At 59.7% G+C, this 461,373-nt stretch carries 401 protein-coding genes, 4 tRNA genes, 4 rRNA genes, 3 pseudogenes and 1 riboswitch (2 of these 413 cut by a window edge); of the genes and pseudogenes, 219 read left to right on the top strand and 193 right to left on the bottom strand.

Annotated features, from left to right (window positions below; genetic code table 11):
* The 8 genes from ABDX87_RS11475 to ABDX87_RS11510 all read right to left on the bottom strand — a co-directional run.
* Nucleotides 1–974: the 5' portion of an iron-containing alcohol dehydrogenase gene (locus ABDX87_RS11475; protein ID WP_346832934.1), read on the bottom strand. It extends 190 nt beyond the left edge of the window; only the first 974 of its 1,164 coding nucleotides appear in the window; its start codon is at nucleotides 972–974; its stop codon lies beyond the left edge, outside the window.
* A gap of 197 nt (nucleotides 975–1,171) precedes the next feature.
* Nucleotides 1,172–2,545 carry a sigma-54 interaction domain-containing protein gene (locus ABDX87_RS11480; RefSeq protein WP_346832936.1) on the bottom strand — a complete coding sequence of 458 codons (1,374 nt, stop codon included), beginning with the start codon at nucleotides 2,543–2,545 and terminating at the stop codon, nucleotides 1,172–1,174.
* Between the two features lie 350 nt (nucleotides 2,546–2,895).
* The gene (locus tag ABDX87_RS11485) at nucleotides 2,896–3,720 is read right to left on the bottom strand and encodes an ABC transporter permease (RefSeq protein WP_346832937.1); all 825 of its coding nucleotides are present in this window, start codon (nucleotides 3,718–3,720) and stop codon (nucleotides 2,896–2,898) included.
* 10 nt (nucleotides 3,721–3,730) lie between these two features.
* Complete coding sequence (locus tag ABDX87_RS11490) at nucleotides 3,731–4,978, bottom strand: ABC transporter permease (protein ID WP_346832938.1); 1,248 nt, start codon at nucleotides 4,976–4,978, stop codon at nucleotides 3,731–3,733.
* Between the two features lie 111 nt (nucleotides 4,979–5,089).
* Nucleotides 5,090–6,121, bottom strand: a complete 1,032-nt coding sequence (locus tag ABDX87_RS11495; protein WP_346832939.1) for an ABC transporter substrate-binding protein — start codon at nucleotides 6,119–6,121, stop codon at nucleotides 5,090–5,092.
* 93 nt (nucleotides 6,122–6,214) lie between these two features.
* A complete protein-coding gene (locus ABDX87_RS11500) occupies nucleotides 6,215–7,339 on the bottom strand; it encodes an ABC transporter ATP-binding protein (RefSeq protein WP_346832940.1) in 1,125 nt (374 codons plus the stop codon).
* Between the two features lie 290 nt (nucleotides 7,340–7,629).
* The gene (locus tag ABDX87_RS11505; protein ID WP_346832941.1) at nucleotides 7,630–8,259 is read right to left on the bottom strand and encodes a response regulator transcription factor; all 630 of its coding nucleotides are present in this window, start codon (nucleotides 8,257–8,259) and stop codon (nucleotides 7,630–7,632) included.
* Nucleotides 8,256–10,271 (bottom strand): PAS domain-containing sensor histidine kinase, encoded by a 2,016-nt coding sequence (locus ABDX87_RS11510; protein ID WP_346832942.1) that lies wholly within the window; start codon nucleotides 10,269–10,271, stop codon nucleotides 8,256–8,258. Before ABDX87_RS11510 ends, ABDX87_RS11505 begins: the two co-directional genes overlap by 4 nt.
* Before the next feature lie 192 nt (nucleotides 10,272–10,463).
* On the opposite strand from ABDX87_RS11510, the gene ABDX87_RS11515 reads away from it, so the two are divergent.
* Nucleotides 10,464–11,447 carry an alpha/beta hydrolase family protein gene (locus tag ABDX87_RS11515; RefSeq protein ID WP_346832943.1) on the top strand — a complete coding sequence of 328 codons (984 nt, stop codon included), beginning with the start codon at nucleotides 10,464–10,466 and terminating at the stop codon, nucleotides 11,445–11,447.
* Nucleotides 11,448–11,569: 122 nt separating this feature from the next.
* On the opposite strand, the gene ABDX87_RS11520 is transcribed toward ABDX87_RS11515, so the two are convergent.
* The 3 genes from ABDX87_RS11520 to ABDX87_RS11530 are packed head-to-tail and all read right to left on the bottom strand — an operon-like array spanning nucleotide 11,570 to nucleotide 14,074.
* Nucleotides 11,570–12,340: a DnaJ domain-containing protein gene (locus ABDX87_RS11520; RefSeq protein WP_346832944.1), complete on the bottom strand. Its 771-nt coding sequence runs from the start codon at nucleotides 12,338–12,340 to the stop codon at nucleotides 11,570–11,572.
* Nucleotides 12,341–13,009: an N-acetylmuramate alpha-1-phosphate uridylyltransferase MurU gene (murU, locus tag ABDX87_RS11525; protein ID WP_346832945.1), complete on the bottom strand. Its 669-nt coding sequence runs from the start codon at nucleotides 13,007–13,009 to the stop codon at nucleotides 12,341–12,343.
* A 48-nt stretch (nucleotides 13,010–13,057) separates the two neighbouring features.
* Nucleotides 13,058–14,074 carry an aminoglycoside phosphotransferase family protein gene (locus ABDX87_RS11530; protein ID WP_346832946.1) on the bottom strand — a complete coding sequence of 339 codons (1,017 nt, stop codon included), beginning with the start codon at nucleotides 14,072–14,074 and terminating at the stop codon, nucleotides 13,058–13,060.
* A 129-nt stretch (nucleotides 14,075–14,203) separates the two neighbouring features.
* On the opposite strand from ABDX87_RS11530, the gene ABDX87_RS11535 reads away from it, so the two are divergent.
* From ABDX87_RS11535 to ABDX87_RS11585, 11 genes are all read left to right on the top strand, one after another.
* Nucleotides 14,204–17,008: an LPS-assembly protein LptD gene (locus ABDX87_RS11535; protein ID WP_346832947.1), complete on the top strand. Its 2,805-nt coding sequence runs from the start codon at nucleotides 14,204–14,206 to the stop codon at nucleotides 17,006–17,008.
* Nucleotides 16,989–18,311: a peptidylprolyl isomerase gene (locus tag ABDX87_RS11540; protein WP_346832949.1), complete on the top strand. Its 1,323-nt coding sequence runs from the start codon at nucleotides 16,989–16,991 to the stop codon at nucleotides 18,309–18,311. Before ABDX87_RS11535 ends, ABDX87_RS11540 begins: the two co-directional genes overlap by 20 nt.
* Complete coding sequence (pdxA, locus tag ABDX87_RS11545) at nucleotides 18,308–19,297, top strand: 4-hydroxythreonine-4-phosphate dehydrogenase PdxA (RefSeq protein ID WP_346832950.1); 990 nt, start codon at nucleotides 18,308–18,310, stop codon at nucleotides 19,295–19,297. Before ABDX87_RS11540 ends, pdxA (ABDX87_RS11545) begins: the two co-directional genes overlap by 4 nt.
* Nucleotides 19,294–20,100 carry a 16S rRNA (adenine(1518)-N(6)/adenine(1519)-N(6))-dimethyltransferase RsmA gene (gene rsmA / locus ABDX87_RS11550; RefSeq protein ID WP_346832951.1) on the top strand — a complete coding sequence of 269 codons (807 nt, stop codon included), beginning with the start codon at nucleotides 19,294–19,296 and terminating at the stop codon, nucleotides 20,098–20,100. Before pdxA (ABDX87_RS11545) ends, rsmA begins: the two co-directional genes overlap by 4 nt.
* 118 nt (nucleotides 20,101–20,218) lie before the next feature.
* On the top strand, nucleotides 20,219–20,599 hold the full coding sequence (gene apaG / locus ABDX87_RS11555) for a Co2+/Mg2+ efflux protein ApaG (RefSeq protein ID WP_346832952.1): 381 nt from the start codon (nucleotides 20,219–20,221) through the stop codon (nucleotides 20,597–20,599).
* Nucleotides 20,599–21,480 carry a symmetrical bis(5'-nucleosyl)-tetraphosphatase gene (locus ABDX87_RS11560; protein ID WP_346832953.1) on the top strand — a complete coding sequence of 294 codons (882 nt, stop codon included), beginning with the start codon at nucleotides 20,599–20,601 and terminating at the stop codon, nucleotides 21,478–21,480. Before apaG ends, ABDX87_RS11560 begins: the two co-directional genes overlap by 1 nt.
* Nucleotides 21,481–21,535: 55 nt before the next feature.
* On the top strand, nucleotides 21,536–21,856 hold the full coding sequence (gene glpE / locus ABDX87_RS11565) for a thiosulfate sulfurtransferase GlpE (RefSeq protein WP_062385210.1): 321 nt from the start codon (nucleotides 21,536–21,538) through the stop codon (nucleotides 21,854–21,856).
* A gap of 287 nt (nucleotides 21,857–22,143) precedes the next feature.
* Nucleotides 22,144–24,066 carry a PrkA family serine protein kinase gene (locus ABDX87_RS11570; protein ID WP_062385212.1) on the top strand — a complete coding sequence of 641 codons (1,923 nt, stop codon included), beginning with the start codon at nucleotides 22,144–22,146 and terminating at the stop codon, nucleotides 24,064–24,066.
* A 117-nt stretch (nucleotides 24,067–24,183) separates the two neighbouring features.
* Nucleotides 24,184–25,455 carry a YeaH/YhbH family protein gene (locus tag ABDX87_RS11575; protein WP_346832954.1) on the top strand — a complete coding sequence of 424 codons (1,272 nt, stop codon included), beginning with the start codon at nucleotides 24,184–24,186 and terminating at the stop codon, nucleotides 25,453–25,455.
* Nucleotides 25,452–27,014 (top strand): SpoVR family protein, encoded by a 1,563-nt coding sequence (locus tag ABDX87_RS11580; RefSeq protein ID WP_346832955.1) that lies wholly within the window; start codon nucleotides 25,452–25,454, stop codon nucleotides 27,012–27,014. Before ABDX87_RS11575 ends, ABDX87_RS11580 begins: the two co-directional genes overlap by 4 nt.
* 71 nt (nucleotides 27,015–27,085) lie before the next feature.
* Entirely contained in the window at nucleotides 27,086–28,315 is a 1,230-nt protein-coding gene (locus tag ABDX87_RS11585; RefSeq protein WP_346832956.1) for a multifunctional CCA addition/repair protein, read from the top strand.
* Nucleotides 28,316–28,447: 132 nt separating this feature from the next.
* Here the strand turns inward: ABDX87_RS11585 and folK are convergent, their stop codons facing one another.
* Together folK and folB are read right to left on the bottom strand one after the other, a co-directional pair.
* Nucleotides 28,448–28,975: a 2-amino-4-hydroxy-6-hydroxymethyldihydropteridine diphosphokinase gene (folK, locus tag ABDX87_RS11590; protein WP_346832957.1), complete on the bottom strand. Its 528-nt coding sequence runs from the start codon at nucleotides 28,973–28,975 to the stop codon at nucleotides 28,448–28,450.
* A complete protein-coding gene (folB, locus tag ABDX87_RS11595) occupies nucleotides 28,966–29,319 on the bottom strand; it encodes a dihydroneopterin aldolase (protein WP_074752232.1) in 354 nt (117 codons plus the stop codon). Before folB ends, folK begins: the two co-directional genes overlap by 10 nt.
* A 74-nt stretch (nucleotides 29,320–29,393) precedes the next feature.
* Between folB and plsY the strand changes: the two genes are divergently transcribed.
* Nucleotides 29,394–29,963 carry a glycerol-3-phosphate 1-O-acyltransferase PlsY gene (gene plsY / locus ABDX87_RS11600; protein WP_346832958.1) on the top strand — a complete coding sequence of 190 codons (570 nt, stop codon included), beginning with the start codon at nucleotides 29,394–29,396 and terminating at the stop codon, nucleotides 29,961–29,963.
* Between the two features lie 54 nt (nucleotides 29,964–30,017).
* Here plsY and tsaD read toward each other — a convergent pair whose 3' ends face one another.
* The gene (gene tsaD, locus ABDX87_RS11605) at nucleotides 30,018–31,043 is read right to left on the bottom strand and encodes a tRNA (adenosine(37)-N6)-threonylcarbamoyltransferase complex transferase subunit TsaD (RefSeq protein WP_346833494.1); all 1,026 of its coding nucleotides are present in this window, start codon (nucleotides 31,041–31,043) and stop codon (nucleotides 30,018–30,020) included.
* Between the two features lie 196 nt (nucleotides 31,044–31,239).
* On the opposite strand from tsaD, the gene rpsU reads away from it, so the two are divergent.
* The 3 genes from rpsU to rpoD all read left to right on the top strand — a co-directional run bounded on the left by rpsU (nucleotide 31,240) and on the right by rpoD (nucleotide 35,584).
* Entirely contained in the window at nucleotides 31,240–31,455 is a 216-nt protein-coding gene (rpsU, locus tag ABDX87_RS11610; protein WP_002551877.1) for a 30S ribosomal protein S21, read from the top strand.
* 246 nt (nucleotides 31,456–31,701) lie between these two features.
* Entirely contained in the window at nucleotides 31,702–33,672 is a 1,971-nt protein-coding gene (gene dnaG / locus ABDX87_RS11615; protein ID WP_346832959.1) for a DNA primase, read from the top strand.
* Nucleotides 33,673–33,739: 67 nt separating this feature from the next.
* Nucleotides 33,740–35,584, top strand: coding sequence for an RNA polymerase sigma factor RpoD (gene rpoD / locus ABDX87_RS11620; RefSeq protein ID WP_346832960.1), 1,845 nt, complete (start codon nucleotides 33,740–33,742; stop codon nucleotides 35,582–35,584).
* Nucleotides 35,585–35,596: 12 nt separating this feature from the next.
* Here rpoD and ABDX87_RS11625 read toward each other — a convergent pair whose 3' ends face one another.
* The gene (locus ABDX87_RS11625) at nucleotides 35,597–35,824 is read right to left on the bottom strand and encodes a hypothetical protein (RefSeq protein ID WP_346832961.1); all 228 of its coding nucleotides are present in this window, start codon (nucleotides 35,822–35,824) and stop codon (nucleotides 35,597–35,599) included.
* A 183-nt stretch (nucleotides 35,825–36,007) separates the two neighbouring features.
* Here ABDX87_RS11625 and ABDX87_RS11630 point away from each other — a divergent pair.
* The 4 genes and pseudogenes from ABDX87_RS11630 to ABDX87_RS11645 form a co-directional block, all read left to right on the top strand.
* A pseudogene (locus tag ABDX87_RS11630) lies at nucleotides 36,008–38,965 on the top strand (EAL domain-containing protein); the annotation flags it as partial.
* A gap of 16 nt (nucleotides 38,966–38,981) precedes the next feature.
* Nucleotides 38,982–39,058 (top strand) — tRNA-Ile (locus tag ABDX87_RS11635).
* Nucleotides 39,045–39,749: a YniB family protein gene (locus ABDX87_RS11640; protein ID WP_346832962.1), complete on the top strand. Its 705-nt coding sequence runs from the start codon at nucleotides 39,045–39,047 to the stop codon at nucleotides 39,747–39,749. Before ABDX87_RS11635 ends, ABDX87_RS11640 begins: the two co-directional genes overlap by 14 nt.
* Nucleotides 39,750–39,783: 34 nt before the next feature.
* Nucleotides 39,784–40,830, top strand: coding sequence for an FUSC family protein (locus tag ABDX87_RS11645; RefSeq protein ID WP_346832963.1), 1,047 nt, complete (start codon nucleotides 39,784–39,786; stop codon nucleotides 40,828–40,830).
* A 22-nt stretch (nucleotides 40,831–40,852) separates the two neighbouring features.
* On the opposite strand, the gene ppk2 is transcribed toward ABDX87_RS11645, so the two are convergent.
* From ppk2 to ABDX87_RS11670, 5 genes are all read right to left on the bottom strand, one after another.
* Nucleotides 40,853–41,776 carry a polyphosphate kinase 2 gene (gene ppk2, locus ABDX87_RS11650; RefSeq protein ID WP_346832964.1) on the bottom strand — a complete coding sequence of 308 codons (924 nt, stop codon included), beginning with the start codon at nucleotides 41,774–41,776 and terminating at the stop codon, nucleotides 40,853–40,855.
* A 126-nt stretch (nucleotides 41,777–41,902) separates the two neighbouring features.
* Nucleotides 41,903–42,667 (bottom strand): DeoR/GlpR family DNA-binding transcription regulator, encoded by a 765-nt coding sequence (locus ABDX87_RS11655; protein WP_346832965.1) that lies wholly within the window; start codon nucleotides 42,665–42,667, stop codon nucleotides 41,903–41,905.
* Nucleotides 42,668–42,721: 54 nt separating this feature from the next.
* Nucleotides 42,722–43,723 carry a 4-hydroxythreonine-4-phosphate dehydrogenase PdxA gene (gene pdxA, locus ABDX87_RS11660; RefSeq protein ID WP_346832966.1) on the bottom strand — a complete coding sequence of 334 codons (1,002 nt, stop codon included), beginning with the start codon at nucleotides 43,721–43,723 and terminating at the stop codon, nucleotides 42,722–42,724.
* A complete protein-coding gene (locus tag ABDX87_RS11665; RefSeq protein ID WP_346832968.1) occupies nucleotides 43,720–45,012 on the bottom strand; it encodes a four-carbon acid sugar kinase family protein in 1,293 nt (430 codons plus the stop codon). The genes pdxA (ABDX87_RS11660) and ABDX87_RS11665 overlap by 4 nt, the downstream gene beginning before the upstream one ends.
* Nucleotides 45,009–46,028, bottom strand: coding sequence for a 2-keto-3-deoxygluconate permease (locus ABDX87_RS11670; protein WP_346832969.1), 1,020 nt, complete (start codon nucleotides 46,026–46,028; stop codon nucleotides 45,009–45,011). The genes ABDX87_RS11665 and ABDX87_RS11670 overlap by 4 nt, the downstream gene beginning before the upstream one ends.
* A 264-nt stretch (nucleotides 46,029–46,292) precedes the next feature.
* On the opposite strand from ABDX87_RS11670, the gene ABDX87_RS11675 reads away from it, so the two are divergent.
* From ABDX87_RS11675 to ABDX87_RS11725, 11 genes are all read left to right on the top strand, one after another.
* Nucleotides 46,293–47,060: a class II aldolase/adducin family protein gene (locus ABDX87_RS11675; RefSeq protein WP_346832970.1), complete on the top strand. Its 768-nt coding sequence runs from the start codon at nucleotides 46,293–46,295 to the stop codon at nucleotides 47,058–47,060.
* Nucleotides 47,061–47,942: 882 nt separating this feature from the next.
* Nucleotides 47,943–48,404, top strand: a complete 462-nt coding sequence (locus ABDX87_RS11680) for an Lrp/AsnC family transcriptional regulator (protein ID WP_062385556.1) — start codon at nucleotides 47,943–47,945, stop codon at nucleotides 48,402–48,404.
* Between the two features lie 138 nt (nucleotides 48,405–48,542).
* Nucleotides 48,543–50,237: a flavin monoamine oxidase family protein gene (locus ABDX87_RS11685; protein ID WP_346832971.1), complete on the top strand. Its 1,695-nt coding sequence runs from the start codon at nucleotides 48,543–48,545 to the stop codon at nucleotides 50,235–50,237.
* Between the two features lie 11 nt (nucleotides 50,238–50,248).
* Nucleotides 50,249–51,049 (top strand): carbon-nitrogen hydrolase family protein, encoded by an 801-nt coding sequence (locus tag ABDX87_RS11690; RefSeq protein ID WP_346832972.1) that lies wholly within the window; start codon nucleotides 50,249–50,251, stop codon nucleotides 51,047–51,049.
* Between the two features lie 221 nt (nucleotides 51,050–51,270).
* Nucleotides 51,271–53,727, top strand: coding sequence for a pyrroloquinoline quinone biosynthesis protein PqqF (gene pqqF, locus ABDX87_RS11695; RefSeq protein ID WP_346832973.1), 2,457 nt, complete (start codon nucleotides 51,271–51,273; stop codon nucleotides 53,725–53,727).
* 156 nt (nucleotides 53,728–53,883) lie between these two features.
* Complete coding sequence (gene pqqA / locus ABDX87_RS11700) at nucleotides 53,884–53,955, top strand: pyrroloquinoline quinone precursor peptide PqqA (protein WP_008365141.1); 72 nt, start codon at nucleotides 53,884–53,886, stop codon at nucleotides 53,953–53,955.
* A 95-nt stretch (nucleotides 53,956–54,050) separates the two neighbouring features.
* Nucleotides 54,051–54,962, top strand: a complete 912-nt coding sequence (gene pqqB, locus ABDX87_RS11705) for a pyrroloquinoline quinone biosynthesis protein PqqB (RefSeq protein ID WP_346832974.1) — start codon at nucleotides 54,051–54,053, stop codon at nucleotides 54,960–54,962.
* A 174-nt stretch (nucleotides 54,963–55,136) separates the two neighbouring features.
* A complete protein-coding gene (gene pqqC / locus ABDX87_RS11710; RefSeq protein WP_346832975.1) occupies nucleotides 55,137–55,892 on the top strand; it encodes a pyrroloquinoline-quinone synthase PqqC in 756 nt (251 codons plus the stop codon).
* Nucleotides 55,889–56,164, top strand: coding sequence for a pyrroloquinoline quinone biosynthesis peptide chaperone PqqD (pqqD, locus tag ABDX87_RS11715; protein ID WP_346832976.1), 276 nt, complete (start codon nucleotides 55,889–55,891; stop codon nucleotides 56,162–56,164). The genes pqqC and pqqD overlap by 4 nt, the downstream gene beginning before the upstream one ends.
* Entirely contained in the window at nucleotides 56,136–57,335 is a 1,200-nt protein-coding gene (pqqE, locus tag ABDX87_RS11720) for a pyrroloquinoline quinone biosynthesis protein PqqE (protein WP_431061228.1), read from the top strand. Before pqqD ends, pqqE begins: the two co-directional genes overlap by 29 nt.
* Entirely contained in the window at nucleotides 57,301–59,127 is a 1,827-nt protein-coding gene (locus ABDX87_RS11725) for a S9 family peptidase (protein ID WP_346832977.1), read from the top strand. The genes pqqE and ABDX87_RS11725 overlap by 35 nt, the downstream gene beginning before the upstream one ends.
* A gap of 105 nt (nucleotides 59,128–59,232) precedes the next feature.
* On the opposite strand, the gene ABDX87_RS11730 is transcribed toward ABDX87_RS11725, so the two are convergent.
* The 3 genes from ABDX87_RS11730 to ABDX87_RS11740 all read right to left on the bottom strand — a co-directional run bounded on the left by ABDX87_RS11730 (nucleotide 59,233) and on the right by ABDX87_RS11740 (nucleotide 60,980).
* Nucleotides 59,233–59,394 (bottom strand): YqaE/Pmp3 family membrane protein, encoded by a 162-nt coding sequence (locus ABDX87_RS11730; RefSeq protein ID WP_346832978.1) that lies wholly within the window; start codon nucleotides 59,392–59,394, stop codon nucleotides 59,233–59,235.
* A gap of 189 nt (nucleotides 59,395–59,583) precedes the next feature.
* Nucleotides 59,584–60,285, bottom strand: a complete 702-nt coding sequence (locus tag ABDX87_RS11735; RefSeq protein ID WP_346832979.1) for an aminotransferase class III-fold pyridoxal phosphate-dependent enzyme — start codon at nucleotides 60,283–60,285, stop codon at nucleotides 59,584–59,586.
* Nucleotides 60,282–60,980 (bottom strand): MOSC domain-containing protein, encoded by a 699-nt coding sequence (locus ABDX87_RS11740; protein WP_346832980.1) that lies wholly within the window; start codon nucleotides 60,978–60,980, stop codon nucleotides 60,282–60,284. Before ABDX87_RS11740 ends, ABDX87_RS11735 begins: the two co-directional genes overlap by 4 nt.
* A gap of 102 nt (nucleotides 60,981–61,082) precedes the next feature.
* Between ABDX87_RS11740 and ABDX87_RS11745 the strand changes: the two genes are divergently transcribed.
* Nucleotides 61,083–61,991: a LysR family transcriptional regulator gene (locus ABDX87_RS11745; RefSeq protein ID WP_346832981.1), complete on the top strand. Its 909-nt coding sequence runs from the start codon at nucleotides 61,083–61,085 to the stop codon at nucleotides 61,989–61,991.
* A gap of 247 nt (nucleotides 61,992–62,238) precedes the next feature.
* On the opposite strand, the gene ABDX87_RS11750 is transcribed toward ABDX87_RS11745, so the two are convergent.
* The 4 genes from ABDX87_RS11750 to ABDX87_RS11765 all read right to left on the bottom strand — a co-directional run bounded on the left by ABDX87_RS11750 (nucleotide 62,239) and on the right by ABDX87_RS11765 (nucleotide 68,287).
* On the bottom strand, nucleotides 62,239–64,017 hold the full coding sequence (locus ABDX87_RS11750) for an acyl-CoA dehydrogenase C-terminal domain-containing protein (protein WP_346832982.1): 1,779 nt from the start codon (nucleotides 64,015–64,017) through the stop codon (nucleotides 62,239–62,241).
* Between the two features lie 223 nt (nucleotides 64,018–64,240).
* A complete protein-coding gene (locus ABDX87_RS11755; protein WP_346832983.1) occupies nucleotides 64,241–65,536 on the bottom strand; it encodes a GGDEF domain-containing protein in 1,296 nt (431 codons plus the stop codon).
* A 281-nt stretch (nucleotides 65,537–65,817) separates the two neighbouring features.
* A complete protein-coding gene (locus tag ABDX87_RS11760; protein ID WP_346832984.1) occupies nucleotides 65,818–67,623 on the bottom strand; it encodes a phenylacyl-CoA dehydrogenase in 1,806 nt (601 codons plus the stop codon).
* A gap of 367 nt (nucleotides 67,624–67,990) precedes the next feature.
* Entirely contained in the window at nucleotides 67,991–68,287 is a 297-nt protein-coding gene (locus ABDX87_RS11765; RefSeq protein WP_074752257.1) for a pyrroloquinoline quinone biosynthesis protein PqqE, read from the bottom strand.
* Nucleotides 68,288–68,607: 320 nt separating this feature from the next.
* Here ABDX87_RS11765 and ABDX87_RS11770 point away from each other — a divergent pair, with 320 nt between their 5' ends.
* The 6 genes from ABDX87_RS11770 (at nucleotide 68,608) to ABDX87_RS11795 (ending at nucleotide 75,309) form a co-directional block, all read left to right on the top strand.
* On the top strand, nucleotides 68,608–69,417 hold the full coding sequence (locus tag ABDX87_RS11770) for a helix-turn-helix transcriptional regulator (protein WP_346832985.1): 810 nt from the start codon (nucleotides 68,608–68,610) through the stop codon (nucleotides 69,415–69,417).
* A 295-nt stretch (nucleotides 69,418–69,712) separates the two neighbouring features.
* Nucleotides 69,713–70,849, top strand: a complete 1,137-nt coding sequence (locus ABDX87_RS11775) for an ABC transporter ATP-binding protein (protein ID WP_346833496.1) — start codon at nucleotides 69,713–69,715, stop codon at nucleotides 70,847–70,849.
* A 63-nt stretch (nucleotides 70,850–70,912) separates the two neighbouring features.
* A complete protein-coding gene (locus ABDX87_RS11780) occupies nucleotides 70,913–72,064 on the top strand; it encodes an ABC transporter substrate-binding protein (protein ID WP_346832986.1) in 1,152 nt (383 codons plus the stop codon).
* A 30-nt stretch (nucleotides 72,065–72,094) separates the two neighbouring features.
* Nucleotides 72,095–73,024: an ABC transporter permease gene (locus ABDX87_RS11785; RefSeq protein WP_346832987.1), complete on the top strand. Its 930-nt coding sequence runs from the start codon at nucleotides 72,095–72,097 to the stop codon at nucleotides 73,022–73,024.
* A gap of 1 nt (nucleotide 73,025) precedes the next feature.
* Entirely contained in the window at nucleotides 73,026–73,844 is an 819-nt protein-coding gene (locus ABDX87_RS11790) for an ABC transporter permease (RefSeq protein WP_346832988.1), read from the top strand.
* On the top strand, nucleotides 73,837–75,309 hold the full coding sequence (locus tag ABDX87_RS11795) for an aldehyde dehydrogenase family protein (protein ID WP_346832989.1): 1,473 nt from the start codon (nucleotides 73,837–73,839) through the stop codon (nucleotides 75,307–75,309). Before ABDX87_RS11790 ends, ABDX87_RS11795 begins: the two co-directional genes overlap by 8 nt.
* A 155-nt stretch (nucleotides 75,310–75,464) precedes the next feature.
* On the opposite strand, the gene bioD is transcribed toward ABDX87_RS11795, so the two are convergent.
* The 5 genes from bioD to bioB form a co-directional block, all read right to left on the bottom strand.
* Entirely contained in the window at nucleotides 75,465–76,145 is a 681-nt protein-coding gene (bioD, locus tag ABDX87_RS11800; protein WP_074752523.1) for a dethiobiotin synthase, read from the bottom strand.
* Nucleotides 76,146–76,234: 89 nt separating this feature from the next.
* Nucleotides 76,235–77,083 (bottom strand): malonyl-ACP O-methyltransferase BioC, encoded by an 849-nt coding sequence (gene bioC, locus ABDX87_RS11805; RefSeq protein WP_346832991.1) that lies wholly within the window; start codon nucleotides 77,081–77,083, stop codon nucleotides 76,235–76,237.
* Nucleotides 77,076–77,807: an alpha/beta fold hydrolase gene (locus ABDX87_RS11810; protein ID WP_346832992.1), complete on the bottom strand. Its 732-nt coding sequence runs from the start codon at nucleotides 77,805–77,807 to the stop codon at nucleotides 77,076–77,078. The genes bioC and ABDX87_RS11810 overlap by 8 nt, the downstream gene beginning before the upstream one ends.
* The gene (bioF, locus tag ABDX87_RS11815) at nucleotides 77,800–78,990 is read right to left on the bottom strand and encodes an 8-amino-7-oxononanoate synthase (RefSeq protein ID WP_346832993.1); all 1,191 of its coding nucleotides are present in this window, start codon (nucleotides 78,988–78,990) and stop codon (nucleotides 77,800–77,802) included. Before bioF ends, ABDX87_RS11810 begins: the two co-directional genes overlap by 8 nt.
* 138 nt (nucleotides 78,991–79,128) lie before the next feature.
* A complete protein-coding gene (bioB, locus tag ABDX87_RS11820; RefSeq protein WP_062385290.1) occupies nucleotides 79,129–80,184 on the bottom strand; it encodes a biotin synthase BioB in 1,056 nt (351 codons plus the stop codon).
* 108 nt (nucleotides 80,185–80,292) lie between these two features.
* On the opposite strand from bioB, the gene ABDX87_RS11825 reads away from it, so the two are divergent.
* The 5 genes from ABDX87_RS11825 (at nucleotide 80,293) to rarD (ending at nucleotide 86,186) form a co-directional block, all read left to right on the top strand.
* Nucleotides 80,293–81,027 carry a ComF family protein gene (locus tag ABDX87_RS11825; RefSeq protein WP_346832994.1) on the top strand — a complete coding sequence of 245 codons (735 nt, stop codon included), beginning with the start codon at nucleotides 80,293–80,295 and terminating at the stop codon, nucleotides 81,025–81,027.
* Nucleotides 81,028–81,123: 96 nt separating this feature from the next.
* Nucleotides 81,124–81,888 (top strand): TOBE domain-containing protein, encoded by a 765-nt coding sequence (locus ABDX87_RS11830; RefSeq protein WP_346832995.1) that lies wholly within the window; start codon nucleotides 81,124–81,126, stop codon nucleotides 81,886–81,888.
* Between the two features lie 104 nt (nucleotides 81,889–81,992).
* Nucleotides 81,993–83,921 (top strand): PhoX family protein, encoded by a 1,929-nt coding sequence (locus ABDX87_RS11835; protein ID WP_346832996.1) that lies wholly within the window; start codon nucleotides 81,993–81,995, stop codon nucleotides 83,919–83,921.
* A 255-nt stretch (nucleotides 83,922–84,176) separates the two neighbouring features.
* On the top strand, nucleotides 84,177–85,151 hold the full coding sequence (locus ABDX87_RS11840; RefSeq protein ID WP_346832997.1) for a serine/threonine protein kinase: 975 nt from the start codon (nucleotides 84,177–84,179) through the stop codon (nucleotides 85,149–85,151).
* 141 nt (nucleotides 85,152–85,292) lie between these two features.
* Nucleotides 85,293–86,186, top strand: a complete 894-nt coding sequence (gene rarD / locus ABDX87_RS11845) for an EamA family transporter RarD (RefSeq protein ID WP_346832998.1) — start codon at nucleotides 85,293–85,295, stop codon at nucleotides 86,184–86,186.
* Between the two features lie 94 nt (nucleotides 86,187–86,280).
* On the opposite strand, the gene ABDX87_RS11850 is transcribed toward rarD, so the two are convergent.
* Nucleotides 86,281–86,799: a glycine cleavage system protein R gene (locus ABDX87_RS11850; RefSeq protein WP_346832999.1), complete on the bottom strand. Its 519-nt coding sequence runs from the start codon at nucleotides 86,797–86,799 to the stop codon at nucleotides 86,281–86,283.
* Nucleotides 86,800–87,280: 481 nt separating this feature from the next.
* Between ABDX87_RS11850 and ABDX87_RS11855 the strand changes: the two genes are divergently transcribed.
* On the top strand, nucleotides 87,281–89,458 hold the full coding sequence (locus ABDX87_RS11855; RefSeq protein ID WP_346833000.1) for a malate synthase G: 2,178 nt from the start codon (nucleotides 87,281–87,283) through the stop codon (nucleotides 89,456–89,458).
* Between the two features lie 201 nt (nucleotides 89,459–89,659).
* Here ABDX87_RS11855 and ABDX87_RS11860 read toward each other — a convergent pair whose 3' ends face one another.
* Nucleotides 89,660–90,106: a response regulator gene (locus ABDX87_RS11860; RefSeq protein WP_346833001.1), complete on the bottom strand. Its 447-nt coding sequence runs from the start codon at nucleotides 90,104–90,106 to the stop codon at nucleotides 89,660–89,662.
* Between the two features lie 237 nt (nucleotides 90,107–90,343).
* Here ABDX87_RS11860 and ABDX87_RS11865 point away from each other — a divergent pair, with 237 nt between their 5' ends.
* The 10 genes from ABDX87_RS11865 (at nucleotide 90,344) to ABDX87_RS11910 (ending at nucleotide 101,184) form a co-directional block, all read left to right on the top strand.
* Entirely contained in the window at nucleotides 90,344–92,278 is a 1,935-nt protein-coding gene (locus tag ABDX87_RS11865) for a putative nucleotidyltransferase substrate binding domain-containing protein (protein ID WP_346833002.1), read from the top strand.
* A 10-nt stretch (nucleotides 92,279–92,288) separates the two neighbouring features.
* Complete coding sequence (locus ABDX87_RS11870) at nucleotides 92,289–93,005, top strand: 3'-5' exonuclease (RefSeq protein ID WP_346833003.1); 717 nt, start codon at nucleotides 92,289–92,291, stop codon at nucleotides 93,003–93,005.
* Between the two features lie 333 nt (nucleotides 93,006–93,338).
* Nucleotides 93,339–93,857, top strand: a complete 519-nt coding sequence (locus tag ABDX87_RS11875; RefSeq protein WP_346833004.1) for an RNA polymerase sigma factor — start codon at nucleotides 93,339–93,341, stop codon at nucleotides 93,855–93,857.
* The gene (locus ABDX87_RS11880; protein WP_346833005.1) at nucleotides 93,854–94,843 is read left to right on the top strand and encodes a FecR family protein; all 990 of its coding nucleotides are present in this window, start codon (nucleotides 93,854–93,856) and stop codon (nucleotides 94,841–94,843) included. Before ABDX87_RS11875 ends, ABDX87_RS11880 begins: the two co-directional genes overlap by 4 nt.
* A 300-nt stretch (nucleotides 94,844–95,143) precedes the next feature.
* Nucleotides 95,144–97,600 (top strand): TonB-dependent siderophore receptor, encoded by a 2,457-nt coding sequence (locus ABDX87_RS11885; RefSeq protein WP_346833006.1) that lies wholly within the window; start codon nucleotides 95,144–95,146, stop codon nucleotides 97,598–97,600.
* Between the two features lie 82 nt (nucleotides 97,601–97,682).
* Nucleotides 97,683–98,816, top strand: coding sequence for a PepSY-associated TM helix domain-containing protein (locus tag ABDX87_RS11890; RefSeq protein ID WP_346833007.1), 1,134 nt, complete (start codon nucleotides 97,683–97,685; stop codon nucleotides 98,814–98,816).
* A complete protein-coding gene (locus tag ABDX87_RS11895) occupies nucleotides 98,813–99,004 on the top strand; it encodes a hypothetical protein (RefSeq protein ID WP_346833008.1) in 192 nt (63 codons plus the stop codon). The genes ABDX87_RS11890 and ABDX87_RS11895 overlap by 4 nt, the downstream gene beginning before the upstream one ends.
* Nucleotides 99,005–99,215: 211 nt before the next feature.
* Nucleotides 99,216–99,704, top strand: coding sequence for an Hcp family type VI secretion system effector (locus tag ABDX87_RS11900; protein WP_346833009.1), 489 nt, complete (start codon nucleotides 99,216–99,218; stop codon nucleotides 99,702–99,704).
* Nucleotides 99,705–99,716: 12 nt separating this feature from the next.
* Nucleotides 99,717–100,202, top strand: a complete 486-nt coding sequence (locus tag ABDX87_RS11905) for a hypothetical protein (RefSeq protein ID WP_346833010.1) — start codon at nucleotides 99,717–99,719, stop codon at nucleotides 100,200–100,202.
* 352 nt (nucleotides 100,203–100,554) lie between these two features.
* Nucleotides 100,555–101,184 carry a glutathione S-transferase family protein gene (locus tag ABDX87_RS11910; RefSeq protein WP_346833011.1) on the top strand — a complete coding sequence of 210 codons (630 nt, stop codon included), beginning with the start codon at nucleotides 100,555–100,557 and terminating at the stop codon, nucleotides 101,182–101,184.
* Between the two features lie 146 nt (nucleotides 101,185–101,330).
* Here the strand turns inward: ABDX87_RS11910 and ABDX87_RS11915 are convergent, their stop codons facing one another.
* Entirely contained in the window at nucleotides 101,331–101,831 is a 501-nt protein-coding gene (locus ABDX87_RS11915) for an ATP-dependent zinc protease family protein (protein WP_346833012.1), read from the bottom strand.
* A 198-nt stretch (nucleotides 101,832–102,029) separates the two neighbouring features.
* On the opposite strand from ABDX87_RS11915, the gene ABDX87_RS11920 reads away from it, so the two are divergent.
* On the top strand, nucleotides 102,030–102,923 hold the full coding sequence (locus ABDX87_RS11920; protein WP_346833013.1) for an acyltransferase: 894 nt from the start codon (nucleotides 102,030–102,032) through the stop codon (nucleotides 102,921–102,923).
* Nucleotides 102,924–102,996: 73 nt separating this feature from the next.
* Here ABDX87_RS11920 and ABDX87_RS11925 read toward each other — a convergent pair whose 3' ends face one another.
* Nucleotides 102,997–103,548 (bottom strand): DUF2780 domain-containing protein, encoded by a 552-nt coding sequence (locus tag ABDX87_RS11925; protein ID WP_346833014.1) that lies wholly within the window; start codon nucleotides 103,546–103,548, stop codon nucleotides 102,997–102,999.
* A gap of 241 nt (nucleotides 103,549–103,789) precedes the next feature.
* On the opposite strand from ABDX87_RS11925, the gene ABDX87_RS11930 reads away from it, so the two are divergent.
* Both ABDX87_RS11930 and ABDX87_RS11935 read left to right on the top strand, forming a co-directional pair.
* Nucleotides 103,790–104,428, top strand: a complete 639-nt coding sequence (locus ABDX87_RS11930; protein WP_431061229.1) for a sigma-70 family RNA polymerase sigma factor — start codon at nucleotides 103,790–103,792, stop codon at nucleotides 104,426–104,428.
* Complete coding sequence (locus ABDX87_RS11935) at nucleotides 104,425–105,099, top strand: anti-sigma factor (RefSeq protein WP_346833016.1); 675 nt, start codon at nucleotides 104,425–104,427, stop codon at nucleotides 105,097–105,099. The genes ABDX87_RS11930 and ABDX87_RS11935 overlap by 4 nt, the downstream gene beginning before the upstream one ends.
* A 6-nt stretch (nucleotides 105,100–105,105) precedes the next feature.
* On the opposite strand, the gene ABDX87_RS11940 is transcribed toward ABDX87_RS11935, so the two are convergent.
* The 10 genes from ABDX87_RS11940 to ABDX87_RS11985 all read right to left on the bottom strand — a co-directional run bounded on the left by ABDX87_RS11940 (nucleotide 105,106) and on the right by ABDX87_RS11985 (nucleotide 117,689).
* Complete coding sequence (locus ABDX87_RS11940; protein WP_346833017.1) at nucleotides 105,106–105,702, bottom strand: DUF1190 domain-containing protein; 597 nt, start codon at nucleotides 105,700–105,702, stop codon at nucleotides 105,106–105,108.
* Between the two features lie 263 nt (nucleotides 105,703–105,965).
* Nucleotides 105,966–107,165, bottom strand: a complete 1,200-nt coding sequence (gene fdhA / locus ABDX87_RS11945) for a formaldehyde dehydrogenase, glutathione-independent (RefSeq protein WP_074752290.1) — start codon at nucleotides 107,163–107,165, stop codon at nucleotides 105,966–105,968.
* A 269-nt stretch (nucleotides 107,166–107,434) separates the two neighbouring features.
* On the bottom strand, nucleotides 107,435–108,292 hold the full coding sequence (purU, locus tag ABDX87_RS11950) for a formyltetrahydrofolate deformylase (RefSeq protein WP_346833018.1): 858 nt from the start codon (nucleotides 108,290–108,292) through the stop codon (nucleotides 107,435–107,437).
* A 131-nt stretch (nucleotides 108,293–108,423) separates the two neighbouring features.
* Nucleotides 108,424–109,056, bottom strand: a complete 633-nt coding sequence (locus ABDX87_RS11955; protein WP_346833019.1) for a sarcosine oxidase subunit gamma — start codon at nucleotides 109,054–109,056, stop codon at nucleotides 108,424–108,426.
* A 165-nt stretch (nucleotides 109,057–109,221) separates the two neighbouring features.
* Nucleotides 109,222–112,242, bottom strand: a complete 3,021-nt coding sequence (locus ABDX87_RS11960) for a sarcosine oxidase subunit alpha (protein WP_346833020.1) — start codon at nucleotides 112,240–112,242, stop codon at nucleotides 109,222–109,224.
* Complete coding sequence (locus ABDX87_RS11965; RefSeq protein ID WP_346833021.1) at nucleotides 112,239–112,553, bottom strand: sarcosine oxidase subunit delta; 315 nt, start codon at nucleotides 112,551–112,553, stop codon at nucleotides 112,239–112,241. Before ABDX87_RS11965 ends, ABDX87_RS11960 begins: the two co-directional genes overlap by 4 nt.
* Before the next feature lie 14 nt (nucleotides 112,554–112,567).
* Nucleotides 112,568–113,818 carry a sarcosine oxidase subunit beta family protein gene (locus ABDX87_RS11970; protein ID WP_074752295.1) on the bottom strand — a complete coding sequence of 417 codons (1,251 nt, stop codon included), beginning with the start codon at nucleotides 113,816–113,818 and terminating at the stop codon, nucleotides 112,568–112,570.
* Nucleotides 113,819–113,833: 15 nt separating this feature from the next.
* Complete coding sequence (glyA, locus tag ABDX87_RS11975) at nucleotides 113,834–115,087, bottom strand: serine hydroxymethyltransferase (protein ID WP_346833023.1); 1,254 nt, start codon at nucleotides 115,085–115,087, stop codon at nucleotides 113,834–113,836.
* Between the two features lie 396 nt (nucleotides 115,088–115,483).
* Nucleotides 115,484–116,701 carry an alanine transaminase gene (gene alaC, locus ABDX87_RS11980; protein ID WP_346833024.1) on the bottom strand — a complete coding sequence of 406 codons (1,218 nt, stop codon included), beginning with the start codon at nucleotides 116,699–116,701 and terminating at the stop codon, nucleotides 115,484–115,486.
* 244 nt (nucleotides 116,702–116,945) lie between these two features.
* Nucleotides 116,946–117,689, bottom strand: coding sequence for a TraX family protein (locus ABDX87_RS11985; RefSeq protein WP_346833025.1), 744 nt, complete (start codon nucleotides 117,687–117,689; stop codon nucleotides 116,946–116,948).
* Nucleotides 117,690–117,788: 99 nt separating this feature from the next.
* On the opposite strand from ABDX87_RS11985, the gene ABDX87_RS11990 reads away from it, so the two are divergent.
* Entirely contained in the window at nucleotides 117,789–118,829 is a 1,041-nt protein-coding gene (locus tag ABDX87_RS11990) for a low specificity L-threonine aldolase (protein WP_346833026.1), read from the top strand.
* Nucleotides 118,830–119,000: 171 nt separating this feature from the next.
* On the opposite strand, the gene ABDX87_RS11995 is transcribed toward ABDX87_RS11990, so the two are convergent.
* Together ABDX87_RS11995 and ABDX87_RS12000 are read right to left on the bottom strand one after the other, a co-directional pair.
* Nucleotides 119,001–119,303, bottom strand: a complete 303-nt coding sequence (locus ABDX87_RS11995) for a cell division protein ZapA (protein WP_346833027.1) — start codon at nucleotides 119,301–119,303, stop codon at nucleotides 119,001–119,003.
* A complete protein-coding gene (locus ABDX87_RS12000; RefSeq protein ID WP_346833028.1) occupies nucleotides 119,300–119,533 on the bottom strand; it encodes a hypothetical protein in 234 nt (77 codons plus the stop codon). Before ABDX87_RS12000 ends, ABDX87_RS11995 begins: the two co-directional genes overlap by 4 nt.
* A 318-nt stretch (nucleotides 119,534–119,851) precedes the next feature.
* Here ABDX87_RS12000 and ABDX87_RS12005 point away from each other — a divergent pair, with 318 nt between their 5' ends.
* Together ABDX87_RS12005 and ABDX87_RS12010 are read left to right on the top strand one after the other, a co-directional pair.
* Nucleotides 119,852–121,477, top strand: a complete 1,626-nt coding sequence (locus ABDX87_RS12005; protein WP_346833029.1) for a methyl-accepting chemotaxis protein — start codon at nucleotides 119,852–119,854, stop codon at nucleotides 121,475–121,477.
* Nucleotides 121,478–121,687: 210 nt separating this feature from the next.
* Nucleotides 121,688–123,313, top strand: coding sequence for a methyl-accepting chemotaxis protein (locus ABDX87_RS12010; RefSeq protein WP_346833030.1), 1,626 nt, complete (start codon nucleotides 121,688–121,690; stop codon nucleotides 123,311–123,313).
* Between the two features lie 139 nt (nucleotides 123,314–123,452).
* On the opposite strand, the gene gbcB is transcribed toward ABDX87_RS12010, so the two are convergent.
* Complete coding sequence (gbcB, locus tag ABDX87_RS12015) at nucleotides 123,453–124,553, bottom strand: glycine-betaine demethylase subunit GbcB (protein ID WP_120124111.1); 1,101 nt, start codon at nucleotides 124,551–124,553, stop codon at nucleotides 123,453–123,455.
* A 331-nt stretch (nucleotides 124,554–124,884) separates the two neighbouring features.
* Here gbcB and gbcA point away from each other — a divergent pair, with 331 nt between their 5' ends.
* A complete protein-coding gene (gbcA, locus tag ABDX87_RS12020) occupies nucleotides 124,885–126,183 on the top strand; it encodes a glycine-betaine demethylase subunit GbcA (RefSeq protein WP_346833031.1) in 1,299 nt (432 codons plus the stop codon).
* Between the two features lie 753 nt (nucleotides 126,184–126,936).
* On the opposite strand, the gene ABDX87_RS12025 is transcribed toward gbcA, so the two are convergent.
* From ABDX87_RS12025 to ABDX87_RS12055, 7 genes are all read right to left on the bottom strand, one after another.
* The gene (locus ABDX87_RS12025; RefSeq protein WP_346833032.1) at nucleotides 126,937–127,854 is read right to left on the bottom strand and encodes an RHS repeat-associated core domain-containing protein; all 918 of its coding nucleotides are present in this window, start codon (nucleotides 127,852–127,854) and stop codon (nucleotides 126,937–126,939) included.
* Between the two features lie 89 nt (nucleotides 127,855–127,943).
* Nucleotides 127,944–128,747 (bottom strand): electron transfer flavoprotein subunit beta, encoded by an 804-nt coding sequence (locus ABDX87_RS12030; RefSeq protein WP_346833033.1) that lies wholly within the window; start codon nucleotides 128,745–128,747, stop codon nucleotides 127,944–127,946.
* A complete protein-coding gene (locus ABDX87_RS12035; RefSeq protein WP_346833034.1) occupies nucleotides 128,737–129,957 on the bottom strand; it encodes an electron transfer flavoprotein subunit alpha/FixB family protein in 1,221 nt (406 codons plus the stop codon). Before ABDX87_RS12035 ends, ABDX87_RS12030 begins: the two co-directional genes overlap by 11 nt.
* Nucleotides 129,957–131,903 carry a dimethylglycine demethylation protein DgcB gene (dgcB, locus tag ABDX87_RS12040; protein WP_346833035.1) on the bottom strand — a complete coding sequence of 649 codons (1,947 nt, stop codon included), beginning with the start codon at nucleotides 131,901–131,903 and terminating at the stop codon, nucleotides 129,957–129,959. The genes ABDX87_RS12035 and dgcB overlap by 1 nt, the downstream gene beginning before the upstream one ends.
* Before the next feature lie 161 nt (nucleotides 131,904–132,064).
* The gene (gene dgcA / locus ABDX87_RS12045; protein WP_346833036.1) at nucleotides 132,065–134,125 is read right to left on the bottom strand and encodes a dimethylglycine demethylation protein DgcA; all 2,061 of its coding nucleotides are present in this window, start codon (nucleotides 134,123–134,125) and stop codon (nucleotides 132,065–132,067) included.
* Nucleotides 134,126–134,140: 15 nt separating this feature from the next.
* Nucleotides 134,141–134,671: a DUF5943 domain-containing protein gene (locus ABDX87_RS12050; protein WP_081565031.1), complete on the bottom strand. Its 531-nt coding sequence runs from the start codon at nucleotides 134,669–134,671 to the stop codon at nucleotides 134,141–134,143.
* A gap of 84 nt (nucleotides 134,672–134,755) precedes the next feature.
* On the bottom strand, nucleotides 134,756–135,733 hold the full coding sequence (locus ABDX87_RS12055) for a dipeptidase (protein ID WP_120124129.1): 978 nt from the start codon (nucleotides 135,731–135,733) through the stop codon (nucleotides 134,756–134,758).
* A 228-nt stretch (nucleotides 135,734–135,961) separates the two neighbouring features.
* Between ABDX87_RS12055 and ABDX87_RS12060 the strand changes: the two genes are divergently transcribed.
* Together ABDX87_RS12060 and ABDX87_RS12065 are read left to right on the top strand one after the other, a co-directional pair.
* Entirely contained in the window at nucleotides 135,962–136,366 is a 405-nt protein-coding gene (locus ABDX87_RS12060; RefSeq protein ID WP_346833037.1) for a lysozyme inhibitor LprI family protein, read from the top strand.
* A 48-nt stretch (nucleotides 136,367–136,414) separates the two neighbouring features.
* The gene (locus ABDX87_RS12065) at nucleotides 136,415–136,837 is read left to right on the top strand and encodes a DUF3010 family protein (protein ID WP_346833038.1); all 423 of its coding nucleotides are present in this window, start codon (nucleotides 136,415–136,417) and stop codon (nucleotides 136,835–136,837) included.
* A gap of 182 nt (nucleotides 136,838–137,019) precedes the next feature.
* Here the strand turns inward: ABDX87_RS12065 and ABDX87_RS12070 are convergent, their stop codons facing one another.
* Nucleotides 137,020–137,994, bottom strand: coding sequence for a GlxA family transcriptional regulator (locus ABDX87_RS12070; protein WP_346833039.1), 975 nt, complete (start codon nucleotides 137,992–137,994; stop codon nucleotides 137,020–137,022).
* A gap of 294 nt (nucleotides 137,995–138,288) precedes the next feature.
* On the opposite strand from ABDX87_RS12070, the gene ABDX87_RS12075 reads away from it, so the two are divergent.
* Both ABDX87_RS12075 and ABDX87_RS12080 read left to right on the top strand, forming a co-directional pair.
* Nucleotides 138,289–138,762 carry a hypothetical protein gene (locus ABDX87_RS12075; protein ID WP_346833040.1) on the top strand — a complete coding sequence of 158 codons (474 nt, stop codon included), beginning with the start codon at nucleotides 138,289–138,291 and terminating at the stop codon, nucleotides 138,760–138,762.
* Nucleotides 138,763–138,806: 44 nt separating this feature from the next.
* Nucleotides 138,807–140,000: a colicin-like pore-forming protein gene (locus ABDX87_RS12080; protein WP_346833041.1), complete on the top strand. Its 1,194-nt coding sequence runs from the start codon at nucleotides 138,807–138,809 to the stop codon at nucleotides 139,998–140,000.
* Between the two features lie 23 nt (nucleotides 140,001–140,023).
* Here the strand turns inward: ABDX87_RS12080 and ABDX87_RS12085 are convergent, their stop codons facing one another.
* The gene (locus ABDX87_RS12085) at nucleotides 140,024–140,350 is read right to left on the bottom strand and encodes a hypothetical protein (RefSeq protein ID WP_346833042.1); all 327 of its coding nucleotides are present in this window, start codon (nucleotides 140,348–140,350) and stop codon (nucleotides 140,024–140,026) included.
* A gap of 424 nt (nucleotides 140,351–140,774) precedes the next feature.
* Between ABDX87_RS12085 and ABDX87_RS12090 the strand changes: the two genes are divergently transcribed.
* The 3 genes from ABDX87_RS12090 to ABDX87_RS12100 all read left to right on the top strand — a co-directional run bounded on the left by ABDX87_RS12090 (nucleotide 140,775) and on the right by ABDX87_RS12100 (nucleotide 143,404).
* Entirely contained in the window at nucleotides 140,775–141,662 is an 888-nt protein-coding gene (locus tag ABDX87_RS12090; protein WP_166595694.1) for a 3-keto-5-aminohexanoate cleavage protein, read from the top strand.
* 153 nt (nucleotides 141,663–141,815) lie between these two features.
* Nucleotides 141,816–142,781 carry an L-carnitine dehydrogenase gene (locus ABDX87_RS12095; protein ID WP_346833044.1) on the top strand — a complete coding sequence of 322 codons (966 nt, stop codon included), beginning with the start codon at nucleotides 141,816–141,818 and terminating at the stop codon, nucleotides 142,779–142,781.
* 143 nt (nucleotides 142,782–142,924) lie between these two features.
* Nucleotides 142,925–143,404 carry a thioesterase family protein gene (locus ABDX87_RS12100; RefSeq protein ID WP_346833045.1) on the top strand — a complete coding sequence of 160 codons (480 nt, stop codon included), beginning with the start codon at nucleotides 142,925–142,927 and terminating at the stop codon, nucleotides 143,402–143,404.
* Between the two features lie 3 nt (nucleotides 143,405–143,407).
* On the opposite strand, the gene ABDX87_RS12105 is transcribed toward ABDX87_RS12100, so the two are convergent.
* The 9 genes from ABDX87_RS12105 to tkt form a co-directional block, all read right to left on the bottom strand.
* The gene (locus ABDX87_RS12105) at nucleotides 143,408–144,676 is read right to left on the bottom strand and encodes an MFS transporter (RefSeq protein ID WP_346833046.1); all 1,269 of its coding nucleotides are present in this window, start codon (nucleotides 144,674–144,676) and stop codon (nucleotides 143,408–143,410) included.
* A gap of 91 nt (nucleotides 144,677–144,767) precedes the next feature.
* Entirely contained in the window at nucleotides 144,768–145,646 is an 879-nt protein-coding gene (locus ABDX87_RS12110; RefSeq protein ID WP_346833047.1) for an alpha/beta fold hydrolase, read from the bottom strand.
* A 76-nt stretch (nucleotides 145,647–145,722) separates the two neighbouring features.
* The gene (locus tag ABDX87_RS12115) at nucleotides 145,723–146,742 is read right to left on the bottom strand and encodes a PdxA family dehydrogenase (RefSeq protein ID WP_346833048.1); all 1,020 of its coding nucleotides are present in this window, start codon (nucleotides 146,740–146,742) and stop codon (nucleotides 145,723–145,725) included.
* Between the two features lie 336 nt (nucleotides 146,743–147,078).
* A complete protein-coding gene (gene fba, locus ABDX87_RS12120; RefSeq protein WP_081565042.1) occupies nucleotides 147,079–148,143 on the bottom strand; it encodes a class II fructose-bisphosphate aldolase in 1,065 nt (354 codons plus the stop codon).
* A gap of 124 nt (nucleotides 148,144–148,267) precedes the next feature.
* Nucleotides 148,268–148,591 carry an MliC family protein gene (locus tag ABDX87_RS12125; RefSeq protein WP_346833049.1) on the bottom strand — a complete coding sequence of 108 codons (324 nt, stop codon included), beginning with the start codon at nucleotides 148,589–148,591 and terminating at the stop codon, nucleotides 148,268–148,270.
* 100 nt (nucleotides 148,592–148,691) lie between these two features.
* Complete coding sequence (locus ABDX87_RS12130; protein WP_346833050.1) at nucleotides 148,692–148,919, bottom strand: hypothetical protein; 228 nt, start codon at nucleotides 148,917–148,919, stop codon at nucleotides 148,692–148,694.
* A gap of 28 nt (nucleotides 148,920–148,947) precedes the next feature.
* Entirely contained in the window at nucleotides 148,948–150,111 is a 1,164-nt protein-coding gene (locus ABDX87_RS12135) for a phosphoglycerate kinase (protein WP_346833051.1), read from the bottom strand.
* Nucleotides 150,112–150,128: 17 nt separating this feature from the next.
* Nucleotides 150,129–151,178, bottom strand: a complete 1,050-nt coding sequence (gene epd, locus ABDX87_RS12140; protein ID WP_346833053.1) for an erythrose-4-phosphate dehydrogenase — start codon at nucleotides 151,176–151,178, stop codon at nucleotides 150,129–150,131.
* Nucleotides 151,179–151,364: 186 nt separating this feature from the next.
* The gene (gene tkt, locus ABDX87_RS12145; protein ID WP_346833054.1) at nucleotides 151,365–153,362 is read right to left on the bottom strand and encodes a transketolase; all 1,998 of its coding nucleotides are present in this window, start codon (nucleotides 153,360–153,362) and stop codon (nucleotides 151,365–151,367) included.
* Nucleotides 153,363–153,620: 258 nt separating this feature from the next.
* Here tkt and ABDX87_RS12150 point away from each other — a divergent pair, with 258 nt between their 5' ends.
* Both ABDX87_RS12150 and metK read left to right on the top strand, forming a co-directional pair.
* The gene (locus ABDX87_RS12150) at nucleotides 153,621–154,616 is read left to right on the top strand and encodes an ArsR/SmtB family transcription factor (RefSeq protein WP_346833055.1); all 996 of its coding nucleotides are present in this window, start codon (nucleotides 153,621–153,623) and stop codon (nucleotides 154,614–154,616) included.
* Nucleotides 154,617–154,636: 20 nt separating this feature from the next.
* Nucleotides 154,637–155,827 carry a methionine adenosyltransferase gene (gene metK, locus ABDX87_RS12155; RefSeq protein WP_346833056.1) on the top strand — a complete coding sequence of 397 codons (1,191 nt, stop codon included), beginning with the start codon at nucleotides 154,637–154,639 and terminating at the stop codon, nucleotides 155,825–155,827.
* A gap of 77 nt (nucleotides 155,828–155,904) precedes the next feature.
* Here the strand turns inward: metK and ABDX87_RS12160 are convergent, their stop codons facing one another.
* Complete coding sequence (locus ABDX87_RS12160) at nucleotides 155,905–156,525, bottom strand: LysE family translocator (protein WP_346833057.1); 621 nt, start codon at nucleotides 156,523–156,525, stop codon at nucleotides 155,905–155,907.
* Between the two features lie 195 nt (nucleotides 156,526–156,720).
* On the opposite strand from ABDX87_RS12160, the gene ligB reads away from it, so the two are divergent.
* Together ligB and ABDX87_RS12170 are read left to right on the top strand one after the other, a co-directional pair.
* Complete coding sequence (ligB, locus tag ABDX87_RS12165; protein WP_346833058.1) at nucleotides 156,721–158,406, top strand: NAD-dependent DNA ligase LigB; 1,686 nt, start codon at nucleotides 156,721–156,723, stop codon at nucleotides 158,404–158,406.
* A 61-nt stretch (nucleotides 158,407–158,467) separates the two neighbouring features.
* Nucleotides 158,468–158,887, top strand: coding sequence for a DUF1090 domain-containing protein (locus ABDX87_RS12170; protein WP_346833059.1), 420 nt, complete (start codon nucleotides 158,468–158,470; stop codon nucleotides 158,885–158,887).
* A 154-nt stretch (nucleotides 158,888–159,041) separates the two neighbouring features.
* On the opposite strand, the gene ABDX87_RS12175 is transcribed toward ABDX87_RS12170, so the two are convergent.
* On the bottom strand, nucleotides 159,042–159,464 hold the full coding sequence (locus ABDX87_RS12175; RefSeq protein WP_431061250.1) for a c-type cytochrome: 423 nt from the start codon (nucleotides 159,462–159,464) through the stop codon (nucleotides 159,042–159,044).
* Between the two features lie 150 nt (nucleotides 159,465–159,614).
* Nucleotides 159,615–160,001: an MAPEG family protein gene (locus tag ABDX87_RS12180; protein WP_346833061.1), complete on the bottom strand. Its 387-nt coding sequence runs from the start codon at nucleotides 159,999–160,001 to the stop codon at nucleotides 159,615–159,617.
* A gap of 216 nt (nucleotides 160,002–160,217) precedes the next feature.
* Between ABDX87_RS12180 and ABDX87_RS12185 the strand changes: the two genes are divergently transcribed.
* The 6 genes from ABDX87_RS12185 to otnI all read left to right on the top strand — a co-directional run bounded on the left by ABDX87_RS12185 (nucleotide 160,218) and on the right by otnI (nucleotide 166,573).
* Nucleotides 160,218–161,036 (top strand): DeoR/GlpR family DNA-binding transcription regulator, encoded by an 819-nt coding sequence (locus ABDX87_RS12185; protein WP_346833062.1) that lies wholly within the window; start codon nucleotides 160,218–160,220, stop codon nucleotides 161,034–161,036.
* Nucleotides 161,037–161,353: 317 nt separating this feature from the next.
* Nucleotides 161,354–162,259 carry an L-threonate dehydrogenase gene (gene ltnD / locus ABDX87_RS12190; protein ID WP_074752336.1) on the top strand — a complete coding sequence of 302 codons (906 nt, stop codon included), beginning with the start codon at nucleotides 161,354–161,356 and terminating at the stop codon, nucleotides 162,257–162,259.
* 10 nt (nucleotides 162,260–162,269) lie between these two features.
* Nucleotides 162,270–163,562: a 3-oxo-tetronate kinase gene (gene otnK / locus ABDX87_RS12195; protein ID WP_346833063.1), complete on the top strand. Its 1,293-nt coding sequence runs from the start codon at nucleotides 162,270–162,272 to the stop codon at nucleotides 163,560–163,562.
* Nucleotides 163,559–164,209 carry an aldolase gene (locus ABDX87_RS12200; RefSeq protein WP_346833065.1) on the top strand — a complete coding sequence of 217 codons (651 nt, stop codon included), beginning with the start codon at nucleotides 163,559–163,561 and terminating at the stop codon, nucleotides 164,207–164,209. Before otnK ends, ABDX87_RS12200 begins: the two co-directional genes overlap by 4 nt.
* Before the next feature lie 83 nt (nucleotides 164,210–164,292).
* The gene (locus ABDX87_RS12205; protein WP_346833066.1) at nucleotides 164,293–165,753 is read left to right on the top strand and encodes an SLC13 family permease; all 1,461 of its coding nucleotides are present in this window, start codon (nucleotides 164,293–164,295) and stop codon (nucleotides 165,751–165,753) included.
* Nucleotides 165,754–165,781: 28 nt separating this feature from the next.
* Nucleotides 165,782–166,573, top strand: coding sequence for a 2-oxo-tetronate isomerase (gene otnI / locus ABDX87_RS12210; protein ID WP_346833067.1), 792 nt, complete (start codon nucleotides 165,782–165,784; stop codon nucleotides 166,571–166,573).
* 140 nt (nucleotides 166,574–166,713) lie between these two features.
* On the opposite strand, the gene ABDX87_RS12215 is transcribed toward otnI, so the two are convergent.
* Nucleotides 166,714–167,118 (bottom strand): acyl-CoA thioesterase, encoded by a 405-nt coding sequence (locus ABDX87_RS12215; RefSeq protein ID WP_346833068.1) that lies wholly within the window; start codon nucleotides 167,116–167,118, stop codon nucleotides 166,714–166,716.
* 201 nt (nucleotides 167,119–167,319) lie between these two features.
* Nucleotides 167,320–167,431: riboswitch (S-adenosyl-L-homocysteine riboswitch) on the top strand.
* Nucleotides 167,432–167,451: 20 nt separating this feature from the next.
* Here ABDX87_RS12215 and ahcY point away from each other — a divergent pair.
* The 7 genes from ahcY (at nucleotide 167,452) to ABDX87_RS12250 (ending at nucleotide 174,924) form a co-directional block, all read left to right on the top strand.
* Complete coding sequence (gene ahcY, locus ABDX87_RS12220; protein ID WP_346833069.1) at nucleotides 167,452–168,861, top strand: adenosylhomocysteinase; 1,410 nt, start codon at nucleotides 167,452–167,454, stop codon at nucleotides 168,859–168,861.
* Nucleotides 168,862–169,020: 159 nt separating this feature from the next.
* Complete coding sequence (metF, locus tag ABDX87_RS12225) at nucleotides 169,021–169,866, top strand: methylenetetrahydrofolate reductase [NAD(P)H] (protein ID WP_346833070.1); 846 nt, start codon at nucleotides 169,021–169,023, stop codon at nucleotides 169,864–169,866.
* 112 nt (nucleotides 169,867–169,978) lie between these two features.
* The gene (locus tag ABDX87_RS12230; RefSeq protein WP_346833071.1) at nucleotides 169,979–171,067 is read left to right on the top strand and encodes a hypothetical protein; all 1,089 of its coding nucleotides are present in this window, start codon (nucleotides 169,979–169,981) and stop codon (nucleotides 171,065–171,067) included.
* An 86-nt stretch (nucleotides 171,068–171,153) separates the two neighbouring features.
* On the top strand, nucleotides 171,154–171,978 hold the full coding sequence (locus ABDX87_RS12235; RefSeq protein WP_346833072.1) for a substrate-binding periplasmic protein: 825 nt from the start codon (nucleotides 171,154–171,156) through the stop codon (nucleotides 171,976–171,978).
* A gap of 230 nt (nucleotides 171,979–172,208) precedes the next feature.
* Nucleotides 172,209–174,125, top strand: coding sequence for a DEAD/DEAH box helicase (locus tag ABDX87_RS12240; protein ID WP_346833074.1), 1,917 nt, complete (start codon nucleotides 172,209–172,211; stop codon nucleotides 174,123–174,125).
* A 207-nt stretch (nucleotides 174,126–174,332) separates the two neighbouring features.
* A complete protein-coding gene (locus ABDX87_RS12245) occupies nucleotides 174,333–174,656 on the top strand; it encodes a type II toxin-antitoxin system RelB/DinJ family antitoxin (RefSeq protein ID WP_346833075.1) in 324 nt (107 codons plus the stop codon).
* Nucleotides 174,589–174,924, top strand: a complete 336-nt coding sequence (locus tag ABDX87_RS12250; protein ID WP_346833076.1) for a type II toxin-antitoxin system YafQ family toxin — start codon at nucleotides 174,589–174,591, stop codon at nucleotides 174,922–174,924. Before ABDX87_RS12245 ends, ABDX87_RS12250 begins: the two co-directional genes overlap by 68 nt.
* 65 nt (nucleotides 174,925–174,989) lie before the next feature.
* Here ABDX87_RS12250 and ABDX87_RS12255 read toward each other — a convergent pair whose 3' ends face one another.
* The 3 genes from ABDX87_RS12255 to ABDX87_RS12265 all read right to left on the bottom strand — a co-directional run bounded on the left by ABDX87_RS12255 (nucleotide 174,990) and on the right by ABDX87_RS12265 (nucleotide 178,346).
* Nucleotides 174,990–175,586 carry a YceI family protein gene (locus tag ABDX87_RS12255; RefSeq protein ID WP_346833077.1) on the bottom strand — a complete coding sequence of 199 codons (597 nt, stop codon included), beginning with the start codon at nucleotides 175,584–175,586 and terminating at the stop codon, nucleotides 174,990–174,992.
* Nucleotides 175,587–175,618: 32 nt separating this feature from the next.
* Nucleotides 175,619–176,170 carry a cytochrome b gene (locus ABDX87_RS12260; protein WP_346833078.1) on the bottom strand — a complete coding sequence of 184 codons (552 nt, stop codon included), beginning with the start codon at nucleotides 176,168–176,170 and terminating at the stop codon, nucleotides 175,619–175,621.
* 385 nt (nucleotides 176,171–176,555) lie between these two features.
* Nucleotides 176,556–178,346, bottom strand: coding sequence for an FAD-dependent oxidoreductase (locus ABDX87_RS12265; RefSeq protein WP_346833079.1), 1,791 nt, complete (start codon nucleotides 178,344–178,346; stop codon nucleotides 176,556–176,558).
* Nucleotides 178,347–178,580: 234 nt separating this feature from the next.
* On the opposite strand from ABDX87_RS12265, the gene ABDX87_RS12270 reads away from it, so the two are divergent.
* Together ABDX87_RS12270 and ABDX87_RS12275 are read left to right on the top strand one after the other, a co-directional pair.
* A complete protein-coding gene (locus ABDX87_RS12270; protein WP_346833080.1) occupies nucleotides 178,581–179,987 on the top strand; it encodes an adenosylmethionine--8-amino-7-oxononanoate transaminase in 1,407 nt (468 codons plus the stop codon).
* Nucleotides 179,988–180,142: 155 nt separating this feature from the next.
* Nucleotides 180,143–180,862, top strand: coding sequence for a 16S rRNA (uracil(1498)-N(3))-methyltransferase (locus ABDX87_RS12275; protein WP_346833081.1), 720 nt, complete (start codon nucleotides 180,143–180,145; stop codon nucleotides 180,860–180,862).
* Between the two features lie 153 nt (nucleotides 180,863–181,015).
* Here the strand turns inward: ABDX87_RS12275 and hydA are convergent, their stop codons facing one another.
* The 8 genes from hydA to trhA form a co-directional block, all read right to left on the bottom strand.
* Nucleotides 181,016–182,452, bottom strand: a complete 1,437-nt coding sequence (gene hydA / locus ABDX87_RS12280; RefSeq protein WP_346833083.1) for a dihydropyrimidinase — start codon at nucleotides 182,450–182,452, stop codon at nucleotides 181,016–181,018.
* A gap of 13 nt (nucleotides 182,453–182,465) precedes the next feature.
* The gene (locus tag ABDX87_RS12285) at nucleotides 182,466–183,362 is read right to left on the bottom strand and encodes an allantoinase PuuE (protein WP_346833084.1); all 897 of its coding nucleotides are present in this window, start codon (nucleotides 183,360–183,362) and stop codon (nucleotides 182,466–182,468) included.
* Between the two features lie 53 nt (nucleotides 183,363–183,415).
* Nucleotides 183,416–184,288 carry a MurR/RpiR family transcriptional regulator gene (locus tag ABDX87_RS12290; RefSeq protein ID WP_346833085.1) on the bottom strand — a complete coding sequence of 291 codons (873 nt, stop codon included), beginning with the start codon at nucleotides 184,286–184,288 and terminating at the stop codon, nucleotides 183,416–183,418.
* Between the two features lie 18 nt (nucleotides 184,289–184,306).
* The gene (locus ABDX87_RS12295) at nucleotides 184,307–185,554 is read right to left on the bottom strand and encodes a cysteine desulfurase-like protein (RefSeq protein ID WP_346833086.1); all 1,248 of its coding nucleotides are present in this window, start codon (nucleotides 185,552–185,554) and stop codon (nucleotides 184,307–184,309) included.
* 22 nt (nucleotides 185,555–185,576) lie between these two features.
* Nucleotides 185,577–186,311, bottom strand: a complete 735-nt coding sequence (locus tag ABDX87_RS12300; RefSeq protein WP_346833087.1) for an amino acid ABC transporter ATP-binding protein — start codon at nucleotides 186,309–186,311, stop codon at nucleotides 185,577–185,579.
* A complete protein-coding gene (locus ABDX87_RS12305) occupies nucleotides 186,308–186,985 on the bottom strand; it encodes an amino acid ABC transporter permease (protein WP_346833088.1) in 678 nt (225 codons plus the stop codon). Before ABDX87_RS12305 ends, ABDX87_RS12300 begins: the two co-directional genes overlap by 4 nt.
* Nucleotides 186,986–187,037: 52 nt before the next feature.
* Nucleotides 187,038–187,814, bottom strand: a complete 777-nt coding sequence (locus ABDX87_RS12310; RefSeq protein WP_346833089.1) for a transporter substrate-binding domain-containing protein — start codon at nucleotides 187,812–187,814, stop codon at nucleotides 187,038–187,040.
* Nucleotides 187,815–188,289: 475 nt separating this feature from the next.
* Nucleotides 188,290–188,907, bottom strand: a complete 618-nt coding sequence (gene trhA, locus ABDX87_RS12315; RefSeq protein WP_346833091.1) for a PAQR family membrane homeostasis protein TrhA — start codon at nucleotides 188,905–188,907, stop codon at nucleotides 188,290–188,292.
* A gap of 167 nt (nucleotides 188,908–189,074) precedes the next feature.
* Between trhA and ABDX87_RS12320 the strand changes: the two genes are divergently transcribed.
* Nucleotides 189,075–189,995 carry a LysR family transcriptional regulator gene (locus ABDX87_RS12320; RefSeq protein WP_346833092.1) on the top strand — a complete coding sequence of 307 codons (921 nt, stop codon included), beginning with the start codon at nucleotides 189,075–189,077 and terminating at the stop codon, nucleotides 189,993–189,995.
* Nucleotides 189,996–190,407: 412 nt separating this feature from the next.
* Here ABDX87_RS12320 and madM read toward each other — a convergent pair whose 3' ends face one another.
* The 16 genes from madM to pilG form a co-directional block, all read right to left on the bottom strand.
* Nucleotides 190,408–191,172, bottom strand: a complete 765-nt coding sequence (madM, locus tag ABDX87_RS12325) for a malonate transporter subunit MadM (RefSeq protein ID WP_346833093.1) — start codon at nucleotides 191,170–191,172, stop codon at nucleotides 190,408–190,410.
* 1 nt (nucleotide 191,173) lies between these two features.
* Complete coding sequence (gene madL / locus ABDX87_RS12330) at nucleotides 191,174–191,608, bottom strand: malonate transporter subunit MadL (RefSeq protein WP_346833095.1); 435 nt, start codon at nucleotides 191,606–191,608, stop codon at nucleotides 191,174–191,176.
* A gap of 66 nt (nucleotides 191,609–191,674) precedes the next feature.
* On the bottom strand, nucleotides 191,675–192,610 hold the full coding sequence (mdcH, locus tag ABDX87_RS12335) for a malonate decarboxylase subunit epsilon (RefSeq protein WP_346833096.1): 936 nt from the start codon (nucleotides 192,608–192,610) through the stop codon (nucleotides 191,675–191,677).
* Nucleotides 192,607–193,245: a malonate decarboxylase holo-ACP synthase gene (locus ABDX87_RS12340; RefSeq protein WP_346833097.1), complete on the bottom strand. Its 639-nt coding sequence runs from the start codon at nucleotides 193,243–193,245 to the stop codon at nucleotides 192,607–192,609. Before ABDX87_RS12340 ends, mdcH begins: the two co-directional genes overlap by 4 nt.
* Complete coding sequence (gene mdcE / locus ABDX87_RS12345; RefSeq protein WP_346833098.1) at nucleotides 193,239–194,042, bottom strand: biotin-independent malonate decarboxylase subunit gamma; 804 nt, start codon at nucleotides 194,040–194,042, stop codon at nucleotides 193,239–193,241. Before mdcE ends, ABDX87_RS12340 begins: the two co-directional genes overlap by 7 nt.
* Nucleotides 194,039–194,890 (bottom strand): biotin-independent malonate decarboxylase subunit beta, encoded by an 852-nt coding sequence (locus tag ABDX87_RS12350; RefSeq protein ID WP_346833099.1) that lies wholly within the window; start codon nucleotides 194,888–194,890, stop codon nucleotides 194,039–194,041. Before ABDX87_RS12350 ends, mdcE begins: the two co-directional genes overlap by 4 nt.
* Complete coding sequence (locus ABDX87_RS12355) at nucleotides 194,883–195,182, bottom strand: malonate decarboxylase subunit delta (protein WP_081565088.1); 300 nt, start codon at nucleotides 195,180–195,182, stop codon at nucleotides 194,883–194,885. The genes ABDX87_RS12350 and ABDX87_RS12355 overlap by 8 nt, the downstream gene beginning before the upstream one ends.
* 2 nt (nucleotides 195,183–195,184) lie before the next feature.
* Nucleotides 195,185–196,072: a triphosphoribosyl-dephospho-CoA synthase gene (locus tag ABDX87_RS12360; RefSeq protein ID WP_346833100.1), complete on the bottom strand. Its 888-nt coding sequence runs from the start codon at nucleotides 196,070–196,072 to the stop codon at nucleotides 195,185–195,187.
* The gene (gene mdcA, locus ABDX87_RS12365) at nucleotides 196,072–197,745 is read right to left on the bottom strand and encodes a malonate decarboxylase subunit alpha (protein WP_346833101.1); all 1,674 of its coding nucleotides are present in this window, start codon (nucleotides 197,743–197,745) and stop codon (nucleotides 196,072–196,074) included. Before mdcA ends, ABDX87_RS12360 begins: the two co-directional genes overlap by 1 nt.
* A gap of 112 nt (nucleotides 197,746–197,857) precedes the next feature.
* Complete coding sequence (locus tag ABDX87_RS12370; protein ID WP_346833102.1) at nucleotides 197,858–199,000, bottom strand: Fic family protein; 1,143 nt, start codon at nucleotides 198,998–199,000, stop codon at nucleotides 197,858–197,860.
* A 313-nt stretch (nucleotides 199,001–199,313) separates the two neighbouring features.
* On the bottom strand, nucleotides 199,314–199,805 hold the full coding sequence (locus tag ABDX87_RS12375) for a chemotaxis protein CheW (protein ID WP_346833104.1): 492 nt from the start codon (nucleotides 199,803–199,805) through the stop codon (nucleotides 199,314–199,316).
* Complete coding sequence (locus ABDX87_RS12380; RefSeq protein ID WP_346833105.1) at nucleotides 199,798–205,809, bottom strand: Hpt domain-containing protein; 6,012 nt, start codon at nucleotides 205,807–205,809, stop codon at nucleotides 199,798–199,800. Before ABDX87_RS12380 ends, ABDX87_RS12375 begins: the two co-directional genes overlap by 8 nt.
* A gap of 36 nt (nucleotides 205,810–205,845) precedes the next feature.
* The gene (locus ABDX87_RS12385; protein WP_346833106.1) at nucleotides 205,846–207,888 is read right to left on the bottom strand and encodes a methyl-accepting chemotaxis protein; all 2,043 of its coding nucleotides are present in this window, start codon (nucleotides 207,886–207,888) and stop codon (nucleotides 205,846–205,848) included.
* A gap of 129 nt (nucleotides 207,889–208,017) precedes the next feature.
* Nucleotides 208,018–208,557, bottom strand: coding sequence for a chemotaxis protein CheW (locus ABDX87_RS12390; protein WP_346833107.1), 540 nt, complete (start codon nucleotides 208,555–208,557; stop codon nucleotides 208,018–208,020).
* Between the two features lie 16 nt (nucleotides 208,558–208,573).
* A complete protein-coding gene (gene pilH, locus ABDX87_RS12395; protein ID WP_002551739.1) occupies nucleotides 208,574–208,939 on the bottom strand; it encodes a twitching motility response regulator PilH in 366 nt (121 codons plus the stop codon).
* A gap of 44 nt (nucleotides 208,940–208,983) precedes the next feature.
* Nucleotides 208,984–209,394, bottom strand: a complete 411-nt coding sequence (pilG, locus tag ABDX87_RS12400) for a twitching motility response regulator PilG (protein WP_074752373.1) — start codon at nucleotides 209,392–209,394, stop codon at nucleotides 208,984–208,986.
* A 264-nt stretch (nucleotides 209,395–209,658) separates the two neighbouring features.
* On the opposite strand from pilG, the gene gshB reads away from it, so the two are divergent.
* The 7 genes from gshB to ABDX87_RS12435 all read left to right on the top strand — a co-directional run bounded on the left by gshB (nucleotide 209,659) and on the right by ABDX87_RS12435 (nucleotide 215,915).
* The gene (gene gshB, locus ABDX87_RS12405) at nucleotides 209,659–210,612 is read left to right on the top strand and encodes a glutathione synthase (protein ID WP_346833108.1); all 954 of its coding nucleotides are present in this window, start codon (nucleotides 209,659–209,661) and stop codon (nucleotides 210,610–210,612) included.
* Nucleotides 210,613–210,853: 241 nt separating this feature from the next.
* Nucleotides 210,854–211,756, top strand: coding sequence for an energy transducer TonB (locus ABDX87_RS12410; protein ID WP_346833109.1), 903 nt, complete (start codon nucleotides 210,854–210,856; stop codon nucleotides 211,754–211,756).
* 246 nt (nucleotides 211,757–212,002) lie between these two features.
* Nucleotides 212,003–212,572 (top strand): YqgE/AlgH family protein, encoded by a 570-nt coding sequence (locus ABDX87_RS12415; RefSeq protein WP_346833110.1) that lies wholly within the window; start codon nucleotides 212,003–212,005, stop codon nucleotides 212,570–212,572.
* Nucleotides 212,572–213,012 carry a Holliday junction resolvase RuvX gene (ruvX, locus tag ABDX87_RS12420; RefSeq protein ID WP_346833111.1) on the top strand — a complete coding sequence of 147 codons (441 nt, stop codon included), beginning with the start codon at nucleotides 212,572–212,574 and terminating at the stop codon, nucleotides 213,010–213,012. The genes ABDX87_RS12415 and ruvX overlap by 1 nt, the downstream gene beginning before the upstream one ends.
* Before the next feature lie 93 nt (nucleotides 213,013–213,105).
* Nucleotides 213,106–213,630, top strand: coding sequence for a bifunctional pyr operon transcriptional regulator/uracil phosphoribosyltransferase PyrR (gene pyrR, locus ABDX87_RS12425; RefSeq protein WP_346833112.1), 525 nt, complete (start codon nucleotides 213,106–213,108; stop codon nucleotides 213,628–213,630).
* Nucleotides 213,631–213,642: 12 nt separating this feature from the next.
* Nucleotides 213,643–214,647 carry an aspartate carbamoyltransferase catalytic subunit gene (locus ABDX87_RS12430; RefSeq protein ID WP_346833113.1) on the top strand — a complete coding sequence of 335 codons (1,005 nt, stop codon included), beginning with the start codon at nucleotides 213,643–213,645 and terminating at the stop codon, nucleotides 214,645–214,647.
* Nucleotides 214,644–215,915 (top strand): dihydroorotase, encoded by a 1,272-nt coding sequence (locus ABDX87_RS12435; RefSeq protein ID WP_346833114.1) that lies wholly within the window; start codon nucleotides 214,644–214,646, stop codon nucleotides 215,913–215,915. Before ABDX87_RS12430 ends, ABDX87_RS12435 begins: the two co-directional genes overlap by 4 nt.
* An 87-nt stretch (nucleotides 215,916–216,002) precedes the next feature.
* Here the strand turns inward: ABDX87_RS12435 and ABDX87_RS12440 are convergent, their stop codons facing one another.
* Complete coding sequence (locus ABDX87_RS12440) at nucleotides 216,003–216,419, bottom strand: TM2 domain-containing protein (protein ID WP_346833115.1); 417 nt, start codon at nucleotides 216,417–216,419, stop codon at nucleotides 216,003–216,005.
* Between the two features lie 250 nt (nucleotides 216,420–216,669).
* Here ABDX87_RS12440 and ABDX87_RS12445 point away from each other — a divergent pair, with 250 nt between their 5' ends.
* Nucleotides 216,670–217,401 (top strand): C40 family peptidase, encoded by a 732-nt coding sequence (locus ABDX87_RS12445; RefSeq protein ID WP_346833497.1) that lies wholly within the window; start codon nucleotides 216,670–216,672, stop codon nucleotides 217,399–217,401.
* A gap of 138 nt (nucleotides 217,402–217,539) precedes the next feature.
* Here ABDX87_RS12445 and ABDX87_RS12450 read toward each other — a convergent pair whose 3' ends face one another.
* Entirely contained in the window at nucleotides 217,540–218,574 is a 1,035-nt protein-coding gene (locus ABDX87_RS12450) for a type IV pilus twitching motility protein PilT (protein WP_346833116.1), read from the bottom strand.
* 54 nt (nucleotides 218,575–218,628) lie between these two features.
* On the opposite strand from ABDX87_RS12450, the gene ABDX87_RS12455 reads away from it, so the two are divergent.
* The 9 genes from ABDX87_RS12455 (at nucleotide 218,629) to ABDX87_RS12495 (ending at nucleotide 225,465) form a co-directional block, all read left to right on the top strand.
* Nucleotides 218,629–219,315, top strand: a complete 687-nt coding sequence (locus ABDX87_RS12455) for a YggS family pyridoxal phosphate-dependent enzyme (protein WP_346833117.1) — start codon at nucleotides 218,629–218,631, stop codon at nucleotides 219,313–219,315.
* A 24-nt stretch (nucleotides 219,316–219,339) separates the two neighbouring features.
* Entirely contained in the window at nucleotides 219,340–220,158 is an 819-nt protein-coding gene (gene proC / locus ABDX87_RS12460; RefSeq protein WP_346833118.1) for a pyrroline-5-carboxylate reductase, read from the top strand.
* Nucleotides 220,159–220,168: 10 nt separating this feature from the next.
* Nucleotides 220,169–220,759 carry a YggT family protein gene (locus tag ABDX87_RS12465; RefSeq protein ID WP_346833119.1) on the top strand — a complete coding sequence of 197 codons (591 nt, stop codon included), beginning with the start codon at nucleotides 220,169–220,171 and terminating at the stop codon, nucleotides 220,757–220,759.
* 318 nt (nucleotides 220,760–221,077) lie between these two features.
* Nucleotides 221,078–222,217: a homoserine O-succinyltransferase MetX gene (gene metX, locus ABDX87_RS12470; RefSeq protein ID WP_346833120.1), complete on the top strand. Its 1,140-nt coding sequence runs from the start codon at nucleotides 221,078–221,080 to the stop codon at nucleotides 222,215–222,217.
* Nucleotides 222,218–222,224: 7 nt separating this feature from the next.
* A complete protein-coding gene (gene metW / locus ABDX87_RS12475; RefSeq protein ID WP_062385481.1) occupies nucleotides 222,225–222,845 on the top strand; it encodes a methionine biosynthesis protein MetW in 621 nt (206 codons plus the stop codon).
* A 23-nt stretch (nucleotides 222,846–222,868) separates the two neighbouring features.
* Nucleotides 222,869–223,315, top strand: coding sequence for a DUF4426 domain-containing protein (locus ABDX87_RS12480; RefSeq protein WP_346833121.1), 447 nt, complete (start codon nucleotides 222,869–222,871; stop codon nucleotides 223,313–223,315).
* Nucleotides 223,312–223,908, top strand: coding sequence for an RdgB/HAM1 family non-canonical purine NTP pyrophosphatase (rdgB, locus tag ABDX87_RS12485; protein WP_346833122.1), 597 nt, complete (start codon nucleotides 223,312–223,314; stop codon nucleotides 223,906–223,908). Before ABDX87_RS12480 ends, rdgB begins: the two co-directional genes overlap by 4 nt.
* Nucleotides 223,905–225,119 (top strand): radical SAM family heme chaperone HemW, encoded by a 1,215-nt coding sequence (gene hemW, locus ABDX87_RS12490; RefSeq protein ID WP_346833123.1) that lies wholly within the window; start codon nucleotides 223,905–223,907, stop codon nucleotides 225,117–225,119. The genes rdgB and hemW overlap by 4 nt, the downstream gene beginning before the upstream one ends.
* Nucleotides 225,120–225,141: 22 nt before the next feature.
* Complete coding sequence (locus ABDX87_RS12495) at nucleotides 225,142–225,465, top strand: DUF3392 domain-containing protein (RefSeq protein ID WP_062385487.1); 324 nt, start codon at nucleotides 225,142–225,144, stop codon at nucleotides 225,463–225,465.
* A 135-nt stretch (nucleotides 225,466–225,600) separates the two neighbouring features.
* On the opposite strand, the gene trmB is transcribed toward ABDX87_RS12495, so the two are convergent.
* The 4 genes from trmB to ABDX87_RS12515 all read right to left on the bottom strand — a co-directional run bounded on the left by trmB (nucleotide 225,601) and on the right by ABDX87_RS12515 (nucleotide 227,950).
* Nucleotides 225,601–226,314, bottom strand: coding sequence for a tRNA (guanosine(46)-N7)-methyltransferase TrmB (gene trmB / locus ABDX87_RS12500; protein ID WP_346833498.1), 714 nt, complete (start codon nucleotides 226,312–226,314; stop codon nucleotides 225,601–225,603).
* A gap of 70 nt (nucleotides 226,315–226,384) precedes the next feature.
* Nucleotides 226,385–227,179, bottom strand: coding sequence for a thiazole synthase (locus ABDX87_RS12505; protein WP_074752391.1), 795 nt, complete (start codon nucleotides 227,177–227,179; stop codon nucleotides 226,385–226,387).
* Nucleotides 227,180–227,254: 75 nt separating this feature from the next.
* Nucleotides 227,255–227,455 carry a sulfur carrier protein ThiS gene (gene thiS, locus ABDX87_RS12510; RefSeq protein WP_346833124.1) on the bottom strand — a complete coding sequence of 67 codons (201 nt, stop codon included), beginning with the start codon at nucleotides 227,453–227,455 and terminating at the stop codon, nucleotides 227,255–227,257.
* Nucleotides 227,456–227,566: 111 nt separating this feature from the next.
* Nucleotides 227,567–227,950 carry a DUF423 domain-containing protein gene (locus tag ABDX87_RS12515; RefSeq protein WP_346833125.1) on the bottom strand — a complete coding sequence of 128 codons (384 nt, stop codon included), beginning with the start codon at nucleotides 227,948–227,950 and terminating at the stop codon, nucleotides 227,567–227,569.
* A 79-nt stretch (nucleotides 227,951–228,029) separates the two neighbouring features.
* Here ABDX87_RS12515 and mtgA point away from each other — a divergent pair, with 79 nt between their 5' ends.
* The gene (gene mtgA / locus ABDX87_RS12520; protein WP_346833126.1) at nucleotides 228,030–228,740 is read left to right on the top strand and encodes a monofunctional biosynthetic peptidoglycan transglycosylase; all 711 of its coding nucleotides are present in this window, start codon (nucleotides 228,030–228,032) and stop codon (nucleotides 228,738–228,740) included.
* Between the two features lie 184 nt (nucleotides 228,741–228,924).
* Here mtgA and rpoH read toward each other — a convergent pair whose 3' ends face one another.
* The 4 genes from rpoH to ftsY form a co-directional block, all read right to left on the bottom strand.
* Nucleotides 228,925–229,779 (bottom strand): RNA polymerase sigma factor RpoH, encoded by an 855-nt coding sequence (rpoH, locus tag ABDX87_RS12525; RefSeq protein WP_062385495.1) that lies wholly within the window; start codon nucleotides 229,777–229,779, stop codon nucleotides 228,925–228,927.
* A gap of 139 nt (nucleotides 229,780–229,918) precedes the next feature.
* The gene (gene ftsX / locus ABDX87_RS12530) at nucleotides 229,919–230,944 is read right to left on the bottom strand and encodes a permease-like cell division protein FtsX (RefSeq protein WP_346833127.1); all 1,026 of its coding nucleotides are present in this window, start codon (nucleotides 230,942–230,944) and stop codon (nucleotides 229,919–229,921) included.
* Nucleotides 230,941–231,612, bottom strand: a complete 672-nt coding sequence (gene ftsE, locus ABDX87_RS12535) for a cell division ATP-binding protein FtsE (protein ID WP_081565121.1) — start codon at nucleotides 231,610–231,612, stop codon at nucleotides 230,941–230,943. Before ftsE ends, ftsX begins: the two co-directional genes overlap by 4 nt.
* Nucleotides 231,609–233,162, bottom strand: a complete 1,554-nt coding sequence (gene ftsY / locus ABDX87_RS12540; protein ID WP_346833128.1) for a signal recognition particle-docking protein FtsY — start codon at nucleotides 233,160–233,162, stop codon at nucleotides 231,609–231,611. The genes ftsE and ftsY overlap by 4 nt, the downstream gene beginning before the upstream one ends.
* Nucleotides 233,163–233,466: 304 nt before the next feature.
* Between ftsY and ABDX87_RS12545 the strand changes: the two genes are divergently transcribed.
* The 6 genes from ABDX87_RS12545 to ABDX87_RS12570 all read left to right on the top strand — a co-directional run bounded on the left by ABDX87_RS12545 (nucleotide 233,467) and on the right by ABDX87_RS12570 (nucleotide 239,057).
* Complete coding sequence (locus ABDX87_RS12545; protein ID WP_346833129.1) at nucleotides 233,467–234,822, top strand: M16 family metallopeptidase; 1,356 nt, start codon at nucleotides 233,467–233,469, stop codon at nucleotides 234,820–234,822.
* The gene (locus ABDX87_RS12550) at nucleotides 234,815–236,311 is read left to right on the top strand and encodes a M16 family metallopeptidase (protein WP_346833130.1); all 1,497 of its coding nucleotides are present in this window, start codon (nucleotides 234,815–234,817) and stop codon (nucleotides 236,309–236,311) included. Before ABDX87_RS12545 ends, ABDX87_RS12550 begins: the two co-directional genes overlap by 8 nt.
* Nucleotides 236,311–236,931 (top strand): 16S rRNA (guanine(966)-N(2))-methyltransferase RsmD, encoded by a 621-nt coding sequence (gene rsmD, locus ABDX87_RS12555; RefSeq protein WP_346833131.1) that lies wholly within the window; start codon nucleotides 236,311–236,313, stop codon nucleotides 236,929–236,931. Before ABDX87_RS12550 ends, rsmD begins: the two co-directional genes overlap by 1 nt.
* Nucleotides 236,918–237,931: a hydrolase gene (locus ABDX87_RS12560; protein WP_346833132.1), complete on the top strand. Its 1,014-nt coding sequence runs from the start codon at nucleotides 236,918–236,920 to the stop codon at nucleotides 237,929–237,931. Before rsmD ends, ABDX87_RS12560 begins: the two co-directional genes overlap by 14 nt.
* 77 nt (nucleotides 237,932–238,008) lie before the next feature.
* Nucleotides 238,009–238,737, top strand: a complete 729-nt coding sequence (locus ABDX87_RS12565; protein ID WP_346833133.1) for an AzlC family ABC transporter permease — start codon at nucleotides 238,009–238,011, stop codon at nucleotides 238,735–238,737.
* On the top strand, nucleotides 238,734–239,057 hold the full coding sequence (locus tag ABDX87_RS12570) for an AzlD domain-containing protein (protein ID WP_346833134.1): 324 nt from the start codon (nucleotides 238,734–238,736) through the stop codon (nucleotides 239,055–239,057). The genes ABDX87_RS12565 and ABDX87_RS12570 overlap by 4 nt, the downstream gene beginning before the upstream one ends.
* Nucleotides 239,058–239,229: 172 nt before the next feature.
* On the opposite strand, the gene ABDX87_RS12575 is transcribed toward ABDX87_RS12570, so the two are convergent.
* The 3 genes from ABDX87_RS12575 to ABDX87_RS12585 form a co-directional block, all read right to left on the bottom strand.
* Entirely contained in the window at nucleotides 239,230–240,084 is an 855-nt protein-coding gene (locus ABDX87_RS12575; protein WP_346833135.1) for a sulfurtransferase, read from the bottom strand.
* Between the two features lie 69 nt (nucleotides 240,085–240,153).
* Nucleotides 240,154–240,840, bottom strand: a complete 687-nt coding sequence (locus ABDX87_RS12580) for a TetR/AcrR family transcriptional regulator (RefSeq protein ID WP_346833136.1) — start codon at nucleotides 240,838–240,840, stop codon at nucleotides 240,154–240,156.
* 73 nt (nucleotides 240,841–240,913) lie between these two features.
* Nucleotides 240,914–242,110 carry an MFS transporter gene (locus ABDX87_RS12585; RefSeq protein WP_346833137.1) on the bottom strand — a complete coding sequence of 399 codons (1,197 nt, stop codon included), beginning with the start codon at nucleotides 242,108–242,110 and terminating at the stop codon, nucleotides 240,914–240,916.
* Nucleotides 242,111–242,291: 181 nt separating this feature from the next.
* Between ABDX87_RS12585 and ABDX87_RS12590 the strand changes: the two genes are divergently transcribed.
* From ABDX87_RS12590 to ggt, 6 genes are all read left to right on the top strand, one after another.
* Complete coding sequence (locus tag ABDX87_RS12590; protein ID WP_346833138.1) at nucleotides 242,292–243,731, top strand: coniferyl aldehyde dehydrogenase; 1,440 nt, start codon at nucleotides 242,292–242,294, stop codon at nucleotides 243,729–243,731.
* Nucleotides 243,728–244,264, top strand: coding sequence for a twin-arginine translocation pathway signal protein (locus tag ABDX87_RS12595; RefSeq protein WP_346833139.1), 537 nt, complete (start codon nucleotides 243,728–243,730; stop codon nucleotides 244,262–244,264). The genes ABDX87_RS12590 and ABDX87_RS12595 overlap by 4 nt, the downstream gene beginning before the upstream one ends.
* 30 nt (nucleotides 244,265–244,294) lie before the next feature.
* Complete coding sequence (locus ABDX87_RS12600) at nucleotides 244,295–245,890, top strand: GMC family oxidoreductase (protein ID WP_346833140.1); 1,596 nt, start codon at nucleotides 244,295–244,297, stop codon at nucleotides 245,888–245,890.
* A 246-nt stretch (nucleotides 245,891–246,136) separates the two neighbouring features.
* Complete coding sequence (gene coaD, locus ABDX87_RS12605) at nucleotides 246,137–246,622, top strand: pantetheine-phosphate adenylyltransferase (protein WP_074752409.1); 486 nt, start codon at nucleotides 246,137–246,139, stop codon at nucleotides 246,620–246,622.
* 91 nt (nucleotides 246,623–246,713) lie between these two features.
* Nucleotides 246,714–246,965: a YfhL family 4Fe-4S dicluster ferredoxin gene (locus ABDX87_RS12610; RefSeq protein ID WP_074752410.1), complete on the top strand. Its 252-nt coding sequence runs from the start codon at nucleotides 246,714–246,716 to the stop codon at nucleotides 246,963–246,965.
* 79 nt (nucleotides 246,966–247,044) lie between these two features.
* The gene (gene ggt / locus ABDX87_RS12615; RefSeq protein ID WP_431061230.1) at nucleotides 247,045–248,787 is read left to right on the top strand and encodes a gamma-glutamyltransferase; all 1,743 of its coding nucleotides are present in this window, start codon (nucleotides 247,045–247,047) and stop codon (nucleotides 248,785–248,787) included.
* On the opposite strand, the gene ABDX87_RS12620 is transcribed toward ggt, so the two are convergent.
* The 3 genes from ABDX87_RS12620 to ABDX87_RS12630 all read right to left on the bottom strand — a co-directional run bounded on the left by ABDX87_RS12620 (nucleotide 248,769) and on the right by ABDX87_RS12630 (nucleotide 250,945).
* A complete protein-coding gene (locus ABDX87_RS12620; RefSeq protein WP_074752411.1) occupies nucleotides 248,769–249,107 on the bottom strand; it encodes a multidrug transporter in 339 nt (112 codons plus the stop codon). The genes ggt and ABDX87_RS12620 overlap by 19 nt on opposite strands.
* A gap of 116 nt (nucleotides 249,108–249,223) precedes the next feature.
* Complete coding sequence (mutM, locus tag ABDX87_RS12625; protein ID WP_346833141.1) at nucleotides 249,224–250,036, bottom strand: bifunctional DNA-formamidopyrimidine glycosylase/DNA-(apurinic or apyrimidinic site) lyase; 813 nt, start codon at nucleotides 250,034–250,036, stop codon at nucleotides 249,224–249,226.
* A 42-nt stretch (nucleotides 250,037–250,078) separates the two neighbouring features.
* The gene (locus ABDX87_RS12630) at nucleotides 250,079–250,945 is read right to left on the bottom strand and encodes an HDOD domain-containing protein (RefSeq protein WP_346833142.1); all 867 of its coding nucleotides are present in this window, start codon (nucleotides 250,943–250,945) and stop codon (nucleotides 250,079–250,081) included.
* A gap of 168 nt (nucleotides 250,946–251,113) precedes the next feature.
* On the opposite strand from ABDX87_RS12630, the gene ABDX87_RS12635 reads away from it, so the two are divergent.
* The 3 genes from ABDX87_RS12635 to ilvD all read left to right on the top strand — a co-directional run bounded on the left by ABDX87_RS12635 (nucleotide 251,114) and on the right by ilvD (nucleotide 256,334).
* Nucleotides 251,114–252,310, top strand: a complete 1,197-nt coding sequence (locus ABDX87_RS12635; protein WP_074752414.1) for a class I SAM-dependent rRNA methyltransferase — start codon at nucleotides 251,114–251,116, stop codon at nucleotides 252,308–252,310.
* A gap of 1,453 nt (nucleotides 252,311–253,763) precedes the next feature.
* Nucleotides 253,764–254,216 (top strand): REP-associated tyrosine transposase, encoded by a 453-nt coding sequence (locus ABDX87_RS12640; protein ID WP_431061251.1) that lies wholly within the window; start codon nucleotides 253,764–253,766, stop codon nucleotides 254,214–254,216.
* A gap of 270 nt (nucleotides 254,217–254,486) precedes the next feature.
* Nucleotides 254,487–256,334, top strand: a complete 1,848-nt coding sequence (gene ilvD, locus ABDX87_RS12645) for a dihydroxy-acid dehydratase (protein WP_346833144.1) — start codon at nucleotides 254,487–254,489, stop codon at nucleotides 256,332–256,334.
* An 85-nt stretch (nucleotides 256,335–256,419) separates the two neighbouring features.
* On the opposite strand, the gene ABDX87_RS12650 is transcribed toward ilvD, so the two are convergent.
* Nucleotides 256,420–256,884, bottom strand: coding sequence for a DUF3429 domain-containing protein (locus ABDX87_RS12650; protein WP_346833145.1), 465 nt, complete (start codon nucleotides 256,882–256,884; stop codon nucleotides 256,420–256,422).
* Nucleotides 256,885–257,028: 144 nt separating this feature from the next.
* Between ABDX87_RS12650 and ABDX87_RS12655 the strand changes: the two genes are divergently transcribed.
* Nucleotides 257,029–258,297 (top strand): DASH family cryptochrome, encoded by a 1,269-nt coding sequence (locus ABDX87_RS12655; protein ID WP_346833146.1) that lies wholly within the window; start codon nucleotides 257,029–257,031, stop codon nucleotides 258,295–258,297.
* Nucleotides 258,298–258,353: 56 nt separating this feature from the next.
* Here ABDX87_RS12655 and ABDX87_RS12660 read toward each other — a convergent pair whose 3' ends face one another.
* Both ABDX87_RS12660 and ABDX87_RS12665 read right to left on the bottom strand, forming a co-directional pair.
* Entirely contained in the window at nucleotides 258,354–259,409 is a 1,056-nt protein-coding gene (locus tag ABDX87_RS12660; protein WP_074752419.1) for a phosphorylcholine phosphatase, read from the bottom strand.
* A 342-nt stretch (nucleotides 259,410–259,751) separates the two neighbouring features.
* A complete protein-coding gene (locus ABDX87_RS12665) occupies nucleotides 259,752–260,264 on the bottom strand; it encodes a dihydrofolate reductase (RefSeq protein ID WP_346833500.1) in 513 nt (170 codons plus the stop codon).
* Between the two features lie 235 nt (nucleotides 260,265–260,499).
* Between ABDX87_RS12665 and ABDX87_RS12670 the strand changes: the two genes are divergently transcribed.
* Together ABDX87_RS12670 and ABDX87_RS12675 are read left to right on the top strand one after the other, a co-directional pair.
* Entirely contained in the window at nucleotides 260,500–261,879 is a 1,380-nt protein-coding gene (locus ABDX87_RS12670; RefSeq protein ID WP_346833147.1) for a DUF2868 domain-containing protein, read from the top strand.
* Nucleotides 261,872–263,257 carry a GTPase/DUF3482 domain-containing protein gene (locus ABDX87_RS12675; protein ID WP_346833148.1) on the top strand — a complete coding sequence of 462 codons (1,386 nt, stop codon included), beginning with the start codon at nucleotides 261,872–261,874 and terminating at the stop codon, nucleotides 263,255–263,257. The genes ABDX87_RS12670 and ABDX87_RS12675 overlap by 8 nt, the downstream gene beginning before the upstream one ends.
* A gap of 106 nt (nucleotides 263,258–263,363) precedes the next feature.
* Here the strand turns inward: ABDX87_RS12675 and ABDX87_RS12680 are convergent, their stop codons facing one another.
* Complete coding sequence (locus tag ABDX87_RS12680; RefSeq protein ID WP_346833149.1) at nucleotides 263,364–263,927, bottom strand: phosphonate degradation HD-domain oxygenase; 564 nt, start codon at nucleotides 263,925–263,927, stop codon at nucleotides 263,364–263,366.
* 175 nt (nucleotides 263,928–264,102) lie between these two features.
* Between ABDX87_RS12680 and ABDX87_RS12685 the strand changes: the two genes are divergently transcribed.
* The gene (locus ABDX87_RS12685; RefSeq protein ID WP_346833150.1) at nucleotides 264,103–264,558 is read left to right on the top strand and encodes a YkgJ family cysteine cluster protein; all 456 of its coding nucleotides are present in this window, start codon (nucleotides 264,103–264,105) and stop codon (nucleotides 264,556–264,558) included.
* Between the two features lie 199 nt (nucleotides 264,559–264,757).
* Here ABDX87_RS12685 and typA read toward each other — a convergent pair whose 3' ends face one another.
* Both typA and thiI read right to left on the bottom strand, forming a co-directional pair.
* Nucleotides 264,758–266,578, bottom strand: coding sequence for a translational GTPase TypA (gene typA / locus ABDX87_RS12690; RefSeq protein ID WP_074752425.1), 1,821 nt, complete (start codon nucleotides 266,576–266,578; stop codon nucleotides 264,758–264,760).
* 139 nt (nucleotides 266,579–266,717) lie between these two features.
* Nucleotides 266,718–268,172, bottom strand: coding sequence for a tRNA uracil 4-sulfurtransferase ThiI (thiI, locus tag ABDX87_RS12695; RefSeq protein WP_346833151.1), 1,455 nt, complete (start codon nucleotides 268,170–268,172; stop codon nucleotides 266,718–266,720).
* Between the two features lie 331 nt (nucleotides 268,173–268,503).
* Between thiI and glnA the strand changes: the two genes are divergently transcribed.
* The 7 genes from glnA to ntrC all read left to right on the top strand — a co-directional run bounded on the left by glnA (nucleotide 268,504) and on the right by ntrC (nucleotide 275,219).
* The gene (gene glnA, locus ABDX87_RS12700) at nucleotides 268,504–269,910 is read left to right on the top strand and encodes a glutamate--ammonia ligase (protein WP_062385596.1); all 1,407 of its coding nucleotides are present in this window, start codon (nucleotides 268,504–268,506) and stop codon (nucleotides 269,908–269,910) included.
* Nucleotides 269,911–270,067: 157 nt separating this feature from the next.
* The gene (locus tag ABDX87_RS12705; RefSeq protein ID WP_431061231.1) at nucleotides 270,068–270,514 is read left to right on the top strand and encodes a cupin domain-containing protein; all 447 of its coding nucleotides are present in this window, start codon (nucleotides 270,068–270,070) and stop codon (nucleotides 270,512–270,514) included.
* Nucleotides 270,515–270,545: 31 nt separating this feature from the next.
* Nucleotides 270,546–271,112, top strand: a complete 567-nt coding sequence (locus tag ABDX87_RS12710; protein WP_346833152.1) for a chorismate mutase — start codon at nucleotides 270,546–270,548, stop codon at nucleotides 271,110–271,112.
* Nucleotides 271,113–271,238: 126 nt separating this feature from the next.
* Nucleotides 271,239–271,766, top strand: coding sequence for a DUF4124 domain-containing protein (locus tag ABDX87_RS12715; RefSeq protein WP_346833153.1), 528 nt, complete (start codon nucleotides 271,239–271,241; stop codon nucleotides 271,764–271,766).
* A 10-nt stretch (nucleotides 271,767–271,776) separates the two neighbouring features.
* Nucleotides 271,777–272,394, top strand: coding sequence for a DUF4124 domain-containing protein (locus ABDX87_RS12720; protein ID WP_346833502.1), 618 nt, complete (start codon nucleotides 271,777–271,779; stop codon nucleotides 272,392–272,394).
* Between the two features lie 306 nt (nucleotides 272,395–272,700).
* A complete protein-coding gene (gene glnL, locus ABDX87_RS12725; protein WP_062385603.1) occupies nucleotides 272,701–273,786 on the top strand; it encodes a nitrogen regulation protein NR(II) in 1,086 nt (361 codons plus the stop codon).
* Nucleotides 273,783–275,219 (top strand): nitrogen regulation protein NR(I), encoded by a 1,437-nt coding sequence (gene ntrC / locus ABDX87_RS12730; protein ID WP_346833154.1) that lies wholly within the window; start codon nucleotides 273,783–273,785, stop codon nucleotides 275,217–275,219. Before glnL ends, ntrC begins: the two co-directional genes overlap by 4 nt.
* Nucleotides 275,220–275,283: 64 nt before the next feature.
* On the opposite strand, the gene mgrA is transcribed toward ntrC, so the two are convergent.
* Nucleotides 275,284–276,321 (bottom strand): L-glyceraldehyde 3-phosphate reductase, encoded by a 1,038-nt coding sequence (mgrA, locus tag ABDX87_RS12735; RefSeq protein WP_346833155.1) that lies wholly within the window; start codon nucleotides 276,319–276,321, stop codon nucleotides 275,284–275,286.
* Between the two features lie 221 nt (nucleotides 276,322–276,542).
* Between mgrA and ABDX87_RS12740 the strand changes: the two genes are divergently transcribed.
* On the top strand, nucleotides 276,543–277,373 hold the full coding sequence (locus ABDX87_RS12740) for a LysR family transcriptional regulator (RefSeq protein WP_346833156.1): 831 nt from the start codon (nucleotides 276,543–276,545) through the stop codon (nucleotides 277,371–277,373).
* 15 nt (nucleotides 277,374–277,388) lie between these two features.
* Here ABDX87_RS12740 and betT read toward each other — a convergent pair whose 3' ends face one another.
* Both betT and epsC read right to left on the bottom strand, forming a co-directional pair.
* Nucleotides 277,389–279,344, bottom strand: coding sequence for a choline transporter BetT (gene betT, locus ABDX87_RS12745; protein ID WP_431061232.1), 1,956 nt, complete (start codon nucleotides 279,342–279,344; stop codon nucleotides 277,389–277,391).
* Between the two features lie 464 nt (nucleotides 279,345–279,808).
* On the bottom strand, nucleotides 279,809–280,753 hold the full coding sequence (gene epsC, locus ABDX87_RS12750) for a serine O-acetyltransferase EpsC (protein WP_074752534.1): 945 nt from the start codon (nucleotides 280,751–280,753) through the stop codon (nucleotides 279,809–279,811).
* Between the two features lie 217 nt (nucleotides 280,754–280,970).
* On the opposite strand from epsC, the gene ABDX87_RS12755 reads away from it, so the two are divergent.
* The 14 genes from ABDX87_RS12755 (at nucleotide 280,971) to ABDX87_RS12820 (ending at nucleotide 295,916) form a co-directional block, all read left to right on the top strand.
* Entirely contained in the window at nucleotides 280,971–281,972 is a 1,002-nt protein-coding gene (locus tag ABDX87_RS12755) for a D-cysteine desulfhydrase (RefSeq protein WP_346833158.1), read from the top strand.
* A gap of 365 nt (nucleotides 281,973–282,337) precedes the next feature.
* Entirely contained in the window at nucleotides 282,338–283,135 is a 798-nt protein-coding gene (gene tcyJ, locus ABDX87_RS12760; protein WP_346833159.1) for a cystine ABC transporter substrate-binding protein, read from the top strand.
* The gene (tcyL, locus tag ABDX87_RS12765) at nucleotides 283,132–283,800 is read left to right on the top strand and encodes a cystine ABC transporter permease (protein WP_346833160.1); all 669 of its coding nucleotides are present in this window, start codon (nucleotides 283,132–283,134) and stop codon (nucleotides 283,798–283,800) included. Before tcyJ ends, tcyL begins: the two co-directional genes overlap by 4 nt.
* 3 nt (nucleotides 283,801–283,803) lie before the next feature.
* Nucleotides 283,804–284,547, top strand: coding sequence for an L-cystine ABC transporter ATP-binding protein TcyN (gene tcyN / locus ABDX87_RS12770; RefSeq protein ID WP_346833161.1), 744 nt, complete (start codon nucleotides 283,804–283,806; stop codon nucleotides 284,545–284,547).
* Nucleotides 284,548–285,115: 568 nt separating this feature from the next.
* Complete coding sequence (locus ABDX87_RS12775; RefSeq protein ID WP_346833162.1) at nucleotides 285,116–285,850, top strand: hypothetical protein; 735 nt, start codon at nucleotides 285,116–285,118, stop codon at nucleotides 285,848–285,850.
* A gap of 477 nt (nucleotides 285,851–286,327) precedes the next feature.
* Nucleotides 286,328–287,569: an SfnB family sulfur acquisition oxidoreductase gene (locus tag ABDX87_RS12780; RefSeq protein ID WP_346833163.1), complete on the top strand. Its 1,242-nt coding sequence runs from the start codon at nucleotides 286,328–286,330 to the stop codon at nucleotides 287,567–287,569.
* Nucleotides 287,570–287,606: 37 nt separating this feature from the next.
* Nucleotides 287,607–288,812 (top strand): SfnB family sulfur acquisition oxidoreductase, encoded by a 1,206-nt coding sequence (locus tag ABDX87_RS12785; RefSeq protein WP_346833503.1) that lies wholly within the window; start codon nucleotides 287,607–287,609, stop codon nucleotides 288,810–288,812.
* Nucleotides 288,812–290,197 carry an LLM class flavin-dependent oxidoreductase gene (locus tag ABDX87_RS12790; protein WP_346833164.1) on the top strand — a complete coding sequence of 462 codons (1,386 nt, stop codon included), beginning with the start codon at nucleotides 288,812–288,814 and terminating at the stop codon, nucleotides 290,195–290,197. Before ABDX87_RS12785 ends, ABDX87_RS12790 begins: the two co-directional genes overlap by 1 nt.
* Before the next feature lie 160 nt (nucleotides 290,198–290,357).
* On the top strand, nucleotides 290,358–291,152 hold the full coding sequence (locus tag ABDX87_RS12795; protein WP_346833165.1) for a MetQ/NlpA family ABC transporter substrate-binding protein: 795 nt from the start codon (nucleotides 290,358–290,360) through the stop codon (nucleotides 291,150–291,152).
* Nucleotide 291,153: 1 nt separating this feature from the next.
* Nucleotides 291,154–292,281 (top strand): methionine ABC transporter ATP-binding protein, encoded by a 1,128-nt coding sequence (locus tag ABDX87_RS12800; protein WP_346833166.1) that lies wholly within the window; start codon nucleotides 291,154–291,156, stop codon nucleotides 292,279–292,281.
* On the top strand, nucleotides 292,271–292,915 hold the full coding sequence (locus ABDX87_RS12805; protein WP_299611118.1) for a methionine ABC transporter permease: 645 nt from the start codon (nucleotides 292,271–292,273) through the stop codon (nucleotides 292,913–292,915). Before ABDX87_RS12800 ends, ABDX87_RS12805 begins: the two co-directional genes overlap by 11 nt.
* 679 nt (nucleotides 292,916–293,594) lie before the next feature.
* Complete coding sequence (locus ABDX87_RS12810; protein WP_346833167.1) at nucleotides 293,595–293,849, top strand: acyl carrier protein; 255 nt, start codon at nucleotides 293,595–293,597, stop codon at nucleotides 293,847–293,849.
* A gap of 780 nt (nucleotides 293,850–294,629) precedes the next feature.
* A complete protein-coding gene (locus ABDX87_RS12815) occupies nucleotides 294,630–295,256 on the top strand; it encodes a class I SAM-dependent methyltransferase (RefSeq protein ID WP_346833168.1) in 627 nt (208 codons plus the stop codon).
* Between the two features lie 174 nt (nucleotides 295,257–295,430).
* A complete protein-coding gene (locus tag ABDX87_RS12820) occupies nucleotides 295,431–295,916 on the top strand; it encodes a hypothetical protein (RefSeq protein ID WP_346833169.1) in 486 nt (161 codons plus the stop codon).
* A 47-nt stretch (nucleotides 295,917–295,963) separates the two neighbouring features.
* Here ABDX87_RS12820 and ABDX87_RS12825 read toward each other — a convergent pair whose 3' ends face one another.
* The 3 genes from ABDX87_RS12825 to ABDX87_RS12835 are packed head-to-tail and all read right to left on the bottom strand — an operon-like array spanning nucleotide 295,964 to nucleotide 301,280.
* Nucleotides 295,964–299,092: an efflux RND transporter permease subunit gene (locus tag ABDX87_RS12825; RefSeq protein WP_346833170.1), complete on the bottom strand. Its 3,129-nt coding sequence runs from the start codon at nucleotides 299,090–299,092 to the stop codon at nucleotides 295,964–295,966.
* Nucleotides 299,089–300,156, bottom strand: a complete 1,068-nt coding sequence (locus ABDX87_RS12830; protein ID WP_346833171.1) for an efflux RND transporter periplasmic adaptor subunit — start codon at nucleotides 300,154–300,156, stop codon at nucleotides 299,089–299,091. The genes ABDX87_RS12825 and ABDX87_RS12830 overlap by 4 nt, the downstream gene beginning before the upstream one ends.
* Entirely contained in the window at nucleotides 300,153–301,280 is a 1,128-nt protein-coding gene (locus ABDX87_RS12835) for an efflux RND transporter periplasmic adaptor subunit (protein WP_431061233.1), read from the bottom strand. Before ABDX87_RS12835 ends, ABDX87_RS12830 begins: the two co-directional genes overlap by 4 nt.
* Before the next feature lie 156 nt (nucleotides 301,281–301,436).
* Here ABDX87_RS12835 and ABDX87_RS12840 point away from each other — a divergent pair, with 156 nt between their 5' ends.
* Complete coding sequence (locus ABDX87_RS12840) at nucleotides 301,437–302,603, top strand: AAA family ATPase (RefSeq protein WP_346833172.1); 1,167 nt, start codon at nucleotides 301,437–301,439, stop codon at nucleotides 302,601–302,603.
* A gap of 343 nt (nucleotides 302,604–302,946) precedes the next feature.
* Here the strand turns inward: ABDX87_RS12840 and ABDX87_RS12845 are convergent, their stop codons facing one another.
* The 4 genes from ABDX87_RS12845 to ABDX87_RS12860 all read right to left on the bottom strand — a co-directional run bounded on the left by ABDX87_RS12845 (nucleotide 302,947) and on the right by ABDX87_RS12860 (nucleotide 306,901).
* On the bottom strand, nucleotides 302,947–303,966 hold the full coding sequence (locus ABDX87_RS12845; RefSeq protein ID WP_346833173.1) for an ABC transporter substrate-binding protein: 1,020 nt from the start codon (nucleotides 303,964–303,966) through the stop codon (nucleotides 302,947–302,949).
* Between the two features lie 88 nt (nucleotides 303,967–304,054).
* Nucleotides 304,055–304,921, bottom strand: a complete 867-nt coding sequence (locus ABDX87_RS12850) for an ABC transporter permease (RefSeq protein ID WP_346833174.1) — start codon at nucleotides 304,919–304,921, stop codon at nucleotides 304,055–304,057.
* Between the two features lie 154 nt (nucleotides 304,922–305,075).
* Complete coding sequence (locus ABDX87_RS12855; protein WP_431061234.1) at nucleotides 305,076–305,957, bottom strand: ABC transporter ATP-binding protein; 882 nt, start codon at nucleotides 305,955–305,957, stop codon at nucleotides 305,076–305,078.
* A gap of 47 nt (nucleotides 305,958–306,004) precedes the next feature.
* Nucleotides 306,005–306,901 carry a TauD/TfdA dioxygenase family protein gene (locus tag ABDX87_RS12860; protein WP_346833175.1) on the bottom strand — a complete coding sequence of 299 codons (897 nt, stop codon included), beginning with the start codon at nucleotides 306,899–306,901 and terminating at the stop codon, nucleotides 306,005–306,007.
* Between the two features lie 269 nt (nucleotides 306,902–307,170).
* Between ABDX87_RS12860 and ABDX87_RS12865 the strand changes: the two genes are divergently transcribed.
* Nucleotides 307,171–307,323 carry a hypothetical protein gene (locus ABDX87_RS12865; protein ID WP_346833176.1) on the top strand — a complete coding sequence of 51 codons (153 nt, stop codon included), beginning with the start codon at nucleotides 307,171–307,173 and terminating at the stop codon, nucleotides 307,321–307,323.
* Nucleotides 307,324–307,469: 146 nt separating this feature from the next.
* Here the strand turns inward: ABDX87_RS12865 and ABDX87_RS12870 are convergent, their stop codons facing one another.
* The 4 genes and pseudogenes from ABDX87_RS12870 to ABDX87_RS12885 form a co-directional block, all read right to left on the bottom strand.
* Nucleotides 307,470–308,258 (bottom strand): MetQ/NlpA family ABC transporter substrate-binding protein, encoded by a 789-nt coding sequence (locus ABDX87_RS12870; protein ID WP_346833177.1) that lies wholly within the window; start codon nucleotides 308,256–308,258, stop codon nucleotides 307,470–307,472.
* Between the two features lie 261 nt (nucleotides 308,259–308,519).
* A pseudogene (locus tag ABDX87_RS12875) lies at nucleotides 308,520–309,347 on the bottom strand (sigma 54-interacting transcriptional regulator); the annotation flags it as partial.
* Nucleotides 309,348–309,448: 101 nt separating this feature from the next.
* Nucleotides 309,449–310,030 (bottom strand): alpha/beta hydrolase, encoded by a 582-nt coding sequence (locus tag ABDX87_RS12880; protein ID WP_346833178.1) that lies wholly within the window; start codon nucleotides 310,028–310,030, stop codon nucleotides 309,449–309,451.
* A gap of 340 nt (nucleotides 310,031–310,370) precedes the next feature.
* Nucleotides 310,371–311,453: a fatty acid desaturase gene (locus ABDX87_RS12885; RefSeq protein ID WP_346833179.1), complete on the bottom strand. Its 1,083-nt coding sequence runs from the start codon at nucleotides 311,451–311,453 to the stop codon at nucleotides 310,371–310,373.
* A 126-nt stretch (nucleotides 311,454–311,579) separates the two neighbouring features.
* Here ABDX87_RS12885 and ABDX87_RS12890 point away from each other — a divergent pair, with 126 nt between their 5' ends.
* Nucleotides 311,580–312,587, top strand: coding sequence for an AraC family transcriptional regulator (locus tag ABDX87_RS12890; protein WP_346833180.1), 1,008 nt, complete (start codon nucleotides 311,580–311,582; stop codon nucleotides 312,585–312,587).
* On the opposite strand, the gene ABDX87_RS12895 is transcribed toward ABDX87_RS12890, so the two are convergent.
* Nucleotides 312,588–313,298, bottom strand: coding sequence for a Crp/Fnr family transcriptional regulator (locus ABDX87_RS12895; protein WP_346833181.1), 711 nt, complete (start codon nucleotides 313,296–313,298; stop codon nucleotides 312,588–312,590).
* 105 nt (nucleotides 313,299–313,403) lie between these two features.
* Here ABDX87_RS12895 and ABDX87_RS12900 point away from each other — a divergent pair, with 105 nt between their 5' ends.
* Nucleotides 313,404–313,940 (top strand): DUF962 domain-containing protein, encoded by a 537-nt coding sequence (locus ABDX87_RS12900; RefSeq protein ID WP_092409972.1) that lies wholly within the window; start codon nucleotides 313,404–313,406, stop codon nucleotides 313,938–313,940.
* A gap of 171 nt (nucleotides 313,941–314,111) precedes the next feature.
* Here the strand turns inward: ABDX87_RS12900 and ABDX87_RS12905 are convergent, their stop codons facing one another.
* The 6 genes from ABDX87_RS12905 to dibA all read right to left on the bottom strand — a co-directional run bounded on the left by ABDX87_RS12905 (nucleotide 314,112) and on the right by dibA (nucleotide 320,517).
* Complete coding sequence (locus ABDX87_RS12905; RefSeq protein WP_074752457.1) at nucleotides 314,112–315,101, bottom strand: sulfate/molybdate ABC transporter ATP-binding protein; 990 nt, start codon at nucleotides 315,099–315,101, stop codon at nucleotides 314,112–314,114.
* Nucleotides 315,102–315,104: 3 nt separating this feature from the next.
* On the bottom strand, nucleotides 315,105–315,977 hold the full coding sequence (gene cysW, locus ABDX87_RS12910; protein ID WP_074752458.1) for a sulfate ABC transporter permease subunit CysW: 873 nt from the start codon (nucleotides 315,975–315,977) through the stop codon (nucleotides 315,105–315,107).
* A gap of 12 nt (nucleotides 315,978–315,989) precedes the next feature.
* Nucleotides 315,990–316,811 carry a sulfate ABC transporter permease subunit CysT gene (gene cysT, locus ABDX87_RS12915; RefSeq protein WP_346833182.1) on the bottom strand — a complete coding sequence of 274 codons (822 nt, stop codon included), beginning with the start codon at nucleotides 316,809–316,811 and terminating at the stop codon, nucleotides 315,990–315,992.
* A gap of 143 nt (nucleotides 316,812–316,954) precedes the next feature.
* On the bottom strand, nucleotides 316,955–317,965 hold the full coding sequence (locus ABDX87_RS12920) for a sulfate ABC transporter substrate-binding protein (protein ID WP_074752460.1): 1,011 nt from the start codon (nucleotides 317,963–317,965) through the stop codon (nucleotides 316,955–316,957).
* A 159-nt stretch (nucleotides 317,966–318,124) separates the two neighbouring features.
* Complete coding sequence (oscA, locus tag ABDX87_RS12925) at nucleotides 318,125–318,307, bottom strand: sulfur starvation response protein OscA (RefSeq protein ID WP_074752461.1); 183 nt, start codon at nucleotides 318,305–318,307, stop codon at nucleotides 318,125–318,127.
* A gap of 287 nt (nucleotides 318,308–318,594) precedes the next feature.
* Nucleotides 318,595–320,517 (bottom strand): phosphodiesterase DibA, encoded by a 1,923-nt coding sequence (gene dibA / locus ABDX87_RS12930; RefSeq protein ID WP_346833183.1) that lies wholly within the window; start codon nucleotides 320,515–320,517, stop codon nucleotides 318,595–318,597.
* A gap of 180 nt (nucleotides 320,518–320,697) precedes the next feature.
* On the opposite strand from dibA, the gene desA reads away from it, so the two are divergent.
* Both desA and ABDX87_RS12940 read left to right on the top strand, forming a co-directional pair.
* Nucleotides 320,698–321,882, top strand: coding sequence for a delta-9 fatty acid desaturase DesA (gene desA / locus ABDX87_RS12935; protein ID WP_346833184.1), 1,185 nt, complete (start codon nucleotides 320,698–320,700; stop codon nucleotides 321,880–321,882).
* Between the two features lie 143 nt (nucleotides 321,883–322,025).
* Nucleotides 322,026–323,003, top strand: coding sequence for a GGDEF domain-containing protein (locus ABDX87_RS12940; protein ID WP_346833185.1), 978 nt, complete (start codon nucleotides 322,026–322,028; stop codon nucleotides 323,001–323,003).
* A 46-nt stretch (nucleotides 323,004–323,049) separates the two neighbouring features.
* Here ABDX87_RS12940 and ABDX87_RS12945 read toward each other — a convergent pair whose 3' ends face one another.
* The 4 genes from ABDX87_RS12945 to gabD all read right to left on the bottom strand — a co-directional run bounded on the left by ABDX87_RS12945 (nucleotide 323,050) and on the right by gabD (nucleotide 327,956).
* Nucleotides 323,050–323,490, bottom strand: coding sequence for a hypothetical protein (locus ABDX87_RS12945; RefSeq protein WP_346833186.1), 441 nt, complete (start codon nucleotides 323,488–323,490; stop codon nucleotides 323,050–323,052).
* Nucleotides 323,491–323,678: 188 nt separating this feature from the next.
* A complete protein-coding gene (locus tag ABDX87_RS12950) occupies nucleotides 323,679–324,899 on the bottom strand; it encodes an HDOD domain-containing protein (RefSeq protein ID WP_346833506.1) in 1,221 nt (406 codons plus the stop codon).
* Nucleotides 324,900–325,056: 157 nt separating this feature from the next.
* The gene (gabT, locus tag ABDX87_RS12955; protein WP_346833187.1) at nucleotides 325,057–326,337 is read right to left on the bottom strand and encodes a 4-aminobutyrate--2-oxoglutarate transaminase; all 1,281 of its coding nucleotides are present in this window, start codon (nucleotides 326,335–326,337) and stop codon (nucleotides 325,057–325,059) included.
* A 176-nt stretch (nucleotides 326,338–326,513) separates the two neighbouring features.
* Nucleotides 326,514–327,956, bottom strand: a complete 1,443-nt coding sequence (gene gabD / locus ABDX87_RS12960; protein WP_346833188.1) for an NADP-dependent succinate-semialdehyde dehydrogenase — start codon at nucleotides 327,954–327,956, stop codon at nucleotides 326,514–326,516.
* Nucleotides 327,957–328,296: 340 nt separating this feature from the next.
* Here gabD and ABDX87_RS12965 point away from each other — a divergent pair.
* The 3 genes from ABDX87_RS12965 (at nucleotide 328,297) to ABDX87_RS12975 (ending at nucleotide 329,073) form a co-directional block, all read left to right on the top strand.
* A tRNA-Arg gene (locus ABDX87_RS12965) sits at nucleotides 328,297–328,373 on the top strand.
* A gap of 183 nt (nucleotides 328,374–328,556) precedes the next feature.
* Nucleotides 328,557–328,796: a type II toxin-antitoxin system RelB/DinJ family antitoxin gene (locus ABDX87_RS12970; RefSeq protein WP_346833189.1), complete on the top strand. Its 240-nt coding sequence runs from the start codon at nucleotides 328,557–328,559 to the stop codon at nucleotides 328,794–328,796.
* Nucleotides 328,786–329,073, top strand: a complete 288-nt coding sequence (locus ABDX87_RS12975; RefSeq protein WP_346833190.1) for a type II toxin-antitoxin system RelE family toxin — start codon at nucleotides 328,786–328,788, stop codon at nucleotides 329,071–329,073. Before ABDX87_RS12970 ends, ABDX87_RS12975 begins: the two co-directional genes overlap by 11 nt.
* A gap of 25 nt (nucleotides 329,074–329,098) precedes the next feature.
* Here ABDX87_RS12975 and ABDX87_RS12980 read toward each other — a convergent pair whose 3' ends face one another.
* From ABDX87_RS12980 to tagH, 13 genes are all read right to left on the bottom strand, one after another.
* Nucleotides 329,099–329,824, bottom strand: coding sequence for a DUF4431 domain-containing protein (locus ABDX87_RS12980; RefSeq protein WP_346833191.1), 726 nt, complete (start codon nucleotides 329,822–329,824; stop codon nucleotides 329,099–329,101).
* Nucleotides 329,825–330,035: 211 nt separating this feature from the next.
* Entirely contained in the window at nucleotides 330,036–330,965 is a 930-nt protein-coding gene (gene tagQ, locus ABDX87_RS12985; RefSeq protein WP_346833192.1) for a type VI secretion system-associated lipoprotein TagQ, read from the bottom strand.
* An 83-nt stretch (nucleotides 330,966–331,048) separates the two neighbouring features.
* Nucleotides 331,049–332,773: a formylglycine-generating enzyme family protein gene (locus tag ABDX87_RS12990; RefSeq protein WP_346833193.1), complete on the bottom strand. Its 1,725-nt coding sequence runs from the start codon at nucleotides 332,771–332,773 to the stop codon at nucleotides 331,049–331,051.
* Nucleotides 332,766–333,968, bottom strand: coding sequence for an ABC transporter permease (locus ABDX87_RS12995; protein ID WP_346833194.1), 1,203 nt, complete (start codon nucleotides 333,966–333,968; stop codon nucleotides 332,766–332,768). Before ABDX87_RS12995 ends, ABDX87_RS12990 begins: the two co-directional genes overlap by 8 nt.
* Complete coding sequence (locus tag ABDX87_RS13000) at nucleotides 333,968–334,684, bottom strand: ABC transporter ATP-binding protein (protein ID WP_346833195.1); 717 nt, start codon at nucleotides 334,682–334,684, stop codon at nucleotides 333,968–333,970. Before ABDX87_RS13000 ends, ABDX87_RS12995 begins: the two co-directional genes overlap by 1 nt.
* Nucleotides 334,684–337,782, bottom strand: a complete 3,099-nt coding sequence (locus ABDX87_RS13005; protein ID WP_346833196.1) for a serine/threonine-protein kinase — start codon at nucleotides 337,780–337,782, stop codon at nucleotides 334,684–334,686. The genes ABDX87_RS13000 and ABDX87_RS13005 overlap by 1 nt, the downstream gene beginning before the upstream one ends.
* Nucleotides 337,783–337,793: 11 nt before the next feature.
* On the bottom strand, nucleotides 337,794–338,525 hold the full coding sequence (locus ABDX87_RS13010; protein WP_346833197.1) for a PP2C family protein-serine/threonine phosphatase: 732 nt from the start codon (nucleotides 338,523–338,525) through the stop codon (nucleotides 337,794–337,796).
* Nucleotides 338,526–339,179 carry a type VI secretion system-associated protein TagF gene (gene tagF, locus ABDX87_RS13015; RefSeq protein ID WP_346833198.1) on the bottom strand — a complete coding sequence of 218 codons (654 nt, stop codon included), beginning with the start codon at nucleotides 339,177–339,179 and terminating at the stop codon, nucleotides 338,526–338,528.
* The gene (tssM, locus tag ABDX87_RS13020) at nucleotides 339,176–342,694 is read right to left on the bottom strand and encodes a type VI secretion system membrane subunit TssM (protein WP_346833199.1); all 3,519 of its coding nucleotides are present in this window, start codon (nucleotides 342,692–342,694) and stop codon (nucleotides 339,176–339,178) included. Before tssM ends, tagF begins: the two co-directional genes overlap by 4 nt.
* Nucleotides 342,691–344,022: a DotU family type VI secretion system protein gene (locus ABDX87_RS13025; RefSeq protein ID WP_346833200.1), complete on the bottom strand. Its 1,332-nt coding sequence runs from the start codon at nucleotides 344,020–344,022 to the stop codon at nucleotides 342,691–342,693. The genes tssM and ABDX87_RS13025 overlap by 4 nt, the downstream gene beginning before the upstream one ends.
* Nucleotides 344,023–344,028: 6 nt before the next feature.
* Entirely contained in the window at nucleotides 344,029–345,363 is a 1,335-nt protein-coding gene (gene tssK, locus ABDX87_RS13030; RefSeq protein ID WP_346833201.1) for a type VI secretion system baseplate subunit TssK, read from the bottom strand.
* 15 nt (nucleotides 345,364–345,378) lie between these two features.
* Nucleotides 345,379–345,885 (bottom strand): type VI secretion system lipoprotein TssJ, encoded by a 507-nt coding sequence (gene tssJ / locus ABDX87_RS13035; RefSeq protein ID WP_346833202.1) that lies wholly within the window; start codon nucleotides 345,883–345,885, stop codon nucleotides 345,379–345,381.
* A gap of 57 nt (nucleotides 345,886–345,942) precedes the next feature.
* Nucleotides 345,943–347,307 carry a type VI secretion system-associated FHA domain protein TagH gene (gene tagH / locus ABDX87_RS13040; RefSeq protein WP_346833203.1) on the bottom strand — a complete coding sequence of 455 codons (1,365 nt, stop codon included), beginning with the start codon at nucleotides 347,305–347,307 and terminating at the stop codon, nucleotides 345,943–345,945.
* Nucleotides 347,308–347,777: 470 nt separating this feature from the next.
* On the opposite strand from tagH, the gene tssA reads away from it, so the two are divergent.
* The 19 genes from tssA (at nucleotide 347,778) to ABDX87_RS13135 (ending at nucleotide 372,619) form a co-directional block, all read left to right on the top strand.
* A complete protein-coding gene (gene tssA, locus ABDX87_RS13045; protein ID WP_346833507.1) occupies nucleotides 347,778–348,797 on the top strand; it encodes a type VI secretion system protein TssA in 1,020 nt (339 codons plus the stop codon).
* A 104-nt stretch (nucleotides 348,798–348,901) separates the two neighbouring features.
* The gene (gene tssB, locus ABDX87_RS13050; protein WP_346833204.1) at nucleotides 348,902–349,432 is read left to right on the top strand and encodes a type VI secretion system contractile sheath small subunit; all 531 of its coding nucleotides are present in this window, start codon (nucleotides 348,902–348,904) and stop codon (nucleotides 349,430–349,432) included.
* A 15-nt stretch (nucleotides 349,433–349,447) separates the two neighbouring features.
* Nucleotides 349,448–350,941, top strand: coding sequence for a type VI secretion system contractile sheath large subunit (tssC, locus tag ABDX87_RS13055; RefSeq protein ID WP_346833205.1), 1,494 nt, complete (start codon nucleotides 349,448–349,450; stop codon nucleotides 350,939–350,941).
* Between the two features lie 77 nt (nucleotides 350,942–351,018).
* Nucleotides 351,019–351,507: an Hcp family type VI secretion system effector gene (locus ABDX87_RS13060; RefSeq protein WP_346833206.1), complete on the top strand. Its 489-nt coding sequence runs from the start codon at nucleotides 351,019–351,021 to the stop codon at nucleotides 351,505–351,507.
* Between the two features lie 71 nt (nucleotides 351,508–351,578).
* Nucleotides 351,579–352,040, top strand: a complete 462-nt coding sequence (locus ABDX87_RS13065) for a type VI secretion system amidase effector protein Tae4 (RefSeq protein ID WP_346833508.1) — start codon at nucleotides 351,579–351,581, stop codon at nucleotides 352,038–352,040.
* Complete coding sequence (locus ABDX87_RS13070) at nucleotides 352,037–352,468, top strand: hypothetical protein (protein WP_346833207.1); 432 nt, start codon at nucleotides 352,037–352,039, stop codon at nucleotides 352,466–352,468. The genes ABDX87_RS13065 and ABDX87_RS13070 overlap by 4 nt, the downstream gene beginning before the upstream one ends.
* Complete coding sequence (gene tssE, locus ABDX87_RS13075; RefSeq protein WP_431061252.1) at nucleotides 352,465–352,977, top strand: type VI secretion system baseplate subunit TssE; 513 nt, start codon at nucleotides 352,465–352,467, stop codon at nucleotides 352,975–352,977. Before ABDX87_RS13070 ends, tssE begins: the two co-directional genes overlap by 4 nt.
* Entirely contained in the window at nucleotides 352,974–354,833 is a 1,860-nt protein-coding gene (gene tssF / locus ABDX87_RS13080; RefSeq protein ID WP_346833208.1) for a type VI secretion system baseplate subunit TssF, read from the top strand. Before tssE ends, tssF begins: the two co-directional genes overlap by 4 nt.
* A complete protein-coding gene (gene tssG / locus ABDX87_RS13085; RefSeq protein ID WP_346833209.1) occupies nucleotides 354,797–355,876 on the top strand; it encodes a type VI secretion system baseplate subunit TssG in 1,080 nt (359 codons plus the stop codon). Before tssF ends, tssG begins: the two co-directional genes overlap by 37 nt.
* Nucleotides 355,869–358,547, top strand: a complete 2,679-nt coding sequence (tssH, locus tag ABDX87_RS13090) for a type VI secretion system ATPase TssH (RefSeq protein ID WP_346833210.1) — start codon at nucleotides 355,869–355,871, stop codon at nucleotides 358,545–358,547. Before tssG ends, tssH begins: the two co-directional genes overlap by 8 nt.
* Nucleotides 358,548–358,679: 132 nt before the next feature.
* A complete protein-coding gene (gene tssI, locus ABDX87_RS13095) occupies nucleotides 358,680–360,620 on the top strand; it encodes a type VI secretion system Vgr family protein (RefSeq protein ID WP_346833211.1) in 1,941 nt (646 codons plus the stop codon).
* Between the two features lie 27 nt (nucleotides 360,621–360,647).
* Nucleotides 360,648–361,082: a DcrB-related protein gene (locus ABDX87_RS13100; RefSeq protein ID WP_346833212.1), complete on the top strand. Its 435-nt coding sequence runs from the start codon at nucleotides 360,648–360,650 to the stop codon at nucleotides 361,080–361,082.
* 30 nt (nucleotides 361,083–361,112) lie between these two features.
* Nucleotides 361,113–365,486, top strand: coding sequence for an RHS repeat-associated core domain-containing protein (locus ABDX87_RS13105; RefSeq protein ID WP_346833213.1), 4,374 nt, complete (start codon nucleotides 361,113–361,115; stop codon nucleotides 365,484–365,486).
* 9 nt (nucleotides 365,487–365,495) lie between these two features.
* Complete coding sequence (locus ABDX87_RS13110) at nucleotides 365,496–365,879, top strand: hypothetical protein (protein WP_346833214.1); 384 nt, start codon at nucleotides 365,496–365,498, stop codon at nucleotides 365,877–365,879.
* Nucleotides 365,880–366,277: 398 nt separating this feature from the next.
* On the top strand, nucleotides 366,278–367,972 hold the full coding sequence (locus tag ABDX87_RS13115) for a molecular chaperone HscC (protein ID WP_346833215.1): 1,695 nt from the start codon (nucleotides 366,278–366,280) through the stop codon (nucleotides 367,970–367,972).
* A 5-nt stretch (nucleotides 367,973–367,977) separates the two neighbouring features.
* On the top strand, nucleotides 367,978–369,786 hold the full coding sequence (locus ABDX87_RS13120) for a J domain-containing protein (protein WP_346833216.1): 1,809 nt from the start codon (nucleotides 367,978–367,980) through the stop codon (nucleotides 369,784–369,786).
* Nucleotides 369,787–370,033: 247 nt separating this feature from the next.
* Nucleotides 370,034–370,729 (top strand): sulfotransferase family 2 domain-containing protein, encoded by a 696-nt coding sequence (locus ABDX87_RS13125; RefSeq protein ID WP_346833217.1) that lies wholly within the window; start codon nucleotides 370,034–370,036, stop codon nucleotides 370,727–370,729.
* Nucleotides 370,722–371,381 (top strand): adenylyl-sulfate kinase, encoded by a 660-nt coding sequence (cysC, locus tag ABDX87_RS13130; protein ID WP_346833218.1) that lies wholly within the window; start codon nucleotides 370,722–370,724, stop codon nucleotides 371,379–371,381. Before ABDX87_RS13125 ends, cysC begins: the two co-directional genes overlap by 8 nt.
* A 107-nt stretch (nucleotides 371,382–371,488) precedes the next feature.
* Nucleotides 371,489–372,619, top strand: a complete 1,131-nt coding sequence (locus ABDX87_RS13135; protein WP_346833219.1) for a mechanosensitive ion channel family protein — start codon at nucleotides 371,489–371,491, stop codon at nucleotides 372,617–372,619.
* A gap of 471 nt (nucleotides 372,620–373,090) precedes the next feature.
* Here the strand turns inward: ABDX87_RS13135 and ABDX87_RS13140 are convergent, their stop codons facing one another.
* A complete protein-coding gene (locus ABDX87_RS13140) occupies nucleotides 373,091–374,578 on the bottom strand; it encodes a YdgA family protein (protein WP_346833220.1) in 1,488 nt (495 codons plus the stop codon).
* A gap of 217 nt (nucleotides 374,579–374,795) precedes the next feature.
* Between ABDX87_RS13140 and ABDX87_RS13145 the strand changes: the two genes are divergently transcribed.
* Nucleotides 374,796–375,488 carry an HAD-IA family hydrolase gene (locus ABDX87_RS13145; protein ID WP_346833221.1) on the top strand — a complete coding sequence of 231 codons (693 nt, stop codon included), beginning with the start codon at nucleotides 374,796–374,798 and terminating at the stop codon, nucleotides 375,486–375,488.
* Nucleotides 375,489–375,523: 35 nt separating this feature from the next.
* On the opposite strand, the pseudogene ABDX87_RS13150 reads toward ABDX87_RS13145, so the two are convergent.
* Nucleotides 375,524–376,488, bottom strand: a pseudogene (locus tag ABDX87_RS13150) (LysR family transcriptional regulator).
* Nucleotides 376,489–376,800: 312 nt separating this feature from the next.
* On the opposite strand from ABDX87_RS13150, the gene ABDX87_RS13155 reads away from it, so the two are divergent.
* The 5 genes from ABDX87_RS13155 (at nucleotide 376,801) to ABDX87_RS13175 (ending at nucleotide 381,843) form a co-directional block, all read left to right on the top strand.
* Entirely contained in the window at nucleotides 376,801–377,679 is an 879-nt protein-coding gene (locus ABDX87_RS13155; RefSeq protein WP_346833222.1) for an amino acid ABC transporter permease, read from the top strand.
* 20 nt (nucleotides 377,680–377,699) lie between these two features.
* Nucleotides 377,700–378,464, top strand: coding sequence for an amino acid ABC transporter ATP-binding protein (locus ABDX87_RS13160; RefSeq protein ID WP_346833223.1), 765 nt, complete (start codon nucleotides 377,700–377,702; stop codon nucleotides 378,462–378,464).
* A gap of 22 nt (nucleotides 378,465–378,486) precedes the next feature.
* Nucleotides 378,487–379,308 carry an ABC transporter substrate-binding protein gene (locus ABDX87_RS13165; protein WP_346833224.1) on the top strand — a complete coding sequence of 274 codons (822 nt, stop codon included), beginning with the start codon at nucleotides 378,487–378,489 and terminating at the stop codon, nucleotides 379,306–379,308.
* Nucleotides 379,309–379,496: 188 nt separating this feature from the next.
* A complete protein-coding gene (locus ABDX87_RS13170; protein ID WP_346833225.1) occupies nucleotides 379,497–380,681 on the top strand; it encodes an MFS transporter in 1,185 nt (394 codons plus the stop codon).
* A gap of 157 nt (nucleotides 380,682–380,838) precedes the next feature.
* Complete coding sequence (locus ABDX87_RS13175) at nucleotides 380,839–381,843, top strand: aldo/keto reductase (RefSeq protein ID WP_346833226.1); 1,005 nt, start codon at nucleotides 380,839–380,841, stop codon at nucleotides 381,841–381,843.
* A gap of 115 nt (nucleotides 381,844–381,958) precedes the next feature.
* Here the strand turns inward: ABDX87_RS13175 and lapD are convergent, their stop codons facing one another.
* Together lapD and lapG are read right to left on the bottom strand one after the other, a co-directional pair.
* Entirely contained in the window at nucleotides 381,959–383,902 is a 1,944-nt protein-coding gene (lapD, locus tag ABDX87_RS13180) for a cyclic di-GMP receptor LapD (RefSeq protein ID WP_346833227.1), read from the bottom strand.
* 27 nt (nucleotides 383,903–383,929) lie between these two features.
* A complete protein-coding gene (gene lapG / locus ABDX87_RS13185; protein ID WP_346833510.1) occupies nucleotides 383,930–384,640 on the bottom strand; it encodes a cysteine protease LapG in 711 nt (236 codons plus the stop codon).
* Nucleotides 384,641–384,967: 327 nt separating this feature from the next.
* Here lapG and ABDX87_RS13190 point away from each other — a divergent pair, with 327 nt between their 5' ends.
* The 6 genes from ABDX87_RS13190 (at nucleotide 384,968) to ABDX87_RS13215 (ending at nucleotide 393,144) form a co-directional block, all read left to right on the top strand.
* Nucleotides 384,968–385,711 carry a GntR family transcriptional regulator gene (locus ABDX87_RS13190; protein WP_346833228.1) on the top strand — a complete coding sequence of 248 codons (744 nt, stop codon included), beginning with the start codon at nucleotides 384,968–384,970 and terminating at the stop codon, nucleotides 385,709–385,711.
* Nucleotides 385,712–385,895: 184 nt separating this feature from the next.
* Entirely contained in the window at nucleotides 385,896–386,648 is a 753-nt protein-coding gene (locus ABDX87_RS13195) for a thioesterase II family protein (protein WP_346833229.1), read from the top strand.
* 745 nt (nucleotides 386,649–387,393) lie between these two features.
* Nucleotides 387,394–388,170: a DUF3050 domain-containing protein gene (locus ABDX87_RS13200; protein WP_346833230.1), complete on the top strand. Its 777-nt coding sequence runs from the start codon at nucleotides 387,394–387,396 to the stop codon at nucleotides 388,168–388,170.
* Between the two features lie 49 nt (nucleotides 388,171–388,219).
* The gene (locus tag ABDX87_RS13205) at nucleotides 388,220–389,164 is read left to right on the top strand and encodes a diiron oxygenase (RefSeq protein ID WP_346833231.1); all 945 of its coding nucleotides are present in this window, start codon (nucleotides 388,220–388,222) and stop codon (nucleotides 389,162–389,164) included.
* The gene (locus tag ABDX87_RS13210) at nucleotides 389,161–392,613 is read left to right on the top strand and encodes a non-ribosomal peptide synthetase (RefSeq protein ID WP_346833232.1); all 3,453 of its coding nucleotides are present in this window, start codon (nucleotides 389,161–389,163) and stop codon (nucleotides 392,611–392,613) included. Before ABDX87_RS13205 ends, ABDX87_RS13210 begins: the two co-directional genes overlap by 4 nt.
* A 60-nt stretch (nucleotides 392,614–392,673) precedes the next feature.
* Nucleotides 392,674–393,144: an SRPBCC family protein gene (locus tag ABDX87_RS13215; RefSeq protein WP_431061253.1), complete on the top strand. Its 471-nt coding sequence runs from the start codon at nucleotides 392,674–392,676 to the stop codon at nucleotides 393,142–393,144.
* Between the two features lie 112 nt (nucleotides 393,145–393,256).
* Here the strand turns inward: ABDX87_RS13215 and rrf (ABDX87_RS13220) are convergent.
* The 8 genes from rrf (ABDX87_RS13220) to ABDX87_RS13255 form a co-directional block, all read right to left on the bottom strand.
* Nucleotides 393,257–393,372: ribosomal RNA gene (gene rrf / locus ABDX87_RS13220) — 5S ribosomal RNA — on the bottom strand.
* Between the two features lie 106 nt (nucleotides 393,373–393,478).
* Nucleotides 393,479–393,594 (bottom strand): 5S ribosomal RNA (rrf, locus tag ABDX87_RS13225).
* A gap of 153 nt (nucleotides 393,595–393,747) precedes the next feature.
* Nucleotides 393,748–396,640 (bottom strand): 23S ribosomal RNA (locus tag ABDX87_RS13230).
* Nucleotides 396,641–396,888: 248 nt separating this feature from the next.
* Nucleotides 396,889–396,964: transfer RNA gene (locus tag ABDX87_RS13235), tRNA-Ala, on the bottom strand.
* Nucleotides 396,965–396,990: 26 nt separating this feature from the next.
* Nucleotides 396,991–397,067 (bottom strand) — tRNA-Ile (locus tag ABDX87_RS13240).
* A gap of 64 nt (nucleotides 397,068–397,131) precedes the next feature.
* Nucleotides 397,132–398,668: ribosomal RNA gene (locus ABDX87_RS13245) — 16S ribosomal RNA — on the bottom strand.
* The 16S, 23S and 5S rRNA genes sit together here with 2 tRNA genes alongside, the layout of an rRNA operon.
* 601 nt (nucleotides 398,669–399,269) lie before the next feature.
* Nucleotides 399,270–400,490: a CaiB/BaiF CoA transferase family protein gene (locus tag ABDX87_RS13250; protein WP_346833234.1), complete on the bottom strand. Its 1,221-nt coding sequence runs from the start codon at nucleotides 400,488–400,490 to the stop codon at nucleotides 399,270–399,272.
* A 10-nt stretch (nucleotides 400,491–400,500) separates the two neighbouring features.
* Nucleotides 400,501–401,682, bottom strand: a complete 1,182-nt coding sequence (locus ABDX87_RS13255) for an acyl-CoA dehydrogenase (RefSeq protein ID WP_346833235.1) — start codon at nucleotides 401,680–401,682, stop codon at nucleotides 400,501–400,503.
* 174 nt (nucleotides 401,683–401,856) lie between these two features.
* Here ABDX87_RS13255 and ABDX87_RS13260 point away from each other — a divergent pair, with 174 nt between their 5' ends.
* The 10 genes from ABDX87_RS13260 (at nucleotide 401,857) to ABDX87_RS13305 (ending at nucleotide 411,741) form a co-directional block, all read left to right on the top strand.
* Entirely contained in the window at nucleotides 401,857–402,753 is an 897-nt protein-coding gene (locus tag ABDX87_RS13260) for a LysR family transcriptional regulator (protein ID WP_346833236.1), read from the top strand.
* 435 nt (nucleotides 402,754–403,188) lie between these two features.
* Nucleotides 403,189–404,310, top strand: a complete 1,122-nt coding sequence (locus ABDX87_RS13265; RefSeq protein WP_346833237.1) for a Re/Si-specific NAD(P)(+) transhydrogenase subunit alpha — start codon at nucleotides 403,189–403,191, stop codon at nucleotides 404,308–404,310.
* Nucleotides 404,311–404,321: 11 nt separating this feature from the next.
* The gene (locus tag ABDX87_RS13270; protein ID WP_074757614.1) at nucleotides 404,322–404,657 is read left to right on the top strand and encodes an NAD(P) transhydrogenase subunit alpha; all 336 of its coding nucleotides are present in this window, start codon (nucleotides 404,322–404,324) and stop codon (nucleotides 404,655–404,657) included.
* Nucleotides 404,657–406,102, top strand: a complete 1,446-nt coding sequence (locus tag ABDX87_RS13275; protein ID WP_346833238.1) for an NAD(P)(+) transhydrogenase (Re/Si-specific) subunit beta — start codon at nucleotides 404,657–404,659, stop codon at nucleotides 406,100–406,102. The genes ABDX87_RS13270 and ABDX87_RS13275 overlap by 1 nt, the downstream gene beginning before the upstream one ends.
* 189 nt (nucleotides 406,103–406,291) lie before the next feature.
* Nucleotides 406,292–407,785 (top strand): acetyl-CoA hydrolase/transferase family protein, encoded by a 1,494-nt coding sequence (locus ABDX87_RS13280; protein ID WP_346833239.1) that lies wholly within the window; start codon nucleotides 406,292–406,294, stop codon nucleotides 407,783–407,785.
* A 319-nt stretch (nucleotides 407,786–408,104) separates the two neighbouring features.
* Nucleotides 408,105–408,320: a DUF1127 domain-containing protein gene (locus ABDX87_RS13285; protein ID WP_062386508.1), complete on the top strand. Its 216-nt coding sequence runs from the start codon at nucleotides 408,105–408,107 to the stop codon at nucleotides 408,318–408,320.
* A 378-nt stretch (nucleotides 408,321–408,698) separates the two neighbouring features.
* Entirely contained in the window at nucleotides 408,699–409,016 is a 318-nt protein-coding gene (locus ABDX87_RS13290) for a DUF2388 domain-containing protein (RefSeq protein WP_346833240.1), read from the top strand.
* Nucleotides 409,017–409,121: 105 nt separating this feature from the next.
* Complete coding sequence (locus ABDX87_RS13295) at nucleotides 409,122–409,427, top strand: DUF2388 domain-containing protein (protein WP_346833241.1); 306 nt, start codon at nucleotides 409,122–409,124, stop codon at nucleotides 409,425–409,427.
* Nucleotides 409,428–409,462: 35 nt separating this feature from the next.
* The gene (locus tag ABDX87_RS13300; RefSeq protein ID WP_074757605.1) at nucleotides 409,463–409,783 is read left to right on the top strand and encodes a DUF2388 domain-containing protein; all 321 of its coding nucleotides are present in this window, start codon (nucleotides 409,463–409,465) and stop codon (nucleotides 409,781–409,783) included.
* Entirely contained in the window at nucleotides 409,780–411,741 is a 1,962-nt protein-coding gene (locus ABDX87_RS13305; protein ID WP_346833242.1) for a DUF4105 domain-containing protein, read from the top strand. Before ABDX87_RS13300 ends, ABDX87_RS13305 begins: the two co-directional genes overlap by 4 nt.
* Nucleotides 411,742–412,245: 504 nt before the next feature.
* On the opposite strand, the gene ABDX87_RS13310 is transcribed toward ABDX87_RS13305, so the two are convergent.
* Nucleotides 412,246–412,647 carry a GFA family protein gene (locus ABDX87_RS13310; protein WP_346833243.1) on the bottom strand — a complete coding sequence of 134 codons (402 nt, stop codon included), beginning with the start codon at nucleotides 412,645–412,647 and terminating at the stop codon, nucleotides 412,246–412,248.
* A gap of 328 nt (nucleotides 412,648–412,975) precedes the next feature.
* Here ABDX87_RS13310 and ABDX87_RS13315 point away from each other — a divergent pair, with 328 nt between their 5' ends.
* The 9 genes from ABDX87_RS13315 to ABDX87_RS13355 all read left to right on the top strand — a co-directional run bounded on the left by ABDX87_RS13315 (nucleotide 412,976) and on the right by ABDX87_RS13355 (nucleotide 423,559).
* Nucleotides 412,976–414,283 carry a CitMHS family transporter gene (locus ABDX87_RS13315; RefSeq protein ID WP_346833244.1) on the top strand — a complete coding sequence of 436 codons (1,308 nt, stop codon included), beginning with the start codon at nucleotides 412,976–412,978 and terminating at the stop codon, nucleotides 414,281–414,283.
* Between the two features lie 67 nt (nucleotides 414,284–414,350).
* Nucleotides 414,351–415,118: a TerC family protein gene (locus ABDX87_RS13320; protein ID WP_346833245.1), complete on the top strand. Its 768-nt coding sequence runs from the start codon at nucleotides 414,351–414,353 to the stop codon at nucleotides 415,116–415,118.
* Nucleotides 415,119–415,478: 360 nt separating this feature from the next.
* Nucleotides 415,479–417,122, top strand: coding sequence for a Na/Pi cotransporter family protein (locus tag ABDX87_RS13325; RefSeq protein WP_346833246.1), 1,644 nt, complete (start codon nucleotides 415,479–415,481; stop codon nucleotides 417,120–417,122).
* Between the two features lie 67 nt (nucleotides 417,123–417,189).
* Entirely contained in the window at nucleotides 417,190–418,572 is a 1,383-nt protein-coding gene (locus ABDX87_RS13330) for a M16 family metallopeptidase (protein ID WP_346833247.1), read from the top strand.
* Between the two features lie 255 nt (nucleotides 418,573–418,827).
* Nucleotides 418,828–420,003, top strand: a complete 1,176-nt coding sequence (locus tag ABDX87_RS13335; RefSeq protein ID WP_431061235.1) for a DUF5924 family protein — start codon at nucleotides 418,828–418,830, stop codon at nucleotides 420,001–420,003.
* A 10-nt stretch (nucleotides 420,004–420,013) separates the two neighbouring features.
* On the top strand, nucleotides 420,014–421,183 hold the full coding sequence (locus tag ABDX87_RS13340) for an ABC transporter permease (RefSeq protein WP_346833248.1): 1,170 nt from the start codon (nucleotides 420,014–420,016) through the stop codon (nucleotides 421,181–421,183).
* An 11-nt stretch (nucleotides 421,184–421,194) separates the two neighbouring features.
* Nucleotides 421,195–421,986 (top strand): ABC transporter ATP-binding protein, encoded by a 792-nt coding sequence (locus tag ABDX87_RS13345; RefSeq protein WP_425262253.1) that lies wholly within the window; start codon nucleotides 421,195–421,197, stop codon nucleotides 421,984–421,986.
* Nucleotides 421,986–422,924, top strand: coding sequence for an MlaD family protein (locus tag ABDX87_RS13350; RefSeq protein ID WP_074757587.1), 939 nt, complete (start codon nucleotides 421,986–421,988; stop codon nucleotides 422,922–422,924). Before ABDX87_RS13345 ends, ABDX87_RS13350 begins: the two co-directional genes overlap by 1 nt.
* A complete protein-coding gene (locus tag ABDX87_RS13355; RefSeq protein WP_346833249.1) occupies nucleotides 422,921–423,559 on the top strand; it encodes an ABC-type transport auxiliary lipoprotein family protein in 639 nt (212 codons plus the stop codon). Before ABDX87_RS13350 ends, ABDX87_RS13355 begins: the two co-directional genes overlap by 4 nt.
* Here ABDX87_RS13355 and ABDX87_RS13360 read toward each other — a convergent pair.
* The 6 genes from ABDX87_RS13360 to ABDX87_RS13385 all read right to left on the bottom strand — a co-directional run bounded on the left by ABDX87_RS13360 (nucleotide 423,532) and on the right by ABDX87_RS13385 (nucleotide 429,487).
* Nucleotides 423,532–424,770: a nucleoside recognition domain-containing protein gene (locus ABDX87_RS13360; RefSeq protein WP_346833250.1), complete on the bottom strand. Its 1,239-nt coding sequence runs from the start codon at nucleotides 424,768–424,770 to the stop codon at nucleotides 423,532–423,534. The two genes, ABDX87_RS13355 and ABDX87_RS13360, sit on opposite strands and share 28 nt — an antisense overlap.
* 428 nt (nucleotides 424,771–425,198) lie before the next feature.
* A complete protein-coding gene (gene gltP / locus ABDX87_RS13365; RefSeq protein ID WP_346833251.1) occupies nucleotides 425,199–426,530 on the bottom strand; it encodes a glutamate/aspartate:proton symporter GltP in 1,332 nt (443 codons plus the stop codon).
* 723 nt (nucleotides 426,531–427,253) lie between these two features.
* Nucleotides 427,254–427,721, bottom strand: coding sequence for an inhibitor of vertebrate lysozyme family protein (locus ABDX87_RS13370; protein WP_346833252.1), 468 nt, complete (start codon nucleotides 427,719–427,721; stop codon nucleotides 427,254–427,256).
* Between the two features lie 2 nt (nucleotides 427,722–427,723).
* Nucleotides 427,724–427,888 carry a DUF1328 domain-containing protein gene (locus ABDX87_RS13375; RefSeq protein ID WP_025257796.1) on the bottom strand — a complete coding sequence of 55 codons (165 nt, stop codon included), beginning with the start codon at nucleotides 427,886–427,888 and terminating at the stop codon, nucleotides 427,724–427,726.
* Between the two features lie 88 nt (nucleotides 427,889–427,976).
* Complete coding sequence (locus ABDX87_RS13380) at nucleotides 427,977–428,261, bottom strand: hypothetical protein (protein ID WP_346833253.1); 285 nt, start codon at nucleotides 428,259–428,261, stop codon at nucleotides 427,977–427,979.
* Between the two features lie 371 nt (nucleotides 428,262–428,632).
* On the bottom strand, nucleotides 428,633–429,487 hold the full coding sequence (locus ABDX87_RS13385) for a BON domain-containing protein (RefSeq protein WP_346833254.1): 855 nt from the start codon (nucleotides 429,485–429,487) through the stop codon (nucleotides 428,633–428,635).
* A 256-nt stretch (nucleotides 429,488–429,743) separates the two neighbouring features.
* Here ABDX87_RS13385 and algB point away from each other — a divergent pair, with 256 nt between their 5' ends.
* The gene (gene algB, locus ABDX87_RS13390) at nucleotides 429,744–431,090 is read left to right on the top strand and encodes a sigma-54-dependent response regulator transcription factor AlgB (protein WP_346833255.1); all 1,347 of its coding nucleotides are present in this window, start codon (nucleotides 429,744–429,746) and stop codon (nucleotides 431,088–431,090) included.
* Between the two features lie 10 nt (nucleotides 431,091–431,100).
* Nucleotides 431,101–432,888 (top strand): KinB sensor domain-containing domain, encoded by a 1,788-nt coding sequence (locus ABDX87_RS13395; protein WP_346833256.1) that lies wholly within the window; start codon nucleotides 431,101–431,103, stop codon nucleotides 432,886–432,888.
* A 53-nt stretch (nucleotides 432,889–432,941) separates the two neighbouring features.
* Here ABDX87_RS13395 and ABDX87_RS13400 read toward each other — a convergent pair whose 3' ends face one another.
* The 6 genes from ABDX87_RS13400 to ABDX87_RS13425 form a co-directional block, all read right to left on the bottom strand.
* Nucleotides 432,942–434,561, bottom strand: coding sequence for an EAL domain-containing protein (locus ABDX87_RS13400; protein WP_346833257.1), 1,620 nt, complete (start codon nucleotides 434,559–434,561; stop codon nucleotides 432,942–432,944).
* Between the two features lie 82 nt (nucleotides 434,562–434,643).
* Nucleotides 434,644–435,420, bottom strand: coding sequence for an N-acetylmuramoyl-L-alanine amidase (locus ABDX87_RS13405; RefSeq protein WP_346833258.1), 777 nt, complete (start codon nucleotides 435,418–435,420; stop codon nucleotides 434,644–434,646).
* Between the two features lie 102 nt (nucleotides 435,421–435,522).
* Nucleotides 435,523–437,748, bottom strand: a complete 2,226-nt coding sequence (locus tag ABDX87_RS13410; RefSeq protein WP_346833259.1) for a GGDEF domain-containing protein — start codon at nucleotides 437,746–437,748, stop codon at nucleotides 435,523–435,525.
* Nucleotides 437,745–438,623 (bottom strand): endonuclease/exonuclease/phosphatase family protein, encoded by an 879-nt coding sequence (locus ABDX87_RS13415; RefSeq protein WP_346833260.1) that lies wholly within the window; start codon nucleotides 438,621–438,623, stop codon nucleotides 437,745–437,747. The genes ABDX87_RS13410 and ABDX87_RS13415 overlap by 4 nt, the downstream gene beginning before the upstream one ends.
* Before the next feature lie 9 nt (nucleotides 438,624–438,632).
* Nucleotides 438,633–439,274: a thiol:disulfide interchange protein DsbA/DsbL gene (locus ABDX87_RS13420; protein ID WP_074757562.1), complete on the bottom strand. Its 642-nt coding sequence runs from the start codon at nucleotides 439,272–439,274 to the stop codon at nucleotides 438,633–438,635.
* 202 nt (nucleotides 439,275–439,476) lie between these two features.
* The gene (locus ABDX87_RS13425) at nucleotides 439,477–440,094 is read right to left on the bottom strand and encodes a c-type cytochrome (protein WP_346833261.1); all 618 of its coding nucleotides are present in this window, start codon (nucleotides 440,092–440,094) and stop codon (nucleotides 439,477–439,479) included.
* A gap of 174 nt (nucleotides 440,095–440,268) precedes the next feature.
* Between ABDX87_RS13425 and yihA the strand changes: the two genes are divergently transcribed.
* Nucleotides 440,269–440,904 carry a ribosome biogenesis GTP-binding protein YihA/YsxC gene (yihA, locus tag ABDX87_RS13430; protein ID WP_062386430.1) on the top strand — a complete coding sequence of 212 codons (636 nt, stop codon included), beginning with the start codon at nucleotides 440,269–440,271 and terminating at the stop codon, nucleotides 440,902–440,904.
* A gap of 301 nt (nucleotides 440,905–441,205) precedes the next feature.
* Here yihA and polA read toward each other — a convergent pair whose 3' ends face one another.
* Entirely contained in the window at nucleotides 441,206–443,971 is a 2,766-nt protein-coding gene (gene polA, locus ABDX87_RS13435; RefSeq protein ID WP_346833262.1) for a DNA polymerase I, read from the bottom strand.
* Nucleotides 443,972–444,045: 74 nt separating this feature from the next.
* Here polA and ABDX87_RS13440 point away from each other — a divergent pair, with 74 nt between their 5' ends.
* Together ABDX87_RS13440 and ABDX87_RS13445 are read left to right on the top strand one after the other, a co-directional pair.
* The gene (locus tag ABDX87_RS13440) at nucleotides 444,046–444,333 is read left to right on the top strand and encodes a DUF2782 domain-containing protein (protein ID WP_346833263.1); all 288 of its coding nucleotides are present in this window, start codon (nucleotides 444,046–444,048) and stop codon (nucleotides 444,331–444,333) included.
* 34 nt (nucleotides 444,334–444,367) lie between these two features.
* A complete protein-coding gene (locus ABDX87_RS13445) occupies nucleotides 444,368–445,318 on the top strand; it encodes a homoserine kinase (RefSeq protein WP_346833264.1) in 951 nt (316 codons plus the stop codon).
* 641 nt (nucleotides 445,319–445,959) lie between these two features.
* Here the strand turns inward: ABDX87_RS13445 and znuA are convergent.
* Nucleotides 445,960–446,886: a zinc ABC transporter substrate-binding protein ZnuA gene (znuA, locus tag ABDX87_RS13450; RefSeq protein WP_346833265.1), complete on the bottom strand. Its 927-nt coding sequence runs from the start codon at nucleotides 446,884–446,886 to the stop codon at nucleotides 445,960–445,962.
* Nucleotides 446,887–446,952: 66 nt separating this feature from the next.
* On the opposite strand from znuA, the gene ABDX87_RS13455 reads away from it, so the two are divergent.
* The 4 genes from ABDX87_RS13455 (at nucleotide 446,953) to ABDX87_RS13470 (ending at nucleotide 449,905) form a co-directional block, all read left to right on the top strand.
* Entirely contained in the window at nucleotides 446,953–447,435 is a 483-nt protein-coding gene (locus ABDX87_RS13455; RefSeq protein WP_346833266.1) for a Fur family transcriptional regulator, read from the top strand.
* Entirely contained in the window at nucleotides 447,435–448,259 is an 825-nt protein-coding gene (gene znuC, locus ABDX87_RS13460) for a zinc ABC transporter ATP-binding protein ZnuC (protein WP_346833267.1), read from the top strand. The genes ABDX87_RS13455 and znuC overlap by 1 nt, the downstream gene beginning before the upstream one ends.
* Complete coding sequence (znuB, locus tag ABDX87_RS13465; protein ID WP_346833268.1) at nucleotides 448,252–449,034, top strand: zinc ABC transporter permease subunit ZnuB; 783 nt, start codon at nucleotides 448,252–448,254, stop codon at nucleotides 449,032–449,034. The genes znuC and znuB overlap by 8 nt, the downstream gene beginning before the upstream one ends.
* A 157-nt stretch (nucleotides 449,035–449,191) precedes the next feature.
* A complete protein-coding gene (locus tag ABDX87_RS13470) occupies nucleotides 449,192–449,905 on the top strand; it encodes a PA5502 family lipoprotein (protein WP_346833269.1) in 714 nt (237 codons plus the stop codon).
* Between the two features lie 182 nt (nucleotides 449,906–450,087).
* Here ABDX87_RS13470 and katE read toward each other — a convergent pair whose 3' ends face one another.
* A complete protein-coding gene (katE, locus tag ABDX87_RS13475) occupies nucleotides 450,088–452,247 on the bottom strand; it encodes a catalase HPII (protein ID WP_346833270.1) in 2,160 nt (719 codons plus the stop codon).
* 405 nt (nucleotides 452,248–452,652) lie between these two features.
* Between katE and ABDX87_RS13480 the strand changes: the two genes are divergently transcribed.
* The 3 genes from ABDX87_RS13480 to ABDX87_RS13490 all read left to right on the top strand — a co-directional run bounded on the left by ABDX87_RS13480 (nucleotide 452,653) and on the right by ABDX87_RS13490 (nucleotide 455,174).
* On the top strand, nucleotides 452,653–453,660 hold the full coding sequence (locus ABDX87_RS13480) for a methionine ABC transporter ATP-binding protein (RefSeq protein WP_346833271.1): 1,008 nt from the start codon (nucleotides 452,653–452,655) through the stop codon (nucleotides 453,658–453,660).
* Complete coding sequence (locus ABDX87_RS13485; RefSeq protein WP_346833272.1) at nucleotides 453,660–454,334, top strand: methionine ABC transporter permease; 675 nt, start codon at nucleotides 453,660–453,662, stop codon at nucleotides 454,332–454,334. The genes ABDX87_RS13480 and ABDX87_RS13485 overlap by 1 nt, the downstream gene beginning before the upstream one ends.
* A 66-nt stretch (nucleotides 454,335–454,400) precedes the next feature.
* On the top strand, nucleotides 454,401–455,174 hold the full coding sequence (locus ABDX87_RS13490) for a MetQ/NlpA family ABC transporter substrate-binding protein (protein WP_346833273.1): 774 nt from the start codon (nucleotides 454,401–454,403) through the stop codon (nucleotides 455,172–455,174).
* 247 nt (nucleotides 455,175–455,421) lie between these two features.
* Here the strand turns inward: ABDX87_RS13490 and ABDX87_RS13495 are convergent, their stop codons facing one another.
* The 5 genes from ABDX87_RS13495 to ABDX87_RS13515 all read right to left on the bottom strand — a co-directional run bounded on the left by ABDX87_RS13495 (nucleotide 455,422) and on the right by ABDX87_RS13515 (nucleotide 459,567).
* Nucleotides 455,422–456,054 carry an SCO family protein gene (locus ABDX87_RS13495; RefSeq protein WP_346833274.1) on the bottom strand — a complete coding sequence of 211 codons (633 nt, stop codon included), beginning with the start codon at nucleotides 456,052–456,054 and terminating at the stop codon, nucleotides 455,422–455,424.
* Nucleotides 456,051–456,950 carry a heme o synthase gene (gene cyoE / locus ABDX87_RS13500; RefSeq protein ID WP_346833275.1) on the bottom strand — a complete coding sequence of 300 codons (900 nt, stop codon included), beginning with the start codon at nucleotides 456,948–456,950 and terminating at the stop codon, nucleotides 456,051–456,053. Before cyoE ends, ABDX87_RS13495 begins: the two co-directional genes overlap by 4 nt.
* Before the next feature lie 215 nt (nucleotides 456,951–457,165).
* Nucleotides 457,166–458,221, bottom strand: a complete 1,056-nt coding sequence (locus ABDX87_RS13505) for a COX15/CtaA family protein (RefSeq protein WP_346833512.1) — start codon at nucleotides 458,219–458,221, stop codon at nucleotides 457,166–457,168.
* Between the two features lie 10 nt (nucleotides 458,222–458,231).
* Nucleotides 458,232–458,825 (bottom strand): hypothetical protein, encoded by a 594-nt coding sequence (locus ABDX87_RS13510; protein ID WP_346833276.1) that lies wholly within the window; start codon nucleotides 458,823–458,825, stop codon nucleotides 458,232–458,234.
* On the bottom strand, nucleotides 458,791–459,567 hold the full coding sequence (locus ABDX87_RS13515) for an SURF1 family protein (RefSeq protein WP_346833277.1): 777 nt from the start codon (nucleotides 459,565–459,567) through the stop codon (nucleotides 458,791–458,793). Before ABDX87_RS13515 ends, ABDX87_RS13510 begins: the two co-directional genes overlap by 35 nt.
* Nucleotides 459,568–459,638: 71 nt before the next feature.
* On the opposite strand from ABDX87_RS13515, the gene ABDX87_RS13520 reads away from it, so the two are divergent.
* Nucleotides 459,639–459,842 carry a twin transmembrane helix small protein gene (locus tag ABDX87_RS13520; RefSeq protein ID WP_074757527.1) on the top strand — a complete coding sequence of 68 codons (204 nt, stop codon included), beginning with the start codon at nucleotides 459,639–459,641 and terminating at the stop codon, nucleotides 459,840–459,842.
* Between the two features lie 193 nt (nucleotides 459,843–460,035).
* Here the strand turns inward: ABDX87_RS13520 and ABDX87_RS13525 are convergent, their stop codons facing one another.
* Complete coding sequence (locus ABDX87_RS13525; protein ID WP_346833278.1) at nucleotides 460,036–460,920, bottom strand: cytochrome c oxidase subunit 3; 885 nt, start codon at nucleotides 460,918–460,920, stop codon at nucleotides 460,036–460,038.
* A gap of 27 nt (nucleotides 460,921–460,947) precedes the next feature.
* Nucleotides 460,948–461,373 carry the 3' portion of a cytochrome c oxidase assembly protein gene (locus ABDX87_RS13530; RefSeq protein WP_346833279.1) on the bottom strand. Its footprint extends 138 nt past the window's final position, so 426 of the gene's 564 nt are visible here — the last part of the coding sequence; its start codon lies off the right edge, out of view — the gene reads right to left on this strand; its stop codon occupies nucleotides 460,948–460,950.

Consider the following 461,373-nt stretch of genomic DNA (forward strand, 5'->3'; position numbering starts at 1 on the left):
TGATCGGCTGCGTCCTTGTCGCTCAGCTCGGCAACACGCACGCCCATGGCTTCGGCGATGTCACGGAAGCGCTCGACGCACGCCATCTTGTTCCACTCCATCACGTACGGCAGCAACAAGGCATTGCTGACGCCGTGGGCGATGTTGAAACGACCGCCCAACGGGTACGCCAGCGCATGCACAGCACCCACGCCCGCGTTGCCGAACGCCATGCCCGCCATCAGGCTCGCGGTCGCCATGTCTTCACGGGCCTGCAGGTTGGCCGGGTTGGCGTAGGCCTTGGGCAGCGCCTTGGCGATCAGTTTGATGGCGCCCAGGGCGATGGCATCAGTGATTGGCGAAGCGTTGACCGACAGGTAAGACTCGACGGCATGCACCAGCGCGTCGACGCCACTGGCCGCTGTCACACTGCGTGGGCAGGTCAAGGTCATGATCGGGCTGACCAGGGCCACGTCCGGGAGCAGGTAATCGCTGACGATGCCCTTTTTCAGCTGCGCTTCCTTGTCCGAGAAGATCGCCACATTGGTGACTTCCGAGCCAGTGCCAGCGGTGGTGGGGATGGCAATCAGCGCAGGACCTTTGCGCTTCACCAGGTCCACGCCAAACAGTTCGGCAAGCGGACCTTCGTGACCGGCAAACGCTGCAACCCCTTTGGCGATGTCGATGGCGCTGCCGCCACCCAGACCGATCAAGCCGTCGTGGCCGCCGTCGCGATACGCGCGGGTGCAGTCTTCGACGATGGAGATTTCGGGCTCGGGTTTGACCTGATCGAAGATGCCGTAACGACGGCCTCCCAGCTGCGCCAGCGCCAGGTCGACGGTGCCGGACTTAACCAGAATGGCGTCCGTGACAATCAAGGGGTTGTTGACGTTGAGGCGAGTCAGTTCAGCGGCAAGCTGTTCGATGGCGGCTTGGCCGGTGATCAGTTTGTTGGCGATTTTAAAGGCGCTGATGTTGGAGGCAGAGAGGCTCATCGGGCTCGTCCTGTGTGCGTTGTTTTATTGGAAGACGTGCAGGATGAGATAGCGAAAGCTGTGCCAATCCTCGCACAGCCCAGACCCATGAGGCTTTGCGCGATTCACACGATGTCCGGAGGGCTTTTGAGCGATCAGTCTTGATTAGTTTTTTGATCGATTTAACAGGGCTTGATTGAAATACTGATCAGAACGCTTTAGTCGGATCGCTCCCAGCGCTTCATCTTCTGCACCACCGTCGCCTGACTGACACCCAGCGCCTTGGCCGCCAGGCGGGTGGTCTTGTGAACCTGCAACGCGGCGCGAATCGCCGAGCGTTCGGCGTTTTCCAGCACCTTGCGCAACGGCAAGCGGCTGTCGTCGGTGTTCTGCGGGTTGAGGTTGAGGATCTCTTCCGGCAGATCCAGGGCCTCGATCGTGCCGTTCTGATTGGTCACCACCATCCGCTCGACGATGTTGATCAGCTCGCGAATGTTGCCGGGCCATGCGTATTCACACATAAGATCAAGGGCTTCGAGGCTCCACTGCACCTGGCGCTCGTACCGGGCATTGAAGCTCTCAAGGTAGTAATGCAGCAGCGGCGGGATTTCTTCACTGCGCTCGCGCAGGGCCGGAATATTGATCGGCACCACGTTGAGGCGATAGAACAGATCCGCGCGGAAGCGCCCTTCCGCCACCAACTGTTTGAGATCGTGATGGGTGGCGCTGATGATGCGCACATCGACCTCTTTCAACTCAAGTCCGCCGACCGGGATAAACCGGTTCTCTTCGATGACTTTGAGCAGCTTCACTTGAACCGGCAATGGCAGGTCGCCGATTTCGTCGAGAAACAACGTGCCGTGGTGCGCCAGCTCCAGCAGACCACGCTTGCCTTTGGGGCCCGCGCCGGTGAAGGCGCCTGGCGCGTAACCGAACAGCTCGGCCTCGATCAGGTTTTCGGGCAGCGCGCCGCAGTTGAGGGCGAGAAACGGCTCGCTGGCGCGCGGGCTGGCGTTGTGGATGAACTGCGCGACGAGTGTTTTGCCGACGCCGGTTTCGCCTTGCAGCAGGACTTTGACTGAACTGCTAGCGACCTGACGGGCGAGGGCAAAGACCCGACCGGACACTTCCTGATCGGCCATCAGAGGAGAATGCAGAAGGTTGTCACGCTGACCGGCGTGCAGCTTGGCCGTGCTGTTGCGCAGTTGTTTGAGCTGTTGAAGCTCATCACGCTCGTGCTTCATGCGCAGCAGTTCGGTCATGTCGCGAACCGTGCTGACCACGTAGGAAATACGGTGCTCGGCGTCGAGAATCGGCGTGGCGCTCACCAGCAGTTTCTTGCCCTGACTGAGGCTCTGCATCACCGACACCGGTCGGCCTTCCTGCAGTACGCGCAACGAGGCCGATTGAGAAATGACGCCTTCCTTGACCAGCTCTTGCATGGGGCGGCCCATCAGGTCCGCGCCGCTGAGGCCGGTCAGCCGCTCATAGGCCTGATTGACCTTGAGCGTCTTGCCATCACCGTCGGTGATGTAGACGCCGTCATGCAAAGCGTTGAGCAGTTCTTCGAAACTGGCGTCGTTGACGTTCACCGAGGGGCTCCGTGCGTGGTTGATCGCAAGGAACGGAGTTTAAACGGTGAATGAGCAATTGATACAAAGCCGGAGAGTGGACGCAGCCCTACCTGCTAGAGCGCGCTTGCCCGCGATGCGTTGTGCCAGTCGATACATTCATCACAGACGTTCCGCGATTCGCGGGCAAGCGCGCTCCTACAGAGGATCTTTGGTGCTGGAGACACACGAGCTGATCGTTCCCACGCTCTGCGTGGTAACGGCTGGCTGGACGCTCCGCGTCCGTGTGACGCGGAGCGTCAGGGCATGCATGCCCACGCAGAGCGTGGGCACGATCATCAGTTCATGAATCAGCGTCATGCGCCGGCGGTTTACTCCACCGCGGTGCGCAGCTTCTCGCTGCGTCCGCGCAACCATTCCAGGGCGAGCAGCAGCACCACCGAAAAACCGATCAGCAAGGTCGCGGCGGCTGCGATGGTCGGGCTAAGGTTCTCGCGGATGCCGCTGAACATCTGCCGTGGCAGCGTCGCTTGTTCGGGGCCTGCGAGGAACAGGGTCACCACGACTTCGTCAAACGAGGTCGCAAAGGCAAACAAGGCGCCTGAAATCACGCCCGGCGCGATCAATGGCAAGGTCACGCGACGGAACGCCGTCAACGGTGACGCGCCAAGACTGGCCGCCGCCCGCACCAGGTTGTAGTTGAAACCTTGCAGCGTGGCAGAAACGGTGATGATCACGAACGGAACCCCCAGCACCGCGTGCACCAGAATCAGCGAGGTGTAGCTGTTACCCAGCCCCAAGGGCGCGAAGAACAGGTAACTGGCAACACCCACGATGACCACCGGCACGACCATCGGCGAGATGACCAATGCCATGACCAGCGATTTGCCGGGGAAGTTGCTGCGGGTCAGACCGATCGCTGCCAATGTCCCGAAGCCCATGGCCAGAACGGTCGCTGCAGGCGCGACGATAAGGCTGTTCTTAAGCGCACGCATCCATTCGGCCGAACCGAAGAAGTCCTGGTACCAGTGCAACGAGAAGCCTTGCAGCGGGTACACCAGAAAACTGCCCGAGTTGAACGACAACGGCACGATGACCAGCACCGGCAACACCAGGAACAACAGAATCAGCCCGCACAGGATGCGCAGTGCGTAGTACCAGACCCGCTCGATGGGCGAGGAATAAGGGCTCAACATTTCAGTCTCCTCAGCTCAGACGCAGGCGGCTGGCGCCGACCAGCCAGCTATAGATCAGGTACAGCACGACAGTCGCCAGCAGCAGCAAACCACCCAACGCCGTCGCCATCCCCCAGTTGATGCTGGTGTTGGTGTAGAAGGCCACGAAGTAGCTGACCATCTGATCGTTCGGGCTGCCGAGCAAGGCCGGGGTGATGTAGTAACCAATAGCCAGGATGAACACCAACAGACAGCCTGCGCCAACACCGGCATAGGTCTGCGGGAAGTACACGCGCCAGAAGCTGGCGAAGGGGTTGCAGCCCAGCGAAATCGCGGCCCGCATGTACGTAGGCGAGATGCCTTTCATGACGCTGTAGATCGGCAGGATCATGAACGGCAGCATGATGTGCACCATCGAGATGTAGACGCCGACCCGGTTGAACACCAGCTCCAGCGGTTTATCGATGATGCCCAACGCCATCAGGGCACCGTTGATCAGACCGCTCGACTGGAGCAGTACGATCCATGCCGCGACACGCACCAGAATCGAGGTCCAGAACGGCAACAGCACCAGAATCATCAGCAAGTTGCTTTGACGTGCAGGCAGATTCGCCAGCAGGTAGGCCAATGGGTACGCGAGGAACAGGCAGATCACCGTGATCACCAGGCCCATCCAGAATGTCCGGGCAAAGATGTCGATGTAGATCGCTTGATCCGGGGTCGCTGGCGCCACTTCACCGAGGTCATCGATGCGGTGGTCCACAGCGGCCAGCAAATAATAAGGGGTGAGGCTTGAGGTGTTGCGACGGATCGCCTGCCAGTACGCGGGATCACCCCAGCGCTCATCGACGGCTTCCAGCGCTTCCTTATAAGAAGCTGGCTCGTCCTTGAACGGAACGGCACGGGCCGTTTTCGCCAGCAGACTGCGGTAACCGGCTAGCTCCTGGTTCAGGCGCTTGGACAAGTCGCCCAGTGTCTGATTCTTGCGGGCTTCGGCCAGATCCTGGCTCGCGGCCTTATAGACCGACTCGGGAGGCAGGCCTTTGCCATCCCACTTCGCCACTTCAACAACGGTCAACGGCATGCCGCCAACCACTTCAGGGTTGCTCACGCTTTTGTACAGCAGCGCCGCAATCGGCACCAGAAACACCAGCAGCAGGAAAATCGCCAATGGCGCGATCAACGCCTGAGCCTTCCAGCGGTTGACGCGCTCGGCACGGGCCAGGCGTTGCTTCAAGGTCGGGCTGGCGCCTTCAGTCAGGGGCACGGCGGTGGCCATAGCGAACTCCGAAATCTTTCAACAAAGGGTGCGTTTCTCACTCCACGAGAAAGGAAACGCACCCGGATCTAACTCAAATCACGACGCCAAGCGGCGACGTCTGTCGCAGGCTTACTTGGCAGCCCAAGAGTTGAAGCGCTGCTCGAGGTTCTCGCCAAAGTCAGCCCAGAATTTCACGTCGATCTGTACCTGATCCTTGATGTTCTCTTCGGTGGTCGGCATGTTTTTCAACGTGTCGGCGCTCAGCAACTTGACCGCCTCTTTGTTGGCCGGGCCGTAAGCGATGTTCTCGGAGTAGGTCTTCTGCTGCTCAGGCTTGAGGGTGTAAGCGATGAATTTCTTCGCTTCCTCGGCGTTTTTCGCGCCCTTCGGAATGGCCCATGCATCGAAGTCATACACGCCGCCGGTCCAGACCACTTTCAGGTTGCTTTCCTTCTGCACGGCGGCGATGCGACCGTTGTAGGCCGAGCTCATCACGACGTCGCCAGACTGCAGGAACTGAGGCGGCTGTGCGCCCGCTTCCCACCACTGAATGCTTGGCTTGAGCTTGTCGAGCATCTTGAAGGCGCGGTCCTGGCCTTCTTTGGTCGCCAACACTTTGTAGACGTCTTTCGGTGCGACGCCGTCAGCCATCAGCGCGAATTCCAGGGTGTACTTGGCGCCCTTACGCAGGCCGCGTTTGCCCGGGAATTTCTCGGTGTTCCAGAAATCGGCCCAGCCGGTCGGTGCGGATTTCAGCTTGTCGGCGTTGTACGCCAATACGGTCGACCAGACGAAAAAGCCTACGCCACAGGTCTGAATCGCACCTGGCACGTAGTCTTCTTTCTTGCCCAGAATGGCCGGATCGAGCGTCTCGAACATGTCCTCGTCGCAACCGCGAGACAGCTCTGGCGATTCGACCTCGACCAGATCCCAGCTCACGCTCTTGGTGTCGACCATGGCTTTGACCTTGGCCATCTCACCGTTGTACTCGCCCGCAATGATCTTGCCGCTGCCCGCTTTTTCCCACGGTGCGTAGAAGGCCTTTTCCTGCGCAGCCTTGTTCGCGCCACCGAAGGAAATGACAGTCAGGTCGGCGGCCATGGCTTGCGCCGCGCACATCATGCCGACCGATAGAGCGGTGAGCTTCAATGTCTTGAGCATTTGGTTTTCTCTCCACGAACAATGTTGGTTAAGCAATGGGGGGGGCGATTCGGTCGCCTCTGGGTGCTTCTGTTTGCGACTACAGCGGATGAATCAATGCGCTTCCTGCAAAGGATCCAGCGCGCGAGCGTGCTCGACCTGCCATCCAATGGGCACAACGTCGCCAACGCTCAATGCCGGGTCCAGCTCGGCGATGGGCTGCTTGACGAAGAAATCGGTTTTCCCGGCGACTTCCAGGCGCACACGCACGTGATCGCCCAGATAGATGAATTCAGCCACACGTCCGGAGAAACGGTTGACGCAGCTTTCGCTACGACCATTGAGGTTCACGCGCTCAGGACGAATCGACAGCGTGACCGAGTCGCCCGGTGCGCCCACGTTGACCGCCAGGGCCTCGACTTTCTCGCCGCGGCCCAAGGTCACCACGCAGCGGTCGCCGCTCTGGCTGAGCAAGGTGCCGTTGATGCGATTGTTCTCGCCGATGAAGTTGGCGACGAAGGTGTTTTTCGGCTCTTCGTACAGCGTGCGCGGCGGCGCGATCTGCTGGATTTCGCCCTGGTGAAAGACGGCTACCCGGTCGGACATGGTCAGCGCCTCGCCCTGGTCGTGGGTCACGTAGACAACCGTCACGCCCAGACGCTGGTGCAGGTGCTTGATCTCCATCTGCATGTGTTCACGCAGCTGCTTGTCGAGCGCGCCGAGGGGTTCGTCCATCAGCACCAGTTGCGGTTCGAACACCAGCGCGCGGGCCAATGCGACACGCTGTTGCTGACCACCGGACAACTGCGCCGGATAACGATGGGAGAACGTCCCGAGCTGCACCATGTCGAGCGCACGCTTGACCTTCTCGGCAACGTCGGTCTTGCTCATGCCGCGCACTGACAGCGGGAACGCCAGGTTCTCGGCGACCGTCATGTGCGGGAACAGGGCATAGTTCTGGAACACCATGCCGATGTCGCGTTTGTGCGGTGGCACGTTGTTGATCGAGCGGCCGGCCAGCAGAATCTCGCCCGCGGTCGGCGTTTCAAAACCGGCGAGCATCATCAGGCTGGTGGTCTTGCCCGAGCCCGAAGGCCCGAGCAGGGTGAGAAACTCGCCCTTGCGGATGTCCAGGTTGAGGTCTTTGACGATCAGGGCTTCGCCGTCGTAGCTCTTTTGCACACCACGAAAGCTGACCAGAACATCACTCGCCCCAGCGCTTGAATCGACGTTGCTCATTACCCACACCTTTGTTTAATCAACCGTGGGAACAAGCCTAGATTAGCCGGCAGACCGCGCAAATCGGGGCGTAGGAGAGATTATCCTAGGCGCTATGGAAGGTGCTCTGTAGGAATTGCCCTACACGGACGGCGGGAATAGGCATGCAGTCAGGCAGACGGATTTCGCACGTTGAAACCCGTTCGCGGGCAAGCGCGCGCCTACAGCGGGTCGCAGTCTTTCTGTGGGAGCGAGCTTGCTCGCGAAGGGGTCATTGCAGGCGCTGAAAACGGTCGTTTTCAGACACGCGATCACACCAGCTTGTGCTCCATCGCATACTTCACCAGCTCCGCCAGCGAAGTAATGTTGAGCTTCTGCATAAGGCGCGCCTTGTGGGTGCTGATTGTCTTGCTGCTGAGCGCCAGTTGCTGGGCGATGTCGTTGACATTGGCGCCTTGGGCCAGGCGCTCGAACACCGAGAACTCGCGCTCGGACAGCAGTGAATGCAGCGGCCGGCTATCTGTCAGGCCGACTTCGAACACCATGCGGTCAGCCAGGTCCGGATCGATGTAACGACCACCCGCCGCCACCCGTCGGATCGCGGTCAGCAGCAATGCCGGATCACTGTCCTTGGTGGCGTATCCGGCAGCGCCAATCTTCAGGGCACGCGCCGCCATCTGCGCCTCGTCGTGCATTGAAAGCACCAAAATGGCGGGAGGGTTGTTCAGTGCTCGAATTCTCGGGATGGCTTCCAGACCGTTCACGCCGGGCATGGAGATGTCGAGCAGCACGACTTCGCACTCGATATGGCGCAGGCCTTCGAGCAACTGTTCACCATTGCTGGCCTCCCCCACTACCTGCAGGTCTTTGGCCAGGCCAATCAACTGCTTGATGCCTTCACGAACGATGGTGTGGTCTTCGGCGACCAATACACGAATCACTGCACTTGCTCCTGCGCGACCTGTTCCAGGGGAATGTAGATGCGCAAGGTTGTGCCTTCTCCCAGCGTGCTGTCCAGATGCAATCGTCCGCCCATGATCAATACACGCTCGCGCATGCCCACCAGCCCGAACGACGCCGGACGCTCTGCCCGTTGATCGAAGCCTTTGCCGTCGTCGGCCACGCTCATGCACAGCACGCCGTTGTTCAGGCTCAGGTTCAACTCGACGGTGTGCGCCTCGGCGTGACGCATGACGTTGGTCAGCGACTCCTGCAGGATACGAAACAGACCGATAGCGGTCGCGTCCGGCAACGCCGGCAGGTTGTCCGGCACCTGAACCAGACACGGAATCTGCGTGCGCGCTTCAAAACGCCGGGCTTGCCACTCGATAGCCGAGGCGATGCCGGCATCGAGGATCGGCGGACGCAGCGCGGTAGCGACGTCACGCACCAGCTGAAACAACTGGGCGATCAAGCGCTTCATGCTGTTCAGGCGATCCCGCAACCCTGGATCGAGGTCGGCGTAGGCGAGTTCGCACATGGACGTTTCCAGTTTCAGCACGGTCAGCATCTGACCCAGCTCGTCGTGAACCTCGCGGGCGATGCGCGCCTTTTCCTCTTCCCGAACCGTTTCAAGGTGCGCCGACAAATCCCGCAGTTGCTCGGCCAGAACCTGCAAGCGGGCTTCGCTTTCCTGCAACGCGGCAAGCGAGCGACGGCGTTCGGTCACGTCGGTGATGAACACCACCAGGTATTCGGCCTCGCGAAAGCGCAAAAAGCTCAGCGAGACATCCGCTGGCAGGATGCTGCCGTCCGCGCGAACACAATTACTTTCGAAACTCTGCGGGGCTTCATCACTGGAGCGTGCGTTCTTCCACAGGTTAAGCCAGCGATCCATGTTCAGTCCGGGTTCGAAATCGATCAAAGGACGATCGACCACACCGCCAGGCGCATACCCCAGCATGCTCTCCGCCGCCCGGTTGGCGTAACGTACGTGGCTGTCCCAGTTGACCCAAAGAATGCCTACCGTGCTTTGGTCGATGGAGAACTGCGCCAGACGCAGTGACTCCTCCCCCGCCCGACGCTTGGCAATGTCTTCACGCGCCGCCAGCAATTCACGCTCCAGCGCCTGCTGTTGCTTGCGTTGCCAGAGCACAATGGCGGCGCTCGCCAACACCAGCACTAACAACAGCAGGGTGAGGTTTTTCCACAGGCCCGGGGACCCACTGACTTGCGGGTACTTGGGCTGCAACCACTGGGCGTGCAGCTGGTCGAGGTCTTTCGGCGCAATCACGTTCAGCGCACGACTGATGATCTCGGCCAGCTCGGGCATGTCGCGCCGAGAGGCGACCCGCAGTAGCTGCGGAAAGCCGATATCGCCCACAACGGCCAGACCCGCGAACTCGCTTTCCCGGGACAACCGACTGAGTTGCGCTTCGTCGACGACGGCGTACCGTGCCTGCTGGCTCAACAGCAACTGCAACGCTTGGCGTTCCATCGGCACACCCTGCAGATTGAGGTGGGTGTAGTTGGAGCGCAGGTAGTCCGCAGTGGTGCTGGGCATGCGCACGGCGACACGCACCTGGCTGTCCAGTTTCTCAAGATCGACAACACCCGAGCCATCGCGCTCACCGACCAACAGTTGCGGGACGCGCATATAAGGATCGGAGTACAGCCAGAGGCGAAGGCCGGCCGGGGTTTGCGTCAGGCCGGGTGCAAAGTCGATCTCGCCATCAGCGAGCGCTTTTTCAAGTTCTGCCTGATCCGAAAAGTTGCGCCACAGCAAATCGACTTGCAGGGTCTTGGCCATCAGGTTGACCAGGTCGACGTTGGCACCTGACAGCACCTGCGCCCGTCGGTCAAATTGCGCATAGGGTGCCTGCAACACCAACCCGACCCGCAATTGAGCGCGTTGATTGAGCCAGTCTCGCTGCGGTCCACTGAGCGGGTCGGGCGGCGCGGTGGGCACGCCAGCCTGCGCCATTGAACAGAGGACGATCAGCACCAGAAGCATCAAGAGCGCTCTTGGACAGCCGATAACCCGAAGGCACAGCACGTGGATTCTCAACCCGTCATCTCCACTTCCCTGAATCCTCGTTCAATCATGTGTGGTGCCTGGCTCCCGACGCGTTCGCCGATACCGGCCTGACAAACCGTCATCAACCCATTAGGCTGCCGGAATTGTTTCTGGCTTTTGGAATATCCGATGTCCTACACCATTCGCGCAATGTTTCCCGCGATTTGCCTGACGCTGATACTACCTTGCTCGCAGATCGCAATGGCGGCAGACCCTGCACCGGCCAAAGACGCCACGCCTGCCGAAACGCCCGTCGAGCGCGCAGCCCTACCCTCTCGCAGCCAGGAAGATGCGCTGGCGCTGGAGCGTTCGGTGCCACAAGCCGAACAACAACAGCTGCAAGCCGGCGACGACAGCTTCCTGGCCCTGTGGAAACCCGCCAATATCGATGAGCCAAAGGGCGCGGTGGTAATTGTGCCCGGCGCGGACGAATCACCTGACTGGCCCAATACCGTCGGGCCGCTGCGTCGCAAGCTCCCTAACGTGGGTTGGTCGAGTTTGAGCTTGAGCATGCCGGACGCCGACAACGACGTTTTCGCACGCGCCGCAGATCCGGCTCCCACGGGCGACAAAGCAGCCGCCGACAAGGACAAGGCCAAAGACGCACAGGCCAAAGCGCCCGATCCGGCAGCCAGTGCCGAAGCCGATGCGGCCGCTGCCGCCGAGCAAGCGGCGGCACAAGCGGAACTGGCCAAGGCTAATGCGGAAAAAATCTTTGCCCGTATCGACAGTGCCGTGGCGTTCGCTCAGCAGAACAAAGCACGCACCGTCGTATTGCTAGGCCACGGCACAGGCGCCTACTGGGCTGCGCGCTACATGAGCGAACACGCTTCGCCTGCCGTTCAGAAACTGGTGATGGTGACAGCGGTCGATACCGGAAAGGATACGCCGACGTTGCTGGAGCTGCTGCCGAGCCTGAAAGTCGCGACAGCGGACTTCGTCAACAAGGAACGAACCGTCGCGCGGCAACAGGCTCAGGACCGCCTGGATGCGAGCAAACGTGTGAAGAATGCACGCTTCACTCAAGTGGCCCTGAGCACGATTGCGGGAAATCCGGCGATGGAACAGGACCAACTGTTCCGCCGTGTGCGTGGGTGGCTGGAGAGTCAGTAAGTTCGATTCACCTTGTAGGAGCGCGCTTGTCCGCGATTGCGATCTGCCGCCAATGACGAAGCGTCTGACCCTCCGCAATCGCGGGCAAGCGCGCTCCTACAGTTGACGTACAACCTTGGAAGTCACCGAAACCCGCGCCGATCACGAATGACGGCATAGGCGTTGTGCAGCTCTCGAGTCCTTTCGGTGGCATCACGCACCTGAAGTTGATTGGCACCTGATCCCGCGACCTTGTCGGGATGGTGGCGGCTCAATAAACGACGGTAGGCCCGCTTGATCTGCGCAGGCTCCGAATCAGACCTCACGCCCAGCAGTCGCAGCGCTTCCTGATAGTCGCCCCCGCTGCTGGCAGGCGCACGAGCCCTTTGCTCGTCCTCGGTCGATGACAATGCCTCAACCTTGTCGGCGGGCCAGCCCAGCCATTTGCCCCACAGCACGATCAATTCACGCTCCGCGCGCGTGGCTCTGCCGTCTGCCCAGGCCATACGCCAGCAGGCGCGCAACAAACCTTCGGCCGCATTCGGTTGCGGTTTCAGGCGCGTCAGGTGCACACGCAGATTATCGCGACCGTCCTTGCCGCGATTGAACGCCGCAATCGCCCGGCGCTTCGCGGGATCGGTCATGTCCAGTCGCTGCATCTCAATGCGCGCCTGCTGAATATGGCCGTCAACGACCCGACCGTCGCTTTTGGCCAGCCGCCCCAGCAGGATGAAAATCAATTCGTCGTCACGAGGAACGCTACGTCCGCTGATGCGCTCGCGCAGTTCGGCCAGGCTCTGCACATGCAGGCGCCGGTCCAGCGCCTGTCCCAACAAGGCCCCCAGCATGGCGCCGGGAATGCTCGCAATCGCATACCCGACGCCACCGCCGATCACTGTGAATGGCCAGAGCATTTAGGGTCTCACCGCAAGCATCTGTTCGACTTCCGCCAAGCGCTCATGGGTCCCGACATCCACCCAGCGACCGGTGAAATGCTCACCGGTCACCCGCCCTTTGCCCATCGCATCGCGCAGCAAAGGCGCGAGCTTGAAAGCACCTGCGCTGCACCCGGCAAACAACTGCGGGTGCAACACGGCAATGCCGCTGTAGGTCAGGCGCGACAGGCTGGCGTCGTCCCGAACCTCACCCCCCACCAGCGCAAAGTCGCCGGTCGGGTGATGCAGCGGGTTGTCCACCAGCACCAAGTGCGCAAGCCCTTTGATCGGTGCCTTCAGCGGCGCGAAATCGCAATCGGTCCAAATGTCGCCATTGACCACCAGAAACGGTTCGTCGCCCAGCAACGGCAGCGCGCGAAAAATGCCTCCACCGGTTTCAAGCGGCTCGCCTTCAGGCGAATAGGCGATGTTCAACCCCAGGCGCTGACCATCACCCAGATAATCCTCGATCTGCTGGCCGAGCCAAGCGTGGTTGATCACCACATCGGTGAAGCCTGCGCGTTTGAGCGCGCGCAGGTGATATTCGATCAACGGGACGCCGCCGGCACGCACCAGCGGCTTGGGCGTGTGCAGGGTCAGCGGGCGCAAGCGCTCGCCTTTGCCTGCGGCGAGAATCATCGCTTTCATGCGTCCCTCTTCCAGACAGTCTTCACATCCATTCCTTAAAACGATGGCTTATTGTTTTGGCTGACCGAGACTGGTCAGCAGATTGCTCAGCTCAACCAGTTCAGGTCGGCGCGCCAGCACGGCTTCTATATAAGAGAAGAAGCGCGGGACATCGGCAACGTAACGAGGCTTGCCATCACGATGGCAAATACGAGCGAAAATACCGATCACCTTCAAATGCCGCTGTACGCCCATCAAATCGCTGGCGCGACGAAACTCGTCGAAATCATCCTGCACAGGGATACCCAAGGCACCCGCTTTGTCCCAATACCGCTTGAGCCACTGTGCGACACGCTCTTGCGGCCAGCTCAGGAAGGCATCCTTGAACAGGCAAGTGATGTCGTAGGTCACCGGGCCGTACACCGCATCCTGAAAGTCCAGCACGCCAGGGTTCGGCTCGCTGAGCATCAAATTGCGCGGCATGTAGTCACGATGCACCAGCACCTTCGGCTGCGCCAACGCGCTGTCGATCAACAGTTCGCTGACCCGTTGCCAACTGGCCTGTTGCGTCGCATCGAACTCGATACCCAAATGACGCTTCACGTACCACTCGGGAAAAAGCTCAAGCTCACGGCGCAACAGCGCCACGTCGTAACTGGGCAGTGGTGCTTCCATTGGCAACTGCTGAAAGGCCAGCAGCGCGTCGATGGCATCGGCGAATAATTGATCGGCATTTTGTGCATCGATGACGTCGAGGTAGGTTTTTCGACCCAGATCGTTCAGCAGAAGAAAGCCTTGATTCAGGTCTTCGGCATAAATTTTCGGAACATTAATTCCTGATTTGCTCAATAAATGAGCGATATCAACGAAGGGTTTGCAGTTTTCCTGAGGCGGAGGAGCGTCCATCACGATAAAAGTGCGGCCCTCGCCCTCCCAGCGGAAATAGCGTCGGAAACTTGCGTCACTGCTGGCCGCAGTCAACGTGGCTGGGGGTATGGCGCCCCAGCCTTGAGCCAAAAACAACTTCGGCAGCTGCTCATCGAGCCAATCTTTCAGGTGTTGCAGGCGTACATCTTGATCTGGCATTGCAAGGGTCTCCGACGGCGCTAGCCGTCAAGCGGGTCATGCTTTATTATCCGACATCTTTTTCAGCCCATCGAGAGGCGTGCGGCCCCCCCGCGGGCAGATGGCGCGCAGGAAGCCCGGACTAATAAGATGGCATTGAAATCCCCCGCGTTTCGTAAAAAATTTCCGTTGCTCGTAACCGGCAGTTTGCTGGCGATGCAACCTCTGGCCACCCAGTACGTGGTTGCAGCTGAACAGTATGACTGCTCGGTGTCTGCAACAGGTTCCTGGGATTGCTCCCCGAAAACCAACGCAGCCCAGTTGCCTCCGCGGCCCGTGCACGACGCCAACAGCGTGTCGTCCAACACCAGCACGGCGACTGACAGCACGACCACGACCGAAAGCGGTGAGGTCGTGCCCAAAACGATGCTCGTCACCGAAGCCAAAGGCCGTGGTCTGAAATCGCGTAGTGCTGACTACAGTCACCTGGACTGGGTTCCACGCGAGAAGCTGACCGCTGCCCAACTGGCAGAAACCGGCCCTTACTGCTCCGGCGCCTACATCGAGCCGATTCGTCCGGGCATGGACGACAAGACCGCGAAAAGCGACGCACCGACCTTCATCGGCGCCAAGGCTTCGCGTTATCAGCAGGAAGAACAGATTGCGACCCTGGCCGGTGACGTCGTCATGCGCCAGGGCAGCATGCAGGTCGAATCCGAAGAAGCAAGCCTGCACCAGGCTGAAAACCGTGGCGAGCTGAACGGCAACGTCCGCCTGCGCGACAACGGCGCGCTGATCGTCGGCGACCACGCCGAAGTCCAGCTGGACACCGGTGAGGCGAAGGTCGACAACGCCGAATACGTGCTGCACAAATCCAACGTGCGCGGTAACGCGCTGTACGCTCGCCGTGCAGAAAACGCGATCATCCGCCTGAAGGACGGTACGTACACCACGTGCGAACCGAGCAGCAACGCCTGGACGGTGAAGGGCAACAACATCACCCTGAACCCGGCCACCGGCTTTGGTACTGCGACCAACGCGACCCTGCGCGTTCACGACATCCCGGTTCTGTACACGCCGTACATTTACTTCCCGATCGACGACCGTCGCCAGTCCGGCTTCCTGCCACCGACCATCGGTGCCAGCAGCGACACCGGCTTCTCGTTGCTCACCCCGTACTACTTCAACCTGGCGCCGAACTACGACGCCACGTTGTACCCGACGTACATGGCCAAACGTGGCCTGTTGCTTGAAGGCGAGTTCCGCTACCTGACCAAGAGCAGTGAAGGTCAGTTCGGTGCGGCTTACCTGAATGACGACAACGACGATCGCAAGCTGCAGTCTGACTACAAAGACACGCGCTGGATGATCAACTGGCAGAATCGCAGCGGCCTGGATGAGCGTCTCACTGCGCACGTCGATTACACCAAGGTGAGCGATCCGTACTACTTCAAAGACCTCAAGAGTGGTCAAGAGGGCGTCAGCACTCATGACTACCTGAATCAGCAAGGTGATCTGACTTATCGCGGTGACAGTTACGTCGCTCGCCTGAATGCTCAGCAGTATCAGTTGACGACAGTCACTCAGATCACACCTTATGCACGCCTACCGCAACTGACGTTGAACGGCACGCTGCCATACCGCCCCGAAGGCCTGAAATTCGACTATGAGACCGAGCTGGTGCGGTTCGACCGTGACCTGCGTACCGGTAACTACTCCGACGAAGACGGTATCCTAACCAGCCGCCTGGACAACAACATTTTCGGCCTCGCTCGCGCCACCGGCGACAGGCTGAATCTGGCCCCGTCAATCAGCTTGCCGTTGACCGCGAGTTACGGTTACGTCACGCCAAAACTCAAGTACGTCTATACCAAGTACGATCTTGATCTGGACGGACGAGGAAAAGCTGATCTTCTCACTGCAACGAACCAGACTGCGGGCTATCAGCAGAATTTCGACAGCGGCGTAGACCGTTCAATTCCGATCTTTAGCGTCGACAGCGGTCTGTTCTTTGACCGTAACACCAACTGGTTTGGCAAGGATTACCGCCAGACGCTGGAACCACGCCTGTACTACCTGTATGTGCCTGAGAAGGACCAGAACGACATCCCGATTTTCGATACGGGTGAAACGACGTTCGATTACGCTTCGCTGTTCCGCGACAACCGTTTCGTAGGTTCCGACCGTATCGGCGACGAAAACAAACTGTCGCTGGGCGTCACCAACCGCTGGATCGAAGACAACGGTTTTGAGCGTCAGCGTTTCAGCATCGGTCAGGCGTTGTACTTCGCGGACCGCAAGGTGCAGTTGCCCGGTATCGCCTACGAAGATCGTAAAGACGCCCAGTCCGATGTGTCCCCGTACGCGCTGGAGTACGAATACCGCTTCAACCGCGACTGGCGTGCGACTTCGACCTTCAACTGGGATCCGGACAGCCGCAGCACTCGTTCCGGCAGTGCGATGTTCCACTACCAGCCTGAAGACGAGCCGGGCAAAGTGTTCAACGCCGGCTATCGCTATCGTAACGACCAGGTTCGCTACGACCAGACCACAGGTCGGTGGAGTGTCGGTGGTGGTGACGCCGTCCTGCCGGATGGCTCCATCATCAAGGACTACTACAAGATCCAGCAGCATGACTTCTCGGTCATCTGGCCGGTGGTTCCGCAGTGGAGCGCCATTGCTCGCTGGCAATATGACTACAACCGCGATCGTACCCTCGAAGCCTTTGGTGGTTTTGAATACGACAACTGCTGCTGGAAGCTGCGTCTGATCAATCGTTACTGGGTCGACTACGACGAATCCACTCAAGAAGTGGCGCAGAACGAGAAAGGCGACCGCGGCATTTTCCTGCAAATCGTGTTGAAGGGGCTTGGTGGCGTTGTTGGCCAAAAAGTTGAAGGCTTCCTCGACAAAGGCATCCAAGGTTATCGTGAACGTGAAGACCAAGCTTTCTGATTGTCTGCGCCCGCTGATGCTGGGCGCGCTACTCATCGGTACCGTGGCGCACGCTGAAGTGCGCTCCATCGACAAGGTTGTGGCCATCGTCGACAACGACGTGGTGATGCAAAGCCAGCTCGACCAGCGCACCCGTGAAGTTCAGCAAACCATCGCCAAGCGTGGGCAGGGCGTTCCGCCAGCCAGCGCTCTGGAGTCGCAGGTTCTGGATCGTCTGATCCTGGAAAACCTGCAACTGCAGATCGGCGAGCGCTCCGGCATCCGCATTACCGATGAGGAGTTGAACCAGGCGGTCGGCACCATTGCTCAACGCAACAACATGAGCATCGATCAGTTCAAAGCTGCACTGGCGCACGACGGTCTGTCGTACAACAGCGCACGCGAACAGATTCGTCGGGAAATGATCATCAGCCGCGTGCGTCAGCGCCGGGTTGCCGAGCGCATTCAGGTGTCGGACCAGGAAGTGAAGAACTTCCTCGCTTCGGACCTGGGCAAGGCTCAGTTCTCCGAAGAGTTTCACCTGGCGAACATCCTGATTCCAACGCCTGACAGCGCGACCTCGGACCAGATCCAGGCGGCCGCCGTCAAAGCCAAGGACATCTACGGCAAGCTCCAGCAGGGTGCGAACTTCGAGCAGCTGGCGATCTCTTCCTCGGCCAGCGAAAGTGCCCTGGACGGCGGTGACATGGGCTGGCGTAAAGCCGCTCAACTGCCTCCACCGTTCGGTGACATGCTGAGCTCGATGAGCCCGGGCCAGGTGACGCCACCTGCGCGTACCCCTGGCGGCTTCATCATTCTCAAATTGCTCGAAAAACGCGGCGGCGAAAATCAGACCCAGATGCGCGATGAAGTTCATGTTCGTCACATCCTGCTCAAGCCAAGCGAAATCCGTAGCGAAGCCGAAACCAAGTTGCTTGCGCAGCGCATCTACGATCGCATCCAGAACGGCGAAGACTTCGGTGAACTGGCGAAGAATTTCTCTGAAGATCCAGGGTCGGCGCTCAACGGCGGCGACATGAACTGGGTTGATCCCCGTTCGCTGGTACCGGAATTCCGTGACGTCATGAACGAGACACCTCAGGGTGTCGTGTCCAAGCCGTTCCAGACTCAGTTTGGCTGGCACGTGCTGGAAGTCCTGGGCCGTCGCGCAACCGACAGCACCAGCCAGGCGCGTGAACAGCAAGCGATGACCGTGCTGCGTAACCGCAAATACGACGAAGAGCTTCAAACCTGGCTGCGTCAGATCCGCGACGAAGCGTACGTTGAAATCAAGCTTCCTGGCGCTGACCAGGCTGCCAAGTGAAACCCAAGCGTTTCGCCCTGACACCCGGCGAGCCCGCTGGCATCGGCCCTGACCTTTGCCTGCTGCTCGCCGAGCAGTCCCAGCCTCATCCCCTGATTGCCATCACCAGTTGCGACCTGCTCACCGAGCGGGCCGCGCAGCTGGGTGTGGCCGTCAGCCTGATTCCTGTCACACCAGACGCCTGGCCTGACACGCCTGCACCTGCCGCCAGTCTGTATGTTTGGGATACCCCGCTTCAGGCGCCCGTCGTTGCCGGACAATTGAACAAAGCCAATGGCGCGTTCGTGCTGGAAACCCTGACCCGTGCGGGCCAAGGCTGCATGGACGGTCACTTCGCCGGCATGATCACAGCCCCCGTACACAAGGGCGTGATCAACGAAAGCGGCATCGCGTTTTCGGGCCACACCGAATTCCTGGCGGACCTGACCCAGACACAGCAAGTGGTGATGATGCTCGCCACCGGCGATCTGCGCGTGGCGCTGGTGACCACTCACCTCCCTCTGCGCGACGTCGCTGACGCCATCACGCCTGAGCGTATCGAACGCGTCACCCGCATCCTACACGCGGATCTGGTCAACAAGTTCGGGATTGCCCACCCACGGATTCTGGTCTGCGGACTGAATCCGCACGCGGGCGAAAGCGGCCATCTGGGCCGCGAAGAAATCGACATCATCGAACCTACCCTGGAACGTCTGCGCAGCGATGGCCTGGATTTGCGCGGCCCGCTGCCTGCCGACACACTTTTTACCCCCAAATATCTGGAGCACTGCGACGCGGTGCTGGCGATGTACCACGACCAAGGCCTGCCCGTGCTGAAGTACAAAGGCTTCGGCGCAGCCGTCAACGTGACACTGGGCCTGCCGATCATTCGCACCTCCGTGGACCACGGCACTGCGCTGGATCTGGCGGGCAGCGGCAAGATCGACACCGGCAGCCTCAAGGTCGCGCTGCAAACCGCCTACCAGATGGCCGAGACCCGTCAATGACTGAGCAATACCAACACAAGGCGCGCAAGCGCTTCGGCCAGAACTTCCTGCACGACGCAGGCGTGATCGACAAGATCCTGCGCTCCATCCGTGCCAAGGCCGAAGACCGCATGCTGGAAATCGGCCCGGGCCAGGGCGCCCTGACCGAAGGCCTGCTGAGCAGCGGCGCGCAACTGGACGTGGTGGAACTGGACAAGGATCTGGTTCCGATCCTCATGCAGCAGTTCAGCGCCATGCCGAACTTCAACCTGCATCAGGGCGACGCGCTGAAGTTCGACTTCACCCGCCTCAACGCAGCCCCTGGCAGCCTGCGCGTCGTCGGCAACCTCCCCTACAACATCTCCACGCCGCTGATCTTCCACCTGCTGCAGAATGCTCACCTTATCCGTGACATGCACTTCATGCTGCAAAAGGAAGTCGTCGAGCGTCTGGCCGCAGGCCCTGGCGGTGGTGACTGGGGCCGTCTGTCGATCATGGTTCAGTATCACTGCCGCGTGGAACACCTGTTCAACGTCGGCCCTGGCGCGTTCAATCCGCCGCCGAAAGTCGACTCGGCCATTGTCCGGCTCGTCCCGCACCAAACGCTGCCGCATCCCGCCAAGGACCATCGCGTCCTTGAGCGACTGGTCCGCGAAGCCTTCAACCAGCGCCGCAAGACCTTGCGCAACACGCTGAAGGCCCTGCTCACCAGCGATGAAATCGCTGAGGCAGGCGTGGACGGGAGCCTGCGTCCCGAGCAGCTGGATCTGGCCGCGTTCGTCCGCCTGGCTGACAAACTCACCGACAAGCCTGTCGTCGGCTAATGCCTCAGGACACGGGGCGGGCCGAGGAGCCATTGGTTTTTTACCCGCCACATGTCCTAGACTGATTCCTCACCGGGCTTTTCCGGCTTTTTCCGCTTTCGCTTTCAAGGCCTCTTGCATGTCCGATCCTCGTTATCAGATCGACGTCAGCGTCGTCACCCGTTTCCTCGCAGAACAATCGCAGCCTGAGCAAAACCGCTTTGCGTTCGCCTACACCATTACCGTGCATAACAACGGTGAGATACCGGCCAAGCTATTGTCGCGCCACTGGGTGATCACTGACGGCGACGGCCATGTCGAGGAAGTTCGCGGCGAAGGCGTCGTCGGCCAGCAACCGCTGATTCAGGCGGGACAGAGCCACACCTACAGCAGTGGCACGGTCATGACCACCAAGGTCGGCAACATGCAGGGTAGCTATCAGATGCTGGCCGAAGACGGTAAGCGCTTCGACGCGATCATCGCTCCGTTCCGCCTGGCGGTGCCGGGGGCGCTTCACTGATGACGGTCTATGCGGTCGGCGACCTGCAAGGTTGCCTTGAACCTCTGAAATGCCTGCTTCAACGCGTGTCGTTTCAACCGGGCAAAGACACACTCTGGTTAGTGGGCGATCTCGTCAACCGCGGCCCGCAATCGCTGGAAACGCTGCGTTTTCTCTACGCGATGCGCGACTCGGTGGTCTGTGTGCTGGGCAATCACGACCTGCACCTGCTCGCTGCCGGCCGAAACATCGAGCGCCTGAAAAAAGGCGACACGCTGCGGGAAATTCTCGAAGCGCCGGACGCCAGCGAGCTGCTCGACTGGCTGCGCCAACAGAAACTCCTGCATTACGACGCCCAGCGCGACATCGCCTTGGTGCACGCAGGCATCCCGCCACAGTGGACGCTCAAGAAAGCGCTGCGAAGTGCCGAGGAAGTCGAGGAAGCCCTGCGCGACGACAACCTGTTCGAACCCTTTCTCGATGGCATGTATGGCAACGAGCCTGCCAAATGGGACAAGGACCTTCACGGTGTCACTCGGCTGCGCGTCATCACCAATTACTTCACGCGCATGCGCTTCTGCACCGCCGACGGCAAGCTGGACCTCAAAAGCAAGGAAGGCCTCGACAGCGCGCCTGCCGGGTATGCGCCCTGGTTCAGTCACAAGGATCGCAAGACCAAAGGCCTGAACATCATTTTCGGGCATTGGGCCGCACTGGAAGGCCGCTGCAATGAGCCTGGGGTCTATGCACTCGACACAGGCTGTGTCTGGGGCAACGTCATGACCCTGCTCAACGTCGATACGCGGGAGTTGATTCGCTGCGACTGCGACGAGCGCGGTAACCTCGCCCCGTCAACATCCAGCAACCCAGCCGCTAGCGACCCCGCCGCTGCCCAGCGTTAGAATCCCTTTTTCGTTCTCGACAGTCCGAGAACCCAACGGCCCAGGAGCCCACGCCATGACCGACTTCAAACGCATCCCGCCGGAGCAGGCCCAGGCCCTGCGTGAACAAGGCGCCGTGCTGGTCGACGTTCGCGACGCACAGACATTCGCCAGCAATCACATCCCGGATTCGCATCATCTGGACAACCATTCCATTGCCGACTTCATCCGCAATGCCGACCTCGACAAACCGCTCGTCGTCGTCTGCTATCACGGCAACTCCAGCCAGAGCGCAGCAGCCTATCTTGTAGGTCAGGGCTTCTCTGAGGTCTACAGCATGGATGGCGGATTCGAGCTGTGGAAAAACACTTTCCCGAGCGAAACCGCGCAAGGCTGATCGAAAAATATTTTTTCGGTACGCGAGGCCGCGTTCTACGCGGCCTCGCGCGTCCAACTGACGAACGGTCCCCCTTCATTCATACGCCTTCCTTCTTTCTGTGTGCGAATCCGAACTATCCTTAGCCTCAGGCCATCCGAATCAGGGGAGAGCCGGTACACCGGCGCGTGGGTCATCGGTAGCTACTTTTATGGTGTTTGGGGGGTAATGGCTTCTGAGTGATCAGCTGCCAGCCAGCATCGACTGACGATCCGCCGCCGGCTCCACGTATCGAGCGAGGTGACGTCATGAGTATTTTTAGCCACTTCCAACAACGCTTTGAATCGACACGCCAGGAAGAGCTCTCGCTACAGGAGTACTTGGAGCTCTGCAAAACCGACCGCAGCGCATACGCCTCAGCCGCAGAACGTCTTCTGATGGCCATCGGCGAGCCTGAGTTGTTCGACACCTCGACCAACTCCCGGCTATCCAGAATCTTCTCCAACAAGGTCATTCGACGCTATCCGGCGTTCGAGGATTTCCATGGCATGGAGGACTGCATCGAGCAAATCGTCTCGTACTTCCGCCACGCCGCCCAAGGCCTGGAAGAGAAGAAACAGATCCTTTACCTGCTCGGCCCCGTAGGCGGCGGCAAGTCGTCCCTGGCTGAAAAACTCAAACAGCTGGTTGAAAAAATACCTTTCTACGCCATCAAGGGCTCCCCGGTTTTCGAATCGCCCTTGGGCCTGTTCAAACCTACCGAAGACGGGACGATCCTCGAAGAGGACTACGGCATCCCGCGCCGCTACCTCAACACCATCATGTCGCCATGGGCGACCAAACGTCTGGCCGAGTTCGGGGGCGACATCAGCCAGTTCAAGGTGGTGAAACTCTATCCGTCGATCCTCAACCAGATCGCCGTGGCCAAGACCGAGCCGGGTGACGAGAACAACCAGGACATTTCGGCGCTGGTCGGTAAGGTCGATATCCGCAAGCTCGAGGAATATCCACAGAACGACGCCGACGCTTACAGCTATTCTGGCGCGCTGTGCCGGGCCAACCAGGGCCTGATGGAATTCGTGGAGATGTTCAAGGCGCCGATCAAGGTCTTGCACCCACTGCTCACCGCGACTCAGGAAGGTAACTACAACAGTACCGAAGGCCTGGGGGCGATTCCGTTCACCGGCATTCTGTTGGCCCACTCCAACGAATCGGAGTGGCACAGCTTCCGCAACAACAAGAACAACGAAGCCTTCATCGACCGTATCTATATCGTGAAGGTGCCGTACTGCCTGCGGGTCAGTGACGAGATCAAGATTTACGACAAACTGCTGTTCAACAGTTCGTTGGCCAAAGCGCATTGCGCACCTGACACCTTGAAAATGCTGGCGCAGTTCACGGTGCTGTCGCGACTTAAAGAACCGGAAAACTCCAACATCTACTCCAAGATGCGGGTGTACGACGGCGAGAACCTCAAAGACACCGATCCCAAAGCCAAGTCGATCCAGGAGTATCGCGACAGCGCGGGCGTCGATGAAGGCATGAACGGTTTGTCCACCCGGTTTGCGTTCAAGATCCTGTCGAAGGTCTTCAACTTCGATCCGCACGAGGTAGCCGCCAACCCGGTCCACCTGCTTTATGTGCTGGAGCAACAGATCGAGCAGGAGCAATTCCAGGCCGAAACCCGCGAGCGCTACCTGCGCTTCATCAAGGAATACCTCGCGCCGCGTTACATCGAGTTTATTGGCAAGGAAATCCAGACGGCGTACCTGGAGTCCTACAGTGAATACGGTCAGAACATCTTCGACCGCTATGTGCTGTATGCGGACTTCTGGATTCAGGATCAGGAATACCGTGACCCGGAAACCGGCGAAATCCTCAATCGCGTCGCGCTGAACGAAGAACTGGAGAAAATCGAGAAGCCGGCCGGCATCAGCAACCCGAAAGACTTCCGCAACGAAATCGTCAACTTCGTGCTGCGTGCCCGCGCCAACAATAACGGCAAGAATCCGACCTGGCTCAGCTACGAGAAGCTGCGCGTTGTGATCGAGAAGAAAATGTTCTCCAACACCGAGGATCTGCTGCCTGTTATCAGCTTCAACGCCAAAGCCAGTAAAGAGGACCAACAGAAACACAACGACTTCGTCACCCGAATGGTCGAGCGGGGCTACACGGACAAACAGGTACGCTTGCTCTCCGAGTGGTATCTGCGGGTCCGTAAATCCCAATAAAGCAGCTGTGAGCTACAAGTTTCAAGCGGCAAGCTGAACGGGTCAGCGTCTGAATGCCTGGTCCGGATCAGCTTGCAGCTTGTGGCTGATTTTTTCTTGTAGCTGCCCGGAGGGCCTATGAGCTATGTGATCGACCGACGTCTCAATGGCAAGAACAAGAGCACGGTGAATCGGCAGCGCTTTCTGCGCCGGTATCGTGACCACATCAAGAAAGCAGTCGAAGAAGCCGTCAGCCGCCGCTCCATCACCGACATGGAGCATGGCGAACAGATCAGCATTCCCGGTCGCGACATCGACGAACCGGTGCTGCACCATGGGCGCGGTGGCAAACAAACCGTCGTCCACCCTGGCAACAAGGAATTTACATCAGGCGAACACATTGCCCGCCCGCAAGGAGGCGGTGGAGGCAAAGGCCCCGGCAAAGCGAGTAATTCCGGCGAAGGCATGGACGAATTCGTCTTCCAGATCACTCAGGAAGAATTTCTCGAATTCATGTTCGAAGACCTCGAACTGCCTAACTTGGTGAAACGCAATCTGACCGGCACCGACACCTTCAAGACCGTGCGTGCGGGCATCAGCAATGAAGGCAACCCGTCGCGCATCAACATCATCCGCACCCTGCGGTCGGCACACGCACGTCGCATTGCATTGTCCGGCAGCAGCCGCGCCAAGCTTAGGGAAGTACTCGCGGAACTTGAGCGCCTGAAACGCGAAGAACCCGACAATTTCGGCGATATTCAAGAGCTTGAGGTTGAAGCTCAGCGGCTGCAGGCCCGTATCAAACGCGTGCCTTATCTGGACACCTTCGACCTCAAATACAACCTGCTGGTCAAGCAACCCAATCCCAGTTCAAAAGCGGTCATGTTCTGCCTGATGGACGTCTCTGGTTCGATGACGCAGGCCACGAAGGACATCGCCAAACGCTTCTTCATCCTGCTGTACCTGTTCCTGAAGCGGAACTACGACAAGATTGAAGTGGTGTTCATCCGTCACCACACCAGCGCCCGGGAAGTTGACGAAGAGGAGTTTTTCTATTCCCGTGAAACCGGCGGCACCATCGTCTCCAGCGCATTGAAACTGATGCAGGAGATCATGGCTGAGCGCTACCCCACCAACGAGTGGAACATCTACGCGGCCCAGGCATCGGACGGTGACAACTGGAATGACGACTCACCCATCTGCCGGGACATTCTGATCAAACAGATCATGCCGTTCGTGCAGTACTACACTTACGTCGAAATTACCCCGCGCGAACATCAGGCGCTGTGGTTCGAATACGAGCGCATCGGTGAAGCCTTCGCCGACACGTTCGCCCAGCAGCAGCTGGTTTCTGCCGGTGATATTTATCCGGTATTCCGTGAACTCTTCCAGCGCAGGTTAGTGACATGACCGCTAGAGAGCAGAAGCGCCAACCTCTTTCCACGGGTTCAGAGTGGACGTTCGAGCTGATCCAGGCCTACGACCGGGAAATCAGCCGTATTGCCGAACGTTACGCGCTGGACACTTACCCTAACCAGATCGAGGTAATCACCGCCGAGCAGATGATGGATGCCTATGCCTCGGTGGGTATGCCGTTGGGTTATCACCACTGGTCCTACGGCAAGCATTTCCTCAGCACCGAGAAATCCTATTCCCGTGGCCAGATGGGCCTGGCTTACGAGATCGTCATCAACTCCGACCCGTGCATCGCTTACTTGATGGAAGAAAACACCATCTGCATGCAGGCGCTGGTGGTGGCTCATGCTTGCTATGGTCACAACAGCTTCTTCAAAGGCAACTACCTGTTCCGCACCTGGACCGATGCCAGCTCGATCATCGATTACCTGGTGTTCGCCAAGCAGTACATCATGCAGTGCGAAGAACGCCACGGCATCGACGCCGTGGAGGATTTGCTCGACTCCTGCCACGCGCTGATGAACTACGGCGTTGACCGCTACAAACGCCCCTATCCCATTTCGGCCGAAGAGGAACGCCGTCGCCAGAAAGACCGGGAAGAGCATCTGCAAAAGCAGATCAACGACCTGTGGCGCACCATTCCGAAGAACGCCAGCAAAAACGACAAGGAGGACGGTGCACGCTTCCCTGCCGAACCGCAGGAAAACATCCTCTATTTCATCGAAAAACACGCCCCGCTGCTTGAGCCTTGGCAGCGAGAAGTCGTGCGCATCGTGCGCAAAATCGCCCAGTATTTTTACCCACAGCGTCAGACGCAGGTCATGAACGAGGGCTGGGCGACGTTCTGGCACTACACGCTGATGAACGACCTGTACGACGAAGGCCTGGTCACTGACGGATTCATGCTCGAATTCCTGCAGTCCCATACCAGCGTGGTCTTCCAACCCGGATTCGACAGCCCGTACTACAGCGGTATCAATCCCTATACGTTGGGTTTCGCCATGTATCAGGACATTCGGAGGATGTGCGAACACCCTACCGAAGAAGATTACCGCTGGTTCCCGGACCTGGCGGGCACCGATTGGCTGACGGCCGTGAAGTTTGCGATGAGCAGCTTCAAGGACGAGAGCTTCATCCTGCAATACCTGTCACCGAAGGTCATCCGCGACCTGAAACTGTTCAGCATCCTGGACGATGACCAGAAGGACGACTTGCTGGTGCCGGCGATCCACGACGAAACCGGTTACAGGATCATTCGCGAAACCTTGGCCGCGCAGTACAACCTGGGTAACCGTGAACCGAACGTGCAGATTTACAGCATCGACCGCCGTGGCGATCGCTCGCTGACCCTGCGCCATCAACAACATGACCGCAAACCCTTGGGCGATTCCACCGACGAGGTCCTCAAACACCTGCATCGCTTGTGGGGTTTCGACATTCATCTTGAAACGCTGCAAGGCGATCAGATCATGAAGACCCACCACGTGCCACCGAGAAGCGAGCACGCTGACAGTGAATATCCCCGGCTCGATCTGGCCGTCGTTCACCTCTAAACGATAAAGCGATTCCCACCTCCGCACGCGCGACTTAAGGTTTATCCTGTCGCGCTTACGGAGGTTTTTTTATGCAGATCTATAAAGTTGGCGGGGCCGTTCGCGATCGCCTGCTTGGCAAACCTGTCGCCGATACCGACTGGGTGGTCGTCGGCGCGACAACCGACGAAATGATGATCAAAGGCTATCGTCCGGTCGGGACGGATTTTCCGGTGTTTCTGCACCCGCTCACCGGCGAGGAATACGCGCTGGCACGCACCGAGCGCAAGACCGGACGGGGCTACGGCGGCTTCGTGTTTCACACCGACCCGGACGTCACTCTTGAAGAGGACCTGATTCGGCGCGACCTCACGATCAATGCGATCGCGGAAGACAAAGATGGCCACCTGACTGACCCTTATCACGGTCAACGGGACCTCGAAGCTCGCATTTTGCGCCACGTTTCCCCGGCGTTTGCAGAAGATCCACTCCGTGTGCTGCGCGTTGCCCGCTTCGCCGCCCGCTATGCGCCCGACGGGTTCACCATCGCGCCTGAGACCGTGGCGCTGATGCGCGAGCTCAGCGCATCCGGCGAACTGGAAGCCCTGACGCCCGAGCGCAGCTGGAAGGAAATTTCCCGCGCGCTGATGGAGCGTGAACCCCAGGTATTCATCGAGGTGCTGCGCGAATGCGGCGCGCTCAAGGTCCTGATGCCAGAGATCGACGCGCTGTTCGGGGTGCCTCAACCGGAAGCGCATCACCCGGAGATCGATACGGGTCTGCATGTCCTGAGCGTTCTGCATCAGTCCGCGCTTCATCATCAGCCCTTAAGCGTTCGCTGGGCGTGCCTGCTGCATGACCTGGGCAAAGGCCTGACACCGGAAGAGGAATGGCCTCGCCATATCGCCCACGAACACAAAGGGTTGAAGGCCATCAAGGCCGTGAACCTGCGCTTCAAGGTACCAAGGGATTGCCAGGAACTGGCGCTGCTGGTCGGCCAGTACCACACGCACGGGCATCGTGCGCTGGAGCTAAAGCCATCAACCTTGCTCGATTTGCTGCAGACGTTTGACGTTTACCGCCGTCCGCAACGGTTCGAAGAGTTCATCGTCGCCTGCGAAATGGACGCGCGAGGCCGCAAGGGCTTTGAAAACCGGAGTTATCCACAGGCAGAGTATTTGCGCGGCGCAGCCGAAGCGGCTCGACACGTGGCCGTTCAGCCGCTGCTGGACAAGGGATATCAGGGACAGGAACTCGGGGAAGCGCTCAAGCGTGAGCGGCTCGACACGCTGATGGTCTATAAGGCGTCGTATCAGGGGTAAACGTATCGATCACGCCTGACGTTCGTTCCTGTCGGAGCGAATTCATTCACGAATCTTTATCAGACGACACCTATGTGTCGGATGCGCCTGCCTCTCGCGAATGAATTCGCTCCCACAGGCGTTCCGTGCTCTCTAAACCGACGCCAGCAGCGAAGCAGGCGTCAACTGCGCTGCGCGCCACTCAAAGGCGACCGGCCAGAGCTTCTGATCAATCTGCGCCTCGGCCCACAGCCGCTCAAATGGCACACCGACCGCAGGATGCAGACGCTCGGGCGCAATCAACGACAGCGGCCAGAGCACGAAGGCGTTTTTCAGAATTTCGGCGCGTGGCAATACCAGACCATCGAAATTGCCCACCTGTTCGTCGTACAGCAGCACGTCGATGTCCAGCGGCAGGCCTTTACGATCCGGCGCATAGCGACCGTTGTCGGCCTCAATGAATTTCAGGCGACGGTCCAGTTCGATCAAAGGCAGGTCGGTCAGCGCCGACACCACCAGATTGAAAAACGGCCCGCTCTTGATGCCCACCGGGTGACTTTCGAACACCGGCGAACAGGTCATGTCGGTCAGGAAACCGGCCAACGCGTCCAGCCCGGCGCACAAATGCCGCTCCCGGTCGATATTGCTGCCCAGCCCCAGGAAAATTCGTGTCAGCGGCATCCGCGCTCGATCTCCACACCCACGCCCTTGGCCGCTGGCACGGCTCCCGGCTTGGTCAGTTTGAGGTGCAGCCAGGGAATGTTGAACTCGCTCATCAGCACTTCGGCCAGACGCTCGGCAAACGTTTCGACCAACTGATACTGCGCCGCTTCGGCAAAGGCCTGGATGCGAGCGGAAACGCTGGCATAGTCGAGCGCCTTGCTCAGGTCATCACCCGCCGCAGCCGGCCGGTTGTCCCAGGCAAAACTCAGGTCCAGACGCAAGCACTGGCGAATGCCGCGCTCCCAGTCGTAGGCGCCGATCACCGTATCGACTTCCAGACCCTCAATGAAAACTCTGTCCAAGCCTTTCTCTCCGTTACACGACAAGGGCGCGATGCGCCGTTAGAATCAAGGCATCCCCGCCCGGAATGGTTAGCATGTTTTGGTTACTGGCGATCCTCGCCTACCTGCTCGGCTCGCTGTCCTTTGCCATCCTGCTCAGCCGCATCACCGGCAGCCCGGACCCGCGTGCCAGCGGCTCGGGCAACGCCGGCGCAACCAACATGCTGCGCCTGGCCGGCAAGAAGCTCGCTATCCTGACCCTGATTGGTGACGTCTGCAAAGGTCTGATCCCTGTGCTGATGGCCAGCGGGATCGGGCTCGACCCTCGCGAACAAGCCTGGATCGGGCTCTGCGCGGTCCTCGGTCATCTCTTTCCGCTGTACTTCCGCTTCCGGGGCGGCAAAGGCGTAGCGACCGCGGCCGGCATGCTGCTGGGCTTGTACCCGCCTGCCGCTCTGCTGGCGATTGCTGCCTGGCTGCTGACGTTCTACCTGACCCGCACCAGCTCACTGGCCTCGCTGATTGCCACTCCGCTGACCTTGCCACTGCTCGCTTGGCAGGAGCCTCATGCGCTGCTGCCCATGACCCTGCTGACGCTGCTGATCGTATGGCGACATCGCGGCAATCTACGCGACCTGTTTGCCGGGCGCGAACGGCATTTCTGAGTGCAAAAGATGAAAAAGGCTCATCCGAGCCTTTTTCATCAAACGAAACCCGCCTTACAGACCCGGTAACTGCTCCATCGGCCAGCGAGCCTGCACGCTGATGCTCAGGCCTTCTTTCTGACCCGCCTGCAACCGCTGGCAACCGGCAAACGCGATCATCGCGCCGTTATCAGTACAGAACTCAGGACGTGCGTAATACACGTTGCCGCCCAGACCACTCAGCATTTTCTCCAGTGATTGACGCAATGCCTTGTTCGCGCTGACGCCACCGGCGATCACCAGCCGCTTCATGCCAGCTTGCTTCAACGCACGCTTGCACTTGATGGTCAGAGTCTCCACCACCGCCTCCTGGAAGGCCAGCGAGATGTCGCAACGGGTTTGCTCACCGTCGTCCCCAGCGCTCTGGCATTGCTGCCAAGTGTTCAGGGCAAAGGTTTTCAAGCCACTGAAACTGAAATCCAGTCCAGGACGATCCGTCATCGGGCGCGGGAACGTGAAACGCCCCGCAACGCCTTTGAGTGCCAGACGGGAAATTTCAGGACCGCCTGGATAATTCAGGCCCATCATCTTGGCGGTCTTGTCGAACGCCTCACCGGCCGCATCATCCAGCGTCTCGCCCAACAGCTCATAAAGACCGATCCCGTCGACCCGAACCAGCTGGGTATGACCGCCCGAAACCAACAAAGCGACGAACGGAAACTCGGGCGGCTGCTCTTCCAGCATCGGGGCCAGAAGATGACCTTCCATGTGATGAACACCGAGGGCGGGAATGTCCCAGGCAAACGCCAGTGCCTGAGCGCAGGAAGCGCCTACCAGCAGGGCGCCGACAAGGCCGGGACCGGCCGTGTAAGCGATCGCATCGATCTCGGTGACGGCACAGTCCGCCTCGGCAACCACCTGACGAATCAAGGGCAGCATGCGTTTTACGTGATCTCGGGACGCGAGCTCAGGCACGACGCCACCATAGATACGGTGCAGGTCGATCTGGCTGAACAATGCATCGGCAAGCAGGCCGCGTTCGCTGTCGTACAGCGCAACGCCGGTCTCGTCACAGGAGGTTTCCAATCCCAGTACTAGCATGGGGTACGCCTTGTAGAGGCCAAATTCGAAGGCGCGCATAATAGTCGCCGCTCATGCCTGCGACCAGCGGTTTTCGATCAGAGGCTTTGCATTCCTCGCGGCGAGGGGTTAACATCCGCAACCCTTAAAAACCGACGTACTTAGTGCAAGCGTTGCACGAGGCGTTGACCCCGGTAATGAATGAAGGTAGCTCTGGATGCCAGCCGTCAAAGTTAAAGAGAACGAACCCTTCGACGTAGCTCTGCGTCGTTTCAAGCGCTCCTGCGAAAAAGCCGGTGTTCTGGCTGAAGTTCGTAGCCGCGAATTTTACGAGAAGCCGACTTCTGAGCGTAAGCGTAAAGCAGCTGCTGCTGTTAAGCGTCACGCCAAGAAAGTTCAGCGCGAACAGCGCCGCGCCGTTCGTCTGTATTAATACAGACGTCTGTCGCAAGCTTCTGCCTCGCCCGGCCCCAAAGCCGGGCTGCCGGCAGTTGCAGTTTTAGCCTCAAGCAGCACAGACAGAGGCTGTCGACGCCGCAGATGCGACCGAGACACACCCCGTCGAACTCTTCCAGCCTGATTCAGGCCGCGTTGACCCGTCTACACTGACCAAGCAACCGTCGTTACGCTTTGGATTCGCCACGATCTTTCTGGCGGGGCGCCTGATGATGAGAACGCCATGGCCGGACTGATTCCCCAAGGTTTTATTGACGACCTTCTGAACCGCACCGACATCGTCGATGTTGTCAGCTCGCGCGTTCAATTAAAGAAAACCGGCAAGAACTTCAGTGCGTGCTGTCCTTTCCACAAGGAAAAGACACCGTCGTTCAGCGTCAGCCCGGATAAACAGTTCTACTACTGCTTCGGTTGCGGCGCAGGCGGAAACGCCCTCGGCTTCATCATGGATCACGACAACCTGGATTTCCCCCAGGCCGTCGAGGACCTGGCGAAAGCCGCTGGCATGGAAGTGCCTCGCGAACAGGGCGTCAAAGGCCAAAAGCCCAGACAACCTACGGATTCGCCGCTTTACCCATTGCTCACAGCTGCCGCCGAGTTTTATCGCGCCGCGCTGAAAAGCCACCCGACGCGCAAGTCGGCCGTAGATTACCTGAAGGGCCGCGGCCTTTCCGGCGAGATTGCACGCGACTTCGGACTGGGGTTCGCCCCGCCCGGTTGGGACAATCTCTACAAACACCTGAGCAGCGACACCCTTCAGCAGAAAGCCATGATCGATGCCGGCTTGCTGATTGAAAACGCCGAGACCGGCAAACGTTATGACCGATTCCGCGACCGGGTGATGTTTCCCATCCGCGACAGCCGTGGTCGAGTCATCGCCTTTGGTGGTCGCGTATTGGGTGATGACAAACCCAAATATCTGAACTCGCCGGAGACACCGGTCTTTCACAAAGGCCAAGAGCTTTACGGCCTGTTCGAGGCGCGCAAACACAATCGCAACCTTGACGAGATCATCGTTGTCGAAGGCTACATGGACGTCATCGCCCTCGCGCAGCAAGGCCTGCGCAACGCCGTGGCGACCTTGGGCACCGCAACCAGCGAAGAACATTTGAAGCGCCTGTTTCGCGTCGTACCCAACGTGCTGTTCTGTTTCGACGGTGATCAGGCGGGCCGCAACGCCGCCTGGCGCGCGCTGGAGGCAACACTTTCCAGTCTGCAGGATGGCCGACGTGCCCGGTTTCTGTTTCTGCCGGAAGGCGAAGACCCGGACACACTGGTTCGCGCCGAAGGCACGGATGCGTTCAAGGCACGGATCAACCAGCATGCACAACCGCTGGCTGATTACTTCTTTGAGCAACTGACCAAGGAAGCTGATCCACGCTCGCTGGAAGGCAAGGCGCACATGGTGACGCTGGCAGCGCCGCTGATCGAAAAGGTGCCCGGCGCCAACCTGCGCGAATTGATGCGCCGCCGCCTCAAGGAGATTACCGGCCTGGACACGGCAGCCGTGAATCAGTTGGTCCAGAGCGCGCCGCCCGAAGCGCCGCCCGCCTACGATCCGGGATTCGACTACGATTCAGTGCCCGATTACAGCGACTATCAACCGCACGACGCGTACGAAGCTCAGCAGGAATGGACCCCGAAAGCGCCTGGCGGTCAGCAGAAAAAGTGGGAAAACAAGCCTTGGGAAAAGGGCAAGAAATGGGACAGGAACGGCAAGCGGCCCGACTTCGAACCTCGAGCACCACGTACACCGGCAACGGTTGAGCCGCCTACACTGACAGCACTCAGGACGCTACTGCATCACCCTGAACTGTCGCAGAAAGTGGAAGATGCGAGCCATTTTGCAGCCGAAGACAACGTTTACTCGCAACTGCTGGTGGCATTGCTCGAAGCGCTGCAAAAAAATCCCAAGCTGCGATCGCTGCAATTGATCGCTCGCTGGCACGGGACGGATCAGGGACGATTATTAAGACAACTGGCGGAAAAGGAATGGCTGATCTCGGCCGATAACCTTGAACAACAGTTTTTCGACACTATAACTAGCTTGTCCGCCCGCCAACGCGAGCGAAGCCTGGATCAATTGATCAGGAAGGAACGGCAGACCGGGTTGAGCGCAGATGAAAAAGTTCAGCTTCTCAACCTGTTAAATCGCAAAGTTCCTGCACAAACCCCGACCTCAACTGGCGCGTGAGGTCCTAGCTCGGGTATAATCCTCGGCTTGTTTTTTGCCCGCCAAGACCTTCAGTGGATAGGGTGTTATGTCCGGAAAAGCGCAACAGCAGTCTCGCCTCAAAGAGTTGATCAGCCGTGGTCGTGAGCAGGGTTACCTGACTTACGCGGAGGTCAACGACCACCTGCCGGAGGATATTTCAGATCCGGAACAGGTGGAAGACATCATCCGCATGATTAACGACATGGGGATCAACGTATTCGAGAGTGCTCCGGATGCGGACGCCCTTCTGTTGGCCGAAGCTGACACTGACGAAGCGGCCGCTGAAGAAGCAGCCGCAGCGTTGGCGGCAGTCGAAACCGACATCGGTCGCACGACTGACCCTGTGCGCATGTATATGCGCGAAATGGGTACGGTCGAGCTTCTGACACGTGAAGGCGAGATCGAAATCGCCAAACGTATCGAAGAAGGCATCCGTGAAGTGATGGGCGCTATCGCGCACTTCCCGGGCACGGTCGAGCACATTCTCTCCGAATACACTCGGGTTACCACCGAAGGTGGTCGCCTGTCCGACGTTCTGAGCGGCTATATCGACCCGGACGACGGCATTGCGCCGCCAGCCGAAGTCCCTCCGCCGATCGATCAGAAAGCCGAGAAGACTGACGTCGCTGACGATGACGACGAAGAGTCTGATGGCGAGGACGAGGAAGAGGCCGAAAGCGGTCCGGACCCTGTCGTTGCTGCCCAGCGCTTCGGTGCCGTTTCCGATCAGATGGCAATCGCTCTCAAGGCTCTGAAAAAGCACGGTCGCGGCAGCAAGCAGGCCAACGAAGAGCTTCTGGCTCTGGCCGAGCTGTTCATGCCGATCAAACTGGTTCCGAAACAGTTTGAAGGCCTGGTCGAGCGTGTTCGCAGCGCCTTGGAGCGTCTGCGTGCACAAGAACGCGCCATCATGCAGCTGTGTGTACGTGATGCACGCATGCCGCGCGCCGACTTCCTGCGCCAGTTCCCGGGCAACGAAGTCGATCAGAGCTGGACCGACGCGCTGGCCAAAGGCAAGAGCAAATACGCCGAAGCCATTGGCCGTCTGCAAGCCGACATTCAACGTTGCCAGCAGAAGCTGACAGCGCTGGAAGAAGAAACCGGCCTGACCGTTCTGGAAATCAAAGACATCAACCGTCGCATGTCGATCGGTGAGGCCAAGGCCCGCCGCGCGAAGAAAGAGATGGTTGAAGCGAACTTGCGTCTGGTGATCTCGATCGCCAAGAAGTACACCAACCGCGGCCTGCAATTCCTCGATCTGATCCAGGAAGGCAACATCGGCTTGATGAAAGCGGTGGACAAGTTCGAATACCGTCGTGGTTACAAGTTCTCGACTTATGCCACCTGGTGGATCCGTCAGGCGATCACTCGCTCGATCGCCGACCAGGCCCGCACCATCCGTATTCCGGTGCACATGATCGAGACGATCAACAAGCTCAACCGTATTTCCCGCCAGATGCTGCAGGAAATGGGTCGTGAACCGACGCCGGAAGAGCTGGGCGAACGCATGGAAATGCCTGAGGACAAAATCCGCAAGGTATTGAAGATCGCAAAAGAGCCGATCTCCATGGAAACCCCGATCGGTGACGACGAAGATTCGCATTTGGGTGACTTCATCGAAGACTCGACCATGCAGTCGCCAATCGATGTCGCCACCGTTGAAAGCTTGAAAGAAGCGACGCGCGAAGTGCTGTCGGGCCTCACCGCCCGCGAAGCCAAGGTTCTGCGCATGCGTTTCGGTATCGACATGAATACTGACCACACCCTCGAGGAAGTCGGTAAGCAGTTCGATGTAACCCGTGAGCGTATCCGTCAGATCGAAGCCAAGGCGCTGCGCAAGCTGCGCCACCCGACCCGAAGCGAACATCTGCGTTCGTTCCTGGACGAGTAAGCGAAAAACGCGTCAACCAAAACCCCCGGCCATGCCGGGGGTTTTGCGTTTTAAAGAATAAAATTCCGGCAGTGTGCCACCTTCCTCCAGCCCGACTACACTCGACTCATTCTCACCGTTGAAACTATTGAGGCTGCCATGTTTTGGATGCCGGCCATTGTTTTCTTGTGCTTGATGGGGTCGGCGAACGTCGACGCTCAGGTTCTTCCCCAAGGGGAAACGACCTCGCAGGGCATGCATGAGAAATCAATGCAGAGTACGGACGCTGCATTGCCCGACATCGAACACCCAAGCGACGACCGTGCACAGGAGGCCTCGGAGGATCACCTTCCGAGCATCAGCGGTCATTTGTACGCAGCAGGGGTCGAACTTCCACCAACGTCTGCCAATACGCTCCCTGCCTCCTCGCCGGAACCTCTGCGTTTCTGGCGCGACTTCCTGCTCTACGGCCTTCCCGGCCTGCTGTTGCTGTCGTCGATCCTGGCGGTGGTCGTGCGCATCAACCGGCGCCTCAGCTCGGAAATCTCAAGACGCGTGGCGCTCGAACAGGAACTTCGCAGCAGCGAGTATCACTATCGCGGCATGATCGAAAGCTTGTCGGCTATCGCCTGGGAAGCCAACACGCACGACTATTCCTACAACTACGTTTCTCCGCACGCCGAGAACCTGCTTGGCTATCCACTTCATCAATGGCGCCGACCGGGCTTCTGGCGCAGCATCGTGCACCCGGCCGATCTGGAGCAGGCCGAAACCTACTGCAATCAGCAAACAACCCTTGGCAATGATCACAGCGTGGATTACCGCGTCATCAGCGCCGACGGCAGAGTGGTCTGGGTGCGGGATATCGTCAGCCTCATCTCCTATGGCCGCGAGCCCGTCATGCGCGGCCTCATGATCGACATCAGCGAAGCCAAGCAAACCGAAGAAGCCTTGCGCCTGTCTGAGGGCAAATTTGCCTCGGTGTTTGCCCAATGCCCGGACATCCTGGTGATCGCACGACTGTCGGATGGCTGCTTCCTGGAAGCCAACCAGGCCTTCGTTGAACAGATCGGCCTGACCGCCCGCGAGATCATCGGGAAAACGCCAGGCGAGCTGAACATCTGGGGGATTCCGGACATTGGTCCAAGCCTGCTGCAGCGCCTGCAAAAAGGCAGCATCCGAAACCTGGAAATGCCCTTCCGGCGCCATAACGGACAGACGTTTACCGGCCTGTTATCGGCTGAGCCATTCGATCTGGACTCTACGGCGGCGGTCGTCGTGGTCGTGCGCGACATCACCCCGCTCAAGGAAGCTCAGCAGCAGCTGCAAATGTCCGAGGAAAAGTTCGCCAAAGCCTTTCACTCCTCCCCCGACGGCCTGCTGATTTCACGGCAAAGCGACGGCTTGCTGGTGGAGATCAACGATGGCTTCAGCCGCATTACGGGCTATCACAGCGCACTTTCACTGGACCGTACGACACTGGACCTGGGGATCTGGGTCGACCTCAACGAGCGCCAGCAGTTGCTTGAGCAGCTGAATCGCGACGGGTTCGTCAAAGACTTCACCACCCACATTCGTCGCAGGGACGGTCAGATCAGGCTGTGCGAAATATCATCGCGACCGCTGCCGATCGGTGGTGAAGATTGCATGCTGACCATTGCCCGGGACATCACCGAGCGGCACCAGATGCAGGAAAAACTGCAATTGGCGGCCACTGTTTTCGAGAGCACCGCTGAGGGTGTCCTGATCACAGATACCCGGCAGTGCATCAACGCGGTCAACCGGGCCTTCAGTGAGATCACCGGCTATAGCGAAAGCGAAGCGATCGGCGAAACCCCTCGCCTGCTCGCCTCGGGCCTGCACGACAGCGCGTTCTATGCCGCCATGTGGTATCAGCTGACCGCCGAGGGCCATTGGCAGGGCGAGATCAGCAACCGACGCAAGAACGGCGAAATCTACCCGAGCTGGCTGACCATCAGCGCGGTGCGCAATCGTGACAAATTCATCACCCACTTCGTCGCTGTCTTTGCTGATATTTCCAGCCTCAAGCAGGCTCAGGCGCGACTGGATTATCAGGCCCACCACGACCCGCTGACCGGTCTGCCAAACCGCACCCTGTTCGAAAGCCGCCTGCACGCCGCACTCACCCATTGCAAAGAGGCCAAGAGCCTCGGCGCCGTGCTGTTTCTGGACCTCGACCGGTTCAAGCACATCAACGACAGCCTCGGCCATCCGGTGGGCGACTTGCTGCTCAAGGGCATCGCTCAACGGCTGAAGGAAAACCTGCGGGATATCGACACAGTCGCGCGACTGGGGGGCGATGAATTCATCATTCTTCTGCCCGGCCTGCAGACGCCAGGCGATGCCGATGTCATCGCCACTAAACTGCTGAACAGTTTTTCGGCGCCGTTTCAGGCCGGGGAACACGAGTTTTTCATCAGCACCAGCATCGGCACGGCGCTGTTTCCCACCGATGGAGCAGACGTCGCGACACTGATCAAGAATGCCGACGCCGCGATGTACCGCTCCAAGGCCAAAGGCCGTAACCGCGTCGAGAACTACACCCGCGACCTGACCGCCCAGGCCAGCGAACGCATTGCGCTGGAGCACGAACTGCGCCGCGCCATCGAGCGCAGTGAGTTCACGTTGTCCTACCAACCGAAGGTCAGCCTGCTGACACAACGGTTGGTAGGTGCAGAGGCTCTGATTCGCTGGACTCACCCCACGTTCGGAGAAGTCCCACCGGAACGCTTCATTCCTCTGGCGGAAGAGAACGGCATGATCCTGCAGATCGGCGAATGGGTACTCGAGACGGCCTGTCAGCAGCTGTACCAGTGGAACCAGCGGTATGACGTGTTCGGGTCACTGTCTGTGAACCTCGCGGGGGCACAGCTGCGCCAGCCCAACCTGGTCACGCGCATCGAGCAACTGCTGACTCAGTACGAGCTTCAGCCGGGCTGCCTGCAACTGGAGATCACTGAGAACTTCATCATGTCGCAGACCGAGGAAGCCCTTTCCGTGCTGCACCGCCTTAAAAAGCTTGGCGTGCAACTGGCAATCGACGATTTCGGGACCGGCTACTCTTCGCTGAGCTACCTCAAACGCTTGCCGCTGGACATCCTCAAAATCGACCAGTCATTCGTACGCGGCCTCCCCGACGACCCACACGACGCCGCCATCGTTCGCGCCATCATCGCCCTGGGCCGCAGCATGCAACTGACCGTCATCGCCGAAGGGGTGGAGAACCTCGAACAGCAGCAATTCCTCGCCGATGAAGGCTGCGAACAGATCCAGGGCTACATCGTCAGCCTGCCCCTGCGACCGGAAGAATTCTGCGCGACGTTTCTTCGTATAACGGTTTCGGACTTTTCGGATAGCACAGCTCGGAAACCGTCGTTATAATCCGCCGCCTGACTGAGGGCCTATAGCTCAGTTGGTTAGAGCAGAGGACTCATAATCCTTTGGTCCACGGTTCGAGTCCGTGTGGGCCCACCATACTCAAAGCCGCGCATTGCGCGGCTTTTTTATTGCTGAGGAATCTGGCAACCCTGATCGCTCGCAGGATGCGAAAACACTGAAAAATCTCTTGAGCAAAGGAAGTAGAAGCGACATGACGGTTTCAGAAGCCATTAAAAAAGCCGCAAGAATGAAAAGATCGGGCCTGGTGGTCATGCTATTGGGCCTCATTCAACTGACCCTGTTTTCGATACTGTTCATCTATGACCTGGGGGAGCAGCTCAAGCCAACGTTCCTTTCCGGCGTTGGATATACGCTGCAAAACCTTTGCTTGATCGCCTACCAGAAGACCCGCTTCTTGAAGGTGCTGTGGGACATCACTCCGCGCGTGGACGTTTATCAACCCTTCTCGCTGGAGACATTGATGTTTCTCGGGATCATGGTCGTCATCGGAACCGGGGGATATATACGCGGTTGTGGCAAGCAGCTTTCAGATGACATCGCAGCCATCAGGAAAAAAGCAAGGGACGAACTTTGGTTACGCTCCATGCTTCCACAGGATCAAGCTGCAACGGTCATCAATCAACCGGCAAGCGTTACAGTCCTGGCATTGCAAATGCCGCCTGGCGAGGTCAAAAACTGGTGGGAACGCCCGGCGGGTCTTCTACTGATCGGGCTGCTGATTACGTACATCGGCGCAGTGCTCACAAAAATGTCAGGCTTGACCTAAGGATATATCCAAGATTTCCACGGTCTGTAACCCCATGAATACGCCTTCACTGCCTCACTGGCTTCGCCGGGTCCTGCGGCCCTTGCTGGATCCGTACCGCCGCTATCGCCACGCGCGCTACATTCATGCCGGTCGCATCGTGGTCGGTCTGCTGGTGTCGATCCTGCTCACGACCGGGATTCACCTGCCCCATGGCGAATGGGCGTCCGTCACCATGCTGATCGTAATTGGCGGTTTGCAGCATCACGGCAATATCGGCAAGAAATCGGTGGAGCGGGCTTACGGCACGTTGATTGGTGCAGCGCTGGGTCTGGCCGTGGTGGCGCAGGAAAGCTATCTGGGGATGCCGCTGCTGACCTACGTGGTCATGTCGCTGATCTGTGGCTTCTTCGCGTATCACGCCATCGGCAAGGGCGGTTACACGGCGCTGCTGTCGGCGATCACGCTGTTCATCGTGGCGGGCCATGGCGATAACCCGATCACCGACGGCCTTTGGCGAACGGTGGATATCCTGATCGGAATCGCGTTGGCGCTAGCCTTTTCGTTCGCCTTGCCGCTGTACGCGGTGTACTCGTGGCGCTACAACCTGGCCAGTGGGCTGCGGGATTGCGCCAAGGTGTACGAGCGCATTAGCAGCGGGCAGTCGATCACCGCAGACGAGCATTTGAAGCTGCTGGCTCGACTCAACGCGACGATGCTACAGCTGCGCTCGTTGATGCCGTCGGTGTCGAAAGAAGTGAAGATTTCGCTGGTCGAACTGGACGCCATTCAAGGCCACTACCGCATGTGCCTGAGCACCCTGGAAATCCTGTCGAACCTGCGTCCGGCAGACTTGGGCAACGTGGGTATGAATGCCGAACAGCGTCGAATCCGGCGCATGCTTATCGGTATGGCCAGGGCCTTGAAGACGGGCGCCACGGAACGTCTGGAGCGCTCTACCGAGTCCTTGGCGGTGGGACCGGAAACGCCAGTCGATTCAGCCGAGGTACTGGGTTATCAGCTGATGACACGGCAACTGGCGCTGAACCTCGAAGGCCTTCAGCAACGGCTGGCGAAGACGGCGAAGCAGTGGAAGATCTGATCTTCGCCGTCAATGGTTTCGATCAATACCGGGACGGCACGACCATCTCGCGCGGCACCGGGGCACGCAGGTAGTTGGCGTTGTATTCGCGCTCGGGCAGCACCACTTGTGGCGACTCCACATCGCCACGCGGGATCTGCTCCAGCAGGTGGTGAATGCAGTTCAGGCGTGCACGCTTCTTGTCATCTGCCTCAACGATCCACCACGGCGCAACGTCAGTGTGTGAGCGGGTGAGCATTTCTTCTTTGGCGCGGGTGTAGTCCTCCCAGCGACGCCGTGATTCCAGGTCCATGGGCGACAGTTTCCACTGTTTCAGTGGATCGTGAATGCGCATGAGGAAGCGGCGGTATTGCTCATCGTCGGTGATCGAGAACCAGTACTTGATGAGGATGATGCCCGAGCGCACCAGCATCTTTTCGAACTCGGGCACGGTGCGGAAAAACTCTTCGTATTCGTCGTTATCGCAGAAACCCATGACCCGCTCGACGCCTGCGCGGTTGTACCAACTGCGGTCGAACAGCACCATTTCACCGGCGGCCGGCAGGTGCGAAACGTAGCGCTGGAAATACCACTGGGTGCGTTCGCGCTCGCTCGGCGCGGTCAGTGCGGCGACGCGGCAAACCCGCGGATTCAGGCGTTGGGTGATGCGCTTGATGGCGCCGCCCTTCCCGGCCGCGTCGCGCCCTTCGAACAACACCACGACCTTGAGCTTCTGGCTGACGACCCAGTCCTGCAACTTGACCAGTTCACCCTGCAGGCGCAGCAACTCGCGGAAGTAGACGCGTCGATCAATGCCCTTTGGCACCTCTTCGCCCAGGCCGGAGAGCAAGTCGTCCAGACGCGCATCGTCGTACTCCATTTCCAGCTCTTCGTCGAAGCTGTCGAGAATGTCGGCGCGGATGTAGTGGGCGGTTTCGGACAAATCCAGATGCTGGCTATCGGTCATGGCGGGGCTCCCGGCTTGGATTCAGAGGGTCTAAACGTCAGAAGACCGATTTAGACATGCCGGGAGTGACAGCTGAATGACAAAGCGATGACTGCGAGGAAAAGTCCTACAGAGGCTGTGTCTTTTCTAAACGGTTTCGACAGTGATCTGCTGAACCGCTCGAAACGGCGCCAGTAAAGGCTCATCCGCCTGGGATGAGGTGATCAGCGTCCATTCCCGCTCGATGGGCGTCCAGTGTTGCTGACGAGCGCGACCGAGTTTGTCGGCATCGGCGAGGACGAACACCTGCGCGGCACGCTTGATGATGCATTCCTTGAGGTACGCCTGCTGATCGCTGGCTTCGCACAGTCCGAATTCTGCGACCACTCCGTCGGCGCCCATGAACGCCTTGTCGACGCTCAAGCGGCTCAAGGTCAGTTCAGCCAGCGGCCCGAGCGTGCTCATGCTCGAACCCCGAAGGTCGCCGCCGATCAGCGTCAGGCGTATCCCCGGCGCGTTGGCCAGCGTCATGACCGCCAGAAGGTTGTTGGTGACCACGTGCACGTTTTGGCGCGAACACAGGTGCAACGCCAGCGCCGCACACGTGGTGCCACCGTCGAGCAGCACGGTGTCGCCATCGTCAACATGCAGCGCCGCCGCTTTGGCGATGACGTCTTTCTGATCGCGCTGGGTCGCTTTGCGCTCTTCCAGCGACGCTTCCGGTTCATGCACACCGATCAGCGCCGTGGCGCCGCCGTGAGTACGCACCAGATGCCGCTGCTTGGCGAGCATGGTGAGGTCGCGGCGCACGGTGGCTTCCGACACGCCAAGCGCAGCGCTCAGTTGCTCGACATTGGTGTCGCGGGCGCGCACCAGTTCGAGAATGGCGCGGTGACGGTCGGTGGCTTTCATGGACGGCCTCGTAAGGGAAAGGCCGCTGATCTTACACGACCGAGGCCCGACACCTCACCCCCGACGCGTGGCCAGTTCAGCGCCCTGGCGCAGCGCTTCGAGCAGGCTGCGCTCATCGGCGATGCCCTTGCCGGCGATGTCGAACGCCGTGCCGTGGTCAACCGAGGTGCGGATCACTTCCAGGCCTACGGTGACGTTGACGCCTGCTTCCAGCCCCAGCACTTTCACCGGGCCATGCCCCTGATCGTGGTACATCGCGACCACCAGGTCGAAATCGCCACGACCCGCGCGGAAGAACAGCGTGTCGGCAGGCAGCGGACCGGTCACATCCAACCCTTGCGCCTGCAACAATTTCACCGCAGGGATAATTTTCTCTTCTTCTTCGCCATAGCCGAACAGGCCGTTCTCGCCCGCGTGCGGGTTGATGCCGCACACGCCGATACGCGGCTTGGCGATGCCCGCTTTGATCAGCGTCGCATTACCGCGCTCGATGGTGCGCTGCACCAAGCCCGGTTCGATCTTGCGGATCGCGTCGATGATGCCAATGTGCGTGGTCACGTGAATGACCCGCAGGTGCGGTGCGACCAGCATCATTGAGACTTCGTCGACGTGGGTCAGATGCGCCAGCATCTCGGTGTGGCCCGGGTATTTGTGGCCACCGGCGTGCAGCGCTTCCTTATTCAGCGGTGCGGTGCAGATCGCGTCGATTTGTCCTGCTTCGGCCAGTTGCACGGCACGTGCGATGTATTGAAAAGCACCGTCTCCGGCAACCGGTGACAGCTGACCGAAGGGCAGATCGGCAGGGATGAGGTTCAGGTCGATGCAGTCGATGGTCCCTGGCTCGTATTGCGCCTCGGACGCCTCCTTGATGCGACGAACCTTCGCGCTGCCTTTAACGATTTCGTTAGCCAGCTCCAGGCGAGCGGCATCGCCGATCACCAGTGGACGGCACTGCTGATACACGACCTCGTGGGTCAGGCTCTTGACGATGATTTCCGGACCTACGCCTGCGGCGTCGCCCATGGTGATGCCAATGATCGGCAAATAGTTACTCATGATTGTTTACCTAGTAGCGCAGGATTCGTGACCGAGCCTGCGGCGTATTCCGCAGGCTCTACAGCGTTATTCATGTGCAGCCACGCCGCGTAGAGCGCGTGGTCCGTGCCGAACGCACCGGCTTTGGTGACAACACCGGGGCGATGGCCTTCGCGTGTGGCGATCGGGCGCCCGAATGCAACACCCGCCTCGATTTCACAGAGCAGTTGCAGGCTGCCGATTCCCACCGCTTCGAGCATGGCGCGCGCGGTTTCTCCTCCCGTGGCGACCAGACCGCCGACATGGGCGAAGTGAGGTCGCACCAGCGCGGCCAGCAGGGTCGACAGCCGCGCACCTTCCGCCGGATCAAATGCCTCGTCCCGGCCAATGCGCAACAGCAGATCCTCTCCACGATGCAGGTACTCGCCAATGCGCGCTTCCCAACCGACCCAATCCGCGTGTGCCATGCCCTGACGCAGCACGGCAGGTGGCACGACGAGCTCGCCGATGGACGCGCGCGCTTTCAGCATGGCGCATTGACGTTCGGAAACGCCGGACAAGCTGCCAACCAACACCAATGTGGGTGCGTGTTTCTCACGTGCGAACGCAGGGCTTTGAGCGGACGTTGGCAACACATCGGGCAATGCCGCGATTTCCCGCGCCAGCCCACCGGATCCCACCCAGAACAGGGGTGCAGACAAACCCGCGGTGACGATGGCCAGCGTCCTTAGATCGTCGGCGGTTTGCGCATCGACGATCAGCGCCTGGGTATCGCTACCGGCCATTTCGGCAATGTGAGCGGCCAGCGCATCAGCGTCACCACGCAAGGTGTCCAGCGTCAGCTTGGCAGTTCGCAGACCTGCGCCTTCAAGCAAGGTATCGATGTCGGCCGAACGGTCCGCGTGCTCCAGCTTCCAGGTGTCGGTGGTTTCCAGTGGCTGACCGTTGACCAGCACCTTGCCGTGCAGCGTGGAGCGGCCGGTCGCTGGAAAAGCGGGCGCGACGATCGCAAGGCCCGCGTACGACTGCAGTGCTGCGACTTCCGAAGCCCAGTTGCCGCGCAAGGTCGAATCGATCTTCTTGTACAGCCGCTGCCCTGGTTTGAGCAGCGTGCGGTACGCCGACAACGTGTGTTCACCAGCTTGCGCGGCAGACAGCCGACGCGTGTCCGTATCGATGGCGACCACGCTCGCATCGCCTGTGTCATGGGACGCATCAAGGGTCACCACCGTGCTCAACCCGGCGCCCGCGAAGGCAATCGCGCAATCCGCCGCACCGGACAGATCATCGGCAATGATCAGCAATGTCATCGAACCACCTCCCGCTCCGTGGTCACCTTCACCGGCTCGTCGTTCACCAGTGTGTCAGCGTGACGCGCTTTGTAGCGTTTGGCGACGGACGCGGTGAGAATTGGCGACAGAACAGCGGTGACCACCACGCACGCCGCCACCAGCAGGGTCGCGGAGTTCGCAGCGTCGGTGTAGATCGGATTCGCCGCCGCCACCAGCGCGGGCACGGCCGCCGCATTGCCCGCCGTGTTCGCCGCAGCGACGCCCGCAACGCCGGTTCCGCCGGACACCCGGTCGGCGAAATACAGCGGAATGCCGGTCAGCACGACCACCGCCAGACCCAGGCCAATGCCCAGCAAGCCTGCCTGCCAGACCTTGTGCAGGTCCAGGCTCGCACCCAGCGCCAACGCAAAGAACGGAATCATCACCGGCACGGCTTTGGCCAGGAAGTCGCGCATTTCGCGGTCGAGGTTACCCAGCAGCATGCCCAAAAGCAGCGGCAGGATTGCACCCACCAGCGTAGGCCACGGAAAGGCTGCCAATCCGGCGACGCCCAGCGTAACCATGGTCAGGAACGGCCCGGACTCCAGCGACATGACCGAATAAGCACCGACGTCCTCGGACCGCCCGTATTGGCCCATCAGTGCCATGTACAGCCCGCCGTTGGTGTCGTTCATGGCGGCGACCACCGCCAGCGTCGACAGCCCGGCGAAGATGCCCGCCGTGATCGGCTGCTCCCCCAGGAAGTGACCCATGATCACGCCGATCACGATGGCGGTCCCGACCTTGGTGCCAAACAGCACGCCCCCTTTCTTCAGCAGGTACGGCGTGGCTTTGATGTCGATGCTGGCGCCCATGCACACGTAGAACACCGCGAGAATAGGCAGCGAACCGGTGAACAGTGCGTTGGTGAACGAGCCGAAGAACTTCGGCATGTCGGGCAGAAACGTTGCGACCAGCGAGCCGATCAGCAGGGGCACGATCATCATGCCGCCGGGTACACGTTCAATGGTGCGCTTGATAGGAATCTGGGCCACGGGAGCACTCCTTATTTTTATAGTGGGGCAGCAGTGTGGTGCATCAGGCTAAATGCTTGAGTTTGAGCAAAACGATCATCTTTATGATCAGTTCGCGCAAATCAGCTTATTCCTTTTGCACTAAACGCGCAAACCGATCAAGAAATTGATCATTTTGAGCAGAGCGAGGTAATCGGCTGCACGTATCCGCGGGCTGGCACTCGACGTCGACCAAACGGGCTGGCAGGCTGCACCCAGCGCAAAATCAAATCACTGGAGCCCGACATGTCCCACGCGTACAGCCCGCAGGAATGGCAACTCAGGCAAGAGCTGGCGGCCTGTTATCGCCTGATCGCTCATTACAGGATGACCGACCTGATCTTCACCCACCTTTCCCTGCGCATTCCTGGGCCGGAGCATCACTTTCTGATCAACCCTTACGGGCTGATGTTCGAGGAGATCACGGCCTCGAACCTGGTCAAGATCGACCTCCACGGCAACAAGGTCGAAGACTCGCCTTATCCGGTGAACCCCGCAGGCTTTGTGATTCACAGCGCCATCCACAGTGCGCGGGAAGATGCTCAATGTGTTCTGCACACGCACACCAAGGCGGGGTGCGCGGTGGCCGCGCAAGAATGCGGGTTACTGCCGGTGAATCAGATCTCGATGGAGTTCTATGGCCGCGTCGGCTACCACGACTACGAAGGCATCGCCCTGGATTTCAGCGAGCAACAGCGCCTCGTGGCCGATCTGGGTGATCACTCGGTGATGATCTTGCGCAACCACGGTTTGCTGACCGTGGGCGACAGCGTGAAGCAGGCGTTTCTGCGCATGTACTACCTGGAAAAAGCCTGTGAAATTCAGGTCGCTGCCCAGGCCAGTGGCAAGCTGCTTTTGCCGCCTGACGAGGTATGCCGACGCACGGAAAGGCAGTTCAATGCGCCGGGCCAAGGCGTCGCAGAAGGTGAGTTGAGCGATTTGGACGCCGTGGATTTTGCCTGGGCGGCCTTACTGCGCCTGCTCGACCGCGTGGCACCGGATTACAAACATTGATCGCGAGTCTCTAGCGAAAGCGCCGGGCCAGCGTCCATTCACGCTACGCCCCCGCTCCCTGTGGGAGACGTCGGGGTTACGACGGCAGCGAAGGCGGTGTGTCATTCAGCGGTGATGTCACTGTCCCACCGCATTCGCCACTGTCGTAACCTCCAGCAGCTCCCACAGGTCTTGGGGCAGCCACAGGTTCTGGGGCCGCCCGGTTCAGAGGTCTTGAGGCAGCAACAGATTCTGTGGTCTACCCGCTCCCTGTGGGAGACGTCGGAGGTTACGACGGCAGCGAAGGCGGTGGGTCATTCAGCGACGATGTCACTGTCCCACCGCATTCGCCACTGTCGTAACCTCCAGCAGCTCCCACAGATCTTGCGGCAGCCACAGGTTCTGGGTCTGCCCAGTTCAGAGGTCTTGCGGCAGCCACAGGTTCTGGGTCTGCCCGGTTCAGAGGTCTTGAGGCAGCAACAGATTCTGTGGTCTACCCGCTCCCCGTGGGAGACGTCGGAGGTTACGACGGCAGCGAAGGCGGTGGGTCATTCAGCGGTGACGTCACTGTCCCACCGCATTCGCCACTGTCGTAACCTCCAGCAGCTCCCACAGATCTTGCGGCAGCCACAGGTTCTGAGGTCTGCCCAGTTCAGAGGTCTTGAGGCAGCAACAGATTCTGTGGTCTATCCGGTTCAGAGGTCTTGAGGCAGCAACAGGTTCTGTGATCTACCCGTTCCCTGTGGGAGACGTCGGAGGTTACGACGGCAGCGAAGGCGGTGGGTCGGTCTCTATTGATGCTGGGGGTCTTATGAGCCTGCAAGCCTGCACCTACAGGACTAATGCCTGACCGGGCGTTCGACAACGGGTAACATTGCGGGCTTGCCGAAGGAGACTCACCTCTTGCCTGACACTCGCCCTCCCGCTCTGGATGACATCGACCGCCAACTGATCGCAGCCTTGCAGATCAATGCGCGCGAGCCCGTCGCCAATCTGGCTCGCCAACTGGGCATCGCTCGCACCACCGTGACGTCGCGTCTGGCACGTCTGGAAAAGGCGAAAATCATCACCGGCTACGGCGTGAGGTTGAGCCAGCGCGTGGTCGATGGAGGCTTGCAGGCGTATGTCGGGATCACCGTACAACCTCGTTCCGGCAAGGAAGTGCTGCGACGGTTGAGCGCGCTGGCTCAGGTGCAGCAGTTGTGCGCCGTCAGTGGTGAGTTCGATTACGTGGCCTGGCTGCGCACCGACTCGCCTGAACAACTGGATCAACTGCTGGATCTGATCGGCAGCGTCGATGGCGTGGAAAAGACCACCACGTCGATCATCCTCAGCAGCAAGATCGATCGCGGGCAGCCGGTTTAGGGCCATTCAATCAAAGTGACGCCGACCTTCGTCACTTTGCCTAAAATCTCTACATAACGACGACACTCTGCGTCTTATTAACGTCTCAACTGTTATCTAGACTTGTTCCCTTTCGCGCCCAGTCGAACAAGGTCAGTCATGAAGAACAATCGCCACCCCGCCGACGGAAAGAAACCGATCACGATTTTCGGCCCGGACTTTCCGTTCGCCTTTGATGACTGGATCGAGCACCCGGCCGGCCTGGGCAGCATCCCGACAGAGAACCTTGGCAAAGAAGTCGCCATCGTGGGCGCCGGCATCGCGGGCCTGGTTGCGGCGTATGAGCTGATGAAGCTCGGTCTCAAACCCGTCGTATACGAAGCGTCGAAAATGGGCGGGCGCTTGCGCTCCCAGAAGTTTGAAGGCGCCGAGGGGATCATCGCCGAGCTGGGCGGTATGCGTTTTCCGGTGTCCTCCACCGCCTTCTATCACTACGTCGACAAACTGGGCCTTGAGTCCAAACCGTTTCCCAACCCGCTGACCGCGGCGTCCGGCAGCACCGTGATCGACCTGGAAGGCACGACGCATTACGCACAGAAGCTGTCGGACCTGCCTGCACTGTTTCAGGAAGTGGCCGACGCATGGGCCGATGCCCTCGAAGACGGCGCGCAGTTCGCGGACATTCAGCAGGCCATCCGTGACCGCGATGTCCCTCGCCTCAAGGAACTTTGGGACAAGCTGGTGCCGCTATGGGATGACCGCACCTTCTACGACTTCGTCGCGACTTCCAAAGCCTTCGCTAAACTGTCGTTCTATCACCGTGAAGTGTTCGGTCAGGTCGGTTTCGGCACCGGTGGCTGGGACTCGGATTTCCCGAACTCGATGCTGGAAATCTTCCGCGTGGTCATGACCAACTGCGACGATCACCAGCACCTGATCGTCGGCGGCGTGGAGCAAGTACCGCTCGGCATCTGGCGTCATGCGCCGGAACGCTGCGCGCACTGGCCGGAAGGCACCAGCCTCTCGACGCTGCACCACGGCGCACCGCGTACCGGCGTGAAGCGCATCGCACGCGCGGCCGACGGCAAATTCGCCGTCACCGACAACTGGGGCGATACCCGTCACTACGACGCTGTTCTGGCCACCTGCCAGAGCTGGTTGTTGACCACGCAGATCGAATGCGAAGAGTCGTTGTTCTCACAGAAGATGTGGATGGCACTGGACCGCACGCGCTACATGCAGTCGTCGAAAACCTTTGTCATGGTCGACCGCCCCTTCTGGAAGGACAAAGACCCGGAAACCGGCCGTGATCTGATGAGCATGACGCTGACCGATCGCCTCACGCGCGGCACTTATCTGTTCGATAACGGCACTTACGCCAACGGCGTCGATAAGCCGGGCGTGATCTGCCTGTCGTACTCGTGGATGAGCGACGCGCTGAAAATGCTTCCGCATCCGGTGGAAAAGCGCGTCAGCCTGGCGCTCGGCGCGCTGAAAAAGATCTACCCGAAGGTCGATATCGCCGCGCGCATCATCGGCGACCCGATCACCGTGTCGTGGGAAGCCGACCCGCATTTCCTCGGTGCCTTCAAGGGCGCGTTGCCGGGCCACTATCGCTACAACCAGCGCATGTACGCTCACTTCATGCAGAAGGACATGCCTGACGACCAGCGCGGCATTTTCATCGCGGGCGACGACGTCTCGTGGACGCCGGCCTGGGTTGAAGGCGCCGTGCAGACCTCGCTCAACGCGGTGTGGGGCATCATGACCCACTTCGGCGGCAAGACCCACGCCGAGAACCCGGGCCCGGGCGATGTGTTTCACGAAATCGGCCCGATCGTTCTGCCGGAATAAGGAGGCACCTCATGCGCGTTGCGCTCTATCAATGCCCACCGTTGCCGCTGGATGTCAGCGGCAATCTGCAGCGTCTCAACACACAGGCGATCCAGGCGGCGGCGCAGGGCGCGACGCTGATGGTGTGCCCGGAAATGTTCCTCAGTGGCTACAACATCGGCGCACAGGCGGCTCGTTCGCTGGCGCAACGCAGTGATGGCCCCGCAGCTCAGGCCATATCGACCATCGCTCAGGCAACCGGCGTGGCGATTCTATACGGCTACCCCGAGCTGGGCGCTGACGGGCAGATCTACAACGCGGTGCAACTGATCGACGCCCACGGTTCGCGTCTCTGCAATTACCGTAAGACCCATCTGTACGGCGATCTGGACAAATCGATGTTCAGTGCAGGCGAAGAGCATTTCCCCATCGTGGAATTCAACGGCTGGACGCTTGGATTCCTGATCTGCTACGACGTGGAGTTTCCCGAAAACACCCGGCGTCTGGCGCTGGAAGGCGTTGACCTGATTCTGGTCCCGACCGCCAACATGGCGCCCTATGACTTCGTTGCTGAAGTCACCGTTAGAGCGCGCGCCTTCGAAAACCAGTGCTATCTGGTGTACGCCAACTACTGCGGCAGCGAGGGCGACATTCATTACTGCGGCCTGAGCAGTGTCTGTGCGCCGGACGGCAAACAGGTCGGCTTGGCGGGTCAGGATGAAACGCTGGTGGTGGCGGAACTGGACCGGCAATTGATGAGCGAATCGCAAGCCATCAATACCTACTTCAAAGACCGACGCCCAGGGTTTTACGCAGGGCTGGTCAAGGACTGAACACGACACCGGTCTGTGGGAAAACGCTGGTCCTTCTGTGGGAGCGAATTCATTCGCGATTGGTCAATGCAGGCGAAACATTTGTGTTGGCTGTCAGATCTTTCGCGAATGAATTCACTCCCACAGGTGCTGGCGTAGATCCGAATCAGGCGTGCCCCACACCCTTTATGCCGTAATCCGCTAGCATGAGCACTCACTTTCCCGAGCGCTGCGGAAACGTCATGCCTGCCTCTGATTCATCTACCCACCGTTCACTGACCCTTTCCAACGGCCTGCACGTATCGCTGTGTTCAGCGCCACGTCTCAAACGCTGTGCGGCGGCGTTGCGGGTAGCGGCAGGCAGTCATGATGTGCCTGAACAGTGGCCAGGGCTGGCACACTTTCTTGAGCACCTGTTCTTTCTAGGGACAGAGCGTTTTCCGGCCGACGAAAATCTGATGACCTACGTCCAGCGCCATGGCGGACAGCTCAACGCCAGCACCCGGGAACGCACCACTGACTTCTTTTTCGAGTTGCCTGCAGCCGTCTTTGGCGAAGGTCTGGAGCGGTTGTGCGAGATGCTGGCTCACCCGCGCCTGTCGATGGCCGATCAATTGCGTGAGCGGGAGGTGTTGCATGCGGAGTTCATCGCCTGGTCGCGAGACGCTGCGTCGCGCAATCAGCTGAAACGACTGCAGCCGATATCGCCGTTGCACCCTCTTCGCTGGTTTCATGCGGGTAACCGCTTCAGTCTGCCTGTCCCGCGCCCGGCGTTTCAGCAGGCGTTGCAGGATTTCTACCGGCAGTTCTATCAGGCAGGTCAGATGACCTTGAGCCTGGCGGGGCCGCAGTCGCTGGACGTCTTGCAAGCATTGGCCGAGACCTACGGAGGCTATTTCGCCAAGGGCCGTCGGATTGATCAGCGCAAGCCTCCGACACTGATGGATAAATCTGCCGGGCAACGCACCGAAGACGCGCCGGGGCAGCTCCACCTGATGTTCGCCTGCGAGGATTTGCCACAACGCCATGAACAGGCTGCCGCGTTTCTCTGCACCTGGATGAATAACGCGCAGCCGGGCGGCCTGGTGGCGACGTTGCGCGATCAAGGACTGATCGAATCGCTCAAGGCGGAAATTTTGTACGAATTTGACGGGCAGGTGTTGCTCAGCGTTGAAGCCGTGCTCACCGACGTCCTCGCTACAGAAGAAGCGCCTTCAACGGTAGGCGCTCGCTCTCCCGCGAAGACGTCCGATGTGCGAACGCAAATTTCAGACCTGCTATTCAACTGGCTGACCTTCTTCAAAGTGCATTACCGTCAATTGCTCAACGAATACGCCCTGCTCGAACAGCGTCGCCTCGCCGTCGATGGCGCGCTGGCGCTTGCCCGACATTACAGCGGTGAGACGACAATCGAGCCCGGCCTGGCCGAACAGGCGATCCGCGCCGTGGATGCGCTGCTCGAGACCCTCACGCCGCAGACTCTGTTGCAGCCAAGTCCTGAAATCGCGGAACGCCCACTGCTGAGCATCGACTGGCGCCTCCCCGAGCCCAATCCGTTCCTGCGCCCAAGGCCTCAGACAGAAATCCTCTCTTCCTCGTTGCCGTCTTTTACCTTCAGCGAAGTTCTGCCCGCCAACGGCGAAGCCACCGCTTATCTGCGCTGGACGCTAGCAGCACCGCAGCCAAAGCTCGCCCTCATGCTCAACGACAGCCTGAAATCGCTGACCGCCGATGCCGGACAAGCAGGCGTGGCACTGTCCTTCAGCACCTACGGAAACTTTTGGCAATTAAAAGTGAGCGGGCTGGCCGAGCCCATTCCCGCCGTGCTGGAAGAGGCGCTACGCCTGCTCGTTCAGCCCGACGCACAGACGCTCTCACGTTACGGACAGCCAAGCCAGGATCCTGTGCCGATCCCGATTCGCCAACTGCTCAAGACGCTTCCTGATCACTTTTTGAACAGCATCAACGGCGCAGAAGCCCGCGACTTAAGAAGCGTCTGGGCCAACGCGCGCTGGATCGGTTTCGGGACCGGTCTGGATGGCGTCGCCCAACGCGAACTCACTCACACCTTGAGGCTGCTTCCCGGTGTACCCGTGGAAAAACCCAGTCACCCACCCATCCTGGCGCCGGGCAAACGCTGGCAACGCGAGACGTCGGAGGCCTCTGAAGACGCGGTGCTGGTGTTCTACCCGTCGCCGTCGACACTCATCGAAGACGAGGCGGTGTGGCGATTATTCGCACATCTGGTACAGGCGCCGTTCTATCAGCGCCTGCGTGTCGAACTGCAACTGGGCTACGCGGTATTCAACAGTTTCCGACAGATTGCCGGGCAAAGCGGGCTGTTGTTTGGCGTGCAGTCACCCAGCGCCACCGCCGAACAGTTGGTCGATCACATCGAGTCCTTCATGGAGACACTGCCTGACCTGATCGAAAACGCTGACCTCCCCGCGCAGATCGCCGCGCTTCAGAACCAGCTCGATCCCGCGAACCTGGACAGCTCCCAGGCTGCCGACATGCTATGGCAGGCTCACCTGGCCGGGCATTCAGCGCACTACCTTGAGCGTCTGCAACATTCGTTTGCACATTTGCAGCCAGAGGATCTGCAACGCGCCGCCAGTCGGGTAGCGCTAACTCAAACCACGGTCTTCTGCCTGTCCAATCGCGCCAGCCCAAGCGGGTCGGGACCTGCAGTAAATTGATCGTTGCTGGAAATGCAAAAAGCTTTATCTGATATTTCATCATTGGAAGGGCGATATTTTTAGTAACATAGCTCCCTAAGCATTTGAACGTCTCCTCTCGCAGGTGTACTAAAGATGTACTCACCCACCGTTGCATTAACCCAGAAGGAGTCTTTTATGTGGACTAAACCTGCTTACACTGATCTGCGCATCGGCTTTGAAGTCACCATGTACTTCGCAAGCCGTTGATTTCTGCGCGGTGAGAAGCCTCGGTTCGCCGGGGCTTTTTTGTTAGAAGATTCCAGATTTTTCGGGCGCAGCAGTCCACTCTGTACGGAGCACACATGCACATCCAGATTCTCGGCTCGGCGGCGGGCGGCGGTTTCCCTCAATGGAACTGCAACTGCGTCAACTGCGCAGGCTTTCGCGACGGCAGCCTGCGGGCGCATGCTCGCACACAGTCGTCTATCGCCCTGTCCGACGAAGGTGTGAACTGGGTCCTGTGTAACGCATCCCCCGACATTCGCGCTCAACTGCAAGGCTTCGCCCCCATGCAACCCAATCGCGGCCTGCGCGACACGGGCATCAGCGCGATCATTCTGATGGACAGCCAGATCGACCACACCACCGGCCTGCTGAGCCTGCGCGAAGGCTGTCCGCACCAGGTCTGGTGCACCGACATGGTCCACGAAGACCTGACCACCGGTTTCCCGTTGTTCAACATGCTCAAGCACTGGAATGGCGGACTTGACTGGAACCGCATTGAACTGGAAGGCAGCTTCGTCATTCCGGCCTGCCCGAACCTGCGCTTCACGCCGTTTCCGCTGCGCAGCGCCGCCCCGCCCTACTCGCCTCACCGCTTCGACCCGCACCCCGGCGATAACATCGGGTTGATGGTCGAAGACCTTCGCACCGGCGGCAAATTGTTCTACGCACCGGGCCTGGGCAAGGTCGATGATGCCCTCATGGAAAAGATGAGCGGCGCCGACTGTCTGCTGGTGGACGGCACGATGTGGGACGACGATGAAATGAAGCGTCGAGGCGTGGGCACACGAACCGGCACGGAGATGGGTCACCTGGCGCAGAACGGCCCGGGCGGCATGCTGGAAGTGCTGGAGAAATTGCCCAAGCAGCGCAAGGTGCTCATCCACATCAACAACACCAACCCGATCCTCGACGAAGACTCGCCCGAGCGCGCCGAACTGGCCCGCCGGGAGGTTGAAGTGGCGTTTGATGGCATGAGCATCAAGCTTTAAAGCCGATCGTTAAAGACTGAACTCAACTGTGGACTCGCACTGCGGGAGCGAATTTATTCGCGATGGTCTTCCAGGCGACGCATTTCTGTCGCTAGATCAATTTTCGCGAATGAATTCGCTCCCACAGAAATATACCCACAGGATCTGTGATGAATGGGTAAGGAACATGCCGACATGAGCGAAGCAAAGCCGCTGTCCCCCGCTGAATTCGAACAAGCCTTGCGTGCCAAGGGCGCGTATTACCACATCTACCACCCGTTTCACGTGGCGATGTATGAAGGCCGCGCGACCCGCGAGCAGATTCAGGGCTGGGTCGCCAACCGCTTCTACTATCAGGTGAACATCCCCCTGAAAGACGCGGCGATTCTGGCCAACTGCCCGGATCGGGAGATCCGTCGCGAGTGGATTCAGCGCCTGCTCGACCACGACGGCGCACCCGGAGAAGACGGTGGTATCGAAGCCTGGTTGCGTCTGGGTCAGGCCGTAGGTCTGGACCCGGATCAACTGCGCTCGCAAGAACTTGTGCTGCCCGGCGTACGATTTGCCGTTGACGCGTATGTGAATTTCGCCCGTCGCGCCAACTGGCAGGAAGCGGCCAGCAGCTCGCTGACCGAACTGTTCGCCCCGCAGATCCACCAGTCTCGCCTGGACAGTTGGCCGCAGCACTATCCGTGGATCGATCCGGCCGGCTACGAATACTTCCGCACACGGCTCGGCCAGGCACGTCGCGATGTCGAGCACGGACTGGCGATCACGTTGCAGCACTACACGACGTGGGAAGGCCAGCAGCGCATGCTGGAAATCCTGCAGTTCAAACTCGACATTTTGTGGAGCATGCTGGACGCCATGACCATGGCCTACGAGCTGAACCGCCCGCCCTATCACAGCGTGACCGACCAGCGCGTCTGGCACAAAGGAATTGCCTTATGAGTTTCAATCGCGAACAAGTGCCGAGCTGGCGTCGGGGCTACCGCTTTCAGTTCGAACCCACGCAGAACGGCCATGTGCTGCTGTACCCGGAAGGCATGATCAAGCTCAACGAAAGCGCGAGTGAGATCGGCGGTCTGATTGACGGCCAGCTTAGCGTGGCTGCAATCATTGCGCTGCTGGATGAGAAATTCCCCGGCGTTCCCGAGCTTGGCACCGATGTCGAGCAATTCATGGAGGTCGCGCGTGCAGAACACTGGATCGAACTCGTCTGAGCCTGGTTCAGCGCCAGCGCCCGTTCATGCGCAGCCGTACATTCCGCCGACGCCCGCCGTCGGCCTGCCACTGTGGCTGCTCGCCGAGCTGACCTATCGCTGCCCGCTGCAATGCCCGTACTGCTCCAACCCGCTGGATTTTGCCAAACAGGGGCAGGAACTGAGCACCGAGCAGTGGTTCAAGGTGATGGCCGAAGCCCGGCAGATGGGGGCCGCGCAGATTGGGTTCTCCGGCGGTGAGCCGCTGGTCCGTCAGGACCTGGCCGAGCTGATCGCGGAGGCTCGACGGTTGGGCTTCTACACCAACCTGATCACCTCCGGCATCGGCTTGACCGAACAGAAGATCATCGATTTCAAGGAAGCCGGTCTGGACCATATCCAGATCAGCTTTCAAGCCAGCGACGAGCAAGTGAACAACATGCTCGCCGGCTCGAAAAAAGCCTTCGCGCAGAAGCTCGAAATGGCGCGCGCAGTGAAGAAGCACGGCTACCCGATGGTGCTCAACTTCGTCACGCACCGGCACAACATCGACAAGATCGACAAGATCATCGAGCTTTGTGTGGCCTTGGAAGCGGACTTTGTCGAGTTGGCGACCTGCCAGTTCTACGGCTGGGCGCACCTGAACCGCGTCGGGTTGCTGCCCACCAAAGACCAATTGGTGCGTGCCGAACGTATCACCAACGAATACCGCGTGAAACTCGCCGCCGACAACCACCCGGTCAAGTTGATCTTCGTGACGCCCGACTACTACGAAGAACGCCCGAAAGCCTGCATGAACGGCTGGGGCAATCTGTTCCTGACCGTCACCCCGGACGGTACCGCCCTGCCATGCCACGGCGCGCGACAGATGCCGATCCAGTTCCCGAATGTGCGCGACCACAGCCTGCAGCACATCTGGTACGACTCCTTCGGTTTCAACCGTTTTCGCGGTTACGAATGGATGAAGGAGCCCTGCCGCTCCTGTGATGAAAAGGAAAAGGACTTCGGCGGATGCCGTTGTCAGGCCTTCATGCTCACGGGCGATGCCAGCAACGCGGACCCGGTGTGCAGCAAGTCGCCTCAGCACAGCCTGATCACCCAAGCCCGCGACGAAGCCGAGTATGCTAGCCAGACCATCGAGCAACTGGCTTTCCGCAATGAACGAAACTCACGCCTCATCGCAAAATCCTGATCTGCTCTCTGCTGCCGAGGCTGTGGCGGCAGGGATTGATTTCGCTGAACTGAGCGTCAGTCCTGCCGGCCTTTTCTGGAATGAATTCCGCCCGCAGGACGCGGCCTCACGCATCTGGCGCTGGAGCAACGGCGCCCTTTCATGCCTGACACCGGATGGCTTCAGTGTTCGCAGCCGCGTCTACGAATACGGCGGAGGCTCTTTCTGCCTGACCGACGACGCGGTCGTATTCGTCAACGAAGCCGATCAACAGATCTACCTCCAGGCTTTAGACTCCCCCACGCCACACGCCCTGACTCAAGGCGACAAACGCTACGGCGATGTCCGGTTTGCGCGTGGGCACATTCTGGCGGTTGAGGAAGATCAGGATGTTCATCGTCTGGTCTCCATCGCCCTCGTGGACGGCAGGCGTGAAGTACTGGCCGAAGGCGCCGACTTTTATGCATCGCCCACACTGAGTCCGACAGGTAATCGCCTGGTCTGGATCGAGTGGTGGCGCCCGCACCAACCCTGGACCTCGACGCGATTGATGAGCGTCGAACGCCAGCCCGATGGCAACTGGGGACACGCCCGTTGCCTCGCCGGCGGTTTGGGCCTGGAAGCGCTGCAACAACCGCGCTTCGACGACGCGGGTCGGTTGTATTGCCTGACCGATCGCGCCGGTTTCTGGCAGCCGTGGGTGGAAACGCTGGACGGTTTCGAAGCATTGCCCGCCGCCAAGGCAGACCACGCGCCCGCGCCTTGGCAACTGGGTGGTTCGAGCTGGCTGCCGCTGAACGATGGCGCTTATCTGGCGAGCTGGTCGGAAAACGGCATAGGCGTATTGGGGTTGCGTCTGACGGACGGGTCGCTGGAAGACTTCAGCGGTGAATACGCCCGTTTCCGCAGCCTGGCGATGGACGATCAATATGTCTATTGCATCGCCGCCTCGGCGATCAAGCCGGCAGCCGTGGTGGCGATCAATCGCTCGGACAAACGCGTTAACGTGCTGGCGGGCGGTGTCGCGCCGTTACCCGCCGAACGCATCAGTCGCCCGCAATCGCTGCGTTACCCAAGCGGCAACGCAGAAGCGCACGGTTACTTCTACCCCGCCATGAACGGGGAGGAGAAACCGCCTCTGGTGGTGTTCGTGCACGGCGGCCCGACGTCTGCCTGTTATCCCGTGCTCGACCCGCGCATCCAGTTCTGGACGCAACGAGGCTTCGCGGTCGCCGACCTCAACTATCGCGGCAGCACCGGTTATGGCCGCGCGTATCGGCAGGCGTTGTTTCTGGAATGGGGTGTGGTCGACGTCGAAGACGCTTGCGCAGTCGTCGAACACTTGGGCGAAAGAGGTCTGATCGATCGGAACAATGCCTTCATTCGCGGCGGCAGCGCAGGCGGTTACACGGCCCTGTGTGCGCTGGCGTTCAAGGACGTGTTCCGCGCGGGCGCGAGTCAGTACGGCGTCAGCGATCCCTTGGCGCTGGGCGAGGCCACACACAAGTTCGAGGCTGACTATCTCGACTGGCTGATCGGCGACCCCGACATCGACATGGCCCGCTACCGCGAGCGCACACCGTTGCTGCATGCGGACAAGATCAAGGTGCCGGTGATTTTCTTTCAGGGTGAACTCGATGCCGTGGTCGTTCCGGCCCAGACCCGCGACATGCTCAACGCTCTCTTGGAAAAAGGCATCGCCGCTGAAGGCCATTTCTACCCCGAAGAGCGCCACGGCTTCCGCAAGGCCAGCAACCTGGCTCACGCGCTGGAAACCGAATGGGCGTTCTATCGCAAGGTGATGGACAACTGAGGAGAAACGGGCGGGCAATCAGCGCGCCCACAGCCTGCGGCCAGAATCGAAAGCTTCAAACCCAGTCGCTCGCCCGCTTCTGCCGAAGGCGCAGGAACGCCGGATTTACTTACGGCTGGCGATGATGTACACCGCGTGGACGATGCCAGGGATGTAGCCGAGCAGGGTCAGCAGAATGTTGAGCCAGAAGGCGCCCGCGAAGCCGACTTGCAGGAACACGCCCAAGGGTGGCAGCAGGATGGCGATGATGATGCGAATGATGTCCATGGGTGAGGCTCCTGATTGAGAAGATGGCCCATTCGGGCCACACAGCTAATCGACCTTTTGCGTTTGCAAGGGTTCCGCCACGCATAGCAACACGCCATCAACGCGAATAAAAAAACGCCCCGCACCCAGAAAACCGGTGCAGGGCGAAGCGTACAAAACGCAAGACGGTATGCGGATTACAGAGAAGTGTTACGCCATGAGTGCGCTCGACAGCGCCTGTCGTTGCGGTTTGGCGCGCTGGACGGGACGCGAAGGTCCGACGGAGGTGGGTTCCTCCACCCAGCCCGACAGTTCGTCGATGACGGCAGTGCAGGCATGACCGCGGGCCAGTAATGCCGCGCTGCGGGGGCTGCGATTGGAGTGGTCGCCCAGCACAACGATATCGGCGCGCACACCGTACATGTCTTCGCAGAGCAAGCCGCCCTGCTGCCCGACGGTGCCGCGCGCTTCATTGAAAACCAGCAAAATGTTCAGCTCGCGGCAGAGCTTCGCCACGCCCTGCACATACGCCTGCGACGCAGGCGTAACGACACTTTCACCTTGAATCGGCTCCAGCACGACCGCAACGGTGGTGGAATCCACTGCCGCGGCCATCGCAGCCAGATCGTTGAAAGGAACGTGGCTGAAGCCAGTCGCCATTGACTCGATCAGTGGATCAAAACGACCACCGCTGGCGACGACGACACCGCACTGGCCACGACGATGACGTTCGCCCCACTTGCGTGCAAGCGTCATTGCCCCGCCGAAAGCACCTTCTTCATCGGCGAACAGTCCCGCCTGATCGCTGCCGGTGCGTTGGCGCAGTCGCTGAAGGGGCGACAGCAACGCCGGAGAATCAACCGGAACGGCTCGTTCCGCGTCGGCGCTGCGCAACAGTTTGAACAGATTCATGCGCGCAACCCTTCCAGTGGCAGGCCCAGCAGACGATCGCTCCAGTCCTCAACGCGGCCGGTGCGCAGGCGTTTGAGGGCGATGTCCCGCCAGCGAGAAGACAGCGCCGGGCAGTCGACCAGTTTTTTCAGGCCTGCATGCTCCAGCGGCTCCTGATAAAAACTGCGCAATGCCCAGGCGACCGTCAGACCCGGATAGCTGCGCTGGATCAGTTCGAAGGGATCATCCGGGCTGACGAAGCCAGGTTTCAGCACCCGGTAAAACCAGCCGCAGCGCCCGGTGTCCTGCGCGTGTTGCGGCAGGTCCTGAATCCCCCAACTGTGGCTCAGGCGATAGCACGGCGAGCGCGGCTGACTGATCTGCAGCAACGCGCCGCCCCAACGAAACATGTCGCCCAGGCAAGCATGTTCTTCGGTCAGACCGTGAGAGGAGAGATTTTCGCCGAACGCCGGTGCGCGCCAGTCAATGTGCGGGTAATGCTTGCGCCAGTATTCGTAGTGTTCGGAGGGGTAGTGATGCAGAGCGCGTTCCGGACCGGTATGAAAGCGCGGGTCACCGTGCTCGTCGGTGCCGAGGCCCTGCGGCCAAAGCCATAAACGTCGGTCCAATCGGTGCTTGTCGATATCGCTGATCAATCCATGACCCAGATTTTTCGCTTTACCTATGTAAACACCTTCGACCTGGACACTGTTCATTGCGCGTTATGGCCCCGTAACCCTCGTGAGTTGGGGGTAGACTATGCCTCGCGCATCGAAACGACCATTTCGATTTTCCAGCCATTTCGATAAGACTTACTTATGGATTTCCGCCAACTGCGTTATTTCGTCGCGGTCTACGAAGAAGGTCATGTCGGCCGCGCCGCCGAGCGTCTGTCGTTATCGCAACCAGCGCTTTCGCAACAGATTCGTCTGCTGGAGCACAGCCTCGACGTCAGCCTGTTCGAACGCAGCAGTAAACGCCTCCTGCCAACCCTCGCTGCGCACACGCTGTACAACCACGCCGTCCCGCTGCTCGAAGGGATGCAGCGCGCTCGCGATGCATTGCGCAACTTCAAGGGTCAGTCGCAACGGACGCTGGCCATCGGCGTCATGCAAACCGTGCACTCCAGCCTCGTCCCACAGATGCTTGAACACGTGCGCAAGGAGCAGCCGCACCTGGTGGTGCAGATCTACGAACTGAGCGCGATGGAAATCGAGCGCCGCCTGCTTAACGGCTCGCTGGACATAGGCATCAGCTACCTGCCGCCCCGCCAGCCGGGGCTACACGGCATGCTGCTGTACGAAGACGAACTGAAGCTGGTCATTCCGGCAAATCATCCGTTGCGCGAATTCAAGAAAGTCTCGATGAGCCAGGCGGCCGAACTGCCCATGCTGCTCTTGGGCGAAGAGTTTCAGGTGCGGCAGATCTGGCAAAGCCAATTGAGCAATCTGGGCCGTCGCCCGCACGTCCAGGCTGAACTGAACAACATGGCGGGCATTCTCGACAGCTTGTCGCACATGAAACTTGCCACCGTACTGCCGGGCCGCGCGCAGGACATTCAAGAGAACGAAGAATTGTTGTGGAAACCGCTGAGCGAACCGAGGGTGCCGTTGCAGATCGGACTTGTGTATCGAGATGCACAACGACAGCAAACGACGCTGGAGCTGCTGAAGTCGGTGCTGGAAGAAGTGGTCAATCCCAAACCGTCCGCGCGCGAAGGGTTGTGAGGGAGACGGAAGGATTTTCAACACGCAGATAAAAGAAAACCCCGCCGAGGCGAGGTTTTCCAGACTGTTTCCCTGTGACTTCCCTTTCTTCCCGCCATCCTGGCAGGTAGTCCCTACGTGTCCATGTTGTCTGTTTGCGCATCCTGCGCGACGTCCATGTGTGTAGATTAATCTTGGATCCATTAGAGCGATAGAGCCAGTTTGTCATCACGTCGTGTAAGCAAATGCTTACACGACGGATACATCATCAAAACTGCGAAGCGTCCAGCAGGTACAGCGATTCACTGCCCGCTTTTACCGAGGCTGCCAGCGAATGAATTCTCGGCAACAAACGCGCGAAGTAGAAGCGCGCAGTGCCCAGCTTGCTGGCGTAGAAATCTTCCTGAGCTTCTTTACCGAGCGCTGCCCTGGCCGACATCGCCCACATGTAGGCGTAAGCCGTGTAGCCGAACGCATGCAGGTATTCGACGGAGGCCGCACCGATTTCGTTCGGGTTGGTCCGCGCGCGATCGAGGACCCATTCAGTCAGCTCATCAAGGGTCGTCAGCGCAGCGGCCAACGGCTTGGTGAATTCACTCAGCGTACTGTCGGAAGACGCGATGAATGCGCGGATCTCGTCGGAGAACAGCTTGTAGTAAGCGCCACCACTGCCGACGACTTTACGCCCCATCAGGTCGAGCGCCTGAATACCGTTGGTGCCTTCGTAGATCTGGGTGATGCGCACGTCGCGCACCAGTTGCTCCTGGCCCCACTCACGAATGTAACCGTGGCCGCCGAACACCTGCTGGCCATGCACGGTGGTATTGAGGCCCATGTCCGTCAGGAAGGCCTTGGCGACCGGCGTCAGCAACGCGACCAGCGCATCGGCGCGCTCGCGCACGGCGGCATCTTCGCTGTACTTGGCGGTGTCCAGTTGCATGGCGACGTAGGTGGAGAACGCACGACCGCCTTCGTTCAAGGCCTTCATGGTCAGCAGCATGCGACGCACATCAGGATGAACGATGATCGGGTCGGCGACGGTGTCTTTGGACTGAGCGCCGGTTGGTGCACGGCTTTGCAGGCGATCGCGGGCGTATTCGATGGCGTTCTGGTAAGAGCGCTCACCCGATGCCAGGCCCTGGATGCCAACGCCCAGACGCTCGTAGTTCATCATCGTGAACATCGCCGCCAGGCCTTTGTTTGGCTCACCGACCAGATAGCCCTCGGCTTGATCGAAGTTCATGACGCAGGTCGCCGACGCCTGAATGCCCATTTTATGTTCGATCGAACCGCAGGAAACCGTATTACGCGCTCCCAGACTGCCGTCATCGTTGACCAGGAATTTGGGCACCAAGAACAAAGAAATGCCTTTCGGACCTGCGGGCGCGTCCGGCAGCTTGGCCAGCACCAGATGAATGATGTTTTCGGTCAGGTCGTGCTCGCCGCCGGTGATGAAAATCTTGGTGCCGCTGATTTTGTAGGAACCGTCGGCCTGAGGCTCGGCCTTTGTGCGCATGATCCCCAGATCGGTGCCGGCGTGCGCCTCGGTCAAACACATGGAGCCGGCCCAGATACCGGCATACATGTTTGGCAGGTAAGTGGCCTTCAAGTCCTCACTGGCGTGGTTGTTGATCGACACACACGCGCCAGAGGTAAGCATCGGATACAGCCCGAATGCGAGGCTCGACGAGTTGACCATTTCTTCGACTTGGGCCGAGACCGCCTTCGGCATGCCCATGCCGCCAAACTCAGGGTTACCGCCAACGCCAACCCAGCCGCCTTCGGCATAGGTTTTGTAAGCCTGGACGAAACCCGCCGGCGTGGTCACGGCGGTGTCTTTCCAGTGGCAGCCTTCTTCGTCGGCTGCACGGCTCAGCGGCGCAACGGATTTGCCGGTGACCTTGCCCGCCTCTTCGAGAATGGCCTCGACGGTTTCTACATCCACCGCCTCGGACAGCTCGGGCAACGTGGCCCAGAGCCTGGAGACTTCGAACACTTCATTCAGGACGAAGCGCATATCGCGCAAAGGCGCTTTGTAGTCAGCCATGGCAAACCTCGCAAACAGCAGCAGATAACCCGGAAAAAGGGACGCCGCCGTCAGGCAGCGGCGTCGATGTGTCAGTGGAATCGAGTGTACATGAACACCATTTGCGACACATAGGGTCAAGGAGTGACCATTTATCTATTTTTGGTCACTTGCGAACAGTGGGCATTCATAGGCCTTCACCGAGCCGTGAAAGCCTTTGATTACACAGAAGAAGGCATTTGGATCAGCTGGCGGCAGCCATTCTGACGGCACCGCGCTTGTTCGTCTGACCGTGCGATACCACGCAATTCCGGCCCGCACCTTTGGCCGCATAGAGCGCCTGATCCGCCGCCTTGAGCACTTCTTCCGGATTGCGATGTTCCGGCTGGCGCTCAGCGACGCCGATGCTGACCGTGACCGACACCGTCGAAGCTTGCGAGCCCGCCCGGCGCTGGCGACCTTGCTGATCATCCTGCGGCCGACTGTCCGGGTTGCGCAGGTGAATCGCGTAGTTGGCGATGGTTTCGCGGATCACTTCCAGGTGCGGCATGCACTCTTCCAGCGTCTTGCCCGCGAAGACGATCGCAAACTCCTCACCGCCGTAGCGATAGGCGCGACCGCCACCGTTGGTGATCTTCGACAACTTGCTGGCAACCAGACGCAGCACCTGATCGCCGACGTCGTGACCGTGGGTGTCGTTGAATTTCTTGAAGTGGTCAACGTCGCTCATGGCCAACACGTAGTTGCGGCCGAGGCGCTGCATCCGCTCGTTGAGTGCGCGTCGTCCGGGCAAACCGGTCAGCTCGTCGCGGAAGGCCATCTGATAGGCCTCGTGCGCGACCGCCGAGGCAATCATCAACATGACCTGGCTGCACATGATGTTCAGCGTGAAGGGCAGGATGAAAGTTTTGGGCAGCGCCCAGAACAATCCGAGCAAACCGACCAGTTGCGCCGCATGCAGCGGACGGGGTTTGCGGATGTACTGCGTGATGAGCACTGCGAAACCGATCAGGAACGTCGCGTAAGACAACTGGATCAGGCTCATCCACTCGCCGTGCAACGAGGGCCAGCGGATGTCGGCGAGCCAGGCCAGCAACGCTTCGGGGAAACTTTGCTCAAGCCCGAGCGCCACGCTGCCCACCGCCACGAAAACGGCCAGACGGGCAACGAGATCCTGAAACAGGTGCGTGCGTTCTTCCCATGCGGCATACAGCGCGTACATCACCGGCAACAGCAGACAACACAGGTGGAACACCACGGCAGCGTCGTCGCGGACCTTGCCGTTGTCCCGGTAGTAATCGGTTTGTGTGTCGAGCAGGAAATATGCGGTGTACACGGTGATCATCAGAAACAGTTCGCGCTGGCGTTTATAAACGCCGCAATACGCACCGCCGAGCAACAGCACCAACGTGGGCAGCACGTTGAAGAGTGAAGTGAAGAAGACGTTGAGGTCCTTGACGTACGCAGCCGCAAGTCCGGCGATCAACAACGCCAGGGACGGTAAAAAATGGCTGAGACGTGCAGCGGAAGGGCGCAGCAAGAGGAATGTCTCCTACTTGTACAAATCAAATGGCATTGTGCCTGTATCGGCCAGATCATAGATTTGATGAGGAGAATTTGTGAGATAGATCACTGTTTTTTGCGTCACCTCAAACCTGTAGGAGCGCGCTTACCCGCGAATGAATGGCACATCCACCACCATTGCATTGGAGGTACCGACCTGATCGCGGGCAAGCGCGCTCCTACAAGGTTTGCGTTGCGCACAAAAAAGCCGCTTACCCCGAAGGGCAAGCGGCTTTGAGGTAAAACCCTGCGGCTGACTCAGTAAGCCAGGCCGAAGTGCTCTTCGTTCATGTCCATCAGGTTGTTGGCGCCCGACAGCATGGCCGCAACGTGAGTGCGGGTGCGCGGCAGGATGCGCTGGAAGTAGAAACGAGCGGTCTGCAGCTTCGCGGTGTAGAACGCTTCTTCCGTGGTGCCGGCCGCCAGTTTTTCGGCCGCCACACGCGCCATGTCAGCCCAGAAGTACGCCAGGCAGACGTAACCGGAGAACATCAGGTAATCCACCGAAGCGGCACCGACTTCTTCGCGGTCTTTCATGGCGGCCATGCCGACCTTCATGGTCAACTCGCCCCACTCTTTGTTCAGCGCAGCCAGCGGCGTCACGAATTCGTTGACGGCTTCATTGCCTTCCTGCGACTGGCAGAACTTGTGAACGATCTTGGTGAAGCCCTTCAGCGCTTCGCCTTGCGTCATTAGTACTTTACGACCCAGCAGGTCGAGCGCCTGAACGCCGGTGGTGCCTTCGTACAGCATCGAAATACGGCTGTCGCGGACGTTCTGCTCCATGCCCCACTCGGCGATGAAGCCATGGCCGCCATAGATTTGAACGCCGTGGTTGGCCGACTCGAAACCGACTTCGGTCATGAACGCCTTGGCAATCGGGGTCATGAACGCCAGCAGGCCGTCGGCTTGCTTCTTGGCTTCGGCGTCGTCGCTGTATTTGACGATGTCGACCTGTTTGGCCGTGAAGTAAACCATTGCACGCGTGCCTTCGGCGAAAGCCTTCATGGTCAGCAGCATGCGACGTACGTCAGGGTGGACGATGATCGGGTCAGCGGCTTTTTCAGGCGCTTTCGGGCCGGTCAGCGAACGCATTTGCAGACGCTCACGGGCGTATTTCAGACCACCCTGGAAGCCGATCTCGGCGTGAGCCAGACCTTGCAATGCAGTGCCCAGACGCGCGGTGTTCATAAAGGTGAACATGCAGTTCAGGCCTTTGTTCGCCGGGCCGATCAGGAAACCGGTGGCGCCGTCGAAGTTCATCACGCAGGTGGCGTTACCGTGGATGCCCATCTTGTGTTCCAGCGAGCCGCAGTTCACCGCATTGCGCTCGCCAATGCTGCCGTCAGCGGCTGGCAGGAACTTCGGAACGATGAACAGCGAAATGCCTTTGGTGCCAGCAGGCGCGTCGGGCAGGCGGGCCAGCACGATGTGGACGATGTTATCGGCCATGTCGTGTTCGCCAGCGGAAATGAAAATCTTGGTGCCAGAGACTTTATAGGAACCGTCAGCCTGAGGCTCGGCCTTGGTGCGCAGCATGCCCAGGTCGGTACCGCAGTGAGGTTCGGTCAGGCACATGGTGCCGGTCCACTCGCCCGACACGAGTTTGGTCAGGTAAGCCTCTTGCTGCTCAGGGGTGCCGTGCTCGGAGATGGTGTTCATCGCGCCATGAGACAAGCCTGGGTACATGCCCCACGACCAGTTGGCTTCACCGACCATTTCGCTGACCGCCAGGCCCAGCGATTCAGGCAGGCCTTGACCGCCGTGCGCAACGTCATGGGCCAGACTCGGCCAGCCGCCTTCGACGAACTGTTTGTAAGCCTCTTTGAAGCCGGTCGGCGTTTTAACGCCGGTCTCGCTCCAAGTGCAGCCTTCGGTGTCACCCACACGATTCAGCGGTGCCAGTACCTGCTCACAAAACTTGGCGCCTTCCTCGAGAATGGCGTCAACCATGTCAGGCGTGGCGTCCTGGCATGCTGGCAGACTCTGATAGTGCGCTTCGTAACCAAGCAGTTCGTCACGAACGAAGCGAATATCACGCAAGGGGGCCTTGTAGTCAGGCATAGCGATAAACCTCTGCTGATGAATCCTGGAATTGGATGACCGTTCGGTCACTGCGGGGACTGGCCCCTCCGCCGAAGTCTATTGTTTTGTTCGGCGGTCAAACAGGTGTTTGAAACATACGTTTACGCCTAATCCTTGTCAAGGGTGCGTCACGCACCTTTCATCGTCGGCACGTTGAACATCAGGCAGGAACAGGCCCGCAGTCGTGTCGGCGACTGAGCCGAATACGTTGAGTCTAGTTGAGGAGGCGTTGCGAACGGCCTTCAGAAGGCGGTGATTCGGACGGCTGATAAGGCGTTATTCAGAAGGAGGGCGTACAACGACGACGTGCGCCGAAGCGCACGTGGGAGAAAGCATCAAGCAAATGTCAGGCGTAGGTGTCGATCAGCGTGCCGAGCATTTCGTCGCTGGCTTTTTCGACTTTGACGCCCGCCTGAACCTGGATCTTGCCTTGGGTCAGTTCGACGATATTGGTCGCCATGTCGGAGGCCGGGGGACGATCGACCGCACGCAAACGCTCAAGCTGGAAATCGGAGGACTGGGTGCGTCCGGATACTTCCGTCGCAGGGCTGGCCAGCTGGGTGGCGGCCTGATCGACACGGTTCTGCCCGACCTGGATAGCACTCAGGCCTGGATACAGCGTGTTGTTCAGTGAAATTTGCATGACCACGGTCCTCTGTTCATAAAGCGAACAGTCAGTATTGAAACAGACGACGGATGAAAACACCCGACAAAAACAATAATGGCACTGGGCCTGCTAATAGAGACGACCTCAGCCTGCGAACAACCGTTTGCGCCTCACAGACGTGGCAACCGGTAACATGCGCTGCCAGAAATGGGTGCAACGCGAAACAATCCGAGGCATCACCTTAACCGGTCCGGCCCTTGTGCGCCGCAGTCAAACCCTTGAACTGTGCAGTGGCGCACATCCTGCATCCTGTGCTGAACTGCCCTTCTCTCACGGATCAGCTGTCGAACGCCGCCATGCGCCCAAAGGAACTGAAACACTGGACCACCGGAATCGCCCATCTTCTCGACCTTCCGGGCGGTGCAGCGCGTCTGGGCGGATTGAGTCAGTGGCTCAAACAGATTGCGCCCGTCGACCATTTCGTCCTGTTCGTTTATGAAGGCAACCACCGTCCGTTAGCGCTGTTCGACACCTTCCCGCCCGACAAACGCAAGATCTACGTCGACGACTATCAAGTCGGGCCTTACTTGCTCGATCCGTTTTATCTCGCTTGTACGCGCAAACAACCGCCCGGGCTCTGGCGGTTGCGGCAGTTCGCGCCCGACCACTTCTACCTCAGCGAATACTATCTGGCGTACTACCAGCAAACGGGCCTGGCCGAGGAAGTCGCGTTCTTCATCGACCTGGGCGGTGACGCCATGGCGGTGTTGTCGTTGATGCGCGCGACGGCCAGCTGTGCGTTCAGCCGCGATGAACTGCAGTTGATCGAGTGCGCGCAGGCCATCGTCGAACAGGTCATTACCGAAGCCTGGCGTCAGCATCGCGAGCAACAGCCGCGCTCGACACAGGATCTGGACTTCAAGGTACACGCCGCTTTCGATCATTTCGGCGATCACATTCTCACCGGACGCGAGCAGGAAATCGTTCGTCTGTTGCTGCGCGGTCATTCCAGCGCGTCCGTCGCGGAGCAGCTTTCAATCAGTCCGGGCACCGTGAAAATTCATCGCAAGAACATCTACGCCAAGCTCGGCATCGGCAGTCAGGCCGAGCTTCTGGGGCTGTTCATCCGCGAGCTGACCGGACCGGACGTCGCCGTTTCCGCCTGAGGGATCCTCGGTGGGAGCTGCCGGAGGTTACGACGGTGGCGAATGCGGACGTTCTGCCTGCAGAAGAGTGTTGGATGTCCGGCCTCTTCGCGACCCTCGTAACCTCGGATTGCTTCTACAGGTTGCGCGCTTAATGCCTGCTACGTTATCCACCAAAAGAACCAGCGTGACGTGGATTACCGATGGAGGATCCAGAAACGACCTCTATCCCCCAAGGGATATATACAGCGCAAAACCGCGATTGCTAGTTTGGCCTCCATTGCAGCGAACCCTGCACGGAATGCGAGAGCCCATGATGAGCGACAGTCGCCACGAAAACGATATCGAGTTCTGCAACGTAGAGAAGCACTACGGGAACCTCAAGGCCGTGAACAACCTGAGCTTTCAGGTCAAGCGCGGCACCTTTCACTCCTTCCTCGGCGGCTCGGGCTGCGGCAAGACCACCACGCTGCGCATGATTGCAGGCTTCGATCAGCCGACCCTGGGCGAAGTGCGGCTGGCGGGCAAGAACGTCGCCGGCGTGCCGGCTTACCAGCGTCCGGTGAACATGGTTTTCCAGCACTACGCGCTGTTTCCCCACATGACCGTCTCGCAAAACATCGCCTACGGCCTGCGCTACCTCACGCCTCGCCCCGACAAGAAAGAACAGCAACGGCGCGCAGACGAAGCGCTGGAGATGGTTCGGCTGTCCGGGCTCGGGCATCGCAAGCCGAGCGAATTATCCGGCGGTCAGCAACAGCGTGTGGCACTTGCCCGGGCACTGGTGAACAAACCCACCGTGCTGCTGCTCGATGAGCCGCTGGCCGCACTGGACCGCAAGCTGCGCAAGGAAATGCAATCCGAATTGCTGCGCTTGCAGCGCGAAGTCGGCATCACGTTCGTGCTGGTCACTCACGATCAGGAAGAAGCGCTGTCGATGAGCGACAGCATCAGCGTCATGCACAGCGGATCGATCATTCAGACCGCATCTCCCGAACAACTCTACGAAGCACCGGCCACGCGCTATGTCGCCGACTTCATTGGCGAATCCAACCTGTTCAACGGCACAGTGCGCCAAGTACAGGGCAATTCGGCCGTGCTGCGCACTGAACACGGCATTGAGTTGAGCAGCCCGTTGACGCCAAACGGCACCACGTTGAGCGCCAACACCGAAGGTTGCATCGCCGTGCGCCCGGAGCTGATCGACATCGCCGCAAAAGGTGGTTTGCAAGGTCGGGACGTGACCCTGGACGGCTCCGTCGAAGACCGAATCTACCTTGGCAACATCACTGAATACCGCGTGCGCACCCAGCCGTTCGGCATCGTCTGCGTGCGCGTCCCGCGCCAGCAAGGCTCGGGCGGTCAGGGCACGGTTGACCCGTCGGGTTTTGAGCACGGCGCCGCCGTTCAGGTGGGCTGGAACAACGCCAGCGGCCTGGCCATGGCCTTGTAGCGACTCAAGTAATGAGCAACGCCACGCTAACGATTGAATCACTTATCAGACGGGGAGAATGCCATGGACCAGAAGACCTTTATCAAGACGATGCGCAGTTGGCAGAACGGCTCGATCACGCGCCGTGACTTCCTGGGGCGCACAGGTCTTGGCATTGCCGCTGCGGTGGTTGCCACCAACATGCCGGGCTTGCTCGCGGGCAGTTCCACCGCCAGCGCGCTGGGCGCCGAGAAGAGCATCGGCGATCGTCTCGGTCTGGCGACCTGGCCCAATTACCACAGCCAGGAAAACCTCGATAACTTTGCCAAAACCACCGGCGCCCGGGTGTCGATGAGCGTGTTCGGCTCCAATGAAGAAATGCTCGCCAAGCTGCAGGCCGGTGGCAGCGGCTGGGACGTACTGGTGCCGACCAACTACACCATCAGCACCTACGTCAAACTGGGGCTAATCGAACCCCTGGACCTGGCTCGCATTCCCAATTTCGAACCGTCAGCGTTCCAGGAAAAATTCATGGCCCAAGGCACGGTCGACGGCAAGGTCTATGCCGTGCCTAAGAACTGGGGCACCACCGGCATGGCCTACGACAGCGCCAAGCTCAAGGCAAAGCCGACATCGTGGAAAGAATTCTGGGCGATCGCCAAGGATCAGGCCGACGGCCGCACCATGGTTCACGACTATCAATTGACCGCCATCGGCAACGCGCTGAAATCCTTCGGCTACAGCTTCAACTCGCTGGACCCCAAAGAGCTGGCCGATGCCGAGAAGCTGCTGATCGAGGTCAAGCCGCACCTGTTCGCCATCAACTCGGACATCCAGCCTTCAATGCGCAGCGGCGACGCGATTATGGCCATGTCCTGGACCGGCGACGCCTCGCAGCTGCACCGCGACATTCCGTCGATGGTCTACGCGCTGGGCAAGGAAGGCGGCGAACTGTGGAGCGATTTCTTCGCCATCCCCAAAAGCACCGAGCACAAGGACGCCGCCTACGCGTTTATCAATTACCTGCTCGATCCACAACACAACAAGCTGGAAGTGCTAAGCCACGGCTACCCAAGCGGCGACAAGCGCGTCGATGCGTTGCTGCCGGCGGCCATGCTCAACGATCCGATCATGTACCCGGCCGCCGAGCAGTTGAGCCCGCTGGAATTCGGCGCCGCCGCGACCCTGACCAGTCCACTGCGCGCCGAACTGATGGCCCGTTTCAAATCCGCTTGATCCCTGGCTATGAGCAATAAGGAACCGCACATGGATGCCGTCATCAACCCTGCCACCCGGCACGCCGAGGCGAGCGTGGACGCGGACAGTCAGCGCGCGCAAAACAAGCGGCGCAGCCTGGGGCGACGCATCACGCTGCTGATGCTCCTGCCGTCGACCTTGTGGTTCCTGCTGCTTCTGGTGATGCCGCTGGTAATCATTCTGGTCTTCAGTTTTGGCGAACGCAGCGCCGTCGGCGGTTACGCCGGCGGCCTGACACTGGCCAACTACCTCAACCTCGGCTCCCGCGCAGCGGCGTTCGGCAACACGCTGGTACTGGCGCCGCTGGGAACGCTGGTGTGTCTGCTGGCGGCGTATCCGCTGGCCTATTTTCTCGCGGTCAGGGCCGGCAAGAATCGTTCGCTGTTACTGACCCTGGTGATCGTACCGTTCTGGACCAGCTTTCTGATTCGTACCTACGCGTGGATCTTCATCCTCAGTGGCAAGGGCATTCCGGCCCTGCTGGCGAGCGTCGGCCTGGACGACGTGCGCCTGATCAACACGCCATACGCCGTGCTGATCGGCATCGTCTATGGCTACCTGCCGCTGATGGTGTTTCCGATCTACGTCAGCCTGGAAAAGCTCGACAAACGTCTGCTGGAAGCCTCGGCCGATCTGGGCGCCAGCGCCTTCGAGAGTTTTCGCCGGGTTACCCTGCCATTGTCGGCACCGGGGATCATCACCGGAGTGATGCTGGTGTTCATTCTGTTGATGGGCGAGTTCCTGATCCCCGCCGTGCTCGGCGGCGGCAAGGTGTTCTTCGTCGGCAACGCGCTGGTGGACCTGTTCCTGCAATCGCGCAACTGGCCGTTTGGCAGTGCGCTGGCCATGACTCTGGTGGCGATCATGCTGGTGATCATCGGCGTCTATCTGAAGCTGGTCGCCCGATTCGGTGGCAAGCCTGGCGAAGGAGCGCTCTAAGATGTGGCTGCGGACCTACTCCACTTCGCTGTACCTGTTTCTCTACCTGCCGATTGCCTTGATCATGCTGTTCAGCTTCAACGCCGGACGCAGCGGACTGGCCTTCGAATGCTGCTCGGTGCAGTGGTTCGGTCGCGCGTTCAGTAACCCGTTCATCATGGAAGCGTTGGGCAACAGCGCCTTGATCGCCGGTTGTTCGGCGGTACTTGCCACCCTGTTCGGCACGCTGGCGGTCTTCGGCCTGCAACGCGCCGGCGCCAAGGTTCGCCTGGTATTCGACGCCCTGACCTACTGCGCGATCATCATCCCCGGCATCGTGATTGGCATCTCGACGCTGATCGCCTTCATCAGCGTGTTCGACCTGATCAACCCGCTACTCGCCCAACTGATCCCCAGCTTTCCAAAGCTCAACATGGGTTTCTTCACCGTGGTCGCCGCGCACTCGCTGTTCACCATGGCATTGGTCATGGTGATCGTGCGCAGCCGCGTCGACTCTCTGGATAAAGCGCTGCAAGAAGCATCTGCCGACTTGTACGCGCCGCCGCTCGAAACCTTCTGGCGCGTGACACTGCCGCAGATCACCCCCGCGATCATGGCGGGCTTTCTGTTGGCGTTCACTTTCAGCTTCGACGACTTCATCATCGCCTTCTTCGTCGCCGGCCCTGAAACCACGTTGCCTATCTACATCTTTTCGTCCATCCGGCGCGGAGTGACACCCGAGATCAACGCCGTCTCGACCGTGATCATCTGCGCCTCGCTGGCCCTGCTGTTCACCTCCCGTTACCTGCAAAATCGCCGCACAGGAGCCTCACATGCGTGATCAGTTGTACATCAACGGCGAGTGGGTCAGCCCGGATCTGGGCGGCTACCTGGACGTCATCGATCCGGCGACGGAGCAGGTCCTGCAACGGGTTGCGGCGGGCACGGAAGAAGACATCGATCACGCCGTGCGCGCGGCGCGCCGAGCCTTCGACAGTGACTGGGGACACACCACCGGGGCGCAACGTGCCGTCTGGCTGGAAGCCCTGGCTGATGAACTTCAGGGCTCGCAAGACGAACTGGCGACGCTGGAAGTGCACGACAACGGCAAGCCCCTGCCTGAAGCCCAGTGGGACATCGGCGATGCAATCGCCTGCTTCCGCTATTACGCAGGCCTGGCACGTGAACTCGACGGCCGTCAGGATCAGCCTCTGGCCCTGCCCGATGAGCGTTTCCGTTGCCGCACCCGGCTGGAGCCCATCGGTGTTGCGGGGCAGATCATTCCCTGGAACTACCCGCTGCTGATGGCGGCGTGGAAGGTCGCGCCCGCGCTGGCGGCCGGTGCGACGGTGGTCCTGAAGCCTTCGGAGCTGACGCCGTTGACCGCGCTGGAACTGGCCGGCGCGGCAGATCGAATTGGCCTTCCAGCGGGTGTGCTGAACATCGTGACCGGCTTGGGCGCCGATGCGGGCAGCCCGCTGACGCTGCATCCCGGGGTCGACAAGCTGGCCTTCACCGGCAGTGTCCCGACCGGCTCGAAAATCATGTCGGCGGCCGCCAGTGACATCAAGAACATCAGCCTGGAGCTGGGCGGCAAATCGGCGTTCATCGTGTTCGACGATGCCGACGTCGAGGCAGCGGTAGAGTGGATTCTGTTCGGGATTTTCTGGAATCAGGGCCAGGTCTGCAGCGCGACGTCGCGGTTGCTGGTGCAGGACAACATTGCGGGGCGACTGATCGAGCGCCTGGTCGAGGAGACCCGCAAGATCACCATCGGCCAAGGGCTTGAGCCGAACGTATTACTGGGGCCGCTGGTCAGTCGAGGTCAATACGAAAAGGTGTTGGGTTTCGTCGATCAGGGCGTCGCCAGCGGCGCAAAGCTGCTGACGGGCGGGAAACGTCCGTCGCACCGGTCACACGGTTATTTCATGGAGCCTGCGATCTTTGACGAACCAGCGCACAACAGCATCGTCTGGCGTGAAGAAATCTTCGGCCCGGTGTTGTGTGTCAAACGCTTCAAGGATGAGGCGCAAGCGGTGCAGATGGCCAACGCCAGCCGCTTCGGGCTCGCCGCCGCCGTGATGAGTGCCGATCCACAACGTGCGACACGGGTGGCCAACCAACTGCGCGCAGGAATCATCTGGGTCAACTGCTCGCAACCCACTTTCGTTGAAGCGCCTTGGGGCGGCATGAAGCACAGCGGGATCGGACGCGAGCTGGGTCAATGGGGGCTGGACAATTATCTGGAGGTCAAGCAAGTGACCGAGTACGTCAGCGATACGCCATGGGGTTGGTATATCAAATGACTTGTCTGATGGCTCCCACGCTCTGCGTGGTAATGCCGCCCTGGACGCTCCGCGTCTGCTGCTTGATTGACGCAGAGCGTCAGGCGCTGCATTACCACGCGGAGCGTGGGAACGATCAAACCGGGCAGAATCAAAAGCCCTGATTCCGAAGCACGCTAATCCAGCAGCTCCAGATGCAAATGCTCGGCGACCATTTCCGGCGTGGCTTTCTTCATGTGAGGCACGCGCCCCAGGCATGGTGCGGGCAGACGCTCGGCCAGGGTCGCAAGGTTCTCTTCGAGGCGGGACGTCTTGGGATCGATGATGTTCGCGACCCAGCCCGCCAGTTGCAGGCCGTCGTTGGCAATCGCCTCGGCAGACAGCAACGCATGGCTGATGCAGCCCAGACGCACGCCCACCACCAGAATGACCGGCAGGTCGAGTGCAATCGCCAAGTCAGACAGATTGGCCTGGTCCGCCAGCGGCACGCGCCAACCACCGGCGCCCTCGATCAGCGTGAAGTCGGCCTTTTTCTCAAGGATGTGTCGCATGGGCCCGAGCAGGGATTGCACGGTCAGCGCCACGCCCGCCTCACGAGCCGCCAGGTGCGGGGCGATGGGCGGTTCAAACGCAACCGGGTTGACCTCGTTGTATGTCAGCTCGACCGAACACTCGGCGCGCAACGCCACGGCATCAGGATTACGCAAGCCCTTGGGCTTGACGTCGCAGCCAGACGCAACGGGTTTGCCCGCCGCCGTGCTCAATCCGGATTGTCGCGCCGCATACAGCAGTCCCGTGGCAATGGTGGTCTTGCCAACGTCGGTGTCGGTTCCCGCGATGAAATACGCAGCACTCATCTTGGCGACCATCCGTTCAGATATTTTCAAACTATTGCCTACTCACTATAAGCGCTCACACGAACGGCGCTCGCTAAACCGGTCATTTTTTAAACAGCTGCTGGCTTTTCCAACACCGCGTAGACCACTTGGTAGGTCGCCGGCAGGCCTTTCTCCTGTCGGAACCCTTCATACGCCTCAATCAACGCCTGAATCCGCGCGCGGCCAGTCAAACCTCCCGGACGCCCCGGATTGATATTGTGCGCACCCAATGCCTTCAACTCGTGGGTCAGGCTGCGGACATCCGGGTAATGAAGCACATGGGGCAACACGTTCAGGCTGCGAATCTGCAAACCGCTGGCGGCGCACAGGCGTTGGTAGTCGTCGAACTCACGGAAACGATTGACGTGGACCATGCCGTCCACTGCCTGCCAGCTGTCCCGCAGTTCGTACAACGTGCCGACACACAGGCTGGCGAACCCGAAGATGCCGCCCGGCTGCAACACGCGACGCGCCTCGCTCAGCACCGCCGCGAAATCCGAGCACCACTGCACGGCCAGACTGGAAAACATCAGCTCGACGCTGGCATCACGCAACGGCAGGTTTTCGGCATCGCCTGCGACGTAATGCTGCGCGCCACCCAGAGGCCGCGCGTGGCGCAGCATGCCTTCGGCGATGTCCAGCGCGATACCGTCGCTGTCCGGAAAGTTCTTCGCCAATACACGGCTGAAATAGCCGGTGCCGCTGCCCAGATCGAGCCAGCGCGCAGGGGTGATGTCCGGCAGGCGCGACATCAGCTCGCTGCCGACCGCGCGTTGCAGATCCGCGACGCTGTCGTAGCTGGCCGCCGCTTTAGAGAAGGACGCCGCCACCTGACGCTTGTCGGGCAAATGGCACTGGGTCGTCGTCTGTTGCTGTTTCACGGCTTTGAGCACCGCACAGTGGGAAAGATCAGTCATCACCAGACTCATGTAGGAACGCCTGGACCGCTGCGGCCACGCCGTGGGGATTTTCCAGGATGAACGCGTGACTCGCTTGTTCGATCACGCCGACTTCGATGTCGGGCAGGAGCGTGAGCAGGTCGGCCGAGGCTTCTGCCGGCACTAACGCATCGAGACCGCCAAACAGGTGCAATTGCGGGCCGCGATACGCTTGCAGCGCGGCGCGGGTGTCCATTTTTTCGAGCAGTTTGAGGCCTTCGATCAGGCCGTTGCCGATGCCATGGGGCGCGCCCGCCTTGAGCTGCCGGGACAACGCACGCGGCTCTTCAGCACCTTGTACGCAAAGCAGGCTGAAACGCTTGAGGGTGGCGTCTGCGTCGGCTCTGCAGCCCGCGATGAACGCAGCGAAGTCCGTCTGCGGCATCGCATTCGGCCATTGGCTGCGGGCGACGAAACATACGTTGCTGGCGAATGTCGCCAATCCACAACAGCGCTCACCACGCCGCGCCGCCAGCTCAGCAGCGAGCATGCCGCCGAGCGACCACCCGCCCAACCAGGCGTTGTCCGGCAAGGTGGAGTCCAGCTCGTCGAGCCAGTCATCGAGGTGATCGTTGTCCAGATCGGGCAACGGCTCGATCTCGACGTGAAGGTGCTCGTCCAGCCCACGTAACGCTGCCGCCAAGGGCTCCAGCGGCGACACGCCCAGGCCCCAACCCGGCAGCAGGATCAACCGATTACGCATGGTGTGCCTCCACCGGCTCACTCGTCCCCAGCAGCGGATAACACTGCTCCAGTGCTTCCAACAATAGCCGCACCTGAGCCTCGCTGTGCGCCGCTGACAACGTCACGCGTAAACGCGCGCTGCCTGCGGGAACGGTCGGCGGACGAATCGCCGTGACCATCAACCCGCGTTCACGCAGCATCTGCGACAAACGCAGCGCCCGGTCGCTGTCGCCGATGAGGATGGGCTGAATCGGTGTGAAGCTGTCCATCAGCTCAAGGCCGATCGCTTCGGCGCCGTCGCGGAACTGCTTGATCAAGGCCTTGAGATGCTCGCGACGCCAGTGCTCGGTGCGCAGCAGTTCAAGGCTTTTCAGCGTGGCGCACGCCAACCCCGGCGGCTGACTGGTGGTGTAGATATACGGGCGGGCGAACTGGATCAGGGTTTCGATCAGCTCCTCGCTTCCTGCGACGAAGGCGCCTGCCGTACCGAAGGATTTGCCGAGGGTGCCGATCAGTACAGGCACGTCCTCCATGGTCATCCCGAAATGCTCGACGATGCCCGCACCGATTGCGCCCAAAGGCCCGAAGCCGTGGGCGTCGTCGACCATCAGCCAGGCGTTTTTCGCCTTGGCGACCTTTGCCAGCGCGGGCAGATCGGCGATGTCGCCGTCCATGCTGAACACACCGTCGGTCACCACCAGCGTGTCGCCCACGGCTTTTTCAAGCCGACTGTTCAGGCTGTCGGGGTCGTTATGCAGATAACGGGAGAAACGGGCACCACTGAGCAGGCCGGCATCGAGCAAGGAGGCGTGATTGAGGCGGTCTTCCAGCACCGTGTCGCCCTGCCCCACCAATGCTGTGACGGCACCGAGGTTCGCCATGTATCCGTTGGAAAACAGCAAGGCACGAGGACGACCGGTCAGGTCAGCCAGTGCTTCTTCAAGTTCGTGGTGCGGCGTGCTGTGGCCGATGACCAGGTGCGAGGCACCGCCACCGACACCCCAGCGCTCGGCACCCGCTTTCCAGGCCCCAATCACATCGGGGTGATTGGCCAGCCCCATGTAGTCGTTGTTGCAGAACGCCAGCAGCGGCTGGCCATCGACCACGACTTCAGGCCCTTGCGGGCTTTGCAGCAAGGGGCGCTGGCGATAAAGGTGTTCGGCACGACGAGCAGCGAGACGTGCGCTCAGATCGAAAGACATGCAGGCCTCGTGTTTAAACCAAAAATGAGGACCTGTAGGAGCGCGCTTGCCCGCGATAAAGACCGGTCTGCGCCATCTCTGTCGACTGACACGCCGCCATCGCGGGCAAGGGCGCTCCTACAAGGGGTCCGCGTGCTGTCACACCGCCGCGTCGTAAAACATCTCGCTGCTCTTCTGCTCGATCAGTGCCTGCTCGATAGCGGCTTGATGCACTTCGTCCGAGTGTTCTTCACGGGCTTCTGGCTGGATGCCCAGACGTGAGAACAGCAGCATGTCTTTGTCGGCCTGCGGGTTGGCCGTGGTCAGCAGTTTGTCGCCGTAGAAGATCGAGTTCGCGCCGGCAAAGAACGCCAGGGCCTGCATCTGATCGTTCATGGCTTCGCGGCCAGCGGACAGGCGCACGTGGGATTTCGGCATCAAAATACGGGCGACGGCCAGCATGCGAATGAAATCGAACGGGTCCACATCTTCAGCGTTGGCCAGCGGCGTGCCCGCCACTTTCACCAGCATGTTGATCGGCACGGATTCCGGATGCTCCGGCAGGTTGGCCAGCTGAATCAGCAGGTTGGCGCGGTCATCCAGCGACTCGCCCATGCCCAGAATGCCGCCTGAGCAGATCTTCATGCCCGCATCGCGCACATAGGCCAGCGTCTGCAGACGCTCGCTGTAGGTGCGGGTGGTGATGATGCTGGTGTAGAAGTCCGGCGAGGTGTCGAGGTTGTGGTTGTAATAATCCAGACCCGCATCCGCCAACGCCTTGGTTTGATCCTGATCCAGCTTGCCCAGGGTCATGCAGGTTTCCAGGCCCATGGCCTTCACGCCTTTAACCATTTCGAGCACGTACGGCATGTCTTTGGCCGATGGGTGCTTCCACGCCGCGCCCATGCAGAAACGCGTGGAACCGATGGCTTTGGCACGCGCCGCTTCTTCCAGCACCTGCTGGACCTGCATCAGCTTCTCTTTTTCCAGACCGGTGTTGTAGTGACCGGACTGCGGGCAGTACTTGCAGTCTTCAGGGCAGGCGCCGGTCTTGATCGACAGCAGCGTGGAAACCTGAACGCGGTTGGCGTCGAAATGAGCGCGGTGCACGGTTTGCGCTTGAAACAGCAGGTCATTGAAGGGTTGTGTGAACAACGCCCGGACCTCGGCTAGATTCCAGTCGTGACGCAAAGTGGCATTGATGCTGGCGCTCATGGGCGGCTCCTTGATGTTTTTTGGCGAGTACCCGGGCGGTTCAGCACATTGGCCAACCTGAAAGTCCACAAGCACAACACGGATGTTCGGCATATTTAAGGAAGAGGCATGCGCTGTCAACCACACAACGGACACCAGGTTTACATATGGTTAAAAAACGTACAAAGCTGTCTGTTATGCGATGAGCAGACGGATGCTGACACGTCAGTCTGCATGGCCTGCGAGCGCGAGCTGCCCTGGCTGATTGACCAGTGCGAGCGCTGCGCCCTGCCCATGCCAATGTCCGGGCTGACCTGCGCGCAGTGCACACGCCAATCGCCGGCGTTCAACGAAGTCGTCGTCCCGTGGCTTTACGACTTCCCCATCGACGCGCTGGTCACACGCTTCAAGCATCAGGGCAAATGGCCGTTGGGCCGCCTGCTTGCCGAACTGCTCGGCCGGACCTTGCAATACCGCTATGACGAAGGCCATCCACGGCCGGATGTTCTGATCCCCGTCCCGCTCGCCAGCAAAAGAATGCGCCAGCGCGGTTACAACCAGGCGGCAATGCTTGCGCAATGGTTAAGCCGTGCATTGCAACTGCCTATAGATGAAAGAACCGTCAGACGCGTCAAGGAAACACCTGCCCAACAGGGCCTGGATGCGAAGGCGAGAAAGCGCAATCTGCGTGAAGCGTTTGCGGTGATCGATCCAGTTCGCGTGGCCGGAAAACATATCGCCTTGATTGACGACGTACTGACCACGGGCTCAACCGCCGATACCCTTGCGCGATTGATGATCAAGGCCGGTGCCAGGCAGGTCGATGTGTATTGCCTGGCGAGGACGCCGAAGCCGGGGGATTGAGCCTGATAGCCAGGTCGTCTGCGATGCCTGTTCAACGCTTACGCTTGAGGTTTTGGCTTACACTCCGCCCTCATCTCCCCAAAAAACCAGCCCATCATGTCGCTACCCACTTCCCTCACCCAACACATGGTGCGCCGCCCGCACCGTATTGCTCTGCTGCAACACATTGCCGAGCAAGGCTCGATCACGCGAGCAGCCAAAAGCGCCGGCCTGAGTTACAAAGCGGCGTGGGATGCCATCGACGAGTTGAACAACCTGGCGCAAAAGCCATTGGTTGAACGCAGCGTTGGCGGGCGTGGCGGGGGCGGCGCGAAGCTTTCGGAAGAAGGTGTCAGGGTGCTGCGCCTGTATCAGCGGCTGCAAGCGCTACAGGCCCAATTGCTCGAAACCCCGGAAGAGACCAGCGATCTGGCGCTGCTGAGCCGCTTGATGCTGCGCACCAGCGCGCGCAATCAGTTGCACGGTCAGGTTGCGAGCATCACGCCATTCGGGCGCAACGACATGATCGGCCTGGCGCTGGCAGGCGGTCTGACGATCGATGCGCAAATCACCCACGACAGCACGCTGCGACTTGAGCTCGAAGCAGGCACCGATGTGTTCGCGTTGATCAAAGCCAGCTGGCTGGAATTGCTGAGGCCTGACCAGGCAGTAACAACTGGACACAATTGCCTCACCGGTAAAATCGAGGAAATTCTCGAGGCCGAAGACGGCCCCAGCGAGGTCAGAATCGGCCTTCCCAGCAGTCAGACCTTGTGTGCCCTGGCTGAGGCGGATCAACTCAAGGCCTTGAAACTCAAGGTGGGCAGCGATGTGAACGTGCAGTTCGCGCCCTCCTACGTCCTGATCGGCACACCGCTTTGAACCCTCTCTTCATGAAGTGTTACGAGGTAAGTGCCGTCATCGGGCAGACACAATAGCGTCATACGGGCTGCATAAGGTTTTGCCAAAACCGCAGGAAGCCCGTGATGAAACTATTAGAAGACAACCAGTCCACCGACCTCGAAACGCTGGTGCGTGAGAACAGCGCCGGGCTCACTCGCCGCGGCTTTATCAGCGCAGGCGCCCTGTGCGGCGCCGCGATGTTTCTGGGCGGCAATCTGCTTAGCCGCAGCGTAATGGCCGCCAGCGTCAGCGCAGGCAACAACTCCCTGCTTGGCTTTGACAGCATTCCTTCTGCCACCGCCGACAGCATCAGCCTGCCACCAGGCTACAGATCGTCGGTACTCATCAGCTGGGGCCAGCCATTGCACGCCAATGGCCCGGCGTTCGATGCGAGTGGCAAAGGCACGGCGAAAGCGCAGGAGTTGCAGTTCGGCGACAACAACGACGGCATGAGTCTGTTCACGTTCCCCGGCGACAATCCCGACACTGCCAAGCGCGCCTTGATGGCGATCAACAACGAATACACCAACTATCGCTACCTGTTCGACCACGGCAAAGAACCCCAGTCGGCCGAAGACGTACACAAGGCGCAAGCCAGCGAAGGCGTATCGGTGATTGAAGTGAAGCGCGAGGGCGGACAGTGGACCTTCGTTCAGGGCTCGAAGTACAACCGGCGCATTCACGGCAATACGCCCATTCACCTGAGCGGCCCGGCTGCCGGGCATGAATGGCTCAAAACGTCCGCCGACAAGACCGGAAGAAACGTGCTCGGTACGTTTCAGAATTGCGCCAATGGCAAGACGCCCTGGGGCACTTATCTGACCTGCGAGGAGAACTTCACCGACTGCTTTGGCAGCAGTGATCCTGCGCAGGCATTCGACCCTGCCGCCAAGCGTTATGGTGTGGTGGCGGCGAGTAAGGAAGTGAACTGGCACCCGCATGATCCGCGCTTCGACCTGGCGAAGAACCCTAACGAGCTCAACCGTCATGGGTGGGTCGTTGAAATCGACCCATTCGATCCAAAATCCACACCGGTCAAACGCACCGCGCTGGGCCGCTTCAAGCATGAAAACGCAGCCCTGACCGAAACAAAGGACGGCCGTGTGGTGGTCTACATGGGCGACGACGAGCGTGGCGAATTCATCTACAAATTCATCAGCCGCGACAAGGTCGATCACAAGAACCCGAAAGCCAACCGTGACCTGCTCGATCACGGCACGCTGTACGTGGCGCAGTTCAACAACGGCGACAGCAATGCCGACCACCCCAAAGGCCAGGGCAAGTGGATCGAACTGACCCACGGCAAGAACGGCATCGACGCCTCGAGCGGCTTTGCCAATCAGGCCGAAGTGCTGATTCATGCGCGCCTCGCCGCCAGCGTTGTCAAAGCCACGCGCATGGACCGGCCGGAGTGGATCGTGGTCAGTCCCAAGGATGGTCAGGTCTATTGCACGCTGACCAATAACGTCAAACGGGGCGAGGAAGGCCAGCCGGTCGGTGGCCCGAACCCACGGGCGAAAAACCAGTACGGGCAGATTCTGCGCTGGCAGGAAACGGGGTCCGATGCAGCGTCCATGGCGTTCGCGTGGGATCTGTTCGTGGTCGCCGGCAATCCCGGCGTGCATGCCGGAACGCCGCAAGGCGGCTCAAGCAACATCACCCCGCAAAACATGTTCAACAGCCCCGATGGCCTGGGCTTCGACAAGGCCGGGCGGTTGTGGATTCTGACCGATGGCGACTCGACCAACGCGGGTGACTTCGCCGGCATGGGCAACAACCAGATGCTGTGCGCCGATCCGCAAAGCGGCGAGATTCGCCGGTTCATGGTCGGACCGGTGGGCTGCGAAGTCACGGGCATCAGCTTTGCGCCGGACCAGAAGGCGCTCTTCGTCGGCATTCAGCATCCCGGCGAAAACGGCGGCTCGACCTTTCCCGAGCATCTGCCCAATGGAAAGCCAAGGTCTTCGGTGATGGTGATCACGCGAGAGGATGGCGGAGTGATTGGCGCGTGAGTTGAACGGGCCGATCTTAAAGCGTGTGGATAACTCACTGTGGGAGCGAATTTATTCGCGGAAAATGCTTCAGGCGATAAAGATGTGTCAACTGGACGCCCGCATCGCGAATGAATCGCCCACAGTGGATCAGCGTCGTGCCCACATTCTCGTCGGGCGTAAAAGCCGGTGGGGGTAACGCGGTGTGTCCGCTGCCCCACGCCTGAGTTACCATGACGGGCCCGACGCGGCAGCCTGCCGCGCGCAGGAGTAAGCATGGCCCACCCGTTTGCAACACTCACGCCTGACCTGGTGCTCGATGCCGTCGAAAGCATCGGTTTCGTCAGCGACGCCCGCATTCTCGCGCTCAACAGCTACGAAAATCGCGTCTATCAGGTCGGCATCGATGAAAGCCAGCCGCTGATCGCCAAGTTCTACCGGCCCAACCGCTGGACCAACGAAGCCATTCTCGAAGAACACAGCTTCACCGCAGAACTGGCCGACGTCGAAATCCCGGTGGTCGCGCCTCTGGTTCATAACGGTCAGACCCTGTTCGAACACGCAGGCTTTCGTTTCACGCTGTTCCCGCGTCGCGGCGGCCGGGCGCCGGAGCCGGGCAATCTGGATCAGCTTTATCGTCTGGGTCAGTTGCTGGGCCGCATCCACGCCGTCGGCGCCACTCGCCCTTTCGAGCACCGAGAAGCCCTGGGCGTCAAAAACTTCGGCCACGACTCGCTGAATTACCTGCTGGACAACGATGTGATTCCCCGCAGCCTGCTCCCGGCCTACTCGTCGGTGGCCAAAGATCTGCTCAAGCGCGTTGAAGATGCCTACGCCGCGACGCCTCACCAGAACATCCGCATGCACGGTGATTGCCACCCCGGCAACATGATGACCCGCGATGAGATCTTCCACATTGTCGACCTCGACGACTGCCGCATGGGCCCGGCGGTTCAGGACATCTGGATGATGCTGGCCGGTGATCGCCAGGATTGCCTAAGTCAGTTGTCGGAGTTGATGGACGGCTACAACGAATTCAACGACTTCGACCCCCGCGAGCTCGCACTGATCGAACCGCTGCGCGCTCTGCGCCTGCTGCATTACAGCGCCTGGCTCGCACGCCGCTGGGATGACCCGGCGTTCCCGCACAGCTTTTCCTGGTTTGGCACCGAGCGCTATTGGGGCGATCAGGTATTGGCCTTGCGTGAGCAACTCGCTGCCTTGAACGAGGAACCGCTGAAGCTGTTTTGACCTGACCGTCGTAGGCGTGAGCTTGCTCGCAATTGGAAGTAGCGGACAAATGGATGCGATTGCTAAATCGTTTTCGCGAGCAAGCTCACGCCTACAGGTATCTGCCAGACCACATAAGAAAAACTTGCCGAAGGACCACCCATGCAAGCTGCCAACCCGCGTCGCGGGTACATTCTGGGCCTGAGTGCCTACATCATCTGGGGACTGTTTCCGATCTACTTCAAGCTGCTGGCCTCAGTGCCGGCGCTCGAAATCATCGTCAATCGCGCGATCTGGTCGGCGATCTCCGGTTCTTTGCTGCTGCTGGTGTGGAAGCATCCTGGCTGGTGGCGTGAGCTGCGAGACAACCCCAAGCGCCTGGCAATTCTGGCGGGAAGCGGGACACTGATCGCCGTTAACTGGCTGATCTACGTCTGGGCGGTGAACAACAACCACATGGTCGAGGCAAGCCTGGGTTACTTCATCAACCCGCTGATCAACGTCATGCTGGGCCTGGTGTTGCTGCGCGAACGGCTGCGCCCGTTGCAATGGGTCGCGGTGCTGTTGGCGTTGGTCGGCGTGGCGCAACAGGTATGGCAAGTCGGCAGCCTGCCGTGGATCTCCCTCGCGCTGGCGTTCAGCTTCGGTTTCTACGGATTGATTCGCAAGCAAGCGCCGGTCGCGGCATTGCCGGGCTTGGTGGTGGAAACCTGGATTCTCGTGCCGCTGGCCGTGGGCTGGTTGCTCTTCAATCCAATGGCCCACAGCGCGCAACCCGCATTCTGGACCACGTCCGAAGCGATCTGGCTGGCCATGGCCGGGCCGGTAACCCTCATCCCGCTGGTGTGTTTCAACGCCGCTGCCCGGCATCTCCCCTACGCAACGCTGGGCTTTTTGCAGTACATCGCACCGACGCTGGTGCTGTCGCTGGCCGTGTTGATGTTCGGCGAACACATGCCTTCGGCGACGCTGGTGACGTTCCTGTTCATCTGGGCGGGTCTGATTATCTACACCGTCGACGGCTGGCTGGCGATGAAACGTCGCGCGCAACGTTGACCGATCAATAAACAGAGGCTTTCAACCCTCGCGGGCCATCCAGACTGCGTGAGCGTTAACTCACTCACACAGACTGGATGGCCCTGGCATCACATTACTCGTCCGTCTTCAGTTTCAACTCCACCATCAGATCGTCCGCTAGCGTCTCAAGGCGTTTCTGCAAGACGTCCAGCGACAAGGTCTGCGGCAGTCCCAGCAAGGCATTTGCCCGGAACAGCAGTTCGCTGCTCATGGGTGCCGGTTCGACGTTGGTCACCAGTTGCTGGACATTCACCCCCTGCTCGGTCAGCAACCGCGTGACGTCCCGCACAATGCCCGGACGATCTGCCCCCACCAGCTCCATGTTGATCGGCTTCCAGGTGGGGGGCGTTTCGATGCCGATGTCGGCGAACTGCACCCGGATACCGTGAGCGGATAACCCCTGCAACGCTTCGCGCAATCTGGTGTGCGCCTCGGTTGGTACGCCGATGCGCAGGATCCCGGCGAACTGCCCGGCCATGTGAGTCATACGGCTTTCCAGCCAATTACCACCGTGATTTGCAATACACGATGCGATCTGTTCGACCTGCCCCGGCTTGTCGGGGGCAAATACGGTGACGATAAGATGATCCACGGTCGATTCCTCTTCTTTGCGTGTCCGCAAGCCGTTTGCGCGGCCTGCGCGGCTGTCGGGCAAGTATAGGCAAGGGCTCGTGGAGCGCCCGACTGCTTCCATGCGAAACAATCTGTGTACCATTTCCATAATTCTCTGGAACAATTCACAGGTTTTTTGAGAACATCCGTAACCCCGACGTGACCAAAGGTGAAAATCCAGTCGCTCGGTGACATATTTAGTCTGATTTTCACACCGCGATGCATCATGTAGTATTCCGCCGCGTTCACTACATAAACGTTGGAACGATGCCTGACCCAGCATCGCCGCTCGTTGAAACCTGTTCCGCAAAGCGCACAACGCCTTTCCTTCAGGTCTTCCGGCCCCGGCCCAGCCGCCAGCAATGGCATGATCTGGCAAGGGTGAGCGTTTGATGTCGATGGCTTTAACAAGAGAGCGCTCGAGATTGAAGCGCAGATAGCTGAGCAGAGTGAGGCAAGCAATGACTGAACACGTTCAAGTCGGTGGCCTTCAGGTCGCCAAAGTCCTTCTGGATTTCGTGAACAACGAAGCCCTTCCTGGAACCGGCATCGAAGCCGCCGCGTTCTGGGCCGGCGCCGACAAGCTGATCCACGAGCTCGCGCCGAAGAACAAAGCCCTACTCGCCAAACGTGACGACTTCCAGGCGCGCATCGATGCCTGGCACCAGTCCAATGCCGGCAAGGCTCACGACGCTGCCGCCTACAAGACTTTCCTGCAGGAAATCGGCTATCTGCTGCCAGAAGCGGCGGACTTCCAGGCCACGACGCAAAACGTCGACGAAGAAATTGCCCGCATGGCCGGCCCGCAACTGGTGGTGCCGGTCATGAACGCCCGTTTCGCCCTCAACGCCTCGAACGCCCGCTGGGGCTCGTTGTACGACGCGCTGTATGGCACTGACGCGATCAGCGAAGAAGGCGGCGCCGAAAAAGGCAAAGGCTACAACAAGGTTCGCGGCGACAAAGTCATCGCATTCGCGCGCGCTTTCCTCGATGAAGCGGCGCCACTGGCGGCCGGCTCCCATGTCGATTCCACCGGTTACAAACTGGTCGACGGCGTTCTGATCGTCAGCCTCAAGGGCGGCAGCAACACCGGGCTGCGTGACGACGCACAGCTGATCGGTTTCCAGGGCGACGCTTCGGCACCGACCTCGATCCTGCTCAAGCACAACGGCCTGCACTTCGAAATCCAGATCGACGCCACCAGCCCGGTCGGTCAGACCGATGCGGCCGGCGTCAAAGACGTGCTGATGGAAGCGGCGTTGACCACCATCATGGACTGCGAAGACTCGATCGCAGCCGTCGATGCCGACGACAAGGTCGTGGTCTACCGCAACTGGCTGGGCCTGATGAAGGGCGATCTGTCCGAAGAAGTCTCCAAGGGCGGCACGCGTTTCACCCGCACCATGAACGCCGACCGCGTTTACACCTCGCCAACCGGTGAAGCGGTGACGCTGCACGGCCGCTCGCTGCTGTTCGTACGTAATGTCGGTCACTTGATGACCATCGACGCGATTCTCGACAACCAGGGCAACGAAGTGCCGGAAGGCATCCTCGACGGTCTGCTGACCAGCCTGGCAGCGATCCATAACCTCAAAGGCAATACGTCGCGCGCCAACAGCCGTACAGGCTCGGTGTACATCGTCAAACCGAAGATGCACGGCCCGGAAGAAGTGGCGTTTACCAGCGAGCTGTTCGGGCGCATTGAGGACGTCCTCAGCCTGCCACGCAACACGCTGAAAGTAGGGATCATGGACGAGGAACGCCGCACCACGGTGAACCTCAAGGCCTGTATCAAAGCCGCCAGCGAGCGCGTGGTGTTCATCAACACCGGCTTCCTGGACCGCACCGGTGACGAAATCCACACCTCCATGGAAGCCGGCCCGGTGGTGCGCAAGGCGCAGATGAAGGGCGAGAAGTGGATCGGTGCCTATGAAAACTCAAACGTCGACATCGGTTTGAAGTGTGGCCTGCAAGGCCGTGCGCAGATCGGTAAAGGCATGTGGGCGATGCCGGACCTGATGGCCGCGATGCTGGAACAAAAGATCGCTCATCCGCTGGCCGGCGCCAACACCGCATGGGTTCCGTCGCCGACGGCGGCTGCCCTGCACGCGCTGCATTACCACAAGGTCGACGTGTTCGCCCGCCAGGCCGAACTGGCTCAACGCGCACCGGCCTCGGTCGATGACATCCTGACCATTCCGCTGGCGCCGAACGCCAACTGGACGCCTGAGGAAATCCAGAACGAACTGGACAACAACTCGCAGGGCATCCTCGGTTACGTGGTGCGCTGGATCGATCAGGGCGTCGGTTGCTCGAAAGTGCCGGACATCAATGACGTCGGCCTGATGGAAGACCGTGCAACGCTGCGTATCTCCAGCCAGCACATCGCCAACTGGTTGCGTCATGGTGTGGTCAACGAGCAGCAGGTGATGGAAAGCCTCAAGCGCATGGCGCCGGTCGTGGATCGCCAGAACGCCAACGATGCGCTGTATCGCCCTCTCGCACCGGATTTCGACAACAACATCGCCTTCCAGGCGGCGGTCGAACTGGTCATCGAAGGCACTAAACAGCCGAACGGTTACACCGAGCCGGTGCTGCATCGCCGTCGTCGGGAGTTCAAGGCCAAGAACGGGCTGTAAAGAGCGCCGTTGAACAAAAAGGCGGTGTGTCGCAGGACGCACCGCCTTTTTTTATTCTTCCCACAAGCTCGGAAACAACTGACACGGCGCAATCACTGTAGGAGCAATCCGAGGTTACGAGGGTCGCGATGCGGTCTACCTGGCACACCGCATCGCGACCGTCGTAACCTCCGATTGCTCCTACAAGAAATCAGGATGCTGTCAGCTCATCCCCAATTCCCGCTTCACCAACCGCAACAGCTGCTTGGTGTTGATCGGCTTGAGCAGAAAATCCACCACGCTCAGATGCATGGCATCAATGGCATCACGCACGTGGGCGTCACCGGAGACGATGATGATCGGCAGCGCGGCCCGATCCGAATCGCGGACCTTGCGAATCAAGTCCAGCCCGTCGCACGGCGCCATGCGCAGATCGGTGATCAGCAGCGCAATGGACGGTCGCGTCTGGAGCAGATGCATGGCACTGGTGCCGCCCGCAGCCGTAATGCAGCTGATGTCGTTGAGGCTGAGGATCTCGGAAAGAATTTCCCTGGCATCCTTGTCGTCATCGACGATCAACACCCGTTGTGGCGATTGCGATGGAGGCGCGAGCATCACCTCATTGAGGGCTTCACGCTCTTCATCACTCAAAATGTCGTGATCGAACATACCCGTCTCATCTTCCTGTCGACTCCCATTCTGACAGCGCAAACAGACCGAATACGCTGCACGCTTTGTCGGCTTCCTGCCAGGCCATAACAGCCTCCGCGCGGTGCACATCGACGTGGTTTTACACCACGGACCAATGCCCTCCAACGCCTTTTCAATCGCCTAAGACTTACGTCCAATGGGCACTGCCTGATAAGCGGTCGACCATGGAGCCATAAAAACAAGTGGTACCCCGTCATGAGCAAAGCCGACGCTTTCACCCAGGCAGGCAAAACAGCCGTGTTGCAGAACGTCCACGGCACCATGCAATTCCTGCAAAAATTTCCGCCATTCAACCAGATGGAGAATGCGCATCTCGCGTACCTGGTGGAACAGTGCCAGCTGCGTTTCTACGCTACGGATGAGAGCATCATCAAGCCTGGCGATGGGCCAGTAGAGCACTTTTATATTGTGAAACAGGGTCGTGTGGTCGGTGAACGCCCACATTCGGCGAAAGGCGGCACTGAAACCACGTTTGAAATCACCACGGGCGAATGTTTCCCGCTCGCGGCGCTTCTGGGCGAACGCGCCACGCGAACCGAGCATCTGGCCGCCGAGGACACGTTCTGCCTGCAATTGAACAAGCAGGCATTCATCAAGCTGTTCGCCCTCTCCAGTACCTTCCGCGATTTCGCCCTGCGCGGCGTCAGCAGCCTGCTCGAACAGGTGAATCAACAAGTAAAGCAGAAGGCCGTGGAAACACTCGGCACGCAGTATTCGCTGAACACCCGTCTGGGCGAATTGGCGATGCGTCATCCCGTGACCTGTTCGCCCGACACGCCGCTGCGTGAAGCCGTGAAGCTGATGGACGAGCAGCAGGTCGGCAGCATCGTGATCGTCGACGATGCCAAGGCGCCGTTGGGCATTTTCACCTTGCGCGACTTGCGTCAGGTGGTCGCGGATGTGAACGCTGACTTTGGCCAGCCGATCAAGCTCAGCATGATTCAGGCGCCCTTCTATCTAAGCCCCGACGCCAGTGCCTTCGATGCCGCCATCGCCATGACCCAGCGGCACATCGCCCATGTCTGTCTGGTGAAAGATCAACGCCTGTGTGGCGTGGTGTCGGAGCGCGACCTGTTTTCCCTGCAACGGGTGGACCTGGTGCACCTGGCCCGAACCATCCGCAGCGCGCCGCGCATCGATTCGCTGAGCAATCTGCGCGGCGACATCGTGCAATTGGTCGATCGTATGCTGGCCCATGGCGCGTCCTCGACGCAGATCACCCAGATCATCACGTTGCTCAACGATCACATGGTCTGTCGCGTCATCGAGCTCACACTGGAGGAAAAAGGCGACCCCGGCATTCCCTTCAGTTGGCTGTGCTTTGGCAGTGAAGGCCGGCGTGAGCAGACGCTTTACACCGACCAGGACAACGGCATTCTGTTCGAAGCCAAAGACGCCGCCGAAGCCGCCGCCATTCGCGGCCGCCTGCTGCCGATCGCCGAGCGTATCAATCAGGGTCTGGCGTTGTGCGGCTTTGCGCTGTGCAAGGGCGGGATCATGGCCAGTAACCCCGAACTGTGTTTGTCGCGGGTTGAATGGGCGCGGCGGTTCGGTTCGTTCATTCGTGAGGCGACGCCGGAAAATCTGCTGTCCTCCAGCATTTACTTCGACTTGCGTGTGGTCTGGGGTGATGAAAGCGGTGGCGAGCAACTGCGCCAGAGCATCCTGGCGCAGGTGGCGGAAAATCAGCTGTTTCAGCGCATGATGGCTGACAACGCCTTGCGCCAGCGCCCGCCCGTTGGGCGCTTCAAGGACTTCGTGGTGGCGCGCAAAGGCAGTGAAAAAGACACGCTGGACCTCAAGACTCAAGGCCTCACACCCTTCGTCGACGGCGCGCGGCTCCTCGCGCTGGCCAACGGCGTGGCCGCCAACAACACCCTTGAACGCTTGCGTCAGCTGGTGGCCAAAGAAGTCATCGACCCACTGGACGGCGCGGCCTATGAAGAGGCCTATCACTTCATCCAGCAAACCCGGATGCAACAGCACCAACAACAGAGCCGACAGAACCTGCCCTATTCCAACCGCATCGACCCGGACGTGCTCAATCACCTGGATCGGCGGATTTTGCGAGAGTCCTTCCGTCAGGCGCAGCGCCTGCAAACCAGCCTGAACGTGCGTTATCAACTTTAAGCGACAGACCATGAACCTGTTTCAGTGGCTAAAACCACCCAAGCGCGCGAAGGCGCCAGACCTGACACCCGAGCAATTGCAGCGTCTCAGCGCGCTGCCACGTCCTGCGCCCCTGAATGAAAACCCGCTGCGTCAGCAACGCTGGGTGGTGCTCGACCTTGAGACCAGCGGCCTGAACATGAGCCGCGACGAGGTGCTGTCCATTGGCGCGGTGGTCATCGAAGACGGCGCGATCGATCTGGGTCAGCCCTTCGAGCGCACGCTGCTGCGTCACGACCACAAACTTAGCCCCAGCGTCTTGATTCACGGGCTGGGACCGAGTGCGATTGCAGCGGGCAGTGAGCCGGTCGAGGCGCTGCTCGACTTCATGGAATTCGTCGGCGACAGCCCGTTGCTGGCGTTTCATGCGCCGTTCGATCAACACATGATTGGACGTGCATTAAAGGAAAGCCTGGGGTATCGCCTGCAACACCCGTTTCTGGACGTGGCCGAGATCGCACCGATGCTGTGCCCGCAAGCCTGTCTGCGTCAGGCAGGCCTGGATGACTGGACTGCCTTCTTTGGGCTGCACGCTGAAGAACGCCATCACGCCAGCGCCGATGCACTGGTGACCGCGGAACTCGCACTGATCCTGTTCAGCCATGCGCGAAAGCAAGCAATGGACAGCCCGGCGCAGCTGGACCAATGCCTGGCGAAGTGGCGCAGGCAGCAGTCCCATTCGTTTTGAGCGGATGCCCCCCCATGTGTCTGTTTCACGAACCCGGTGGGAGCGAGCCTGGTCTGGGCGGCATTACGACGAATGTGGAGGATCAGCGCCATCAACGGTGACTGTCACACCGCGTTCGCGGCCGTCGTAACCTCCGACTGCTCCTACAGGTCCTGCGTGGTACCGATGCCCCGTGGATGACGCTCCCACGGCAACGCACTCCAGATGCAGTCTTTATTTACCTCGCGCAAACCGTTCAGCCGCTCAGTCGCAACGACCAATTGCCAGCATTCATTGGCTCTGACAGAATCGCGAATAATTCTCGTTAGTTACTTTGTTCTCTTCGGTGTGTACGTGTCGTCTTTCCACAGTCCCCAACATCAGCTTGTCGGAACGCTCTATCGCGACCATCGCAGCTGGTTGCTGGCCTGGCTGAAACGCAATGTCGCCTGCCCGCACCGCGCCGAAGACCTGAGTCAGGACACCTTCATACGCCTTCTTGGCCGCGAGCAATTGACCGAACCTCGTGAACCTCGGGCGTTTCTGGTTCAAGTGGCCAAAGGTTTGCTGTTCGACCACTTCCGTCGAGCGGCACTGGAACAGGCTTACCTCAGCGAACTGATGCTGATCCCGGAAGCCGAACAGCCTTCTCTCGAAGAACAGCAACTGATCCTCGAAGACCTTAAAGCCATCGACCGCCTGCTCGGCAAGTTGTCGAGCAAGGCGCGCGCGGCGTTTTTGTACAGCCGTCTGGATGGCATGGCTCATGCCGAAATCGCCGACACACTCGGCGTTTCCGTCCCGCGTATACGTCAGTATCTGGCTCAGGGCATGCGCCAGTGCTATGTCGCCCTGTACGGCGAACCGACATGAGCATCACCACCCGCCCCGTCTCGTCGCAGGTACTCGATGCCGCCATCGCCTGGCAGTTATGCCTGGATTGCGGTCAGGGCAGCGAGGCGGAGCGCGAAGAGTTCGCCAAGTGGTACGCCGCGAGTGAAGAACACGCCCGCGCCTGGATGCAACTCGGCATGCTCGACCAGCGCTTTGTCGGCACCACCGGCCCGGCTCGCTCCGCGCTGCTGCGTTCGCGGGAAGGGGTTGGCCGCAAGATCCGCAAGCTCGGCCGAGGGGTTGCGGGTATCGCCATCGCACTGGGGCTGACCCTGTTTCTCGGCGAGCGTTATCTGCCGGTCAGTTATTGGCTGGCGGATCTACGCACGGCAACCGGCGAGCAACGCACGATTCGACTGTCGGACAACACCCTGATTCGCCTCAATACCCACAGCGCGGTAGACGTACGATTCGATGCGAAGCAGCGTCGGGTGATTCTTCAAGACGGCGAAATTTTTGTGGAAACCGGCAGCCACGACGACCCAAGGCCGTTCATCGTCGAAACCGACGAAGGCAGCATGCGTGCGCTGGGGACGAAGTTTTTGGTCAAGCGCGCGGACGATGGCACGTTGCTAAGTGTCCTGCAGTCCGCCGTCGCAGCTCATCCACAAGCCGCCGACACGGAAATGATTCTGCGCGAAGGCCAGCAAATGCTGATTCAGCGCCACAGCCTTGGCCCGATGCTCGCGCTCGCACCAGGGACGGACGCGTGGATGCGCGGCATGCTGGTGGTGGACAACGCACCGCTCAAGGACGTGATCGCAGAACTGGCCCGGTATCGTCAGGGCCACCTCGGCGTGGCGCCGGAAGTGGCGGATTTGCGCATCACCGGCAGCTTCCCCCTCAAAGACACCGATCTGGCCTTGAAGGCGTTGATGCCGACCTTGCCGGTTGAAATCGAGCAGCGCACGCATTGGTGGGTGACGGTGGTGGCAAGCACAGCCAGGCCGAGCAGCAAGTTGTAGCCCTCCCACCGGTGAAAAAAAGTGGGAGCGAATTCATTCGCGAGACGGCGGGACGGTCGATAGATATTCATCGTCTGAAATACCTCATCGCGAATGAATTCGCTCCCACAGAGCGGACTTCCTCCAAAAAGGTGGATGGGTCTCCAACTTCTTGGGGGCACTCCAGAGTGTGGTTCATGCATGAAGTCAAATCACCCAGCCGCAAAGTGTGAATCTAAATTATTTTCGATTAGCCCTATCACTTTCCCGATCTCGTCCGGCACATAGGCATTGAGAACACTTTCCACTCAGGAGCCGCCCATGTCCCGCACGCTTCAAAACCTTCTGCGACCGAGCTTGCTGGCTGTCGCTGTCGCCCTTGCGACGCCGATGGCCAGCACGCAACTGCTGGCGGCCTCTCAGGCGTCCAGCGTTCGTGCGTACAACCTGCCAGCGGCACCGCTGTCGACCACGCTGACCCAGATCGCCAGTCAGGCCGGCATCGCGCTGTCGCTGGATCCGTCGCTGGCCGCGGGCCGTACTTCGGCCCCGGTTCAGGGCCAGTTCGACGCACCGGGCGCCATGGCGCAAGCGCTGCGTGGCACGGGTTTGCAGTTGAGCCAGACATCAGCGGGCACGTACAGTCTGATCGCAGCGCCTGAGGGCGTGATGGCGCTGCCTGAAACCAGCATTCAGGGGCGTCAGGACGGTTTTGAAAGCGCGTGGGGACCCACCGAAACCTACGCCGCCACTCGCACCGCGTCCGGCACCAAGACCGACACCGCGCTGATTGAAGCGCCACGTTCGATCTCTGTCGCCACCCGTCAACAGATGGAAGATCGTGCGGTACAGAACCTCGACGACGCCGTGCGCTACATGCCTGGCGTTGTGGCCAGCAGCTATGGCAGCGACAGCCGCGCCGAGTGGTTGAAGGTGCGTGGCTTCGAGCCGACGCAGTTCCTCGATGGTCTGCCGCTTCCCAAGGGCGCCTATGTGATGCCGAAGATGGAAACCTGGGACCTGGACCGCGTCGCCCTGCTGCGCGGCCCGGCTTCTTCGGTGTATGGCCAGACGCCTCCGGGCGGCCTGCTGGACATGGTCAGTCGTCGCCCTGAAGCCCAAGCCAGCCACGAAGTTCAGGTTCAGGTGGGCAGCTACAACCGCAAGCAGATCAGCTTCGACAGCACCGGCAAGATCGATGATGCCGACACCTTCGAATACCGCGTCAGCGGCGTGGTGCGCGACAGTGGCACGTCCGTGGAGCACGTCGACGACAAGCGTTACAACATCGCCCCCAGCCTGACCTGGAACATCAATCCGGACACCAAGCTGACCTTCCTCAGCCAGTTCAACCGCGACGATACCGGCATCACCAGCCAGTTTCTGCCCATTCAAGGCACCAAGTACCCGTCGGCGGCCGGCGAAATTCGCTACCACAAAAACCTGGGCGATCCGGACTGGGAGTTCTACGACAAGACCTATTACGCACTGGGTTACGCTTTCGAAACACGCCTGAACGATGTCTGGCAGTTCAAGCAGAACCTGCGTTACACCAAGAGCGATCTGTCGTTCCAGGGCATCACTGCGGGCGGTTTCTACGGCTCGGTTGCCGATGACGGCACCGTGCAGCGCGGCGCTAACGTCGTGAACGAGGACATCAGCCAGTTCGCGCTGGACAACAACTTCCAGGCCGACTTCGACACCGGCATCCTCAAGCACACCCTGCTGCTCGGTGCCGACTACCAGCGCGTCAACCACAATTACAAGTGGCAATACGGCAGCGCGCCGACCAGCAACATCATCAACCCGGTTTACGGTCAGGACTTCAGCAACGTCGCTTACACCGCGTTCCAGAACTACAACCAGAAGACCGACGACTTTGGTGTCTACGTTCAGGACCAACTGGCGCTGGATAACTGGCGTCTGACCTTGGGCGGTCGTCAGGACCTGCTCAAGACCAAAACGAAGTTCTACAACCTCGCGGACGAACGTGACGACCGCACTGACAGCGCCTTTACCGGCAACGCGGCGCTGAGCTACGTCTTCGATTCCGGCTTCACGCCGTACATCTCGTACGCAGAGTCGTTTCAGGCAGAACAAGGTGGCGCGGCAGACGTCACCACCGGTCAGAGCAACGCGTTCAAGCCTGGCACGGGCAAGCAGTACGAAGTGGGCCTGAAATACCAGCCGCCCGGCAGCGACATCATGTTCACCGCCGCGGCCTATGACCTGACCCGCAAAGACATCGTGCTCAGCGACACCTTCGGGACTTCGCGGCCGCTCGGGGAAGCCAAGGTCCGTGGTTTCGAACTGGAAGCGGTGGGTAACGTCACTGAAAACCTGAAAGTGACGGCGTCCTACACCTACGCCAACAGCAAAATGACCAAGGTCACCGATCCGCTGGACAAAAACCGTCCGCTGCCGCTGACGCCGGAAAACGCCGCCTCGATCTGGGGTGACTACACCTGGCACACCGGCGTGCTCGACGGCTTCGGAATCGGGTTCGGTGCGCGTTACATCGGCGAAACCGACAACATTGCCATCGGCAGTTACGGTTTCGTGGCCAACCCGAACTACGGCCACAGCAACGCTTACACCGTCTATGACGCAGCGGTTCATTACGACCTCGGACGCATGACCAACGCGCTCAAAGGCGTGAGCGTGTCGGTCAACGCCAACAACGTCTTCGACAAGGAATACATTTCCACCTGTGACGGCTTCTATTGCTACTACGGCGATCGTCGAAGTGTGCTCGCAAGCGTGGATTACAAATGGTAATGGTTTAAACTCTCATTTCTGAAAACAAGGGCCGCTCTTAACAGCGGCCCTTTTAGCTTTCGTTCAAACCGGTATTCGCCCCATGAAGAGCCAAACCATCCGCCGCTGGTCGTTCATCCACACGTGGAGCAGCCTGGTCTGCACGCTGTTCCTGCTGATGCTGGCCATCACCGGCCTGCCGCTGGTGTTCCATCACGAGATCGAGGATCTGACGGGGAATGCGCCCGCGCTCAAGGAAATGCCCGCCAATACGCCGCGCATGGACCTGCAGCAACTGGTGAAAGCGGCCGAAGCGCATCGTCCGGGCGAAGTGGTGCAGTATTTCGGCTGGGACGAAGACGAACCCAACGGCATGTATGCCTTCATGGGTAAAACGGCGGGCGGTGATCCCAACGACACGCACACCTTCATGCTCGACGCACGCAGCGGCGAGGCGGTGGAAACCCCCTCGGCCAACGGCGGTTTCATGAACATCATGTTGCGTCTGCACGTGGACATGTACGCAGGGCTGCCCGGCAAGCTGCTTCTGGCCTTCATGGGCCTGCTCTTTGTGTTAGCGATTATTTCGGGCGTGGTGCTGTACGCGCCGTTCATGCGCCGACTGGATTTCGCCACGGTTCGGCCGAACAAATCGACCCGGGTGCGCTGGCTGGACCTGCACAACCTCATCGGCGTCGTCACCTTGACCTGGGCGTTTGTCGTCGGGTTGACCGGCGTGCTCAATGCCTGCGCCGACCTTGTGATCGCGCAATGGCGCAACGATTCGCTGGCTGCGATGGTTGCCCCCTATCGCGATGCGCCGCCGCTGACGGAACGCGCACCGGCCACCGACCTGCTGCGCATCGCGCAGACCACCGTTCCGGGCTCGGAGCCATCGTTCATCGCGTTCCCCGGCTCGCGCTTTTCCAGCGAGCACCACTACGCGGTCTTCATGAAAGGCAACACGCACCTGACCTCTCACTTGCTGACCCCCGTCCTGATCGATGCCGAAACGCTGAACGTAACCGCGATCGTCAGCAGCCCTTGGTACATGGACGCGCTGCTGCTCTCGCAACCGCTGCACTTCGGCGATTACGGCGGCATGCCAATGAAAATCCTCTGGGGCATTCTCGACGTGCTGACCATCATCGTCCTGGGCAGTGGCGTTTATCTGTGGTGGGTACGCCGTCGCGCCGCAGCAACCGTCAATGTGCCTAATGCGGTGGAAGCGGCATGACACGACACAAGAAACACCCGGCGTTCTGGAAAACCTTCGCCAAGCCGACCTGGATCGCACTCCTGACCGCCGTTGGCCTGTTCGCTGCGCTGCTGGGCGACGGCGCGTGGGACGTTCTCGCCTGGGTCGGCATGGGGATTCCCGCCTGGCTAAGCATCAAGGGCTTGATGGTGCGCCGCAGGGTTTGAATGGAAGGCGGGGCCTTTCTGCGGGGACTCTTCTCATCCGTTTAAGTAATGCCTTGAACGGTTCGATTCCTCTGTAAGCACACTCCTGCAACAGAGCAGAACGCATCTGACCCCTTTCAGGTCAGAAGCTGTCCCACCATGCGGCTCGCTCGTCCGGACAATCAATAGTCAGCCATAACGGCATTCACACTATTGGTCCGGAGATACACAGATGACGCTTGACGCATTTCTCAAAATTGACGGTATTCCCGGCGAGTCACTGGATGAGCAGTGCAAAGACTGGATTGAAATCACCGGCTACTCGTTTGGCACCCACCAGAGCGCGTCCGTGACGGCCAGCACCGCGGGCGGCGCAACCTCCGGGCGAACCACGCTCAGCAACCTCACGCTGACCAAAATGCTCGACAAGTCGAGCTGCAAACTGATGGCGGCCAGTTGCGCGGGACAGCACTTCAAAGAGGTGAAGCTTTCCGTTCACCGTGCAGGGGGTGACAAGATGAAGTTCTACGAAATCATTCTCGAAGAAGTGATCATTGCCGAATACAACCAGAACGCTAACGAGGGCATTCCTACAGAACTCATTCAACTCAATTACGGCCGCATCCGCTCAACCTACACAATGCAGAACAGAGCCGACGGGGGCGCGGCCGGCGTTGTGGCGGGCGGATGGGACAGGATAGGCAATAAGGAATATTGCTGAGGGAGACGTGTCATGGACGTTGTACGTACCCAACACGTCGGCCATTACGGCGTTGTGTTTACACTGATTCACTTTACTGTGGGGCCAGGCGGTGCGGCCTACTTGAGAACCCTCAACCTGCCAGAAATCACAACAGGACAATTCGAGGTCACTCAGCTAATTGAGGACACCTACGCGCGAATGCTGGCGCAGGGCCGTCCGTGCCGAATAACGCTCGCGATCTCACGACCCATGAGCCGAAATTCAGCGGATCTATTGAATGATCAAAGGGCAACCATTGGAACAATCGTTGGTTCAATCAGTGGCAAGATAGCAGCCCCGGCGGGCGCTGTAGTTGGCGCGGTCACGGGAACCACATTGGCTGCCGCCTCTAAAAACAAACTGCCTACCTATCATGCGGGTGACGTTATCTTCAGCGTCGATGCTGAGGTATCCGGTGGCATCGGTCCTCAACGCTCGTCGACATCCTTGATTCTGAAAGTGAACGGCGGTCGTTGATGGGAACGCTGTTATCGGTGGCAGTCGTTGTGCTGGTGATTTGGGGGATATCACGGATCATCAGACGCTGGCGACATCAATGGATAGCAGGCCTGGCCCTCATTGCCTTCTATTTTAAATACCTAATTCCGTGGGTCGTGGTGGCGGAAGAGACCAGAGATGCGCACTTTCTGAATTACGAGATATTGCTTCTTGGGATTTGTTTTCTGGGACTGGAACTCGTGACAAACAGTTTGCGCCGGTGGTGGCGGGACGATGAGCTGAAATAGCGAACGCAGCACAATGCATCAGTACGTTGCGCAGCGTTGCGGCGCTGACTAGTCTAAGGGCCGGTCCGATCAGAGGAATGTCCATGTCTGTTCCCAGCATGACGCTGTACTACAACGCCGCTTCGCCCTTCGCGCGCAAAGTGTTGATTCTGCTATACGAAACGGGACAGACGGGACGGGTCACTCTCAAGCCGGTCAATGTAACCCCGGTCAATCCTCATCTCGAGGTGTGTCACGACAATCCTTGCGGGAAAATCCCGGCGCTGTGCCTGGCCGATGACAACGTCATCCACGACAGCCGGGTGATTCTCGACTATCTCGACCACCAGCATGTCGGCAATCCTTTGATTCCACGCGACGGATCAGCACGCTGGAGACGCCTCACGCTGGCGTCTCTGGCGGACGCGTTACTGGATGCCGCGCTGCTGATCCGCTACGAAACGTTTTTGCGGCCGGAAGAGAAGCGCTGGGACGAATGGGTCGATAACCAGAGCGAGAAAATTTCCCGCTCGCTGGCCTACTTCGAAACTGAAGCGGTCACCGAGCTGAGCGCGCACTTCGACATCGCGTCGATCAGCCTGGCCAGCGCACTCGGGTACCTCGACTTCCGCCAACCCAATCTGGGCTGGCGCAGCAGCTACCCTCGCCTTGCCAGCTGGTATTACGAAGTCAGCCAGCGGCCTTCAATGCTGGAAACGCAGCCGCCAGCGTAAATTCGGCAGATTCGCCGGAGCTTCCTGTGGGAGCGAATTCATTCGCGAAAGGCCGGCACATCCGTTTCAGATGCAGTGCCTGGCCCCTCCCATCGCGAATGAATTCGCTTCCACAGGTGATCAGCGTCGCCCCAGTGGTCCGACAATCAGCACTCCGGTTTGTCGGCGGTATAGCGACGCGCCGGGTTCACTGCCGCGCCGAACTCGCGCAAGGCTTTGGCGCCGATCAGCAGCGGGTAGTTGAAGTGGCTGCGGTCGACCAGATTGACCTCGACGGTACGCTTGACGTTACCCAGGCACAGTTCCAGGTCCACCACCGGGCGCTTGGTCGGGTCGACCGGTTCATCGTCGTCTTCGCCATCGGCGCGGGCTTTGATGCGGCTGATGCGCGACACCTTGTGCTCGTAGACCTTGTTGTCGGCATCTTTCGTCGCCAGGCGGAAGCGCACCCAGTCGTCACCATCACGTTTGAACAGTTCGATGTCCTTCGCCGACAGCGACGCAGTGAGCGCGCCGGTGTCCATCTTGGCTTTGAAGGTCTCGCCGAATTCGGAGACCTGAATGTATTCGTAGCGACCATACAACGTCGGTTCGGCGGCCATGACAGGCAACGCCAGCAGGGACAGAAGCGCCAGAAGGGATTTCACGTAACAGGTTCCTCGCAATGAATGGTGGCCGTCGCACGGGCCCGATTTTAGACCGCAACTTTGCCGTTCGTTCGTTCACTAAGGTAGAACACCATCCTAAGGGCCTGCGCGTGAAACATTTGTCAGCGACCGCCGGATTTGGCTCTCTGGGCATAGCTGCTTATCATTGCCAGCCCTTTTCATGACCACGAGTGATTTATGCGTCACCTGCTCACCGGTATCGCCGTCACGCTGCTGCTTTTGCTCAATACCTTGGTGCTGTTCGGCCCGCTGATGGTCTTCGCGCTGCTCAAACTGGTGTTCCAGAGCGAACTGCGCGACCGCTGCTCGTGGGCGGTGATGTGGATCGCCGAGACCTGGATCGAGATCAACAAGCTGATCTTCAAGCTGTGTATCCCGACGCGCTGGGAGATCAGCGGTCACGAGGGGCTGCGCCGCGACACGTCTTATCTGGTAATCAGCAACCATCAATCATGGGTAGACATCCCGGCGCTGGTCCAGGCGCTGAACCGTCGCACGCCGTTTTTCAAATTCTTCCTGAAGAGAGAGCTGATCTGGGTACCGTTCCTGGGGCTGGCATGGTGGGCGCTCGATTATCCGTTCATGAAGCGCTACACCAAGGCGTTTCTCGACAAACACCCGGAGCTCAAAGGCAAGGATCTGGAGATCACCAAAGAAGCGTGCGAGCTGTTCAAGCGCCAACCCGTCACGGTGGTGAACTACCTGGAAGGCACACGCTTCACCCCGGTCAAACACGCCGAACAGGCCTCGCCCTATCGCTACCTGCTCAAGCCCAAGGCAGGCGGTGTGGCGTTTGTTCTTGCAGCCTTGGGTGAACAGCTGGACGCGGTGCTCGACGTGACAGTGGTCTATCCCGGCGCACGTATTCCCGGGTTCTGGGACCTGATTTCAGGTCGGGTGCCACGCGTGATCATCGACATCCAGACCTGCGAACTCGACCCCGCACTCTGGCAAGGCGATTACGAGAACGACCCGGTGTTTCGTGAGTATGTGCAAAAGTGGGTGAATCGGTTGTGGGTAGAGAAGGATGCGCGGATTGCGGTATTGCGCGGGGATAATCCACCCATTTGATGACCGCAACCTGACCTGTGGGAGTGAGCAAGCTCCCTCCCACAGGGTTCGAGGCGACCTGCCGCAGCTTTCCCTACTTAGCGCCCCACACCCCGCTCAACGCCGACAACGCCGAACCGCTCGCGCCTTGCTGACCCAGGTATTGCAGGATCACCGGCACAAACTGGCTGACCATGCCGCTGTCCATTCCCAGCGCGCTGAAGGCTTTGTTCACGTCACCCATGCTTTGCACGTTGCCCAGCGCGCTGTTGAGCACCGAGTTACTGCCGGAGTTACCGCCGAGCATGCCGCCCAGACCGCCGAGGCTGCCCAGTGCGGTGCTGCCCGACAGTTGATCGAGACCCGGCACAGACTGGCTCAGGCTGGAGTAGTCATTGCCCGCCAGCTTGTTCTTGGCCAGCCCCAACAATGCGCCGGTACCGCCCACCGCTTGTTGCGGCGTGACATTCAATTGTGTGCCCAGCGTGTTGAGCAGCCCGGCGGCTTCCGGGGCGGCGGTGGCTTTCTGTTGTCCGCCTGTGGCGCCGGAAACAGCGTTCGCCGCATCGTTCAGGTTGAAGGCGAAGACCGGTGTTGCTGCCAGGGCCATCAAGGTCGCCAGTGCAGCGCGGCGTGCGTTTTTCATCGAAACCTTCATTGAACCCACCTCATTTGCCAGAGAGCCGGCCATGGCCGGGTAAACACGCGTTGGACCCTTGTGCAGAGATAAGTTCCAAAGGACCGGACTTCACTGCAACTGAGAAATAGATGCGCCGCCCTGCATCCAGTTTATAGGCGGGCAACGTATCCCTTGCACGAGCCGCGACTTTGGCGACGGCGTCGCGTGACAGGCGCTGGATTTCCCATTTCTTGAACGAGTAAAAAAGGTGGATGGAACTGCGGCTCAACCTGGACTAACCTGCCAGCATTCGGGCGACCAGCGGGGTCGTCGTCGTTTTAATGTCTGGAGAGTGCCCATTTCTTCTGTCGACGCCGATGAACTCCGGCAATTGCTGGCTCAGTGTTCTCTGGGTAACCGCCGCGCTTTCGAAAGCCTCTATCGCAAGGTTTCCGGGCACCTGTTCGCCGTCGCCCTTCGCTGCATGGGTCACCGCGATCAGGCTGAAGACGTGGTGCAGGAAGCCTTCGTGCGGATCTGGAACAGCGCCTCTCAGTACGATGCCCACCTGTCTGCGCCGATGACCTGGATGGTCAGCATCACCCGCAACAAGGCAATCGACCAGTTACGCAAACACCGCGAAGAGCCGCTGACCGACGAACAGGCACAGGCACTGTTCGATCAGGCGCCTTCTGCTCACGAGCAAATGGAAAGCCAGCGGGATGCCAAAGCACTGCAGCGCTGCCTCGACACACTCGAAGGCATGCAGCGTCAGTCGATCATCACCGCGTACTTTCATGGCGCGTCGCACGGTGATCTGGTGACACAGCTTGCCGCGCCTCTGGGTACGGTGAAATCGTGGATCCGCCGAGGTATGGAGCGTCTGCGCAGGTGCCTCGAATCATGAACTATCGCCAACCCGAATTACGCCGCGCCCTGGCTGCCGATTACGCCATCGGCCTGATGCCCTCGACCGCTCGCAGACGCTTCGAAAGCCTGCTGCTCGACGATCCGACGCTACGGGCAGAAGTGGCCCAGTGGCAGGAGCACCTGGTCGGCCTGACCACGTCCCTGGCACCTCAACCGGTCCCTGAACGGGTGTGGCAACACATCCTCGCGAGGATTGAACCGCAGCGCCTGCATGTGCCGGAAAAACGACCGTTCTGGAGCTGGATGCGCGTCACGGCCGTGGCCTGCACGCTGCTCGTCGCCGTCATCGTCGGCGTGATCTATAAGCGTGACACACCTGACTTCAACGCCACGCTGGTCGCGTCCAACCAGCAACCCGCGCTGACCGTGCAAGCCTTTGACCGTTACCTGAAAGTCGAGCCGGTCACCGTCGCCTCCGTGGAAACCGGCCGCAGCCTGGAACTGTGGGCCATTCCGGCAGATGGCGTTCCGGTGTCGCTGGGCGTCATCCCGGACAACGGAAAAGGCCGTGTCGAGCTGAACGAAAGCCAGCGCAAATTGCTGGGGACACAGACCACGATGGCGATCACGCTGGAACCCAAAGGTGGTTCGCCATCCGGCAAACCGACCGGGCCGGTTCTGTATAAAGGGCAGTTGGCATCGTTGTGACGCCGGTTACGGTACAGCGACATCAATCAGCCGTTGTGGCTCGAAGATCCGGGAAAGCTGACGCGTCCAAAGCGCCGACCCCGCCTGAACGGGCGGGCGTCGGCTGAATGCATGGGCGAATTGCTCTCCATTGCGCAGCTTTTCTCGCAGGCTCGTGAGCCTGAATCCGCCTTGATGATCGCGCTCCCAATACAGCGGCTCGCTGAAATAGCGCACCCGCGTCGCCACTTCCGGCGACGCCTTGATCCCCTGCAGGTGCTGCCACCAGGACCGGTCCACAGGCGCCTTCTGCGCCTGGCGATGCGCGTGCAACGACGAGGGTGGCAATCGGGCGTGGGTGATCAGCGAGAAACCGGACAACCAGGGCGTCCACAGATGAGAGACGCCACTGACAAAACATTCGCCCGGAGCAAAATCAGCCTCACAGTCCTTTTGCAGACGGTACGCCGGCGCGATCCGGACATGCTGCCGATAAGCGGAGCGATAGCCGGACTGACACACCTGCTTGGGAATACCTGCCCACATGCAGGCATTGGCGTTCTCGAAGAACGCGGTGGAAGAAATCCAGCGCTGCGCATCCGGTCCCAGCTCGGCACTTGCCAATACGGCGGGCACCACAAAAAAACACGCCCCGATCCACATGAAAACCAACGTCTGTAGCGCCCGCATCAACATGTATTGCCCACGACCTGAAAAAAACCGGGCGGACAAATAGCACGCAGAACCGACGCTCGATACAAGCCGGATCGGAAGTCAAAATTTCCCCTTCAAATTGCAGAAATATCCTACGCGGCTAACTGCAACAGCTTACGACAGGCACAAAAAAGCGACCCGAAGGTCGCCTTTTTTTCTTGTCCCTGACGGCGTTAAGCCGCGCTGAACAGCTTGTGTGGGTCGATCACGAATTTCTTCGGTACGCCCGCATCGAACTCACCGTAGCCACGCGGTGCGTCGTCCAGGCTGATGACCTGCACGCCGACCACTTCGGCGATGTTGATGCGGTCCCACATGATGGCTTGCATCAGTTGGCGGTTGTACTTCATGACCGGGGTCTGGCCGGTGTGGAAGCTATGGGATTTTGCCCAGCCCAGGCCGAAGCGGATGCTCAGGCTGCCCATTTTGGCGGCAGCGTCGACCGCACCCGGGTCTTCGGTGACGTACAGGCCGGGGATACCGATCTTGCCGGCAACACGCACCACGCCCATCAGCGAGTTGAGGACGGTGGCCGGGGCTTCCGCCTTGACGCCAGCATGACCGTGACCACGGGCTTCGAAGCCCACGGCATCGACGGCGCAGTCCACTTCAGGCTCGCCCAGCAATGCCGCGATCTGTTCGTGCAGCGGAGTGTCCTTGGACAGGTCGGCGATTTCAAAGCCCTGTGCCTTGGCGTGAGCCAGACGCACCGGGTTGACGTCACCCACGATGACCACTGCAGCGCCAAGCAGACGCGCCGAAGCAGCAGCCGCCAGACCAACAGGGCCTGCACCGGCGATGTACACCGAACTGCCAGGGCCGACGCCGGCCGTCACTGCGCCGTGGTAACCGGTTGGCAGGATGTCCGAGAGGCAAGTCAGGTCGCGGATCTTTTCCATCGCCTTGTCACGATCAGGCAGTTTGAGCAGGTTGAAGTCGGCATAGGGCACCAGCACGTATTCAGCCTGGCCACCGGTCCAGTCGCCCATGTCGACATAGCCGTAAGCACCGCCAGGACGGGCCGGGTTGACGGTCAGGCACACGCCGGTGTGTTGCTCTTTGCACGAGCGGCACAAACCACAGGCGACGTTGAACGGAACCGATACCAGGTCGCCGATTTTCAGGTTTTCGACACCGCTGCCCATTTCGATCACCTCACCGGTGATCTCGTGACCGAGTACCAGGCCGACCTGGGCAGTGGTACGACCGCGGACCATGTGTTGGTCCGAGCCGCAGATGTTGGTGGATACGACGCGCAGGATGACACCGTGCTCAATCTTCTTGCCGCGCGGGTCCTGCATTTTTGGATAGTCAATTTTCTGTACTTCGACCTTGCCAGCGCCGAGATACACCACACCACGATTACCAGACATGCTTTCACCTCGCTGAATTGTTTTTATGGATGCAGCTGTGTAACGGAGAAATGCGTTGCTTGGTGTTGCGGCAACGCACTGGTTGCTCTGGGGTGTTGCGTTTGTTGCTGAAGGCTGACTTAAGCGCTGCTGACTTCCATCTGGCCACGCCCAAATCCTGTGGGAGCGAATTCATTCGCGATTGGCCGATACATCCGACGCATTTCCATCTGATGTAACCATTTTCGCGAATGAATTCGCTCCCACAGGTGGTCATGCTCGCCTACAGATCACAGGACCACCGTCCTGTTGGCGTTCAGGAACACGCGCCGTTCAATGTGATAACCCACCGCCCGGGCCAGGGTCAGGCCTTCGATGTCGCGGCCCTTGGCGATCAGGTCCTCAGGATAGTGGCTGTGGTCCACCACCTCGACGCCCTGGGCGATGATCGGACCTTCATCCAGATCGTTGTTGATGTAATGCGCGGTCGCACCGACCAGTTTCACGCCCTTGTTGTAGGCCTGGTGGTAAGGCTTGGCGCCCTTGAAACCTGGCAACAACGAGTGGTGAATGTTGATCGCGCGGCCGTCGAGCTTGCGGCACAACTCGGGCGACAGCACTTGCATGTAGCGGGCAAGCACCACCAGCTCAGCCCCTGTGTCTTCGATCACCTGCATCACCTTGGCTTCCTGCGAAGGTTTGTCGTTAGGGTCGAGGGGGAAATGGTAGTAGGGAATGTCGTGCCAGCGCGCCAAAGGTTCGAGATCGGGGTGGTTGGACACCACCGCGACGACGTCCATCGACAACTGGTTGATGCGCTGGCGGTAGAGCAGGTCGTTGAGACAGTGATCGGCCTTGGAGACCATGATCACGACTTTTGGCCGGTAGTTCGGTGCTGTCAGCTCGAAGATCATGCCGAACGCTTCACCGCGCTCAGCCAGGCCTGCCCGGAAAGAAGCCTCATCGAAGCCGTCCGGCTGACGGAATTCGACACGAATGAAAAAACGGCTGGAGAGCCGGTCATCGAACGAATGGTGCTCGGTAACGTAGCAGCCCTGCTCGAACAGGTAACGCGTCACCGCGTCCACCGTGCCCAGTACGCTCGGGCAGTCGGCAGTCAAAATCCAGGTATCGGGGGCGCGGCTCATGGGGTGTTCCTCTGATCGGATCGTTCCCACGCTCTGCGTGGGAATGCAGTTCAGGACGCTCCGCGTCCTTCACATGGGACGCGGAGCGTCCCGGGATGCGTTCCCACGCGGAGCGAGGGAACGATCAGTGCTTATGCCGCGACGCCCAGGCCGTATTCAGCACTCGCGTCCTGCAGCCACAGCCACCAGTAATCGGCGAAGCTGCGGCGAATCACCAGTTCCCAGGTCTCTTCACCGGTACGACGGATCACCAGTTGCGACTTGGCGAACACGGTGCCGACTGCCTTGCCGACCGGAAAGTTGCTCGGGTGGACGTCATAGCTGGTGGATTTCATCAGCACTTCGCGGACCTTCGGGCCGGTCAGTTCCAGCAGCGATTGACCGCCGCTGACGTTGACCACCTGAATATGCAGCCCGGCCAGTGCTTCACGCAGTTTCTGCTCGACGGCGAATTCTTCGCCGGTCGGTACGATCAGCAGCCACTCATCCGGCCCCATCCATTGAATCGAGCTGTCGCCACTGCTCACCAGCGCCAGCGCGCCTGGCAATTCCATGCCCAGCGCTTTGTGGACGCCAGCGGCGAAGGCTGGATCGTGGGCGTCGCCACGAATAGTCAGGTGGCCCAGCAATTTTTTCTCGCGCAGCACCACACCCGGGTTGGTGCGGCCTTTGCCGACCAGGCTTTTCAGGTCGGCGTGAAACAGAGGCGACTCGACTTTGACGTCGGTCGTGGGCCGCTGTTGGAAAACGTTGGCTGTGGTCATAGAGCACCTGTGTTGAATTCTGTTGTGTTGCCGAAGCGCCTCACTGTAGGAGCGCGCTTGCCCGCGAATTCGGTGTGTCAGTCACCATCGATGTATCTGATCTGACGCATTCGCGGGCAAGCGCGCTCCTACAGGTCAAAACCGTTGGAGCGAACTTTCGCCCTCTTACTCCACGTTCTGCCGGTCACCCTTCGGATCGAAGAACACCGAGGACACGATTTCCGCCTCGATCACCGAGCCATCAGCCTGCGGCGAGAACACACGCTCGCCCATGCGCTTGAGGCCGCCTTTGACCACGCCCATCGCGAACGAGTAACCCAGCGAGTTCGCCGCGTAGCTCGACGTCACGTGACCGACCATGGTCATCGGAATCGACTGCTTCGGATCGAACACCAGTTGCGCGCCTTCCGGCAGCCACTTGTTCGGGTCGATCGGCTTGAGGCCCACCAGTTGCTTACGCTGATCACGCACGCAGTCTTCACGGTTCATGCCGCGCTGGCCGATCCACGAGAACGGTTTGGTGCGACCGACACACCAGCCCATGTTCAAGTCATCCGGGGTCATCGAGCCGTCGGTGTCCTGACCCACGATGATGAAGCCCTTCTCGGCACGCAGTACGTGCATGGTCTCGGTGCCGTAAGGCGTCAGGTTGTACTTCTTGCCCGCCTCGGCGATTTTTTCCAGAACGCCCATGGCGTAGTCAGCCTGGATGTTCACTTCGTAGGAAAGCTCACCGGTGAACGAGATCCGGAAGACGCGAGCCGGTACGCCACCGACCAGACCTTCTTTCCAGGTCATGAACGGGAAGGCTTCACGGTCCAGATCGATGTCGGTCACTTCGCTGAGCAGCTTGCGGCTGTTCGGGCCCGACAGGGTCAGGGTCGCGTAGTGGTCGGTGACAGAAGTGAAGTAAACCTTCAGGTCCGGCCATTCGGTCTGCTGATAGATTTCCAGCCATTGCAGAACGCGTGCAGCGCCGCCCGTGGTGGTGGTCATGATGAAGTGGTTGTCGGCGACGCAGGCGGTTACGCCGTCGTCGAAGACCATGCCGTCTTCTTTACACATCAGGCCGTAACGCGCCTTGCCCACATCGAGCTTGGTCCAGGCGTTGGTGTAGATGCGGTTCAGGAACTCACGGGCATCCGGGCCTTGAATGTCGATTTTGCCCAGGGTCGAAGCGTCCAGCAGGCCGACGCTGTCGCGCACGGCTTTGCATTCGCGGCGGACGGCGGCATGGATGTCTTCACCGGCTTTCGGGAAGTACCAAGGACGTTTCCATTGACCGACGTCTTCGAATTCGGCGCCGTTCTTGACGTGCCAGGCGTGCAGCGCGGTGAAGCGCACAGGCTCGAAGATGTGGCCGCAGTGACGACCGGCTACCGCACCGAAGGTCACCGGCGTGTAGTTCGGGCGGAACATGGTGGTGCCCATTTCCGGAATCGAGACGTTCAGCGAGCGCGCCGCGATGGCCAGACCGTTGACGTTACCCAGCTTGCCCTGATCGGTACCGAAGCCCAGCGCGGTGTAGCGCTTGACGTGCTCGACCGACTCGAAGCCTTCGCGGGTTGCCAGTTCGATGGCGGCCGCAGTGACGTCGTTCTGCAGGTCGACGAATTGTTTCGGCGCGCGGGAAGTGCCCTTCTCGTGCGGCACCTGGAACAGCGCCAGGGTCGGTTCCTCAACGCGGCTCAAGGCTTTTGGCATGACGCCTTCGACCGGCTGGAAACCGGCTTCGCTGGCAGCACGAACCCCACCTTCGAAACCGTCGGCCAGCGAGTCAGCCAGTGCGTAGACGCCGTTTACGCCCCCGACACACACGCGCTTCTGAGGTGCTTCACCCGGCACGAAGCCGAGGATGTCTTCACGCCAGACCGGCTTGCCGCCCAAATGGGACGCCAAGTGAACGATCGGGCTGTAACCGCCGGAGCTGGCAACCAGGTCGCAGTCGAGCCATTCGCCAGGGCTGGTGACCTTGTGTGCTTTGACATCGATGGCTGCAACGCGAGCACCGGTGACGCGTTTGCTGCCACGGGCTTCGATCACGGCGCTGCCAGTGAGGATGCGAATGCCTTTGGCGCGTGCTTCTTCAACCAGCGCACCACGCGGATTGTGACGGGCGTCGGCAACCGCGATGACTTGCAGGCCGGCGTCGAGCCAGTCCAGCGCAACGCGGTAGGCGTAATCGTTATTGGTCGACAGCACCAGCTTCTTGCCCGGCGCCACGCCATAACGGCGGACGTAGGTGGAAACGGCACCGGCCAGCATGTTGCCCGGTACGTCGTTGTTGCCGTAAACCAGAGGACGCTCGTGTGTACCGGTTGCCAGCACGACACGCTTGGCGCGGACGCGGTGCATGCGCTGACGCACCTGGCCGATCGGCGCGCGGTCACCCAGGTGATCGGTCAGACGCTCATGAATGGTCAGGAAGTTGTGGTCGTGGTAGCCGTTGACGGTAGCGCGTGGCAGCAGGATCACATTGGCCAGACCTTTGAGCTCGGCAACGACCGTGGCCACCCACTCCGCCGCCGGCTTGCCGTCCAGGCTCTCGCGGGAATCCAGCAGACTGCCGCCGAACTCTTCCTGTTCATCGGCAACGATCACGCGGGCACCGCTGCGCGCAGCGGCCAGCGCGGCCGCCAGACCCGAAGGGCCTGCGCCGACGACGAGCACGTCGCAGTGATGGTTCATGTTGTCGTAGGTGTCCGGATCGATTTCGGTCGGCGAACGACCGAGACCGGCGGCCTTACGAATGTATTTCTCGTAGGTCATCCAGAACGACTGTGGGTACATGAAGGTTTTGTAGTAGAAGCCCGGCGGCATCAGCTTGCCGCCGACCTTGCCGAGGATGCCCATCATGTCGGTGTTCACGCTCGGCCAGCCGTTGGTGCTGGTGGCGACCAGACCCGAGTAAAGCGCTTGTTGAGTAGCGCGCACGTTCGGGATCTGAGTGGCTTCGGTCGCGCCGATCTGCAGGACCGCGTTCGGCTCTTCGGAACCGGCCGCGAAGATGCCGCGAGGGCGCGAGTATTTGAAGCTACGGCCGATGATGTCGACGCCGTTGGCCAGCAGGGCTGCGGCCAGGGTGTCGCCTTCAAAGCCTTGGTAGGTCTGACCGTTGAAGCTGAAGTTCAGGACCTTGCTACGGTCGATGCGGCCGCCGTTGGGCAGGCGATTGGACTGGCTCATACCTTGTCTCCCTTCCCGACGGCTGGAACCTTGTTCACAAACTGAGGTTTGCTACCGATCGGATAGGTTTCGAGAATTTCGTAAGTCACGGTGTCACGCGTGGCGTTGAAGTACTGACGGCAACCGGCTGCGTGAATCCACAGTTCGTGGTGCAGGCCGCGCGGATTGTCGCGGAAGAACATGTAGTCGCCCCACTCTTCGTCGGTGCAGGCGGCCGGGTCCAGTGGACGCGGGATGTGGGCCTGACCGGACCCGTGGAATTCCTCTTCGGAGCGCAGTTCGCCACAGTGAGGACAGAAGATATGCAGCATAGGAATTTCTCCTGTTAGTGGGCGACGGCAGCAGCGCCGTGTTCGTCGATGAGGGCGCCGTTGTGAAAGCGGTCGATGGAGAACGGCTTGGCCAGCGGGTGCATTTCGCCCTTCGCCAGGCTCGCGGCGAAGACGTTGCCCGATCCCGGGGTCGCCTTGAAGCCACCGGTGCCCCACCCGCAGTTGAAGAACATGTTCGGCACAGGCGTCTTGGAAATGATCGGGCACGCATCCGGCGTGGTGTCGACGATGCCGCCCCACTGACGGTTCATGCGCACGCGCGACAGCACCGGGAACATTTCGACGATGGCTTGAATGGTGTGCTCGATGACCGGGTACGAACCGCGCTGACCGTAGCCCACCCAGCCGTCGATACCGGCGCCGATCACCAGGTCGCCCTTGTCGGACTGGCTGATGTAGCCGTGCACGGCGTTGGACATGATCACGCTGTCGATAATTGGTTTGATCGGCTCCGACACCAGCGCCTGCAGCGGGTGGGATTCGATCGGCAGACGGAAGCCCGCCAGCTTGGCCATGTGGCCCGAGTTACCGGCGGTCACTACACCGACGCGCTTGGCGCCGATGAAGCCTTTATTGGTTTCAACGCCGATGCACACGCCGTTTTCCTTGCGGAAGCCGGTCACTTCGGTTTGCTGGATCAGGTCAACGCCCAACGCGTCAGCGGCGCGGGCAAAGCCCCAGGCCACGGCGTCGTGACGCGCAACACCGCCGCGACGTTGAACCGTCGCGCCGATGATCGGGTAACGGGTGTTCTTCGAGCAGTCCAGGTACGGGATCTCTTCGGCCACTTGCTTGCCGTTGAGCAGTTCGCCGTCCACGCCGTTCAGGCGGTTGGCACTGACCCGACGCTCGGAATCACGCATGTCCTGCAGGGTGTGGCACAGGTTGTACACGCCGCGCTGCGAGAACATGACGTTGTAGTTCAGGTCCTGGGACAGGCCTTCCCACAGTTTCATTGCGTGTTCGTACAGGTGCGCGGACTCGTCCCACAGGTAGTTGGAACGCACGATGGTGGTGTTACGGGCAGTGTTGCCGCCGCCCAACCAGCCCTTCTCGACCACGGCTACGTTGGTGATGCCGTGCTCTTTGGCCAGGTAGTAAGCCGTCGCCAGACCATGACCACCGCCGCCGACGATAACCACGTCGTAGACTTTTTTCGGGGTCGGCGTGCGCCACATGCGCTGCCAGTTTTCGTGGTGGCTGAGGGAGTGTTTGAAGAGGCCGAAGCCTGAGTAATGTTGCATGGTGCTACTCCTGACTCAGCGGTAAACCGGGAAATCGGCGCACAGCGCGGCGACCTGACCGGCAACATTGGCCTCGACATCGGCATCGCCGAGGTTGTCGAGAATGTCGCAGATCCAACCGGCCAGCGTGATGCACTGGGTGACTTTGAAACCGCGGGTGGTGACCGCCGGGGTGCCGATACGCAGGCCCGAGGTCACGAACGGCGATTGTGGATCGTTCGGAACGGCGTTCTTGTTCACAGTAATGTGGGCGCGACCCAGTGCAGCGTCTGCGTCCTTACCGGTAAGGCCCTGACGGATCAGGCTGACCAGGAACAAGTGGTTGTCGGTACCACCGGAAACCACGTCGTAACCGCGATCGATGAACACCTGCGCCATGGCCTGGGCGTTGTCGATCACTTGCTGTTGATACGCCTTGAAGCCAGGCTCCATCGCCTCCTTGAAGCACACGGCCTTGCCGGCGATGACGTGCATCAGCGGGCCGCCTTGAGCGCCAGGGAACACGGCAGAGTTGAGCTTTTTCTCGATCTCTTCGTTGGCCTTGGCCAGGATCAGGCCACCACGAGGGCCGCGCAGGGTTTTGTGCGTGGTAGTAGTGACGACGTCAGCGTACGGCAGCGGGTTCGGGTACAGGCCAGCGGCGACCAGACCGGCGACGTGAGCCATGTCCACGAACAGCAGCGCACCGACTTTGTCAGCGATCTGACGGAAGCGCGGGAAGTCCAGCGTCTTGGAGTACGCCGAGAAACCGGCAACGATCATCTTGGGCTTGTGTTCAACGGCGAGACGCTCGACTTCGTCGTAATCGATCAGGCCGGTGTTGGTGTCGATCCCGTATTGAACGGCGTTGTAGAGCTTGCCCGAGGACGACACTTTGGCGCCGTGGGTCAGGTGGCCGCCGTGGGCCAGGCTCATGCCCAGAATGGTGTCGCCCGCTTGAATGAGTGCCAGGTAAACCGCGCTGTTGGCCGACGAACCGGAGTGCGGCTGAACGTTGGCGTAGTCGGCACCGAACAGCTGCTTGGCGCGGTCGATGGCCAGTTGCTCGACCTTATCGACGTGCTCGCAACCGCCGTAGTAACGCTTGCCCGGATAGCCTTCGGCGTACTTGTTGGTCAGACCGCTGCCTTGAGCTTCCATTACGCGCTTGCTGGTGTAGTTCTCCGAGGCGATCAGCTCAATGTGATCTTCCTGACGCTGATCTTCGGCATTCATCGCTGCCAAGAGTGCATCGTCATAACCCTGGATCTGGTCTTGCTTGCTGAACATCGCGGTTCTCCCAGCGGCGGCGCGGCGCCTGAATTATCGATAGGGCTTTGGATTACCCCTTGGAAGCGATGGTATGGCCGACGCAGACTGCCTAGATGCCTACGGGCGCCACACAAAGGTGCGTTTACGACATGGATTAGCGGGGAGAGATAAATGCCGGATTTTGACGAACCACAGCCGTCCACATACCCGGCCACAAAAACACTCACTTGTGGGAGCGAGCTTGCTCGCGAAGGCTGAGGATCAGGCGCTGGAGATGCGTTGAATGTGCCGCCCCCTTCGCGAGCAAGCTCGCTCCCACAGTGTCGGCGGATGACATAAAACGTGTTTTATCGTCCAGAAAACAAAAATCCCCCGGTGATAAGCCGGGGGATTTTTGATGAGGCAATGTCGCAATCAGACAGATTTGGCAGGCAACAAACCGTCGGCCCGGAACATCCCGCGAATGCCACGCACTGCCTGACGAATCCGGTCCTGGTTCTCGATCAGGGCGAAACGGACGTGATCGTCGCCGTATTCACCAAAACCGACACCCGGCGAGACGCAGACCTTGGCCTCCAGCAGCAGCTTCTTGGCAAATTCCAGCGAGCCCAGGTGCGCGTAGGCCTCAGGAATTTTCGCCCAGACGTACATCGAGGCTTTCGGGTTCTCGACCATCCAGCCCAGTTCGTGCAAGCCTTTGACCAGCACGTTACGACGCTGGCGGTACTGCTCGGCGATGTCGAGCACGCACTGTTGGTCGCCTTCCAGCGCAGCAATCGCCGCGACCTGCAACGGCGTGAATGTGCCGTAGTCGTGGTAACTCTTGATGCGGGCCAATGCGTTAACCAGTTCAGGGTTTCCGACCATGAAGCCAATCCGCCAGCCGGCCATGTTGTAGCTCTTGGACAAGGTGAAAAATTCCACCGCGATGTCCTTGGCGCCCGGCACCTGCATGATCGACGGGGCTTTCCAACCGTCATAGACGATGTCGGCATACGCCAGGTCGTGAACCACCAGCACGTCGTATTGCTTGGCCAGCGCGACCACACGCTCGAAGAAGTCGAGCTCGACGCACTGAGCCGTCGGGTTGGACGGGAAGCCGAGGATCATCATCTTCGGCTTCGGGATCGAGCCACGAATGGCTTTTTCAAGCTCGGCGAAGAAGTCCACGCCCGGCACCAGCGGCACGGACCGCACTTGAGCGCCAGCGATCACTGCGCCGTAGATATGAATCGGATAACTGGGGTTAGGCACAAGCACCGTGTCGCCCTGATCGAGCGTGGCAAGCATCAGATGCGCCAGGCCTTCCTTGGAGCCAATGGTGACAATGGCTTCGGTTTCCGGGTCGATGTCGACCTCGTAACGCTTTTTGTACCAACTGGAGATCGCCCGACGCAGACGCGGGATGCCACGCGAAGTCGAGTAGCCGTGAGTGTCTTCACGTTGGGCGACAGTGACCAGTTTTTCGACGATGTGCGGTGGCGTTGCCCCGTCGGGGTTGCCCATGCTCAGGTCGATGATGTCCTCACCACGACGACGAGCGGCCATTTTCAGCTCGGCAGTGATGTTGAACACGTAAGGGGGGAGTCGATCGATGCGCGCAAAGCGGCGCGGCGAACCTTGGTCAGCCATGAGATGCCTCTGAAGACGTAAGCGCCCGGAACCGTCCGAGCGACGCTGGCCACTGCGGTGGCCTGGTGCGGAAGATAAAGGCGCTGATGGCGGTTTGTCTACAGGGATTTGAGCGCCATCCAACAAACGGTGAGTCGCTGCAAATCCTGTAGGAGCGCGCTTGCCCGCGATGCGTCAGATCAAATACATCAACGGTGACTGACACACCGCATTCGCGGGCAAGCGCGCTCCTACAGGGAATGCGTCAGGCAAGAACCTGGCGCAACCCGAGCAACAGCAGGAAATGCAGCGGATAAATCAGGTACGCCCAACGCCGCATCGGCCAGACCGCAAAGGCGGGTCGCCAGCGCAGGAGCGCCAGGCCCAGCCAAGGCCCGATCAGACAGGCGATCAACGCCCCTACCGAAATGGGATCGCCCCACAGCATGCCGTCGATGATCTTAGGCCACTCGTTGCTGAGCAGGCACACCACGCCGGGCAGGATCGCCAACCAGAGCGATCCCCTCAGCACGAGCAGGAAAGCAGTCGGCAGCAACACGCCGTAGGCGCCAAACATCAGCAACGGCGCAAATGCGACGCCGATACCCAGCGCAATCACCGCCATGATCCGCATCGGCCAGGAACGGCTGCTCGCACCCTGCGCAACCAACAACCCGAGTACCAGCGTGGGCAGTACGTTAAGCGTGGTGACTTCATCGGCCATGTACAACCGATACGGAAACTCGGCGATAACTGAAAACACCGCCAGCCAGGCCAGGTACTTCCAGCGAATGCCGGGGTGAACCGGACGCGAAACACTGCGCCCGACATTGACTGCAATGGCCAGGCAAAACCACGCAAAGGCCAGCCTGCCGGGCACGTAAAGCCAGTCCGCCGACCATCCGACGTAACGCAGGTGGTCGAGCACCATGCTCAACATCGCCAGCCATTTGAGCAGGTCCAGCGCGCGGTCACGTACCGGCTGTATCGTTGAATGTGCCTCGCTCATCGTGCTCCGCTGTTTGACTGAATTTTCTGACGCAAGAATGCATGACCAAACCAGTGAATCTTGGTTACAGTCGCAGCCTTCGATTACAGGGAACCGGCCATGTCAGACCAAAGCCAGCAGTTTGCCAGCGACAACTATTCGGGAATCTGCCCCGAAGCCTGGGCGGCCATGGAACAAGCGAACCATGGCCATCAACGTGCGTATGGTGACGATCAATGGACAGCGCGGGCGGCCGATCAATTCCGTCAGCTGTTCGAAACCGACTGTGAAGTGTTCTTTGCCTTCAACGGTACGGCCGCCAACTCGCTGGCTTTGTCATCGTTGTGCCAGAGTTACCACAGCGTCATCTGCTCCGAAACCGCCCACGTCGAGACCGACGAATGCGGCGCCCCCGAGTTTTTCTCCAACGGCTCCAAGCTGCTGACCGCCCGTAGCGAGAACGGCAAGCTGACCCCCGAATCGATTCGTGAAGTCGCGCTCAAGCGGGCCGACATTCATTACCCAAAACCGCGCGTGGTGACGCTGACCCAGGCGACCGAAGTGGGCAGCGTGTACTTGCCCGAAGAGCTGAAAGCAATCAGCGACACCTGCAAGGAACTGGGCCTGAACCTGCACATGGACGGTGCCAGGTTCGCGAACGCGTGCGCTTACCTGGGCTGCACGCCCGCCGAGTTGACCTGGAAAGCCGGCATTGACGTGCTGTGTTTCGGCGGCACCAAGAACGGCATGGCGGTGGGTGAAGCGATTCTGTTCTTCAACCACAAGCTGGCCGAAGACTTTGACTACCGCTGCAAACAGGCCGGGCAACTGGCGTCGAAAATGCGCTTCCTGTCGGCGCCTTGGGTCGGGCTGCTGGAAAACGACGCCTGGCTCAAACACGCTCGCCACGCCAACCGCTGCGCGCAATTGCTTGCTGAGTTGGTAAAAGACATTCCCGGCGTAGAACTGATGTTCCCGGTGCAGGCCAACGGCGTGTTTCTGCAATTGTCGGAAGCGGCGATCGCGGCGCTGACCGCCAGGGGCTGGCGCTTCTACACCTTCATCGGCAACGGCGGCGCACGGTTCATGTGCTCGTGGGACACCGAAGAATCACGCGTGCGTGAACTGGCTGCGGACATCCGGTTGGTGATGGGGGCCTGATTGCCCCCGGTCTTCCTGACACCGCGAATGACCCTGTGGGAGCGAATTCATTCGCGATTGGCCGGTTCAGCCGACAGAAATCAATCAACCGAGCCTGCATCGCGAATAAATTCGCTCCCACAGGAATGTGTCAGGCGGACTACCAGAGTATGCGCATACCTGAAAGCGCTATCACCCCTGCGAAATCACCTTCTCGATCACCTCGACCGTCGCACTGACCTTGTCCTCATAACGGCTCAGCTCATCGGCATGTTGCTGCTTGAGTTCGATCTGCTTCGAGCACAGGTTCAGCGCCGCCAGCACCAGCAGACGGTCGCCGATGAGTGTCGGGTAATTGCGCTTGGTTTCCGACAACGCCGACTTGAGCATGACCACCGCATCCATCAAGGTCTGCTCTTGCCCGGCAGGTGCCTTGATCGTGTAGTCGTTGCCGAGAATGGAAATGACTTTGGTGGCGTCGCGGTCGATGATCATGCGCTGACCGCACTCGCGCTGGTGGCGCGATCAACCAGCGCCTGAATACGGGCTGCCGTGGCGCCTTGTTTCTCTTCCTGCTCCAGCAGGCTCAACTGCAAACTGTCGTTGTCATCCCTGGCTTGTTTCAGCGCTTCGGCGAGCTGCGCATTCGTGTTCTGCAGATCCTGGTTCTGCTGCACCAGGTCACCGACGAGTTTTTCCAACTGGCTTAGGGATGCTTCCAACATTTTGATATCTCAGGCAAATTTCAAAGGGCGCGTACGATAAAGAAAAGTCACTTCAGCTACCAGTGAAATCAGGGCATTCACGCCACTACACCGACCAGAAAAGCACTTGTTTGCTTCAATTCCGCAAACGCATCAGGGTCCTGATTGACTGCGTTTTGCCCATCTTGTTCCTGCTGTTCGTCAGATCAACCGCCTGCGACATAAGCGCACAGCACCAGACCAAAGGGGTCAAGTCCTCCTTCGGCGGACCGATAAGCATGCATCTCTGGCAACACTCCCCCTTTGCACGCATGGATCGCGGCTTTCTCAGGAACCGTCATGTCCCTACGCAATATGAACATCGCGCCCCGCGCCTTCCTCGGTTTTTCCATCATCGGTTTACTGATGCTGATCCTGGGCATCTTCGCCCTCAGCCAGATGAGCAAGATCAACGATGCCACCGAGACGATGGCCACCAACAATGTGCCGAGCATCAAGTCGCTGGATAAACTGACCGAGGCAAGCATTCGTCTGCGCGTGCTGTCCTATCGCCTGATGCTCAATCGCGACCCCGACACGCTGCAGAAAACCGTCGACCTGCTGGCCATGCGCAACAAGCAGATCGACGACGCGCGCGCGATCTACGTCAAACTGATTTCGGCACCGGAAGAACAGGCCGCTTACGATCAGTACCTCTCCTTGCTCAATGACTATCGTCGGCTCGAAGACCGCATGAAGTCGCTGAGTAGCGCCAACAAACTCGACGAACTGACCTCGCTGCTCAGCGCCGACCTGCAGACCAACTCGGACCAAATGAACGTGGTACTGGGCAAGCTGGTCGAGATCAATACCCAACAGATCAATGACACCAACAAGGACGCAGCACGGCAGTATTCGACCGCCTTCACCATGGTCGTCACCCTGCTTATTATCGCGACCGTCCTGACCCTGCTGTTCGCCTGGCTGCTGACCAACAGCATCACACGCCCTATCGCCTCTGCCTTGAAAGCGGCTGAAGAGATCGCCGAAGGCGACTTGACCCGTACGATTCACGTCGACGGGACCGACGAAGCCGGTCGCCTGCTGACCGCGATGCTGAAAATGCAGTCCAAGTTGCGCGATACGCTGCAACGCATTTCCGGCTCGGCCACACAACTGGCGTCCGCTGCCGAAGAGCTGAATGCCGTCACCGACGAGAGCGCTCGGGGCTTGTCGCAACAGAACAATGAAATCGAACAAGCCGCCACGGCCGTCAACGAGATGACCAGCGCCGTCGAAGAAGTGGCACGCAACGCCGTGAGCACGTCCGAAGCCTCGAAAAACGCCACCAGCTCGGCCAGCGACGGCCGCGACCTGGTGCAGGAAACCGTCAGCGCCATCGAGCGCATGAGCGGCGACGTCCAAAGCACAGCGACGTTGATCGGCAACCTGGCCGATGAATCCCGCGACATCGGCAAGGTGCTGGACGTGATTCGCGGCCTGGCGGACCAGACCAACCTCCTCGCCCTCAACGCCGCCATCGAAGCCGCACGGGCCGGTGAGGCCGGTCGTGGCTTTGCGGTCGTGGCCGATGAGGTGCGCGCACTGGCGCACCGCACTCAACAATCGACCAGTGAAATCGAACGCATGATCGGCAGCATTCAGGGCGGCACCGAGCAGGCCGTGAACTCGATGCGCAGCAGCACCGAGCGTGCCGAATCGACATTGAACATCGCCAAAGGCGCTGGTGTGGCGCTGGATACCATTAACAGCGCGGTGGTGGAAATCAATGAACGCAATCTGGTCATCGCCAGCGCGGCCGAGGAACAAGCGCAAGTTGCACGGGAAGTAGACCGCAACCTGGTGAACATCCGTGACCTGTCGACTCAGTCGGCGACCGGCGCGCATCAGACCACTGCAGCCAGCAGCGAACTGTCGCGTCTGGCGGTCGACCTGAACGGGATGGTTGCGCGCTTCCGCGTTTAACGCACAGCGCCGCCAAAGAGGGGAATGCGCCGAGCGTGCATTCCCCTTTTTTGTTTCCGGCCTAGCTGTCTGTTCGCTGAACGAAGCCGTTATTTGTTTCAAATCCTGCAGTTTCATTCAAGCGCCGGGTTTTCCAACCGATAGGCAGTTAACCGCCTGCACTTTTCTGTCTGGGCCGCCCCCTGCGCCCATCCGTTCGGAATACCCTCTATGTCATTGCGCAACATGAACATCGCTCCACGCGCGTTTTTCAGCTTTGCCCTGATCGGGGTTCTCATGCTGATTCTCGGCATCTTTTCGCTCACACAGATGAGCAATATCCGAGCGACAAGCGATGAGATCGCACGCAATACCGTGCCGAGCATTCGCAGCCTGGACAAGATGATCGACACCAGCGTGCGCTTGCGAGTGTTGTCGTTTCGGCTATTGGTCAACCGCGATCCGGCCATTCAGCAGAAGACCCTGGATGCGATGACGGCCCGCTTCCAGCAAATGGGGATTGCCCAGGCGACCTATGAAAAACTGCCAACAACGGCGGAAGAACAGTCGAACTACGCCGAATTCCAGAAGCTGCTGAGCCAATACCGGCAGCTTGAAGACCGCATGCGCGCCCTGAGTCGTGACGGGAAAATAGAAGAGCTGACCCAGTTGCTCAATGTCGAGTTGCAGGAAAACTCCGACAAGATGAATGCCGCTCTGTCGAAACTGGTTGAGTTCAACGGCAAGGAGTCCGATGCCGCCAACGCCAGTGCCGGCGAGCAGTACAACAGAGCGTTCAACCTGGTCGTCGGTCTGCTGATCATCGCGACGGTGCTGACGGTACTTTTCGCCTGGCTGCTGACCAGCAGCATCACTCGCCCCATTGGCGCTGCGCTGAAGGCCGCCGAAGAGATCGCCGAAGGCGACTTGACCCGTACGATTCACGTCGACGGGACCGACGAAGCCGGTCGCCTGCTGACCGCGATGCTGAAAATGCAGTCCAAGTTGCGCGATACGCTGCAACGCATTTCCGGCTCGGCCACACAACTGGCATCCGCTGCCGAAGAGCTGAATGCCGTCACCGACGAGAGCGCTCGAGGCTTGTCGCAACAGAATAATGAAATCGAACAAGCCGCCACGGCCGTCAACGAGATGACCAGCGCCGTCGAAGAAGTGGCACGCAACGCCGTGAGCACGTCCGAAGCCTCGAAAAACGCCACCAGCTCGGCCAGCGACGGCCGCGATCTGGTGCAGGAAACCGTCAGCGCCATCGAGCGCATGAGCGGCGACGTGCAAAGCACCGCGACGTTGATCGGTAACCTCGCCGATGAATCCCGCGACATCGGCAAGGTGCTGGACGTGATTCGCGGCCTGGCGGACCAGACCAACCTGCTCGCCCTCAACGCCGCCATCGAAGCCGCGCGGGCCGGTGAGGCCGGTCGTGGTTTTGCGGTCGTGGCCGATGAGGTGCGCGCACTGGCGCACCGCACCCAGCAATCGACCAGTGAAATCGAACGCATGATCGGCAGCATTCAGGGCGGCACCGAGCAGGCCGTGAACTCGATGCGCAGCAGCACCGAGCGTGCCGAATCGACATTGAATATTGCGAAAGGCGCCGGCGTGGCGCTGGACACCATTAACAGCGCGGTGGTGGAAATCAATGAACGCAATCTGGTCATCGCCAGCGCAGCCGAGGAACAGGCGCAAGTTGCACGGGAAGTAGACCGCAACCTGGTGAACATCCGTGACCTGTCGACTCAGTCGGCGACCGGCGCGCATCAGACCACTGCAGCCAGCAGCGAACTGTCGCGTCTGGCGGTGGATTTGAACGGCATGGTGGCGCGGTTCAGGTTGTAAAGAATCATCAACCTAGACACATAAACACTGTGGGAGCGAATTCATTCGCGATGAGGCCAAGCCAAGCGATACCTCTATATCGACTGAAAGCCCCATCGCGGATGAATCCGCTCCCACAGGCGTGATGACGCCGAATTAATCAATATTCGATACGAACGTCGCCTTTCGGCACGCTGCAGCAAGACAGGATGTATCCCTCTTCCACGTCGTCGTCGGTAATCCCGCCGTTGTGCTCCATTTCCACTTCCCCGCTCAGTTTCATCACCTTGCAGGTGCCGCAGATGCCCATGCCGCAGGCTTTCGGGATCATCAGACCGAGTTTCGCAGCCGCCGCGTGTACGGTTTCGCCCGGCGCCACGCGAATGCTCTTGCCGGTGTCGGTGAACTCAACCTGATGCAGTTCGGCCACATCGACTTCCGGCGCATCGGCCGCCTGCTCGGCATGCTCGACCGCGTCTGCGCGGGCTTCCGGTGGCGTCGCGCCGAAAGACTCTTCGTGGTACTGCGCCATGTTGAAGCCGTTGGCTTCCAGCAGGCGCTTGACCGCATTCATGTACGGCGTCGGGCCGCAACAGAAGACTTCGCGCTCCATGAAGTCCGGCGCCATCAGCTCGAGCATCTTCTGGTTCAGATACCCGCGATAACCGGCCCACGGCTCACCCAGCCCGTGTTTCTCGCAGACGATGTGCAGCGAGAAGTTGTTGATTCGCGACGCCATCTGCTCCAGTTCACGGTGGTAGATGATGTCTTTGGGCGAACGCGAGCTGTGAACGAAGACCATGTCGACGTTGGCGTTGGTGTCGTAATACCAGCGCGCCATGGACATGACCGGCGTGATACCGACACCGCCACTGAGGTAGAGAATCTTCGGATTGGGGAAGTCGATGGCGTTGAACAGACCGACCGGCCCGTGAACGGCCAGTTCCTGACCTTCATGCAGGGTGTCGTGCAACCAGTTGGATACCTTGCCGCCCGGTACGCGCTTGATGGTGATCGAGAAGCTGTACGGCACTGAAGGCGAGCTGGAGATGGTGTACGACCGCATGATCGGCACGCCTTCGATTTCCAGCTCCAGGGTCACGAACTGACCCGGCTTGAAGAAGAACAGGATTGGCTGGTCGGCCATGAAGCAAAAGGTGCGCACGTCCCAGGTTTCCTGGATCACTTTGACGACCCGCACCAGATGGCGGCCATTGGCCCAAGTCTGTGTGTTGACCGGGCTGAGGAAACTCTGGGACATACTCACTCTCCACGGCCGACTGTCGGCCTCTTATGGTGGCGATTCTGCGTAACGCACGACGCGCCTATTTACCTATCAGCGACATTCACATACTTATGGCGACCAGCCCCGATCTATAGGGGTTACGGAGTCGGAAACGGATTCGGCCATGTCGCCCATGGATAAGGTTCACGTCGCGCCCGGCTACACACTCGCCGTCAATCGATTACAGATTTTTTATTTATAAGGATGAGCGACAGAACGCACCGTCGCCTTGCCTGCAAACCACTCAAACACAACCGTATCAGCCACATTCGTAGACCGTTGAAACCACGGTCTGAGGACTTGAAAGATGGACGTCACCGCAACTCTGAGCCTGGGCGATCCGCTGGAACCCGCACGCAAGGCCACCGCTGAAATGCTGCAGAACCGGGAGCGCACCTACTCGCTGCCGCAGCCTTTCTACAGCGATGAGCGGCTGTTTGAAATCGACATGCAGGAAATCTTTCAAAAAGAATGGCTGATTGCAGGCATGACCTGTGAAATCCCGGCCAAGGGCAACTTCCTGACCCTGCAGATCGGCAAGAACCCGATTCTGGTCGTGCGTGCGCCGGACGGTTCGATCAACGCCTTCCACAACGTCTGCCGTCACCGCGGTTCGCGTCTGTGCACCAAGGAAAAAGGCAAAGTCGCCAAGCTGGTGTGCCCTTACCACCAGTGGACCTATGAACTCGACGGTCGTCTGCTGTATGCAGGCACCGAAATGGGCGCTGACTTCGACATGAAGCAGTTCAGCCTCAAGCCCGTGAACTGCAAAGTCGCTGGCGGTTACATCTTCATCAGCCTGGCGGCCAATCCGCCAGCCATCGACGAGTTCCTGCAGACGCTGAATCACTACATGGAACCGTACGACATGGAGAACACCAAGGTGGCGGTACAAACCACCTTGATGGAAAAAGCCAACTGGAAACTCGTGCTGGAAAACAACCGTGAGTGCTACCACTGCAACGGTTCGCATCCGGAGCTGCTGAACACTCTGCTGGAATGGGACGACGTGACCGATCCACGCGCCGACCAGGCGTTCAAGGACCACGTCGCAGCATCCGCCGCTGCCTGGGAAGCCGAGAAGATCCCGTTTGCTCACGCCAGCTTCGGTCTGCGCAACCGCATCGTGCGCATGCCGCTGCTCAAAGGTACCGTGTCCATGACCATGGACGGCAAACAAGGCAGCCAGAAGCTCATGGGCCGTATCAAGAATCCGGACCTGGGTTCGATGCGCATCCTGCACCTGCCGCACGCCTGGAACCACTGCATGGGCGACCACGTGATCGTATTCACCGTGTGGCCGATCAGCGCCCAGGAAACCATGGTCACCACCAAATGGCTGGTGCATAAAGACGCCGTTGAAGGCGTGGACTACGACGTCGCGCGCCTGCGTGAAGTCTGGGACGCGACCAACGATCAGGATCGTCGTCTGGCCGAAGAAAACCAGCGCGGCATCAACTCCATCGCCTACCAGCCAGGCCCGTACTCCAAGACCTACGAGTTCGGCGTGGTCAACTTCATCGACTGGTACAGCGCCAAGCTCCTGGAAAACATGGGTGCCGAGCCTGCGCCGTATTTGAAAGGTGTGGCGGTTAACCACGAGTAAGGCTCAATCACTCGGAACCTGTGGAGATTCCGACAGTGATGACGGTGGCGAAAGCGTTGTATTACACAGACCGCATTCGCCACCGTCGTAACCTCCGGCAGCTCCCACAGGTTTCCAAGACAGTCCCCTGAACGCCACTCAAGCCTGATCAAAAAACACTCAAACCTCCCGGACACCATCTCCGCCGCACCCGCGCGACATCCACAAACAACTTATCCACAGCACAACCCACAGCAATTGTGGGAAAGTCGATTTCTCCCTGTGCAAAAAGCCAAGAAAAACCGTGACTTATTCAAGAAGCTGTATACCTGCCAATACTGTTCATTTATTGATCAACCATGTGCAGGCCACGGTTTATAAGGCCCTCAAGGGATAGCGAACACCTTATCCACAGAAGCGCCAACAGAGAATGTGCGCAACTCGGGTTATTACGTTTCGAGGTGTGGAAAAGTCGCTTGGATACTCGAAATGGTAGGCTTCAAGCTATGAATCGCTGAAGAAACTCCAGATTGATCAATTTTTGATCAATACCTTGAAGCCCCCTATCTATATGGCTTGCCGGCGATGACGAACAACTTATCCACACAAGCGCTAACAGAGAATGTGGGCAAATATGAGCAGGCCCAAAACTCGACGCGTGGAAAAAAACGTTTAAAAACCAATGGATACAGTGATCAATATTTGATCAACGGCTGGAAACCCTCTAGATACGTGGCCTGGAGAAGACGGCGAACACCTTATCCACAGGTGAGCTCACAGAGATTGTGGGTAGGTGTGCGCCATGATCACTTCCACGTTTATCTGCTCTCCTTCGTCCAGTCCGTCGAAGTAGTGGGTTCTCAGGCGTTGCGCGCTTGTTAATGGGGGACTCGCCGGTTGCGTTTTACTGATGCTGGCAATACTACCCCGCACTTTGCTGAGATCATCACGCAGTGCATTCCCGTATGGGTTGGCAACAATTGAGGGACGAACAGAAACGGCGCCCGGCATTTTTGGCGTGACGGGGGTTCTGCCGAACAACTGTGTGACTCGGTTGACAGCGGCCCTCCTCAGCTCTTTCTTGGCAACCAGACTCTGAACACCCAACCCTACGCGGGTCACGGCTCCCAATGCCGAGATCGCGGTGCCCACATGGGCGACGTAACGCGCCTCTTTAACACCGGCGAGCGTCAACGAAGACGCAGCGATTGCGAGGCTTGAACCGACCAATGTCATTCGTGCGGCCACCAAGGTGGCCCCGACCGGCGGACCGGCTACGGCGGCTGCTATTACCGTGGCGGCGATTGTGAAAGCGTGAAGGCCGATCGTCAGTACAGGCTGCAGCCAGTCAGGCGTTCGCCCTGTCGGATCAACATAGTTGACCGGATCACCCAGGCAATAGGTGTAGGCATTGAGCCCGCCTTTATCAAAGGGGCTTAGCGCGTCGGGACTGTGGAAACGCTTGAGCGCAGGGTTATAGATCCGATGACCGTTACCGAGGTGATACCAGCCCGTGCCCTGCTCTCGTAACTGGCCATTGAAGCCCGAGTGGCTAATCTGCGCCTCATCGCGGGGTTGGGTGCCATAAGCCGTATAGGCCATATGCCCTGATTCAGACGGCGCAAATCCTGCCAGGACAGTGTTGTGGCGATCCGTGGCCAGCAGCAGCGAACGAAAGGAAGGCGCATCCATCAGGCTGACTCACTTGCCAGAAGGTCTGTGGATAAGCTTAATCCTGCCGTTCGCTGTGGGTAACTAATAGAAGTGATAGGTCAGCGGGCCTAGCGCACCACCCCTTCTTCAATCAACAACTTCAAGATCGCCGCAGCGCCTTCCTGAGGGCTGACCCCCTTAAGCACCTGACCGCCGCCACCGCTGGCCTTCGCCGTCGCAGCCTTCATGCGATCCGCACCGCTTTTGGCCTTGATGACCTTCAGGCGTTTCGGGCGAGGTTTGGCGGGGCTGAGTTCGGCACCTGTGAATAACTCGTCGATGACGACGTCGATCTGCTCGACATCCAGCACGCCCCGTTGGGCGGGACCGTACGCGCTTTGGCGGGGTTTGGGCGCTGCGTTATCCACAGTGGCGAGAAAGGGCAATCTCACCTTGAGGCGACGACGCTGGCCACGGGGCAGCGCTTGCAGCACCTGAGCGGTGCCGTTGCTCATGGATTCGACCTCGGCCATGCCCACGACGAGCGGCCAACCGAGCTTTTCAGCCAGTAGATAAGGCAGCATGCCGGAACCTTCGCCGGTTTCGGCCTGACTGCCCGCAAGCACCAACTGAACACCGGATTCACGGATGTAATCGGTCAATCCCGGCAGCGCATCGGCGCCTTCAGGCTGTTCCAAGACGTGTAGTTCACTCAGGCCCATGCCGAGATACGCCCGCAGTGCAGGCTCTTCGGCGTTGCCCGCGTGCAACACGTGCAAGTTATCCCCAGCCAGTTGAAGGCCAAGCTCCACAGCACGCGCGTCTTGCTCGGCGCGACGCGGACGACCGGATGTTGGATGCGCGCCGATGGAAACCAGGCTGATGACGTGCAGCGCGCTTTTATCCACAGGTGTGTTGTTGTCAGGCTGCATCGCGTTTTGCCTCGTTCCGGTAAGCCTCGACGGCCTCAATCAGGGCGTTGAGCACGTCGGCGCTCTCGCCAATGACTGACAAATCAGCACGTTTGATCATGTCGCAGGTCGGGTCGAGGTTAATCGCCACGACTTTGTCGCAGGCCCCGATACCCTGTAAATGCTGGATCGCGCCCGAGATACCCACAGCCACGTAAACACGCGCAGTGACCCAGGTACCAGACGCACCGACCTGGCGATCACGGGTCATGAACCCATCGTCCACGGCCACGCGGGATGCGCCCTCCGTAGCGCCCAGCGCTGCGGCGGTGCGGTGGAAAAGCGCCCAGTCCTTCACGCCGTTGCCGCCGGAGAAAATGAATTCTGCTTCCGCCATGGGGATAAGTGCCGGGTCGACGGCCACGGCCCCAAGGTCTTCGATCCGGGCGATGCTGCGCGCGATGGTTGTGGACAACTCAACCGGCAGCGCTTCATGACGTGTTTCGCTGACGGGTTCGGCACACTCTGCAGCGGCCAGAATCAAGCGCGAGACAGGACGCGAAAGGTCTTCACGCCCAGCGCCTGCACGGCCAGTGCTGCGTTCGTCCTTGACCTGCCAGACGCGCGTTGCAGGGCGCTCACCCAGGCTCGCCGCGAAACGGCGGCCCAGTTCACCGCCACCGCTGCGGCTGTCAGGCAGCAACCAATGGCGTGGGTCGAACTGGTTATCCACAGCCCGCAGACCTTGCACCCGTTGCTCGGGCGAATAACCGTTGAATTCACTGCCTTCCAGCACCAGCAGACGGTCCACGCCTGCCGTCTCGAAAGTGCTTTCTTTATGCTCGCCGAAGACCACGGCCAGCACAGCACCGTCCTTGCCGGCCAGGCTGTGAGCCAGGCCAAGCAGGTCGCGATCGTGGCTGCTCAGGCGACCGCCAACCATGTCCGGAACTACCGCGATGTAGAAAGTCGGCTCGGCGACTTGATGCAGTGGCAGCTGGACCTCCACAGACGCGGAGCGTTTGACGGCCCCACCCTGCTGCGCCCCGCTACGGTCGATGCGCTTGATGCCGTTCGGCCCGATGAAGCCAATCCCGTGGACGTTTTTGCGGATGACGCCGTTAGGCCCCATCCAACTGGCTTGTGTCGGCTGCATGGCCGCGTGCAAAGGATGCAGGCGGTTGCGGGCGATCCACTCGGCACGAGGGTCGCGGCGGATAATGTCGCTCATCAGTGCGCCTCCGCAGGTTCACGTTTGACAGGGACCGGCTTTGCAGGCGCTGCGTCTTCAAGCAACGCATCGGCGACCAGTTCGGCGATGTCCTTGATCATCGGGCGCGGCTCGACCACACCTTCAAGCATCGCGGTGCATTGTGGGCAACCGACGGCGACCAGTTCGGCGCCGGTTTCACGGATGTCTTCCATGCGCATGTCAGGGATACGTTGCTTGCCAGGGATGTCGGTGATCGGCGCGCCGCCACCACCGCCGCAGCAGCGGGAGCGGAAACCGGACCGCTGCATTTCCTTGACCTCGATGCCCAGCGCCTTGAGCACATCACGCGGCGCTTCGTACTCGCCATTGTAACGGCCCAGGTAGCACGGATCGTGATAGGTCACGCTGGAGCCCTTGTGTTGGCCGAGATTCAGCGCGTTGTCGCCGATCAGCTCAGCCATGTAGGTGCTGTGGTGCTGCACGAGGTAATTGCCATCGAAAGCGCCGTATTCGTTTTTCAGCACGTGGAAGCTGTGCGGATCGCAGGTGACGATGCGTTTGAAGCTGTACTTGCTCAGGGTCTGAATGTTGCGTTTGGCAAGCATCTGGAATGTCGCTTCGTCGCCCAGACGACGAGCCACGTCACCGCTGTCGCGCTCTTCGAGCCCAAGCACGGCGAAATCGACCTTGGCGGCTTTCAGGACTTTGACGAAAGCGCGTAGCGTGCGCTGGTTACGCATGTCGAAGGCACCGTCGCCGACCCAGAACAGCACGTCAGCCGTCTTCTTCTCACTCATGACGCTGAGGTTAAGGTCTGCCGCCCAGTTCATCCGGCCGCCCGGCGCGAAACCGCCCGGGTTATCGGTGGCGATGAGGTTTTCCAGCACTTCGGCGCCCTTGTTCGGGGTCGCGCCTTTTTCAAGCGTGAGGTGACGACGCATGTCGACGATGGCGTCCACGTGCTCGATCATCATCGGGCACTCTTCCACACAAGCGCGGCAGGTGGTGCAGGACCACAGGGTTTCGGCATCGACCAGACCGTTGACGATCGGTTGATGGGGGTTGCCGCCGTGTTCGCCGATGGGCTTGCCAGGGTAAGGACTGCCTGCGAAGTTGGCGTCAGTGCCGCCCGCCAGACCGACGACCATGTCCTGAATCAGTTTTTTCGGGTTCAGCGGCTGGCCTGCAGCATAGGCCGGGCACGCGGCTTCGCATTTGCCGCACTGCACACAGGCGTCGAAGCCCAGCAACTGGTTCCAGGTGAAATCCTTGGGTTTTTCCACGCCCAGCGGCGCAGTCGGGTCGGTCAGGTCCAGCGGCTTGAGGCCGGTGGAGCGACCACCGCCAAAACGTTCGGCGCGACGGTGCCAGGCCAGGTGCAGCGCGCCGGCGAAGGCGTGTTTCATCGGGCCGCCCCAGGTCATGCCGAAGAACAGCTCGGAAACGCCCCACAGCACGCCGATCCCCAGAATCACCGCCAGCAACCAGCCACCGAAGTTTTCCGGCAGGATGCCAGCAACCGGCAAGGTCACCAGAAAGAAGGAAGCGGAGAACGCCAGCAGGCTTTTCGGCAACCGCATCCACGGGCCTTTCGACAGGCGCGACGGCGGGTTGCGACGGCGCAGGTAAACGAAGATCGCCCCGACGAACATCACCGCCGACATCAGCAGCAACGCGTAACCGAGAATGCGGTTATGCAGGCCGAAACCATGGACCAGAATCGCCAGAATGATCGACGCGACTGCGCCACCCGCGGTCGCGACGTGGGTGTTGGCGATGTATTTGTCCCGCGCCACCACATGGTGCAGATCGACCATGTAACGTTTGGGCATCGCCAGCAGGCCGCCCAGCAGATCGACCTTGGACGCACGACCGTTGCGCCACATGGCCACCCGCCGCAAAGCACCCAGGACACCGAGGCCGAGGGCTGCGAACAGCAGGATTGGAAGAAGGGTGTTCAACATGTGGAGCTCCCAAAGACCGGGGGTCTTGCAGGTCGAGATGCCTTACTCGTTCCCTGTGGGAGTGAGCTTGCTCACGAATGCAATCTGTCAGGCGACATGGATGTCGACTGACTCACCGCTTTCGCGAGCAAGCTCGCTCCCACAGGGTTATGTGCAAGCCGTCAGAAGTCTTTACACAGTCTGAGTGCGTCATAAATGGCCGCATGCGTATTACGCTGCGCCACGCAGTCACCGATGCGGAACAGCAGGTAGCCATCGCCGGGTTGGCTCAACGACGGTTGAGGCTGGATCGCGAACAAGGCGTCGATGTCGATCTGGCCCTTGTTGCGCGAGCCTTCCTTCAAGCCGTAATACAGCTCTTCGTCAGGACGCACGCCGTTCTCGATCACTACTTGATCGACCACCCGCTCCTCTTTGGCGCCGGTGTACTCGTTCTCCAGCACCGCCACCAGCTTGTCGCCTTCGCGGTAGACCTTCTCCAGCATCATGTCGCCGGTCATGATCACTTCTTTCGGGTACATGCTGCGGTAGTAGGTCGGGAACGACGTACCGCCGATGGCCACGCCCGGCTTGATGTCGTCGGTGACGATCTCGACCTGACTGCCTTTGTCCGCCATGAAGTCGGCCACCGACATCCCGGTGAATTCGCAGATGGTGTCGTAGACCAGCACGTTCTTGCCCGGCGCCACCTTGCCGTCGAGCACGTCCCAACTGCTGACCACCAGACCTTCGGCGGCGCCCCAGTGTTCGTTCTGCTCGAGGAACGGATGACCGCCGACGGCCAGCACCACCACATCCGGACGCAAGTCCATGATGGTCGGGATGTCAGCCGCCGTGCCCAGACGCAGATCGACCTTCAGGCGCGCCAGCTCCAGCTGATACCAGCGCGTGATACCGGCGATCTGATCACGTTGCGGCGCCTTGGACGCCGTCACGATCTGCCCACCGATGAAATCTTTCTTCTCGAACAGCGTCACGTCATGGCCCCGTTCGGCCGACACACGCGCAGCTTCCATCCCCGCAGGGCCAGCACCGACGATCACCACTTTGCGCTTCACGCCGGTGGTTTTCTCGATGATGTGCGGCACGCCCATGTATTCACGAGACGTCGCGGCGTTCTGGATGCACAACACGTCCAGGCCCTGGTACTGACGGTCGATGCAGTAGTTGGCGCCGACACACTGACGGATCTGGTCAACCTGGCCCATCTTGATCTTGGCGATCAGGTGCGGGTCAGCGATGTGCGCGCGGGTCATGCCGACCATGTCGACGTAACCGCCTTCCAGAATGCGCGTTGCCTGGTTCGGGTCCTTGATGTTCTGCGCGTGCAGAACGGGTGCCTTGACCACTTCCTTGATACCGGCCGCCAGGTGCAGGAACGGCTCCGGTGGGTAACTCATGTTGGGGATGACGTTGGCCAGGGTGTTGTGCGTGTCGCAACCCGAACCCACCACACCGATGAAATCGATCATGCCGGTCTGGTCGTAATACTTGGCGATCTCTTTCATGTCTTCATGACTGAGACCGTCCGGGTGGAATTCGTCACCGCAGATACGCAGACCGACGCAGAAGTCCGGACCGACTTCTTTACGCACGGCCTTGATCACTTCCAGACCAAAACGCATGCGGTTCTCGAAGCTGCCGCCCCACTCGTCAGTACGCTTGTTGACGCGCGGGCTCCAGAACTGGTCGATCATGTGCTGGTGCACCGCCGACAGCTCCACGCCGTCCAGGCCACCGGCCTTGGCACGTGCCGCTGCGCTTGCGTAATTGCCGATCACGCGCCAGATTTCTTCCGGCTCGATGGTCTTGCAGGTTGCGCGGTGCACGGGCTCACGGATGCCCGATGGCGACATCAGCGTCGGCCAGTGATCGCCGTCCCAACGGGAGCGACGGCCCATGTGGGTAATCTGGATCATGATCTTGGCGCCGTGCTTGTGCATGGCGTCGGCGAGATTCTGGAAGTGCGGGATGATCTTGTCGGTCGCCAGGTTGACCGACTTCCACCAGCCTTGCGGGCTGTCGATCGCAACGCTTGAGGAGCCGCCACAAATGGCCAGACCGATGCCGCCCTTGGCTTTCTCCTCGTAGTACTTCACGTAACGGTCAGTGGTCATGCCGCCATCAGTGGCATAGACCTCGGCGTGCGCGGTACTGAGGACGCGGTTGCGGATGGTGAGTTTGCCGATCTGGATCGGCTGAAACATTGCTTCGAAAGCCATGGCAGGGTCCTCGGCTTACAACGGTTTTACGACAAACAGGCCATCTTCGTGGCCTTCTTCCGAACCGCCGTAAACCTGCTCGGCCACGGTGCGAACGGCACTGCCTTTGGCAGCGAGAATCTGGTCCATGGCGCCAGCGAACCAGCCGGTGAACATGTAATCGACCTTGCGACCCACCTTGCCGTACACGTACACGAACGCGGAATGCTCAAGCTTGACGCTGGCGGTGCCTTTATCGAGGTCGATTTCCTGAATCTTGAACAAGCCCCAGCCGCGCTGCGACAGACGGTTCATGTAGTGCTCGAAGACCGCGACGCCTTCGATGCCATGGCATTCGGCTTCTTTCTCGCACCAGTGCCAGGCGGACTTGTAACCGGCCTTGTAGAGAATCTCGGCATAGGCTTCAGCGCCCAGCACTTCCTCGATGCCCATGTGGTTATTGACGAAGAAGTGACGCGGCACGTACAGCATTGGCAGGGCGTCGGACGTCCAGACACCGGTTTCGCTGTCGACTTCGATTGGCAATTGCGGGGCGATCTTGGCCATGGAAACTTAACTCCAGAAAAATTCAGGTGATGCCCTCTCCGCGAAAGGGAGAGGGAAAAATTCGGTGATGAGCGGCTGTAGGACTTACTCGCCCCAGACGTCGCCCAAGATGCGGACCCAGTTCTCGCCCATGATCTTGCGTACAACGCGCTCCGAATGGCCGCGTTTGAGCAGGGTTTCGGTCAGGTTCGGGAACTCGCCGACGGTACGGATACCCAGCGGGTTGATGATCTTGCCGAAGTTGGTCAGGCGACGGGCGTAGCCCTTGTCGTGGGTCAAGTACTCAAAGAACTCCTGGCCATGGCCCTGCGTGAAGTCAGTGCCGATACCGATGGCGTCCTCGCCGACGATGTTCATTACGTACTCGATGGCTTCGGCGTAGTCGTCGATGGTCGAATCGATGCCTTTGGCCAGGAATGGCGCAAACATGGTCACGCCCACGAAGCCGCCGTGGTCGGCGATGAACTTCAGTTCCGCGTCGGATTTGTTGCGAGGGTGTTCTTTGAGACCCGAAGGCAGGCAGTGGGAATACGTCACTGGCTTCTTCGATTCGAGGATGACTTCTTCGGAGGTTTTGGAACCGACGTGGGACAGGTCGCACATGATGCCGACGCGGTTCATTTCCGCGACGATTTCACGGCCGAAGCCCGACAGGCCGCCATCACGCTCGTAGCAACCGGTGCCCACGAGGTTCTGGGTGTTGTAGCACATCTGCACGATGCCCACGCCCAGCTGCTTGAAGATCTCGACGTAGCCGATCTGGTCTTCGAAGGCGTGCGCGTTCTGGAAGCCGAACAGGATGCCGGTCTTGCCCAGCTCTTTGGCTTTGCGGATGTCGGCGGTGTTGCGCACCTGAATCACCAGGTCGCTGTTCTCACGGATCAGCTTCTGGCTCGACGCGATGCTGTTGACGGTCTGCTGAAAACCTTCCCACACCGAAACAGTGCAGTTGGCCATGGTCAGGCCACCTTTGCGCATGTCCTCGAACAGCTCACGGTTCCATTTGGCAATGATCAGCCCGTCAATAACGATGCTGTCGGCGTGCAACTCGGCTGGGCTCATCAGGCTGTCCCCTTTAGGTTAATCGCGCGCCGAAACGTCTGCCGGCGCTTTGGGGCCAGCATATGCCTGAGGGTCGGAGGAGCCGGGTGCAAAAACGACAGGGGAATTGCCGAAAGCGTCAAGAAACGACAAAGGGCGACCGCGAGCGTCTGCCGCCTGTGTTTGATAACTGTTCTTTGGCGCGCGCTTGGGCGAGAATCCGCCGTATCACTGAATCGGGAAGCTCCAATGAAGACGATTTTTCTGGCTCTGGCTCTATTCGCGACAGGCGCCCACGCCGCCGCTAACCCCGACGCCACGCCATGCGACGGCGTAGACGAAGACAAACAGACCCTCGAATGTTCGGTGTATTCGCGCGACACGGCAGTCAAGTTGCTGGATGAGAACTTTCAGAACCTGCTGGAGCGGGTAAACACGCAGTACGGCGCCAACAAGGCCGAAGCGAACGACTTGATCGCCAAGCTGAAAACCGCCCAGGACGCCTGGAAGAAACTGCGCGACGCCGATTGCGCCGTTGAAGTCTTCCCGGCCAAACCCGGCAGCAAGGAATTCAACATCGACCAGAACGACTGCCTGGCGCGCACCAGTGACGAGCGCTCGGAGTACGTGGAAAGCATCATCCAGCCTGAATGACGATCGAATGCGCTACCCTGATGCCCGTTATCAGCTCAAGGTAGGCACATGAACATCTGCGGCGTAGAAATCAAAGGCAGCGAAGCGATCTTCGCTGTCGCCACTCGCGCATCCGGCACCCTCGAACACGTGCCACTGGCGATTAAAAAGATCGCTCTTGAAGACGATGACGAAGCCGTCAATGTCAAAAATTTCGCCACGCAGATCACCCGCTTCGTGCGCGAAAACGGCGTCGCCCACATCGCCATCAAAAAACGCAGCAAGAAAGGCGAGTTCGCCGGCGGCCCGACCACCTTCAAGATCGAGACGGTTTTCCAGCTGCTGGAGGACTGCGACGTGGTCCTGCTGTCACCGCAGACGATCAATGCCCAGATGAAAAAGCACAATTTCGAACTGCCGGCGGCGCTGAACAAGTATCAGCATGAGGCGTATAAAGCGGCGTGCTCGGCGTTGATGAAGGGCGTTAAATAGCCGTCTTTGCGCAAGGACTGACGTGCTGACACGCAAAAAGATTGCACGGTGGTAGCCGACACAATGATCGTTCCCACGCTCCGCGTGGGAATGCAGCACTGGACGCTCCGCGTCCGCTGTTGAGGGACGCAGAGCGTCCACAAAGGCGTTACCACACGGAGGGTGGGAACGATCAGTTTCGGTTATTTAGCGTCTGCCGACACCGGCTTTGGCTCCCGCGCCACCCGCCCGCGATCCTCCCTCGGGCACACCACAAACCGAGCCTTGTAGCTGCGCGTGAAATACGACGGCGACTCAAACCCGCACGCAATGCTGACTTCCAGCACGCTCATGTCGCTCTGGCGCAACAGTTGCCGGGCCTTTTCAAGCCGCAGGCCGAGGTAGAAGTTACTCGGTGTGTCGTTCAGGTGCAGACGAAACAGGCGCTCCAACTGACGACGCGTTACCTGAATGCCTTCGGCCAGTTCGAGAGTGCTGAGGGGCGGCTCGGTGTGTTGCTCCATCACCCCGATCACCTGCACCAGCTTCTTGTTGTTGATGCCGTAGCGCGTGGCGATCTGCATGCGCTGGTGGTCTTTGCGCTGACGAATGCGGCCGAGCACGAATTGTTCGGACACCTTGATCGCTAGATCCGGGCCGTGCGACTGACCGATCAGATCAAGCATCAGGTCAATGGACGCCGTGCCGCCTGCCGACGTGATACGGCGGCGGTCGATTTCGAACAATTCCTGGGTGGCCTGCAGGTTTGGGTAGGTTTCCTTGAACGCGTCCAGCGCCTCCCAATGCAGGGTCAGGCGATAGCTTTCCAGCAACCCTGCCTCGGCCAGCACAAAGCTGCCGGTGTCGATCGCGCCCAGCGTCACGCCTTCCAGATCGAGTCGACGCAGCCAGTGCTCCAGTGTCGAGGTGTAAAACTTCAGCGGGTCGACACTGCCCATCACCCACAGCGTTGCGCCCTTTTTCAACGGCTCCAGCGCCGCATCGGCGTTGACCGACATGCCGTTGCTGGCAATCACCGGCCCGCCGTCGATGCTCAGGATGTGCCAGCGATACAACTCGCCCCCAAAACGATTGGCCACGCGCAACGGCTCCAGCGCCGAGACGAAACCCATCATGGAAAAGCCGGGCATGAGCAAGAAGTAGAAATCCTGGGACATTCACGGAACTCATGAAAATAGATGAGCAGCAAGTGCCATATTAAACCGAACACTCGCGACAAATCGACAAGCATCAACCGATAGATAATGACTATCAAGAAACATACTTTCGGTTAACTCTTTAAATTTTGACTTGACCCAAAATGATGAACAAGGTTAGGTCGATATTGCCAATATATTTCTGGTCAGAACAAACACCTCAAACACAGGCGATTACATTTAACACCGCGCTTATCCCATGTGATTATCGTCACATGGGCAAGGCCTGCCTATGCGCAAAAAGGAAAAATTAAAATGAAGCCAAAACCTGCCAATACTCGAAGCACATTAGTTATTGAACAGCCCATAGTCATCACTCCAGATCAGATCCAAGTTTACTCTGATAATGGTTCCGGTGGAGGTTATACGCCGCAGGAATTCGATTGGGGCTCCACTATCAATGGCAGCGGTTGGGGAGCAGACATGGAACGCCCTAAAGGCGTGGGGGGAAAAGGGACGATTCATAACATTGCGACACCTAATGTAATGATCGATTTCATGGGTGAGCAAACTTACAATCAATCAGTCATCGACGCACAGTACAACTCGCGATTTAGCACCGCGGCCGCGGAAATCGAACGCGAGTTGCAAGAGGCGAAGTCAGGAGCAAAAAAAGGTCGCGACCTAACACTAAGCGAATCGCTCGCTATCGACCAAAGCACAACATTAGACTTGATAGACACGAAAAAAGCAACATATCTAACCTATCCGATCGCGCCAGAAGCCTGAATGGACTTAGTCCTTATTATTTGATGGAGGTTATCCCACGCGAGATGATGGCAAAGTTCTTGAATGAGCGAACAGCGAATCTGGAAGAGCTTGCGAAATTGTACAAACTCTTTGATGACGCATACTCAGCTGCATTAGAGATAAAGCTTTTGACATTATCGGAAAAAACTCTATCGGGCATGTTGCCCGGAATCGCAGCTCAAAAGGATAATGCAGAGTATGAAGCAGGAACAAGCGCCACGTTTGCTGCCCAAGACCTGCGGATGTCTGTTATTGAAAGAGAGCGTGATATTTACGTTCAACAGCTTCCAAAATTTCTGCAATCTGAATTTGCGACCGAAGCGGGTCACATGGAGGACCTGCCTACCTCTCAGGCCCTAAGGCATTACCAAGCAACGCTCGAACGAATGGCTGCAAATAAACTCTCGGAGATCCAGCCCATCCAAGCGCCACCTCCATACAGTAGAGGCGGGATCACTATCTACTTCTCGCCTAACAACCCGCAGATCAGTGCTCCTCTCAGCAAGCCAGAGCTGGAGGCTCTAAATGAGCTTGTCTACCTGCAGAACAATACCAAATTGGGCACCAAGTGGTTGACCTATCACGAAGCCCTTTTGAAAACTGAATCTGCGGCGCACTTGAAAGGCACGTCTGAAAAATTCTCCGACTTAGGGAATCGGGCGGATGACGCTGAGCAAATGAAAGACGCCATAAAATTCACAATGGACTTCTATGCAGAAGCGGGGGAAAAATTTGGAGACAACGCCTCCGCGTTGGCAGAAAAAATTTCTCAGCGTGCCAGAGGTAAGAAAATCAGAAACGCCGAGGAGGCGCTTAAAGCTTATGACAAATATAAACATACGCTGGATACAAAATTCAGTGTCAAGGACCGAGATGCCATTGCCAAAGCGCTAGAGTCGCTTGACGCCGAAACTATGGCTAAAAGTCTTACAAAACTTGGAAAGTCTTTAGGAGCTGCAGGAGTCGCGATCGATGCTTACGACCTAATAGATGAGGCAAGAAAATCCACGACTACCGGGGACTGGAGCCCATTCTTTATTAAAGTTGAAACTATTCTTCTTGGCAAAACCGCATCCGTGTTGATTGCTGTTATGTTCGGCCTGACGGCCTCTACCCCCATTGGGATCTTAGGATTTGCTTTGATAATGGCAGCGACTAGCGCGATGATCGACGACGAATTAACCACTCAAATAAACGATTTTATCATGAGTTTGTAACCAGTCTATCGGGATGACGCAAGTCATCCCTTCCTCGCAAGTAGCCATGCGACATAACCAATACCAACAGGAATAGCTGCCACCATACATATCAAACCGAAAAGAGCGGTCATCCCCGAAACTCTAGACCCAACCAGCACCCGTTCTTGGCCGCAGCGGGGAATTAAGACGCAAACGAATGCCCAAATAAAATAACGAGACACCGGATACAAAATAGCACTTGCAATCATTACAATCATGAAAGCTACATTTTCTTTCCAGCTCGGAGCAAAGTCGCAGAAAACCATTCCTCCCAATATCGAATACAAACATCCCATAGGAAAATTTCTCATAAAAAAACTTTTATCCATCTTATCGCCCTTCAATTTAATTCATATCTCAACGATACTCAGCTTGAGTCGAATGCTTTCACCAAAGCATAAGCATCAATAATCTTACAAGCCTTATCCTATGAGCGCCCCCATAATTTCAGACTCGCGCATAGCTCACCCATCATCATGCGTAAAACCGTGAGGTATCTAGCGATCAATTCAGGAATTAAGAGCGTTACGTGAAGCAGAACACATTTGGCATCCGCGGAAACAATCTTTGAAAAAAGTGTTTCTTGTTTCTCCACTCCTATGCCTTCAAGCAATCGTACAGGTCGCTACCGTGCAAGAGCTTGTCGCCGCTGTGCGTTTTGAAGCGCCTTGGCCTGCGTAGCTTTGCACCTCAAAAGCGGGTGGCAAACGCCCGCGTCAGACAAACGACCCTGGCCTGCAAGGAAACTCACTCATGAACCACGACGTCATCATCACCTGCGCACTCACCGGTGCTGGCGACACGACCGGGAAAAGCCATCTGGTCCCGATCACACCCAAACAAATCGCCGCCGCTGCCGTTGAAGCCGCCAAAGCAGGCGCGACCGTCGTGCATTGTCATGTGCGTGATCCTCAAACCGGCAAATTCAGCCGCGACGTCGAGCTGTACCGCGAAACCATGGACCGGATCCGCGAGGCGGACATCGACATCATCGTCAACCTGACGGCCGGCATGGGCGGCGACCTGGAAATCGGCCCGGGTGAGCGTCCTACCGATTTCGGTCCGAACACCGATCTGGTCGGTCCTCTTGCACGTCTGGCCCACGTTGAGGCGCTGTTGCCGGAGATCTGCACACTGGACTGCGGCACGCTTAATTTCGGCGACGGCGACACCATTTATGTCTCCACCCCGGCGCAACTGCGTGCGGGCGCCAAGCGCATTCAGGAATTGGGCGTGAAGGCTGAGCTGGAAATCTTCGACACCGGTCATCTGTGGTTCGCCAAGCAGATGATGAAAGAAGGCCTGCTGGACAACCCGCTGTTCCAGCTGTGCCTGGGCATTCCGTGGGGCGCGCCTGCCGACACCACCACCATGAAAGCGATGGTCGACAACCTGCCAGCCGACGTGGTCTGGGCCGGGTTCGGCATTGGTCGCATGCAGATGCCGATGGCGGCACAAGCGGTGCTGCTGGGCGGCAACGTGCGCGTCGGGCTGGAAGACAACATCTGGCTCGATAAAGGCGTACTGGCGAGCAACGGCGCACTGGTCGAACGCGCCAGCGAAATCCTCAGCCGCATGGGCGCACGGGTCATGACCCCCGCCGAAGGCCGCGTGAAGATGGGCCTGAAAAAGCGTTTCTGATCCCGAGTTTCACCTATCTCCCTGTGGGAGCGAATTCATTCGCGAGACGCCAGTACATCCGACGGAGATGTATTGGCTGATACCGGCCCCTGCGAATGAATTCGCTCCAACAGTTGATCGCATCGACCACAGAATTTTCGTCAGGACATCACCATGACCTTCATCACCAACATCAAAACCTTCGCCGCACTCGGTAGCGGTGTCATCGGCAGCGGCTGGGTGGCGCGCGCCCTCGCCCACGGCCTGGATGTCGTGGCCTGGGACCCGGCGCCGGGTGCCGAAGCCGCGCTGCGCAAACGCGTCGCCAATGCCTGGCCCGCGCTGGAACAGAAAGGCCTGGCCGCCGGTGCTTCGCAGGACCGTCTGCGCTTTGTAGCGACCATCGAAGAATGTGTGCGTGATGCCGACTTCATTCAGGAAAGCGCCCCGGAGCGCCTCGATCTCAAACTGGACCTGCACAGCAAGATCAGCGCGGCCGCCAAACCCGACGCAATCATCGGCTCCAGCACCTCGGGCCTGTTGCCTTCGGAATTCTACGAAAGCGCGACCCACCCCGAGCGCTGCGTGGTCGGCCACCCCTTCAACCCGGTGTACCTACTGCCATTGGTCGAAGTCGTTGGCGGCAAGAACACTGCGCCGGAAGCCGTTCAGGCGGCGATCAAGGTCTACGAATCACTGGGCATGCGTCCCCTGCACGTGCGTAAGGAAGTCCCGGGCTTTATTGCCGACCGTCTGCTGGAAGCGCTGTGGCGTGAGGCCCTGCACCTGGTCAACGACGGCGTGGCCACGACCGGAGAAATCGACGATGCCATCCGATTTGGCGCCGGGCTTCGCTGGTCGTTCATGGGCACCTTCCTGACATATACCTTGGCGGGCGGCGACGCTGGCATGCGTCACTTCATGGCGCAGTTCGGCCCGGCGTTGCAGTTGCCGTGGACCTACCTGCCAGCGCCGGAACTGACCGACAAGCTGATCGACGATGTCGTCGACGGCACCAGCGATCAGCTCGGAACGCACAGCATCTCGGCACTCGAGCGCTATCGCGATGACTGCCTGCTGGCCGTGCTGGAAGCGGTGAAAACCACCAAGGCTAAACACGGGATGGCGTTCAGCGATTAAGTCCCGCGCCATCCGCCTTTTACCTGTGGGAGCGAATTCATTCGCGACGTGGTGGCACAGACGACAGGAATGTGTCGAATGTTCCGGCCAATCGCGAATGAATTCGCTCCCACAGTGAGTTCAACCTGCTCCGGATATTCATCATGCCCGCCCTGACCACTTACAAAACCCCGATCCTCGCCGATTGGGTCGATTACAACGGCCATCTTCGCGACGCGTTCTACCTGTTGATCTTCAGCTACGCGACCGACGCGTTCATGGACCGCATTGGCCTGGCCAGCGATGACCGCGATGCCAGTAAAAATTCGCTGTTCACCCTGGAAGCCCATATCAACTACCTGCATGAGGTGAAACTCGGCGAAGACGTTGAAGTGCGTACCCAGATCGTCGCCCATGACCGCAAGCGCGTTCAGCTCTACCACAGCCTTTACAAGGTCGGTGGCGAGGAGGAACTGGCGGCCAGCGACCAAATGCTGCTGCACGTGGATCTCGCTGCGGGTCCCAAGTCCGCGCCGTTCAGCGAATCGTCGCTGGAAGCGCTGCGTCAGCTCACCGAAGCCCAACACGATCAACCGGCTCCCGCCTATGTGGGTCGCGTAATCGGGCTGCCCGCCAAAGCCTGAACCTCACGCCACGGCGCGCTTCCCGGTGGTCGGTGAAGCGACGCTGGCAGTAGGCTCGTCATCCAGTTTGATGAACATCGCCAACACCGGGCCCAGCAACACGACAACGATGGAGGCGCTGAAAGCCGCCATCCAGTTCGTGCCCGTCACGTCCAGCAACCAGCCGATCACCACTGGAGAGACTGCGCCAGCCACTGCCATGCCAAAGAACGTGCAGGCGCTGGACGTCGCCGAATGCTCATGTGACACCTCTGTCCCGATGACCCACAACGGGGAATCCGCGAGCTCGGAGCAGAAGAATGAAAAGCTCAGCCCAGCCGCGCAGATATAGATGTTTTGCGTGAACATCAGCGGTATCAGCCCGATGATCGATGCAAGAAAGCCGAAGATGATCAGGTCGCGTCGCGAGCGGAGTTTGTTGCCGGTCACCTTGAAGCGCCAGTCCGACAGCATCCCGCCCACCGCCGTTCCTACGGTGCCGCCGAGCAAGACGAACGTTGAAAACAACGCGGTCTTGGACAGATCCATCCCGTAACGCTGTGTGAAAAACGACGGAATCCAGTTCAGGAAAAACCACAGCACCCAGCCATGACAAAAGCACGTCGCCGCTGCGGGCCAGACCTTGCGCAACATGGTGGGCCAATGCACCGGGGTCGGCGCTTTCACGGGCTCCATGACCACCGCTTCGACCTGTTTCTTCGACTCGCCGAGAATGAAATACATGGCAAACATGTACACCAACGTCAGCACGCCGAGGATGATGAACGCCGCGCGCCAGGAGAACTGCAGAATCAGGAACGTGACAATCAACGGTGCCAGCGCGTTGGCCAGCCGCCCGGAAGCATGCATGACGCCCTGGGCCGTACCGCGTTGCGTGATAGGAATAGCCCTCGCGATCATCCGCGCCGCCGTGGGATAGATCGGCGCTTCACCAATGCCGACAACGAAACGGGCAATCACCAGAATGATGAGGCCGCTGACCAGACCCGTGGCGATGGTCGCCACCGACCAGATCACACCGTAAAGCAGCATCGCCTTGCGCGAGCCGATCCGGTCACTCAGCCAGCCACCAGGAATCATGAAACAGCTGTAAGCGACCGCAAAGGCCGAGAACATCATGCCCAGGTTGGTGTTGCTGAAGCCCAGTTCCTTACTGATGGTGGGCGCGGCGACCGCAAGGTTCGTGCGGTCGACATACATGATGAAAGCCATGACGCAGAGCAACACGAACGTCAGTGTTGCCCTGCGCTTCTGCGCAAGAGTCGGTAACATTTTATCCACCTGTTGTTATCTTTATCGTGGAACGAGCAGCCCGTTCGGACCGCTCGCGTCGCTAATTCGTACAGAGAACCTGTACCGCGACTTACTTGAAGAAGCCCTGAAGCACTTCATAGGTTTCGTCAGGGCATTCTTCCTGCAGGTAATGACCTGAGGGCACTGTGGCCGTCTGCACGATGTTGGTCGCGTAACGGCTCCAGACTTCTGCGGCGTTGTGGTTACGGCCGACCCCGCCTTTTTCGCCCCAGAGAATCAACGCCGGGGTGTCGACACGACGACCTGCGTCGAAGTCAGCGGTGTCCATGTCCAGATCGATGCCGAACGTGGCCCGGTAGTCTTCGCACATGGCATGAGTGGTGGCCGGATTCTTGATGCAGCGAATGTAATCGGCCAGCGCCTCGGGACCGAAAAAGGCGGTTCCCTGTGCGGTTTTAGACAGTTTGCGCAGAATGAAGAACTCAGGATCGGCGTCCATCATCCGCTCAGGCGTCGGCGCATCCTGGGTCATGAAGAACCAGTGCCAAGAGAATTTCGCCCACTGACGCGTGACGTTATTGAGCAGGTGATGCTGCGGCAGCATGTCGACGAAGCCGGCCTTGAGCACTTTTTCCGGGTGATCCAGGCACATGCGGTGCAGCACGCGGGCGCCACGGTCGTGCCCGGCCGCATTGAACCGCTCGAAGCCAAGCGACTGCATCACTTCGACCTGATCCTGCGCCATGGCACGGAACGAATAATCAGAGTGATCACCCCCGCCCTCGGGCTTGGAGCTGTCGCCATAGCCACGCAGGTCGGTGCACACCACGGTGAAGTCCTTTGCCAGACGTGGTGCGATTTTGTGCCAGGACAGATGGTTGAATGGGTTGCCATGCATCAGCAACAGCGGAGGACCCTCGCCGCCCACGACGGTGACGATCTCGGCGCCGCTGGTTTTGACGGTGGTTTTGGTGAAATTCTCGAACATATCGCCAGCCTCTTCTTATCGATTTTATGCTTGGGTACGAACGTCCTTTCCTGCGGGAAGCATTCCTTGTCTCGGTCTAGGCAGTGGCCACTTCACGTTTGTGTTTGCGTGCCGCAGCGTTGTCTGTCGCGACCCGGAAAGCAGCGGCCATCGCACCCACGTCCGCCTTGCCGGTGCCGACAATGTCGTAGGCCACGCCGTGTGCCGGGGTTGCGTAAACGGTTTTGAGGCCGCCGGTCAGGGTCACACCCTGAGAGAAACCCAGCAGCTTGGTCGCGATCTGCCCCTGATCGTGGTACATGATCACCACCGCATCGAAGTCGCCGTTTCGCGCCTTGATGAACACCGTGTCCGACGGAAACGGGCCTTCGCTGGCCAAACCCTTGGCGCGCAGCTTTTCCAGCGTTGGGCGAATGATCGTGATCTCTTCGTCGCCGAACAGGCCGTTTTCGCCATTGTGCGGATTGAGCGCCGCCACGCCGATCCGCGGGCTCGGGTTACCCAAGGCACGCAACGTGTCGTGGGCCAGTTGCAGCGCGCCTTCGATGCGGTCCGGCTGGACCATATCAACGGCTTTGCGCAAGGCAACGTGCGAGGTCACGCGGAAGGTCGAGAACTGCGGGATGATGTTGACTTCGCCGAAGTAGCCGACATGATCGGTCCAGGCTGCGAACATCTGGTGCTCGTCGTGATAGTTCCAGCCGCCGCGATGCAGACCGGCCTTGTTCAGCGGCGCGAAGCAGATGCCGTCCAACTCACCGGCGAGCGCCAGGTCGGTCATGACTTTCAGGGTTTCGCCGGTCAGGCGGCCGGACTCGGCGCTGACCTGCCCCCGCTCGAACAACGAAGGGTCGACGTTGTGAAGGTCCAGCAATGGAACGGCTTCGCCGGCATGGTCGGCTTCGCTCAACTTGGAGATCTTGACGTAGGGAAGGGTCAGGCCCGCATCACGCATGCCGAGCTTCAGCACGCGTTCGTCACCGATGATCACCACGTCAGCCCGTTCACGCGCCTGGGGTGTCGACAGCAGTTTGACCACCAGCTCAGGGCCGATGCCTGTGACGTCACCGAGCATAAGTCCAATCAGAGGCTTCATCAGGTGTTTCTCCGGTCAGGGGTGTTGTTCTTGTAGTGACCCCCATCCTATTCCTGCCTCGATCCACAACAACGTGCAAACCGTGGGCGGCCAATTCACGGAATGTGGTTTCAAGATGTTTCACTGACTAGAGGGAATGCGCCTTAAAACCTGATTGGCATGCATATCCTCGTGGGAGCTGCTGGAGATGACGACAGTGGCGAATTGTCCTCGCCTGACACACCGCATTCGCCACCGTCGTAACCTCCGGCAGCTCCCATCACACAGAATCCCGGGCAGAAAAAAAGCCCGCATCGCTGCGGGCTTTCTGTTTTCGGTTAACCGATCAATTCACGATCAGTTGACCTTGGCGTTCAACTCGCCTTTGGCGTAACGCTCGAACATCTTCTCCAGGGAGATCGGTTTGATCTTGGAGGCGTTGCCGGCGGTGCCGAAGGCTTCGTAACGGGCGATGCAGACGTCGCGCATGGCCGAAACGGTTTTCGCCAGGTATTTACGTGGGTCGAACTCGCTCGGGTTCTTGGCCATGAACTCACGGATGGCACCGGTGGACGCCAGACGCAGGTCGGTGTCGATGTTGACCTTGCGCACGCCGTGCTTGATGCCTTCAACGATCTCCTCGACCGGCACACCGTAGGTTTCTTTGATGTCGCCGCCGAACTCGTTGATGATCTTCAGCCATTCCTGAGGAACGGACGAAGAACCGTGCATCACCAGGTGAGTATTAGGGATGCGCTTGTGGATTTCTTTGATGCGCTCGATCGCCAGGATGTCGCCGGTAGGCGGCTTGGTGAACTTGTAAGCGCCGTGGCTGGTACCGATGGCGATGGCCAGGGCATCCACCTGGGTCTTCTTCACGAAGTCAGCGGCTTCTTCCGGATCGGTCAGCATCTGGCTGTGATCCAGAACGCCTTCAGCGCCAACGCCGTCTTCTTCACCGGCCATGCCGGTTTCCAGCGAACCCAGAACGCCCAGCTCACCTTCTACCGAAACGCCACAGGCGTGAGCCATGGCAACGGTTTCCTGAGTGACGCGCACGTTGTACTCGTAGTCTGCCGGGCTCTTGCCGTCTTCACGCAGCGAGCCGTCCATCATCACCGAGCTGAAGCCCAGTTGAATCGAACGCTGGCAAATGGCAGGGCTGGTGCCGTGGTCCTGGTGCATGACCACCGGGATGTGCGGGAATTCTTCGATTGCCGCCAGGATCAGGTGACGCAGGAAAGGCGCACCGGCGTATTTACGCGCACCGGCCGAAGCCTGAACGATCACCGGAGAATCGGTCTTGTCAGCCGCTTCCATAATGGCGCGCATCTGTTCCAGGTTGTTCACGTTGAATGCAGGAACGCCGTAGCCGAATTCGGCGGCGTGGTCCAACATCTGGCGCATGCTGATAAGTGCCATTGTCTGTCTCTCTCCCGGTAGGGTCGTTAATCGTGCGTGCCTGCCGTATCGGCGGCTATTCAAATTATAGGGGCGTAATCGGTGATCACCGCCCGGTGTTGCATCGATCGAGCCGCTTGGCCCCTTAAGGCGCCTTGCAGCCGCGACCGATCAAATCGTTGGTAGCGTCCCAGTACACCAGGCCTTCGCTGCCCTTGTTGTCGAACGCCAGTACGCCGTTGCTGTACAGCGCGCCGGAAGCACCGGGCACCGCCTGCAGACGGAAGACCTGCTCGCTCTGATTCAAGCGCACGTCGACCTCTTTGTTCGCCGGATCCGCAGACCGCCAGTAAATCTCCGCTTTGCTGTCACAGACCCAGTGGGTCCAGCCCGCAACCGGTTCAGAAGCCTTCATGCTGGCGCAACCGCCCAGCAGCATCAGTGTCGCAAGGGCAATCAAGCCTTTCATTACCACTCCTGGATCCCCTGCGAAGCGTGACGCGCGTCAATCGCTTCGATACCCAGGGGCTGTTCTGTTTCAGATGTTCCGGAACGCCGTCAGTTCAGATTCAGCGACAGGCAACCGGCCCGACAGCGGGCATGAACTCGTATTTTTCCCAGACCTCTGGACCGCCGCGCTTGTACACGATCGGTACGGTTTCAGCCTGCCAGCCAGCCTGATAGCAGCTGACCTGAAGCAGGTCGGGCGCGGCGCTGGACGCCGCTTGCGCCTCAGGCTTGCTCGCGCAGCCGACCAATAAACCCGCCATGATCAACAGCGGTAATGGCTTGAGCATCTCACTCCCCTTCACCCAGGCCTGACATTCAGGCCTTGGCGCGTTGTTCCAGAACTTCCACGGCTGGCAATACCTTGCCTTCGACGAACTCGAGGAACGCGCCGCCACCGGTGGAAATGTAGGAGATCTTGTCGCTTACACCGTATTTGTCGATTGCAGCCAGAGTGTCGCCACCGCCCGCAATCGAGAACGCCGGGCTTTCGGCAATCGCCTCGGCCAGCACCTTGGTGCCGTTGCCGAACTGGTCGAATTCAAACACGCCGACCGGGCCGTTCCACAGAATAGTCTTGGAAGATTTCAACAAATCGGCGAAGTGCGCCGCAGTTTTCGGGCCAATGTCCAGAATCATGTCGTCATCGGCAACGTCAGCAATCAGCTTGACCGTGGCTTCTGCATCTTCGGCGAATTTCTTGGCGACCACGACGTCGACCGGCAACGGAACGCTGACCTTCGCGGCAATGGCGCGAGCAGTGTCCAACAGGTCTGGTTCATACAGCGATTTGCCAACCGGGTGGCCAGCAGCGGCCAGGAAGGTGTTGGCAATACCGCCGCCGACGATCAGTTGATCGCAGATCTGGCTCAGGCTGTTCAGCACGTCCAGCTTGGTGGACACCTTGGAGCCGGCAACGATAGCGGCCATTGGCTTGGCCGGTTTACCCAGCGCCTTGCCCAGTGCGTCCAGTTCGGCCGCCAGCAACGGGCCGGCTGCGGCGACTTTAGCGAATTTGGCGACGCCGTGGGTCGAGCCTTCGGCGCGGTGAGCGGTGCCGAAGGCGTCCATCACGAACACGTCGCACAGGGCGGCGTACTTCTGCGCCAGGTCGTCGGCGTTTTTCTTCTCGCCCTTATTGAAGCGCACGTTTTCGAACAGCACGATGTCGCCCGCTTTCACGTCTACGCCATCCAGGTACTCGGCCACCAACGGCACGTCACGCCCCAATGCCTTGCTCAGGTAGTCGGCGACCGGCTTGAGGCTGTTCTCGGCAGAAAATTCACCTTCGGTCGGACGACCCAGGTGCGAGCACACCATGACGGCGGCACCCTTTTCCAGCGCCAGCTTGATGGTCGGCAGCGAAGCAAGAATACGTGCGTCGCTGGTGACGACACCGTCCTTGACCGGGACGTTGAGGTCTTCGCGGATCAGTACACGCTTACCTTGCAGATCGAGGTCGGTCATCTTCAACACGGTCATGAGGCGTTCCCTGTTTATTACTGTTGTTTATGGATGCTTTGCAGATAGTGGTCGGCGACATCCAGCATTCGATTGGCAAAACCCCATTCGTTGTCGAACCATGCCAGCACGTTGACCAGCCGCGGACCGGAAACCCGTGTCTGGCTGGCATCGATGATGGCCGAATGAGGGTCATGATTGAAATCACAGCTGGCGTGCGGCAACTCGGTGTAAGCCAGCAACCCTTTGAGCGGGCCGCCAGTTGCGGCCTCGCGCAGGATACGGTTGATTTCCAGCGCATCGGTATCACGTGCGACCTGCATCGTGATGTCCAGACAAGACACATTCACCGTCGGCACTCGAACTGCTTTGGCCTGAATTCGGCCGGCAAGTTCCGGAAGCAGGCGCTCGATACCGCGCGCCAGACCAGTGGACACCGGAATGATCGATTGAAACGCCGAACGCGTGCGACGCAGGTCTTCATGATGATAGGCGTCAATCACCGGTTGGTCGTTCATCGCCGAGTGAATCGTGGTGATGGTGACGTATTCCAGGCCCAGCTCGCGGTTCAGCAGATCCAGCAACGGCACGCTGCAGTTGGTGGTGCAGGACGCCGCTGACACCAACAGCTCTTCGCCGGTCAGGTTTTGCTGATTGATGCCGTAGACGATGGTGGCGTCGACATCCGCCTCGCTGGCCATCGGCTGGGAAAACAGCACGCGCGGTGCGCGAGCGGACAGGAAGCGCTCGCCATCGGCACGGGTGTGATAAACACCCGAGCACTCGAGCACCAGATCGACGTCGAGTTCGTGCCAGTCGATGCCTTCCGGCGTCGCGCTGCGAAACACTTTGATGACGTGATCGTTGATGTGCAGAAAATCGCCTTCGACCCGCACTTCGCCGGGGAACCGGCCGTGTGTGGAGTCAAAGCGCGTCAGGTATTCGAGACTGGCCATGTCGGCCAAATCGTTGATCGCCACCACTTCAAAGCCCGCCTTCGCACCTCGCTCGCACAGCGCGCGCAGCACGCAGCGACCGATACGACCGTAACCATTGAGGGCGACTTTATAAGGGCGTGGCTGAGGCATGGGGGTTCTCGGTTTTGAATGACACAAAGAACCTGTAGGAGCGAGGCTTGTCCCGCGATCTGCCGGGAACCGGCAGCAAACCCGGCGAATGCGGTATGTCAGGCACAACCGAATCGCATGATTTTGCTGCCACTTCGTGGCAGATCGCGGGACAAGCCACGCTCCTACAGAGAGCGCGCAGGCTACTTAGTCTTCCAGCAGCTCTTCAGCCGTGGAGATGATGTTCTCCAGCGTGAAGCCGAACTCTTCGAACAGCAGGTTCGCTGGCGCCGACTCACCGAAGGTGGTCATGCCGATCACGCGGCCTTCCAGGCCCACGTACTTGTACCAGTAGTCCGCGTGGCCGGCTTCGATGGCGATACGAGCGCTGACTTCCAGCGGCAGAACCGACTGTTTGTACAGCGCGTCTTGCGATTCAAACACGCTGGTGCATGGCATGGACACCACGCGCACGTTCTTGCCTTCAGCGGTCAGCTTGTCGAACGCCTGAACCGCCAGACCGACTTCGGAGCCGGTGGCGATCAGGATCAGATCCGGCTCGCCGTTGCAGTCACGCAGCACGTAGCCACCACGGTTGATATTCTCCAGTTGCAACGCGTCGCGAGCCTGATGCTGCAGGTTCTGACGGGAGAAGATCAGCGCCGAAGGACCGTCGTCACGCTCGATGGCGTGTTTCCAGGCCACGGCCGATTCAACGGCGTCAGCTGGACGCCAGCAGTCAAGGTTCGGCGTAGTGCGCAGGCTGGTCAGTTGCTCGATCGGCTGGTGAGTCGGGCCGTCTTCGCCCAGACCGATGGAGTCGTGGGTGAACACATAGATGACACGCTTCTTCATCAGCGAGGACATGCGCACCGCGTTGCGGGCGTATTCCATGAAGATCAGGAAGGTGGCGCCGTAAGGCACGAAACCGCCGTGCAGGGCGATACCGTTCATGATCGCGCCCATGCCGAACTCACGCACACCGTAGTGCAGGTAGTTACCGTCAGCGTCTTCGCCGGTGATGCTCTTGCAACCTTTCCAGATGGTCAGGTTCGAGCCGGCCAGGTCAGCCGAGCCGCCGAGGAACTCAGGCAGCAGCGGGCCAAAGTTGCTCAGCGCGTTCTGGCTGGCTTTACGGCTGGCGATGGTTTCGCCCTTGGCGTTCACTTCAGCCACATAAGCAGCGGACTTCTCAGCGAAGTCGGCAGGCAGCTCGCCGCTCATGCGACGGATCAGCTCGTTGGCCAGCTCAGGGAATGCAGCGGAGTAAGCAGCGAAACGCTGATCCCACTCGGCTTCGACCGCCAGGCCCTTCTCCTTGGCGTTCCACTCTTTGTAGATGTCAGCCGGGATTTCGAAAGGACCATGGGTCCATTTCAGCGCAGCACGGGTCAGGGCGATTTCGTCGTTGCCCAGTGGAGCGCCGTGGCACTCTTCCTTGCCTTGTTTGTTCGGCGAGCCGAAGCCGATGGTGGTCTTGCAGCAGATCAGGGTCGGCTTGTCGCTCTTGCGAGCGGTCTCGATGGCGGTCTTGATCTCGTCAGCGTCATGGCCGTCGACGTTGCGGATCACCAGCCAGCCGTACGATTCAAAGCGCTTCGGCGTGTCATCGGTGAACCAGCCTTCGACTTCGCCGTCGATGGAGATGCCGTTGTCATCGTAGAAGGTGATCAGTTTGTTCAGGCGCAGGGTGCCTGCCAACGAAGCGACTTCGTGGGAAATGCCTTCCATCATGCAGCCATCACCCATGAACACATAGGTGTGGTGGTCGACGATGTTGTGGCCAGGGCGGTTGAATTGCGCGCCCAGGGTTTTCTCGGCGACGGCGAAACCGACGGCGTTGGCGAAACCCTGACCCAGCGGGCCAGTGGTGGTCTCAACGCCTGGCGTGTAGCCGTATTCCGGGTGACCCGGTGTGCGGCTGTGCAATTGACGGAAGTTCTTCAGGTCTTCAATCGACAGGTCGTAACCGGTCAGATGCAGCAGCGAGTAAATCAGCATCGAGCCGTGGCCGTTGGACAGGATGAACCGGTCACGGTCAGCGAACATCGGGTTGCTCGGGTTGTGCTTCAGATAATCGCGCCACAGGACTTCAGCGATATCCGCCATGCCCATCGGGGCTCCTGGGTGGCCGCTGTTGGCCTTTTGCACGGCATCCATGCTGAGGGCACGAATGGCATTGGCACGCTCACGACGGCTGGGCATCGCTGATCTCCTGGGGCAGAAAGAAGTGGGATCTGAAAAAGGCGGCCATTTTCCCTCAGGCACTGCTTCGGGGCAATGACAGATACAGTTCGAAGCGCGATTTTCCTGCGTTGTGGCCATTTTTTGTACGGCAAGGGGCGGCTTCTGCGCGCAAACGACAGATTCACGGTGCTCGCCGTCGCCACCCATCGACCAATATCAAAACTTTTTGATATTGGTCTTGCAGCCTGCCCGGACGATAACTAGACTGCCTGCCCTATGAATCTTCGCGTGCCTGCCATTAGCCATGACCAAAGCGACGAACTGGCTGCCTTGTGCAAGGCCGGTGGCGACCCGCTGCGTCTGAATGTGCTGCGTGCGCTGTCGAACGATTCATTCGGGGTGCTTGAGCTGGCGCAGATTTTCGCCATCGGTCAGTCCGGTATGAGTCATCACTTGAAGGTGCTGGCCCAGGCTGATCTGGTGGCGACGCGCCGCGAAGGTAACGCGATCTTTTATCGCCGCGCCCTGCCCCACACCGAACAGATCGGCGGCAAGCTGCACGCGGCGCTGCTTGAAGAAGTCGATGGCTTGACACTGCCCGACGACGTACGAAGCCGGATCGGCCTGGTGCATCGTCAACGCGCCAACGCCAGCCAGGACTTCTTCGCCCGGACCGCAGAGAAATTTCGTGCCCAGCAGGACCTGATCGCAGGACTGCCGCAGTACCGCGACAGCCTGCTGTCGTTGCTCGACAAGCTAGGCTTCGGTGCCGACGCCACTGCGGTTGAAGTCGGCCCCGGCGATGGTGGATTTCTGCCTGACCTGGCGCAGCGCTTTCGGCATGTCACCGGGCTGGATAACAGCCCGGCCATGCTCGACCTCGCGCGTGCGATCTGCGAGCAGAAGGCGCTGAGTAACGTTGAGTTGAAACTGGCCGACGCATTGGCCGACGCTAATGTTTCCGGCGATTGCGTCGTCTTGAATATGGTGCTTCATCATTTCGCTGCACCGGCTGAAGCATTGAAACAATTGGCCAACCTGTTGCAACCGGGCGGTAGCCTCTTGGTGACAGAGTTGTGCAGCCACGACCAGAGCTGGGCCAAGGAGGCCTGTGGCGATCTCTGGTTAGGTTTCGAACAGGAAGATCTGGCCCGTTGGGCCATCGCTGCGGGGCTGGTCCCCGGGGAAAGTCTGTACATAGGCTTACGTAATGGTTTCCAGATTCAGGTCCGCCACTTTCAGCGACCGGCTGGCAACACTCACCATCGGTAATACTCAGGAAAACCGTCGAGATGAGCGAATACTCCCTTTTCACCTCCGAGTCCGTGTCCGAAGGGCATCCAGACAAAATCGCCGACCAGATCTCCGATGCGGTGCTGGACGCCATCATTGCCCAGGACAAACACGCTCGCGTAGCGGTTGAAACCCTGGTCAAGACTGGCGTTGCCATCGTTGCTGGCGAAGTCACCACCAGCGCGTGGGTTGACCTGGAGCAGATCGTTCGTGACGTGATCAGCGACATCGGCTACACCAGCTCCGACGTCGGCTTCGACGGCGCGACTTGCGGCGTGATGAACATCATCGGCAAGCAGTCCCCTGACATCAACCAGGGCGTCGACCGTGCCAAGCCTGAAGATCAGGGCGCCGGCGACCAGGGCCTGATGTTCGGCTACGCCAGCAACGAAACCACCGAACTGATGCCAGCGCCAATCGCGTTCTCGCACCAGTTGGTCAAGCGTCAGGCTGAAGCCCGTAAATCGGGTCTGCTGCCTTGGCTGCGTCCAGACGCCAAATCCCAGGTCACCTGCCGCTACGAAAACGGCATCGTGGTCGGTATCGACGCGATCGTTCTGTCGACTCAGCACAACCCTGAAGTCTCGTACGCGGACCTGCGCGAAGGCGTCATGGAGCTGATCGTCAAGCACGTGCTGCCAGCCGAGCTGCTGCACAAAGACACCCAGTTCCACATCAACCCGACTGGCCAGTTCATCATCGGTGGCCCGGTAGGTGACTGCGGCCTGACCGGTCGCAAGATCATCGTCGACAGCTACGGCGGCATGGCCCGTCACGGCGGCGGCGCGTTCTCCGGCAAGGATCCATCGAAGGTTGACCGTTCGGCTGCTTACGCGGGCCGTTACGTTGCCAAAAACATCGTCGCTGCCGGCTTGGCCGAGCGTTGTGAGATTCAGGTCTCCTACGCCATCGGCGTCGCTCAACCGACTTCGATCTCGCTGAACACCTTCGGCACCGGCAAGATCAGCGATGACAAAATCGTCAAACTGGTCCGCGAGCACTTCGATCTGCGTCCATACGCAATCACCACCATGCTCGACCTGCTGCACCCGATGTACCAGGAAACCGCCGCTTACGGCCACTTCGGCCGCACGCCGGAAACCAAGACCGTGGGCGACGACACCTTCTCCACGTTCACCTGGGAAAAAACCGACCGCGCCGCCGCATTGCGCGCTGCTGCTGGTTTGTAAAACGCCCGGCTGCTTGATGCAGCCGACAGCGTTACGAAAAGCCCCTGGCGATGAAAGTCGTCAGGGGCTTTTTGCATTCAGGCCCTGCGCGCCACCAGTAAAAACGACGCAGCAGTTGCCAGCAGTCCGGCGCAAATGCGGTTGAATAGACGCTTGCCGCTTGGCTTGGCGAACAACCGGCGTGCGTGGATACCCATGTAGCAATAAAGCGCGATGGCAATGCATTCGAGCCCGAGGAACATCGCGCCCAGTTGCGCGAACTGGGTGGTGATTGCGCCGGAACGGTCAACGAACTGCGGAAGGAAAGCCGTGAACAACAGAATCGCCTTGGGATTGCCGATCGCCACTAGAAACTCTTGGCGGGCCAATCGCCCCACTCCGACCTGTGAAACGCTTTCATCGACATGGGAATCCGCCTGAGCGCGCCACAGCTGCAGGGCCAGATAAAACAGGTATGCCGCGCCGACCATCTTGATCGCATGGAACAGCCACTCGGACGTACGTAGCACAGCGGTCAATCCCGCAGCCGCCAAGGCAATCATGATGGCGAACGCCAGCAAGCGCCCAAGCCCGCCGCTGCTGGCACGCGCGAAGCCATAACGCGATGCGTTGCTGATCGAAAGCAGGTTGTTTGGGCCGGGGGCCATGTTCAAGGCGAAGCAAGCAGGGATAAAGACGGCGAGAGTCGACAGATCCATTTTTGCAGGCGTCCTTTTTAGGCGCTGGGTTGAAACATCATTTTGCACTCGTGCTGAAACGGCTCAAGGGACAGCTGTGGAGCGAAAGCGGCCTCGACTGTACCTGTTGTGAAAAACCCCGTAACCAAGCGCAGAGGAACAAAATCGCCCCGCATCCTAGCCTTTCCCGTCTCAACCCCAGGCAAGGACGCTTCGATGCAGCCTCTTCTTCGTACCGTTACCGGTGCAGCACTCGCCCTCTGCTTTAACACCGCCAATGCCCAAACCTGTCCCGACTGGCCTGCCGCCAAAGCCCGTAGCGAAATCTCTTCCCTGCAAACCCGAATCGAACACTGGAATGACAGCTACCACCGACAGGGCGTTTCGCTCGTCGCCGATGAGCTCTACGATCAGTCGGCGCAACGGCTTTCACACCTTCGTGGCTGTTTTGCCAAACCGGCGCCCCCCGACGAAAACCCGCTGAAGACCGCCGCAGGGCCGAACGCGCATCCGGTCCCGCACACCGGCCTTAACAAACTCCCTGACGAACGGGCGGTGCAGGCGTGGCTCAAGGGGCGTGACGACCTGTGGATTCAGCCGAAGGTGGATGGCGTGGCGGTCTCGCTCGTTTACGAGGGCGGCAAGCTGGTGAAAGCGATCAGTCGCGGCGATGGGGTCAAGGGGCAGGACTGGACGGGACATGCTCATCAGATCGCAGCCATCCCTTCGCATCTGGCGTGGGAGAAAACCCTGGTGTTACAAGGCGAGCTGTATTGGCAGTTGAGCGGGCATGTTCAGGCCGAAGCCGGAAGCCTGAACGCTCGCAGTAAAGTCGCCGGGCTGCTGGCACGCACCTCCATCACCGAAAAAGACGGCGCAAACGTCGGGTTGTTCGTCTGGGACTGGCCCGATGGCCCCGCAGGCATGCAAGACCGTCTGACCGGCCTGCGTGCGCTGGGCTTTGCCGACAGCGCGACCTTCAGTGAGCCCATCGAAAGTTTCGACCACGCCAAAAACTGGCGGGAGCGCTGGTACACAAGCCCGCTGCCGTTTGCCACCGACGGCGTGGTCATCCGTCAGGGCGTGCGGCCTTCAGCAGATCGCTGGCAAGCGAAGCCACCTTACTGGATAGCCGCATGGAAGTACCCGTTCGCCCAGGTATTGGGTGAAGTCCGCAAGGTGCACTTCAACATCGGCCGCAGCGGGAAGATCACCCCAGTTCTGGACATCGAGCCGGTGCAACTGGACGACCGGAAAGTCAGTCGCATCAGCGTCGGTTCTTTCAAGCGCTGGCAAACACTGGATATTCGACCCGGAGACCACGTGGCGATCAGTCTGGCGGGGCTGACTATTCCGCGGCTCGATGGCGTTGTCACACGTAATGTCGAGCGGGTGGAAATGAAGGTGCCTGATGCGGCGGATTACCACCTGCTGAGTTGCTGGCAGCCAACAGAGGGATGCGAAAGCCAGTTTCGGGAGCGATTGAAATGGCTGAGCAGCAAGAAAGGCCTGGGACTTCCGGGCGTAGGACCCGGCACATGGGACAAGTTAATCGACGCCGGACATCTCAACGGTTTACTGGACTGGATGCCCCTCGACGGTGCGCAGCTTGCTAACATTCCCGGTCTTGGCGACCAGAGCAGCGCTAAACTGCTGAAGAGTTTTCAGGAAGCCCGCGAACAACCGTTCGGAATTTGGCTCAAAGCCATCGGTTTACCGCCGACCGCAGGCGCTTCGCTGGGTGATTCGTGGTCAGATCTGTCGGCCCGCGGCGTTGATCAATGGCAAGCCGAGGCAGGTATTGGCCCGGGACGTGCGAAGCAGTTAACGGCCTTTTTTCAGGACCCGCACGTGCAAACGCTGGCCCGACAGTTGCGAGAGCAAGGTATCAAAGGGTTCTAGTCATTTTTTTGTCCCGGACGATTGTGTCGAGCGTCCGGGCGCCCGTCTTCAAGGAGCGTTCATGAAATTCTTGTCACCGCTGATTGTATTCACTGCCTGTGGACTGTTGGCAGCCCCGCTGTTCGCGGCCGAACAGGCACCCGAATTGAGCGGCTGCGCTGCCAAACGTCAGGAAATCAGCACCCAGATCGAACAGGCCAAGGCGGCAGGTAACGGCGATCAACAGTCGGGACTGGAAAAAGCCTTGAGCGAGGTCACCGCCAATTGCACCGATGCCGGCCTGCTCAAACAGCAGGAACAAAAGGTGCTGGACGCCAAACGCGAAGTCAGCCGCCGCCAGGCCGACCTGAACAAGGCCATGAGCAAGGGCGACCCCGACAAGATCAACAAGCGCAAAGACAAACTGGCCGAGTCGCGCAAGGAACTCCAGGACGCCCAGGAAGAACTGGAGAAGGTTCAGCCGGATGAAGAGGATGACTGATTCTTGAACGGTGAGGGCTCAACCGATCCTTGGAAGTGGGCCTGTTCAATAAGACTGAAGCACGATTGATGGAGAGGCATGGACTGCTCGAAAGCCTTCGCGAGCAAGCTGGCTCCTATAGGCTCACCAGCGTTCCCGATGACGCGCTTCTGACTCAATGATCCCGAAACTCTTTATGACAGGCGTCGCAGGCGTCTTCGACGTTGTTCATCGGCGGGATCATGTTGGTCGGGGTCAGCTGCAGTTGCCGGGTCGCAATCACCAGTTCACCGGTGCGCGCTTCGAGAACGCCGGCCAGTTCTTGAAAGCGAGCTTGCCTCTGCCACACGGCGTCTTTGGCGCTGGTGTGCTCAGACTCTTTAACGGCCGGAAAATGCTTCCACGGCTCGTGAGACAACGCATCCAGCTTCACCGCGCCTTCCGCAAACTTCGGGCCATCGAACGGCAGGCGGCCGCGCAGCATGCCGCCGATGTCTTCGCTGGTTTTGAGCATCTGTTTGAAGATCGCCTTGCGTTGCCCCAGCGGCGAATCGGGATCGACGCCCCCGCAGGCACTCAAGGCGAGCGCGCCGATCATCAACAGGCTGATCGCTTTCAACGTCGGGCGTCTCAGCGACAGTTTTCTCAACGCAACGCTCTTCGAGTTCATGGCGACGACTGCTGGAAAAAATGGTCGCCAGTATCTGCGCTCGTCTTGAAAAACCCAAGTGAATGATCGGCATCGCGATCAGACAGAAATGCCAAACAACGCGACGACCAGACCCAGGCCGATCAACCACACCAGCGAACGCAAAGCGGCGAGATCCGCCAGATAGAAAATGATGTAAAGCAGGCGACTGGTCACGAACAGCACCGCCAGCACATCAATGGTGACCAACTGCGCGACGCCCGCCACGTGGGCGATGATCACACCTGCGGCAAAACCCGGAATCGCTTCGAAACTGTTCTGCTGCGCCGCATGGGCACGACGCGGCAAACCTTCCAACTGATCGAGAAAATCTCGCGGGTTATGGTTCTGCCGGGTACTGAAGCGACCGCTTCCAAACTTGGCGATCGAGGTACAGACCAGCGGCAACAAAATCACGATCAACACGCACCAGAAGGCAACGGTCATATTTGCAGCATCCTTTTTAGATTTTGAGTTTCACCCGGAGCATCCGGATAGCGCTCTCCACAGGCTAAGAACCATAGCCGAGCGAAAGGTTCTTTCCCATGATCCGTCCGCCGGGCTCTGTAGGGAAGTTTCCCGCTGCTGTCATGAGACGAGTGATTGGCTAAGATGCCAGCCATCACAGCCGATTTGGTTGTACACCGTGCCTCAGGAGCCTGAATGTCCAGCGAAGAAGACACCACCGTCAGTGGTGCAGCGCCCATGATTCCCGACCAGCGCCGGGAACTGATGCTGCGTCAGTTACGCAAGCATCAAGTGCTCAGCGTGCATCAACTGATGGAAATGTTCGATTGCTCGCATATGACCATTCGCCGCGACATCGCCCTGCTCGAACAAAGTGGCCGTGCCTATTCGGTGACCGGTGGCGTTCGCATCGCAAGCCAGGTGCACAGTGAACCCAGCCATCAATCGAAAGCGGTGGTCGAACTCCCGCAAAAGCAGGCGATGGCCAGACTGGCGGCGGGTTTGCTGCACCCGGAGATGACGGTTTACCTGGACGCGGGCACCAGCACGCTGGAAATCGTGCCACACATCGTCGCGCTGTCCGGGATGACGGTGGTCACCAATGACTTCGGCGTCGTCAACGCGCTCGCGGACGCGACGCATGTGGACGTGATTCACACCGGCGGCCTGCTGGATCACCCTAACCGTTCCTGCGTGGGCGGTCTGGCAGCCGCGACGCTACGCCAACTGGCGACGGACGTGGCCTTCATGTCCACCAGCTCCTGGGACCTGCAGCGGGGCACGACCACTCCTTCTGCGCTGAAGGTCGAGGTCAAGCAGGCCGCGATGCAGGCTGCGTCGCGCAGCGTGCTGCTGACCACCAGTTCCAAATACGGCACGTTCGGCATGTACAAGGTCGCTGGCCTTGAGCAGTTCGACACCATCATCAGTGATGACGGGCTGGCGGAAGGCGCGGCGGAGAGCATCCGGGCGCAGGGCGTCGAGTTGCTGCTGGCGTCGGTGGGCAACACCTGAATCCCTGACACATCGCAGGCTCCTGTGGGAGCGAATTCGTTCGCGATACGATATTTCGGTCGCCATGGTTGTAGTGAATGAGTTGGCCCATCGCGAATAATTCGCTCCCACAGGAGTCCACCCGCGCCCCTCTTAATAAGCCTCGGCCGCACGCCGGGGCTTTTTTGTGTCGATCAAAAAATGATCGATGTTAACTTTTGTTAATCCAAAAAATTACTTCACATTATTCGCTCACAGGTTCACTATCTTTAACAGATCAGAACAAACACCGTTCGAGTGCCTGACGCAACGATGGCACTCAACCCGAGGAGAGCATCATGAATAACAAGAATGTCGGCGTCATTGGACTGGGTGCCATGGGTTTGGGCATCGCACGCTCCCTGTTGCGCAGCGGTTTCAACGTTCATGCCTGTGACGTCCGTGCTGCCGTGACCGAGCAATTTGCCAGCGAAGGCGGTGTTGCCTGTGATTCTCCGGCCAGCATGGCGGCCGCCTGCGACGTGATCATCACCGTCGTGGTCAACGCCGAGCAGACTGAAACCGTCCTGTTCGGCGAAAACGGCGCCGTTGCGGCGCTCAAGCCAGGCAGTCTGGTCATTGGCTGCGCCACCGTCGCGCCGACCTTCGCCATCGAGCTGGGCCAGCGTCTGACCGAAAAAGGTCTGCTGTACCTCGATGCCCCGATCTCCGGTGGCGCTGCCAAAGCCGCTGCCGGTCAGATGACCATGATGACCTCCGGCCCTGCTGATTCATACGCCAAAGCCGACGCCATCCTCAACGGCATGGCGGGTAAGGTTTATCGCTTGGGCGACGTCCATGGCCTGGGCTCCAAAGTCAAAATCATCAACCAGTTGCTGGCCGGCGTGCACATCGCTGCGAGCGCCGAAGCCATGGCGCTGGGCCTGCGCGAGGGCGTCGACGCCGATGCGCTGTACGAAGTGATCACCAACAGTGCCGGCAACTCGTGGATGTTCGAAAACCGCGTGCCGCACATCCTGAAGGCTGATTACACGCCGCTGTCGGCTGTGGATATCTTCGTCAAAGATCTGGGCCTGGTGCTGGATACCGCCCGCGCCAGCAAATTCCCGCTGCCACTTTCGTCCACCGCGCACCAGATGTTCATGCAGGCCTCGACCGCAGGCTTCGGCCGTGAAGACGATTCCGCCGTGATCAAGATCTTCCCAGGCATCACCCTGCCTGCCGCCAAAGCCGCCAACGACTGAGGAACCGAAGATGAGCACTTCCACTCCGCGCCCTCTGTTGGGCTGCATCGCCGACGACTTCACGGGCGCCACCGACCTGGCCAACATGCTGGTGCGTGGCGGCATGCGCACCGTGCAAAGCATCGGCATCCCGAGCGCCGAAAGCCTGGCCGAACTGGACGCCGACGCGATCGTCATCGCCTTGAAATCCCGCACCACGCCCGCGGCAGAAGCGGTCGAGGAATCCCTGGCCGCGCTGCAATGGCTGCGTGATCGCGGCTGCGAGCAGATCTTCTTCAAGTACTGCTCGACCTTCGACTCCACCGCCAAAGGCAACATCGGTCAGGTCAGCGAAGCACTGCTCAAGGCCTTGAACAGCGACTTCACCCTCGCGTGCTCGGCATTCCCCGAAAACGGTCGCACGATCTTCCGTGGTCACCTGTTCGTGCAGGATCAGTTGCTGAACGAATGTGGCATGCAGAATCACCCGCTGACGCCGATGACCGACGCCAACCTCGTCCGCGTCCTGCAATCGCAGACGGGCAAGAAAGTGGGCTTGCTGCGGTATGACAGCGTCGCCAAAGGTGTGGAAGGAGTGCGTGAGCGCATTGCCGAACTGCGGGCTGACGGCGTGACCATGGCGATTGCTGACGCTCTGTCCGACGCCGATCTCTACACGCTGGGCGAAGCGTGCGCCGATCTGCCGCTGCTGACAGGCGGTTCGGGTCTGGCGCTGGGTCTGCCAGGCAACTTCCGCAAAGCCGGCAAGCTGCGCGACGTTGACGCTGCACAACTGGAGCACGTGAACGGCGGAGAAGTCGTGCTCGCGGGCAGCGCTTCGGTTGCCACCAACGGCCAGGTCGCTGCCTGGCTTGAAGCTGGACGCCCTGCACTGCGTATCGATCCGTTGGCGCTGGCCGATGGCAAGCCAGTCGTCGAAGACGCGTTGGCCTTTGCCCGCAATGCCGGTCAAACCGTTCTGATTTATGCGACCAGCAGCCCGGAAGAAGTCAAAGCCGTACAACAGAAACTCGGCGTCGAACGCGCGGGCGCCATGGTCGAGGACGCGCTGGGCAAGATCGCTCGCGGTCTGCTGAACGCGGGCGTGAAACGCTTCGTCGTCGCGGGCGGCGAAACCTCCGGCGCTGTCGTTCAGGCGCTGGGCGTCAGCCTGTTGAAGATCGGCGCACAGATTGATCCAGGTGTCCCCGCCACCATCAGCAGCGGCGATCAGCCACTCGCGCTGGCGTTGAAATCCGGCAACTTCGGTGGTCGCGATTTCTTCGACAAAGCCCTGAAGCAACTGGCCGGAGGTGCTCAATGAGTACTGCAACGAGCGCCGAAAACAAGCTGCGCGATGAAATCTGCGACATCGGTCGTCTGCTGTTCGGTCGCGGCTACACCGTCGGCAGCGCCGGCAACATCAGCGCACGCCTTGAAGACGGCTGGCTGATCACGCCGACCGACGCCTGCCTGGGCCGCCTCGACCCCACCGCCATTTCCAAGGTCAACCTGGCGGGCGAATGGGTGTCGGGCGACAAGCCGTCGAAAACCCTGATGCTGCATCGCGAGGTCTACGACCGCAATCCAGGCGTTGGCGGCGTGGTGCACACCCACTCCACACACCTGGTCGCCTTGACCTTGGCCGGCGTCTGGAAACCAGACGACATCCTCCCGCCGATCACGCCCTATCAGGTGATGAAAGTCGGCCATATTCCGCTGATTTCCTACGAGCGTCCTGGCTCGCCAAAGGTCGCCGAGCAGGTGGCGAAGCTGGCGAACAGCGTGCGTGGCGTGATGCTTGAGCGCCTGGGGCCGGTGGTCTGGGAAAGTTCGGTGGCCAAGGCGGCTTATGCCCTGGAAGAGCTGGAAGAGACGGCTCGCTTGTGGCTGATGAGCAATCCAAAACCCGAGCCGCTGGACGCAGCGGCCCTCGAAGAATTGCGCCAGACATTCGGCGTGAACTGGTAACCCGCACATCACCTTGATCGGAGGCCGTACTCACGGCCTCCGGCACCCCGGTTTTGCCGGAAACAATAACAACAGGACACAACATGACGCCTCTTATCCTCATGATCATCGCCGGAGCCGGCATCGCGCTGCTGCTGCTTCTGGTGCTCAAGTACAAATTCCAGCCGTTCGTGGCATTGATGCTCGTGAGCATCATCGTCGCCCTGGTTGCCGGGGTGAAACCGAGCGATTTGGTCGCGACCATCGAAGGCGGTATGGGCAAGACCCTGGGCCACATCGCAATCATCATTGCGCTGGGCGCCATGATCGGACGCATCATTGAGCTCTCGGGTGGTGCCGAGGCACTGGCCAAGACCCTGATCAACCGCTTCGGCAACAAGCGAACGCCGCTGGCGTTGACCGTGGCCGGTTTCATGGTCGGCATTCCGGTGTTCTTCGAAGTTGGCGTGATCATCCTCATGCCACTGGCCTACGGCGTCGCCCGCGCGGCACGTAAGCCATTGCTGATTTTCGCGCTGCCGATGTGCGCCGCGTTGCTCTCCGTTCACGCCTTTCTGCCGCCGCACCCGGGCGCCGTTGCTGCTGCGGGTCAGTTGGGGGCAGACCTGGGTCGTGTCCTGATGTTCGGCCTGCCGATCGTGGCCGTACTGTGCCTGATCGGCTACGTGATCGCCGGTCGCATGACGCGCAAAACCTACCCGATGACCGATGACATTCGCAGTGAGGTTTACGGTCCGCACATCACCAACCAAGACCTGGTGGACTGGGCCAACAACGATTACTCGAAAACCGCCGACGCTACGCACACTGGTCACGCGCTGGGTCTGGAAGAAAGCGCCAGCAGCCTTGCTGCCCGCTTGCCGAAAGCCCCTGCGCCAGGCGCCGGGATCATCATTGCGCTGATTTTGCTGCCGATCATCCTGATCCTGCTGGGTACGCTGGCGACCACGCTGCTGCCCGTTGACTCGACGCTGCGCAGCATCCTGACCGTTCTCGGCGCACCGCTGGTCGCACTGCTGATCGACACCCTGCTCTGTGCCTGGATCCTGGGTTCGCGTCGTGGCTGGAGCCGCAGTCAAGTGTCCGACGTAATCGGTTCGGCATTGCCGGGCGTCGCGATGGTGATCCTGATCGCTGGCGCAGGCGGTGTGTTTGGCAAGGTGCTGGTCGATACTGGCATCGGTGCAGTGGTTTCCGAAGCACTGCGCAACACCGGCCTGCCGGTTCTGGCGCTGGGCTTCCTGCTGACGCTGCTGTTGCGCGCCGTTCAAGGCTCGACCACAGTGGCACTGGTGACCACGGCTGGCATCCTCAGCCCGCTGATCGCCACCTTGAACCTGAGCGCCAACCACATGGCCCTGCTGTGCCTGGCCATGGGCGGTGGCGGTCTGGCCATGTCGCACATCAACGATGCCGGTTACTGGATGTTCACCAAATTGGCGGGCCTGAACGTCGGTGACGGTCTGCGCACCTGGACGTTCCTGGTGACCGTATTGGGCACGCTGGGCTTCCTGATGACGCTGCTGCTGTGGCCATTTGTCTGACCCGACCAAAAAAAGACAGGAGAAAAACATGCCTCGTTTCGCTGCCAACCTCAGCATGCTGTACCCGCAACATGACTTCCTCGCGCGCTTTGGCGCCGCGGCAAGTGATGGCTTCGAAGCCGTGGAGTACCTGTTCCCGTACGATTTCACCGCCGCAGAGATCAAGCTGCGCCTGGAAGATTTCGGTCTGACCCAAGCGCTGTTCAACGCGCCGCCGGGTGACTGGGGCAAGGGCGAGCGAGGCATTGCTTCTCTGCCGGGGCGCGAAAGCGAATTCCGCAGCGGCTTCCAGAAGGCGCTGGAATACGCCGCCGTGCTGGGCAACGACCGAATCCACGTCATGGCCGGCTTGCTGCCCAGCGAAGACCTGCGCCAGAAGCACCACGCGGTTTACCTTGAAAACCTGAGCCATGCTGCACAGGAAGCGGCTAAGGTCGGCGTCACCGTGCTGATCGAACCGATCAACACCCGTGACATGCCGGGCTTCTTCCTCAATCGTCAGGATCAGGGCCAGGCGGTGTGCAAGGAAGTGGGCGCAGAAAACCTGAAGGTGCAGTTCGATTTCTATCACTGCCAGATCGTCGAAGGTGACGTGACCAGCAAACTGCGCCGCGACTTCGCGGGCATCGGCCACATCCAGATCGCCGGTGTGCCGGATCGTCATGAGCCGAACATGGGTGAGGTGAATTACCCATGGCTGTTCGAAGAAATCGACCGCCTGGGTTACACCGGCTGGATCGGTTGCGAGTACCGCCCGAAAGGCGACACCAGCGAAGGTCTGCAGTGGCTGCATGACTGGAAGGCGCGTAAACCGGGCTGAGTGACTTCATTAGCCCAACGCCCCCCTTGTAGGAGCTGCCGGAGGCTACGACGGTGGCGAACGCGGTGTGTCAGGCATATCGCATTCGCCACCGTCGTAACCTCCGGCAGCTCCCACAGGTCTTAGGGTGCTGCTCAAGATCACTCGTTGATCACTTCTTCCTTGAACTGATCTTTCACGTACGTGATTTCGGTCTTGCCATGGGGCGCCGGCAGGCCATCTTCTCCCAGGTTCACAAACACCATCTTCTCGACGGTCAGGATGCTTTTGCGGGTGATTTTGTTGCGCACCTGACAGGTCAGGGTGATCGAGGTGCGGCCAAACTCGGTGGCGGTGATGCCCAGTTCGATGATGTCGCCCTGGCGTGACGCACTGACGAAGTTGATCTCGGAAATGTACTTGGTCACCACCCGCTGATTACCCAACTGAACGATGGCGTAAATCGCCGCTTCTTCGTCGATCCAGCGCAGCAGACTGCCACCGAACAACGTGCCGTTCGGGTTGAGGTCTTCGGGCTTCACCCATTTGCGAGTGTGGAAGTTCATGGTTCGCTCCTGATCGTCTGTCTGTTGATGACCAGCATAGTGCCAGCCCATGGCGTTTACCTCCATTGAGCATCGACTATGGTCTCGATTAGTCACTCGTCATTTAAACGCAACAACCTCTTGGGCTAACTCACCGTCGCCGCTATAATCGCCACCGCTTCAAAAAACGGTCATCACTGCTTGATACCGTTTTCCCGCCACCTGTCCGAGGGGCGCTGCAGCAGGTCAGACCTGTCAGGCTCGGATGGGGCGTTGTTTGGTCAGGCTCATTGCAGCCGATCAAGCCTTAAACGCACAACGGCGCCCATTCGCACACTACGAATGGAGACTCTTATGAGCGCTGTACTGACGCCCAACGATTTCAACGACTACAAAGTCGCCGACATTTCCCTGGCTGCCTGGGGCCGTCGCGAGACCATCATCGCTGAATCCGAAATGCCTGCCCTGATGGGTCTGCGTCGCAAATACGCCGGTGAGCAACCGCTCAAGGGCGCGAAGATCCTCGGTTGCATCCACATGACCATTCAGACTGCCGTGCTGATCGAAACCCTGGTTGCCCTGGGTGCCGAAGTGCGCTGGTCGTCCTGCAACATTTTCTCGACTCAGGACCAGGCTGCTGCGGCCATCGCGGCTGCCGGCATCCCTGTCTTCGCCTGGAAAGGCGAGACCGAAGAAGAGTACGAGTGGTGCATCGAGCAGACCATCCTGAAGGACGGTCAGCCGTGGGACGCCAACATGATCCTCGACGACGGCGGCGACCTGACCGAGATCCTGCACAAGAAATACCCGGCGATGCTGGATAAAATCCACGGCGTTACCGAAGAAACCACCACAGGCGTTCACCGTCTGCTGGACATGCTGGCCAAAGGCGAACTGAAGATCCCTGCGATCAACGTCAACGACTCGGTCACCAAGAGCAAGAACGACAACAAGTACGGCTGCCGTCACAGCCTGAACGACGCCATCAAACGCGGCACCGACCACCTGCTGTCCGGCAAGCAAGCGCTGGTCATCGGCTACGGTGACGTGGGCAAGGGCTCGGCTCAGTCGCTGCGTCAGGAAGGCATGATCGTCAAGGTCACCGAAGTTGACCCGATCTGCGCCATGCAAGCCTGCATGGACGGTTTCGAACTGGTTTCGCCGTTCATCAACGGTGAAAGCGACGGCACCGAAGCAACCATCGACAAAGCGCTGCTGGGCAAGATCGACCTGATCGTGACCACCACCGGTAACGTCAATGTGTGCGATGCGAACATGCTCAAAGCGCTGAAAAAACGCGCCGTGGTGTGCAACATCGGTCACTTCGACAACGAAATCGACACCGCTTTCATGCGCAAGAACTGGGCATGGGAAGAAGTGAAGCCGCAGGTGCACAAAATCCACCGCACCGGTGCAGGTTCGTTCGACCCTCAGAACGACGACTACCTGATCCTGCTGGCCGAAGGCCGTCTGGTTAACCTGGGCAACGCCACCGGTCACCCAAGCCGCATCATGGACGGTTCGTTCGCCAACCAGGTACTGGCTCAGATCTTCCTGTTCGGCCAGAAATACGCCGACCTGAGCCCGGCTCAGAAAGCCGAGCGCCTGACCGTTGAAGTGCTGCCGAAGAAGCTGGACGAAGAAGTCGCCCTGGAAATGGTGCGTGGCTTCGGCGGCGTCGTGACCAAGCTGACCAAGACCCAGGCCGACTACATCGGCGTGCCGGTTGAAGGTCCGTTCAAGCCGCACGCGTATCGCTACTAACAGCAGCTGATCGTTCGCTCTCCACTGTGGGAGCGAGCTTGCTCGCGAAGACGATTCATCACTCAACTCCTGTTGGCCGATAAGTCGCTTTCGCGAGCAAGCTCGCTCCCACAGGGGTTTTGCGGCCTCCAAGGCTTTTGAGCTTCCAAGGTTATGACCATGTCCCAAGACCGTCGCTACAGCTTCGAGTTCTTCCCTACGAAGACCGACGCTGGTCATGAAAAACTGCTCGCCACCGCTCGTACGCTGGCAGGCTACAACCCTGATTTCTTCTCCTGCACCTACGGTGCCGGGGGCTCCACGCGTGACCGCACGATCAACACCGTGCTGCAGCTGGAAAAAGAAGTGAACATCCCTGCCGCGCCGCACCTGTCGTGCGTCGGCGACAGCAAGGACGATCTGCGTGGCCTGCTCACGCAGTACAAGGATGCGGGCATCAACCGCATCGTCGCTCTGCGAGGCGACCTGCCATCCGGTATGGGCATGGCCAGCGGTGAGCTGCGTCACGCTAACGACCTGGTCACCTTCATTCGTGAAGAGACCGGCAGCCATTTTCACATCGAAGTCGCTGCTTACCCGGAAATGCACCCGCAAGCGCGTAACTTCGAAGACGATTTGAAGAACTTCGTGCGCAAGGCCAATGCCGGTGCCGACAGCGCCATCACTCAATACTTCTTCAACGCCGACAGCTATTTCTACTTCGTCGAGCGTGTCGAGAAGATGGGCGTCAGCATCCCCGTCGTGCCAGGCATCATGCCGATCACCAACTACAGCAAACTGGCTCGCTTTTCCGATGCCTGCGGTGCGGAAATTCCTCGCTGGATTCGCAAGCAACTGGAAGCCTACGGCGATGACTCCGCCAGCATCATGGCGTTCGGCGAGCAGGTGATCACAGAAATGTGTGAGCGCTTGTTGCAAGGCGGCGCCCCTGGACTGCACTTCTACACGCTGAACCAGGCAGAGCCTAGCCTGGCGATCTGGAACAACCTCAAGCTGCCCCGCTGAAAGGCAGGAAATTTCCTCTGGATCATCCAGTCACAATAAGGCAACGTTTCACCGGCAGGCTTCGTGATGACGAGGCCTGTTGAAGCCTTTATTGAGACGGATATCCAAGCAGTTGACCTCCTTCAGTCAGATTACTTCGCGCCCACAACTGGTCTACCTCGTTTTCGGAGCGCAGACCTACCATCAAGAAGCGGTGTTCAGCATCGCGAGTGCTTTGGCCAAAGCGGGCGCTCCAACAGACCGGCCATTCGACATCCAGGTGTTCAGCGATAATCCTGAGCCCTACCGCGACTTGCCCGTACGTGTCAGACCGATCGATGCGGACATTCGGCGCGAGTGGAGCGGGCCGCACCACTACCATTTCCGTTGCAAACACGTCGTTGCCCGCCTGGTGCTGGAAGAGGCGGAAAAAGCGATCCTGATCGACACCGACACCTTCTTCCTGGACAGCCCCATGAAGCTGTTCGAGAGGGTTCAACCTGACACTCTCCTTTGCAACGCGTTTCAAATCCGCTATGCCGACTGCAAAGAGACCATCCTGTACACCGCTCTGGCGAAAACGCTGGCCGAACGCAATCTGGCCGACGATCAGATGCGGCTGCTGAACTCGGGGGTGATCGGGCTGACACGCAACAATGCACCGATACTCGACACGTCGATCGCGCTGATGGATGAGTTCTTCTCGGTGACTCCCGGCGCCATCACGCTGGAAGAGTTCTGCCTGGGCGTAGCCGCCTACCGTTCGGTGAAGGTCGATCAATGCGCTGACCTGATCCATCACTATTGGAGCCGCAAGCCCCTGTTTCGCGCCAAGGTGCTCGCGTGGACCCGCAAGCACCGTCTCGATCCTCTCGGCGCCGAGGCAATGCGCGACACCGCGAACGTTTCACCGAAACTTCCCCGTCCTTCCACCTGGCAGCGACTGATATACAAAAGTGCGACGCTGGCAGTGCCCCAGCCACAACGGCAATTCGTGCGTGAAGTCCTCTACGGTTGCTGCGAACACCCCAACGAATTCGACCGCGCGTGCTCAGCCGTCTGGTGGGAAAAGGCCTTCAGCAATGCAGAGCATCGCCTCAAGAAGCCCATTGCACCCGCCCAATTGCGTCAATGGCTTGATCATTGGGTGGTTCGCCGACTGCTGGGGCGCAGGCGCACGGCGATCTACCAGCACCTCGTTCAGGCGCAGACATCCCGCTGACGCCCGAGCCAGAGGCGCAGGCTTTTCGTTTACGTCTCTGGAAACTCCCCTTCTATTTAACAGGCGAGCGTCGTAATCTCGCCCCCATGCCTCAGACTTCCCGACTGCTCTGCACTGCCTTCCTCGCCTGCCTGAGTTTCAGCGCACTGGGCGAAAAGCTGCGCATTGTCACTGAGCCCTGGTCGCCCTACGTAACGGTCGATGACCAACAGGTATCAGGGCTGGACTACGAAATGACGAACACCGTCTTCAAGCGCCTCGGCATCGATGTGCAATGGCAGTTTTTGCCGTGGAAGCGCTGTCTGATGATGCTTGAACAGGGTGAAGCGGACGGTGTGCTGGATATTTTCAAGGTCGCCGAACGAGAAGACCTGCTGCTGTACCCGAACGAGCCCCTGTCGGACGTCAACTGGGTGTTGTTCCAGTCCAACGACAGACCGCACCCGTTCAACGCCCTCGAGGATCTGCGAGGCCTGACCATTGGTGTCTCGCCGGGTTATCTGTACACCCCCGAGTTCGACACCTCGAACCTGTTTACCCGTGAGCCCGCGCCGAGCCACGAGGCCAATTTCGGCAAGCTGGTTCGCGGCCGCATCGATTTACTGGTGACAGACCGCATCGTCGGCCAGGAAACGATCAAGCAGCTCAAGCTGCGTGACAAGGTCAGCCAACTCCCTCTCGTGCTGGGCCGTCGCCCGATGTACCTCGCACTTCGGCGCAACGTGGGCATGGATTTGCTGGTGCAGCGCTTCGGGGCGGAACTCAAGCGCTTCAAGCTGGAACCGGCTTATGCGCAACTGGTGGCGCGCTACAATGGAGAGGAACCGCCGACGCCTTCCGCATCCTCCGCCGATCAATCGGTGATCGGCGCTGAAAAAACCGTTGAGCAGCATGAAAGCAGCGCGTTGTGATTGCTCTGTTATACTCCGGCGTTCCCGCCAGGCTTACGCCCGGATGCTCGGTCTCACAGAAGACTTCTCGATCACGTCAACAGCGCATTTTCCTTCACGCGCTCATGCCACGAGTTGAACTTACAGACCGCGACACGACCGGACGGAATTGAGCTTTCCAATGCCAATTTGCGGCGGGCCGATCTTCCCCCTATTCGGGCCCTTGGCCCCAACTTAAGACAGGATTACTCATGTCCTTTGCTTCCCTCGGTCTCTCCGAGGCTTTAGTCAGCGCCATCGAGGCTGCTGGCTATACCCAGCCTACTCCGGTGCAACAGCGGGCCATTCCCGCCGTGTTGCAAGGCCGCGATCTGATGGTCGCCGCTCAGACAGGTACTGGTAAAACCGGTGGTTTCGCCCTCCCGATTCTGGAGCGCCTTTTCCCCAACGGTCACCCGGACAAATCCCAGCGTCACGGCCCGCGCCAACCGCGCGTTCTGGTCCTGACCCCAACCCGTGAACTCGCAGCCCAGGTTCACGACAGCTTCAAGGTCTACGCCAAGAACCTCAAGTTCGTCAGCACCTGCATCTTCGGCGGTGTCGGCATGAACCCTCAGGTTCAAGCCATGGCCCGCGGTGTCGACGTCCTGGTCGCCTGCCCGGGCCGCCTGCTCGACCTGGCCGGCCAAGGCAGCGTCGACCTGTCTCACGTTGAAATCCTCGTCCTTGACGAGGCCGACCGCATGCTCGACATGGGCTTCGTTCACGACGTGAAGAAAGTCCTCGCGCGACTGCCTGCCAAGCGCCAGAACCTGCTGTTCTCGGCCACCTTCTCGGCCGACATCACCGCGCTGGCCGGCAAGCTGCTGCACAACCCGGAACGCATCGAAGTCACGCCGCCGAACACCACGGTCGAGCGTATCGAACAGCGCGTATTCCGCCTGCCTGCCAACCACAAGCGTTCGCTGCTGGCGCACCTGATCACTCAGGGCGCGTGGGAGCAGGTGCTGGTGTTCACCCGTACCAAGCACGGCGCCAACCGCCTGGCCGAATACCTGGACAAGCACGGCCTGAGCGCCGTGGCGATCCACGGTAACAAGAGCCAGAACGCCCGCACCAAAGCCCTGGCCGACTTCAAGGCCGGCACCGTGCGCATCATGGTTGCCACCGACATCGCAGCACGCGGTCTGGACATCGACCAGCTGCCGCACGTGGTCAACTTCGAGCTGCCGAACGTCGACGAAGATTACGTCCACCGCATCGGTCGTACCGGCCGTGCCGGTCGTTCGGGCGAGGCGATCTCCCTGGTCGCGCCTGACGAAGAAAAGCTGCTCAAGAGCATTGAGCGCATGACTAAACAGAAGATTGCCGATGGCGACCTGATGGGCTTCGACATCAATGCCGTCGAGGCCGAGAAGCCGGAAGTGCGTGAGCGCCCTGACGTGCGCAACCCGCGCAATGCTCGCGGCCCTCGTGGCGATGGCCCGAATGGTGGTGGCGGTGGTGGCGGCCGCAAGGACAAAGGCAAAGACAAGGGCAAGGAAAAACCGGCAGCCGCCGCAGCAGCGTCAGGCGAACGCCCTGCACGTCCGGCGCGTCCGCAGAAGCCTCGCCAGGGCACACCGTCCAGCGAAGCCCGACCGTCGCAGCCGCCAGCACCGCGTGCCGACCGCGCACCGGACGAGTTTCTGGATGACGAGGTCGACAACTTCGGTAACCGCGCCGACTACGTCAGCCCGTACCAAGGCAAGAACCAGCAAGGCCGCAATCGCCGCCCTGGTGCTCCGGCCACCGGCTCCGCTCCGGCACCACGCGGTCAGGCACCTGGTCGCAGCGCGCCGCGCAGCGGTTCAGGTTCGGGGTCAGGCACAGGCGCCAGCACGGGTGCCGGTGCTCCTGCCAAACGCAGCGGTCCGCGCAACGGTTCCGGTCGTGATGGCCAGGCACGTCGTGAAGACGCACCGCGCAATCGCCGCCCGGCCCGTGACGATCAGCCTGCTCGCCAAGAACCAGCCGTTCGCGGCCCTCGCGACGGTCAGCCGGCACCGAAGATCATGCACAAGGAGTCGAAAAGCGATCGCTTCCCGTCCGCCGAGTTGCTCGATCAATTGCCAAGCCGCCCACGCGGTGAAAAGCCAGCCCTGCTGACCCGCAATCGCGAAGGTTAAACAGCGCTGAGTTTCTGCTGGTGAATAAAAAACGCCCCGACTGGTTCGGGGCGTTTTCGTGTCCGGGTGACCGAAATGCTTGCCTGACACACAGCTCTCGCAATGAACACCACTTGGATGATCGCTTGCCAGAGCGTGAGCAAAAGCCAATAATTGCGCCTAACTGCGTAGCTACGATGTAGCTACATATTTCGAGAGGTTATCACGATGGCCGCATTACTAAAGAACACCGACGTGCGCTGCCGCATAGATGAGGATTTGAAGGAGCGAGTGACGACCGTGCTTAACGCCTGTGGGTTGACGATTAGCGAAGCGATGCGTCTCTTCCTGCTGCAGGTCGTGGAAGCACAAGGGCTTCCGTTCGAGGTGCGTGTACCTTCGGATAAAACCGCCAGAGCCCTGGTTCAGGCGCGAGAAATCCGGAGTCGTTTTGATTCTATGGACGAGCTGTTAGAGGACCTGGATGGCAAAGAAGCACCCCAAGCGCGCAGAAAGCAACGCGCCAAACCCAAAGCGGGCTCCTCTGCCTAGGCGAGTCGATTACACACCGGAGTTTAAAAAATCCTGGGAACGCTATAACAAGGCGGGGCGGCACGACATGAACGTCATGCGCGAGGTCATGGGGATGATCTGGGAAGGCCAGCCGTTACCATCCGAGTATCTGGACCATGAACTTAAAGGCGAATGGGCAGGTTCGCGAGAGTGCCACGTCGGGGGCGACTTCCTGCTGGTCTATCAATTGACTGAGCGCAATTTGATTTTCGTCGACCTCGGCACCCATGCCGAGCTTTTCAAATAAAGTCATGAGCCCGGCCCACAAAAACGCCGCCCATCGGGCGGCGTTTTTTGTTTCTAAAGCCCGAATTACTTGGCTTTGACGCCTTCGAACGAGATGTCGAAGGTGACGGTGTCGGACTGTGGACCCAGGTCCATCATCTTGCCGAAATCAGAGCGCTTGATGGTGGTAGTGCCGTTGAAGCCGGCACGGTAGCCGCCCCACGGGTCTTTGCCTTCGCCGTTGAAGACGGCTTTGATGACGACTGGCTTGGTGACGCCGTGCAGGGTCAGGTCGCCAGTGACGTCAGCGGTGTCTTTGCCATCAGCATTCTTGCCGGTCGACTTGACACTGGTGGACACGAACTTGGCGTCCGGGTAAGTCGCGACGTCCAGGAAGTCCTTGCTGCTGATGTGCTTGTTACGCTCAGCGTGGTTGGTGTCGACGCTGGCGGTTTTGATGTCGATGCTGATTTTGCTGTCTTCAGGCTTGGCAGCGTCGAAGCTGAACGTGCCGCTCCAGTCCTTGAAGGTACCGTGGATGAAGCTGTAGCCCAAATGGCTGATCGTGAAATCGATGAAGGCGTGCTGGCCTTCCTTGTCGATGGTGTAATCAGCCGCCATTGCCTGACCGGCGGACAGCAGCGCGGTACCGAGGGCCAATGCAGCCAGTGTCTTTTTCAACATACGTCGTCTTCCTGTTTCAGTTGAGTTGAGCGTCAGGCCTTGCGGCCCAGCATACGAATGAGCGTTGCATCACGATCGATGAAGTGATGCTTCAGGGCAGCCAGACCGTGGAGCACAGCAAAGATCACCAGGGTCCAGGCCAGATACAGGTGCACTTCACCGGCAACGTCCGCCTGGTCGGGCAGTCCGCTGATCAGCGCAGGCACTTCAAACAAGCCAAACACCGGAATTCCGACACCTTCGGCGGTGGAAATCAGGTAACCGGCAAACATCACCAAAAACAGATCGAGGTACAGGAACGCATGCCCCAGTTTGGCGGCGACCCGCACGAAACGACTGTGATTGGCCGGTGGCGGTGGCGGAGGACTGACGAAGCGCCAGACCACGCGAATCAACATGAACAGGAACAGGGTGATGCCGATGCTTTTGTGCAGATCGGGACCGGCCTTGCGCCAGGTGTCGTAGTAACCGAGGCCAACCATCCACAACCCGAGTGCAAACATCCCGAAAACAGTCAGCGCGACGCCCCAGTGCAGAACGATGCTGACCCAGCCATAGCGAGAAGAAGAGTTGCGTAACTGCATGGTGCGGTTCCTGTAAGTGCAGCCTGTGAAAGCTGTGGAAAGACTAGCGGTTTACCTATCGAAAGAAAGCGCAAAATTTCGCTTTGAAATATCAGGAAATCCGATGGAAATCTCCTGTCTTATTCTTTTCCACGGCAGATTAACCCAACGTTATGAATTTCAGGTGAGCGTAGCCTTCACTGCTTGTCTGTGGGAGTGAGTTTGCTCACGAAGACGCATTACACCCACCCAACCTTCTGCGATAGAAACTCGGCGTTCATGAGCGAACTCACGCCCCCATAAAAACCAGTCCCGTAGATAAACACTCTAGACGCCACGGTTATTCGCCAGACAAAAAAAAGGCGCGGTCTGCAGACCGCGCCTTTCCCATTTCAGCGTCGAGCTATCAGTTCTTGCTGTCTGCCGCCGGAGCCGCCGGGGTTGCGGCCTTGTCGGTCGCAGGCTTGGCCGGGGCTTTCTTGGCGGCGTCGGTCTTTGCCGGCGCCTTGTGCGTCGCAGCCGGTTTGGCCGGCGCTTTTTTCACGGTTTCTTTTTTGGTCGACTCTTTCTTCACCGGTGCCTTTTTCGCCGGCTCGACAACCGCAGGCTTGGCAGGCTCGACCACTGGAGCAGGTGGCGGCGTAACCGGAGCCGGTGCTGGCGCAGGTGCCGGAGCAGGCTCTGGCGCTTTCTCGGCCGGTTTCGGCTCAGGCTTGGAACCGCCGAACATGTTCGAGAAGAAACCGCCAATACCACCGCTGCTTTCTTTGGCAGCTGGCTCAGGTGCTTTAGGCGGCGCGACCTTCACCGGCTCGAACGACTTGCCAGCCGCCAGGTCCTGAACCTGACCGGCCGCACGTTGACCGGTGCGCAGTGCGCCTTCCAGCGTGCCAGGGTACAAGGTATCGGTGTGTTCACCAGCGAAGGTGATGCGTTGCAGAGGCTTCTCCCACAGGCGCCAGTATTTGCTGATCTGACCCGGCCCAAATGCCAGATAGGCGCCACCGGTGGAAGGATCGACGCTGGAGCGACGGATTTCATAGCCGGTGAACGCGCCGCGTGCTTGTGGATAGAAGGCGTGCAGACGAATCAGCACCTGATCCGCCAGTTGCTTGTCGCCGAACGCCTGCATGATCCGGGCATTGTCGCCCGCCAGGTTGATAATGACGTTCGCGCCGCCCTTCAGGGCAGGTTCGATCCACAGCATGCCAAGGCCGGTGTTGCTGTAGATTTCACCCGACATGCGCGCCTTGCTCTCCCAGACAGGCGTCTTGAACTTGAGCATGATCTGGTCATGCCAGCCGTAGTTGGTACTCTTGATCGCGCCTTGGTGCTGGGCATCCAGCGCCGGGGTCAGCTGAATCTTGCTCAGCGCCCGCAGCGGCACGGCCAGTACGACGTATTCCGCTTCATAACCCACCGACCCGACCTTGACGGTCACGCCGTCCTTGTCCTGGTTGATGGCCGAAACCGGCGAGTTGGTCTTGATCACTTTCAGCTGTTTGACGAACTCTTCGGCCAACACCACGCTGCCGCCTGGCAGGCGCGCTGCACGACGGTCTCGATCGTCGACGTTGAGATTGACCCGCGATTGCTGCGCCAGGTACAGCAGAGACAGACGCGAAGGCTCGTCGTAACGGGTACGAATCTGCTGGCTGATCAACTGACGCGCGGTCGGCGGCAGGTTCAGACGGTCCAGCCAGTTAGAGACGTTGATCTGATCCAGCGCGAACAGCGTGCTGTTGGCAGCCGGGTTTTCCGGATCGGTGATCGAACGCGCGATGTCGTTCAGCGCCGCTTCATAACGCTTCACGGCTTCAGCGGTGGCTGGCTGCTTGGTCGCCAGATCTGCGGCAGAAAAATACTCGCCTTCGATCAGATAACCCGGTGTACGCACGAAATCAGGCGCGGGCACAGGCTTGAGCTTGAAGCGGTCCAGGTACTGATTGAGCACCGGCTGCGCCTTGGCATTGCCGATCCACTCGCTGCCCGCCAGGCCCGAACGACCACCGACGGTCGGTTTGGCTTCGAGCAAGGTCACTTGCCAGCCTTTGTTTTGCAGCTCGTAAGCCGCCGTAAGGCCTGCCAGACCGCCACCGACGACAATCGCCGTATGCGGCTTATCCACGGCGAGCGCCGAAGCGCTGACCAGCCCAACCATCACCAGCGCACAGGCGCGCAGCCAACCAGAAAGCATTCAGCGAACTCCGGAATGAAACAGGGGAATTGTCGGATTTTGTTGTCCGATTCTTCGAAGAGCGCGAAGGATACGCCAGCCGTGAAAGGCCCGCCAGCAATGTCCGTCGGGCTCGTTTCTGGCGCCCGCCGTGCGTGAAAGAATGCGCTAAAGGTTGTCCCTGCGTGACGCATTGCATAGGCTTGCGCGATTGTTTGCCCTCGCGATGAGCGAGTCGTCACCAGGAGATTACCGATGGGCCTTAACGACCAGTGGATGCAGCGCGACCTTAAAGTCCTGTGGCATCCCTGCACCCAGATGAAAGACCACGAAAACCTGCCGCTGATCCCGATCAAGCGCGGGGAAGGCGTCTGGCTGGAGGACTTTGAAGGCAAGCGTTACCTCGACGCCGTCAGTTCCTGGTGGGTCAACGTCTTCGGCCACGCCAACCCACGGATCAACCAGCGCATCAAGGATCAGGTCGATCAGCTGGAACACGTGATTCTGGCCGGTTTCAGTCATCAGCCGGTCATCGAACTGTCCGAGCGCCTGGTGGCGATGACGCCCGAAGGGCTGACGCGTTGCTTCTACGCCGATAACGGGTCGTCCTGCATCGAAGTTGCGCTGAAAATGAGCTTTCACTACTGGCTTAACCGCGGCAAGCCGAACAAGAAACGCTACGTCACGCTGACCAACAGCTACCACGGCGAAACCGTGGCGGCGATGTCGGTGGGTGATGTGCCGTTGTTCACCGAGACCTACAAAGCGCTGCTGCTGGACACCATCAAGGTGCCGAGCCCTGACTGCTACCACCGCCCCGACGGCGTGAGCTGGGAAGAACACACCCGCACGATGTTTGCGGTGATGGAGCAGACGCTGGCCGATAACCACGACACCGTCGCGGCCGTGATCATCGAGCCGTTGATCCAGGGCGCGGGCGGCATGCGCATGTACGACCCGATCTACCTGAAGTTGCTGCGCGAGGCCTGCGACCGTTACGGCGTGCATCTGATTCACGATGAAATTGCGGTAGGCTTCGGTCGCACCGGGACCATGTTCGCCTGTGAGCAGGCGGGCATCCGGCCTGACTTCCTTTGTCTGTCCAAGGCGTTGACCGGCGGTTACCTGCCGCTGGCGGCGTGCATCACCACCGATGACGTCTACGATGCGTTCTATGACGACTACCCGACGTTGCGCGCCTTCCTGCATTCGCACAGTTACACCGGCAACCCGCTGGCCTGCGCCGCAGCCCTGGCGACGCTGGACATCTTCGAGCAGGACAACGTCATCGAGAACAACAAGGCGCTGGCACAGCGGATGAAAACCGCGACCGCGCATCTGGCGGATCATCCGAATGTCGCGGAAGTGCGTCAGACCGGCATGGCCGTTGCGATCGAGATGGTGCAGGACAAAGCGAGCAAGACGGCTTACCCGTGGCAGGAGCGCCGCGGCCTGAAAGTCTTCGAGCACGCGCTGACCCGTGGCGCGCTGCTCCGACCTCTGGGCAGCGTGGTGTATTTCCTGCCGCCTTACGTGATCACGCCAGAGCAGATCGACTTCCTGGCCGAAGTGGCCAGCGAAGGTATCGACATCGCGACACGCAGCAGTGTCAGCGTGGCGGTGAGAGAGAACTTCCACCCGGATTTTCGTGACCCGGGCTGACCCCTCGACGCCGATCATCAACCTGTGGGAGCGAATTCATTCGCGAGAGGCCCGTTCAGTCGACACATCTTCCTCGCCTGAAAGTTCGCATCGCGAATGAATTCGCTCCCACAGAGAAAAAACGCAGTACCTGAAGAATTCACAGAGAAACAACCATGAGACTCTCCCGCTTTTTCATCGACGCCACCCTGAGCCTCGGTGAACACGAACTGCCCGAAGCACAAGCGCACTACATCGGTCGGGTACTGCGCATGGCCGAAGGCGATGCGGTGCAGCTGTTCGACGGCTCGGGCACGGAGTTCCGCGCCACGCTGGTGGAAGTCGGCAAGAAGCAGGTCCGGGTGCAGGTCACCGAAAGCTTTCCGGGTCTGGCCGAATCTGCGTTGAACATCCACCTGGGCCAGGGACTGTCCCGCGGCGAGCGCATGGACTGGGCGATTCAGAAAGCCACCGAGCTGGGCGTCACGCAGATCACCCCGATCGTCAGCGAACGCTGCGAGGTCCGTCTCAAGGATGAACGCGCTGAGAAGCGTCAGGCCCATTGGCAGCAGATCGCGATCAGTGCCTGCGAGCAGTGCGGTCGTTCCGTCGTGCCGGTGGTCAATCCTCCCGTAACGCTGGCGGATTGGCTAAAGCACACGGAGGCCGATTTGAAGCTGGTGTTGCACCCGGTGGCCGAGCCATTGGTCAGCCATGAGAAGCCTTCGACGCTGGCATTTCTGATCGGACCGGAAGGCGGGCTGAACGACGCCGAAGTCGATCAGGCGCAGGATGCCGGCTTCCACGCCGCACGCCTCGGCCCTCGTGTATTGCGCACCGAAACCGCACCGGTGGTGGCGTTGAGCGTGGCGCAGCAGTTGTGGGGCGATTTCTAGCTTAACGCTGCACTGATCAGCGCTGTGGGAGCGAATTCATTCGCGAAAAAACGTACATCCGGTGGAAACAGGTCGGGTGTACCGGCCAATCGCGAATGAATTCGCTCCCACAGGTTTCGAGGCCGTTCAAAAAAACGGCTCGAATGCCAGGCATCACTCCGGCAGCTCCGACTGCCGACGCCGCGCTTTCGCAGGCTCTGGCCGGGCGCAGGGCAGGAACTCCCCTCTCCCCGGTGTGCCCAATGCGCTGCCATCCCAGACCATTTCCCCTCGGGCGAAGGTCATCGCGGGCCAGGCACTCAAATGCATACCCTCGTACGGGGTGTAATCGACATTGTGGTGCAGCAGCGAATTGCTCAGTTCCAGATCAAGCCCTTCGTCCCAGATCACCAGATCGGCGTCTGAGCCGATCGCAATGCTGCCTTTGCGCGGATACAAACCGTAGAGCCTCGCGGCGTTGGTCGCGGTCAGGGCGACAAATTCCTGCGGGCTGATCCGTCCCTTGCGAACGCCCTCCGACCACAACAGCGCCATGCGCGTTTCGATGCCAGGAATGCCGTTGGCAACCTCCGAAAAAGGCGCATCCGCACCGTGGGCCCGCTTGCCGTCCGATCCTTCGTAGCGAAACGGCGCGTGATCCGAAGAAAACACCTCGAACGAGCCATTCTGCAGGCCGTCCCAGATTACCTGCTGGTTCCCTGCGTCCCTGGGCGGCGGGCTGCAGATGCATTTCGCGCCCTCAAAACTGTCGTCGCAGCCCAGTGAATCCGCCGTCAGAAACAGATACTGCGGACAGGTTTCGCCATACACCTTCAAGCCCTGGCTCTGCGCCCAGCGAATCTGCTCGATGGCTTCGCGGCCTGATACGTGCACGATGAGAATCGGCACATCCACCAGCTCTGCCAGGGCGATGGCCCGATGGGTGGCTTCCCGCTCGACCAGCATCGGCCGTGACGTTGCGTGGTAGCGCGGCGCGCTGTGCCCGGCGGCCAACAACCGCTCGGTGAGCCAGGCGATGCAGTCACTGTTTTCGGCGTGGAGCATGACCATCGCACCTTGAGCCCGCGCGACCGACAGGGTTTCCAGAATCTGGCGGTCATTAAGCTTCAACGCGTCGTAGGTCATGTAGATCTTGAACGAGGTGTAGCCCTCGGCGATCAGCTCCGGCAGCTCTCGGCGCAATACGTCTTCGGTGGGGTCAGTGACGATCAAGTGAAACGCGTAATCGATCAGGGCCCGACCGTCCGCGCGGCGGTGATAGTCCTCGACAGCCGCGCGCAGGCTTTGTCCCTTTTGCTGGCAGGCAAACGGAATCACCGTTGTCGTACCGCCACAGGCCGCCGAGCGGGTTCCGCTTTCAAAATCGTCGGCCATAACCGAGCCGTCACCGGTCGGCTGGTCGAGGTGCACATGGCTGTCCACCCCGCCCGGCGTCACGGTCCGGCCACGCGCATCGACTTCCTGCGCAGCGCCCTGCAAGTCCAGCCCGAGCGCAGCGATACGCCCGCTGCGTATACCGATGTCGCACAGGAAGCTGTCTGCGGCAGTGACCACATTGGCGTTGCGGATAACCAGGTCGAAAGCCTGCATGTCGTGCTCTCCCTCAGGCGCGGCTGAGCCAGGCCTTGGCGATTTCTTCGCGGGTGGTGAACCACACGCCTTCATGGGCCTGGGCGTACTCAATGAACTGCTTGATCGCCCTGACGCGTCCGGGACGCCCGACCATGCGCGGATGCAATCCGATGGACATCATTCGCAGCCCATCGGCGGCTTCTTCGTACAGCACATCGAAACTTTCGCGCATGTACTCAAGGAAGTCGGACGCCTGGGACAGACCGGGCGAGTTCCAGTAGCGGAAGTCATTGACGTCGCTGGTGTACGGCACGACCAGATGCTGCTTGCCCTCGACATCGACGAAATACGGCACGTCGTCGTTGTAGGCGTCAGAGTCATAGAGGAAGCCGCCTTCTTCGGCGACCAGCCGCCGCGTATGCACGCTGGCGCCATAACGGCAGTACCAGCCCACCGGGCGCTTGCCACAGGTGCGTTCGAACGACTCAATCGCCAGGCGAATGTGCTCGCGCTCCTCGGCTTCACTCAGGCGAAACACCTCTTCCCAGCGGTAACCGTGGCTGCAGATTTCATGGCCCAGCTCGACCGCTGCCTTGGCGACATCAGGGTTTTGCTCGAACGCCACAGCGCAGGCGTGGAACGTGGCCGGGACGTTGGCTTTCTGCAGGATGTCGAGGATGCGCCAGATGCCGACGCGCGCGCCGTACTCGTACATCGACTCCATCGCCAGGTTGCGCACGCCCTCGGGAAACTGATAGCTGCCCCACTCGGTCATGCTCTCCTGATCAGGGTCTCCCATGGCCAGCGAGCGTTCAGAACCTTCCTCATAGTTGATGACGAAGTTGATCGCCAGTCGTGCACCATTAGGCCAGGTGCCTTGAGGGCGCTGCCGGCCATAGCCGACCAGATCTCGAACGGGTAAAGCCATAGAAGCCGTCTCCTGCAACGTTCAAACCGTCGGTAAAACCGCCAGGCCAGGCCTCAGCAGTCGATGTTTTTCAAAGCGTCGTGACCCGGTCCATCCAGGTTCTGCCCCTCGCGGAACGCCAGGCCCATGGCCAGGGTTTGCGCAATGCAGAAGGCGGCCGTCAGCGAGCGAAAGCCCAGCAACTCAGCATCGTTGACCTCAATCATCACCGACGCTTTTTGTCCGACCGGACTGAGAATGCTGTCAGTGATCGCCACGATCGGCGTCCCGGCGGCCACCGCCTGCTGGCAGGCGTCGATGGTTTCCTGCGCATACGGCGGAAAGCTCACCGCCACCAGCACGTCATCGCTGTGCAGCGCACCGACCTGTTCACGCAGGCTGCCGCCCAATCCGCTGATGTGAACGGCGCGGCGTCCTACACGACTGAGCGCGTAACTGAGGTACGCCGCCATCGGAAACGAACGACGCATGCCAACCACAAAGGTCGTGCGTGCCTCTTGCAACAAACCGATGGCGTTCTCGATGGCTTCGACCTGTTCACCTTCGGCCAAATGCTCCAGCGAGACGATATTGGCGCGGCTGAAGGCGGAGAGCATGGCGCCGACATCGGTAGGATCGTCCAGCAGTTGCTCGCCTCGATAGTGGCGGATGCGCTCTTTGAAACTGCCCTGCCCGGCTTGCTGCAAAGGCTGCTTGAATAACCGCTGCAGGTCGCTGAACCCGCCAAAACCCAAGGCCTGCGCCAGCCGAATGAAAGCCGACGACGGAATCCCGGAGATTTTGGCCAGTGCCGCAACGGTGTTCAGCGCGACATCGTGGGGATGCTCGTTCAGGTAATGCGCCGCGTCACGCTGACGTGCGGTCAGTCGCTCCTGATGTTCGACGATGGCTGAGCGCAGCTCGGCGAGGGTTTGAGGTACAGGCATAAAATTGCTCGATAAAGGTCAGGATGGACGCAGTTCTGTGATCGCCTGGGCCAGATGCTCCACCAGACGTTTCAACTCATCGACGCTGTTGTAGTGAGCGATCGACACACGAACCACACCGCCATGGGGTGTCAGGCCCAGTTGTTCGATCAGGCGCCGAGCGTAGAAGTCACCGAACCGGATCCCCATACGGTGATTGTCGACAACCCGCACGATGTCTTCGGACTGAACCCCGTCAACCACAAAGCTGATGGTCGGCACACGGTCGCCATCGGTCACGCGGGATTTGCCGATGATGCGCACGCCTGGGGTTTCCCGCAGAAATGCCAGCAGGGTTTCGGCGAGCAGGTCTTCCTGCACTTCAAAGGCATCGAACGCTGCCTGCATCAACTGACGCCGCGTGCCGCTGGCCCCCAGACGTTGGCCGATGTCGATCAGGTAATCGCTGATCCCGATGCAGCCATAGGAGAGTTCGTAGTTGAGGTTGCCCGGCTGCAGCTTGTAGGGGATGACGTCCTGACCAATGAAAAAGTGGTTCAGGCTTGGCAATTCCAGCAGCGCCTCGCGCTTTCCCCACAGCACCGCGAAGTGCGGGCCGAAGGTTTTATAGAAGCTGAACACGTAGTAATCAGCGCCGCTGGCCTGCACGTCGACCAGACGATGGGGCGCGTAGGCCACGGCGTCAACGCACAGCTTGCCGCCCACGGCATGGACCTTGCGCGCGACTTCGGCGACGGGATTGACGCTGCCGAGAATGTTCGACGCATGGGTCATGGCGACGTAACGGGTTTTCTCGTTGAGCAGGTCGTCCACATCGCTGAGCTCCAGTTCCAGGCTCTCCGGGCTGACTTCCCACACGCGCAGTGTGGCGCCGCGCTCTTCGCAGAGGCGTACCCACGGCCCGATATTGGCCTCGTGGTCGCAGTTGGTGACGACAATTTCGTCACCCGGCTGGATCGACGGTGCGATGGCACGGCAAAGGATCTGCAACAAGTGCGTGGTCGAGCCTCCCATCACGCACTCTTCCGGATAGCGGGCATTGATCAGTTGCGCCACCGATTCGCGAGCCGCCATCACCCGGGCACCGGCCTCCACCGACTCGCTGTAAGACGCTCCCAGTTGCACGGCGCTATTGAGCAAATAATCGGTGATCCGGTCGGCGACCGGTTTGAGCACGGCAGAGCCGCCGGCGTTGTCCAGGTAGGCGTAACCGCTGCTCAGGGCAGGGAATTGGCTGCGTACGTAATCGATGTCCAAGGCATTCAAGGGCGTGTTCTCCAAGGTCTGATCAGTGATGCAGGATGGCCTGCAAAAACGCACGGGTTCTCGGCTCTTGCGGGGCCGTGAAGAAATCGTGCGGATTGTTCTGTTCGATGATTCGGCCGTTTTCCATGAAGATCACCCGGTCGGCGACCTTGCGCGCAAAGCCCATCTCATGGGTCACGACGACCATGGTCACGCCTGAGCGAGCGAGATTCTGCATCACGTCCAACACTTCGCCGACCATCTCGGGATCGAGCGCTGAAGTGGGTTCGTCGAACAGAATCACCCGCGGCTCCATCGCCATGGTGCGGGCGATGGCGACACGTTGTTGCTGGCCGCCGGACAGTTGCCCCGGGTATTTCGCGGCATGGGCGCCCATGCCGACTTTCTCCAGCAGCAGGCGAGCACGCTCGTTGGCATCACGCCGGGACATGCGCCGCACCCGCACCGGTGCCAGCGCGACGTTGGCGAGCACGGTGAGGTGCGGGTACAGATTGAAATTCTGGAAAACCATGCCGACTTCGCAGCGAATACTTGCCAGCTTCGGGCCGTTCTCGACCCGCTGACTGGCCACGCGAATATCGCCCTTCTGATATTCCTCTAGAAGATTGATGCAGCGGATCAATGTCGATTTACCTGAGCCAGACGGCCCGAGAATCACCACCACTTCACCCTGATCGACCGTCAGGTTGATGTCGGTCAACGCTTGAAATGGCCCGTAGAACTTGTCCACACGTTCGATTTCGATAACGGTGCTCATGCACTTTTTCTCCCGGAGCCGTTGCGTCGCTCAATCCAGCTCACCAGTTGCACCAATGGCAGCAGCAACAGCAGGTACATGACCGCTGCGCCGACCAGTGGCGTGGGGTTAGCCGCCAACGCCTGAGCCTGCGTGGCTTGCTTAAGCAGATCCGGCATTGCCACCACCGACGCCAGCGCGGTGTCTTTCATGACGTTGATGCAGTTGCTGGTCATGGGCGGCATGACGATACGCATCGCCTGGGGCAGGATGATGTCGCGCATGGTGTTGAAGAAACTCATGCCTTGGGAGGCGGAGGCTTCGAATTGCCCTCGCGGGATGGCCTCGATGCCGGAGCGGAAGATCTCTGCCGAATAAGCGCAGGAGACCAGCGAGAGCGCTGCGGTGGCCGCCGCAAACGACGAAAGACGAATGCCCACGAATGGCAGCGCGTAGTAGATCAGGACGAGCAGGACCAGCAACGGAATCGAGCGCAGCACATCGATGTAGACCCGCGCCAGAAACCGAATGGGCGCGTAGGCGTAAAGACGCAGCATCGCCAGCATCAACCCGCCGACCAGGCCGAGAATGATGCTGACCACCCCCAGCATCACCGTCACGCCAAGGCCGCGCAGCATCAGCGGTAGCGCATCGACAAACACGCTCCAGTTGAAGAAAGTCTGTAACAACTCCATTGCGATTCCTTGATGGCGGACAGCGGCTGGCGTGGGTATGAACAGTCAGTGGTTACTTGAGGACATCAACCACTTTGACGGTGCTGGATTCCGGGTCGGCGTCAGCCCCGAACCACTTCTTGTGCAACCCGGCGATCACGCCTTCTTTCTTCATGGCGGTGATGATGTCGTTGACCTGCGTGGCCGATTCCCAGCCTTTGGCGTGCATCAGCGAGTACTTTTCGCCGGTCGGAATACGCGCGACCACTTTGTACTGCGGCTTGTCCTTGATGTAGTACAGGACCGCCGGGATATCGCTGATGTAGCCGTCCATGCGGCCCGAAGCCAGGTCGAGCATGGCCGGTGAAAGCCCTTCGTAGCGGGACACTTCCTTGAACTTGTACTCGGCCTGATGCGCGTTCACCCACATGTCGCCGGTAGAGCCGGTGTCGACGCCGACCACCTTGCCATCCATGTCCTTGAGGCCTGTGATGCCGGATTTGGTGAGGACCGACAGCGACTGGTCACTGTCGTAATAAGGCTGGGCGAAGCCGACCGATTCGAGGCGTTTTGGAGTGATAGTGATCGAGGAGATGGCGATGTCCGCACGTTTGGACTGCACCGCGCTGAACAGGCCGTTGAACGGAATATTGACGAACTCGACGGTCTTGCCTGCGCGCTTGGCGACTTCTTTCACGACATCGACTTCAAAGCCGACAATCTCGCCTTTCGCGTCCTGAAACTCCCACGGCACGTTGCCGACGTTGGCGCCGACGGTCCAGTCTGCCGCCCATGTGGAAGCGGAAAATGCGGTTGCTACGGCCATGCCTAACAGTACTTTCACGTTCATGTCTTGCTCCCCGATCAATCAGTCAGTCCAAGAAGGCCGCCTCGCCACTTCACCAGGCGTTTCGAGGATCAGACTAGGGTGACGAATCAAATAATTCAACAAATAAAATTAATGAATTAAATGCTTCAATCGGGTGCGAAGGGATTCAGGTTTGGTGCGGATGCGTGAACGCTTGCGGGCTGTGGGGTGAGCAGAAAGTGAGCAGTGAAACGAGGGAGGACATGCACTGAAGCGGCGCATGGATATCGGCAGACAGGGAGCGCGGCGTTCCATGGTTTGGGCGTACACCCAACCTGTGGGAACGACTTGGTCTGGGCGGGACTCCGACGAAGGCGTTGGGTCATTGAGCATTGATGGTGAATGACCCACCGCGTTCGTCCGAGTGCGGCCCAGACCCTCGTAACCTCGGACTGCTCCTACAGTGATCGCGGTGTTCCGATGCCTTGCGGCTTACAGTGCAGGAGCCAGAGCCTCGCTACAGCACATACGCTGTGATCGCCACGAAATGCAGCAGACTTCCGGCGATCACAAACAGGTGCCAGATGCCGTGCCAGTGGCGGAAACGTTTGTCGTATGCGAAGAAAATGATACCGACGGTATAGAGCACCCCACCCAGTGCAAGCCAGGTAAACCCGGCCGTCCCCAGCGCGGCCATCAGCGGCTTGACCGCCACCAGCACGATCCAGCCCATCACGGCGTAGATCACGATGGACATCACCCGCGCCTCCGAACGCGGCTTGATCTCCTGGAGCGTACCGATCACCGCCAGGCCCCAGACAATTCCGAACAGCGTCCAGCCCCATGGTCCGCGTAACGTGACCAGACAGAATGGCGTGTAGCTGCCCGCAATCAGCAGATAGATCGAAAAGTGATCGACCTTCTGCATGATCACCTTCGCCCGGCCACGCACGCTGTGATAAACCGTCGATGCGCTGTACAACAGCACCAGCGCGACACCGTACACGGCAACGCTGACGATCTTCCACACATCACCGGTGAGACTTGCGATCACCAGCAGCCAGACCGCCCCGATCGATGCCAGTACCGCACCCACGAGGTGGGTCCAGGCGTTGAATTTTTCTCCGTAGTACATCCGTTAAAAACCTCTCTCAGTTGCACGACAGCCTGTAAGGCTCCAGCTTATGACGCCAAAGCGCAATGCATGTGTCAGCCTTAACGAGAATTTAATGCAGCCAGCGCCCGGTGACTTCGGCACAATCGGGCGCTCGAAGAACAAGAAAGTGTTCCGGGAACGACACGATGCAGATCGACGAAGAGCTGACCCTCAAAAAACTGGAAATTTTCCTCGCCTTCATGCGCACCGGCAATCTGGCGCGCGCGGCCGCAGAGTTGCAGACCAGCACCGTCAGCGTTCATCGGGCGATTCACTCACTGGAAAGCGCGTTGCGCTGCCCGCTGTTCAAGCATGAAGGCCGCAACCTGACGCCGATGGAAAGCGCCTACGTGCTGGAAGAGCGCGCGCAGAAACTGGTGCAGGATGTGTTGAACACGGTCGAGCAAACCCGCGCGGCGGCGGGATTCTCTGCGGCGCGCTTCAAGCTCGGGGCGCTGTATTCGCTGACGGTCAAAACCGTGCCGCAGCTGATCATGGGCCTGAAGATCCGCCGCAGCGAGCTGAACATCGACTTGATCCTGGGCTCGAACATCGACCTTTTCTACAAGCTGAAGAACATGGAAGTCGACGCCATTCTGGTGTCGCTCAACGAGAGCGTGAGCGATCCGGATTGCGAGCAGTTGGCGCTTTTCTCTGACGATATCTTTCTGGCCACACCCGCCGACTCGCCCTTCGCCCAACAAAGCGAGGTCGACCTGAGTGACCTGCGCGAGGCCACCTTCATCACGCTGACCCAGGGCTTTGCCACTCACCGCGACGGTGCGAGAGTGTTTCAACAGGCAGGGTTCGAACCGAAAGTGGCGATGCAGGTCAACGATATCTTCACGCTTTTGAGCATGGTCAGCTCGGGCGTGGGGTACGCCCTGCTGCCGGGGAGAATCGCGGCCGTCTACGAGAACCGCGTGCGCCTGATACCGCTGCAAGCGCGTTACCGCATGCAGCAGCACATTGGCCTGGTGTTCCTCAAGGCCCGCGAGCGCGATCCGAACCTGTTGGCACTGTTGGCCGAGTGCCGGATGTATTCGAACCGGTTAGAGCAGGTTTAACGCGTTCCAGATGGGTGGTCGATGACCCGCCGCATTCGCGAGCAAGCTCGCTCCCACAGTGTCAGCGTCGTGCCCAAGTCTTCGGAACGCCGCGCTCCCCGTAGGAGCAGTCCGAGGTTACGAGCGTCTGGGCCGCACTCGGACGAATGCGGTGGGGCATTCACCCTCAATGTCAATGACCCTCCACATTCGCCAACAAGCTCGCTCTCACAGTGTCAGCGTCGTCCCCAAGTCTTCGGAACGCCGCGCTTACTGTAGGAGCAGTCCGAGGTTACGAGGGTCTGGGCCGCACTCGGACGAATGCGGTCGATCATTCAGCATTGCCGTCGGCTGACATGCCGCAATCGCGGGCAAGCGCGCTCCTACGACCTTCGGCCAGAATCAAAAGCAGCGTGCGTGATATCCAACAAGATCACCCCAAAATCCCGCGCACGATGAAGTACAGCAGCGAAGGCCCCAACAGGCAGCCCAGCCCGGTGTGAAATGTTGCGGTCAGCGCGCCGTACGGCACCAGACGCCGATCCGTCGCTGCCAGACCCGCTGTCACGCCGCTCACTGTTCCGGCCAGACCGCCAAACACCATCGCCGAACGCGGGTTATCGAGCCCCATCCAGCGGGCCGCCATCGGTGTGCCGACCATCACCAGAATCGCCTTAATCAGGCCGGTGGCAATCGACAGCGCCATGACGTCCGAAGTCGCGCCCAGCGCTGCGCCCGTCACCGGCCCTACGATATAGGTCACCGCGCCCGCGCCGATGGTGGTGATGCTCACGGCATCGCGATAGCCAAAGGCATACGCCACGCACGAGCCGACAATGAACGGCAGCAGCGTGCCCAGAAACAGCGAAATAGCGCCGATCAACCCTGCTTTCTTCGCCTCGGTCGCCTGCACTTCAAACGCCGTGGCAACGATGGCGAAGTCACGCAGCATCGCGCCGCCCATCAAACCGATCCCGGAAAACAGCGCCAGGTCCGCGAGCCCTTTTTGCCCGCCGGTCATCACGCCGCCCACCCACGCCAGCACCAGGCCGATCACGATGGCAATGGCCGAGCCATGAATCCGGCCGAAGGTCAGACGCTTGGACAGCACCACGGAAATCCACATCACCACACCAACGACGGCGAACGCCGTCACGAGGCCCTGGCTGATCAGGTCTTTCTGAATGAGATCCCACATATCAACGGCCTCCTACAGGGGAGACAGTCGGCGTGATCACCGCAGCCTCCGTGGCGGCTTCGTCCTCTTTGGGCAACGGCGCGCCTTTATTGGTCCGGCTGATGACTGCAATCGTGCAGCCACAGATGATGACCGAACCGACGGCGGCGATCACGGCAATCGGGCCGCCCTTGAGCGCTGTGACGACGTTCTGTTGTGCGGCCATGGCCACAACGACCGGAATGTACATCGCGCCCCAGAAGCCGACGCCCATTTCGCAGCCTTCGCTCATCCCACCGCGCTTTTGCATGAAGAGTCGGGCGCAGATCAGCAGGATCATCGCGATCCCGACACCGCCGACGTTGGATTTGACGCCTAGCAGGACACCGAGCAGGTCACCGAGAATCACCCCCGCAAGGGTGCAGATAGCGAGTAACGCGACACCATAAATAATCATTGTTATTGCCCTCAATTTGCATCGTCGAAGTTGTTGTTTTTGTGTTCCTTCGAAAGCAGCAGTCGGTTATGGGTGGCGACGTTCCTCCTCTCGCGACAATGCGCTCAGCGTATCCAGCCGGGCGCCCTGGAAGGCGACTGCGGATCCTTGTTCAAAGACGCGTCGCGCCAGCCCCGTGAGCACGGTGCCGGGCGGCAATTCGATGTGCAGACGTGCGCCACGCTCGTAGGCGGTTTGCACGGTGCTGCGCCAGTCAATGACCCGGCACATGTTGAACGCCAGGTCGTCACGCAATTTGTCGGCATTGAATACCGGCCGGGCCGTGCTGCCGCTCAAGTACTTGAAGGTCGGCACCTGAACCGAGACCTGCGCGAAGGCCTGTGCCAGGGTTTCCGCGGGCTCGCTCAACAGCTCGCAATGCGAAGGCACGCTGACGGCCAGGCGTTTGGCCGCTGCCGCGCCCTGCTCTTTTGCCAGAGCGGCGACACGTGCCATCGCCTGATCGCTGCCGGCGATGACGAACTGGTTGTCGGCGTTGATGTTGGCGAGATAAACCGGCGTGTCAGGACTGTGTACCTGCAATACCAGGCTCTCGACGGTGGTTTGATCCAGACCGATCAACGCGGTCATGCCATAGCCTGTGGGGTAAGCGCTCTGCATCAATTCGCCGCGCAGCGCGACCAGTCGCACGGCGTCGGAGAAGCTCAAGGCACCGGCGATGACCGCTGCCGGGTAAGCGCCAATCGACAGCCCGGCCACGTAATCCGGTGTGCAGTTCTGGGCCATGAGCAGCCGCGAACAGGCAACGCCGGCGATCAGCAAACACAGCTGAACGGCACGAGTGGACTGCAACGCATGGGGCGTATCCAGATCCAGCACGTCTTCGTTGAGCGCGTCGCTGGCTTCGCGCAGGCATTCACTCACCAAAGGATCGGCGGACAATCTGTGCAGCATGCCCGGCTGCTGCGCGCCTTGGCCCGGAAACACCCAGAAGCTGCTCATGCTGCGCAATCCTCCGGCAACCATGGGTTGACCACCAGACGCGCCGCGTCATCGGCTTTGAGCAAGACCTGACGCGCCGGGCCTGCCCATTCGCGCAAGGCCACAGCGCCCGCGGGCGTCTGAAGTTGCAGGTCGATCCGGCACACCGCGGCTTCCAGCGCATCGACCAATGCGGCAGCCTGTTCACGACTGAAGAACGCCGGGGTGCGCAGGATCAGGTCCAGATCGCTGTCCTGATGCAGCACCGCTGCACCGCACGCCAGTTCGAACCCGACGCTGCCTGCAACGCCCCACGGCAAACCCAACGCGTCCATCACCGGACGCATTTGCCTCAGCGCGCGCAAGGCAGGCCAGTCGGCCGTCTGGTTATCTACGGCCTCGATCAATTCTTCAGGACGAACACGGCGCGTGATATCGGCCACTCTCATGGCCGTGGCATAACGCTGATCGCGCGAATGACCACGAACGCCCACCGCCACCAAACCCTCTGCAACCTGCGCCCGACGCACGACCACCGGCTGCCCCGCGCCGACCACCCCGGTCACCCATGCAGGCGCATCGGCAGGCACGTCGGCCACGGACAGACCCCACAGCAGATCATGGGGCCAGACCGGCAGGCAGCTGCTCATTACCACTGCGCCCGCAGCAGTTCGCGCACCTTCGAGGACGTCGAACGGTTTGGCGCGCCCAGCCGCGAACTCAGGTCATTGCCACCTGTTTGAGCGTCTTTGATCGCGGCCGTCAGGCACTCCTGAACCGCACTGATATCGGACGCCGAAGGCTGTTCGATCTGACTCACCGACAGGGTTTCCCACAACAAACCGAGGCCTGCGTAGCTGTCGATGTCGTACGCCATGGGCGGAATGCTCGCGGCGAGTTTTTCCAGTTCTTCGACGCTGCGCAACGTCACGCGAGCGGCCGAAGCCTTGCCCATCGCGTGCACCATCACACCGGGATCGCGCAGGGCGATCAGGCGGTTGGCCTGATAGCCGTGAGCGAGAAAGGCGCCGGACATGGCTTTGCCGACCAACAGACCGATCACCGGATGACCCGCCAGACGCGCGCGGGCATAAGCGTCCACCGCACCTGCCAGCGCCTGATGAATGCCTAACGCTTCTTCCCGGCGTCCATAGGCCTGGCTTGGCACATCGATGATTGCGATCAGCGCACGCTTGTTCTCGCTCTGGCGATCCAGCTCGATAGCGGCGTCCACGGCCTGCGCCAGGCCCCAGCCTTCCAGCAAGCCGACCTCGCCAGCGCGGGCACGAGGAAAACGATTATCAGGGTCGGTAACGACTGCAAGAAAACGCGCACGTTGATCGCCCATTGTGCCGTCGGCGGCTTTCACGGATGTGGGCAGTCCCGGTACTTCAACCGCATGGGCGGCCAGCGCGTTGAACCACTTCAAACCACGGGTCGAATAGCTGCTCATGGCTTTTCTCCTTGATACAGGCTGCGCACGGCGGCGGGGTCGATCTGCGTCGTTGTATCCACTTGGCCAAGACGCTGCAGGAACAGCGCGTACTGGCTACTGCGCTCCTGCTCGGGCTTGCCCTTATGCAGCAGGTCTTCGACGTGCTGTTGAACGGCGGCAACGTCATCGGCAACGAACGCATCCACCAGACCGCTGGCAAAGCGTTGCTCGCCGCCGGTGATGCTCCAGATGAAAGGCCGGTCGCGCGAATCGTATTCTTCGATGCCCGCTTCCTGCTCGATCACCTGCGGGCCGTTCAGGCCCAGACGCGCTTCCTGAGTCACCACCAGATAGCTGCACAACCCTGCCGCAATGGACATGCCGCCAAAGCAACCCACGCTGCCCGCCACCACGCCAATCACCGGCTGATAGCGACGCAGATCGACGATTGCCGCATGGATTTCAGCGATGGCCGCGAGCCCGAGGTTGGCTTCCTGCAGGCGCACGCCGCCGGTTTCCAGCAACAAAACAGCGGCGGTCGGAATGCCCTTGCGGTTATCCTCGGCCGCCAGCTCCAGTGCGCCAGCCATTTTCGCGCCGCCGACTTCGCCCATGCTGCCGCCCTGAAAGTTGCCTTCGATGGCGCACACCACCACCGGCTTTCCGCCGATAGCACCTTTAGCGACCACCACACCGTCGTCGGCCTGCGGAACCACGCCTTGCTTGGGTAACCAGGGCGACGTCATTCGTGCGAACGGATCGATCAGCTCCCGAAAACTGCCTGCGTCGAGCAGGGCCCGAGCACGCTGCCGCGCACCGAGTTCGACGAAGCTGTGCTGCTTCAACAAATGGGCATTGTCAGTCATGGCCGATCTCCTCGAAGCCCTGCTCCAGCCGCAGCCGGACGACACCGGGCGTTGCACCGAAGTCGTGGATGTCGATGCTCATGGCAGGCGGTGTCTGGCCATCGAACATGCGCTCGAAAAGATGCTGCCAGCGGGCTGAACTGCCGTTGACCGAGGTGACGACCTGAATGGTCAATTTGCCTGGCAGACCGGGTTCCAGCATGACTTCGAGGTCACCAGAACCGACACAACCCACCAGCGCGCGCCCCAGCGGGGGCTGGCCAGCGGGGAATTCAAAAGACAAGGTTTCCATGATCAGACATTCCTCGTTTCATCGCCGAGCGCAGGCTCAAGGCAATCGATAAACAGGCAAGCGGCAAGCAAATCGGCGGCACCACCCGGTGATGCATTCAGGCTCAGCAGTTGCTGATCCAGTTCGTGCAGGGCTCGCCGACCACTCAGGGTCGCGCTGCCACCGGCATCCAGCACCCGTTGTGCGCCGCGCTGCATGGTGGACAGGCCGTGTTCGCCCGCGCGGTACAACACGCAGGTGTCGGACAGCGTGGTCATGATCGCCAGCAGCGCATCGAGCCGCGCATTCTGTTCGCCATGGCCGGTGGCGCGGCTGCGTTGCAGTTGTGGCAAACCTTTTTGAGTGACTGCGGGGAAGCCCATTTGCGCTTGTTCGCGCGCCCCCATCGCACCGTATTTACGGGCGACTTCGGCGCCGTGGCTGTGCTGAGCAGGCAGGTTTCGATCCTCGACCAGCGCCAGGCAACCCGCACGCAGACCAAGACCTGCAGCTGAAAGATCAGACGGATCGAGCGCCGCAGCAGTGACCAGCAACCCCAGCGCCCAGATCGCGCCACGGTGGGTGTTCACACCTTGGGTGGTGCGCATCATCGCGACTTCGCCGTCCCGGCCAATGCGCCCGATCGCCTCGCGCAGCGGTTGGCCGATTTCACCGATCTCGATGGTAGCTTCAGCCATTTCCTTAAACGCAGGCCACAGCGACAACGCCGAGGCGTGCATCAGACCCAAGTGCAGATCCTTGTGCGCACCGCTGCTGCGACGGTCTACCAATGCCGGTTTTGGCGACAGATCGGCCTCGTCGATCAGTGCATCCACCGCGAGGTCGGCCAGTCGCTCGGCCAGCGGCAAGGACCGCGGAGCGGCTTCAAACGCTACGTTGAGTGCGCGCATCACCAACTCCTGAATTTCGCAGGTGGGTTGTACAAACCACCGGACCACTCGACCAGTTCGGCAATGCTTTTGGCCGCCAGCAATTCTCGGCTGGCATCAGTGCGGCGAATGCCCAGGTCTTCCGGCAAAGCGATCAGCCCTTCACGGCGCATGCGGGCGGTGTCTTTTGGGTTGTGGCGCAGGCCAATGGACGTCACGCCCGCAACGGCAGCGATCATCGCCTGACGCTCTTCCAGCGTGCGCGCCTTGTACAGATAGGCGATGCCTTCTTCGGTGAGCAGGTGAGTCACGTCGTCGCCGTAGACCATGATCGGCGCCAGCGGCATGCCGCTTTTCTTCGCCACCTCGACGGCGTCCAGTGTCTCTACAAATGTGGGCTTGCCGCCTTCCTGGAAGGTTTCAACCATCTGCACCACGAGCTTCTTGCCGCGCTTCAGGTACGCATCGGTGTCCGGGTTCTGCTGACGCATGTCGAGCCAGGCCGGCGTGCTGTGACGCCGACCGCGCGGGTCGTGCCCCATGTTCGGCGCGCCGCCGAAACCCGCGAGACGACCCCGTGTCACGGTCGAGGAGTGCCCGTCGCCGTCCACTTGCAACGTGGCGCCGATGAACAGGTCCACCGCGTACTGACCGGCCAGCTGGCACATCATGCGGTTGGAGCGCATCGAGCCGTCGCGCCCCGTGAAGAACACGTCCGGCCGGGCAGCGATGTAGTTTTCCATGCCCAACTCGGTGCCGAAGCAATGCACGCTTTCGACCCAGCCGCTTTCGATGGCAGGAATCAGGGTCGGGTGGGGATTGAGCGTCCAGTTGCGGCAGATCTTGCCCTTCAAACCCAATGACTCGCCGTAGGTCGGCAGGATCAATTCGATGGCGGCGGTGTTGAAACCGATGCCGTGGTTGAGCGACTGAACGTTGTGTTTCTCGTAGATCCCGCGGATCGCCATCATCGCCATCAAGACATGCACGGGCTTGATGTGGCGCGGGTCGCGGGTGAACAGCGGCTCGATGTAGAACGGCTTGTCGGCGACGACCACGAAGTCGACCCACGATGCCGGAATGTCCACACGCGGCAAGTCGCTGACGTCGTCCACCAACTGGTTGACCTGCACGATGACGATCCCGTCGCTGAACGCGGCCGGTTCGATCAGGGCAGGCGTGTCCTCGGTGCTCGCGCCGGTGTAGATGTTGCCCGCGCGGTCAGCCATGAACCCGGCAGACAGCACGACATTGGGAATCAGGTCGACCAGCAAGCGGGAATACAGCTCGATGTAGGTGTGGATCGCACCGATTTCCAGCAGGCCGTCTTCCAGCAACTGGCTGATGCGCAGGCTTTGCGTACCGGCGAAAGAAAAATCGAGCTTGCGGGCGATGCCGCGTTCGAACAGATCCAGGTGTTCGGCACGCCCGACGCTGGGCATGATCATGTGCAGGTCATGCAGCTTGCCGGGATCGGCCTTGACCAGCGAACGGGAGAGGAAATCCGCCTGCTTCTGGTTATTACCTTCAAGCACCACACGGTCACCGGGCGCAATCAACGCCTCCAATGCCGCGACGATCTTGTCGGTGGGCAGTACAACGCCATCGGCGAAGAAACGCACTAGCTCGAGCCGCCGCTGCTTTTCGCTGCGACGACGCGACCAGCGCGGGTCAAGTTTCGTTGTTGTAGTCATGCTGACTCCACGAGTTCGCTGTCGTGGGTCACATTAGGAGCTATGGGGTTGGGGCATCAATCAAGCAGCAGCGCGGATCGTTACGGTTAGAGTAATGATTGGTCGGCTGTGCTCATCTCGCGATCTGATATCGCGTGCTACGGCCTCCGCCTGGCAGCTTCTGCAGACAACCTTTGTCCAAGAGATCGGACAGATGGCGGGTGGCAGTGGCCTTACTGACCTTGGCAACGGCCTGATATTGCGCGGCACTGATGCCGCCTTCGAACCCAGTACCTACTTTTTCAGCGAGCAGATCGCCGTTAAGCAACCGGTTGAGCACCTTGATTTGCTCCAGGGACAAACCGTCCTTCCTGTGCTGCTGCCAAAACCGCGCATTGGCCAACACCCGATCGATCCGCAATACCGCCTGATCAAGCGTGTGAAGCAGGATTTGCAGGAACCATGAAAGCCACGCCGTCAGGTCCAGTGCGCCACGCTGAGAAGCCTCAAGGATCCGGTAATACTCTTGCCGACTGTTAAGAATGCTGGCCGACATGGCATAAAAACGAATAGCCTGATTTTCCGCCTGCGCCAGTGCCAAGTCGGTGATCGCCCTCGTCAATCGCCCATTTCCGTCATCGAAAGGGTGTAAGGTCACGAACCAGAAATGCGCGATACCTGCTCGTATCAGTGGGTCCAGCGTAGTGTCGAACTGGCTGCTGTTGAACCAGTAGAAGAAGTCGTCCATGCGTTTCTCCAACCCCTCGCGAGGCGGCGCTTCGAAATGAACGACCGGACGGTCAATCCGACCCGACACCACCTGCATAGGCTCGGATCCTCTCAGAACTCCTACCAGAATATTGTTCGAGAGCAATGACGACGAGTCAGGGAAAAGCAGACTATGCCATCGCATCAGTCTTTCTGGAGTCAACGGCGCCTGATGCTGCTGTGTGGCATCAAGCATCAGCTCAGCCAAGCCTTCGCTGCGAGGCGTCACCCGCTCATCACTCTCGATGCCAAGCCGCCGCGCCAGAGATGACCTCACAGACCCGACATTCAATTGCTCGCCTTCAATAGCGGACGAAGTGATGACGTTCTGCAGCAACGCATCCAGTTCGCTCTGCGCACTGGCATGAGTTCCCGCAGCACCCATCATGCCCAGCAGCCTTCCCTGCGCCTGCGTGCAAGCCCGCAAGACAGGCGCCAACGTCTGCACATCCCAAGTAAAAGCGGGCCATCTGGCACGCTGCCAAATCCATTTCAACGACTGACTCACAGAAACCTCGCGAAGAGTGAGCCGAATAAAACGTCTATTCGGCTCATAATGTGAGCCAAATATGCGACCTATTCGGCTCATAGTCCACAGGGCCCAACTAAATATCGGGTAGCAGGTAGTGGAGGATTCGGTAAATGCGGTATGCCTGAAACGGCCAAAGCGTCTGGTTTTACTGCCGCTTCGCGGCAGATCGCGGGACAAGCCACGCTCCCACGGCCTCCGGCCAGAATCAAAAGCGTTAAACCGTGCCACTCGCTCGCTTCTGCCGAACGCGTAGGCCTGCGGCAGAGTCAAAGCCTGAAAGCAACTCCGCTCAAATCCCCGGTCCGGCGACCTGCACCAGTCCCGCGTCCACCAGCGATTGTTCCAGCGCCACCAGGTCGGGGACTTTTGCGATGGTTTCGCCGACCTGCACCGCCGCCAGCTCCAGCTCGGAGAGCGCGACGTCGACGTAGCTGAGCTGGCTGTCGAGCTTGCAAGAGCGAGGAATGCCTTGGGTCAGCAGGGCTATGAATTTGAGATCGGGGCGACCGCCCAGCGCGTTGAGCACGACGATGCGGGCGCGGCCGCCCACGCGGGCACGGCCGCCGCAGGCCGCTTCGAAGCTCAGCAGCGGCAGGCTGCGGTTGCGCCAGTTGATCGGCCCCAGGTACCACTGGGGTGCGGCGGGGTCGGCGATGCTGTCTTGGTAGTCGATCAGCTCGGCCACCGCGACGTTGGGCAGCAGTAAATGCCGGTCGCTCAAGGGAATGAGCAATCCGGTGAGGCTGGTCAGGCGGGTGGTCTGGGTGGTGGTATCAGACATGCACATGACTCCAGTGCGCGATGCTCTCCAGCAACGCCGCTTCCTGATACGGCTTGCTCATGTAGTCGTTCACCCCCAGCGCCATGGCGCGGTCGCGGTGTTTCTGGCCGGAGCGGGAGGTGATCATGATGATCGGCAGATGCTTCAGCGCCTCGTCTTGGCGCACTTTGCTGGCGACCTCAAAACCATCCATGCGCGGCATTTCGATGTCCAGCAGCATCACGTCCGGTGTGTGCTCCTGCAGCAACGCCATGGCGTCTACTCCGTCTTTGGCGGTCAAGACGTTCATGCCGTTGCGCTCGAGCAACCGGCCGGTGACCTTGCGCACCGTGACCGAATCGTCCACCACCATGACGAGCAAGGGCCTGACCTGCTCCGTTTCGACAAACGGCGTCGGCGCCTGACCGGAGACCTGCAGCGCCAGCATCCGCGCATGCAAACGGCGGATGTGCGCGAACAGGTCGAGAATCAACACCACACGCCCGTCCCCCAGAATCGTCGCGCCGGAAATCCCCTGAACACCGGCGAATTGCGCCCCCAGGTTTTTGACCACTATCTCTCGAGAACCCGCCAGCGCATCGACTTGCACCGCCACCCATTGATCATGCACATGCACCAGCAACACGGGCAGCGGCTGCGTCTGGCCAATCAGCTTCGGCGGCTGGCCGTTGTTCAGCAGTTCGCCCAGATACCGCAGCTCATAACTGCGTTCGCGGTATTGGTAACGCGGCGGCGTGGACTGGTAACAGGCCTCTAACTCGCCGGGCATCACCCGCACGATGCCTTCGACACTGTTCAGCGGCACGGCATATTGCTCTTCGCCACACTGCACCATCAGTGCACGATTGACCGACACCGAGAACGGCAGACGAATACGGAAGCGCGCGCCCTGCCCCGACCGGGAATCGATGACCATCGAGCCGCCCAGCTCTTTGACCTCGGCGTGCACCACATCCATGCCGACGCCACGTCCCGATATCTGAGTGATCGTCTCGGCGGTCGAAAAGCCCGCCTGCAAGATGAACTGCAGCGTGTCGTGCTCGCTCAGCTCGGCGTCCGGACTGATCAGACCACGCTTGATCGCCTTGCGACGTACCGCTTCGAAATCGACACCGGCGCCGTCGTCGCTCATGTCGATGACGATATCGCCACCCTCGTGGGTCAGGCTCAAGGTGATATGACCCGTCTCCGGCTTGCCGGCCGCCAGGCGCTTCTCACCGCTCTCCAGACCGTGATCGACGGCGTTACGCAGCATGTGCTCCAGCGGCGCGACCATGCGTTCGAGCACGTTGCGGTCCATTTCGCCTTCGGCGTTGACCACATCGAACTTGACCTTCTTGTTCAGCTCGCCGGACACCTGTCTCACGATCCGACGCAAGCGCGGCACCATGCGCTCGAAGGGCACCATGCGCGTGCGCATCAGGTTTTCCTGAAGCTCGGTGTTCACCCGCGCCTGTTGCAACAAGAGCGTCTCGGCTTCGTGCGTTCGGGTGTCCAGCGTTTCCTTGAGGTCCATCAGGTCGGACGCCGACTCGAACAACGCGCGTGATAACTGCTGCAGTTGCGAGTGTCGGTCCATTTCCAGCGGGTCGAACTCTTCGTAACCCGATCGTTCGGACTGATGATCTCGACTGAGAATGCGCCCTTGGGTTTCGATGTCCAGACGCCGCAGCTGATCGCGCATCCGCTCGATGGTGGTCTCCATCTCGGCCAGGGTGACCTGCGCATCGCTGACCTGCTGTTCGATGCGGCCACGGAAGATCGAGGTTTCACCCGCCAGATTGACCAGATCCTCCAGCTGTTCGGCCGGCACCTTGACCATTTCCGGTCCAGCGCGCTCAGTGTCGGCATCCGCCGCTGCCGCTGCGGGCTCTGCGCCGGGTGCAGGCGCCATCACTACCGGCTCTTCCTGAGGCTTGCTGGCGACTTCCTGAATCGCGCCCGGCGACGAATACTGCGCAATGCTGTCGATCAGCAACGCGGGATTGGGCAGGGGCTCGTAACCCCGAACGGCATCGACCATGTCGGCGAGCATGTCGTGGCCGCTTTGCAGCAGACCGTTAAGCAACGCACTGTTTTTCAGCGCCCCGGACGCCAACCCCTCATAGAGCGACTCCAGCTCATGGGCGAGATCACCGATCGGAGCGATTTCGACCATGCGCGCGCCACCTTTGAGCGTGTGCAGGTCGCGCAGCAGGTTTTCAACTTCCAGCGTGTTCTGCGGGTCGGCCTGCCAGCGCACCAGCGCCGCGCTGGAGCTTTCGATGATGTCGTCGGCTTCTTCGAGAAAGATCTCCAGCAGTTCTGGATCACGCTCATCCAGCGGTTGGATCATCGAACCGACGTTACGCGCGCCACCTTCGTGAGGCAGCACATAACAGTGATTCTGGCGGAACTCGCGAATCGCCTCGATCACCGGTTCGGGATCGGCCAGCGGTGCACGGTTCTGCAGTTGTACGAGCATCTGTGCAAGGTGATCGTGGCTGCGCACCAGCAGCGCCGCCAATTCAGGCGTGTACGAGCAACGTCGGTCAATCAGGCCTTCATACAGCGACTCCAACTCGTGGCCAAGGTCACCCACCTCGCCGATTTCAGCCATGCGCGCGCCACCCTTGAGGGTGTGCAGGTCACGTTGCAGCGACGACAGCGGCAGCGGGTTTTCGGGGTCATCCAGCCAACGCTGTAACGCCTGACCCGCACCGTCCAGGATATCGACGGCTTCTTCGAGGAAGATGTCGACAATCTCCTGATCCAGGTCATCGCGTGTCGGCTGTTGAGGCGGCTTGATCTCTTCGAATTCAGCGTCCACCACCGCCGTTGCCTCCCCGAGCTCGGTCACGCTCGTGGCCAGCCCACCCTCGCTCTTGATCACGCCCATCGCGCCAGGATCCAGCGCTTCGTCGAGCAACTCGCGCAGTGCTTTGACGCGTTCAGGACACGCCTGAACCTGCTGGCCTGCAGCAATCTGATCGAGCATGTTGATCAGCGCTTCATGGGCGTTCTCGGCCTCATGAAAGAAGCGTTCGCTGACGGCAAGACTGCTTTCTTCCACCGCACCGTACAGGTCCAGCAAGGCTTCGCACAGCTCGTCCACCTGCGGCAGGTCGGCCATGTGCGCACCGTGCCCCAGCATGGTCAGCTCATCGAGCAGCGCATTGAGTTCCTGACGCTCTCCCGGATGCTGCTGCCAGCGCTTGAGCAGGTTTTCAGCGTCCAGCAGGATGTCCATGCTTTCGGCCAGGAAACTGGCGATCAACTGCGGATTACGACGGCTGCGCAGTCCGTTGTTGTCATCGCTGAGGGCTTCGGCCATCCGCGCATCGAGCAACGCGCGAGCAGCGTCGATAAAGGCCGCCGCACCGTCGATCGGCATCAATGGATCGACTTTCAGTTGCGCCAGCCCTTTGTGAAACAGGGGTTCGGCAGATCGCAGCAACTCGATTTCAGGCTGACCGACAGCCAGATGGTTGGTCTTGAACTCACGCACCAGCTGGTCCAGGGGGCTTGCCAGCTCAGCCATCGGCAGCACGCCCGCCATGTAGGCGCTGCCTTTCAAGGTATGCAGCGCACGCAACAACTCGTCGCTGAACGCCGCAGACTCTTCCAGCGCAGACGCCTCGAGGTAACGATTGAGCGTTTCCAGGTGCGTCTGAGCTTCCTGACGGAAGATTTCCAGCAATTGCGGGTCGAAGCTTTCTTCTTCCAGCTCGACAACCTGAGCAGGCGCCGGCGTGGCAGGCTCAACCTTTTCGCCCTGAGCCAACGCATGCGCGCGTGCCGCCAGCAGGTCGACATCGTCGCGCTGCCGCTGAACGTCTTCGGCGAAATCACGAATCACGTCCGGCAACAGCATCTGAACATCGATCAGCAACTGATGCACCGGACCGTCAGGCTCGACACTGCCCTCCAGCACGCGGTTCAGCAGGTTTTCCACCGACCACGCCAGCTCGCCCAGGATCAGGGCCCGAACCATCCGGCCGCTGCCTTTGAGGGTGTGGAAGGCCCGGCGAATTTCGGCCAGCGCAGTCACGTTGCTGGAATCGGCCAACCAGCGCGGCAAGTACTCGCGCAGCGCGGCGAGCACCTCATCGGCCTCCTCCAGGAACACGTCCCGCAGCTCATCATCCACCGCTGCTTCGCCCTTGGGCGGCGGCAACAGGCTGGCAGGCACATGCCTGGCGGGCGGGTTGACCGTGGATAACGGCGTGGCCAGCACTTCGGCAATGCTTTGATTCGGCCTGACGAGCGCTTGCTGTTCATGCAGTTCGCTCAATTCTTCGTGGCTGATGACCTCTTCGAGCACTGGTAAGTCGACGATATCCGCGACCGGCGAATAACCCAGCTTGGCCAGGCTCTCTTGCGCCAAGTCCAGCACATGCTCGCCCGGCGCTTCCGGATCCTCGGCCATACGCTCCAGGTAATACTCGATCCCGATGATGACGTCGGCGAAGTGATCGAGCTGCGACCAGACCGGGCGCGCTTCGTCGGCGAGCAAATGTTCGATGATGTAGTCGTTGCACGCCGCCAGCAGACCGGACGCCCGCGCCAGCGGAATCATCGCCAGTGCGCCGCGCACCTGAATGAGTTGGGCGGACAGCGGTGCCAGTCGTTCGCGGTCCAGTTCGCCGTCGATGTAATCGTCGATGACGTCCTTGGCCTGTTGCAGCACCACGCGCGCTTCCTTGATCACCAACTGATGGATCTGGCTCAGATCCGTGGTGGGCAGGCGGCTCTCTTCGGGGCTGCTCTGATCGACCGTGCCGGCCATACCCGCCAGCGTCGCTTCGACGTACAGCAAGGCACCCGCGACATCCATCAAGCTGGCGTCATCGGGCTCACGCTGCCCTTGGGCCATGCCTTGAACCACCGTCAACTGGTCGATGATGACCTTGCGCGGCTGGCCGAAGCCCAGCACCGCCAAGGTATCGGCAATCTGTCGAAGCGGCGGCAACAAGGTATTGAGCTCGCTGACGTGCTGACGATCGCCCCGCACGAACACATCCAGGCGTTCCTTGGTGCGGACCAGTTCGTCACATAGCGCAATGATCACCGAGCGCATGGCATCGCGATCAGGCCCGGCCATCCGTGCGCGTTCTTCATCCACGAGCGCGCTTTCCGGCAACGCCTCGGCAAGGCCATATTGATCCTTCAAATCCATCATCCTCTGGGCCTGACTGTCAGATTTGGCGATGTAGAACAGCAGGCTTTTCAGGAGCTCGTCTGGCGCGGGCTGGTTGATTCCGGCGATGCCCTGTTCAAGAAGACGCTTGAGCTCCTTGTCAGCGTCCTTGAACAGACTGCGCAAGGCCGGGCTGTTGGTGAAGTTGCCATTGGCCATGGTTTCGACCAGCGCCGAGGTGATGCGCCACAGTGGCTCAAGCGGCGCGTCCTTGCACAAGGCTTCAAGTCGCGCGAATACCTTGCCCATGTAATCCAGCTGCGTCTGGACATCCTGCTCGCGCAGCAAGCCCACCAGTGCGGTTTGCAGTGTCTGACGCAGCTTGCGCAGTTTTGCCGGTAATTCGGGGCTGTCCCGCTCGGCCAGGGTCCGGGCATCGAGTTCAGGAACGGAGAGCAATTGCGGCGAAAACAGACTGGTTTCGGAGAGCAGGCTTTCACCACGGGCGCTGCGCAGGTCATTGAGCAGCGGCAACACCACCAGCGGCAGGTCGCGACGAGCGGAATGCACACGCTCCAGATACACCGGCAGCTGACTCATCGCTTGATGCAGCAACTGAATCGCTTCGGCTTCCTGAACCACGTGCCCTTGTTGCAGGGCCAGCGCCAGCTGCTCGATTTCCTCGGCAAACAAAGCAGCGCCATAGAACTCGATCATCTGCAGGCTGCCGTGCACCTGGTGGATGAAGTCCAGGCAGACTTCCATCGCGGACGGGTCATGAGGACGCGCGACAAAGGCGTCCAGCGCCTGCCGTGCATGCTTGAGGGTTTCGGCTATTTCGCCCTTGACCCACTCCAGGGCCACATAGTCGTGACGGTCAGCCATGATCGCTCCAGTTGCCCAAGTCGTTTGGCGTGACGATCAATGCTGATCCCGTGATGCCGGCAGTGTAAAACCGGACACCGAGCGGCGCATATCGCTGGCCATCTTCGCCAGATTACCCATGCTCTGCGCAGTGGCGGCCGTGCCCGACGTGGTTTGTGTGGTGGTCTGCTGGATGACGGTCATGGTGGCTGAAATCTGCTGACCCAACGCGGCCTGCTGTTGCGCGGCATGGGTAATACTTTCCACAAGCGCGGCGAGTACCTTGGAAACACCTTCAATTTCTTCCAGCGCCACACCGGCATCCTGCGCCAATCGTGCGCCACGCACCACTTCGGTGGTCGTCTGCTCCATGGAGATTACCGCTTCGTTGGTGTCATTTTGAATCGCCCGGACCAGCGTTTCGATCTGCTTGGTGGCTGACGACGAACGCTCGGCCAGACGCTGCACCTCGTCCGCCACCACGGCAAACCCGCGCCCGGCATCGCCCGCCATGGACGCCTGAATCGCCGCATTGAGAGCAAGAATGTTGGTCTGGTCGGCAATGTCGTCGATCAGGCTGACGATGTCGCCGATTTCCTGGGAAGACTCGCCGAGGCGCTTGATCCGTTTGGACGTGTCCTGGATCTGCTCGCGAATGTTGTCCATGCCGTTGATGGTGTTGTGCACCACTTCGTTGCCCTTGTTGGCAATGGCCACGGAACGTTCCGCCACGGCGACCGACTCGGAGGCATTCGCCGACACTTGCTCCACAGAACGGGACATGTCATTGACCGCATTCGACGCGGCAGCAATCTGCAGTGCCTGATGTTCGGACGCTGCGGCCAGTTGGGTCGCCGTGGTCTGGGTGTCCTTCACCGCGCCGAAGACCTGCTCGGCCGTGAGGTTGATGGTCGCCACCAGCTCACGCAATTGATCGATGGAGTAGTTGATGGAGTCGGCAATGGCGCCAGTGAAGTCTTCGGTCACCGAGGCCGCCACCGTCAGATCGCCGTCGGCCAGGTCTTCGATTTCATCGAGCAGACGCATGATCGCCGTCTGGTTGCGCTCGTTCTTCTCGGCGGTTTCGCGCAGTTGACGGTTGGTTTCACGCACCATCACCAGGCCGATCAGGATGATCGAAGCCAAGGCCAGCAGGCCGAGAATGTAGCCGCCGTAGCTGTTGGTGGTGCGACCGCCCGCCAGATGTTCGAAGCTGTTGGCCAACAGCGACGCTTCGTCCAGCAGGGTTTGCGACAGATTGAAAATGTTGCCTGCGGCCTCGCGCACTTCCAGCAATTCCGGCGAAGTTTCCAGAATCTCGTCGACCGATCCCGACACGAACTGGAACAACTCGGCGATTTCCGCCAGCCGGGCCTTGGCGTCGCGGTCTTCGACCTGAGTGATTTTAAGCGTTGCATTGCCCTCCAGCATGCCGTTGAGCACACGACCGAACTGGCTGGCGTCACGCCCGAAAGCGTCGGCGGCCTGCACAGCCGTTTCGTCTCCCGAGAGCACCGTGTTCACCGCCCCCAAAATGCGTTCGGCGAGCAAGGACTGTCGTTGAGCAAGGGCGACCTGACTGGCCGGCGCGCGGTTCTGCAGAAGGATATCGACGACTTTTTCCGACTCGATCTGCAGTTGCGGAATGGTCTCGGCCAAAGTGGCCGCCACCTGATGCAGGGACAAAACGGTTTGTTCGCGGGAGAGAATCACATCCGTGCTTTTTCGCAGATTTTCCCAGTCAATCTGCACGGCTTTGAGCTCATCGCCGACTTCAGCGGGCGCAGCGGGCAGGCCGGTGTTTTTGTCGCCCTTTTTGAGGTACTGCCAACGGGTATCGAAGTCGTTTCGTGCATCGGCGAGCAGCTTGAACGCTGCCGCCTTGCCGGCCGCCGCCTCGGTGGCGTTCTTGGCGATCCGCTGCGACAACACGCGCAACTCGCCCGCGTGGCCGATGTACTGCTTGTCGTAGTTGGATTGCGTGCTCAGGTACGCAAAATTGACGAACAGCAGCATGATAAAAACAATCAGGCCCACGAACAGCGCGATGATCTGCGAGCGGCTGCGTGCGCCTTCGAGTGACTTGCCGGTATTACTCATTTCTCAGGGCTCCGCCTGAACCTCGGTTTGATTTTGGAGCGCCCGAACGTCAACAGTCGGGATGCACACGATGTACGGCAGGCGCGACTGCGAAGACGACACGCGTCTTCGGTGCTCTGCCCGACCGTATTAAAGCGCGACATCCATGAACCCCGGCGACTGCACCAGGATTCTGGGACTGAAAACCCGCCAGGCCTGCTCACGCAAGAATCGACCTTGAACATATGGGGCAATGGCGGGATCGCTGTCTTCGAGCGACTCCGGCATCAGGCTGCGCTCACTGAAGTGCTGCATTCCCAGGACCTCATCGACCAGCAACCCGGCGAAGACCTCATGGTGATCGATCACCAGCACCCGGCGTTGCTTGCGCAGCGGTGAGAGCTCGTGGCCGAAGAACGCGCACAGGTCCATGATCGGCAGCAACCGCCCGCGCAGGTTCGCGACGCCCTTGACCCAGGGCTTTACGCCCGGAAGCGTGGCATAACGCGGCTCGTGAAGAATTTCATCGACCTCGCCCATGGGCGCCACGTAGTAGCGCTCGCCCATGCGAAAACCGATACCGCTCCAGCCTTGCAGCCGGGTTTCCTGCAAAGGCAGTCCGGCAGCCAGCGAGCGGCAGCGCTGGTCGATATCGAGCAGCAGTTGAAAGGCGGTTTGCGACTGAGCCATGAACGCTGGCCGGCCTTCAGCCTGCCAGGACCGCGTTCAGGGTTTTCATGAGGGTTTCTTCGTCCACAGGCTTGGTCAGGTAGTCCCGCGCGCCCTGACGCTTGCCCCAGACCTTGTCGGTTTCCTGATCCTTGGTGGTGATCATGATGACCGGGATCATGTTGGTGTCAGCGTCTTTGGTCAGTTGACGCGTCGCCTGAAAACCGTTCAGGCCGGGCATGACAATGTCCATCAGCACAGCGTCGGGCTTTTCCTGACGCGCCAGCGCCACGCCGTCGGCGCCGTTCTCAGCCTTGAGAACCTCGTGGCCGTGTTTTTCCAGCATCCCGGTCAGCTTGTACATTTCAGTCGGCGAGTCATCGACGATCAGAATTCGAGCCATGGTGTTCCCCATAGAAACAGCCGCCCCTGGGTGAGGGCACGGCATCAAGATAGTTGTTGTTCTACTGCCACGAACCCTGGCACATGAGCCTTGATCGCACTGAGCAGTTCTTCCTTGCTAAACGGTTTGGTCAAAAACTGATCAGAACCGACAATTCGCCCCTTGGCTTTGTCGAACAGCCCGTCCTTGGAGGACAACATGATCACCGGCGTAGACTTGAATGCCCGGTTGTTCTTGATCAACGCGCACGTCTGATACCCGTCGAGTCTGGGCATCATGATGTCGACAAATATGATTCTCGGATGATTATCAGCAATCTTGGCCAGCGCATCGAAGCCGTCTACTGCGGTGATCACTTCACAGCCGACGTTTTTCAGCAGGGTCTCGGCGGTGCGACGAATCGTTCGGGAGTCGTCGATGATCATCACTTTCAATGGGGCTGAATGCTGTTCCATGTCTGCTCTACCATCGCCGCGGCGATTCAGATGGGCTGCCTTCGGCCGGGCGTCTGGTGCTGGTCGGATCGCTAACCCCCCTTCTAGAGGGCTCGAATGGCAACCGACGTGAAGTCAGATGCCGAGCCTTTTTAGCACACTCTCCAGACGCAATCCATAAAGCAAATGCGCCACGCTTGCCCCTTGACCCCAAGCGTGCGCAGCGCCACCCTGACGCCTGTTTTCGGCCCGTTGCGGCCATTACCGATCAGAGGATATCGCCCCATGAGCATTCGCCTGGGAATTGTCATGGACCCTATCGAGCGCATCTCCTATAAAAAGGACAGCTCGTTGGCCATGCTCCTTGCAGCGCAAGCGCGCGGCTGGTCACTGTTCTATATGGAACAGCATGATCTTTATCAGGATGCCGGGCAGGCCCGCGCACGGATGAAGCCGCTGAAGGTGTTTGCCGATCCGGCGCACTGGTTCGAACTGGAGGCCGAAGTCGACAGCGGTCTGGACGACCTGGACGTGATCCTGATGCGCAAGGATCCGCCGTTCGACATGGAATTCGTCTACGCCACTTACTTGCTGGAGCAAGCCGAGCGTGCGGGCGTGCTGGTGGTGAACAAGCCCCAGAGCCTGCGTGACTGCAACGAAAAGCTGTTCGCTACGCTGTTTCCGCAGTGCACGCCGCCGACGCTGGTCAGCCGTCGTTCGGACATCCTGCGGGAATTCGCCGCCAAGCATGGCGACGTCATTCTCAAGCCGCTGGACGGCATGGGTGGCGCGTCGATCTTCCGTCATCGCGCGGGCGACCCGAACCTGTCGGTGATTCTGGAAACCCTGACGAACCACGGCCAGCAGCAAATCATGGCGCAAGCGTACCTGCCTGCGATCAAGGACGGCGACAAGCGCATCCTGATGGTGGACGGTGAGCCTGTGCCTTATTGCCTGGCCCGCATCCCGGCCGCCGGCGAAACCCGTGGCAACCTGGCAGCGGGCGGCCGAGGCGAAGCGCGTCCCCTGACTGACCGCGACCGCTGGATCGCCGCCGAAATCGGCCCGACCCTGCGCGAAAAAGGTTTGTTGTTTGTAGGACTCGACGTGATTGGCGAGCACCTGACCGAAATCAACGTCACCAGCCCGACCTGCATCCGTGAAATCGACAACGCGTTCGGTACGGACATTGGCGGGATGTTGATGGATGTGATCGAGAAGAAGCTGCAGGCCCGGTAACCGCATCGCCTCATTCGCGAGCAAGCTCGCTCCCACAGAACCGCTGCAATTCTGTGGGAGCGAGCCTGCTCGCGAAGAGGGCCGTATTGCCAGCACATCCCTCGACACCTGAAATTCGCCCACTAATCGGCCCGCAGATATCAAAGCCCAAGAACGCCCTGACATTGCGTTATCATGCGCGGCCTGAATTTCGCCCTAGGTGGGTTTCCGCAATGCTGGCTTGTGTGACTCCGGAGCGTCGATGAACGCTGCGGTCGACAGTGATCTCCCGATGGCCCTGACCCGTACCACCGTGCGCCCGGCCGATCGCCTGGGTTTTACCTTGATGATCGCAGCCCTCGTGCACCTGGCGCTGATCCTTGGCGTGGGTTTCACCTACGTCAAACCCGAAAAGATCAGCCAGACGCTGGAAATCACCCTCGCCCCCTTCAAGAGCGACACCAAGCCCAAGGACGCTGACTTCCTCGCACAGGAAAACCAGCAAGGCAGCGGCACCCTCGACAAGAAGGCCGTGCCCAAGACCACCGAAATCGCACCGTATCAGGACACCAAGATCAACAAGGTGACGCCTCCGCCCGCTGCCAAACCGGTGATCAAGCAGGAAGCGCCCAAAACGGCCGTCGCCACCAAGGCGCAGGCGCCGCAAAAAACCGTCGCCAAGCGCGACGAAGTCAAACCCGAAGAGGCGAAGAAAGCCGCGCCCACGTTCGACAGCGCCCAGTTGAACAGCGAAATCGCCAGCCTTGAGGCCGAACTCGCCGACGAGCAGCAGGCGTACGCCAAGCGTCCGAAGATCCATCGCTTGAGCGCTGCGTCGACCATGCGCGACAAGGGCGCCTGGTACAAAGAGGACTGGCGCAAGAAGATCGAGCGCATCGGCAACCTCAATTATCCTGAAGAAGCCCGGCGCCAGCAGATCTACGGCAGCCTGCGGATGATGGTGTCGATTAACCGCGACGGCTCTTTATATGAAGTGCTGGTGCTTGAATCGTCCGGACAGCCGTTGCTGGATCAGGCCGCTCAGAGAATCGTGCGGCTCGCGGCGCCATTTGCGCCGTTTAGTGGCGACCTGGCTGACATCGACCGGCTCGAGATCATCCGCACCTGGAAGTTTGCCCGCGGGGACAAGCTGTCCAGTAACTGATTGAGTTAGGGGAGCCACTGCATAGCAGCCACTGTAGGAGCGTGGCTTGTGTCTGGGCCGCATTCGGACGATCTGCCGGGTACCGGCAGCAAAACCTGTGAATGCGGTCAATCAGACGCATCCTGCTGACCGAATGTGCGACGGGTCCCCCGCCGATCGCGGGACAAGCCACGCTCCTACCAGTTTTTGCGTCATGCACTAATCCCGTAGTTGTCACAGCAGCCCCGCAGCGCCACACTAGGGCTCATGAAAAACGTCACTCCGTCGTACCTCAAGCATCAATTTCTGATCGCCATGCCCCACATGCACGATGAGAACTTCGCTCAGACCTTGACCTACATCGTCGAGCACAACGCCAATGGCGCAATGGGTCTGGTGATCAACCGACCGCAAAGCCTGTCGCTGGCGGACATTCTGGAGCAGTTGCGCCCGGAAATGTCGCCACCCGTTCGCTGTCAGCACATCCCCATTCATGTCGGCGGCCCGGTTCAAACCGATCGCGGTTTTGTCCTGCACCCCACCGGCCAGATTTTTCAGGCCACGGTCGATCTGGGCGGCATCTCGCTGTCCACCTCGCAGGACATCCTGTTTTCGATCGCCGACGGCTACGGCCCTGATCAAAACTTGATCACCCTGGGCTATGCCGGCTGGGATGCCGGCCAGCTCGAAGCCGAATTTGCCGCCAACGCCTGGCTGAACTGCGCGTTCGACCCCGCGATTCTGTTCGAACTCGACAGCGAACAGCGGCTCGACGCGGCGGCTGCCAAATTGGGCGTCAACCTGAATCTGCTGACCAGCCAGGCGGGCCACGCCTGATGACCGCACTGCGCCTGCTTCTGGGGTTTGACTACGGCACCAAACAGATCGGCGTCGCTGTCGGCCAGGTCATCACCGGCCAGGCCCGGGAGCTGTGCACCCTGAAAGCGCAGAACGGTGTTCCGGACTGGGACAAGGTCCAGGCGCTGATCACCGAGTGGAAGCCTGACGCCATTGTCGTCGGCCTGCCGCTGAACATGGACGGCACGCCCAGCGAAATGAGCGCTCGCGCCGAGAAATTCTCGCGCAAGCTCAACGGCCGGTTCAACGTGCCCGTCTATACCCATGACGAACGCCTGACCACCTTTGAAGCCAAGGGTGAGCGCATGTCGCGCGGCGGGCAGCGTGGCAGCTACCGCGACAACCCGGTGGACGCCATTGCCGCAGCGCTTCTGCTGCAAGGCTGGCTGGAAGCCAACAGCGCGCTGTTCGACACGTGAGCGCCTTACATTGCACTGCATTGAACAGCACTGAATTCGAGTTTAAGCCCGGCCAGCCGCAAGGAATGGGACCGGGCTTCTGAAGGAGCGACCATGAGCACCCTGCCCAACCCCGCCGAACTGATCAGCCAGATGGCGATCGACCTGAACGCGCACCTGAATAAACGTGGTATCAGCGAGCCGCGTTTCATCGGCATTCGTACCGGCGGCGTCTGGGTCGCTCAGGCGCTGCTCCAGGCCCTGAACAGCCAGTCCCCGCTCGGCACGCTGGACGTGTCCTTTTACCGTGATGACTTCAGCCAGAACGGCCTGCACCCGCAAGTGCGCCCTTCCGAGCTGCCGTTCGAGATCGAGGGCCAGCATCTGGTGCTGATCGATGACGTATTGATGAGCGGCCGAACCATTCGTGCAGCCCTGAACGAACTGTTCGACTACGGCCGACCGGCCAGCGTGACGCTGGTATCGCTGCTTGATCTGGACGCTGCCGAGCTGCCGATTCGTCCGAATGTGACCGGCGCGACGCTCGATCTGTCTCCGACCGAACGGGTCAAGCTGTCCGGCCCGACGCCACTGACACTTGAACTGCAAGACCTTTCCACCGATTCCGCCGCCCTCTAAGAGTCCTTTGCGATGACGCCTTTCGACGCCAAGCGCCCGCTGCAGCTGAACCATCAGGGTCAGCTGCAACATTTTCTCTCGCTCGACGGTTTGCCCCGCGAACTGCTGACCGAAATCCTCGACACCGCCGACTCGTTTCTCGAAGTGGGCGCCCGAGCGGTGAAAAAAGTGCCGTTGTTGCGCGGCAAGACTGTGTGCAACGTGTTCTTCGAGAACTCGACCCGCACGCGCACCACCTTCGAACTCGCGGCGCAACGGCTGTCGGCGGACGTCATCACTCTGAACGTGTCGACCTCGTCGACCAGCAAGGGCGAAACGCTGTTCGACACACTGCGCAACCTTGAAGCCATGGCGGCCGACATGTTCGTCGTGCGTCACGGCGATTCGGGCGCGGCGCACTTCATCGCAGAGCACGTCTGCCCGCAGGTGGCGATCATCAACGGCGGCGACGGCCGTCATGCGCACCCGACGCAGGGCATGCTGGACATGCTCACGATCCGTCGCCACAAGGGCAACTTCGAGAACCTTTCGGTGGCCATCGTTGGCGACATCCTGCACTCGCGTGTGGCGCGTTCGAACATGATCGCCCTCAAGGCACTGGGCTGCCCGGACATCCGCGTGGTCGCCCCCAAAACCCTGCTGCCGATTGGCGTCGAGCAGTACGGCGTGAAGGTCTACACGGATCTGGCTGAAGGCCTGAAAGACGTCGATGTGGTGATCATGCTGCGTCTGCAACGCGAGCGCATGTCAGGCGGCCTGTTGCCGAGCGAAGGCGAGTTCTACCGCCTGTACGGGCTGACCACCGCCCGCCTGGCTGGCGCCAAGCCGGACGCCATCGTCATGCACCCCGGCCCGATCAACCGTGGCGTGGAAATCGAGTCGGCAGTGGCCGACGGCGCGCATTCGGTGATCCTCAATCAAGTGACCTATGGCATCGCCGTGCGCATGGCCGTCTTGTCCATGGCCATGAGTGGCCAAACCGCCCAACGCCAGTTCGAGCAGGAGAACGCGCAGTGAAGTTCAGCATCATCAACGCTCGCGTCATCGACCCTGTCAGCGGTCTGGATCAAGTCATCGACGTTCACCTGGAAGCCGGAAAGGTCCTGGCGCTCGGCGCGGCACCTGCCGATTTCACGCCTTCACAAATCATCGACGGCGCAGGACTGGTGGCAGCACCGGGGCTGGTCGATCTGAACGTGTCGCTGCGCGAGCCGGGCTATAGCCGCAAAGGCAGCATCGCTTCGGAAACCCGCGCGGCTGCAGCCGGTGGTGTGACCAGCCTGTGCTGCCCGCCCAGGACCAAGCCCGTCCTGGACACATCGGCGGTTGCCGAGCTGATTCTGGATCGCGCGCGCGAAGCCGGACACAGCAAAGTCTTTCCGATCGGCGCATTGAGCAAAGGCCTGGAAGGCGAGCAACTGGCTGAGCTGATCGCCCTGCGTGACGCTGGCTGCGTAGCGTTCACCAACGGCCTGGTCAATTTCAGCAGCAACCGCACCCTCTGCCGCGCGCTGGAATACGCGGCGACCTTCGACCTGACGGTGATCTTCAACTCGCAGGATTACGATCTGGCGCAAGGCGGACTGGCACACGACGGCCCGACCGCTGCCTTCCTCGGCTTGCCGGGCATCCCGGAAACCGCTGAAACCGTCGCACTGGCCCGTGACCTGCTGCTGGTCGAGCAAAGCGGCGTGCGCGCTCACTTCACCCAGCTGACCAGCGCCCGCGGTGTGGCCTTGATTGCACAGGCCCAGGCCCGTGGCCTGCCGGTGACCGCTGACGTGGCGCTGTATCAATTGATTCTCACGGACGAAGCGCTGATCGACTTCTCCAGCCTCTACCACGTGCAACCGCCGCTGCGCACACGCGCTGACCGCGATGCATTGCGCGAAGCGGTGAAGTCCGGCGTGGTCCAGGCCATCTCCAGCCACCACCAGCCACACGAACGCGACGCCAAGCTCGCACCGTTCGGCGCGACGGAGCCAGGCATCAGCAGCGTCGAGCTCCTGCTGCCGTTGGCGATGACGCTGGTCGAGGACGGCCTGCTTGACCTGCCGACGCTGCTGGCGCGACTGAGCGCAGGGCCTGCGGCGGCCTTGCGCCTGCCTGCGGGCCAATTGGCCGCTGGCGCGCCCGCGGATCTGGTGCTGTTCGACCCTGCGGCGTCTACCGTGGCGGGCGAGAAGTGGCTGTCGAAAGGCGAAAACTGCCCGTTCCTCGGCCATTGCCTGCCGGGCGCGGTGAAGTACACGTTTGTGGATGGGCGGATCAGTTACATCGGGTGACCGTTCAGCTGCCGGTCCGACACGCCTCACTCTCACAGGCAACTTCAAACCCGTGAGAGTGAGGGTGTTCTGAACCGAGCGGAAACCCTACCTCTGGGCGTTCTTCATGGAGATCTGATCATTCAGCGTCCAGAAGTCGTACAGCACGCCGAGAAACGCAAAGCCGCCCGTCAACAGGTAAAGGATGCCGGTGATCCATTTGCCCTGGTACATCCGGTGTACACCGAACACGCCCAGAAAGGTCAGCAGAATCCAGGCGACGCTGTAATCGGTGCTGCCCGCGTTGAATCGCAGGTCCGCTTCACGATCCATCGACGGGATCAAAAACAGGTCGATCAGCCAGCCAATCCCCAGCAACCCGAAGGTGAAAAACCAGATCGTCCCGGTGACTGGCTTGCCGTAATAGAACCGATGGGAACCGGTAAAGCCGACGATCCACAGCAGATAACCCATGATCTTGCTGTGGGTGTCCGGACGTTGGACGTCAGGGTAATAGGTGTTCATTGCTTACCTCTTTTCCACCGATAGAAAAAAATATGCGTAAATTTTGTGACTTTCGTATCGCTCTCCGACGTATGGCTTGAACCTCTACTGATTCGCGCAAACCCTTGTTCTGCAAGGTGATGCCTGAAGAGATGTGACAGTTTTACTGTCAAAACTGACTCCAGAGCCAGTAAATTGTTCGACAAGTGGCCTCAGAAACGGTGAAAAAGCTGTTATAAAGTTGCGCGCTGACCACTATGAGCCCTGCCTAATGCGTCCATTTTTCAAGACATGGCTAACTATTTGCCTATTTATGCCATTGGCCGCCCACGCCACCAATCGTGAGCAAGCGTTACCTTCGAGCTTTACGGGTTTTACCGCCAAATCCGAGTCATCGGAAACCGTATCGCGCAACATTGCCGCTCAACGCGCAGCAATCGCCGCCCTCGAAGAAACAGCAACCCCGCTTGAGACGTCAAGCAAGAACAGCCGAGCAACCAAGGGCAAGAAGTCCCACAGTTCTCGCAAGATTTCGCAGAACACCGTTGCCCTCGCGAATGCAGGGCAGCCGGGCACCAAGCAAAGCAGCAATGTCGTTAACCGAGCTGTAAAAGCCATCGGTACCCCTTATCGTTGGGGCGGCACCAGCCCAACCAAAGGCTTCGATTGCAGCGGCCTGGTCAAATACGCGTTCAACGACGTGAGCGAAGTGGATTTGCCGCGTACCTCCAACGCCATGGCTGAAGGCCACGGTCAGAAGGTGGATCGCAAAGACCTGAAGCCGGGCGACTTGCTGTTCTTCAACATCAAGAGCCGCAAAGTAAACCACGTCGCCATCTACCTCGGTGACGACCAGTTCGTTCACGCCCCTCGTCGCGGCAAGTCGGTGACCATCGACACGCTGAAAAAGCCGTACTGGGACAGCCACTACGTGGTTGCCAAGCGCGTGCTGCCGAAACAGGCGCCAACGCAGAAAGGCACGGTGCGGATCGCCCAGCGCTGACGGGCGCCAATCTGTAAGACGATAGAAACCTGTGGGAGCGAATTCTTTCGCGAGAGGCCGAAACAGCCGATAGAGACTCATCGGATGTACGGGCCAATCGCGAATGAATTCGCTCCCACAGTTGCTTATGGCCAGCAGTCAGAAATTATCAGGCGTCTTCGCTTTCTCACGCGCGCTTTCCCGGGTGATCAGGCCTTTGCTCACCAGATCCTTCAGGCACATGTCCAGTGTCTGCATCCCCAATGACCCACCGGTCTGAATCGAGGAGTACATCTGCGCCACCTTGTCCTCACGGATCAGGTTACGGATCGCGGAGGTGCCGATCATGATCTCGTGCGCCGCCACCCGGCCACCGCCCACTTTCTTGAGCAACGCCTGGGACACGATGGCGTGCAGTGACTCGGACAACATCGAGCGAATCATCGATTTTTCCTGAGCCGGGAACACGTCCACGATCCGGTCGATACTCTTCGCCGCCGACGTGGTGTGCAGTGTGCCGAACACCAGGTGTCCGGTTTCCGCAGCCGTCAGCGCCAGCCGAATGGTTTCCAGGTCACGCAACTCGCCCACCAGAATCACGTCCGGGTCTTCCCGCAACGCCGAACGCAACGCCTCGGAGAAGCCATGAGTGTCGCGATGGACTTCACGCTGGTTGATCAGGCTTTTCTTGGACTCGTGAACGAATTCGATCGGGTCTTCGATGGTGAGGATGTGGTGGTGTTTGTTGGCGTTCAGGTAATCGACCATCGCCGCAAGCGTCGTCGACTTGCCCGACCCGGTCGGCCCGGTCACCAGCACCAGCCCCCGAGGGACATCGGTAATTTTCCGAAACACTTCCCCCATGCCCAGCTCTTCCATGCTCAGGACCTTGGAGGGAATGGTCCGGAACACAGCACCTGCACCACGGTTCTGGTTGAACGCGTTGACCCTGAACCGCGCCACGCCCGGCACCTCGAAGGAAAAGTCCGTTTCCAGATCCTCCTCGAAGTCCTTGCGCTGCCTGTCGTTCATGATGTCGTAGATCAGCGCCTGGACTTCTTTCTGGTCCAGCGCTGGCAGGTTGATCCGCCGCACATCGCCATCGACGCGAATCATCGGTGGCAGGCCGGCAGAGAGATGTAAGTCCGACGCGCCTTGCTTGGCACTGAAGGCAAGCAGCTCGGTAATATCCATACAGCTCCTCATCACATAGAATGCCGCAGACTTTAGCCCTGCTGGCGCAAATCAATGTCCACGATAGCAGAGAACATTTCAACGCTCGCAGAGCGAATTCACAACGCCGCGCAGGCCGCCCAGCGCGACCCGGCTTCAGTGGTCCTGCTCGCCGTGAGCAAGACCAAGCCGGCAAGCGATCTGCGCGAAGCGTACGCCGCCGGGCTGCGCGACTTCGGCGAGAACTACCTGCAGGAAGCCCTCGGCAAACAGACCGAATTGAGCGACCTGCCCTTGATCTGGCATTTCATCGGCCCCATCCAGTCCAACAAGACTCGCGCAATCGCCGAGAACTTCGCCTGGGTACACTCCGTGGATCGTCTGAAAATCGCACAACGCCTGTCCGAGCAACGCCCTGCCGATCTGCCCCCGCTCAACATCTGCATTCAGGTCAATGTCAGTGGCGAAGCCAGCAAATCCGGCTGCACCCCTCAAGACCTGCCTGCGCTGGCCCAGGCAATCAGCGCCCTGCCCCATCTGAGATTGCGCGGATTGATGGCAATTCCCGAACCGACAGAAGACAGCGACGAACAGAACGCTGCTTTTGCTGCTGTACGCACTTTGCAAGATCAACTGAACCTGCCGCTGGACACCCTTTCCATGGGCATGAGCCACGACCTGGAAGCCGCCATCGCACAAGGCGCGACCTGGGTGCGGATCGGCACTGCCCTCTTCGGCGCCCGCAATTACGGGCAGCCTTAACCTTTGCCTCACAGGAAATCGTTCATGAGCAAGACCCGTATCGCGTTCATCGGCGCCGGCAACATGGCGGCCAGCTTGATTGGCGGCATGCGCGCCCAGGGCGTCGAAGCTGAATTGATCCGCGCCAGCGATCCCGGCGCAGAAACCCGCGAGCGTGTGGCCAAAGAGCACGGCATCAAAGTCGTCGCAGACAACGCTGAAGCCATCGAAGGCGCCGACGTGGTGCTGCTGGCGGTGAAACCACAGATGATGAAAACCGTCTGTGAAGCGCTCAAACCAGCCCTCAAGCCGAATCAGTTGTTGGTGTCCATTGCGGCCGGTATCACCTGCGCCAGCATGAAAGCCTGGCTGGGCGAGCAGCCTATCGTGCGCTGCATGCCGAACACCCCGGCGCTGCTGCGTCAGGGCGTAAGCGGCCTGTACGCCACCGCTGAAGTGACTCAAGCGCAACGCCAGCAAGCCGAAACCCTGTTGTCCGCGGTGGGTATCGCCCTGTGGGTCGACGAAGAGACTCACATCGACTCCGTCACCGCCGTCTCGGGCAGCGGCCCTGCGTACTTCTTCTTGCTGATCGAAGCCATGACTGCGGCGGGCGTGAAGCTGGGGTTGTCGCAAGAGGTCGCCAAACAGCTTGCCGAACAGACCGCGCTGGGCGCCGCTCGCATGGCCACCGAAAGCGATGTCGATGCCGCCGAACTGCGTCGGCGCGTGACCTCGCCGGCGGGCACCACGGAAGCCGCGATCAAATCGTTCCAGGCGGACGGTTTTGAAGCGATGGTAGAAAAGGCGCTGGGCGCTGCCGCACATCGCTCGGCCGAGATGGCCGAGCAGCTGGGCAAATAAGGAGCAATTCATGAATGCACTCACCGGCGCCACGATTTTCGTCATTCAGACGCTGATCAGCCTGTACCTGACCATCGTTCTGCTGCGCTTCGTGCTGCAACTGGTCAAAGCCAACTTCTACAACCCGCTCTGCCAGTTCGCCGTGCGCGCCACTCAGCCGCTGCTCAAGCCTATCCGCCGGATCGTGCCTAGCGTGTTCGGTCTGGACACGTCGTCTCTGCTACTGGGCATCGTGATTCAGGCGCTGTTGATGGCGTTCGTGCTGATGATGACTTACGGCACCATCGGCGACGTGCCGCATCTTTTGATGTGGTCGATCATCGGCATCACGTCGTTGCTGCTGAAAATCTTCTGGGTCGCGATGATCATCATGGTGATCGTGTCCTGGATCGCGCCTGGCACTCACAACCCGGCTGCCGAACTGGCCTACCAGATCAGCGAGCCAATTCTGGCACCGTTCCGCCGCATCATCCCCAACCTCGGCGGCCTGGACATCTCGCCGATCTTCGCTTTCCTGGCGATTCAGGTGCTGCAGTCGTACGTCATGCCTGAGCTGGCTGCCTATGCCGGTATGCCGCAGGAACTGTGGCGATTGATCTGAAACCTGGGGCGACCGAAGCCATCTTCGTCGCCCCGAATTTGCAGACGTACGCCGATCGCCTCTGCCGAAGGCGTGGGAGCGTGGCTTGTCCCGCGATCTGCTGCGCAGCGGCAGTAAAGGCTAAGAACGAGATCTTCCTGAATGATCTCGCCGCCCGGATTTAGGGGCGCTGCGCACCCCATCGCGGGACAAGCCACGCTCCTACGCAGTACGGGCAGAATCGAAAGCCCGACCGCCAGCGAATTCAGCTGTTTAGTTTGTTGCCGCTCCCCCCCGCGATCTTTAGACTTACGCCTCATTTCAGCGAGAGCAGGGTCGATGTCCACGGTCTTTCCCGAAGATTCTGTCGGTCTAGTCACGCCGCAAACGGCGCATTTCAGCGAGCCTCTGGCGCTGGCCTGCGGTCGCTCGCTGGCTGCCTATGACCTCGTCTATGAAACCTACGGTCAACTCAACGCCGCCAAAAGCAACGCGGTGCTGATCTGTCACGCCTTGTCTGGCCATCATCACGCTGCTGGCTACCACAGCGCCGACGACCGCAAGCCGGGCTGGTGGGACAGCTGCATCGGTCCTGGCAAGCCTATCGACACGAACACGTTCTTCGTCGTCAGCCTGAACAACCTGGGCGGCTGCAACGGTTCGACCGGTCCGAGCAGCATCAATCCGGAAACCGGCAAGCCGTTCGGCGCCGACTTCCCGGTGTTGACCGTCGAGGACTGGGTCCACAGCCAGGCGCGTCTGGCCGACACACTGGGCATCCAGCAATGGGCGGCCATCGTCGGCGGCAGTCTGGGCGGTATGCAGGCGCTGCAATGGACCATGACCTACCCGGACCGTGTTCGCCATTGCCTGGCCATTGCTTCGGCCCCGAAACTGTCGGCGCAGAACATCGCCTTCAACGAAGTCGCCCGACAGGCGATTCTGACCGATCCCGAATTCCACGGCGGCTCATTCCAGGAAATGGGCGTGATCCCCAAACGCGGCCTGATGCTGGCGCGCATGGTCGGGCACATCACGTATCTGTCCGATGACTCCATGGGCGAGAAATTCGGCCGTGGCCTGAAAAACGAAAACCTCAACTACGACTTCCACAGCGTCGAGTTCCAGGTCGAAAGCTACCTGCGCTATCAGGGCGAAGAATTTTCCGGCCGGTTTGACGCCAACACGTACCTGTTGATGACCAAGGCGCTGGACTACTTCGACCCGGCCGCCAACTTCAATGACGACCTGGCCGCCACCTTCGCCCACGTCACGTCCAAATTCTGCGTCATGTCGTTCACCACCGACTGGCGTTTCTCGCCCGCGCGTTCGCGCGAACTGGTGGACGCCCTGATGGCCGCGAAGAAGGACGTCTGCTACCTGGAGATCGATGCACCGCAAGGCCACGACGCCTTCCTGATGCCGATCCCGCGCTACCTGCAGGCCTTCTCCAGCTACATGAACCGAATTGCACTCTGAGGACACCATGAGAGCCGACCTGGAAATCATCCAAGACTGGATACCGGCAGGCAGCCGCGTGCTCGACCTCGGCTGCGGTGACGGCGAGTTGCTGGCCTGGCTGCAGAGCAACAAAAATGTCACGGGCTACGGCCTGGAAAACGACGCCGACAACATCGCCCGCTGCGTCGCGCGCGGCGTCAACGTCATCGAGCAAGACCTGGACAAGGGACTGGGCAACTTCGCCAGCAACAGCTTCGACGTCGTGGTCATGACCCAGGCGCTTCAAGCCGTTCATTACCCGGACAAGATCCTCGACGAAATGCTGCGCGTCGGTCGTCAGTGCATCATCACGTTCCCCAACTTCGGTCACTGGCGTTGCCGCTGGTACCTGGCAAGCAAAGGCCGGATGCCGGTGTCCGAATTCCTGCCGTACACGTGGTACAACACGCCGAACATCCACTTCTGCACCTTCGAAGACTTCGAAGAACTGTGCCGGGGTCGTTCGGCCAAGGTCATTGATCGGTTGGCCGTCGATCAGCAGCATCGACACGGTTGGGCCAGCAAGCTATGGCCTAATCTGTTGGGTGAGATCGGCATCTATCGGGTCAGCAGCCCGGGTCTGCAGGACCACCAGATCGCCGTGTGACCCCGACAATGAGGAGAATGATCATGGCTCGTCTGATCGCAATGTTCGGCCTGCTGTTTGCGCTTGCCGCGCCGGCCTCGGCCGCTGACAGTGCCAGCCTGAACCGGCAACAGCAGTTTGGCGACCTGATCATTCACTACAACGCCTTCGCGTCGGGGCTGTTGCAACCGACCATTGCAAAGGACAACGGCTTGATCCGCAGCAAGGGACAGGCCGTCATCAACGTTGCGGTTCTCAAGGGTGACAAAACCGTCACTGCCGACATCGACGGCTCAGTCGCCGATCTGACCGGACGCAAGAAAGCATTGAGCTTCAGACCGGTCAGCGAAAACGGTTCGGTCAACTACCTCGCACAGTTCGCCGTAGAGCCCGACAGCTCAGCCACTTACGTCTTCACGATCAACGTCAAAGCGGGTGATGGCGACACGCACACACTCAGCTTCAACCAGCAGATTTTCTCGGACCAATGATGAATTTCACCCAGCTCGTACTGGCCAGCCACAACGCCGGCAAACTCAAAGAACTGCAGGCCATGCTCGGTGGCAGCGTGCAACTGCGCTCGATCGGCGAGTTCAGCAGCGTCGAGCCTGAAGAGACCGGCCTGTCGTTCGTCGAGAACGCGATCCTCAAGGCCCGCAATGCGGCGCGCATTTCCGGCCTGCCGGCACTGGCCGACGATTCGGGGCTTGCCGTGGATTTTCTTGGCGGCGCGCCGGGCATTTATTCGGCGCGTTATGCCGATGGCAAAGGCGACGCGGCCAACAACGCCAAGCTGCTGGACGCCCTTAAAGACGTGCCCGAAGACCAGCGCGGTGCGCAATTCGTCTGCGTGCTGGCGCTGGTTCGCCATGCCGACGATCCATTGCCCATCCTCTGCGAAGGCCTGTGGCACGGTCGCATCCTCACCGCCGCCAGCGGCGAGCATGGCTTCGGCTACGATCCGCTGTTCTGGGTGCCTGAGCGCAATCTGTCGAGCGCCGAACTGAGCCCGGCCGACAAAAACCAGATCAGCCATCGCGCCCGTGCCATGGCCATTCTGCGTCAGCGTCTGGGTTTGCAATGACTGATGATGCCAACACCCGGCCGCTGATTCTCGGGGCGGCCGGTTTCAGCTCGGAGCAACCGCGAACCCCGCTGCCCGAACTGCCTCCACTGTCGTTGTACATCCATATTCCGTGGTGCGTGCGCAAATGCCCGTACTGCGACTTCAATTCCCACACCGCCAGCCCCGTGCTGCCGGAGCAAGAGTATGTGGATGCGCTGCTGGCCGACCTTGATCAAGACCTGCCGCACGTCTACGGTCGTGAACTGAGCACGATCTTCTTCGGGGGTGGAACGCCCAGCCTGTTCAGCGCCGACGCCCTCGGGCGGCTGCTCAAGGGCGTTGAGCAGCGCATTCGATTTGCACCCGACATCGAAATCACCTTGGAGGCGAATCCGGGCACCTTCGAGCAGGTGAAATTCAGCGCGTATCGTGGCCTGGGCATCAATCGGCTGTCGATCGGAATCCAGAGCTTTCAGGAAGCCAAGCTCAAGGCGCTCGGTCGCATCCACAACGGCGATGAAGCCGTCCGCGCTGCCGACATGGCGCGTCAGGCCGGCTTCGATAACTTCAACCTCGACCTGATGCACGGGCTGCCGGATCAATCGCAAGACGATGCCTTGGGTGATCTGCGTCAGGCCATCGCCCTCGCGCCCACGCACCTGTCCTGGTATCAGCTGACGCTTGAGCCGAACACTGTGTTCTGGAATCAGCCGCCGACGCTGCCGGAAGACGACATTCTCTGGGACATCCAGGAAGCGGGTCAGACCCTGCTCAGGGAAAACGGCTACGCGCAATACGAGGTCTCGGCCTACGCACAGTCCGGGCGCGCCGCGCGGCATAACCTGAACTACTGGAGTTTTGGGGACTTCATCGGCATCGGCGCAGGCGCTCACGGCAAGCTCAGCCATCCTGACGGACGCATCGTGCGCACCTGGAAAACACGTTTGCCCAAGGATTATCTGAACCCCGCCAAGTCGTACCAGGCCGGAGAGAAGCTGCTGGCGCTGGACGAAATGCCCTTCGAATTCCTGATGAACGCCCTGCGCCTCACAAATGGCGTCGACGCTGCATTATTTCAGCGTCGCACCGGTCTAAGCGTCGATTCGCTGGCCAGCGCGCGCCAGCAAGCCGAACAACGGGGCTTGCTGGAAGCCGATCCGGCCCGGCTGGTCGCCACTGCCCGCGGTCAATTGTTCCTCAACGACCTGCTGCAGTACTTTCTTCTTTAAGGCTTAACGCTAAGGACACTGAATGGACCTCGTACTCGACCTGCTGGCCACCGTCTCGCGTTGGAGCCGCAGCAACCTTTCGGAAATCGCACTGGCGTTGGTGGGTTGCCTGCTGATCCTGTTCGGCGCAGACATCAAAGGCTGGATCGAAGGACGCCTGAGCAGCTTTGCCGGCGCCTTGCGCGTACCGGTCATGGCATTGCTGTGCACCATCGGCAGCGGCGCGGCACTGATCTACGCCACCCCTTGGGTGGTTCGCGGATTGAGCCAGTTCAACAACTACAGCCTGGCGCCAGTGTTGTTAGTGGTGCTGGTGTTGATCGGGGTTGTCGCGGACAGAAAGTAACCGCTTCTGGCCAAAGGCCGTGGGAGCCGGCTTGCTGGCGAAGGCGTCAGGTCAGACACCATTGCAGTGAATGACAATCCGCATTCGCCAGCAAGCCGGCTCCCACAGGTTCAGCGGCGGGACCTGTTATCTAGGTTACGCCAGCTTCTCAAACTTCAAATCCCAAACGCCATGCCCGAGACGCTCGCCACGGCGTTCGAACTTGGTGATCGGACGCTCCGCAGGGCGCGGGACGCATTTTCCGTCTTCGGCCAGGTTGCGATAACCCGGGGCGACGTTCATCACTTCCAGCATGTATTCGGCGTACGGTTCCCAGTCGGTGGCCATGTGCAGAATGCCGCCCGGCTTGAGCTTGCTGCGCACCAGCGCGGCGAACTCGGCCTGAACGATACGACGCTTGTGATGGCGCGCCTTGTGCCACGGGTCCGGGAAGAACAGCATCAGGCGGTCGAGGCTGTTGTCGGCCACGCAGCGGTTGAGTACCTCAATCGCATCGCAATCGTAGACCCGCACGTTGGTCAGGCCCTGCGTCAATACGCCATTCAGCAACGCGCCGACACCCGGACGGTGCACCTCCACGCCGATGAAATCCTGATCAGGTGCAGCGGCGGCCATCTCCAGCAACGAGTGACCCATGCCAAAGCCGATTTCCAGGGTGCGCGGTGCTGAACGACCGAACACCGCATCGAAATCCACCGGTGCATCGGCCAGTGGCAGCACGAACAGCGGCTTGCCCTGGTCCAGACCACGCTGTTGGCCTTCGGTCATACGACCGGCGCGCATCACGAAGCTTTTGATGCGCCGATGATGGCTGTCATCGCCCTGCTCTTTACCGTCTTCGTCGTTCATCACTTCGTCGTTCATCACTTCGTCGTCCGGAAGTGCATCGGGCTTTTGCGAATCAATCATCAACAGGCTCTTACTTGATCAGACCATCCAGCGGCGAGGACGCGCTGGCATAGAGTTTCTTCGGCATACGGCCAGCGAGGTAAGCCATGCGGCCTGCCAGGATGGCGTGTTTCATGGCTTCGGCCATCAGCACCGGCTGCCCGGCGTGGGCGATGGCCGAGTTCATCAGCACCGCTTCGCAGCCCAGCTCCATCGCGATGGTGGCGTCAGAAGCCGTCCCGACACCGGCATCGACCAGCACCGGAACTTTCGATTCTTCGAGGATGATCTGCAGGTTGTACGGATTGCAGATCCCCAGGCCAGTACCGATCAGGCCTGCCAGCGGCATGACCGCGCAGCAGCCGATTTCCGCCAGTTGGCGAGCGATGATCGGGTCATCGCTGGTGTAGACCATCACGTCGAAGCCGTCCTTGACCAGCGTTTCAGCGGCCTTGAGGGTTTCGATCACGTTGGGGAACAGGGTCTTCTGGTCGGCCAGGACTTCCAGCTTGACCAGATTGTGACCGTCGAGCAGCTCACGGGCCAGACGGCAGGTGCGTACGGCCTCGATAGCGTCGTAGCAACCGGCAGTGTTCGGCAGGATGGTGTAGCGGTCCGGCGGCAGCACGTCGAGCAGGTTCGGTTCGCCCGGGTTCTGGCCCAGGTTGGTCCGGCGCACGGCGACGGTGACGATCTCGGCGCCCGAGGCTTCAATCGCCAGACGGGTTTCTTCCATATCCTTGTACTTGCCAGTGCCGACCAACAGGCGCGACTGGAAAGTACGACCCGCCACTGTAAACGGCTTGTCGCTACGAACATTGCTCATCGGAAATCCTCTTTACGGTTGAGGTTCTTGCAGTTCTTTCTGGATCGGGGCGCGGGGCGGCTCGGCTGTGAACGACTAGCCGCCACCGATGGCATGCACCACTTCGACCTGATCACCTTCGTTCAGCGTCGTGGCGTCATGCTGGCTGCGCGGGACGATATCCAGATTGAGCTCGACCGCGATACGACGCCCGGCCAGATCCAGACGGGTCAGCAACGCCGCAACGGTCGCGCCGTCGGGCAGTTCAAAGGATTCACCGTTCAACTGAATGCGCATGCGAAGGGCAGCCATCATTTTAGGGGGCGAGCATTCTAGCCCGATCAGCCGGTATGACCAAGGCAAAGGCGTGCCATTCGTCTCAACCCGGACCTGCGGGTCAGGTTTACCTTACAGGGTGTCGAGGCCAAGCCGCCAGGCCGTCCAGCCGAGAATGAACCAGCCAATCAGAAAGCACAGCCCGCCGATCGGCGTGATGATGCCCAGTTTGCTCATGCCGGTCAGCGTCAGCAGATAAAGGCTGCCTGAGAACAGGATGATGCCCAGCGTGAACGAAATGCCTGCATAGGCCACCAGCCGCCCCTGGATCTGCATCGCCAGCAGGGCCACACCGAAGAGCGCCAGCGCGTGAATCAACTGGTACAGCACACCGGTATGAAAAATCGCCAGGTACTCGGGGCTGAGTCGATTTTTAAGGGCATGAGCCGCAAAAGCACCCAGCGCGACGCCAGTAAATCCAAAGAATGCGGCCAACATCAGAAACGTTCGTAACATATGCAACTCCAGGCAAAGTCGTTCAATGGCGCGTGGTCTGTATAATGGCCCGCTCAACGGGTTCGGCCAAGCCATCTCTATGCTGCGTTTCCTCCTTCGTCGTGTCGCCAAAGGCCTGCTCTGGTTCGCAGCGGCAAGTGTCGTGCTTGTTTTGATTTTTCGCTGGGTCCCTCCTCCGTTCACCGCACTGATGGTAGAGCGCAAGATCGAATCATGGTTCGACGGCCAGCCCATTGACCTGCAGCGCGACTGGGAGCCTTGGGAGAAAATCTCCGATGACCTGAAAGTCGCCGTCATCGCTGGCGAAGACCAGAAGTTCGCCGAGCACTGGGGTTTCGATATCGACGCCATTCAGGCCGCACTGGTTCACAACGAGCGCGGCGGCTCGATTCGCGGCGCCAGTACGCTGAGCCAGCAGGTCTCCAAGAACCTGTTCCTGTGGTCCGGCCGCAGCTATCTGCGTAAAGGTCTGGAGGCGTGGTTCACCGCGCTGATCGAGGTGTTCTGGTCCAAGCAACGGATCCTTGAGGTCTACGTCAACAGCGTTGAATGGGACGACGGCGTGTTCGGCGCCCAGGCAGCCGCTCAGCATCACTTCCACATCAACGCCAGCCAGCTCTCGATGCAACAGGCGAGCTATCTGGCGGCCGTGCTCCCCAATCCCCGCGAATGGAGTGCCAGCAACCCCAGCAGTTACGTGTCGCGGCGTGCAGGATGGATTCGTCAGCAGATGCGCCAGTTGGGCGGGGATGAGTATCTGGTGGGGTTGAATCACAGCCGTAAGTGGTGATGATCATCGACCACGTCCGGGTGTAGGAGCGCGCTTGCCCGCGATGGCGGTGTGCCTGACACGTTCATAGCGTCTGACGAAACGCAATCGCGGGCAAGCGCGCTCCTACATTGAGGGAAACCGCAGCGCGCAAACAAAAACGCCCCGATCATCTCGGGGCGTTTTTCATTTCAGCGTTTGGCGCTTATGCAGCAATCGACAGCTTGAGCTTGTTCATCGCGCTCTTCTCGAGCTGACGAATACGCTCTGCGGACACTTTGTATTTCTCCGCCAGATCATGCAGCGTGGCTTTCTCTTCCGCCAACCAGCGCTGGTAGAGGATGTCACGGCTGCGTTCGTCGAGGACGTTCAGCGCTTCGTGCAGGTTCGCCGTCGAGCTGTCGGTCCAGTCAGAATCTTCCAGCTGACGAGCCGGATCGTAACGGTGGTCTTCCAGGTAGTTGGCCGGCGACTGGAACGCGCTGTCGTCGTCTGCTTCCGCAGCCGGGTCGAACGCCATGTCGTGGCCGGTCAAACGGCTTTCCATTTCGCGCACTTCACGCGGCTCAACGCCAAGGCTTTCGGCCACGCGATGCACTTCTTCGTTGTTCAGCCACGCCAGGCGCTTCTTCTGACTGCGCAGGTTAAAGAACAGTTTGCGCTGGGCTTTGGTGGTCGCGACTTTCACGATCCGCCAGTTGCGCAAGATGAACTCGTGAATCTCGGCCTTGATCCAGTGCACGGCGAACGACACCAGACGAACGCCCATTTCTGGGTTGAAACGCTTCACGGCCTTCATCAGGCCGACGTTACCTTCCTGGATCAGGTCAGCCTGAGCCAGGCCGTAACCGGAATAACTGCGTGCAATGTGCACAACAAAACGCAGGTGGGCGAGCACCATCTGCCGAGCCGCCCCTAAATCCTGCTCGTAATAGAGACTCTCGGCCAGTTCACGCTCCTGCTCGGGCGTCAGCAGTGGAATGCTGTTTACCGTGTGCACATAGGCTTCCAGGTTTGCACCCGGAACCAAGGCATAAGCAGGTTGCAAAGAATTGGTCATACGAAAAAACCTCCGACACATGACTCGTGCAGTTCAGCACTGCGAAAATTGACCGGAAACCGCTAAACAAGTTCCCTTAGCTGAAAAGTCAATAGATGAAACAAAATTTACGCCACACACATTACCCAAACATTAACACTCAACGAGGTGCCAGCTCTCTCAAATGGCGTGCAACTGCAATCCACGCACCGATATACCCCAACAACACTGCCCCTAGCAAGAGCGACAGACCATCGGCCATGGGCACGCCGGCCAGGGAAAAATTGCTGCCGTACAGGCCCGCAAGCCTGACCACGGCTTCGTTAAGCCAGTCCAGGCCGAAAGCCAGTACGCCCCACGAGAGTATCCCCGCGCCGAACCCGTACAACGCTCCCATATAAAGGAAGGGCCTGCGCACGTAGCTGTCAGTACCGCCTACCAGTTTGATGACTTCGATTTCGGTGCGACGGTTCTCAATGTGCAGACGGATGGTATTGCCGATGACGAGCAACAACGCCACCACCAGCAACACCGTCAAACCGAACACGAAGCGATCACCCAGCTTGAGAATAGCCGCCAGACGTTCGACCCACACCAGATCAAGCTGGGCTTGCTGGACCTTGGGCAACTCAGCGAGACGTGTACGTAATGCTTCAAGCGCGGCTTTGTCAACTTCCTGCGGCGTAACCAGCACGACGCCAGGCAACGGGTTTTCTGGCAGCTCCTTGAGCGCTTCGCCCAAGCCGGACTGCTGCTGGAACTCGGTCAGGGCCTGATCGCGGCTGATGTACTCCGCTTCGGCGACGCCGGGCATGCCTTTGATCTGCGTAACCAGGCCTTCGCCCTCACTCGGCGAAGCATCCAGTTGCAAATAAAGGGAGATCTGCGCCGCACGCTGCCAGGATCCACCCAGACGCTCGACATTGCTCAGCAGCAACGACAGGCCCATGGGCAGGCTCAACGCCACGGCCATGACCAGACAGGTGAAAAAACTGCCAATCGGCTGCTTGCCCAGACGGCGAAGGCTGTCCAGCAGACTGGAACGATGTGCCTCGACCCAGGCATTGAACAACATGCCAAAACCCGGGCCGTCGTCGTCATCGTGCTTCTTTTTCTTCTGCGGGCCTGGCTCGGCGGCCTTAGGCGCGACGCGTTCAGAGACTTTAGGGCTGCGAGTGGCACTCATACGCCAGCCTCCCCGTCACCGATCAGTCGACCGCGTTGCAGCGTCAGCATGCGGTGGCGCATGCGCGCGATCAGCGCCAAGTCGTGGCTTGCGATCAGTACGCTGGTGCCCAGACGGTTGATGTCTTCGAATACACCCATGATTTCCGCTGCCAATCTTGGATCGAGGTTACCGGTGGGTTCATCCGCCAGCAGCAAGGCCGGGCGGTGGACGATGGCGCGGGCGATGCCCACGCGCTGCTGTTGGCCTGTGGACAAGTCGCCGGGATACAGCTCGGCTTTGTCAGACAGCGCTACGCGTTCCAGCGCAGAGTCGACGCGCTTGGTCACTTCGGCTTTGGACAGGCCAAGAATCTGCAATGGCAAGGCGACGTTATTGAACACCGTGCGATCAAACAGCAACTGGTGGTTCTGGAACACCACACCGATCTGCCGACGCAAAAACGGAATCTGCGCGGTGCTGATCTGGCCCAGGTCCTGCCCGGCCAGCAGCAGCTTGCCGGTGGTGGGGCGCTCCATCGCCAGCAGCAGGCGCAGCAAGGTACTTTTACCGGCACCCGAGTGGCCGGTCACAAACAGAAACTCTCCACGACGCACTCGAAAGCTCAGCTCATGCAAGCCGACGTGTCCGTTCGGATAGCGTTTACCGACCTGTTCGAAACGAATCATGTGCGCTCCCGCTCGGCGAAAAGGGCTTGAACGAAGGGTTCAGCCTCGAAAGTACGCAAATCGTCGATGCCTTCACCGACGCCGACGTAGCGAATCGGCAACCCGAACTGCTTGGCCAGCGCAAAGATCACACCGCCTTTGGCAGTGCCGTCGAGTTTGGTCAGCGCCAGCCCGGTCAGCTGGACCGTCTGGTTGAACTGTTTGGCCTGATTGATCGCGTTCTGGCCGGTGCCGGCATCGAGTACCAGCAGCACTTCGTGAGGCGCCTGCTCGTCGAGCTTGCCGATCACGCGGCGAACCTTTTTCAGTTCTTCCATCAGGTTGTCTTTGGTGTGCAGACGACCGGCGGTGTCGGCAATCAACACATCGATGCCCCGCGCTTTGGCGGCCTGCACGGCGTCGAAAATCACCGAAGCGGAGTCGGCACCGGTGTGCTGGGCAATGACCGGGATCTTGTTGCGCTCGCCCCAGACCTGCAATTGCTCGACGGCGGCAGCACGGAAGGTGTCGCCCGCCGCCAGCATGACTTTCTTGCCTTCGAGTTGAAGCTTCTTCGCCAACTTGCCAATGGTGGTGGTCTTGCCCGCACCGTTGACGCCCACGACCAGAATCACGAAGGGCTTGTGCTCGGATTTGATCACCAGTGGCGCCTCCACCGGCTTGAGCATTTCGGTCAGCTCGTTTTGCAACGACTTGTACAGCGCGTCACTGTCAGTCAATTGTTTACGCGCCACTTTCTGCGTCAAGTTACGCACGATCAGCGAAGTGGCCTCAACACCAACGTCTGCGGTCAGCAAACGGGTTTCCAGCTCATCGAGCATGTCGTCGTCGATGGCTTTCTTGCCCAGAAACAGACTGGCCATGCCTTCGCCCAGGCTGGCGCTGGTCTTGGACAGGCCTTGCTTGAGGCGGGCGAAGAAACCGGGCTGCTTCGGCTCGGCTGTCCCAGGTGCCGGGGCGGTCGCAGGAGCGGCTGGCGCTTCGACATCGGGCACAACCGGTGTAACCACCGGTCCAGAGACCGGAGGCGGCGTGACTGGAGACGGCTGCGACAGCGCAGGCAGATCGTCACCGGCAACAGGGTCAGGCAAGGCGACCGGGCTCGGCTCGATCGACGGCGGCACTTCGAAAGAGGTGGAGTCGACAATGGCTGGCTGAGCAGGGGGTTGAGGCGTGGCGACTTCCGGCTGTACGGGAGAAGCGGTGTAAGCCGGAATCTCGGGGGTAACGTGCGGCTCGCTCTCAGGTGTCAGGGCGACGGGCTCTTCGGCAACCGGCAGTTTCAACCACGGCTCGGCGTCAGCCTGCTCGATAACCGGCGCAAGCTCGTGGGCGGCAACGGCCTCTGGCAACGGCTCGGCAGGTATTGGGGCAATCTGCGGCTCAGCAACGACTGGCGTTGTCTCAACGACAGTCTCCGGCGCTGCTGCAGGTAAGTCCTGGGGCTGTTCGGCGACGGTTTCCTGCGGTTTTTTGCGCAGCCATCCGAACAGGCCTTTCTTCTCGCCAGCCGGGGCTGGGGTCTTCTTGTCGTCGTTGGAACCAAACATGGAGGACGGCTATCTCACGGTAGCGACGCGCCAGAGCGGCGCCTCTGAAAAATTCTGTCAATGCGAAACAGACTGCTTTTATGTCCGCTTGTTCATCAGTTGGCCGAGTGACGCTTTGTTAGACAATCACTCAACGCTCCCGGCAATCCCTACAGAAATACGTCATAGCGGCGGATTTCTTCGTAGTCCGATTCCCAAGCATGAGTCTTAGACATAGTCGGCAGCCAAACTGGCCGCTATCCTAACACCCCCGCGCCCGCCGACGCTAAGTTCAAGCAGGCCGCCTCGAAGGTTCAAATTACGAATGAATGCTCTCGCCCGCTGTGCCGCAGGCCTGCTGCTCGGCACACTCTGTTTGCCCCTTGCAGCCAACGCTGCCGATCCCCAACCCACTTCCGAATTCACGCTGGATAACGGCCTGAAAGTGGTCGTGCGCGAAGACCATCGCGCGCCGGTCGTGGTGTCTCAGGTCTGGTACAAGGTCGGGTCCAGCTATGAGACGCCCGGCCAGACGGGCCTCTCCCACGCGCTTGAACACATGATGTTCAAAGGCAGCTCCAAGGCCGGCCCCGGTGAAGCGTCGCTGATCCTTCGCGACTTGGGCGCCGAAGAGAACGCTTTCACCAGCGACGACTACACCGCCTACTACCAGGTGCTGGCCCGTGATCGCCTGAGCGTAGCCTTCGAGCTGGAAGCCGACCGCATGGCGACGCTGAAGCTGCCACCGGAAGAATTCTCCCGCGAGATCGAAGTCATCAAGGAAGAACGCCGCCTGCGTACGGACGACAAGCCCAACGCCAAGGCATACGAACGCTTCAAGGCCATCGCCTACCCTGCCAGCGGCTATCACACGCCGACCATTGGCTGGATGGCTGACCTGGACCGCATGAAAGTCGAAGAGCTGCGTCACTGGTATGAATCCTGGTACGTGCCGAACAACGCCACATTGGTGGTGGTCGGTGACGTGAAACCCGACGAAGTGAAGGCCTTGGCCGAGCGTTTCTTCGGTCCGATTCCTCGTCGCGACGTTCCACCGTCGAAAAAGCCGCTCGAATTGCCTGAGCCTGGCCTGCGCCAGATCACCGTTCATGTGGCGACGCAGATGCCGAGCCTGATGTACGGCTTCAACGTGCCGAGCCTTTCCACGGCCACCGACCCTCAGTCGGTAAACGCGCTGCGCCTGATCTCCGCCCTGCTCGATGGCGGCTACAGCGCGCGTATCCCGACCCGGCTCGAGCGCGGCGAAGAGCTGGTCACCGGCGCATCGTCGGACTACGACGCCTACACCCGTGGCGACAGCCTGTTCACCATCAGCGCCACGCCCAACCAGCAGAAAAAGAAAACCCTGGCCGACACCGAAGCCGGTATCTGGCGCCTGCTCGATGAACTGAAAACCAAGCCGCCCACCCAGGAAGAACTCGAGCGTGTGCGTGCCCAGGTCATCGCCGGGCTGGTGTACGAACGCGATTCGATCACCAGTCAGGCCAGCACCATCGGCGAACTGGAAACCGTCGGCCTGTCCTGGCGGCTCATCGACCAGGAACTGGCGGCGCTGCAGAGCGTGACGCCGCAAGACATCCAGAAAGCTGCACGCACTTATTTCACCCGCGAACGCCTTGCGGTCGCGCACGTTCTGCCTGAGGAGAAAGCCCATGAGTAAGCGCAACGAAACACGCTTTGCGCGAACGCGGGCTCCTGCGTTGTTGCTCGCCGCGACACTCGGCCTGTTCGGCACGGCCCCGGTGATGGCCGACACGACCGTTGACGCACCCAAGGCGATCGACAAAGCCGCCAATACCCTCGAATCGCTGAAAGAGCTCGACGGCAAAGCGCCCGCCCGACGCACGCTGAACATTCAGTCGTGGAAAACCGCCGAAGGCGCTCGCGTGCTGTTCGTCGAAGCCCATGAACTGCCCATGTTCGACATGCGACTGCTGTTCGCCGCCGGCAGCAGTCAGGACGGCGCGACGCCGGGTATCGCCCTGATCACCAACGCCATGCTCAACGAAGGCGTGAAAGGCAAGGATGTCAGCGCCATCGCCCAGGGTTTCGAAGGTCTTGGCGCCGATTTCGGCAACGGTTCCTACCGCGACATGGCCATTGCGTCGCTGCGCAGCCTGAGCGCCCCGGACAAGCGTGAGCCTGCGCTGAAGCTGTTCTCGGAAGTCGTCGGCAAACCCACCTTCCCGGCCGACTCGCTGGCGCGGATCAAGAACCAGTTGATGGCCAGCTTCGAGTACCAGAAACAGAACCCCGGCAAGCTGGCGGGCGACGAATTGTTCAAGCGCCTGTACGGCGATCACCCCTACGCACACCCGAGCATGGGCACGGCCAAAAGCATCACGCCCATCAACCTGGCGCAGCTGAAGGCCTTCCATGCCAAGGCGTATGCAGCGGGTAACGCGGTCATTGCCCTGGTCGGCGACCTGTCCCGTTCGGAAGCGGAAGCCGTGGCCGCTCAGGTATCGGCGTCGTTGCCGAAAGGGCCGGCGCTGGCGAAGACCGTCGCACCGACCGAGCCCAAACCAGGCGAAACCCATATCGAATTCCCCTCGAAGCAGACGCACCTGATGCTGGCTGAACTGGGCATCGACCGCGCCGACCCGGATTACGCTGCGTTGTCGCTGGGTAACTCGATCCTGGGCGGCGGTGGCTTCGGCAGTCGCTTGATGTCGGAAGTCCGCGAGAAACGTGGCCTGACCTACGGCGTGTCCTCGGGCTTTACCCCGATGCAGGCACAAGGTCCATTCATGATCGGGCTGCAGACCCGCGCCGAACTGAGCGAAAACACGCTCAAACTGGTCAAGGACATCACCCGCGACTTCCTCGCCAACGGCCCGACCCAGAAAGAACTGGACGATGCCAAGCGTGAACTGGCGGGCAGTTTCCCGCTGTCGACCGCCAGCAACTCGGCGATCGTTGGCCAACTGGGTGCCATTGGCTTCTATAATCTGCCCCTGACCTACCTCGAAGACTTCATGACGCAGTCCCAGAGCGTCACCGTCGAGCAGATCAAAGCGGTGATGAACAAACACCTGGACGCTGACAAGCTGGTGATCGTGACTGCCGGTCCGACCGTCCCGCAGAAACCGCTGCCGCCCCCTACTGATAAACCCGCCGAGCAACCTCTCGGCGTTCCGGAGCACTGATGACCTCGACTTCCAAGCCGCCGCGTATCCACAAAGGGCACAAAATCCACACGGGCCTTGGCCAATTGCGGATTATCGGCGGCGAATGGCGCAGTCGGCGTCTGAGTTTCCCTGACGGCCCGGGTTTGCGCCCGACGCCGGATCGCGTGCGTGAAACCCTGTTCAACTGGCTGGCGCCTTATATCGAAGGCGCCCGTGTACTCGACCCGTTCGCGGGCAGCGGCGCGCTGTACCTGGAGGCCTTGTCCCGTGGCGCCAGCATGGGCCTGGCCCTCGACACCAACTCAAGCGCCATTTCCAGCCTCCGCGAACACTTGGGCACCTTGCGCTGCACCGTCGGCAAGACGCACGCCACCGACGCATTGCGTTACCTGGAATCGCAACCCGCTGAACAGTTCGACGTGGTTTTTCTCGACCCACCGTTCCATCAGAATCTGCTGACGCCCGCCTGCACGCTTCTCGAAGAGCGCAACTGGCTCGCGGATAACGCATGGATCTACACCGAGAGTGAAACCGCGCCGTCGACCCTCGGTCTGCCGGGCAACTGGCGCCTGCACCGTGAGAAGAAGGCCGGGCAGGTGTATTACGCGCTGTGGGAAAGAAGTGTTGTCGCAGGCTGACAGCCGTCCGTTCGTTCCCGCGTTCGGACTCGGCAACCCTCACCTGCAGACCCTCTGGGGTCCGCTCTGGCGAAAAACCATTCACATGGATCGTCGACGCGAGCGCATCTGGCTGGAGGACGGGGACTTCCTCGACATGGACTGGTACGGCCCGCACGACGCCAAGGTGCCCGTCGTACTGGTGCTCCATGGCCTCACCGGCTCCTCCAACTCGCCGTACGTCGTCGGCCTGCAGCAAGCCATGGAGAAACGTGGCTGGACCAGCGTTGCGCTGAACTGGCGAGGCTGCTCAGGCGAACCCAATCTGCTTCCGCGCAGCTACCACTCCGGCGCGAGCGAAGACCTTGCGGCCGTCATCGCACATATCCGAACTGCGCGCCCCTTGGCGCCGCTGTACGCGGTCGGGTATTCGCTGGGCGGCAACATTCTGCTCAAGCACTTGGGCGAGTCAGGGCTGGAGAGCAATCTTCAGGGTGCGGCGGCGGTCTCGGTGCCGTTCAGGCTGGATGAATGCGCCGACCGTATCGGTCTGGGTTTTTCAAAGGTCTATCAACGGCATTTCATGCGTGAAATGGTCGGCTACATCCGGGACAAGCAGCGGCGCTTTCAGCATGAAGGCATGAATGAGGGCCTCGCCGTCCTCGCCGCGCTGGGCTCGCTGGACAACCTACGAACCTTCTGGGAATTCGATGGAAAGGTGACCGCACCGCTCAACGGTTTTGTCGACGCTAAGGATTACTACCGACGCGCCTCAAGCCGTTATTTCCTCGGGGCCATTCGCACACCAACGCTGCTGGTGCAGGCAATCGACGACCCGTTCGTGTTCAGGCACAGCCTGCCCGAAACGAGCGAGCTTTCCGCCAGCACGCAATTCGATCTGCAGAACCATGGCGGTCATGTGGGGTTTGTCGGCGGCACGATCAAAACGCCGACCTATTACCTGGAGAAGCGGATTCCGGAATGGTTGGTGGATGTGCACGGTGCCGACACTCACCTGTAGACACTCTCCACTGTGCAAGATCGTTCAAGACAGCGAAACACCACGCGCCTAACATTCGGGGCATAAGGAGAAACACCATGTCCCGTCATCAACTCTACGTTCGCGGTCTTCGCGACAGTGTGCCCATGCTCGTCGGCATTGCGCCGTTCGGCATCATCTTCGGAACCCTCGCCGGAGTCGGCGGTTTGTCGCTGTTGCAAGCGGTCGGCATGTCGATGTTCGTCTATGCAGGCTCGGCTCAATTTATCGTCGTCAGCCTTATGGGCGCCGGGGCCAGCGCCGTGGTGATTCTGCTGACCACCTTCATCGTCAACCTGCGCCATGTGCTCTACAGCGCCACGTTGCAGCCGCAGGTCCATGGCTTGCCGCAACGCTGGCGATTGCTGCTGGCGTTCTGGCTGACCGACGAAACCTTCGCGGTGGTGCAGCGCTATTACCTCGTCCACGGCCGCCAACCGCTGGCGCATTGGTATTGGCTGGGCGTGACCAGCGCACTGTATGCCTGTTGGGTCGGCAGCTCGCTGGTGGGCGTGTTGTTCGGTCAGGCGGTGCCGGACATGGCGAGCTGGGGTCTGGAGTTCGCGATGCTGGCAACGTTCATCGGCATCGTGGTGCCGCTGTTACGCAATCAGCCGCAGATCGCCGCTGCACTGGCCGCGGGCGCTGTGGCACTGATGACGTGGTCGCTGCCGTACAAACTGGGGTTGATGGCGGCCGCGTTCAGCGGGATTGCCGTGGGTGTTCTGCTTGAACGTCGACAGGCGGCCAATTCCCATGACCGCTCGCACGAGGAGGCTCAGTCATGAGCTATTGGTGGCTGATTCTGGGCATGACGGCAATCACCTTTCTGATGCGCTACAGCCTCTTCGCATGGCCCAACCTACGCTTCCCGCCGGTCGTGCGCCAAGGCCTGCACTACGTGCCTACGGCCGTACTGACCGCCATCGTGGTGCCCGGTATGCTGCTGCCGGACGGCGAGCATTGGCAGGTGTCGTTTCAGAACGCCTACTTGCTGGCCGGCATCGCGGCCATCGCGATTGCAGCGTTCAGCCGTCACCTGCTGGCGACCATTGGTGGCGGCCTGGTGGTGTTTTTTCTGCTGCGATGGACGATGGGGCAGATATAGCGCGAACTCGGCCAGACATACTTGCCCCTGTGGGAGCGAACTCATTCGCGAAAGGAGGGTACATTCGATACATCTCGATCGGCTGCCCCACTCCATCGCGAATGAATTCCCTCCCACAGATCCAGTCCGGCAGCCGATCGATCAAGACTCCCAAACCGATCAGCAGAGCGCGTCACTCCCCTGTCGCAACTCCACGAGCCGGATCATTGATCCACTCGCTCCACGACCCTGCATACAACCTGCCCAGCGGATAGCCCGCCAGGCACAATGCGAACAGGTTATGGCACGCCGTGACACCGGAACCGCAGTAAGCCACCAACTGATCTGGCGAGCGGCCTTTTAACGTTTGCGCAAACCGCTGCTTGAGCTGTTCAGCCGGGAGGAAACGTCCATCGGGGCCCAGATTGTCGGTAAACGCTGCGCATTGAGCACCGGGAATGTGCCCTGCAATCGGGTCGATAGGCTCGACCTCGCCGCGAAAGCGTGCCGGCGCACGGGCATCGATCAAGGTCATCTCCGGGGTTCCGAGTCGCGCCTGCAAATCCGCTGCGCTCAACACCAGGGATTCATCGGGAGCGCCATCGAACGCGCCTTGTCGGTGATCCGGCGGGTCCAGACTCAACGGCAGCCCCGCCGCATGCCACGCCTTCAGACCGCCGTCGAGGATGAACACGCCATCTCGCTTGCCCAACCACGCCAGTAACCACCATGCACGGGCCGCGTATGCGCCTGGGCCATCGTCATAAAGCACAATCTCGCTGTCGTTGTTGACGCCCCAAAAGCGCAGGCGCTCGATCAGCACCTGCGGGTCCGGCAGCGGATGGCGCCCCGTGACGCCTTTGGTGATGGGTCCGCTCAAGTCATTGAGCAGGTCCGCGTACGAAGAACCCTCTATGTGACCTTCGGCATAGCTGCGCTGGCCGTAGTCCAGGTCATCAAGAGAGGAACGACAATCCAGAACCACAAGCCCGGGTTGTTGTTGGCGTTCGGCCAGTTGTTGCGGGCTGATCAATTGCGCGATGGACATGACAGGCTCCTGCAGACAGTGAAAGTGGCGATAGCGATAAGACAATCCATTTGAGCGGATGAACGCGCTTCAGCTCGCGTCCTCCAGTGCCTTGTTGAGCGGCACATAAAATTCGGCGCACAGCGCATGCACGGCTTCCCGCGCGTCCGGGGTAACGTAAGCGAGTTCGAGCATCAGCACTTGATACACGCCGCGCCGGATAGCGTCTTCGTTCAGGTGCGTGGCGTTTTCCCGGGTGGTGCAGAGGAAACGCACCCAGGACGTCAAGATGATCCAGGCATTGAGCGTGAGCGATTCGATCTGGACCTTGTCCATCTCCAGAATCCCGGCTTCGACGAAACCGCCGTAAATGGCCATGGCCTTGATCAGGCAATGCTGCGAGAACCGCCGATAACGCGCCGCCAGCTCAGGGTCGGCATCGAGCAGATGTTCCAGGTCGCGGTGCAAAAACCGGTAGCGCCACATCCCGTCGAGAATCGCCGTCAGGTAATGACGCTTGTCTTCGACACCTGGCAAGCGACCTTTGGGCGGATGCAAAAAGCTGTCGACCAAGGCTTCGTATTCGGTGAACAGCTCGGCGATGATCGCCTGCTTGTTGGCGAAGTGGTAATACAGATTGCCCGGCGAAATCTCCATGTGCGCAGCGATGTGGTTAGTGCTGACGCTGCGCTCACCCTGCAGATTGAACAGCTCCAGGCTGCTCTGCACGATGCGTTCACGGGTCTTGATGCGTAAGGTTTTAATGCGCGGCGCCATGCTCGACTCGAACGTTGGGACGTGACAGGAATGTGTCCGATCTTAACGCAAGCGCCGCGATGCGGTGCAGCCCTCACGACTCGACGGATGCCGTGACCTTCGTACGGGTGGCGATGGCCACGGCAAGACCGATCAACGCGGCGGCGACTGCCAGCGCGAGAATTACGCCTCGCAACCCCATCGACACGGCCAGAACACCTACCAACAATCCGGCCAACGGTTGGGTCAGGTTGTTCAGCAACGTAATGACACCAACGGTCTTGCCGAAATCGCGCACCGGAATCACCCGCTGGCGAATGGTCCGCATGTAGACGTTGAACATCTTGTCGAAGCCGACGACGAGCAGAAAACCCACCACATAAATCTCGGAGGCAGCACCTGTGGCGGTGATCAGCGCCCCTAGCGTGATGGCGCAATACGACACCCTGCCCAGCAACGACAGCGGTAACGCGATACGGGCGAGCCCGAACAGAATCAGGATGGTGACCAGCGCCCCCGCCGCTTGAAGCCCCGCGTAGAAGTCTTTGCTTTCACCGAATGAGCCGATGACCATGGCGGCCGAGCTGGCCAGCGTCACGCCCACGATGAGATTCACGCCCGCCGCCAGGCAGATGATCTTTTTGAGCTCGACGGACTGACGAATGTGGCTGAAGGCAATGCGCAAGGGCTGAAACCAGATGTCTGCGTGCTGCTCGAAGGTCTCCAGCGTCACGTTGCTGGAACGCTGCCACTCACGCATCGCGACGTCAGCCAGCACGAACAGCAGCGCAACGCCGATCACCACGCCTGGCCACGGGCAGAACTCCAGCGAGAGCGCTGCCAGCAACGGCCCGAGGACGAGCCCGGTCTGGTCGGCGATCTGTGAGTAGGACAGCGTCTTGCCGTATCGGTAATCCGCGAAGATATGGGGCATCACCACTTCACGCGCCATGATCCCCTGAGTGGTCAGCACGCCGCAGATCGCGGAGAGCAGCACCAGCCAGTAGATCCCGCCAAACAGCCCGTACAAGACTACGGCAACCATGCAGACCACCGCGCGGTACATCTGGCTGATGTGCAGCAGGCGAATCGGGGCGAACTTGTCGCACAGCGCGCCGCAGATGGGGAACGCCAGGAACCGCGGCAGCGTCTCGACGAAAAACGCCAGGCCCGCCCAGGAAGCGCTTTGGGTCGTCTGGAAGACGATCAGCGGCACCAGAAACAGCAGAACTTGGTCGGCAAGCCGCGAAAGAAAGAGGGAAAAGAAGAACGCCAGATAGTCCGTACGCATTGAGACTCCATGTCGGGTGTTGCGAAACGATTCGCCAGGAACCGGCGCGAAGCAGTCTGGCCCGCAGATTTGCGCTGTGCAAGCGTCATGACCCTCTCGGCAATGATCATGACGAGGCCATTTGACTTTATAGAGCAATGACTCTAAAACAACGTTACAACGTCCAAAAGGAACTGCAGCAATGCCTGTCGAATCCGTCCGCTTGCCCCCGCCTGACGACCTTCCCGACCCGAATGCCGAACTTCAGCGAGTGTTCGACAGTCAGCGTCGGGCGTTCGCGGCAAACCCGATGCCGGTCGCCGGGCAACGCCTGCAGTGGCTCGACAGCCTTCGCCAGTTGCTCAGCCACGAACGCCAGGCGTTGATCGACGCGATCAGCACGGATTTCAGCCACCGCAGCGCCGACGAGACGCTGCTCGCCGAATTGATGCCGAGTCTTCACAACATTCATTACGCACGCCGTCATCTGAAGAAGTGGATGCGCGCATCTCGGCGCCACGTGGGTATGGCATTCCAGCCCGCCTCGGCCAAAGTCATCTATCAGCCGCTGGGCGTGATTGGCGTGATCGTGCCGTGGAATTACCCGCTGTACCTGGCAATTGGTCCGCTGGTGGGCGCCTTGGCGGCAGGCAATCGGGTGATGCTCAAGCTCAGCGAGTCCACGCCTGCGACAGGTGAGTTGCTCAAAAAGCTGTTCGCCCAGGTTTTCCCCGAGGACCTGGTGTCGGTGGTGCTGGGCGAGGCGGACGTCGGCGTGGCGTTTTCCCGACTGCCGTTTGATCATTTATTGTTCACTGGCGCCACCAGTGTCGGGCGACACGTGATGCGCGCTGCGGCAGATAACCTGACGCCCGTCACGCTGGAGTTGGGCGGTAAGTCCCCTGCGATCGTCTCCCATGACGTCCCGTTGAAGGACGCTGCCGAGCGCATCGCTTTCGGCAAAACGCTGAACGCCGGCCAGACCTGTGTCGCGCCGGATTACGTTCTGGTGCCCAAGGAGCGCGTCGAGGATTTTGTCGACGCCTACAAAAAGGCAGTCACCGGGTTCTATCCGACACTGGCGGACAACCCGGACTACACGGCCATCATCAACCCACGGCACATGGCCCGGTTGAACAGCTACGTGGCCGACGCGACGAGCAAGGGCGCAACTGTCATCTCGCTGTACGAAGAGGGCCAGGGAAGACGCATGCCGTTCAGTCTCATACTCGGCGTCAAGGACGAGATGCTGGTCATGCAGGACGAGATTTTCGGCCCGCTGTTACCCATCGTCCCTTACGAGCGCATCGAGCAGGCCTTCGACTACATCAATCAACGACCTCGCCCACTCGCGCTGTATTACTTCGGCTACAACAAGACCGAGCAAAAACGCGTGCTGGAGCAGACGCATTCCGGTGGCGTCTGCCTGAACGACACCTTGCTCCATGTCGCCCAAGACGACTTGCCCTTCGGCGGTATCGGCGCATCCGGGATGGGGCACTACCACGGTCACGAAGGTTTTCTGACATTCAGCAAGGCCAAAGGCGTGTTCATCAAGCAGCGTTTCAACGCCGCGCGGCTGATTTATCCACCGTATGGCAAGGCGATACAGAAGCTGATTCAGCGGTTGTTCGTGCGATGACTGCGGCGGCTTCGGGCGTTTCCCGGCGCGGCGTACTGAAACTGGGGCTCGGGGCGACTGCATTTCTGTCCACGGCAGGCGTGACGGCGAGCCTCAGCGGGTGCTCCAGTCAGACGGCAGCGCCGGGTTTCAGCGTTTTGCGTGCGAGCGACATGCCGTTTTTGCAGGCCGTGATTCCGGTCATGCTTGAGGGCGCAACCGCAGCGGTCACCTTACGAAATGCGGTAGACGCCACGTTGCACAGCCTGGACAGCGGCCTGGCGGGTCTGTCCCCGGAAATGCTCAAGCTGACTCAGCAACTCTTCGATGTGCTGGCGATGGCGATCACTCGAGGACCGCTGACGGGGATCTGGGGCCGTTGGGAAAACGCCGATGCCGAGCAAATCCGGCATTTTTTGGGACGTTGGCAAAACAGTTCGCTGAACCTTTTGCGACAGGGCCACAGCTCGTTGCTGCAGCTGGCGCTCATGGCCTGGTATGGCCGGGCCGAGTCGTGGGTCGCGTGCGGGTATCCTGGGCCGCCGAAAATCTAAACCATAAAAACAATAAAAAGCCGAGGTTCTATGCCTGTTCCCGACACGTTCCGCGAGGGTCTTGCTCGCGGATGGAAAACTTACGATGGCTCGACGCTTGAGCGAGACCTGACGCTGGAAGCCGACGTCGCCATCATCGGCAGCGGTGCAGGCGGCGGCACCACGGCGGAAATCCTCAGCGCCGCCGGGCTCAAGGTCGTGATCATCGAAGAGGGTCCGCTGAAAACCAGCTCCGACTTCAAGATGCTGGAGGACCAGGCGTATTCAACGCTGTATCAGGAAGGCATTGGCCGCATGAGCAAGAACGGCGCCATCACGATCCTACAAGGCCGCGCGGTGGGTGGAACCACGCTGATCAACTGGACGTCGAGCTTTCGTACGCCCGACCAGACCCTCGACCACTGGGCGCGCGAGCATGGCGTGAAAGGCCACAGCCCGGCCGAAATGGCCCCCTGGTTCGACAAGATGGAACAACGACTGGGCGTCTCGCCGTGGATCATGCCGCCAAACGCCAATAACGACGTCATTCGGCAGGGCTGCGAGGCACTCGGCTACAGCTGGCATGTGATCCCGCGCAACGTGCGGGGTTGCTGGAACCTGGGCTATTGCGGAATGGGCTGCCCGACCAACGCCAAGCAATCCATGTTGGTAACGACGATTCCTGCGACGCTGGAACGAGGGGGCGAGTTGCTGTACCTCGCTCGCGCCGAACGCCTGATCATCGAGAACGGCAAGGTACTCGGCGTAGAGTGCCAGGCGATGGATGAACGTTGCGTCGCACCCACCGGGCGCAAGATCACGGTCAAGGCGCGCCACACGGTGCTCGCCGGCGGCGGCATCAACAGCCCCGCCCTGCTGATGCGCTCCAGGGCGCCGGACCCGCATGGCCGTCTGGGAAAGCGGACGTTCCTGCACTTGGTGGCATTCTCGGCGGGCCTGTTCGACAAGGTCATCAACCCGTTCTACGGCGCGCCACAATCGATCTACTCCGACCATTTCCAGTGGCGCGACGGCGTGACAGGCCCCATGGCCTACAAGCTTGAGGTCCCGCCCTTGCAACCCGCGCTGACGGCAACGTTGCTGGGCGATTACGGTCCAAAAAACGCAGAACGCATGGCCCAGTTGCCGAACACGCACATGATGCTGGCGCTGCTGCGCGACGGCTTTCACCCCGGCAGCGTCGGTGGAACGGTCGAATTGCGCGGCGATAACACGCCGGTGCTGGATTATCAGGTGTCGCCCTACGCCTGGGACGGCGTACGCCGCTCGCTGCACAGCATGGCCGAGATTCAGTTTGCGGGCGGCGCCAAGGCCGTCATGCCGTTACACGGCGACGCCGACTACGTGAAAACCGCCGCTCAGGCGCGCTCGCTGATCGACACCCTCAGCCTGGAAATCTTCCGCACGCGCCTGGGCAGCGCGCACGTCATGGGTGGCTGTGCAATGGGTGAAGATCCGGAACATGCCGTCGCTGATAGCCTGGGTCGGCATCACCAGCTGGAAAACCTGTCGATTCACGACGGATCGTTGTTTCCGACCAGCATCGGCGCCAATCCACAGTTGTCGATCTACGGACTGACGGCGAAGCTGGCAACGGCGCTGGTGGATCGATTGAAGCGCACGTGACGCATCATCCGTAGGAGCCGGCTTGCTGGCGAATGCGGTCGTCACTGACCCACCGCATCGCTGCCCTCGTAACCTCGGACGTCTCCTACAGGAACTGCGTCGCTCCGATGATTTGCAATCAATATCTAATCTGTAGCTGGCTCCTACGAGGCCCTCTATCGCAGCCAGTCCTGCGGCCTGACTTGGCCGACCCAGTCTCCTGCGCTACCATCCGAGTCCCCAACGGACTCCGACCAGGACGACGCGATGAACCGAGTGTTGTACCCAGGCACCTTCGACCCTATCACCAAGGGCCATATCGATCTGGTCGAGCGTGCCTCGCGGATGTTCGATCAAGTGGTCATCGCCGTTGCCGCCAGTCCCAAGAAAAACCCGCTGTTTCCTCTGGAGCAACGCGTGGACCTGGCGCGCGAAGCAACCAAGCACCTGTCGAACGTGGAAGTGGTGGGATTTTCAAGCCTGCTGGCGCATTTTGCCCAGGAGCAGAACGCCAACATCCTGTTGCGTGGACTGCGCGCCGTTTCCGACTTCGAGTACGAGTTTCAGCTCGCCAACATGAACAAACAGCTCGCCCCCGACGTGGAAAGTCTTTTTCTCACGCCGTCCGAACGCTACTCATTCATTTCATCTACGCTGGTCAGAGAAATTGCGGCGCTGGGTGGTGATATCACTAAATTCGTACACCCGGCTGTCGCTCAGGCGCTCAAGGAAAGGTTCCAGCCCGGTTCGTGAGTGATGTTCAGGTGCATACCGAGCGCTAATGCGGCACAATTCGCCGCATTAGTTTAGTTATGCCCCGGTGTCGACCGCGGCAGGAGTATCCATGTCCCTGATCATCACCGACGATTGCATCAATTGCGACGTCTGCGAACCCGAGTGCCCGAACGAAGCGATTTCCCAAGGTGAGGAGATCTACGTGATCAATCCGAACCTGTGCACCGAATGCGTTGGCCATTATGACGAGCCGCAGTGTCAGCAAGTCTGTCCCGTGGACTGCATTCCGCTGGATGAGAACCACGTCGAGAGCAAAGATGAGCTCATGGCCAAGTACCAGTTGATTACCAGCAAGGCATAACCAAAGGCATTTTTTGTCGGCATCCGCGCTTTCGCCGAAGACACTGGCTGTAATGCCTGTTGACCTGAGCGAGATACGCATGACATCGATGCTGGAGCGAATACCCTCGTTGCTTGGCGCAGTGCTTTCACTGAGCGCCCTTTCGGCTCAAGCCAGTCCTGATCACCCTGACCAGGCCGCCATTGCCAGCCCACACCCCATCGCCACCGCCGCCGGTCGGGAAATTCTGGTCGACGGCGGCAACGCTTTCGATGCTGCCATCGCAATCAGCGCGACCCTTGCCGTGGTCGAGCCTTACGGTTCTGGCCTGGGCGGTGGCGGCTTCTTCTTACTGCGTCAGGCAGGTGAACCTGTCCAGTATCAATTCCTCGATGCGCGAGAAAAAGCGCCGCTCAAGTCCAAGCTCAAGATGTTTTATCGCCACGGCGTTGCTCAACCGGACCTTTCCCTGAATGGCCCGTTGGCGGCCGCGATCCCGGGGTTGCCCGCGGCACTGGTTGAACTCGCCGAGCGCTATGGCCGCTTGCCCTTGAGCATCTCCATGGCGCCTGCCATCCGCATTGCGTATCGCGGCTTCAAGGTCGACGAGGTCTACCGGGAACGTGCCAGTTGGCGGTTGTTTGCCCTGCGCGCCAACAAAGAAAGCGCCCGCCTGTTTCTGCGCAACAACGAAGTGCCTGACATTGGCGAAATCATCAAACAGCCAGAACTCGCGCAGACACTGGATCGTCTGGCGGACAAAGGCCGCGCCGGCTTTTACAGCGGGCTGACGGCACAAGCGATGGTGAGCGGGGTTCGCGCAGCGGGCGGCATATGGAATTACCACGACTTCGAAGAGTACGAGGTCATCACCCGCACGCCGCTGCGCTTCCAGCTGGCGGACCAGCGGGAACTGATCAGCGCGCCTCCGCCTTCGGCGGGCGGCATTGCCTTGGCGCAAAGCCTGTTCATGCTGCAGCAACTGCCGTGGCGGGAATCGGAAAAAGTTCAGCGCGCCCATTACGTCGTGGAAGTCTTGCGACGCGCGTTTCGTGATCGGGTGCTATTCGGTGATCCCGACTACGTGCCCAACCCGATCGCTCAGGTCCTGGCCCCTGATTACCTGTTTGAGCTGACGGGCAGCATCGATCCTCATCGAGCCACGCCCAATAACATCCTGCCGCCCGCACCGCGCTGGCGCGAAGGTGACAACACCAGCCATTTCTCGGTCCTCGACAACGAGGGTAACGCCGTCGCAGCAACGCTCTCGCTGAATCTGCCATTTGGCTCGACCTTCACCGTACCCGGCACGGGTGTGGTTTTGAACGATGAAATGGACGACTTCGCGGTCGACCCCAAAGGCAGCAACACCTATGGGCTGGTCGGCAGTCAGGCGAACATCATCGAACCCGGCAAGCGTCCACTGTCGAGCATGAGCCCCAGCTTCATTGAAAGTCCGCAGGCGTTCACCGCCTTCGGTACGCCAGGCGGCAGCCGGATTCCCAGCGTGGTGTTGCTGTCGATGCTGCAATACCTGGACGATCAGCCCGTGACCCAGTGGACCTCGGCGCCGCGCTACCATCACCAATACATTCCGGATGTGCTGGAGTACGAGGCGGGCGCGTTCACGGAAGAGGAATTGAGCGACCTGCGCGAACGCGGTTATCGCCTCAGGGAAACCAAGCGCGATTTTGGCAACCAGCAGGTGCTGTTGTGGCGCAAGAACAACGCCAAGGTGGAAGCCGCGAGTGATCCACGCGGAATAGGTGTGTCAGCGACGTTCAGACCCGATGCGCCGCTGAATCTGGTGCGGACCTGCGCCGATCAGTCGTGCTTGCCGTAGCCACTCGTGGTGCAACCCAGGCAGCGCACAAACGCTGCTTTACCCGGATCGACGACCAGTGCCTTGCCGGTCGCGCCGAGATTGCCGCCCGCCGCAGCGAATGGCGATGCGATCACGAACAACCCCGCACCGATCACGGTTGCCACGATCAGCAGCGGACGCGCGATCAGCAGGTCGCCCATCATCGCGTAAGCCGGGGGATTCTGAATCTGGTAAACCGGATCACCGCTGCCAGCGGCCTCAACCTGCGCCATGGCCGGCGTCATCTGCAAGCCGAAGAACACGGCCAGGGTAGCAGCGAGAATACGAAACGGGCGCATGGCGTGATCCTTCAGGCTCAACGAAAAAGTGATGGTGCTCACTATAAACAGGGATCGGGGTTAAGCAAGGGGATGTCTGTCTCATTCGCGACACACATCCCGCGGGACGCTAAGCGCTACTTTTGACATTTGGGGCAATAAACGCTCGCCCTCTGTCCCAGTTTGACTTCGCGCATCGTTGTGCCACAGACCTTGCAGGGCTCCTCGCCGCGACCGTACGCAAACAATTCCTGCTGGAAATAGCCCGGCTGGCCGTCACCGCCAATGAAATCACGCAGCGTCGTACCGCCGCGCTCGATGGCTGCGGCCAGAATGCGCTTGATCTCGATGGCGAGCTTTATATAGCGCGCTTTGGAAATGCTCTTGGCCTCACGGCGCGGGTCGATCCCCGCCGCAAACAACGCCTCGGTCGCATAGATATTGCCCACGCCCACGACGACCGCGTTGTCCATGATGAACGGCTTGACCGCCATCGACCGGCCCCGTGACAGCTCGTACAGACGCAAGCCATCGAACAGATCGGTCAACGGCTCCGGCCCCAGACGCATCAACAGCTCATGGTTATGGGGGTCGAGGCTCCAGAGCATCGCGCCGAAACGCCTCGGGTCGGTGTAACGCAGGGCCAGCCCGGATTCCAGTTCGATATCGACGTGCTCGTGCTTGAGTGCCGGAAGCCCGGCCTCGACCAGTCGCAGATTGCCCGACATACCCAGGTGGCTGATCAACGTCCCCACTTCTGCCTGGATCAGCAGGTATTTAGCGCGTCGTTCCACGACCACGATCTTCTGGCCGGACAGACGCACGTCCAGATCCTCCGGAATCGGCCAGCGCAAACGGCGATCACGAACAATCACGCGACTGACGCGTTGCCCTTCCAGATGAGGCGCGATGCCCCGACGGGTGGTTTCGACTTCAGGTAATTCAGGCATGAGGCAGCAGCTCGGAGGCGACGGGACAGCAGGCGCACGTGATCAGTGCGCGCTCAGTTCACGGATACTTTCTTTGAGGTTTTCGAAGTCGTAATCGGACAGGCCGACGTAATCGAGAACCAGATGACCGATGCTGTTCCATTCATGGTCAATGGCCTGATTCCCCAATACACGATGAGACGAGCAGATGTGCTCGGCCATCTTGAGCGTCGCCAGCAGGTTTTTCAGCGGCGCATTGCGGCCCGAATCGTCCTGAAAGATCGCCAGCGCATTGTGATGATTGGCGATGGCATTGCTGACATGTTCGGGCAAACGCCAGGACTTGGCTGTGAAATAGCCGACAACCGCGTGGTTCGTGTTGAGAATGCGGTTCTCTGTGTCCACCACCCGGCACTCCGGTCCGGCTTTGGCGTAGGCCTCCTCCAGCACGTTCATGTACTCGGGAAAACGCTTGAGCATCAATGGCACGCCGCAGTCGTGGAACAGGCCCAGCGCGTAGGATTCGTCCACCGTCTGCGAGCCGAGTCGCTTGGCCAGCGTCAGGCTGGTCATGGCGACATCCTGAGCGGTGTCCCAGAAGCGGTTGAGGACCACGATGGTTTCGTCACTCATCTCACCCTTGATCGACTGCGCGTTGATCAGGTTGATGACGGACCGGCTGCCCAGCAAATTCACCGCACGCTGAATGGACGCGATCTTGTTGGCCAGACCGTAATGCGCCGAGTTGACGATTTTCAGCAGAGCGCCGGACAGGCCGGGGTCCTGTGCGATCAACCGGGCGATCACACCCAAATCAGGGTCGGGCATGTACTGCTCCATCTGCAAATCAACCATGATTTGCGGCTGGGGCGGAACGCTGATGCCTTGCAACGCCTGCTGGATCTGCTCGGAAGTAAGCTCTTGGGACATAAGTACACACTCAAGGTCAGGGGGCGATTCTAACCCTTACCGCCCATGCTTCGACAACCGTTGAAACACTCTCAGGATCCGACAGACCGCTAGCCGGTTAATTCATCGCCAGACGCCCGCAGGCGAGATCACGCGTTATAATCCCGCTCTTTTTTCCGGAGCGACGTCATGTCCCTGCCTAGCTTGCGCCTCAAGCCCAACGCCGACCGTCGCCTGCGCGCCGGTCACCTGTGGATCTACAGCAACGAAATCGACGTTGCCGCCACCCCGCTCAACGGCTTCGCTCCAGGCGCCCAAGCGATTCTGGAAGCAGCGGGCGGCAAGCCGCTGGGCATCGTCGCCATGAGCCCCAACAACCTGATCTGCGCGCGCTTGCTGTCGCGCGACGTCAAGCTGCCGCTGGACAAGTCGCTGCTGGTGCATCGCCTGAACGTCTGCCTGTCGCTGCGCGAGCGCCTGTTCGACAAACCTTTTTATCGCCTGGTGTACGGCGACTCCGATCTGTTGCCGGGTCTGGTGGTTGATCGCTTCGGCGATATCCTGGTGGTGCAACTGGCCTCTGCGACCATGGAACAGCATAAGGACGACGTCCTGGCGGCACTGATCCAGGTGATCAAGCCAAGTGGCATTTTGCTGAAGAACGATTCCGCGGCGCGCGACGCCGAGGGCCTGACCCGCTACGTCGAAACCGCCTTCGGCCTGGTGCCTGAGTGGGTGGCGCTGGAAGAGAACGGCGTGAAATTCGAAGCGCCGGTCATGGAAGGCCAGAAAACCGGCTGGTTCTATGACCACCGCATGAACCGCGCGCGCCTGGCGCCGTACGTCAAAGGCAAGCGCGTGCTGGACCTGTTCAGCTACATCGGCGGCTGGGGCGTGCAGGCCGGCGCGTTCGGCGCCAGCGAAGTGTTCTGTGTTGACGCCTCGGGGTTCGCGCTCGATGGTGTTGAACGCAACGCCGGGCTGAACGGCTTTGCGGAGAAGGTCACTTGCATCGAAGGCGATGTGTTTGAAGCACTGAAAGAGTTGAAAGCCGCTGAAGAGCGCTTCGACGTGATCGTTGCCGATCCGCCTGCGTTCATCAAACGCAAGAAAGACCTGAAGAACGGCGAAGGCGCCTACCGTCGCCTGAACGAGCAGGCCATGCGCCTGCTGAGCAAAGACGGCATTCTGGTCAGCGCATCCTGCTCGATGCACCTGCCCGAAGACGACCTGCAAAATATCCTCCTGACCAGCGCCCGTCATCTGGACCGCAACATCCAGCTGCTGGAACGCGGCGGCCAAGGCCCGGACCACCCGGTACACCCGGCCATCCCGGAAACGCGCTACATCAAGAGCATTACGTGCCGGTTGTTGCCGAATAGTTGATAGCAAATCTCCGGGACAAGCTTTTGTAGGAGCGTGGCTTGTCCCGCGGTCTGCCGGGAACCGGCAGTAAATCCAGGCGTTTGCGGTATGTCAGGAAGAGTTCATTCGCAGGGTTTTACCGTTGCTGCGCAACAGATCGCGGGACAAGCCACGCTCCTACAATTGACGCTTTCTGGAAACACAACTCCACATGCCCCTATCCCATTAAAAACTCACTTCGGCTGTTGTGCCGAACAGCCTCCCGCCCGCCCTATGGCGATCCTCTGTAGGAGCGTGGCTTGTCCCGCGATCTGCCGGGAACCGGCAGGAAATCCAGGCATTTGCGGTATGTCAGGAAGAACTCATTCGCTGGATCTACTGTTGCTGCGCAACAGATCGCGGGACAAACCACGCTCCTACAACTGGCGCTTTCTGGAAACACAACTCCACATGCCCCTATCCCATTAAAAACTCACTTCGGCTGTTGTGCCGAACAGCCTCCCGCCCGCCCTATGGCGATCCTCTGTAGGAGCGTGGCTTGTCCCGCGATCTGCCGGGAACCGGCAGTAAATCCAGGCATTTGCGGTATGTCAGGAAGAACTCATTCGCTGGATCTACTGTTGCTGCGCAACAGATCGCGGGACAAGCCACGCTCCTACAATTGGCGCTTTCTGGAAACACAACTCCACATGCCCCTATCCCATTAAAAACTCACTTCGGCTGTTGTGCCGAACAGCCTCCCGCCCGCCCTATGGCGATCCTCTGTAGGAGCGTGGCTTGTCCCGCGATCTGCCGGGAACCGGCAGTAAATCCAGGCATTTGCGGTATGTCAGGAAGAACTCATTCGCTGGATCTACTGTTGCTGCGCAACAGATCGCGGGACAAGCCACGCTCCTACAATTGGCGCTTTCTGGAAACACAACTCCACATGCCCCTATCCCATTAAAAACTCACTTCGGCTGTTGTGCCGAACAGCCTCCCGCCCGCCCTATGGCGATCCTCTGTAGGAGCGTGGCTTGTCCCGCGATCTGCCGGGAACCGGCAGTAAATCCAGGCATTTGCGGTATGTCAGGAAGAACTCATTCGCTGGATCTACTGTTGCTGCGCAACAGATCGCGGGACAAGCCACGCTCCTACAACTGGCGCTTTCTGGAAACACAACTCCACATGCCCCTATCCCATTAAAAACTCACTTCGGCTGTTGTGCCGAACAGCCTCCCCCCGCCCTATGGCGATCCTCTGTAGGAGCGTGGCTTGTCCCGCGATCTGCCGGGGAACCGGCAGTAAATCCAGGCATTTGCGGTATGTCAGGAAGATCTCATTCGCTGGATCTACTGTTGCTGCGCAACAGATCGCGGGACAAGCCACGCTCCTACAATTGGCGCTTTCTGACACACAATTTCGCGAGCCCATCGATTCTTGGCCGCTAACGTTACCCTCAACGCTGATTAACGAGGGCAACGGAATGTCTGAGATGTCACCCGGAGGCAATCGCCTCCGCTTTGGGCGTTACTCCGAAAGCGGACGTATTTATCTACTAACCAGCGTTACACGAGATCGCACACCGTTTTTCGGCGACTGGCGGATGGGTCGATTGCTCGTGAATGCTTTCCGCCAAGCAGAAGAAGAAAGAGCAGCCCGATCGTTAGCATGGGTTGTCATGCCCGACCATTTCCATTGGTTAGTGGAGCTCCAGGATGCCCATCTTGCTGTCTTGATGTGCAAAACCAAGTCGCGCACCGTAAGGGCGTTAAACCATGCGACCGGAAGCCATCATCGCCTTTGGCAAAAGGGTTATCACGACCGAGCAGTTCGACGAGAGGAGGATCTGCAAGCAATTGCACGCTACATCGTCATGAACCCGGTCAGAGCAGGGCTAGCCAGGCGGGTGCACGACTACCCTCTGTGGGATGCTATCTGGATCTGAGGCAGTCTCTCGATCCATCGCGGGACAAGCCACGCTCCTACAGGGTTCTGTGTACGCCACAAGATTTCTTGCCCATTCCCTCCCGCCGCCACAGGTGTAGAATCAGCGCTATTCATCGCCAGTCATCCCCGGCGGGTTTATGAGCTCAGGCTGAGCGTACGGTGATCCCGTGTCGTTCGGTTTCTTCGCTGCATCCGGTCACTGCCTTTGCATCCGACGTCACTAGAAGCTCACTCCCTTCCTTATTAGCCGATTAGCCGGAGTGCTCCAATGCCTGATTACCGTTCGAAAACGTCTACCCACGGCCGTAACATGGCCGGCGCGCGCGCTCTGTGGCGTGCCACGGGCATGAAGGACGAAGACTTCAAGAAGCCGATCATCGCCATCGCCAACTCGTTCACCCAGTTCGTACCGGGTCACGTGCACCTCAAGGATCTGGGCCAGCTGGTCGCCCGCGAGATTGAAAAGGCAGGCGGCGTCGCCAAGGAATTCAACACCATCGCCGTGGATGACGGCATCGCCATGGGCCACGACGGCATGCTGTACTCGCTGCCGAGCCGCGAGATCATCGCCGACTCCGTGGAGTACATGGTCAACGCCCACTGCGCCGACGCCATCGTCTGCATCTCCAACTGCGACAAGATCACCCCCGGCATGCTGATGGCGGCTCTGCGCCTGAACATCCCGGTGATCTTCGTCTCAGGCGGCCCGATGGAAGCCGGCAAGACCAAACTCGCCAGCCACGGCCTGGACCTGGTCGACGCCATGGTCATCGCCGCTGACTCCAGCGCTTCCGACGAGAAAGTCGCCGAGTACGAGCGCAGCGCTTGCCCGACTTGCGGTTCGTGCTCCGGCATGTTCACCGCCAACTCGATGAACTGCCTGACCGAAGCCCTGGGCCTCGCCCTGCCAGGCAACGGTTCGACCCTGGCCACGCACAGTGATCGCGAGCAATTGTTCCTGCAAGCCGGCCGCACCATCGTCGACCTGTGCAAAACCTACTACCGCGATAACGATGACTCGGTTCTGCCGCGCAACATCGCCAACTTCAAAGCGTTCGAAAACGCAATGACGCTGGACATCGCCATGGGTGGTTCGACCAACACCATCCTTCACCTGCTGGCAGCCGCCCAGGAAGCAGAGATCGACTTCGACCTGCGTGATATCGACCGTCTGTCGCGCAAAGTGCCGCAGCTGTGCAAAGTCGCGCCGAACATCCAGAAGTACCACATGGAAGACGTCCACCGCGCGGGCGGCATCTTCAGCATCCTGGGTTCGCTGGCCCGTGGTGGCCTGCTGCACACCGACCTGCCCACCGTGCACGCTAAATCCATGGAAGAAGCGATCGCGAAGTGGGACATCACCCAGACCGACGACGAAGCGGTTCATCACTTCTTCAAAGCGGGCCCGGCAGGCATCCCGACGCAAACCGCGTTCAGCCAGTCGACACGCTGGGAAACCCTGGACGACGACCGTGAAAACGGCTGTATCCGCAGTGTCGAGCATGCTTACTCGCAGGAAGGCGGTCTCGCCGTGCTGTACGGAAATATCGCGCTGGACGGTTGCGTGGTGAAAACCGCAGGCGTTGACGAGTCGATCCATGTGTTCGAAGGCAACGCGAAAATCTTCGAAAGCCAGGACAGCGCCGTTCGCGGCATCCTCGCTGACGAAGTGAAAGCCGGCGACATCGTGATCATCCGTTACGAAGGCCCGAAAGGCGGTCCGGGCATGCAGGAAATGCTCTACCCGACGTCGTACCTGAAATCCAAAGGCCTGGGCAAAGCCTGCGCACTGTTGACCGACGGACGTTTCTCGGGCGGCACTTCGGGCCTGTCCATCGGCCACGCTTCGCCTGAAGCGGCAGCCGGCGGCGCAATCGGTCTGGTGCGCGATGGCGACAAAGTGCTGATCGACATTCCAAACCGTGGGATCAATCTGTTGATCTCCGACGAGGAAATGGCGGCCCGTCGTGCCGAGCAGGACAAGAAAGGCTGGAAGCCTGTCGAATCGCGTCCTCGCAAGGTCACCACCGCCCTCAAGGCATACGCCCTGCTCGCGACCAGCGCCGACAAAGGCGCTGTACGCGATAAAGCCCTGCTGGACAAGCTGGTGCCATAAGCATCGACCCGCGATGAAAAACACCCCGCTGGTCGGGGTGTTTTTTTGTCTGCGATTTCTCGGATGGGCCAGCGTGTCAGTGATTTCACGAGCCGATGGCGACAGTGATTGCGCCCAACAGCAAGCACAGACTGGCGACCAGCGTTAAACGCAGTCGCATCGGCAAATACCACGCGGGCAGCGTGGTGGCCTTCACCAAACGCCTGTCCTGCCAGTAGTGCGCGACGAAACCAAAAATCAGCAGCAGACACCCCAGCGGGGCAGGCAATAACATGGCGGGCCAGGCGATCAGCGCCGGGATGACACTCCAGATGAACCGCTCGCGACACTGATCGGCGCTCAAGCCCTGCAAGGTCATGGCAAACCCCCAATGCAACGCACCCACAAAGCTCAGGATCACCGCGCCGTAGGCGAGCAGCGCTTGCGTGCAGAGAGGACGGTGTTCAGCTGAAACCAAGATCAGCAACACGAGCCCAAGAAACGGCAGCAAACCGCCATACCCCAACAGGGCCACGTACCTTGGCGGCGCAGAGACAGACATCGCTTTCATTTGAGCTCCTTTCCAGTCATTCACCTGTATGACTATGGCTCAAAAGTGCATTCCTGCTGAGCGCTTTAATTGAGTCAGCCGCACAGATCCATTGTCCTTTACCCGTGGTCCAAGACCTTGATCCATCGACGGTGAGCCCTTCCCATGAGTACCTTAATCTATTGGTTTCGTCAGGACCTTCGGCTTGCCGACAACCCTGCACTCATTCAGGCCTGCAAGCAGGCTCAGGTGCTGTTGCCTGTGTACTGCGCCGCGCCGCAAACGTCGACGCCGTGGGGCTTCCCTCGCAAGGGACCGCACCGCCTGTGCATGGAAAATACTGCGGTGAGGGCGCTGGCCGACCAGCTAAGTGCAAAAGGCAGCGCACTGCTGCATCTGGAGGGCGACCCCGTTGAGCAACTGATCGCGCTCGCACGGCGCCTTTCGGTCAAAAAGATTATCTGCGAACGCATCGCAGCCCCCGAGGAGGAGGCGCAAGTTGAGGCGCTACGCGCTGCGGGCCTTCAGGTCGAGGATCACTGGCAATCCAGCCTGTTCACGCTCGAGTCGCTGCCGATGCACGTCGATGAACTGCCGGACGTGTTCAGCAGCTTCCGCCGCTCGGTGGAAAAAGCCGGCACCGCCTCGCGCAAGGTGCTGGATGCGCCAGCGGCCTTGCCTGGACTGCCGAACGGCGTGACCGTCGAGGCCATCCCGTGTCTATCGCCCCCCGACACTGATCCACGCTCAGCCCTTCCCTATCAAACGCCTGCGTTCGACGGCAGCGAGCAACCGGGGCACCAGCATCTGCAGCAGTATTTCGACCGTCAACTGGCGAACAGCTACAAGGCCACACGCAATAACCTGAGTGCGGTAGACGACTCGACCAAATTCTCACCCAGGCTTGCGCTGGGCTCATTGTCAGCTCCACAGGTTGATCAGGCACTGAAGGCATTTGAAGCCGCGCAGGGCGCCAACGACAGCACGTACTGGATCTTTTTCGAGCTGCTGTGGCGCGACTACTTCCGCTTTCTGCACCTCAAGTACGGGCGACGTTTGTATCGAGCAAGCGGCCTGAACGGCGGCGCGGAGCCTCATCACAACCCCCAAGGGTTCGAGCGTTGGTGCCGTGGAGACACCGGAGAGGCCTTGATCGATGCGGGCATGCGCGAGCTGGCCGCCACCGGATACCTCTCAAACCGCATGCGCCAGATCGTCGCCAGCTACCTGATTCATGAGCTTATAAGCGACTGGCGCGCTGGTGCGGCGTGGTTCGAATCGCAGCTGGTGGACTACGACGTCTACAGCAATCAGGGCAACTGGCTGTATATCGCGGGACACGGGACGGATCCCAGAGGAGGACGGCATTTCAACACGGCCAAGCAGGCCAATGATCATGACGCCGACGGGCGTTACCGGCGTTTGTGGGGATAACTTGGTGGGGATAACGCAGAGGCACGCATTCCCTGCGTGCCGCTGCGTCATTCGTATTACTGAATCTCGTCCGGCTTGACGATCACCCAGTTCTTGTCGGCCGTCACCGGCAGCCCTTCTTTGGCCTGAGCCTCGGCATTGGTTTTCATCATGCCGTTGAGCTGGGTCATGTACTTGTCTTTGCGGTTGACCCACAGGTGGATGCCACCTTTGTTGACGTCGACGCTGTGGAACAGCATGTAGCCGTCACTCGTCGGCGTGTCGCCGCCGACCAGTACCGGTTTCTTCCACTGATCGATGTAGGTCAGGATCGCCGCTTGTTTGCCGGCCATCCAGGTGGCTGGCGTCCACAGATAAGGCGTAAGCTCCAGGCCCAGATTCGCCTTCTCGTCGTACTTGCCTGCTGTGATCTGTTTGCGTGCGGTGGTCAGCTCGCCGGTGTCGCGGTTCTTCAGCAGCGTGGTCACACCGATGACGTTCTGCGGTTTGACGTTGTAGCCGTACTTGGGATCCGACGCGACCATCCGCACCAACTCTTCGGACGCGGCGGTCATCACGTAGACCTCGATGCCGTTTTCCATCAGCTTGTTGTAGAGCTCGGCCTGGCCGGTAAAGACCTTCGGCGGCTGGACCTCGATGGTTTTGACCACGTCACCTTCGTAATAGGTGCTTGGGACCGGCTTACCGGACGCCATCAACTCGTCCACGTAACCTTTGAGCTCTTTGAGGGTAAAGCCGGAAAACACCTGCGCGACCCATGGATAGCAGACCATGTCGTCGATTTCGCAAAGGCGGTAGTAGTAGCTGAACAGGCTTTCCTTGTGCTCAGCGGTGTCTTTGAACGGGATCAGCTTGAGGGAAGGGTCGAGCTTTTCTCGGGTGATCAGCCCTTTGTTTTCCATGAACGGCAGCAGCGACTCTTCCAGGTCGTAGCGGTAGCTGGTGTTGTCCATGTCGAAAACGGCGAAGTTACCCTTGTTGGCATTTGCCGCGATCATGGCGTTCAACTGCTTGGCCGCGGGCTCGGGCCAGTGCTTGAGTTCCGTGGACATGGCCTGCCCGGCAAGGCCCAGACAGAGCGCAGCGGCCAACAGTTTTGGTGCGAGCTTCATAACGGTGTCCTCCCCTTTATCAGTTCGAGGCTGGACCGTAACAAAAAGCCATTACTGTTTTAATGCGTCAGCGACCGTGTTCGTTCTGATGGCGTCACGTTGATAACCATTTGCGACGAATGACATAAAAACGACATATTTGTGACAGCTGCATAGCCACTTCCGGCCCACTGTGGGAGTGAGCTTGCTCACGAAGACTGACGTTCAGGCGCTGAAGATGCGGGGAATATCAGGACGCTTTCGTGAGCAAGCTCACTCCCACAGATTCTCGACACCTTCACCTTAACGGTGGAGGAACAGTCTCTACTGGAGCTGGAACCGGGCAGCATCGGACGATGCGATTTAACCTCGTTCCCACACCTCAAAGCTGTACGCAGGCTTGTCATCCAGCGCCGGGGTCGGCGTGTCGGACACCCGTTTCCACTGCGCAAGATCGAACTCCGGAAACCAGGCATCGCCCTCAGGACTCAATGCTACGCGCGTCAGGTACAGGCGATCAGCCTGCGCCAGCCCTTGTGCATAAAGCTGCGCGCCACCAATCAGCATCACCTCGTCAACGCCCTGCTCGGTCGCCCACTCCTCGGCGCGCTGCACGGCAGCTTCCAGGGAAGTGAAGACCTCGGCGCCCTCAAGCTGAAGGCCAGCCTGACGGGTCACGACGATGTTCAATCGACCGGGCAGCGGACGGCCCAGCGAATCCCACGTCTTGCGACCCATGATGATCGGCTTGCCCAGCGTGGTCGCCTTGAAGTACTTGAAGTCCCCCGGCAAATGCCAGGGCATGGAATTGTCGACGCCGATGACCCGGTTTTCACCGAGGGCGGCAATCAGGCTGAGGGGGAGATGTTTTTTCATGGCGACGAGGATAGCAGAGGCCACGGATGGATTCGTAGCCCGGCCCTGATCGCGATGCCGCGATGCGTCAAAGAACGCTTCGCGAGCAAGCTCGCTCCCACAACGTGTTGAGTAAGGCTGCAGGCGGTGAGCTTGCTCGCGATTGCGGTTGTCCAAGAGAGGCCAACCCTGCCGCTGTGCGCGATTACGGCCACAACGGTTATGCTCACTTCTGACTTCGCCAACGAGATACTGTGTGACTGCACTGACCCCACTCGATGAACTGTGGCTGACCGAGGCCGTGCGCTTGCGTGAGCAGCACGCCGGCCCGCTGGAGGATGACGAGGCCAATCGCCGTGCCCGCGCCAGCGCGGGTGACTTGCTGACCCGGATCAAGAACCGCGCTCTCTGGCTTGCCGAACGCGACGGTATGCTCGCGGCCCTGCACCACTGGAAACAAGGTGCCCGGCTCTCGCTGATCGTGCTGGCCGCGTTCGCTGTCATCAGCGGTGCGGGTCTGGCATTCGCGGCGCTGGGTGACGGACAGACACCGGTCAATGTGTTCTGGGCGCTGGGCAGCCTGCTTGGCGTGAACCTGATCCTGCTACTCAGCTGGGCGCTCGGCCTGATCTTCGCGGGCGGGAGCGCGACCAGCCTCGGTCGCCTCTGGTTATGGCTCAGCGAGAAACTCGCCCGCGATGCTCAAGCGGCGCAACTGGCGCCGGCCCTGATTCTGCTGTTGCAACGCAAGCGGCTCAACCGCTGGGTGCTGGGCACCTGCGTCAACGGCCTCTGGTTGCTGGCACTGCTCAGCGCCCTCACGCTTCTGTTATTGCTCATGGCGACTCGCCGCTACGGGTTCGTCTGGGAAACCACGATTCTGGGCAGCGACACGTTTGTCAGCCTGACCCAGAGCCTGGGCACTCTGCCCTCGCTGCTCGGGTTCGACGTGCCCACAGAAGACATGATCCGTGCCAGCGGCAACAGCGCACAGACGATCGAAAACGCCCGACAGGCCTGGGCCGCCTGGCTGGTCGGCGTGCTGGTGGTGTACGGCATCCTGCCTCGTTTACTCCTGACGCTGATGTGCTACGCCCGTTGGCGCGCAGGTCGCAAAAAGCTGGCGCTGGACCTCAGCCAGCCCGGTTTCGCCGAACTGCGGGAACGCCTGATGCCGAGCAGCGAACGCCTGGGCGTCAACGACGCCGCCCCCGCGCAACTGCATCAGGTGCACACCGGCACATCGACCCATGAGAGCGAAGGCGCGCTGCTGGTCGCGGTCGAACTCGACGATCAACGTCCCTGGCCGCCGACGCTGCCAGAAACCGTGGCCGACGCCGGCATACTCGACAGCCGCGAATCCCGCAGGACCCTGCTCGACCAACTGACCCGCTACCCGCCCGCGCGACTGGCCATCGCCTGCGATCCGCGTCGCTCGCCCGATCGAGGCAGTCTTGCGCTGATTGCCGAGCTGGCACGGTGTGCGGCTTCAACCCGTATCTGGTTGCTGCCTGCGCCGTCGGGTCAGGCGCTGGATGCCGACCGCCTTGGCGATTGGCATCAAGCGTTGCAGCAACTGGATCTGAAGTGGACGGACAGCGCGCCACTGACCTGGCTGGAGACCGGACATGACTGATAGCAACGCGCACCCGCCGCTCAAGCTGGCCGTGGTCGGCCACACCAACGTGGGCAAAACCTCATTACTGCGCACGCTGACCCGCGATGTCGGATTTGGCGAAGTCTCGCACCGGCCAAGCACGACGCGCCACGTGGAAGGTGCGCGCTTGTCGGTCGATGGCGAAGCGCTGCTGGAGCTTTACGACACGCCGGGCCTTGAAGACGCGATCGCCCTGCTCGACTTCCTGGAGCGCCTTGATCGTCCCGGCGAACGCCTTGACGGCCCGGCACGCTTGGCGCGTTTTCTTGAAGGCAGTGAAGCCCGCCAGCGCTTCGAACAGGAAGCCAAGGTGTTGCGCCAGTTGCTGGCGTCGGATGCCGGTCTCTACGTGATCGACGCCCGCGAGCCGGTGCTTGCCAAATACCGCGACGAACTCGCCGTCCTCGCCAGTTGCGGCAAGCCCCTGTTGCCGGTACTCAACTTCGTCAGCAGTTCCCGGCACCGCGAACCGGACTGGCGGGAAGCCCTGGCCCGACTCGGCCTGCACGCGCTGGTGCGCTTCGACAGCGTGGCACCGCCGGAAGATGGCGAGCGGCGGCTGTATGAAAGCCTCGCTCTGTTGCTGGAAAACTCTCGGGGTCAGCTGGAACGCTTGATCGCTGATCAACAGGCGCAACGCGAGGTTCGTCGCCACAGCGCTGCACGGCTTATTGCCGAGCTGCTGCTGGACTGCGCGGCGTGTCGACGTAGCGTCGCGACGACGTCTGATCAGGTGCAATCGGCCATCGATGACGTGCGCAAAGCTGTACGCCACCGCGAACAGCGTTGCGTCGAGGCATTGCTCAAGCTGTATGCGTTTCGTCGGGAGGATGCGTCCGCCAGCGATCTGCCGCTGCTGGACGGGCGCTGGGGGGACGACCTGTTCAATCCCGAAACGCTGAAGCTGCTGGGCGTGCGCGTGGGCGGTGGCATCGCGGCTGGCGCGGCGGCGGGTGCGGGCGTGGACTTGCTGGTGGGCGGTATCACCCTCGGCGCTGCGGCGTTGGTGGGCGCCATTGCCGGCGGCGCACTGCAAACCGCCCGCAGTTATGGCGGCCGCTTGCTTGGCAAGCTGAAGGGTCAACGCGAACTGACGGTCGACGACGCCGTATTGCGTCTGCTGGCGTTGCGACAGCGCCAATTGCTGATTGCACTGGAGGCTCGCGGTCATGCCGCCGTCGACAGCATCAAGCTCGACACCCCGCAGGACAAGACCTGGCGCCAGGGCAAGCTGCCCGATGCGCTGCACAAGGCGCGAGCGCATCCGCAGTGGTCGTCGTTGAATCCGCATCCCAAGCTTGATCAGACCGAGCGGCAGGAGCAGATCGAGGTGTTGGCTGGCTCGGTTCTTATCTGAATATCGCGCCCCTTGTAGGAGCAATCCGAGTTTGCGAGGGTCGCGATGCGGTGTGTCAGGCAAATCGCTATCGCGACCGTCGTAAACTCCGATTGCTCCTACAGGGTTATGCGGCGAGCAGCGCCAGCGCCTTTTCTTTCAGGATGTTCAGATCCATCACCGGCACATTCATCTCTTTCGCCATTTCATCCCACTGACGCATCCGCAGGCTGACGCCGCACAGCGGGTCGCGCTCGAAGGCATCGGCTTCGGCGTCGCTCATCACGCCGCCTTGATACGCCAGCGTGCGTCGGCTCGCTTCGCTCAACTGGTCGTAATAGCCGGGTTGTCTCAGCGTCAGATAGCGCTTGGCCCGAACGTGGTATTCCACGAGCCTGGCGACCCGCTCGCTGAACCCGCATGTGCGCAGGTAATCGGCGCCCACCCGTTCGTGACTGGCCACGCCGTAGCCGCCCATGCTCGCCGCACCCGGATCGCGTTCGCAGAGATGACCGATGTCGTGGAAGAACGCCGCCAGCACCACTTCGTCGTCATAACCTTCTGCCAGCGCCAGCTCGGCGGACTGCGACATGTGTTCGATCTGCGACACCGGCTCGCCGATGTAATCGTCGCTGCCGCGTTGCGCATAGAGGCCGAAGACCTCGTTGACGACCTGTTCAGCGTGTTGCATGGGTTAACCTCGATTCTGCGTGACTGGCTTGGTGCGCCCACCCTACTCGCGCTGTATTGCGAAGCGATGGCAGCCGCCAGGCGCTTGCCGATAGTCGCATCGATCATTTTGCGATAGGGGAAATGCGCGCGGCCCGGTATGATCGCGCGCCCGATACACCCGGAACCCAATCGTCATGAAACCCACCTTGATCGCCGCCGCCGAACTCGACCGCCTTGAGACCTGGCAGAAATACTCTAGCTACATGTGTGGAGGCTGCGTGTCCAGCTGCTGCACGTTGCCGGTTGAAGCGAAGATCAAGGACCTGATCCGCATTGGCGTGGTCGACGAGTTCGAACAGGGCGACAACCCGAAGAACATCGCCAAACGCCTGCAGAAAGAAGGCATTGTCGAGCGCTTCAACCAGAAGTCGGGGATCTTCACGCTGCAGCGCATGAGCAACAACGACTGCCTTTACCTGGATCGCAAGAGCCGTTTGTGCACGATCTACGATAAACGCCCGGATACATGCCGCAACCATCCCAAGATCGGTCCGCGCCCCGGCTATTGCGCTTACAAGCCCAAAGAAGTCGTGCGCGAGAGCAGCGGGACGTTGAACTCAAACTCCGGCCGGGTGCCACTGAAGTTCTGATCACATTGGTTTGAAGTAAAACTGTGGGAGCGAGCTTGCTCGCGAAAGGATTCATCAGACGTCCAACAGGCATTGGATTTTCCTACGCCTTCGCGAGCAAGCTCGTTCCCACAGAAACCTCCGCGCTTTCACATATCCCGCACAAACAAAAACGCCCCCGGTCTCGCGACCGGGGGCGTTTTCGTTCAGCCGGGGCTAGTTACGCCTTGGCTTTCTTGGCAGCGCGGGTACGCTCGCTTTCGTCGAGGATCTTCTTGCGAAGACGGATCGACTTAGGCGTGACTTCGCACAGCTCGTCTTCCTGGATGTATTCCAGAGCCTGTTCCAGGGTGAAGCGAACAGGTGGAACCAGAGCGATGGTCTCGTCTTTACCCGAAGCACGCATGTTGTCGAGCTTCTTGCCCTTGGTAGGGTTGACGCCCAGGTCGTTGTCACGGCTGTTCTGGCCAACGATCTGACCGTTGTAGATTTCCTGACCGTGTTCAACGAACAGCTTGCCACGCGCCTGCAGGGTTTCCAGGGAGTAGGTCAGTGCCTTACCGGTTTCAACCGAAACCAGAACGCCGTTCTGACGACCGGACATGTGGCCCGACTTCACGGTGTCGTAGCGATCGAAGATCGAGGTCAGGATGCCAGCACCGTTGGTCAGGGTCAGGAACTGGTTACGGAAACCGATCAGACCACGAGCAGGGATGTTGTATTCCAGACGCACACGGCCTTTCCCATCCGGCACCATGTTGCTCAGGTCGCCCTTACGCAGACCCATCTCTTCCATGACCTTGCCCTGCGATTCTTCAGGGATGTCGATGGTCACGTTTTCGTACGGTTCTTGCTTGACCCCGTCAACTTCACGAATGATCACTTCAGGACGGCCCAGGGCCAGCTCGAAGCCTTCGCGACGCATGGTTTCGATCAGTACCGAGAGGTGCAGCTCACCACGGCCGGATACTTTGAACTTGTCAGCGGAGTCGCCTTCCTCAACGCGCAGTGCAACGTTGTACAGCAGCTCTTTGTCCAGACGGTCCTTGATGTTACGGGACGTCACGAACTTGCCTTCTTTACCGCAGAATGGCGAGTCGTTGACCTGGAAGGTCATGGAAACGGTTGGCTCGTCAACGGTCAGCGGCTTCATCGCTTCAACGACAGTCGGGTCGCACAGGGTGTCGGAGATGAACAGCTCTTCGAAGCCGCTGATGCAGACGATGTCGCCGGCAGCTGCTTCTTCGACGTCGATGCGGTGCAGACCGTGGTGACCCATCAGCTTGAGGATACGACCGTTGCGACGCTTGCCGTCAGCGCTGATCGCCACAACCGGGGTGTTCGGCTTGACGCGACCGCGAGCGATACGGCCAACACCGATGACGCCCAGGAAGCTGTTGTAGTCCAGTGCCGAAATCTGCATCTGGAAAGGACCGTCACGGTCAACTTTCGGCGCAGGGACGTGATCGACGACCGCTTGGTACAGCGGGGTCATGTCTTCGGCCATCTCGTTGTGGTCCAGACCTGCGATGCCGTTGATGGCCGAGGCGTAGACGACCTGGAAGTCCAGTTGCTCTTCGGTAGCGCCCAGGTTGTCGAACAGATCGAAGATCTGGTCCAGAACCCAATCAGGACGCGCGCCCGGACGGTCAACCTTGTTGATGACCACGATTGGACGCAGGCCGGCTTCGAACGCCTTCTTGGTCACGAAACGGGTTTGCGGCATAGGGCCATCTTGAGCGTCGACCAGCAGCAGAACGGAGTCAACCATCGACATCACGCGCTCTACTTCACCACCGAAGTCGGCGTGGCCCGGGGTGTCAACGATGTTGATGTGGTAGCCATTCCAGTTGATCGCGGTGTTCTTCGCGAGAATGGTAATACCGCGCTCTTTTTCCTGGTCGTTGGAGTCCATCACGCGTTCGTCGTTGAGCTCGTTGCGCTCAAGGGTGCCGGACTGGCGCAAAAGCTTGTCGACGAGGGTGGTTTTACCGTGGTCAACGTGAGCAATGATGGCGATGTTGCGTAGATTTTCGATCACTTGTGTATCTCGATCAGAGGATTCGGTCAGCTGCTTAGTGTAGGCAGCTATGAACAGTAGAGCCGGCTAAAGCCGTTACGGCTGACGACTGGTGTCGGGGGGCCGGTGACGCAAGCCACAGGCAAACAGCCCCGGGCACTTAGCTCGGTCGATAAACGCGCACATTGGCATGCCCCTCACTGAGCAAATGATGAGCATGCAGGCGACTCATGACGCCTTTGTCGCAATACAGCAGGTACTGGCGCGTGTGATCCAGTTCCTTGAAACGGCTGTTCAGTGCAAAGAACGGCAGCGTTTGTACTTCAACGCCCGACAGTTCCAGCGGACGGTCTTCGGCTTCATCCGGGTGACGGATGTCGATGACCACCTGTCCGGCCAGAGCCTGACTGACTTCTTCGACCTGAACGTCCTGGCCCAATTCCTCGATCACGCGATCGATGGGCACCATACGGGCGTTTTCGAGCGCACGCTCGAGTACCGCCATGTCGAATTCTTTTTCTTCATGCTCAACGCGGTTCCGTTTGGCCGCGGTCTTTGGATTGACCGAGATCACACCGCAGTATTCAGGCATGTGCCGGGCAAAATCGCCGGTGCCGATCTCGTCGGCCAGGTCGATGATGTCCTGCTTGTGACTGGCGATCAGCGGGCGCAGAACCAGCTTCTCCGTCACGCAATCGATGACCGACAGGTTAGGCAGTGTCTGACTGGACACCTGCGAAATCGCTTCGCCGGTCACCAGCGCGTCGATTTCCAGCCTGTCGGCGATATTGGTCGCAGCGCGCAACATCATACGCTTCAATACTACGCCCATATGACTGTTATCGACTTTTCCGAGAATTTCTCCCAGAACTTCCTCGAACGGTACGCTGATGAACAGGACCCGTTGCGAGCTGCCGTACTTCTTCCAGATGAAGTGCGCGACTTCCATCACGCCCAGTTCATGGGCCCTGCCGCCCAGATTAAAGAAGCAGAAATGGCTCATCAGGCCACGGCGCATCACCTGATACGCCGCGACGGTGGAATCGAAACCACCCGACATCAACACCAGCGTCTGCTCCAGCGAGCCCAGCGGATAACCGCCGATGCTGTTGTGCTGGCTGTGAATCACGAATAACCGTTTGTCGCGAATCTCGATGCGCACCTCAACTTCAGGCGCTTTCAGGGAGATTCCGGCCGCACCGCATTCGCGACGCAGTTTGCTGCCCACGTACTTCTCGACGTCCATCGAGCTGAAGTCGTGATGACCGGCACGCTTGCAGCGCACCGAGAAAATCTTGCCAGGCAGGGCATCACCGAAGTGCAGCTTGCACTTCTCATAGATGTCATCCATGTCGCCTAGCGGGTACTGATCGACCTGCAGGAAATGGGCGATGCCGGGCATGCAGCTCAGACGCTCGGTCATCTCGTGCAGGACCTTCGCATCCTCGACCTTCGTTTCGACCTCAAGGTTGTCCCACACGCCATCCACCACCAGCGCCGGATCCAGATCACGGAGCACGGTACGGATGTTTTTGGCCAGCTGCTTGATGAAGCGCTTGCGTACAGGCCGGCTTTTGATAGTGATTTCCGGGAAAACTTTGACGATTAGTTTCATGAAAACAGCGCGCGAGGTGCCGGTCGAAAAAGGGGGGCGCGGATTATAGCGGAAATTGCTCAAGGTTTAACCAGTTATCGTATAGCCGATCATCAGCGCACCAAAAAGTGACTGTATACAATCCTGACGCACCGTTAAGGTGCGCCGCTTTTCACAATTGCGACGTTTTACGCCCTAAAACCGGTTGTTTTCCGCGGAAAACCCAACACAGGGCACTGGCATGCAAATTGCTCCCTTGTGAGGCAGGTTGCCTTGGCCGACTATCGCGCCCGGCATCACCCAAATTAAAGGGCCCACCACTACTCAGCCCTAATCCACCCCGGAGGACAACATGTCGAAGTCGGTTCAACTCATCAAAGATCATGACGTTAAGTGGATTGATCTGCGCTTCACGGACACCAAAGGCACTCAGCACCACGTGACCATGCCAGCTCGCGATGCGCTGGAAGACGATTTCTTCGAAGTCGGCAAAATGTTCGACGGTTCCTCCATCTCTGGCTGGAAAGGCATCGAAGCCTCCGACATGATCCTGCTGCCGGACGACGAAACCGCCGTTCTGGACCCGTTCACCGAAGAGCCGACCCTGATCCTGGTGTGCGACATCATCGAACCTTCGACCATGCAAGGTTACGACCGCGACCCACGCGCTATCGCTCACCGCGCCGAGGAATACCTGAAGTCCACCGGTATCGGTGACACCGTATTCGCCGGTCCAGAGCCAGAATTCTTCATCTTCGACGAAGTGAAGTTCAAATCCGACATCTCCGGTTCCATGTTCAAGATCTTCTCCGAACAAGGCTCCTGGATGTCCGACGCTGACATCGAAGGCGGCAACAAGGGCCACCGTCCTGGTATCAAAGGCGGCTACTTCCCGGTTCCACCGTTCGACCACGACCACGAAATCCGCACCGCAATGTGCAACGCCCTGGAAGAGATGGGCCAGGTCGTCGAAGTTCACCACCACGAAGTGGCAACTGCTGGCCAGAACGAAATCGGCGTGAAATTCAACACGCTGGTCAAGAAGGCTGACGAAGTTCAGACCCTGAAGTACGTTGTACACAACGTTGCCGACGCTTACGGCCGCACCGCTACCTTCATGCCTAAGCCTCTGTACGGCGACAACGGTTCGGGTATGCACGTCCACATGTCCATCGCCAAAGATGGCAAGAACACCTTCGCGGGCGAAGGCTATGCCGGCCTGTCCGACACCGCCCTGTACTTCATCGGCGGTATCATCAAGCACGGTAAGGCGCTGAACGGCTTCACCAACCCGTCGACCAACTCCTACAAGCGTCTGGTCCCAGGTTTCGAAGCTCCGGTCATGCTGGCCTACTCGGCTCGCAACCGTTCCGCTTCGATCCGTATTCCTTACGTCTCCAGCCCACGCGGCCGTCGTATCGAAGCACGTTTCCCGGACCCATCGGCTAACCCATACCTGGCCTTCGCAGCCCTGTTGATGGCTGGCCTGGACGGTATCCAGAACAAGATCCACCCTGGCGATGCAGCTGACAAAAACCTGTACGACCTGCCACCTGAAGAGGCTGCAGAGATCCCACAAGTTTGCGGCAGCCTGAAAGAAGCGCTGGAAGAACTGGACAAGGGCCGTGCGTTCCTGACCAAAGGCGGCGTGTTCAGCGACGACTTCATCGACGCTTACATCGCGCTGAAATCGGAAGAAGAAATCAAGGTACGTACCTTCGTACACCCACTGGAATACGAGCTGTACTACAGCTGCTGATCCAGTCGCGCCAGCCGCTGGCTGCGTGAATGAAAGGCCTCCTTCGGGAGGCCTTTTTTATTGTGCAATGCGTTGGCTATAAATATGTACCGCAGATGGAAAAACCGCTTCCGGCAACCTTGTGTCTCTGCTCGTCTACAGCACAAGGATTTTGTTCATGTTCAAACCTGGTTCTGCCTGCCTGCTCCTGGCGATGATCACCCTCGGCGGATGCGTCACCGCTCAGACGTCCAGTACTTCTGGCGCCTCGGGCGTGCAATCAACCGTTCTGCTGAAAAGCTCAAGCTCCTGGGATGGCGTGTCTTATGACGCCTACCCTGCCAGCAAGCCTGAGCTGACGGTTGTGAATATCAAAATCCCCGCCAACACCGCCCTCAAATGGCACGAACACCCAATGCCCAATGCGGCCTACGTCGTGTCCGGCCACCTCACGGTGGAAACCCGGGAAGGGGGTCAGTCGATTCTGCTCAAGCCGGGCGATGTGCTGCCTGAAATGGTCAACCGGCAGCACCGAGGCTTAACGGGGAATACTGCGGTGGAGCTCGTTGTCTTCTATGCGGGTACCCCGGGAATGCCGCTCTCGTCCAGCCAACGTGATAAATAGTGATCGTTCGGTCATCCGTGAGTGCATAACAATGCTTAAACAACTCCAACTCGTTGCCTTAACCTGCGGCCTGGTCTCAAGCGGCCTTCACGCCGCCCCCGCTCAGCAGCCTCCCGTGCAACTTCAGCCACTGATTGCGGCCATGGAGCTGAGGCTGGAAATTGCCAATGACGTGGCGCGCAGCAAATGGCACAGCGGCAAGCCGGTGCAGGACAGTGAGCGTGAGCGTCAGGTGATCCAGAACGCCGAATCACGGGCCGGCGAATTCAAGCTGACTGGCGACGACGTACGCGAATTCATGACGGCGCAGATGGAGGCCAACAAGATGGTGCAATACGCGCGCATCGAACAATGGCGCGAAACCGGCCACTCCCCGGAGAAACCCGATGTCAGCTTGACCGACGGCATTCGGGGTCGGCTGGATACGCTGCTGCCAGTGCTGGTGCAGAGTTACTCGGCGTTTCAGCCTTATCGCAGCGATACCCGATGTTCAGGCTGGGTGCAGTCGCAGATCCAGCAACAGACAGGTGATCCCGTGATAGTGACCGCCCTGCAACGAGCGACGGGCGATCTCTGCCGGACAACGGCGCTGCAGTGAGCGGACGCGCAGGTCCGCTTCTCAAATGACACCGTCGATCAGTATTCCTCTATGCTGCCCCGTGCCGCGCGATGCATTTAGCGCGACACCATTGCTGGTTGTCCTGATCGCTGCCCTGGAGTGTTCATGCGTCAATGTCTCGCCCTTCTGCTGCTGGTGCTTGCACTGCCCGCTGCCGCGCAGATCTACAAGTACACCGACGCCAACGGCAACACGGCCTACAGCAACCAGCCGCCCAACGGAACCCGGGCCGAGACGGTCGAGTTGCCACCGCTCAATAGCGTACCGACCGTTGCACCGGCGCCCGCCACCACGAGTGCGCCACAAAACCAGAGCCAGGCACAGCAAAACACAGCGGCCTACACCGTGCTGGAACTGACCGACCTGCCGGATGGCGAAGCGTTGCGCGCCAACAACGGCAGCTTTACGGTCGGCGTGGCAATCCAGCCACGCCTGCAGTCGGGGCATCTGCTGCAATTGGTAATCGATGGCAGACCTTACGGCCAGCCCACCAATATCCCGCGCCTGCAAGTGATGGAGCTCGATCGTGGCGAGCACAGCCTTGCCGTACAGGTCCTGCAGGGCGCCCAGTTGATCCAGCAAAGCCAGACCATCACCCTCACAGTGCAGCGAGTCCATGTCGGTAAACCTTAAAACCACCTGGCTGCAATGCGCGCTTGTTTGCCTGTTGATGCTCATCGGTCACTCGGCGGTTGCCGAGGTGTACACCTACATCGACGCGGAAGGTAATCGGGTATTCACCGATCAACCGCGACGCAATGCCAAAAAGGTCGACATCGCCCCGAGCAACCAGATCAAGGCCGCACCGAAGAAACCCAGTCAGGCATCCAGCGCGAAGACCAAGCCCGGCCCTTTGTTTCGGTATCAGTTGCTGCGCATTCTGGCGCCGGAGCCGGACAGCACGATTCGCGATATACAAGGCAACCTTATCGTGACCGTCACCAACGACCCCGAGCTGCAACCCGGACACACCTATCGCCTGTTGCTGGACAGCAAGGTGTACGGCGAAGCCACTCGCAGCCCGGTGTTTCCACTGACCAACATTGATCGCGGTACGCATCAACTGTCGGTCGAGATCGTTGACGAGTTCGGCAGGGTGGCGGAACGGACGCCCAATCAGCCGTTCCACATGCTGCGGATATCCCTCGCGCAAAAGCGCCTCGCTCAACCCTGCAAGACCGAAGATTACGGCGCGCGCCCCGAATGCCCGATCAAGGACAAGCCGCCGGAAGAGAAGAGCAGCTTCCTGCCTTTTTTCTGATAACACGGTCCTGAGCGGCCAAGCTCCACAATGGTGCACAACCTGAACGAGCGCGCCGTTTAAAAGCCCATTTTGGTTCACGAATCGTCTGCCACTGCTCACTCTTCGGGCTGACTGTCCAAAAAACGCCCGAAATGACTCGATCGGCGCTTCTTTTCGGAGCCTTGGTTTGGTTTTTGCATTTTCTATCAAATAAGCATCGGCAAGCCCGTAACAACAGGCTTTCCAACGCTGGCGAAGACCAACCAGAGCCTGCACGTTTGGGCCCTCCCACGTGTAATGTGCCAAAAGAGGTCAACGAGATTCATGACTATCAGCGATACGTTGCACCGACTGTTACTCGACAACCTGACCACTGCCACGATTCTGCTCAACTCGGACTTGCGCCTGGAGTACATGAATCCTGCAGCTGAAATGCTGCTGGCGATCAGTGGTCAGCGCAGCCACGGGCAATTCATCAGTGAGCTGTTCACCGAGTCCGCCGAAGCCCTCAGTTCGCTTCGTCAAGCGGTGGAGCAGGCGCATCCGTTCACCAAGCGTGAAGCCATGCTGACCGCGCTGACCGGACAGACACTGACGGTCGATTACGCGGTGACGCCGATTCTGTCGCAAGGCGAAACCATGTTGCTGCTGGAAGTCCATCCACGGGATCGCCTGCTGCGCATCACCAAGGAAGAGGCTCAGCTGTCGAAGCAGGAAACCACCAAAATGCTGGTGCGTGGCCTTGCCCATGAAATAAAGAATCCGCTTGGCGGGATTCGCGGCGCCGCACAGCTGCTGGCGCGCGAACTGCCGGAAGAGAGCCTCAAGGACTACACCAACGTCATCATCGAGGAAGCCGATCGCCTGCGTAACCTGGTGGACAGGATGCTGGGCTCGAACAAGCTGCCCTCGTTGGCCATGACCAACGTTCATGAAGTGCTGGAACGCGTCTGCAGCCTGGTTGAAGCCGAGAGTCAGGGCTGCATCACACTGGTGCGCGATTACGATCCGAGCATCCCGGACGTGTTGATCGATCGGGATCAAATGGTTCAGGCCGTGCTCAACATTGTGCGCAATGCCATGCAGGCCATCAGCGGGCAGAACGAGCTGCGTCTTGGCCGGATCAGCCTGCGAACTCGCGCCATGCGCCAGTTCACGATAGGTCACGTGCGGCATCGGCTGGTCAGCAAAATCGAGATCATCGACAACGGTCCGGGCATCCCGCCGGAACTTCAAGAAACCATTTTCTACCCAATGGTCAGTGGCCGTCCGGACGGTACCGGGCTGGGCCTTGCCATCACCCAGAACATCATCAGTCAGCACCAGGGGCTGATCGAGTGTGACAGCCATCCTGGCCACACAACTTTCTCGATCTTCTTGCCGCTGGAACAAGGAGCAGCTTCGACATGAGCCGTAGTGAAACTGTCTGGATCGTCGATGACGACCGTTCCATCCGCTGGGTACTGGAAAAGGCCTTGCAGCAAGAAGGCATGACCACACAGAGCTTCGACAGTGCCGATGGCGTCATGAGCCGCCTGGCCCGTCAGCAACCGGACGTGATCATTTCCGACATTCGCATGCCGGGCGCCAGTGGCCTGGACCTGTTGGCGCGCATTCGCGAACAGCATCCACGCCTGCCGGTCATCATCATGACTGCGCACTCGGACCTGGACAGTGCCGTGGCCTCGTATCAAGGCGGCGCCTTCGAGTACCTGCCCAAGCCGTTCGACGTCGACGAAGCGGTTTCGCTGGTCAAGCGTGCCAATCAGCACGCTCAGGAACAACAGGGCATGGACGTCGCGCCTACCCTGACCCGCACCCCTGAAATCATCGGCGAAGCGCCGGCAATGCAGGAAGTGTTTCGCGCCATCGGTCGCTTGAGTCACTCCAATATCACGGTGTTGATCAACGGTGAGTCCGGTACCGGTAAGGAACTGGTCGCTCACGCCCTGCACCGCCACAGCCCGCGCTCGGCCTCGCCTTTTATCGCCCTGAACATGGCGGCGATCCCGAAGGATTTGATGGAGTCGGAACTGTTCGGCCATGAAAAAGGCGCGTTCACCGGTGCAGCGAACCTGCGTCGCGGACGTTTCGAGCAGGCCGACGGCGGCACCTTGTTTCTCGACGAAATCGGCGACATGCCGGCCGACACACAGACACGCCTGCTGCGTGTACTGGCAGACGGCGAGTTCTATCGGGTCGGTGGTCACACGCCGGTCAAGGTCGATGTACGGATCATTGCCGCCACTCACCAGAATCTGGAAACCCTGGTTCAGGCCGGCAAATTCCGTGAGGACTTGTTCCACCGCCTGAACGTGATTCGCATCCACATTCCGCGCATGTCCGATCGTCGTGAAGATATCCCGACGCTCGCCAGGCATTTCCTCAGCCGCGCCGCGCAAGAGCTCGCGGTCGAACCAAAGCTGCTGAAAGCCGAGACCGAGGAATACCTCAAGCACCTTCCGTGGCCGGGCAACGTACGCCAGCTGGAAAACACCTGCCGCTGGATCACCGTCATGGCCTCGGGCCGTGAAGTGCACATCAGCGATCTGCCGCCAGAGCTGCTGAGCCTGCCGCAGGACGCAGCACCGGTCACCAACTGGGAACAAGCCCTGCGTCAATGGGCGGACCAGGCACTGGCACGCGGTCAATCCAGCCTGCTGGACAGCGCGGTACCGACCTTCGAACGCATCATGATCGAAACCGCCCTGAAGCATACCGCGGGCCGTCGTCGCGACGCCGCCGTGTTGCTGGGCTGGGGCCGCAACACCTTGACCCGCAAGATCAAAGAGTTGGGCATGAAGGTTGATGGTGGGGATGACGACGAAGGGGATGAGGGCTAAGAGACTCCAGCGCGCGCCCCTTTATCTGTAGGGGCGCGCCTGGTTTGTATCCTCCTCGGTACCGTTACTCAGCCGAGGACGGCTTCTCCCACAGATTGATCCCGCCTTCCACCGCGAATCGATCAATCTCCGCCAGCTCTTCCTGACTGAACTCAAGGTTGTCCAGGGCGCCGACGTTTTCGATGATCTGCTCAGGGCGGCTTGCACCGATCAGCGCTGAGGTGACACGCGGATCGCGCAGTGTCCAGGCCAAGGCCATCTGCGCCAGGCTCTGACCGCGGCGTTTAGCGATCTCGTTCAGCGCGCGGACGTGCTCGATGTTCTGCTCGGACAGGTGCGACGCCTGCAGCGAACCGCCGCCCGGACGGTTGACCCGCGCATCCTTCGGAATGCCGTTCAGGTATTTGTCCGACAGCAGACCCTGCGCCAGTGCCGTGAAGGCGATAACGCCGGAGCCCAGCTCTTCGGTCGTGTCCAGCAGGTCCTTTTCAACCCAGCGATTGAGCAGGTTGTAGGCGGGCTGGTGAATCAGCAGCGGGACTTTCCACTCTTTCAGCAAACCGGCGATCTCGCGGGTTTTTGCGCCCGAGTATGAAGAGATACCGATGTACAGCGCCTTGCCCTGCTGTACTGCGGTCGCCAACGCGCCAGCGGTTTCTTCCAGCGGGGTGTCCGGGTCGAAGCGGTGTGAATAAAAGATATCCACATAATCCAGACCCATGCGCTGCAGGCTCTGATCGAGGCTCGCCAGCACGTACTTGCGTGAACCACCGCCCTGACCGTAAGGGCCCGGCCACATGTCCCAGCCGGCTTTGGTGGAGATGATCAGCTCGTCGCGGTATTGCTTGAAGTCTTCGCGCAGGAGGCGGCCGAAGTTGATTTCAGCGCTGCCGTACGGCGGGCCATAGTTGTTGGCGAGGTCAAAGTGGTTGATGCCCAGATCGAATGCGGTCCGCAGCATGGCACGCTGAGTGTCCATGGGGGTGCTGTCGCCGAAGTTGTGCCACAGGCCCATCGACAAGGCAGGCAACACCAGGCCGCTGCGGCCTACTCGACGATACGGGACGCGTTCATAGCGGTTTTGAGCAGCGATGTACGTCATTCAATCCTCTCTTTCTTGTCTGAATGATGAGTGGCCCGTTACGGCTCAGGTCTCTCTTTCGGATGTTCTACAGCTGAATCGGTTCAAGGCCTACGGGCGATTTTCCCAAGCCTGATGGGCAGGAATACAGAGAACCGATAGCAAAGCGTTAAAGCGAGTATATTCAGCCTCGGCAGCTGCCGAAAAATGCTTATTTCCTCTCGCTGGTATCGGTTTCTGATATGGATATTCGTCAACTCAGTGCGTTCATCGCGGTCTTTGAAGAGCGCAATATCACGTCGGCGGCGCAACGTCTGTTTACCAGCCAGCCGACGCTTTCGGTCACCATTCGCCAGCTCGAAGAGGCACTGGGCACGACGTTGTTCCAGCGCTTGCCCCGCGGAGTGGACGTGACGGATGACGCACGCACGCTTTATCCACAGGCTCGGCGATTGCTGGCCGAAGCCCATGCGCTGAGCAATCAGTTTCGGCAACGCAACGATCGGTTGGCACTCGACATCGGCGTCGAAGGTGACATCGCCTCCAGCCACCTCGAAGCTTTTCTGGCGTTGGCTTATCAGGTCGTCCCGAATCTGTTGCTCACGTTGCAGGACGGGTGCAGCGGCGATGCGCGGCTCTCGGTGGAAGAGGATTGCTGCGAGGACGAACTGTTTCTGCCGCTATGGGAGGAGCCGTTTGTGCTGGCGATCCCAGCCCAGCATCCACTGGCACAGGAGGCCGCACTGGATGAGGCCGACCTTGCCAACGTTCAATGGATCACCTGTCCCTCTCATCCTTCCCATCAGCGCCTGATGGAACTGTACAACCGCAGCTCCGCCTCCGTGGCCGCGACAGCCGGCACGTTCACGCTGGCGCTGCGGCTGGTGGCAGCGGGCGCGGGATTGGCGATGCTGCCTGAGTCCATGGCCAGTCACCATTCAGGCGTCACCACCCGAACAGCGAAGACCCCCAATCTCAATCGCCGGGTCGGGCTGTGTTACGCGGCGCAGGCCCTGGATACCCCGGCATTGCGTTTGCTGCACGCGCACCTGCAGGGAAACACCGCGCTGTAGACGTGAGCTTGATCGCTAACGCACCAGATGCAAGAACTGCATGTGCCGTTCGTACTGGTCGAGGATGTCGTTGATGACCTGCTCCTTGGTGTAGCCGACCAGATCGTAGTCCTGACTCCCTTCGCTCAGATGAACCTCGGCACGGTAATAGCGGCGGTTGTTCAGTTGCTTGGAGCCCATCCCGGCCCGGGCGAAGGACGGCGTGAAATAGCCACGCATGGTCACCTGATAGATGAACGGCCGCTCTTCGCCATGCCCGATTTCAAGGCCCACCGTGTGATTGGCCGGATCAGGTTGAGTCACCACGCTCAGGCCTTTTTCCACGAACACCGCAGTAACATCCTCGATGGCCGGACGTACGGTTTGATCCAGGAACCGATAGACCTCATCACGCGACGGGAAATGCACCGCCTGACTCAGACGTTGACGCCAACCGCCGCGCCGAGCGCCTGATACCGGCGCCAGGGAATACAGCTGCGCGATCTGGCGTTGCGACTCCATGTAAAACGCTTTGTGCAGGCCCCACATCATCAGCAGCAGGATCAGCGAAAACGGCAACGACGTCAGCACCACCGCCGACTTCAGCGCATCGATGCTGCCGGAGAACAGCAGACCGCTGGTAATCAACGCCGTCATCACGCCCCAGAACACCCGCAACCACTTCGGACCGTCTTCATCCGGACTGCCGCCTTTTGCGGAAAGCGTGGACAGCACGACAGTGCCCGAATCCGCCGAGGTCACGAAGAACACAAAGCTGATGAACACGGTGACCGCGATGACGGTCTTGCTCCAGGGATAACTCTGCAGCATCAGGTACAGCGCCATGGACGGGTCGTCGATAGCCGCCTGCCCCAACGCGGTCATGCCGTGGTTGAGCACTTGATCGATGGCGCTGTTGCCGAAGATCGACATCCAGGCCAGCGTGAAGCCCAAGGGAATCAGCAGCACGCCGCAGACGAACTCGCGGATGGTCCGACCGCGCGAGATACGCGCGATGAACAGCCCGACGAAGGGCGACCAGGCAATCCACCACGCCCAATAGAACACCGTCCAGCCACCCAGCCAGTCGCTGGGACCGTTATACGCATAGACGTCGAAACTCTTGGATGGCAGCGCGCCGAGGTAATCGCCGATGTTCTGCACCAGTGTATTGAGCAAGTGCTGGGTCGGCCCGGCGAACAGCACAAACAGCAGCAGCGCGCAGGCCAGCAGCATGTTGATGTCCGACATGACGCGCACGCCCTTGTCGACGCCGGCGACCGCAACCAGAATCGCCGCGCCCATCATCAATGTGATCAGGCCCACTTGAATCCACTGGGTGTGCGGCACGCCAAACAGGTAGTCCAGCCCGGAATTCAGGTGCAGTACGCCGAACCCCATGTCGGCACCCAGACCGAAAATGGTTGCGATGATCCCGAAACCGTCCACGGCATACCCGATCGGGCCATTGATGCGTTTGCCGATCAGCGGATACAGCGCCGAACGCAGCGCGAGCGGCAGGTTGTGGCGGTACGCGAAGTACGCCAGGGCCATGCCGACGAACGCGAACACGCCCCAACCGTGCAGGCCCCAGTGCAGAAACAGCAACTGCATGGCCTGGCGCGCAGATTCAGTCGTACCGCCCTCGCCTTGAGGCGGCTGCATGAGGTGGGTCAGCGGTTCGGAGACGCAGAAAAAGAACAGCGTGATGCTGATCCCGGCCGCGAACAACATGCCGGCCCATGACAGGTAGCTGAATTCGGGCTCGTCATGATCCGCGCCGAGCTTGATCTTGCCGTATCCCGAAAGGGCCGTGACCACCACAAACAGCAGATACAGCGTCATGGCGAGCATGTAGTACCAGCCAACGGTGTTGGCAGCCCAGTTTTGAGCGGCCAGAAGCCACTCTCCAGCTGCTTGGGGAAAGCTGATGACGACAACACCAAAGATCAGGAGAAAGCTGGCGGCGAAATAGAAAACGGGAGCGTTCATGCGAACGGGGGCGCTATTTTGAGCGCTTGGAATACTCATACAAATACCGCCTCTCGGGCGGAAAAAACATTCATGCAAATTCGATACGGCAAGGGCAGGCCTCCTGATGCGAGCGGGCAGCGAACCACCGGTTTAACTTGATTGAACGTTCAATTAAAACACGGAAAGGGGGCAAAGGACCAATTGCCGGTGCCTGGACGCTCGCTCACGCGGGGGTAGGACGTGTTGCCAAAGCCTTTCGTTCCGCGGGTTCCGGAGGAGTGATGGCGACGCGGATTAAAATTGCGGGAGGGCGCCTGATCGCGGGTGAGCGGTACATCCGGAAACGTATTCGTCGTCTGAACTGACGCATCGCGAGCAAGCTCACTCCTACAGGGAACGAGCCGTTTACACATCCTGCGGCCGACGGTGGGCCTGTAGGAGTGAGCTTGCTCGCGATACGTCAGTTCAGACGACGCAAAAACCTACTTCTGACTCCCGTCATCATGCTGCAGGTTCGCCTGGTTGACGTTGCTCCCCGGAGGAACGCCGCGGGTCAGCCAGACGTTACCGCCAATGGTCGAGCCCTTGCCGATGATGATGCGTCCCAGGATAGTGGCGCCGGCATAGATCACCACGTCATCCTCAACAATCGGGTGACGCGCGTGGCCTTTCTGCAATTGGCCGTCTTCGTCAGCCGGGAAGCGTTTCGCGCCAAGCGTCACCGCCTGATAGATACGCACGCGCTCGCCGATGATTGCGGTTTCGCCGATGACCACACCGGTTCCATGATCAATGAAGAAGCTCGGGCCGATCTTCGCGCCGGGATGGATGTCGATGCCGGTCGCCGAATGCGCCAGCTCCGAACTGATCCGCGCCAGCAACGGCAAGCCGTTGTTGTACAGGTGGTGAGCGAGACGGTGATGGATCACCGCCAGAATCCCCGGGTAGCACAGCAGCACTTCATCAACGCTGCGCGCGGCCGGGTCGCCGTGATAGGCCGCCAACACGTCGGTGTCGAGGATGCGGCGAATCTGCGGCAATGCGCTGGCGAAGTCCTGAATCAGGCGCTCAGCGTGTACATCGGCACAACTGGCATCCTCGCCACGCTGACGAGCGACGTACCGTAATTCCAGTCGCGCCTGAGCCAACAGCGAGTTGAGCGCTACGTCCAGCGTGTGGCCGACATAGAAGTCCTCGCTCTCTTCACGCAGGTCCACCGGACCGAGGCGCATCGGAAACAGCGCGCCACTCAGCGCTTCGAGAATGTCGCGAAGGGCTTCGCGGGAAGGCAACTCACGACCGCCCTTTTCGCCACTGACGCGACCGTTGCGAGTGCGCCAGTCATCACGTGCAGCACGCAGCTCACCCACAATCCGCTGCAACTGCCAGTGGCCGGTCACGCCCTGGGCACACGCCTCGGGAGACAATTCGGGAATAGTGCTCACGCAGGTTTCTCCTCAATTCGACGGCTCGTCAGGCTGGACATGGCCGAAGGTTGAGCCACTGTACGGCAAACATTTGGAGCAAAAAAATAACAATTTTAGTGAGGCTTTTGCCTAAGGGCTGAAGGAAATCGTCAGGTTGCCCTGTAGGTGTCGTCTGCCTATAGTCCAGCGACTCACTTTGAGACCTACAGACATCACCATGATCAAACAACAGCTCGACCGTTTTGACCGCCTCGAACTGCTCGGCGCTCCCACCCCTCTGGAGAAGCTCGAACGCCTGTCGGCCTGGGCCGGACGCGACATTTATGTGAAGCGCGACGACATCACGCCATTGGCCATGGGCGGCAATAAACTGCGCAAGCTGGAATATCTGGCGGCAGACGCACTGGCGCAGGGCGCCGACACGCTGATCACGGCGGGCGCGATTCAGTCCAACCATGTCCGTCAAACGGCCGCGCTGGCCGCAAAACTGGGCCTGAGTTGCGTCGCCTTGCTGGAAAACCCCATCGCCACCGAAGACAGCAATTACCTGGGCAACGGAAACCGGCTGCTGCTGGACTTGTTCGACGCCAAAGTCGAACTCGTCGAGAACCTGGACAACGCTGATGAGCAGTTGCAGGCGCTCGCGGCGCGCTTGCGCAACAGCGGCAAGAAACCGTATCTGGTGCCCATTGGCGGATCCAGCCCCATCGGTGCGCTGGGCTATGTCCGTGCCGGCTTCGAACTCGCCAAACAGATTCAATACAGCGGCGTCGAGTTCGCCGCGGTGGTGCTGGCCTCCGGTAGCGCCGGGACTCACAGCGGCCTGGGCCTGGCGCTGGCAGAAGCCCTGCCGCAATTGCCTGTCATTGGCGTCACCGTGTCTCGCCCGGAAGAAACCCAGGCACCCAAGGTTCAGGGACTGGCCGAGCGCACCGCCGAACTGCTGGGCGAACCGATGCCTTCTGCCTTCAAGGTCCAGCTGTGGGATGAGTATTACGGCCCTCGCTATGGTGAGCCCAACGCAGGCACGCTGTCGGCAATCAAGCTGGTGGCGAGTCAGGAAGGTCTGCTGCTGGATCCGGTCTACACCGGCAAAGCCATGGCCGGTCTGCTGGACGGTATCGGTCGGCAGCGCTTCGACGACGGTCCGATCATCTTTCTGCACACCGGCGGTGCGCCTGCGTTGTTTGCGTACCCGGACGTTTTCTCGGGCCAATGAGCCACACTACGCTCCTGTAGGAGCGTGGCTTGTCCCGCGATCGACTGCGCAGCAGTCGCAATTGCAGACCACTTGTTACATCTGACGCACCGAGATATTTGAAACTGCTGCCGGTGCCCGCCAGATCGCGGGACGAGCCACGCTCCTACAGGTCGATGGGCGGCGCGTGACTTCTATATGCATAAAACAAATAAGCGATTCGTTTTTAATTATTTTTAATCCTAAACGACTGCTTCTATGATCGCGCCGAACCACCGCATCAATACCCGGCAGAGCACTGAAAAAGCTGGATAAAAGCGCGGTGCCACAGTAGCTTCGTCAGGTCTGAAGCTTGCCTGACATTCCAATTAAAACAGGGGACTCACATGAACATGTCTGCAATCCGCCGCACCTTCCTGCTGTCGGCATTCAGCCTGGTGCTGGGCACCGGTCTGGTGACCCAAGCCGTCGCTGGCGAGCAACTGGCAACCATCAAAAAGAACGGCACCCTCAACGTCGGCCTGGAAGGCACTTACCCACCGTTCAGCTTCGTTGGCGAAGACGGCAAGCTGACCGGTTTCGAAGTCGAGTTCTCCGAGGCGCTGGCCAAGGAACTGGGCGTCAAGGTCAAGCTGAGCGCGACTCCATGGGCAGGCATTCTGGCCGCTCTGGAATCCAAGCGTCTGGACGTCGTGATCAACCAGGTCACCATCTCCGACGAGCGCAAGAAGAAGTATGACTTCTCCGAACCCTACACCGTGTCGGGCATTCAAGCGTTGGTGCAAACCAAGGACGCAGGCGTCATCAAGACCGCTGCTGATCTGAAAGGCAAGAAAGTCGGAGTAGGCCTGGGCACCAACTACGAAGAATGGCTGAAGGCCAACGTTCCGGACGCCATCGTCAAAACCTATGACGATGATCCGACCAAATACCAGGACCTGCGTGTAGGCCGCATCGACGCCATTCTGGTCGACCGTCTGGCCGCACTGGAACTGGTCGCCAAGACCAAGGACAAGCTGGCCGTTTCCGGCGAACCGTTCTCCCGTCAGGAAGCCGGTATCGCACTGCGCAAGGGCGAGCCTGAACTGCTGGACGCGATCAACAAGGCCATCGACAAACTGCGCGCCGACGGCACGCTCGCCAAGCTGTCGCAAAAGTACTTCAAGGCTGACGTGACCAAATGATTCCAGAGAGCCTACAGCTCGCGCTGGACTCCGCGCCCTTTCTGCTCAAGGGCGCGTATTACACGGTGGGTCTGAGTCTCGGATCGATGTTTTTCGGATTGGTGCTGGGCTTCGGCCTGGCACTGATGCGTTTGTCGAAGGTCTGGATCATCAGCGCCATCGCCAGGGTTTACGTGTCGTTCTTTCGCGGCACGCCCCTGCTGGTTCAGCTCTTCATGATTTATTACGGCCTGCCTGACCTCGGCATCGAACTGGATGCCATCAGTGCGGCGCTCATCGGTTTGTCGCTGAACATGGCCGCCTACGCCTGCGAGATCCTGCGCGCAGCGATTGGTGCCGTGGACAGGGGGCAGTGGGAAGCGGCCGCGAGTATCGGCATGACCCGCGCGCAGACCATGCGCCGCGCGATCCTGCCGCAAGCCGCACGCACCGCCCTGCCACCGCTGGGCAACAGCTTCATTTCGCTGGTCAAGGACACCGCCATGGCCGCCACCATCCAGGTACCGGAGGTGTTTCGCCAGGCGCAGTTGATTTCCTCGAGAACACTTGAGGTCTTCACCATGTATCTCACCGTCGCGGTGATCTACTGGGTGTTGTGCACGGTACTCGCGCACGTTCAGAACCGTCTGGAAGCACGGGCCAACCGCCACGACGTGGAGTCTTGAGGCATGATCACCGTTGAAAAACTGACCAAGGAATTCAAGGGCAACCAGGTCCTCAAGGGCATCGATCTGAAAGTGGAGCCCGGCGAAGTGGTCGCCATCATCGGCCCCAGCGGATCGGGCAAGACGACCTTTCTGCGCTGCCTCAATTACCTGGAACAACCCACCAGCGGCACCATCGTCGTGGGTGACATCAAGATCGACGGCAGCCGCCCGCTAAGTCAGCAGCAAGGCCTCATTCGCCAACTGCGCCAGCACGTGGGCTTCGTGTTCCAGAACTTCAACCTGTTCCCCCATCGCACTGCGCTTGAAAACGTCATCGAAGGGCCGATCGTGGTCAAGAAGATGCCCCGCGAGCAGGCAGTCGAGCTTGGGCGCACCTTGTTGGCCAAGGTCGGTCTGGCGGGCAAGGAAGATGCGTACCCGCGTCGTCTCTCCGGCGGGCAGCAACAGCGTGTGGCCATCGCAAGAGCCCTGGCGATGGAGCCTGAAGTGATTCTGTTCGACGAGCCCACCTCGGCGCTGGACCCGGAGCTGGTGGGCGAAGTGCTCAGTGCTATTCGGGCGTTGGCCGAGGAAAACCGCACGATGGTCATCGTCACGCACGAAATGAGCTTCGCGCGCGACGTCGCTAACCGGGTGGTCTTCATCGACAAAGGCGTCATCGTCGAACAGGGCGAGGCCAAAGCGTTGTTTGCGAACCCGAAAGAAGAACGAACCCGGCAGTTTCTGGAACGCAGCAGGAATTAGTCCTACATCACACGTATAAAAAGACGGCGCTATCAAGCGCCGTTTTCTTTGCCCACAATATTTAGAAAACTATCCACTCATCCAAACTCCCTCTGAATACACACCTGCCACCGCTCGCATCTTATTCAAAACTTTAATGTTGGGCATGGCGAGTAACACCCTCTTCAAAGTTCATGTAACACCCCGCCATTCCATCAGCAACAACGCTGATGAGTGCCATGACGCATATGGGTCCTACATGCCGACAGAGCTGCCCGCTCCGTGTAGGACGGCGTCCCATCACCGCCCACTGATTGACAGGACATTTCCGTAAGAAATGTCCTTTTCTCCAGTTCACAAGCAGTTACGCCTTTTTTATCGTTGACATAAATGCAGCAACACAATTACCTCGATAGCAACTTACATAGCGCTCTTGAACAAATAACAAGCCCGAATTTGGATCCGTTTGTAATGTTTGCCAACACCGTGCATCGGGCGTGTACTAATCGCATCGATTTCAAGTGGCTATTGCGATGACAGACATCGCGGCACGCCTTATTCAGGTTTCACATTCAATGAGTATTCAAAGATGATCCAGACCCCAGTCAGCTACACGCCCATCACGCTTCTGGCCCCCTGCCTGCCTCAGTCGAACAAACAAGGTATCGGTGCTCTGGCAGCGTCCAACCTGTTGGTACATATTAATCCCTATCCCGAAATGGAGTGCGGCGACCTTATCGAGCTGTTCTGGGGAGACTGTTACGTTGCGTCAACACTTCTTACGGCGTCTGACATCGGTCACACATCCGTCCTACATGTGCCGGAGAGTTTCCTGCGAAGCGGGAAGGTAAAGACCTATTACACGGTCACCAAAATAGGCGAGGAGCCCGTGAAATCGCCGTGTCACAAGCTCTGGGTCAAACTGGAGACTCCTGGCGGTCATTTGGTCAGCCCTGACGGCGAGGAGAATCAGGGATTGGCACCGGTGAGGTTTGCAGACGCCACCCTGTGCCTCGGCCTGGCCCCGGAGCAGTTCAAAAAGGGGGTGGATATCATCCTGGAGCCTTATCTGAATATGGAGGTTCATGACGAGATCACTTTGCGCTGGGGTGACATGCGGATGGATTTGCCTGCACTCACTGAGAGCGAGGTGGGCCACGAACTCACCGTTCACGTACCCGCCACTTTAATCAGCGAAGCAGAAGACGACGTGCACCAAGAGATCACCTACTGCGTCATCGATCGTGTGGGCAACAACTCACGATGGGCGCCTGCTCGATCAATCAAGGAGTGTACAGACGACTCGGACATTCCTGACGATTGAGGCACCGCTTCAAACGGCGGCGTCGCGGTTCCGGTGCATGGGCCGCGACTCGCCGCTCGCCGGAAAACGTGTGGCGTTTCACAGACGCGAAGCGGAACGGAAAACTCCCACAACATCGAGCAACTGATCCTACAGATCAGCCCAAGTAGAGGGAAAACAAGGCTGCTAGCCTCGGGAAAACCCTTCAGGAGGCGTTCGTCATGCACCGCAGACCTGTCGTCAAATACGTGATCCTCATGCTGGTTTTCAGTTCATGCCTGGCTTACGCGCAAGCCGCGTGAACGGCCATTGAATCCGTCTTCAGGCTTCTATGCTTATTCCTAAATGGAAGTTTATTTAATTTTTATACACGCTTAGGGTATATACACCGGACCACCGGACCATCGTTAGTTTGTCTGCCGCCATTGCGGTTTTGATTCGAGGTTCGAATGGTCAAGCACCCCTATCCCCGTGCTCTCGCTCGCGCAGGTCACCATCATGACTGAACTGAGCGCCCTGTCTGTCCAGCACACCCTGGACATTGCTCCTCCACTGCTACCCGCTACCGTTCTGCGTAACGATGCCGAAGCGCTTGCCGCCGCGCAGGAACTCGCCGCCCTCGTGCGCGTGAATGCCGCGACGCGCGATCGCGAACGGCAGCTGCCGTGGGCCGAAATCGAGCGGTTTACCCGCAGCGGCCTGGGCAGCATTTCGATCCCGCGCGCCTACGGCGGTCCGCAGGTATCGTTCGTCACTGTCGCCAAAGTGTTCGCCATTCTCTCAGCGGCGGATCCCGCGGTCGGACAGATCCCGCAGAACCACTTTGGCATTCTCAATTCACTGATCGGCAGTGCCAGCGACGCGCAATTGAAGGTGCTGTTCGAGAGCGTTCTCAACGGCGCGCGCATTGGCAATGGCGGCCCGGAACGCGGCACCAAAAACACCCTTGATGTGAAAACCCGCCTCACCGCCGACGGTGATCACTTTTTGCTCAACGGCCGGAAATTCTACTCAACCGGCGCACTCTTCGCGCATTGGGTCGCGGTCAAGGCAATCAACGACGACGGCAATCAGGTCTTGGTCTTCGTGCCGCGTGGCACGCCTGGCTTGCACATCATCGATGACTGGTCAGGATTCGGCCAACGCACCACGGCCAGCGGCAGCGTGCTGCTGGAAAACGTGCGCGTGAGCAGTGACCAGGTCGTTGAAAACTGGAAACTCGGCCTGTCACCCAACATTCAGGGCGCAGTTTCCCAGCTGATTCAGGCGGCCATCGACGCAGGGATTGCCCGGGAAGCCATCGACGAAACCGTCCGCTTCGTCCGCGAACGCGCTCGTCCGTGGATCGAGGCCAACGTCGAACGCGCCAGCGATGACCCTTATGTGATTGCTGACATCGGCAAGCTGAAGCTGGAGCTGCACGCCGCCGAGGCATTGCTGCATAAGGCCGGTCGTGTGCTGGACGAAATCGCTGCAGCGCCTATCGATGCGCAGTCGGCAGCGCGTGCATCTATCGTGGTGGCCGAGGCCAAGGTGTTGACCACCGACATCGCTTTGCACGCCAGCGAGAAGCTGTTCGAACTGTCTGGCAGTCGGGCCACCCTCGCCGAATTCAATCTTGATCGCCACTGGCGCAATGCGCGGGTTCATACCCTTCACGACCCCGTGCGCTGGAAGGTCCACGCCGTCGGCGCCTGGCACCTCAACGGCACTCTGCCTGCCCGTCACTCCTGGATCTGACCAGACCACTGGAAACACACTTATGAGCATTCAAACCATGCCGCGTGACACACAGGCGGCCACCGCAATCGCGGTCATTCGGGACGACGTCGAAGCCTTGGCTGTCGCCCGGTCGCAGGCCGAACAGTTCAAACAACACAGTGCAGTGCGTGATCGCGAACGTCGACTGCCACACCTCGAACTGGAGCAGTTTTCCCGCTCGGGCCTGTGGGGCATCAGCGTACCGAAAGCCTTCGGTGGCGCAGGCGTTTCCAGCGTCACGCTGGCCGAAGTCATTCGTCTCATCTCGGCAGCTGACGGCTCGCTGGGACAGATCCCACAGAATCATTTTTATGCCCTCGAAGTGCTGCGCGTGAACGGCAGGCCCGAGCAACAAAAACGCCTCTACGCCGAGGTGCTCGCGGGCCAGCGATTCGGCAACGCATTGGCTGAACTGGGCACCAAGACCGCCCATGACCGCACCACACGCCTGAGCCGTGACGGTAAAGGCTGGCGCATCAACGGGCGCAAGTTCTACTCAACCGGCGCGCTGTATGCCCAGCGTATTCCGACGTCCGTGATCGACGAGGACGGCATTCAACAACTGGCGTTCGTCCCGGCCAACGCGGAGGGGCTGAACGTGGTCGACGACTGGAGTGGTTTCGGTCAACGCACCACCGGCAGCGGCTCAGTGGTGTTCGATAACGTCTACGTAAACGCCGAGGACGTGGTCCCCTTTCAAACGGCCTTCGAGCGTCCGACGACGGTCGGCCCGCTGGCCCAGATTCTTCATGCGGCCATCGACACCGGCATCGCTCGCGCAGCCTACGAAGACGCATTGCATTTCGTGCGCACACGTACTCGGCCGTGGATCGATTCCGGCATCGAAAAAGCCGTTGATGATCCCCTGACGCTGCACAGCTTTGGCAAGCTCGCCATTCGCCTGCACGCGGCCGAAGCGTTGCTTGAGCGCGCAGGTGAATACCTGGATCGCGCCCAGGTCGAGACCACGGCGAACAACCTGGCCGAAGCCTCGATTGCGGTCGCCGAAGCCCGTGCCATCAGCACGGATATCTCACTAGCCGCCAGCAGCACGCTGTTCGAACTGGCTGGCTCACAGGCGACGCTGGCCGAACACGGCCTGGACCGCCACTGGCGCAATGCACGGGTGCACACGTTGCACGACCCCGTACGCTGGAAGTACCACGCCATCGGCAATTTCTACCTCAACGACGTCAACCCGCCGCGCCGGGGAACGATCTGATGAGCCAGAAAAAAATCCTGCTCAATGCGTTCAACATGAACTGCATCGGCCACATCAATCACGGCTTCTGGACGCATCCGCGAGACACCTCGACCCAGTACAAGACGGTCGAGTACTGGACGAGTCTGGCGCAACTGCTTGAGCGCGGTTTATTCGACGGGCTGTTCATCGCCGACATCGTCGGTGTTTACGACGTCTATCAACAGTCGGTCGATGTCCCGCTGCGAGAGTCGATTCAACTGCCGGTCAATGACCCGCTGCTGCTGGTGTCGGCCATGGCGGCGGTCACGAAAAACCTCGGGTTCGGACTGACCGCCAACCTCACGTACGAAGCGCCCTATCTGTTCGCCCGACGCATGTCGACGCTGGATCACCTCACGCGCGGCCGCGTGGGCTGGAACATTGTCACCGGTTATCTGGACAGCGCCGCCAAGGCCATGGGCCTCAAGGAACAGATTGAGCACTACCGCCGATACGATCAGGCGGATGAATACCTGGAGGTGCTCTACAAGCTCTGGGAGGGCAGCTGGGAAGACGATGCGGTGATCGAGGACCGCCAGGCCCGCGTGTATGCCCAACCCGAGAAAGTGCATTACGTGCGCCATAGCGGCGAGTTTTACCAGGTCGAGGGCTATCACCTGTGCGAACCCTCCCCACAACGCACGCCGGTGTTGTTCCAGGCCGGCAGCTCCGACCGGGGCTTGCAGTTCGCGGGCAATAACGCCGAATGCGTGTTCATCAGCGGACAGAACAAACCCGCGACCCGCGAGCAGGTGGACAAGGTCCGCGCCAGCGCTGTCGCGGCGGGTCGCAACCCGGATGACATCAAGGTGTTCATGGGCCTGAACGTCATCGTCGGCCCCACCGAGCAAGCGGCTCGCGCCAAACACGCGGAGTACCTGAAGTACGCCAGCGCCGAGGCCGGGCTGGCGCACTTTTCGGCGTCGACCGGAATCGACTTCGCCGACTATGAACTCGACGAACCCATTCAGCACGTCAAAGGCAACGCGATTCAATCGGCGACGAAAATCCTCAAAAACAACGACTGGACACGGCAGAAACTGCTCGATCAGCACGCACTGGGCGGTCGTTACATCACCGTCATCGGTTCGCCCGAACAGGTCGCCGACGAGCTGGAGTCCTGGATTGCCGAAACCGGCTTGGACGGCTTCAACCTGACCCGGATCGTCACGCCCGAGAGCTACGAAGATTTCATCGATCTTGTGATTCCCGAGTTGCAGAAGCGCGGGTCGTACAAGACCGCGTACGAGCACGGAACGTTGCGCGAGAAGTTGTTCGCCGAGGGCGGACCGAAGCTGCCGGAGCGACACACGGGGGCGCGGTTCAGGAGTGCGAACACGCTCGACGATAAGCCAGCGATTTAACGACGATCAATAAACCTGTGGGAGCGAATTCATTCGCGAGACACGAGGTCAGGCGATGCATGTGGGTCGCCTGACGAATTCTTCGCGAATGAATTCGCTCCCACAGAGATCGTGTCAATTCACAGCATTCAAACCAGACACTGACACCGGATAACAACTCATGAGCAAAACGCTTCTAACCCTGGCCCTCTCCCTCGGCCTGTTCACCAGCCTCGCACACGCCGCCGACCAACCGCTGAAAGTCGGCACCACCGCCGCTTTCGCCATTCCGCTGGAAGCCGCCGTGGCCGAGGCTGACAAGCAAGGCCTGAAGGTCGAACTGGTGGAGTTCACCGACTGGATCGCACCCAACGTCAGCCTCAATGCGGGCGACATTGATGTGAATTACTTCCAGCACATTCCGTTTCTGGAAAACGCCAAGGCCGCCTCGGGCTTCGATCTCGTTCCTTATGCGCCTGGCATCATCAACAACGTCGGGCTGTACTCGAAGAAGTACAAAAGCTTCGATGAATTGCCGACCGGCGCCAGCGTGGCCATCGCCAACGACCCGATCAACAGCGGGCGGGGTCTGCAGCTGCTCGCCAAGGCGGGCCTGATCACCCTCAAACCCGGCGTGGGCTACAAGGCGACCGAAGACGACATCACCAGTAACCCGAAAAAGCTCAAACTGATTCAGGTCGAAGCCGTGCAACTGGTGCGTGCCTATGACGACGCCGACCTGGTCCAGGGCTACCCCGCCTACATCCGCCTGGCGAAAACCTTCGACGCCGGCTCGGCGATTCTCTTTGACGGCCTTGATCACCCTGAATACGTCATCCAGTTCGTGATCAAGCCAGACCACAAGAACGACCCGCGTCTGGCCAAATTCATCGACATCTACCAACACTCGCCGGTGGTGCGCGCTTCGCTGGACAAGGTGAACGGCTCGCTGTATCAGGTCGGCTGGAAGAACTGACATGACCGCGACCGCGCACCATTCACTGCCGCGAGAGCCCGCTGCTGCTCCTGCGGCTGAGCGAACCGAGCTTTTCCCCGAGAAAGCGCACGCCCACGTGCGCTTCAGCCAGCTGGGCAAAATCTACGAAGGGCAACAAGGCCCGGTCGCGGCCCTTCAAGGCATCGATCTGGATGTCCAGCGTGGCGAAATATTCGGGATTATCGGACGCAGCGGCGCTGGCAAATCGTCGCTGATTCGCACCATCAACCGCCTGGAACAACCCAGCAGCGGGCGGGTGCTGATCGATCAGGTCGACATCGCTGCCTTCAACGAAGACAAGCTGGTGGAACTGCGCAGAAGGATCGGCATGATCTTTCAGCACTTCAACCTGATGTCGGCCAAGACGGTCTGGAAGAACGTCGAGCTGCCCTTGAAAGTGGCAGGCGTTCCCAAAGAGCAACGTCGGCGCAAGGTCGCTGAACTGTTGGAACTGGTGGGTTTGCAGGACAAACACAACACCTATCCCGCGCAGTTGTCCGGCGGTCAGAAGCAGCGCGTCGGCATCGCCCGCGCGCTGGTGCACGACCCGGCGATTCTGCTGTGCGATGAGGCGACCTCCGCGCTCGACCCGGAAACCACGCAGTCAATTCTTTCGTTGTTGCGTGAAATCAATCAGCGACTGGGCCTGACGATCATTTTGATCACCCACGAGATGGCCGTGATCCGGGAAATCTGTGACCGCGTGGTGGTGCTTGAGCGCGGCCAGATCGTCGAACAAGGTCCGGTCTGGCAAGTGTTCGGCGATCCTCGACATGAGGTAAGCAAAACCCTGCTGGCGCCGTTGCAACACGCGCTGCCCGAGGACATTCAGGCGCGCTTGCTGCCGCAGCCCGCTGACAAACATTCCAGCGTCGTGCTCGACCTGCAGTTCACCGGGAGCACGGCTCACGAGCCCGATTTGTCTGCGCTGTTCGGCGCATTCGGCGGGCGCGTGAGCCTGTTGCACGGCGGCGTAGAGCGCATTCAAGGGCGTGCGCTGGGGCACCTTTTGCTCGCCATCAGCCATTCGCCGTTGTCCGTAGAAGAACTGCTCATCCGCGCCCGCAAACAGGCGCAACACGCACAGGTACTGGGTTATGTGGCTTGATCGTTTGTGGCAAGGGGTGATCGACACGTTCTTGATGGTCGGCGTGTCGTCGTTGATCGCGCTGATTCTGGGCATCCCGCTGGCCGTGATTCTGGTCACCAGCGGCAAGGGCGGGATTTTCGAAGCCCCTAACGTCAACCGCGTGCTGGGGGCGTTCGTCAATATCTTCCGCTCGGTGCCGTTTCTGATTCTGATGGTCGCGCTGATCCCGTTCACCCGGCTGATCGTCGGCACGACGTACGGGGTCTGGGCCGCCGTCGTCCCGCTGACCATTGCCGCCACGCCGTTCTTCGCGCGCATCGCCGAAGTCAGCCTGCGGGAAGTGGACCACGGCCTGATCGAAGCCGCGCAAGCCATGGGCTGCCGCCGCTGGCACATTGTCTGGCACGTGCTGTTGCCCGAAGCGCTGCCGGGCATTGTCGGCGGCTTCACCATCACCCTGGTGACCATGATCAACTCTTCGGCCATGGCAGGCGCCATCGGCGCAGGCGGCCTCGGCGACATCGCCTACCGCTACGGCTATCAGCGTTTCGACACGCAAGTGATGCTCACCGTTATCGTGCTGCTGGTCGTGCTGGTGGCGGTCATTCAACTCGGCGGGGACAGGCTGGCGGTACGGTTGAACAAGCGGTGATTGTGTAGGACTCGTCAGCTCGCGAAGTAGGACCGCTCCGTTTCGCTCCGAAGCAAAAAAGAGTGACATTAAACCCGCTAGTCTCGTGCCACTTTTACTTGGTTTGGAGACTGAGAGATGGACGAGAAGGACCTATCTGAGGCTGTTTTCAGCGAGTTTCACCAACTGCGATTCAAAGGTGTCGATCTAGGCTCACCGAGCTTGGTGAGGTTCAACCTCCAGAGCTCGATGATGACCTCCTGTACGGCTACTTTGATATTGCCTCCACAATCCTGGGCAAATGGAGGCCCCGGGCTCGAAGTTATTAGCGGGATGCGCAGTGCAAAAACTACGCTTCCGGACACTACATTCGAAACGCTCTGGAATTGCACGAAAGAACACTATGGGCTTACCGTGGCTACGGCAATAGTCTCCACTGCGGGCATCCCGATCAGCAAAACCGCGGTCGGGGCGTGGGTCCACACCGGTTCGAGCAAAACGACCAATATCGCCAGCCTGGTCGGTATGCGATTTTTTCCACGCACTCTCATCAGGCAACCCACAGTCGCCAGAATGGCCAAAGCCACTTTTGGCACGGTAAGAGTCTTCGGTGTCATTGGAAGAGGAATTCCTTTCGTAGCGGCCGGACTAGCGATGTTTGATCTGGTGAGCGTAGGACTATGTGCGTATGAGGCTAAAAATGGACGCTGAAGCAAATCGAGACGAGCTGGCTCAACAGATCATCGAACTCTTCGTGTCGATCATTGGCTTCATTCCACGCGAAGCGGTATCGGCTCATACCAACTTCATCAAAGATTTCGACATCATAGATGACGACATCACCTGCTTCATGATGCAGGTGAAGTGGCGCTATAAGCTGAACCCACGCCCCGCAGATTGGGAACAAATCGAAACCATCAATGAGGTCGTCGATCTGGTTATTGGTAAACGCTGAACATTACTCATTGCCCCCGATCTGGCCCGCAGCGGCAGTAAAACCAGCACCCTTGGTCGTTACAGCCAAACCGCGTTGACCGAATCTGCTGCCGCTTCGCGCCAGATCGCGGGACAAGCCACGCTCCTACGCCCTCCGGGCAGAAGCGGGATCGCGGCCAACCCCACGTCTTCCGAGCTGAAGCGGAACTGCGACATGACGCCAGGCTTTTGATTCTGCCGAAGGCGTAGGAGCGTGGCTTGCCCCGCGATCTGGCGCGCAGCGGCAGTAAACCCAGCACCCTTGGTCGTTACTGGCAAACTGCGTTGACCGAATCTTCTGCCGCTGCGCGCCAGATCGCGGGCAAGGTGGAGCGCCACCCCGGTCGCTCCTACACCCTTCGGGCAGAAGCAGGATCGCGGCCAACCCCACTCCCTCCGGATAGAAGCAGGGCCGCTGTAGACGCCGGATTTTTTATCTGACGATATGCCGTCTGATTTGATTCTGGCCGCAGGCCGTAGGAGCGTGGCTTGTCCCGCGATCTGGCGCGAAGCGGCAGTAAAACCAGCCCCCTTGATCGTTCAGGCAAACCGCATTGACCCAATCTGCTGCCGCTGCGCAGCAGATCGCGGGATGCGGCCCAGAGACAAGCCACGCTCCTACATCTTCCGGGCAGACGCAGGATCGCGGTTGACCCCACGGCCTCCGGGCAAAAGCGGAATCGGAGGTTTTCCCCTGAGCAATTGCCCAAAACCTGAGCAAGGGTATATTGGCGGCTTCTCCCGCTCAGAATGCGCATCAATGAAACTCGACCCGCAGGACCTCGCCCAGATCACCACCACCACGCTGGGCAATTACAACGCTGTCGCCGAGGGCTTCCGCGAAGGGACGCGGGATCACGACGTCAGTCAGAACATCAATGCGCTGCTGCGCAATATTCAGGGCCAAGCGCCCTTTCAGATTCTGGATTTCGGGTGCGGCCCAGGCCGGGACTTGCAGACGCTCACGGCCATGGGACACATCGCCACCGGGCTGGACGGCTCGGAGCGTTTCGCCGAGATGGCCCGCGCGGACAGCGGGTGCGAGGTGTTGCATCAGAATTTTCTGGAACTCGACTTGCCGGCCGAACGTTTCGACGGCATCTTTGCCAACGCCTCGCTGTTTCATGTCCCGCGTCAGGAACTCCCGCGTGTACTGCGCGAGTTGCGAGCCGCATTGAAGCCCGGCGGCGTGTTATTCAGTTCCAATCCGCGTGGCGATAATCAGGAAGGCTGGAAGGGGGAACGCTATGGCTCCTTTCACGACCTCGAATCATGGACCGCCCTGCTCACCGACGCAGGATTTGTCGAAGTGGAACACTACTACCGGCCTGCAGGACTGCCCCGAGATCAACAGCCGTGGCTGGCCAGTGTGTGGCGCAAAGCCTGAGCCCGCCAGGGGTTATCAACGCTGAAGAAGCGCCGCATCCTTCATAACCTGATGCGATTGCGCTGACTTCAAAGAAGTCTAACCAGTGTCAAAAGTGACAGTATCTCGGCGTACAGCTTGATTTTATTCTCATCGTTCTATTCAACGAACGAACACATAAAACGAGCGAAACTCATGGACACTCTCATCAGAAATGGAAATTTCATTAATGCAAAGCTGCCGCCTTGGCAGTCACAACCAGAAGACCCGCCGTCTCCGCCGGAATACATCGGCCAGGGCGATGGCTACAGTATCGTGCTGCCAGAGGGGCTTGGCATCATCCAGTCCTTCTCGTACAAGCCGTTGCCCCTGCGGGTTACGTTTAAGGTCAAATCGCCCGCCAACGCCGAAGACCCCGTTGTCCTGTACGTAATCGGCATTGTTTGGCAGAACACGGAGGGCGGACTGGATCCGACGTTCGACGGTGCACTTCTCTACACGACCGCGCAGTGGGTGACACAGGAAGTCAACTTTCGCGCGGTACCCGAGAAGAACATCGCATCTATCGCCTTTAGGGCAGCCTCACCAGCTGAGCATCTATTGAACGCCCAAGAACAGAACCCAACCTTTGGTCCCGTTGAGTTTGCAGACTTCCAAGTTGTCTACGCGCCTGAAAAATAGCCGCAACGGCTGACGTATGCACGGGCCCACTGGGCCCGCTCTACCGTTCACTCCGCCGCAGGCTGCGCACCTGACTCACCCTCTTCTTCCGTGCGCTTCTGCTTCTCGGCCTCAGCCTTCTCGCGCTGCTCCTGGGTCGGCTCTTTGATCTTGTACCAGGCGACGTACAGCGCTGGCAGGAACAGCAACGTCAGCAGCGTGGCGATGATGATCCCGCCGATCATGGCGTAGGCCATCGGGCCCCAGAACACTTCTCTGGCAATCGGGATCATGCCCAGGCTCGCTGCCGCAGCCGTGAGGAGAATCGGCCGACGGCGATGTTCGGTGGCTTCAGCCACGGCGTCCCAAGGCAGATACCCCGCCACTTCGTACTCGTGAATCTGCGTCACCAGAATCACCGAGTTGCGGATGATGATGCCGATCAGCGCGAGGATGCCGAGAATCGCCACGAAGCCCATGGGCGTTCCGGTCGGCACCAGCGCCAGCACGACGCCGATCAAGCCGAGCGGCGCGACGCTGGCGACGAGGAACATCTTCTGCACGCTGTGCAGCTGGATCATCAGGAACGTCGCCATCAAGAAGATCATCAACGGCACGACCTTGGCGATCGGGCCTTGGGCCTTGCCGCTTTCTTCCACCGTGCCGCCGGTGGCGACCTTGTAGCCAACCGGCAGGCCGGCGGCGAACTTGTCGATTTCCGGCTTCAACTGTTTGACCAGATCGGTCGGTTGAATCTCGTCCTGCACCGCCGCCTTGAGGGTGATCGTCGGTTTGCGGTCCCGTCGCCAGACCAGCGGCTGCTCCAGCTCATAGCGCACATTGGCAAACGCCAGCAGCGGAATCGAAGCGCCGTTTTGCGTCACGATTTGCAGGTTCTGCAGGGTTTCCGGCGAGCCCCGCTCGGCATCCACGGCACGGCCGACAACGTTGATCAGGTAAATGTCATCGCGCACCTGGGTCACGTTGGCCCCGGTGACGATGCTGTTCATCAGTTGCGCCACATCTTCCGACGACAACCCGAGCTGCCGGGCCTTGTCCTGGTTGATGTCGATGCGCAGGACCTTGCCGGGCTCGTTCCAGTCGTAAATCATCTCGCCGATGTGCTGATTCTGATCGAGCAATGTGGCCAGCTCGATGGCGTGCTGGCGCACCTTGTCGATGTCGTCACCACTGACGCGGTATTGAATCGGCCGCCCCACCGGTGGACCCATTTCCAAGGGTTGCAGGTAGGCGCTGATGCCGACGAAATCCTCACGCAGCCGCTTTCTCAAGCGGTCGATCAGCGCACCCCGCTCCTCAAGCCCTTTGCTGACGATCACCAACTGCGCGTAGTAGGGGTTTTCCAGTTGCTGGTCCAGTGGCAGGTAGAAACGCACCGCCCCCTGACCGATGTAAGTGCTCCAGCGAACGATGTCCGGGTCGTCTTTGATCGCCGCCTCCAGCTTGTCCACCGCCTTGCGGGTCTCGTTGATCGAGGCGTTCTGCGGCAGGTTGAGGTCGAGCAGGATCTCCGGACGGTCTGAAGACGGGAAGAACTGGTTCTGGACGAAGCGCATGCAGAACAACGACACCGCAAACAGCGCAATGGTAATGCCGATCGCCAGCCAGCGATGACGCATGGCCCAGAACATGGAGCCGTTGAAGGCGCGGGCGATACGTCCTGGGGGCTTCTGTTCGTGCTTTTTGATCTTGTCGCTGAGGATATGCACGCCGATTACAGGCGCGAACAACACCGCCACCACCCACGACACCAGCATCGCCACGGCAATCACCGCAAACAGCGTGAAGGTGTATTCCCCCGCCGAGCTGGCGTTGAGACCGATCGGCACGAAACCCGCCACCGTCACCAGCGTACCGGTCAGCATCGGAAAGGCCGTCGAGGTGTAGGCAAAGGTCGCGGCCTGTTCTTTGGTGTCGCCCAGCTCCAGGCGCGAAACCATCATCTCCACCGTGATCATCGCGTCGTCCACCAAAAGACCGAGCGCGATGATCAAGGCGCCCAGCGAGATCCGCTGCATGGTGATGCCGCTGTATTCCATGAACACGAAGACCATCGCCAGCACCAGCGGAATCGAACAGGCAACCACCAACCCGGCGCGCACACCCAGGCTGATGAAGCTGACGACCAGCACAATGATCACGGCCTCGAACAACGCGCTGGTAAAGCCGCCCACGGCCTTCTCGACCACTTGCGCCTGATCCGAGACGTTGTGCACGCCCACGCCGACGGGCAGGTCCGCCGTGGCCTGATCCATCCGTGCGTGCAGGTCCTTACCGAACGCCTGGACGTTGCCGCCCTTCTTCATCGCAATGGCCAGACCGATCGCGGTTTTGCCATTGAAACGGAACTCCGGTTTCGCCGGATCGACATAGCCGCGACTGATTTCGGCAATGTCGCTGAGCCGGTAGAAGCGATCGTTAAGCCGCAGGTTGACAGTCTCAAGGTCTTTTTCAGACTGGAATTGCCCGGAGGTTCGCACGGAAATCCGCTCGGGTCCGGCCTCGATCACACCTGCAGGCGTCACCGCGTTCTGCGACTGAAGGCTTTGCACGACCTGGCGTTGATCCAGCCCCAGTGCCGCCAGTTTGCGGGTGGAGAAATTCAGGTAAATCACTTCGTCCTGCTGGCCGATCATCTGGATCTTGCCCAGCCCCGGCACATCGCGGATTTGCACCCGCACCTGCTCGACGTAGTCACGCAGCTGCCGAAGCGTCAGGCCATCGGCTGTGAACGCGTAGATGGACCCGAATACATCGCCGAACTCGTCGTTGAACGCGGGTCCCTGAATCCCTTGGGGGAACGTGCCGCGAATGTCGTCGATCTTCTTGCGCACCTGATACCAGATGTCCGGGATGGCCTCGGCGCTGGTGGTGTCGCGCAGATAGACGTACACCGTCGATTCCCCCGGCCGCGTGTAACTCTTCACGTAATCGAGGGAATCCAGTTCTTCGAGTTTCTTCTCGATACGGTCGGTGACCTGTTTCAAGGTTTCATCAACCGTAGCGCCCGGCCAGCGGGTCTGGATCACCATGGTCTTGATGGTGAACGAAGGGTCTTCCTCACGCCCCAGGTTCATGTACGAAAACACGCCCATCAGCAGGCCGACGAACATCAGGTACCAGACGAAGGATTGATGCTTGAGCGCCCAATCGGAGAGGTTGAACGTCCCTTTCATCGTGGGCTGTCCTTATCGACTTTGACTTTTTGCCCCGGTTTGAGGCTGTTCACACCGGCGGTGACCACACGCTCGCCGCCCTTGACGCCCGACACAACGAGGGTGTCATCGTCACGGCTGATGACGTTGACGGGGTGCGGCGAGACTGTCTGGTTCTGCATGTCGACGATCCAGACCTGGGTCTTGCCGTCGACCTCCTGCAACACGTTCGCCGGCAGCTCGATGCGCGGCTCGATTGCTGAGCTGAGGGTGACGCTGATGGCCGTGCCCAGACGGAACGCGGCGGGCGTGTCTACCAACGTCAGGCGCGCACGGCGAGTGCGGGTCGAGGCTTCGGCTTGAGGCTCCAGCTCACGCAGTGTCGCAGTAGTGTTGATGTTCGGCTCAAGCTGGCTGGCGACCTTGAACACCACATCCTGCGGCAGTTGCTCGGCCAGTGGCGCGGGCAGGTCGATGACCGCTTCCTTGATGTCCGGCCGCGCCAGCGTCACGACCTGCTGACCGGCGCTGACGACCTGACCCGCTTCGGCTTTCCATTCAGTCACCACGGCGGGGTGATCGGTGCGCAATTCGCTGTAGCTCAACTGGTCCTGAGCCTGTTGAACCGCTGCCTTGGCCTGATTGAAGGATGACTGAGTGGTTTTCAGATCGGTGACCGCGACGTCCAGCGCTGCCTGCGCGCCCACGCCTCGATCAAACAACTCCTGCTGACGTCGGGCGTTGGCCTGCGCGTTGATGTACTGGGCCTCGACGCGCGCCAGGTCGCCTTGGCTGGAGCGCAACTGGTTCTGCAAGTCGGTGGGATCGAGTGTCGCCAGCAGCTGGCCTTTCTCGACCTCGCTGCCGACATCGACGCTGCGCGACGCGATGCGCCCGGACACGCGAAAACCCAGCGTACTTTCGTAGCGCGCTGCGATGTTGCCCGCGAAGCGCCCGAGATTTTCGGTCGCCTGCGGTTTGACCTCCATGTAGAGCACCGGACGCACGGGCTCCGGTGGCGGCTCTTCCTTGCTGCAAGCACCGAGCATCAGGCCGGATAACACCATCAATGACAGGCGCTTCATTGCGAATCCCCCGTCAGGTTGTTGTATGCCACGACCGTTTCCACCTGCATGTCGGGATGCAGCAGCTGACTGCCGGCGACCACCACTTTTTCGCCATTTTTCAGGCCATCGACAACGATCACTTTCCCCGTGAGATACCGCCCGACCGTGACGCCCCTCAAACTGACTTTCTTCTGATCATCGACTACCCACACGGCGGGCTTGCCCAACTGGTCGCCCAGCCCTTTGGTGAGTGCGGACCACGGCAGCTCGACACTCTGTGTCGCCGGGACGGTTAACGCCGCGCTGACCACCGACCCCAGATCCATGCCGTCGGGCAACGAACTCAAGGCGATCTTCACTTGCAAGGTCCCTGTCTGCGCCGAGACAGCGGGCGTCACCTCGCGCACCTTGCCGATAGCCTTGATGGCCGGGTTGTCCAGCAGCGTGACTTCCACGGGCTGATCGGTCGGCGGCTGAACGAACAGGGATTCGTAGACGTTGAACACGGCGTCGCGCTCACCGTCACGGGCCTGGCTGAAGATCGGCATGGTGGCCTGCACCACCTGACCGACCTCCGCCTGCCGCGCAGTAATGATGCCCGGCGCATCGGCGATCAACGAGGTGTATCCCAACTGCTCACGCGCGTTGGCCAACTGGGCCTGAGCAGCCTTGAGCGCACTCTGGCTGCTGCGCAATTGCGCCTGGGCCGAATCGTATTCACTTTTGCTGGTGTAGCCTTTTGGCAGGAGTTTCTGCTGACGGACGAACGCCGCGGCGGTCTGTTTGACACGCGCCTGCTCGGCGGCTTCGGCCGCGATGGCCGAATCGACGCTGGTCTGCAAATCCTTCGGATCAAGCTTGGCGAGCACTTGCTTGGCGGTAATGCGATCACCGACATCGACCATGCGCTGGATGATCTTGCCGCCAACGCGAAACGATAGCTGCGTCTGCACACGCGCCTGAATATCACCGGTCAGCGCGACAGCAGCGGCGAACTCGGCGGTTTTGACTTCTTGCACCTGCACACGTGGAAGCGCCGGATCCGCCGGCTTTTCCTTGCCGCAACCCGATAGCAATGTCAGGCACAGACCGAGTCCCAGAACCATCAAGCGTTTATGAAGAACCAAGGGTTGAGCGGGCATGCAAGCTCCTTGTGCCAATGCCGTTGCCTACACCACGCTGCCGAGCGCTGTCATGATGTGATCATGCGACTGTCAGCGTAGATCAGGGTTCCTTGCGCCGCTAAACTCCGTCGAACCTGTCAATCGCCCGCATACGCAGGCAGCAAGGAAAGCTCGATGCTTACGACTCTGGCCGTCGCCAACTACCGCTCGATCAACACGCTGGTCGTGCCCCTCGCACGCCTGAATCTGATCACCGGCCCCAACGGCAGCGGAAAGTCCAATCTGTATCGGGCGCTGCGTCTGCTCGCGGAAACTGCTCAAGGTGGCGTCATCAGCGCGCTTGCCCGGGAAGGCGGCCTGAAATCGACGTTCTGGGCTGGCCCGGAAAGCATCAGCCGACGCATGCGCAAGGGTGAGGTGGCGATTCAGGGCGGCCCACGCAAAGACGTCGTGCGGCTGCGCCTGGGTTTCGCAGCGCAGGACTTCAGTTATGCGATTTCATTGGGATTGCCGCCACCTCCGACAGCCGCCACAGCATTCGGCCTCGATCCTGAGATCAAGCGTGAGTGCATCTGGGCGGGCGCGATTTATCGGCCGGCCAGTCTGCTGGTGGACCGCGCCGGCCCGATGATTCGCACGCGAGAGGGCCGCAACTGGGATGTTCTGGCGCAACACACACCGACCTTCGACAGCCTCTTCGATCAGGTCGGCAACCTGCGCTCCTCCCCGGAAGTGCTGCAATTACGCGAAAGCATTCGCGGCTGGCGATTTTATGATCACTTCCGCAGCGATGCCGACGCTCCAGCACGCAAGGCACAGCTGGGCACTCGCACGCCCGTGCTGCATCACGACGGCCGGGACCTGGCGGCCGCGCTGCAAACGATTCGTGAAATTGGCGAGCCCGAAGCGCTGGATGCCGCGATCAGCGACGCCTTTCCCGGCGCGCGGGTGCAGATAAACGCGCAAGCCGGTGGACTGTTCGCGCTGGAGTTTTACCAACAGGGATTGCTGCGGCCTTTATCCGCCGCGGAGTTATCGGACGGTACGCTGCGCTATTTGTTGTTGATTGCCGCCCTGCTGACCCCGCGCCCGCCGACCATGATGGTGCTCAACGAACCGGAAACCAGCCTGCACCCCGACCTGCTGCCCGCGCTGGCGAGGCTGATCATGCGAGCGTCGCAACGGTGTCAGGTGTGGGTCGTGTCCCACGCCAGCCGTCTGATCGCCGCTCTGGAGCAAGACCCTGAGTGCAACTGCATCGTGCTGGAGAAAACTCTGGGACAGACGGGCATTGTCGGCCAGGGAATGCTGGATGAACCGGCGTGGCATTGGCCGGATTGAACCGATCCGCACACCGTTCCGTGAACGCGTATCGCAACAGCGCTGTAATTGTGGGAGCTGCCGGAGGTTACGACGGTGGCGAATGCGGACGATCAATAACCATTGATGTCGCTGACTCCACGCATTCGCCCAAACGCAGCCCAACACCAAGCCAGCCTCTACACACCATTGCTCACCGCAACGCCGGGTAACGGCACCGTCACTGTAGGAGCTGCCGGAGGTTACGACGGTGGCGAATGCGGTGGGGCTGTCATCATCGATATCTCTGATCCTCCGCATTCGCCCTAACGCAGCCCGCACCAAGCCTGCTCCCGAAATTGGAACAGCTCGTCAGGCCCGGGTATCAGCTCCCCGCACCACCATGGGCTTCTTCAAAGAAGAAATCCTTCCAGCTGTCGGCCTTGTTCTTCAAGACACCGATTTCGTGCAGTTTCTCGGCGTAGATGAAGGTGCGTTGCGGCACGACGGTGAAGTCGATTTCAGGATCGGACACGATCTTTTCCACCAACGGCAGCGGCAGCTTGGATTTCTCGACCTCGATGTACGTCTTTGCCGCCGCGGGTTTGTCGGCCTTGATGATCTTTTCGGCTTCGACCAGCGCGTCATAGAAGGCTTTGTAGGTCTTCGGGTTCTCGTCGTGGAATTTCTGCGTGGTGTAAAGCACGTTGAACGTAGCCTGACCGCCCAGGACGTCATAAGAGCTCAGCACCTTGTGCACGTTGGGGTTTTCCAGCTCCTGATACTGGAACGGCGGGCTTGAGAAGTGTGCGCTGATTTCAGAGCCGCCCGCGATCAGCGCCGAGGTGGCGTCCGGGTGCGGCAGGCTGACGGAGATGTTGTCGAATTTCTTGTAGTTGTCGTTCCCGAACAGCTTGGCCGTTTCGATCTGCAAGGTACGCGACTGGAAGCCCACGCCTGCCGCTGGCACGGCAATGCGATCCTTGTCGGTGAAGTCCTTGATCGTCTTCACGTCGGGCTTGTTGCTGAGCAGGTAGTTAGGCATCGAGCCCAGAGAGGCGATGGCTTTGACGTTCTGCTTGCCCTTGGTGCGGTCCCAGATGGTCAGCATCGGCGGCACGCCAGCCGACACCACGTCCAGCGCCCCGGCCAGCAGCGCTTCGTTCATGGCGGTAGCGCCGGAAATACTGTTCCAGTCGACCTTAATGTCGATGCCCTGCTCCTTGCCGTGCTTCTCGATCAGCTTCTGCTGTTGCACCACGTCGAGAATCAGATAACCGATCCCGAACTGTTGGGCGATGCTGATCTTGCCCTCGGCGTGAGCGCCGGTGCTCAACAGCGCGCCGACCAGACCAACCGTGGCTGCCAGAGCGGTCAGCACCGGAAATTTGGATGAAGTCCCCATAGAATCCTCACAATAAACGCGAAAAGTGTTGGAAAGCTTCATGTCCGGCGGTCCGGTCCACTCAGCGAAATATTCTTCTAATGAGCGCTCAGCGCTGCATGCCCCACCGTTTTACAGTCAGGCGCTCGACATTGCTGAACAGCAGGTTTTCCACCAGCAGACCGATGATGATCACCGCCGCCAGGCCCGCGAACACCTTGTCGGTGTACAACTCGTTGCGGTTCTGGAAGATGTACCAGCCCAACCCGCCTTTGCCCGACGACGCGCCGAAGACCAGCTCGGCGGCGATCAGGGTGCGCCAGGCAAACGCCCAGCCAATTTTCAGGCCCGCCAGAATCGACGGCAGTGCGGCCGGAATCAGGATGTGCCAGACGAAGCGCAGGCCTTTGAGGCCGTAGTTGCGACCGGCCATGCGCTGGGTTTCCGAGACACCGAGAAATCCGGCGTAGGTGTTCAGGGCCAACGCCCACAACACCGAATGCACCAGCACGAAGATCAGGCTGTTCTCGCCCAGGCCAAACCACAGCAGCGATAACGGCAGCAGCGCAATGGCCGGCAGCGGGTTGAACATCGCGGTCAGCGTCCCGAGCAGGTCGCGACCCAGTTGCGTGGACACCGCCAGCGTGGTCAGACCGAACGCCAGGACGATGCCGATCAGGTAGCCCTTGACCAATACCGTCAGGGAAATCCAGACCTTGGCCAGCAGCTCGCCTGTGACAATGCCATCGATGAACGCCTTGGCGGTCTGCAGAAAGCTGGGCAGCAGCAGGTCGTTGCCCTGGATGCGCGCAGCGATTTCCCAGATCACCGCCAGGGCGATCAGAATTACGCTCTTGCGCACCCAGCTCAGTTGCCAGATACGTTGTGCCAGGGGAATGTCGCGGGCCAGGTCTTCCTGAGTGAAAGGCTCCAGCGCGATTTCGTATTCCTCGCGGATCGGGGGTGAAAGGCTCATGGTGTTTTCTCTTGATTAGGTCGCTCGGCAGACCACTCTCCTGTGGGAGCGAGCTTGCTCGCGAAGAGGCCCGTTCAGACACCAGCAAGTGCGGCGTCTGGCGGTACGTCTTCGCGAACAAGCTCGCTCCCACACGTCATCAGCGTTCTGCAGATCAATACGCGATACGAATATCCTGAAACCGCAGGTCCTGCTCGACCACGGGCACTTCGCCCTCGTTGAACAGCAGGTTGTGAATGCGTTGCGCCGAGCGTTGAAAATCCACGCCGCCCAGGCTTTTCAGGTCGTACTGATGGCTGTTGATCTCGGCGCGAACACGCCCTGGATGCGGCGACAGCAGCAGAATCCGGTTGCCCACCACCAGCGCTTCTTCGATGGAGTGCGTGACGAACAGCAGCGTGAAACGCACCTCTTCCCACAGCTCCAGCAACTCTTCCTGCATCTTGCGACGGGTCAGTGCATCGAGGGCCGCGAACGGCTCGTCCATCAGCAGGATTTTCGGTTGCATCGCCAGTGCGCGAGCAATGGCGACACGGGCTTTCATACCGCCCGACAACGTGTGCGGATAAGCGTTGGCGAAGGCACTCAAACCGACCTTTTCCAGGTAATGCCGCGCACGCTCTTCGGCTTCACGGCGCTTGAGCGTGCGTGAGGCCAGCAGCGGAAACATGACGTTCTCGATCACGGTTTTCCAGGGCGGAAGCTGGTCGAACTCCTGAAACACCACGATTCTGTCCGGACCCGGTTCCTTGACCTGCTGACCGGCCAGACGGATCTGCCCTTCGCTGGGCTGAATAAAACCGGCAACGGCCTTGAGCAGGGTCGACTTGCCGCACCCCGAAGGGCCGAGCAACACGAAACGATCGGCAGGATCGATTTCGAAACTGACTTGATGAGTGGCCCGCACTACGCGTTCCGGCGTGCGGTATTCAAGGCTTACGCCCTGGACTTGCAACAGCGCTTCAGCGGTAGGCTGATTGGCCTGTTGCGCATTCAAGCGATCGCTAGCCGTGTGGCTTTGCAGAACAGCGTTCATGGAACGGGGCTCCTGAATAAGGGCTGCCGGAATCGAGGCGGCGTGAATCAGAACGGCGCATCGCCCTGGATGGTGGTGCGATGCAGTCGGCGACGCAGGTGATCGGGCGTACCGCCGGCCAGGTGAATCAGCGAACGGTTGTCCCAGAACACCATGTCATTTTCCTGCCACTTGTGGCGGTAGACGCCTTCCGGACGAACGCTGTGGGCGTACAACTCGTTGAGAATCTGCTGGCTCTCGTCCTCGGGCAGACCGACGATATGCGTGGTGAACCCTTCACTGACAAACAGCGCCTTGCGGCCGTTTTCCGGGTGTGTCCGCACGATCGGGTGACTGACGACGGCCACCTGCGCCAGCTGCTCGGCGCTGAGCGTCGGACGCCAGTTTTCGGCGTTACGGCCATCGCGATAGCGGGAGGTGTAGCTGTGCACCGCGCTACGGCCTTCGACGGCTTTGCGCAGATGCTCAGGCAAGGTGTCCCACGCCAGGTGCATATCAGCGAACAGCGTATCGCCGCCTTCGCTTGGCAGCTCCTGGGCATAGAGCATCGAACCGAGACTCGGCAGCTCTTTGTAGGACAGGTCCGAGTGCCAGTACTTGCCTGCATCACCCAAACCCACCGGCTGACCGTTCTCGACGATGTTGGAGACGATCAGGATTTCCGGGTGATTGGCGAGCAGGAACTGCTTGAGGACGTGAATCTGCAGCACGCCGAAACGGCGACTGAAGTCGATCTGCTGTTGCGGGGTGATCTGCTGATCGCGGAACACCACGACGTGGTAATCCAGGTGCGCGCGGTGCACGCGGGCAAAGTCTGCGTCATTCAGCGGGCGGGACAGGTCCAGCCCGACGATTTCCGCGCCCACCTTTTCGGCGAATGGACGCACATCGAACTGTTGATCCGGCGCTTGCGCGGACAAGGAAGCTTGGGAGGCTGCTGGCATGAGAACTCCGACTCCGGAAAAGGCATAGGGCTTAGGTGTCGGAACTTTATAGCTATAAGAAGAGAAATTTAAATATCGTTAGAGCATATGGATAGCGCTGAAAGAACTAGGACCGGCTCAGTGCCATTATCCGTAACCGGACCGATACCAAATTCTTATCATTTGGCGAAAACCCGAAGCGCATGATCGCTGTCTATTCCGCATCTCGCAGCAAGGCACTGCTTGCGAACGAATCGATGTCAGGGATGAGAAGAAAGAGAGGATTGACCATGCCAGTACGCGAAAATGATAACGATCATTCGCACGACAAAGCGCATGAGGACAACGTGAAACTGCTTATCGCCCTGCACCGCGCCCTGGGCACCCACGCAAAAACGCCGACGCAGGTACAAGCCGTCGCCGTGAGAAACGTGGGTCGGTGATCCCGGACTCTGCAATAACTGTGGGAGCGAATTTATTCGCGAGAGGTTTTTCAGGCAGGGACATTTCGATGGCCCTGCCCACTTTTCGCGATTGAATTCGCTCCTACAGGTTACTCGTCAATCCTGGATCACATCGATCCCTTCAATCAGAATGCTGGCAATACCGCGCCGTCATACTTCTTGTTGATGAAGTCTTTGACCTGCTGGCTGGTCAGCGCCTTCGACAGCTTCTCGATCGCGTCGGTGTGGGCGTTGTCGGTACGGGTCACCAGGAAGTTCACGTAAGGCGAATCAGCACCCTCGATGATCAGCGCGTCCTTTTTCGGGCTCAGCTTGGCTTCCAGCGCGTAGTTGGTGTTGATCAGATCCAGGTCAACCTGATCCAGCGCACGTGGCAGCAAAGCCGATTCCAGCTCGCGGAACTTCAGTTTTTTCGGGTTGGTGGCGATGTCTTTCGGCGTCGACAGCGCGTTGGTCGGGTCCTTCAGGGTGATCAGACCGTTCTTCTGCAGCAGCAGCAGAGCACGACCGGCGTTGCTGCCTTCGTTAGGGATCGCAACGGTTGCGCCTTCCGGCAACTGGTCGATGGACTTCCACTTCTTCGAGTAGCCGCCGAACGGTTCAACGTGTACGCCAACGCCAGTCACCAGGGTTGCGCCCTTGCCTTTGTTGAAGCCGTCCAGATAAGGCTTGGTCTGAAAGTAGTTGGCGTCCAGACGTTTCTCGTTCAGCTGCACGTTCGGCTGAACGTAGTCAGTGAAAACCTTGATCTCCAGATCCACACCTTCTTTGGCCAGCTCAGGCTTGATCAGCTCGAGGATTTCGGCGTGTGGAACGGCAGTCGCGCCGACTACCAGTTTCTCGGCCGCTTGGGCAGCGCTGATACCGAGGGAGAGAGCAGCCGCCAGTGCGGTGAACAAAAACGTCTTTTTCATGCGATGTCCTTAGGAAAAATCTGGTCGCCTTGTGGGCAACTCTGTCTCGATAGTGCCGCGGGTACGACCCTGGGCAGGGTAGCGGCTGGAGCGGACATTACCGAGATTTTTTATTCCGAGACAATACTTTTTCGTCGGATGTTTATGCTTTTTAGTTCTCAGGAAGCATTTTGCCAGCAGCCAGGGCCCGCCGATGTGTCTAAATCGCGGTTTCCACCCCGGATACACGGCCTGCGGGCGCATCAATACTCAGCGTTTTCCTGGCAAGTTCAGGTGTTCGGGAAGGATTTCCGCCCCGCTGCTCACCAACAAGGCAAAGTGAATAACGTTCTCCAGCTCTCGCGTGTTGCCGGGCCAGTAGTGCGCTTCGAGCACCTGTTGCGCAGCCTCGCTGATCAGAGGCATCGCGAAGTCCAGACGCTGGCTGTAGATCCCGAGAAAATACTCCGCCAACGGCAAGATGTTGCCCGGCTGCTCACGCAGTGACGGCAAGTCCAGTCGCCCCTCGCTGAGATAGCGATACAGGCGCTCGTTGAACTTCCCGGCGGCCACGGCCAGGCTGAGGTCGATACTGGTCGCCGCCACAAGCCTCACGTCCACGGGACTGGGCTGCTGCGCGCCCACCCGCGTGACCTCATGGTTTTCCAGCGCAGACAGCAATTTGATCTGGATCGACAGCGGAAGGTCGGCGATTTCATCCAGATACAACGTCCCGCCCGTGGCCGAACCGAACCAGCCTGCCCGACTGCTGACCGACCCAGTGTGAGCGCCCGCGGCATAACCAAAGAGCTCGGCATCGGCGTAGGTCGGACTGATTGCCCCGCAGTTGACGGATACGAACAAGCCGGATCGGTCGCTGCCTCGGTGGATGTGCCGCGCCAACAATTCCTTCCCCGTTCCCGGTTCGCCCCGAATCAACACCGGCAAATCCAGTGGCGCCAGCTGCTCCATTTCCTCGCGCAATCGGCGGGAGCGAGGATCGATGAACACCAAAGCCTTGGCGCGGATGCTCAAAGGGCTTTTTTCAGCGTCGGGGAAGGTCAGCAGCGACTGAGTCGGTGTTTGATTCAAAGGGGTGGAATGGCTCATGGCAGTCTCCCGCCCAAGGCTTCCATCGACCTGAGCGTTAAAAAAAAGGCCGCAGCGCCTGTGCGTTCGCTGCGGCCAAAAAAGCGGTGATTAACAGGTATTCAGGCACGACGCCGTGCCGATTGCTCGATACGACCTTGCAAGCGGTACAGGTAAGCAAAACCCTGTTCCCAGCGTTGGTGACCGGACTTGACGTTGATGTGTCCGGCACCGCTGAGGATGCCGATTTCAGCGCCCCAGTTGCGGGCCATCTCCATCGCACGCAAGGCGCTGACAGCGGAGTCGTTATCGGAGCTGACCACTTGGCTCGGGAACGGCAGCAAGTGCTCGGGAATCGGCGCAAAGTTGCGAATGGCAGGCGGGCAGTTCGGACGCTCGACATCGGCAGGCGCCACCAGCAACGCGCCGCGCACCTGACGCAGGGTTTCCAACGGGGCCAACTGAGCCCAATGCGCGACGGTCACGCACCCCAGACTGTGGGCGATCAAAATCACCGGAGAGCTGTCGGCAGCGATCACGCGCTGCAGCTCCCCTACCCAGTCTTCGCGGCGCGGTTTAAGCCAGTCGGCCTGTTCCACGCGCACGCTGTTCGGCAGGCTGTTCTGCCAGTGAGTTTGCCAATGGTCGTCGGCAGATCCTTGCCAGCCTGGCACGATCAGGTAACGGATCGATTCGTTATGCATGGCCTTCGCCTCCTGCATTTTTTGCGTTCATGGCGGCGAGTATAGGGACGGGACATATATTCGAAAAAGAATAAGAAGATATTTATTAATAACCGAAAATCATATATCGCAATCTCAGGCGATAGCGCTGCAAAAAAAGAGGGCCACCCCCTGCCTTAAGGAGTAGCCCTGAGAAATCACGCTGTCTGCCCCCAGCTCGCCGGGGATGAGCAGAGAATACGAGAGGGTTGTTACAGAAATTTTTATCGAAGAAAAATCTTGAAAGCTGCCTCGGCCTCTGTGGGAACGAGCTTGCTCGTGAAGAGGCCCTCATGGCCGAAACATATCCAGCGCCTGAACGTCAGCTTTCGCGAGCAAGCTCGCTCCCACAGGATGCATCCGCTTCCACGCCCCTTGGGGTAAAACGGTTCGCCCGACCGAATGTCCCAAAGTCATTGAAGCGCACCCCCATCTCGGCCATCACCTTGTGCGCCACGGGCGCAGTCATCTGGCGGATGTAGAACGGCTCCTTCACCACAAAATGATGAATGCCGTGGGTGCTGCCGAAGTTGAAGCAGAACGCCTGAAGCGGCCACATCCACCAAGGGTTGAGCACCTGGGTCTGCTGCATGACGTTGCCGGACTCGACATCGCCGTAGTAATGCATGTTGGAACTGACGAAATGCAGACAGAAGGTTCTCAGCACGTTGGGCCCGACGATCACGACCACCGCGATGTCGATCACCTGCATCACCGCAAGGGTGTTCGCCGACCAATCGACGGACGTCCCCATCAGGCCGGCAATCCCATTGGCGGCGTGAAACCCGAGAAACACATACCACGCGCCCCAGTTGAGCAACGCCAGCGGCGCATACACCCGCAACGTGCGTTTCAGAATACTGAACCTATGCGCCCAGGTTTTGGCCCGCAGCATACGAATGAGCGACGACATCACGTTGTCGCCCACCATCAGCAGCCGCGCGATGCCCCATGGCTCGCCGTTGGTGATGGCACGCTCCTCCATGTCCGCCTCAGTGCCAGACACTTTGTGGTGGTTGAGGTGCAGATGCCGACGAATCCAGGGATTGATGGTGCTCGGCCGCGCCATCCACACCAGCGCCAGCATCAGGTTGTGCGGCACACGCTGTTTGCGGAAATACATGCTGTGGATCAGGTCGTGCTCCAGTTCGTGGGTGAGCGACGCGAAGAACGCGTTGAGCAGAAGACACGCCCACCAGGCCATGTATCCGCCAAGATAGAGCGCTGCGCTGCCGATCATTCCCGCCAGTGCAAAGACCAGAATGCCGACCCCGATGGCGTCTTGATGCGCAAGGATTGGGTAGCGCTCGCGCAGCGTGTTGCCTTGCGCCATCACCACCGCGCGAATATGCGCTGATCGCTGCTGCGCATTCAGTCCGGCAGCGCTTGCAGAAGTGTTGTGCATGCTTCCATTCTCCGGTTTTATTATTGAAATATGTTTCAACGTGAAACCACTGCTTCACTGTGCCGTACGCGGCGTGAAGCCGCCCGGCCGTGAACGCCAACCTGTTGACCGGAAGCGCCAATCTGTATGCCTGAGCCGAGTATTCTCGCCAGCTGGACCCGCGCCCTGCGCAAGCAACTCGACGCCCTTGGCCTCGACAGTCTCGCGCTGAGTCAGGCTGCGGGCCTTGATCCGCAATTGATGGACGATCCCAATGCGCGCTACCCGGTCACCGTCACCACGCGATTGTGGCAACTGGCGGTGCAGGCCAGTGGCGACCCCGCGCTGGGGTTGCGGGTGTCGCGCTTCGTCAGTCCGACGACCTTTCACGCACTCGGCTACGCGCTGGTGGCCAGCGGCTCGCTTCGAGAAGTGTTCGAGCGCATCGTGCGTTATCACCCGGTGGTGAGCGACGCGCTGGACCTGAGCTTTGAACGGGTGGGCGACCGTTATGAGTTTCGCTTTCGCGTACCGGAAGGCGGACCGATGCCGGCGAATGAGGCCATGGACGCCTTCGCGGCCATCTATGTGCGCACCTGTCGAAACCGGTTGGGGCGTCATTACGCACCGCTCGCCGTGCATCTGGTGCGGCCACAACCGGCAGACCCGAAACCCTGGCATGACGTCTTTCGCTCGCCGCTGTTTTTCGGCGCACCGGAAAACCTGCTGGAGTTCGCCTGCGCCGATTTCGACAGCCATCTGGACGACGCCAACCCTGAACTCGCTGAGCACAACGAAGCCGTGCTCGACCGCGCCCTCGAGAAGCTCAGCCCTCTGACCTGGGAGCGCAAGGTGCGCGGCGCCATCGAGACGCAACTTCCGGAAGGCGAGCCTTCGGCGGAACGTATTGCCCAGCACCTTCATCTGAGCCTGCGCAGCTTGCAGCGACATCTTGCGGACGAGGGCTGCAGCTACGACCTGCTGCTCAATCAGTGCCGACAGAATCTGGCGCTGCAGCACATGCGCGACCCTGGCAGTTCGCTGGGCGAGATCGCCTATCTGCTGGGGTTTGCCGACACCAGCAGCTTCAGCCGGGCGTTCAAGCGCTGGACCGGCATGACGCCCAGTCAGTACCGCGACAGCGTGATTCGCTGATCACGCGAGCAAGGGTGTCAGACGGTGCAACGCCGCCTTGCGCAACCGGTCGGTATCGAGAATGCAGATGGAGTCGTGATCACGGCGCAGAAGACCGCGCTCGGCGAACTGTGCAATCACCCGGTCGACCACTTCAGGCGCCAGCCCCAACCGCCGCCTGGACAGCACGTCGTGAATCGAGACCACGCGCACGGATCGGTTCATGTCGCCGTAACCTTCGGTGAGCATCAGCAGACGGAATGCGACGCGCTCGTCGGTCGGCATCAGCGTCACCTCATCGGGATACGGCACCGTCAGCCCCAATTTGCGCCCCAGCAACTGGCTGAACCCGCGCCAGTGATGCGGATGGGCCTGCAGCAACGCCTCAAGCGGAGCCTGAGGGATGTGCAGCAGGATGATCTGGTCTTCGGCGTAGGCATCGTGTTGACGGGGCAGATCGTCGAACAGCGACACCTCGCCGAACCAGTAAGGCCGCAGCAGCGTTGGCTGAGGCCGCAATTGTTGCTGGCTCTTGAGGTCGTTGAAGCGAATCGAACCGTCGAGTAACGCGTAAAGACCGCAGGCCGGGCCGCCGGATTCGAAGACCCGTTTGCCGGGGGTCACGCGCCGCTGCCGCATGACGGTCAGCAGGCTATCCTGCAAGGAGCCGGGCAACCCGCTGAACCATTTGTCGTTGTCTAACCATGAGCGCCATTGGGTTCCATTCGTCATGTGAATCTCCTTTTTCTCGCTGGCGTTTTATTGCAGGCTGAGCCTTCAGGTGGCCCGGCCGGAAAAAATCAGCGGCATGATCCACGCATCAAGGGAGGGATAACAATGAAAAACCTCGTCGATCACCTCAGCCAGTACGCGGCGTACCACCGTGATACTCGAAATATCCTCACCCACTTCGTCGGCGTCCCGTTGATCGTGCTAGCGGTGGCCGTGCTCTTGTCACGGCCCGGCTGGAGTAGCTGGTCGCTGGGCGAGCTGTGGCTGTCACCCGCCTTGTTGGCCACCGTGGCGGCCACGTTGTTCTACCTGCGGCTGGATCGGCCGTTTGGCGTGGCGATGGGCATCGTGCTGGCGCTGTTTCTGTGGATTGGCGCACACCTGGCGCAACAGAGCACGCTGGTCTGGCTCACCTCCGGCGTCGGTCTGTTCGTGGTGGGCTGGGTGATCCAGTTCGTGGGGCATTATTACGAAGGTCGCAAACCGGCGTTCGTCGACGACGTCACAGGCCTGATCATCGGCCCGCTGTTCGTGGTGGCCGAAGCCGCCTTTCTGATGGGAATGAGGAAGAAGTTGCAGAACAACATTGAAGGGAAGGTGGGGCGCACTCACAAACGGAATTTGAAGAAGGCTGCGGTTTAAGCGCGAGCTAATCAACTGTAGGAGCGTGGCTTGTCCCGCGATCTGGCGCGAAGCGGCAGTAAAAACGGTTGAATGCGGTGTGTCAGTCACATCGCATTCGTAACGTTGCTGCCGGTACCCGGCAGATCGCGGGACAAGCCACGCTCCTACAGGGTTCGGCCAGATTCTGTATCAGATACTCTCGACCTTCTGCCAGACCTTCGGCTTGAAGAACAACGTCTCCCCGCGCGCCAGTCCGATCAGGCTGTCGTGGTCTTTCACCACTTCCGCTTCGATCAGGTCCGGTTGCCCTTCGACCTTCAGCGTCACGCGGGTCGTCGCACCCAGAGGCCGAATGTCACGCACTTCGGCCGCATGATGCCCCTCCACTTCATGACGCGACAACGACACTTCGTGCGGACGGAACAACACGTGGTTGTCTTCACCCAGGTGCAGACGGTTGGAGTCACCCAGGAAGTGATAGACGAAATCGCTGGCCGGGTTCTCGTAGACCTCGCCCGGCGAGCCGATCTGCTCGATCACGCCCTTGTTCATCACCACGATCCGGTCGGCGACTTCCATGGCCTCTTCCTGGTCGTGTGTCACGAACACCGACGTCAGGTTGATGTCTTCGTGAAGACGCGCCAGCCAGCGGCGCAGCTCCTTACGCACCTTGGCGTCCAGCGCACCGAACGGTTCGTCCAGCAGCAACACCTTTGGCTCCACGGCCAGTGCGCGCGCCAGCGCAATACGTTGACGCTGACCGCCGGACAGCTGCTCCGGATAACGATCCGACAGCCAGTCCAGTTGCACCATGTTGAGCAGCTCATGGACCTTGGCGGCGATCTGGCTTTCGGTCGGGCGCTGGTTTTTCGGCTTCATCCGCAGGCCGAACGCGACGTTGTCGAACACCGTCATGTGGCGGAACAACGCATAGTGCTGGAACACGAAACCGACGTTGCGATCACGCACATCGTGACCGGAAACGTCTTCGCCGTGGAACACGATGCTGCCCTGGTCCGGCGTTTCCAGCCCGGCAATAATGCGCAACAGCGTGGTCTTGCCACAGCCGGACGGGCCCAGCAAAGCCACCAGCTCGCCACTCTGGATATCCAGATTGATGCTGTTGAGGGCCTTGAAGGCGTTGAAGTTCTTGCTGACGTTACGGACTTCGATCGACATGAATTATTCCTCCGCCGCGCTTTGGCGCAGACGGCTAATGCGCGCTTCGCTCCACTGCTTGAGCAGCAGGATGAACAGCGCAAGGATCAATAACAGGCTCGCCACGGCAAATGCAGCCACGTGGTTGTACTCGTTGTAGAGAATCTCGACATGCAACGGCAGGGTATTGGTCACGCCGCGGATGTGGCCGGACACCACCGACACCGCGCCGAACTCGCCCATCGCCCGCGCGGTACACAGCACCACGCCGTAGATCAGGCCCCATTTGATGTTGGGCACCGTCACGTGCCAGAACATCTGCCAACCGTTGGCGCCCAGCAGTCGTGCAGCCTCTTCTTCCTGCGTGCCTTGTTCCTGCATCAACGGGATCAGCTCGCGCGCCACGAACGGCACGGTCACGAAGATGGTCGCCAGCACAATGCCCGGCAAGGCAAAGACGATCTGAATGTCGTGATCCTGCAACCACGGGCCGAAGATGCCCCGGGCGCCGAACATCAGGATGTAGACCAGACCGGCGATGACTGGCGAAACCGAGAACGGCAGGTCGATCAGCGTGACCAGAATCGCTTTGCCGCGAAACGAGTACTTGCTCACGCACCAGGCCGCCGCGACACCGAACACGACGTTCAGCGGCACCGAAATCAGTACGGCATACACCGTGAGCTTGAGCGCCGAGAGCGCATCCGGCTCAAGAATCGCCGTAAAGAATCCGCCCAGGCCGTTTTTCAGGCCCTGACTGACGACCACGAACAGCGGCAACAACAAAAACAACGCAAAGACCAGCCAGGCAAGGCCGATCAGAATGCGCCGCGACACCGCGCTGCCACGACGGGCAGCATTGGCGGAGGAAGCGGCAATAAGCGATGGACCGGACATATGTGCGCCTCCTCAGTTAGGGGTTTCGATGCGTCGCTGCAGCAGGTTGATCAGCAGCAACAGAATGAAGGACACCACCAGCATCAGCACACCGATGGACGTTGCGCCGGCGTAGTCGTACTGATCGAGCTTGACCATGATCAGCAGCGGCAGGATTTCGGTCTTCATCGGCATGTTGCCCGCGATGAAGATCACCGAGCCGTACTCGCCCACACCCCGCGCAAACGCCAGCGCAAAGCCGGTCAGCCAGGCAGGCAGCAGCGCCGGCACGAGAATGTAGCGAAACACCTGGATCGGCCGTGCGCCGAGACAGGCGGCGGCCTCTTCGACTTCACGGGGAATATCGGCCAGCACCGGCTGCACCGTGCGCACGACGAAGGGCAGCGTGACGAATGTCAGCGCCAGGGTAATGCCGAGTGGGGTGTAGGCGATCTTGAAGCCCAGATCGGCGGCGAACTGCCCTACCAGACCGGTCGGTGTGTACAGCGCGGTCAGTGCGATACCGGCCACGGCGGTAGGCAGCGCAAACGGCAGGTCGATCATCGCGTCGATGATCTTGCGTCCCGGGAAACTGTAGCGAACCAGCACCCAGGCCAGCAGCGTACCGATGATGCCGTTGATGATTGCAGCATAAAACGCGGTGCCGAAGCTCAGCTTGAGGGCGGCCAGCACGCGCGGTGCGGTCACGATGTTCCAGAATTGGGCGGCGCTCAGCTGAGAGGCATGAATGAACATGGCCGCAAGCGGTATCAGCACAATCAAGCTGAGGTACACCAAGGTGTAGCCCAGCGTCAGCCCGAAGCCGGGTATGACGGGGGATATGCGTCGAGACATAAGTGTCCTTGGTTAACACACGTAACCCGGAGCGAGTCCGGGCTGTTTTGATTCCATGTAGGCGCGCGGCGGAAAATCTATCAGAAAACGCATTGTCCGCCACGGCATCCCCTGTAGGAGTGAGCTCCTACAGATTTGCTGCGTTACTGCGGGATGTAGATCTGGTCGAAGATCCCGCCGTCGTCGAAGAATTTCGGTTGAGCCGATTTCCAGCCGCCGAAGTCCTTGTCGATGGTCAGCAGGTTCAGTTTAGGGAACTGCTTCTCATATTTGGCAGCCACTTCCTTGTCACGTGGACGGTAGAAGTTCTTCGCCGCGATTTCCTGACCTTCCTTGCTGTACAGATGCTTGAGGTATTCGGTCGCGATTTCGGTGGTGCCATGCTTCTCGGCATTCTTCTCGACGACAGCGACCGGAGGCTCGGCCAGAATCGACAGCGAAGGTACGACGATGTCGAACTTGTCAGCACCGCCGTCTTCTTTCAGCGCCAGGAACGCTTCGTTTTCCCAGGCCAGCAGCACATCGCCCTGACCGTTGTTGACGAAGGTGATGGTCGAACCGCGCGCGCCGGTGTCCAGCACAGGCACATGCTTGAACAGTTTGCCGATGTATTCCTTGGCCTTGGCTTCATCGCCACCGCCGGATTTCAGGCCATAGCCGTAAGCCGCGAGGAAGTTCCAGCGTGCACCGCCCGAGGTTTTAGGGTTTGGCGTGATGACCGACACGCCATCCTTGATCAGGTCGCCCCAGTCGTGAATGCCTTTAGGGTTGCCCTTGCGCACCAGGAACACGATGGTGGAGGTATACGGCGTGCTGGCGTCTGGCAGCTTGGTCTGCCAGTCAGCCGGAAGGGTCTTGCCCAGCTTGGCGATCTCGTCGATGTCACCGGCCAAGGCCAGCGTTACTACGTCGGCAGGCGAGCCATCGATAACCGAACGGCCTTGCTTGCCCGAACCACCGTGGGACTGGTTGATTTTGACGGTGTCGTCCGGGTGAGATTTTTTCCAGAAGTTGATGAATTCGGCGTTGTAGTCCTGATACAGCTCGCGGGTCGGGTCATAGGACACGTTCAGCAGCGTGAAATCCTTGGCAACAGCGGAACCGGCAAACACGGCACTGGCGAGAGCGGCCAGCGCGTAACGGCGAATGGACATGAATCAAGCTCCTGGAAATTGGCGTTGTTGGCTTTTTCTAGTTTTAGGTACTTGGCGTTCTTTCGTAGGAGCGCGCTTGCCCGCGATGCGATTGTCCGGCCCCTGGATTCGCGGCGTCTGGACGGGCCTCTCGCGGGCAAGCGCGCTCCTACAGGTGCATCAACTTGGTTTGTTACCCGGGTTCTGCAGACGGAATTTTTCCTTGCGCTCGATCTGGACCACTTGTGCGTTGTGCACTGTGATTTCAACCGCGCCAAAACGCAGGTCACGCAGCGCACTCTGAATTTCTCGCAGAATGCTTGCTTCGTCCTGGCCGTCAACGCTACGTAGAGATGCGCTCATGATCGTGCTCCTTGATGGGTTGCCCGCAGCGGCGTGGGGAAGGCGGCTGCTTGTGGCGTGGGAGCGATATTAGAAGGGCGGGGTTATTCTTAAAAATACTATTTAAGAATGCAGATATAACCAAAAGGCATTTGTTGCGTTTTCAGTCCATCGGAGCCTCTTGGCCGCCAGCCAGCGCCTCACAAATCGCTGTAGAAGCGCGCTTGCCCGCGAAGAAGGCGCCGCGGTCTCTCAGAATTGCGCGTCATCGTTTATCGCGGGCAAGCGCGCCCCTACAGTCGAGACGGTCAAGTCGACGCAAACACCGGCGCATGCTGCCAATCAATCTGCTCGGCAGGCATCGGTCGGGCAAACCAATACCCTTGGCCCAGCTCACACTGGTTCTTCAGCAGAAAATGCGCCTGCTCGGCTTGCTCGATGCCTTCAGCCAGCACCCGCATGCCCATCGCCTGAGCAAGCGCGATGATCGCCCGGACGATAGCAATGTCGTCCTCATCGTCCGGCAGGCCTGCCACAAATCCTTGATCGATCTTCAGCTTCTGCACCGGCATGCGCTTGAGCCGCAGCAGCGACGAATACCCCGTGCCGAAGTCATCGATGGACAGTTTCAGGCCCAAATCACGCAGTCGGTGCATCTGTTCGATGGCCTGCTCGGGATCGTCCATGACCGCGCTTTCGGTGACTTCCAGCTCCAGATACTGCGACGCGAGGCCCGTTTCGGTAAGCACCTGCGCCACGCGGCGATCCAGATCGCCCCGGCCGAACAACCGGCTCGACACGTTCACCGCCACGAATGACAACCTGATCCCGTCTTCGAGCCATTGCCGCATCTGCCGACACGCCTCAGTCAGCACCCAGTTATCAATGTCGGCGATCAAGCCGCTTTGCTCGGCAATCGGAATGAACTCGCCCGGCGACACCATGCCACGCTGGGGATGCAGCCAGCGCACCAGGGCCTCGACACCCTCGATACGGCGGGTGTGCAGGTTATGAATCGGCTGATAGAACAGGCGCAATTCTTTCTTCACAATGGCGCGACGCAACTCGCTGGTCAGTTCAACCCGGCGCTGGGCATGGGCGGTCAGCTCTTCGGTGTACAACGCATAACTTTCCCGGCCCTGACTCTTGGCCTGAAACAAGGCAGCGTCGGCGTTGCGCAACAGCTGTTCGGCGCTCAGTGCATCGTTGGGAAAAATGCTGATGCCTATGCTCGCCGTGAGGAACAGGGATTGAGCGTCGATCAGGAAAGGTTCGCGCAGCCCGTCCAGCACGCCCTGCGCCAGCTCCGCGGCCTGCATGGCCTGCTGAGGGTTCTCGATCAGCACGGCGAACTCGTCGCCACCGAGACGAGCCAGCGTCACGCCCTTCTCCATCAGTTGCGCAAGTCGCTCGCTGACGGCCTTCAACACCTCATCGCCCACGTTGTGACCGAGGCTGTCGTTGATGTGCTTGAAGTGGTCGAGGTCAATCAGCAACAGCGCCAGATTCTGTTTGTTGCGCCGGGCATGGGTCTGCGCCTGCTCCGCACGGTCGGTGAACAGTAGCCGGTTGGGCAAGCCGGTGAGCGCGTCGTAATGGGCCAGGTGAGCCAGTTCGCGCTCGGAATGCTTGATGCTGGTGATGTCAGAGAACACGGCGACAAAATGAGTGATTGATCCGCGGTCGTCTTTGATGGAGCGGATACTCTGCCACTGCGGGTAGATTTCTCCGTCCTTGCGCCGATTCCAGATCTCGCCACTCCACTGCCCGGCGGCGAGAATGGTCTTGTACATGCGCTCGTAGAAATCCGGACCGTGACGGCCGGATTTGAATTTGTTCGGGCGCATGCCGAGCACTTCGTCCTGCCGGTAACCGGTGATCGACATGAACGCCCGGTTGACGTGCACGATCACGCCATTGGCATCCGTGACGAGTACGCCTTCCAGTGTGCTGTCAAACACTGCGGCGGCCAGACGCAGATGCTGCAGATCCTGATCCCGCTGCGCCCGCGCCTTGATGCCAATGAACCCCAGCAAACGGGACCGGGCAAGGTAGATCGACACCGCGCTGAGTGCCAGCCAGGCATAACCACTCATCAGTTGGGCACGCGCCAGCTGGATCGAATCTTCGATCAGCAAAGGCAGCACACAGTCACTGAACACGAGCCAGAAAATCGACAGCAGCCCATACAACAGTGCGGTTTTGAGCGCATCTCGGGTGATAGCTGACATAAAAAAGTCAAAAACCTTACGAAAGGACAGGATTATAGATAAGAAACATCCTGCGACGCTTATCTAAAACAGCGACTGGTTTTATCTGGTGGCTAAGTGATAATGCGCGCTGCTGTACGGGGTCTGTGCACACAACGACCTCATCACCTGTTCGCGTTACAATCGAGGGCAAATCAGCCTATGTGGAACAACGGTCTGCTCGACCTTTCCGTCTGGCAATTGGTCGCAGTCACCCTGGCGATGACGCATATCACCATCGTCAGCGTCACGGTCTATCTCCATCGCTATTCAGCTCACCGCTCGCTTGAACTCAACGCCGGGCTCAAGCACTTTTTCCGTTTCTGGCTGTGGCTGACCACGGCGCAGAACACCCGCGAGTGGACCGCCATCCATCGCAAGCATCACGCCAAATGCGAAACCGTCGATGACCCGCACAGCCCGGTCATCAAAGGGTTGTCCACCGTGCTGCGCAAAGGCGCCGAGCTGTATCGCGCCGAAGCGGAGAACCCGGACACGCTGCGCATCTACGGCAAGAACTGCCCGGAAGACTGGATCGAGCGCAACCTGTACTCGCGCTACCCGCGCCTGGGCGTGATGATCATGGGCGTGATCGACCTGGCGCTGTTCGGCGTCATCGGCATCACCGTCTGGGCCATCCAGATGATGTGGATTCCGGTCTGGGCGGCTGGCGTGGTCAACGGTCTGGGTCATGCGGTCGGCTATCGCAACTTCGAGTGCCGCGATGCCGCGACCAATCTGGTGCCGTGGGGCATCCTGATCGGCGGCGAAGAGCTGCACAACAACCATCACACCTACCCCAACTCGGCCAAACTGTCGGTCAAGCGCTGGGAGTTCGACATGGGCTGGGCGTGGATCAAGCTGTTCTGCTGGTTGCGACTGGCCAAAGTGCAGCGCGTCGCACCCATCGCGCATCGCGTCGAAGGCAAGGGCCATGTGGACATGGACACGGCCATGGCGATCCTCAACAACCGTTTCCAGATCATGGCGCAGTATCGCAAGCTGGTGATCGCACCGTTGGTGGCGCAGGAGCTGGCCAAGGCCGATGCCTCTGTCCGCCATCAGTTCCGGCGTGCAAAACGCCTGCTGTCGCGTGAAACCAGTCTGCTGGACGACAAGCATCAGGTGCGTATCCAGAGCATGCTGGAGCACAGCCACGCGCTGAAAGTGATCTACGAAAAGCGTCTGGCACTGCAACAGATCTGGGCCCGGACCAGCAGTAATGGCCATGACATGTTGGCGGCCATCAAAGAATGGGTGCACGAAGCCGAAGCCAGCGGCATTCAGTCTCTGCGCGACTTCGCCGACCAGCTGAAAACCTACTCCCTGCGCCCTCAGCACGCCTGATGCCGTTGATCGGCGCACATCCGTCCGGATGTGCGCTTGTCGGAACTTCATGCCACTAAATCTATCTGACTAGCACCTTCGCACTATGCTGTGTGGAGATGTTGTGGCTGTGCGCCGCACCTTATTTTTGAGATGCAGTGCTCATGGACAATCAGACACCCGCTACCGCCATCCCCGCAGCAGCAGAAACCCTGTTGGCGCTGATGCACGCCCAGGCGGAAGTGGCGCGCTTGAGCGAGCGCGAACAACTCTTCAGTTCCTTGCTGGTCAGCGTCAACGCCGTGCTGTGGGCGTTTGATTGGCAGACCCAGCGCATGATCTACGTCAGCCCCGCCTACGAGCGCATCTTTGGGCGTTCGGCCGGGTTGTTGCTGGCCGATTTCGGCGAATGGCGCGACAGCATCTATCCGGACGACCTTGATTACGCCGAGCGCAGCCTCAGTGAAGTGCTGGAAAAAGGCTCCATCGAGGACCGCGAGTACCGCATCATTCGCGCAGACGGCCAGGTGCGCTGGCTGAGCGATAAATGCTTTGTCAGCCACCAAGCCGAGCAAGGGCAACGCCTGATCGTGGTCGGCATCGCCGAAGACATCACCGAAAAGAAGCAGCTGGAAGACGAACTCCAGCGTCTGGCCACCACCGATGTGCTCACCCAGAGCAGCAACCGCCGGCATTTCTTCGAGTGCGCACAGCGCGAATTCGAACAGGCCCGTCTGCAAGGCACGCCGATGGCGTTTCTCCTGCTGGACGTGGATGACTTCAAGCTGGTCAACGACACGTACGGTCACCAGGAAGGCGATGTTGTGCTGCAGCGTATTGCCGAGTGCGGACGAAAGACACTGCGCCGGGGCGATCTGTTCGGGCGCATTGGCGGGGAGGAGTTTGCGGCGGTGTTTCCGGGCTGTGCACCGGACATGGCCAAGCAGATTGCCGAGCGCCTGCAACGGGAGATACAGCGGCTGTCGTTCCAGCGTGACGACAAAAGCTTCGGTATCACGGCCAGCCAGGGCCTGACCAATCTGGGCAAACAGGACCAGAGTCTTGAAGCCCTCTACGCCCGTGCGGATGCGGCGATGTATCAGGCCAAGCGTCAGGGCAAGAATCAGATCGTATTGGTGTAAAGCAGGCGGTGACGCCTGTGCGACACGACCGCCTGCCGTCCAGGCGTTATCGAATGCTCTTGATGCTGCCTTTGTTGCCGGTGACCTTGACGTTCACCTGCTTGAAGATGAAGTAATCGTTGACGGTAACTTCATAACGAGGGGCGACCAGCAGATCCGCACCTGAAGACTTCACAGCCTTATAAGCGGCGGCGGCCTTTGCGTTGGACACCGGATCAGGCAATGGCAAGCCCATCGCGGAACCGCCGGCTGCACCATAGGTGACGCCGTCTGCGAACTGGTTATCGCCACCCAACGCCAACCAGCCAAACAGAATGTTGGTGGACGATTCGCCGCTGATGGCTTCGCCCACTTTCACGTCGGCTTTAAGGTCGGTTTTGACATCGCCCGAGAGCGGCGCTGCGGGCTGGCTTACGTTGTAGCTCACGCAGCCACTGGTGGTCGCGATCAGCGTGGCGACTGCCGCCAACGTCCATATTTTCTTCATGTGTATCTCCCCTCGTTCTTGATCAGATAGTTGCAGCGACGCAACTATAGGGAGGAGATCCGCTGATAAAAGTCAGGCATTTCTGAAAGAAAAGTAGGACGTGCTAGCAGACAGAAGACTGAAATTTCACGCGCAAACCGAACCCGGACGATATTCACGCCGAGACTGCGGAGCAATCCGTCGTCACATCAAGCCACCAGCTTACTGCGTACCCTCTCAAGATCCGACGCGTTGATCTTCAGCAGACGCGCCGACTTGCTTTTGGCGAGCGCTTCCAGCGGGTCTTCCTCTCCCAGCCGTCCCATCTGCCCGGCGAGGTTCATCGCCAGCACTTCGCGCGTATAGACGCCAGTGTTGTATTGATAGACCGCCGCGATCAGTTCGCGCAGCTCCAACGGCAAGCGCCAGCGCGTGCGCAGCGCCGAACCGAACGCCGCTGCGTACTGCTCCAGCGCATGCGCGATGGTGGCGTCATCCAGCGTGCCGCCGGCATGAACCCACTCTTGCAGACAGCGGATCACGGACAGATCACCCAGGCCTCTCAGCAACCCTGCGCAATAGCAACGCTCGTGGTCCAGGTCCAGGGTGCGCGCCAGAATCCGCGCGTAACCGGCCGTTCGATGGGAGACATCCCAGATCTGACTGGCCTGAAGAATCAGCCCGGGGTCGGACAGTATCGCGCCACGCTTGAGCGCCAGGCCTTGAACCAGGTTCGCGCTCTGCGTTGCACCCAGGGTCGCCAGCGCTTGCGCCAATGTCTGCTGCGGTTTGCCCTGATGCTGCGAAGCGCTGTTAGCGGCTGCGATCAAGACGGCCGTGACGTGCGGGTCATTGATCAGCTCCAGCTCCAGCTTTTTGAGGTCGACGCCTGCCGGTGTGCGGCTGCGTGTAATGACGTCCCGCACATCGACATACAACGGGCCACCGTCGGCCAGCTCACGGCGCTTGTCCAGAAAAGCATCAAGGCCCAGACCCGGTGCCAGTGCAGGCACCGCGCAGGCGACTTGCGCACCGTCGGGCGAAAGCAGGGTCATCAGGCGCTGGCGGAGGCTGTCCATGTTCAGCGGTTTGGTCAAATAGGCGGTGGGCGCCAATTGCACCGCTTCTCGCACACTGGCGCTGTCGTTGCGACTGCTTAAAAGAATGAAACGCACGGGAGGCTGACGCTTGAGCATCCGTACCCCACGCAGGAGGGTCAGGCCGTCGACACCCGGCAGTTCGCGAGAGGCGATCACCAGATCGGGAATGAAGCCGCGCATGAGCTCGACCGCCTGCTTACCATCCAGGCACACATCCAGTTGTGCATCGCAACGCACATCCAGCACCAACTCGCTGAGCATCTCCCGACCCCATGGGTCCGCTTCGGCAATCAACACGCGAGGTACAGCAGGCGCCTCTACAACGGTCATCATGACTCTCCGGCATCAGTCCCAGTACATTAGTCAAAGACCGGCGCCTGAGACAGGCCAAAAGAGGATTTTCTGACGTCAATAAACGAAAAAACCTGCCGAAGCAGGTCTTTTCTGACGATTTGGTCACTTTTTAATCAAACGTGACCTCACCGCTTTAGGCGATTTCAGCGAAGCATTCTTCGATGATCTTCAGGCCCTTGTCCAACTGCTCGTCTGGCGAAGTCAGTGGAACCAGCACGCGCAGAACGTTGCCGTAGGTGCCGCAAGACAGCAGGATCAGACCTTTGTCACGCGCTTTGGCAACCACTTGAGCCACTGCCGCAGCGTTTGGCTTGTGGGTGTCGCCGTTTTCGAAGCACTCGAGCGCAATCATGGCGCCAAGTGCACGCACTTCGCCAATGACCGGGTACTTGGCCTGAATGGCGCGCAGACCGGTGACCAAACGCTCGCCGACGGCCTTGCAACGGTCCAGCAGGTGCTCTTCTTCGAACACTTCCATGACCGCCAGCGCTGCCGCGCAAGCAATCGGGCTACCGGCATAAGTGCCGCCCAGACCGCCCGGCGCGATGGCGTCCATGTACTCGGCCTTGCCGCACACGCCGGCCAGCGGGAAGCCGCCAGCGATGGACTTGGCGAACGTGGTCAGGTCGGCAGCAACGCCCATCTGCTCCATCGCGAAGAAGGTGCCAGTACGGCCAGCGCCGGTCTGCACCTCGTCAGCGATCAGCAGGATGCCGTGCTTGTCGCAGAGTTCACGCAGGCGAGCCATGAACGCTTTCGGCGCCACGTAGAAACCACCTTCGCCCTGAACCGGCTCGATGATGATGGCCGCGATGTCTTTTGGCTCGGCGTCGTTCTTGAAGATGCGTTCGATGCTGGCGATGGAGTCGTCAACGCTCACACCGTGCAGCTCGTTCGGGTACAGCGCGCGGAAGATGCCGCCTGGCATCAGGCCCATGCCTGCGGAGTAAGGCACGACTTTACCGGTCAGGCCCAAGGTCATCATGGTGCGACCGTGGTAAGCGCCGGTGAAAGCGATCACGCCCGCACGGCCCGTGGCAGCGCGAGCGATCTTGACGGCATTCTCGACCGCTTCGGAACCGGTGGTGACCAGCAGGGTTTTCTTGTCGAAATTGCCCGGAACCTTGGCGTTGACCTTTTCGCACAACTCAACGTAAGGCTCGTAAGCCAGCACCTGGAAGCAGGTGTGGGTCAGCTTGGTCAGTTGCTCTTGCACGGCAGCAACGATTTTCGGGTGCAGGTGACCGGTGTTCAGTACAGCGATACCGCCGGCGAAGTCGATGAACTCACGGCCTTCAACGTCGGTAACGGTAGCGTTCTTCGCGGACTCGGCGAAGATCGGGTGAATCTGACCAACGCCACGTGGAACAGCGGCTTCACGGCGTTTCATCAAGGATGCGTTTGTTTTGCTCATGGTTTCCTCATTCGCCGCTCATCGGGCGGCGTGGTTCAAGGATCAAGCAGCGGGGGTCAACAGCGGCAGCATACGATGATCGACTGTCGCGGCCTCCCGGCCACCAAATGGGTTCTTGGTACTGCAAAAACCTGCGCAGCGTCGCTCTCGCGCCCCGCAGGCTCGATATCGCTGCCTTAAACGGACAGGCAGAGGTATTTGATTTCCAGGTAATCTTCGATGCCGTACTTGGAGCCTTCACGGCCCAGGCCCGACGCCTTGATACCGCCAAACGGCGCGACTTCGTTGGAGATCAGGCCGGTGTTGATGCCCACCATGCCGTACTCCAGCGCTTCGGCCACACGGAATACACGGCTCATGTTCTGCGCGTAGAAGTACGACGCCAGACCGAACTCGGTGTCGTTGGCCATCGCGATCACTTCGGCTTCGTCTTTGAAGCGGAACAGAGGCGCCAGCGGACCGAACGTCTCTTCCTTGGCCACAGCTGCGTCTTTGGGCACGTTAACCAGAATAGTCGGTTCGAAGAAGTTACCTTCCATGCTGTTACCACCGCTCAGCACTTTCGCGCCTTTGCTCAGCGCATCAGCAATGTGTTCCTTGACCTTGGCGACCGCTTTTTCGTCGATCAGCGGGCCTGTGGTGGTGCCTTCGGTCATGCCGTCGCCGACTTTCAGCTTGGCGACAGCGGCCTGCAGTTTCTCGGCGAACGCGTCGTAGACCGAATCCTGCACATAGATGCGGTTGGCGCAGACGCAGGTCTGACCGTTGTTGCGGTACTTGGAAATGATCGCCCCTTCGACCGCCTTATCCAGGTCCGCGTCGTCGAACACGATAAACGGCGCGTTACCGCCCAGCTCCAGCGAGACTTTCTTGATGTCGTGAGCACACTCAGCCATCAGCTGACGACCAATCTCGGTAGAGCCAGTGAACGACAATTTGCGCACGATCGGGTTGCTGGTCAGCTCGGAGCCGATATCGCCAGCGCTGCCGGTCACCACGCTGAACACGCCTGCCGGTATGCCCGCGCGCTCCGCCAACTCGGCCAGTGCCAGTGCAGAGTAAGGAGTTTGGGAAGCAGGCTTGAGCACCATGGTGCAACCGGCCGCCAGCGCAGGGCCGGCTTTACGGGTGATCATCGCGGCCGGGAAGTTCCACGGGGTGATCGCGGCGGTCACGCCGATCGGCTGCTTCAGCACGATCAGACGCTTGTCCGGCTGATGGCCAGGAATCACGTCGCCGTAGATGCGCTTGGCTTCTTCGGAAAACCACTCAATAAAGGAAGCGGCGTAAGCGATCTCGCCTTTGGCTTCGGCCAGCGGCTTGCCCTGCTCCAGGGTCATCAGTTGACCGAGGTCATCCTGGTTTTCAATCATCAGCTCGAACCAGCGACGCAGCTTGCTGCCACGCTCTTTGGCGGTCAGCGCACGCCAGGCGGGCAAGGCTTTATCAGCGGCTTCGATGGCACGGCGGGTTTCGGCTGCGCCCATCTTGGGGACGGTGCCCAGAATCTCGTTGTTCGACGGGTTGTTGACCTTGATGGTCTGGCCGCTGTCGGCATCAGCCCAGGCGCCATTGATATACGCCTGCTGGCGGAACAACTTCGAATCTTTGAGCTGCATGTCGGCCTCCTAAACAGCACCGCGCAAGGCGGAGCGAATTATTGATTATTCAAAGGCGCCTCAGCCGAGGCTGCCGTCAGGAAAACATTCGCCGGGCCCCGCACGCACGGATCGCGAAAAGCGCGGGTGATCGAACGGGAGCGTTTGAAATCTCAAACGAATCCTAGGGACTGCAGGGGTAAAGGACAATAGTCCGTTCGAAAAAAAGAACGCAAACCGTCGCATCGACGAAAAATTCGGATCAACGCCCCCTCCAACATCCAGAAACGTGCGAAATCGACAACAGTCACTCGCCAGCATGGACGCACGCAGGCCAGATGAGTATCATGGCGCCCGCGTTGCACCTGTAGCTCAGCTGGATAGAGTACTGCCCTCCGAAGGCAGGGGTCGTGGGTTCGAATCCCGCCAGGTGCGCCATTTTTGATTTCAGGTCGTCAGAGACGTTCTGAGCATCTGCCCGATATAAAGAAGCCCGCCGATGTGCGGGCTTTTTTGTTTTGGGTGTCAGGGGCATTAGCCTTCGCTGCTGATCAGCCCAATCTTGCTAAACCGCCCGCAAACCACTAACGTAATGACAAATGTCATTACAGGTTAACCGCTATGGCCTCTATCAATATTCGTGTTGACGATGATCTAAAGGCTCGCGCCTACCGCGAACTGGATCGACTCGGCGTCACGCCCTCCGATCTAATGCGCCAAGCGTTGCAATACGTCGCTGAGCGTGGGCAACTTCCGTTTCGCCCGGTTCTTCTGACGGAAGAGGACGAGGCCCTCGTTTCCCTAGTAAGAGAGCGTCTTGGAGCGCCACTGCGGGTTAAGGTTTCACTGGATGATTTATAGCCTTGAGTTTGATGAGCGAGCGCTAAAGGAGTGGCGCAAGCTCGGTGACACCATCAGAGAGCAATTAAAAAAGAAGCTCGCGGCAATTTTGCTAAACCCTCGCGTTGAAGCGAATCGCCTTCACTCCCTTCCTGATTGCTACAAAATCAAGCTGCGAAGCAGCGGTTATCGGTTGGTCTACCAAGTCATTGATCACGAGGTCGTGGTTTTTGTCGTCGCCGTGGATAAAAGAGAGGGTGAGGAAGCTTATCGAAAAGCGTCTGAGAGACTGAAGTAGCAATGTCATAGCCCCGTTGAAAACGCTACTCCCCCGCATCCCCCAAACCCAACAATACCTGCGCCTGATCCAGCCACACCGACTGGGGCTTTCCTCCCTCGGCCATGTATTGAGCAAGCACCCAGCCGCCGTTGGCGATTAGTGACACGCTGAGAGGCGTGCCTTGGGCGAGAAATTCTCGTTTGTTCGTGCAGGAAGGGTTCGGCGCCTGGTAGATCCATGCCTGGCCGCCGATGACCTTGCCCTGCAGCGAGGGACTGTAGGTTTCTTCGTGCATGCCGACTTTCTGGTTGAGCAACTCGCAGTCGACCGGCGCACCCGCCAGGCCGCTCACCAGTTGCACTTGCTGCATCAAGACCTGCGTGTGGTGGAAACCCGTGGCGGCGCCGAACAGTGTGCCTTTGAGCACAACGGGCTGGTCGAGATACGGACGCAGGTTGTCGTAATCCGTGGGTTGCAGGACCAGCTGCACCAGCGTTTCGTTGTCCTCGACGTCGATGTCTGCCTCGTTCTCGTTGCCTTTCATGCACAGCGGCTCGGCCAGCGACAGATAGAAACCCACTTGCGGCTCATCACCGGTTACCACGTCTTCAAACCCTGGCGGGCCGGGGAACACTTGCCGTGTCAGCGTGCCGCTCAGGGTTGCATCGGCGGGTTCGTATTGATTGCAGGTAGCAGCCTGCACCACGGAAAAAGGCGACAGACAAACGACGAGGAACGGCAGAGCACGAATACAGGGGATGACATTCATATAGGCAGTGTCCGGCAATACGCGAGGATTCATGCTCGTAGGTTAGAGAAATCCCTGACACCCGCCAGCTTTCCTGAGCAAGATTACGCGACAGACACAGACGCCGTTTGGGTCATTCCTCGCGGTAATCGCTCGACCCGGTCTTCACATGCCTTGGCAAACAGGCCCTGCTCATCGTGCAAGGCCTGTTGCGACGTACTAACCCTCTATATCAAACGTTCGGGCAAGGCACTGGGGCCCAATCACCAAGGTCCGGGTTCTTACACATGGCGTTGACCTGCGACTGACCGGTCGCTGCGACCTGCTGGCTGGCAGCCTGCTTGGTTTTGGCGTCCAGCAACGTCTTCTCGGTGCTGACCGCTTCCTGAGGCACCGTTGGCAGTTTCTTCTTCGCGGGGGTCTTCTTCTTGCTGGTCTTGGTGGTCACAGACGTTGTATCCGCGGCCGCGACGGTGGCGACGTCAGCGCGCTGTACGCCCACGTTCTGCAGGTCTTTTTCATAGGCTTGGGTGTAGTTGTTGAGGTTTTCACCCGCGCGTCCGTTCACGGCGGTGATGAGGTCATTGGACTCTTTCAGACCGGCAACGATTTCAGCCAGACGCTTGCGGCCTTCGGTGTCGTCCATGGTCTTGGCCTTGCGCGCCGAAAGCAGCTTGGTGAATTCGTTCTGATAGCACGACTGCGACGCCTTGGCGTACGCCGTGCTGCGGTCGATGTCGGCAGCGCTCTTGTTGATATCGGTCGCGTAGGAGCCAATACGCTGGTTGTCGTCAGCAATCTGCTTCTGCTTTTCGGTGTAGTAACCGGCGGCACCGCCGACCAATGCACCGCCTGCCGCGCCAATGGCGGCATTGCGTGCGCGATCCTCGGAACTGCCCACCAGCGCACCGGCCAATGCCCCACCCAACGCGCCGACCGCCGCGCCACCGAAGACCGACTTGGTGGTGTCCGAATCAGTGTCGCGCAAGTGTTGCACCGGCTCGTAGCAGCTTGGGTAATAAGCAACCTTGGTGCTGGAGCCGACCTTGGAGACGGGCGAACTGGCACATCCCGCTATCAGCACGAAGCCGAATCCTGCGGCCACCAACATCAGCCCACGGCATTTAGAGGTCGAAACAACGGGTTTACGGGATAACTGCATGGTGATGCTCTCTTTTTTGGTTTTACAACGCCGGCGCGGCAGAGGCCGTCCGGACTCCCTTTAAGCTCGCTGGACGACGGCCGTCATGGCTGAGCGGCCGAAGCGAGCAATTCCTTTAAAATCGTCTGTGGGTCCGCGCGCTTCTGCTGGCGGTAACTCCCCACGTGACGAACGAACAATGTGGCGCGGGCCACCAGGCTCTTACCCAGGACCGGTTTGCGATTGAGCTCTTCTTTCACGCGCTGGAACTGCGCCTGGATCACCGCGTCGGTGTAACGGGTTCCAGTGGCAAGGTTGTCGATGTAGATGGCGACCGCGCCATCGAGCGCACTGCTTCCGTTTTCGATGGCCACGGCAAAAAGCCTGGCGCTGGCTTCGTCCTTGGCGTCGACGGCCTGCTTCTGGCTTTTTCTGAGGTTGGTCAGGCGGATGTTGTAGTTGTTGATGGTTTCAGCCACCAACGCCGATGACTGGATCAGGTTGCCTGCGGCTTCTTCACGCTGCTGAGCGATCAACGAAACATTGCGCTTGAGCTCTTCGTTGACCAGGCCCAGTTCAGCTTGCAGACGAGGGTCCGTGCTGGCGGAAATAATGCTGTCCAGACGTTTCGTCGGGTCTTGAGCGTCGTCGATGGCATCGGTCAACGAGGCCAGACGCCCCTCTTTCTGCCACTGCTCGAACAGCTCCTTGTAGCGTGAGCGAGGCGCGGAAAGTGCGCCAATGGCAACTCGAAACCCCGTCGTTTCGTTGCTCTGCTCCGTACCATCGGCCGCGAATAGCGGGTATTCGCGCCGCATACCAGTGAATAGCGTCCCCTCACCTTCCAGGTAATTGCCGCCCTTGGCGACGAAGCCCCCATACGCCCCCTGACGCCTCCCCGCATGCACCAGCTGAAAAGACTCCTGGACCATTTCGGCGGCGTTGCCAATGACGTCGAACAGGCCGATCGGATTGGGCAATTTCGTGCCAACGGGCATCAAGCGGGCGGCCTGCCCCGTACCACCTGCGACCTGATTGAACACCGCCCAGTCGCCCAGCGGCCCGTCCTCTTCGCTGCCCTCGACCCGACGCGGGAACAAACGCCCTTCCAGCTCCTGGCGACTGACGGCTTGGCCGCCACGGGCTGCATACTCCCATTCGACTTCGGTTGGCAGCCGTACAAAAGCGACGCCGCCATCGTCATCGTCTTTTCCGCGCCCGCTCACGGGCAGCAGATCGCGGTGGTATTTCATCAGCCAGGCGCTGTACACCGCCGAGAAACGCTCGGCCTCGAAGCGCGACAACTTGACCTTGGGCAAGCGTGCGACCATACCCTCGGGAACTTCACAGGCGGATGCCGGCTCGCCGCTGGCGAGCGACTGGGCCTGAGACATGACCTGTGCGTATTGCCGTGCCGTGACCTCGTACTTGCCGATGAAATACAGCATCGGTTTGAGCGGCGTCGCCGCATCGGTTTTCGGTAACTGAGGGCTGATGGTTTTGCGCCAGTCTGCAGACAGATCATTGAGCGTGAACTGGCCGTTGATGAAGTCTCGGCGGTAGCCGGAGATGAACGACTGTTTGTAGCCCGCCTCACCTTCGCTGAACGGATAGCCGAGGCTGATTTCACGGTCGTCCAGCGTGCCTTGGGCCAGCACATAGACGTAACGAAACACCATCTGGCCGCCGCACGGCAGCGGCAGGATGACGTCATCTGCCAACGGTTTCGGGTTATCCAGCGTGTCGCCGTCGGCCGCCATCGTCAGGGATGACAAGCTCAGGGCGGCACCGCACGCCAGCACACTGAACGTCCGTCGTAACTCAAACATCTCTGATTCCTTCCGACGCTTCGATACGCGCCACCCGCCAACCACCCAGTGCAGCCGCCGGCACACTGGCACTGAGCACGGCGAACGCAGCCACGCAGTAATGACGTGCCAGCAAATGGCTGGCGTATTCGCCCGGTGTCTGCACAAACAGTGTGTTGATACCCTGCTCGGCAAGACCGTAAAGCCCCATGCTGACCACCGTTGCCATCCCCCCGCTGTAGAGCGCTTGCAGGACCACGAACAACAGCAATGATCCGGTGCTGAAGCCCAGCAGCCGTAATACCGACAGCTCACGCCGTTTGCGCTCTACCGCCGCCAACGCGCCCGCGAACACAGCCGCCACGGCACCCGCCACCGCCAGCGCTGCGATGATCCAGAAGACGATGGACAGGTTGTGACTCAAGGACTTCACCTGAGCGATGGCCGACGCCTGGGTCGACACGAGCAGGTGGTTTTCGGCGAAATAAACCCGCAGCGCTTCGACGTCATCAAGACTGCGGGCGTAGAGACGAAATGCGGGAAAGATGCGTTGTCCATTGGCGGCCGTGACATCGCCCGCCCAGCCAAAGGCCTGTACTGCACGCCCGTCGCGGTAATCTTCTACGGCTTCCAGCAGCGGCATCGGGGCGAAGATCGCGTCGCGCGCGAATGCTTCCAGCGGCAGCACCGAAGTGACGTACAACTGAGTGCGTTGCGCTTGACGCTGGCCCGAAACTTGGCGGGTAAACGTCGCTTCGACCACATCGCCGGGCTTGGCCCGCAGTTTCTCGGCCGCGGTCTGGCTGAGCGCCACGCGGTCCAGCCCGGTCGGAGCAGCCACGTGTCCGAGTAACGGATCACCCGTCGCCGTGGGAATCATCTCGACGTCTAGCACTCGAGCCTGCGCCGGTATCGACAGGTCGGCCGTGGCGGCAATCTGGCGAGTACGAGGGATGGCAAATGCCACGTCTGGCCTGCGTGCCAGCGCCTCAACAAAAGCGGTATTGAAACGCCCGCCGCCCATGGGAATGACTTCACGCACCTGCGGGTCGCGCTCAAGGCGCTCCGTCAGGCTGCCCACCAATCCAGATTTCAAGCCGAACAACACCAACAGCGGCGCAATGACCGCCACCAATGCCAAGACCGTGCACGCCGATAATCGGGCGTCGGCGACGTAATCCTGCCAAGCGAGAGAAGCGACCAGTGCGATTCGCATCAGTGACCACCTTCCAGCGTCGCGGTAATGCCACCGTCATCGTCGCGAACGCAGGTAATCTGCAGCCTGTGCAGACCGGCTTGCTGAGCCAGATGCTCATCGTGAGTCGCGATCACGCAGCAAGCGTTTTGGGCGCGAGCCTGGCTCAGCAACAAGTGCATGACACGCGAGGCGTTCAGTGGGTCCAGGGCCGCGGTGGGTTCGTCTGCCAACAGCAATCGGGGGTTGTGCGCCAGAGCACGCGCACAGCTCACGCGCTGACGTTGACCCACGGACAGCGCCTGAGGTTTTTTGTCGAGTTGCTCGCTGACTTCCAGCTGTGTCGCCAGCCGCTCGACGCTGCCGTCATCCCTCATCCCCAACAACCGGCGAGACAGCTCGATATTGGCGCGAACGTCGAGATAGCCCAGCAGACCGCCGGTTTGCAGCACGTAACCGATCCGCCGACTGCGCAACTCGGCGAGACGATTTTGTCTCGCGTCGCGCCAAAGAGCGGCGATATCGACCTGGCGATCTTGGTCCAAGACGTCGAATCGCTGCGATTGATCCGGTGAAAGCACCAGCGCCAACAAATCCAGTAACGTACTTTTGCCGCAACCACTCGGGCCCACCAACGCCAGTTGCTGACCAGCAGCCAGTTCCAGGTGCGGGATCACCAGGCTGTAACGCTGGCTGCCTTCGCCTCGCGTTTTGCGCACTTCTCGCAGGCTTAACATCACGGCAGGGTCGACAACGGCACGCGATACAGCGCATCACCCGGCTCGGCATCGCCGAAACGGACCCAGTTAGCGAGGTCGTTGTGGAAGGTTTCATAGAGACGAATCTTCGAATCCAGCTCGTCGATGAAGTCTTCCTGTTCGGCCACGCTCAGCGACAACCACAGATCCTGCGTCATGCTCAGCGATTTGCTGCGATACGGCAGCCCTTCCAGGTATTCGCCCAGTACGCCGCTCTGCGCAAGGTTGCCGCCTTTGCGCAGCCCCGATGGATCGCGGCTCATGTAGGCGCTGGCGCTGGCGATTTCCTGGAAAAAATCCTTGGGCGAGCTTTGTGTCTTGCGTGCAGCGTCAACGATCAGCTTCAGCGATTGCTGCAAGTCGTTGAGCTGCAATTTGCTCAACATCACGCACACCTGAAACGCAGGAAGCGCGGGATTCGTGAGGTCGCGGTCGGCGGTCCAGCCGCTGACCAGTTGCGGCGCGCGAACGCCGGACCGCTGACCAAGGAAATCCATGCGCATGGCGTAGCCTATCGCGGCTGACTTATCGGCCACCGACGGCGCTGCCGACAACGACGGAGCGACTTGCGGTTGATTGCTGCGCACCTGATGAACCAGGTCGGCGAACACCGAACCGATCTCGGACACTCGCTCACCAAACTTCTGCACATCCCCCCCCGGCACCGGCACATAGAGATCGCCGATCTGTGGGTTAGCGTCCGCGGTCAACGTGCGGTACTGCTGCTCGGCGAATGCATGGTTCTTCTTGCCGGCGTCGGTCTTCAGGTGCAGGGCATAAATCTTGATCTGCTTGCCCAGCGCGGCCTGACGCACCTCGGCTTCATTCATCTGAGTGCTGCTGTAAGGATCGTTCTTGCGCAATGATCCCGCATCGCTCACCAGCAGGATCAAACGACCGCCATAGCCGGACCAGTCCATACCGTTGACGGCCTGCATCACGCCAGCAAAGGCGTCTTCGTTGAACGAGTGGCTGGAGACATTGGTGGCCTTGACCTGCCGCGCCAGCTCAAGGAACCGCTGCGGATCACGGCCTTGGTCCAGCGTAATGAGCGTTTTGCTGAGGTACTCAAGACCCGGCGTCTTGCTGACGTTGTTGCGAAAACCCACGAGACCGAAGCTGACGTTGTCCAGCTCGCCGCGCTTGGCGATCTGGTTTTGCAACTCGGCGATGACGTCTCGCACCTGATCGATGTACGACTGCATCGACACCGATGTGTCCACGACCAGCACCACGCCTGTGCGAAACGAGTCTTTACCTGCAGACGGCTTGATTCGCTCGCCGGAACCGGTCCTCTGCGGCACGGTCCCCGGATCAATGGACGCAACGTTCAGAAGTTGAACGGGCTGTCCGTTCTGGTCAAAGGTCTCCTTGGCGTCGAAGATCGGCAGCAGGTAGAACTGACGCTGGGGAACAGCGCTGCCTGCGGGCTCCAGAGCCAGAACCTGTTGCGTGTCATCTGAGTTTTTTTGCGCATTGAGCAACAGCGTTTTTGCAGCAGAAGGATCGGTCAACAACCGCTCCAGCTGACTGGGCTCGCGTAGAAACATCGCTGGAGAGCGCCCCGATCGCTCGCTGAACTTCAGCACAAGACTCTGCTTCCACTCGCTGACCTGCTCCGCTGGCAGCCACCCTTCGCTGCGCCCATCACTGGAGGCCCCGACGCGCAGCCACTGAGCGCCGTTTATGTCCTTGCGCTGATAGACGTAGAGCACCGAAAACGCCGGAAGCGACTGCTCGCCCGCAGAGGCACCTGCGTCGGGAGCAAGGCGCGCGTCAGGCTTGCTCAGGACGCGTTGAAACAGGGTCTTCTTGTTCGCCATCAGCAGCGGGCGATGGCCTCCATCGGCATCCGGACCGGATGAATAGGTAGCCGTGGCAGGCGGTGTAGCGGGCGACGTCTTGCTAGCAAACGCCATGCTGGGGGCCAGACCGACCGACGTGTCAGCGACAACCGATTGGCTCGGCGTGGCCGAAGCCATTGGCACCACAGCTGGTTTATCGGCACTCAACCACCCGTAACCGCCCGCCCCCAGGCCCAGCGCAGCGGCAACAGCAACAGCAATCGCGAGTAGCGCGATGACCGGCACCTTGCGCTGCTCGGATGGACTTGACGCTACGCGCATGGGTGCTGGCTGGACCGACGGAGCCGGGGGCTTGGAAGAAGTCGCGGGAATGTCGATCGACACGGGCGTCAAGCCGCCCAGATCATCCCTGGACGGCTGAACAGGCATGTCGGCCGGCGGCAACGGGAGCGAGCGCACCATGGTCGCGTCCGGGTTTTCCGGTGGCAGATTGTCCAGCGCGGCAATCAGCTCGGCCGCATCGGCAAACCGGTCTTCACGATCCTTGGCCAGAAGTCGAGCGAGGATGTGCTGATAGCGTCCATGGTGAATCGGCAGTTCCGGCAGTGGCTCCGTCAGGTGAGCGAGTGCCGTGGAGAGCGCGTCGGTGCCGTTGTAGGGTAGTTTGCCGACCAGTATTTCGTAGAGCACCACCCCCAGCGCATACAAGTCGGCGCGTCCATCGATCTCAAGACCACGTGCCTGTTCCGGGCTCATGTAGCTGGGCGTGCCCACGGCAAAACCGGCTTGGGTGAACTGCGTTCGATCATCCAGCGATTTGGCGATACCAAAGTCCGAGAGCACGGCCGAGCCGTTGGCGCGGAACAGAATGTTGGCCGGTTTTACATCGCGGTGGACCAGCCCTTGCGCATGGGCATAGCCCAGCGCAGAGGCGATCTGGCGCACGTAAACCAGGCCCTGTTCGGCACTTATGCCCGCAGCGACACGCTCTTTCAGCGTGCCGTTGGGCAGGTATTCCATGGCCATGTAATAGAGATCGCCAACGTTGCCGATGTCATGGATGGTCACGGTGTGTGGATGCGACAGCCTTGCCAGGGTCTTGCCCTCACGCAGAAAGCGCTCACAGAACGTTGGGTCGGCGGCCAGCGTCGCCGCCATGATTTTCAGCGCAACCTTGCGCTCAAGCGAGCGCTGCGTGGCGAGATAAACGGTGGCCATGGCGCCTTCGCCAATCTCGCCGCCTATGTCGAATCCGGGGATCAATATGTCCATAGCGTGGGTCTTCAAGAGGCTTTCACGACGATGGCCGTGATGTTGTCGGGGGCGCCCCGGGTCAGTCCCAGATGCACCAGACTGCGGACCACCTGATAGGGGTCGGTATGTCCCAGCACATCGCGAATTTCGTGATCTTCTGCGGTCTTGTTGAGGCCATCGCTGCACAGCAGATAGGTATCGCCAGGCAGGACGTCGAGGTTGACCATTGCCAGGTCCAGGGTGTCTTCGACGCCGATGGCACGGGTGACGATGTTCGCGCGGGGATGCACACGAGCTTCGGCTTCGCTGAGCAAGCCGCTGTCCTGCAGCTCCTGCACATAGCTGTGATCGCGGGAGATGCCCTGCAAGTCGCCATCGCGCAGCCGATACAGCCGGCTGTCCCCCGCCCATAGACAGACGCCCTGATTTGACAGGGCCGCCAGCACCACCACGGTGCTGCCCATCATGGCGACTTCGCACCTCAGGGTTTCTTCTCGCACAGCCGTGTTCACTTGGGTCAGCGCGGTACGCAGTGCGCAGGTGTAGATCGCCAACGATTCCGATGGCGAGGCGTGACGCAGGCTGTCGACGATCAGACTCGCGACATAATCCCCCGCCGCATGCCCGCCCATGCCGTCGGCGATGGCCCACACGCCGTTTTCAGGCAATTCCAGAAACGCGTCTTCGTTGATCTGCCGCACCATGCCGACATGGCTATAGCTGGCAGAGCGGTAACGGATATTTTCAGGCAGTGCGGACATCTAGATTGACGCTCCTTGTCCCAGCAAATAACTGCCGAACTCGGCGGCATCAGGCAGTCCCGGACAGCGTATCAAGCCGGGAGCAATACGTTCGGAGCCCCTGCCCCACCAGAGGCTGGCACCCTCGCAAGCGGTTTCGGCAAGCGCCCGATGACGTGCTTGTGGGTCGCTCGCGCCAGTGCGCTGCAAACCCGCGAAAAGACGCATGGGCTCGCAGGCAGTCGTCGGCAGAAAACCGAGCGTGGACACGCTGTCGTCGAACGCTGAAAAATCAGCGCCCTCTTCCAGCGTCGCCAGCATCAGCGCTTCGACCTGCTCGAACCAGCCTTCGGGCGCACTAACCAACGCCGCCAGGGACTGATCAGGCTGAATGGTTTGTGCGATGGTCAGCGGGAAATAACGCCCGACCCGGTCGATGCTTGGCATCAACACACCCACCACGGCCTGCGGGCCGCACACCTCGGGCGCCAACACGAAGCGCCACAGCGGGCTGACCAGATAAGCGTCCAGCCACTCTGCCCCGAACTGTTGTTGGCTGACATGCAATCCAGCCGCAAGCCACGTGTCCCAGGGTTTAAGAAAACTCTGGGGCAAGCCGCGACTGACAAAGTCGCCGCGACTGGCCAACTTGCCGTAGAAACCAAGCGTCGTCATAACCGCTCCGGCAGACTGAAGCCGCTCAACACACGGCTTTTGAACGGATTGAAAGCGCTGTTGGCTCGCAGCTCATAGGAAATACTAGCGTTGTCGACGCGCAGCCGCAGGTTGAAGCGATCAGGCGATCCGCCGGTGACCAGATCTGATTGCTCCAGCAAACGGAACCAGGCCCATGGGCCATCCAGGGTGATGCCCGAACGACCGCTGGCGGCAGGCGGCGAGATCGACAGGCGTACGACGCCGATACTTCCGGGGTTCGGCCACTGCATCGCGACCGGACGACTTGGCCCGTGGTCGTAGCTGATCTGCTGGCCGTCAAGTTCGAGCAGGAACTGCGTGATCGAAGCGTCCATCGCCACCGGCTTGAGCTCGAAGCGCACGGTCGGCTGGACCCCGCCAGAGCGGAAGAACGCATCGCGGATAGCGGCCGCGCGCTGGAACGTCTGCAGCACCGAAGCATTGATCCCCAGCTTTTGTGCGGCACCCGGCTGCCACCGCCAGGCTGAGGCCGACGTGTCGACGTAGCTTTGCAGGTACTTGCGGAAGTAATTATCCATCACACCGCCAACGCCGAAGAACTGGCCGAAGTCGTCGAGCGTGGCATCACGTGCGCTGCCCGGCGCCAGCGGGTACCGACCGCTCAACGATTGGCGATAAACGTTCACCACATCGCTGACCCACGCTGCGTTCAGCTGATTGCGAACCCCGCCCATCATGGTATTGGTCGTCGAGCTGACAACCGATTTGACCAACCCTTGCACCACAGGCGGTTGTCGGTCGGCATTGAGATTCACCCGAGTGACCGCAGCGCTCGCCGAGTTCTTTGCCTCTCCCAGCAACGCCTCGCCGCTGGCGCCGACCATGGCGCTGACCTGCACGTACAACGCGTTCATGTCAGCCAGCAAACCATCAATGGCAGCGGGTTCACCCTCGCCTTTGCTGACAAAGGCGTTGAGTTCGGCAAAGTGTGAGGAGACAGGGTCGTCAACACTGGGAGGCGTGGCGGCAGCGCTCGCCTGCTCCTGTCCCAGTATCGAACCCAGCCGTTGCTTGAGTTGATCGACCCCGCCCTCAACCTTTTTGCCTTGCTCGGCCAGCAGCTTGTCTTCCTGCTGCAGGTTGGTCTCTTTGGCGACCGCCACCAGCAGTTTTTTCAGCGGAGACGTGGGGCCTGAAATCACCCGTAGCACGTCGGCAGCCTGCGCCACGCTGGTGATCGGCACGAAATCGATGTCAGCCAGTAACGCATCCCACTGACGCTGGTAATCCTGGAAGTACAAGCGACGTACATCCCCTGCGAGGCTGGCGACATTCTGTTGATCCGCATGATCGAGCCCTAACACCCATTGCTCTTCGGCCAACGTTCCGGACTGACTCAGGCTCGCCGCCAGAAACACTTCGCGATAACCCTTGGCCGTGAAGAAACCACTCAACGAGTCACCCAAAGGTTTGCCGCTCTTACGTGCGAACACCAGCGCGGCGTCACGCCCAGCTGCGTCGGTGATGCGGAAGTCCGGGACACTCTCCGGCAGTTTCTGCCGCTTCACCCGGTCATACACCCGCTGCGCAACCGGCAACTGTTGCAACTGCCAGCGCAAGTCATCGATGAGCCGCTGATCCAGACGTGCGGTAGGCGGGTGACGCTCGAAAAGGGCCTGCAAATGCTCGCCCAATGCCTGACGCTGATCAGGCGGCAGATCACGAGGCAGACTCTGATCCCAGTCCAGCGCGACCCAGGCCTTGATGAAATCGGCGTCGTAGTGATCGCGGTCAGCAAGCATCAGGTAGGCCTTCAACCCTTCATAAAGGAAATCCGAACTGCCGCCGCTGCGCAGTTGTTCTTCCACGCGCGTGACCAGACGCGGGGCGAACACGGCTATCAGCAGCTTTCGATAGACGCTGCCCGATTCGGCTTCCAGCATGTCGCCCTGATACAGCCCAAGCCCCCGCGACATTCCCGGCGGGTCGCCTGCCAGACTGCGCACCGCGTTCAGCAAAGGCAGCACGGCCAGAACGTCACGCTGGGCCGGACTCAGGCTCTGCACGCTCTGCCCCAGCGGCGCGACTTTCTCATTGACCCGAGTGATGTAAGTCTGGTTGGCGCGATAACTGATCACCCAGAGCGTGCCGACCAGCAGTACCACTGCGACGGTCACCGCCAACGCGGAACGCGCGAGCCATTTGCGTCGGCGCTCGACTTTCGGATTCACGCCCACAAGCCCACGCTCCGCGAACGCCACGGCCGTGAACAGTTTTTCAATGAAGTAGCTGCGTCCGGTTCCGGTTTGCCGCGCCAGATGCTGGCGGTCCAGGTTCATGCTCTGCGCCATGGCGCCGATCAACCGGTCAATCGGGCTGCCTTCCTGAGTACCGCTGGTGAAGTAAACGCCCCGCAGCAAAGCCCTGTCTTCAAACGCATTGGGCTGGAACACGCCGTCGAGGAAGGTCTTCAGGGTTTCTTTGAGCGCACCGAATTGCTGCAGAAACCCATAGATCAAATCACGCCGCGCCGGATCGCGCTCTTGCTGCAAGCGCTCCACCAGACGCGCGCTCAGCCGTTGTTCAAGCAGCGCAAACTCGCTGAGAAAGTCTGCGAGCGGGCCATCGGCATGCTTGCCGTCTTTCTGCTTGCCGTCATCAAGGGCGAACGTCATGCCCCAGACCTGCGCGCGCTCCTCCTTGCGCAGGGCGTCGAAGAATTCCATGAAACCCGGCACCAGATCGAGCTTGGTGAGCATCACATAGATCGGGAAACGCACGCCAAGCTGGCTATACAACTCTTGTATCCGTGCCCGAATAGCCACCGCATGTGCAGCGCGCTCCGCCTCACTGCCGAGCAAAAGATCGGAGAGGCTGATGGCAATGAAGGCGCCATCGACAGGTCGGCGCAAGCGTTGGGTTTTCAATAAATCGAGAAACCCGAGCCAAGCCGCCTTGTCGACCTGAGCGTGGCTGTCCTGGGTGGTGTAACGACCGGCGGTGTCGAGCAGCACGGCTTGATCGGTGAACCACCAGTCACAATTTCGCGTACCGCCGACACCGCGAATCGCGCCCGCACCCATCTGTGCCGCGAGCGGAAAGTGCAGGCCGGAATTGATCAGCGCGGTGGTTTTACCCGAACCCGGCGGACCGATGATCACGTACCACGGCAGCTCGTAGAGATTGCGTCGTTCGTCACCGCCTAATCGGGCTTTCCTCAACAACTTGAGCGCGTCGTCCATGCGCTGGCGCAAGGTCGCGAGCTCTTCAGCAGTGGCGACACTGGCAGGGTCGGGTGCTGTCTCTGCGGCCAGGCTTTCAAGGACTTTTGCCGCATGGCGTCGCGCCTGGAGGACGCGACACGCTCGCCACGCGATCCATGCCGCGAACAATAAGACGATCAATGCCCAACGCCGGCCTTCTGGCACCAGCACGTCAAGCAGCGGACCGACGAACCAGATGATCAGACTCAGCGCAATCATGCCTAGAATCGGCACGACCCAGCGAATGAAAAAACCGAAAAACGCCTTCACTCGACCCCCTCCGCCAATACAGTGATTTCAACCCGGCGATTCTTCGCGCGTCCTTCGGCTGTGGTGTTAGGCGCGAGCGGTTCGGTATCGCTACGACCTTCGGCGGAGAAACGCTCCGGCTGGCCGGTCTTGGCGGAGAGCATCTGCAGGACCTGCTCGGCCCGCGCCTGGGAAAGCGCCCAGTTGGAGGGGAATCGAAGGGTGGCGATGGGACGGTTATCACTGTGACCGGTGATCCGTACCTGGCCTTTGACCTTACGGATCGCGTCAGCGATGCGCAGCATCAGCGGCTGGAAGTCGTCGACGATGGTCGCGCTGCCGGACGAGAAAATCTCATCGCCTCGAATTGTCACCACCGATCGGTCGACGGCGTCTTCAACCGCCACACGGTTAGCTTTGATGTCTTCGACCAGAAACCCTGCCAGACGAGGCCGCTCGATGAGCTTGGGCGGCACCACTGCGGGCGTGACGGCTTGCACGGGAATCTCGCCCAGCGCATGAATGTTCTTGAACACCGGCTCCGCATCGGCGGCCAGCTTGAGACGTAAGCCGAACAGCAGGAGCAACAGCAGCGCCAGTCCGATTGCCACGCCGACCCATGGCGGCATGAATTGCGACAAGCGATCCCGTACCACTGCCAACCCGCGCCAATGCGGCGACAGTTCACGTTCGAACTCTCCCCGAGCGCTGCGAATGGCTGCGCTCGTGCGCTCACGCAGGGCTTCCAGCTGGCTGCGACCATCGTTCATGACGCGATAGCGGCCTTCGAAACCCAGGCACATGCACAAGTACAACAGCTCAAGCAGATACAGGCGCTCACGGGGGCTTTGCAAGCAATGCTCCAGCAACTGAAACACCTTTTCGCCGCCCCATGCTTCGTTGTGAACGGTAATCAACAGGCTCTGCTTGCCCCACTCGCTGCTGCTGCCCCACGGCGTGCTGAGCACGGCCTCATCAAGGGCGGTGCACAAGGCATAACGTGCGAGCAGCACTTCGTTGCGCACCACGCCCGCCGCTTCGGCGCGTTCTTCAAACTGACGCAAATACGCGAGCAACTGGGCACGCAAACTGGCGGGGGCCGGGTGCGCGATCGTGCTGCGCAGTCGGGTGAGCAATGCGAGCAATGGACCCGCTGCGGCTTCCAGTGGATTCAAACCCTCTGCCTGTCCGGGGGGCAAAGGCGCAGCGGGCATCGACAACGGTGGTGGTGCCGGTGGGGGATCAGCGTGTCCGGCAGACTGCGGAGTGCGTCCACCCGGTCGCGGCATGAACTGCGTGCGATCGTTCGCTGGCAACGGAGGGTTGAAGGGTTCGTCTTGGGAAGGCATCGCGCTTTATCCTCGGATGGCCCAGAAAGCCAGGTTCAAACCGGGAAACTTGCCCGCGATGTGGAACGCAAATCCGCCGGAATTCGCCAACTGCTTCCAGTGCTCGCTGCCGCGATCGAGCTCGTAGTAGGTAGAGCCCGCGTGGAACGGGATCTGCCGCGGGGCCACCGGTAACGGCAAAAGGTTCACACCAGGGAGCTGCAGGTTGACCAAATCACGGATTTGCTCCACGGAACCGATCTTGCTCTGCTGAGCAAAACGCCCGCGCAACGTCTCACTGGGCATGTCGGCACGGACAACGAGCACGAAACTGGCGCTGTCGATCAGCGTGCGGTCCGCAAGCATTGCGACATGAATGCCATAGGCTTTTTCGACGATAGGGATCGGCGTGGCCTTACTGTCCATCAGCATCGACAGGGCCTCGCGTAGCGCCTGCATGACCGGAGCAAAGCTCACGGCAAGATCGTCGTGCTGGTAGCGCACGAACTCTTCCGGCCTGCGCCCGGACATAGAAAACGTCGCGAACTCACCTGCCAGGCTCACCAGCTCGCTATAAAACCGTTCCGGGTGCAATGGACTCAGCTGGCTCAAGTGACTGATCAAGGGTTCGGCACGATTGACCAGCTGCAAAAGCATGAAGTCCGCGATTTCCGAGGCACCGCCAGCGCCCGAGGCGACCACCCGCCCTGCCAACGCTTCGCCACGCTGATGCAGCAACCCCAATAGCTCGCTGCGAAAGGCCGTCAGCGGTTTGGAGACCATCACATCAAGGATGGGCGGGATGTAACTCTCGTCGACAACCAGCGCGCGGTCTGCACGTTTTTCCTTGATCCGTACCAGCCCGATCGCGGCGTAATCGTCAACTCCGTCTTTGTCGGTCAACAAACGCAGTGCTCGCGCGCCGACCGCCACCGGCGCACGGTTTTCAAATGGAGCGTTGTCGTCCCGAACTTCGCGCACTTGACTGACAAAACGTGCGCCGCCAGGCATCTCACCTTCATCGACCGTGTCACGCTGCCCTGCGCGCTTGAGTGGCAAGGCCAGATAAACCAGACCGTCGCGCAGGTCGTCGTCGATATTCAGCGGGCTCGGGGCCAGATCGTCCTGGGGAATGTTGAACGGCGTGCCATCGGGCAACAATCCACGCGCCGTCACGATGGCCAGCTTGCCTTGAGCCAGCAGACCTTGATCCAGCAACAGCTCGGAAAAGCCCCATGCGCCGACCGACAACGGACGGCTGCGGGCGTCGATGAGATTTTCGAGGTAACGGTCATGCTGCTGAAAGTGCTGTGTTCCGATGAACATGCCTTCCGACCAGACCACACGATTGTTCCAGGACATGGATTCTCCGATTGCCTATTGGGCGGGGCGAGTTGGGGGGGCGCTGGCGTCGCTGCTGACGGCGCGCATGTCGAGCCTGACCCGGAATTCGCGGGGCTGCCGTGGCTCGACCACCAGAACGGTGCGCCAGCGCGCCTGATCGATTTCGCGGTAGCCAACCACCAGACCGATCTGACGCGTAGCGCTGTTGAGGCTGCGGTCCAGACTGAGTTGCTGGCCCGGTTGAACCAGCACTTCGTCCTGATCAATCAGATCGGCGCCTAGCGTCGCCTGCGCCCGTTCAGCCAGCGCGAAATAGTCGGCGCGGGCAAAACTGGCGGTGTTTTTCAGCTCATAGATACGCACCCGCACAGGCGCGGGCTGGCCGTTGGCACCGGGATTAAGGCCGGCAACACCGTCGAAATGCAGCGCAACGGTGGTGGCATCAGACGCCTTTTCAGCTGGCTGTGGCGATTCCGTGTTTTTGGCACAGGCCACCAGTAGCAGCGCCATGGCGGCTACCGATACAACTCTTCGAAACATCCTTCGTCCTCATGACGCACTGACTGTCTATCCGTTTTTTCCGTGGGGCCGCGTGTCTCAGGAGCGGCGTAACCGTGCGCTGTGTTCTTCGTAGGCACGGCCAAATTCGCGACCGAACAAGACTTGAAAGTCCTCTTCGGCTTCGCGGGAAATCTGTGCGTAGCGTTCCGTGAACTGGTGCCAGTTCTGCGCCTGTCGTGAACCGAACAGGTTGGACAATGCGCCGGACTTGCCCATGCGAGCTTCCAGCTCTGCAGGTTCGAAGCGCTTGAGCAATGCCTTGATTGCAGCCTCGACGCCGGCCATGACCGCCAACTGATGTGCGCGCAAATCATCGAAGCTGTCCGCAATGGCCTGATCGGGCGGCATGAACGCCTGATTGCCGTGTCGCAGCAGCAACAAGAGCGCCTCATCGACATTCGGCGCGAATTTCAGGGGGTTGTTTTCCACAGGCCGAATCATCGTCTGCTGCAGACGAAGCTCGCCCTTGAGACTGCTGCGCGCTCGCAACACATCGATCAACCCCTCGATCATCAGCCGATAGCTGCGTCCGATGGACTCCATTTGCGCCTGTACCTGAGCTGGTTCGATACGCAGTTGATCGAGTCCGGCGCCGCGCAGAAACGCCTTGAGCAAATCGGGTTGATCACCGGTCGCTTCTTTAACGCACCGTTCAACCGCTGGCGTGGAAGGTGTCGCGTTGGCCGGTTCGGACACCTGTTCCGACGGTGGCTGCACGACCGGCGCTGAAGACATTGGCTTCGGCGCATCCGCGAACAGGTCCCAGTCCTCCGGAATGACGCCAGGTGTCGAAACAGGAACTGGCTGGGCAACCGGCTCAGGCGATGCGGCAGGAACGGGCGGACGAAAATCGTGACGCTCGGCCGGAACGTGATCGGAGCGCGTCGCCGGAGGCACGCTCGACGGCGAAAGAAAATCAAACAAATCGGGAAACGTATCCTGTGCCACGCCCGCTTGAAAGTGCCCCGCGGACAAGGCCTCCAGAGGCACGGAGGCAGCTTTGTTCTGGCGCCCCATCAGTGCCTCAAAACTGTTGGATGAATCCATACCCGCCACACTCGAGTCCGAGAGTTTTATTTCACAATGTATTCGCGCACGGATCTCGTAGTCACCCATACGGATAATCTCGCCATCCTCAAGGGGTTCGCTGTTTCCGCGACGGAGGCGAACACCCGCGTTCACCAGCTCTACGCCGTTCGTGCTGTTATCCGTCAGATAGTAACGATCGTCCTTATATTGAATGACGCAATGCTTCGACGAAACAAGACGTTCCGGATCTGGAAGTACCCAATCACTTTCGAGTCCGCGGCCAATTGCCATCTCCCCGTGACTCATCGTTTTTTCGGGTACTTGGCCGGGAGTTATCTTTTGATAACTGATGATAGTCAGACAAAGTGGCACGGCGCCTCCCTTTCTTAAACTTCAAGTCCTTCGTGCCAGACTCGTAATTCTGTTCGTGGCAGTTGAAGATCGTGCAAAAATACGAAAAACCCCCTGATTTATTGACTCAAATACCGATTAACCACAGTCTACGCAGAGTCGCGCGACAATGCCCATGGATGTATCCGGTTAATTCCGAGTGTTGTTACCGTAATCACAACTGCCGTCGGCGGCGCATAGCTTACCTTGACAATCGAGAACTTCCACAACAAAAATGTACAAGTTCAAAAAACAAGTGATGCCTCGGAGCCATTACAAACAACACAATTTCGGATGTTTCTCTAGTTAGTGTAGGAAATTTCTCTGACAGGCATCTTATTTCTCTGCAACACCACAACGAGCACAGATACAAGACTATTCCGCGATTAGCGTAGGAAGTTTCTCTGCTAACTATCTGACTTTTTCCCTCACCGATAAGGAAATCGACTTTGGTGGACGTTACTCTATTACTCGCCCCATTTTCAGTAGATTCCCCATGTGGTGTTGACCTGGAATATGACGCGGACTTTCTGCAATTGGAACGCGACGCCCAAGGCAAGCCAGAGCGCACCATGGGGGACTCGGTTCAACCTGCAGAACCACCGCAGTGGCGTCAAATCGAACAATCCACTACCGATCTTCTGCAGCGCAGCAAAGACCTGCGCATTACTCATTTCCTTCTCCAAAGTGCTTTGGCCCTCACCGGATTTTCCGGGCTGGCCAACGCCCTGACGCTGATCAACGAGCTGCTGGTCCGATACTGGCCTTCGCTTTACCCGCAACTCGACGCCGATGACGATAACGACCCCACCGTGCGTATCAACGCACTCTCCGGCATTGCCTGCGAGACAAACATCAGACTCCTGCGGGAGAGTTTGTTGACCCGTTCGCGGACCTTCGGCCCCGTGAGTCTGCGCGCCGCGCTGAACGCCAGCGGCTTGCAAAGCTTCTCTGACGAACAACTCACCCCCGATGAACTGGCAGGCGCCTTACGCGACACGGATCCCGAACAGCTGTCCGCCGTACGCTCCGCTTTGCAGGAAGCACATGACGCGGCCGACGCCATCGAAAGCTACGTTTGCGAACAGGTGGGTTCAGCTCAGGGCGTAGACCTTTGCGGCTTGAAGCAGCCGCTCAAACAAGCGCTGCACATCCTTGCCGAATACGCTCCGGGCGGTGTCGGCACAGACAGCTCCGCGGCAGAACCGGAAGGAATCGCGCCCACGGAAAGCGAATCGATTGCCGTTGCTTCACTCCGTGTTTCAGGCGACATCGCCAACCGTGACGATGTCGTGCGCAGCCTCGACCGGATTCTCGGGTACTACGCGCGACACGAGCCATCGAGCCCATTGCCCGTGCTCTTGAGCCGCGCCAAAACCCTGGTCCATGCCGACTTCGCGGCCATTGTGCGCAATCTGATTCCCGACGGTATGTCCCAGTTCGAAAACCTGCGCGGCCCGGACGCCGATTAACGGACTCCGCTTCCCCGGACTGCTCAGGCAAGGATCACACAACCCTGTTACCGGCCAACACCGATGACATCAATAACGTCGCAGCAGCGACCAGGAGGAGCAACGTGGCGAACACCAGTTCTCAGAAATTCATTGCGCGCAACCGCGCCCCACGGGTCCAGATCGAGTACGACGTTGAGTTGTACGGCGCCGAGAAGAAGGTCCAGTTGCCCTTCGTGATGGGCGTGATGGCGCATCTGACGGGCAAGCCCGCTGAGCCTCTGCCCGCAGTAGAGGATCGTAAGTTTCTGGAAATCGACGTCGATAACTTCGATTCACGGCTGAAGGCAATGCAGCCTCGAGTGGCTTTTCACGTGCCAAACGAGCTGACGGGCGAAGGCAACCTGAGCCTGGATATCACTTTCGAGAGCATGGAGGACTTCAGCCCTGCTGCCGTGGCACGCAAAGTCGATTCGCTGAAACAGCTGCTCGAAGCACGCACTCAACTCGCCAACCTGCTGACCTACATGGACGGCAAGACCGGGGCCGAAGACATCATCATGAAAGCGATCAAGGACCCGGCTCTTCTGCAGGCGCTGGCCAGTGCGCCAAAACCGCAAGGTGCTGATTCTCAAAGCACTGAGCCCAACGCTTAATCAGGACGAAGGATCATGACCGAATTGCTGCGTGATAATCAGCCCCAAACCAGCCTCAGCGAAGACGCCAACGCGTTCGCCTCGCTGCTGCTGCAAGAATTCAAACCCAAGACCGAGCGTGCCCGTGAGGCGGTTGAAACCGCCGTTCGAACGCTCGCCGAACAGGCGCTGGCGCAGACCGATCTGGTGTCCAATGACGCCATCACTTCGATCGAGTCGATCATTGCCGCCATCGACGCCAAGCTCACTGCACAGGTGAACCAGGTGATCCATCACCCGGAGTTCCAGCAACTGGAAAGCGCCTGGCGAGGCCTGCACTACCTGGTCAACAACACTGAAAGCGATGAACAACTGAAGATTCGGGTGTTGAACATCGCCAAGCCGGAACTGCACAAAACCCTGAAGAAATTCAAAGGGACGGCGTGGGATCAGAGCCCACTCTTCAAGAAGATGTACGAAGAAGAGTATGGCCAGTTCGGCGGCGAACCTTATGGCTGTCTGGTCGGCGATTACTACTTCGACCAGTCGCCCCAAGACGTCGAACTTTTGGGTGAGCTGTCCAAGACCTGCGCAGCGATGCACGCCCCGTTCATTGCCGCCGCATCCCCTACCGTCATGGGCATGGGATCCTGGCAGGAACTGTCCAACCCCCGCGATCTGACCAAGATTTTCACCACCCCTGAATACGCAGGCTGGCGCTCTCTGCGTGAGTCCGAAGACTCCCGCTACATCGGCCTGACCATGCCGCGTTTCCTGGCGCGCCTGCCCTATGGCGCCAAGACCGACCCGGTGGACGCCTTCGCGTTCGAAGAGGACACCGATGGCGCCGACAGCGCCAAATACACCTGGGCCAACGCTGCGTATGCCATGGCGGTGAACATCAACCGCTCGTTCAAGCACTACGGCTGGTGCTCACGGATTCGCGGGGTTGAATCAGGCGGCGAGGTGCAGAACCTGCCAGCGCACACCTTCCCGACCGATGACGGCGGCGTGGACATGAAGTGCCCGACCGAGATCGCGATCTCCGATCGGCGCGAAGCAGAACTGGCGAAAAACGGCTTCATGCCGCTGCTGCACAAGAAGAACACTGACTTCGCCGCATTCATTGGCGCTCAGTCCTTGCAGAAACCCGCCGAATACGACGATCCGGACGCCACCGCCAACGCCAACCTGGCTGCGCGTCTGCCCTACCTGTTCGCCACCTGCCGTTTCGCTCATTACCTGAAGTGCATCGTGCGCGACAAGATCGGCTCTTTCAAAGAAAAGGACGAGATGCAGCGCTGGTTGCAGGACTGGATTCTGAACTACGTCGACGGCGACCCGGCTCACTCCACCGAAACCACCAAGGCCCAGCATCCATTGGCCGCAGCCGAGGTTGTAGTCGAGGACGTCGAAGGCAATCCGGGTTATTACAACTCGAAATTCTTCCTGCGCCCGCACTACCAGCTGGAGGGCCTGACCGTTTCGTTGCGTCTGGTTTCCAAGCTGCCGTCTGCCAAAGGCGCCTGATCTAACAACGAATCGAGCCGCATCCTGATGCTGGCTCTGATTTAAAACACTGTGGTGAAGGCCGCACTGGAGAAAACATGGCTGTTGATATCTTCATCAAGATCGGCGACATCAAGGGCGAGTCCATGGACAAGGCCCACAAGGATGAGATTGATGTGCTGAATTGGAGCTGGGGCATGACCCAGTCCGGGAACATGCACACAGGGGGTGGCGGCGGCGCAGGCAAGGTCAATGCTAGAGACCTGTCGTTCACCAAGTACATCGACAAGGCAACGCCCAATCTGATGACGCTTTGCTCCAGCGGCAAACACATCGACAAGGTCACTCTGACCGTGCGCAAGGCAGGCGGAGAGAGCCAGGTCGAATATCTGGTGATCCATCTGGAAGAAGTCATCATGACCAGCTACGACACCGGTGGCTCCGGTGCAGAGGACCGCCTGACCGAGAAATTGACGTTGAACTTTGCCCAGGTTCGCGTCGACTACCAACCCCAAAAAGCCGACGGCACCAAGGACGGCGGCCTGATCAGATACGGCTGGAATATCCGCAGCAACACCACGCTGTGATCGCATCCATGCCTGCTCATGGCGAACAGGCGCATGGATGTAATGGATTTTTTTTGCAGGGAGCCTTAGCTGTGGCGAAGCCTTCGTTTATTAATTTGTGGAATGCCTACTCCAGACTGCTGGCAGAGCATCCCGATGGCCATCCTTGTGATGGTCCGTGGGCCAACCAGTGTGCTATCCGCATGAGCATTGCGCTGAATGCCGAGCACACCATCAAAGTTAACAAATCAAGTTACCGCGAACCCAAATGCGCGCATGAGCACGCCAGGGGGGCAGAGTCCTTGGCGAATTGGTTGTGGAAAGGAAGTCAGCTCGGGCGTCCGGCGATTTACACGAATGGCGTGTCTGATCGCGACAAAATTCTGAACAAGATGGGGATCATTTTTTTCAAGGATTTCTATTACCACCCCACTGACGCACACGGCCGTCCAACCGGGGATCACATTGATCTGTGGGACCGCGGGATTACCGGCACCCATAACAGCGACTACTTCCATCGCTCCAATAACGTCTGGTTCTGGGAGCTCTTATGATGAAAGTCTTTCCCGTAATCATCCTGACCGTACTCAGTTTTTCTGCTTGCGCCGGCCAGAAAACCCACGCTGACAATGATGTGATGGAAATCTCGTTCGATGGCCGCAACATCAGCTTGATAAATGATGACGGCCACTGCGGCCTCGCTCGCTCGGACGATTCTTTGTTGCGCCTCGGTGTGAAATGGCCCTGCTGGTTTAGCCAGAATTATCAGGGGAAGGTGCTTCTCAAAAACTACCTCTCGGCGCAGATATTTATGGTTCAGCACAGTGAGCCCGCTGCCCCTCCGCACACCAGCTGTACGACAGATCTGCAGGCCATCCGTTATTTCAAAGGCAGCGTAGAACTTGCTCCAGTACGTAGAGTGGGGACATGTGATACCAGCCGATGGGACCAGAAAGTCTTCGTTTGGCAGTTCGACTGGTGAACGGCCTGACCTCTCGCGACCGTCTGCAACCCTCGTTGCTTGACCGTCTGACCGATGAAGAGCCTGGTAATCTTCAAGAAAGCGCCGACAAACGCGTGCTTTCCTTGAATCAGCTGAAGGCCTCGGTGTTGCGTGACCTCACCTGGCTGCTCAACACCACCTCGTTGCTGAATGCCGATGCCACGTTGCACACACCAGCCGGTACGTCGGTGATCAACTATGGCCTGCCTGCGCTGGCGGGAAACAGCGCCTCGAGTATCGATGTGAGCATTCTGGAAAGTCTGATTCATCAAGCCATCGCAACGTTTGAGCCACGTATTCTGAGGAATACCTTGCGGGTGCGGGCGCAAACCCTGCCAGACCAGATGAACCACAACGCTTTGAGTTTCGAGATCGAGGGCGATCTGTGGGCGCAGCCGGTGGCGTTGCCGTTGCTGCTGAGAACGGATCTGGATCTGGAATCCGGTCACGTGCAGGTCGTGCCTGCCGAACAGCGGAGGCGCGCATGAATCCGCGCCTGCTGGAGCTGTACAACCAGGAGCTGCAACACGTTCGCGAAAGCGCAGCAGAGTTTGCCAAGGAATACCCGAAGATTGCTGGCCGCCTGACGCTGTCCGGGATTGACTGTGCCGATCCTTACGTCGAGCGGCTGCTGGAGGGTTTTGCTTATTTGACCGCCCGTGTCCAGCTCAAGCTCGATGCCGAGTATCCGACCTTCACTCACAACCTGCTGGAAATCGCCTACCCGCATTACCTGGCGCCCACTCCATCCATGACGGTCGTCCAGATGCAGATCGACCCGGATGAAGGCTCGCTGAGCGGCGGTTTCACGCTGCCGCGCGACACCGCACTGCGCGCGACATTGGGCCGTGATTCGCAAACCCCCTGTGAATATCGAAGCGCCCACCCAGTGACACTGTGGCCCCTGAGCGTCAGTCAGGCCGACTACTTCGGTAATCCCACAACCGTGCTGGGACGGCTCGCGGCCAACGAACCGAAAGCCAAAGCGGGTTTGCGCATCACCTTGCGCGGTGGCGCCGAACTGCCGTTCAACACGATGAGCCTGGATAATCTGCCGCTGTACCTCAATGGCGCGGACGAGCTTCCGTTTTGTCTGTACGAGCAGTTGCTCGGTAATGCCTGCGCGGTATTCGCACGCCAACCCGGCGCGGAGTGGGTCGAACGGCTCCCGAACGACGCGTTGAAATCCTGCGGATTCGATGACCGGGAAGCCGCGATGCCTGTAATTCCTCAGGCGTTCCAGGGTTACCGCTTGCTTCAGGAATATTTTGCTCTGCCCCAGCGCTACCTGTTCATCGACTTCACCCAGCTTGGCAGAGCCGTTCAGCGGTGTACCGGGCAAGAGCTGGAACTGATCGTGTTGTTCGACCGCTTCGACAAAAGCCTTGAAGGGAGCGTCGGACCCCAGCAGTTCGTGCCGTTCTGCACCCCGGCCATCAACTTGTTCCCGCGGCGGGTCGATCGGATTCACTTGTCCGATCGCGTCAATGAACACCACGTGATCGCTGACCGGACCCGCCCGATGGATTTCGAAATCCATTCGCTGACCAGCGTCACCGGTTACGGGACGGGCCCGGAGCAAACCTTCCTGCCGTTCTACGCCGTGCGCGACCCTTCGCGTTATGGCCGCAACAAAGCCTATTACACCCTGCGACGCGAGCCTCGCGTGTTGTCCAGCGAACAACGCCGCACCGGCACGCGCTCGACCTACGTCGGCAGCGAAACCTTCGTCAGCCTAGTGGACAGCCAGCAGGCGCCCTACCGTCATGACCTGCGCCAACTGGGGGTGAGCGCGTTGTGCACGAACCGCGATCTGCCGTTGTTCATGAACACGGGGAGTGGCAAGACCGATTTCACACTGGCGGACAGCGCGCCCGTCGCGTCGATTCGCTGCCTTGCCGGACCTGGCCGCCCTCGCCCCAGCCACGCCCACGACCACAAGGCCTGGCGTCTCATCAGCCAGTTGTCCCTGAACTACCTGTCACTCAGTGAACAAGGCCAAGGCGCCGCCGCGTTGCGCGAACTGCTTCGTCTTTATGGCGACAGCAACGATGCAGCGCTGCAATTGCAAATCGAAGGCCTGCGCAACGTCAGCAGCAAGCCTTGTACGCGTCGCCTGCCGATGCCGGGTCCCATCGTCTTCGGTCGTGGTCTTGAAATTACGCTGGAGTTCGACGAAAACGCCTTCCGAGGCACCGGCGTTTTTTTGCTGGGCGCAGTGTTCGAGCGTTTCCTGGCACGGTACGTCTCCATCAACAGCTTCACCGAAACCGTGATTCGTACCAGCGAGCGCGGCGAGATCATGCGATGGAAAGCCAAGCCCGGTCGGCGTCCGACCCTGTGAGTACGCTCACTGACATGCACAACGAGCCTTGGGAATACGATTTTTTCCAGGCACTGCGCCGCATCGAATGTGAATCGCCGCAACTGCCACGAATCGGGCATTCGATGCGTCTGGCAGATGATCCATTGCGATTGGGGCAGCAGCCCGACTGCGCCTTTGCACCGTCGACACTGGCCGCGCTGAACCCTGGCGACGAGGGTAAACCGGCGCGGCTTGAGCAGTTTTTCTTCGGACTTGGCGGTCCGAACGGCCCGCTTCCGCTGCACTTGACCGAGTACGTGCGCGAGCGTCAGCGCAACCATGCAGACAGCACGAGCAAACGCTTTCTCGACGTTTTTCATCATCGCCTGCTCAGCCTGTTTTACCGCGCCTGGGCCGAGGCGCGCCCGACGGTCAGCCACGACCGACCCGACGACGATTACTGGTCGGCGCGACTCGCTGCGTTCAGCGGCCGCGGCATGCCGAGCCTGCTCGATCACGGTGTGATTCCCGACACGGCAAAGCTGCATTTCAGCGGCCATCTCTCGGCGCAAACCCGCTACCCCGATGGTCTCAAGGCGATTCTTGAAGACTACTTCGGCCTGCCAGTGAAGATCCAGGAATACGTCGGCCAATGGCTTGAGCTGCCGGAACGCAGCCGTGTGGCGGTCAGCGCAAATCGGTTGGGCATCGACTTCTGTCTGGGCAGTCATGTCTGGGACCGCCAACACAAATTCCGCATCCGCCTCGGCCCGCTCAAGCTCGATGAATACATGGGCATGTTGCCCGATGGCGAGCCGTTCAAACATCTGGTGGCGTGGGTCGCCGAGTATCTGGGCCACGAACTGGATTGGGACCTGAACCTGATTCTGGAGCAGCCCCAAGTCCCGAGACTGCAACTCAACGGCCAGTTTCGACTGGGTTTTAACACGTGGCTGGGGCAACCGGCGCAAGACGCCGACGATTTGATTCTGGCCCGGCACTACGCAGATCACACGAGCACGGCAGAGCCGTCGTCATCAACCTCTCAACACCACTTCGCAGGGAGCACAGAACATGGGTGAGATCAGTCGCGCAGCGCTGTTCGGCAAGTTAAACAGCGTCGGCTACAAGGCCATCGAAGCCGCAACCGTGTTCTGCAAGCTACGGGGCAATCCGTATGTGGAGCTTGCGCACTGGTTCCACCAGTTGCTGCAATTACAGGACTCGGACCTGCATCGCATCATGCGGCAGTTCAATGTCGAACCTGCCCGCCTGGCGCGCGACTTGACCGAAGCACTGGATCGCCTGCCACGCGGATCGACGTCGATCACCGATCTGTCTTCCCACGTTGAGGAAGCGGTTGAGCGAGGCTGGGTGTACGGCAGCCTGATGTTCGGTGAAAGCCAGGTGCGCACGGGCTATCTGCTGATCGGCATTCTGAAAACACCGAGTCTGCGCCATGGGTTACTGGCGCTGTCGTCTGAATTCGATAAGGTCAAAATCGAAGCCCTCAGCGAGCGATTCGACGAATACGTCGGCGACTCACCGGAAAACGCTCTGAGCGCCAGCGATGGTTTCAACGCGGGCGCAACTCCCGGCGAAGCGAGCGGCGCCATCGCACCCAGCGCCATGGGCAAACAGGAAGCTCTCAAACGCTTCACCGTGGACATGACCGAGCAGGCGCGCAGCGGCAAACTCGACCCCATCGTCGGGCGCGATGAAGAGATTCGGCAGATGGTCGACATCCTCATGCGCCGCCGCCAGAACAACCCGATTCTCACCGGGGAAGCCGGCGTCGGCAAAACGGCCGTCGTTGAAGGCTTCGCCCTGCGCATTGTCGCCGGGGACGTCCCGCCAGCGCTGAAAGACGTCGAGCTGCGCAGCCTCGATGTCGGCCTCCTGCAGGCCGGGGCAAGCATGAAGGGGGAGTTCGAACAGCGTCTGCGCCAAGTCATCGAGGATGTCCAAGCCTCCCCAAAACCGATCATTCTGTTCATCGACGAAGCCCATACCCTCGTCGGCGCGGGCGGTGCCGCGGGCACCGGCGATGCCGCAAACCTGCTGAAACCGGCGCTGGCTCGCGGCACCTTGCGCACCGTCGCCGCCACGACATGGGCTGAATACAAGAAACATATCGAGAAAGACCCGGCCCTGACCCGACGTTTCCAGGTCGTTCAAGTGGGTGAGCCTTCAGAAGAGAAAGCCTTGCTGATGATGCGCGGCGTGGCGTCGACGATGGAGAAGCACCATCACGTGCAGATCCTCGACGAAGCGCTGGAAGCGTCGGTCAAGCTGTCTCACCGCTACATTCCGGCGCGCCAGTTGCCCGACAAATCGGTCAGTCTGCTGGACACTGCCTGCGCTCGGGTTGCGGTCAGCCTGCATGCCGTACCCGCCGAAGTAGACGACAGTCGTCGGCGCATCGAAGCCCTGGAAACAGAATTGCAGATCATTGCGCGAGAGCATGCGATCGGGATCGATACCGGCGCTCGTCGGGACAACAGCGAAGCACTGCTTAACACTGAGCGACAACGTCTGATCGAGCTTGAAAGCCGTTGGGGCGAAGAAAAATCGCTGGTCGACGAGCTGCTCTGCACACGTGCCGAGTTGCGCGAAACCGCAGGCGTCGTTGATCAGGAAACGGGCAGTGAGCATAGCCACGCGTTGCGGGAAAAACTGGTCGACCTGCAGGCCCGACTCAGCGGTTTACAGGGCGAAAATCCACTGATTCTGCCAACCGTGGATTATCAGGCCGTAGCCTCGGTGGTAGCCGACTGGACCGGCATTCCCGTGGGTCGCATGGCACGCAATGAACTGGAAACCGTGCTCAACCTCGATCAGCACCTGAAGAAACGCATCATTGGTCAGGATCACGCGCTGCAGATGATCGCCAAGCGCATCCAGACCTCGCGGGCCGGGCTGGATAACCCCAGCAAACCCATCGGCGTGTTCATGCTGGCGGGCACTTCCGGCGTGGGCAAGACCGAGACCGCGCTGGCGCTGGCCGAGGCGATGTACGGCGGCGAGCAAAACGTCATCACCATCAACATGAGCGAGTTCCAGGAAGCCCATACCGTCTCGACACTCAAAGGCGCTCCGCCTGGCTACGTCGGGTACGGCGAAGGCGGCGTGCTCACCGAAGCGGTGAGGCGCAAACCTTACAGTGTCGTACTGCTGGACGAAGTGGAAAAGGCGCACCCTGACGTGCACGAAATCTTCTTCCAGGTTTTCGACAAAGGCGTGATGGAGGATGGCGAGGGTCGCGTCATCGACTTTAAGAACACGCTCATTCTGCTGACCACCAACGCAGGCACAGAGTTGATTTCGCACCTGTGCAAAGACCCGCAGAACGTGCCTGACCCGGAAGACATTGCCAAGGCCTTGCGCCAGCCCCTGCTTGAGATTTTCCCGCCCGCACTGCTCGGCCGTCTGGTGACCATTCCGTATTACCCGCTCAGCGACACGATGCTCAAGGCGATTACTCGCTTGCAGCTCAATCGCATCAAAAAACGCGTGGAAAGCACGCACAAAGTCGCCTTCGACTACGACGATTCGGTGATCGATCTAATCGTCTCGCGGTGCACCGAAACCGAAAGCGGCGGCCGGATGATCGACGCATTGCTGACCAACACCTTGTTGCCGGACATGAGCCGCGAATTCCTGACGCGCATGCTCGAAGGCAAGGCGATGGCGAGTGTGCGCATCGGTGTGCGGGATCACCAGCTGGATTATCGGTTCAGCGATGTCGGTTGAGCACTGTTAATCCGTGTGGGAGCGCGCTTGCCCGCGAAGGCGATCGGTCTGAGACGAATGCATCAGCGGATGCCAACGGATTCGCGCGCAAACGCGCTCCTGCAAATGCCATAAAAGCTATTGAGATAACCCATGCAATTCACGCAAATCACCCGCCTGGCACAAGTCAGCAGCCCTCTGGGCCCGGACGTTCTGATCCTGAAAAACATGAGTGGCGGCGACGAGCTGGGGCGCCTGTTCGAATACGAATTGCAACTGACATCGAAGGACGGCTCAATCGATCTCAACCAACTGCTCGGCAAGCCCGTAAGCCTGTCACTACAACTGAGCGCCGGCAGCCGCTACTTCCACGGCGTGGTTTCACGCTGCAGCCAGAACGTCGACACCGGTCAGTTCGCAAGTTATCAGGTCACGTTGCGTCCTTGGCTGTGGCTGCTGACCCGAACCTCCGACTGCAAGATTTTTCAGCACCTGACCATCCCGCAGATCATCAAGCAGGTCTTCCGGGACCTCGGATTTTCTGACTTCGAAGACGCCCTCACCCGCCCCTATCGCGAGTGGGAATACTGCGTGCAGTACCGCGAAAGCAGCTTCGACTTCGTCAGCCGTTTGATGGAGCAGGAAGGCATCTACTACTTCTTCCGCCATGAGAAAGATCGCCATGTGCTGGTAATGGCCGACGCCTATGGCGCTCACCACCCAGCACCGGGTTATGAGTCGGTGCCGTTCTATCCACCCGATGGCCAGCATCGCGAGCGCGATCACATCAGTGACTGGCGACTCGCGCAGGCCGTGCAACCTGGTTCGATCGAGCTCAACGACTATGACTTTCAGCGGCCTGGCGCGCGCATCGACGTGCGCTCGGCGATGCCCCGCCCTCACACGGCAGGCGACTACCCGCTCTACGACTATCCCGGCACCTACGTGCAAAGCGAGGACGGCGAGCACTACGCTCGCACCCGCATCGAGGCGATTCAGAGTCAGCACGAGCGTGTCGAACTCAGCGGCAATGCGCGCGGCTTGGGTTCCGGTCACCTTTTCAGCATGAGCGGCTTCAGCCGGCAGGATCAGAACCGCGAATACCTGGTCGTCAGCACCCGCTACCTGATCGCTCAGGAAAGTCTTGAAACCGGCGGCGCCTCAGCCGGCCTGCAATTTGAAAGCGCGCTGGGTTGCATCGCTGCGCAACAAAGCTTTCGCCCGTTGCCGATCACACCGCGACCCATCGTCAAGGGCCCGCAGACCGCCATGGTCGTAGGCCCCAGCGGTGAAGAAATCTGGACCGACCAGTTTGGCCGGGTAAAGGCGCACTTCTACTGGGACCGTCATGACCAATCCAACGAAAACAGCTCGTGCTGGATTCGCGTGTCACAGGCCTGGGCAGGCAAAAACTGGGGCTCGATGCAAATCCCACGCATCGGGCAAGAAGTCATCGTCAGTTTTCTGGAAGGTGATCCGGACAGGCCGATCATTACCGGCCGGGTCTACAACGCCGAACAAACCGTCCCCTACGACTTGCCCGCCAATGCGACGCAAAGCGGCATGAAAAGCCGCTCGAGCAAAGGCGGTACCCCGGCGAACTTCAACGAAATCCGCATGGAAGACAAGAAAGGCGCCGAACAGCTGTACATCCACGCCGAGCGTAATCAGGACATCGTGGTGGAGGTGGATGAGAGCCATTCGGTGGGGCATGACCGGAATAAGAGCGTTGGGCATAACGAGACGGTAACGATTGGTCTGGATCGATTGCGCGCGGTCAAGCACGACGATGTGCTGCTGGTAGGTTCGAGTAAAACCGACAGTATCAGCCGCAGTTACCTGATTGAGGTCGGGGAGAACTTGCGTCTTGTCTGCGGCAAGAGCGTGCTGGAGCTCAACGCCAGCGGCCAGATCAATCTGACTGGCGTGCAATTCAACTTCAACACCGAAGGCAGCGCCGAAATCAACACCGGCGGCACGCTGCATCTGAACATCGGCGGTGGTCCCGGCGCTACGCCTGACGGTCAAGGCGACAAGGGCAGTATCGACGCGGCGGTGAAGTCCATGTTCCCGACACCCAAATCCGCCCAGTAATCACCTCATTCAAGAGAAGTCGTCGCCATGACGTATCGCATCAATGAATTCCAGTTCGCCCTGCCCGACGCCGAGTTGCAGGACGCATCGATCAACATCCTGAAATTTCCCGTGCTGGGCACGTCACTGATCGTTAGCCGCAGCTTTCTGGCCGACGAGGAAACCCTGCACAGCAATTTCGATGCTCAACTCAAGCGCCTGGAACAGCAAGTCAACGAGCTACGTTATCAACCGGCGCAAACGGTGCGTGTCGGCAATACCCAGGAAATTGAAGCGCTGGAGTTGCGTAGCCAGTTCAGCAAGGGCGCTGAAAAAGTATTCCAGTATCAACTGGTACTTGTTCTCCCCGGCACGCGCAAAATGCTCGCCCTGAGTTACGTCAAAGCGCAGCCACTAGGCGACGCCGAAGCGGCGCACTGGGCACGGATCAAGCATTCGCTGCAATTCGACGGTATCCAATGAGTGCTCCGCTTATGTGCATGAGTGTTACCAATGTCTGACGCGCTCTGGGCTGGACGAGTGGGCGACGCCCTCGCTCATACGTCGATGATGGCCGACATTCTTGGCGGTGTTCTTGAAGTGGCGGCCAACATCGCCATCGGAGCCCTGGCGACCGCCGCGGTGATCGCCGCAACCGGCCTGACGGTTGCCACCGGCGGCATCGGTGCCTGCGTATTGGGCGCGGTGGTGGGGCTGGTTGTCGGTGTGGTGATGAGCAAAACCGGGGTCGACAAAGGCCTCAGCTCGTTGTGCGAGGACATCGGCAACGGCCTGTTCCCACCCACGGTGCAGGCAAATATCTCGACAGGCTCCTCTGACACGCTGATCAACGGAATGCCGGCTGCCAGAGCCGCCGGCAGCGTACCTTCAACGTTTGTGCCTTCCGGTTCACAAGCCAGTGAGGAGCCCTCGGAACCCGAGGCTGGCAATGATGCGTTGGCTGAAAACGAGCCTGGCTTTCTCGACATGGCCATGGGTTTCTTTTCACAAATGTGGCGCCCGACCGTCGCGGCACCCGGACCCGGTGTCGTTCCCAAGCCGCTGGATCTGGTGCTCTGCACCCGGCACCCACCTATGCCAGAGCAAATGCTCGCCGAAGGTTCGGACAAAGTCACGATCAATGGCCAGCCCGCCGTGCGCAGCGGCGACCGCAGTACGTGCGATGCCACGGTTGTGTCGTCAGGACTGATTTCGCCCAACGTGCGGATCGGTGGCGGCAAAGTCGTGGTCCGTGAGATCCGCAGCGGCAAGACGCCCGGCGTTGGCCTGGCGATCACCGCGCTGATGATGCTCAAGGGCAGCAAGGGCAAGTTCTGGAGCAACTTGCCCTGCATGCTGCTCAGTGGCGTGAATTCCTTCGTGGTCAGCTCCGCCATGAGCGCGCTGACCAACGCGATTGCCGGCTCGCCAAACCCGGTGCATGCCGCTACGGGCGCCAAGGTGCTAGGGGGCGTTGAAGACCTGGATTTCGCTCTGCCGGGCATTCTGCCCATCGAATGGCAACGTTTTTACAGCAGTCGCGATGAACGTCGCGACGGACTATTCGGCGCCGGGTGGAGTGTCACGTATGAAGTCAGCGTGCGCATCGAAGCCCACCCGGAAGGCGGCGAGCGCCTGATCTACATTGACGAACAAGCTCGCAGCATCGACATGGGCTCCATTGCTTTGGGTGGCGCAGTGTTCAGCGCTGGCGAAGGGCTCGCTGTCAGGCGTCATACCAGCGGTCAGTTGCTGATTGAAAGTGAAGACGGGGTGTATCGGCTGTTCGAACCGTCAAGCGACAACCTTGCCGTGTTACGCCTGACCCAGTTGGGTGACCGCAACGACAATCGTATTTACCTGGATTACGACACCGAGGGACGCCTCGTCCAGCTGCGTGACACCTTCGATCAGTTGCGTGTGGTGCTGGCTTATTCCTCACAGTGGTCACGCCGAGTCGAACGGATCGAGCGGATCTTCGCCGACCAGTCCACTGAGTTGCTGGCGACTTACACTTATGACAGGTCAGGCGACCTGGCTGAAGTCAGTGACACATCGGGGAATCTGCGACGGCGGTTCGCCTACGACGACGGCGGACGCATGGTCGAGCACCAATTGCCTACAGGCCTTCGCTGTTTTTATGAATGGTCGCTGATCGACAACCTCGAATGGCGCGTCACCCGCCATTGGACCGATGACGGCGAGGAATACCGATTCGAGTATGACCTCACCGCTGGCACCACGCGGATTACTGATGGCCTGAACCGGGTCAGCACGCGTGGTTGGGATCCTCAGCATCAGATCACCGACTACACCGACAATCTGGGCCAGACGTGGAAGTTTTTCTGGAACGATGAGCGTCAATTGCTGGGCGCGGTCGATCCACAAGGTGGGCAATGGCAGTACAGCTACGACGACGCCGGCAATCTTTGCTCGACACGGGACCCGTTGGCCCGCACCGACTCCACGCTGTGGCTGGAGCACTGGTCACTGCCAATCGTGGAAACCGATGCTGCCGGTCACAGCTGGCAATACTGGTACGATTCGCGCGGCAATTGCACTCACGAGATCGATCCGCTCGGTCATCCGACGCATTATCGGTATAACGACCGCGGGCAAATCATCGAGATCATCGACGCTACCGGCAAAAGCAAACGTCTGCGCTGGAACGCTTTCGGACAGCTAACCGAGCGTATCGACTGCTCCGGTTACCCTACGGCGTTCAGCTACGACGACCGTGGTTATCTGCAAAGCATCACCGATGCACTCGGCGAGCGCACCGTCTTCCAACATGATGCACAGGGTCGCCTGCTGCACAGCGTGCTGCCCGATGGTCGGATCGAACACTACCTACGTGACCCCCACGGTCTGCTCACGAGCTATACCGATCCCGCGGGCCACACCACCGGATATCAATATGACCGGCGCGGCCAGGTGCGACGTAGGACCGACGCCCACAACCGCAGGGTGCACTTCAGTTATGACGCCTACGGTCGTGTGCAGGCGCTCACTAACGAGAACGGCGAACACTATCAGTTTGCCTGGGATGCCGGTGATCGCTTGGCCACGCAACAGGATCTGGATGGCAGTCAGCGCCGATACACCTATGACACGTTGGGCAATCCGGTTCGGGTCGAGCACATTCCCGCGCCGGGCGGTGACGATCCGGCGCCGCTGGTACAGGTGCTGGAACGCGATGCAGTGGGACGAATCGCGGCAAAGGTGACGGATGATGGCCGCAGTGAATATCAATATGACGAGATGGACCGGCTGACTGAAGTCACGTTTACAAGCGTTGAAGGTCAACAACAGCGCGTTGCGTTCGCTTACGACGCGCGGGGCCAGCTGCTTACCGAGCAGTCGGCATCTGGCGCTCTGCAGCATCATTACGATCAACTGGGCAACCTGGCTCAGACGCAGCTACCGGACGGCCGCTGGCTGAACCGGCTGCATTACGGCGGCGGGCATCTGCATCAGATTAATCTGGATGGCAAGGTCATCAGCGACTTCGAGCGTGATCGCCTGCACAGGGAAGTGCTGCGCAGCCAAGGACAGATCAGCACCCGCAGTCAATACGATCGCAGTGGGCGTTTGCGTTCACGACTGCGTCGACTCAACCACCAGCCAACGCAGCTGCCCGCTGATCGAGGACAAGAATATGACTACGACCCCGCGGATAATCTGATCGGACGACTGGACCGTACTCAAGAACGCGAGCAGCGAACGCAACTCCATTACGACGCTACCGCGCGCATCATCGCCAGTCAGGCCAGCTTTCACGGTAACAGCGAGACCTTCGCCTACGACGCGGCCGCAAACCTGTTGGATGGACCGCTTCCCGGCGCAGGATGGGTGCAGCACAACAGGTTGCTCACGTATCAAGATAAGCGTTATCGCCACGACGCCTTTGGCCGAATGGTCGAGAAACGCAGCGCGCGACAGGGCACACAACGGTTTGTTTACGACGCTGAAAGCCGCCTGATCGAGGTCCACAACCCAAGCGGCAACGTCGTCCGTATGAGCTACGACCCGCTCGGCAGACGCATCGGCAAAAGCGAACACAATTCACAAGGCGTTTTGCTCGGCGAAACCCGATTCACGTGGGATGGCCTGCGACTGTTGCAGGAGCAGCGCAACAGCCAAAGCAGCGTGTACCTCTATGCCGAAGGCTACGACCCCATCGCCCGCGTCGATGGCTGCGGCGAAATGGAGAAGATTCGCTACTACCACAACGACCTGAACGGCCTGCCCGAACAACTCACCGAAACCGACGGCGCAACGGTCTGGCAGGCACGCTACCGGGTGTGGGGCAGCATCCTGGAAGAAACCCGTGAGCCGTACTTCATCGAGGAGCAGAATCTCAGGTTTCAGGGCCAGTACCTTGATCGCGAGACCGGACTGCACTACAACACCTTCAGGTTTTACGACCCTGACATAGGCCGGTTTACCACGCCGGATCCGATTGGGTTGGCGGGCGGGCTGAATTTATATCAGTACGCGCCGAATCCGGTTGGGTGGGTGGATCCTTGGGGCCTAAGCTGCACGCCCAACAAAAAGACCACTTATCAGGGGGCGAGCAGGAGGGATGCATTCAGGCAAGCTAAGCGCGACGCTGGGGTTACTATGAGCCAGAAACCATCGGCGCTGACACGGCCCGATTTGTTGGACGGGAACAAAGATCCAATCATTCAAAATGGATTGCCCGTAAAAACCAGGCAGTACCATTACACAAACAATCGCGGCGAGTCCATTGTGATCCAGGAGCACAGCCTAGGTCATACGAAAGCTACGTCAGGGCACGGAGCAGAGCCTCATTTTAATGTGAGGCCTATAGAAAACGTCGGAACAGGTCACGTCCCCGGCACTCACGGCCATTACAATTTTTAGGATTCAGAGATGAACCTACTCGATAGCATCAACAACAATATGTTTTTAAAAACTCTATTCCCTGAGGGTTTGACGGAAAAAATTCTTATCGGGCAAATTGGATTCGATGTTGAAGGCCGATTCAGCATCAACCTTCACACAACGCAAAAACCTTCCATAGAAGTTAAAAGATGGGGCTCATATGGTCGCGACTATGACGTCATCGTGATCAAACTACTCGGCAGTAATGTCTGTGACTTCTCCGTCACTCACTGGCGCGAAGTTTGTTACTCGCACATTCGCTTAATCAAAACAGATAACCTATTAAAGCTAAGCGCGGCAGAAGAAAACTGGGCGGTCCACGCGGTCTTTGAAACTATAGGATTTCAAGAGTGCAGCACCTATTTGTCATAGTCGATCGACCGAAAATACATTCTTGGCGGTGGACCGCAGGCGGTCAATAAATATGGCAAACGCCGCACTGAAGGCCACCGCAAGAAACTCAGTCGCCGCAGCCACCGAACCCTTTCGCGGCCGACTGTATCGGCAGGGGTCTGTTGGGCGCGGCGGCAGGAATGTCTTCTACAGCGAGCGCAGCTGCGCGCTGAAGAACTGCGCCTCGACGAGGAAGACATTGCCAGTGAAGCATTTTTGCTGCGGCGTAAACGGATGCTTGATCCTCATCGAATCCCACCGGTACCCGCCCAAAAACTCAAGGTGAGCAAGCTAAGGCCGATACGAACTAATTACACCTCCTCTTTCCCGTCTACCCAGCACAGACACACAGCAGTCCCGCAAGGAGCACGTTCGGCATGATCGTCGGTATAGATCTTGGCACCACCCATAGTCTGGTCGCCGTTTGGCGCGATGGCGCTACTCAATTGGTCAGTAATGCGTTGGGCGAGTGGTTGACGCCGAGTGTCGTGGGGCTGGATGACGAGGGGCATGTGCTGGTGGGCAAGGCCGCGCGTGAGCGGCTGCAGACGCATCCGGGCAGTACGACGGCGTTGTTCAAACGTCATATGGGCAGTGCGCATGAGGTGAAACTCGGTTCGCGCAGTTATCGCCCGGAAGAGCTGTCGGCGTTGGTGCTCAAGAGCCTGAAAGCCGACGTTGAGCGGGCGTTTGGCGAACCGGTGACCGAAGCGGTGATCAGCGTGCCGGCGTATTTCAGCGACGCCCAGCGCAAGGCCACACGGGTGGCCGGTGAACTGGCAGGTTTGAAGGTCGAGAAGCTGATCAACGAGCCTACGGCTGCGGCGCTTGCCTATGGTCTGCACCAGAAGGAAGGCGAGACGTCGTTTCTGGTCTTCGATCTGGGCGGTGGCACGTTCGATGTGTCGATCCTTGAGCTGTTCGACGGGGTGATGGAAGTTCGCGCCAGCGCTGGGGATAACTTCCTGGGCGGCGAGGATTTCGATCAGCTGTTGCTGGAGCACTTCGTGACGCTGCACCGGAACGAGAGCGGGTTTCCGTCGACTGTTGCGGTGAAACAGCCACTGCGTCGCGAAGCGGAGCGCGTTCGCAAAGCGCTGGGACAGGACGCGAGCGCCGAGTTCGTGTTGCGTCATGCTGACCGTGAGTGGCGCAAGACGGTGACGCAGGATCAGTTGATCGAGCTGTATGCGCCGTTGCTGGATCGTCTGCGCGCGCCGATCGAACGTGCGCTGCGCGATGCGCGGATTCGGGTCGCGGACCTGGATGAGATTCTGTTGGTGGGCGGAACGACGCGCATGCCGTTGATCCGCAAGCTCGCGGCCAGCCTGTTTGGTCGCTTCCCGTCCATCAGCCTCAACCCTGACGAGGTGGTCGCTCACGGCGCGGCGATTCAGGCGGCCCTGAAGGCTCGGGATGCGGCACTCGATGAGGTGGTGCTGACCGATGTTTGTCCCTATACCTTGGGCATCGAGGTGTCGCGCTCAATGGGCAAGATTCAGGAAAGCGGTCATTACCTGCCCATCATCGAGCGCAACAGCGTGGTGCCTGTGAGCCGGGTGAAAACGGTGAATACCCTTCAGGACAATCAGCGTCAGGTGCTGGTGCGTATCTTTCAGGGCGAAAGCCGTCTGGTGAAGGACAACATTGCGCTGGGGGAACTGGATATCGCGGTGCCGGCCCACAAGGCGGGCGAAGTCGAGCTGGACGTTCGTTTCACGTATGACAGCAACGGCATTCTTGAGGCCGATGTGCGGATTCCCATGACCGGCGAGGCGCATACGCTGGTCGTCGAGAACAACCCGGGCGTGTTGACGCCCGCCGAGATCCAGGAGCGTCTGAAGGCGCTGGAAGCTCTGAAGATTCACCCACGCGAGCAGCAGGTGAACACGCATCTGGCGGCCCGACTTGAGCGCCTGTATCAGGAATACCTCGGCGATGCGCGGGAACTGGTAGGCATGTGGGCCAGCCAGTTTCAGCAAGCCCTGGAAACTCAGGATGAGCGCCAGATCAGCGAGGTGCGCAAGCGCCTGGCCGAACAGGTTGATCAGTTCGAACGCGGGGAGTGGTAACGCGCATGGATCATTGGAGTGTCCTTGAGCTGGACCGAAACGCTGACGAGCGCAGCATCAAGCGTCAGTACGCCAGGCTGCTTAAAGTAAATCGTCCGGACGACGATCCTGAAGCGTTCCAGCGTCTGCGGGAGGCGTACGAACATGCGTTGAACTGGGCACGCATGCGCTTGGAGGACGAAGAGTATGAGGACGAGGCGCTCAGCGAAGCGATTGAAGAATCAGCGCGCAGTCCGCTCACGAGTGAGCTACCGAATCCTCAACCGCATCAACTGAATGATGCAGGCCCGACGTCGTCCGAACTGGCGTTCAAGCTCGCCGCCGATCTGGCTTCGCACACCACCGACGAGAACCTTCAGCAGCAGTATCGCCATGCGCTGGAACAGGATTGCGCAGCACCCTTTCAACAGGCGCTGCTGAACCGGTGCCTGCAAGATCCAGAAGCGAATATGGATCTGCTCAAGGCTGCCGTCGCCCATCTGCACTGGCTGACGCCCTGGCAGACCGCTCGCATCCATCACGATCAGGAAGTGCATCTGACAGAAGCCTTGCTCGACAGGGAGCAGGCGGGTTTTGACTTACGGCTGAGCCAAGGCGACGAGCGTCGGCTGTTCAACGACATCGAGACGCTGAGCCGCCAACCGTGGCTGAACGGGCTGGAGCGTCGTCAGCAGTTCTATCGGTGGATGCTAGTGTTTCTGCACAACACCCAGGGCTGGTCGCCCGCGCTGTTCGACAGGATCTGCACGCTGTTCGGCTGGGAAACCAACAGCAGTTTGCCGCCTCAACCGGAGTTCATCTGGTACCGCCTGATCGAGCGCTGCGAGAAGCATGCGTACCTGCAACACCTGCAGCGCAGCCTGATCCGTAACTCGACGATCACCGATGAGCAAGCTGCCGTGCTGGTGCTCAATCCACCCCGCAGCAATGCCGAACGTGTGCATCTGGCGCGCAACGGCAATGTCGACCTGTGGGACGCCTGCGAGCGGTTGTGCAGTCAGTTGACCCATCGCTATCCTGACTTGCTGGAGCATTTCCCGAACGCCGATCTGGAAGGCTGGAGAACCCTGCATACCAAACCGATTCAAGCGCGACGCTGGATCTGGATTGGCTGGATGCTGATGACACTGCTCTACACGTTGCCCCAGCAGGTGATGTCCAGACCGACTACGTTCGCAGATGTCGCCGCCCTCCTAGGCGTGTATCCCGTACTCATGACAGCGGGTTGCATGCTCTTTATGCGGGTCTGGGGACCGCTGGCCAATGCATTGCAGGCCGGGGATGAGTGGATCAGCCAGAAATTGCTCCCCGATTCGCTCAGTTGGCCGGGCTCACAAGCGTTGCTGATACGTCACGGCGTTCCGCTGGTGCTCTGTGGCGTGATCATGGCCCGTGTCGGCCCTTGGGCTTTGGGTTGCTACTCGATGTTGATGTTGCTGTGGCTGATCGCTTCCCCTGGGCGACATCCGCAGGCGTATGCGGCCCTGTCTGCAAGGCTGGGGAGGCTGACCGGAAAAATAAAACGCGGGCCGCTGATCTTCGCTGCGGTGGTGATCGTGTTCATGGCTTACAAGGCGGTGACGTACCCTGCGTTCCAAACCGTTCCTGTGCCTGAGAAGCCGACAGCGACCGCTGCCCCGTTCGACTGCTCAAGCCAAGAGGCATTGAACCTGATGAACAAGTCATGCGAGCACGCGATGACAACGAAAGCCTGCCAAGGGAAAACCGTGGAGCAGAAGATCGCCTTGTGCAGAAGCATGCAGGCCAAAGGGCAGCTGCCTGCGGGCGAACAGAAGCCTGCCGGGTCGCGCTGAAAGTAAAGCGTCCGGCAAACACAAGCCGGGCGCTTTTTCTTACTCGATACTAAGCAACAATAATAAAAAACAGCCAGTTATCATCATTCATTCAATACACCCATCACCTTTGTATCAACTTCCTAACAAAACCCTACATACGACCATTAAGAAACTTGCGTGCGTAAAGTATTTGCAAAGTTCCGCTCATGTGTTTTTACTGCCTGTAATCTGAACGTCGCTTCACACTTCGTTACAGGTCATCCTCATGAATCATTTACTCTGGAAGTTATTCCCCAAGCAGCATCGTGAGTTTCTGCTGGAGCGGCTGTCGGTCGTGGATCGTCAGGTGGTCAACAAGACACTGTCGCGCAACGCCCGGTTCCCCGAGGCTTTCGACCATTTCGAGTGCATTTTCATTCATGTGCCGAAATGCGCGGGCAGCAGTGTGGCGATGTCGATCTTCGGCAGCACACCCACCGGCCATCTGCCGCTGTATTGGTATGAAAAACAATTCAAAGACCGTTATGAGCAATACTTCAAGTTTGGCTTTGTACGTGATCCATTACATCGAGCATTGTCGGCTTATCGTTATTTATTGCAGAACCCGCAGCAGCGGGATAGAGCCGCTTTCGAACTGGTCAGCCGTTATTCGCGGTTCGATACGTTCGTCGATGGCTGGCTGCACCCGGAGAATGTATCGAAGCAAATACACTTCGCGCCGCAGTATCAGTTTCTGCAAAACAGCATGGGGCAGATTGCCGTGGATTTCATCGGCCGTCAGGAACATCTGGAAGCGGACTTCGCCGCATTGTGCGAGCACCTCGACATCAACGTTCAGTTGCACCACCTCAACCGTTCTCCCGGGCCACGCTATCAGACGGCTAGGTTGTGTTCCGACGCCTCCCGCAAACGGATCCGCGAGGTTTACGCCCGAGACTACGAGTTGTTTTCCTATGACTGATACCCGCACAGAACCTCGCCCGCTGATCATTGCCTCGCCCCTGTCAGTGGCCCAGGCTGATCGTGAATCGCTGAAGCGACAGCGCGCATGCTGTATCTGGTTCACCGGGTTGTCCGGCGCCGGCAAAACCACGCTGGGTAATCACCTCGACCAGACGTTAGTCGCCCACGGGCTGCACAGTTACTTGCTCGACGGCGACCGTCTGCGCAGGGGCCTGTGTCAGGATTTGGGAATGAGCGAAGACAGCCGACGGGAAAACGTAAGGCGCATCGGCGAGGTCGCCAAACTGATGGTGGACGCCGGGCTGATCGTGATTGTCTCGGCGATTTCCCCTTATCGGGAAGACCGCGACGCCTGTCGGCAGCATTTCGCCGAAGGGCACTTCATTGAAGTGCACGTCAGTACGCCGTTAAGCGAATGCATGCGCCGGGACGCTAAAGGCTTGTACAAAGCCGTGCGCGAGGGACGAATCCGTCACTTCACGGGCATCGACAGCCCTTACGAAGCGCCTCTTGAGCCTGAGTACGTGGTCGACACCAGCGTCGATCAAGGCAGCCAGTTCATTGACCAGTTACTCGCACAGTTGCTGGAGACCCGCCCACGAAGCGGCGCGTACAGCGCGTTTACCGGCTCGCACGCTCTGGCACGCTGATTACAGAGGGATTACATTCGGGCAATTGTTCTGCGACCGGGGAACGATGAGGGGCTGAGGGGTTCACACTCCTTGTCTTTGAACCGTCTTCCTCACGAGTAACCTGTATGGAACACGTACTCCCGGACGCCTGGCTCAATGCGCTGCCGTTGCCTTGGCTCAATACCCTGATCGCCGCGACGGTTGCCGTGTGCATCGCACTGGTGGTGCGCTGGATTGCGCTGGTGATCTTTCGACGCGTCGCCAAATCGTTCGTCTTCGCCCAGCAACTGATTCACCGCGCAGAATCGCCGACGCTCTGGCTTATCCCGCTACTGGCACTGCAAACCGTATGGACGTCCGCGCCCGATGATCTGTTGTTGATCAAAGGCGTGCGCCATCTGAACGGGATGCTGGTCGTGGCCACATTCACCTGGCTGGCCTTGCGATGTGTGAAGGCCATTGGTGAAGCCGTGGCGATCCGCAACCCGCTGGACATTGAAGACAACCTTCAAGCACGACGTATCCAGACTCAGGTGCGTGTGCTGGTGCGTTGTTTGAATGTGCTGGTGTTGCTGTTCGGCACCGGTTTGATCCTGATGAGTTTTCCGCCGGTGCGGCAGATCGGTACCAGCTTGCTGGCTTCCGCCGGGCTTGCAGGCCTGGCGGCGGGTTTCGCGGCCAAACCGGTGCTGGGCAACCTGATCGCCGGGTTGCAGATCGCGATTTCGCAGCCGATCCGGCTGGACGATGTGGTGATCGTCGAGGGTGAATGGGGGCGCATTGAGGAGATCAGTGGCACTTATGTCGTGCTGAAGATCTGGGACGAGCGGCGGATGGTGATTCCGCTGCAATACTTCATCGAGAAGCCGTTCCAGAACTGGACGCGCAGCACGTCAAGCCTGATCGGGTCAGTGTTTTTGTGGGTGGATTACTCGCTGCCGCTGGAAGAGCTTCGGGCCGAGACGGAGCGTATCTGCAAAGACATCCCGCATCTGTGGGATGGCCGAGTGTGCGTGCTGCAGGTCACCGACACGACCGATAGGGCGATGCAGTTGAGGGTGCTGTTGAGTTCAGCAGATTCGTCGCGCAGCTGGGATGCCCGCTGCCACATGCGCGAGCGGCTGATTGCCTTCGTTGCCAAACAATACCCGCAATGCCTGCCACAGCTGCGGGCTGAAATGTCGTCACGCAACGTGAAGCCGGAGCGGGACGCTCATGAGCCACCGACCGAGATCCCGCGTCAGCCACCGGTGTAACAGGCCTCGATATCGCCGGCATGGAACACACGGAAAGCCATCGATCCTGTGGACGACGGCTGACCTGAGGGAGTGAGCTTGCTCACGAAAGCGGCGGTACAGTCGCCAGATATTCAGCGGCTGAAACTCGGTCTTCGTGAGCGAGCTCACTCCCACAGGGATCTACGCAGGGCTTACGACAGTAACCGCTCCCACATCGATATCGACCGCATGGAACACGAGGCGAACCATCAATCCTGTGGACGACGACTGACCTGTGGGAGTGAGCTTGCTCACGAAAGCGGCGGTACAGTCGCCAGATATTCAGCGGCTGACACTCAGTCTTCGTGAGCGAGCTCACTCCCACAGGGATCTACGCAGGGCTTATGACAGTAAACGCTCCCATAGGGAGCTAAGTGGGGCTTACGACAGCAAGCGCGCGTCCACAGAGGTATCTCGCCGAGACCCTGGACCGGCGCGCTGACTCAGACCTCACTGAGCCTGATTGAACATCACCACTTTGCCCATCATGGCGGCGGCAAACTGTTGGGCGCTCATTTTCACGCCGTTGAAGTCCACCACGTCGTTGGCGTAGTGCAGGTTGGAGGTGATGTTGTCACCTTCAACCTTGCCCACTTGCAGCATGATCGCCATACCACCGACCGACTCGGCAGCCCCTTTGGCCTGTTCGGCGATGGCGGCGTGGTCGGTCTGTCCGGCGGACAGTGCCTGCAGGCTGGCCAAGTCCTGAATCATCGGTTTGGACAGCACCAGCTTGGCGTCCAGTTGAGTCAGCAGCTGCTTGAGCAGCGCGGCACCCGGCTGGTCAAGGGAGGTCGGGTTACTCAGGTCCATCGACAGGCTGAAATGACTCTCGCCATTGGCGGTTTTCAGCGACAGCTTTTCCAGTTCAATGTGCGGCTTGGCTGACAGCAGCTTGCCGACTTCCGCCTGCACCAGCGCCTGATCGGCCGGGCTCAGGTGTGGCGTATAGGACTCACCCATGGCCGCCGCTGCTTGCGCCTGTGGCTGGACTTTTTCCTGATAGATCTGCAACAGGGCCTTGGTCGAGGCGATGTCGAAGTTGGCGAATTTCCAGACCATCTGCGATGAGCCGATGGCCTTGCCGTCGAACGAGATGTTGCCAATGTCGTAGGTGACTTGCGCGTTGAGGTTGCCTTCAACCTCCTGCAACAGACTGGTGTTGACGAAGTCCTTGAACTGCACCGGCGGACGACCTGCGGCCTGGAATGTCGCCGAGCTCACCTTGGCGTCGCTGTGACCCAAGTAGAACCCTGACTTGCCCTTGGTCCCGCCCGTGTTGAACGTCAGGTCACGCAGGGACAGGCTGACCGGTCCTTCTTCGGAAGTCGCGGTGACGTCCAGGCTGCCCAGCACGCCGTTGGCTTCCAGCTTCTCGCCGTTAGCGCTGCCCGATGCGTTGAGGGTGAAACCGGAGAATTTGAAGGAGCCGTTCTGGTCGTCGAACTGGAATGGCAGGAGTTCGATGCGGCCCAACGCAGCGCGATCGTAGCCCATGCTGAAGTGCCCGGTCAGTGGCGCTTGATCATGGGTCATGGCGAACCACTTCTCGGAATACACGTTCTTTTCGAGCGCCATGTTGCTGGCCGCCATGACCGGCACCAGATTCAGCGACTTCACGCGGCTCCACGGGAAAGGGCCGTGCTCGATGTTGTCCACGAACAACAGTTCAACCGGCTGACCGCCATTGAGCTTCGGGTTCTGGATGATGAATTTGTAATGCGCGGTGCTGGTGAAGAAGTGGCGATCCAGCGACAGCAGCTCGACGCTCGCACTGCCTTCATGGCCAACGAATGCAGCCTGAATTTGCTGATTGCCTTGCTGAACAGCATCACCGAGCACGCCCTCCAGGCGAGTCCCCGTGTACCAGGCACCGGCGGTGATGAGAGCGCCTGCAACCACGACGACGCCTACGGCAATGTTGACTGATTTTTTCATGTGTCGACTCGAAGATGTCCGTTCTTGAAGAGAGGTCGTGTCTTCCCTGACCCCGAAAGGGTTTCGGCGCTCCGATGCAAGCGCCGAGCAGCACCTTGCGCTGCCGAGAGCCCGGCGAGATTAGCATCTGCCGAGGGCATTTTGCAGGTGTTGCGCCTAGCCACGCCCTTTACCAAGGCGTTAGGCTGGGCATCAACCTGCAAACGGGATCGATGAGATGAGCAACGCGCAAAAGCCAAAGGGGCCGATAAAGGCGGTTATTTTCGACATGGACGGCCTGTTGCTGGACACCGAAGGCATCTATACCGAGGTCACCAATACCATCGCCAACTGGCACGGCAAAACCTTCGACTGGGCCGTGAAACAGCATTCCATCGGGCGTGGCTCGCAGGATTTCGCGGAGTACGTGATCAGCGCGCTTGAGCTGCCGATGTCCCCGGAAGAATTCCTCACCGTTCGCCAGCCGATGCTCGACGAGCGTTTTCCGTACGCCCAGCCGATGCACGGTGCTGAAGCGCTGGTTCGTCACCTCGCGCAACACAACATCCCGATCGCCGTGGGCACCAGCTCCTCACTTCATTACTTCCACGTGAAGACGAGCAATCACCGCTCCTGGTTCGAGCTGTTCAAACATGTGGTCACTGCCGACCACAAGGACGTGAAAGCAGCCAAGCCGGCACCAGATATCTTCCTGACGGCTGCGCGCCTGCTGGGCGTCAATCCGAAGGACTGCGTGGTGTTCGAAGACTCACCATTCGGTGTGACCGCCGCCAAAACCGCAGGCATGTACGCCGTGGCCGTGCCGGACTCGCACATGCCGGTGGCTCAATATGCACACGCCGATTTGATGCTGGGTTCGTTGGCGGAGTTTCCGCTGGAAGACTGGGGGTTGCCGGGTTATCACGCGTAACGCGAGCATGCGCGCATCCGTCGTACGCGCGCCCTTCAGACCACGCGCTTCAAATCCACACCCAGCGCCTGCGCAAAGGCTTTCACGAGCGGGCTGCGCGGTGCGCTGTGCCCAGGATGAGGTTGAAGGGCGTGCTCAGGTGAATGAGGTCCGGGCGCAAGGCGCGTAGCTGACCGTCACGCACCAAGTTGCGCGCGTAGTGTTCAGGCAGGAAGCCGATGAACCGGCCGGTCATGATCAGAATCGCCACGGCCTCCACCTGCGAGGCCGATGCCGACTGGCTGTCGTAATTGACGAAACTCGCCTTGTCTCGGTGAATGGCGTACCGGTGATTGATCACCTGGTAATGCCGAAGGCTGTCGATGTCCAGATCGTGCTCGGCCACGTCGAACAATGGGTGACCCACGGCACAGTAGGCGTGGGAAAGCTCCTCGTACAGCTCGAAATAATCGAACTCCTCGCGACGCTGGTAGACCGGAACGATGCCCACACTCAAACGCCCTTCGACAACACCGCGTTCGATGTCATCGAGTTGCGAGGCATGCAGGCGCAGCCTTACTTTGGGCGCTTCATCGTGCATTGTTCTGAGCGAGGCAATTAACGGCGAACTTTTATCGGACATCGTGTTATCGATAACGCCAATACTCAGGTCGCCGATCAATTCATTTTGCGCCGAACTAATCCGGTCTCTGAAAGTGTCCACCGAGGCAAATAGTTCGATGGTTGCCTGATAGACCAGCTTGCCCTCTTCCGTCAGATGAAACCCTTCCCGTCCTCGGGTACACAGTCGCATGCCGATGCGAATTTCGAGGTCCGAAATCTGCTTGCTGATCGCGGCAAGGCCGACGTTCAGCTCGTTCTGCGCAGCACTGAAACCGCCCGCCTCCACCACGGCCTGAAAGACCCGAAGCAGCTTGAAGTCCATTCCACTGAGGGATAAAGGCGGTCGAATCCCCGGTTTTGGCGGCACGTTTCCAGAAATGGAAAGTGGAGTTTCCATAATGCTTATTTACCTCGCCCGTTATATTCAACAGGCTTTGATCCACAACAAAAACATGCCCGATTGATAATAATGAACACAGAAAATGGCGATTGGCAACCATACGCACGACGCCCCGATCAGTGACCCGTTCGCTGATTTAAAGACGATAAAACCTGACACTTTGATCAGGACTTGCAACTCGAAACTGCCCTCAACTCTCAGCGAATACCCCCAGCACTCGACGCGTGTACACACCGTGATCGACAGGCTGTAAGGGCTGTTCACTGGCATCGAATACGCGCGGCCTGAACACAGCTTCGGAGAAACACCATGAACCAGAACCAGGCAGAGCAGCTGCAAGCCGAACGCAAGAAGTCCGAGAACGCGTTCGACATCACTCAGTACGAGCACGTGCCCCGTCGCTATTACGGGCGGATATTCTTCGCGACGGTGATCGTGATTGCACTGGCAGGCTTGGCACGCGCGTTCGCCAATGGGCAGATCGAGTGGGCTTACATCGGCCAGTTTCTGACCTCCGAAGCCATTATGTGGGGCTTGCTCAACACCATCGTCATGTCGATTCTGGCGATGATCCTCGGCGTGGTGATCGGCGTGATCACCGCCATCATGCGCATGTCGGCGAACCCGATCCTGCGCTACGTAGCGATCATCTATACCTGGCTGTTTCGCGGCACGCCGCTGATTCTGCAACTGCTACTGTGGTTCAACCTGGCCCTGATCTTCCCGGTGATCGGCATCCCCGGTGTGTTCCAGCTCGACACCGTCACGTTGATGACGCCCTTCGTCGCCGCGCTGCTGGGCCTGAGCATCAACCAGGGTGCGTACACCGCCGAGGTGGTTCGGGCGGGCCTGCTGTCGGTGGACACCGGTCAGTACGAAGCCGCCAAATCCATTGGCATGCCGCGCCTTCAAGCGTTGCGTCGGGTGATCCTGCCGCAGGCCATGCGCGTGGTCATTCCGCCCGTCGGTAACGAGTTCATCAGCATGGTGAAGATGACCAGTCTCGCCAGCGTGATTCAGTACTCGGAGCTGCTGCACAACGCGCAGAACATTTATTACGCCAACGCCCGCGTCATGGAGCTGTTGATCGTCGCCGGCATCTGGTACCTGGCGGTGGTCACCGTTCTGTCATTCGGTCAAAGCCGTCTGGAACTGCGTTTCGCACGCGGCGCCGGCAAGCGTTCGTAATTCAGGCCCTGGAGATTCGTATGAGAAGCATCGTCAAAGCCGTCGGCCTGAACAAATACTACGACCAGTTCCACGCCCTCAAAGACGTCAACATCGAGGTCGAGCAAGGTGAAGTGCTGTGCATCATCGGGCCCTCGGGCTCGGGCAAAAGCACGCTGCTGCGTTGCGTCAATCAGCTGGAAAAGATCGACAAGGGCGGCCTGTGGGTCGATGGCGAACTGGTGGGCTACCGCATCGTCGGCAACAAGCTGCACGAGCTGAACGAAAGCCAGGTTGCGCGCCAGCGATTGAGCACCGGCATGGTGTTCCAGCGTTTCAACCTTTTTCCGCACATGACCGCCCTGCAGAACGTGATCGAAGGCCCGATCCAGGTGCTCAAGCGTTCGCCCAAGGAAGCCAACGAAGAGGCGATCGAACTGCTCGCCCGCGTGGGCCTTGCAGACAAGCGTCATTCCTATCCCGTCGAGCTGTCCGGCGGCCAGCAGCAGCGCGTGGCGATTGCTCGCGCGCTGGCCATGCGGCCCAAGCTGATGCTGTTCGACGAACCCACTTCGGCCCTCGACCCGGAGCTGGTGGGCGAAGTGTTGTCGGTGATGCGCGACCTTGCGCACAGCGGCATGACCATGATCGTTGTGACCCATGAGCTGGGCTTCGCGCGCGAAGTCTCCAACCGCATGGTGTTCATGGACGGCGGCCAGATTGTGGAGGCCGGCAGCCCGGAAGACATTCTAATAAGCCCACAAAACCCAAGAACCCAAAGCTTCATTTCTGCCGTTCGCACCTAAACCAGAACAAACGAGAACGACCATGAAAAAACTGATCCTCCCCACGTTGCTCGCCGGCCTGATGGTCTCCGCTTCAGTCCTGGCTGCCGTCCCCGCCAGCCTCAAGGAAAAAGGTGAAATCACCGCCGCCATCGTGCCGAACTACCCGCCGATGGACTTCAAAGACACAAGCACCAACACGCTAACCGGCCTGGACGTCGATCTGGGTAACGCGCTGGCCGAACGTCTGGGCGTGAAAATCAGCTGGCAGGAAACCGCGTTCGAGCAGATGGTCAGCGGTCTGGTGACCAAGCGTTTCGACATCATTCTGTCGGGCATGACTGACACCGCCGAGCGTCAGAAATCGGTGACCTTCATCGACTACTTCACCAGCGGCCCACAGCTGTACACACTGACCAAGAACACCGAGCTCAATCAACTGACTGACCTGTGCGGCAAGAAAGTCGGCACCAGCCGCCGCACCACCTGGCCTGCGGAAATCGCGGCATGGAGCAAGGAAAACTGCGAAGCGGCCGGTAAGCCCGCCATTATCGTGACCGGCTCCGAAGGCTCCGCCGATGCTCGTGCGCAACTGCGTCAGGGTCGTCTGGATGCAGCCATGCAAGGCAGCGAAACCATTCCTTACCTCATGTCGCAGGAGAAGGACACCTACAAGCCGATCGGCCTGGCGATCTCCAAGCAGTTCACCGGCCTGGGCGTGAACAAGTCCAACCCGGAGCTGGCTAAAGCGATCGCCGAAGCGATGCAGGCCATGGTCGATGACGGCACCTACGGCAAGATCCTCAAGAAGTGGGATTTGGAGCAAGGTGCAGTGACCAAGATCGGGATGGATCAGGGCAAGTAATAGCGCGAGCCTGCACGGACGATTCCGCAACACGATCCTGTAGGAGCACGCTTGCCCGCGATTGCGATCTATCTGTGCCACGTTTTGCGACTGACACAACGCCTTCGCGGGCAAGCGCGCTCCTACAGTAGATCCCGGTGCCCCAGCGGCATCTGCGGCCAGAAAACAAAAAGGACATAAGAACACCCGTGGCCACCTACTCCCTCGTCATTCGCCGCCTGATGGTCTGCTCACTGACCATCGTCATGAGCCGGGCGATGACCAGCCCTTTGCTGACGCTGTTCCTGAGCACCAGACTGGGACTGAACCAGCAAGATGTCGGGCTGCTGATGGGGATCGCGGTGTTCCTCGCTACGCTGTTGGGTTTGTATGGCGGCTACATCATCGACCGCCTGGAAAAGCGCAAGCTGCTAATCCTGGCGATGCTGTCCAGCTCCATCGGCTTCACCCTGCTGACCTTCGCCCAGAACGTCTACCTCACCACCTTGACCTTGGTGATCACCGAGACTGCGTCAGCGCTGTTTCTGATCGGGTCCAAGGCGATCATCAGCGAGAACCTGCCCATCGGCGACCGCGCCAAGGTGTTCTCCCTGCGCTATACCCTGACCAACATCGGCTACGCCACTGGCCCGATGCTTGGCGTGTTGATTGCCGGACATCTGCCGCTGGCGCCGTTTCTGATCGCCAGCGCCATCGCGTTCGGCAGCCTGTTTCTCATGATCGGCATCCCGCCGACCGTGTCTGATCGCGAGCATCAACCCCGCAGTTTTCTCGACACCCTGGCGACGCTCAAAAACGACCGGACGTTGATCCTGTTCACTGGCGGCAGCCTGCTCAGCACCATCGTGCATGGCCGCTACACGCTGTACCTCTCTCAGTTTCTGCTGGTCACTCACACCTCGGCACAGGCGCTGAAAATCCTGTCCGCGGTCCTGGCCTGCAACGCAGTGACGGTGATCCTGATGCAGTACCAGATCGGCCGCTTTCTCAAGCGTGAGCAGTTGCCGTACTGGATATGCCTGGGCACTGCGCTGTTCGCCGTCGGACTCTTCGGCTTCAGCTTTGCGCAAAGCACCTTGGCCTGGTGCGCGGCGATGTTTGTGTTCACCTTGGGCGAGATGATCATTTACCCGGCCGAGTACCTGTTCGTCGACACCATCGCGCCCGAGCACCTGCGCGGGAGTTATCTGGGCGCACAAAACCTGGCGGCTTTCGGTGGCGCAATGAGCCCGGTGATCTGTGGTTGCTTATTGATCAACACGCCAGCACCGACGATGTTCTATGTGCTGGCGTGTCTGACTGCGGTCGGTGGGACGCTGTGTTTTCTCAGCGGGCGACGCGCGAAGCTCACTCACCCGGATATTCCCTTGTAGAAGCGTGCCACCAACCCAAAATTGTCACTTTTCAAATCCGCCACAAACAGGCGAGTATGTCCGGCCTAGAGCTGTCGGTCTGACGGGCCTCTTCCAGAGCTTCGAGCCTGCCCAGACTGTCCTGATTTCCACTTCCTGACGAAAAGGACATCGAGCAATGATCTACCGCACGCTTGGCCAATCCGGCCTCAAGGTTTCAACGCTGACCCTGGGCTCCATGATGTTCGGTGTGCAGACCGGCACCGAAGAGTCGCTGCGCATCATCGACAAGGCCTGGGACCAAGGCGTGAATTTCATCGACACGGCCAACGTCTACAACGCCGGTCGTTCAGAAGAGATTGTCGGCGAGGCCATCGCCAAAAACCGCAGCGAATGGGTACTGGCGACCAAGGTCGGCAGCAGCTCCGGCAACACTGCGCCGAACACCAGCGGCCTTAACCGTAAGCACATCTTCAACGAGATCGAGTCCAGCCTGCGTCGCCTCGACACCGACTACATCGACATCCATTACCTGCACAAAGAAGACCACAACACGCCACTTGAAGTGACGGTGTCGGCCATCGGCGATCTGATTCGCGAGGGCAAGATCCGTTACTGGGGCGTCTCGAACTTCCGTGGCTGGCGCATCGCTGAAGTGGTCAACGTCGCGCAGCGTCTGGGCGTCGACAAGCCGGTGATCAGCCAGCCGTTGTACAACATCGTCAACCGTCAGGCGGAACTGGAGCAGATCACTGCCGCCAGGTTCTACGGTTTGGGCGTGGTGCCTTACAGCCCACTGGCTCGCGGCGTGCTCAGCGGCAAATACGCGCCGGACGTCACACCCGACAGCAGCACCCGCGCAGGCCGTCAGGACAAGCGCATTCTGGAAACCGAATGGCGGACGGAGTCGCTGCACATCGCGCAGAAACTGCAGGCTTACACCAAGGACAAGGGTGTCGGTCTGGTCGAGTTCGCCATTGCCTGGGTGTTGAACAACCAGGCGGTGACCTCGGCCATCGTCGGCCCTCGCACTGAAGACCAGTGGGACAGCTACACCAAGGCGCTGAGCGTGAAGATCACGGCAGAAGACGAGGCCTTCATTGACTCGCTGGTGACACCGGGCCACGCCTCGACACCCGGCTTCAATGACGTGCAGCACTTTGTGACAGGCCGTTACGTGTAAGACAGGCCTGTAAAGATAAGGGTGGCTGGCGAACGCACTGTAAAGCCATTGAATGTACTGACTGACACTGCGCCTTCGCCAGCAAGCCGACTCCTACAGTGTTGTGCAACTACAGCTACTCCCAAGGCGCAGGGTCACCAAACAATTGGCCCTGCACGCCTTGAATCCCCATCTCCCGCAGTACCTGGAACTCACCTTCCGTCTCGACCCGCTCGGCAATCAAGGGCAGATCGATGCTGTGTGCCGCGCGCTGAATCGCTTCGATGAACAAGCGTTTGTGCCGCTCCTGGTCGATGGCCCGGATGTAGCTGCCTTCGATTTTCAGGTACGCCAACCCCAGACTCGACAGGTTACCGATCATGCTGAAGCGTCCGCCAAAATGTTGCAGCGCGAGTGAATAACCCAACTCCTTGAGCCGGCGCGTCAGGTCCTCCAGCGCCTGCTGATCGGGCACCTGCTCCTCGCCGATCTCCAGAATCAGCCTCGACGCCAGGTGCGCATGCCTTCGCAATAGATCGAACATCGCATTCAGCGCGCCGGAATCACCCAACGTGGCCGCCGACAGGTTCAGCGCCAGCTTCTGGTCGTGACGAAGGAGTTGTTCGAAAACGGTTTCCAGCATCACCCGATCGTGCCGGGCAGACCAGCCGAAGCGCTCGATCCAGGGCAAGAAACGCCCGGCGGGCAACGTTTGCGAGTCCTCGTCGATTACCCGGGACAGCACTTTGAAATGCAGCACGCGACTGATGTCATTGGCGTCCATCACCGGTTGAAAGAACAACTGAAACCGACGCTCTGACAGGGCCTGATCAAGCAATTCGTACCAGGCGTGATGATCGTCTTCCAGGCTGTCCACGGCGCCGTGCTCGATGCAGTACCAAATATGGTCGGTTTGGGTTTCTGCCTGAGACAAAGCCTGGTCTGCCAGCCCCAACAACGTTTGTGCCGAATCTCCCGGGGTGTAGGGCGCCAAGCCAATGAAGGCCGCAGGGCTGACGTCCGACGCGCCTGTTCCGCGCAGACTGCTCAACGCGGTTTCCAGTTCATGGGCCAGTTGCAGGGCCTCTTCCTTGACCAGACCAGGCGCCAGCACGGCGAACTCGCCGCCCCGAATGCGGCTGATCAAATGCCGCGCTTCGGCATGATTGAAACACTGACGCAGCAGCACATCGCTGACGGCCACCAACAAGGCATCGGCCTTCTGGCCGCCCATGCGCTCGTTCAGCCCGGTCAGGTCATTTACGCGCATCAACAACAAGTAGCCCGAACGGGCATCTTCGACCTGGCTGACGTGCTCGTTCAACCGCATGTCGAAATAACGCCGGTTGGCGAGGCCCGTCAGGCTGTCTTCATAAGACTCGATACGCAGCTTCTCGGTCCGCTCGGCCTGTTCGTGAAAGAGCGCCTTTAGCTTGTCCACCATCTGATTCATCGCCAGCACCACTCGGCGCAACTCGGGCGTGGCGGGCAATTCCGACACGCTCAGAAACTCGCGACGACCGATGGCCTGGGATTGTTCGACCAGGTAATCCAGCGGCCGAAGTTGCCGACGCAAGAGCCACGCGCCGAGCAGGAAGCTGATCGCACCGCACAGCAGCAGCCAACCCAGATTACCCAGGGCCGCTTGCCAGAGCTTGCCGATGGCAAACATCGGATGGCTGACCACCTCGACCTTGGCCGCCGGACGCCAGCCCCGGCTGACAATCGCACTGGCGCCAGCAGGTTCGAGGGCAATCAGATCGATGAACCAGTCAGGCGCCGTGGCCGCAGGCGTAGCGTTACGCTCTACGATGACCTTGCCGGTGGTGAGGTTGACGACCCGAATGCGTGCGTAATAACCGCTGTCGAAAATCGAGCTGACCACCAGTTCCATCATCGTCGGATCGTCCACCGACGGTTTCAATGACAGCGCCAGCGCAGTGGCGGCATCCTGCGCGTGGGATCGCAGTTGGTTGACGTATTGGTTGCGCGAGCTTTCCAGGCTGACCATGAATCCGCCGCTGAAGGCGACGATCATGAATAGACAGATGGCGATCAACAGCTGTTTGAACAGGGTCATAGGCAAATCCTTGTTCTTTCGGATAGATCAGGGCGTATTGCCCTCAACCGGAAAACCTTCGGCTTTCATCTTGTTCAGCACGTCTTGCCAGCGGGACAACTGCTTGATGTCCCCCGCTATGCTGCTGCTCCCTATGGTGGTATCCGTCGCGTCAGGCAACCACACGCCTTCACCGTTGAAGGCGTACACCGGCAGCAGGTCCTTGCGTGCGTCCGCGGGCTCAATGGTGTCGACCAGACTGTCGAGCACCAACGGCTCACCGTCTGCGTCGGGGTAATACGTGAGCACCATGTGCGCACGCTCCGGGTTGAGCACCTTGACGTAGGTGATCAACAATTTGTCTGCGGGCATGCCCAATTGCCGCAGGCTGAAGTACTTGGCGATGGCAAAATCTTCGCAGTCCCCCGCGCCCTTCCACAGCGACTGAACAGGCGTGGCCCAATAGTCATCCACTTTCCACAGGTCGATGTCCTCGACGTAGCGCAGCTCCTGATTGAAGAACTGGTTGACCCGCTGCAGCAGCTCCGGATCGCTGGCGGGTTTGTGGCCGTTGAGCAGGGCTCTCCAGGCATCGACGCGGTGCCGCCCTTCCACCGATGGACCGTACAACGTGCTGGCACGCCGCGTGATCAGCGAGAAGTCCCAACCGGCATACGCCAGACTCACCAACACGACACCCGTCAGCAGTAGCTGACAAAGCCTGCGTGCAAGCCGGTCAACAGCGAAACGGGTCGCCAAGGCGCTCAATCCATGGGATCGACCGGAGGTACTCGCTGGCGAGCCTCCAACCGGGGAAAATAATGGCATCTGGCGATCATTGGCTTGCAATTCAATGACTTCGATTGTCTGCCGACGTGAGCGTTGAAATGCCGCGTCCAGGCGACCGTTTTCCGACGCCTTGTATCGGTAAAAGGATAGAACACGGTAGGCACATGAACGCCACAAAGCCTTGTAGAATGCGGTCCCCCGAAACAAGCCGAACGAAAGTCCAGGTTTGACAACCCGGGTTACGGCCTCTAGTGTTCCATTGGATCCAATCTCTGATCAGTGAAGAAGAAGTCATCGATGCGCAGGACTGAGAAAGAACAATTTCTGCGAGAAGTGCTCGGCGACGAACAGCCGCCTGCGCACCTTGCGCGCGCGGTGATCGAAGAAAAATTGCGCGCCGCGATTCTCGACGGACGCCTGCCCGCCGGCGTCGCCTTGCGCCAGCAAGAGCTGGCCACGCTGTTTGGTGTGAGCCGTATGCCTGTGCGTGAGGCTTTGCGCCAGCTTGAGGCTCAATCGCTGCTGCGCGTAGAGACCCACAAGGGCGCTGTCGTCGCTCCGCTGATCAACGAAGACGCTACCGATGCCTATGCGCTGCGCATCCTGCTGGAGTCCGAGGCCCTGCGACAGTCGATTCCGCTGCTCACCGCCGACGACATCGACCTGGCCCGCAGTTATATCGAGCAACTCGAGCTCGAAACTGATTACTCGAAGATTGGCACGCTCAACCGAATGTTCCACATGACCTTGTATTCCCGGGCGCAGAACAAACGCCTGCTCAAGCTGGTCGAAGACGGTCTGAACGAGGAGGAACGCTTTCTGCGGTTCAACCTCAAATACATGGGACTGGGCAAGCTGTCCCAAAACGACCATAGGGAATTGTTGCAGATGGCCGAGGCTGGCGCTGTCGACGAGACGGTCCACGCCCTCGCTCACCACTTGAACCGTGGTGTCGAGGCCATCAACACCTATCTGAAAAGCCGTCCAGCGGAAGCCGCCAAACCCGCCACGGTGTCAAGGAAGCGCGCCCTCGCCCAATGAGGGTTCGACGATCGTGAGCGGCGACTATGCTCATGTCCAGCAGTTCGCGCCCCTGTCTGCAGTTGCCGCTCGCAACCGGATGAGGCAAGGGGTTCAATGAGCACCGGCTTTAGCGGTGCCAGCGCCGAAGGACCCGGCCCCACGGTTGTGATAAGCCTGCATAAACAGGCTTGGGGAAACCTGAGTGAACGCCAAAAACAAATGGCTGATGGTTGTCAATTCAGGACAGCCCATCAGGACGCGTTTGATCTGCTTCCCGCACGCGGGCGGCGATCCGGAGCAGTTTCGTGACTGGTCGGAAGGCCTCGCGGATCACATCGAACTGGTGACGCTGCGCCTGCCGGGCCACGGCAGTCGGCTCAAGGAAACGCCCTTCGATCAATGGGCGCCATTGCTGGAAGACACCTTCTCCGCGTTGCGACATTACCTGACCGAACCGCATGCCTTCTACGGTCACGGTTTCGGCGGCCGTATGGCGTACGAAATGGCGCGGGTGGCGCAAACGCAGTTCCCCGGCATGACCCGACACCTGTTCATCTCCGGTTGTCGCAGCCCTGACAGCCAACAGCCTCAACCCTACCTGCATACGCTGCCCAAAGACGACTTCATCGAGGCGCTGATCAAACTCGGCGCAGCGCCTGAGTCGATGCTTCATGACAAGAAGCTGATGCGCCTGTTCGAGCCGGTCATGCGCAGCGACCTGAAGCTTGCCGAGTTGTGGTCGCATTATCCTGACGGAGGTCTGAACATGCCGCTGACCGCCCTTTACGGCAGCGAAGACCCACTCGACACTGCCGCCAGCATGATGAACTGGCGGGAATTCACGCGTCGCGAATTCGAGTTGATCGAAGTCCGCGGCGATCATTACTTCCTCAGAGCGCAGCGAGACCGTCTGCTCCACATCATCAACACTCACCTGGGGCTGCTGGGCGTCTGACAGACCGCGCAGCGACGCTCTCTCCTGTCGGAGGGAGTTTGCTCACGACCACTGGATGACACACGTCGCGAATGCGCCGATGTGTGGGTGAGCAGATTCACACCGACAAGGCTTCTACGCCCACCTGTCTGCTCACCTATCGTGAAATCTCCTGGCCTCGACGCAGCGCGTTTCTGTGTTCAGGCACACTCGGGTGACGAAATCGTCTGCAGTCGATTTTGTAAACGGATGTCATGGAGAAAAAAAGGAGCAGTGCAGAGGGCGGAGACGTCATGAGGGATGCCCATCAACGTCGCCCACACAACATTCTTTCAAAACCGATTATTCAGTTAACGCGTAACGCTGAACGAGGCATTCGTTCATTATTATAAATTCTGACTTTAGTGAGTTGGAAGGGTTGCGCTCGCCTCAATAAAACTTAAATTAAAAGTTTTATCGAAGCTCTATTTGCGTAGATTTCACTCAATTCAAAATTTATAAAAAGCATTTGCCCTCGTATTAAAAAGTGCTTTAACGTTTTCCCGTCGCCACTCACCTGACTCCGGAAAGCTCTACAGCTCTGGCGTCTGACGGAGCGCGACGCAGGGCACACAATGCCTGGCATATAAACCTGTGACGATTAAACGACGTATCTGTTCGAGAACTTCGCTCGCCCGACATTTGTTAAGCCTGGGTCAACGCCCATACCTGTTCGGCAACTAAAGTGCGCAATAAGCGCAGAACTTTCACATTCAAGGACGTCTCCATGAACACTCAAAAGCAACTATTGAACCGCAAGAAATCGGAACTCAGTGCTCACCCGATCTTCTCCGAAATTGATTCACTGGATGTACTCCGACGGTTTATGGAGGCTCATGTCTTCGCGGTGTGGGACTTCATGTCACTGACCAAACGCCTGCAACGGGAGCTCAGTTGTACCCAACTGCCGTGGCTCCCGCCAAAAGACGCCAAGGCCGCGCGCCTGATCAATGAAATCGTACTGGGCGAGGAGTCCGATGACCGCCTCGATCACGGCCATTACAGCCACTTCGAGCTGTACCTGGACGCCATGCGGGAAGTCGGCGCCAGCACTGCTCGCGTCGAGCGCTTCGTTGCCCTGCAGAAGGAAGGCGTGCATTACGAAACCGCGCTGGAGAGCGTCAACGCCGAAAAAGCCTCCGCCCGGTTCGTTCGGGACACCCTCGACACCGCCATCAATGCTCCCGCCCACAGCGTCGCCGCAGCCTTTCTCCACGGGCGAGAAAGCGTCATCCCACAGATGTTCCAGCGCATCCTCGACGACTGGGGAATCACGGCCAGCCAGGCGCCTACTTTCCGCTATTACCTGGAGCGGCACATCGAGGTGGATTCCGAGGACCACGGTCCAGCTGCCGAATCCTTGCTCGCACGTCTGGTGGATGGCGACGCGCAACGCGAACACGAAGTCTACGAGGCCGCCATTGCCGCCGTGGAAAGCCGCATCGCCCTGTGGGACGCGCTGCGCGTGAGCATGCGCGAACCGGCCCTGGAGGCCAGCGCATGACTCGCTCGCTGCTTGCGAAAACCCCAGCCACCCACACAGGGACGACATCATGAAAGCCGAAGACTACCTGTCATTCGTCGACGCCTGGGAAGGCCGTGCAACCATCCGCACACGTCCACGCCGTATCGTGGAGAACGACGAAAAGCTCATTTATCCCCTGAGCCGCCAACCGCTGGTACTCAGCGAAACCTTTACCCGCGAGTGCCCGCACCTGCGAGACTTCGCGTTGATCCAGAGCCTGTACAAGTTCATCAACGACGTGGTGATCTTCGAGACCGAGATCGTCGACAAAACCGCGCGCAGCATCGCCAAAGATAACTTTGCGATCCGCTTTCCGTTCGCGTGCCGGTACGACGCCATGACCGTGGTCGTGGATGAGGATTACCACGCCTTGGTGGCGATGGACTTCATGCAGCAAACCATCGCACTGACGGGCGTTCAGCCCATTGCGCTTCCACTTGAAATCGAATTGAGCCGGGCGATTCCCGCCGCGTTGGCGCTCGCCCCCGGTCACCTGCGCAGCGCGGTCGAACTCATCTGTGTCGCTATCGCAGAGAACACCGTGACCAACGACGTGGCGGCGTTCGCAAAGGACGATACGGTCAAGCAATCGATCAAGGGCCTTATGGCGGACCATCTGCTCGATGAAGGCCGACATTCGGGCTTCTGGGCGCGAGTGGTGCGCATCTACTGGCACGCCGCCCCTGAGCAGGATCGGGAAATCATCGCCCGCATCATGCCGGTCTTCATTGCTCAATATTTGACCAATGACATCCAGAAGTCCTTCGACTTTGTGCTGATCGACAACCTCGCGGTCACCGAACCCATCAAACAGGCGCTCAAAGACGAAACTCAGGCCATGTGCTTTCCCATCAATCGCCATCACCCGCTGGTGGGCAACATCGTGCGCTTCTTCAAGACCAGCTCGATGCTCGACTCAGCCTGTGTGCAGCAGGCGCTCGCTGGCTATTTGCCGGCAGGAGGCACGCAATGAAACGCTTGGAGATTGTGCTCATCGGTCACAGTCGGGCCCTGGGCGAACTCACTATCGAACTGGAAGCTTGCGGGCATCTGACTCATCAACTCCCGGACGCGCACGCGCTGGAACACAGTCCGGTCTACGGCGCTTCGTTGCTCATCGAAGACGGCACGCTGGCGCTGACCAACACGCGCCTCGCTGCGTTCAAAACCGACGTGCACCTTGGTTTGCGTGTCGGGCTGACCCCTGATGTTGAGGGCGCATTACCCCGACTGGAATTGTTGTGCTGGTATGGCTCGGCGACTGCGCAGAAGCTGATCTCACGCCGCATCCTGCCGACTGAACCCTCTGGGAACGGTCGAATGCTGCGCGACACTGCTATCGCGACGCTGGTCGAAGACGTCGCCTTGCTGGTCAGCCGTCTCTCGCGGGATGCCGGCGTCCTTGCCCAGGCCGAACGTATCGAACCGCCTCAGAGCCAATGGCAAGAAGGTCTGCACACACTGGATCGACTGGCGTTCGAGCACCGCTTCAACCAGACCGCGCAACCGCACCTGCTCAGTATCGCGCAGCAGCCGATGGTGGCGCGCCTGGATCAAAGCTTTGCGACCTTCGCCGATCGGTATGCCTTGAAGATCGACGGCCAACGCATCCGTTATGACGCGTTGCGCGACCACAGCGTGGCCATTCAGGCGCTAATGCGGCCTTTGCTCGCACGTTCTTCAGACGAGCCACTGGTGATCGGCATCTGTCTGCCCAAGTGCGCAGCCTTGTTCGCAGGGATTATCGCGATTCTCGGTTATGGCGCGGTGTATCTGCCGCTCGACCCCAGTCAGCCGCTGCAACGCCAGCAGTACATACTGGAAAACGCCAACGCCGTGTTGCTGCTGCATGACGGTCAGCACCCGCTCGCCGGTCAGAGCGTACCGGGGCTGAACATCAGCGCGGTAGAGGTCACGGCGTCGGGTCTGTCATTCATGTCTGTTCACCCGGAAACCGAAGCCCCGTGCATGGCGCTATACACCTCGGGCACGACCGGGCATCCCAAGGGCGTGATGCTCAGCCAGCGCAACCTGAGCCACTTCACTGCGTGGTATGCCGAGTACGTCGCGCTGTCGGAATGCAGCCGCGTGCTGCAGTTTTCGACGTTGAGTTTCGATTCGTCAGTGATCGACATCTTTCCAACGTTGTTAAGCGGCGCTGAACTGGTGGTGGCCAGCGAAGACCAACGGCGGGATCCGCTGCAGCTTATGGAGCTGCTCGAGCAGAACCTGAGCCATGCCTTTCTACCGCCTGCGTTGCTCAGCATTCTGCCGGTGGAGCGTCCCCTGAAGCTCGAGCATCTCTGCACCGGCGGCGATGTTTGCGAGCCTTATGTAATCGAGCGGCTGGCGGGGCATTGTCAGTTCCACAACCTGTACGGGCCGACCGAGGCCACGGTACTGATCACCGCAGGACAGTTCCAGCCGGGCAGCAGCAACCGCAACCTGGGGCGACCTATCGCCAACAGTCAGTTGTTGATTCTCGACGAACAGATGCAGCCGGTTGCCGAGCAGACGCCGGGCGAGTTGTACATCGTGGGTCCCGGCGTCGGTCTGGGTTACATCCACAACCCGGCACTGACTGATGAGCGCTACATGCGAATCGCCCTCGGCAATGGAGAAAGCGTGCGCGCCTATCGCACGGGAGATATCGGCAAGTGGAGCGACGAGGGCGTGGAGTTGTCCGGGCGGCGGGACAATCAGGTGAAGATCCGGGGCTTTCGGGTTGAGCCAGAAGAAATCGAACACTGCCTGCGTGACAGCCAACTGTATCGACAGGTCGCAGTGGTGATCGATGATCAGCGCAGGATTCTGGCATTTCTTGCACAACCACACGGTGTCGAGCCCGATGCCGCACGGCATCTGCTCAAAGCCCATATCGAGCGGTTGTTACCCGACTACATGCGCCCGGCTGCCTACACCGAGCTGGCGACAATGCCTTTCGCAAATAGCGGCAAGATTGATCGCAAAGCGTTGCTGCAATTGCCGGTCAACCTGACGGAGCAAACGCCACGCCGTCCGCCTGAAAGCGAGAATGAGCGAATCCTGCAGAAACTGTGGGCCGACCTGCTGGAGCTTCCAGCCGGGGACATTTCGACCGATGAAAGCTTCTTCAACCTCGGCGGTCACTCGATTCTGTTGTCGCAGATGCTATTGGGCATTCGCGAGCATTTCGGCCGCAGTATCCCCATCAACCGCTTTATCGAAGCGCCCACGTTGGTCAATCTTGCGTCACTGATCGACAGTGACGGCGCTTCATCCTGGACGGTCAGTCCGCAAGCACTCAAAGACGCCTCGACGCCCATCGAACTACCGATCCTGCCCGTCGGCAAACTCGGCGACGTGCACAAGATCATCGTCACCGGAGCCAATGGCTTTCTCGGCGTTCACCTCGTTGAGGCACTCCTGGCGTGGGGCGCGACGGAGGTGGCGTGCCTGGTGCGTGAGGGCGGCGGCATGACGGCGCAGGACCGGTTTGTCGAATCCTTGCGCGAAAACCGGTTGGAGCATCTGGATCTGAACAGAGTGCGCGTATACGCCGCCGACGTCACCCGCCCGCAACTCGGCCTGGCTGATGATGTTTACGAGCGACTGGACCGTGAGTTCGGCGCCTTGATTCACAATGCGGCCAACGTCAATCACGTCCAGGATTACGAGACGCTCGCCAAGGACAACGTTACGCCGATCTTCGAGTGCATGAGGCTCTGTGAAGGGCGCAGCAAGAAGGTGTTCAACTTCGTCTCGACGCTCTCTGCCTCCAGCGCCGTAGACGCCGACGGCAGCGTTCTGGAGGCCCCTGCTGCCGAGACGCCGCCAATCTACATCAAGAACGGCTACAACCTCTCCAAATGGGTCGCTGAACGCATTCTGCAGCAAGCGCGCGAGCAAGGTGCGTGGGTCAACATCTATCGCCCGGGAAACATCGCCTTCAACAGCGTCACGGGCGTCTGTCAGCCACACAAAAACCGCTTGATGCTGATGCTCAAAGGCTCAATGCAGTTAGGTCAGGTGCCTGACTTCTCGATGACCTTTGACCTGATGCCCGTGGACTTCCTTGCCCGCTTCATCGGCTTTCACAGCAGCCGCTATCAGCCATCACGCGCGGTATTCAACCTGCACAACCCCGAACCCTTGAGCTGGACCGGTTACCTCGATGCGTTTCGCGAAGCCGGTCGCCAGTTCGAGATGGTCAGCGTCGCGCACTGGCAGACCCAGCTCAACCGAGTCGATAGCCAGAACGCGCTGTTTGGCGTGCTGGGGTTCTATCTCGACGGTTTCGAGGAAGACATCGGCGACATCTCGACGATCGCGTACCAGAACGCCCTGGCCGGCGTGCAGCGCATGGGGGAACGCTACCCGCAGAAAACCCCGGCGCTGCTGCGCAAAGGCTGCGACTACCTGAAAGAGATCGACTTCATCTGACTGATCCCAAAGGCAACACTCACGCACGTAATGGAGAACGACATGAATGCAATCAATACGATCCACCCCCTGAAACCCGACACCTTGATCAGCAACCCTGTAGGCACGCCGGTTGTATCGACAGTTTCAGTCCCGGTCGACGCGCAGGCAGTCTGGGCGGTCGTCGGTGATTTCGGTGGCTTCGCGAAATTCATTCCAGCGCTTGCCAGCATTGAGGTGATCGGCGCCGGACCCGGCTCAGTTCGCCACAAGCAGTTCAAGGAAGGCGGTTTGGTGGTGGTCGAGCAGTTGAACTCACATGACGACCGCGCGCTGTCCATGACCTGGACAACGATCTATAACAATCTGGGAATCCGCAATCTCTGGGCTTCAATGACGGTGTTCCCCACCGGCGAGCGCACCTGCAATGCCACCTGGACCATCATTGCAGAACCTGCCGAGGGCAATCCCGCCAGCCCTGAAGAATTCCACAACTTCCTTCAAGGCTTTGCTGATGATGCCATGAGCAACGTGCAGAAACTGTTCGCCTGATAGACAGCCGCTGGGCTTGAAGCCCGCTCTGGTTCAAGCCTGAGCGGGCTTTTCATTGCCCTTAAATGACAAAACCCCTGTCTGCGTAAGCAGACAGGGGTTTCGGAATGAATCTTGACGATGACCTACTCTCACATGGGGAAACCCCACACTACCATCGGCGATGCACCGTTTCACTGCTGAGTTCGGGATGGGATCAGGTGGTTCCAGCACTCTATGGTCGTCAAGAAATTCTGTTGCTGATCCGTTACGAGGTAACGAGCCAACGAAAATTGGTGACCTTCACTTAAAACAAAACCCCATCTGCGTTCGCAGATGGGGTTTTGGAATTTAATCTTGACGATGACCTACTCTCACATGGGGAAACCCCACACTACCATCGGCGATGCATCGTTTCACTGCTGAGTTCGGGATGGGATCAGGTGGTTCCAACGCTCTATGGTCGTCAAGAAATTCGGGTACTGACTCGTGACCGTATGGCCTCGCTTCAGCAAATCGGGTATGTGATCAGGTTTTGCCTGTGTGCTGCAAACTTTCGGTGCGTGTCGTCTTCACAGTCACCGCAATCTGTGCTCATCGAGTCGCAGATTGCTTGGGTGTTATATGGTCAAGCCTCACGGGCAATTAGTATTGGTTAGCTCAACGCCTCACAGCGCTTACACACCCAACCTATCAACGTCGTAGTCTTCGACGGCCCTTCAGGGAACTCAAGGTTCCAGTGAGATCTCATCTTGAGGCAAGTTTCCCGCTTAGATGCTTTCAGCGGTTATCTTTTCCGAACATAGCTACCCGGCAATGCCACTGGCGTGACAACCGGAACACCAGAGGTTCGTCCACTCCGGTCCTCTCGTACTAGGAGCAGCCCCTCTCAAATCTCAAACGTCCACGGCAGATAGGGACCGAACTGTCTCACGACGTTCTAAACCCAGCTCGCGTACCACTTTAAATGGCGAACAGCCATACCCTTGGGACCGGCTTCAGCCCCAGGATGTGATGAGCCGACATCGAGGTGCCAAACACCGCCGTCGATATGAACTCTTGGGCGGTATCAGCCTGTTATCCCCGGAGTACCTTTTATCCGTTGAGCGATGGCCCTTCCATACAGAACCACCGGATCACTAAGACCTACTTTCGTACCTGCTCGACGTGTCTGTCTCGCAGTCAAGCGCGCTTTTGCCTTTATACTCTACGACCGATTTCCGACCGGTCTGAGCGCACCTTCGTACTCCTCCGTTACTCTTTAGGAGGAGACCGCCCCAGTCAAACTACCCACCATACACTGTCCTCGATCCGGATAACGGACCTGAGTTAGAACCTCAAAGTTGCCAGGGTGGTATTTCAAGGATGGCTCCACGCGAACTGGCGTCCACGCTTCAAAGCCTCCCACCTATCCTACACAAGCAAATTCAAAGTCCAGTGCAAAGCTATAGTAAAGGTTCACGGGGTCTTTCCGTCTAGCCGCGGATACACTGCATCTTCACAGCGATTTCAATTTCACTGAGTCTCGGGTGGAGACAGCGCCGCCATCGTTACGCCATTCGTGCAGGTCGGAACTTACCCGACAAGGAATTTCGCTACCTTAGGACCGTTATAGTTACGGCCGCCGTTTACCGGGGCTTCGATCAAGAGCTTCGCGTTAGCTAACCCCATCAATTAACCTTCCGGCACCGGGCAGGCGTCACACCCTATACGTCCACTTTCGTGTTTGCAGAGTGCTGTGTTTTTAATAAACAGTCGCAGCGGCCTGGTATCTTCGACCGGCATGAGCTTACGGAGCAAGTCCTTCACCCTCACCGGCGCACCTTCTCCCGAAGTTACGGTGCCATTTTGCCTAGTTCCTTCACCCGAGTTCTCTCAAGCGCCTTGGTATTCTCTACCCAACCACCTGTGTCGGTTTGGGGTACGGTTCCTGGTTACCTGAAGCTTAGAAGCTTTTCTTGGAAGCATGGCATCAACCACTTCGTGTTCCAAAGAACACTCGTCATCAGCTCTCGGCCTTAAGATCCCGGATTTACCTAAGATCTCAGCCTACCACCTTAAACCTGGACAACCAACGCCAGGCTGGCCTAGCCTTCTCCGTCCCTCCATCGCAATAACCAGAAGTACAGGAATATTAACCTGTTTTCCATCGACTACGCTTTTCAGCCTCGCCTTAGGGACCGACTAACCCTGCGTCGATTAACGTTGCGCAGGAAACCTTGGTCTTTCGGCGTGGGTGTTTTTCACACCCATTGTCGTTACTCATGTCAGCATTCGCACTTCTGATACCTCCAGCAAGCTTCTCAACTCACCTTCACAGGCTTACAGAACGCTCCTCTACCGCATCATCAAAAGATGATACCCGTAGCTTCGGTGCATGGTTTGAGCCCCGTTACATCTTCCGCGCAGGCCGACTCGACTAGTGAGCTATTACGCTTTCTTTAAAGGGTGGCTGCTTCTAAGCCAACCTCCTAGCTGTCTAAGCCTTCCCACATCGTTTCCCACTTAACCATGACTTTGGGACCTTAGCTGACGGTCTGGGTTGTTTCCCTTTTCACGACGGACGTTAGCACCCGCCGTGTGTCTCCCATGCTCGGCACTTGTAGGTATTCGGAGTTTGCATCGGTTTGGTAAGTCGGGATGACCCCCTAGCCGAAACAGTGCTCTACCCCCTACAGTGATACATGAGGCGCTACCTAAATAGCTTTCGAGGAGAACCAGCTATCTCCGAGCTTGATTAGCCTTTCACTCCGATCCACAGGTCATCCGCTAACTTTTCAACGGTAGTCGGTTCGGTCCTCCAGTCAGTGTTACCTAACCTTCAACCTGCCCATGGATAGATCGCCCGGTTTCGGGTCTATTCCCAGCGACTAGACGCCCTATTAAGACTCGCTTTCGCTACGCCTCCCCTATTCGGTTAAGCTCGCCACTGAAAATAAGTCGCTGACCCATTATACAAAAGGTACGCAGTCACCCAACAAAGTGGGCTCCCACTGCTTGTACGCATACGGTTTCAGGATCTATTTCACTCCGCTCTCCGCGGTTCTTTTCGCCTTTCCCTCACGGTACTGGTTCACTATCGGTCAGTCAGTAGTATTTAGCCTTGGAGGATGGTCCCCCCATGTTCAGACAAGGTTTCTCGTGCCCCGTCCTACTCGATTTCATTGACAAGAGATTTTCGCGTACAGGGCTATCACCCACTATGGCCGCACTTTCCAGAGCGTTCCGCTAATCTCAAATCAACTTAAGGGCTGGTCCCCGTTCGCTCGCCACTACTAAGGGAATCTCGGTTGATTTCTTTTCCTCAGGGTACTTAGATGTTTCAGTTCCCCTGGTTCGCCTCTTACGCCTATGTATTCAGCGTAAGATAACTGTCTTATGACAGCTGGGTTCCCCCATTCAGACATCTCCGGATCACAGTCTGTTTGCCGACTCCCCGAAGCTTTTCGCAGGCTACCACGTCTTTCATCGCCTCTGACTGCCAAGGCATCCACCGTATGCGCTTCTTCACTTGACCATATAACCCCAAGCAATCTGGTTATACTGTGAAGACGACATTCGCCGAAAGTTTGCATTCACAAACTTTACCTTAGCCTGAATGAACACCAGTGAAAGTGCCATCCAGTCTATCTTTCTATCACATACCCAAATTTTTAAAGAACGATTCTGACAAAGATCAGAAATCAACATTCAGCCTTCAATCGAAGGAAATGCTCATTTCTAAGCTTTAGCGGACAACTGTCTGTACCCAACTACTACGGTAAATGGTGGAGCCAAGCGGGATCGAACCGCTGACCTCCTGCGTGCAAGGCAGGCGCTCTCCCAGCTGAGCTATGGCCCCGTATCGCTACAGGGTGCACCGGTAATTGGTGGGTCTGGGCAGATTCGAACTGCCGACCTCACCCTTATCAGGGGTGCGCTCTAACCAACTGAGCTACAGACCCAATCGTCTTCTTCAATGAATCAAGCAATTCGTGTGGGAACTTGCGAAGAAGCTGAGTCTTCGATTAAGGAGGTGATCCAGCCGCAGGTTCCCCTACGGCTACCTTGTTACGACTTCACCCCAGTCATGAATCACACCGTGGTAACCGTCCCCCCGAAGGTTAGACTAGCTACTTCTGGTGCAACCCACTCCCATGGTGTGACGGGCGGTGTGTACAAGGCCCGGGAACGTATTCACCGCGACATTCTGATTCGCGATTACTAGCGATTCCGACTTCACGCAGTCGAGTTGCAGACTGCGATCCGGACTACGATCGGTTTTGTGGGATTAGCTCCACCTCGCGGCTTGGCAACCCTCTGTACCGACCATTGTAGCACGTGTGTAGCCCAGGCCGTAAGGGCCATGATGACTTGACGTCATCCCCACCTTCCTCCGGTTTGTCACCGGCAGTCTCCTTAGAGTGCCCACCATAACGTGCTGGTAACTAAGGACAAGGGTTGCGCTCGTTACGGGACTTAACCCAACATCTCACGACACGAGCTGACGACAGCCATGCAGCACCTGTCTCAATGTTCCCGAAGGCACCAATCCATCTCTGGAAAGTTCATTGGATGTCAAGGCCTGGTAAGGTTCTTCGCGTTGCTTCGAATTAAACCACATGCTCCACCGCTTGTGCGGGCCCCCGTCAATTCATTTGAGTTTTAACCTTGCGGCCGTACTCCCCAGGCGGTCAACTTAATGCGTTAGCTGCGCCACTAAGAGTTCAAGACTCCCAACGGCTAGTTGACATCGTTTACGGCGTGGACTACCAGGGTATCTAATCCTGTTTGCTCCCCACGCTTTCGCACCTCAGTGTCAGTATGAGCCCAGGTGGTCGCCTTCGCCACTGGTGTTCCTTCCTATATCTACGCATTTCACCGCTACACAGGAAATTCCACCACCCTCTGCCCTACTCTAGCTTGCCAGTTTTGGATGCAGTTCCCAGGTTGAGCCCGGGGATTTCACATCCAACTTAACAAACCACCTACGCGCGCTTTACGCCCAGTAATTCCGATTAACGCTTGCACCCTCTGTATTACCGCGGCTGCTGGCACAGAGTTAGCCGGTGCTTATTCTGTCGGTAACGTCAAAACACTAACGTATTAGGTTAATGCCCTTCCTCCCAACTTAAAGTGCTTTACAATCCGAAGACCTTCTTCACACACGCGGCATGGCTGGATCAGGCTTTCGCCCATTGTCCAATATTCCCCACTGCTGCCTCCCGTAGGAGTCTGGACCGTGTCTCAGTTCCAGTGTGACTGATCATCCTCTCAGACCAGTTACGGATCGTCGCCTTGGTGAGCCATTACCTCACCAACTAGCTAATCCGACCTAGGCTCATCTGATAGCGTGAGGTCCGAAGATCCCCCACTTTCTCCCGTAGGACGTATGCGGTATTAGCGTCCCTTTCGAGACGTTGTCCCCCACTACCAGGCAGATTCCTAGGCATTACTCACCCGTCCGCCGCTGAATCAGGGAGCAAGCTCCCTTCATCCGCTCGACTTGCATGTGTTAGGCCTGCCGCCAGCGTTCAATCTGAGCCATGATCAAACTCTTCAGTTCAATACTGCAATCGGGTTTTGAGAAAACCCTATAAACTTGGCTCAGCAATCGTTGGTTAAACCATGATTTCTCGTGGAGCAACGTGCGATGCTGATAATCAGTTGACTTCAGTCTTACAGCGCAAGCACCCACACGAATTGCTTGATTCAGTTGTTAAAGAGCGGTTGGTTAAGAGCTTTTCGTCTCAACCGAGGCGCGCATTGTACAGCGTCCTCTGTATCTGTCAAGCGGTTATTTTCAGAAGTTTTCAAAGTTTCCTTTGCAACTTCAACCACTTGCGCTTCGTTCGACTTGGCGTCTCACGTCAGCGGGAGGCGAATTCTACAGCGTTACAATCTGCTGTCAACTCCCTTTTTCACCGCTGTCGATTCAAGCGTCTGAACCGAAGCCCCTCCTCGCTGCTTACTTCGTCCAACTCGTTGATTCTCAAGGAGTTTTCCGTTTCGTCTGCGCCGGAAGTGGGGCGAATTATAGAGAGATTCAGAGGGGCGTCAACACTTAATTTGAAGTTTCTATCAAAAAGCCAAAACATCAGCAAAATCAGCCAGTTCCTTCTGTTTATATAGGAAGCCGCTTTCGCGGCTTCCTATATAGAAAAGACCTAGAGAACGCCCGCCTCGCGTAACGCCATCACGGCCTCGTCTGAAAGACCCAGAACACCCGTGAGGACCTCCAGCGTGTGCTCGCCCAGTAAAGGAGGCGCCCGACGATATTCAACAGGTGTCTCCGACAACCTGATCGGGCTGGCAACCTGTGGCACCGTTCCGCCCAGCGCGTGAGGCAGCTCGATTTTCAAACCTCGAGCCTGGACCTGAGGGTCGTCGAACACTTGAGCGACATCATTGATCGGGCCGCACGGCACACCTGCAAGCTCCAATGCTGCAACCCACTCAGCCGTAGTCTTGAACACGGTCGCCTGACGAATCAGCGGAATCAGCTCGGCTCGATGCGCAACACGCTGCTTATTAGTGGCGAACCTTGGGTCATCCGCCCATTGCGACTGACCGGCGACTTCCGCGAACTTACGGAACTGGCTGTCGTTACCCACCGTCAGGATGAAATCGCCATCCGCCGTCGGAAAGTCCTGATAGGGCACGATGTTCGGGTGAGCGTTACCCAGCCGCCTTGGTGAGACACCTGTCGTCAGGTAATTCATCGCCTGGTTCGCCAGACAGGCGACCTGCACATCCAGAAGCGCCATATCGATATGCTGCCCCATACCGCCCTGATCGCGGTGCGCCAACGCAGCGAGAATAGCCGACGTCGAGTAAAGCCCTGTCAGGATATCCGTCAGCGCCACCCCGACCTTGACCGGGCCGGCACCTTCTTCACCTTCAGGCCGGCCAGTCAGGCTCATCAAGCCACCCAACCCCTGAATCATGAAGTCATAACCCGCGCGCTTGGCATACGGACCCGTCTGACCAAAGCCAGTGATCGAGCAATAGATCAGCCGGGGGTTCTCAGCCTGCAGGGACGCATAATCGAGACCATACGCCTTGAGCCCGCCCACCTTGAAGTTCTCGATCACAATGTCAGACTTCGCGGCCAACTCGCGCACCAGCTTCTGACCTTCAGGCTGGGTGAAGTCAATGGTGACGGATTGCTTGTTCCTGTTGGCGGAAAGGTAATAAGCCGCTTCGGAGGTATTCTCGCCTTGAGCATCCCTGAGGAATGGCGGCCCCCAGGCGCGAGTGTCATCGCCATTGCCTGGACGCTCGATCTTGATCACGTCAGCGCCGAGGTCGGCGAGAATCTGTCCCGCCCAAGGTCCGGCAAGAACCCTGGACAAGTCCAGCACACGCAAATGCGATAGCGCGCCCATGGCCGGCTCCTCAATAGAACGCCTGAATGCCCGTCTGCGCACGACCCAGAATCAACGCGTGAACATCATGCGTGCCTTCATAGGTATTGACGACTTCCAGGTTGACCAGATGGCGTGCGATGCCGAACTCGTCAGAAATCCCATTGCCACCAAGCATGTCGCGGGCCATGCGTGCGATGTCCAGGGACTTGCCACAGGAGTTACGTTTCATGATCGACGTGATCTCGACGGCCGCCGTACCTTCATCTTTCATGCGACCCAAGCGCAGGCAACCTTGCAGCGCCATAGTGATTTCTGTCTGCATGTCGGCCAGTTTCTTCTGGATCAACTGATTGGCTGCCAAAGGCCGGCCAAATTGCTGGCGATCCAGGGTGTACTGCCGCGCGGTGTGCCAGCAGAACTCGGCCGCACCCAACGCACCCCAGGAGATGCCATACCGCGCCGAGTTCAGGCAGGTGAACGGGCCTTTCAAACCACGCACATCCGGGAAGATGTTTTCTTCTGGCACAAAGACGTTATCCATCACGATCTCGCCAGTGATGGAAGCCCGCAGCCCGACCTTGCCATGAATGACCGGCGCGCTCAGGCCCTGCCAACCTTTCTCCAACACGAAGCCGCGGATGTCGCCAGCATCGTCTTTTGCCCAGACCACGAACACGTCCGCGATAGGACTGTTGGTGATCCACATTTTGCTGCCACTTAGGCGATAACCGCCGTCGACCTTCCTGGCTCGAGTGATCATTGCGCCCGGGTCTGAGCCGTGGTTCGGCTCCGTGAGACCAAAGCAACCGATCCACTCGCCAGAGGCCAGCTTCGGCAGATACTTCTGCTTCTGCGCTTCGGTACCGAATTCATTGATGGGCACCATGACCAGGGACGACTGGACACTCATCATTGAGCGATAGCCGGAATCGACGCGCTCCACTTCACGGGCGATCAGGCCGTAGCAGACATAGTTCAAACCGCTGCCACCGTATTGCTCGGGAATGGTCGCGCCCAGCAGGCCGACTTCACCCATTTCACGGAAAATCGCAGGATCGGTCTGCTCGTGACGAAAGGCTTCGAGGACCCGCGGCGCCAACTTGTCCTGGGCGAACTGCTCGGCGCTGTCGCGAACCATGCGCTCTTCTTCAGTGAGCTGCTGATCCAGCAACAGTGGATCGATCCAATTGAAGCTTGCCTTACCGCCCATGACTGTCTCCTCGCGAAATGATGTTCTCGGACGCTGCCGAGAAAAGTCGTGGATTGATCCTAGGCGCGGATCTGTCCTACAGCAAACGACGATTTTGCATAGTGTTGTGCTAATTTCTCACTCCGAGAACGTATAAAACCCGGAATCCAGAGCTCACGAGTGAGGTTGACGTACATGCGACGCAAGATCCCCAGTACGTCCGCGCTGGTCAGCTTTGAAGCGGCGGCTCGTCATGAAAGCTTTACCAAGGCAGCTGACGAACTGTCCCTCACGCAAAGTGCGGTTTGCCGACAGATTGCCAGCCTCGAAGAATTCCTCAACGTGGAGCTATTCCGACGCTCACGAAGGGGCGTGAAGCTGACCGAAGCAGGGCTTTCCTACAGTCGACGCGTGGCCACACAACTCGACGCGGTCGAACGCGACACGCTCTCGGTGATGGGTCATCAAGGCGCCAATGTGATCGAACTCGCCGTGGTGCCAACGTTCGGGACCCAATGGCTGCTGCCGCGCCTAAAAGACTTTCAGCATCAGCACCCTGACGTGACGATTAACCTGACTAACCGAACCCGACCGTTTCTGTTTGCTGATACCGAGTTCGATGCCGCGATCTATTTCGGAGACGCAGACTGGCCCGGCACGGAGTCGCACCGGCTGATGAGCGAAAATCCGATGCCGGTGTGCAGCCCGGCGGTGCTAAATAACCGCAAGCAACTCAGCCCCAAGGATCTGGCTGACATGCCGCTGCTTCAACAGACCACCCGGCCTTATGCCTGGCGCCAGTGGTTCAGCGCCTTGGGCATGAGCGTCGCACGCGACATGACAGGCCCGAGATACGAGCTATTCTCCATGCTTGCTCAGGCGGCCATGCATGACATGGGCGTCGCGCTGATCCCGCCTTTCCTGATTCAGCGCGAGCTGTCGGAGAACCGTCTGGTCGTCGCCAATCCCCATGCTTTGTCGAGCCTGAAGGCGTATCACTTGATGATCCCGGAGCGCAAAGTCGAGTCTGCATCCCTGAAAGCGTTCCGAGACTGGCTGGTGCACCAGGCTGAGACGTACGCACTGCCTTGATCTCTCTGCCTATCGGCCAATTACTGACCCTGTAGTCAAACACCTAAAAAGCCTACAGATATCTCGATATGTCGCATTTAAGACACACGCGTGTTCTTTATAGAAAACACGCTGCAAGCGTTATATGACGGGGCTCTCAGGCTAATTACCCACCATTCTCCTGATAGATAGAAAAAAAACTTCAAAGACCACATATGCAGCTGAAGGCTATGAGCTACAAGGCTTGTAGCGTTTTGTTGCGGCAAACGGTCACAGGGTGACTTGTAGTTAAAGACATGTCGCGTTACAGAACTTCTTGATGACCCCTGCTGACACCTGCAAAATGCCGCGCCCTGCCTTGTCTTGCGGGGAAATGGTGATCGCTGCCCCAGACGCGCCATCCGCAGCGCGCTGGCCTATTTTTAAAAGATAAAAAGATCACGCAGGAGATTTGACGTGCACATTGGTGTCCCTCTCGAAACCCAGTCCGGTGAAACTCGGGTTGCTGCAACGCCGGAAACCATCAAGAAGCTCATTGGCCAGGGTCATAAGGTCACCGTCCAGTCAGGCGCCGGCATTACCGCCAGCGTCACGGACAGTGCCTATGAAGCGGCAGGTGCTTCGATTGGCAGCGCTGCTGATGCCTTCGGTGCCGAGCTGATCCTCAAGGTCGTCGCGCCCAGCGACAGCGAACTGGCTCTGATCAAGACCGGGACCGTTGTCATCGGGATGCTTAACCCCTTCAACAACGAGATCATCGCCAAGATGGCCGAGCGCGGAATTACCGCCTTTGCCCTCGAAGCGGCACCGCGCACCTCGCGCGCGCAGAGCCTCGACGTGCTGTCCTCGCAAGCCAACATTGCCGGTTACAAATCGGTGCTGCTGGCCGCGCATCACTATCCGCGCTTCATGCCGATGCTGATGACCGCCGCCGGTACGGTGAAAGCCGCCCGCGTGCTGATCCTCGGCGCAGGTGTTGCTGGTTTGCAGGCCATCGCCACAGCCAAACGTCTGGGCGCAGTCATCGAAGCTTCCGACGTTCGCCCTGCTGTGAAGGAACAGATCGAATCGCTGGGCGCCAAGTTCGTCGATGTGCCGTATGAGACAGATGAAGAACGCGAAGCAGCGGTCGGTGTCGGCGGTTATGCGCGCCCGATGCCTGCCAGCTGGATGCAGCGCCAGGCTGTAGCCGTTCACGAGCGCGCCAAGCAGGCGGACATCGTGATCACCACCGCGCTGATCCCGGGCCGTAAGGCGCCGGTCTTGCTGAGCGCAGAAACCGTATCGCAGATGAAGCCGGGCTCGGTGGTCATCGACCTCGCAGCAGCCCAAGGCGGCAACTGCCCGCTGACCGTGGCTGATCAGGTCGTGATCGAACATGGCGTGACCATCGTCGGCCATACCAACCTGCCCGCATTGGTCGCTGCCGATGCTTCTGCTCTTTATGCACGCAACCTGCTGGACTTCCTGAAGTTGGTCTTCACCAAGGAAGGACAGTTCGAGATCAACCTCGAAGACGACATCGTCGCCGCGTGCCTGATGTGCCGCGACGGCCAGATCGTCCGCAAGAACGGCTGAGGATAAAAACTATGGAAGACATGCTGATCTCTCACGGCGTCTACAACCTGATCATTTTCGTGCTGGCGATTTACGTCGGCTACCACGTGGTCTGGAACGTCACCCCTGCCTTGCACACGCCATTGATGGCTGTGACCAACGCCATCTCCGCCATCGTGATTGTCGGCGCCATGCTGGCTGCCGCACTGACCGTCACTCCGCTGGGCAAGACCATGGGCACCCTGGCTGTCGCGCTGGCAGCCGTCAACGTGTTCGGTGGCTTTCTGGTCACCCGCCGCATGCTGGAAATGTTCAAGAAGAAGGCTGCTCCTGTTAAAAGCACAGCCAAAACTGAGGTGCCGAAGTAATGAGCATGAACCTCGTCACCCTGCTGTACCTCGTTTCGGCGATCTGTTTCATTCAGGCCCTCAAAGGCCTGTCGCACCCGACCACTTCCCGTCGCGGCAACCTGTTCGGCATGCTCGGCATGGCCCTCGCAGTCCTGACGACAATCGGCCTGGTGTTCAAGCTCGCAGCACTGTCCACTGACGGCGCCAGCGCGGGCATCGGCTACATCATCGTGGGCCTGCTGGTCGGCGGCACGGCAGGGTCGATCATGGCCAAGCGCGTCGAGATGACCAAAATGCCGGAGCTGGTCGCTTTCATGCACAGCATGATCGGCCTGGCAGCGGTGTTCATTGCGATTGCGGCTGTGGTTGAACCGCAGTCGCTGGGCATCGTCGCGCACTTGGGCGATTCGATCCCGACGGGCAACCGTCTGGAGCTTTTCCTGGGCGCCGCCATCGGTGCGATCACCTTCTCGGGTTCGGTCATCGCCTTCGGCAAGCTGTCGGGCAAATACAAGTTCCGCCTGTTTCAGGGTGCGCCGGTACAGTTCGCAGGCCAGCACAAGCTGAACCTGCTCCTGGGCCTGGCCACGCTGTTCTTCGGCCTGACGTTCATGTTCACCGGCAGCCTGTTCGCCTTCAGCATCATGCTGGTCCTGGCGTTCGTCATCGGCGTGCTGCTGATTATCCCGATTGGCGGCGCAGACATGCCCGTGGTCGTGTCGATGCTCAACAGCTATTCGGGCTGGGCGGCGGCCGGTATCGGCTTCTCGCTGAACAACTCGATGCTGATCATCGCAGGCTCCCTGGTCGGTTCCTCCGGTGCGATCCTGTCTTACATCATGTGCAAGGCGATGAACCGTTCGTTCTTCAACGTGATCGGCGGTGGGTTCGGCGGCGCGGCGGATGCGGGTGCAGCGGCTGGCTCGAAAGAAGCACGCCCGGTCAAATCCGGTTCGGCTGACGATGCCACCTTCCTGCTGACCAACGCCGACACCGTGATCATCGTGCCTGGCTATGGTCTTGCGGTGGCCCGTGCGCAACACGCACTTAAAGAGCTGACCGAGAAGCTGACCCATCGCGGCGTGACCGTGAAGTATGCGATTCACCCGGTTGCCGGTCGTATGCCGGGGCACATGAACGTGCTGCTGGCCGAGGCAGAAGTGCCTTACGACCAGGTATTCGAGATGGAAGACATCAACTCCGAGTTCGGCCAGGCCGACGTGGTGCTGGTGCTCGGCGCCAACGACGTGGTCAACCCGGCGGCGAAGAACGATCCGAAATCGCCGATTGCCGGCATGCCGATTCTGGAAGCCTTCAAGGCCAAGACGATCATCGTCAACAAACGCTCGATGGCCAGCGGCTATGCCGGGCTGGACAACGAGCTGTTCTACCTCGACAAGACCATGATGGTCTTCGGTGACGCCAAGAAAGTCATCGAAGACATGGTCAAAGCGGTCGAATAACCGCTCTAGACTGCGACACATCAAACCCTCGGCGCGAATATCGGCCGAGGGTTTTTTACATCCGGCGTAACAGTGTTTTGTTCTGAAACCCGCTAATTAGAGCCCTCGAATGCGACCTTGGTCGTGGGACGGAAAAAAAGCAAATCTCTAGACTTGGTCACTCGCATCCTCGTCCCGAGATAAACAAACATGCACCGTGAACGTATCCGCCTGCCGTCTTTGATGAGCAAGGTAATGAGCGCGGCCGACGCCGCTTCCCTGATCAAGGACGGTATGACCGTCGGCATGAGTGGCTTCACCCGCGCAGGTGAAGCCAAGGCCGTGCCCAAGGCGCTGGCGGAGCGCGCCAAGGCTCACCCGCTGAAGATCAGCCTGATGACCGGCGCCAGTCTGGGTAACGACCTGGACAAGCAATTGACCGAAGCCGGCGTGCTGTCCCGTCGTATGCCGTTTCAGGTCGACAACACCCTGCGCAAGGCGATCAACGATGGCTCGGTGATGTTCATCGACCAGCACCTGTCCGATACCGTCGAGCAGCTGCGCAATCGCCAGATCAAACCGGTGGACATCGCCGTCATCGAATGTGTGGCGATCACTGAAGACGGCCATCTCGTCCTGAGTACCTCGGTGGGTAACTCCGCCAGCTTCGCGATCCTCGCCGAGCAGGTGATCGTCGAGATTAACGTCGCCCAGCCGCTGGAGCTGGAAGGCCTGCACGACATCTATATACCGACCTACCGCCCGACCCGCCTGCCGATCCCCGTGCTCAAGGCTGACAGCCGCATTGGCAGCCATGCCGTGAAGATCGACCCAGCAAAGATTGTCGGCATCGTGTTCAGCGATCAGGCCGACTCACCTTCATCTGTACTGCCAGCTGACAGCGAGACGCAGGCGATTGCCGGGCATCTGGTGGAATTCTTCAAGAATGAAGTACGCCAAAACCGCCTGACCAATCAGCTGATGCCGCTTCAGGCAGGCGTGGGGACGATCGCCAACGCGGTCATGACCGGTCTGATCGACTCGCCGTTCCACGGCATGGCGATGTACTCAGAAGTGCTTCAGGACTCGACCTTTGACTTGTTCGAGGCCGGCAAGCTGGACTTTGCCTCGGGTTGCTCGATGACGCTGTCAGAACGCAAGCATGACGCGGTCTACAACAACCTGGAGCAGTACAAACCGAAACTGTTATTACGCCCTCAGGAAATCTCCAACCATCCTGAAGTCGTGCGTCGCCTTGGCATCATCGGCATCAACACAGCGCTTGAGTTCGACCTGTACGGCAACGTCAACTCCACGCATGTGGGCGGTACACGAATGATGAACGGCATCGGGGGCTCGGGCGACTTCGCTCGTAACGCTCACCTCGCCATCTTCGTGACCAAGTCCATTGCCAAGGGCGGCGCGATTTCCAGCGTGGTGCCGATGGTCAGCCACGTGGACCACACAGAGCATGATGTGGACATCCTGGTCACCGAGCAGGGGCTGGCCGACCTGCGTGGCCTGGCGCCCCGCGAACGCGCTCGCGTGATCATCGACAACTGTGTCCATCCCGCCTACCGCGAAGCGCTCAACGACTACTTCCGCAAAGCCTGTGCTATCGGCGGCCACACCCCCCATGTGCTGCGCGATGCACTGAGTTGGCACCTCAACCTGGAAGAAACCGGCCGCATGCTCGCGGTGTAGGAAAACAGTTTTGGAGTGGCGACGACCTTTCGTCGCCACATCCAACAATCTGCGCGCTGTTTCGACAAAAACTGTATTGCTGTACCGGTCTCTTTTACCCCTTAAAATCCAAAATTCACTATTCCGGCGCACAAAACGCACCATATTTGTGCTCACCGGTACAGTTGCCCTACGAATGAGCAAAACAGTGCCTTTGTACAGTTAACTGGAGCATCACAATACAAGTGAACTGTGTCTGGAGAGAGAGGGGCAACAGGAGGAAGATTGGCACCAATCAAGTCACTATCTAATCCCGCCACAAGCGGAAGGAAGAAGCACCATGGAACGCACCGTAAGTTCCGAACTGTTCTACGAAGAAACCGCTCAATCCGCTAAAGCCTCGTTGCCGCTGCGTATGTTCGCCAACCTGATGCTCTGGCAGCGTCGTCTGTCCAGCCGCCACCAGCTGGCCCGTCTGGATGCTCGTCTGCTGGCTGACGCCGGTATCAGCGAATCCCAGCGTTACGAAGAGCTGAGCAAGCCGTTCTGGCGCTAATTTAGCGTCCGCTGGTCCAAGGCCAATCGCCTCTCACCAGCAACCCGAATTGTTCACACACAGCCCGTCGCAGGAAACTGCAGACGGGCTTTGTTGTTTATGGGATTCGGAAATTAAATACGTCTATGGGCGCTACAGGTACAGTTTATTATTTTTCTCATCCAATAAGTACAGTTGCCAATCTACGGGCTTGTTCAGGTCATCAGCTGACGAGGAATGCCGCCTCACATTATTAGCTGGCATTTGGCCGTGATAGTGCTGATGATCAACTTTACGCTAGTCTTGCTGCACCCTTTGCCCCGTCGCCTGCGAGACAGCCTTGCTCATCGCCAGACCTGCGCGTGTGGTTACTTAATATGTTCCTTTTGGAGTTCAAACATGTCTCGCTTTCGCCTGATGAGTGCAGCTGTACTTCTGATCGCAGCCACGGGTGCTCACGCGTCCAGCTTTGTGGTCACCACCGACACCATCGTTCGCGCACTGGATGCTTCGTCCAACGCCACCTCCAAAATCTCTTCTTCCTTCCATGACGACAAGATCGTCCTGGCAGCACGTGACGATGCAGCCAGCTTCGTCGCCAGCAAGGGCGAAATTCGCGGCGCTCACCTGGAAGGTGCGTTTCAGCACATCCGGGAAGTCAGCCCGAGTCTGAATGCGTCGGATGCCCAATTGGCACAGGCCATTCTTGCCATCTGATTCAGCATCGCGACAGCTCGTACGCCGCACGCCCCGACACCTTCACTGGCTCTGGCCGGGGCATTGCGCTAGCCTTGCGACTCGTTTTGCCAATACCGAAGACTCATGCGTTCATTGTCTCGCCTGTTGATTGCAGCGACTGCCAGCCTGATCTGCGTTACCCAGGCTCAAGCGTTCGACACAACCACACAAAGCCTGATCAAAAGCGGGTACGCCACCAGCCAGGTGACGACCGGGCCTTTCGATAACAAACTGATACTTGCCGCCCAGGATGATGCTGCAGCGTTCATAGCCAGTGATGGCCAACTGCGAGGAGCACAGCTGGAAGCAGCGCTGATGTATCTGCGTCAATCCCAGCCAAAACTTCATGCCAGCGACCTTGAACTGGCGCAGGCAATCCTCGTCCAATAATCACCTTTGCACCTTCTGTATTCTGGAGCCGTTCCATGCGTACCCCGTTGATTGCCGCTGCCCTCGGCCTGTTGTTGCTGACCGATGTCGCGCACGCGCAAACCTTGAAAGCCACCAGTAACATCGTTGTCCGTGCGCTGGGCCGTAGCGTGGACTTCACCTCTGACACCACGTCTTCGGTCCGTAACTGGAAAATGGTCGTGGAAGCTCAGGACGACGCCGCCAGCTACGTTGCCACCAACGGCGACATTCACGGCGCCAAACTGGACGCCGCGTTCGCCACCTTGCGTGAGCGCTTGCCGGAAGCGCGTAACGCCAGTGACCAGGATCTCGCTGAAGCCATCCTCGCACTGTGAGGCGCGTAGCCGTCTGGCTGCTGGCGTCGGCGCTCTCGCTGATCTGCTCGAGCGCCTTCGCCGACTTGAGCCTGTCGCTGTACACCGACGGGTTGAGTCCTGCACAACAGCAAGCCAGCCAGACGCTGCTCGACGAGGCGATGGCGCATTTGCCGCCGATGTTCGTCAGCAAGCTTGATCGTAAAGTCGAAGTCCGCTGGACCGATGACATGCCGTCCAACGCCTACGGACGCGCAGACGGGCCATACCGTCTGGACCTCAATCAACGCCTGCTGGCGGGTTTGACCGACGGCAGTGCAGCCACCACCCGAACCAATCGCCCGCACGGCACTGTGCGCGAAGAAATGCTCGCCACGGTGCTGCATGAGCTCACCCATATTTATGATCACGCCCAGCTTTGGTCGCCTGAAGAGCGCAAGCTGATCATCGCGTGTGCGCGTCAGGGCAACAGCACTGGCAAAATCGGTCTGCGTGACAATTGCCGAGGCCAGACCGACCGGCGTTTCACCTTGAGCGACGATCCACGCCTGCTGGACCTTGCCGGCTGGCCTCAATACGTGGGACGGCGAGGGGAGCGTGAGGAGCGTAACGGTCAGGTTGCCCGCAGCCCTGATATCTACGAAATCAGCAGCCCGCTTGAGTTCGTTGCCGTGAACATGGAGTACTTCCTCCTTGACCCGGCCTATGCCTGTCGGCGTCCCGCGCTCTATGACTACTACAAGCAGTTGTTCAACTGGGCGCCCGCCGCCAAAGATGACTGCCCGACTTACTACCCTTATTTAAACGCAGGTAACGACTTCGCCCGTGAGCCTTTGGGCAAGCTCGACCCCGAGCGCGTGTACGAGGTTGATTACCTGCTGGCCGAGGCCAACCAGAACCTGGTGAGTCGTTGGGGCCACAGCATGCTGCGCCTGGTGATCTGCAAGCCCGGGCGCCCGCGCGGGCCGGATTGCCGTCTGGATCTGGATCAGCATCTGGTGCTGTCCTATCGAGCATTCGTGAACGACCTGCAACTGTCCAGTTGGAGCGGCCTGACGGGCGCTTACCCATCTCGCCTGTTCGTGCTGCCGTTGGGCCAGGTGATCGATGAGTACACCAAGACCGAATTGCGCAGTCTGGCGTCCGTGCCGCTGAAGCTGTCCCGCGAGGAAATCGACGGGCTGGTCCAGCATGCCGCCGAGATGCACTGGGCGTATGACGGCAACTATTGGTTTCTGTCCAACAACTGCGCTGTGGAAAACCTGAAACTGTTGCGCAGTGGTACTGACGACCCTCGGCTTGTGGGCCTGGACAGCATCATGCCCAACGGCTTGCTTGAAGTGCTCAAGGGCAGGGGCCTGGCAGACACCAGCGTGCTGGACGATCCCAAAAAAGCACTGCGGCTGGGCTATCGCTTCGATTCCTATCGCGACCGCTATCAAGCCATGTTCGATGTGCTGCGCAAATCCACTGACGTGAAAGAATCCACCGTCGAGGACTGGCTGTCGCTGCCTGCGAAGGATCGACGCCCGTATTTCGCCCAGGCCGACTTGCGCACCAGTGCTGCCATGCTGCTTCTGGAACAGGCCGCTCAACGCCGTCAGTTGCTGCTGGCTCAGGATGAGGTCAAGCAACGCTACCTCAGCGCGGTCGAGAAGAAGGACAACGGTGTTTCGAAGGCCACCGGCACCTTGCAAGACATCCTGGCCAACAGCGGCTTCCTCAGCCGCCCTGCGGAATTGTTGGGGAGTGGCGGGTATGGCCTGCCGCAGAAGGGTGAATGGACGCGTCTTGAGGAAGAAAGCAGCCAGCGCCAGAAACAGCTGCAGCGCCTGACCGGCGATCTGGACAAAGAGGTGAGGGCGCTGCTGGAGCCTGACCGAGCCGCCGAGATCGCTGCCACCGACGAAAACCTCAAGCAAGTGGGCGAGCATTTGCGGGCGCTGCATAAAGCGGCGGGTGGGTTGGAGTTGCCTTGATACGCAAAGCGAGCTGCAGGAGTGAGCTTGCTCACGATGAGGCTGGGTCAGACGCCTTGATGCTGCCTAACACTCCGCGATCGCGACCGTCGTAACCTCCGATTGCTCCTACAGGGTCCGCGTCGTACTTCAGACCTGGGGCCAGCGCGCATTTGTAGGAGTGAGCTTGCTCGCGATGAGGCTGGGGCAGAAGCATTGATGCTGCCTGACACTCCGCGTTCGCGACCGTCGTAACCTCCGATTGCTCCTACAGGGGAAATGCATTCTCACGGCGATGCCGAGGGTGTTTGATCGTTTCCTCGCTCAAACCTCTGGCCAAACACCTCGCTGTGGTAGGCATAAGTCACACGCTCGGCAACGCGGTCCAGTGTGGGAGACGTCGGAGGTTACGACGGCAGCGAATGCGGTCTCTCAGGCATTGACGTATTGCGTGAAACACCGCGTTCGTAACCGTCGTAACCTCCGATTGCTACGCCCTCCGGGCAGAAGCGGATCCCGGTGTGGCTAGACCGTCTCGCCTGGCTCACCCGGCAGATCCTCATCCAGGTGCAGCCACGGCAATCGATTGTCGGTCCAGATATGACGAACGGCCGGCGCGAGCTCGGGGTGGTCGAGGGTGGCGATGGTCACGTCCATGGTCTCCGGGCTGTTGCGGCTGAACAGGGCGGTCTGTGCCCCACAGTTATTACAGAAGAACCTTACGCAGGTCGGGCCGGAATCATACGCAGCAGGGCTTCCGGCCAGCCATTTGAATGATTCCAGAGGCACGGTGATCCAGGTCACCGCAATGCCGCCCGAGGTACGCCGACAAATCGAGCAATGACAATGAGCGATGTCATGCAAGGGCGCATCGAGTTGATAGCGCAGGTTGCCGCAATGGCACCCACCGGTATGGATTTCGCTCATGGTCATTCTCCCGTTCGTGTTCAGGGTCTGACTGTCTTCAGGCGAAAATGCTTCATTTGTGCGGCAACGATCAGCGGAACGGCAGCGAAAGCTGGCTGAAAGGTAAGCGCTTTAGCATCACCTCACCGCTGGCGACAGACCGGCCAGCCAGCCAGGACGAACGCTTTTTGAGTTCTCCGGCCCATCTACAACAACAATTCGGTGATTTTGATGCTTGCTCGTGCTCCGCTGTACCCCTCGTACACCCCCCGACTCCCTGCGCTGCTCGTCTTGAGCTGATTGCTTCGTCTCGTCCGTTTTCACGTCGCGTAACGCCTGGAGTATTTCTATGTTGACCTTCCTCGGCTTTGCCATGGTTGTCGCTTTCATGTACCTGATCATGAGCAAGCGCCTTTCTGCGCTGATTGCCCTGATCATCGTGCCGATCGTATTTGCCTTGTTCGGCGGTTTCGCCGCCGACATCGGCCCCATGATGCTCGCCGGCATCACCAAGCTTGCGCCGACCGGCGTGATGCTGATGTTCGCTATCCTCTACTTCGCCCTGATGATCGACTCCGGCCTGTTCGACCCGGCCGTGCGCAAGATCCTCAAGCTGGTCAAAGGTGACCCGGTAAAGGTGTCGGTGGGTACCGCCGTTCTGGCACTTGTCGTGTCGCTGGACGGCGACGGCGCCACCACTTACATGATCTGCGTGGCCGCCATGCTGCCGTTGTACAGCCGTTTGGGCATGAGCCCGCGCATCATGGCTGGCCTGATCATTCTGGCGGGCGGTGTGATGAACATGACGCCATGGGGCGGACCGACTGCCCGTGCAGCCAGTGCGTTGCATGTCGACCCCTCTGACATCTTCGTGCCGATGATTCCAGCCATGCTCGCAGGCGTGGTCGCGATCCTCGTCATCGCGTATTTCTACGGTAAACGTGAGCGTGCACGCCTGGGTGAGTTGCACCTGCCGGGTGACGAAGTCGATCACAGCGAAATCAGTGTTTCGCAGTTCCCCGACGCCCGTCGTCCCAAGCTGATCTGGTTCAATGGCGCGCTGACCCTGGCGCTGATGGTTGCGTTGATCATGGGCCTGCTTCCTCTGCCGGTGCTGTTCATGATCGCGTTCAGTATTGCCATGATCGTCAACTACCCGTGCCTGCAAGCGCAGAAAGATCGCGTCGCCGCGCATGCCGGTAGCGTACTGGCAGTGGTCGGTCTGATCTTCGCGGCCGGCATTTTCACCGGTATCCTGTCCGGCACCGGTATGGTCGATGCGATGTCGAAAAGCCTGCTGGCAGTGATTCCGGACGCGATGGGGCCGTACCTTGCGGTCATTACCGCCGTGGTCAGCATGCCGTTCACCTTTTTCATGTCCAACGATGCGTTCTACTATGGCGTGCTGCCGGTGCTGTCCGAGGCCGCATCGCACTACGGCATCAGTCCGGTGGAAATGGCACGTGCCTCGATCGTCGGTCAGCCCGTCCATCTGTTGAGCCCGCTGGTGCCGTCGACCTATTTGTTGGTCGCGCTGGCTGGCATTGAATTTGGCGATCATCAGCGCTTTACCCTCAAATGGGCGGTGCTGGTCTGCGTATGCATCCTGATAGCCGCACTGCTGATGGGGATCTTCCCGGCGTTCAGCAGTCTATAAGGCAACTGAACCTCCTCGCTGGCGGACAACCGGCAGCGAGGATTAAACAAGCTCAAAGGAAAATGTAATGGAATGGCTGACCAACCCTGAGATCTGGGTTGCTTTCTTTACCCTGACTGCCCTGGAAATCGTTCTGGGCATCGACAACATCATCATGATCTCGATCCTGGTCAGCCGGATGCCCAAAGCGATGCAGCCACGCACGCGGATTTTCGGTCTGGCGCTGGCGATGGTCACGCGCATCCTCCTGCTGCTGTCGATCACCTGGGTCATGCGCCTGACCGACGATCTGTTCGTCGTACTTGGCCAGGGCATTTCCGGGCGCGACCTGATTCTGTTCTTCGGTGGCCTGTTTCTGTTGTGGAAGAGCTCGCAAGAGATCTACCACGGCATGGAAGGCGAGGATGAAGAGGTCGAGGAGCCTAAGGGCAAAGGTGGCCTGTTTCTGTACACCATCATCCAGATCGCGATCATCGACATCGTGTTTTCGCTGGACTCGGTCATCACTGCGGTCGGCATGGTGTCTCACGTGCCTGTCATGGTTGCTGCGATCATCGTCGCGGTCCTGATCATGATGTTGTGCTCGGGTGTCATCAGCGATTTCATCGACAAGCACCCGTCACTGAAAATGCTGGCGCTGTCGTTCCTGATCGTCGTCGGTACGGTGCTGATCGCCGAATCCTTCGATGTGCATGTGCCAAAAGGCTACGTCTACTTCGCCATGGCGTTCTCGCTGGCGGTCGAGGCGATCAACATCAAGATGCGCACCGCGATGGCCAAGAAGAGGGCAATGCAAGACCCTGTGAAACTTCGCAAAGACGTTCCGGGTCAATAACACGCAATGCGGTGTAGCGGTCACAGGACGGGGCATTGATTGCCCCGTTTTTATTGAGCCCGGCGCAAGCCTGTGGGCGCAGCCGATGTGACGACGAGTTCCTCGCCGATCGCGGGACAAGCCACGCTCATGCACTGGCTCACGCAAAGCAAACACCTGATTTATGACAGATTTGTTTCAAGAAATAATCGGCTGTGCCATGCTGGCAATAAGGCCTCAGGCCGACTAAAGCTTTAGTTGAGCATGCCAATCACGATGATACCCAAGCGCTTTCGCTCGCTACACGCTGTACTTTCACTCCTTGCCCAACTGGGCGCTGGCTATTTTTGCCCGCCGGGCTATTAACAGGGGGCTTTCCGTATGCTGACCCTGCTCGATTTGCTTTCTGCCGTCGCGCTGTTGATCTGGGGCACGCACATCGTTCGAACCGGCATCCTGCGCGTCTATGGCTCGCAGCTGCGCCGTGTGCTCAGTCAGAACATGTCCAAACGACCGCTGGCCTTCGTGGCCGGGATCCTCGTGACCGCACTGGTGCAGAGCAGTAACGCCACCGCCATGCTGGTGACCTCGTTTGTCGGCCAGAGCCTGATGGGCCTGACGCCCGCGCTGGCGATCATGCTGGGTGCCGACGTCGGTACCGCCGTGATGTCGCGAATCCTCACCTTCGACCTGTCGTGGCTATCGCCGCTGCTGATCTTCCTCGGGGTGATTTTCTTTCTGTCGCGCAAACAGACCCGTGTCGGGCAGCTCGGCCGCGTCGGTATCGGCTTAGGGTTGATCATTCTGGCGCTGCAATTGATCGTCACCGCCGCCGCACCGATCACTCAAGCGGCGGGTGTGAAGGTGCTGTTCGCGTCGCTGACCGGTGACATCCTGCTCGACGCCCTGGTCGGCGCGATGTTCGCGCTGATTTCCTACTCAAGCCTGGCCGCTGTCCTGCTGACCGCAACACTGGCGGGTGCAGAGATCATCAGCTTGCCGGTCGCCATCGGTCTGGTGATCGGCGCCAACATCGGCAGCGGTCTGCTGGCGTTTCTCAGCACCAGCATGCAGAACGTCGCCGGTCGGCAAGTGGCGCTCGGAAGCTTGCTGTACAAGCTGATCGGCCTGCTGCTGATCATTCCGGTTTTGACGCCCCTGGTGCACTGGATGGAAACCCTGGACGTCAGCCCGTCGAGCCTGGTGATCAGCTTCCACGTGATCTACAACTCACTGCGCTGCCTGATCATGCTGCCGACCGTCGGACCGATGGGCCGGCTGTGCGCGTCGATCCTGCCGCAACAGGCTGAGGTCAATGGTGCGGCCAAGCCCCGTCATCTGGACCTCACTGCATTGGCAACCCCGAGCCTGGCGTTGGCCAACGCGGTACGTGAAACCCTGCGCATGGGCGATCTGATCGACAGCATGCTCAATGCCATGCAGGAAGTGCTGCGGGGCAATCAGACGGCGGTGACCCAAGAGGTGCGGCGTCTAAATGATGACGTCGAGGTGTTGTACAACGCGATCAAGCTGTATCTGGCGCAAATGCCCAGGGAAGACCTCAGCGATCAGGACAACCGCCGTTGGGCCGAAATCATCGAATTGTCGATCAATCTGGAACTGGCCAGCGGACTGATCGAGCGTATGCTGCGTAAGGTTCAACAGCAAAAGACTTCCCAGCGCCGTTCGTTTTCCGACGTCGGACTGGAAGAACTTTCCGGACTGCACGAGCAATTGATGGCCAATCTGCGCTTGGGCCTGTCGGTATTTCTCAGCGGCGACCCGGAAAGCGCGCGCCAACTGTTGCGCGAAAAACGTCGCTTCCGGGCACAGGAGCGGCGTCTGGCCCATGCCCATGTCAGCAGACTGCAACGTAAAATCGTGCAGAGTATCGAGACCAGCTCGTTGCACCTCGAGCTGATCGCCGACATGAAACGATTGAATTCATTGTTCTGCAGCAGCGCCTATGCCGTTCTTGAAACCACTGACACCGGAGCCTTGTCCAGCGAAAGCCAACCAGAATAATCGAGGTGAACGCCGGGCCCGGACTGAAGTCTGTTACACATACCGGCCCGCAAGGAAGCCCGTTTTTATGCGTTGCCTGCTGTTCGTTTGTTTGTTCCTGACATCCCTCCCGTCCATGGCCCTCGACCGCTTTCAGGTCGAGGGCTATGTGCTGCCCAACGGTTTGCAGTTGCTGCTCAAACCCGCCGAAAAAGGCCACGTGTCGATTCGGCTGGTGGTCGGCATCGGCTTCGATGACTTTCCCTGCAAGGACAAAGAGCTCCCTCATTTGCTGGAGCATTTGCTGTTCAGTGGCATCGACAATTCCGGTGAGGGCGGCCTGGAGCAGCAGATGCAGGCGTTGGGCGGGGAGTGGAACGCGTTCACCAGTAACACCGACACCACGTTCGTGATCGAAGCGCCGGCGCAGAATCAGCGCAAGGTGCTGGACCTGCTGCTCAACGTGCTGACCCACACGCAGATCAACCAGGCGAACCTCGACACCGCCAAGCGCATCGTCGAGCGTGAAGACGGCGGTCACTACTCCCACCTGCAACGCTGGCTGGACAAGCGCGACCTCGGTCACAGCGCCAGCAATCAATTGGCGGTGGAGCTTGGACTCAAATGCCCGGAACGGCCGGAAGTCGAACACCTGACGCTGGATCAGATCGAAACCATCCACGACAACTGGTACGCGTCCAACAACATGACGCTGATCATCGTGGGCGAACTGGACAAGCTGTTGCCTGCTTATCTGGAGCGCACGTTCGGTCAGCTCAATGCCGTGGACCCGACCGAACACCCTCAGCTGCCAGCCATCAACGCCAAAGCCGAGCCCGAGCGCACGCTGGTTCGCGGCGCGTTGGGCGATGGCGCCAAGCTGCACCTGTTGTTTCCAGAGCCGGACATGGGCGAGCAACACGATGAAACGTGGGATTTGGTGAAGGCCTATCTGGACTGGTCGCTCTACAGCGAGTTGCGTCTGGACAAGGGCTACTCCTACGGCCCGTGGGCCGACCGCGAAGCCTTCGGCGACACCGGGTTTCTCAGCCTGAATGCCGATCTTGCACGTGACGATGTGGACGCGGCGGTCGCTTCGGTCCGTTCGATGCTGGAACGGCTGCGCAAGGAAGGCATGGACCCCGCGACCTTCGCCCGGCTGCAACAGGCTTCGATCGCGAAACAGGCCTGGGCGGTTCAAGGCAACAGCGCGCTGGCCGATTATTACTGGGGCTCCCTGAACGACTATGAAGACGGACGCTTCGAAGACCCGGCCAAGCGCACGCGAGCTGTGAGCCTGGACCTGGCGAATCGGGCCATGCGCCAGCTGTTGGCACAGCCCGGTTATCTGAGGATTGAAGAGCCGCTGGTCAGCTATGACGAGCTGTATGAGATCGGTCTGGCGGTGGTTGCGTTACTGGCACTGATCATTTTCTGGCGCTGGCGTGTTCACAAAAGACGTCCGCTGTAACAGGACTGCCCTGAGTCCAAGCCCTCCATTTATCTGTAGGAGCGCGCTTGCCCGCGATCTGACGCGCAGCGGCAGCAGAACCAGACGTCTGGATTCGTCTGACACACCGGGTTAGCAGTAATGACTGCCGCTACGCGCCAGATCGCGGGCAAGCGCGCTCCTATGCCTTTGGCAGAAGCAGTTTGTGTAAGCGTGTGAACTGCGATCATTGGTATCCTGCCAACGATTTTTCCTACAGCCAAAGTGAACACCGAAATGCCGGACCTCAACGCCCTCATGCAGAACTCCCTGGTACAGCGCGTACTGGAGTTCATCAAGCGCTACCCGGGGCTGATTGCGTTCTTCGGCTTTTGCTCCGGCATCGGCAGCTTCATTCTGGTGGACCGGCAAGCCAAGCTCGCGACCTGGATTGCCGTGATCATGCTGGTGAGCTGGGTGTGGCTGATGGTGGAAAACAGTGCCGTCGCGTTGCTGACCAAACTGTTGAAGCGCGAAATCCCGCAGCCATTGCTCCGATACGCCACACAGATGATCCATCAGGAGAGTCTGTTCTTCGTCCTGCCTTTTTTCTTCGTGACCACCACATGGAACAGCGGCCAGCTGGTGTTCACCGGTGTCCTCGCGGCGGCCGGGCTGATCTCGATCATCGACCCGCTGTATTACAAATGGCTGGCACCGCGTCGCTGGTTGTTCATGGCGTTGCACACGCTGACCCTGTTCGCCGCCTTGCTGACCGCGCTGCCCATCATCCTGCACCTTACCACCGCCGAGAGTTACAAGCTGTCGTTGATCATCGCCATGCTGCTGTCGTTCCCAAGCCTGGCTTCCAGCTTCCCGCTCAACAGCTGGAAGCGCGGCGCAGGGCTGGTGCTCATGACCTTGGCCATCGGCGGTGCTGGCTGGATGCTGCGCTCATGGGTGCCGCCTGCCACGCTGTGGCTGACCGAGGTGGCCGTCAGCACCCAGTTCGACAATCAGAACCGCACACCGGGCGAAAGCATTCAGGAGATCGGCGTCAGTCAACTGCGCAGCGCAGGGCTGTATGCGTACACGTCGATCAACGCTCCGCGCGGTCTGGACGAGCGGATTTATCACGTTTGGCGCCACAACGGCGAAGAAGTCGATCGAATTGCTCTAGACATCCACGGCGGACGTAAGGAAGGCTATCGCGCATGGACGCACAAACAGAATTTTCCACCCGATGTGCTGGGCAAATGGCAGGTGAGGGTGCTCACAGAGGATGGCCAGATGATCGGTGTTTTGCGCTTTGAAGTCACCGATTCGGATCAGCCTGCTGTCACGCGCAAGAAGATCAAGCCAGCGGGTGTGAAGCCCGGCGCAGACACATTGGGCTCGTCCGACTCGGACACTGACAAGCCTGATGAAACTGAGCCTGCGGCGAGCCCGTCCACCCCGGCCAAAACCAACTAAGCTCGTCGCTATGACCCCATCGATTTCCCTCGTCAACCGCGCACCGACGGTGTGCGGCAGCGTCAAACTGGACACTTCGACCGACCCTGCTCAGCTGTGGATCGCCGGAGACTGGACGCTTGCCCACTATCACGCACTCAAGCGCCAGACCGATGCTTTAAACGACGGTTTCGGCCCTGCCACGCAGGTGGACATGAGCGGGTTGGGTGCCCTCGATACGGCAGGCGCCTCGTTGCTGGTGGAGCTTCTGGGCGTTCAACGCCTGCGCTTGCTGGCCGTTCAGGCGCCGAACCTGCCCGAGTCGAGTCGTGCGTTGATGCAGACCATTCAAAGCGCGTTATGCGATTACTGCCAGCCGGTAAAGGACCCTGAAGTCCCCGTCGGCACTCAATTACTGGCGCGAATCGGGTCTGCTGTCGAAGTCGTCTGGAACGACACCCTGCAACTGCTCGGTTTCGTCGGCCTGATCCTGCAGACGTTCGTCACCATCCTGTTCCAACCGAAACGCTGGCGCACCACCTCGGTGATCGCCCACATCGAACAGATCGGCCTGGACGCGGCGCCCATCGTGGCGTTGTTAACGTTCATGGTCGGCGCCGTGGTGGCCTTTTTGGGTGCGACGGTCCTCAAGGCCTTTGGCGCCACCATCTTTACGGTCGACCTGATCGGCTTCTCGTTTCTGCGGGAATTCGCGGTGTTGCTGACGGCGATTCTCCTGGCGGGCCGCACGGCCAGTGCGTTCACCGCACAGATCGGTTCGATGAAAGCCAACGAGGAACTGGATGCCTTGCAGACCTTGGGCCTCAGTCCTACAGAGCTGCTGGTATTGCCTCGCGTGCTGGCGTTGCTCATCTCACTGCCGATGCTGACGTTTCTGGCAATGATCTGCGGCATCGTCGGTGGCGGCGTGGTGTGCGCGCTGTCCTTGGGGATTTCGCCGGCGATGTTTCTGTCGCTGATGCAAGCAGACATCGGCGTGCAGCACTTTCTGGTCGGGATCGTCAAAGCGCCGATCTTTGCCTTTTTCATCGCCGCGATTGGCTGCCTCGAAGGTTTCAAGGTCGAGGGCAGTGCTGAATCGGTGGGCGCTCACACGACGTCGAGCGTGGTGCAGTCAATTTTCGTGGTCATTGTGCTGGATGCACTGGCGGCGATGTTTTTCATGGAGCTTGGCTGGTGACCCGACGTTGCGTGCAACCCAGCGAAACCGTCATTGAGGTGCGTGGCCTGTGCAATCGCTTCGGGCCGCAGGTGGTTCACGAACATCTGGACCTGGACCTCTATCGCGGGGAAATCCTCGGGGTCGTGGGCGGCTCGGGCAGTGGCAAGTCGGTATTGCTGCGCAGCATCGTCGGATTGCAGCGTCCTGCTGAGGGCAATGTCCGGGTGTTGGGTCAGGATCTTCTGAATTTGTCCGTCAAAGATCGCTCCCAGGTCGAACGACGTTTCGGCGTGCTGTTTCAGAAGGGCGCGTTGTTCTCATCGCTGACGATCACCGAGAACGTCGCCTTGCCCCTGATCGAACACGCGGGGCTGAGCCGAGACGAGGCCGAGCATCTGGCCGGCATCAAGATGGCCTTGGCCGGGCTGCCACTGTCGGCCGCTCACAAATACCCGGCTTCGCTGTCGGGCGGCATGATCAAACGGGCGGCGCTGGCAAGGGCGTTGGCACTGGATCCGGACATTCTGTTTCTCGACGAACCCACGGCCGGGCTCGACCCGATTGGCGCGGGGGCCTTCGATCAGTTGATTTTGACCCTGCGCGACGCCTTGGGCCTGAGCGTGTTCATGGTCACCCACGACCTGGACACGCTGTACACCATCACCGACAGGGTGGCCGTGCTGTCTCAGAAACGCGTGCTGGTTGCCGATAGCATCGACAAGGTGTCGGCTTACAAGGACGCCTGGATTCACGAATACTTTCATGGCCCGCGCGGCCGCTCGGCCTATGCAGCGGCCACCCACCCACACGAGGTCTCATGATGGAAACCCGCGCCCATCACATCTTGATCGGCCTGTTCACGGTGATCGTGGTCGCCGCCGCGCTGCTGTTCGGGCTGTGGCTCGCCAAGTCCAGCGTCGACACGGCATTCAAGGATTATCAGGTGGTATTCAACGAAGCCGTGACCGGCCTGTCTCGCGGCAGCCCTGTGCAGTACAGCGGGATCAAGGTCGGTGACGTGGTTCAACTGCGTCTTGACCCTCAAGACCCGCGCCGCGTGCTGGCGCAGATTCGTGTGGCCGGGGAAACCCCGATCAAGCGTGACACCTTCGCCAAGCTCGCCCTGAACGGCATCACCGGGACCTCGATCATCCAGCTCAGCGGCGGCACGCCACAAAGCGAAGAGCTCAAAGGCGACGACGGCAACCTGCCTGTGATCATCGCGTCGCCGTCACCGATCTCACGGCTGCTGAACGACAGCAACGACCTGATCACCGGCATCAACGTGTTTCTTCATAACGCCAACGAACTCTTGTCGTCGAAGAACGTTCAGGCGCTGAGCAACACCATGGAGCATCTGGAGCAGACGACGGCGGTGATTGCCGACCAGCGCGACGATATCCGCCAGACCCTCAAGCAACTGCTGGTGCTGAGCAAGCAGGCCAGCGCCACGCTGGATCAGACCTCCACCGCGATGCGCAACGCCAATCTGTTGTTCACGGTTGACGGCAAGCAGGCCATCGCGACCGGTCAGGCGGCCATGGTGTCGTTGCAACAGAGCACCGACACCATCAACCAGTTGATCAAAGCCAACAAGGATTCCGTCGACGGCGGGCTACAGGGGTTGAGTGAGCTGGGCCCGGCGATTCGCGAGCTTCGCGAAACCCTGACCTCGCTCAAGACCATTTCACGCAGTTTGAATGCCAACCCAAGCGGCTACCTGCTTGGTAGCGACAAGAACAAGGAGTTCCAGCCATGAGGTTTGCCAGTCACTCAATCACCGGACTGTTGCTGGCAAGCGCACTGCTGACGCTCAGCGCCTGTTCGATATTGCCCAAGCAAGAGCCTTCGGATGTTTATCGGCTGCCGACCGCAGCGACCAACAGCAAGACGGTGACGCCAGCGCCTTGGTCGTTGCGGGTGGTCAAACCGAAATCCAGCGAAACCCTCGACAGTCCGCGCATCGCCGTCATCCCACAGGGTGATGTGATCAGCAGCTACAAAGGCGCCCGCTGGAGCGATCCGGCACCCGTGTTGCTGCGCAATCGACTGACCGATGCGTTCTACCGTGACGGGCGGGTACAGTCGATCAGCACTGACGACAGCAACCTGCAGGCGGATTTCGAGTTGGGCGGGGAGCTTCAGGCGTTTCAGAGCGAATACCGCGGTCAGGCCATCGACGTGGTGATTCGCCTGGACGCGCGGCTGGCCGATGATCATCAACGCATCGTCGCCAGTCGGCGCTTCGAGGTGCATCAGCCCGTTGGCGACAAACAGGTTCCGGCAGTGGTGGCAGCCTTCGGGCAGGCCAGCGATACGCTGTCCGCCCAAGTGCTGCAATGGACCCTGGAGCAGGGCCAGAAGCATTACACCGTCGAGCCGAAGAACCAGTAGCAGACGCAGATCGCGGCGATCACGCCTGCCAGTTCCGCCAGCAGCGCGCACCCGACGGCGTGGCGCGCACGCTGAATACCGACGGCACCGAAATACACCGCTAGGACATAGAAGGTGGTTTCGGTGCTGCCCTGGATCGTCGCTGCGACCAACGCCGGGAAGCTGTCCACGCCTTGGGTCTTCATCGTTTCGATCAGCATCGCTCGCGCGGCGCTGCCGGAGAACGGTTTGACCAGTGCGGTGGGCAGGGCATCGACAAAGCGGGTGTCCAGGCCCATCCACTGAATCACGTGGCGAATCCCCTCCAGCGCGAAGTCCAGCGCCCCGGACGCGCGCAGCACGCCCACGGCGCAGAGCATGGCGACCAGATACGGCAGCAAATTCTTGGCGACATCAAAGCCTTCTTTCGCGCCCTCGACGAACGTTTCGTAAACCTTGACCTTGCGCAGCGCCCCGACCACCAGAAACAGCATGATGATGCCGAACAGCGTCAGGTTACCGAGCACCGAGGACAGGCTGGCCAGCGCCGTTGCGGACAATCCGGCCAGCACGGCCATGAAGCCGCCCAGCAGCAATGCGCCAGGCACCAGATACGCCAGCACCACCGGGTCCCACAGGCGCAGACGCTGCATGACTGCAACGGACAGCAAGCCGACAAGGGTCGAGGCGCTGGTGGCGAGCAGGATCGGCAGGAAGACCAGTGTCGGATCGACTGCGCCCTGTTGCGCGCGGTAAACGAAGATGGTGACCGGCAGCAGCGTCAGCGAAGAAGCGTTGAGCACCAGAAACAGGATCTGCGCGTTGCTGGCCACAGTCTGGCTGGGATTGAGTTCCTGCAAAGCACGCATGGCCTTGAGGCCGATGGGCGTTGCGGCGTTGTCCAGACCCAGCGCGTTCGCAGCGAAGTTCAGCGTGATCAGGCCAAGGGCAGGGTGGCCGGGGGGTACCTCCGGCATCAGACGCCGGAACAACGGCCCTAATACTTTTGCCAGCCAGTCGACGATTCCGGCTTTCTGCGCGATGTTGAGAAAGCCAAGCCACAGGGTCAGCGTGCCGAACAGCACCACCATGACTTCCACCGACAGTTTGGCCATGGCAAAGATGCTTTCGACCATGGCGGCAAAAATCCCTGAGTTACCGCCTGCCAGCCATTGAGCCAGTGCGGAAATCGCCGCAACCACGAAAAAGCCAAGCCACAGGCCGTTGAGCATCAGTAAATCCCCTCGCAAGATGCGGGGATGATAGCGGCGGGACCGAAAACAACAAACCCTATCCCACAGTTACCAGACACGACACACAAACTGTAGGAGCGTGGCTTGTCCCGCGATCGGCTGCTCAGCAGTCGTGAAATCAGACCAGTCCATCTTGTCAGGTAATCCGCATTCGCCGTCTTTACGACGACTACGTCGCCGATCGCGGGACAAGCCACGCTCCTACAAAGTTATGCGGCGCTGCCCAGCCATCAGGTTCAGACCCGAACATGTAGGAGCGCGCTTGCCCGCGAATCAATTTTTCTGCCGACGAAGATGCATTGGATGGGCCGGCCTCTCGCCGGCAAGCGCGCTCCTACAGTTCAGTACGCCTAAAACAACAAACCCCAGCCAGGGCCGGGGTTTGTGTGTTTGCCGCTACTCAGCAATCAATCGACCGTCGACTGACCCGCCGGCAGGGATTCCTTGCTGCGCCAGTGCGGCAAGGAGTTCCAGTAGCGTTCGCCCTTGGCGTCGTCGTACATACCTTCCCAACGCGCGATGACCAGGACAGCCAAGGCATTACCGATCACGTTCAGCGCGGTACGTGCCATGTCCATGATCCGGTCGACGCCCGCGATGAAGGCCAGTCCTTCCAGCGGAATACCCACGCTGCCCAGCGTCGCCAGCAGCACCACGAAGGAAACACCCGGCACGCCGGCGATACCTTTAGACGTGACCATCAGGGTCAGTACCAGCATCAACTGTTGGCTGATCGGCATGTCGATGCCATACAGTTGCGCGATGAACAGCGCAGCGATGCTTTGGTAAAGCGTCGAACCGTCGAGGTTGAACGAGTAGCCAGTCGGCACCACGAAGCTGCTGATGGCTTTCGGCGCACCGTAGGCTTCCATTTTCTCGATCACGCGCGGCAGCACGGTTTCGGAGCTCGCGGTGGAGTAGGCCAGCACCAGCTCATCCTTGAAGATGCGCATCAGCTTGAGGACGGAGAAGCCGAACAGACGGGCAATCAGACCCAACACCACGAAGGCGAAGAACGCGATGGCCACGTAAACCAGAATCACCAGCTTGGCCAGCGGTAGCAGCGAGGCGAAACCGAAGTTGGCAACGGTCACGGCAATCAGCGCGAATACACCGATCGGCGCGTAGTTCATGATCATGTGGGTGACCTTGAACATGGTTTCCGATACGCCCTGAAATACCTTGACCAGCGGCTCACGCACTTCGGCGTTCAGGCTGGAAAGCCCCAGGCCGAAGAACACCGAGAAGAAGATGATCGGCAGCATGTCGCCACGTGCGACGGCCGCGAAGATGTTCGACGGGATGAGGTTGAGGATCGTGGCGATGAAGGCGTGATCGTGCTGAACCTCGGCGGTGGTCTTCTCGTATTGCGAGATGTCCACGGTACCCAGCGTGCTCATGTCGATGCCGGTGCCCGGGTGGAACACGTTGGCGAGCAAAAGGCCAACGACGATGGCAACCGTGGTAACGATTTCGAAGTACAGAATCGTCTTCAGACCGATGCGACCGAGCTTTTTCGCGTCCCCCACACCTGCGATGCCGACAACCAGCGACGAGATCACGATAGGGATGACGATCATCTTGATCAGGCGGATAAAGATGTCACCCGCTGGCTGGAGGATATTACTGATCCACCAGGCCTTTTCAGCACTGAAGTGATTGAGCAAGGCGCCCAATGCGACACCCAGTACCAGGCCGATGAGGATCTGCCAGGCGAGGCTGAGTTTTGCCTTCTTCATGTCATTACCCTTGTTGTAGTTGGCGTGGACATTTCTCAACCGACGCTTCCGAGGTCGCTCTTTTAGAGCAGCATCGAGGCGCGGATGCCCTTAGAGCTGTCCAGAAGGTCACCGCAAGCGAGCGTCCGAGCTCTTAGCAGGCGAAAAAGGGCGCAACTATTCCCATGGAAGGCCTTATCGTCTAATGCCGGAAATGCCTACCTCATGCCGAATCGGCATGAGGAAAATCAAAGACTTACCTAAAAACGGCTCAAATCGAGGCATTTCCAAAAGACGATTTCATGCTTGGAAGTGGCTAAAACGTCGCCTGTAGCGAGGCGGGGGACAAAAATGGCGAGGCAAGTGACAAATCGGTCACACGCGGCCGAAGCGGCATATTTCGGGATTTTTTCTCGATATACGGTCGTAGGAAATGATGAAGCGGCCATGTAGGAAGGGCAAAAAGAGGGAAAAACGCAGAAAACGCTGGTAATCACACCGGACCCATCGTTTGCGCGTCGCAAGTCCATGATCGGATCGCAGCGAGAGGGCTGATCTGACGATGGACTTGCGTTGCGGCTTTCCTGACCCGGCCCACGAACGGGAGTACTCCCTGTACACCTGGGTCGCTTCAACCATTCCCTTGGTCAGAACGTCCCGGCCCCTTGGTCACGCCCGATCCCTCCTCGGGGTCGAGCGGCTTTCGGGAAGACCCAAGCGAAATTCAGTCTTCCTTCATTTGAATCAGTACCAGTTTGGATCTTTCTTCAACTGCTCTTTCAGCAATCCCTGCATGCCTTCATCGGGTTTGCCGAGAAAGCGGTAGTCAGCATGCCGAGTCGGGGATTTGTCTGCCGGCAGTCCGGCTGGCACTTCCACCAACATCGCATAGGCATGCGACTTGTCGAGACTGAACGCCACGATGAGCCGTTTGTTGAGGCACGTGTCCTGGGTTTCGCAGAGAGGCCCTACCAGGTATTTGTCGCCATCTTCGGTCACCGCGTTCATCTGCTCGGAGGTACCGGACAGATTGATCACCCAATCGGGCAAACGCTCCTCTTTCTTCACAACACCCGACCACGTCTGACGATATTCCGGGTCCGAACTGAGCAGTTCGCTAACCCTCGCCTGACCGTCGTTAGCCGCCATCGCCATGGCGCTGGCGCTCGTCGAAAGCGCCAGCGTCAACGCATGGAAATGCGCGCGACCCATGGTTAACCCCGACCGCGACGGCCGAAGAAGAACGACACGACAAACATCACCAGGAACACAATGAAGAGAATCTTGGCGATACCCGTGGCGGTGCCTGCGATACCACCGAAGCCCAGTACTGCTGCAACAATGGCGATGATCAGAAATGTAATAGCCCAGCTCAACATGGTGATTCTCCTTACCGTTTTTAATTTTTAACTGCGACGAGGTGTCGGATTGGACCCTCGACGTAGATCGTGTCCCTGACCGTATTAATCAGAAGACCCAACTCTGCTGACGCGGCGCTTGTTCGATAGCGGCTGCTGCGTCCTCGACCGGTTGCAGGCTCAGCGCAACGTCCGTGGCCTTCAACGCACTCGCCTTGGCGAAGGGAGCGCTGTGGCTGTAGGCGTGTTGAATCTGAACCGCGTCGTGATCCTGATTCCAGTGGTTGAACTGCTGAACAACGATCAAAGTGACCATCAAGGCCAAACTGGCAAACAGACCTTGCTGCAGATGCAGTGGGGAAATGCGAAGTTTGGCGAGTGGTTGAGTGTTCATTCAGCAGGCTCCAGGAATCTTGTTGGCCGACGTTGCAGACCTTTGTTACCTGAGACATTGCAGCCTGTGTGCCAGCTTTTTTAACGTAGAAAACTCCTTTTAAATCAGATACTTATTTAATTATGAAGGAACTTTCTTACGAGCAAGCTGCACGATTGAACAATTGGCATCGTGCGTATTGCACGAAGAGAGAGGCGAGGATCAAAAAACGGCGAGACCTGTGCCGCATCCCCCGGAGGAGCGCGCTTGCCCGCGAGAGGCCGGTACATCCGACACATCCTCATCGGCGGAACAATTGATTCGCGGGCAAGCGCGCTCCTACAGAACCTTGTCGAGTCAACGCTACGTAACGTTTTAGACGCGCCCAGAAATTACCCGGCGCTTCGGGTCATGACGCGCAAGGTGTCGGCATCCACGCCTTTGACCCCACGGATGTTGCGGGCGATTTCGACGGCCAGTTCTTTCTCGGCGTAATTGGCGACGACACCGTCCAGGCTGACCACGCCACTCTTGGTTTCCACTTTTATATTGAGCCCGTCGAGGTTGCGGCTATAGATGAGGCTGGATTTGACCTTGCTGGTAATCCAGGCATCACTGAATTCCTCACGTACGCTGCTGGCTTGCGCCTGATTCTGCTCCTTGATGGCCTGCGTATCCCGTGCACTGAGGCTGATCAGGTTGTTCACCTCGGTGACGCCGTCAGTGTTGCTGGCCAGGCTGCCTGCCAGTTGCTTGGCCTCGGCATCCTTCGCCTGACCTTTCAACGTGACCACGCCTTGAGCCGCAGTGACATCGATATTGAGCCCTTCGGTGACGCTGTTCCACAGCAGCTTCGACTTGATGGTTGCAGTCAGCGTCGCGTCATCGAAACGCTGGGCCATGTTGGCTTTAGTGCCGGGTTCTGCGGCCACTTGCGGATCAATCTCCAACTGGTTATCGACCTTGATGATGCCTTGGGTATCGCCCGCGATCTGAGTCGCCAGATCCTTATCGACCTGATTCTCGACCTTGCCCGTCAGCACCGCCGTACCTTGCTCGACCTTCACGCCAATATTGAAGGGGCTCAGGTGACGGTTGAGCGCGAACGCGGTCCAGATCGACCCTTCCTGACGCGCCTGGGACAGCTGCGTCTGCAAATCGCCCTGCGCGGCCTCGGCGACGAGAGGGGTCATTCCGAGCAGGCCGGCGGTGCCGACAGCCAGAGCGATTTTTTTCAGCGGGTGCATGGCAATCTCCAGACATTTTCAAAAAGTGTTACTGGAGAGACTTTTCATTTGCCCGGATGTTCTGTTTCGCGAATCACCGCGCCGCGAGCCAACGGCTTGAAGCGCTGTGTCCGCTGATGTTCGACGAACTGTGTGTTTTTTGAGTTTTTTAGCAGATCACTACCATGCGGCTCGTTTAATCAATCAGAATGAACCATGCAACTTGCCCGATTTTTCCGGGACTAACCAAGATCATTCATTTAGGAGCGTAGGAAAAATGGAAGCAGCCACTGAGAATCAGGGCCGTATTCTGCTTGTGGATGATGAATCCGCCATCCTTCGCACGTTCCGCTATTGCCTGGAAGATGAAGGCTACAGCGTCGCCACCGCCAATAGCGCGGCTCAGGCCGAGGCGCTGCTGCAACGCCAGGTGTTCGACGTATGCTTCCTGGACCTGCGTCTGGGGGAAGACAACGGGCTGGACGTACTGGCGCAGATGCGTGTTCAAGCGCCCTGGATGCGCGTGGTGATCGTGACCGCGCACTCGGCCGTAGACACCGCCGTCGATGCCATTCAGGCTGGGGCCGCTGACTACCTGGTCAAGCCCTGCAGCCCGGACCAGCTGCGCCTGGCAACCGCCAAGCAACTGGAGGTCCGTCAGCTGTCTGCACGGCTCGAAGCGCTTGAAGGCGAAGTGCGCAAACCCAAGGACGGCCTGGATTCCCACAGCCCGTCGATGATGGCGATTCTGGAAACGGCCCGTCAGGTCGCCAATACGGACGCCAACATTCTGATTCTGGGTGAGTCAGGGACCGGTAAGGGCGAGCTGGCGCGCGCGATCCACGGTTGGAGCAAGCGCAACAAAAAAGCCTGCGTCACCATCAACTGCCCGTCGCTGACAGCTGAGCTGATGGAAAGCGAGCTGTTCGGTCATAGCCGTGGCGCGTTCACGGGCGCCAGCGAAAGCACGCTGGGCCGAGTGAATCAGGCCGATGGCGGTACATTGTTCCTCGACGAAATCGGGGACTTCCCGCTGACGCTGCAACCCAAGCTGCTGCGCTTCATTCAAGACAAGGAATACGAGCGCGTCGGCGACCCGGTCACCCGCCGCGCAGACGTGCGCATCCTCGCCGCCACGAACCTGAATCTGGAAGACATGGTCCGTGACGGGCGTTTCCGTGAAGACCTGCTCTACCGTCTGAATGTCATTACTCTGCACCTGCCGCCGCTGCGTGAGCGTAGCGAAGACATCCTGACGCTGGCCGACCGCTTCCTGGCACGCTTCGTCAAAGAGTACAGCCGCCCGGCGCGTGGCTTCAGCGAAGAGGCACGCAGCGCGCTGCTCAACTACCGCTGGCCAGGGAACATCCGCGAGCTTCGCAACGTGATCGAACGGGCGAGCATTATCTGCCCGCAAGAGAAGGTCGAAATCACCCATCTGGGCATGGCCGAACAGCCGACCAACAATGCACCGCGCGTTGGCGCGGCATTGAGTCTGGACGAACTGGAAAAAGCCCATATCGGGGCGGTGCTGGCCACCAGTGACACCCTGGATCAGGCCGCACGTACGCTCGGCATCGATGCGTCGACGCTGTACCGCAAACGCAAGCAGTACAACTTGTAATGGGGCGTCGATGAAATTCGGGATGAAGTTGCGCACGCGCCTGTTCCTCAGCATTTCGGCGCTGATGACCGTCGCTCTGTTCGGGTTGTTGCTGGGACTGGTCAGCGTCATGCAGATGGCTCAATCCCAGGAGTCGCTGATTCGGCACAACTTCATCACGCTCGATATCGGTCTCAAGCTCAGGCAGAACCTGGGCGACCAACTGGTGATGCTGCTCAGGGATACGCCGGATCGAGCCGCGTTGGCACAGAATCAGGCGCAGTTCCAGGAACTGCTTGATCAGGGCATCGACCACGACCAGCAGACCTACACGAACAGCGGCTTCGAAAAAGCGCGTCTGGACTACGAGCAATTTCTGAACGCCCTTCAGCGTGCCGACGATCCGCCCAACGCGCTGGGTGATGACAAGAACGTGACCAGCGCTTTCAACACACTGCGCAACGGTCTGCTGGATGCGCATCGGCAGGCACTGGAAAACATCAGTCAGGCTGAAAGCGCGTCCCGCAGCCGCGCCTTGTGGGTCGCGGCGCTGCTTGGACTGGTGGGGCTCGCGGTGCTGGCGATCGGCTTTGTCACGGCGCATGGCATTGCACGCCGGTTTGGTGCGCCCATCGAGGCGCTGGCCAAGGCGGCTGACAATATTGGCCAGGGCAACTTCGAGGTGACATTACCCATCTCCTCCGCCGCGGAAATGAACCTGCTGACCCGGCGCTTCGGCATCATGGCCGAAGCCTTGCGTCAGCATCAGGTCACCAACGTCGACGAACTGCTGGCCGGCCAGCAGCGTTTGCAGGCGGTACTCGACAGCATCGACGATGGCTTGCTGATGATTGATCGTCAGGGTCGACTCGAGCACCTGAACCCCGTGGCTCAGCGTCAGCTCGGCTGGGAAGAGAGCAAGCTCGGTCAAGGACTAGGCGAAGCGCTGCAACGGCCCGAGCTGGATGAACAGCTGTATCTGGTGCTGCGCGGCGGGACGCTTGAGAGGGCGCCGGAAGACCTGTCCATCGAGATCGACGGCGAAAACCGAATCCTGACGTACAGCCTGACCCCCGTCAGCCACACCAAAGGCCATGTGCTGGGGGCCGTGATGGTGTTACACGACGTCACCGAGCAGCGAGCGTTCGAGCGCGTGCGCAGTGAGTTCGTCCTGCGCGCGTCTCACGAGTTGCGCACACCCGTCACCGGCATGCACATGGCCTTCGGGTTGTTGCAGGAACGGGTGCACTTCCCGCCTGAGTCCCGTGAAACAGACCTGCTCAAGACGGTTAACGAAGAAATGCAGCGCTTGATGCAACTGATCAACGACCTGCTGAACTTCTCTCGCTACCAGAACGGCCTGCAGAAGCTCACCCTCGCACCTTGCGACGTCAGCGAGCTGCTGACTGACGCGCGTGAGCGATTTGCCGAAGCGGCACGCGAACAGGACGTGATGGTGCTGCTGGAAATGCAGGAACCCTTACCCCGGCTGCAAGCCGACAAGGCTCATCTTGAGCGCGTCCTGGACAACCTGCTGGATAACGCGCTGCGACATACGCCTCAATCCGGTCTCATCCGCCTGCAAGCGCGGCGTCACGGCGAACGCCTGATCATCAGCGTCGAAGACAACGGTGAGGGGATTGCCTATGAGCAGCAGGCTCGAATTTTCGAGCCCTTCGTTCAAGTCGGACGCAAGAAAGGCGGGGCAGGCCTCGGACTGGCACTGTGCAAGGAGATCGTGCAGTTGCACGGGGGCCGCATGGGTGTGTATTCACGACCGGGGCAGGGCACGCAGTTCTACATGGCGTTGCCTCTGTAGGCGTCTACCAGCTCGTTCCCATAAAGAACCCGGCCTGGCGCGCACCTGATCCATCACGCCACATCATCAGCGCGTCGCCCTGCGCTGCGCCGTCCACCCGTCACCAGCTCGGTGAACTTGCTCGCGCTCAGGGGCCGTGCGAACAGCCAGCCCTGGCCATAAATCACACCTTCACTTTTGAGCAGCAGGGCCTGCGACTCGAACTCAATCCCTTCAGCAATCACCCTCAATTGCAGCGCATGCGCCATGCGGATGATATGCGGGGCAACACCGCTGCTGGCTGCGTCATGACCCAGCGCATCAATGAACGCTTTGTCGATCTTCAGGCAGTCCACTGGCAAGGTCTGCAAGTAGGCGAGGCTGCAATAACCGGTGCCGAAGTCGTCGATCAACACCTGATGCCCACGATCACGCAGCGCCTGCAGGTGATTGCGCGCCACCACCACATCGACCAGCCCCCGTTCGGTCACCTCAAAGGCAATCTGCCGGGGCGCAACCCGATGCAGCGCAAGCAGCTTGGCCGTCACTCGACCAATGCGTGGCGCCATTACGTCGCACGCCGCGAGGTTGACCGACACGTACAGATGCGGATTCGCCCGCAATAGGTGGCCGAGCTGTTCCAGTAACTGCTGCAGCACAAAGTCGGTGATCTGCCGGATTTGCCCGGTGTTCTCGGCCAGCGGAATGAAGAGGTCAGGGCTGGTCAGCGTGCCGTCAGGTCGTCGCCAGCGCACCAAGGCCTCAGCGCCCACGCACAGCCGGGTGTTGAGGTCGAAAATGGGTTGATACAAGACCTTCAGCTCACCCCGACGCAGCGCACCGTGCAACTCGCCCCCCAACGACTGCCGCTGCCGGACCAGTTGCAGCACCAGAATCCCGATGCACAACGACACCAGCACGCTCGCGGGCACCAATAGCCACCAGGCGCCAGTGATCTTTTGCTGCAAACCGTTACGCGGGGTAATCAGCACCAGCTGGTATTCCGGGCTCTGAGTCGGCATCCGGTAAACCAGTTTGTCCTGGGTGGTGATCAGCGCTTCAGAAGACGTCGGGGTCCAGTCGGAGGTGGGCGGCCAAGTCTGCGCCGGCCCTAACACAGGCACGGCCTTGGTGCCTTGGTCCAGCACCACGACCAGGCTGCCACCGGGAGGCAAATCCACCACGTCGGTCAGGTGCCCGCGAGAGGTCGATACACGAAAATCCCCACGGCCCAGCATCAGCGACGCGAGGTTGTCATCGGGTTGGGTGGAGGTGTTGAGCCAATAGTCGTACGTCGGCCCGCGGATGTCGGGCGCACGCGGCTTGCCGATCATGCTTTGTCGCGTCCAGCTGGAGCAGAACTGCGTGTCGTCTACGTAAGCCACTTCATAGATGAAGCGATACCGCGAGTTGACCTGCCGCAATTGCTCGATCATCGCCGGGCCACAACCGCGTAGCGGCTGTGCTTCGAGCTGGTCCAGACCTGCACGTAATTGCCCGAACAACTGCTCAAGACGCACCAGAAAACGTTCGCCCTGAGCGTTCATCTGCGCGCTTTCTTCCTGCCGCGCCTGATGCATCGCCAGGCCGAAACTGGCCGCCAGCAGCACGACAGCACTCAACAACGCTGCCAGCAGTGCCAGGAGTGAAGGGCGATAAAGAACTGAGCGCAGCTGCGGTGAAGCCGTGAACATCGGCCGGTTTTCCAGATGAATACCAATGAGGTATAGCAACAAGCGCGGAAATAGCCCGCCAAAAACCGACGGTACGGGTAATTTAGTGCCTGAGGTTGAGCACCTGAAGAATAGCTGCACTTTGAAGATCAGGCTCACCGTCGAATTTCTGCGGGCGATAGTGCATCTGAAAAGCCGCCAATACATGGCGACTCGCAATGTCCCATTCCCCGGTTTGCGGCGTCGCATAGCCCAGGAGCGCGAGTTGCTGCTGGAACCATGTCGCGCTGGGCACCACGCCCATCATCTGCGACTGACGCTGCGCAACCTGCTGCTCATCAGGCCAGATGCCGAGGCCTTCCTGCGCGAGCCGCTTCCAGGGGAACAGCGGTCCTGGGTCCAGTTTGCGCATCGGTGCGATGTCGCTGTGTCCAATGACATGCCGAGGTTCGATCTTGTTACGTTTGACGATGTCTTTGAGCAGCACGATCAATGACTGGATCTGCGCTTCGCTGTACGGATACCAAAGCCGGCCCGTCGGCGTGTCGCGGTAACCCGGATTGACGATTTCGATGCCGATGCTGCTGGAGTTCAGCCAGGTTCGGCCGTCCCATTCACTTTCACCTGCGTGCCATGCACGCTGGCTTTCATCGACGAGTTTGTAGACCGTGGCCGGGCCATCGCCGATCAGGTAGTGGGCGCTGACCTCACCATGGGTCAGCAAGGCGAGCGAGCGATCAAGGGATGCCGAGGTGTAGTGCACCACGACAAACTGCGTGCGGCTGTCGAAATTGGCGGAGGGATGGCTGGTGTCGAACTTCGGACCGCTGGCGCAAGCGGTCAGCAACAACAGCAGGCAAAACGCTGAAAAAAACTTCATAAAAGGCAGAACACATAGACAAGTAATGCAACAGTGTAACGTAATGCCAGCGCAGCGCTCAAAAATGGCTGCTGCCGCACCTCACTTCCTGCTGCCAGACCTTCAGCCTTGCTCTATGCGATTACGCCCTTCGGCTTTGGCTCGGTATAACGCCTGATCCGCGCGTTTGAGCACCAGATCGCTGCGCTCACCCGGCTTGAACGTCGTGATGCCCATGGACACTGTGATCGTCACCGGCTCGCCTTTGAAGTGAAAAGGACAGGCCTCGATGGTCACACGTAATCGTTCGAGCAGCGCCAGGCCCTCGGCCATTTGAGTATGAGGGAGCAGGAACACAAACTCCTCACCGCCGAAACGAGCAATGAAGTCCGACGGCCTCACGCGCTTTTGCAGCTGCGTGGCAATGATCTTCAGGACTTTGTCGCCGGCCAAATGACCGTAGCCGTCGTTGATACGCTTGAAATGGTCCAGGTCGAGAATTCCCAACAGCAAACTGGAGCGGTGCTTCTGCAACTGGTCGACTTCACGATCAAGCCGTTCGTTCCAGGCAGCACGGTTAGGCAGGCCGGTGAGGGTGTCGATCAGGGCCTTCTGTCGCTGCTCTTCCAGGTGCGCGCGGAACCCCTGCGCCTCTTGCTCCATCGTTGCCACACGGCTGGCCAACGATTGCAGACGCGTGGCAACCTCCTGCTCCCGTTGATCGCGTTGCTTCTGATGCTCGTCCATCGTGCCGAGCAAGCCCTCAAGACGGCTTTCCAACACGTTCTTCAGACTGTCGAGATCGGCCGCTTCCTGCACGCTGCTTTGCAGACCGCCGACATGCTCTCGTAATTGATCGTTCAGCTCCCGCGAAGCGGACTGCTGCCCTGCGTGGTCCTCGCTGGCGGCCTGCAAGTTGCTCTGGAACGACTCCAGTCGTTCGTTGAGCTGTTTGAGGTAAAGCTCGAACTCATGCTGACCGCTGTCAGTGATCGCCAGCATCAAGACGGCAAGATCGTCGAGGATCGGCAGCAACTCGTACCAGTTCAATCCATGCTCGAGCCGGGCACGCATGGCCTCGGCTTGTGGGCGGTGATGCTCGGGCAACGTCAGATCGTTGAGCAGGCCCAGCAGAGTTTCCTCGATGTGCGCAGCGACCGAGCTGTAACTCGGCTCGGGCGAAGAGGGCAGCGCATAAGGCCCATCTTCTTCGGCATCGCCCTCGGCGGCGGGCTCGTCGTCGCTGTCCGTCTCTTCGTCAGTCTGCGCTGCGGCCTCCTGATCATCGCTGGACTCCGATTCCGCCTGCGCGATCGCGTGCTCTTCCCCGTCCGGAGTTGGCTCGTCGCTCACCTCAGCAGCGTCTGACTCGGCAGGCGCGACATCGGGCGCAGCTTCTGCTGGCGCTGACTCGGCGCTCGGTTCGACGGGCGTTGCTTCGGCTTCGATCTCCAGGGGTTCAAGCGCTGGCGTCGCGACAGACGCCGATTCAGCGGCTGGCGTAGCAGACTCTCGCGGCTCGGGCTCGAGTTCCGCCTCGACCGTAGGCACCGCGACCTCGGGCACCGCCGGCGTATCGGCAACGGCTGCGACGGGCGCCTCTGTCATTGCGGGAGCTATCGCCACAGGAGCAGGCTTTTCAGTCATCACCCCCGCGTCTGATTGCGCCGGAGCCTCGTTAGTCCACTGTGCGGCCTGAGACGTGCCGCGCTCGGGAGCAGTTTCCTCATCCTCAGGATCAGGCTGGTGAACACTCGTTGGCGCAGGCTTCGGTGCTTCGACGGGACTGTGGGCAGACGCAGTCGCCTCTCCCTCTTCGTGCGAATCCCGACCACCAAACAGACGCTGGAGAAACCCGGGGCGAGCCGCTTCTTCCGGGTGCTCAAGCTGAGCCAGGGCCTGACTTTGCAGCCCGCTCAATTCGCTGAGCAGCAGCGGCAGCTCGCGGGCCTGATTGACGCGGTCTTCAAGATTCTTGGCGAAGCGCTTGAGCGGTTTGGCGACTTCTCGGGGCAACGGCAGCGATTGCAGCTGTGCGACCAGCGAGGTCAACGCCGTTCCCATTTGCTCGACACGCTTTTCGCGACGCTGCTCGGAGTCCAACACGGCTTTTTCAAGGCGAGGAATCAAGGCCGCCAGACCGGCGTCCATGTCGTCCTTGCGAACGATCTCGCGCATCTCCTTCATGCACTGATCGACCGCCTTATCAGCGCCCTCGGCCGCCAGGCTGCTGCGCACAAGGCCGCGCCGGAGCAGGTCGAGACGAGCGTTCCAACGCTTTTCCAGCTTGTCTTGCTGCTCGATGCTCTTGAGGTACTTTTCTTTCCAGCGTTGGGCTTCGTCGCTCATTCCGAGGGTCCGCGAGGAGATGAGCTTGTTATCGGCAGAGAGTCCCCAATTAATGAGGCCGGCAAGCGAATCTCCACCGCGACGGGCAGATGATCGGAAATGGGCGCAGCCAGGACCTGCACTTTTTCAAGCGTCAGGGTCGGACTGAGGAGGATGTGGTCCAGGCAGCGCTGCGGGCGCCAGCTGGGAAACGTTGCTTCGATCTGTGGCGCAAGCAAGCCAAGATCCCGCAAGGGAGAGGTTTCCAGCAAATCGGCGGCGTGGGTGTTCATGTCACCCATCAGGACCTGATGCTTGTAGCCGCCGATCAGCTCACGGATGTAAGCGAGCTGCCGTGTACGGGTACGCGCACCCAGCGCCAGGTGCATGACCACCACGACCAGCGCGTCTTCGCCTTCACCGAAACGAACCAGAATGGCGCCACGCCCGGCAGGGCCCGGTAGAGGATGGTCTTCGATATCCCACGGACGCAATCGGCTCAGCACGCCGTTACTGTGCTGGGCAAAACGTCCGAGGTTACGATTGAGTTGCTGATGCCAGTACGGAAAGGAACCGAGCTGGGCGAGGTGTTCGACCTGATTGACGTAGCCTGAACGCATGCTGCCGCCATCGGCTTCCTGCAACGCGACCAGATCGTAGTCGTTCAGCAGGTTGCCGATTTTCTGCAGATTCCCGGCCCGACCGTTGTGGGGCAGCAAGTGCTGCCAGCCACGGGTCAGGTAATGCCGGTAACGCTCGGTACTGATGCCCACCTGAATGTTGAAGCTGAGCAACCGGAGCCGGCCATCGGCTGGCAATCCGGATTCCTGCACATGTCGCTCGTTGACCTTGGGGGTGTGCCGGGCAACAGTGCGTTCAGTACCCCAGCGCGTCATGGCCGGCGCTTACTTGGCGGTGAGCGTTGCGCGCTCTTTGGCGATCAACTGATCGGCCACTTGCAGCGCTTGTTCAGGACCACCGGCAGTGCCCAGATCGAAGCGGTACTTACCGTTGACGATCATGGTCGGGACGCCCGTGATTTCATACTTCTTGGCCAGTTCTTTGTACTGGGCGATCTTGCCCTTGACGGCGAACGAGTTGAAGGTTTCCAGGAATTTGGTCTTGTCGACGCCTTGGGTGGCAACGAACTCGGCCATGTCGTTCGGGTCGGTCAGGCGCTTGCCGCCTTTCTGGATGGCATCGAACACGGCGGTGTGGACCTTCTTCTCTACACCCATGGTGTCCAGGGTAATGAACAGCTGGCCATGGGCATCCCATGGGCCGCCGAACATGGCAGGAACACGGATGAAGTGAACGTCGGCCGGGAGTTTTTCAATCCATGGATTGATCACGGGTTCGAACGCGTAGCAGTGAGGGCAGCCATACCAGAACATTTCGACGACTTCGATCTTGCCTGGCTCGGAAACCGGGACGGCGCTGCTCAGCTCGACATATTGCTTGCCGGCTTCGATTGGCTCTGCAGCTTGAGCGGTCAGACCGAACAGGCTGGTGAACACCAGAGCGGCGCTGAGAATCAGATTACGCATGCTTAACTCCTGGGCATGAAAAGTCACCTCGACAGCGGCTGTTGGACCGGGCGGGGTGATGTGAGTTCGCAAGTGTAACGCCTGCGCGCATAAAAAAGGGCAGCCGTTCGCTACCCTTTTTGGCCCGTCCGCACATGAAACATGTGCAAACATTTCCGGTCGTCGATCCGCCTGCGACGGGGCGTGCAGCCTTAATCGAGGCTTAATGCAGTCCCTGTATGTAGGCCGACAATGCGTCGATATCCTTGTTGCTCAGCTTCGAGGCGATGGTGCGCATGACCATCGTGTCACCGTCGTTGGTGCGCTCGCCTTCGCGGAACGCCGTCAGTTGCTTCTTCACGTAGTCGGCATGCTGTCCACCCAGGTGTGGAAAGCCGGCAGCAGCATTACCCGCGCCGTTGGGCGAGTGACATCCCGTGCAGGCCGGCATGCCTTGATCCAGCTTGCCGCCACGGAACAAGGCTTCGCCTCGTGCTACCAGATTTGGATCGGCTGCACCGACGCTGCCTTTCTGGCTGGCGAAGTACGCGGCGATGTCGGCCAGGTCCTGCTCATTGAGGTTGTTGAGCAGACCTGTCATTTCCAGCACGACACGCTTGCCGTCCTTGATTTCGTGCAATTGCTTGAGCAGATAGCGCGGACCTTGTCCGGCGAGTTTAGGGAAGTTGGGGGCCATGCTGTTACCATCCGGGCCATGGCACGCGCCACAGACTGCGGTTTTGGCCTGGCCGGCGGCAGGATCGCCCACGACCGCATCAGCGGCCTGGGTGGTGCTTGAGATGCCCAAGATCAACAGCAGACTCACCAGTAGTTTGTTCATCGGCTAATCCAGTACATTTTATTGTTGGAGTAAGGTTAGTCCGACTTGCGCGAACTTCATCCTGCTGACGCACAAAGCACACACAAAATCTGCGGCATTATATACTTGCGCCCATCAAACGGAAACGACACCCCGTTGCTGCACGATTGCCGCAACGCCCTCACCGGATATCCCATGCAACTCAAGAACCCGATCCTCGGTTTGTGCCAACAAGCCAAGTTCATGCTCAGCGCCGCCAAAGTCGACCAATGCCCGGACGACGAAGGTTTTGAAGTGGCCTTTGCCGGCCGCTCCAACGCCGGTAAATCCAGCGCGCTGAACACCCTGACCCACGCCAGCCTGGCGCGCACCTCGAAAACGCCGGGTCGCACGCAGCTGCTGAACTTCTTCAGTCTGGACGATGATCGGCGTCTGGTCGACCTGCCCGGTTACGGTTATGCAAAAGTACCGATTCCGCTCAAGCAACACTGGCAGCGTCACCTTGAGGCTTACCTGGGCAGCCGCGAGAGTTTGAAGGGTCTTATCCTGATGATGGACATCCGTCACCCGATGACCGACTTCGACCTGCTGATGCTCGACTGGGCCATCGCCAGCGGCATGCCCATGCACATCCTGCTGACCAAAGCAGACAAGCTGACCTTCGGCGCGGCCAAAAACACGCTGCTCAAGGTGCAGTCGGAAATTCGCAAGGGTTGGGGCGACGCGGTCACCATCCAGCTGTTCTCGGCGCCCAAGCGCATGGGCCTGGAAGAGGCGTACACCGTGCTGGCCGACTGGATGGAACTGGAAGACAAGGCGCCTGCAGCGTAAATCGCAGGCAAAAAAAACCCCGGACTTCATATGGGGAGGGGAAGTTCGGGGTCTAAGTCCAGACCACTAGGGAGAGGTCCGGATATCTGCCAACACTTAACACAACATAGGAGCATGAGTGGCTACGTCAACCACTCGCCATCTCTGACCGGGTTTTGTCCGCTGAAGTTCAAAATCTGCGGAAATTTAATGTTGGCTGTAGCAGTGGCTCGCCTTGCGCGGCCCTTTCCAGAGCGGTCAAACCGGCCAATCTGTGGGAGCAAGCTTGCTCCCACAGTTGCGTCATCCGATCAAATATTGATCAATGCGCCTCGTCCCAGTTACTGCCCACACCCACTTCCACCAGCAACGGCACGTCCAGATCCGCCGCGCCACTCATGTGGACGCGGATGTCCTTGCTGATCTGCTCGACCAGATCCTCGCGCACTTCAAGCACCAGTTCGTCGTGAACCTGCAGAATCACGCGAGCATCAAGACCTGATGTATCCAGCCAGCCATTCACCGCGACCATTGCACGCTTGATGATATCGGCGGCCGTGCCCTGCATCGGCGCGTTGATCGCCATGCGTTCAGCCCCTTTGCGCAGCGCCTGGTTCTTCGCGTTGATGTCCGGCAGATAAAGACGACGCCCGAAAATCGTTTCAACGAAACCCTGCTCGGCCGCCTGCGTGCGGGTGCGCTCCATGTATTCGAGCACGCCGGGATACCGCGCGAAGTAACGGTCCACATACGCTTGCGACTGTTTGCGGTCGACGCCGATCTGCTTGGCCAGGCCAAACGCGCTCATGCCGTAAATCAGACCGAAGTTGATCGCCTTGGCGCTGCGACGCATGTCGTTCGTGACCTCTGGCAATTCGACGCCAAATACCTCCGCCGCCGTTGCCCGGTGAACGTCCAGGTCGTTACGGAAGGCATGGAGCAGCCCTTCGTCCTTGGCCAGATGCGCCATGATCCGCAATTCGATCTGCGAATAGTCCGCCGCCAGCAGCTTGTAGCCTTGCGGCGCGACGAACGCCTGACGAATCCGGCGGCCTTCGGCAGTACGGATCGGAATGTTCTGCAGGTTCGGATCGCTGGACGACAAGCGTCCGGTCACGGCCACTGCCTGATGATATGACGTGTGGATACGCCCGGTGCGCGGGTTGATCTGCTCGGGCAGTCGGTCGGTGTAGGTGCTTTTCAGCTTGCTCATCGAGCGGTACTGCATCAGCACCTTCGGCAGCGGAAACTCTTGTTCAGCCAACTCCGCAAGCACCGCTTCTGCCGTAGAAGGCTGTCCGGTGGCCGTCTTGCTGATGATCGGCATGCCGAGCTTTTCATACAGGATCACGCCCAACTGCTTGGGCGAACCGAGGTTGAATTCCTCGCCCGCGATGGCAAACGCCTCACGCTCGAGCTCGGTCATCTTGTTGCCCAATTCGACACTCTGGATGCCCAGCAACTTGGCATCGACCAGCGCGCCTTGGCGCTCGATGCGCGCCAGGACCGGCATCAGTGGCATTTCGATCTCGTTCAGCACCGGCGCCAGGGTCGGGATCTTCTCGAGTTTCGCCTGCAGGATTTCGTGCAGACGCAACGTCAGGTCGGCTTCCTCGGCGGCGTAGATGCCCGCCTGCTCCAGCGCGATCTGGTCGAAAGAAAGCTGCTTGGCGCCCTTGCCGGCGATGTCCTGGAAGTTTACCGGCGTGTGATCCAGATACTTGGCGACCAGACTGTCGCGGTCATGGCGAGTGGCAGTCGAGTCCAGCACATAGGATTCGAGCATGGTGTCGAACTTCACGCCCTGGACATTGATGCCCTGGCTCTGATCCCCGCCGATGGCGCAGTTCGCCATTAGGTTAATGGCGAACTTGGCGTGCTGGCCGACTTTGATCTTGCTCGCGTCCTCCAGCATCGGTTTGACGGCGTTGAGCACCGCATCGCGATCCAGCTGCTGCGGCACGCCCATGTAGGAGTGGGTCAACGGGATGTAACAGGCTTCGTGGGTCTTGATCGCGAACGACAGGCCAACGATCTGCGCGCGTTGCGCATCGGTGCCGTTGCTCTGCACAACGAAGGCAAACAGGCTGGCTGCCTGAAGTTTCTTCAGCCAGTCGTCAAACTGGGTCTGCTCCAGAATCAGCTCATACTTGGCCTCGATGACCGGCGCAGCTTCTTCGACAGGCGCAATCTCGGCCCCTTCCTGTTTGGCTTCACGCTGCAGATCATTGATCCAGCTCTTGAATTCAAGCTCGGTGTACAACGCCAGCAAGGCTTCGCGGTCCGGTTCGCCGCAGTGCAACGCATCCAGTTCGATGTCCAGCGGTACGTCGACCTTGATGGTTGCCAGCTGGTAGGAAAGGAATGCCATCTCCTTGTGCTCTTCGAGCTTGGCGGGCAACGATTTTGCGCCACGAATCGCCAGCGTCGGAACCTTGTCGAGGTTCTCGTAGAGCTCTTTGAGACCACCGTTGATGCCCACCAGCAGGCCAGCGGCGGTCTTTTCACCCACGCCAGGAACGCCGGGAATATTGTCGACTTTGTCGCCCATCAGCGCGAGATAATCGATGATGTGCTCGGGACCGACGCCAAATTTCTCTTTCACGCCAGCCACATCCAGCACGCTACCGGTCATCGTGTTGACCAAGGTAATGTGCCCGTCGACCAACTGCGCCATGTCTTTGTCACCGGTGGAAATGACCACCGGACGATCCGCTGCAGCACTGCTGCGCGCCAGCGTGCCGATCACATCGTCGGCTTCCACGCCTTCAACGCACAGCAACGGATAACCCAGGCCTTTCACGCAGTTATGCAGAAAGTCGATCTGCACGCGCATGTCGTCAGGCATGCTCGGACGATTGGCCTTGTACTCGGCAAACATTTCATCGCGGAAGGTTCCGCCCTTGGCGTCGAACACCACGGCGAACGGGCTTTCGGGATACTGTTTGCGCAGGCTCTTGAGCATGTTCAGCACGCCCTTGACCGCACCGGTAGGCAGGCCCTTGGACGTGGTGAGTGGCGGCAGCGCGTGGAAGGCGCGGTACAGATAAGAAGAACCGTCCACCAGGACGAGGGGCGCGAGACTCATGTGCAGGATCAACCTTTTCGGCGGGGTCGGCGCTAGAATGCGAGGACCGTTGACGACAAAGGAGCAAGGTTATCATGCGTACACAAAATCGCTTGTTACTGGTCGCTCTGTTGGTTGCCCCGCTGATCGCGGCGGCCGCCGAAGACGAAGCCCCGTCGGCTGAACCTGACGTCACGATCCGCAAGGACGGTGACAATTTTGTGCAGGAATACAAGGCAAACGGCTTCGTTTATGCGGTAAAAATCACGCCTAAATACGGCAAACCGTACTATCTAGTGCGCGCCGATGGCACCAGCGGTCAATTCATTCGTTCGGATCAACCGGACATGCTGATCCCCCAGTGGGTACTATTCAGCTGGTAACGCCTTACATTCACCTTTTGCTGGCAGTGTTCATATGTCTGTTTTTACTCCCCTGGCTCGGCCCGAGCTGGAAGCTTTTCTCGCCCCGTACGGGCTCGGCCAACTGCGTGATTTCCAAGGCATCGCAGCCGGAAGTGAAAACACCAATTTCTTCATCAGCATGGAGAAGGGCGAGTTCGTCCTGACGCTTGTCGAGCGCGGCCCCGTGCAGGAAATGCCGTTCTTCATCGAACTGCTGGACGTGTTGCACGAGGCAAATCTGCCGGTGCCCTACGCCCTGCGCACCACCGACGGCCAAGCGTTGCGCGAGCTCAAAGGCAAGCCCGCGCTGCTGCAACCGCGTCTGTCGGGCAAGCACCCGACCGAACCGAATACTCAGCACTGCGCGCAGATCGGCGAGCTGATGGCGCACATGCACCTCGCGACCCGTGAAAAGACCATCGAGCGCAAGACGGATCGCGGTCTGGACTGGATGCTGGAGGAAGGTAGCAGCTTCATTTCGCACCTTGGCGAAACGGAAGGCGCGCTGCTGAAGCGCTCCGTCGAGGAAATCGAGCGGCAGAAAGGCAAGATCATGGCCCTGCCGCGCGCCAACGTCCACGCCGACCTGTTCCGCGACAACACGCTGTTTGAGGGCACTCACCTGACCGGCGTGATCGACTTCTACAACGCCTGCTCCGCACCGATGCTGTATGACGTCGCGATCGCCGTGAACGACTGGTGTTCGTTCGAAGACGGCAAAATCGATGCGCCACGCGCGCGCGCATTGCTGGGCGCCTACGCGGGATTGCGTCCGTTTACGGCGGCGGAAGCTGAACTGTGGTCGACGATGCTGCGCGTAGGTTGCGTACGGTTCTGGCTGTCGCGCCTGATCGCGGCGGAAAGCTTTGCCGGGCAAGACGTATTGATCCACGACCCGTCTGAATTCCGCAAACGCCTGGAACAGCGCCAGGAAACGCATATTCCGTTGCCATTCGCGTTGTAAATGCATTCGCGAGCAAGCTCACTCCCACAGGACCGAAGCCGAACAGGCGCCCGTGCATCAACCCGGTCCCTGTAGGAGACGTCCGAGGTAACGAGGGCAGCGATGCGGTGTGCCAGTCACCGGTGATGGTGCCGACCCACCGCATTCGCGAGCAAGCTCACTCCCACAGGACCGAAGCCTAACAGGCGCCCGTGCATCAACCGGTCACTGTAGGAGACGTCCGAGGTTACGAGGGCAGCGATGCGGTGTGCCAGTCACCGGTGATGGTGCCGACCCACCGCATTCGCGAGCAAGCTCACTCCCACAGGACCGAAGCCGAACAGGCGCCCATGCATCAACCCGGTCCCTGTAGGAGACGTCCGAGGTTACGAGGGCAGCGATGCGGTGTGTCACTCACTATTGAAGGTACTGGCCCACCGCATTCGCGAGCAAGCTCACTCCCACAGGACCGTGGCCGAGCAGGCGCCCGTGCATCAACTCGGTCACTGTAGGAGACGTCCGAGGTTACGAGGGCAGCGATGCGGTGTGTCAGTCACCGGTGATGGTGCTGAACCACCGCATTCGCGAGCAAGCTCACTCCCACAGAAGAGCGCGGTTCAATTGTAGGAGCGCGCTTGCCCGCGATAAGGCTTAACCAGGCGCTACAAACTCTCCAGGCACCCCGCTAGATCATCGGCCAGCTTGCTCAGCAGCTGCTCATAACCCTGAGCCGTGGCAGGCGTGTATCCACCAAGCCCATCCAGCTCCGCCAGCTTCACCGGCAAGCCCGCACTCAGGGTTTCTGCCAGACGCGGACGCAGCGGCGGCTCGCTGAACACGCAGGTCTTGCCGAACGATGCCAAGCGCGTGCGCATGGCGGCGACGTGCTGCGCGCCCGGCTGCACTTCGCTGCTGACCGCGAACACACCCGCATGCTTGAGCCCGTAGGCCTCTTCGAAATAATCGAAGGCTTCGTGGAACACGAAATACGGCTTGTCGGTGATGCCCGCCACGCGCTGTTTGATCTTCGCGTCCAGCGCGTCCATGCGTTCATCGAATGCCTGAACGTTACTTGCGTAGCGCGCCGCGTTGTCCGGATCGGCCTGACTCAGATCGGCAGCCATTTTCGCCGCGATCACTCGCGCGTTGACCGAAGACAGCCACAGGTGCGCGTCGACGCTGCCCGGACGGTGGTCGTGATCGTGCTCGTCATCATCACCGTCGTCGTCATGGTGATCGCTGCTCGCGGTGAAGTGGCGCAAATGCATGCCGGGCAACGACTGAACCGGCACCGATGCCTTGGTGCGGCCGGTCAGTACGCGCGGCAGGAACGTTTCCATGTCAGGGCCGATCCAGTAGAGCAGGTCTACGTCCTGAACGCGCCGTACGTCGGACGGGCGCAGCGCGTAGTTATGCGGTGATGCGCCCGGCGGCAGCAGGACTTCCGGCACCGCGATTCCGTCTTGCACAGCCGCAGCAATCAGCTGTAGGGGCTTGATGCTGGTCAGCACTCGAACCTCGGCCTGGGCGGGAGCAATGGAAAGAAATCCGGTGATGAATACGACAAAAAGTAAAAAAAGTCGGGACACGGTGACCACTCATGGGGGCAGGAACGGGTAACATAATAACGTCTCTCACAAAAGCCGTCGCCGCCCATGTCTAATACACCACTGGCCAGTCGCCCCCACGATCACTCTCATTGCGTACACAGCGCCCTGACTGAGGCCGACACTTTGTGTGCCGGGAAAGGGCTGCGGCTGACCGCTCTGCGTCGTCGCGTGCTGGAGCTGGTCTGGCAAAGCCACAAGCCACTGGGCGCCTACGACATCCTCGCGGTCTTGAGCGAAGAGGACGGTCGCCGCGCCGCGCCGCCCACCGTGTACCGTGCGCTGGATTTCCTTCTGGAAAACGGCCTGGTGCACCGCATTGCCTCACTGAACGCTTTCGCCGGCTGCAACCACCCGACCCATGCGCATCAGGGCCAGTTCCTGATCTGTCGCGAATGCCACGCAGCCATCGAGCTGCAGCACGGAGCTATCAGTGCCGCCATCGTCAACGCGGCCAACGAAGTGGGCTTTGACGTGGAAGCCCAGACCGTCGAAGTGGTCGGTGTGTGTGCTGGCTGCAAGGCCGCCTGATGAGCGACGCACTGATCCGCCTGCAGGACGTCAGCGTCACTCGTGCCGGCCAGAGCGTGCTGGAAAACATTCAGCTGAGCGTCAGTCCCGGCGAGATCGTTACCTTGATCGGCCCTAACGGCGCGGGCAAGACAACGCTGGTGCGCGCCGTACTCGGACTGCTAAAGCCTGATTCGGGCGAGGTCTGGCGCAAACCCAGACTGCGCATCGGCTACATGCCGCAGAAGCTCCATATCGACGCCACGCTGCCGTTGTCCGTCCTGCGCTTCCTGCGCCTGGTGCCGGGCGTCGACCGGGCAACCGCGCTTGCAGCCCTGTCCGAAGTGGGCGCCGAAAAAGTCATCGACAGCCCGTTGCAGGGCATTTCCGGCGGCGAAATGCAGCGCGTTCTGCTGGCCCGTGCCCTGTTGCGCAAGCCGGAGCTGCTGGTGCTCGACGAGCCCGTGCAAGGCGTCGATGTTGCCGGCCAGGCCGAACTGTATGCGCTGATCACGCAACTGCGTAACCGTCATCAGTGCGGCGTGCTGATGGTGTCCCACGATTTGCACCTGGTGATGAGCACCACCGATCAGGTGGTCTGCCTGAACCGGCACGTCTGCTGCTCCGGGCATCCCGAGCATGTCAGCAACGATCCGGCGTTCGTCGAGCTGTTCGGTCAGCACGCGCCAAGCCTGGCGATCTATCACCACCATCACGACCATGCGCACGACCTGCACGGCGAGGTCTGCCAACCCGCCGCCGCTCACGACCACTGTCACGACCCTGCGCACGCACACTCGCACCCTCATAACCATGACCACGGAGACAGCTGCAAGCATGGCTGATTTTCTACTCTATGCCTTGCTCGCAGGCCTTGCTCTGGCGATCGTCGCAGGCCCGTTAGGTTCGTTCGTGGTCTGGCGCCGCATGGCCTACTTCGGCGACACCTTGTCCCACGCCGCCTTGCTCGGGGTTGCGTTGGGCTTCTTGCTGGACATCAGCCCGACCATCGCCGTGACAGTTGGCTGTCTGCTGCTCGCCATCCTGCTGGTGACCCTTCAGCAACGTCAGCCGCTTGCCTCAGATACGCTGCTGGGTATTCTCGCGCCCAGCACGCTGTCACTGGGCCTTGTCGTCCTGAGCTTCATGCGCGAAGTGCGGATCGACCTGATGGGCTATCTGTTCGGCGATCTGCTGGCGATCAGCCCAACTGACCTGTCGTGGATCCTGGGCGGCAGCGCGGCGGTGTTGGTGCTGATCTGTGGGCTGTGGCGGCCACTGCTGGCCATCACGGTCCACGAAGAACTGGCGACGGTCGAAGGCCTGCCGGTCGCGGCCCTGCGCATGACACTGATGCTGCTGATTGCCGTGGTCATCGCAGTGGCGATGAAAATCGTCGGGGTATTGCTGATCACCTCATTGCTCATCATTCCGGCGGCTGCGGCACAACGTCACGCCCGTTCGCCCGAGCAAATGGCTTTGGGGGCGAGCATTATCGGTGTGCTTGCAGTCTGTGGCGGGCTCGCGCTGTCCTGGTTCAAGGACACCCCGGCAGGCCCGTCCATCGTGGTCTGCGCTGCCGCGTTGTTTTTGCTGAGCTTCCTTTTACCCAAGCGGTAGAACCTTGGACTGGAAGAACAGTCATACTCCGCAATAATTGAATGGCGGCAATATGCAATGATCCGATGCAGCGCCGCCGATGGTGATCAGTTATTTTCGGTGCAAGGCACTTATGTGTAGACTTGCTCGTTTTTTGCGCAAATAGAGAATCGCAGGAATGAAGCCGTTCGCATCCCGTTATCTGCTGCTTGCTGCATTTTCCACACTGTTGGTCGCCTGCCAAAGCAAGCCTGTCGAAGCGCCCGCACCTGTCGCGGCGCCTGACGCGTATCAGCAGCTGGATCAGAACATCGCCAGCAGCGAATTGGCCACCGCTGAAGATCAGTTGGCCGCTTTGCAGAGCAAGAACCCTGACGACCCGCGTCTGGAGCAGTACCAACGTCAATTGGCCGAGGCTTACCTGAGCCGCAGTCAGATCGTCCTGCAGAAAGGGGACGTCAATGCCGCCGCCACCGCGCTCAGCCGTGCTCGCGCGCTGATGCCCAAGGCGCCAGCGTTAACCAGCGGCGTGAATGGCGCGATTGCCAACGCGCGCAAGGCCGAACTCGATAAGGCCGAAGCCGATTTGCGCGCGGCTGAAGCGAAGCGCACCGCGAAGGTCATCGACCCTACAGCCGAAAGCACGACGGTCAAGCTGAACATCGCCGATTCGAAGCAATTGCGTCGCCAACTGAACGACATCGCCGCCGATATTGCTGCGTTTAATTGCGAAGTGACGATTCAGGTACCGCGCACGGACGACTATCCTTGGCTGGCAACGTTGCTGACCAAGCGAGTGACGAAGATCAATCCGGACTTCGAATTGCAGATTCAGCGCGAGATCGAAAAAGCCGAGCCTGCGCAGATCAACTTGAAACCCGCGAAGCTCTGATCAGATTCTGATTAAAAGAAAGGCGTTGCCCTCACAGGCAACGCCTTTTTTATTTGCAGCGCCTTAGTCCATGGATGAGCGCGCTTGCCCGCGATCTGGTCGGTACATCCGTGGATGTACCATTCTTTCTCGGGCAAGCGTGCTCCTAAAGGTCAGCAGTCATCCAATGCGCGGCGCCGCTATCAAGCCGGAATCGCCTTGGCCTTCGGCTCACGTGCCCAAACACGATGCTGTTTCATGGCATCGAAGAAGGCAGTAAACGATTTGCTGTCCGAGACCGCCAGCAATCCCGCGTCCGGGTCCAGATGCAACGTGTCGATCAGCTGTTTGGCATCTCCGGCATAGGCAATCGCCTTGAGGTGCTTGTAAGCCTCCAACACGTAATGCAGCGCCACCCCATTACCGCTCAGGGCTTTCACGGAAGCTGCGCCGCCTGGAATGAATACCGCGTCGAACGCGATGGAAGGCAGGCCTTCCGCCGAGGCATCCACGGCCAATGTACCGCCACCTGCGGTCTTCACCGGCGCAGAGGTTGGACCGAGCACCTTGGCGTGAGCCGACTCGGCTTCCAGCGCGGCCTTCATGGCGGCAACGGCTTTCTCGTCAACGCCGTCAGCAACCAGAATCGCCACTTTGCGTGAGGCAATGTCGCCCGGCAGCAGATTGGCCTGGCTGAGCAATGGAGACGTGTCCACCGTTGGCTTGCCAGTCTTTTGAGCTTTGACGGTCGGACCTTTTGGCACAGGCAACCCGAGGTTTTCGGCGACCCGCTTGGCCAGGGTCATGTCGATGTTCGCCAGAATCTCGTTCACCTGACGCGCGCGAATGTGCTCGCGTTCCACTTTGCCGAGCTCAAAGCTGTATGCCGCGATGATGTGCTCTTTCTCGTGCTCGCTCATGCTGTTGAAAAACAGCGTGGCTTGGGAGAAGTGATCCCCAAACGACGGGCTGCGCTCGCGCACCTTGTGGGCTTCAACGCGCTCCTGATACGTCTCGAAGCCGCCATCCTGCGGGCCGGCAGGTGTTTCTTTCGGCCAGCCGCCATCGATGGAGTTCGGCTCATAGGACGCACGGCCCTTGTCGATGGTCATGCGATGCTGAGCGTCGCGCTGACCACTGTGGTTCGGCGATACAGGGCGGTTGATCGGGATCTCGTGAAAGTTCGGGCCACCCAGTCGGCTGATCTGCGTATCGGTGTAGGAGAACAGACGGCCCTGCAGCAGCGGGTCGTTGGAGAAGTCGATGCCTGGGACCACGTGGCCCGGGCAGAAAGCGACCTGCTCAGTCTCAGCGAAATAGTTATCCGGGTTGCGATTGAGCACCATTTTGCCCAGCGGCGTCACCGGCACCATTTCCTCGGGAATGATCTTGGTCGGGTCGAGCAGGTCGAAGTCGAACTTGTGCTCGTCTTCTTCGGCGACGATCTGCACGCCCAATTCCCACTCTGGATAGTCGCCCGACTCGATGGATTCCCACAGATCACGACGGTGGAAGTCCGTGTCTTTACCCGCAAGCTTCTGGGCTTCATCCCACAGCAGAGAACAGGTGCCGTACTTGGGTTTCCAGTGGAATTTCACGAACGAGGATTTACCCTCGGTGTTGATCATGCGGAAGGTGTGGATGCCAAAGCCCTGCATGCTCCGCAGGTTTTTCGGAATCGCCCGGTCCGACATGGTCCAAAGCACCATGTGAGCAGATTCAGGCACCAGCGAGACGAAATCCCAGAAGGTGTCGTGCGCCGAACCGCCGGTGGGGATCTCGTTGTGTGGCTCAGGCTTCACGGCATGCACGAAGTCCGGAAACTTGATCGCGTCCTGAATGAAAAACACCGGCATGTTGTTGCCGACCAGGTCGTAATTACCTTCGCCTGTATAAAACTTGACCGCAAAACCGCGCACGTCGCGCACTGTGTCGCCAGAGCCACGAGGGCCTTGCACGGTGGAAAAACGCACGAACACCGGGGTTTTCTTTCCCGGATCACGGAGGAATTCGGCCTTGCTCAGCGCGGAATGGTTCTCGTAGCTCTGGAAGTAGCCGTGGGCGGCTGTGCCGCGTGCATGGACGATGCGCTCCGGAATGCGCTCGTGGTCAAAATGCGTGATTTTCTCGCGCATGATGAAGTCTTCGAGCAGCGACGGGCCGCGGTTGCCGACTTTCAACGTGTTCTGGTTGTCGGAGACTTTTACGCCTTGATTGGTGCGTAATGCCTGACCTGTTGCGTCTGAACGGAATTGCTCAAGACTCTCGAGTTTCTCGTTAGTGTTGCCTCGATCCAACGTATCGGTGCCGGCCAGATCGCTCTTGGGCGTCGGGCTCACTGGTGCTGGTTTCTTCGTAGCCATCGGTTTAAAACTCCTCGGTTCAGGCGGCTCTTTCTCGGTCTTCCATAGGCGAAAGGCGGAATAAGCTCGTTAAGCAAGGATTTCCCGGACAGAAGACAGGGGAAATCGCGGCGCTTATTAAGTGACTGAGGGAAAAATGGGCCGTTCCGTGTTTTTTCTGACCTTTGGTCTAACGTTGCTTCAGCCGAAGGTCAGCCCAGCCGAAATGGCGTTATGACCGTTCGGCAGGTAATCCGCTAAATAAATGCTAAGAATTCCGGGCCCAATCCCGGCCTGACAGGCTAAAATGCGCGCCCGGTTTATCCAGCCGAGGCGATAAACGGCCGAAATGGCATCGCCCAGCAGTGTGTTCGAGGCTCTTCTCATACGCTGCTTTTTCTACCGCGCCCCCACAAGGTTCGCTAAGTGATCGAGTTTCATAACGTCCATAAAACCTACCGGGTCGCCGGCAGGGAAATCCCCGCGCTGCACCCGACCAGCCTGCGCGTCGAAGACGGCCAGGTGTTTGGCCTGATCGGCCATTCCGGTGCAGGTAAAAGCACCATGCTGCGCCTGATCAACCGCCTGGAAGCGCCAAGCGGCGGCAAGATTCTGGTCGATGACGTCGATGTCACCGCCCTGGATGCCGACGGCCTGCGTGGCTTTCGCCGACAAGTCGGGATGATCTTCCAGCACTTCAACCTGCTGTCGTCCAAGACCGTAGCTGATAACGTCGCCATGCCGCTGACCCTGGCCGGGGACATGTCCCGCGCCCAGATCGATCAGCGAGTGGCGGAATTGCTGGCCCGCGTCGGGCTGTCCGACCACGCCAAAAAGTACCCCGCGCAGTTGTCCGGCGGTCAGAAGCAGCGCGTCGGCATTGCGCGCGCGCTGGCGACCAAGCCGAAGATCCTGCTGTGCGACGAGGCCACCAGTGCCCTCGACCCGCAAACCACGGCGTCGGTCCTGCAATTGCTGGCGGAGATCAACCGTGAGTTGAAGCTGACCATCGTGTTGATCACTCACGAGATGGACGTGATCCGTCGCGTCTGTGATCAGGTGGCGGTGATGGACGCCGGCGTGATCGTCGAGCAAGGCCCGGTGGCCGACGTGTTTCTCCATCCCAAGCACCCGACGACCCGACGGTTCGTCCAGGAAGACGAACAGGTCGACGAGAACGAGCAGAACACCGACTTCGCTCACGTGCAGGGCCGCATCGTGCGCCTGACGTTCCAGGGCGAAGCGACCTACGCGCCATTGCTGGGAACCGTCGCACGGGAAACCGGTGTGGACTACAGCATCCTGGCCGGCCGCATCGACCGCATTAAGGACACTCCTTACGGGCAACTGACGCTGGCCATCACTGGCGGCGACATGGACGCCGCGTTCGCCCGCTTCACCGCGGCTGACGTTCACATGGAGATCCTGCGCTGATGGATACCCTGATCAATCTGTTTTCCAACGTCGACTGGTACGAAATCTGGTTAGCCACAGGCGATACCCTGATCATGCTCGGCGTGTCGCTGGCGTTCACCGTACTGCTGGGCCTGCCGCTGGGCGTACTGATGTTCCTCACCTCGCCGCGTCAGTTGCTCGAGAACAAGCCGGTCTACGCCACCGTCGGCCTGATCGTGAACATGCTGAGGGCCTTGCCGTTCATCATCCTGTTGATCGTGATGATGCCGCTGACCGAAATCATCACCGGCACTTCGCTGGGGATTCTCGGCACGCTGCCGCCGCTGATCGCAGGCGCCACGCCATTCTTCGCGCGCCTGGTCGAGACGGCATTGCGGGAAGTGGATCGCGGCATCATCGAAGCGATTCAGGCGATGGGCGCCACAACACGCCAAATCATCGTCAAAGCGCTGCTGCCTGAAGCCCGTCCCGGCATTCTGGCGGCGATCACGGTAACGGCGATTGCGCTGGTGTCCTTCACCGCAATGGCGGGCGCCGTGGGTGCCGGCGGTCTGGGTGACCTGGCGATTCGTTATGGCTACCAGCGCTTCCAGAACGATGTGATGTTCGTGACGGTCGTATTGCTGCTGGTGCTGGTGCAGATCCTGCAAACCGTGGGCGACAGACTGGTCGCGCACTTTTCGCACCGTTAACTGAGTTCGCCGGTCGTCGACCGGCAGGTGCGCGCCACACCGCGCGCATTTCAAGGAGTAGAACCGATGAAAAAACTGTTGGCCGTCTTCGCTGCCGTGGCTGCCTTTTCCGCCCACGCCGATGAAACCCTGACCGTCGCTGCCACTGCCGTGCCGCACGCTGAGATTCTCGAATTCGTCAAACCGGCGCTGGCCAAAGAAGGCGTGACGCTGAACGTTAAAGTCTTCAACGACTACATCCAGCCAAACGTGCAGGTCGATCAGAAGCGCATGGACGCTAACTTCTTCCAGCACCAGCCGTATCTGGATGAGTTCAACAAGGGCAAAGGCACGCATCTGGTGAGCGTGGCGAAGGTTCATGTCGAGCCTTTCGGTGCCTACTCGGACAAGATCAAGAACCTCGCCGATCTGCCTGATGGTGCAACTGTCGCGCTGCCGAACGACGCCACCAACGAAGGCCGCGCGTTCCTGCTGCTGGTCAAGGCCGGTCTGATCACGCTGAAAGACCCGAACAGCATCACTGCCAAGCCGAGCGATGTGCAGCAGAACCCGAAAGCGCTGAAATTCCGCGAGCTGGAAGCGGCCACGTTGCCACGCGTGCTGACTCAGGTGGACCTGGCGCTGATCAACACCAACTACGCGCTGACCGCCAAGCTTGATCCGACCAAGGATGCGTTGATCATCGAAGGCCAGGAATCGCCGTACGCGAATATCCTCGTCACCCGCGAAGACAACAAGGACTCGCCGGCCATCCAGAAACTGGTCGCCGCGCTGCACAGCCCGGAAACCAAAGCGTTCATTCTTGAGAAGTACAAAGGGGCGGTGGTTCCGGCGTTCTGATCACCGTGATTCGATCGTTTCCACGCAGAGCGTGGGAGCGATCATGAAACGGTCCACGCGGCGAAACACAACATCCTGTGGGAGTGAGCTTGCTCACGAAAGCGACGTGTCAGACGGCATCGATGTCATCGACTTGATCGTCCCCACGCTCCGCGCGGGAATGCCGATCCGGCCGCTCTGCGGCCACTGTGACGCGGAGCGTCACGAAATGCATGCCCACGCAGAGCGTGGGAACGATCATTGACCCTCACTTCCTCTCAACCAACCCCGGCAACTGCGCAATCAGCTTCTGGTTGTTCAACGGCGAGCGGATGAAGCCGCGCTGGGTGCCGTCCGGACCAAGAAGGGCGAGGTTACCGCTGTGGTCCACCGTGTAATTCGGCTTGCTGGTGTCGGCCGGAATGAACGGAATGCTGACCGCATTGGCCAGCTTCTGGATGCTGTCCACCGGCGCGGTCAGGCCCACGAACTGCTTGTCGAAGTAGCCCAGATACGTCTTGAGCTGCTGCGGCGTATCGCGGTTAGGATCGACGCTGACCAGCACGATCCGCAGTTTGTCGACGGCCTCTTTCGGCAGTTCACTCTTGATCTGACGCAGTTGGGCGAGGGTGGTCGGGCAGATGTCCGGGCAGAAGGTGTAGCCAAAAAACAGCAGCGTCCATTTGTCCTTCAGTGACCCCAGTGACACCGGCTGGCCGTCTTGGTCGACCATCTTCAGATCGGGCACGTTACGGCTTTGCGGCAGCAGAATCACACCCGCGTCGATCAGCGCGGTCTGGTCTCCCTGACCCTTGCCCGACAGCACACGATTAACGGTAAGGCCCAGCACCACCGCTACGATGGCCACGAGAACAAAGACGGTTTTTTGGGTTCGGGTCATAAATTCAACACTAGGTAGTGATCTACGAGCAGCGCGATGAACAGCAGCAGCAAGTACCAGATCGAGTACTTGAAGGTGTTGATCGCGGCGTGCGGCCGGCTGCCACGGTACAACACCAGCGCCCAATGCAGAAAGCGAATCCCCAGCACGCTCGCGCAGATCAGGTACAGCACGCCACTCATCTTGATCACGAACGGCATCAGGCTCACGGCCAACAGCACGAAGGTGTACAGCACGATGTGCAGCTTGGTGTACCGCTCGCCATGAGTAACCGGCAGCATCGGGATGGCGGCCTTGGCATATTCGTCTTTGCGATGAATGGCCAGTGCCCAGAAATGCGGCGGCGTCCAGGCAAAGATGATCAGCACCAGGAGCAAGGGCTCGGCGCTGATGTGCCCGGTGACCGCGACCCAACCGAGCATCGGCGGCGCAGCACCCGCCAGCCCGCCGATGACGATGTTCTGCGGTGTCGCACGTTTCAGGAAGCCGGTGTAGATCACGGCGTAACCGAGCAATGAGGCGAGGGTCAGCCAGGCTGCCAGCGCATTGGTGAACGTCAACAGTAACGCCTGACCGATGATCGCAAGCAATGCGGCGAAGGTGAGGGCGGCAGCAGGTGAAACACGGCCTTCGGCAATGGGCCGCTTGTGCGTGCGGGCCATCAACGCATCGATGCGTCGGTCCACCACATGATTGACCACCGCCGCGCCGCCGGCACACAGCGAGATACCCAGATTGCCGAACAGCAGCACCGCCCACGGCACGCCGGCACGGGTGGCCAGAAACATGCCTACCAGCGAGGTAATCAGCATCAGCACCAGAACTTTGGGCTTGGTCAGCTCCAGATAGTCCCGCCACAGCGCCTGGCGATGCTGCTCGCCGGTTGCGGTTGTCATTAACCTTTCCCCTTGTCTCGGATTGCTTCTGCCCGGAGGGCGTGGGAGCAAGCTTGCTCGCGATCTGGCGCGCAGCGTCAGCAAAATCTGCCTACAGACCGCATCTGACACACCGCGAGCGTAAGTTTCGTGTCCGGTTTCCGGTCAATCGTCAGCAAGCTGGCCTCCCACGGCCTGCGGCCAGAATCAAAAACCTGCGAGCGCTCAGCACGTCGTCATCGATGCGGTCCTAAATGCAGCAGCACATGCGCGTGTTGCCAGAAGCTCGGTGCGTGTCTGCGTGAAACGGCGAATGCCGGCCGGACGCGGTAGTTGATGAATGTCATGGTCAGCATCAGAGCCGCACCGCCTGCGTTGTGCGCCACCGCTACCCCCAGCGGCAGATGGAAAAGCACGTTGCTCACACCCAACGCAATCTGCAGAACCAGCGCCACCGCTAACAGACCGGCCAAACCCTTGAGCCCTGCGCGCTGCAGCTGCCAGGCCAGCATCAGCAGCGAACAGGTCACCAGCAGCGCGCCGATGCGATGAGTCAGGTGAATCGCCGTTCGCGCCGTGCTGTCGAGTTTGCCGCCCAGGTAATTGGGGCCGATGTGCTGAGTCAGATGAAAGCCGTTGGCAAAGTCAGCCTCCGGCCACCATTGGCCCTGACACAGCGGCAGGTCAGTGCAGGCCATCGCCGCATAGTTGGAACTGACCCAACCACCCAGCGCAATCTGCAACGCCACCAACACCAGACCGACCGCCGCCAGACGCCGCACGCGCGGACTCATCTGTGGCATCGGCGCGAACACTCCGCTCAGCCGGGCCGTCAGCAGAAACAACAGGCTCAACGTCGTGATGCCGCCCAGCAAATGGGCGGTCACCACCTGCGGCCATAACTTGAGCGTCACCGTCCACATACCGAACGCTGCCTGGGCGCCAACCACACCTACCAATAACAACGGCAGTCCAACCGGTTGGTCGGAGATGTGCCGACGGTGCCAGGCTTGAACACCCAACATCATGATCATCAGCGCCAGGCCACCGGCGAAATAGCGGTGAACCATCTCGTTGCGGCCTTTGTGCTCCTCGACAGGCGAATCCGGGAAGCGCAGTTCGGCGTGGGCCAGCTGCGCCTCGGTCTTGGGCACGCTGATAAATCCGTAGCAGCCCGGCCAGTCTGGGCAGCCGAGGCCGGCATGGGTCAGTCGGGTGTAGGCGCCGAGCAGCACAACCACCAGCGCCAACAAGGTTGCACACAGTGCGAGACGAAATCCGGGTCTGGTCATCATGACCCCCTTATCCGATGTTCGACAGTTTCAGCAATTGGCGCAGGTCGTTGAGCAGGTCCTTGCCGTTGACCTCCGCGCCATAGCGCAACACCAGGTTGCCGTGCGGGTCGACGATCCACAGTTGCGGCAGTTCTATGCCCGGCGCCATTCGGTGATAGCGCTTGAGGTCCAGCGGATAGCGCTGCAACTGCGGGTATTCGCGGGTCAGTCTGGCGTCGTATTCAGGGTTCAGCGGCTGGGCTGTGGTCAGCGCGTGGCTGGCCCGTGAGGCATCTCGCCCCAAACCGATCTGGATCTGCCGCGCCAGGTACACCAGTTGCTGGCAGTCGGCGTCGCACTGCTCGGGCGCCGTGACCAGCAGTTGCCAGCGCTTCTCGTCGGACTGCACGCCCAGCTCCGTGCGGCTTTCGCCATTGCCGATCAGTTCGCCATGAAAGCTGCGGCTGTCCGGCACCCAGAATTTGAACTTGTACATGGTGGTGGCGAGCACCATCGGCCCGAGTGCCACGAGCAACACCAGAATCAGCTGAAGACGACCGCGACGCCGGTTCTTCGGCGGACGGGTTTCAGACATGCTGGCTGGATTCATCGCTGTTCCCATGCGGTTTCTCCTTCTTTTTATTGTGCTTGTCTGTGCGCCTGGCAGTTCGGGTCGTGTTGAAACCCAGATACAGATAAAGCCCGACCAGCGCGGTGGCCATGGCGAACCATTGCACGGCGTAACCCAGATGTTTTTCAGGCCCCATCGCCACCACCGGCCAGTCGGCGCGATACGCCGCAGGCCCTGCTTCCAGGCGCAGTTCATGGGCGAAGCCTTCGCGGTTCAACTCAGGCCAGACCTTGGCGGGATCGATGGCCGTGACGAGTTTTGGCCAACTGCCGCTCTGTGCGTCGGGATGCAGCTGGAAGGTCGCACCGGGCGAGACGTAGACCCACGCGTCCAGATTCAGCGCTTGCGTGGGCGTCTCGAAAACGGGGGGCGTGCGACGATCAGGCCAAGGCAGCCAGCCGCGATTGACCATCAGCCACACACCGCTCAATTGGTCGTGGAAGGGCTGGATCAGCTCAACGCCGGCCTTGCCATCACGGGTGCTGTTGTCCAGCAGCAGGCTGTGTTCGGCGTCAAAGCTGCCACGCAGTTGTACCCGGCGATACGCGGGATCGGCGGTAGCGGGCAATAACTCGGCCGACATCGGTGGCGCGGCGCGGCGCTCGGCGTAGGTGGCGAGCATGATGCGTTTTTCTTCGCCGCGTCCCAGCTGCCAGAAGCCCAGGTAAATCAGCACCGGCAGCAACAGAAGCACCACCAGCGTGGGCGCAATGCCGGGCCGAAAGCGCTTCATTACGCTTCCCGCGCCTGCTGAAGCGCCCCACCTATACTCCTTTGCATAGCGTTTGCTCCCGGAGTGACGAAATGCTCAAAGCGGCCATTGTTTTTATGCTCATCGCCACGGTGATCAGCCTGTTCAGCGGCCTGTTCTTTCTGGTCAAGGACGACGCGTCATCCACCCGCCTGGTTAAAGCCCTCACTGTGCGGGTGACCTGCGCCGCCATTACCCTGGCGTTGATTGCCTACGGGTATTTCAGCGGGCAACTGGTTTATCACACGCCTTGGTAATCAACGCCGTCCTCTTGTAGGAGCGCGGCTTGTCCCGCGATCGCGCCGGGGTCGCGTCCGACCGACCCGCCGTAAAACCTGCGCACTCGGTATCTCAGGCTGACCGCGTTTACCGGATTCGCTGCCGCTTCGCGGCAGATCGCGGGACAAGCCACGCTCCTACAGGTCTGGGTGAAGGCCAACTTTCCGGCGTTCACAAGACATACACGAACACGAACAAGCCCACCCACACCACATCCACAAAGTGCCAATACCAGCTCGCCGCTTCGAAACCGAACTGATGCTCGGCATCGAAATGCCCGCGCAGGATCCGCATCAACATCACAAACAGGATGATCGTGCCGATGGTCACGTGGGCGCCGTGAAAACCCGTGAGCATGAAGAAAGTCGCGCCATAGATGCCCGACCCCAAGGTCAGGCCCAGTTCGGTGTAGGCCTCGTGGTACTCCATGGCTTGCAGCGTCAAGAATGCGAGACCCAGCAAGATGGTCAGCGCCAGCCAGAGTTTCAGCGCGCCCCGATGGCCTTTCTTCAATGCGTGATGAGCGATGGTCACCGTGACGCTGGAGCTGACCAGCAACACCGTGTTGATCAGCGGCAAATGCCAAGGGTCGATGATCTCTTTGGGCGGCGGGAACAGTTTCGGATCAGGCGTATGCAGCAGCGGCCAGACGTACTGAAAGTTCGGCCACAGCATGTGCGCAATGCCCTTCGGACCTTCGCCACCTAACGCGGGCCCGGCAATGTTGCGCACGTAGAACAATGCGCCGAAGAACGCCACGAAAAACATCACTTCCGAAAAGATGAACCAGCTCATACCCCAACGGAACGACCTGTCCATCTGTGCGCTGTACAACCCCGCTCGGCCTTCCTTGATCACCGTGCCGAACCAGCCAAACATGATGTAGGCCACGACCAGGCCGCCAATCGCGAAGAAGATCGGCCCGTGGGATTCACGTCCCGCCTTCATGTCGATGAACCAGGTGCCCAGGCCGTACATGGTGATGAACATGCCGACTGTGGCGATGATCGGCCATTTGCTCTGCGCCGGAACGTAGTAATGCTCATGCGTTGCCATCTTCTGAATCTCCTCGGCCTTATCGGCCTAACCACCCGATGCCGCAACGGGGCGGACAACGGGCGGCATGCGAGCGGTGATATCGAACAGCGTGTAAGCGAGCGTCAGGTGTTTCACATCCTTGGGCAGGTCGCGATCGACGATGAAGCGCACCGGCATCTCGATGCGCTCGCCCGGTTGCAGCATTTGCTGGGTGAAGCAGAAGCATTCGGTCTTGTGGAAATACACGGCAGCGGTGCTGGGCGAGATGCTCGGGATTGCCTGCGCCGTCATTGGCTTGTCGGTCGGGTTCTGCGCCACGAAGAGCATTTCGCTGACCGCGCCAGGGTGCACCGTCAGCTCTTGGGCCTTGGGAAAGAAACCCCATGTCATGTCGGCATTGTTGGTGGCCAGAAACTGCACCCGCACCTGACGGCTGTCATCGACCTGTTGGGTCTGCGTGTACTGATCCCC

It is taken from the genome of Pseudomonas abietaniphila (genome assembly GCF_039697315.1).
Taxonomy (GTDB): domain Bacteria; phylum Pseudomonadota; class Gammaproteobacteria; order Pseudomonadales; family Pseudomonadaceae; genus Aquipseudomonas; species Aquipseudomonas abietaniphila_B.

Bases quoted from the DNA above. Each gene is read 5' to 3' on its own strand.
- ABDX87_RS11485 (WP_346832937.1), bottom strand. From the start codon at position 3,720: ATGTTGAGCCCTTATTCCTCGCCCATCGAGCGGGTCTGGTACTACGCA.
- ABDX87_RS11490 (WP_346832938.1), bottom strand. From the start codon at position 4,978: ATGGCCACCGCCGTGCCCCTGACTGAAGGCGCCAGCCCGACCTTGAAG.
- ABDX87_RS11495 (WP_346832939.1), bottom strand. From the start codon at position 6,121: ATGCTCAAGACATTGAAGCTCACCGCTCTATCGGTCGGCATGATGTGC.
- ABDX87_RS11500 (WP_346832940.1), bottom strand. From the start codon at position 7,339: ATGAGCAACGTCGATTCAAGCGCTGGGGCGAGTGATGTTCTGGTCAGC.
- ABDX87_RS11510 (WP_346832942.1), bottom strand. From the start codon at position 10,271: ATGCTTCTGGTGCTGATCGTCCTCTGTTCAATGGCGCAGGCTGGCGTG.
- ABDX87_RS11515 (WP_346832943.1), top strand. From the start codon at position 10,464: ATGTCCTACACCATTCGCGCAATGTTTCCCGCGATTTGCCTGACGCTG.
- ABDX87_RS11520 (WP_346832944.1), bottom strand. From the start codon at position 12,340: ATGCTCTGGCCATTCACAGTGATCGGCGGTGGCGTCGGGTATGCGATT.
- murU (WP_346832945.1), bottom strand. From the start codon at position 13,009: ATGAAAGCGATGATTCTCGCCGCAGGCAAAGGCGAGCGCTTGCGCCCG.
- ABDX87_RS11530 (WP_346832946.1), bottom strand. From the start codon at position 14,074: ATGCCAGATCAAGATGTACGCCTGCAACACCTGAAAGATTGGCTCGAT.
- ABDX87_RS11535 (WP_346832947.1), top strand. From the start codon at position 14,204: ATGGCATTGAAATCCCCCGCGTTTCGTAAAAAATTTCCGTTGCTCGTA.
- rsmA (WP_346832951.1), top strand. From the start codon at position 19,294: ATGACTGAGCAATACCAACACAAGGCGCGCAAGCGCTTCGGCCAGAAC.
- apaG (WP_346832952.1), top strand. From the start codon at position 20,219: ATGTCCGATCCTCGTTATCAGATCGACGTCAGCGTCGTCACCCGTTTC.
- ABDX87_RS11560 (WP_346832953.1), top strand. From the start codon at position 20,599: ATGACGGTCTATGCGGTCGGCGACCTGCAAGGTTGCCTTGAACCTCTG.
- glpE (WP_062385210.1), top strand. From the start codon at position 21,536: ATGACCGACTTCAAACGCATCCCGCCGGAGCAGGCCCAGGCCCTGCGT.
- ABDX87_RS11570 (WP_062385212.1), top strand. From the start codon at position 22,144: ATGAGTATTTTTAGCCACTTCCAACAACGCTTTGAATCGACACGCCAG.
- ABDX87_RS11575 (WP_346832954.1), top strand. From the start codon at position 24,184: ATGAGCTATGTGATCGACCGACGTCTCAATGGCAAGAACAAGAGCACG.
- ABDX87_RS11580 (WP_346832955.1), top strand. From the start codon at position 25,452: ATGACCGCTAGAGAGCAGAAGCGCCAACCTCTTTCCACGGGTTCAGAG.
- ABDX87_RS11585 (WP_346832956.1), top strand. From the start codon at position 27,086: ATGCAGATCTATAAAGTTGGCGGGGCCGTTCGCGATCGCCTGCTTGGC.
- folK (WP_346832957.1), bottom strand. From the start codon at position 28,975: ATGCCGCTGACACGAATTTTCCTGGGGCTGGGCAGCAATATCGACCGG.
- plsY (WP_346832958.1), top strand. From the start codon at position 29,394: ATGTTTTGGTTACTGGCGATCCTCGCCTACCTGCTCGGCTCGCTGTCC.
- tsaD (WP_346833494.1), bottom strand. From the start codon at position 31,043: ATGCTAGTACTGGGATTGGAAACCTCCTGTGACGAGACCGGCGTTGCG.
- rpsU (WP_002551877.1), top strand. From the start codon at position 31,240: ATGCCAGCCGTCAAAGTTAAAGAGAACGAACCCTTCGACGTAGCTCTG.
- dnaG (WP_346832959.1), top strand. From the start codon at position 31,702: ATGGCCGGACTGATTCCCCAAGGTTTTATTGACGACCTTCTGAACCGC.
- rpoD (WP_346832960.1), top strand. From the start codon at position 33,740: ATGTCCGGAAAAGCGCAACAGCAGTCTCGCCTCAAAGAGTTGATCAGC.
- ABDX87_RS11625 (WP_346832961.1), bottom strand. From the start codon at position 35,824: ATGCATGCCCTGCGAGGTCGTTTCCCCTTGGGGAAGAACCTGAGCGTC.
- ABDX87_RS11645 (WP_346832963.1), top strand. From the start codon at position 39,784: ATGAATACGCCTTCACTGCCTCACTGGCTTCGCCGGGTCCTGCGGCCC.
- ppk2 (WP_346832964.1), bottom strand. From the start codon at position 41,776: ATGACCGATAGCCAGCATCTGGATTTGTCCGAAACCGCCCACTACATC.
- ABDX87_RS11655 (WP_346832965.1), bottom strand. From the start codon at position 42,667: ATGAAAGCCACCGACCGTCACCGCGCCATTCTCGAACTGGTGCGCGCC.
- pdxA (WP_346832966.1), bottom strand. From the start codon at position 43,723: ATGAGTAACTATTTGCCGATCATTGGCATCACCATGGGCGACGCCGCA.
- ABDX87_RS11665 (WP_346832968.1), bottom strand. From the start codon at position 45,012: ATGACATTGCTGATCATTGCCGATGATCTGTCCGGTGCGGCGGATTGC.
- ABDX87_RS11675 (WP_346832970.1), top strand. From the start codon at position 46,293: ATGTCCCACGCGTACAGCCCGCAGGAATGGCAACTCAGGCAAGAGCTG.
- ABDX87_RS11685 (WP_346832971.1), top strand. From the start codon at position 48,543: ATGAAGAACAATCGCCACCCCGCCGACGGAAAGAAACCGATCACGATT.
- ABDX87_RS11690 (WP_346832972.1), top strand. From the start codon at position 50,249: ATGCGCGTTGCGCTCTATCAATGCCCACCGTTGCCGCTGGATGTCAGC.
- pqqF (WP_346832973.1), top strand. From the start codon at position 51,271: ATGCCTGCCTCTGATTCATCTACCCACCGTTCACTGACCCTTTCCAAC.
- pqqB (WP_346832974.1), top strand. From the start codon at position 54,051: ATGCACATCCAGATTCTCGGCTCGGCGGCGGGCGGCGGTTTCCCTCAA.
- pqqC (WP_346832975.1), top strand. From the start codon at position 55,137: ATGAGCGAAGCAAAGCCGCTGTCCCCCGCTGAATTCGAACAAGCCTTG.
- pqqD (WP_346832976.1), top strand. From the start codon at position 55,889: ATGAGTTTCAATCGCGAACAAGTGCCGAGCTGGCGTCGGGGCTACCGC.
- ABDX87_RS11725 (WP_346832977.1), top strand. From the start codon at position 57,301: ATGAACGAAACTCACGCCTCATCGCAAAATCCTGATCTGCTCTCTGCT.
- ABDX87_RS11730 (WP_346832978.1), bottom strand. From the start codon at position 59,394: ATGGACATCATTCGCATCATCATCGCCATCCTGCTGCCACCCTTGGGC.
- ABDX87_RS11735 (WP_346832979.1), bottom strand. From the start codon at position 60,285: ATGAATCTGTTCAAACTGTTGCGCAGCGCCGACGCGGAACGAGCCGTT.
- ABDX87_RS11740 (WP_346832980.1), bottom strand. From the start codon at position 60,980: ATGAACAGTGTCCAGGTCGAAGGTGTTTACATAGGTAAAGCGAAAAAT.
- ABDX87_RS11745 (WP_346832981.1), top strand. From the start codon at position 61,083: ATGGATTTCCGCCAACTGCGTTATTTCGTCGCGGTCTACGAAGAAGGT.
- ABDX87_RS11750 (WP_346832982.1), bottom strand. From the start codon at position 64,017: ATGGCTGACTACAAAGCGCCTTTGCGCGATATGCGCTTCGTCCTGAAT.
- ABDX87_RS11760 (WP_346832984.1), bottom strand. From the start codon at position 67,623: ATGCCTGACTACAAGGCCCCCTTGCGTGATATTCGCTTCGTTCGTGAC.
- ABDX87_RS11765 (WP_074752257.1), bottom strand. From the start codon at position 68,287: ATGCAAATTTCACTGAACAACACGCTGTATCCAGGCCTGAGTGCTATC.
- ABDX87_RS11770 (WP_346832985.1), top strand. From the start codon at position 68,608: ATGCGCCCAAAGGAACTGAAACACTGGACCACCGGAATCGCCCATCTT.
- ABDX87_RS11775 (WP_346833496.1), top strand. From the start codon at position 69,713: ATGAGCGACAGTCGCCACGAAAACGATATCGAGTTCTGCAACGTAGAG.
- ABDX87_RS11780 (WP_346832986.1), top strand. From the start codon at position 70,913: ATGGACCAGAAGACCTTTATCAAGACGATGCGCAGTTGGCAGAACGGC.
- ABDX87_RS11785 (WP_346832987.1), top strand. From the start codon at position 72,095: ATGGATGCCGTCATCAACCCTGCCACCCGGCACGCCGAGGCGAGCGTG.
- ABDX87_RS11790 (WP_346832988.1), top strand. From the start codon at position 73,026: ATGTGGCTGCGGACCTACTCCACTTCGCTGTACCTGTTTCTCTACCTG.
- ABDX87_RS11795 (WP_346832989.1), top strand. From the start codon at position 73,837: ATGCGTGATCAGTTGTACATCAACGGCGAGTGGGTCAGCCCGGATCTG.
- bioD (WP_074752523.1), bottom strand. From the start codon at position 76,145: ATGAGTGCTGCGTATTTCATCGCGGGAACCGACACCGACGTTGGCAAG.
- bioC (WP_346832991.1), bottom strand. From the start codon at position 77,083: ATGACTGATCTTTCCCACTGTGCGGTGCTCAAAGCCGTGAAACAGCAA.
- ABDX87_RS11810 (WP_346832992.1), bottom strand. From the start codon at position 77,807: ATGCGTAATCGGTTGATCCTGCTGCCGGGTTGGGGCCTGGGCGTGTCG.
- bioF (WP_346832993.1), bottom strand. From the start codon at position 78,990: ATGTCTTTCGATCTGAGCGCACGTCTCGCTGCTCGTCGTGCCGAACAC.
- bioB (WP_062385290.1), bottom strand. From the start codon at position 80,184: ATGAGCGCCAGCATCAATGCCACTTTGCGTCACGACTGGAATCTAGCC.
- ABDX87_RS11825 (WP_346832994.1), top strand. From the start codon at position 80,293: ATGCGCTGTCAACCACACAACGGACACCAGGTTTACATATGGTTAAAA.
- ABDX87_RS11830 (WP_346832995.1), top strand. From the start codon at position 81,124: ATGTCGCTACCCACTTCCCTCACCCAACACATGGTGCGCCGCCCGCAC.
- ABDX87_RS11835 (WP_346832996.1), top strand. From the start codon at position 81,993: ATGAAACTATTAGAAGACAACCAGTCCACCGACCTCGAAACGCTGGTG.
- ABDX87_RS11840 (WP_346832997.1), top strand. From the start codon at position 84,177: ATGGCCCACCCGTTTGCAACACTCACGCCTGACCTGGTGCTCGATGCC.
- rarD (WP_346832998.1), top strand. From the start codon at position 85,293: ATGCAAGCTGCCAACCCGCGTCGCGGGTACATTCTGGGCCTGAGTGCC.
- ABDX87_RS11855 (WP_346833000.1), top strand. From the start codon at position 87,281: ATGACTGAACACGTTCAAGTCGGTGGCCTTCAGGTCGCCAAAGTCCTT.
- ABDX87_RS11860 (WP_346833001.1), bottom strand. From the start codon at position 90,106: ATGTTCGATCACGACATTTTGAGTGATGAAGAGCGTGAAGCCCTCAAT.
- ABDX87_RS11865 (WP_346833002.1), top strand. From the start codon at position 90,344: ATGAGCAAAGCCGACGCTTTCACCCAGGCAGGCAAAACAGCCGTGTTG.
- ABDX87_RS11870 (WP_346833003.1), top strand. From the start codon at position 92,289: ATGAACCTGTTTCAGTGGCTAAAACCACCCAAGCGCGCGAAGGCGCCA.
- ABDX87_RS11880 (WP_346833005.1), top strand. From the start codon at position 93,854: ATGAGCATCACCACCCGCCCCGTCTCGTCGCAGGTACTCGATGCCGCC.
- ABDX87_RS11885 (WP_346833006.1), top strand. From the start codon at position 95,144: ATGTCCCGCACGCTTCAAAACCTTCTGCGACCGAGCTTGCTGGCTGTC.
- ABDX87_RS11890 (WP_346833007.1), top strand. From the start codon at position 97,683: ATGAAGAGCCAAACCATCCGCCGCTGGTCGTTCATCCACACGTGGAGC.
- ABDX87_RS11895 (WP_346833008.1), top strand. From the start codon at position 98,813: ATGACACGACACAAGAAACACCCGGCGTTCTGGAAAACCTTCGCCAAG.
- ABDX87_RS11900 (WP_346833009.1), top strand. From the start codon at position 99,216: ATGACGCTTGACGCATTTCTCAAAATTGACGGTATTCCCGGCGAGTCA.
- ABDX87_RS11905 (WP_346833010.1), top strand. From the start codon at position 99,717: ATGGACGTTGTACGTACCCAACACGTCGGCCATTACGGCGTTGTGTTT.
- ABDX87_RS11910 (WP_346833011.1), top strand. From the start codon at position 100,555: ATGTCTGTTCCCAGCATGACGCTGTACTACAACGCCGCTTCGCCCTTC.
- ABDX87_RS11920 (WP_346833013.1), top strand. From the start codon at position 102,030: ATGCGTCACCTGCTCACCGGTATCGCCGTCACGCTGCTGCTTTTGCTC.
- ABDX87_RS11925 (WP_346833014.1), bottom strand. From the start codon at position 103,548: ATGAAAAACGCACGCCGCGCTGCACTGGCGACCTTGATGGCCCTGGCA.
- ABDX87_RS11935 (WP_346833016.1), top strand. From the start codon at position 104,425: ATGAACTATCGCCAACCCGAATTACGCCGCGCCCTGGCTGCCGATTAC.
- fdhA (WP_074752290.1), bottom strand. From the start codon at position 107,165: ATGTCTGGTAATCGTGGTGTGGTGTATCTCGGCGCTGGCAAGGTCGAA.
- purU (WP_346833018.1), bottom strand. From the start codon at position 108,292: ATGAGCCGCGCCCCCGATACCTGGATTTTGACTGCCGACTGCCCGAGC.
- ABDX87_RS11955 (WP_346833019.1), bottom strand. From the start codon at position 109,056: ATGACCACAGCCAACGTTTTCCAACAGCGGCCCACGACCGACGTCAAA.
- ABDX87_RS11960 (WP_346833020.1), bottom strand. From the start codon at position 112,242: ATGAGCCAGTCCAATCGCCTGCCCAACGGCGGCCGCATCGACCGTAGC.
- ABDX87_RS11965 (WP_346833021.1), bottom strand. From the start codon at position 112,553: ATGCTGCATATCTTCTGTCCTCACTGTGGCGAACTGCGCTCCGAAGAG.
- ABDX87_RS11970 (WP_074752295.1), bottom strand. From the start codon at position 113,818: ATGCAACATTACTCAGGCTTCGGCCTCTTCAAACACTCCCTCAGCCAC.
- glyA (WP_346833023.1), bottom strand. From the start codon at position 115,087: ATGTTCAGCAAGCAAGACCAGATCCAGGGTTATGACGATGCACTCTTG.
- alaC (WP_346833024.1), bottom strand. From the start codon at position 116,701: ATGGCTGACCAAGGTTCGCCGCGCCGCTTTGCGCGCATCGATCGACTC.
- ABDX87_RS11985 (WP_346833025.1), bottom strand. From the start codon at position 117,689: ATGAGCGAGGCACATTCAACGATACAGCCGGTACGTGACCGCGCGCTG.
- ABDX87_RS11990 (WP_346833026.1), top strand. From the start codon at position 117,789: ATGTCAGACCAAAGCCAGCAGTTTGCCAGCGACAACTATTCGGGAATC.
- ABDX87_RS11995 (WP_346833027.1), bottom strand. From the start codon at position 119,303: ATGATCATCGACCGCGACGCCACCAAAGTCATTTCCATTCTCGGCAAC.
- ABDX87_RS12000 (WP_346833028.1), bottom strand. From the start codon at position 119,533: ATGTTGGAAGCATCCCTAAGCCAGTTGGAAAAACTCGTCGGTGACCTG.
- ABDX87_RS12005 (WP_346833029.1), top strand. From the start codon at position 119,852: ATGTCCCTACGCAATATGAACATCGCGCCCCGCGCCTTCCTCGGTTTT.
- ABDX87_RS12010 (WP_346833030.1), top strand. From the start codon at position 121,688: ATGTCATTGCGCAACATGAACATCGCTCCACGCGCGTTTTTCAGCTTT.
- gbcB (WP_120124111.1), bottom strand. From the start codon at position 124,553: ATGTCCCAGAGTTTCCTCAGCCCGGTCAACACACAGACTTGGGCCAAT.
- gbcA (WP_346833031.1), top strand. From the start codon at position 124,885: ATGGACGTCACCGCAACTCTGAGCCTGGGCGATCCGCTGGAACCCGCA.
- ABDX87_RS12025 (WP_346833032.1), bottom strand. From the start codon at position 127,854: ATGGATGCGCCTTCCTTTCGTTCGCTGCTGCTGGCCACGGATCGCCAC.
- ABDX87_RS12030 (WP_346833033.1), bottom strand. From the start codon at position 128,747: ATGCAGCCTGACAACAACACACCTGTGGATAAAAGCGCGCTGCACGTC.
- ABDX87_RS12035 (WP_346833034.1), bottom strand. From the start codon at position 129,957: ATGAGCGACATTATCCGCCGCGACCCTCGTGCCGAGTGGATCGCCCGC.
- dgcB (WP_346833035.1), bottom strand. From the start codon at position 131,903: ATGTTGAACACCCTTCTTCCAATCCTGCTGTTCGCAGCCCTCGGCCTC.
- dgcA (WP_346833036.1), bottom strand. From the start codon at position 134,125: ATGGCTTTCGAAGCAATGTTTCAGCCGATCCAGATCGGCAAACTCACC.
- ABDX87_RS12050 (WP_081565031.1), bottom strand. From the start codon at position 134,671: ATGGCCAAGATCGCCCCGCAATTGCCAATCGAAGTCGACAGCGAAACC.
- ABDX87_RS12055 (WP_120124129.1), bottom strand. From the start codon at position 135,733: ATGAGCCCAGCCGAGTTGCACGCCGACAGCATCGTTATTGACGGGCTG.
- ABDX87_RS12060 (WP_346833037.1), top strand. From the start codon at position 135,962: ATGAAGACGATTTTTCTGGCTCTGGCTCTATTCGCGACAGGCGCCCAC.
- ABDX87_RS12065 (WP_346833038.1), top strand. From the start codon at position 136,415: ATGAACATCTGCGGCGTAGAAATCAAAGGCAGCGAAGCGATCTTCGCT.
- ABDX87_RS12070 (WP_346833039.1), bottom strand. From the start codon at position 137,994: ATGTCCCAGGATTTCTACTTCTTGCTCATGCCCGGCTTTTCCATGATG.
- ABDX87_RS12075 (WP_346833040.1), top strand. From the start codon at position 138,289: ATGAAGCCAAAACCTGCCAATACTCGAAGCACATTAGTTATTGAACAG.
- ABDX87_RS12080 (WP_346833041.1), top strand. From the start codon at position 138,807: ATGATGGCAAAGTTCTTGAATGAGCGAACAGCGAATCTGGAAGAGCTT.
- ABDX87_RS12085 (WP_346833042.1), bottom strand. From the start codon at position 140,350: ATGGATAAAAGTTTTTTTATGAGAAATTTTCCTATGGGATGTTTGTAT.
- ABDX87_RS12090 (WP_166595694.1), top strand. From the start codon at position 140,775: ATGAACCACGACGTCATCATCACCTGCGCACTCACCGGTGCTGGCGAC.
- ABDX87_RS12095 (WP_346833044.1), top strand. From the start codon at position 141,816: ATGACCTTCATCACCAACATCAAAACCTTCGCCGCACTCGGTAGCGGT.
- ABDX87_RS12100 (WP_346833045.1), top strand. From the start codon at position 142,925: ATGCCCGCCCTGACCACTTACAAAACCCCGATCCTCGCCGATTGGGTC.
- ABDX87_RS12105 (WP_346833046.1), bottom strand. From the start codon at position 144,676: ATGTTACCGACTCTTGCGCAGAAGCGCAGGGCAACACTGACGTTCGTG.
- ABDX87_RS12110 (WP_346833047.1), bottom strand. From the start codon at position 145,646: ATGTTCGAGAATTTCACCAAAACCACCGTCAAAACCAGCGGCGCCGAG.
- ABDX87_RS12115 (WP_346833048.1), bottom strand. From the start codon at position 146,742: ATGAAGCCTCTGATTGGACTTATGCTCGGTGACGTCACAGGCATCGGC.
- fba (WP_081565042.1), bottom strand. From the start codon at position 148,143: ATGGCACTTATCAGCATGCGCCAGATGTTGGACCACGCCGCCGAATTC.
- ABDX87_RS12125 (WP_346833049.1), bottom strand. From the start codon at position 148,591: ATGAAAGGCTTGATTGCCCTTGCGACACTGATGCTGCTGGGCGGTTGC.
- ABDX87_RS12130 (WP_346833050.1), bottom strand. From the start codon at position 148,919: ATGCTCAAGCCATTACCGCTGTTGATCATGGCGGGTTTATTGGTCGGC.
- ABDX87_RS12135 (WP_346833051.1), bottom strand. From the start codon at position 150,111: ATGACCGTGTTGAAGATGACCGACCTCGATCTGCAAGGTAAGCGTGTA.
- epd (WP_346833053.1), bottom strand. From the start codon at position 151,178: ATGCCTCAGCCACGCCCTTATAAAGTCGCCCTCAATGGTTACGGTCGT.
- tkt (WP_346833054.1), bottom strand. From the start codon at position 153,362: ATGCCCAGCCGTCGTGAGCGTGCCAATGCCATTCGTGCCCTCAGCATG.
- ABDX87_RS12150 (WP_346833055.1), top strand. From the start codon at position 153,621: ATGAATCTTCGCGTGCCTGCCATTAGCCATGACCAAAGCGACGAACTG.
- metK (WP_346833056.1), top strand. From the start codon at position 154,637: ATGAGCGAATACTCCCTTTTCACCTCCGAGTCCGTGTCCGAAGGGCAT.
- ABDX87_RS12160 (WP_346833057.1), bottom strand. From the start codon at position 156,525: ATGGATCTGTCGACTCTCGCCGTCTTTATCCCTGCTTGCTTCGCCTTG.
- ligB (WP_346833058.1), top strand. From the start codon at position 156,721: ATGCAGCCTCTTCTTCGTACCGTTACCGGTGCAGCACTCGCCCTCTGC.
- ABDX87_RS12170 (WP_346833059.1), top strand. From the start codon at position 158,468: ATGAAATTCTTGTCACCGCTGATTGTATTCACTGCCTGTGGACTGTTG.
- ABDX87_RS12175 (WP_431061250.1), bottom strand. From the start codon at position 159,464: ATGATCGGCGCGCTCGCCTTGAGTGCCTGCGGGGGCGTCGATCCCGAT.
- ABDX87_RS12180 (WP_346833061.1), bottom strand. From the start codon at position 160,001: ATGACCGTTGCCTTCTGGTGCGTGTTGATCGTGATTTTGTTGCCGCTG.
- ABDX87_RS12185 (WP_346833062.1), top strand. From the start codon at position 160,218: ATGTCCAGCGAAGAAGACACCACCGTCAGTGGTGCAGCGCCCATGATT.
- ltnD (WP_074752336.1), top strand. From the start codon at position 161,354: ATGAATAACAAGAATGTCGGCGTCATTGGACTGGGTGCCATGGGTTTG.
- otnK (WP_346833063.1), top strand. From the start codon at position 162,270: ATGAGCACTTCCACTCCGCGCCCTCTGTTGGGCTGCATCGCCGACGAC.
- ABDX87_RS12200 (WP_346833065.1), top strand. From the start codon at position 163,559: ATGAGTACTGCAACGAGCGCCGAAAACAAGCTGCGCGATGAAATCTGC.
- ABDX87_RS12205 (WP_346833066.1), top strand. From the start codon at position 164,293: ATGACGCCTCTTATCCTCATGATCATCGCCGGAGCCGGCATCGCGCTG.
- otnI (WP_346833067.1), top strand. From the start codon at position 165,782: ATGCCTCGTTTCGCTGCCAACCTCAGCATGCTGTACCCGCAACATGAC.
- ABDX87_RS12215 (WP_346833068.1), bottom strand. From the start codon at position 167,118: ATGAACTTCCACACTCGCAAATGGGTGAAGCCCGAAGACCTCAACCCG.
- ahcY (WP_346833069.1), top strand. From the start codon at position 167,452: ATGAGCGCTGTACTGACGCCCAACGATTTCAACGACTACAAAGTCGCC.
- metF (WP_346833070.1), top strand. From the start codon at position 169,021: ATGTCCCAAGACCGTCGCTACAGCTTCGAGTTCTTCCCTACGAAGACC.
- ABDX87_RS12235 (WP_346833072.1), top strand. From the start codon at position 171,154: ATGCCTCAGACTTCCCGACTGCTCTGCACTGCCTTCCTCGCCTGCCTG.
- ABDX87_RS12240 (WP_346833074.1), top strand. From the start codon at position 172,209: ATGTCCTTTGCTTCCCTCGGTCTCTCCGAGGCTTTAGTCAGCGCCATC.
- ABDX87_RS12245 (WP_346833075.1), top strand. From the start codon at position 174,333: ATGGCCGCATTACTAAAGAACACCGACGTGCGCTGCCGCATAGATGAG.
- ABDX87_RS12250 (WP_346833076.1), top strand. From the start codon at position 174,589: ATGGCAAAGAAGCACCCCAAGCGCGCAGAAAGCAACGCGCCAAACCCA.
- ABDX87_RS12255 (WP_346833077.1), bottom strand. From the start codon at position 175,586: ATGTTGAAAAAGACACTGGCTGCATTGGCCCTCGGTACCGCGCTGCTG.
- ABDX87_RS12260 (WP_346833078.1), bottom strand. From the start codon at position 176,170: ATGCAGTTACGCAACTCTTCTTCTCGCTATGGCTGGGTCAGCATCGTT.
- ABDX87_RS12265 (WP_346833079.1), bottom strand. From the start codon at position 178,346: ATGCTTTCTGGTTGGCTGCGCGCCTGTGCGCTGGTGATGGTTGGGCTG.
- ABDX87_RS12270 (WP_346833080.1), top strand. From the start codon at position 178,581: ATGGGCCTTAACGACCAGTGGATGCAGCGCGACCTTAAAGTCCTGTGG.
- ABDX87_RS12275 (WP_346833081.1), top strand. From the start codon at position 180,143: ATGAGACTCTCCCGCTTTTTCATCGACGCCACCCTGAGCCTCGGTGAA.
- hydA (WP_346833083.1), bottom strand. From the start codon at position 182,452: ATGCAGGCTTTCGACCTGGTTATCCGCAACGCCAATGTGGTCACTGCC.
- ABDX87_RS12285 (WP_346833084.1), bottom strand. From the start codon at position 183,362: ATGGCTTTACCCGTTCGAGATCTGGTCGGCTATGGCCGGCAGCGCCCT.
- ABDX87_RS12290 (WP_346833085.1), bottom strand. From the start codon at position 184,288: ATGCCTGTACCTCAAACCCTCGCCGAGCTGCGCTCAGCCATCGTCGAA.
- ABDX87_RS12300 (WP_346833087.1), bottom strand. From the start codon at position 186,311: ATGAGCACCGTTATCGAAATCGAACGTGTGGACAAGTTCTACGGGCCA.
- ABDX87_RS12305 (WP_346833088.1), bottom strand. From the start codon at position 186,985: ATGGAGTTGTTACAGACTTTCTTCAACTGGAGCGTGTTTGTCGATGCG.
- ABDX87_RS12310 (WP_346833089.1), bottom strand. From the start codon at position 187,814: ATGAACGTGAAAGTACTGTTAGGCATGGCCGTAGCAACCGCATTTTCC.
- trhA (WP_346833091.1), bottom strand. From the start codon at position 188,907: ATGTACTACGGAGAAAAATTCAACGCCTGGACCCACCTCGTGGGTGCG.
- ABDX87_RS12320 (WP_346833092.1), top strand. From the start codon at position 189,075: ATGCAGATCGACGAAGAGCTGACCCTCAAAAAACTGGAAATTTTCCTC.
- madM (WP_346833093.1), bottom strand. From the start codon at position 191,172: ATGTGGGATCTCATTCAGAAAGACCTGATCAGCCAGGGCCTCGTGACG.
- madL (WP_346833095.1), bottom strand. From the start codon at position 191,608: ATGATTATTTATGGTGTCGCGTTACTCGCTATCTGCACCCTTGCGGGG.
- mdcH (WP_346833096.1), bottom strand. From the start codon at position 192,610: ATGAGCAGCTTCTGGGTGTTTCCGGGCCAAGGCGCGCAGCAGCCGGGC.
- mdcE (WP_346833098.1), bottom strand. From the start codon at position 194,042: ATGAGCAGCTATTCGACCCGTGGTTTGAAGTGGTTCAACGCGCTGGCC.
- ABDX87_RS12350 (WP_346833099.1), bottom strand. From the start codon at position 194,890: ATGACTGACAATGCCCATTTGTTGAAGCAGCACAGCTTCGTCGAACTC.
- ABDX87_RS12355 (WP_081565088.1), bottom strand. From the start codon at position 195,182: ATGGAAACCTTGTCTTTTGAATTCCCCGCTGGCCAGCCCCCGCTGGGG.
- ABDX87_RS12360 (WP_346833100.1), bottom strand. From the start codon at position 196,072: ATGCGCGCACTCAACGTAGCGTTTGAAGCCGCTCCGCGGTCCTTGCCG.
- mdcA (WP_346833101.1), bottom strand. From the start codon at position 197,745: ATGACTACAACAACGAAACTTGACCCGCGCTGGTCGCGTCGTCGCAGC.
- ABDX87_RS12375 (WP_346833104.1), bottom strand. From the start codon at position 199,805: ATGTCTGATACCACCACCCAGACCACCCGCCTGACCAGCCTCACCGGA.
- ABDX87_RS12380 (WP_346833105.1), bottom strand. From the start codon at position 205,809: ATGGCTGACCGTCACGACTATGTGGCCCTGGAGTGGGTCAAGGGCGAA.
- ABDX87_RS12385 (WP_346833106.1), bottom strand. From the start codon at position 207,888: ATGAGTAATACCGGCAAGTCACTCGAAGGCGCACGCAGCCGCTCGCAG.
- ABDX87_RS12390 (WP_346833107.1), bottom strand. From the start codon at position 208,557: ATGGCTCAGTCGCAAACCGCCTTTCAACTGCTGCTCGATATCGACCAG.
- pilH (WP_002551739.1), bottom strand. From the start codon at position 208,939: ATGGCTCGAATTCTGATCGTCGATGACTCGCCGACTGAAATGTACAAG.
- pilG (WP_074752373.1), bottom strand. From the start codon at position 209,394: ATGGAACAGCATTCAGCCCCATTGAAAGTGATGATCATCGACGACTCC.
- gshB (WP_346833108.1), top strand. From the start codon at position 209,659: ATGAGCATTCGCCTGGGAATTGTCATGGACCCTATCGAGCGCATCTCC.
- ABDX87_RS12410 (WP_346833109.1), top strand. From the start codon at position 210,854: ATGAACGCTGCGGTCGACAGTGATCTCCCGATGGCCCTGACCCGTACC.
- ABDX87_RS12415 (WP_346833110.1), top strand. From the start codon at position 212,003: ATGAAAAACGTCACTCCGTCGTACCTCAAGCATCAATTTCTGATCGCC.
- ruvX (WP_346833111.1), top strand. From the start codon at position 212,572: ATGACCGCACTGCGCCTGCTTCTGGGGTTTGACTACGGCACCAAACAG.
- pyrR (WP_346833112.1), top strand. From the start codon at position 213,106: ATGAGCACCCTGCCCAACCCCGCCGAACTGATCAGCCAGATGGCGATC.
- ABDX87_RS12430 (WP_346833113.1), top strand. From the start codon at position 213,643: ATGACGCCTTTCGACGCCAAGCGCCCGCTGCAGCTGAACCATCAGGGT.
- ABDX87_RS12440 (WP_346833115.1), bottom strand. From the start codon at position 216,419: ATGAACACCTATTACCCTGACGTCCAACGTCCGGACACCCACAGCAAG.
- ABDX87_RS12445 (WP_346833497.1), top strand. From the start codon at position 216,670: ATGCGTCCATTTTTCAAGACATGGCTAACTATTTGCCTATTTATGCCA.
- ABDX87_RS12450 (WP_346833116.1), bottom strand. From the start codon at position 218,574: ATGGATATTACCGAGCTGCTTGCCTTCAGTGCCAAGCAAGGCGCGTCG.
- ABDX87_RS12455 (WP_346833117.1), top strand. From the start codon at position 218,629: ATGTCCACGATAGCAGAGAACATTTCAACGCTCGCAGAGCGAATTCAC.
- proC (WP_346833118.1), top strand. From the start codon at position 219,340: ATGAGCAAGACCCGTATCGCGTTCATCGGCGCCGGCAACATGGCGGCC.
- ABDX87_RS12465 (WP_346833119.1), top strand. From the start codon at position 220,169: ATGAATGCACTCACCGGCGCCACGATTTTCGTCATTCAGACGCTGATC.
- metX (WP_346833120.1), top strand. From the start codon at position 221,078: ATGTCCACGGTCTTTCCCGAAGATTCTGTCGGTCTAGTCACGCCGCAA.
- metW (WP_062385481.1), top strand. From the start codon at position 222,225: ATGAGAGCCGACCTGGAAATCATCCAAGACTGGATACCGGCAGGCAGC.
- ABDX87_RS12480 (WP_346833121.1), top strand. From the start codon at position 222,869: ATGGCTCGTCTGATCGCAATGTTCGGCCTGCTGTTTGCGCTTGCCGCG.
- rdgB (WP_346833122.1), top strand. From the start codon at position 223,312: ATGATGAATTTCACCCAGCTCGTACTGGCCAGCCACAACGCCGGCAAA.
- hemW (WP_346833123.1), top strand. From the start codon at position 223,905: ATGACTGATGATGCCAACACCCGGCCGCTGATTCTCGGGGCGGCCGGT.
- ABDX87_RS12495 (WP_062385487.1), top strand. From the start codon at position 225,142: ATGGACCTCGTACTCGACCTGCTGGCCACCGTCTCGCGTTGGAGCCGC.
- trmB (WP_346833498.1), bottom strand. From the start codon at position 226,314: ATGAACGACGAAGACGGTAAAGAGCAGGGCGATGACAGCCATCATCGG.
- ABDX87_RS12505 (WP_074752391.1), bottom strand. From the start codon at position 227,179: ATGAGCAATGTTCGTAGCGACAAGCCGTTTACAGTGGCGGGTCGTACT.
- thiS (WP_346833124.1), bottom strand. From the start codon at position 227,455: ATGCGCATTCAGTTGAACGGTGAATCCTTTGAACTGCCCGACGGCGCG.
- ABDX87_RS12515 (WP_346833125.1), bottom strand. From the start codon at position 227,950: ATGTTACGAACGTTTCTGATGTTGGCCGCATTCTTTGGATTTACTGGC.
- mtgA (WP_346833126.1), top strand. From the start codon at position 228,030: ATGCTGCGTTTCCTCCTTCGTCGTGTCGCCAAAGGCCTGCTCTGGTTC.
- rpoH (WP_062385495.1), bottom strand. From the start codon at position 229,779: ATGACCAATTCTTTGCAACCTGCTTATGCCTTGGTTCCGGGTGCAAAC.
- ftsX (WP_346833127.1), bottom strand. From the start codon at position 230,944: ATGAGTGCCACTCGCAGCCCTAAAGTCTCTGAACGCGTCGCGCCTAAG.
- ftsE (WP_081565121.1), bottom strand. From the start codon at position 231,612: ATGATTCGTTTCGAACAGGTCGGTAAACGCTATCCGAACGGACACGTC.
- ftsY (WP_346833128.1), bottom strand. From the start codon at position 233,162: ATGTTTGGTTCCAACGACGACAAGAAGACCCCAGCCCCGGCTGGCGAG.
- ABDX87_RS12545 (WP_346833129.1), top strand. From the start codon at position 233,467: ATGAATGCTCTCGCCCGCTGTGCCGCAGGCCTGCTGCTCGGCACACTC.
- ABDX87_RS12550 (WP_346833130.1), top strand. From the start codon at position 234,815: ATGAGTAAGCGCAACGAAACACGCTTTGCGCGAACGCGGGCTCCTGCG.
- rsmD (WP_346833131.1), top strand. From the start codon at position 236,311: ATGACCTCGACTTCCAAGCCGCCGCGTATCCACAAAGGGCACAAAATC.
- ABDX87_RS12565 (WP_346833133.1), top strand. From the start codon at position 238,009: ATGTCCCGTCATCAACTCTACGTTCGCGGTCTTCGCGACAGTGTGCCC.
- ABDX87_RS12570 (WP_346833134.1), top strand. From the start codon at position 238,734: ATGAGCTATTGGTGGCTGATTCTGGGCATGACGGCAATCACCTTTCTG.
- ABDX87_RS12575 (WP_346833135.1), bottom strand. From the start codon at position 240,084: ATGTCCATCGCGCAATTGATCAGCCCGCAACAACTGGCCGAACGCCAA.
- ABDX87_RS12580 (WP_346833136.1), bottom strand. From the start codon at position 240,840: ATGGCGCCGCGCATTAAAACCTTACGCATCAAGACCCGTGAACGCATC.
- ABDX87_RS12585 (WP_346833137.1), bottom strand. From the start codon at position 242,110: ATGCGTACGGACTATCTGGCGTTCTTCTTTTCCCTCTTTCTTTCGCGG.
- ABDX87_RS12590 (WP_346833138.1), top strand. From the start codon at position 242,292: ATGCCTGTCGAATCCGTCCGCTTGCCCCCGCCTGACGACCTTCCCGAC.
- ABDX87_RS12595 (WP_346833139.1), top strand. From the start codon at position 243,728: ATGACTGCGGCGGCTTCGGGCGTTTCCCGGCGCGGCGTACTGAAACTG.
- ABDX87_RS12600 (WP_346833140.1), top strand. From the start codon at position 244,295: ATGCCTGTTCCCGACACGTTCCGCGAGGGTCTTGCTCGCGGATGGAAA.
- coaD (WP_074752409.1), top strand. From the start codon at position 246,137: ATGAACCGAGTGTTGTACCCAGGCACCTTCGACCCTATCACCAAGGGC.
- ABDX87_RS12610 (WP_074752410.1), top strand. From the start codon at position 246,714: ATGTCCCTGATCATCACCGACGATTGCATCAATTGCGACGTCTGCGAA.
- ggt (WP_431061230.1), top strand. From the start codon at position 247,045: ATGACATCGATGCTGGAGCGAATACCCTCGTTGCTTGGCGCAGTGCTT.
- ABDX87_RS12620 (WP_074752411.1), bottom strand. From the start codon at position 249,107: ATGCGCCCGTTTCGTATTCTCGCTGCTACCCTGGCCGTGTTCTTCGGC.
- mutM (WP_346833141.1), bottom strand. From the start codon at position 250,036: ATGCCTGAATTACCTGAAGTCGAAACCACCCGTCGGGGCATCGCGCCT.
- ABDX87_RS12630 (WP_346833142.1), bottom strand. From the start codon at position 250,945: ATGTCCCAAGAGCTTACTTCCGAGCAGATCCAGCAGGCGTTGCAAGGC.
- ABDX87_RS12635 (WP_074752414.1), top strand. From the start codon at position 251,114: ATGTCCCTGCCTAGCTTGCGCCTCAAGCCCAACGCCGACCGTCGCCTG.
- ABDX87_RS12640 (WP_431061251.1), top strand. From the start codon at position 253,764: ATGTCACCCGGAGGCAATCGCCTCCGCTTTGGGCGTTACTCCGAAAGC.
- ilvD (WP_346833144.1), top strand. From the start codon at position 254,487: ATGCCTGATTACCGTTCGAAAACGTCTACCCACGGCCGTAACATGGCC.
- ABDX87_RS12650 (WP_346833145.1), bottom strand. From the start codon at position 256,884: ATGAAAGCGATGTCTGTCTCTGCGCCGCCAAGGTACGTGGCCCTGTTG.
- ABDX87_RS12655 (WP_346833146.1), top strand. From the start codon at position 257,029: ATGAGTACCTTAATCTATTGGTTTCGTCAGGACCTTCGGCTTGCCGAC.
- ABDX87_RS12660 (WP_074752419.1), bottom strand. From the start codon at position 259,409: ATGAAGCTCGCACCAAAACTGTTGGCCGCTGCGCTCTGTCTGGGCCTT.
- ABDX87_RS12665 (WP_346833500.1), bottom strand. From the start codon at position 260,264: ATGAAAAAACATCTCCCCCTCAGCCTGATTGCCGCCCTCGGTGAAAAC.
- ABDX87_RS12675 (WP_346833148.1), top strand. From the start codon at position 261,872: ATGACTGATAGCAACGCGCACCCGCCGCTCAAGCTGGCCGTGGTCGGC.
- ABDX87_RS12680 (WP_346833149.1), bottom strand. From the start codon at position 263,927: ATGCAACACGCTGAACAGGTCGTCAACGAGGTCTTCGGCCTCTATGCG.
- ABDX87_RS12685 (WP_346833150.1), top strand. From the start codon at position 264,103: ATGAAACCCACCTTGATCGCCGCCGCCGAACTCGACCGCCTTGAGACC.
- thiI (WP_346833151.1), bottom strand. From the start codon at position 268,172: ATGAAACTAATCGTCAAAGTTTTCCCGGAAATCACTATCAAAAGCCGG.
- glnA (WP_062385596.1), top strand. From the start codon at position 268,504: ATGTCGAAGTCGGTTCAACTCATCAAAGATCATGACGTTAAGTGGATT.
- ABDX87_RS12705 (WP_431061231.1), top strand. From the start codon at position 270,068: ATGTTCAAACCTGGTTCTGCCTGCCTGCTCCTGGCGATGATCACCCTC.
- ABDX87_RS12710 (WP_346833152.1), top strand. From the start codon at position 270,546: ATGCTTAAACAACTCCAACTCGTTGCCTTAACCTGCGGCCTGGTCTCA.
- ABDX87_RS12715 (WP_346833153.1), top strand. From the start codon at position 271,239: ATGCGTCAATGTCTCGCCCTTCTGCTGCTGGTGCTTGCACTGCCCGCT.
- glnL (WP_062385603.1), top strand. From the start codon at position 272,701: ATGACTATCAGCGATACGTTGCACCGACTGTTACTCGACAACCTGACC.
- ntrC (WP_346833154.1), top strand. From the start codon at position 273,783: ATGAGCCGTAGTGAAACTGTCTGGATCGTCGATGACGACCGTTCCATC.
- mgrA (WP_346833155.1), bottom strand. From the start codon at position 276,321: ATGACGTACATCGCTGCTCAAAACCGCTATGAACGCGTCCCGTATCGT.
- ABDX87_RS12740 (WP_346833156.1), top strand. From the start codon at position 276,543: ATGGATATTCGTCAACTCAGTGCGTTCATCGCGGTCTTTGAAGAGCGC.
- betT (WP_431061232.1), bottom strand. From the start codon at position 279,344: ATGAACGCTCCCGTTTTCTATTTCGCCGCCAGCTTTCTCCTGATCTTT.
- ABDX87_RS12755 (WP_346833158.1), top strand. From the start codon at position 280,971: ATGATCAAACAACAGCTCGACCGTTTTGACCGCCTCGAACTGCTCGGC.
- tcyJ (WP_346833159.1), top strand. From the start codon at position 282,338: ATGAACATGTCTGCAATCCGCCGCACCTTCCTGCTGTCGGCATTCAGC.
- tcyL (WP_346833160.1), top strand. From the start codon at position 283,132: ATGATTCCAGAGAGCCTACAGCTCGCGCTGGACTCCGCGCCCTTTCTG.
- tcyN (WP_346833161.1), top strand. From the start codon at position 283,804: ATGATCACCGTTGAAAAACTGACCAAGGAATTCAAGGGCAACCAGGTC.
- ABDX87_RS12775 (WP_346833162.1), top strand. From the start codon at position 285,116: ATGATCCAGACCCCAGTCAGCTACACGCCCATCACGCTTCTGGCCCCC.
- ABDX87_RS12780 (WP_346833163.1), top strand. From the start codon at position 286,328: ATGACTGAACTGAGCGCCCTGTCTGTCCAGCACACCCTGGACATTGCT.
- ABDX87_RS12785 (WP_346833503.1), top strand. From the start codon at position 287,607: ATGCCGCGTGACACACAGGCGGCCACCGCAATCGCGGTCATTCGGGAC.
- ABDX87_RS12790 (WP_346833164.1), top strand. From the start codon at position 288,812: ATGAGCCAGAAAAAAATCCTGCTCAATGCGTTCAACATGAACTGCATC.
- ABDX87_RS12795 (WP_346833165.1), top strand. From the start codon at position 290,358: ATGAGCAAAACGCTTCTAACCCTGGCCCTCTCCCTCGGCCTGTTCACC.
- ABDX87_RS12800 (WP_346833166.1), top strand. From the start codon at position 291,154: ATGACCGCGACCGCGCACCATTCACTGCCGCGAGAGCCCGCTGCTGCT.
- ABDX87_RS12805 (WP_299611118.1), top strand. From the start codon at position 292,271: ATGTGGCTTGATCGTTTGTGGCAAGGGGTGATCGACACGTTCTTGATG.
- ABDX87_RS12810 (WP_346833167.1), top strand. From the start codon at position 293,595: ATGGACGCTGAAGCAAATCGAGACGAGCTGGCTCAACAGATCATCGAA.
- ABDX87_RS12815 (WP_346833168.1), top strand. From the start codon at position 294,630: ATGAAACTCGACCCGCAGGACCTCGCCCAGATCACCACCACCACGCTG.
- ABDX87_RS12820 (WP_346833169.1), top strand. From the start codon at position 295,431: ATGGACACTCTCATCAGAAATGGAAATTTCATTAATGCAAAGCTGCCG.
- ABDX87_RS12825 (WP_346833170.1), bottom strand. From the start codon at position 299,092: ATGAAAGGGACGTTCAACCTCTCCGATTGGGCGCTCAAGCATCAATCC.
- ABDX87_RS12830 (WP_346833171.1), bottom strand. From the start codon at position 300,156: ATGAAGCGCCTGTCATTGATGGTGTTATCCGGCCTGATGCTCGGTGCT.
- ABDX87_RS12835 (WP_431061233.1), bottom strand. From the start codon at position 301,280: ATGCCCGCTCAACCCTTGGTTCTTCATAAACGCTTGATGGTTCTGGGA.
- ABDX87_RS12840 (WP_346833172.1), top strand. From the start codon at position 301,437: ATGCTTACGACTCTGGCCGTCGCCAACTACCGCTCGATCAACACGCTG.
- ABDX87_RS12845 (WP_346833173.1), bottom strand. From the start codon at position 303,966: ATGGGGACTTCATCCAAATTTCCGGTGCTGACCGCTCTGGCAGCCACG.
- ABDX87_RS12850 (WP_346833174.1), bottom strand. From the start codon at position 304,921: ATGAGCCTTTCACCCCCGATCCGCGAGGAATACGAAATCGCGCTGGAG.
- ABDX87_RS12855 (WP_431061234.1), bottom strand. From the start codon at position 305,957: ATGAACGCTGTTCTGCAAAGCCACACGGCTAGCGATCGCTTGAATGCG.
- ABDX87_RS12860 (WP_346833175.1), bottom strand. From the start codon at position 306,901: ATGCCAGCAGCCTCCCAAGCTTCCTTGTCCGCGCAAGCGCCGGATCAA.
- ABDX87_RS12865 (WP_346833176.1), top strand. From the start codon at position 307,171: ATGCCAGTACGCGAAAATGATAACGATCATTCGCACGACAAAGCGCAT.
- ABDX87_RS12870 (WP_346833177.1), bottom strand. From the start codon at position 308,258: ATGAAAAAGACGTTTTTGTTCACCGCACTGGCGGCTGCTCTCTCCCTC.
- ABDX87_RS12880 (WP_346833178.1), bottom strand. From the start codon at position 310,030: ATGCATAACGAATCGATCCGTTACCTGATCGTGCCAGGCTGGCAAGGA.
- ABDX87_RS12885 (WP_346833179.1), bottom strand. From the start codon at position 311,453: ATGCACAACACTTCTGCAAGCGCTGCCGGACTGAATGCGCAGCAGCGA.
- ABDX87_RS12890 (WP_346833180.1), top strand. From the start codon at position 311,580: ATGCCTGAGCCGAGTATTCTCGCCAGCTGGACCCGCGCCCTGCGCAAG.
- ABDX87_RS12895 (WP_346833181.1), bottom strand. From the start codon at position 313,298: ATGACGAATGGAACCCAATGGCGCTCATGGTTAGACAACGACAAATGG.
- ABDX87_RS12900 (WP_092409972.1), top strand. From the start codon at position 313,404: ATGAAAAACCTCGTCGATCACCTCAGCCAGTACGCGGCGTACCACCGT.
- ABDX87_RS12905 (WP_074752457.1), bottom strand. From the start codon at position 315,101: ATGTCGATCGAAGTCCGTAACGTCAGCAAGAACTTCAACGCCTTCAAG.
- cysW (WP_074752458.1), bottom strand. From the start codon at position 315,977: ATGTCCGGTCCATCGCTTATTGCCGCTTCCTCCGCCAATGCTGCCCGT.
- cysT (WP_346833182.1), bottom strand. From the start codon at position 316,811: ATGTCTCGACGCATATCCCCCGTCATACCCGGCTTCGGGCTGACGCTG.
- ABDX87_RS12920 (WP_074752460.1), bottom strand. From the start codon at position 317,965: ATGTCCATTCGCCGTTACGCGCTGGCCGCTCTCGCCAGTGCCGTGTTT.
- oscA (WP_074752461.1), bottom strand. From the start codon at position 318,307: ATGAGCGCATCTCTACGTAGCGTTGACGGCCAGGACGAAGCAAGCATT.
- dibA (WP_346833183.1), bottom strand. From the start codon at position 320,517: ATGTCAGCTATCACCCGAGATGCGCTCAAAACCGCACTGTTGTATGGG.
- desA (WP_346833184.1), top strand. From the start codon at position 320,698: ATGTGGAACAACGGTCTGCTCGACCTTTCCGTCTGGCAATTGGTCGCA.
- ABDX87_RS12940 (WP_346833185.1), top strand. From the start codon at position 322,026: ATGGACAATCAGACACCCGCTACCGCCATCCCCGCAGCAGCAGAAACC.
- ABDX87_RS12945 (WP_346833186.1), bottom strand. From the start codon at position 323,490: ATGAAGAAAATATGGACGTTGGCGGCAGTCGCCACGCTGATCGCGACC.
- ABDX87_RS12950 (WP_346833506.1), bottom strand. From the start codon at position 324,899: ATGACCGTTGTAGAGGCGCCTGCTGTACCTCGCGTGTTGATTGCCGAA.
- gabT (WP_346833187.1), bottom strand. From the start codon at position 326,337: ATGAGCAAAACAAACGCATCCTTGATGAAACGCCGTGAAGCCGCTGTT.
- gabD (WP_346833188.1), bottom strand. From the start codon at position 327,956: ATGCAGCTCAAAGATTCGAAGTTGTTCCGCCAGCAGGCGTATATCAAT.
- ABDX87_RS12970 (WP_346833189.1), top strand. From the start codon at position 328,557: ATGGCCTCTATCAATATTCGTGTTGACGATGATCTAAAGGCTCGCGCC.
- ABDX87_RS12975 (WP_346833190.1), top strand. From the start codon at position 328,786: ATGATTTATAGCCTTGAGTTTGATGAGCGAGCGCTAAAGGAGTGGCGC.
- ABDX87_RS12980 (WP_346833191.1), bottom strand. From the start codon at position 329,824: ATGAATGTCATCCCCTGTATTCGTGCTCTGCCGTTCCTCGTCGTTTGT.
- tagQ (WP_346833192.1), bottom strand. From the start codon at position 330,965: ATGCAGTTATCCCGTAAACCCGTTGTTTCGACCTCTAAATGCCGTGGG.
- ABDX87_RS12990 (WP_346833193.1), bottom strand. From the start codon at position 332,773: ATGTTTGAGTTACGACGGACGTTCAGTGTGCTGGCGTGCGGTGCCGCC.
- ABDX87_RS12995 (WP_346833194.1), bottom strand. From the start codon at position 333,968: ATGCGAATCGCACTGGTCGCTTCTCTCGCTTGGCAGGATTACGTCGCC.
- ABDX87_RS13000 (WP_346833195.1), bottom strand. From the start codon at position 334,684: ATGTTAAGCCTGCGAGAAGTGCGCAAAACGCGAGGCGAAGGCAGCCAG.
- ABDX87_RS13005 (WP_346833196.1), bottom strand. From the start codon at position 337,782: ATGGACATATTGATCCCCGGATTCGACATAGGCGGCGAGATTGGCGAA.
- ABDX87_RS13010 (WP_346833197.1), bottom strand. From the start codon at position 338,525: ATGTCCGCACTGCCTGAAAATATCCGTTACCGCTCTGCCAGCTATAGC.
- tagF (WP_346833198.1), bottom strand. From the start codon at position 339,179: ATGACGACGCTTGGTTTCTACGGCAAGTTGGCCAGTCGCGGCGACTTT.
- ABDX87_RS13025 (WP_346833200.1), bottom strand. From the start codon at position 344,022: ATGCCTTCCCAAGACGAACCCTTCAACCCTCCGTTGCCAGCGAACGAT.
- tssK (WP_346833201.1), bottom strand. From the start codon at position 345,363: ATGTCCTGGAACAATCGTGTGGTCTGGTCGGAAGGCATGTTCATCGGA.
- tssJ (WP_346833202.1), bottom strand. From the start codon at position 345,885: ATGTTTCGAAGAGTTGTATCGGTAGCCGCCATGGCGCTGCTACTGGTG.
- tssC (WP_346833205.1), top strand. From the start codon at position 349,448: ATGACCGAATTGCTGCGTGATAATCAGCCCCAAACCAGCCTCAGCGAA.
- ABDX87_RS13060 (WP_346833206.1), top strand. From the start codon at position 351,019: ATGGCTGTTGATATCTTCATCAAGATCGGCGACATCAAGGGCGAGTCC.
- ABDX87_RS13070 (WP_346833207.1), top strand. From the start codon at position 352,037: ATGATGAAAGTCTTTCCCGTAATCATCCTGACCGTACTCAGTTTTTCT.
- tssF (WP_346833208.1), top strand. From the start codon at position 352,974: ATGAATCCGCGCCTGCTGGAGCTGTACAACCAGGAGCTGCAACACGTT.
- tssG (WP_346833209.1), top strand. From the start codon at position 354,797: ATGGAAAGCCAAGCCCGGTCGGCGTCCGACCCTGTGAGTACGCTCACT.
- tssH (WP_346833210.1), top strand. From the start codon at position 355,869: ATGGGTGAGATCAGTCGCGCAGCGCTGTTCGGCAAGTTAAACAGCGTC.
- tssI (WP_346833211.1), top strand. From the start codon at position 358,680: ATGCAATTCACGCAAATCACCCGCCTGGCACAAGTCAGCAGCCCTCTG.
- ABDX87_RS13100 (WP_346833212.1), top strand. From the start codon at position 360,648: ATGACGTATCGCATCAATGAATTCCAGTTCGCCCTGCCCGACGCCGAG.
- ABDX87_RS13105 (WP_346833213.1), top strand. From the start codon at position 361,113: ATGTCTGACGCGCTCTGGGCTGGACGAGTGGGCGACGCCCTCGCTCAT.
- ABDX87_RS13110 (WP_346833214.1), top strand. From the start codon at position 365,496: ATGAACCTACTCGATAGCATCAACAACAATATGTTTTTAAAAACTCTA.
- ABDX87_RS13115 (WP_346833215.1), top strand. From the start codon at position 366,278: ATGATCGTCGGTATAGATCTTGGCACCACCCATAGTCTGGTCGCCGTT.
- ABDX87_RS13120 (WP_346833216.1), top strand. From the start codon at position 367,978: ATGGATCATTGGAGTGTCCTTGAGCTGGACCGAAACGCTGACGAGCGC.
- ABDX87_RS13125 (WP_346833217.1), top strand. From the start codon at position 370,034: ATGAATCATTTACTCTGGAAGTTATTCCCCAAGCAGCATCGTGAGTTT.
- cysC (WP_346833218.1), top strand. From the start codon at position 370,722: ATGACTGATACCCGCACAGAACCTCGCCCGCTGATCATTGCCTCGCCC.
- ABDX87_RS13135 (WP_346833219.1), top strand. From the start codon at position 371,489: ATGGAACACGTACTCCCGGACGCCTGGCTCAATGCGCTGCCGTTGCCT.
- ABDX87_RS13140 (WP_346833220.1), bottom strand. From the start codon at position 374,578: ATGAAAAAATCAGTCAACATTGCCGTAGGCGTCGTCGTGGTTGCAGGC.
- ABDX87_RS13145 (WP_346833221.1), top strand. From the start codon at position 374,796: ATGAGCAACGCGCAAAAGCCAAAGGGGCCGATAAAGGCGGTTATTTTC.
- ABDX87_RS13155 (WP_346833222.1), top strand. From the start codon at position 376,801: ATGAACCAGAACCAGGCAGAGCAGCTGCAAGCCGAACGCAAGAAGTCC.
- ABDX87_RS13160 (WP_346833223.1), top strand. From the start codon at position 377,700: ATGAGAAGCATCGTCAAAGCCGTCGGCCTGAACAAATACTACGACCAG.
- ABDX87_RS13165 (WP_346833224.1), top strand. From the start codon at position 378,487: ATGAAAAAACTGATCCTCCCCACGTTGCTCGCCGGCCTGATGGTCTCC.
- ABDX87_RS13175 (WP_346833226.1), top strand. From the start codon at position 380,839: ATGATCTACCGCACGCTTGGCCAATCCGGCCTCAAGGTTTCAACGCTG.
- lapD (WP_346833227.1), bottom strand. From the start codon at position 383,902: ATGACCCTGTTCAAACAGCTGTTGATCGCCATCTGTCTATTCATGATC.
- ABDX87_RS13190 (WP_346833228.1), top strand. From the start codon at position 384,968: ATGCGCAGGACTGAGAAAGAACAATTTCTGCGAGAAGTGCTCGGCGAC.
- ABDX87_RS13200 (WP_346833230.1), top strand. From the start codon at position 387,394: ATGAACACTCAAAAGCAACTATTGAACCGCAAGAAATCGGAACTCAGT.
- ABDX87_RS13205 (WP_346833231.1), top strand. From the start codon at position 388,220: ATGAAAGCCGAAGACTACCTGTCATTCGTCGACGCCTGGGAAGGCCGT.
- ABDX87_RS13210 (WP_346833232.1), top strand. From the start codon at position 389,161: ATGAAACGCTTGGAGATTGTGCTCATCGGTCACAGTCGGGCCCTGGGC.
- ABDX87_RS13250 (WP_346833234.1), bottom strand. From the start codon at position 400,490: ATGGGCGCGCTATCGCATTTGCGTGTGCTGGACTTGTCCAGGGTTCTT.
- ABDX87_RS13255 (WP_346833235.1), bottom strand. From the start codon at position 401,682: ATGGGCGGTAAGGCAAGCTTCAATTGGATCGATCCACTGTTGCTGGAT.
- ABDX87_RS13260 (WP_346833236.1), top strand. From the start codon at position 401,857: ATGCGACGCAAGATCCCCAGTACGTCCGCGCTGGTCAGCTTTGAAGCG.
- ABDX87_RS13270 (WP_074757614.1), top strand. From the start codon at position 404,322: ATGGAAGACATGCTGATCTCTCACGGCGTCTACAACCTGATCATTTTC.
- ABDX87_RS13275 (WP_346833238.1), top strand. From the start codon at position 404,657: ATGAGCATGAACCTCGTCACCCTGCTGTACCTCGTTTCGGCGATCTGT.
- ABDX87_RS13280 (WP_346833239.1), top strand. From the start codon at position 406,292: ATGCACCGTGAACGTATCCGCCTGCCGTCTTTGATGAGCAAGGTAATG.
- ABDX87_RS13285 (WP_062386508.1), top strand. From the start codon at position 408,105: ATGGAACGCACCGTAAGTTCCGAACTGTTCTACGAAGAAACCGCTCAA.
- ABDX87_RS13290 (WP_346833240.1), top strand. From the start codon at position 408,699: ATGTCTCGCTTTCGCCTGATGAGTGCAGCTGTACTTCTGATCGCAGCC.
- ABDX87_RS13295 (WP_346833241.1), top strand. From the start codon at position 409,122: ATGCGTTCATTGTCTCGCCTGTTGATTGCAGCGACTGCCAGCCTGATC.
- ABDX87_RS13300 (WP_074757605.1), top strand. From the start codon at position 409,463: ATGCGTACCCCGTTGATTGCCGCTGCCCTCGGCCTGTTGTTGCTGACC.
- ABDX87_RS13310 (WP_346833243.1), bottom strand. From the start codon at position 412,647: ATGAGCGAAATCCATACCGGTGGGTGCCATTGCGGCAACCTGCGCTAT.
- ABDX87_RS13315 (WP_346833244.1), top strand. From the start codon at position 412,976: ATGTTGACCTTCCTCGGCTTTGCCATGGTTGTCGCTTTCATGTACCTG.
- ABDX87_RS13320 (WP_346833245.1), top strand. From the start codon at position 414,351: ATGGAATGGCTGACCAACCCTGAGATCTGGGTTGCTTTCTTTACCCTG.
- ABDX87_RS13325 (WP_346833246.1), top strand. From the start codon at position 415,479: ATGCTGACCCTGCTCGATTTGCTTTCTGCCGTCGCGCTGTTGATCTGG.
- ABDX87_RS13330 (WP_346833247.1), top strand. From the start codon at position 417,190: ATGCGTTGCCTGCTGTTCGTTTGTTTGTTCCTGACATCCCTCCCGTCC.
- ABDX87_RS13335 (WP_431061235.1), top strand. From the start codon at position 418,828: ATGCCGGACCTCAACGCCCTCATGCAGAACTCCCTGGTACAGCGCGTA.
- ABDX87_RS13340 (WP_346833248.1), top strand. From the start codon at position 420,014: ATGACCCCATCGATTTCCCTCGTCAACCGCGCACCGACGGTGTGCGGC.
- ABDX87_RS13350 (WP_074757587.1), top strand. From the start codon at position 421,986: ATGGAAACCCGCGCCCATCACATCTTGATCGGCCTGTTCACGGTGATC.
- ABDX87_RS13355 (WP_346833249.1), top strand. From the start codon at position 422,921: ATGAGGTTTGCCAGTCACTCAATCACCGGACTGTTGCTGGCAAGCGCA.
- ABDX87_RS13360 (WP_346833250.1), bottom strand. From the start codon at position 424,770: ATGCTCAACGGCCTGTGGCTTGGCTTTTTCGTGGTTGCGGCGATTTCC.
- gltP (WP_346833251.1), bottom strand. From the start codon at position 426,530: ATGAAGAAGGCAAAACTCAGCCTCGCCTGGCAGATCCTCATCGGCCTG.
- ABDX87_RS13370 (WP_346833252.1), bottom strand. From the start codon at position 427,721: ATGGGTCGCGCGCATTTCCATGCGTTGACGCTGGCGCTTTCGACGAGC.
- ABDX87_RS13375 (WP_025257796.1), bottom strand. From the start codon at position 427,888: ATGTTGAGCTGGGCTATTACATTTCTGATCATCGCCATTGTTGCAGCA.
- ABDX87_RS13380 (WP_346833253.1), bottom strand. From the start codon at position 428,261: ATGAACACTCAACCACTCGCCAAACTTCGCATTTCCCCACTGCATCTG.
- ABDX87_RS13385 (WP_346833254.1), bottom strand. From the start codon at position 429,487: ATGCACCCGCTGAAAAAAATCGCTCTGGCTGTCGGCACCGCCGGCCTG.
- algB (WP_346833255.1), top strand. From the start codon at position 429,744: ATGGAAGCAGCCACTGAGAATCAGGGCCGTATTCTGCTTGTGGATGAT.
- ABDX87_RS13395 (WP_346833256.1), top strand. From the start codon at position 431,101: ATGAAATTCGGGATGAAGTTGCGCACGCGCCTGTTCCTCAGCATTTCG.
- ABDX87_RS13400 (WP_346833257.1), bottom strand. From the start codon at position 434,561: ATGTTCACGGCTTCACCGCAGCTGCGCTCAGTTCTTTATCGCCCTTCA.
- ABDX87_RS13405 (WP_346833258.1), bottom strand. From the start codon at position 435,420: ATGAAGTTTTTTTCAGCGTTTTGCCTGCTGTTGTTGCTGACCGCTTGC.
- ABDX87_RS13410 (WP_346833259.1), bottom strand. From the start codon at position 437,748: ATGAGCGACGAAGCCCAACGCTGGAAAGAAAAGTACCTCAAGAGCATC.
- ABDX87_RS13415 (WP_346833260.1), bottom strand. From the start codon at position 438,623: ATGACGCGCTGGGGTACTGAACGCACTGTTGCCCGGCACACCCCCAAG.
- ABDX87_RS13420 (WP_074757562.1), bottom strand. From the start codon at position 439,274: ATGCGTAATCTGATTCTCAGCGCCGCTCTGGTGTTCACCAGCCTGTTC.
- ABDX87_RS13425 (WP_346833261.1), bottom strand. From the start codon at position 440,094: ATGAACAAACTACTGGTGAGTCTGCTGTTGATCTTGGGCATCTCAAGC.
- yihA (WP_062386430.1), top strand. From the start codon at position 440,269: ATGCAACTCAAGAACCCGATCCTCGGTTTGTGCCAACAAGCCAAGTTC.
- polA (WP_346833262.1), bottom strand. From the start codon at position 443,971: ATGAGTCTCGCGCCCCTCGTCCTGGTGGACGGTTCTTCTTATCTGTAC.
- ABDX87_RS13440 (WP_346833263.1), top strand. From the start codon at position 444,046: ATGCGTACACAAAATCGCTTGTTACTGGTCGCTCTGTTGGTTGCCCCG.
- ABDX87_RS13445 (WP_346833264.1), top strand. From the start codon at position 444,368: ATGTCTGTTTTTACTCCCCTGGCTCGGCCCGAGCTGGAAGCTTTTCTC.
- ABDX87_RS13455 (WP_346833266.1), top strand. From the start codon at position 446,953: ATGTCTAATACACCACTGGCCAGTCGCCCCCACGATCACTCTCATTGC.
- znuC (WP_346833267.1), top strand. From the start codon at position 447,435: ATGAGCGACGCACTGATCCGCCTGCAGGACGTCAGCGTCACTCGTGCC.
- znuB (WP_346833268.1), top strand. From the start codon at position 448,252: ATGGCTGATTTTCTACTCTATGCCTTGCTCGCAGGCCTTGCTCTGGCG.
- ABDX87_RS13470 (WP_346833269.1), top strand. From the start codon at position 449,192: ATGAAGCCGTTCGCATCCCGTTATCTGCTGCTTGCTGCATTTTCCACA.
- katE (WP_346833270.1), bottom strand. From the start codon at position 452,247: ATGGCTACGAAGAAACCAGCACCAGTGAGCCCGACGCCCAAGAGCGAT.
- ABDX87_RS13485 (WP_346833272.1), top strand. From the start codon at position 453,660: ATGGATACCCTGATCAATCTGTTTTCCAACGTCGACTGGTACGAAATC.
- ABDX87_RS13490 (WP_346833273.1), top strand. From the start codon at position 454,401: ATGAAAAAACTGTTGGCCGTCTTCGCTGCCGTGGCTGCCTTTTCCGCC.
- ABDX87_RS13495 (WP_346833274.1), bottom strand. From the start codon at position 456,054: ATGACCCGAACCCAAAAAACCGTCTTTGTTCTCGTGGCCATCGTAGCG.
- cyoE (WP_346833275.1), bottom strand. From the start codon at position 456,950: ATGACAACCGCAACCGGCGAGCAGCATCGCCAGGCGCTGTGGCGGGAC.
- ABDX87_RS13505 (WP_346833512.1), bottom strand. From the start codon at position 458,221: ATGACCAGACCCGGATTTCGTCTCGCACTGTGTGCAACCTTGTTGGCG.
- ABDX87_RS13510 (WP_346833276.1), bottom strand. From the start codon at position 458,825: ATGGGAACAGCGATGAATCCAGCCAGCATGTCTGAAACCCGTCCGCCG.
- ABDX87_RS13515 (WP_346833277.1), bottom strand. From the start codon at position 459,567: ATGAAGCGCTTTCGGCCCGGCATTGCGCCCACGCTGGTGGTGCTTCTG.
- ABDX87_RS13520 (WP_074757527.1), top strand. From the start codon at position 459,639: ATGCTCAAAGCGGCCATTGTTTTTATGCTCATCGCCACGGTGATCAGC.
- ABDX87_RS13525 (WP_346833278.1), bottom strand. From the start codon at position 460,920: ATGGCAACGCATGAGCATTACTACGTTCCGGCGCAGAGCAAATGGCCG.